The sequence below is a fragment of the Micromonospora sp. WMMD735 genome (assembly GCF_049178995.1).
GTDB lineage: Bacteria > Actinomycetota > Actinomycetes > Mycobacteriales > Micromonosporaceae > Micromonospora > Micromonospora wenchangensis.
The window spans coordinates 4,857,962-5,311,470 of record NZ_JBMHMJ010000002.1 but is presented as its reverse complement, the minus strand read 5'-3'; the positions used below and the strand labels follow the sequence as shown (position 1 = coordinate 5,311,470).

Below are 453,509 nucleotides of genomic sequence, written 5' to 3'. Positions count from 1 at the left end.
ACCCGGTCGCCGACAGCGACGCCGACGAGGCCGGGTGGCTGCCCGTCACCGCCCTGCCCAGCCGGCAGCTCGCCTTCGACCACGCCCGGATCGTCGACGACGGGTTGGAACGGGCCCGCTCCAAGCTGGAGTACACCCCGCTGGCCACCCGCTTCCTCGGCCCCGAGTTCACCATCGCCGAGCTGCGCGGCGTCTACGAGACGGTCTGGGGGCACCCGCTGCACGCCGGCAACTTCCACCGCAAGGTGCTCTCCGTCCCCGGCTTCGTCGAGAGCACCGGCGGCAACACCGAACGCGGCGGTGCCCGGGGCGGTCCCCGGGCCCGGCTCTACCGGTCAGGCGACGCCCGACTGCTGCACCCGGCGCTGCTGCGCCCCGCCCGGGAGGAGACCGTCAGGTGAGGACCGACGAGGCGATCCGGCTGGTCGCGGCGGCCCGCACCGACGCCGACCTGTTCGGCGTCGACAGCCCGGCCCGGCGCTACCGCGAACTGGTCGCGGCCCTGCACCCCGACCGGCTGGGCGCGCTCGACGCCCGGGTACGCGCCGCGGCCACCGACGCCTTCGTCCAGGTCACCACCCGCTGGCAGGCGACCGGCACACCCGACCCGGCGACGGTCGTGCTCGGCGAGTACCGGCTCGGGGCGCTCGCCCACGCCGGTGACCTCGCCGACCTCTACGACGTCGGCGCGGACCGGCTGCTCAAGCTTCCCCGCAACCCGGCCGACAACGACCTGATGGCCCGCGAGGCGTACGCGCTGCGGCAGATCGAGGACCGGGGCGACCCGCGCCACCTGCCGTACGTGCCCCGGCTCGTGGACAGCTTCCGGCACCGCGACGCCGCCAGCGGGGCGGAACGCCGGATCAGTGTGCTCGCCGCCGTACCCGGGCTGCACGACCTCGACGCGGTACGCCGGGCGTACCCCGACGGGTTGGACGCCCGGGACGCGGCCTGGATGTGGCGGCGGCTGCTGGTCGCCCTCGGCCTGGCCCACCGGGCCGGCGTGGTGCACGGCGCGGTGCTCCCCCGGCACGTGCTGATCGAGCCGGACGCGCACGGCGTGGTGCTCGTCGACTGGTGCTTCTCCGCCGTCGACGGCGGCACCGTCCCGGCGCTGGTCCCCGGCCACGAGGACTGGTACCCGCCGGAGGTCACCGCGCGGCGACCCGCCGGCCCCGGCACCGACCTGGCGATGGCCGCGACGTGCATGAGCTGGCTGATGGGCGACCGCGCCCCCCGTGAACTGCGCGCCTTCGCCGACGGCTGCCGCCGCCCGGCACTGGCCGCCCGACCCGACGACGCCTGGCGACTGCTCGGCGAACTCGACGAGGTGCTCGACCGGCTCTACGGGCCGCGCACCTTCCGACCGTTCACCCTCAACCCCTAGGGAGGCTGCCATGGGCAGCGGAATCTGGTCCACCGACGTGTACGACGCCGCCGACCGCTACCGGAAGAAGAAGGGCAAGAGCGCCTTCTCCTACAGCGACAGCGGAGCCCGGACCGTGCACCCGGCGCTCGACCCGCGCGGTGCGGTCCGGGAGAGCCGGGACTCGGCCGAGCACCCGCAGTCGACACCCATCGCGGTGCTGTTCGACGTGACCGGCTCGATGGGGCACGTGCCCCGCACCCTCCAGGCCAAGCTGCCGCAACTGCTCGGGCTGCTGCTGCGCCAGGGCTACGCCCGCGACCCGCAGGTGCTGTTCGGCGCGATCGGCGACGCCACCTGCGACCGGGTGCCGTTGCAGGTGGGGCAGTTCGAGTCGGACAACCGGATGGACGACGACCTCGGCCGGATCGTGCTGGAGGGCGGTGGCGGCGGTCAGATGACCGAGTCGTACGAGCTGGCGATGTACTTCATGGCCCGGCACACGGTCACCGACAGCTGGGAGAAGCGGGGCCGGCGCGGCTACCTGTTCATCATCGGCGACGAGCTGGCGTACCCCCGGGTGAACCGGCGGGAGGTGAGCCGGCTGATCGGCGACGACCTCGGCGAGGACGTGCCGCTGCGGCAGATCGTCGACGAGGTGACCCGCCGCTGGGACACCTACTACCTGCTCCCCGCCGGCAGCCACTACGCCGGCAACGCCACGGTGCTCGACTTCTGGCGGGACCTGCTCGGGCAGCGTGCCGTCGTCCTCGACGACCTGGACGCGGTCTGCGAGACCATCGCGCTCACCGTCGGCCTCGGCGAGCAGGCCATCGACCTGGACGAGGGCCTGCGCGACCTGGACCGGGCCGGCTCCACCGCCGGCCGGACCGTGTCCAAGGCGCTGGCCCCGCTGGGCGGCGGCCGGCGGGCCGAGGTCTCCACGCTGCCGGCCACGTCGCGCCGGGCCGGTGGGGTGACCCGGCTGTGACCGCCCTCCCCGACCCCGGACAGCCCGGCCGGCACGTGATCGTGGTCGACCTCGGTTACGGCGACGCCGGCAAGGGCACCGTCGTGGACTGGCTCTGCGCGACCCGCCACGTGCACACCGTGGTGCGGTTCAACGGGGGTGCGCAGGCCGCCCACAACGTGGTGCTGCCCGACGGCAGGCACCACACGTTCGCCCAGTTCGGGGCGGGGACGTTCCGCCCGGGGGTGCGTACCCACCTGGCCCGGCAGCAGGTGGTGGACCCGTTGGCGCTGGCCGCCGAGGCCGACCACCTGGCCTCGGTCGGGGTGCCCGACGCCCTCGACCGGCTCACCGTGGACGGGGAGGCGCTGCTGGCCACGCCGTACCACCGGGCCGCCAACCGGCTCCGGGAGATCGCCCGGGGGGCCGCCCGGCACGGCTCCTGCGGGTTGGGGGTGGGCGAGTCCGTCCGGTACGGGCTCGCCCACCCCGACGAGGCGCCCCGGGTGGCCGACTGCCGGGACCGGGAGCTGCTGCGTCGCCGGCTCACCGTGCTGCGGGAGCGGTTGACCGCCGAACTCGGCCCACTCGACGCCCCACCGGTGGCCGACTGCCTGCCGGCGTTCACCGCCTTCGCCGACCGGGTGGCGATCGTCGACCGGTCGTACCTGGCCGGGGTGTTGCGGGCGGGGACGGTGGTGTTCGAGGGGGCGCAGGGGGTGCTGCTGGACGAGTGGCACGGCTTCCACCCGTACACCACGTGGAGCACCACCACCTTCGCCAACGCCGAGGAGCTGCTCGCCGAGGTGGGGGCGGCCGGGTCGGCGTACCGGCTGGGGGTGGTGCGGACGGTGACCACCCGGCACGGGCCCGGCCCGCTGGTCACCGAGGACCGGACGCTGCCGTTGACCGACCCGCGCAACCCGACCAACCCGTGGCAGGGCCGGTTCCGGTTCGGTCACTTCGACGCCGTCGCCCACCGGTACGCCCTGGACGTGGCCGGCGGGGTGGACGGCCTCGCCCTCACCCACCTCGACCTGACCCGCCCCGACCCGGCCCGCCCGGCGCTGAAGCTGTGCCGCCGCTACGACGGGACCGACCGGTTGCGCCCCGGCCCGCCCGGTGACCTGGAGCGGCAGGCGGACCTCACCGCCCGCCTGCTGACCACCCGCCCGGTGTACGACGCCCCGCCGACCGACTGGCCGGTGGCGGTGTCCGAGGCGCTGGCCGCCCCGGTGGTGCTCACCTCGCACGGCCCCACCGCCGCCGACAAGCGGGAGCACGGCAGGTCGGCCGCCGGTCCGCTGCCGGTTCCCCGGCGGGTGGCCTGATCCGGCGGGTGGCCTGATCCGGCGACTGGGCCCCCGGCCGGGGGCCCAGCGTCGAGCATGAGGGCATGCAGTCGGTGCTCGACCTGCTCCACCACACCGTCACCTCGCCCTGGGTGTACCTGGTGATCTTCGTGGTGACCGCGGTCGACGCGTTCTTCCCGGCGGTGCCCGGCGAAACCGTCCTGATCACCGCCGGGGTGTTCGCGGCCAGCGGCCACCCGAACCTGGTGGCCGTGATCGCGGTGGCGGCCCTCGGCGCGCTCGCCGGCGACCACGTGTCGTACGGCATCGGCCGGGGCGGCGGCGCGGAGCGGCTGGCCCGGCTACCCGACGGCAGCCGCCGCCGCAGCGGCTCGGACCGGGCCCGTCGGGCGGTGGACCGACGGGGCGGCTCGATCCTCACCACCTCCCGCTTCGTGCCCGGCGGCCGGACCGCCGTCACCCTGACCATGGGTGCCGTCCGGTATCCGCTCCTGCGCTTCCTGGTGTTCGACGCCGTCGCCGCCACCGTCTGGAGCCTGTACTGCGGGCTGCTCGGTTACTTCGGTGGGCTGGCATTCGAACGCGATCCGCTCCGGGGGCTGCTCGTCGGCGTCGGGCTCTCGCTGGCCGTCACCGGGGTGTTGGAGCTGGTCCGCTGGATGCGCCTGCGGGCCCGTCGTCGCGCCGCCGCCCACCGCTGACCTCTCTGCGCCGGGTCCGGTGGGCCGGGGCCGGGAGCCGGCGGGCGGGGCGGTCAGTCCGCCGGGGGTCTCCAGGTGACGCCGTCGAGGAGCTGGGCCGCGCCGAGCCAGGCGACGTTCATCATCCGGGTGGCGGTCTTCTCCGGTTCGGCCTCGGGGTGGTCGGCGAGCCAGTCGGCCAGCGACTCGCTCGCGCCGACCAGGGCGTACGCGACGACCTCCAGTTCGGTCGCGGCGACCTCCCGGCCCCGGGCGCGCAGCGCGTGGTCGAGCATCCCGGCGACCACGTCGACCAGCCGGGCGCGCATCGCGGCCAGCTCGGCGGCGAACGGTTGGGAGCCCCGGGCCTGCCGGTAGAGCACGGCCCAGCCGTCGCGGTGCGCCCCGACGAAGCCGAAGAAGGCCCGCAGGCCGCGCCAGAGCCGCTGGTCGGGCGGGAGGTCGGGGGCGGCGGCCCCGGCGATCGCCAGCATCATCCGGGCGGTCTCCCGGTGCAGGCAGGCGATGAAGAGTTCCTCCTTGGTGCCGAGGTAGGCGTAGACCATCGGCTTGGAGATGCCCGCGTCCTCGGCGATCTCGTCCATGCTGGCGGCGTGGAAGCCGCGCCGGGAGAAGACCTTGACCGCCGCGTCGAGCATCTGCTGCTCGCGGACGGCCCGGGGGAGGCGCTTGAAGCTCGGCGTGCTGGACACCCTTGCGAGCATACCTACTCGTGCGTAAGGTTACGCGAGAGTAACCAGAACCGGTCCGTCCCGAGAGGTGCACCTACCATGACTGACTTCGACCCGGCCAACTTCGCCAACTTCGGCCCGAAGGAGTTCGCCCAGTTGGTCAAGTCCACCCCGGACGACAAGATCGCCGAGGTGATGTCCGGCGACCTGCGCGGCAAGGTACTCAGCGAGGTCTTCAGCCGGATGCCGCAGATCTTCCGCGCCGACCGCGCCGGCACCACCAACGCGGTCATCCACTGGAACATCACCGGCCGCCCCGACGGTGGCGCCGACACCTACGAGATCGTCATCGAGAACGGCACCTGCACCGTCTCCGAGACCCCCACCCGCGACCCGAAGCTCAGCCTCACCATGGGCCCGGTCGAGTTCCTGAGGATCGTCTCCGGCGGGGCCAACCCGGTGATGATGTTCATGACCGGCAAGCTCAAGGCCAAGGGTGACCTGGGCCTGGCCGCCAACATCGCCAACCTGTTCGACATCCCCAAGGCCTGACGATGGCCGAGTTCTCGCTCGACCTGAACGAGGAACAGCGGGATCTGCGGGACTGGGTGCACGGCTTCGCCGCCGAGGTCGTGCGCCCGGCCGCCGCCGAGTGGGACGCCCGGGAGGAGACCCCCTGGCCGATCATCCAGGAGGCGGCGAAGATCGGCCTGTACGGCTTCGAGTTCCTCGCCACCTGCTGGGCCGACCCCACCGGGCTGTCCCTGCCGATCGCCAGCGAGGAGCTCTTCTGGGGCGACGCCGGCATCGGGCTGAGCATCTTCGGCAGCTCGCTCGCCGTCGCCGCCATCTACGGCACCGGCACCCCCGACCAGATGGTCGAATGGGTGCCGCAGTGCTTCGGCACCGTCGACGCCCCCGCCGTCGCCGCGTTCTGCACCACCGAACCGGAGGCCGGCTCCGACGTCGGGGCCATGCGTACCCGCGCCGTCCACGACGAGGCCGCCGACGAGTGGGTGCTACGCGGGCAGAAGGCGTACGCCACCAACGGCGGGATCGCCGGGGTGCACGTGGTCACCGCCTCCGTCGCGCCCGAGCTGGGTTCGCGCGGGCAGGCCGCGTTCGTCGTACCGCCGGGGACGGCCGGGCTGCACGCGACCCGGAAGCTCAAGAAACTGGGACTGCGCGCCTCGCACACCGCCGACGTCTTCCTCGACGACGTCCGGGTGCCCGGACGCTGTCTGCTCGGCGGCAAGGACGCGCTGGACGAGCGGTTGGCCCGCGCCCGGTCCGGGCAACGGGCCAGCGGCCAGGCCGCGATGCGCACCTTCGAACTGTCCCGGCCGACGGTCGGCGCGCAGGCGCTCGGCGTCGCCCGCGCCGCCTACGAGTACGCCCTCGACTACGCCAGGGACCGGGTCCAGTTCGGCCGGCCGATCATCGCCAACCAGGCCGTCGCGTTCGCCCTGGCCGACATGAAGATGGAGATCGACGCCGCCCGGCTGCTGGTCTGGCGGGCGGCCTGGATGGGCCGCAACAACCGGCCGTTCACCGCCGGCGAGGGCTCGATGTCCAAGCTCAAGGCGGGCGAGGTGGCCGTCGCGGTGACCGACCGGGCCGTGCAGCTCCTCGGCGGGGCCGGCTTCCTGCGCGACCACCCGGTCGAACGCTGGTACCGGGACTCCAAGATCTACACCATCTTCGAGGGCACCTCCGAGATCCAACGGCTGGTCATCTCCCGCGCCATCTCCGGCGTCCAGATCCGCTGACCGTCGCCACCGGTCGACCGCCCGGTCACCGCCCGTCCACCACGGGCGACGCCGACTGGGCGGTCGGCCGGCGACGACGCATGATCGGAAAGGAATCCCTGGTGGGGGCCCCGGCCGGCCCCACGTCGTACCCCGAAGGAGGTCGCCGGATGGACCTGCCGTTCATCGTGGCCACACTGACCAGGCGGGGACTGCTCACCCCCGGGCACCCCGTCCGGGTCGCCTCGCAACTCGCCGCGCTGCGCCAGTGGGGCTGGGGCATGGCCGGCGAACTGCGGCAGGCAGCCGCCCGCGACCCGGGCCGGGTCGCCGTCGTCGACGAGCACGGCCACGAACTCACCTACCGGGAACTGCTCGACCGGGCCGAACGGCTCGCCCGGTCGATGCGCAGCGTGCTCGGCGTACAGGCCGGGGACCGGGTCGGGCTGCTGTGCCGCAACCACCACGGGCTCATCGAGGGCATCGTCGCCGCCACCCTGCTCGGCGCCGACGCGGTGCTGGTCAACACCGGACTGTCCGCCGCGCAGCTCGCCACCGTCGCCGAGGAGCAACGGCTGCGGGTGCTGGTGCACGACACCGAGTTCGCCGAGCGGCTCCTCGGCGTCCCCGCCGAGGTGCACCGGGTCGACGAACCCGGCCTCGACGCCCTGATCGCCGCCGCGCTCCCCGCCGACCGGCTCTCCCCGCCCGCCCACGACGGCCGGACCATCGTGCTGACCTCCGGCACCACCGGCACCCCCAAGGGCGCCCGCCGGCCCGTCCCGAACGGCTTCGGCCCGCTGGTGTCCATCATCGACCGCATCCCGCTGCACACCCACGACACCGTGCTGATCGCCGCCCCGATCTTCCACACCTGGGGGTACGCGGCACTCCAGGTCGCCTTCGCGCTGCGCGCCACCATCGTGCTGCACCGCCGGTTCGACCCCGCCGCCACGCTGGACGCGCTCGTGGCGCACCGCTGCCAGGCGCTGTTCGCCGTACCGGTGATGGTGCAGCGTCTGCTCGACGTGCCGCCGCCGGACCCGCGACCGCCGCTGACGGTGGTCGCGGTCAGCGGCTCGGCGCTGCCCGGCGGCCTCACCACCCGGTTCATGGACACCTACGGTGATGTCCTCTACAACCTGTACGGCTCCACGGAGGTCTCCTGGGCCGCCATCGCCGGCCCCGCCGAGCTGCGCCAGGCCCCCACCACCGCCGGTCGCCCCCCGCACGGCACCCGCCTGGAGATCGTCGACGACGACGGGAAGCCGGTGCCGGCCGGGCGGGTCGGCCGGATCCTCGTCGGCAACGAGATGCTGTTCGAGGGTTACACCTCGGGGGCCCGCCGGGAGACCCACGACGGGCTGCTCGACACCGGTGACCTCGGCCGGGTCAACGCCGACGGACTGCTCTTCGTCGACGGCCGCGCCGACGACATGATCGTCTCCGGCGGGGAGAACGTGTTCCCGTCCGAGCTGGAGGACCTGCTCGCCCGGCTGCCGCAGGTCCGCGAGGCGGCCGTGCTCGGCGTGCCGGACCCGCAGTACGGGCAGCGGCTGGCCGCGTTCCTCGCCCTGCACCCCGGCGAGACCCTGGACCCGGAGGCGGTACGCGAGTACGTCAGGCGCTACCTGGCCCGGTTCTCCGTACCCCGGGACGTGGTCTTCGTGAAGTACCTGCCCCGCAACGCCACCGGCAAGGTGCTCACCCGGGAACTCCGCCGCTACTACGGCTGATCCTCCCCCCGGTGGTCCCCCGAGTCGACGATCGGGGTGCGGCGGGGGACTCTCCCCGATGTCGTCGCTCCCCGTCACCGGCAGGCTCGACGCCATGAAGATCATGAATCGACGGGCCGTGCTCGTCGCCACGACCCTCGGTGCCCTGCTCGCCGTCGCCGCCCCCGTGCCCGCTTCCGCCGCCGCTCCCGCCTCCGCCGGTGACCGGCGCGGGGCTGCCGGCTGCCGGCCCGGCACCCTCGACCCGACCCCCGTCGCGCAGGCGATAGCCGGGTTACCCGACGCCGACGCCACCAGCGCCCAGGTCCGGATCACCACGCCCGACGGCTGCTGGACCGGCGCCACCGGCGTACGGGACCTGCGCGGCCCGACCGGCGTACCGCCGCAGGCCCGGTTCCGGGTCGGCAGCGTCACCAAGGCGTTCACCGCCGCCATGGTGCTGCAACTCGTGGCCGAGGGCCGGATCGACCTCGACGCGACGGTGCAACGGCTCCTGCCCGGGCTGCTCCCCGCCGACTACCCGCCGGTCAGCGTCCGGCAACTGCTCGACCACACGAGCGGCCTGCCCAGCCCCCGCGTGCCGGACGACATCGAGTGGCAGCTCGCCCACCGGTACGACAGGTGGACCCCACGGCAACTGGTCCGGCTCGGGCTGGAGAACCCCCGCGAGTTCGACCCCGGCACGAGGCAGCACTACACCAACATGGGGTACATCGTCGCCGGGATGATCATCGAGAAGGTCACCGGCCACCCGTACGCGACGGAACTGGACAGGCGCATCGCCCGGCCGCTCGGCCTGAAGGACACGTACGCGCCGGGTGACGACCCGCGCCTCCGGGGTCCGCACGCCCACGGCTACCAGGCCGTCGTCCGCGACGGTCGGACCGAACTGGTCGACGTCACCACCTGGAGCCAGACCTTCACCCCGGCCGCCGGCAACGTCGTCTCCAGCCTGACCGACCTGGACACCTTCCTCACCGCGCTGTTCGCCGGTCGGATCGTGCCACCGGCCCAGCTCGACACGATGTTCACCCTGCCGGGCGTGCCGGACGTCGGCGGCGGGCCGGCCCGCTACAGCGCGGGGCTCACCGCGTTCCCGCTGCCCGACGGCGAAACCCTGTGGATCAAGACCGGTTCCCGGTACGGCTACCTCGCCGGGGTCGCCTCCACCAGGGACGGCCGGTTCCGGATGGAGTACTCGATCACCGGCACCGACGCCAAGGGCGAGAATCTCAGCGCCACCGCCCAACGGGTCATCGCCGCCGCCCTGTCCCTGCTCTGACCCGCCCTGCGCCAGCTCTGAGCCGCCTGTCCCTGCTCTGACCCGCCCTGTCCCCGCCCTGTCCCTGCTCTGACCGTGCGGCCCGACGGGCGGCACCCGGCCGGGCCGGCAGGGGTCAGTCGGGGACGGTGATCCGGCCGTCGATCGCGGTGGCGGCGATGTCGGTGCGGTGGTGCGAGCCGGCCAGCTCGATGCCGCGTACCAGGGCGTAGGCGGCGTCCCGGGCGGCGGTCAGGTCCGGGCCGGTGGCCGTACCGCAGAGGACCCGGCCGCCGGCGGAGAGCAACGCGCCGTCGGCGGCCCGGCGGACGGTGCCGGCGTGGATGACGCCCGGGTGGTCGGCGCCGGTGATCACGTCACCGGTACGTGGGGTCGCCGGGTAACCCTCGGCGGCCACCACCACCGTGACGGCCGCACCGTCCCGCCACCGCAGCGGCGGGTGCGCGGCCAGCGTGCCCGTCGCCGCGGCGTGCAGCAGGCCGCCGAGCGGGGTCTCCAGCAGCGCCAGCACGACCTGGGTCTCCGGGTCGCCGAAGCGGGCGTTGAACTCGATCACCCGGGGGCCGGCGGCGGTGAGCGCCAGCCCGACGTAGAGCAGCCCGGCGAACGGGGTGCCCCGGCGGCGCATCTCGGCGAGCGTCGGGTGGACCACGTCGGCCAGCACCTCGTCGACCAGGCCCGGCGGTGCCCACGGCAGTGGCGCGTAGGCCCCCATGCCGCCGGTGTTCGGGCCGGTGTCGCCGTCGCCGGCCCGCTTGAAGTCCTGCGCCGGCAGCAGCGGCAGGGCCGCCTCACCGTCGGTCACCACGAACAGGGAGACCTCGGGGCCGGAAAGATACTCCTCGATCACCACCCGACCGCACTCCTGCGCGTGCCGCAGCGCGACGTCCCGGTCGTCGGTGACCACCACGCCCTTGCCGGCGGCCAGCCCGTCGTTCTTCACCACGTACGGCGTGCCGAACTCGTCGAGCGCCCGCCCGACGCTCTCCGCGTCCGTGCAGGTGTACGCGCGGGCGGTCGGCACCCCGGCCGCCGTCATGACCTCCTTGGCGAAGGTCTTGGAGCCCTCCAGCCGGGCCGCCGCGGCCGACGGGCCGAACACGGGGACGCCCTTGGCGCGTACCGCGTCGGCGACCCCCGCGACCAGCGGGGCCTCCGGCCCGATCACCACCAGGTCGGCACCGACCTCCACCGCCAACCCGGCCACCGCGGCGGGATCGGACGGATCGACCTGCCGCAGCTCCGCCACACCCGCGATCCCCGGGTTACCGGGTGCCGCGAACAGGGCCTCGACCGCCGGGTCCTCGACCAACCCGAGCGCGAGCGCATGCTCCCGCCCGCCACCACCCAGAAGAAGTACGCGCACGGCGACGAATCCTACCCACCACCCCCACCCTCCCCTCCCCCCTGCCCCACACCCGCCTCCCCCGCACCCCGCCTCTCCCGCCCCCGCCCCGGCTTTCCCCGGTGATCAAGAGGTTTGCGTCACGTTGAAGATCGACTTTGACGCGAACCTCTTGGTCAACTGACGCAAAGCTCTTGATCACCGAGGAGAGGGGGCGAGGAGAGGGGAAGCCTGGGGCAGGCCGGGCGCGACGCTCGACGAGCTAGGGGCGGGAGCGGGTGAGGGCCATGGCCTGGCGGACGGTGTGCGGGATGTAGTCCGGGCGCAGCGCGTCGGACCAGGTGAACCGGAGCACCCGCCAACCGGCGTTGACCAGGCGGTTCTGCCGGCGACGGTCGGCGAACAGGGCCTCCGGGGTGCCGTGCGGGCCCGCCCCGTCGGCCTCGGCGATCAACCGCGCCGCCCGCCATCCGAGGTCACCGATACCGAGCAGGTGACCGTCTCCGTCCCGGACCTCCTGTTGCAGCACGTCGGGTGGGACTCCGCCGTCGACGCAGCGCAGCCGCGACCACGTTTCCAGCGGTGACTGGGCGCGACCGTCCACCTCGGCGAGGTGCCTGCGGGCCGCCGGGGCACCCCGACGGCCCCGGACGAGCGTCGGCGCGGTGGTCAGGTCCTCCGGGGTGACGAGCCCCCGGTTCAGGGCCGAGTCGAGCACGGACACCGCCGGGTACCGGTCGAGCCGGAGAATCATGTCCGTCACCGTGCGCAACGGCGAGGTCGTGGGAACGCCGGCTACGTCGACGACGTCGCCCGGGGCCACGGTGAACTGGTGGACGACCAGCATGGGGTCGGTGTGCCGTTGCGGCCGGGGCCGGTCCACCGGCACCGACACGTGGACGGCGGGTCGGCGTGGCCCGGCGATGTCGTGCAGCGCGAGGGCGCTGTCGAGGACGGCGAAGGCTCCGGGGCCGAGGCTCGTCACCGCCGCCCGGATGCGGGCCCGCGGGGCGTCCTTGTCCGGTGGCGGCCCGGCGGGGGCGTAGCAACCACGGGACAGCCGCCTCCACCGCCCGGAGCGGCAGAGTTGCCGGACATGGTGCCGGGTCAACCCGGCCGCGAGGGCCTGCGACATGGTGACCATGCCGTCCTGCCCGAGGGCGATCCGACGGAGAATTTCGAGCGGCATCACCCCGCCACCCTCACGCCCCGCCCACCCCCACTTCCACCCCTGTGGATAACCCTGTGGACAACCCTCGGGTTTCCACAGGTGATCAAGAGGTTTGCGTCGTCGGAGGGCGAATCCGTGACGCAAACCTCTTGATCACCGGGGCACAGCGGGGGGCGCAGCGGGGCCGCGCACAGCGCGGGGAGGGGAGGCGGGGGTCAGGGGAGGAGGGGGTGGCGGACGACGTTCTCCTCGCGGCCGGGGCCCACGCCCACCACGCTGACCCGGGTGCCGGTGATCTCCTCGATGCGGGCGATGTAGCGGCGGGCGTTCTCCGGCAGCTCGTCCTCGGTGCGCGCCTTGCTGATGTCCTCCCACCAACCGTCGTGCTCTTCGTAGATCGGGGTGGCGTGGTGGAAGTCGGTCTGCGTCATCGGCATGTCGTCGAAGCGCTCGCCGTTGATCTCGTACCCGACGCAGAGCGGGACCTTGGGCAGGCCGGTGAGCACGTCCAGCTTCGTGACGACCAGGTCGGTGACACCGTTGAGGCGGCACGCGTACCGGGCCACGACGGCGTCGAACCAGCCGCACCGACGTTCCCGGCCGGTGGTCGTGCCGTACTCGTGGCCGACCTTGCGCAGGTGCTGGCCGTTGTCGTCGAACAGCTCGGTCGGGAACGGGCCCGACCCCACCCGCGTGGTGTACGCCTTGCTCACCGCGATCACCCTGGTGATCGCCGTGGGCGGGATGCCGGCACCCACGCACGCCCCACCGGCCGTCGGGTTCGACGAGGTCACGAAGGGGTAGGTGCCGTGGTCCATGTCGAGCATCGTGGCCTGGGCACCCTCCAGCAGCACCGTCTCGCCCCGGTCCAGGGCGTCCCAGAGCATCACCCGGGTCTCGGCGATGTACGGCCGCAGCCGCTCGGCGTAGCGCAGGTACTCCTCGACGGTCTCGTCGACGTCGATCGCCTTGCGGTTGTAGACCTTGAACAGCAGCTGGTTCTTCTCGCGCAGCGCGAGTTCCAGCTTCTTGCGCAGGATGCCCGGGTCGAGCAGGTCCTGGAGCCGGATGCCCATCCGGGCGACCTTGTCGCCGTACGCCGGGCCGATGCCGCGCCCGGTGGTGCCGATCCGGGCCGAGCCGAGGTAGCGCTCCACCACCCGGTCCAGCGCGCGGTGGTGCGGCATGATCAGGTGCGCGTCGCCGGAGATCCGCAGCCGGGACACGTCCACCCCCCGCTCGGCGAGCCCGTCGATCTCGGCGAGCAGCACCTTCGGGTCGACCACCACCCCGTTGCCGATGACGATCATCGCGCTCGGGGAGAGCGCGCCTGACGGCATCAGGTGCAGCGCGTACTTCTGCCCGTCCGGCGTGATCACCGTGTGGCCGGCGTTGTTGCCGCCGGAGTAGCGCACGACGTAGTCGACCCGCTCACCCAGCAGGTCGGTAACCTTGCCCTTGCCCTCGTCGCCCCACTGAGCGCCGATGAGCACGATCGCTGGCATCTTGTCCGCCTCCAGAAGGCTCGGGTGCCAGGTGGCGACCGGTTGGCGAGCCCGGGGTGTCAGGCTAACAAGTAGAAACGGCGTGGCCGGCAGGGGTTCACGTCGCGAGGCAGGAGGCCCGGAGTGTACGACGTGGTGCTGCTCACCCTCGGCTCCGAGCGGGACACTCCCGGTGGGGGCTGCGGCAGCGGCGACGCCTGCTGCGGCGGTGCTCCCGAGGCCACCGGGAAACCGGCCGCGCCGCCGGACAGGGAGCGCTGCGAGACGCCGCGCGTACCGGTGCTGGCCTGCGCGGACGCGCTGACCGCGCGGGGTGCCCGGGTGGAGACCGTCGTCGCCCGTTCCGACGCCGAGGTCGACGAGGTGCTGGCCCGGCTGGACGCCCCGGCCCGCCCCGACGGCCTCGCCTGGCCCGACCCGGACAGCAAGACCAGGCTGGTCGTCGCCGTCGCCAGCGACGCCCAGTTGCGCGCCGTCGTGCGTCGGCTCGTCCGCCGGTACGCCCCACCGCCCAGCCGCCGTCCCGCCGAGCTGGCCGGCGACCGTACGGTGCCCGACCTGCCGCCGATCGGCGTACTCCCGCTCGATCCGGCCCGGGGTGGCCCGCACTGGGACCTGGCCGCGCAGCTCGGCCTGCCCCGGGACCCGGCGGCGGTGGCGGCGGCCGTGCTCGACGGCGGGGTACGCCGGCTCGACCTGCTGCGCAACGACGGCGGTTCGGTGACCCTGGACGGGGCGCTGCTCGGTGCCGCCGACGAGGCGGGCCGGCCGCTGCACTGGCGGGGTCGGGTGGAGGTGGACGACGCGGTGCTCTCCGACGGCGCGGACCCGATCCTGGCCTGCGCGATCGGCAACGCCGGCGGTTACGCCACCCTCGACTCGCTGCCGCTGCTCACCGCCGGCGACCCGGCCGACGGTCGGGTGGAGGTCGCGGTGGCCGTTCCCGTGCCGACCCGCCCGACGTTGGGTAGGAAGAAGAAGATCCGGTACGAGGTCCGGCGGGCCCGGGGCCGGGCGGTGGCGGTGATCCCCCGGGACGAGCGGGTGCCCTTCCTCGACGACGGGGTCGAGGGTGAGCTGAGCCGCAAGCGGTCCTGGTGGACCGAGCCCGGGGCCTGGGCGGTCTTCACCGGCTGACCGTCCCCCGCGTCCGTCACCCGGCGTAACGGGAACGGGACGGCCTATCCTCGGCGGGAGGAGTGGGGAGGATCCGTGGTGGACGACAACGCCGACCGGGCCGCACAGCCCGGCCAGCAGCCCGGGCCGGAGCGGGACATCGAACCACTCTGGCCGCCCGACCCCCCGGTGCCGCACTGGGCCGCCGAGCCCACGCCGGTCTACCCGCCGACGGCGTACCCGTCGCTCGCGGCGGAGGTCGCGCCCCTGCCGACCGACGGCGGCTGGACCCCGCCCGGGGACGGTTGGGTGCCCGACCTGCCCGAGCCGACCCCGTCGACCCAAACTCCCCCTCGGTACGACGACTCCCCGAGGTACGACGATTCCCCCGGCTACGACCCCCCTCCCGGCTACGACCCTCCCGGGTACGCCGCCCCGGCGGATCGTGGCGGTGCGGGCCGGACGACCGCACCGGCCGGTGGGACGGGTCCGGGCCGGACCGGGCGGGTGGATCTCGACCTGCCCTTCACGTTGGACCCGTCGCTCGCCGGTCCCCCGGCACCGCCGGCCCCCGCCGCTACGCCGCCCGGACCTTCCACGGCTGCTGCGCCGGCCGGGCCCGGGCCGCTGACTCCGGCCGCCCCGCCCGCCGGGCCAGGACCGTCGATGTCGGCTGCTGCGACGCCCCCGCCGAACAGTCCGTCCCGTCCCGCCCCACCAACCCCTCCGCGCAACGGGAGCGTCGTGGCCCACGGAGATGACCCGACCGAGTTGAATCCTGGAAGGTTCGGGCCCCCGGCGGGGCCGAAATCCTCCAAGATCCAGGAGGCCGACCCGGCGGTCGTGGCGGCGGTGCCGGCACAGTTCACGGGGCGGGGCGAGTCACCCTGGGCGTTGCCGCCCCAGCGGCTCTCCACCGGGACCGACGAGCCCGACCGGATCACCGGTCCGGCCACCGCACCGGTACGCGGGGCCGACCACCCAGCGGCAGCGACACCTGGATCCGGCGGGCGGGAGCAGGTGCCAGGTGGGCCGACGCACCTGCCCGGCGGGGCGACCCACGCGTCAGCCGGGCCGACGCACCTGCGCGGTGGACAGCACGAGCCCGTGGGCCGCGTCGCCGTCGGGCCGCAGCCGTCCCCGGAGGATCCGACCGCAGCCGACGGCACGCCCCACCCGGCACCCGTCGGACCACCGCCGCCCCCTCCGGCCACCGCCGGCCCCGGCGTCCCCGAACAGTTCCGAGCCGGGGACACCGGTCCGGACCGACCGGAACCGACAGCACCGGGCCGGCCGGAGCCGACCGCAGCGGGACCGGACGGCCCTGGTTTCGATCCGCCCGTAACCAGGTCGGCAGTTCCCGGCCCGCTCCGACCGGAGTCGACGGACCCTGGCGGCCCCGGGCTGCCCACCCAGCCGGCATCCGGCCTGTCCCGACCCGAGCCGCCGGCAGTCGCCCTCCCACTGCCTGAACAGTCGGTACCCGGTCTGTCCCGGCCCGAGCCGCCGGCGCCTGACCTGTCGCTGCCCGAGCCGTGGGAACCCGGCCTGGCGCTGCCCGAACAGCCGGTCCACGGGTACCCGGCACCGGGACAGCAACCCGGACCCGGCCAGCCGGTGCCCGGACCGCCGCAGGCAACGGGGCAACAGACCGCACCGCAGCAGGCAGGAGGACAGCAGACCGGACCGCAGCAGGCGACGGGTCAGCCGGTTCCGGGGCCGCAAGCGGCAGCGGTACCACCCGCGCCGGGACAGCAGGTGACCGGCGGGTGGTACCGGCCGTCCTGGCCGGAGCCGTCGGCCCCCGGCGGGACGCCTCCGACGCCGACGCCCGCGCCGGTCTATCCCGATCCGCTCGCCCCGGCCGGCTACCCCGAGATGGGATGGTCACCGGAGAGCGGGATCGCGCCGACCGCCGAGGACTTCGCCCGCCGCCGGCAGATCCGGCCGGCCGAGCCGATCGCCACGATGGGCGTCCGGGCCATGGTCAACAGGATCGGCCTGGTGAAGCTCCCTCCGGGGCAGCACGAGCAGGAGGTGAAGCGGGACATCGAGATGGTGCGCCGCAACTTCGGCGGGCTGCGCCAGGTGACCGTGGTCAATCCCAAGGGCGGGGCCGGCAAGACGGTGGCCATCCTGCTGCTCGCGATGACCTTCGGGCAGAAGCGCGGGGGTTACGTGCTGGCCTGGGACAACAACGAGACCCAGGGCACCCTGGGGATGCGGGCGCAGCAGGACTTCCACTCCCGTACGGTGCGCGACATGCTGCGGGACCTCGGGCAGTTCCAGGGGCCGCACGGCCGGATCGGCGACCTGTCGCAGTACGTCCGCTCGCAGGGCGAGGGGATGTTCGACGTGCTCGCCTCGGACGAGTCGGCCACCGGGGGCGAGATGCTGACGGCGGCGGCGTTCGCCGAGATCCGCGAGGTGGTGAGCCGGTTCTACAAGTTGATCTTCGTGGACACCGGGAACAACGTCCGGGCGCAGAACTGGCAGGCCGCGATGGACGCCACCGACCAGTTGGTGGTCACCATGTCGGCCCGTAACGACTCGGCGGAGACGGCCGCCCGGATGCTCGACCACCTGGAGCAGAGCGGCCGGCACCGGCTCGTCCGGCAGGCGGTGACGGTGGTGTCGATGCCCCCGTCACGCAAGGAGATCGACCTGCCGGCCATCCAGGAGCACTTCGCCGCCCGGACGAGGGCGGTGCTGCTCGCGCCGTACGAGCGGCTGATCGACACCGGCGAGCCGATCCGGTACGGCGGACTCTCCTCGGCCACCCGGGACGCCTGGCTGAAGATCGCGGCGGCGGTGGCCGAGGGCCTCTGACCCCGGTCGGCCGGTCCGCCCCGACGGTCGTCGGGGCGGACCGGGGACGGGCCGGTCAGGCGCTGGCGAGGGCGTCCCCGGCGGCCGGGTCGCAGTCGCGGAGGAACTGGGCACACCTGGCGGCCTCGTCCGCCTCGCCGATCTCCCCGGCGGCCCGGGACAGGACGTAGAGGCAGCGCAGGAAACCCCGGTTCGGGGTGTGCGACCAGGGCACCGGGCCGTGCCCCTTCCAGCCGCTGCGCCGCAACTGGTCCAGGCCCCGGTGGTAGCCGGTGCGGGCGTACGCGTACGCCGCGACCACCTGGCCGCCGTCCAGGGCCCGGGTGGCCAGCGCCGCCCAGGCCGCGCTGTGCGTCGGGAAGCGGGCCGCGACCTCGGCGTACGCCTCGTCGGTGCCCTGCTCTGCGGCAGCGGCCAGCGCGGCGTCCGCCTCGTCGTGCGCGGGCAGGAGGGTGGCCGGAGGCTCAGGCAACAGGTTCTGCATCGCCCCATTCAACCCGCTTCGCCCTGCGCGGCGCGAGGGGGTCGGGTGGGTACGCTGGCTGAACGGTGGAGGTCTACGTCACGTCGGGGACCCCACCTGGTGAACCCTCGGCCCCGTCGGGTGAACCCTCGGCCGACCGTACCGGCCCTGCGGCCCATGCCACCCGAAGATATTTTCCACTACAACTATTGGTCCGGAGCCTCCCCAGGACCCGGTTACGCAGGAGCCCGGCGACCTCGGTCGCCGGGCTCCTGTCGTCGGTACCCCTGCCCCGGTGCGCGGTGGCGGGGTGGGGGCAGGATGGCGGGGTGCCCACCCCACCTCCGGCGGACGTCATCGCGCCGCACGACACCAGTCATGACGAGATCGAGACCCGTGCCGAGTTCGACAGGCACCTGGCCGCCGACAGCCTCGCCGGGCTGACCGTGCAGGGTCTCCGCCTCGACCTCGACCCGGTCCCCGACCTGACCGCCGCCGACGTGACCGGCACCCTCTTCGTCGGCTGCCGGTTCGCCGGCCGGGAGGTCGGCGCGGACCTGGTCCGGCGCGGCGCGAACGTGGTACCGCCCTTCTCCGGCCTGCCGTACCCGACCCAGCCGGCCCACCTCTACACCCCGACCGACCTGGCCGAGGGGTTCGCCACCGCCGGGTTCGCCGGAATGTACGACACCCGGGTCTACGACCACTTCCGCGCCCACGGTGGCGCGCTGCCGGACGTGAAGGAGGCGCTCGGCCAGCGGTTGCACGACCACGGCGTGGACAACGCCCTGGCCGACGCGACCCGGACCTGGCTCGCCACCCACGGGCCGCAGTCGGTGGTGGGGGTGATGGGCGGGCACGCGGTCCAGCGCGGCAGTGTGCCGTACCGGATGGCGGCGGTGCTGGGCTGGGAGTTGGCGCGGGCCGACCGGCTGGTGGTGACCGGCGGCGGCCCCGGGGTGATGGAGGCGGCCAACCTGGGCGCGTTCCTGTCGGCCTGGCCGGCGCAGGAGCTGAACACGGCGATCGACCTGCTGGCGGTGGCCCCCGACTTCACCGACCACGACCGGTACACGGCCGCCGCGCTGGCCGTGCGGGACCGCTACGCGGCGACCGTGCCGCAGCAGCGCGGCCCCGGGCTGGACTGGGCCCGTTCCGGCGGGCTGGCCATCCCCACCTGGCTGTACGGGCACGAGCCGGCGAACCTGTTCGCCGGGCGGATCGCCAAGTACTTCTCCAACGCCATCCGGGAGGACACCATCCTGCGGCTGGCCCGGGGCGGGATCGTCTTCGCGCCCGGCCGGGCCGGCACCGTGCAGGAGGTGTTCCAGGCGGCCACGAAGACGTACTACGGCACGGACGGGGCGAGCGGGGCGTACGTCTTCCTCGACCAGGCGTACTGGACCCGGGAGCTGCCGATCGAGTCGTTGCTGCGGCCGTTGTTCGCCGGGTCGCCCTTCGGTGACCTGTCCGGCAGCATCCACCTCACCGACGACGTACGGGAGGCCGTCCGGGTGCTCACCGCGACCGCCTGACGTCCGGCCCGGCCGGTCGGGACCCGGGACGGCGACGGCCGGCACCCCGGGTGGGGAGCCGGCCGTCGACGGGGTACGTCAGGGTCACTTCATCCGGGTGCCGGTGGAGCGCAGGTGCTCGCACGCCTCGACGACCCGGGCGGCGAGACCGGCCTCGGCCAGCTTGCCCCAGGCACGCGGGTCGTACTGCTTCTTGTTGCCGACCTCGCCGTCGATCTTGAGGACGCCGTCGTAGTTGCGGAGCATGTGGTCCGCGACGGGCCGGGTGAAGGCGTACTGGGTGTCGGTGTCGATGTTCATCTTCACCACGCCGTAGTCGAGCGCCTCCCGGATCTCCTCCAGCAGCGAGCCGGAGCCGCCGTGGAAGACCAGGCTGAGCGGCTTGTCCTTGCCGTACTTGGCGCCGACCGCCTCCTGGATCTGGTTGAGGATCTCCGGCCGGAGCTTGACGTTGCCCGGCTTGTAGACGCCGTGCACGTTGCCGAAGGTCAGCGCCGCCATGTAGCGGCCCTTCTCGCCCAGGCCCAGCGCCTCGACCATGGCCAGGCCGTCCTCGACGGTGGTGTAGAGCTTGTCGTTGATGGCGTTCTCGACGCCGTCCTCCTCGCCACCGACGACGCCGACCTCGATCTCCAGGACGATCTTGCCCTTGGCGGCCTCGTCGAGGAGCTGGGCGGCGATCTCCAGGTTCTCCGCCACCGGCACTGCCGAGCCGTCCCACATGTGCGACTGGAACAGCGGCTCCTGGCCGCCCTTCACCCGCTCCTGGGAGATGGCCATCAGCGGCCGGACGAACCCGTCCAGCTTGTCCTTCGGGCAGTGGTCGGTGTGCAGCGCGATGTTGACCGGGTACTTCTTGGCCACCTCGTGCGCGTACGCGGCGAACGCCACCGCGCCGGTCACCATGTCCTTGACCGACGGGCCGGACAGGTACTCCGCGCCACCGGTGGAGACCTGGATGATGCCGTCGCTCTCCGCGTCGGCGAAGCCCTTCAGCGCCGCGTTCAGGGTCTGCGACGAGGTCACGTTGATCGCGGGGTACGCGTACCGGCCGGCCTTGGCCCGGTCCAGCATCTCCGCGTAAGCCTCGGGGGAAGCGATGGGCATGTGAAACGCTCCTTACTTACCGCTCTCGGCCGCGCTGGCCGCTGTCTTCCGTCGGTGCGCCGGACCGCGCTGTCCACCGTCGGCAGTATCCCGTAGGAGGCGTCGGCGGACACAACCGCCCCGGTGACCGTCCACCGCCCGGCCTCACCGGGCCTCCCGGCCGTCCGGCACGGCGACGCTGATCAGCCAGGTCACCACGGCCATCACGATGGCTCCCCAGAAGGCCGGCCAGAAACCGTCCACCCGGAACGACAGGTCGACCGCGCGCGCGATCCGGTCGGTCAGCAGGAACAGCAGGGCGTTCACCACCAGCGCGAACAGCCCGAGGGTGAGCAGGTAGAACACGCAACCGACCACCTTGATCACCGGTTTGAGCACCGCGTTGACCACGCCGAAGATCAGCGCCACCAGCAGCAGGGTGAGCGCGGTGTTCGCGCCGTTGCGCCCGGAGACGTCGACCCCGGGCACGATCAGCGTGGTGACCCACAGCGCGATCGCCGTGATCACCAACCGGATCAGGAAACCCACCGGTCCATCCTGACACCGCCCGGCGTCGCCGGTGGGACGTTCCCGCGTTCCCGCGCCCACCGGGCGACCTCCGCCACCAGCCCGTACGGTGGGGTGGACAGGCCGCCGCAACCAGGGAGGGACGATGGGTCAGCCCGACGAGGACTTCACCCCGAGCGACCACCTCGACCCGCAGGAACGCGACTTGGAGGCCGAGCCGGCCGACGCGGTCGAGCAGGCCGCCGTGGTCGGCCCGGACGAGACCGACGCCGAGCCGCACCGGGGCCTGGAGGTCGCCGACTGGGACGCCATGGAGCAGGCCCGGGTGGTCACCGCCGACGAGGACGACTACCGCTGACGGTGCGGGACGGCCGACGACGCCCCGGCGCGGCGGGACGACGCGGAACGCGGCCACCGTGAGAGGCTGACCACGTTCCGTCACCCGCCGGAAGGCAGTCCTCATGTTTCGGCACCACCTGCGGCGCTGGTTCGCCTCATTCGTCGTCGTCGGCGCGTTCTTCGGCACCGCCGCCGGACCCGCCGTGGCCGCTGGCGCGTTCGTCCCCACCGCCGCCGTGCCGGTCGCAGCCGGGGCGGTGAAGATCGAATCGCGGGACCTGCTGGTCGCGCCCGGGCACAGCACCTCGGGCCAGGTGCGCATCGACATCTCTCACATCGCCGAGGGCGAGCCATTCCACCTCGACATGGACCTGTCCGAGCTGGACAAGGTCGGCCGCCTCACCACCTCGGGCGACGGCTGGAGTTGCGCCCAACCCGCCAGGCACCTGAGCTGCACCGCCAGAAGAGGCAAGGCGGCCATGTCGAACGAGTTCCCCACCCTGTTCTTCCAGATCGACGCCCGGTCCGACGCGTCGTTGGACACCCGGGTCGAGCTTCGCTTCGACGTGACGTCGTCCGCGGCCAGCGGCACCCGGACCACCACGGTGACCGTCGTCGAGGGAGTCGACCTCCAGACCACGCCGAAGGCGGAGCTGAGCGTCGAGCCCGGCGACCTGCTCGACGTCACCGGCACCGTGCGCAACGCCGGCCCCGGACCCGAACGCGGTGTCGTGCTCACCATGGACCCGGACTGGCTGTTGACGTACCGCGACAACTTCCGCAACTGCCGGTGGAGGGAGGGCACCCCGCTCGTCTGCCACTTCGACACGGAACTCGAACCGGGGGTCACCTACCGCCTCTCGGATCCGCTGCCGTTGCGGGTGAACAGGATCGCCCGCAGCGGCCTGGTGCTGACCAACCGGCTCCAGTGGTGGACCACCGACGACTGGGCGCTGGTCGAGAAGGATCCGACCGCACCGAAACCGCCCGACACTCCCGGCAACGGCATCGAGCTGCGCCTGGTCGCCCAACCGTCCGCGGCGCGGACCGATCCGGCCGTCCGGAACAGCTGGACCGACGTCCGGGTGACCATCACCGGCGACCGGACGGCGGACGCCGCCGCCGTGGGTGACGAGGCCCGGGTGCGGGTCGGTGACCGGGTGAAGATGACGATCGGCTTCCGCAATCTGGGGCCGACGGCCGTGGAGACGTGGCGGGAACAACCCCTGGTGCAGGTCGACATCCCGGACGGCCTGACGGTGGTCGACATCGTCTGGAACTGCTACCCGGTCACCGATGGGAAGTGGAACGGTGGCGACATAGGCGAGCCCGGTGCCCGGTCCTACGGGTGCGGTGGTCCCGGAGACCTCGCCAGCCCCGGGGAGACCTTCTCGTACGAATTGACGCTGCGCGTCGACCGGCTGACCCGACGGACCGCCGGGGCGGTGACCACCGCCCTCGACGGTGACACCGATCACCGCAACGACCGGGCGGAGATCGTGTTCCTGCCGGCCGCCGACGGCACCGGTGGTGGGGAACCGGACGGGGACGGTTCACTGCCGATCACCGGCAGCGCCGCCGCATCTCTCGCCGCACTGGGTGGAGGGCTGCTCGTTGCCGGCCTCGGCGGCTACCTGGTGGCCCGCCGGCACAGGACCCGCTTCGTCGCCTGATCCTCCTCCACCATCCGAGTCCCGTCGGCGGCCCGGGCGGCGGGTCGCTGCAACCGTCCACGGGCTCGACCCGGCCGTTGTGCCGGTTCAGCCGGCCCGTTCGGCCCATCTCTCGACCTGCGCGGCATCACGGGCAACACAGGAAGCACGAGATCCATAGGATTCGCAGGCTTCACTGTCACCCACGGGAGGAATCCATATGCTCAAGCACTCGACCCGGCGTCTACTCGCCGGGCTGAGCGTGGCCGGAGCATTCGTCGCCGCCTCAGCCACCCCGGCGTCGGCCGAACAGGCAAAGGTCGATCTTGGCATCTACTTCGATGACACGACCGTCGCACTCGGCTCCGAAGGCAAGACGAACTCGCCCACGCTGCACAGCTCCGTGCCGGTCGTCCTGCGTGGCCTGAGCGTGCGTTACGACTACACCGGGCTGAGCGGAAAGGTGACGGTCAAGCCGGAGAGCGGGGCGAGCGGTGACTGCACCTCGCCGCAGCAGGGCGTCCTGGTCTGCACCGACCCGTTCGAGGTCGAACTCGGCGAATGGGGCATCGGTGGCTACTTCAGCGTCGTCATCGCACCGACCGCCGACGCGCAGGACGGCGACAGCGGCGACCTGAAGGTGACGGTCAGCGCGGACGGTGCCGAGTCGGCGAGCCACACCGCCAAGGTCCGGGTCGGCGAGGGTGTCGACCTCGCCGGCGGCACCGAGGTGACGCGGTCCACCGCCCCCGGTGGGAGTTTCACCGCCCCGCTGACGGTGCAGAACGTCGGGCAGAGCACCGTCAAGGGTGCCGTGGCGGTCTTCGACCACGACCGGGCCATCCACCCCGGCAAGAAGTACCGCAACTGCACCTACGAGGGTGACCAGCTGCGCACGTGCAGCTTCACCGACCTCGTCGCGGCTCCCGGTGAGAGCTGGACCGCTGACGTGCCGTACCTGCTCGGCAAGGACGCCTACGCCCCGGGCCGCAGCTACGGCTACCACAACTGGATGACGGTGGCGGAGTTCGAGGACTTCACGACGTACCTGGCGCATCTGGGCATCTCGATCGGCAAGCCCGGCGACGGCGGTGAACTGAGCCTGGGCAAGGGCGGCAACCGCCGGGGTCTCCAGTCCGACACCGACCCGTACAACAACTGGTCCAGCGTGGTGGTCAAGGCCACCGGTAAGAACGGGACGGACCTGGCCGCCGTCGGCGACTCGGTGAAGGGCAAGGCCGGTGCGGTGGTCAAGGCCACCGTCGGTGTCCGTAACGACGGACCGGCGTCGCTGGACTTCAGCCGTAGCGGCACCCCCGTCACGAAGGTGGACGTCGTCGTGCCGACCGGCACCACCGCCGTCGAGGTGCCCGACACCTGCATGCCCTTCGACGATGGTGACGCGGACTGGTCGGACGCCGGCACGCCCGGCGCCAAGGCGTACCGCTGCCTCCCGGAGATCTACCTCGCCGTGAACGAGAAGCAGACCTTCTCGTTCGACCTGCGGATCGACAAGGTGGTCCCGGACGCCGCAGGCACCGTGACGATCAACGCCAAGTGCGAGTGCGACGGGTTCACCGAGGACACCAACGCGGCCAACGACGTCACGAAGCTGCTCGTCAACGCGACCGGCCCCGACGGGGGCACGGACGGCCCCGGCGGGGGTGACGGGGGTGCGGGCGCCGGTGGCCCGCTCCCGATCACCGGCAGCTCGACGGCCCTGGTCGGTGGGATCGGCGCACTGCTGCTCGTCGCCGGTGCCGCCGGCTACCTGGTGGCCCACCGCCGCCGGACCCGCTTCGTGGCCTGATCTCCACCGCACCTCCGACACCCCGCCGACCCACCCGGGTCGGCGGGGTGTCGCGTTGCACCGCCCGCGTACCCGACCGGGCCGGCCCACCGGGCGTTGCGCGTCGCCGCCCGCTCACCCGGACCGCTGAGGCCCGAGGAGCGGCGGCCCTGGGGGAGAAATGAGGACGACGCCGGATCGGCCCCGCTGGGATCATGGGCGCGTGCTGCTCACCCTGACCACCACCCACCAGCCGGCGACGGATTTCGGTTTCCTGCTGGTCAAGCACCCCGACCGGGTGCAGGAGTTCGACCTGCCGGCGGGCACCGCGCACGTCTTCTACCCGGAGGCGACAGAGCAGCGGTGCACGGCCGCCCTGCTGGTCGAGGTCGATCCGCAGCGCCTCGGGGTGGGGCGGCGGCGGGCGGCGTCCACCCCGGAGAGTTTCACCCTCGGGCAGTACGTCAACGACCGCGCCTACGCCGCGTCGAGCCTGCTCTCCTCGGCGCTGTCGACGGTGTTCCGCTCCGCGCTGCGCGGGGTGTCCCGGGACCGCCCGGAGCTGGCCGGCTCGGCGATCCCGCTGAGCATCCGGGTGCCGGTGCTGCGCTGCCGGGGCGGCGCGGAGTTGGCGGTACGGCTGTTCGCCCCGCTCGGCTGGGCGGTGACCGCAGCCCCGCTCCCGCTCGACGAGCAGCACCCCGAATGGGGTGACAGCTGGTACGTCGACCTCAACCTGACCGGCACGGTGCGGCTCGCCGACGCCCTCAACCACCTGTACGTCCTGCTGCCGGTGCTGGACGACGCCAAGCACTACTGGGTCGCCCCCGACGAGATCGACAAACTGCTGCGGGCCGGGGCGGGCTGGTTGGCCGACCACCCCGAGCGGGCGCTGATCACCCGCCGTTACCTGGCGCACCGGCGGGCGTTGGCCGGGCGGGCGATGGCCCGGCTGGCCGAGTTGCGGCTGGCCGACGTACCCGTGCCGGACGACAGTGTCGACGAGGCCACCGGCCCGGCGGTCGCCGACCCCAGGCGGGCGTCCCTGGCGGCACGGCGGCGCGAGGCGGTGCTCGCCGCGCTGGCGGCCAGCGGCGCGAGCCGGGTGCTGGACCTGGGGTGTGGCGGCGGTGCGCTGCTCACCGGGCTACTCGCCGACCGGCGTTACACCGAGGTGGTGGGGGTGGACGTCTCCGCCCAGGCGCTGACCGTGGCCGCCCGCCGGCTGCGGCTGGACCGGCTGCCCCAGCGGCAGCAGGACCGGGTCCGGCTGTGGCAGTCGGCGTTGACCTACCGGGACGACCGGTTGCGCGGCTACGACGCGGCGGTGCTGATGGAGGTCGTCGAGCACCTGGACCCGGCCCGGCTGCCCGCGCTGGAGGACGCCGTGCTGGGTCACGCCCGGCCGGGCACGCTCGTGGTGACCACCCCGAACGCGGAGTACAACGTGCGGTACGAGGGGCTGCCGGCGGGCCGGTTCCGGCACCCCGACCACCGGTTCGAGTGGACCCGTGCCGAGTTCGCGGCGTGGGTCGACCGGGTGGCCGCCGAGCACGGCTACACGGCCACGATCAGCGGGGTCGGTGACCACGACCCCGAACTGGGCCACCCCACCCAGCTCGCCGTCCTCACCGCCGTGGCCAGCCAGGAGACGACCCGATGACCATTCTCGACATTCCCGAACTCGCCCTGGTGGCGCTGGTCGGCGTCTCCGGCTCGGGCAAGTCCACCTTCGCGGCGCGGCACTTCGCGCCGAGTCAGGTGCTCGCCTCGGACGCGTTCCGGGCGATGGTCGCCGACGACGAGAACGACCAGTCCGCCTCCGCCGACGCGTTCGGGGCGCTGCACCACGTGGCGGGGGTCCGACTGCGCCGGGGCCGGCTCACCGTGGTCGACGCGACGAACCTCCAGCCGCACGCCCGCGCCGGTCTGGTCAGGGTGGCCCGGGACCACGACGTGCTTCCGGTGGCGATCATGCTGGACGTGCCGGAGGCGTTGGCCTGGGAACGGACCCAGGCCCGCGCCGACCGGACACACGGCCGGCAGGTGCTGGCCCGGATGCAGCGTGACCTGCGCCGGTCGTACGGGCAACTGGAGCGGGAGGGGTTCCGCAGGGTGCACGTGCTGCGCGGGGTCGAGGAGATCGACGCCGCGCAGGTCCGGCTGGAGAAGCTGCACAACGACCGGCGGGAGCTGACCGGGCCGTTCGACATCGTCGGTGACGTGCACGGCTGCCGGGCGGAGCTGGAGGCGCTGCTGACGCGGCTGGGCTTCGTGCTGCACCGCGACGACGCGGGTCGCCCGGTGGACGCGGTGCACCCGGCTGGTCGTACCGCCGTCTTCGTGGGTGACCTGGTGGACCGCGGCCCGGACTCGCCCGGCGTGCTGCGTCTGGTGATGGGCATGGTGGCGGCCGGGCACGCGATCTGCGTGCCGGGCAACCACGAGCACAAGCTGCTGCGCAAGTTGCGTGGCCAGGACGTCAGGCTCACCCACGGTCTGGCCGAGACGATGGCGCAGCTCGACGCCGAGGACCCGGCGTTCGTGGCCGGGGTGGCGACCTTCATCGACGGTCTGGTCAGCCACTTCGTGCTGGACGGCGGCCGGCTGGTGGTGGCGCACGCCGGCCTGAAGGAGGCCTACCACGGCCGCGCGTCGGGCCGGGTCCGTTCGTTCGCGCTCTGGGGCGAGACCACCGGCGAGACCGACGAGTACGGCCTGCCGGTGCGCTACCCGTGGGCGCGCGACTACCGGGGTGCGGCGACGGTCGTGTACGGGCACACCCCGACCCCGACCCCGGAATGGGTCAACAACACGATCTGCGTCGACACCGGTTGCGTCTTCGGCGGGAGGCTCACCGCGTTGCGCTACCCGGAGCGGGAGCTGGTCGCGGTCGACGCCCAGCGGGAGTGGTACGCCCCGGCGCGGCCGCTGTTCGCCCCGACCCGCCCGGACACGGTGCTCGACCTGGCCGACGTGACCGGGCGGCGGCACCTGGAGCACGCCTACGGCACGCTGACCGTGCCGGCGGAGAACGCCGCCGCCGCGCTGGAGGTGATGAGCCGGTTCGCGGTGGACCCGGGTCGGCTGGTCTGGTTGCCGCCGACGATGGCGCCCTGCTCGACGTCGACCGTGCCGGGGTTCCTGGAGCATCCGACGCAGGCGTTCGAGGATTACCGCTCGGCCGGCGTGCAGCGGGTGGTGTGCGAGGAGAAGCACATGGGTTCCCGGGCGGTGGTGCTGGTCGAGCGGGAACCCGACCGGTTCGGCGGTGGGGTGGTGCACACCCGTACCGGTCGGCCGTTCTTCGGCCCGCCGCTGGACGGGGAGCTGCTGGACCGGGTCCGGGCGGCGGTCGGCGCGGCCGGCCTGTGGGACGAGCTGGGCACCGACCGGCTACTGCTGGACTGTGAGCTGCTGCCCTGGTCGGCGAAGGCGGCCGGGCTGATCCGCGAGCAGTACGCCGGGGTCGGGGCGGCCGGGCGGGCGGCGCTGCCGGCGGCTCTCGCCGCGCTGGACTCGGCGGCGGCCCGGGGACTGCCGGTGGCCGCGCTGCGGGACCGGATGGCGGCCCGGCAGGCGGAGGTCGACGGCTACTCGGCGGCCTACCGCGCGTACGTGGCACCCACCGACGGGTTGCGCGGGGTGACCCTGGCGCCGTTCGCGGTGCTGGCCGGGGCGACGGTGACCTTCACCGACCGGGACCACGGGTGGCACCTGGCGTTGGCCGACCGGCTCTGCGCGGCCGACCCGGAGTTCTTCACGCCGACCCGACGGCAGGTGGTGGAGCTTGACGACGAGGCGGCGGTGGCGGCGGCCACCGGGTGGTGGTCGACGCTGACCGCGGCCGGTGGCGAGGGGATGGTGGTCAAGCCGTACGCGGGTCCGGCCGCCCGGTCGGCACGCGGTTCGCTGCTCCAGCCGGGGATCAAGTGCCGGGGCCGGGAGTACCTGCGGATCATCTACGGTCCGGGCTACACCGATCCGGCACAGCTCACCGCGCTGCGTCGCCGTTCGCTGGGGCGCAAGCGGGGCCTGGCGCTGCGCGAGCACGCGCTCGGCCTGGCCGCCCTGGACGCCTACGTCGCCGACGCCCCGCTGTGGCGTCGGCACGGGCTGGTCTTCGCGATCCTCGCCTGCGAGTCGGAGCCGGTCGACCCCCGGCTCTGACCGCCCCGCCCACGGCGGGACGGGCGGGGTGGGCCTTCGGGGTGGATCCGCCGGCCGTTCGGTCCATTCTGCCGCCACCCGTCGGCGTGGGACGCCCGGCCGGGGACGAACTCCTTAGGCTGCGGCGACCGCCGTAGCACTTCCTCAGGACAGGATCCGCTGATGCGCAAGCACGCGACGCGTCGTTGGCTGGCCGGACTTGCGGTGGTGGGCGCATGTGTCGCCGCCTCCGCCGCTCCCGCCCCGGCCGCCCCCGCGAGCCCCGGGGCCTCCCCCGACCAGGTGGCGACGGCCGGGTTCACCACGTCCGCCAACAACGTCACCCTGGCTCCGGGTGGGCCCGGTAGGACGGTGGTGCTCCGGGTGCCGGGCGAGAAACTCCAGGACAGCTACACCATCACCGTCGACTACGGCGCGGTCGACGCGTTCGCCGAGGTGAGCGGTCCCGCCGCCCCGGCCTGCACCCGTACCGGCACCGTGCTGACCTGCCTGGCCTACCAGGAGGACGCACCGGACCTGCTCTCGTTGTCGGTACGCCCGCGCGCGGGTGCCCCGGTGGGTCGACAGGGCCTGCTCCGGTTCACCGTCACCACCGGCAGGTCGGGTACGAGCAGCACCACGTCGACGGTCCTCGTCGGCGAGGCGGTCGACCTGGTGGCGGGTCCCGCGGTGACGCTGACCGGTGGCCCCGGTGCCCGGCTGCCGGTGGGGCTGTCGGTCGGCAACCAGGGGCAGGAGACCGCCCGGGGCGCGGTGCTGCTCGTGTCGGCGATGTACGGTCTCACCCCGTCGCAGCGCTACCGGAACTGCCGTTACGGCAGCAGGGGCGGCCTGACCAACTTCACGCCGAACCTGTTCGTGTGCACCTTCGACGACGAGATCGCGCCGGGCCGGGTGTTCCGGGTAGGCGGCGGTTTCGGTGTCGCCGTGCCCGGCGACGTCTCGGCACCGAACACCCAGACCGGCACCGCCACCTGGTTCACCCCGCAGGACTGGGCGGACCAGCAGCCCAGGTACACGCTCGACCAGCAGGGCACCGGTGACGTGCTGCGGCTGGAGCAGGTCGGTACCCGACTGCCCGTCGGCGCGTCCCGGGCAGCGCAGACCGACGTCGACCCGGCCGACAACGACACCGCCATCGAGTTGACCGTCACCGGCAACCAGCGGGCCGACCTGGCGGCCGACGAGGTGCGGATCACCGCCGGGGTGGGCGAGACCGTGCCGGTCACGATCGGTTACACCAACCGGGGACCGGCCTCGTCGTCCAACGGCGGCCGTGACTTCTACACGATCGTCAAGATGACCGTGCCGAAGGGCGTCACCGCCGTGAAGGCCCCCAGGAACTGCCTCGACGCCGACATCCAGGACGAGGAGGGCGGCCGGCCGGGTGCCCGCGCCTACCTCTGCTACCAGTACGACGTCATCCGCAAGGGCGGGAAGGTGGCCCTACCGTTCTCGTTCCGGATCGACCGGGCCGGTGCCCTGACCGGCCGGACCGAGCTGCTCTACGGCCCGACGACCACGACGGACCTCGACCCGCGCAACGACACCGCGAAGATCCTGGTCAACGCCGGCTCGGGTGGGCAGGGCGGGGACGACGGCACGCTGCCGATCACCGGTTCCCCGACCGTCCTGGTCGCCGGGGTCGGCGGGTTGCTGCTGCTGGCCGGGACGGGCAGCTACCTGGCGGCGCGGCGTCGCCGGGCGCGCTTCGTGGCCTGACCGGCCCCGCCCGGCCGGGCGCTTGTCATGGCCCGGCCGGGCGGGTCCGGTGGGGTGAGTCGCCGGTCGAAGGGGCGCGTGCCGCGACCGGCGGTTCGCGGGCTCGGTATGGTGTGTGGCCGTGGACACAGGTGAGAAGACGCGGGTGGTCGCCGAGACGGTCGCGCTGAACCCGCTCGACCCCAAGGATCTGCTCCAGACCTTCGGGCTGATCGGCGTGTGGGTGATCCTCTTCGCCGAGACCGGTCTGCTGGTGGGGTTCTTCTTCCCCGGTGACTCACTGCTCTTCCTGGCCGGGGTCGCCGCCTCACCGGTGGCCGACGCGATCTTCGGCGACGGCACCCGGCTCTCGCTGGTCGGGCTGCTCATCGGCGGGCCGATCTGCGCGATCGTCGGGGCCCAGCTCGGGCACTGGCTCGGTGCCCGCTACGGCCGGCGGATGTTCGACCGCCCCAACTCCCGCCTCTTCAAGAAGGAGTACGTGGAGAAGGCGGAGTACTACTTCCAGAAGTTCGGCCCGGCCAAGGCCGTCGTGCTGGCCCGGTTCATTCCGATCGTGCGGACGTTCCTCAACCCGGTGGCCGGGGTGCTCGGCATGCCGGCGAAGCAGTTCTTCCTCTGGAACGTCGTCGGCGCGATCCTCTGGGTGGACGGCATCCTGCTGATCGGCTACCTGCTCGCCGATCAGATCTACAACGCCATCGGCGACAAGATCGACAGGTACATCCTGCCGGTCGTGGCACTGATCGTCCTGCTCTCGGTGCTGCCGATCTTCTTCGAGTTCCTCCGCGACCGCAAGGCGCGTCGACGCGGTGAGGCCGTGGCCGTGATCACCGCCGCGACGGCGGTCGGGACGATCGAGGCCGTCCGGGACGCCGTCGAGCACCACCACCACGACCAGACCCGGCAGCCGCACCCCGGGCAGCCCGCCGGCCACGCGCAGCCGTACGGCCAGCAGCCCGGCCACGACCAGCGGTTCCCGCCGCAGACGTACGGGCAGCGCCCGCCGCAGGACGGCGGGCGGTACCCGGACCACGGGCAGGGCCACTGAACGGCGGACGACGAACGGCCGGCCCTCGGGGAGAGGACCGGCCGTTGCGTACGCGTACGCCACCGCGGGCACGGTGGTGGATCAGCGAACTGACCGGTGACGGACAGCCGTCACCACCCGATGACGCCACCCCTGGTCCGCCATCGGACGTCGCCCCTGGACGGGACGAACGGGTTCAGTCAGCGGGCCTTCTTGGTGGCCCGCTTGCGCGGCGGCGTGAGGAGGTCGGCGATCGTGGCGATCGCCGACGGCACCAGCCGGTAGTAGGCCCACACACCACGCTTCTCCCGCTCCAGCAAGCCGGCCTCGGTGAGGATGCGGAGGTGGTGGCTGACCGTCGGCTGCGAGAGGCCGAGCGGCGCGGTGAGGTCACACACGCACGCTTCGCCCTCGGGCGCCGACTGGATCAGGCTGAGCAGCCGCAGCCGGGCGGGGTCGGCGAGGGCCTTGAGGACCCCCGCCAGCCGCTCGGCGTCGGCACGTTCGATCGGCTCGCCGGCAAGCGGCGAGATCTGAGGCATGGTCATTTCAGCCAACGCAGTTCCCACGTATTCCATCCTTCCACCAGCAGCATCGATCCGCCTGCATATCAGCAGATCCGAATCGGCAAATTTTTACGCCACAAGGCCGAGGTCAGCCAACGTATAGGCCGCCCGATACGGCAGTCCGGCGGCACGTACGACGTCGCTGGCGCCACGGTCGACGATCACCGCCACGCCCACGACCTCCGCCCCGGCCTCGCGTAGAGCTTCGACGGCCGTCAACACGCTGCCGCCCGTCGTCGAGGTGTCCTCCACCGCCAGTACCCGCCGGCCGGCCACCTCAGGACCCTCGATCCGCCGTTGGAGACCGTGCGCCTTGCCGGCCTTGCGGACGACGAAGGCGTCCAGGGGTCGATCGGTCTCTGCGGCGGCGTGCAACATCGAGATGCCGATCGGATCGGCACCCAGGGTCAACCCACCGACCGCGTCGTAATTCCAGTCGGCGGTCAGCTCCCGCATCACCCGACCGACCAGGGGAGCGGCCCGGTGATGGAGAGTCACGCGACGCAGATCGACGTACCACTCCGCCTCCCGCCCCGAGGAGAGCACGACCCGGCCATGGACCACAGCCAGGTCAGTGATGAATTTACGCAGGTCGTCGTGGTCCCCCATGGCGATAGAGGGTACTGCTCAAGTCTGTGGGTCGTGTGTGCGGCCCACCCGGACCGACCACGCGGGTGCTCGATGACTGGCGATGGACGGCTACGCTGCGCGACCGCACCGGCAGAGTTGCGCTGCCAGGCCGGAGGTACCGGCACGTCGACCGGCACCGCCTGCCGCTCACCGCCCGGCCGGGTCGACCTGCCCGCGCCGGTCCCGGAAGGCACCGCGCAGCAGCCGGCGCGGCACGTGCCGCAGGCTCGCCACGGCCAGCTTGTACTTCCAGTCGGGAACGCTTACGGTTTTGCCTTTCCGCAGGTCACGTAGGGCTTCGGCGACCACGTCGTCGGCCTTGAGCCAGATCCACCGCGGCATGCCGGACATGTCGATGCCGGTGCGTTCGTGGTAGCCGGTGCGGGTGTAGCCCGGGCAGAGCGCCATCACGTGCACCCCCGCCGCGCGGGCCGACTGCCCGATCGATTCGCTGAAACTGGTGACCCATGCCTTGCTGGCCGGATAGGTGGAGCCCGGCATCACCGGACCGAAGCCGGCGACCGAAGAGACATTTATCACTGTCCCATTACCGCGCCTGGTCATGGGCCCGAGCGCGGCGTGGGTCAGTCGCAATACCGCGTGCACGTTCAACCGGAGCAGCCGCGTCTCGTCGGCGACGGTGGACCGCAGAAACGGCTGGTTCAGGCTCAATCCGGCATTGTTGACCAGCAGGTCCACCGGCTCGTCGGCGGCCAGTCGCCGTTCCACCCGGGCGCATCCGTCGTCGGTGGACAGATCGGCGGAGATCACCTCCACCCGGTTGCCGTACCGGCCGGTGAGCTCGGCGGCGGTGGCGTCGAGCCGGGCGGTGTCCCGGGCCACCAGGACCAGGTCCCAGCCCTCGGCGGCGAGTTGCCCGGCGAACGCCGCGCCGATCCCTGCGGTGGCACCCGTGATCAACGCGCACCGGCCGGGCACGGTTCGATCGACGGTCACGGCTGCTCCTCGACGGGACGGCGGACCACATCAGGCCCCGACGCGGCTGCTCCGGCACCGGGCTCGGGCCCGGACGCCACCGGCCCGGCACCGGGCTCGGTGGGGGTCGACCCGGGACCGGGTCGCGACGCGGCCGGTACCGCATCCTGGGCGGCGGCCCCGGACCCGGACCAGCTCGACACCGGCGGCAGCGCGGCCCCGGGAGACGGGTAGGGCGCGGCGGTGAACGAGGACGGCCCGTATCCGGGCCGCGCCGGCCGCCCGCCGGTGAACCAGGTGTTCGCCGGTCGCAGGGCCAGCAGCACGGCCACCACGAGGTAGCCGAGGGCCTGGGCCACCGAGACGCCCGCGTTCACCGGCACCCACCACGAGGGATAGGCGTCGTCGAGGGTGGTGAAGAGGGCGGCCACCCCCTGGTCACCGCTGCCCAGCCGCACCGGCCTGGCCCGCTGGCCGACCAGCACGGCCAGGGCGCACCCGCCGGCGAGCAGGCCCAGCCCGCAGACCACCCAGACGCCGACCCGGGCCGCCCGACGCCGGGCGAGCAGCCCACCGGCGAGGCCGACCAGCAGCAGCGCCACCAGCACCGTCAACACCGCCGCACCGACCGTGCCGAGCCGCAGCAGCCGGACCAGCCCGTCGACGTCGCCCGGGTCGGCGTCGGTACCGGCGGCGGCGCCCCGGAACCGGTCGATCGTGCCGCCCAGGGCGAGCAGGCTGGTGACGGCGTAGACCCCGGCGGCGAGCGCCATCAGCCCGAGCAGCGCCGCCGCCACGGTGACCACCGGCGGACGACGGTCCGGCACCTGATCCGGGTACGACACGACGATTCCCTCCGGTAGGCGTCGGTGTGCAACCTACTCGGAGGGAATCGTCGGTGTCGCTGTTACGCGCCCGTCAACTGCCGGCGGGGCGCTGCGGGTCGTCCGGGCCGCTGCCTCCGGTGGGCCGGTCGGGCTCCCCACCCGACGGCGGCGACCACGACGGGCCGTCGGACGACTGCGGCTGGTCCGGTACGCCGGGGGTGGCCGACGACGGGCCGGGCTGGCCCGGGGCCGGCGACGGGCCGGGGGCACCGGGCTGGCCTGGGGCACCGGGCTGGCCTGGGGCACCGGGCTGCGGGTAGTCCGGCGTAGCCGGGTAGCCGGGGGTGGGCGGGTAGCCGGGCGCGGCCGGGTAGGTGGCACCCGGGACCGGCGGCTCCCAGCCCGCCTTGGGCTTGCGGAAGAACTCGTTGGACTGCGGCAGGGCGAGCAGGATCAGCGCCGCCAGCAGGGCGAGCAGGCTGACCACCCCGAGCAGCGTGCTGACCGGGTTGTACCAGGACGGCAGCACGGCGTTCATGCTGCGTTCCAGCTCCTCGGCGCTCGGCGCGTCCCCGGAGGTGGAGCCGGTGGAACCGCTGAAACCGGCGGCACCGTTGACCAGCCCACCGCCGACGCAGCAGACCATGATGCCGCCGACCACCCAGGTGGCGATCCGGCTGCCGTTCCTGCCCCGGTTGTTGAAGATCGCCAGGACGACGAGGGCGAGCGCGATCAGCAGCAGGACGGCGGACGCGCCGACGGCGAAGACCACGACGGCGGTGCCGAGGCCCTCGACCTCGCTCGCGGTCCCCTCGAAGGCGTCCTCGAACGCCTGGCGCAGCTTCCCGCTGATCGCCAGGGTCAGGATCAGCCCGATCAGTTGGAGCGCCGCGAAGAACATCAGCAGGTAGCTGGAGAGCGTCACCAGACCCGGACGGGTCCGGGCGGGCGTGCTGTGGGAATCGACCATGATTCTCCTTCCTAGATCACCGCACCACGGTAACGTCCGCAGTCCCGTCGCACCGGGTACGACGGAGCCGTACCCGCTGGTGGAGCCGCCGAATCACGGCTGTCGGGCACGGACGGAGACCGGCCGGGGCCGTTGAGGTCACGACTGGCGGACCAGTCGGCGGTGTTCGGCGGTCACCACGGCGAGCAGGAGCAGGTCCACCGCGAGCCCGGTCACCGCGCCGAACTGGTTGACCGTGAAGTTGAAGATCTGCCCGAACAGCAGGTCGACCAGGAGCGCCAGCTTGAACAGCCGGAACGCGGCCCGCCGGTCGTTGCGGAGCAGGAACGCGGCGCGGATGCTCAGCACCCCGGCGACCACCGCCGAGGCGGACACCCCGAGCACCGCGCCCCACTCGCCGAGCTGGTCCAGCTCGCCGGTGACACCCTCGGTGGCGACCGCCACCACCGTCGCCACCGGCTCGACGACCAGGTAGGCCACCACCAGCAGGACCACCCAACGCTGGGCGGTCAGCCGGATCAGCGCGTCCCGCAGCCGGTCCACCCAGGGCTGCCAGAACCGCCGCGGCGGTGGTTCCCGGTGCGGCACCACGTCCAGCAGTGCGGACACCCCCGACTCGACCTCCGGGCCGGCACCCCGGACCAGCCGCAGGGTGGCCGTTCGCTGTCGGTCGGTGAGCCCCCGGCCGACCCCGCCGACGATCACGTCCAACGCGTTGGCCACCCGTTCGCCGGGGGTCGGGCGTAGCCGTTCGCGCAGCGCCTGGGTGATCACCACCAGCAGGGCGAAGACGGCGTAGATTATCCCGGCGGCCGGCCGGTAGAAGTAGTCGGTGCCGGCGGTGACGAACTTGCCGACCTCGTCGATGAACAGCCCGAAGCCGATCCCGGCGAGCACCGCCCCGGCCATCCGGGCGGGCCCGCCGAGGAAGACCAGCGCGACGCCCAGGCCGACGGTCATCAGCAGGCCACCCCAGAGCACGTGCGCGATGTGCAGGCCGCCGCCGCCGAGCTGCGGGTAGCCGGTCGCCCGCAGGAACGCCCGGGTGACCAGCACCGTCGCCACCCCGGACAGCACGAAAGCCTGCAGGTACGCCGCAGCGTCCACCGCACGCGGTGGCAGCCGGCGGCGCAACGACGGTGACATCGTTTCCGAGGCTAGTAGCCGCGCCACTCGCTGCGGGCGTAGTCGAGCACCCTGGGGCGCAACAGGGTGGAGGCGGGCACGTCGAGGCGGCCCCGGTCGGCGGGGAAGGCCGCCGCCGCCCGCAGCACCGCCGGGTCGAGGAAACGCAGCCGGGGCGCGTCGGCCGGCAGTTCCAGCGGCGGCGGGGTGCCGCCCGGGGCGGCGAGCACGAACCCCCAGTCACCGAACGACGGCACGTCGACGTGGTACGGCACGGTGGCGAAACCGGCCTCCCGGATCGACGCCTCGATCGACCAGTACGACCGGGGCGCGAAGTACGGCGACCCGGACTGCACCACCAGCCGGGCGCCCTCGGCGAGCACCGAACGGATCAACGCGTAGAACTCGACGGTGTAGAGCTTGGCGGTGGCCGTCTCGTCCGGGTCGGGCAGGTCGGCGACGACCACGTCGAAGCGTTCGCCGGCGGTACGCAACCAGCCGAACGCATCGGTGTTGAGCACCCGGACCCGGGGGTCGTCGAGGGAGCCGCCGTTGAGCGCGCGCAACTGCGGCTCGGAGCGGGCCAGCGCCACCACCGCCGGGTCGAGGTCGACCACGGTCACCCGGCGCACGTCCGGATAGCGCAGGATCTCGCGGACGGCGAGACCGTCGCCGGCACCGAGGACCAGCACCTCGCCGTGCGGGCCGCGCATCGCCGGGTGCACCAGCGCCTCGTGGTAGCGGTACTCGTCGATCGAGCTGAACTGGAGGTCGCCGTTGAGGAACAGCCGCAGGTCGGTGTCGGCATGGCCGATCTCGCGTACCGACCGGGTCAGCACGATCTCCTGGTAGCGGGAGCGTTCGGCGTGCACCACCGGGTCCCGGTAGAGCTGCTGGCGGCTGGTCACCTCGAAGTCGGCGGCGGTGACCCAGGCGTACCCCAGGCAGAGGGCGACCACGACGGAGCCGGCGCCCAGCACGAGCCGGGCCCGGCGGCTCAGCTCGGCGCGGAACACCGTGCAGACCAGGGCCAGGCCGGCCACCGCGTTCACCGCGCCGACCACCAACGCGCCCTTGAGCTGGCCGAAGACCGGGATCAGCAGGAACGGGAAGGCGAGCCCGCCGAGCAGCGCGCCGACGTAGTCGGCGGCGAACAGGTCGGCGACCGCACTGCCGGCGGCCTGCTCGCGGATGCGTTGCAGCATCACCATCAGCAGCGGGATCTCCGCGCCGATCAGCAGGCCCAGCACGAACGCGGTGCCGACCAGGGCCGGGCCGTACAGGTCGAGCCAGGCGAACGCGGCGTAGAGGCCGAGCACGGACAGGCCGCCGAGCAGGGCCAGGGTCAGTTCGATCACCGCGAACGCGGCGGCGGCCCTGGGCTGCAACGGCTTGGCGACCAGCGCTCCGATCCCCATCGCGAAGACCATCACGCCGAGCACGATCGACGCCTGTCCGACCGTGTCGCCGATCAGGTAGCTGCCGAGCGCGACCAGGGCCAGCTCGTACACCAGGCCGCAGGCGGCGCAGACGAAGACGGCGAGCAGCACCGACGCGCGGGCCAGCCGCCAGCGCGGCCGGACGGCCGGGGTGTCGTCGACCGTGGTCACCGCGCCCCCCGGATACGCCCGGCCGGCGTCGCCGCCCGCTGCCGGCCGCGCTGGACGAACCCGACGGTGATCAGCAGCGCGGCAACCAGCAGCAGGCCGGCGGTGGCGAGCAGCCAGCCCCAGCGGTCCCGCAGGAAGTCGTTCCCGGCGTCCGGTAGCGCGCCGGCCGGCGCGGCCGGGTCGGCGGTCGGAGTGGCGGCGGGCGGGGCGACACCGGCCTCGGCGACCAGCAGCGGCAGGGTCACCGCGGCCCGGCAGATCGCCCAGCCCGGATCGTCGATGAACGTGTCGGTGTCCAGCCCGAACCGGCTCAGCCCGTTGTCGACCGCCCACAGGTCGGCCCGGTCGAGGTCGTCGGAGCCGGAGACGGTGACGGTCGCCCAGTCGTTGCTCTCGCTGCTGGACGAGGTGTACATGATCCGGGCCCGGACCTCCACCCAACGCGGGCAGCGGGCGTCCCCGGTCACCGGCACCCCGTCGCCGAGGTTGGAGCCGACGCTGACCTCCGCGCCGGACGACCTCTCCAACCGCCATCCGTAACAGATGCCCTGGCTGTCGGCCGCCTGCACGAGCAGCGGCACGGTGTCGGCGCGCTCGTCGGCCGCCGGACCGGGCACGGTGGTGCCCCCGGAGTCCCGGTTGAGGATGCTGCTGCCCACGCAGACCACGGCCATCACGCCGATGAAGAGCCAGACGACCCAGGCGCCCGTGTTCTGTTTCGGCTTCGCCGGCTGCTTCGCCGTGGTCATCAGCTGATGGCGGCGGCGATGATCGCGCCGGTGGCGAGGTGCACCACCGCCGACACCCAGACCGCCGGGTGCGGCTGCGGGTCGACCAGCAGCGTGCCCAGCTTGCCCGGGGTCAACGCGTCGAGCAGCACGAACGCCAGGGCCATGATGACCAGCCCGACGATCCCGTACGCGGCGGAACCGACCAGGCCGAGCAGGAAGTCGTCCTCGCTGGCGGCGATCGCGGCGACCACGATGATGCCGACGCCGGCCAGGTTCGAGGTGAGCAGCAGCGCGGCGTTACGGTTGCGTTCGGTCCAGATCAGCTCGTGGAGCTTGCCCGGGGTGGCCACGTCGACCAGCACGTAGCCGACGGCCATCAGGACGACACCGACCACCCCGTAGGCGAGGGTGACCAGCAGGTCGGTGACCAGGTTCTGCACAGCGTGCTCCAGGGGTTCGTTCGGTCGGGGTCGGTACGCGTCACTTGCCGGAGCCGGGGCCGCCACCGCGTACCGTGCTGCCCCGACCCCAGCCCCAGTGGCTGCCCACCGTCGAGTGGTACCGGGGGTAGGCGGTGCGCATCCGCTCCAGCAGGATCAGCGAGCCGGCGGCGATCGGCAGGATCACCAGCGAGTCATCGTCATAGCGCAGGTAGACGCCGCTGCCGTCGACGTACTGGTCGGCCGGCTTCCAGGCGTCGGTGACATCCTTGGCCACCTGGCTCGGGGTCCGGTTCGAGGTGTATGCGATGGCGTCCCGCCCGATGTCCCGGCTCGCCGCCCGGGTGTAGCGGTCCTCGATGTAGCCCCGGGGCGAGAAGTTGCCGTAGAAGATCGCGAAGGCGGCGACCAGCGCGCCGACGACCGCGAAGGCCACTCCCACCACGAACCAGCGTCGGTACGTCACGGTGTCTCCTTCGTTCGCGACTGCGGGGCTCGCAGAACCGGCTCACTCCTCGCGCTCACGGTGTCTCCCTCGTTCGCGACTGCGGGGCTCGCAGAACCGGCTCACTCCTCGCGCTCACGGCGTCTCCCTCGTTCGCGACTGCGGGGCTCGCCGAGCGTGCGGGAGCGTCACCGCCGTCTCGGTCAGGACCAGTTCGTTGGTCTGGGGGTACGCGTGCCAGGTGCGCCAGACCACCGTCCCGTCCGGCGCGTCGGGGCGTACGGCCAGCGCGGTCACCGCGTCCGGGTCCCCGGGAAAGACCCCGACCAGGGCGTACGGGTCGTCGGCCAGGTCGGCGCGGAGCGCGGCGATCCGGGTGTGCAGCTCCCCCTCGGCAGGGCGCAACACGGTGGCGGTGAACCGGTAACCACCCGCCTCGTCGTGCAGGTCGCCGGGCAGGTGCGGGGGCCGACCGGGCAGGCAGGCGACCGTCTCGACCAGCCCGCCGGGCCGGTCGGGGGCGATCGCGTGGGCACCTGCCGCCGGGACGGCGAGGACGACCTGGTGGGAGGCACCGAGCAGGCGCAGCCGCAGCCGGACGTCACCGGGCAGGGTCAGGTCACGGACGTGCAGGGCGGGGCGTTCCGGGCCACCGAGTGCCAGGCTCAGGTCGGCCGCGCACGTGTCGACGTACGGGGTGTCCAGGCTGACCAGCACGATCAGGACCCCACCGGGCCGGACTGCGGGTACACCATCACGTCGGCGCGGTGCAGCCGCTCACCCCGGCCCACCTCCCAGCCGGCCTCCCCGTACGCCTCGAAGGAGAGCCGCTCGCCGCCCTGGCCCCGGTAGTCCTGGTAGCGGACGGTGCCGTACGGGTCGAGACCGGTGCTGCCGGTGGCCGAGTAGCGGGCCTGGCCGGACTCCTCCCAGGAGTAGCGGCGGCCGGCGAAGTCGAGGGTCGGTGCGCCCGGGGTGATCGTCGCGGCCGGCTCGGCCGTCCAGAGCACCAGCTCCAGGTCCGGGTCCTCCTCGACGGAGAGCCAGCGCTTGTCGCCCTCGACGGTGTCCAGCAGGTGCTCGGCCCAGCTCCAGCCGCCCTCGACCAGGTGCACCGAGCCCCGGACCGCGTAGGACACGCCACGGATCTCGACGATGTCGCCGGGCTTGAGCTTGCGGGGGTCACCGCGCAGCGCGTCGGAGTCGGTGTCGCGGAACGGGTCCTTCGCCGGTGTCGGGTAGGCCGGTTTGCGGCTCCGGCTGTAAGCCACCGCTGCCACCACGATCCCGGCGACCCCGATCAGACATCCCAACGCCGCCACGACGTACGCGACTGAACCGTTCACCCCGACCACCTCCCCAAGTGCATCGGCGGAGACGGTAACAACCCCGCGCACCCCGCGCACCTGGGGAAACTCAGCGAATTCTGAGTGAGAGGTCAGCTACTCAACGTGTCTGCCGGTAGCTGGGCCGGCCAGCCGGTCGGCCGCGTACCCACGCAGGGTGGTGGTCCCCATCGTGCAGCCGGCGAACGTGGTGAACTCGGCGTCGTCGTCGCCCAGCGCCGTCCAGGCCGCCCGCGCCGCCGCCGGGTCGACCCGCTCCAGCAGCGTCGCCGCGTACGCCCGCCCGGCCGGCGAACCGTGCCGCAGCAGCCAGTCGACCTGTTCGCGGGCCTGCCGGGGACGCTGCGCGAACGCCTCCTCGACCCGCCGGTACGCCTCGGTCACCGGCAGCAGCGTGCCGGCGAATCCCACCCCGCCGAAGGCGACGGTGTCCGCCCCGGCGAGTTCCCGCACGGCGGCGTCCAGCTCCGGATCGCCACTCTTCTTCCGCATCCCGAACATGCCTCTTTCCTTTCCCCGCCCCACCCCTGACCACCCACCCCACCCCCGCCCGACCCACTGCGCCCCGCGCTCAGCCCTCCGCCCGACCGCAGTGATCAAGAGGTTGGCGTCACCGGAGAGCGCTCCCGATGACGCCGACCTCTTGATCGTCGGGACGGGGGCCGGCGCGGAGGTGATCAAGGGGTTGGCGTCAGGGGGAGGCGTTCTCGTGACGCAAATCTCTTGATCACCGGGGCGGGAGGGCCGAGGCGGGAGGGCCGAGGCGGGAGGGCCGAGGCGGGAGGGCCGAGGCGGGAGGGCCGGGGCGGGAGGGCCGGGGCGGGAGGTGGTCGGCGGGGGGACGGGGAGGGGAGGGGCAGTGGTGGACGGGGCGGCCCCGCCGGGGTGGCGGGGCCGGCCCGGTGGTGCAGGGATCAGGCGGCGGTGACGGTGAGGCCGCTCTTGTCGTCGGACAGGTCGACCCGCACCGTGTCGCCGTCCCTGACCACGCCACCCAGCAGGGCCTTGGCGAGCTGGTCGCCGATGGCCGACTGGACCAGGCGGCGCAGCGGCCGGGCACCGTAGATCGGGTCGTACCCGTGCTCGGCGAGCCAGGTCGCTGCGGCTTCGCTGACGTCCAGCGCCAACCGGCGGTCGGCGAGCCGGCGGCGCAGCCGGTCGAGCTGGATGTCGACGATCGACCGCAGGTCGTCCCCGCGCAACGCGGCGAAGACCACGATGTCGTCGAGCCGGTTGAGGAACTCCGGCTTGAAATGCGAGCGGACCACCGCCAGCACCCCCTCGCGGCGCTGCTCGTCGGCGAGCGTCAGGTCGCTGATCACCGACGACCCCAGGTTGGAGGTGAGGATCAGGATCGCGTTGCGGAAGTCGACCGTACGACCCTGACCGTCGGTGAGCCGGCCGTCGTCGAGCACCTGGAGCAGGATGTCGAAGACGTCCGGGTGGGCCTTCTCCACCTCGTCCAGCAGGATCACCGAGTACGGCCGGCGGCGCACCGCCTCGGTGAGCTGCCCGCCCTCCTCGTAGCCGACGTAGCCGGGCGGGGCACCGACCAGGCGGGCGACGGAGTGCTTCTCGCCGTACTCGCTCATGTCGATGCGGACCATGGCCCGCTCGTCGTCGAAGAGGAACTCGGCGAGCGCCTTGGCCAGTTCGGTCTTGCCGACACCGGTGGGGCCGAGGAACAGGAAGCTGCCGGTGGGGCGGTCCGGGTCCGCGACGCCGGCCCGCGCCCGGCGTACCGCGTCGGAGACGGCCCCGACGGCCTCGGCCTGGCCGACGACCCGGCCGCCCAGCGACTCCTCCATCCGCAGCAGCTTGGCGGTCTCGCCCTCCAGCAGCCGGCCGGCCGGGATGCCCGTCCAGGAGGCGACGACGGCGGCGATGTCGTCCGCGCCGACCTCCTCCTTGAGCATCGCGCCGTCGGCCTGGAGCCGGGCCAGTTCCTCCTCGGCCGTCGCCAGGTCGGCCTTGAGCGCCGGGATCCGGCCGTAGCGCAGCTCGGCGGCGCGTTCCAGCTCGCCGTCGCGTTCGGCCCGCTCGGCCTCGCCGCCGAGGCGTTCCAGCTCCTCCTTGGCGGTGGAGAGCTTGGTGATGTGGCTCTTCTCGGTCTGCCAGCGCTCGGACAGCGCGGTGAGCTGCTCACGCTTGTCGGCCAGCTCCTTGCGCAGCCGATCCAGCCGCTCGGCCGAGGCGGCGTCGGGCTCCTTGGCCAGCGCCATCTCCTCGATTTCCAGCCGACGGACGGCCCGCTCGATCTCGTCCACCTCCACCGGCCGGGAGTCGATCTCCATCCGGAGCCGGGACGCGGACTCGTCGACCAGGTCGATCGCCTTGTCCGGCAGGAACCGGTCGGTGATGTAGCGGTCGGACAGCGCGGCGGCGGCGACCAGGGCGGCGTCGGTGATCCGGACGCCGTGGTGCACCTCGTAGCGCTCCTTGAGGCCACGCAGGATGCCGATGGTGTCCTCGATGGTCGGCTCGCCGACCAGCACCGGTTGGAACCGGCGCTCCAGGGCCGGGTCCTTCTCGATGTGCTCGCGGTACTCGTCGAGGGTGGTCGCGCCGACCATCCGCAGCTCACCCCGGGCCAGCATCGGCTTGAGCATGTTGCCGGCGTCCATCGAGCCCTCGCCCTTGCCCGCGCCGACCACCGTGTGCAGCTCGTCGAGGAAGGTGATGACCTGCCCGTTGGAGTTCTTGATCTCTTCCAGGACGGACTTGAGCCGCTCCTCGAACTGGCCGCGGTACTGCGCGCCGGCGACCATCGCGCCGAGGTCGAGCGAGACCAGCTTCTTGTCCCGCAGCGACTCGGGCACGTCGCCGGCCACGATCCGCTGGGCCAGGCCCTCGACGATCGCGGTCTTGCCGACGCCGGGCTCGCCGATCAGCACCGGGTTGTTCTTGGTACGCCGGGAGAGCACCTGGATCACCCGGCGGATCTCCGAATCCCGCCCGATCACCGGGTCGATCTTGCCGTCCCGGGCGCTGGCGGTGAGGTCGACGCCGTACTTGGCCAGCGCCTGGTAGGTCTGCTCCGGGTCGGCGGTGGTGACCCGCCGGTCCCCGCCCCGCACGGTCGGGAACGCGGCGACCAGGTTCTCCTCGGTGGCCCCGGCGGTCTTCAGCGCGTTGGACACCGCGCCACCGACCCGGGCCAGGCCGGCCAGCAGGTGCTCGGTGGAGGTGTACTCGTCGCCGAGCGGACGGGCGATCTGCTCGGCGGCGCCGATGGCGTTGACGAACTCGCGGGCCAGGGTGGGCTCGGCGATGCTGGAACCCCGGGCGGCGGGCAGCGCGTCGACCGAGCGCTGCGCGACCCGGCGCAGCTCGGCGGGGTCGGCACCCACGGCGCGCAGCAGGCCGGCGGCGGTGGAGCCGTCGGTGTCGAGCAGGGCCAGCAGCAGGTGCCAGGGTTCCACGGTGGCGTGACCACGCTGGTTGGCCAGCGCGACCGCACCGGTGATGGTTTCGCGGCTCTTTGTGGTGAGTCGTTCCGTGTTCATGGGCTCCCCCGGGATCGGCGTGTCCACTAGTAAGAGACACCATCAGAGTTGAGCCTATTCCGCTCAACTCTGCCAACGTGGCGTGGGTCACAATCTCCGGGGACGGGGGGCAACGACCGACAGGTGTACGAGGTACCGCCCGGTCATCCCCGCCGCCCCCGGCAGGCGCGGCGGGCGGCATGGACAACATCGGCCCGGTAGCGGTGTCGAACGGGGTCGGACCCCGCAGCATCGCCCCCGACGAGTGGATCTGTCATCGCGGTTCCTCCTGGGCGGTCGGTCGTTCCGGGCGGAGCGGTGCGGTGGGTGCGGGCGCGGTGACCGGGCGGGGCAGGCCGCGCGGTGAGAGGTGTGACCCGTCGGGGGGTGGGTGGACACGGGCGGTGGCGGGGGTGGCACGCTCGCGAGCAGGGCAGACATCCGTCGGGCCGAGGTGGAGGGCAGGGTATAGCCTCTCGTCCGTGCGAGTACGAGTCGAACAGACCGCCCTACCGGGAATCGGCGTCCGTCATGACCTGATGACGGAGTCCGGCCGCCGGCTCGGTGTGGTCTCCCACCGCAATGGCCGCCGCGACCTGGTCCTCTACGACCCGGACGATCCCGACTCCTGTCAGCACGACATCCCGCTGACCGACGACGAGGCCGAGGCGCTCGCCGACATCCTCGGCGCGTCGCTGATGCTGGGTCAGCTCTCCGGCCTGCGCGAGCAGGCGGCCGGGCTGCTCACCGAGCAGATCGCCATCCCGGCCGGGTCGAAGTACGTCAACAAGCGGCTCGGTGACACCAAGGCACGCACCCGCACCAGCGCCTCGATCGTGGCGGTACTCCGGCAGGGCGAGGTCAACGTCTCGCCCGATCCCACCTTCCGCTTCGCGGCCGGTGACGTGGTGGTCGTGGTCGGTACCCGGCAGGGTCTCGACGGGGTGACCGCCATCCTCGCCGACAGTGACCCGGACGGCTGAGGCGGATGCACGAAACCACAACCCTACTGGTCGAGGTCGGCGCTCTCCTCCTGCTGCTCGGGCTGCTCGGTCGGCTCAGCCGCCGGTTCGGCGTCTCCCCCATCCCGCTCTACCTGCTCGCCGGCCTCGCGTTCGGCCACGGCGGGCTGCTACCGCTGGCCGCCAGCGAGGAGTTCTTCGCCGTCGGCGCCGAGATCGGCGTCATCCTGTTGCTGGTCATGCTCGGCCTGGAATACAGCGCCAACGAACTGGTCGGCAACCTGCGCTCGGCGGCACCGGCCGGCCTGATCGACGCGGTCCTCAACGCCCTGCCCGGTTTCGGCTTCGCGCTGCTGCTCGGTTGGGGCTGGGTGGCGGCCGTGGTGCTCGGCGGCATCACCTGGATCTCGTCCTCCGGCGTGATCGCCAAGGTGCTCGGCGACCTCGGCCGGGTCGGTAACCGGGAAACCCCGGTCATCCTGTCCGTGCTGGTCATCGAGGACCTGGCGATGGCGCTCTACCTGCCGCTGGTGACCGCGCTGCTGGCCGGCGTGGGCCTGGTCAAGGGCGGCATGGCGCTGGGCATCGCGGTGCTCACCGTGGTGGTCGTGCTGGTCGTCGCCATCCGCTTCGGCCACCTGATCTCCGCCGCCCTGTCGGCGAAGGACCCGGAGGCGCTGCTGCTCGGGGTACTCGGCCTGACCCTGCTGGTCGCCGGGATCGCCGCCCGGCTCCAGGTCTCCGCCGCCGTCGGGGCGTTCCTGGTCGGCATCGCCCTGTCCGGACCGGTGGCACACCACGCCACCGAACTGCTCTCCCCGCTGCGGGACCTCTTCGCCGCCGTCTTCTTCGTCTTCTTCGGCCTGGTCACCGACCCCCGGGACATGCCGCCGGTGCTGCTGCCCGCGATCGTGCTGGCCGTGGTCACCATGGGGACGAAGCTGGCCACCGGCTACCTGGCGGCCCGGCGGGCCGGGATCGCCGAGCCCGGCCGGTGGCGGGCCGGCTTCGCCCTGATGCCCCGTGGTGAGTTCTCCATCGTCATCGCAGGTCTCGCGGTCGCCGCCGGCACCGTCGAACCCAAGCTGGCCGCGCTCGCCACGGCGTACGTGCTGATCACCGTGATCACCGGTCCGATGCTCGCCCGGCTGCCCGACATGCGCTGGTTCAAACAGCGGCTCCGTCGGCGGATCGCCGCCCAGCACCCCCGACCGGTGCCCGCCACCGATTGAGTTTCGGCTGGCCGGGCCGACCCCGCACGGGTCGGCCTGGCCAGGGCATCCGTTGCCGAATTGCTTCCCGGCAGGTCTTCCGCCGCCCGGGTGACGGCGGCTAGCGTTGCGCCCCAGCAGGCCAGGGACTCGCGGGCGGACGGAGGCATCCCGCGGGCGTGAGCGGGAAGGTTGCCGGGTGAGCGCGCACGGTCCGACGTTCCGCGGCTTCGCCAACCCCGTCGACCCGTCACCGGCGGAGTTGCGGGCCTGGGCGTACCAACCCGACTCGGTGCCGTTGACCTCGCTGCCCCGGGACTGGGACCTGCTGGTGGCGGGTGACCACCTGGTGGTCACCCTCTTCGAGTTGGCGCTGGACCCGGCCTGCCCGGCCCGCCGCTTCGCCCTGCACTGCCTCTACATCTACGCCGCCGACGGCATCCGGACGCAGTTCCGCGCCCACCCCCGGCGTCGGTTCCGCAAGCTGGTGGAGCAGGCCGAGCGCGACGGCGACGAGTTGGTACGCAACTGGGCGCACAACAGCCGGATGCTGCTGGCCCGGCAGGAACTCTTCACCTACCACGACTGGTGCGAGGGTGGCCTGGTCCGGGACAACCGCCGCCTCGGCTGACGTCGCGATCAGGCCGGAGCCTCCCCACCACGTCGGTCGGGCCGGACCAGCCCCACCACGCCCGGACGGCGAACGGGCCGGGACCCCCCGTGGGTCCCGGCCCGCACGTCGGCGGATCGTCAGCGTCGCGGTCCGCCCTGGTTGCCGCGTTTCGGCTCGACCTGCCCCCGGTTCGCCCTGCGGGCGTTCCGGTCGGCGAACCTGCCGTCCTTCACCGTGTCGGAGAACGTGCCCCGGGTGACCCGGTCGAACTTCTCCCGGACGTTCTCGGCCACCTGGTTGAGCCGCTCCTCCGCCTGCCGGGCCACCTTCTTCGCCGATTCCGCCACGGTTCCCCCCGCTGTCGGAGTCCGAATTGGTTCGCTTGCGCCTGATTCACAGGTTAACGGGACAGCCCTGCTCCCGGCGGGGGAATGCCTGAACCCCGCCGGGCCGGAGTTCCGCCTCGGGGAGATTCACTCCAGATACGCCGAATAGCGGCACCCCGTCGAAGGGATGCCGCTATTCGCGCCCAGAAGTGTTGATCATGCCGGTCGGATGCGGCGAGGGCACCGGACCACCCGCCCGGAAGTGTCGATCATGTCGGGCCGGTGCGGCGGGGACGCCAGACCACCAGGGCCGTCGAGGTGCGGCTGGTCGGCACCAAATCACCCCGGGAGAAGCCGCTGGCCAGCGTCTCCAGCTCGGCGATCCGCCGGTACGCGGCGTCCAGCTCCGCCTCCAGCCGGGCCACCCGCTGCTGGGCCTGCTCCACCAGACGTTCCAGCCCGATGATCCGCTTCACCCCGGCCAGGTTGACGCCCTCGTCCTGGCTGAGCCGCTGCACCTCGCGCAGCAGGACGACGTCCCGCACGCTGTACCGTCGTCCGCCACCGGCCGCCCGACCGGCCTGCACCAGGCCGAGCCGGTCGTACTGGCGCAGCGTCTGCGGGTGCATTCCCGCCATCCGTGCCGCAACCGAGATCATCAGCACCTTGGCCTCGTAGGCAGGGTCACCCGAACCGACGAACCCGTCCGACATCCCACTCACCTCCGCACCCGTCCACCGGTCAACCGATCCGACGCACCCGCGCGTCGAGATGTTCCCGGGCTGCCGGCGGCGTCGCCCCGGCGAACGACTCCAGCGCCGCCCGCGCCTCGTCCGACACCGTCGCCGGCACCACCACGTCCAGCGTGACCAGCAGGTCGCCGGCCCGCCCGTCCCGTCGTACGACACCCTTGCCCCGGGCCCGCAGCACCCGCCCGGACGGGGTGCCCGGCGGCACGCGCAGGGTCACCGCGCCGTCCAGCGTGGGCACCCGCAGGTCGGTGCCGAGCACCGCCTCGGCGAAGGTGATCGGCACGGCCAGCGTCAGGTCGTCACCGGTACGCCCGAACAGGTCGTCGGGGCGAACCTTGACCTGCACGAACAGGTCACCCGCCGGCCCGCCGCGCTGCCCCGGCTCGCCCCGCCCGGCCAGCCTGATCCGCTGGCCGTCGGCCACTCCGGCGGGGAACCGGACGTTGAGCGTGCGGGTCTTGGTGACCCCGCCGGTGCCCTGGCACTCGGGGCACTTCTCCTCGACGACCGTCCCGACGCCCTGGCAGTTGCGGCACGGCTCGGAGAAGCTGAACGACCCCTGGTCCCGGGTGGTCACCCCGGCACCGTGGCAGACCGGGCAGGCGATCGGCTGGGTGCCCGGCTTCGCGCCGTTGCCGTGGCAGGTGTCGCAGACCCCGGGGGCGCGCAACGTCAACGGCAGGGTGACGCCCCGGACGGCGTCGCCGAAGTCGAGCGCGACCTCGGCCTCCACGTCCCGGCCCCGGGCCGGTCCACGCGCCCGGGCAGGGCCACCGCCACCGCCACCGCCACCGCCACCGGAGAAGATCGAACTGAACAGGTCGGTGAAGCCGCCGCCACCGAACCGGTTGTCCCCGCCGCCACCGCCGCCGAACAGGTCGGAGACGTCGAACGGGACCCCGCCGGGCTGACCCGCGCCACGGGCGCCCCGCCGGAACGCGCCCGAACCGAACAGCGAGCGCATCTCGTCGTACTCGCGGCGTTTGGCGTCGTCGCCGAGCACCGCGTACGCCTCGGAGACGGCCTTGAACCGCTCCTCGGCCTTCGGGTCACCGGGGTTGTGGTCCGGGTGCGACTCCCGGGCCAGTTTCCGGTACGACTTCTTGATCTCGTCCGAGGAGGCGGACTTCTCCACGCCCAACGTGGCGTAGAAGTCCTTCTCGATCCAGTCCTTGGAACTCACCGGTCCACCCCCTTCCGTGAGATGTGGCCCGGTCGCCCCGCCCGCCTCGGTAGGCGGGCGGGGCGACCGGATGGCCGTGCACTATTCCGGGTCGGCGACCGCGACCATGGCCGGCCGCAGCAGCCGCTCGCCGAGCAGGTAACCCCGACGCATCACCTGCACGCAGGTGGGCTCGTCGACGTCCGGTGAGGTCTGGTGCGCGACCGCCTCGTGCCGGGTCGGGTCGAACGGGTCGCCCTGTTCGCCGAAGGGCGTCAGGCCGAACTTGCCCAGCGCCGTGGTGAGCTGCTCGGCCACGGTGCCGAACGGCCCGACCAGGTCGCCGTGCTCCCGGGCCCGGTCCAGGTCGTCCAGGATGGGCAGCAGCGCGGCGAGCACCGAGCCGGTCGCCTGTTCCTGGACCACGCCCCGGTCCCGGTCCACCCGCTTGCGGTAGTTGGCGTACTCCGCCGACACCCGTTGCAGGTCCCGGGTCCGCTCGTCCAGCTCGGCCCGGAGGGCTTCCAGCTCGGCACCGAGCGGGGAGCCCGTGGCGCTGCCGTCGACCGGCTGCGCGGGGGCGTCCACCACCGGCGGACCGGTCGGTGCCGGGTCGTCGAGGGCGGTGGCCTCGGCCTCGATCTCGTCGACCACCACCTCGGACTCCTCGACCAGCCCCTCGGCCGGGACGTCGGCCCCGGCGTCGGCGGCGGCAGGCGTCTCCTCGGTCTTGCCGAGCTTGCGGTTGTCCCGGATGACGACCCGCGGCCCGTCGTCGGTGGGCGCGGAGCCACCCGGCGTCGACCCGGAGGTGTCCGGGTCGGCGGCTCGTGGCTTCTCCGTCATGCGACTACCTCGTTCCCTGTGCGGTGGCGCGGAGCGTCACTTCTTGTCCTCGTCCACGATCTCCGCGTCGACCACGTCGTCCGGGCCGCCCGCCTTGGGGGCCCCGGCGGCACCGGTGGCACCCGCGCCGGCTCCGGCACCCGCGCCCGCGCCGGCCGCGCCCGGCTGCTCACCCTGCTCGGCCTGCTGCGAGTAGAGCAGCGAACCGGCCTGCTGGGAGACCTGGGCGAGCCGCTCGTGGGCCGCCTTGATCTTCTCGATGTCCTGGCCGCCGAGCGCGCCGCGCAGCTCACCGAGGGCCTCGTTGAGCTGCTCCCGGTTCTCCGTGGGCAGCTTGTCGCCGCTCTCGGCGAGGAACTTCTCGGTCTGCCACTGGAGCGCCTCGGCCACGTTGCGGGTCTCGGCCTCCTCCCGGCGACGCTTGTCGTCGTCGGCGTGCTCCTCGGCGTCCCGGCGCATCCGCTCGATGTCGTCCTTCGGCAGCGACGAGCCGCCGGTGATCGTCATCTTCTGTTCCTTGCCGGTGCCCAGGTCCTTGGCGTGCACGTTGACGATGCCGTTGGCGTCGATGTCGAAGGTGACCTCGATCTGCGGCACGCCGCGCGGCGCCGGCGGGAGGCCGGTCAGCTCGAAGGTGCCGAGCTTCTTGTTGTACGCCGCGATCTCGCGCTCGCCCTGGAACACCTGGATCAGCACCGACGGCTGGTTGTCGTCGGCCGTGGTGAAGACCTCGGAGCGCTTGGTCGGGATGGTGGTGTTGCGCTCGATGAGCTTGGTGAAGATGCCGCCCTTGGTCTCGATGCCCAGGCTCAGCGGGGTCACGTCGAGCAGCAGGACGTCCTTGACCTCGCCCTTGAGCACACCGGCCTGCAGGGCCGCGCCGACGGCGACGACCTCGTCCGGGTTGACGCCCTTGTTGGGGTCGCGGCCGGTGAGCTGCTTGACCAGGTCGGTCACGGCCGGCATCCGGGTGGAGCCGCCGACCAGGATCACGTGGTCGACGTCGGCGATCTTGATGCCGGCGTCCTTCACGGCCTGCTCGAACGGGCCCTTGCAGCGGTCCAGCAGGTCCTGCGTCATCCGCTGGAACTCGGCGCGGCTGAGCGTCACGTCCAGGTGCAGCGGGCCGGCCGACCCGGCGGTGATGTACGGCAGGTTGATGTTGGTGGTGGTCGCCGCCGACAGCTCGATCTTGGCCTTCTCGGCCGCCTCGCGGAGCCGCTGCAGCGCCATCTTGTCCTGACCCAGGTCGATGCCGTGCTCGCCCCGGAACGTCTTCACCAGGTGGTCGATGATCCGCTGGTCCCAGTCGTCGCCGCCGAGCTGGTTGTCACCGCTGGTCGACTTGACCTCGACGACGCCCTCGGCCAGCTCCAGCAGGGACACGTCGAAGGTGCCGCCACCGAGGTCGAAGACCAGGACGGTCTGCTCCTTGGAGCCCTTGTCCAGCCCGTACGCCAGGGCCGCCGCGGTCGGCTCGTTGACGATCCGCAGCACGTTGAAGCCGGCGATCTCGCCGGCCTCCTTGGTGGCCTGGCGCTGGCCGTCGTTGAAGTAGGCGGGCACGGTGATCACCGCGTCGGTGATCTGCTCGCCCAGGTAGGCCTCGGCGTCCCGCTTGAGCTTCATCAGCGTGCGCGCCGAGATCTCCTGCGGGGTGTACTTCTTGCCGTCGATGTCGACGGTCCAGTTGGTGCCGATCTCCCGCTTGACCGAGCGGATGGTCCGGTCCGGGTTGGTCACCGCCTGGCGCTTGGCGACCTCACCGACGAGCACCTCGCCGTTGCGGGCGAACGCGACGATCGACGGGGTCGTCCGCGAGCCCTCAGCGTTGGCGATGACGGTGGGCTCACCGCCCTCGAGAACGCTGACGCAGGAGTTCGTCGTGCCGAGGTCGATACCGACCGCACGTGCCATCTTCGCTTCCTCGCTTCGTAACGGATGGGCAGGTCAGAGGGCCTACCCGGCGGGCCGCCCGGAGCGACCGCACCACAAGTTGAGTGAACTTGACTCAATAGTGCCACGCGATCGCCAAAGCGCAAGTCGAGTTGAGCCGACCCGACGCAACCTGACCGTTACTACCCTCCGGTTGTCTCTGTTGCATCGGTCGGGCACGCTTTAGCGGTGACGACGCACGGCGATCCCGCCACCCGGTCCGGCGCGCCCACCGTCGCCGCCCGCACCGGGTCGTCGGAGACCGACGAGACGCCGCCCGGCCCCACCGGAGACGGCCTGCCCGCCGCCCTCACCGGCCTGCGGGCCGCGATCGGCGCGGCCCGGTTCCCGCTGGCGCTGCCCTCGGCCGAGCCGGCGCGGCACACCGGCCGGGCGCTGACCGACCAGCTCGACGACTACCTGCTGCCCCGGCTGGCCCGGCTCGACGCCCCGCTGCTCGTGGTCGTCGGCGGCTCCACCGGCGCGGGCAAGTCCACACTGGTCAACAGCCTGGTCCAGGCCCGGGTGAGCGCCGCCGGGGTGCTGCGCCCCACCACCCGATCCCCGGTGCTGGTCTGCAACCCCGCCGACGCCGCCTGGTTCCGCCAGGGCGAGCTGCTGCCCGGCCTGACCCGCACCAACGAGCCCAGCGAGGACCCGGGCACCCTGCACCTGGTCACCGCCCCCGCGCTCGCACCGGGGCTGGCCTTCCTCGACGCCCCCGACATCGACTCGGTGGTCGACGCCAACCGCGCCCTCGCCGGCCAGCTGCTCGCCGCCGCCGATCTCTGGCTCTTCGTCACCACTGCCGCCCGGTACGCCGACGCCGTCCCGTGGGAGCTGCTGCGCGCCGCCCGCTCCCGGGGGGCCTCGATCGCCATGGTGCTCGACCGGGTGCCCCCCGAGGCCGCCGACGAGATCGCTGCCCACCTGTCCGAGATGCTCGCCGCCCAGGAGCTGGGCGCGGCGCCGCTGTTCGTCCTGCCCGAGACCTGGGTCGACGGCCAGGGCCTGCTGCCCGACCGGGTGACCGCGCCGCTGGGTGGCTGGTTCGCCCGGCTCGCCGCCGACGCCGAGGCCCGCGCCGCCGTGGTCCGGCAGACCCTGGACGGCGCGCTCGCCTCCCTGCACCCCACGGTCGAGGCGCTCGCCGACGCCGCCGACGAGCAGGTGGCCGCCGCCGACGCGCTGGACGACCGGGTCCGGGCCGCCTACCAGGGCGCGCACCGCACCGTGGCCGAGGGGATGAAGGACGGCCGGCTGCTGCGTGGCGAGGTGCTCGCCCGCTGGCAGGAGTTCGTCGGCACCGGTGAGTTCTTCCGGACGCTGGAGGCCCGGATCGGCAGGCTGCGCGACCGGCTCGTCGCCGCGGTCACCGGCCGGCCCGCCACCCCCGCCACCGAGCTGCGCAACGCCATCGAGTCGCAACTGGTGACCCTGCTGCGCGGGGTCGCCGCCGAGGCGGCGGAGCACACGTACACCGCCTGGAAGGCGCACCCCGCCGGGGCCGCACTGCTCGAACCGTCACTGGCGCACGCCTCGGCCGACCTGCCCGAACGGGCCGAACGGCTGGTCCGGGACTGGCAACGTGCCGTGCTGGAGCTGGTCCGGGACGAGGGCGGCGACCGGCGGTTCGTGGCCCGTACGGCCGCGTACGCGGTCAACGCCACCGGGCTGGCCGTGATGATCGCCGTCTTCGCCTCCACCGCGTTCATCCCCACCGGTCTGGAGGTGGCGACCGGGGCGGGCACCACGGTCGCCGCGCAGGCCGTGCTCCAGGCGATCTTCGGCGACCAGGCGGTGCGTACCCTCGCCGCGAAGGCCCGGGGCGACCTGCTGGAGCGGGTCCGCGCGCTGCTCGACGAGGAGGCGGCCCGCTACCTGGCCCGCACCGACGCCGCCCGGCCCGGTCCGGAGGCCGCCGCCGGCCTGCGTCGGGCCGCCGCCCGGGTCGAGGTGGCCCGGCACCGCAGCGGCCTCGCCGACCAGGCCGGTCCGGCGCTACCGACCCCGACCCCGACCCCCGAGGACGGCATCCGGTGACCAACATCGTCGGCCGGATGCGCGAGGCGCTCCGGGGTGACCAGCGTGTCGACGCCGATGCCCTGGTGGCCCGGCTCGACGCGGTGCGCCGGTTCCTCGACGCGGTCGACGGCGAGGTGCCCGACACCCGGCTGGTCGGCGCGCACACCCTGGTCGAGCGGGCCGGCACCCGGCTGTCGCTGTCCCGGGACCACACCGTGGTGGCGCTGGCCGGGGCCACCGGCAGCGGCAAGTCCAGCCTGTTCAACGCCCTGGCCCAACTGGAACTCTCCCCGGTCGGGGTGCGCCGGCCGACCACCGGTGTCGCGCACGCCTGCGTGTGGGGGCCGCTGGACGGCGGCAACCGGCTGCTCGACTGGGTGGGCGTGCTGCCCCGGCACCGGTTCGTCCGGGAGAGCGCGCTGGACGGCGACGACGAGTCCGCCCTGCACGGGTTGATCCTGCTCGACCTGCCCGACTTCGACTCGGTGCAGCGGTCCCACCGACTGGAGGTGGACCGCCTGCTCGGCCTGGTCGACCTGGTGGTCTGGGTGGTCGACCCGCAGAAGTACGCCGACCGGGTGATCCACACGAGCTACCTGCGCGAGTTCCACAGGCACCGGGACGTGACGGTGGTGGTGCTCAACCAGGCCGACCGGCTGCCCCCGGCCGAGCTGCCCCGGGTGCTGGCCGACCTGCGCCGGCTGCTCGACGTCGACGGGCTCGACGGGGTGCCGCTGCTGGCCACCACGGCGGTCGAGCCGGACGGGATGACCGGGCTGCGGGAGGCGCTGGAACGGGCGGTTTCCGACCGGCAGGCCGCGCTGCGCCGGCTCTGGGGCGACGCCGACACGGTGACGGCCGCGCTGGGGGAACTGGTCGCCGTCGAGGCACCCGGGCACACCCCGGACGCGGAGACGATCCGCACCCTGGACCGGGCGCTGGCCGACGCGGCCGGGGTGCCCACGGTGACGGGGGCGGTCGAGGGGGCGTACCGGCAACGAGCCGGTGCCGCGACCGGCTGGCCGCTGGTCCGCGGGTGGCGGCGGCTGCGACCCGACCCGCTGCGCCGGCTGCACCTGGCCGGCCCGACGACCGATCCGCAGCAGCCGGCGCAGGCCCCGCTCGCGGCGACCTCGGTGCCCGAACCGACGGCCGCCCAGCAGTCCGCCCTCGGGCTGGCCATCCGCGCGGTCGGTGACCGCTCCGGCGGGGATCTGCCCGCCCCCTGGCCGGCCGCGGTGACCGCCGCCGCCCGGTCCCGCCTGGCCGACCTGCCGGACGCGCTGGACGCGGCGGTCGCCGGCACCGACCTGGGCATGGAGCGCCGGCCGCTGTGGTGGCGGCTGGTGGGCGGCGTCCAGTGGCTGGTCACCCTCGCCGCCGTGGTCGGGCTGGGTTGGCTGGTGCTCGGGTACGCGCTGCGCGCCCTCGGGTTGCCGGCGCTGGAGTACCCCCGGGTGGGCGAGACGCCGCTGCCCACCGTGCTGCTGCTCGGCGGGTTGCTCGCCGGCCTGCTGGTGGCGGCGGTGACCGGGCCGGTGATCCGGTGGGCGGCCCGGCGGGCCCGGCAGCGGGCCGAGGGGCGGCTCACCGAGGAGGTCGCCCGGGTCGGCGCGGAGTACGTCCTCACCCCCGTACGCGACCTCGTCGACCGGTACGCCCTCGCCCGCCGCGCCTGGCAGGACGCCGCCGGCTGACGGGCACCGGCGGGGAACGCCACCGGCCCGACGGCCATCGACGGACGCCGACCACCGGCCGGCGAACGCGGACGTCGGCACGGGTGTCCGGGGCGGCGCGGCGGCGTAGGGTCGTGCCATGGCCACGCCACAGACCCCCTACGACGCGGTGCTGTCCGCCGCCCGCGACGTGACCAGGCTGGACTGCGCGCTCGACGCCGAGATGCTCGGCACGGCGCTGCTGGGCAGCGTCTACGCGATCGCCGAGACCGACCGGGAAACGGCGGTCCGGGAGTTCGTCTCCGGTTTCCTCGCCGCCACCTCCCGCCGCCGCACGGCCGCCGCCACCACCATCCGGCAGGTCTTCGCCGCGCTGGTCCCGACCGCCGAGGGCGCGGCGAAGGTCCGCCCCGGCGCGCAGGCGCCGGCCTGGGCCGGCCAGCTCGGCCGGGTCCACCTCACCGGCACCTGGTCCTACGGCGACGTGTACGGCGACCAGACCTCCTACCTGGCCACCTTCGCCTACGACGACGAGTCGGGTGGCCCGGAGCACGCCCTGGTCGCGCTGATCGACCACAACATCGGCATCACCAAGGACGTCTTCGTCGGCGGTCCGGCCGAACGCATCCTCGCGCAGGTCCGGCAGATGTGCGCCGACGACGACCTGACCTGGTTCCGGGAGGAGGACCCGGCCCGGATGCACGGCGAGGTGGGCCGCCACCTGGAGATCACCGACGACCTCGGTGACCTGCCCGCCGAGGGTTCGCTCGCCACCGACCGGGCGCTGGTCGGGGCGCGGTTGGCGGTGTTGCCGCAGGCGGGCGCCGACTCCACCGGCTGGCCCACCGAGCCGCTCTCCAGCGACGAACGCACCGCGCTGGTCCGGGCCTTCCTGGCCGCCCCCGAGGCGGCCCGGTACGGGCTGAACACCCTCGACGGCGACGCCGAGCTGGCCTCGCTGCACTTCTGCCTCGGCCTGCTCTTCGACCACGCGGCGAGCTTCCCGGACGCCGATCCGCTGCGCTGGAGCCCGGCGGTGGCCGGGCTGTTCCTGCTCGACTGGGTGCACCGGCGGGCCGTGCTGGACATGGACGACGCGGCGATGCTGCCCCGGGTGCTGCGTGCCTGGGCGGCGTTCGCGGCCCGGCGACGCGGGCTGCCCGAGCGGGCCGTCGCCCAGACCGACGAGGCGATCGAGGAGCTGGTGCCGGAGTTCGCCAGGCTCTATTCGACAGGTGAGCGGCGCAGCCCGGCGACGGCGGCGGTGGCCCAGTTGATGGCCGACGGTGTCGACCCGGACGACCCGGTCGCGCTGGACGCCTGGATCGAGGCCAACCGGCAGCGCCTCGGCGACGACATCCCCTGACCGGCCGGACCGCCGGTCAGGGTTCGACCAGGGCCAGCCGGCCGGGGGCGACGTCGAGGCGGATGCGCTGCCCCCAGCGCAGCGTCAACCGGTCGGTCTCCAGGCCGTCGGCGAAGGCCACCAGGCCGTCCGACTCGGCGGTCAGCTCCAGCGTGTCGGTGCCGTCGAGGCGGCCGGCGACCAGGTCGGCCCCGGTGACCGGGGAGGGCCACGCCTCCCGGACGAACCAGCACAGCGCCGGCTCCTGCGGGGCGGGGAGCGCGACGGCGGCCGGTCGGCCCCGGGCGATCGAGGCGCACCAGCCGGTGGCCCCGGTGCCGGTGCCGACGACCACCCCGGAGGACGACTGCCGCTCCCGGCGGGGTCGGCCGTCGGAGGTGACGTCGAGCAGGTAGCGGGCCGACTGGTGGGAGGGGTGCCCGACGTACACCTCGTTGAGGCCGACCAGTTCCTGGCCGTCGTCGAGGGTGGCCCGGACCATGGCCCGGTGCCGCAGCGGCGCGGCCCCGGCCACCACCGCCGGCAGCAGCGCGGCCACCTGGTCGCCGGTGCACCGGACCAGCACCCCGGCGTTGCGGCCCGGCTCCGGGTCGACGCCGACGACGGGTTGCCCGCTGAGGTACTTCGCCACGTTGGCGACCAGGCCGTCCGGCCCGACGGCGACGACGACGTCCTCCGGCCCGAACAGGAACCGGGGCAGGTCGTCCCGGTTCACCGTGCCGCGTCGCCAGTCGGCAGGGACGGCGGCCGCGACGGCGGTCAGCGCCGACTGGAGTGCCTCGTGCCGGTCCACCACCTCGGCCAGGTCCCGCCCCCGGGCGCGCAGGTACCACTGGGCCGCCGCCCGGGTGCCGTGCCGGGCGAGCAGTTCGTCCAGCTCGCTGGGGCGGCGCACGACCACCACCCGGGGGGCCAGGGTGGCGCTCACCGGTCGACCGCCCCGGTCGGGCCGGTGAGCGTCCCGGTCGGGCCGGTGAGCGTCCCGGTCGGGCCGGTGAGCCGGCCGAGCAGGTCGGCGAGCAGGTCCGGGGTGACCGTGAGCTGGCCGATCGGGGGGAGCTGACCGGCGAGTTCCCGGACGGTGAGGGCCTGCAGCACCGCCGGCGGCAGTTCGGCGTACGTGGCCAGCTTCGCCGCCTCCGCCTCGGCCTCGGCGGCGCCGACGGCGCGTACCGTCTCGGCCTTGGCCAGGGCGAGCGTCCGTTCCTTGTCGGCGGCACCGGCGGCGAGCAGGCGCTCCTTCTCCGCCTCGGCGGTGGCGAGCACCCGGGCCCGCTCGGCGGCGGCGGTGTTGGCGACCTGTTCCCGTTCCGCCTTGCCGTGGGCGCCGGCCAGTTCGGCGGCGGCGTCGAGTTCGGCCCGGCGGCGGGCGTTCGCCCCGTGCTGCTCGACGAGCTGCTGCTCCCGGCGGGCCAGTTCGATCTTGTTCTGGAGTTCGTTCTCGGCGATGCCGCGTTCCTGCTCGACGGCCTGGGCCCGGCGGGCGTACGTGGCCCGGTCGGCCTCCACCTGCACGGCCTCCCGGGTGGGGGTCTGCAGGGCGCGTTCCAGTTCCGGTTCGGGCCGGACGGCGACGACCCGGGCGCTGACCACGGCGACGCCGATGTCGGCGAGCCGGGGTTCGGTGCCGAGCGCGGCGGAGACCGCCTCCCGCACGGGTGCCATGGTGGTCAGCGCCTCGGCCAGCGGCACCCGGGCGAGCAGGTCGAGGGCGGGTTGCTGGGCCAGCTCGGCCAGTAGCGTGGCCACCTGGTCGAGGGGGCGGGAGCGGGCCCGACCGGTGCGCGGGTCGACCGAGAAGTCGAGCCGGGCGGCGGCCAGGGCCGGGTCGGCCACCCGGTAGGTCACGGTGGCCTGGACGGTGATGTCGGCGAAGTCGCCGGTCCGGGCGTGGAAGAGCAGCGGCAGCTCCCGGTCGTCCACCGGCACCTCGCTCAGCACGGCGGTCAGCGGCCGGTACCAGAACGACTGGCCGGTCCCCTCCCGCCGGACCCGCCCGGCGACGTGCAGCCGTACCCAGTTGGTAGGTGTCCCGCGCAGGTGGCGCAGGAAGAGTCGTCGCGTCACGTCGGCCATGGCTTCACCCTCCCCTTTTTCGTCGCTACGACGATAACCACTCTGCTAAGTTATCGTCAAGGTGGTGATAAAACGATGACCGACTACCCGCCCTTCGCCGTGACGGTGGACCTGGTGGTGCTCACCGTGCGCGCCGACGCGTTGCACCTGCTGCTCGTCCGCCGGGGCATCCCGCCGGACCAGGGCCGGTGGGCGCTGCCGGGTGGCTTCGTCGGCATCGACGAGGACCTGCCCGACGCCGCCGCCCGGGAGTTGACCGAGGAAACCGGGCTACCGGAGCCGGTCGGCCACCTGGAGCAGCTCGGTACGTACGGCCGGCCCGGCCGGGACCCACGCGGGCGGGTGGTCACCGTGGCCTGGCTGGCGCTGCTCCCCGACCTGCCCGCCCCGGTCGCCGGCTCGGACGCCGCCTCGGCAGAGTGGGTGCCGGTCACCCGGCTCACCCCCGGCCAGCTCGCCTTCGACCACGACCTGATCGTCGCCGACGGCCTGGAACGGGCCCGCGCGAAGCTGGAGTACACCCCGCTGGCCGGCGCCTTCTGCCCGCCCGAGTTCACCGTGGCCCAACTACGGGCGGTCTACGAGACGGTCTGGGGCACCCGGCTGGACCCGCGCAACTTCCACCGCAAGGTCACCGGCACCCCCGGCTTCGTCAGCCCCGTCGGCCGCGCCACCGAGGGCGACCGGGGACGACCCGCCCAACTGTTCCGCCGGGGCCCGGCGACCCGGCTCCACCCGCCCATGCTCCGCCCCGAACCCTGACGACCCCGGCGTGCCGGCCGCCCGGCGGCGGCAGGCTCAGGACAGCGTCGCGAAGACCAGCCCGGCCACCAGTGCACCCACCAGCCCGCCGGTCACGACCTGCGCGACGGTGTGGTCACGCAGCCGCACCCGGGACCAGCCGACCAGGCCGAGCAGCGGAACGGCAGGCAGCAGCCGGGGGCCGAAGGTGAGCACCAGTACCACCAGCGTGCCGGCGGCCACCGCCGAGTGGATCGACATCTTCCACCAGTGACTGGCCGACACCGCCACCACCAGACCGACCACCCCGGTGGCGACCAGCGCCAGCACCGGGCGCGGCGCACCGAGCACCGCGAGCAGGGCCAGCCCGGCGGCGGCCGACACCAGGCCGAACAGCAGCGGCACCCGGCGTTGCTCACGCCGACCGATGTGGTGGTCGGTGAGCCGACCCCGACGCACCCCGTTGAGGACGTACGCGAACGGGATGCCGGCGGCGAAGACCGTGGCGAGCAGCCCCCAGGCCAACCCCCGTACGCCACCCGCGCCGTGCCAACCGATCACCACGGTCAGCCCGGTGACCAGCACGGCCGGCGCGGTTGCCTCGGTCACCCACCGGGCCACCCGGGTCGCCGCCCCCGCCGGCCCGACAGGGACCTGACCGGGGGCGGACGGGACGTCGCGGGCCGGGGAGGCTCCGGGGTCGCCCGCGGGCCGGTCACCGCCCTCGTCGCGCGTACTCAGCGTTCCGCCCCCGCATGTCGTGCCGACCGGTCCGTCGCCGGGGTGGCCGGGCGTCGGCGTCCGCACCGTGGGCGGTTCAGCCGGCGTCGTTCGTCACCGTACCGTCCGGATCGGTGCCGTCGTGGCTGGTCGGCGCGGGCATCGCGGGCGTCTGCGGCGTGGGGGCCGGGGTGGCCGACGGGCGGTCGACCGGGGTCGACGCACCCACGGCGGCGCTCCGACGCGCGGCACGCGACGGGCCTCGTCCCGCAGCCGGACGGGACGGGGGGCCCGGGTCGGGACGGCCGTCACGGTGGGCCGGGGGCGCGGGGTGGGGACCACGGTGACCGTGACGGTGGGGCCCGGTCCGACCGTGGGCCCCGGCGTCGGGTCGGGTTCCAGGGTCGACGTCGGGCCGGGGGTCGGCTCGGGCGTGGGTGCCGGCGTGGGGGTGTCGGAGGGGGCCGAGGTCGGCGACGGGTCCGGGGGCGGTTCGGAGAAGGTGGTCGTCGGCTCGGCGCTCGGTTCCGCGCTCGGGCTCGGTTCTGTACTCGGGCTCGGTTCCGCGCTCGGGCTCGGCGAGGTGGGGGTGGGGGTGGGGTGGGCCGGGGCGGCCGGCGCGTGCGTCCGGGGGACGGGACGGGGGGTCGCGGCGGGGGCGGCCGGGGGCGGCGCGGGACGGTGGGTGACGCCGGTGCCGCCGGTGCCCGGGACGGGGGCCGGCGTGGGTGGTGGGGGCGCGCCGACGGGACCGGTCGGCGGCAGGGCCGGTTGGCCGGTGGCGGGCACCGGGACGACGACCGGCCCGACCGACGGGGTGGGCAGGAACGGGGTGCCGCCGTCCGGCAGCGCGGTGCTGCCCACGGTGGCGGAGCCGGCGCTGATCGCGGCGAGGACCGGCATGGAGGCGGCCCCGGCGAGCAGGGCGACGGTGAACAGGTAGCCCCGGTGCGGGCCACCCAGGCCCGGGGCCCGGTGGACGCCGATCATCCGCCGGTAGCTGCCGCCGCCGGCCCGGTGTCGCCCGAGGAGGGGGATCGGAGGACCGTCACCTGGCTCGGACACCGCACACTCCCTCGTCGACCTGGATGTGTTAGTCGGTGGGCAGCACGGATTAGAACGGACATTATTCGCTAAACGCCCACCAATACCGGTCAGCTTGACCCAGTGACGCCCAGTTCACCAGGCACCACAGCGTGTCGACACACAAAAAGTCCGTCACCCGGCCGCCACGGTCACGGCAGCACGGCCGGCGACACGACAAAAAAGTCCACGGGTCACCAAGCGGACATGTCGTCACCGGCAGGAGGGCCATACTGTGGGGCCGCTCACCTCCTCTGCAATCATTCAGGCACGACGGCAACGCAGCCGCCCCTCCGCGTACCCCGTGGCAGGCGTGGCTGGTGGCCGACGCTCCCGAACCGGGTTCGACCCATGGATCCGGCTCAGGTCGTGCGGCAACCCCTACCGGGGCCAGGCACGACCGCCAGGAACCAGTCCGGCAACAGCCGGGCCGGCGCACGTTGTGCGCGGACGGGTGACCCCCCGGCTCGGGCACAGACACGACAGGGAGAGACGGATGGCAAAGGGCGACCCTGCGGTCTCCAGCCGCGGCCGGCGAGCCGCACCCCGGTCCCGGCGGGCCACGACCGGCGAGCCGGAACTCGTACAGCTGCTCACCCCGGCCGGCGACCGGATCGAGAGCGCGACCGGCCCGGACGGCACCGAGTACCGCGTCGACTTCACCGACGAGGAGTACCGCGGCCTCTACCGCGACCTCGTGCTGGTCCGCAAGCTCGACGCCGAGGCGACCGCGTTGCAGCGGCAGGGCGAGCTGGGCCTGTGGGCCTCGCTGCTCGGCCAGGAGGCGGCCCAGGTCGGCTCCGGGCGGGCGCTGCGCAGCCAGGACATGGCCTTCCCGACCTACCGGGAGCACGGTGTGCTCTACTGCCGGGGCATCGACCCGATCATGCCGCTCGGCCTGTTCCGCGGCGTCGATCAGGGCGGCTGGGACCCGAACGAGTTCAAGTTCAACATGTACACGATCGTCATCGGGGCGCAGACCCTGCACGCGACCGGGTACGCGATGGGCGTCCACATGGACGGCAAGACCGGCACCGAGGACGGCGAGGCGGTGATCGCCTACTTCGGCGACGGCGCCACCAGCCAGGGCGACGTCAACGAGGCGTTCGTCTGGGCCAGCGTCTTCAACGCCCCGCTGGTGTTCTTCTGCCAGAACAACCAGTACGCCATCTCCGAGCCGCTGGAGCGCCAGACCCGGGTTCCGCTCTACCGGCGGGCCGGCGGCTTCGGCTTCCCCGGCGTCCGCGTCGACGGCAACGACGTGCTCGCCTCGTACGCGGTGACCCGGCACGCGCTGGACAACGCCCGGCTCGGCCAGGGCCCCAGCCTGATCGAGGCGTACACCTACCGGATGGGTGCGCACACCACCTCCGACGACCCGACCCGCTACCGGATCGCCAGCGAGGTCGAGGCCTGGCAGGCCAAGGACCCGATCGCCCGGATGAAGGCGTTCCTCGAACGGCAGCAGCTCGCCGACGCCGACTTCTTCGCCGAGGTCGACGAGCAGGCCCGCGCCGAGGCCGTGCACCTGCGCGAACGGGTGCTCGACCTGCCCGACCCGCAGCCGGTCAGCATGTTCGACCACGTCTACCCGCACGGCTCGCCCGAGTTGGACGCCCAGCGGGCCCAGTTCAGCAGGTACCTGGAGTCGTTCGAGGGGAGCGCGCACTGATGGCCACCGAGACCCTCACCATGGGCAAGGCCCTCAACACCGGCCTGCGCCGCGCCCTGGAGAACGACCCGAAGGTCGTCATCATGGGCGAGGACGTCGGCAAGCTCGGCGGCGTCTTCCGGATCACCGACGGCCTGCAGAAGGACTTCGGCGACCAGCGGGTGATCGACACCCCGTTGGCCGAGTCCGGCATCATCGGCACCGCCGTCGGCCTGGCCATCCGGGGCTTCCGGCCGATCTGCGAGATCCAGTTCGACGGCTTCGTCTACCCGGCGTACGACCAGATCGTGTCGCAGGTGGCCAAGATGCACTACCGCTCGCAGGGCAAGGTCACCATCCCGATGGTGATCCGGATCCCCTACGGCGGCGGCATCGGCGCGGTCGAGCACCACTCCGAGTCGCCGGAGGCGTACTTCGCGCACACCGCCGGGCTGAAGGTGGTGACCTGCGCCAACCCGCAGGACGCGTACGTGATGATCCAGCAGGCCATCGCCTCGGACGACCCGATCGTCTTCCTGGAGCCCAAGCGCCGCTACTGGGAGAAGGGTCCCGTCGACCTGGACACCCCGCTGTCCGGGGCGTACCCGCTGCACGCCGCCCGGGTGGTGCGGCCGGGCACCGACGCGACAGTGCTGGCGTACGGCCCGATGGTGCGCACCGCGCTGGACGCGGCGACCGCCGCCGCCGAGGACGGCCGGGAGCTGGAGGTCGTCGACCTGCGTACGCTCTCCCCGCTGGACCTGACCGCCGCCTACGAGTCGGTGCGGCGCACCGGCCGGTGTGTGGTCGTCCACGAGGCACCGGGCAACCTGGGGCTGGGCTCGGAGATCGCGGCGCGGATCACCGAGGAGTGCTTCTACTCCCTGGAGTCCCCGGTGCTGCGGGTCACCGGCTTCGACACCCCCTACCCGGCCAGCCGGGTGGAGGAGGAGTACCTGCCCGACCTCGACCGGGTGCTCGACGCCGTCGACCGCACCTTCGGCTGGTGAGCGCGATGTCCCGGATCAAGGAGTTCAACCTGCCCGACCTGGGCGAGGGCCTGACCGAGGGCGAGATCCTCGCCTGGCTGGTCAAGGTGGGCGACGTCATCGAGCTGAACCAGCCGATCGTCGAGGTGGAGACGGCCAAGGCGGCCGTGGAGATCCCGGCGAAGTGGGCCGGGGAGGTGCGCTCGATCTTCCACCCGGAGGGGAGCACGGTCGAGGTCGGCACGCCGATCATCGCCATCGACACCGACCCGGGTGCCGGTCCGGTGCCGGAGTCGACGACCGCCGCCGCCACGTCCGACCTGCCCACCCCCTCGGCCGCCTCCCTGGCCGCGGTCCAGGTCGCCCCGGCCGAGGGCATGGTCGAGCCCGGCCTGATCGGCGGCGTAGCCCCGGGTGGCCGAACGGCCGTCCTGGTCGGCTACGGCCCCCGCAACGCCCCCGCCAAACGCCGCCCCCGCCGTTCCCCCACCCCCACCTCCACCCCCGCTCCTGTCGATCATGGAGTTGTGGTGGGGGACAAAAACGTCCCTGTCGTGGCAGAGCCGGCACCACCAGTCCATGATCGACGGAGCGTGGGTGGTGCGGTGCTGGCGAAGCCGCCGGTGCGCAAGCTCGCCAAGGATCTCGGGGTCGATCTGGGTGCGCTGGTGGGGTCGGGGCCGCTGGGGTCGATCACGCGGGAGGACGTCCAGCGGGCGGTGGCCGGGAGCACGGCGGTGGCCGAGCCGGCGGCGGCGACGCCACCTGCCACCTCGGCCGCGAGCTTCGGCGCGGACCGTGAGCAGCGCATCCCGGTCAAGGGGGTACGCCGGCTGACCGCCGAGAACATGTCCCGCTCGGCGTTCACCGCCCCGCACGTCACCGAGTTCCTGACCGTGGACGTGACCCGGACGATGAAGGCGCTGGACCGGCTGCGCGAACGGCGGGACTGGCGCGACGTGCGGGTCTCGCCGTTGCTGCTGGTCGCCAAGGCGGTGCTGCTGGCGGTCCGGCGGCACCCGATGGTCAACTCGACCTGGGCCGGCGACGAGATCGTCGTCAAGGAGTACGTCAACCTGGGCATCGCGGCGGCCACCGAGCGCGGCCTGATCGTGCCGAACATCAAGGACGCCGGCCGGCTCACGCTGCGTGAGCTGGCGGATGCGCTGACGGGTCTGGTGCAGACGGCCAAGGCGGGGAAGACCTCCCCGGCGGACATGTCCGGCGGCACCCTGACGATCACCAACGTCGGGGTGTTCGGGGTGGACACCGGAACCCCGATCCTGCCGCCGGGCGAGTCGGCGATCCTGGCCTTCGGCGCGGTCCGTGAGCTGCCGTGGGTCCACAAGGGCAAGGTCAAGCCGCGTCAGGTGACCACCCTGGGGCTCTCCTTCGACCACCGGATCATCGACGGCGAGTTGGGGTCGAAGTTCCTGCGGGACATCGGGGACTTCCTCGCCGACCCGGAGGCGGCGCTGCTCGCCTGGACCTGACCGGCGACGTTCCGGCCACGGCCGGTGTGCACAGGGTGAACGCCCGGCACACCGGCCGTTGCCATTGGGGGAAGAAACAGTGGCCCAGATCGCTCTTTGACCTACGATCCTTAGGCCCGTGTTGCAGCTCACCTAATAATCGATGGCGATCGCCGCCCGATGGGTGTTCAATGGAGTCATCAAGGGGCTGACAACCGAATAGCCGGAGGAGAGACCACCATGAGCATGATCGAGCGAATCCGCACCCGTCGTGACGCCAACCGTCGGGCCCGTGCCATCGAGCACGCGCTGCGCTCCGCCAACTCGCCGGCGGTCCGCGAGGAGATCCTCGCGATCGCCCAGCGTCACATGAGCTGACGCGGCACCGACTTTCCCCTCCCTCCTCCAGATCGATGACCCGCCCGGGCCCCGGGCGGGTCATCGGCGTTCCGGACCCGCTGAGACCGGGATTCCACCTCGCCACGACGCCCGGTACGGTGGTTCCGGTCGCCACCCGCCGACCCGGACACCGATCGCTACGGATGGAAGCCGATCGACACCGTCCGGCGACGCGGAGTGACGGCCGGTGCTGCATGGGGGCCGCGCGCGCGTACCGGATACCGTGCGGGGAGACCGCACGGCCGAACCGCCGGGCACCGGCGGCACGGCCGACCGGACGGACGGCATCGGCGGCCGACATGTGATGGAGGAGGCGCACCCATGACGTCCGAGGGCCAGCACCGTCCCGGCCAGGAGCCGGGCGAGGCGCCGCCGGGCTCCGGTGGACCGGCGCCGTACGGCGACCGACAGCCCCCGCAGGACCCGGGGTACGGCGTCCCCGCCACCCCGGACCTCGGCTGGGCCCCACCACCCCCCACCGGCCGGGGCAACCCGCCCGGTCCGTCCTGGTCGGCACCCGACCAGCCGGCGGCCTGGGGCGGCGCGCAGGTTCCGCAGCAGTCCGAGCCGACCGAGGCGTGGACCCCACCGCCCGGCGGGGCACCGCCCACCGAGGCGTGGACCCCACCGGCCGGCCCGCCACAGCCCGCCTGGGCGGGGCAGCCCGAGCAGCCCGCCTGGGCCGCCGCGCCCGCGCCGTCCGCCGGAAAGCCCGACTCCTCCCCACAGCCCGGTTGGGCGCCGTCGCACGAACCCGGCTGGGCGCAGGCCGAGCAGCCCGCACCGGCCTGGGCGCAGCCCGAGGCCGGTGCCCGGGGCGCCGCCCGGGTGCCGCAGCCGGACAACCCGGCCGGCGGTGGCTGGTCCCCGCCGGCCGACCCCGCCCCCACCTCTCCCGCCGGCTGGTCCGGTCAGGACGCCGCCGCGCGCGAAGCGACCCCGGGTACCAACGGCTGGGGCACCGCCCCCGCACCGCAGCAGGACGACCCGGCCCGCTCCGGCGGCTGGCCGGCCGACGACCGGGCCGGGGCCGGCCGTGCCGACGCCGACCGGGGCCATGCCAGTCAGGGCAACGGCTGGCCGGCCGACGACCGGGCCGGGGCCGACCCGGCGCGGGCTGGCTGGCCGGCGGGCCCGCAGGACGGGCCCGGCAACTCCGGCGGGTGGGCCACCCGTGGGCCGGCCCGCCCCGACGAGGCGCACCGCCCCGCCGGCCGGGCCTCGGTGCCCGTGCCGGCCCCGGCGGAGCCCACGAACCAGACGGCGGCCTGGCCGCAGCCGGAGGCCGGCGCGCAGGCGGCGGGCAACGCCGCAGGTGTCGACAGCCGGTCCACCGAGGACGATCCGTCCCGCTCGGGTGGCTGGGCCGCGAACCGGCCCGGCCCGGACGACGCCGGCCGCCCCGGTGACTGGCCGGACGGCACGCGGGACGACCGGCAGCCGCCGTGGGGTGCGCCGGACGAGCCCGCCACGGCCCGGTGGGAGGGTCAACGCGAACAGGCCACCCCCGACGGCTGGGCGGGCGGCGCTCCCGCCCGCGCCGACCAGTCGCGTCAGGACGACCCGGCGTCGGGTCAGGAGTGGCCGGCACCGGTCGCGCAGCGGGGTGCGGCCTCCGTACCGTCGCCGGAGCACCCGGAGTCCGGTGCCGCCTGGGCGGCACCGGAGCAGCCCGCACGCGCGTCCGCCTCGGTCGCCGCGCCGGACGGTCCGCCCGCCTGGGCCGGCAACGACCACCAGCAGCCGCCGTGGCCGGGGGCCGAGCGCCCCGTCGTGCCGGAGGGCGAGCCGTGGGCACCCGAGCAGGCATGGGGTCGCGCCGAGCCTGCGGGCCAGCCGGCGGAGGGCGGCTGGGAACCCCGCCGTGGCGATGACCAGCCGATCTACCAGCCGGGGCCCGCTCCCGGCATCTCCCCGGCCAACAAGGTGCCGCTCCCGCCTCAGGAGCAGCGCGTGCCGGGGGCCAGCCTGGCCGCCGCGCCGCCGGCCGACTACGTGCCGCCGGCCCCGTTCGGGGGTCCCGGCGGCCAGCAGCCGCACGGCCGCGACGCGGCCGGTTGGGGCGCGCCGGAGCAGCCGCAGTTGCCGGCCGGCCCGGCCCTGCCCGCGCAGCGGCTTTCGCCCGAGTCCGAGGATGCCGGCCGCGCGGCGGTGCCGACGGCCGACGCCGGGGAGCCCGGTGCGGTCGGCCGCGCCTCGGCCAGCGCCTCGGTGCCGACGGCCAGCCGGGTCGCACCCCCGAGCGACCAGGCGGCGCACCCGGCCGGCCCGGTCGTTCCACAACCCCGGGTGTACGGTCGGCCGGCCCGCCCGGAGCCGCCGGAGGAGGCGGAGGAGCACGACCCCCGCCGGCCCGAGCAGCACGACGCCCGGTTCACCGACCAGGACCGCACCCGGTTCGATGGCCCCGAGCAGCCCCGCTTCGATGAGCCGGAACGGCCGCGTTTCGACGACCAGGACCGGACCCGGTTCGACGGTCCCCGCTTCGACGACCAGGAGCGGCAGCACGGCTTCGGCGGTGAGGCGCCGTCGTCCGCGCCACCGGCCGCCCCGCCCGCGTTCGGTGGCGGCATCCCCGCCTTCGCCGACCCGGCGGGCAGCAACCGGCCCATGAACGGCACCCGTCCGCACGGCCCGGCGGACCGGCCGGCCGACCCGTTCGGGGCCGGCCCGACCAGCGGCGCACCGGCCGGTGCCGCACCCGTGCCGGGGTACGGCCACCCGGCGCACGACCCGGCCCACGGTGGGTACGCCTCCCCGTTCCCGCCCGCCGGGCAGCAGTTCGGGCCGGGTGGGCAGCCGTCCGGCCCCACGGGTTGGCCGGGTGAGCCGGAGCAGGAGCAGGGGCGTTTCGACGCGTTCAAGCCGGACGCCGAGCCGGAGCAGAAGGCCGAACAGCCCACGCCGAAGGTACGCAACGGGCGGGTGCTCGCCCTGGTGCTGATCGCGGCGGTGCTGATCCTGGCCGTCCCGTTGGGTCTGCTGATGCTGCTCGGCAAGATCGGCTCGGACGACGACAAGCCGGCCCCGTTCAATCCGGCCGTCGGTTCCTGCGTCAAGCAGTCCGGTAACGGCGCGAGCGCGGCGAACTGCGACGAGCAGGGTGCCTTCACGGTCGTCTCCAAGGTGGACGCCAAGGAGAAGTGCACCGACCCGACCCAGCCGCACGTGGTGTTGCAGGGCGGCGGGGTCGACCGGGTGCTCTGCCTCAAGCCGGCCGGCCAGTAACGGCGTACCGACGGCGGGGACCCGGGTGGACCGGGTCCCCGCCGTCGGTGTTTCGGGCCGTGCGGAGTGGGCAGTCTATGAGGACATTGACGTAGCCCGAGGAGGTCACCCCATGGCAGGCAACGAGAACGAGGTCAACCGCAGCGCGCGCAGCGGCCGCTTCGTCACGGAGGGCACCACCGAGCGGGACCCCCGGCACACGACCACCGAGCAGGTCGGCAACGGCGGGGAGCAGGAGGTCAACCGCAGCGCGAGCACCGGCCGCTTCGTCACGGAGACCACCGCCGAGCTGCACCCGTCGACGACCGAGACCCAGCACGTCTGACCGACCGGCCGACCACTGCCCTCCGCACCGGCGCGGGGGGCAGTGTCATGTCCGGGCAGCAGTGTCATGTCCGGGCACCGAGCTGCACGCACGGCGTACGCGCGCTGGCCAGGACGCTGCGGTTGTCGGCTGCGGTGATGTCGACGGTGACCGACACGCAGCCCCTCGTGGTCCGCAGCACGTTGCCGAACACGCTGTACACCTGACTTTTGATCATGAAGGGGTAGTCGAACCGGCTGGCCGCGCCGTCGGCGGGGCGGGTGGCCGCCAGTCGGATGGTCGCCCCGGTCGGCACCCGCTCGGTGGAGACGAACAGCGGCCAGGCCGCCCGGCAGCGCGGGGAGTACCGCAGGGTCAGGCTGCCGTAGCTGGGCTGCGTCGGGTCGGGGTCCGGCACCGGGACGGTCTCCGTGCTGACCGCGTCCACCTGGCAGCGTTCCTCCTGCGGGTCCGCCCCGTCGGGGACCGGCGTGCCGCCGGTGGCTGCGGGGTCGGTGGGTGCCGGGCCGGACGCGTCGACCGCCCGGTCCGAGGGCCGGTTCGTCCGGGGTTCCCGGTCGGCGATCATCGGTACGACCGAGCCGGCGACGAGCACGGTGAGCCCGGCCGCCGCGACCAGCGCCCACCGGGGCAGCGGTGCCCACCGGGGTCCCGGTGTGCGCCGGGCGGCCGCCCGCGGTGACGACGGCGGCAGCCCCGACACCGATTCCTCCGCCGGCCGGTCGGCTGCCGGCCCGGCGAGCGCTGGCCCGTCGGGGGCCGGTCCGGCGGGCCGGTCCAGTGCGGCCTCCCGGTGCCACCGGTCCCGCCAGGCCGCCTCGTCGCCGCCGCAGGCCCGGACGAAGGCCAGGGTCAGCTCCAGCGACGGCAGGCGGGTGCCGGACAGCACCCCCGCCAGCGCGGTGTGCGAGTAGTGGGCGGTCGCCGACATCCTGCGTAGTGACGGCTGCCCGGCGTCGCGCCGGAGCCGGGCGAGATCAGCGACGAACTGGTGGTGCCGGGCTTCGCCGGAGACCTGCTCGCCGACTCGTCCGCTTCGACCCGTCATGGACCCTCCCCTGCGTGTAAACCCTGGTGTCAACGCACGTCAAGCCAGTGCTTTACAGGCGGGTGCCACGACAGGATCGACCCCGGAGCAGCCACCCGCCGGATAGGTGCCGGTAAATATGATCTCACGGCGAGTGTCGGGCCTGACACGCCTCCGTTCGGCTCGAAATCGACGTTCGCCCCGGGGATACCGGACCGCACGGACCACCGTCCGACGGGTACGCCGCACCACTTCCGGTGCGGCGCCGACCTCTCGACAGGAGAACCGCGTGTACCAGCCGAACGACTCGAACCCCCCGGGTCGCACATCCTGCCGCGCACTGCCGAGACTCGCCGTACGGGTCCTCGCCGCCTGCGGCGTCACGGCGATGGTCCTGGTGGGCACGGCCGCACCGTCGTTCGCCGGGATCTCCGGCTACAGCGTCGCCGGTACGGGCGGCGCCGGCCTGATGGTGCGCACCAGCCCGTACGACGCGAACGCCGGCTCGGTGGCGCTCCTCGGCGACGGCACCGGGTTCGTCGCCGAGTGCGCCGTACGCGGGCGCAACATCTCCGGCAACTCGGTCTGGCACCGGATCAGTTCCCCGGCCAGCGGCTGGATCAGCGACTACTACACCAACACGCCGGGGTTCAACCAGTACCTGCCCAACGAGCCGGAGTGCACCACCACCCCGCCGCCCACCGGCACCCGCGAGGACCGCGCGATGGCCTGGGCCCGGTCGGTCATCGGCCAGGCGTACACCAACGGGGACCTGGGTGACTCCAACCACCAGTGGGACGGCTGGTGCGACAACTTCGTCGGGCACGCCTACGGTCGGGCGGCCAGCGGCTACGCCTCGGCGATCGTGCACTACAACGCACTGCTGTCGCGCGGCATGATCCGCACCACGGGCACCCCGCCGTCCGGCGCGCTGGTCTTCTACGCCGCCGCGTCGATCAACGGGTACTACGGCCACGTGATGCTCTCCGAGGGCAACGGCAACTACATCACCTCAGCGGCCACCGTCCGCCGTGTCTCGCAGAGCTGGCCCGGTGCGCCGTACCTCGGTTGGTCCTACGCCGACCCGGAGTGGACCGGGCGCTGACGCCCCACCCTGCCCGGCTCCCCTCCCGGTCGTCCGCTGAAAGGATCACGATGCGTCTCCCCCTTCCCACCCGCGCGGCCCGGCGCACCCTGCGCCTGGCCCTCGGCCTGACACTGGCCGCCGCCGTCGGCGTCGGTGTCATGCCCACCCCCGCCACCGCCGCACCCGCCACCACCGGTCCGGCCGCCCAGGCCGCGTCGGCCCCCCGCCCGGCCGCCCAGGCCGAGCCGGCCAGCGTCGGTGGCCCCGCCATCGGCGCGAAGGCGAACCGGGTGGGCGTCAACGCGGTCGGTATCGACCTGTGCGCCCAGGTGGCGTACGCCGCCGGGTTCCGGAACAACCCGCTGGTCACCGCCATTGCCGTGGCGATGGCCGAGTCCTCCTGCAACCCGTCGGCGGTCGGCAGCAACGGCCCCACCGCCGGCTGCCCCAACGGTTCGCTGGACCGGGGGCTGTGGCAGATCAACAACTGCTACCACCCCACCGTCAACGACACCTGCGCCTACAACTCCCAGTGCAACGCCAACGCCGCCTACAGCATCTCCAGCGGCGGCAGCAACTGGCAGCCCTGGTCGACGTACAACAACGGGGCTTACGCCGCCTACCTGTCCGCCGCGCAGGCGGCGGTGGCCCGCCTGGGTGGCACCGGCGACCCGCCGGCCGTGACGGGCACGATCCTGGCCAACCCGTCGCTGAACATCCGCACCGGGCCGGGTACCACCTACGGCATCGCCGGCTCCGTGGCCTACGGCACCACCGTGCGGATCGCCTGCTACACCTTCGGCGAGTACGTCAGCGGTGGCTACTGGCCGTCGTCCACCTGGGACCGGATCACCAACCCGGCGACGGGCGTGACCGGCTACGTGGCCGACACCTGGGTCAACACCACCTACGACGTGAAGACGATGGTCGGTCGCTGCTGACCGTCCCGGCCGGGGCCGCGCGGGCGGGGTTCGCACCCTCCCGCGCGGCTCCGTCGTGACGGCCGCCCCTCCGTCGTGACCGCCGTCCCCTCCTGGCCGCCGGCCCTTCAGGATGGCGGTGACGACCGACCGCCAGGCCGGACGCAACGGCGACCCGCACCCCGCCCTTCCGGGCGCGGCGGCGGCGACCCACACCGGGTAGGGAGAGCGGTATGCCTGACAGGCATAAATATGCCTGGCAGGAATATCGGTGTACGCCGGTATCACTCCCCCGGCCCCGTGGCGGCCGGCGATCGCGGCTCTCCCTCACGTTCCCGGGGACCGGGCGGTGTTACGGTCGGCGTGGAGCTTTCACATCGACGACGGAGGCCCGGATGGGTCAACGAGGATCGTTCCCCTCGGGACTGGCGCGGTCGTTCAACACCCGGATCATGGCGCTGCGGTCGTCGCCACGCTGGGGGCGGTTCCTTCGGCGGCACCTGGCCGTGGTCACCTACACCGGTCGCCGTTCCGGGCGGACGTTCAGCACGCCTGTCGCCTACCGACAGACCGGCGACGCGGTGGTCATCCAGGTCGCGATGCCCGACGCCAAGCAGTGGTGGCGGAACTTCCTGGGCGAGGGCGGTCCGATCTCGCTGAACCTCGACGGGGTCGACCGGGCCGGGCACGCGGTGGCCCGCCGGGACGACCGGGGCCGGGTCACCGTCACCGTCGACCTGACCCGCTGACAACGGCGGCCGTCGTCCGGGTCACGATGCCCGGTCCGTCCCGGGGCGACGTGCACTCATGACCGGTGGCCGGTCGATCAGACTCGATCAGGGACTCGGGCGACGAATGCCCGCCAAGCTTCGGGAGTGAAGGCGAGAGCGGGGCCGCCCGGGTCCTTGCTGTCCCGTACGCCGACGACAACGCGCAGATTGTCGGCCACCTCGACGCAGTTGCCGCCGTTGGTGCCGGACCTCGTGGACTTGCGCCATCGCGCGCCGGTCATGTCCATTTCTCCGCCATTTCCTTGATCAGACTCAGAGACGGTCTGCGGGGAAGCGCATCCCGCAAAACCGCCTCCCAGGTCTTCTGGAGGGTAGCAATCTCGGTTGTTCCGCTGACGGTCTGCGATCTCACCTGATAGTCGATGTGACCGACCGTGGTCTCATCAGGCATCGTGGCGAGGATGAAGCCGCCTTGCAAGCCAGGGTAGAGCCCGGCATCGTCCGCGACGATGTGAATTTGGACGTGCGGGAGTTCGGCGACAGAAGCAAGATGATCGACTTGCTCGCGCATCAGGGGCCGGTCGCCGTTGACCGTCCGGCGAAGCACAGCCACGTCAAGAACGACCACCACGTGCGGCGGGTCCTCCCTACTCAGGATCGACTGACGCTCCATCCTGGACCGGACCCGGTGAGAGACTTCCTCAGCCCCGAGCAGCCCGCTGGCCCGAAGCGTCGCCTGCGCGTACGTCTCCGTCTGAAGGATGCCGGGGACGAAGGCTGGCTCGTACCATCGCAGAGCCTTGGCCTGATCTTCGAAGTTGATCCACTCACGTAGCCATACCGGAGCCATGTCGAGCCCTGCGAGTCTTTCCAGAAGTCGCCCGAACATGCCGCCCGTCCTGAGCGCCTTGTCGACTGCCGCCACGTAGTGCTCTGTGGGTGGACGAGTGCCCGTCTCTACCGCGCTGACGTGTGTGCCCGAGTAGCGGATGAACCTGCCGAACTCACCTTGGTTCATTCCCCGCGACGTCCGAGCATGGCGCAACTCGTCGAGCAGGATCTCCGCCGCCGACATGCTCACATTCCCCAAGCCTCCCCCAATACCCGACGGACTTACGTCAATCGGCCTTCAGCAGCGGTATCGCATCCTGTCAGTGGCTCTCCATGTTGGCCGATTTGCTTCCGAGACTAGGGCTTCGCCGACGAGAGTTCCACCAACGAAACCGCTGTTGACGCCCGCTGCGACGAAACGGTTTCGGCGGAGGGGTCACTGGCCTCCTCCCATTGACATCGGACAGAGGGGACCACCGTGCCGACGGACGACAAGCCGAAGCCCGCTCCACAGCCCCAGCCAAGCCCACCGCCACCACCACCCGCGCCGCCGATCGTCCCCGGCCCGATCGGGCCGTTCATCCCGCCCTATCGAGGGCCGGGCCGGATGACGAACGTCGTCTTGGCGGGTCGCTGGACGGAGAGCCGGAACCGGGGGCCGGGGCGATGAAGGAACCGAGACTGAGGGGCGGCGACCTGCTCCACCTGACCCGCGAGGTCAGCCCGCAGTTCGTCAGGCCGATCACGGTACGGGTGATCCGCGAGTTGACCGACCGCCACACGTACGACGGCTGGACCTGGATCGAGGCGTACGAGCTGGGGCCGGACGGCCTGGCCCGACGACGGCGCGAGTTGTACGTCCGCCGCGCCGGGGTGCGTTGGCTCTCCTGCCCGCCTCCGGCAGCGGCCCGGCAGCCCGCACCACGGGCAGCGACCAGGTCGGCAGCTCGCGGCTCGGCGGTGTCGGCGTGACGCCGCTCGACGGACTCGCCCATCGGCCGCTACGCCCGATCTGGCTGTGCCGCCTCGACGCGAACCCGTGGCCGTGCGGGGAGGCGAAACTCGTCCTGCTCGCCACGTTCGCCGACGATCGGCCGGCTCTGCTGGCCCTGCTGTCCAGGCTGCAACGGGAGGCGGAAGATCACCTGACCCAGCTCGACAGCGGCCGGTCGAACAATCTCACCGACCGATTCCTGTCCTGGGCACGGCCACCCGACCACTGAGCCCTTCGTGCGACCCGTCGGCAGGCGGTGCGGCACGATGGGGGCATGAGCGCACGGGTACGGGCACCAGAGTTGCGTGGTCGGGGCTGGTTGAACACGGGTGGGCGGGAGCTGAAGCTCGCCGACCTACGGGGAAAGATCATTCTGCTCGACTTCTGGACCTTCTGCTGCATCAACTGCCTGCACGTGCTCGACGAGTTGCGCCCGCTGGAGGAGAAGTACGCCGACGTGCTGGTCGTCGTCGGGGTGCACTCGCCGAAGTTCGAGCACGAGAAGGACCCGGCCGCGCTGGCCGCCGCCGTCGAGCGGTACGGCGTGCACCACCCGGTGCTCGACGACCCCGAGCTGGACATGTGGCAGCAGTACGCGGCGAAGGCGTGGCCCACCCTGGCGGTGGTCGACCCGGAGGGGTACGTGGTCGCCACGATGGCCGGCGAGGGCCACGCCGAAGGGCTGGTCCGGCTGGTCGACGACCTGATCGCCACCCACGAGGCCAAGGGCACCCTGCACCGGGGCGACGGGCCGTACGTGCCGCCGACGCCACCGGAGACGACGCTGCGCTTCCCCGGCAAGGCCGTGCTGCTCGACGGCGGGAACCTGATGGTCTCCGACTCGGCCCGGCACAGCCTGGTCGAGCTGGCCCCGGACGGCGAGACGCTGATCAGGCGGATCGGTTCCGGTGAGCGGGGTCGGGTCGACGGGCCGGCCGCCTCGGCAGGCTTCGCCGAGCCGCAGGGGCTCTGCCTGCTGCCCGCGCACGTCGCCGAGGTCGCCGGCTACGACCTGCTGGTCGCCGACACGGTCAACCACCTGCTGCGCGGCGTACGCCTGGACACCGGCGAGGTGACCACGGTCGCCGGCACCGGCCGGCAGTGGCGGTCCACGGTCGACGACCACGCCCACGACGCGCTCTCCGTCGACCTCTCCTCCCCCTGGGACCTGGCCTGGTACGACGACAGGGTCATCGTGGCGATGGCCGGCATCCACCAGCTCTGGTGGTTCGACCCGGTCAAGCGGACCGCCGGCATGTGGGCGGGCACCACCGTCGAGGCGCTGCGCGACGGTCCACTGCCCGAGGCGTGGCTGGCCCAACCGTCCGGCCTGTCCGTCTCCGCCGACGGCGCACGGCTGTGGGTGGCCGACAGCGAAACCAGCGCCATCCGTTTCGTGCAGAACGGCGTGCTCGGCACCGCCGTCGGGCAGGGGCTGTTCGACTTCGGGCACGTGGACGGGCCGGCCGACCGGGCGTTGCTCCAGCATCCGCTGGGGGTGTGCGCGCTGCCCGACGGTTCGGTGCTGATCGCCGACACCTACAACGGCGCGGTCCGCCGCTTCGACCCGGCGACCGGCCTGGTCGCCACGGTGGCCGACGGGCTGGCCGAACCGAGCGACCTGGTGCTCACCGCCGACGGCGGGGTGCTGGTGGTGGAGTCGGCCGCGCACCGGTTGACCCGGCTCGCCCCGGGCGCGTTGACCGCCGCCGGGGCGGACACGGTGGACGGTCCCCGGCACCGGCTGGAACGCAAACCCACCGACGTCGCGGCCGGCGAGGTGACCCTGGAGGTGATCTTCACGCCGGCGCCGGGGCAGAAGCTGGACGAGACGTACGGGCCGTCGACCCGGCTGGTCGTCTCGGCCTCGCCGCCTGAGCTGCTGGTCGAGGGGGCGGGCACCGGCACCGAGCTGTCCCGTCGGCTGGTGGTCGACCCGGCCGTGTCGCAGGGGGTGCTCCAGGTGACCGCCCAGGCCGCCACCTGCGACGCCGACGTCGAGCATGCCGCCTGCCACCTGACCCGGCAGGACTGGGGCGTCCCGGTGCGGGTCGTCGACGACGGCGCGACCCGCGTCCCGCTGGTGTTGCGCGGCCTGGACACCTGAGCGCCGCCGGGGCAGAACCGCGCCCGGCGGGCGGGCACACCGGACCCGCCCCCGGGCCACGGGGCGGCAGGCGACGAGGACGGGGGCGGGGACGGTCAGGCGAACGGGGTCGGGGTGACCCCGGCGTCGATCAGCGCGGCCCGCACCAGGGCGGCCGAGGCGACCGCGCCGGGGCTGTCCCCGTGCAGGCAGATCGAGGCGACCGGGCACGGCACCACGGTCCCGTCGACCGCCACCACCGTCCGCTCGGTGGCCATCCGGACCGCCCGCAGCGCCACCTCCTCCGGGTCGGTGACCAGCGCGCCCGGCGCGGTACGCGGCACCAGCGCCCCGGTGGGCAGGTAACCCCGGTCGGCGAAACCCTCGGCGACCACCCGTAGTCCCGCGCCGACGGCGAGCTGGGCGAGGGTGGAGCCGGGCGCGCAGAGGATCGGCAGCTCGTGGTCGTACCCGGTGACGGCGGCGACCACGGCGGCGGCCTGCACCTCGTCGGTGGCCGCCGCGTGGTAGAGCGCACCGTGCGGCTTGAGGTAGCGGACCCGGGTGCGGTACGGCCGGCAGAACGCGTCGAGCGCCCCGAGCTGGTAGGTGACGTCGTCGCGCAGCTCGTCGAAGCCGTACGCGATGTGCCGGCGGCCGAAACCGGCCAGGTCCCGGTAGCCGACCTGCGCGCCGACGGCGACGCCGCGTTCGGCGGCGGCGGCGCAGACCCGGCGCATGGTCGACGGGTCGCCGCCGTGGAAGCCGCACGCCACATTGGCGGAGGTGACCAGGTCGAGCAGCGCCTCGTCGTCGCCGAGCCGCCAGATGCCGAATCCCTCGCCGAGGTCAGCGTTGAGGTCCATGGAACCTCACCGTAGTCCCCGGTCGGGCCTGCGCGAGCCCGGTCACGTCGTCCACCACCCCGATCACCGGGTAGCCGCCGGTGGTCGGATGGTCGGCCAGGAAGATCAACGGTTGGCCGTCGGCGGGCACCTGCACCGCCCCGAGCACCACGCCCTCGCTGGGCAGCTCCCCGGCCACCGCGCGGGGCAGCGCCGCGCCGACCAGTCGCGCGCCGACCCGGTCACTGACCGGGCTCACCGTGTACGCCGTGCCGAGCAGCAGTGCCATCGCCCCGGTGGTGAACCAGTCGGCACGTGGGCCGGGGTGCAGGGTCAGCCACAACTCGTCCGGCACCGGCCGGCCGGCGGTGAAGTCCACCGGCGCGGGTGGGCCGGCCGGTCGGCCGAGCGGGAGCAGGTCGCCGTCGCGGACCGGGGGCGGGCCGAGGCCGGCGAGGGTGTCGCTGGACCGGCTGCCGAGCACGGGCGGGACGGCGATCCCGCCGTCGACCGCCAGCCAGTTGCGCAGCCCGTGCCGGGGTGTGCCGATCCGCAGCACCGCCCCCGCCGGCACCGCCAGCGGACGGCCCACGTCACCGGGCCGCCGGTCGATCCGGACGTCGACGTCGGCCCCGGTCACCGCCACCGTGCCGGCCCGGGTCAGCCGCAGCTCGCACCCGCCGAGGGTCAGCTCCAGACCGGCGGCGTCCGCCGGGTTGCCGACCAGCCGGTTCGCCAGCGCCAGCGCCGCCGGATCGAGCGCCCCCGACCGGGGTACGCCGAGATGCGCCCACCCGGGCCGCCCCAGGTCCTGCACGGTGGTACGCGGTCCCGCCCGCCGTACCTCGATCACGCCTGCGGTGTCCTGCGGTGCGGTCATCCGGTCACCAGCCGGACCCGGGTGCCGGGGGTGAGGGTGGCGGGTGGGTCGGCGGACACGTCGAACAGGGTCAGCGCGGTCCGCCCCACCAGCAGCCAGCCGCCCGGCGACGCGCTCGGGTAGATCCCCGCGTACGGCCCGGCCAGGGCCACCGAGCCGGCCGGTACCCGGGGGCGTGGGGTGGGCAGTCGGGGCACCGCGTACTGCGGGGGCAGCCCGGTCAGGTAGGCGAAGCCGGGGGCGAAACCGCAGAACGCCACCCGGAACTCGGTGCCCGCCAGGCGGTGCACCACCTCGGGTACGGTCACCCGCCAGTGCGCGGCGACCCGGGGCAGGTCCTCCCCGTCGTACACGGTGGGCACCTCGACGGTGGTGGCCCCGGCGGCGACGACGGCCGGGCCGGGGGTCCAGCGAGCGATCCGGGCGGCCGTCGACTCCGGGTCGGGCACTCCGTCGAGCAGGACGGTGCCGGCGGCCGGGACGATCTCGGTGGCGCTCAGCTCACCTGCCTCCCGGCGTCGCCACAGTTCGGCCCGCCACTGCTCCACCTGGGCGGGGTCGTCGCAGTCGAGCAGGAGGGCGTGCCGGCCCACGGGTCGGATCCGCATTGCGCCATACTCTCCGATCGATGCACCGTCCAGGGTAGGTGGACCCGACCGGGGTCGTGACCTGTCGCACTACCTAGAAGTAACCTACGGTGCCGTAACCTGTTTGCGTGACCACCTCCGCACCGCTTCGACTCAAGCCTGTCGACATCGGTAAGCCCCGGATGCGCGGCTGGCTGCACACCTACGCGTTCTTCGTCGCGCTCGTCTGCGGCATCGTCCTCAGCGCCGTCGCGGCCACCCGGCCCGGCTGGACACCCCTGGTCAGCTGCCTGATCTACAGCGTGACAGTCTGCGGTCTGTTCGGCACCAGCGCCCTCTACCACCGCCGGGTGTGGTCGGAGCGCGGCTACCAGATCATGCGCCGGATGGACCACTCGATGATCTTCGTGTTCATCGCCGGGACGTACACCCCGCTCTGCGTCCTGCTGCTCGACAGGCGGATGGCCATTCTGATGCTCGGCCTGGTCTGGGGCGGGGCGCTGGCCGGTGTCGCCGTCAAGCTGATCTGGCCGCACGCCCCACGCTGGGTCTCCGCGCCGCTCTACCTGGCCCTCGGCTGGGTGTCGGTGGCGATCCTCCCGCAGATCCTGCGCCAGGGCGGGGTCACCGTGCTGGTGCTGCTCGCCGCCGGCGGCGCGGTCTACAGCATCGGTGCCGTCTTCTACGCGCTGCGCCGGCCGAACCCGTGGCCCACCGTCTTCGGCCACCACGAGTTCTTCCACGCCTGCACCCTGATCGCCGCCCTCTGTCACCACATCGCGATCTACTTCGCCCTCTTCGCCTGACCCCGGCCTGACCCCGGGAAAGAACCGCAGACAGTTCGAGGGCCCCGCGCCGTTGCGGGGCCCTCGAGATCGTGGGGTGCGGGACGGTCAGACCGGGTAACCCGAGCCGCGCGTCTCGCGGTACTCCTCGCGCACCACCTGGCCGCCCTGCACCGGCACGACCCGGTCGGCGACGACCTGGTCCTGCCGCACCGCAGTGGTGACGACGGCCCGGCGGCGGCTGTTCCAGAAGTAGAGGGTGGTCAGCAGCCCGACGAGGCCGGCGAGCATCAGCACCCAGCCGACCACGTCGAGGTTGAGCCATCCCAGGTTGGCGTCGATGGCGAACGCGAAGATCGCGCCCACCGCGATCAGGAAGATGCTGGCACCGATGCCCATGACGTCGCCTCCTTGGCTGTCAGCTGGCGTTACCCACCCGCCACGGCCATCGAGGGCATCGATGAGCGAGTGGCATCCATCGACTTACCCAGGCGGCCCCCGCCCCAATCAGGCAAGCTGGTGCCATGACGGACGGCGAGGCCGACACACGGACACTGGTGCTGCTCCGGCACGCCAAGGCCGAACAGCCCACGACCGGCCCTGACGTGGAGCGCAGGCTCACCGCACGCGGGCACGCCGACGCCGCCGCCGCCGGTGCGTGGCTGGCCCGGCAGGGTCTGCTCCCCGATGTGGTGATCTGTTCGGCGGCCCGGCGCACCAGGCAGACCTGGCACGACGTGGCGCTGGGCATGACCGGGTCCCCGCCGGAGGGTGGCCCGGCGGGGACGGCTCCGGTGGTGCGGTACGCCGCCGCCGCGTACGAGGCGCACCCGGACGACCTGCTCGACCTGGTGCGGACGGTCGAGCCGGAGGCCGGCACGGTGCTGCTCGTCGCGCACAATCCGGGCGTCTCGCTGCTCTCGGCGCTGCTCGACCCGGAACGGGCCGACCGGGACGGGCTGCGGACCAGCGACCTGGTGGTGCACCGGGCAGCGGTGCCGTGGGCGCAGTTGACCCCCGGCGGCGCCCCGATCGTCGACCGGCACACCGCCCGCGGCTGACCCTCCCGGGCCGCCACACGGCTCGCGGGCAGCGGGGCCGGGCGCGAGCAGCGGGCCGGTCGCCAGCAGCGGGCCGGGCGCGGGTAGCGGGCCGGGCGCGGGTAGCGGCGGCGGGCCCGGCCGGTCACGGACAGCGGACCCACACCGGTCACGGGCAGCGGCAGCGGACCAGTCGCGCGGTCAGGACGGGGGCGCGGTGGGCGGCGGCGGGTCGGGCGGCGGCGGCATCATCGCGGTCGGGTGGGAGAGCCGGTTCTCCTCGACGATGAGCGTGCGGGCGCGCTTGCGCCGGTCCTGCCAGAACCACAGCGTGGTCAGCAGTATGGCCAGCCCGGCCAGGATGAAAACCCAGCCGACTGCGCGCAGGTCGATCCACCAGACGTTGGCCCGGATCGCGAACGTCATGATCGCGCCGAGCGCGATGAGAAAGATGGCGCTACCAATACCCATGTGCGCTGCACTCCCCCGTGCGGTGGCCGTTGGGCGTGCCCTGACGACGTGGTCCGCGCGGCTTACCCGCCCAGCCTCCCGGCTATCGGGGTTGGGGCGGGCAATCTGGGGGACGGGGCCGATGTTGCGGTATCCAGGCGTTCGGATACCGCAACATCGGCCCCGTTGCGAACTATCGACCGGCCGGGATCAGAATGCCTCCTCCGGGAGGTCCATGATGTCCAGGTCGGCACCCTCGATGATCCGGCGGTCCGCGCCGATGCGGGGGAGCACCTCGCGGGCGAAGAACCGGGCGGCGGCCACCTTGCCGGTGTAGAACGCCCGGTCGGTGGCGGAGACCTCGCCGGCCAGCGCCTTGAGCGCCACGTCGGCCTGCTTCTGGAGCAGCCAGCCGACCACCAGGTCGCCGAGGGCGAGCAGGAAGCGGCGGCTGCTCAGGCCCACCTTGTAGAGGCTGCGGGCGTCGCCGCCCTGGGCCTCGCCGAGCCAACTGGTCAGCACGCCGAGGATGTTCTGGATCTCGGCGAGCGCCCGGCCGAGCGCCAGCCGCTCCTCCTTGAGCTGCCCGTTTCCGGCCTCGGTGGCGATGAACTCCTGGATCTCACCGGCGACGGCGGTGAGCGCCCGGCCGTTGTCCCGGACGATCTTCCGGAAGATCAGGTCGAGGCTCTGGATCGCGGTGGTGCCCTCGTAGAGGGTGTCGATCTTGGCGTCCCGGACGTACTGCTCCAGGGGGTAGTCCTGGAGGAAGCCCGAGCCGCCGTAGGTCTGCAGCGCCTCGTGGCCGAGCAGCTCGTACGCCCGCTCCGAGCCGACGCCCTTGACCAGCGGCAGGAGCAGGTCGTTGACCCGCTTGGCCAGCTTGGTCGCCTTCTCGTCGCCGGCCGCCTCGGCGATCGCGACCTTGTCCTGCCAGGTGGCGGTGTAGCAGACCAGCGCCCGCAGGCCCTCGGCGTACGACTTCTGCATCAGCAGCGAACGGCGGACGTCCGGGTGGTGGGTGATGGTGACCCGGGGCGCGGCCTTGTCGGCCTGCTGGATCAGGTCGGCGCCCTGCACCCGGTTCTTCGCGTACTCCAGGGCGTTGAGGTAGCCGGTGGACAGGGTGGCGATCGCCTTGGTGCCGACCATCATCCGGGCGTACTCAATGATCATGAACATCTGCCGGATGCCGTCGTGCTTGTCGCCCAGCAGCCAGCCCTTGGCCGGTACGCCGTGCTCGCCGAAGGTCACCTCGCAGGTGTTGGAGACCTTGATGCCCATCTTGTGCTCGACGTTGGTGGCGAAGACGCCGTTGCGCTCGCCCAGCTCACCGGTCTCGGCGTCGAAGTGGAACTTCGGCACGACGAACAGCGACAGCCCCTTGGTGCCCGGCCCGCCGACGCCCTCGACACCGACCGGACGGGCCAGCACGTAGTGCACGATGTTGTCGCTCAGGTCGTGCTCACCGGAGGTGATGAACCGCTTCACGCCCTCGATGTGCCAGGAGCCGTCGGGCTGCTGGACGGCGCGGGTGCGCCCGGCGCCGACGTCCGAGCCGGCGTCCGGCTCGGTCAGCACCATCGTGGAGCCCCACTGCTTGTCGATGAAGAGCTTGGCCCACTTCTGCTGCTCCTCGGTGCCCTCGACGTGCAGCACGTGCGCGAAGGACGGGCCGGAGGCGTACATCCAGACCGGGGCGTTGGCGCCGAGCACGAGTTCGGCGAGCGACCACCAGAGCGCACGCGGGGCGCTGCTGCCGCCCAGGGACTCGGGGAGGTCCAGCCGCCAGAACTCGGAGTCCATGAACGCCTGGTACGACTTCTTGAACGACTCCGGCAGCGGCGCGGTGTGCGTGGCGGGGTCGAAGACCGGCGGGTTGCGGTCGCTGTCGGTGTAGCTGGCCGCGAGGTCCTCGCGGGCCAGGCGGTCGACCTCCGAGAGGAAGCTGCGGGCGGTGTCGACGTCCAGGTCCGTGTACGGCGCCTGGCCGAACGTCCGGTCCGCCCCGAAGACCTCGAACAGGTTGAACTCAAGGTCCCGAAGGTTGCTCTTGTAGTGGGTCATGTTCGCGGCCCCGCTTCCGGACAGGTGTTACCGATCAGTAACCCCCACTGTATTACTCACGGGTAGGCAGCGACAACCCGGTCGCGGAAGTGACGGCGATTACACACCCGGCGGTTCAGCTCTCGGCCGCGCCGACCTCCCACGAGGGCACCGCCACCGTCACCCCGCTGCGCGGGCCGGTGTACTCCATCAGGACCAGGGCGATGTCGTCGTCGAGCCGGCCGTGCACCCACTCGACCAGCGCGGTCTCCAGGGAGGCCAGGCCGTCGCCGACCGTGCCGTGGCCGAGCAGCCGCCAGGCCCGGTCTGCGGTCGGGAAGAACTCGCCGTCGCGCCGCGCCTCGCCGAGGCCGTCGGTGAACAGCAGCAGCCGGTCCCCCGGCTCCAGCCGCTCGACCCGGGGTCGGACCACCGGCATGAACCCCAGCGGCGGGGCGGGGGCGGGCGGCTCCAGCGGGATCACCGCGCCCCGGCGCAGCAGCAGCGGCGCCGGATGGCCGCAGTTGACGATGGTCAGCGTCCCGCCGCGCTCCTCGACCACGGCGGCGGTGACGAAGTCCTCGTCCCCCACGTTGCGGGCCACCGCGCGGTCCAGGTCGGCCACCACCGCCCGCAGGTCGGGCCGCTCGTAGGCGACGTGCCGGTAGGAGCCGAGCACGATGCTGGCGAGCCGGACCGCGTCCAGCCCCTTGCCCCGCACGTCCCCGATGATCATGCGGACGCCGTACGGGGTGTCGATCGCCTCGTACAGGTCGCCGCCGATCTCGGCGGTGGCCGTGGGGGAGATGTACCGCGCCGCCACCGCCAGGGTGCCCACCTGCGGGCCGAGCGGACGCAGCACGGCCTGCTGGGCCACCGAGGCCAACTTGGACAACTCGCCGATCCGCTCCACCTGCCCCTGCCGGACCGCCGCCACGCTCGCCGCCACCACCGTGGCGACGGCGATCCCGACCAGGGACACCGCCGTGGGTAGTTCCATCGCCGGATCGGCCACCGCGAAACCCGCCCCGACCAGCAGCGCGAGGAAACCCACCCCGGCCACCGCACGCCACGAGGCGAAGCCGGCGGCCAGGATCGGCGCCACCGTCATCAGCGCGACGTAGTGCACCGCGCGGCCGTCGGCCGCCTCGATCGCCGAGACGAGCGCGAGCAGCCCGACGGCCGCGCCGACGCCGGCGCGGGACCCGGGACTCAGTGGGCCTCGGCCCAACTGGAAGGCATGTTTACGTACGTGGGACAGCATGCCTGATGGAAGCGGGCCGGAGAATGAACCTAGCCCCACGATTGAGGGTGTTCTACCCACCCGTCCCGCTGCTGCCACCGTTCGCCGTCAGCCCAGCACCTCGTACCTGACGGTCAGCGCACCCACGTCGACCGAGGCGATCGCGGCGAAGGCGGCCCGGGACAGGTCGATGCAACGCCCGTCGATGAACGGGCCACGGTCGTTGATCCGTACGGTGACGGACTTGCCGTTGGCCGGGTTGGTCACCCGGACCTTGGTGTTGAACGGCAGGGTCTTGTGGGCGGCGGTCAACGCGCTCGGGTCGAAGTTCTCCCCGTTGGCGGTCAACTGACCCTCGTCGTAGAAGGACGCGCCGCAGGAGCCGCTGTCGACCACGGTGCGCTTCGGCGTCGCCTTCTTCGTGGTGGCGGACGGCTTGGGCGCGGTCGTGCGCGGCTTGCTCCGGGAGGCGGCCTGGGTGCGGGTGGCCTTCGGGCTGGCGGTGACCGTGGGCGACGGGCTGGCGCTCGGGGAGGCGGTGGCGCTCGGGGACGGGCTCGGGGTCGGCGCGTCGGTGGTGGCGGTCGTGCCGGGGGCGAACGTGTCCACCACCACGGGGGCCGGCGCGTCGTCGGCGGTCAACTGCACCGCGCCGACGGTGCCGCCGACGGCGAGCGCGACACCGATCGCGGCGGTCGCGGCGATGCCGGCGGGCGAGGAGAAGATCCGGGTACGGGCGTGCCTGCCAACCACCGGCGCGGTCCTTTCGTAAGCCTGCATGACGGCTCGGACCGTAACGAAGGAAGCACTTCCGAAGTCAACGTGATCATGGTGGTATGCCCGGAATTACAGTGATACGTGTGACCGATCAGCCGAGGACCGCTGGGCCGCACGGGCCAGAATGCCACGGTTGGCATTCACCACCGAGGATGTGGACATGACCATCGCGCTGCGTGACCGCCTGGCCGAGCTGTTTACCTGGGTCGATCCGGGGCCCGGCAGCAGCCACCTGGTCAGCGACGTCTCCCGCTGGTGGCGGGACCCGCAGGTGCTGGCCGGGCTCGGTCCGGCCCTGGTCGAGCCGTTCCGCACCGACCGGCCCACCGTCGTCGTCGCCCCTGCGGTGACCGGGCTGATGCTCGGACCGCTCGCCGCGACCGCGTTGGGCGTCGGCTTCGTCCCGGCCCACAAGCCCGGCGACGGACGCCTCCCCGCCGGCCCGCTGACCTGGGCCCAGAGCCCACCCGACTTCCGGGGCCGGCAGGTCGACCTCGCGGTACGCGACGACCGGATCGGCGCGGACGACCGGGTACTCATGGTCGACGACTGGGTCGCCACCGGCGCCCAGGTGCGGGCCGTACGGGACCTGTGCGCCGCCCGGGGCGCGCACTGGGTGGGCGTCGCCGCCGTGGTCGTCGACCTGCCCGATCCGGTCGCCGCCGAACTGGGCGCACACGGGCTGCTCACCCCCGCCGACCTGCCCTGACCCACGCTCCGGTGTCAGCCCGGCCAGGTGAGCCGCACGAACTCCTCGACCGCCGTGCAGACCCGCCCGAGCACCTCGGCCGAGCGGGCCAGCGGGCCGGGCACCAGCAGCCCGTGGTCGGCGTCCGGCACCTCCAGCACGTGCGGGGTGAGCCGCCGCGCCACCGCGCCGTCCCACGCCCCGTCGGCCGTACCGCCGACCAGCAGGAACGGCGCGGACGCCCGGTCCAGCGCCGCCACCACCTCGGGCCGGTGCAGCAGCGGCGTCAACCAGATCGCGGCCAGCCCCCGGTCGGCGGCGAGTGGGGCGGCCAGGGTGCCGAGCGACTTGGCGACCAGCAGATCAGTCGGTGTCGCCAGCGTCGGGGCGACCTGCCCGGCGACCCAGTCCATCGCCACCGACGGGGGCGCACCGTCCATCCCGATCCCCTCCGGCGGCTGCCAGCCGATCTCGTGGACGTCGAAGCCCGCCCGACGCAGGCCCTCACCCGGGTAGGCGAACAGCGGGTAGTGGGTGTCGTAGCCCCGCCCGGGGACGAGCACCGCGCGTCGGTCCATGGTTCCTCCCGTCGTCGGACCCACCGTAGCGACGGCGGAGCCGACCGTGGGGGCGTCGAAACCGGCGACGGGCGAACGGCGCGGCGGTAGCCTCGGCCGCATGTGGCCACGGATCGGCGGACTCCGCACGCTCGCCCTCGGCACCCCCGGCGAGCTGCGCACCACGCTCAACACGCTGGTGCTGGCCGGGGTGAAGACGGCCACCGCCGGCCTGCTCACCGAGTACGCCGACGAGACCGAGGAGTTGGAGCACGTCGGCGAACGGCTGGCCCTGGTCGACGACCGGGACGCCCTCGTCGGGGTGGTCGAGGTGACCGGGATCGAGGTCGTTCCCTTCGCCGGCGTCTCCTGGGACTTCGCCCGCTCCGAGGGGGAGGGCGACCGGTCCATCGAGGACTGGCGGGCGGGCCACGCCGGCTACTGGGCGCGGGTCGGCACCCCGGTCACCGACGACACCGAGATCGTCTGCATCCGGTTCCGACTGGTCTCGGCCGGCGACGGCGGGACGCCCACCGGCGACCTCGGCACCTGAACCACCGCCGGGGCGGCACCCGGTCAGGCCGTCCGCAGCTCCGGCAGCAGCCGGGTGGCGACGTCGGCCAGCACCGCCTCGTCGCCCGCATACCAACTGCTGGCCCGGGGCCAGTGGGTGATCACGTCGGTGAAGCCGAGCGCCGCCGCCCGCGCCACCTGCTCGGCGAAGAAGTCGGCGCTGCGCAGTGAGAAGACCGGCGCCGAGTCCAGGGAGAGGTAGCGGGGCAGGCCCGCCGGGTCGCGGCCAACCTCGTCGAGGGTACGGTCCATCCGGGCGCAGAGCGTCGCCACCCCGTCCCACCAGGCCGTCAGCTCCTCCTCACCGGTGCCGGTGGTGACCCAGCCCTGACCGAACCGGACGGCCAGCCGCATCGACCGGGGCCCGTTGGCGGCCATCACGAACGGCACCCGGGGCTGCTGCACGCAGCCCGGGTTGTTGCGGGCGTCCACCGCACTGAACCAGTCGCCCCGCCAGGTGGTGCCGTCCTCCCGCAGGATCAGGTCCAGCAGCTCGGTGAACTCGCCGAACCGGTCCACCCGTGGCCGGGGCGGCAGCGTCTCCCCGCCCAGCACCGCCGAGTCGAACCCGATGCCACCCGCGCCGAGGCCCAGCAGCAGCCGCCCGCCGCAGACGTCGTCGAGGGTGGTGACCTGCCGGGCGAACGCCGCCGGATGCCGGAAGTTGGGCGAGGCGACCAGGGTGCCCAGCCGGACCCGTTCGGTGACCATGGCGGCGGCGGTGAGCGTCGACATCGAGTCGAACCAGGGACCGTCGACCAGGTCCCGCCAACCCAGGTGGTCGTACGTCCAGGCGTGGTCGAAGCCCCACTCGTCCACCTGCTGCCAGCGCCGACGCGCCTCCGGCCAGCGCTGGTCGGGAAGGATCACGATGCCAATCCGCATGATCGCCAGCGTACGTCCCGCCCCCGCCCCCGCCCTTCCCGCGCCGGGTGTCCGCGCCCACGCGGGTCAAGTCAGGTCGGGTCTGCTCCTCGGTCTCCGGCCACGGGGTGGCCTGCATCGCGATCGGCCGGTAGGCCAGCGCACGGTCGACCACCTCGGTGGCCGTCAGCTCCGGGGTGGTCGTGAAGATCAGATCGGCGACGTCCGGGCAGACGAGGTCGCGTGCGACTCTGTCCAGCCAGTCGTTCAGCTCGCCGTCGTCGGCATAGTCGAGCCGCATGATCCGCTCGACGAGGGTGACGGCCTCGTCCCGGGTCAGCCTCGCCGGCACGGCGACCTCCTCGGAGCAGGGTCGATGGCACCCCACATGATCCTCGACGGGGAAGTGTCGAGGTTCCCGCCGTGGCCGTCATCCAGGTCGGCCCGGGAGCGCGGGTCGGGTGGTCCTGGCGCGTCCTTTCGAGCTGATGTCGTCAACGAATCAGGCGCGGTGAGTGGGGCGTGACAGGTGGCCCGGCGGATGGCAGGCGACGAACGGCGTGCTGTGCTGACGTTGACACCGCTGCGGCCACCAGTGCGAATCGTTCACGTCATCTGGTCTAAAGGACACGCACGTGTGTGTCCGCTCCGCCGCAACACTGGCCCCGACGGCTTCAGGCCGCCGGGGTCACCGCCTGGGTAGCGTCAGCCCTGACAACTCGCCAGCAGGAGCCACTTCACGCAGGTGTTCAGTTCCGGTGCGGTGTGGGGTGCGATACAGCTCCGCCGGATCACGAGCCCTGGTGAAGGTCGGTCGGGCATGTCATCATTCAGTGAGCGAAACGTGACTCGATATGGGGTTCCCTCGTCAATGCCCGACCACCGGGCCTGAAGCGAGGGCGCTCGATATCGGCGCCACGTAGCGCTGACGAAAAAGGGCCAGAGGAGCGAAGGGAGACGTAGCCGCGACCTCAGGGTCGCACGCGGTACGCCGGGCACTTGCCCCTGCGTCCCGCATGCCCGCTCGTCAGTACAGCTACGTAAAGGATCAACGCCTTGAACTCGGAGACGATCCACGCCTTTGGCGTGCTTTTGCTCCTACTCGCCGGGATCATCTTCCTTTCGTTCGTCGCCTGGCTCACCTTCTGCTACGCGATCGCCCGCCTGCCCAACGGAGAGGTGCTCGTTCGGCAAGCCCCGAAGGTCATCGAGGCATTCGACATCAGGAGCTGGGGAGATGTGCTGCTGCCCTGGCGGATCATCACGCGCGGCCTTCACGGGATCGCCGTGTTGGCAGCCAGAGACCCCGGTGGTGTGAGCGGCGAACCGCAAAGCCAACAGGCGAAAGTGGCTACCGGCCCCACCGACCAAGGGCCGTCGCCACCACCGCTGACCAGCCCGTAAGCGCCTGCCATCGGCACGGTGCGCCCTGGTTGGCCACTGAACATCGAAGGCCCTGACTCGGATTCGCATCCGAGTCAGGGCCTTCGTGGTGGAGCGGGTGACGGGAATCGAACCCGCACTGTCAGCTTGGGAATCGACGATGGGCGGCAGGTCATGAGGCCGGCGGCCTGGTCGCGGTGGTCCTTGGTGGCCTGGGTTGACCCCGGCTGTCCTGCCCTAATGGCACGCTAATGGCACGCCACGAAGGGCTTGCTACAGCCGGAGCAAGGCGCTGAGGTCGGCGGCCATCTGGGTCATCTCCTCCCCCGCTTCCAACACGAAGACCGCTCTGGCCGACCATCCCGTGTCATCGGGGTCGAACCCCGGCGGACGGAGGGTTACGCCGAGCGAGACGTGACCGCGCCCGTCGTGACGCGCGTCGAAGAAAAGTTCCCGCTCCATTGACGTCCAGGTGCGGATGCCCTGCCACCCCTCCCACCCTGCGGCCAGGGAGTCGAGGAAGACCCGCAGAGCGACAATGTCCGGGCTGCTGCACAAGCCGTCGATCATCGCCACGGTCAAAGCCGTCATCCCGTCCTCGTGCAGCTCGGTGGCGACAGTGAACACGTAACCGTCGCCGTAAGGGTCCTCAGGTGGATGAACGACCCACCGCGCGCCACCAGGGCGGCGCAGCACGAACGGCTCTCTCATGGAGTGCAGTCTCCGGACACCCGATCGGCTCGTCTACGCGATTCGAGGGCAAGCCGGCGGAGCCGGTGCGGCAGTCGATCGCCGGAAGCCCGACGGAGACCAACCAAGCTGGCGATCGTCACGGCCTGGTCCCGAGCCGGTCGGGACGGGCCGGACGCGGCAGCCCGTCGGTTCTCGGCGGCTTCCCGCCCCGGGTGCCGGAGGCGGCCGGGGCGGCTTGCCGCCGGACGGGACCACCGCGTCGCACCGTGCGCAGCACGGTGCCTTGATTAAGGACAGAAGAAATCGGCAGCGATTGCGAGACGGATGTGCGAGGCGGCTCTGTCGTTCAACGGGAGAACGATGAGGATTTAGGAAAGCCCTCTCACGCGCCCGTCAGCACACCACCGCTCAGTACGGTTTCGGAAGCGTGTCCTCCGCAGTCGTCCGCCACCTCATCTACGTCGCTCCAGAGCCAGTGCCGCAAGCAGAGGGAGCCCGGTGCCTAACCGGCGGCGGTGACCGCCGGCGTGGCAACCGAGCTCCCCCCTCTCTACACAGATGTGATCAATGGTTGTCTTACTTTGGCCCCCAGATCACATCACCCAGGATCACGATAACCCGAGCCGTACTTGCATGGTCCTCACGTCCCCTCAAGGCCGCTATCAGACCGTACGCCTCGACTACCGGCCGCACCCCAGCCCAAACCTCGGCTGGTTTGCTGCCACGCTGCTGAAGAGAGCTTGATCCGCCAGAGTCACCCTCCTCCGAAGGGTCACCGCCCCCGAAATCTGAGCCACCCTCGCGTCTCCCTCTCTCCCTCTGCGGGCCTTGTTCGTCTTCCGCCATCAGCCTCTCGCGATCCTCGATTGGCGTTCCGCCGGCGGCCCGCCGCCAACTACACCGAGAACCCGAAGAAACCTCCAGCTTGGACGTTCGGGCCCGCTTGCTGCTCCGCGAGCGATCCCACGGAAATGTTCCCGGAAACCCGAGCCCGGGGCAAGTTTCGACCAAACCGTCCACTTGAATAGCACGGTAAATCTTATTTTAAGATGGAAAGTAATTATTCGATAATAATTATCGCGTTTAGAGAGTTTAGTGTAGAATAACCGTTTTACTTAAAATATCCGTTTTGGTAGGCGAGTGCGACCGCGTGCGCCCGATCCCTCGCCTTCAATTTCTTTAGAATTCTTCCCAAGTGAGTCTTGACCGTGTGTACTGATATCCACATCTCGCGAGCGATCTCGGTATTGGTCTTCCCTTGAGCGACAGCAATCAGAACTCCTATCTCCCGATCTGACAAAATGTGCCGGTCTGGACTCAGGAGCGATGGCCTGCCGGGGGGTGCGGCTATGCCGACGGCTAGCATTGGCCGATCGGCAGTAGATTCATTATTCATCAAACTGACAAGAAGGCGCGTTGCAAATTCAAGCTCGCTGTACCAGCCATGCCGAATGACTCCTCGTGCGCCACTCTGAACGGCAGCTCGGGCGTCGAGCGAAGACTTGACCCCCAAAGCGATCACCACGCATTCCTGGTCTACGCTCTTAATGCTGCGTACCAAATCCCCGAGCTGCACGTCTCCGCTGGCGTCTATCAGAATGGTCGCCCGAGGAAGCGACCGCACAGCTTCGAGCGCGTTGGCCTCGTTGTAGACGGCACGGACATTGCTTGTTACACCGAATCGCCGAGCAACCGAAATCAATGAACGACTTGCAACAGGCGTATCACTGTAGAGCACTAGAGAGCTGGGGGCGCGCAGGGCGGTACGCACTCGCCTCATAACCTCGACCGCGACGCGCCCTTCAAACTCGGTGTCCATCCGCCTCTGCATCTCAGACGCTTGGCGTTGCCGGATATCCCACGCGATTTCATTCTCTATGCTCTTACGCAATCGCTCGTTCTCTGCATCGACGGTGGCATGCCGCCTTTCAAGCACACTCATCCGCTGTTCTCGTGCGGCCAATCTCTGTATCAGGCCGTCCACTGTAGATCTTAAGCCTGCGTTTTCCTGAGCAAGGGAAGTGGCGCCTCCCCGCTCCGTCGGTCTAGCTACTCTGGAGGGCGAGCGGTGTTCCCGCTGGCGGCGGCCAGCAGAACGGCATGTCGCGGAGCAGTAGACGCGAGGCCTGCCAGTCGTCTCGGCGGGCGGCAGAGGTTTGGCGCAGGCGAGACACAGCCCAGCTCGGCCTGATGGATGGTTGGGCGACATGCAGCGCTCCTAGTTTCGTGCCGTTGGTCAAGCACGATACTCTAGTTTCGTGCGGCCTCGCCAGGTAGATCTTGACAGTCCTCACTAGCCCGAACAGGCCAAACGCGGCCGACTTTCGTGCCAAGGGTTTGTGTTCAAGCTGCCTGATCATGCATGGTGACGCCGTAAGTAAGCACGCCACACTGCCCCTCGGGCTGAGTGGCGAAGGCTCTACACAGATGTGACTAATGGTTGGCCCCAAGGTCACATCACCCGTTGGTCATGGTGCCCCCGCATCCTTGATGCGGGGGCACCATGCGTCTGCCAGGGTAGCTGAGCTGCGGTGAAGGCTGGCTACGGTCTTTGTCGGCCTGGAGCTCTATCAAGACCCAGACTTAATGATCCAATATCGCCATGGGGGCTCGAACATCGGGAAGCCATGCGAGGCAGAGCGCTGACCTCAGCTCACAAATAGCAGCGTAAGCCGCATTCGACCCATCCGGGGCATATGTGAAGGCGTCGTCGCCATCCGTCACGGCACTCGGCTAACGCCTGGTTCTGCCGGTTGGTCAAGTCAAATCTGTCGCCAGTTACTGAGCGTAGCTTTGGAGGTCACTGCTACTTAAATAATGCTTTTCTGGATGCGCTCCAGCGGGTCTTCGGATTTGTCTTTGCATGCAACATGGGTGCTGGAATTTTCGCGGAGCCGTCCCATCGGATCGCTTAATATTCGTTTAACTGCCTCAGTTCTGACTCGCTGGGGTGAAGGTGCGATCGCTGCCGAACCTTATGTCGATAGCATGTCATGTCGGCAAGGAGTGCCGGCCACTAGGTGCAACTTGAACCGTTGCGAGAGGGGGCCAGGCGCTACGACTCCGTTCGTGGAATCCTATAGATTCTGACAACTGTTTCGACTGCACCGTTCTTTTGGGTGATTCCCTGCCCCTCGATTAGGGTCGTTCCAGCATCGACGGCAAAGAGAACTGCTAGTTCCGAGTCGGCTGGCACTTTGCGGTATCGTAATTCCGATTCGGAACCCCAGTCCGACCTTTGTGTGCAGGCAGGCCCAGCCACGTATGTGCCACGTCCATGTTCAGTGGCAACCACGTTGGATTCCCGTAAGACCGCAAGGGCTTGGCGGATTGTGCCTCGGCTGGCCTGAAACTCGGCGGTGAGCGCACTCTCGGGCGGCAAGAGGCTGCCCGGCGAGATGAGGCCGCGCTCAATGCGTTCCCTGATCTGTTCGGCGATGGCGCGGTAGCGGGGTTGTCCGTAGTGCGGGGTGGGCACCTGCTCACCGTACCTGGCACTTGTTGTACCAAGTGCCAAGCAAGCGACGCGTTTCGACGTCTAGACAACTCGTCCACTTGTAGATACGTTTCCTGGTGTGCGGCCGGGGTGACGGCTCGTGTCAGGGATGGTCGTGCTGTCGGCCCTGGCCGCACCTATGCGCGGCGTCCCTGTGGGGCCGGTTGCGGTAGTCGCGTAGACAAGTTGGTTCGGCGATACCCGACCTGTCCGGCGTCGGACGGTGCGCCGTGCCTTCATGCGGGCCGGCGGTCGGCCACAACCAAGCTCGTGGTCGGCCGCCGGTTCCTCGTCTACCTGTGGAGGTGCGATGTCCGGCTTTCATCGTCGACGCGGTTGGTTGTCGTCCTGGTGGGTCCGCCGACGTACACCGATCCCGACCACCAGTAGTGACACGCTGTCGGCGTCGTCCGGCGGATCGGTGGTTCCTGGGTCGTGGTGGTCGGTCGGTGTCACGCGGGAGCTGCCCGTGCTGCGGTATGCGCCGTTGATGACGGTGGCGCAGGCGCACCGGGGCCAAGGCGGGCGGTGGACACGATGACCCGCCCGAGCAAGCCGGCCCCGGTGACGAGTCACCCGGACTGGTGCACGCCGGAGCGCTGCGGCTACCTGGTGCCGCCGGTGATGGCGCACATGGCCCGTCGTCATCGCGGCCACATGCTGCGGGTTGGTGAGAAGCGGGCGAGTGGGCTCGTCGTCACGTACCTGATCAGTGCGGAGGCTCCGGGTGCTCCGCTGGTGTGCGTGCACGCGTCGTGTCGGGCGGGGAACGCCTGGGCAGAGTTGTCGCTGTCGGAGGCGGCCGAGCTGCTGGAGCAGTTGCGCGGGTTGCTGGCGCAGGCTGGCGGGCAGGGGGCCGGCGATGAGTGACGGCTTTCCCATGAACCGGCGGTTGCCGGCGTCGCCTCGGCCGGTGGTGTGTCCGCCGTGGTGTCGGGGCTGCGGGCCGAACGATCCGATGCACCGGGGGTACCTGGCCACGATCGGGCGGGAGGGGACCGGGTGGGTGAGTCTGCAACTGCTCATCGACCGGTTCACCCGCCGCGACCCGGCGATCAAGCTCGACGCGACCCACTACGGCACCACGCAAACCGTGCTCCTGACGCTGTCCCACGTCGACCGGCTCATCGAGGAACTGACCCACGCCCGACACGCCATGCAGGCGCAGGCCAGGCGACACGGGCGGACGGGAGAGACGCGGTGAACACCAACGGCCGGCGGGGCGCTGCTGCGCGTGGTCCTAGTGGGCGTCGTGGGCAGCCCCCGCGAGCAGGGGCGGGGGTGGTGCCGGCGGTGCCGGAGCGGCCGGCTGGGGGGACCACCTGGCAGACGTTGGAACGTCTAGGGGGTACGGTGACCGGTGTGCATGGCCGGGACTGGCGCCCTCGCTACCTGCAACTCGCGGAAGAGTTGCGGGTAAAGATCATGAGCGGGGAGCTTGCCCCCGGCACGCTGATGCCCAGCGAAACCGAGCTGGCCGAGTCATCCGGGCTGTCCCGCACAAGCGTGCGCAACGCCATCCGCCAGTTGCGCGAATGGGGCCTGGTCCGCGCGGAGCAGGGGCGCGGGACCTACGTGCGGGCACCCCGCCAGCGGGTACGTCGCCGCAACACCGAGCGGTACCAGTGGGAGAAGGACCGGGTCCTGCTCGACGAGGACGAACGGTTGAAGACCGGCGCGACCGAGCACGACACCGGCCTGACCGTCGATGACCTCAAGTTCCACGCCGAGTACACCCCCGTGGACGCCGATGACGAGATGGCGGCGGCCCTCCAGGTCGAGCCGGGTACGCCGCTGCTGCGCCGGGTCTACTGGACGTCCTCGCGGCACGAGAACGCGCCGCTGACCGTGTCGTACTCCTACCTGCCCTACGACCTGGTCGCCGCGAACCCGGACCTGCTCGACGCCAGCAAGGAACCCTGGCCCGGCGGCACACAGCACCAGCTGTACACCCTCGGTATCGAGCTGGACCGCATCGACGACGAGATCCGGGCGCGTCCGCCGTCGCCGGATGAGGCTGAGCTGTTGGACATCGACCCGGGCGTCTCCGTGCTCACCGTGCGGAAAACGTCCGTCGACACCACCGGCCGGGTGGTCGAGGTGGCTGACGTGGTGATGCCGGGTGACCGGACCGAGCTTGTCTACTCCCACAAACTCCAGCGGTGGAAAACTTGACGCAACTCGTCTCGGTCATCACCCCGGTCCACGCGCCCAGCATCGAATACCTGGCTGGCGCGTGCGCATCGCTGGCCAAGCAGGAGATGCCGCCGGGGTGGGACTGGCAATGGCTCGTCCAGGAAGACGGACAGACCGGAGCCCTAGCCGACGTCCTGCCCGACGACCCACGGATCAGCCTCGGCACCGGCCGACCTGGTGGGCCTGGTGTTGCCCGAACCCTTGCACTGTCCCGGGTTGACGGTGACCTCATCAAAGTTCTGGACGCTGACGACCAGTTGACCCCCGGCGCGCTCGCGCGGGACATCGCCGCGTTCGACGCACACCCACAGATCGGCTGGACCACCTCGCGCGTGCTCGACCTGTTACCCGACGGATCGACCGCCGGATGGGACAAAGACCCGGCCGGCGGGGTCATCGACCGGGGAGCGGTCCTGGCCTTCTGGCAGGCCAACGACTACCGGGCATCCGTCCACCCAGCGACCCTGTGCCTACGCCGGGACCTCGTCTTCGCCCTCGGCGGCTGGATGGCCCTCCCCGCCTCCGAGGACACGGGCCTGCTGCTCGCCGCCAACGCCGTCAGCGCCGGCTACTTCACCCGGGAGTACGGCCTGCTCTACCGCAAATGGCCCGGCCAGGTCACCAGCCAAGCCGCACACCGCGAACCCGCCGAATACCAGGCACGCATGAAGATCATCGAGGCCAGAGCCAACGCCCTGACCTCGATGATCCCCAACTTCGGTGGCGGCGGCGCAAAGGCGTAGCTCTGTGTCCCGGTATCCCATACGTATACCTCTGCGTCTCTTTTACCCCGCCACCGGTACTCGCGGCCCGTGTGATGCCCTGGGCCGTGCGTTAAGACTGTCATTGGACTGTTCCGCGACCTGGAAAGTCCATCTATTCGCCAAAACGTTGCACTCCCGCACCGAAATTCAGGTCGACTAGCTCTGGCTGAACCACACAGCAGGGACCTCACCTGTTCGCTCCTGCGATCAATCCGTGACCACGAGATGCAACGCGAGATGTTGTCAAATTTCTGACAATTGCGTTGTCTGGTTGCCCTTAGGTTGCGACTCGCCCACTATCGATGCAAGGCTCAGCAAGCGGCCGGCTGCGATCTTGGCCTGGAATCCGAAGATGGATGCAGGCTGTCGAAGCGTGCCGCGAAGTTGTTGAGAAGGAGGTGATTCCGCTGCGAGAAGTCGTTACCACTGTCGTTATGGCACTGGGCACCGCAGCGCTCCAGCTTGTAATGAAGGGTCTCAGTCGGACCAATTATGCAGGGAAAAACCACGGCTTGAGTCGAGACGATGCCCTCTTCTGGTCCGATTGGGTGATTGCGGCAGCGCTTGCACTCTCTGGATCAATAGTCGTGTCAGCGAGTCAGGGCAAGCAGATTCCTCAGCTGCAACTCTTCCTATGTTTCGTTGCAATATTCTTCGGCTGCAGCGGCCTCCCCTTTTTCCTGAGAATATTCGCCTACGGGCCTAATGCTGAGATTAAGCCTTGGGGTTGGTGGGGGCTTGGGTGGGTCCTAGTGGCTAATGCCTTTGGAGTGCTCGTTCTCTTGAGCGCCGTTTGGGCAGGGGTGGCAGTTTATGACCGGCAATAGGAATGACTCCGACAATTTCGAAGGTCACTCTCAATCCGAAAAGGTGGCTGCGGCCGCAGGTGCGGCTGCAACTTTTGGCAGCGCAGTGGCTTCTATAGCTGTGGCGGCCGGAGTGGCTGCGGTCCCTGCGATTGGTGTCGCTCTTGCCGCCTCGGCCGTTATTACCAAGGTGGTGGCGGAGTACCTTCGCAAGAAGCGGGATGATAGCTAACCGGCTAGTGGTCATGTTTGTGATGCATGCCCGTGGCCTTGTGGAGGGCTTCAACATCACGCCCTTGCCGCGTCGATAACTTGCCCGAAGGTTCCTCGCGTGCGGATCTTTCGGCGGAAAGAGCAGTGGCCACCCCTGGGGGTGGCCACTTTGTATTCAAGGCTTCGCCCGTGAGGTACGCGCTGCTGGCTGTCCGGAGGCGGGGGTGCGGTGCCATCCAGGGTTGTTGACTTGTCTGCCAAGTAGGGTCTACCTTGGAGTCTCCACTTGGCAGACATGCCAACGACTTGGAGGTTGAGCGATGGCTCTGCGTGGCGGTACGAGGTTCGCCGTGCGTTGTGAGGACGTCTTCCCGGCGGGGTGCGCCCTGGTCCCTGAGTCGCTGGGTGAGGTCGAGGACTACGACGAGAAGACCGGGCGGCGTAGCCCGGCGAAGGACAAGCTGACCGGTCAGCGGGTGTGGCAGGTGCGGGTGATGGACCTGGACCCGGAGCTTGGCAAGCGGTCCCGGGAGACGACGGTCAAGATCTCCGCTGACTACCAGCCGGTGCCGCCGACGGGTGCGCCGTTCGAGGCGGTGGAGTTCGAGGGCATGACGGTCACGCCGTACGTGACGAACAACAACCGGATGGCGTACTCGCTGCGGGCGACCGGGATGCGTGCCCCGGCGGGTGTGGCGAAGAAGGCGGCGGCGTAGCCGCTGAAGGTTGGGGGCGGGGCTGTCTGGTCTTGGCGGACGGCAGCCCCGCCCCCTTGGTGTCTCTTTCCCCTGCTCTGTCGAGAGAGGTAGTGACGTGTCCAAGCGTAGGCGTTCGGCTGCCCCGGCTTCGCCTCGGTGCGAGGTGTGTCAGTCCCGGTTCGACCCGGCCACCGGTTCCGACGGTCGGTGTGCCGGGTGTGTCGGGCAGCTCGTTCTTCCGTTTCCTCCGGTCCGGGATGCATCGGGCCGGTTCGTGTCCCTGCGGGGTGGGCGATGATGCGCCGGCCTCGTGGCGGGGTCGTGATGGTGACCGCCGGGGACCTGATGGTGGTCCGACCGAAGCGGTTCGTCCTGCCGATGTGGCTGGTCGTGCTCGGCCTGGTGCTGCGCTGGGCCGCCCGGTTCTGCTGGTGGTGCCTGCGTCACCCGGTCACCGTGGGCCTGGCCCTGGCCGCCGTCGTCCTCTACGCCGACCACGGCTGGCCGGGCCTGGTCGTGCCGCTGGTGCTGGCGGCGGCGGTGTCGGCGGTGTGGCGGTGGCGCGATGAGGCGTCCTGGTGGCGGTGGTGCGCCGGGCCGCTGCTCGGCCGGTTCCGTCACGCCGTCATCTACCGGCGGGCCTGGCCCGAGGCCATGACCCTGTGCGGCCTGGCCGCAACGTACGACCACCGGCCGGTCCTGCCGCAGTTGCTGCGGGTGCGCTCGGATCAGGCCCTGGACGTGCTGACCGTGCGCATGGTCCGGGGACAGACCCCGGCCGACTTCCAACAGGTCACCGCGAACCTTGCGTACGCCTTCGGCCGGCGGCACGCCCGGGTCTACTCCGAGCGGCCCGACACCCCGCCGACCCGTACCGGCTACTGGGCGCTGCCGCTCGGCTGGGTGGACCGGCTGCGGTTCCGGGACCGGCCGACGCTGGTGTACCTGGTGCTCGTCCGCACCGATGCGCTGCGGCCGGTGGTGCCGCCGTTCGACACCCCGGCCGTCCCCGACTTCACGGCGCTGCCGTTGGCGCGGCGGGAGGACCTGGGGACATGGTCGCTGCACCTGCTCGCCACCCATGTGCTGATCGGTGGGGCCACCCGCTCCGGGAAGGGCTCGGTGCTGTGGTCGCTGGTCCGCTCGCTGGCCGGGGGCATCACGTCGGGCCTGGTGCGGCTGTGGGTGATCGACCCCAAGGGCGGGATGGAATTCGCCATGGGCCGGCCGCTGTTCGCCCGGTTCGCCTGCAAGTCGTTCGAGGCCATGGCGGATCTCCTCGACGAGGCCGTGACCGTGATGCGGGAGCGTCAGACCCGACTCGCCGGCACCGTGCGGGTGCACACGCCGACCGAGGCTGACCCCTTGGTCGTGGTCGTCATCGACGAGATGGCCGCACTGACCGCGTACCTGCAAGACGTCGACCTGCGTAAGCGCATCGCGTCCTCGCTGGGGTCGCTGCTGTCGCAGGGTGCCGGGGTCGGGGTGCTGGTGGTGGCCGCGTTGCAGGACCCGCGTAAGGAGGTGTTGCCGTTCCGGGACCTGTTCCCGACCCGCATCGCCCTCGGCCTCACCGAAGCCGCTCAGGTTGATCTCGTGCTTGGTGACGGTGCCCGCAACCGGGGCGCTCTCGCGGATCAGATGCCCCGATGGGCCAAAGGCGTCGGGTACGTGATCCTCGACGGCACCCCGGAACCGATGCGGGTCCGGTTCTCCTACGTCAGCGACGACGACATCCGCGACCTGGCCCAGCGGTACCCGGCCCCGGCCGACGCGGCAGACATCCTCGCCCAGGTCGGCCGCGAGTCCACCTCGGAACCGGCCCGGCCGGCGCTGCCCCGGCCCCGACGCGGGCCACTGCTCCCCGACGCGCTGCGCACCATCCTCGACGCCGACCAGGGCGAACCACTATGACCGGCACCGACGGCCGACGCTTCTACCGGCTGCGTACCCCCGAACCGGTCACCGCCGTGTCCGTCCGCGTCGACCCCGACCGACCCGACCCGTACCCCGTCCATCTCGCGGTCGGTTCCGGCCGGCGGCGGATGTCCCTGACCCCCGACGAGGCGTGGGCGCTGTGGCGCTGCCTGTCCGAAGCAGTCGCCACCCTCGGCACCCCTCCCGACTACATCCGCACTGACATCCGACCGGCCCGGAGGTAACCGCCATGACCACCCTTACCCGCGTCATCAACCGGCTCCGGCGTCCGCTGCGCATCCGGCTCGTCGGCCCCGCCGACCAGACCGCCGCCGCCCTGCACGGCCTCGCGCACATGGTCAACCGCCGCCCCGACATGGCCGACCGACGCATCCGCATCGACCTCACCATCCGCGACAAGCCGATGCAGGAGTGGCGATGACCGCACGCACCGAAACCGCCGTACGCCTGGTGATCCTGCTCGCCATCGGCACCATGGCCGGCGCTGCCGCCTTCACCCACGTCCACGACCTGTCCGTCGCCCACGGCCAGCCCGACTGGATCGGCTGGGCCAACGCCGTAGCCGTCGAACTGATGGCGATCTACCTCGGCCTGGAACTCCGCGCCCGACGTCGTGCCGGTCGGCCCGTCGGCCTGGTCGGCTCGCTCCTGGTCGCGTTCGCGCTGCTGTCCCTCGCCGCCCAGGTCGCCGAAGCCGAACCGTCGGTGTGGGGCTGGACCGTGGCAGCCGTGCCGTCCCTGGCGTTCCTCGCCCTGGTCAAGGTCGTCCTGTCCAACGCCCCCGCCTTGCCGCCGGCTCCCGCACCAGACCAACCCCCGGGCGACTGGTACGAGGTGCCCGAACAGGCCACCACCGAACCCGAGCGCTCGGCCGACCCGGTCCCGCCGGCTGTCCCTGCTCCGGCTGCCATCTCTGCCCCGGCGGCCGCGCTGCCTCCGCGTGTCGTCCTCTCAAACCGGCCGCACGTCGTCGGGATCATCCGATGACCGCCCCCACCCTGCCCGGCCTCGAACCCGCCGCCCCGACCCCGGTTGCTGTTCCTCGGCCGGGGTCGCGGGCGGCCCGCATGGCGCTACCCCGCTCGGTCGACGTGCTCAAGGAGATCGCCGCCGAGTACGGCGTCTGCGTGCGCCCCCTGGCCATGCGCCGCACGGATCTCGACACTGGCCTGACCGAGGTCATCGACCTGCCCTGCGGCGCCACCCGGGAAGACAAGTGCGCCCCCTGCGCCAAGAAGAACCGCCGACTGCGGCAGGCCCAGATCCGCGAGGGCTGGCACCGCGACGACGAACCGCTACCGCCACCGGAACCGGCGACCGAGGAACAGAAGGCGCTGATCCTGTTCCGCGCACACCTGGAGTTCTCCCGCGACGAGGCCATCCGCGCCGCCGAGTGGGGGCAGGTCGAAGAACTCGACGAAGGAATCCGCGAGGTCGAAGAGGCCATCACGGCGGAGGGCCTACGCGGACGGGTCGGGCCACCCCACGCGGGCGTCGACGAGGACGCCGACGACGACACCGGCCGCCGGCGCAAGCGCTCCACCAAACGGCGGCAGGACGCACCAGAGCTGCCCCGCCGCAAGGTCGAGCGGCGCACGGTCGGCAGGACGTACACCGCTGCGGACGGCACCACCTACCGGCCGTCGATGTGGCTGACCCTCACCCTCGACTCCTACGGCCCCGTCCGCCCCGACGGCACCCCGGTCAACCCCGACCGGTACGACTACCGCCGCGCCGCCTGGGACGCCGTCCACTTCCCCCGACTCCTCGATCGGTTCTGGCAAAACCTGCGACGGTGTGAGGGCTGGAACGTCCAGTACGCCGGCTGCGTCGAGCCGCAACGCCGACTCGCCCCACACGCCCACTTCGCCATCCGGGGCACCATCCCCCGCGACACCCTGCGCACCGTCGCCGCCGCGACCTATCACCAGGTGTGGTGGCCGGCCGTCGACGTCCAGCAGTACACCGCCGACCGGCCTCCCGTGTGGGACGAGGACGCGGCGGCGTGGGTCGACCCGGACACCCACCAGCCGCTGACCACCTGGACGGAAGCACTCGACGCCATCGACGACAACCCGCATGCGGAACCGGTACACGTCGTCCGCTTCGGTACCCAGGTCGACGCGCGGGGCGTCATGCCCGGCACCACCGACGCCGAACGGACCATCCGGTACGTCACGAAGTACATCACCAAACACACCGGCGACGTGCACAAGGCAACCACCGACCGGCAACGCAAACACCTCGACCGGCTCTGGCGGGAACTGCGCGTCACGCCCTGCACCGACCGGTGCGCGAACTGGCTGCTCTACGGCGTCCAGCCCAAGAAGGCACACGCCAAGCTCAAGCCGGGCCGCTGCAAGGGCAAGGTCCATCAACGGGACACCCTCGGCATCGGCGGCCGGCGAATCCTCATCTCGCGCGACTGGTCCGGCAAGACCCTCAGCGACCACAAGCACGACGTCCGGGCATGGGTGCGGGCATTGCTCGGTACCACCACCGACAGCGGCGCGGCCGACAACACCCGGCAGCTCGTCGACGACCAGGGCGACACCGTCGAACGGGTCCGGCACGCCTGGGAACTCGCCCGCCCCGACGACCCGGACGTGGGACCGCTGTCCCACCGGCTCATGCGGTCGATCAGCGAACGCGCCCGCTGGCGATCCGAACTACTCGCCGCAAAGGACCGGGCCGCCCAGGGGTCGACAGACCTTTCGGCAACTCAGCACAACGCACGGCACGACGGGGAGGAAGGCGACAGTGGACGAGGTTTTGACCATCGAGCAGGCCGCGGCCCGGATCAACATGAGTGAGCGGTACGTCCGCCGGCTGGTCGCCGAACGGCGCATCCCGTTCCACAAGCTCGGCCGTAGCGTCCGGATCAAGGCCGTCGACCTGGCCGCGCACGTCGAGTCCGGGCGGGTGGAGCCGCTGACCGCCTCGGATGTGTGGCGCGACCTTCAGCGGGTGGCGTGATGGCGAACAAGGAAGGTCACCGCCGGTTCGGCAGCGTCCGCAAGCTGCCATCGGGGCGCTATCAGGCCCGGTACCCCGGCCCGGACGGGCAGATGCGCAACGCGCCGGAGACGTTCGCCCGGAAGTCCGACGCGGACCGGTACCTCACGCTGGTCGAGGCGCAGATTGCCCGGCACGAGTGGACCGACCCGACCCGGGCCAAGATCAAGCTGGCCGACTACGCGCGGCGCTGGATCGACCAGCGGCCGAACCTGCGCCCCCGGACCGTGCACCTGTACGGGTGGCTGCTCGACAAGCACATCGTGCCGTACCTCGGCGGGGTGGATCTGGGCCGGCTGGACACCCCGATGGTCCGCGACTGGCGGGCCAGTCTGCTCGGCAACGGCGTCTCGGTGAGCATGGCGGCCAAGGCGTACCGGCTGCTGCGGGCGGTGCTGATGACGGCGGTGAAGGAAGACATGATCCTGCCCCGGAACCCGTGCCGCATCCCAGGTGCCGACCAGGAAAAGCCGGCGGAAAGGCCGGTGCTCACCCTCGCCCAGGTCTTCAAGCTGGCCGACATCGTGCCGCCCCGGTACCGCGCCCTGGTCCTCGTCACCACCTTCGGTTGCCTGCGCTGGGGTGAGGTCGCCGCGCTGCAACGGCAGGACGTCGACGCGGTGGCCGGCACCATCCGGGTACGGCAGGCGTACACCGAACAGCGCGGGGTCGGCCTGGTGCTCGGGCCACCGAAGTCCCGGGCGGGCCGGCGCACGATCACCCTGCCCCCGGCGGTCGTTGCGGTCGTCCGTGACCACCTGGCCGCTGAGGTCGACGACAACCCGGAAGCGCTCGTGTTCACCACCGAGAGTGGGCGCCCGATCTGGCGGGGCAACCTGAACAAGCTCATCGACTGGAAGGCGAACGTCTCCCGGATCGGGCAGCCCAACCTGCACTTCCACGACCTACGACACACCGGGAACACCCTCGCCGCCCAGACCGGGGCCAGCACCAGGGACCTGATGGCCCGGATGGGCCACGACTCGCCGCAGGCGGCGCTGATCTACCAGCACGCCACGGCGGAAGCCGACCGGGCCATCGCCCAGGCGCTGCACGAGGCGGTGCGGGCCGATCGGAAAAAGACCACGAAGGCGACCGGCGGCAAGGGCAAGAGCGGGAAGAAGGCCGGCGGGAAGAAGGGCAGGAAGCGGCCGACTGACCGGGACGAGGCTGGCGGCGAGCAGGGCTAATGGCACGCCAATGGCACGGCGCATGATCGTTGACCTTGGAACATCGAAGGCCCTGACTGGGATTCGCATCCTGGTCAGGGCCTTCGTGGTGGAGCGGGTGACGGGAATCGAACCCGCACTGTCAGCTTGGGAAGCTGATGTTCTGCCATTGAACTACACCCGCAAGCGGCACCACTGTACCTGAGGTGACCACGCCCGCGCACCCGGGCACCCCCGCGCGTCGTCGACAGCCAATCGTGACGATCAGTGCACGCAGGGTACAAAAGAAACGGTCAGATGTTTCACACAAGCAGCTTGGGGACGTTCTCAAACGTGTCGATCAGTTGTAACGTCACCCCCACGTTCACGACCTCGGTGCGACATACCCCCTGTCGCGCCGCCAGAAAGAGGTGGGCCCATGGGACTGCGTCCCAACCTGCTGACCCGGCGTGCCGCCGGTGTCGCGTCGACGACCTTCGCGCTGCTGCTGAGCACCGCTGCGGTGGGCGTCGTACCTGCGGCTTCCGCGTACTCCGCAGCCCCCGACAACACGTCCTGTGCGGAGCCGGCCGACGCCCACGCGGACGTCCACTCCGACGCCCGCGTCCGTGGCGGCAGCAAGGCCGCCCACAAGCGGCACGACCCGAACGAGCTGACCACCAAGCAGGTCCAGGATCGGGAGGCGGAGTTCGCCGCCGCCCTGCGCAACGCGAAGCTGCGGTCGAAGTCCAGCCACCGCAGCGGCTCGACCGAGGGCACGACGGTGGCGCTGGCCGCGATCAGCGTCCCGGTCGTCGTGCACGTCATCCAGCGGGACAGCACCCGGGCCGGGGGCAACATCCCCGACTCGATGATCAACTCGCAGATCAGCGTGCTCAACCAGGCGTACAGCGGTGCGACCGGTGGGGCCGCCACGGGTTTCACCTTCCAGCTTCAGAAGATCAACCGGGTCACCAACGCCTCGTGGTACCCGATCGTGCAGGGCTCCTCCGCCGAGCGGGCGATGAAGACCTCGCTGCGCACCGGCGGCAAGAACACCCTCAACATGTACCTGGGTGAGCTGAGCGACGACCTGCTCGGCTGGGCGACGTTCCCCAAGCGCACCCTGGACGTGATGGACGGCGTCGTGGTGCTCGGCGAGTCGCTGCCGAACGGCACCGCCACCAACTACAACCTGGGCGACACCGGCACCCACGAGGTCGGCCACTGGCTGAACCTCTACCACACCTTCCAGGGTGGCTGCTCGGGCTCGGGCGACGGCGTCTCGGACACCCCGGCCGAGCGTGAGCCGGCCTACCAGTGCCCGACCGGTCGGGACACCTGCACCGCGACCGGCAAGGACCCGATCACCAACTTCATGGACTACACCTACGACTCGTGCATGTACCAGTTCACCGCTGGGCAGGCGAGCCGCATGGTGAACGCCTGGAGCGCATACCGCGCGTCGGCCTGACCCGGCTGGCACGACACAGCGTCAGGTGCCGGCTCCGTCCCTTCGGGACGGGGCCGGCACCGTCGTTTCCGGGGTCAGGCGGCGGTGCGGCGGGTGTCGAACCCGTGCCGGCCACGCCGGGACGGTCGCTGGTCGGGCAGGCCGGCGACACCGTGCCGACCGGGGACCGGGTCGAGCCAGACCTGCACGGCGGGACGCCCCGCGTCGCCGCCGAACGGGCCGCCGTGCTCGCGCCGGGTGAGCATGGCGACGTCGACGCTGAACTCGAAGAGCCGCCAGTCGACCTGCGGCGCGGCCCGACCGATCTCGGCCACCAGTGCCACCCGGGCCGGGTCGGTCACCGGCTCGGCACGACCGGCGACGTACGCCTCGTCGTCGCTCTCCTCCGGTGGGAACGAGTGGAGCGCGTAGCGGCCGTCGCGTTCGAGGTCACGCCGCTTGGGCGAGTCGACGACGAAGCAGAACAACCCGCCGTCGGTGACCAGCGGGCAGACCGGGTGCACCCGGGGACCGCCGTCGGCGCGGACGGTGGCCAGGTAGCCGAAACCCGACCCGTACTGCTGGAGAAGAAGGCGGATCCCGTCGGCGAGGCGGGGCTCGTCGGCGGCGAATGCGGACCAGGATGCCATGCGGTCATCCTATCGAACATACGTTCGAGAATCAGCCCGACACGCAGGTCGAACGGCCCGACGTACGCCTCGGCGCAGCGACGACGCCGGCCGGTGGGGCGGCCCGGTAGGCAGGTCCGGCCGGCCCGCTGGATAAGGTGTCCCGATGCTGCTCTCCGACCGGGACCTCGTCTCCGAGATCAAGGCGGGCGCGCTGGCGCTGGAGCCGTTCGAACCGAGTCTGGTGCAGCCCTCCAGCATCGACGTGCGCCTCGACAAGCTGTTCCGGGTGTTCAACAACCACCTCTACACCCACATCGACCCGGCGGTGCAGCAGGACGACCTGACGTCGATGGTGGAGGTGCCGGCGGGCGAGCCGTTCGTGCTGCACCCGGGCGAGTTCGTGCTCGCCTCCACGCTTGAGGTCATCTCGCTCGGCGACCAGCTCGCCGGCCGGCTGGAGGGCAAGTCGAGCCTCGGCCGGCTGGGGCTGCTCACCCACTCGACCGCCGGTTTCATCGACCCGGGTTTCTCCGGCCACGTCACGCTGGAGCTGTCGAACGTGGCCAATCTGCCGATCACCCTCTGGCCGGGCATGAAGATCGGCCAGCTCTGCATCTTCCGGCTCTCCTCGCCGGCCGAGCACCCGTACGGCTCCGCGGTGTACGGATCGCGCTACCAGGGCCAGCGGGGACCGACCCCCAGCCGTTCCTGGCAGAACTGGCGTACCTGGCCCATCGGCTGACGCGGCGTGCCGCGTCCGGGCCCCGGGACCGGGGCCCGGACGCGGTGGCTCAGCCGGGTCGGCCGTAGCTGTTGACAGGCCCGTCGTCGACCCGCTTCATCGTGATCGGTTTGCCGGCCTGGGAGGCGTGCACGACCCAGCCGCCCCCGACGTACATCCCGACGTGGTGCAGGTCGGAGTAGTAGAAGACCAGGTCGCCGGGGCGCAGGTCGGCCCGGCTCACCCGGTCGGTGACCTGGCGCTGCTGCCGGGCGTTGTGCGGCAACGACACCCCGGCCTTCGCCCAGGCGGCCATGGTCAGCCCGGAACAGTCGTAGTTGTTCGGGCCGGCCGCGCCCCACACGTACAGCTTGCCGATCTGGGCGCAGGCGGACTTGACCGCCGTACCGGCCGGGCCACCGGGGTAGCCGGCGGGGCACGGGGCCGGGCGCAGCTTGCCGCCGCCGCCGTTGCCGTAGACCGTCAGCCGCAGCTTCTGCAACCTGTCGATCTCCGTGTTGATCTGCTTCTTGCGGGCCGCGAGCTGCGCTTCGGTACGGGTGAGCTGGGCGACCATCTCGTCCAACGGCGCCTTGGTGGCGGCGAGTTCGTCGCGGAGCTGGGCGACCTCCCGCACCTCGCGCTGCTGGCGGCTGGCGAACCGGTCCAGCAGCCCCAACTGTTCGACCACCTGGCTCGGGCTGCGGCTGCCCAGCAGGGCGTTGACGGTGGACACGTTCTCGCCCTTGTACGCCTGCACGGCGAGGCCGCTGACCTGGTTCATCGCCTGGTCGACGCGGCGTTGCAGGGGGGCGATCCGCTTGCCGAGCGCGTCGGCCTGCCGGCGCTTGGCGGCGAGGTCGATGCGGGTGGCGTTGTGCTGTTCGATGAGCGGTTCGAGCTTGTTCCAGTCCTGGTCGATCTGTCGCTCGATCTCGGCGACCGAGGGGTCGGCGTGCGCCGCCGTGGGGCCACCTGTCAACACGACTGCGGCAGCGGCCAGGGTGGCGAGGGTGGTGGTGAAGCGGGACCAGCGTGGGCGCGGCACCGTCGTGTTCCGGGCGACCTGGGTCGTCCGGTGCGACGGTGGCCGCGGGGCATGGTGTGCCACCGGGCTCCGGGCTCCTTCTTCCTCGACCGCCTACCGGGTTAGCTGACGGGTTCGGGCGGGAAGGGAGCGCCCTACCGCGGTGGTCGCGGATTCACCCCGGCGTACCTGGGTCCCCGGCTCGCCCGGAGGCGACTCGGCGGTGCCGGCCGACGCCGCCCCGGGTGGGGCGGACCTGGTGCCGACCGACGATTGACCAGAGTAGAGACGCTCGTTATCGATCCGCAACCCGCCGTGCCGGCACACTCCGTGACCGGAAAGCACGCAACCCCCGGCCCGTCGGGCCGGGGGTTGACGTATGCGCTGGTCAGGGACGGCGGAAGCCGGCCACCGGCATGTAGTTGATGCTGGTCACCTGGACCGGCTTACCGGTCCGGGGTGCGTGCACCATCATGTCGTTACCCAGGTAGAGCCCGACGTGGTGCAGGTCGCTGAAGAAGAACACCAGGTCGCCGGGGCGGGCCTCGGAGCGCGGGATGGCCTTGCCCTCGTTCCACTGCGCACCGGTGAAGTGGGTCAGCGAGATGCCTGCCGCCTTGTACGCGAACTGGGTGAGCCCGGAGCAGTCGAACGAGTTCGGCCCGGTGGCACCCCAGACGTACGGGTCACCGACCTGCGCGCAGGCGGTCGCGATCGCGGTCCGGGCGGCGGAGCTGACCACACCGTTGATCGTGGGGCAGCCGTTCACCTTCACCGTGGTCTTCGGCATCGCCGCCTGCAGCCGCTTGATCTCGGCGTTGATCTGCGTCTTCTTGGCCGCGAGTTCCTTCTCCTGCTTCACCTCGGCGGCGATCAGGGTGTCGAGCTTCTGCTTCTCGGCGTCGTACTTGCGGCGGACCACGAGCACGGCCTCGACCTCCCGGCGCTGCTCGGCGGCGAGCCGGTCCAGGATGGTCAGCTGCGCGGCGAGGGTGCCCGGCCTGGTGGTGGTGAGCAGCGCGCTCAGCTCCTGCGAGGGGCCGGACTTGTAGTAGCGGGAGGCGAGGTCACCGACCCGACCCAGGGCGAGTTCGCTCTGCAGGGCCAGCGGCTCGATCTTCTTCTGGAGGTCGGCCGACTTCTTGCGGTTGACCTTGAGCTGGGCCCGGACCTTGTTGTAGTCCTCGATGGTCGGTTCGAGCTGTTCCCACTGCTTGTCGAGGGCCGCCTCGATCTCCTCGGGCGACGGCGCGGCGTGGGCCGGCACGGCGAGCATCCCGGCACCGACGGCGACGGCCGCGACCAGGGTGAGCAGGCGGCGGGCGACCCGCCGGAGGGCTGCCGGCCGGGCGGGCGGCTGGCCCTGGGCGTGACGGTGAGGGGGCATGGTTGCCACCGGCGTCGACTCCTTTGCAACCGACCGCCGGGCGCCTCGCTAAGGGGAAGAAGGAGGCAGACGTCCCACAGCGGCCGGTGCAACATTAGGGGCAGTGACGGTGGGGAATCAAGGCGGGTGGGCACTCCATCACATCAGTGCAATCGCTTGCACACAAAGGGTGTCCATTCAATTTCCAACGATGGCAGTCAATACATCGTCGAGCGTGACCACGCCCAGCGGGCGGCGACCGTCGCTGACGAGCACCATGTGCCGCCGCTCGCGCCGCATCGCCAGCAGCAGATCGGCCAACGTACGGTCCGGCGGAACCACCGCCAGCGGCCGGTAGACCTCGGCCGGCACCGGCGCGCGACGGGCCACCCCGGCGTACCCGAGAACGTCCTTGACGTGCACGAACCCCAGCACCCGGCGGGTGGAACGCTGCACCACCGGGAACCGGGACCGGCCCGTGCTGGTGGCCAGCACCTCCAGCGAGGCCGGTGAGACGTCCTCGGCCACCGTGGTCACCGTGGACCAGGGCTGCAACGCGTCGGCCGCCGTCCGGTCGTGCAACGCCAGCGCCCCGGTGATCCGGGCGTGCTCCTCGGCGTCGAGCAGCCCCTCGGTGCGGGCCTGGGCGACCAGCCCGGACAGCTCCTCGGCGGTGAAGACCGTCTTGACCGCGTCGGTCGCCTCCACCGCCCACAGCCGCAGCACCTGCCGCGCCGCCCACTTCATCGCCAGCAGCAACGGCTTGGTGGCCAGGCAGAACGCCAGCATCGCCGGCCCCAGCCAGAGCGCCGACGGCTCCGGCCCGGCCAGGGTGATGTTCTTGGGCACCATCTCGCCCACCACGGTGTGCAGGAACACCACCACGGCCAGGGCGATCAGGAAGGAGACCGGGTGCACCGCGCCCGCCGGCAGCAGCACCGCGTGGAACACCGGCTCCAGCAGGTGGGCCAGGGCCGGCTCGGCGATCGCCCCCAACCCGAGCGAACAGACGGTGATGCCGAGCTGCGCCCCGGCGATCATCAGCGGGATCTGGTTCATCGCCGACAACGCCCACCGGGCCCGCTGCGAGGTGGCGGCCAACGGCTCCACCACCGTACGACGCGACGCGATCAGCGCGAACTCGCTGCCCACGAAGAACGCGTTGCCGAGCAGCAGCACCACCGCGACCAGCAGCTCAGTCATCGGCGTGCGACTCCTCGGGACGGACCACCCGCACCTGTTCGATCCGGTGCCGCTCCACCTCGACGACGGTGAACGCGTAGCCGTCCGCACCGGTCGTCTCGCCCGGCAACGGGATGTGCCCCAACCGGGCCATCAGGAAGCCCGCCAACGTCTCGTACGGGCCCTCGGGGAGCCGGAAGCCGGTCTGCTCGAACAACTCGTCCCCGCGCAGCACCCCGTCGACCAGGACGGTCCGTTCCCCGCCCGGCACGGTCAGCCCGGTGGCGTGGGCGTCGTCCACGGTGGCCGGGTCGAACTCGTCGGCGATCTCCCCGACCAGCTCCTCGACCAGGTCCTCGACGGTCACCACCCCGTCGGTGCCGCCGTACTCGTCGACGACGATGGCCAGGTCGGACCCGGCGGCCTTCAGCGCCGCCAGCACGCCGTCGAGGTCCAGGCTCTCCGGGACGTACACCGGCTCGCGGGCGACCGAGGCGACGGTGGTGCGGGCCCGCGCGGCCAGCGGCACCCCGAGCGCGTCCGGCACGGCCGCGACCCCGGTGACCAGGTCGAGGGTCTCCTCGAAGACGGGGAACCGGGTGCGGCCGGTCCGCCGGGACAGGTCCAGCAGCTCGGCGACGGTGGCGGTGGCCCGCAACGCGATCACGTCCACCCGGGGGGTCATCGCCTCGGCGGCCCGCTTGTCGCCGAAGCGGATGGTGCGGCGCAGCAGCATCGCGGTGTCCGGCGGCAGCGCGCCCGCCCGGGCCGAGATGGCCGCGAGCAGCCCGAGTTCCTCCGGGGAGCGGGCGCTTGCCAGTTCCTCCTGCGGTTCCACCCCGAGCTGGCGGACCAGCCGGTTCGCCGAGTCGTTCAGCCCCCTGATCAGCCAGCCGAAGGCCCGGGAGAAGGCCCGCATCGGCCCGGCGGTGGCCAGCGCCGCCGGCATCGGCCGGGCCAGCGCCAGGTTCTTCGGCACCAGCTCACCGAAGAGCATCGACAGCAGGGTGGCCAGCGCCAGGGCGAGCAGCGGGCCGAACCGGTCGGCACCCCCCAGCGGGGCCAGCAGCGGGGCGAACAGCCGGGACAGGGCGGGCTCGGCCAGGTAGCCGGTGAGCAGCGCGGTGAGGGTGATGCCGAGCTGCGCCCCAGAGAGCTGGAAGGACAGTTCGCGCAGCGCCCGGCGTACCGTGGCGGCGGTGGCGTCGCCGGCCTCGGCCCGCCTGTCGATCTCCGACCGGTCGACGGTGACCAGGGCGAACTCGGCCGCGACGAAGAACGCGTTGCCGGCGGTCAGCAGCACGAAGCCGGCCAGGGGCAGCAGCGTGCCGAGCAGCAGTGAGTCGATGGGCGTGATTGTTTCAGATCCGCCCCCGGCGGTCACCGGGGCGTGGCACACGGTCACCGGTGTCGCCGCCGGGCCGCCCACGGGCGGGGTTCGCCCTCCGGGGTTAGCGTGGACGGCATGGCACCGCTCACCCTCGCTGACGAACTGGTCCTGCTCGCCTACGACGACGCCGGCGTGAACCGGCTCGGCCGGCCGCACCTCGACTACGGGCTGTCCGGCGCGGTGCTGCTCGAACTGGCGCTCGCCGGTCGGGTCGAGGTGACCGACGACCGGCTGGTGGTGACCGACCCGACGCCGGTCGGCCACCCGGTGCTCGACGACGCCCTCGCCCGGGTCGCCGCCGACGGCAAGCGCCGCCGGCCCAAGGACTGGATCAGCCGGCTGGCCAAGGGGCTGCCCGACCGGGTGCTGTCGGGCCTGGTCGACGCGGGGGTGCTGCGCCGGGATTCCGACCGGGTGCTGCTGGTCTTCCCGCGTACCCGCTATCCGTCGCCGACCGGCGCGGAGCCGGCGGTGGAGACGGCGGCCCGGCAGCGGATGGTCGACGCGCTGCTCGCCGACGGCGCGGTGGAGGCCCGGACGGCCGCGTTGCTCGGCCTGACCCGCGCGGTGGGGCTGGACCGCAAGCTCTTCCGGGAGTTGCCGAAGGAGCGGCTCAAGGCCCGCACCACGGAGATCGCCGACGGGGACTGGGCGTCCGCGGCGACGAAGAAGGCGATCGAGGAGACCCAGGCCGCGATCATGACGGCGACCACGGTCGCCACCACGGCCGCCATCATCACCACGACGTCGTCCTGACCGTCACGTCGTCCTGACCGTCGCCACGGCGGCGGCACCGGTGGGTGCCGCCGCCGTCGTGCGTCCGCCCCGACCGCGACGGTACGGCCTCAGCCGGCGGCCGGCGCGGTCTCCTGCTGGCCGGGCGCGGTGTCCGGCCGAACCGAACGCAGCAGCACGCTGGCCACGTCGACCACCTCGACCTGCTCGCCGGCACCCTTGCCGTTGACCCCGTCGTTGAGCATCGTCGAGCAGAACGGGCAGCCGACGGCGACCGTCCGCGCCCCGGTGGACATGGCCTCCTCGACCCGGTCCACGTTGATCCGCTTGCCGATCTTCTCCTCCATCCACATCCGGGCGCCGCCGGCGCCGCAGCAGAAGGAGCGCTCGCTGTTGCGGGGCATCTCGATCAGGTCGGTGTCGGCCCTGCCGCCGCCGTTGATGGCGCTGCCGAGCACCTCGCGCGGGGCGGCGAAGACCCGGTTGTGCCGGCCCAGGTAGCAGGGGTCGTGGTAGGTGACGCCGCCGTCGACCGGCTGCACCGGGGTGAGTCGCCCGGTGCTGACCAGGTGGGCCAGGAGTTGGGTGTGGTGCACCACCTCGAACTCGCCGCCGAGCTGGCCGTACTCGTTGCCGAGGGTGTTGAAGCAGTGCGGGCAGGTCGCGACGATCTTTCGCTTGGCCTGTTCCCGGCCCTCGAACGCCTCGTTGAGGGTCTCGACGTTCTGCTGGGCGAGCATCTGGAAGACGAACTCGTTGCCGATCCGGCGGGCCGGGTCACCGGAGCAGGTCTCGCCCTCGCCCAGGATGGCGAAGGAGACGCCCGCCTCGTTGAGCAGGGTGGCCACCGCGCGGGTGGTCTTCTTGGCCCGGTCCTCGAACGCGCCGGCACAACCCACCCAGAAGAGGTACTCGAAGTCGTCGACCTCGCCGACCCGGGGCACCTCGAAGCCCAGCCCCTTGGTCCAGTCCTCGCGGGTGTTCTGCGGGGCACCCCACGGGTTGCCCTTGTTCTCCAGGTTGCGCAGCATGACGCCGGCCTCGGACGGGAAGCTCGACTCGATCAGCACCTGGTAGCGCCGCATGTCGACGATGTGGTCGACGTGCTCGATGTCGACCGGGCACTGCTCGACGCAGGCCCCGCAGGTGGTGCAGGACCACAGCACGTCCGGGTCGATGACGCCCCCGGCCTCGGCGTCGCCGATCAGCGGCTTGTCGGCCTCGGCGAGGGTGAGCACGTCGAGGTGGGCGAGCTGCGCCGCGGTGGCCTTCTCCTCGCCGGTGAGGTCCTTGCCGCCGCCGGCCAGCAGGTAGGGCGCCTTGGCGTACGCGTGGTCGCGGAGGCTGAGCACGAGCAGCTTGGGCGACAGCGGCTTGCCGGTGTTCCAGGCCGGGCACTGCGACTGACAGCGTCCGCACTCGGTGCAGGTGCTGAAGTCGAGCAGGCCCTTCCAGGTGAACTGCTCGACCTGGGCGACGCCGAACTGGTCCTTCTCGGGGTCGGCCTCCTCGAAGTCGAGCGGCTTGCCGTTGCTCGTCATCGGGCGCAGCGGTCCGAGCCCGGAGCCGGCGGGCCGGGCCGGCTCCCGCTTGAAGAAGATGTTGAAGAACGCCAGGAAGCGGTGCCAGGCGACGCCCATCGTCACGTTCAACGCGATGACGATCAGCCAGGTCATCGAGATTACGATCTTGATGAGGGCGGCGACGCTCACGCCGGCCGGCCAGGCGGGCAGCAGCGCGCCGAGGGCGTGGCTGACCGGGGTGGCCCAGAGCGGGTACTCGAAGTGGTCGGTGGCGACCTTGAAGCCACGGATCACGAACCCCATGACCAGCACGGCGAGGACGACCGCCTCGACGAAGTAGCCCTGCCACATGGTGGAGCCGGTGAACCGGGAGCGCCCGCCCGGCCGGGTCGGCCGGTTGCGGACCCGGATCGCGATCAGCACCAGGATGCCGAGCGTGCCGAGCACCGCGATCACCTCGGTGACCAGGCCGTAGACGGCGAGGCCGCCGATCAGCGGCAGGCCACCGGTCGGCGAGACGACCTCGAAGTACGCCTCCAGCACCAGCAGCGACAGCACGATGAAGCCGACCATCACGAACCAGTGCGCGGCCCCCACCACGCCCCAGCGGAGCATCCGGGTGTGGCCGGCCGTCTCGACCAGCATCGTCTTCGCCCGGGTGCCCTTGTCGGTGAACCGCTCCGGCGCGGGTTGCCCCAGCCGGATGACTGCCACCATCTTCAGCACCGCGCGCACCGCGAGCCACACCGCCACGGCGGTGATGGCGGCGGCGAGGACCGTGGTGACGATCTGGACGCTGCCCATCGAGTTGGCCTCCCGGTCTGCTGCCTGTCGAGCGGCTCGGCGACCGGGGGCCGGCTCAGGGGGTGGCCGGCGTGCCGCCGCCGCACCCCCGACCGGACCGGTCGATGACCTCGCTCCGCTCGGTCATGCAGTGCAGCCTACGCGAAAGTTACCCAACGGTAACGTGAGTCTTCTCGCACCAGGCCACGCCGCCCTGCGGACACCATAGGGCTCCCGACGCCGAAGCGCCGGGTCGGGGCCGTCCGGGGTGACCTGGGACGTGTCGCGGGAAGCGCCGGAGCGCCGCGCTCAACGCCAGCGGGAGAGCAGGACCAGCGAACCCACCATCGCGCCGAAGCCGACCGCGAGGTTCCAGTAGCCCCAGGAGGCGACCGGGTACTCCTGCTCGGAGAGGTAGTAGACCACCAGCCAGCCGATGCCGCCGACGATCAGCGCGACGGCGATCGCCGGCAGCCACACCGGGCTAGGCTTGCGCGTCGCCGCCGTCGTCGTCGGACGAACGTCCGTCGGCGGGGTGTACACCTTCTTCTTACGGACCTGAGACTTGGGCACGACGCTCTCCAGAGGGGTGACGACCTCGTCCGGCCTGACAACCGGGCGCGGGGGCGACGGTCCATGGCCAATAATGTTCGACAGCTAGCGTAGTCCGGAAGGCCGCTCCAGGCCATGAATGGGGTCGATCCGGTGCACGCGGTGACCGGATCGGGCGGGTCGACGCGACGCCGGTGACCGTCCCGGGTCGTGACGGGCGTCACCACACGACGGGAGAGGAACGCTCGGTGGAGTACACATCCGGTGCGGCGTCCTGGCAGAAGGCCATGCGCCGGGCGGTCGCCGCCTTCCTGCCACGACGCCCCCGGCAGCGCCGGCCGGGCTGGTCGATCGGCGTGCCGCTGATCGCCGCCGCGGCCGGGTTGCTCTTCACCACCACGGCGACCACCGCCGGCGGCACCGCCCTGCGCGAGGACCGCCGACCCCAGCTCACCCAGCTCATCGAGGACCGCCGCGAACAGGTGGCCGAAAGCGAACTGCGGGCCGCCCGGCTGCGCGCCGACGTGGAGGGCGAGACCGCGGCCCTGGCCGACACCGACGAACCGATCAAGGAGCAGCGCGACCGCGCCCGGGCGCTCCAGCAGGCGGCCGGCTTCACCGCGCTCGCCGGGCCCGGGGTGACCGTCGAACTGAACGACGCCCCCCGGCGCAGCGACGGCACCCTGCCCAAAGGCGCCACCAACGACGACCTGGTCGTCCACCAGGGCGACGTGCAGGCGGTGGTCAACGCGCTGTGGGCCGGAGGTGCGGAGGCCATGTCCATCATGAACGTCCGCGTGCTCTCCACCAGCGCGGTACGCTGCGTCGGTAACACCCTGCTGCTGCACGGCCGGGTGTACTCGCCACCATTCAAGATCGTAGCAATCGGCGATCCCGCTGCCCTCCAGCAGGCCCTCGCCGGCTCTCAGGGAGTCGGGTTGTTCAAGCAGGCGGTCGACCACTACCAGCTCGGTTACTCCGAGAACGTCGGCTCCGTCACCGTGCCCGCGTTCGAGGACTCGACGGCGCTGCGATCGGCGACGGTGCCGCGATGACCCGGCAGGGCGGGGACCAGCGCCACGGCGACCAGCACGACGGGCCGACCGCCTTCCTCCCCCCGGTCGACCGGTCCACGCCGCCCGCCACCGCCCGCCCGGCACCCGGCCACCCGCAGCCCGCCGGCCCCTGGCCCGCACCGGTGCTGCCCACCCGCCAGCCGCCGCCCGCCTGGCCGGGCCGGCCCGTCGGACCCACGCCCGCCGACCGGCAGCAGCCGCCCGGTCGCCCCGCCCCGCCCGCGCCCCCCGGTCAGCAGCCGGGCCGTACGGTCGACCCGGCGGCGACGGCGCTGCTCCCGGTGCTGCCGGCCCGGCCGACCGCTCCGGCGATGGACTCCACCGCCCTGATGGGTGCGGTGCCACCCGCGCCCGAGCCGAGCGGGTCCGACGACCCCGTCCCGCCCCCGCCCCCGCCCCGCCGGGGTGAACGGGTGGTGCAGCTACGCCCGGAGCAGACCGGGGAGGGCTACAAGAGCGTCTACTCGGAGCTGACCCGACCCACCTTCGCCTCCCGGCTGCGCACCGGCGTCCGGGTCAGCGGCGAGGTGCTGATCACCTTCGGCCTGGTGGTGCTCCTCTTCGCCGGGTACGAGATCTGGGGCAAGTCCGTCCTGGTCGACGCCCACCAGAGCAAGCTCAACGAGCAACTCGCCCAGGCGTGGGGCCCGACCGGCGATCCGACGGTCAGCCCGACCGGCCCGGCCAAGGCGGTCGCCCCGGCCGAGGGCAAGCCGATCGCCGGGCTCTACATCCCCAGCCTCGACAAGAACTGGGTCGTCGTCGAGGGCGTCAGCCAGGAGGACATCCGGTACGCCCCGGGCCACTACCCGAAGAGCGCGCTCCCCGGCGAGGTGGGCAACTTCTCCGTCGCCGGGCACCGCAACCGGGCCACCTTCTGGCGGCTGGACGAGCTGAAGTCCGGCGACGCGATCCTCCTGGAGGGCAAGCAGGACTGGTACGTCTACAAGGTGTACCAGTCCCGGATCGTCCGCCCCGACCAGGTCGAGGTGGTGGCCCCGGTGCCCGGCGAGCCGAACGCGAAAGCCACCCGCAAGCTGCTCACCCTCACCACCTGCAACCCGAAGTTCGACAACTACCAGCGGCTGATCATCCACGCCGAACTCGACCGTACGCAGCCCAAGTCGCAGGGCCCGCCGCCGGAGCTGGAGGGCTGACGATGTACTCCTGGATCTGGCGAAAGCTGCCCTTCGGGGTGCCCGGCAAGCTGGCCGGCTCGGTGCTGCTCGCCACCGCGACGGTGGCGCTGCTCTGGTTCGTGGTGTTCCCCTGGGCCGAGCCGCTGCTGCCCTTCGACGACGTGCAGGTCACCCAGGACTCCGGCAACCCGGGTGGTGACTCCGCGGTCGACCCGGACGCGCCGGCCGGTGACGGGCACGACCTGCCGTACGACACCGACCGGAACAACACCCCGCCCGCCCCCACTCCAAGCCGGTGAGCCCCATGCGCATCCTCGTGATCGACAACTACGACTCCTTCGTGTTCAACCTCGTGCAGTACCTCGGCCAACTCGGGGTGGAGTGCGAGGTCCGGCGCAACGACGAGATCGACGTCGCCGAGGTCGGCCGGGTCGGCGCGGCCGGCATCCTGCTCTCACCGGGGCCGGGCAGCCCGGACCGCGCCGGCATCTGCCTCGACGTCATCCACCGGTACGCCGGCGAGCTGCCGATCTTCGGCGTCTGCCTGGGGCACCAGGCGATCGGGGAGGCGTTCGGCGGCACCGTCACCCGGGCCCCAGAGCTGCTGCACGGCAAGACCTCCGAGGTGCGGCACCACTCGGTCGGGGTACTCGCCGGCCTGCCCGACCCGTTCACCGCCACCCGTTACCACTCGCTGGCGGTGCTGCCCGAGACACTGCCCGACGAGCTGGAGGTCACCGGCTGGACGGCCTCTGGCGTGGTGATGGCGATGCGGCACCGGACGCTGCCGATCGAGGGGGTGCAGTTCCACCCGGAGTCGGTGCTCACCGAGGGCGGCCACCTGATGCTGGCCAACTGGGTCGCCGCCTGCGGCCACCCGGAGGCCCTGGAGCGTGCGCCGGAGCTGGCCGCCGAGGTCGACGCCCGCCGCCGGGCCGCCTTCGCCACCCTCTGACGGAGGCGGGCCCGGCACGACGGGCGGTACGGCTCAGTCGTCGTCGCTGCGGAACGGTGGGGTGGGCAGCGGGAACCCGCCCCCCGTGCCGTCGCCGGGCGGCGTGGTGGTCGGCACCGGCGTGGTCGGTGCCGGCGGCGTCGGCGACTCGGTGGCCTCCGGCACGCTCACCACGATGGTGACCGTGCTCCCCTTCGTCTTCTTGGTGCCGGCCTTCGGGTTCTGGCTCTGCACCTTGCCGGCCTCGTCCGCCGGCACCTCCGAGCCGAGTTCGGGGTTGGCCCTGAAGCCGGCGTTCTCGATGGCCCGGATGGCTTCCGCCTGGCTGAGGTCCTTGACGTTCGGCACCTCCCGGACGTTGCCCCGGGAGACGGTCAGGGTCACCTTGGTGCCCTCCGGCACCTTCTCCCCCTCGGGCGGGGACACGTCGAGGACGATGTCCTCGTTCTCCTCGCTGTCCTTGTCCACGACGGTGACGACGAACTTCGCGTCCTTCAGGCGAGCCTGCGCGCTGTCGACCTTGCTGCCCTTGAGGCCGTTGGGGATGCTGACCTCGGGCTTGCCGCCGCAGAGGCTCACCGTCACCTGGCCGTTCTCCTCCAGCGCGGTGCCGGCCGGCGGGTCCTGCCTGACCACCGTGCCCACCTTGCAGGTGCTGTCGAAGACCTGGTCGCCGGTCGCCGGCACCAGGCCGGAATTGCGGATCTCGGCGAACGCGACGTCCTGCGTCTTGCCGGCCAGGTTGGGCACCGGGCTCTTCTTCGGCTCCTGGCCGTTCATCAGCAGCGCCGCGACCAGGGCGATCACCGCCAGCACGCCGACCGCCGCGAACGCCGCGATCACCCACGCCGAACTCTTGCGCCGCTGCGGGTCGCCGACCCGGGCCGGGATCTGCCGGGTCTGCTGGCCGACCACCTGGGTCGGGTAGCCGCTCGCCGCCGCGGCCATCGGGGTCGTCTCGTCCTGGCTCAGGACGGGGGTGGCCATCACCGGCCGGCCGGCGGCGGCGCGGAGCAGGTCGGCCCGCATCTCGCCGGCGCTCTGGTAGCGGTTGAGCGGGTTCTTCGACAGCGCCTTGAGCACGATCGCGTCGATCGCCGGGGTGACGTCCGGGTTGATGTCGCTCGGCGTCGGCGGGGCTTCCCGCACGTGCTGGTACGCCACGCTGACCGGGCTGTCGCCGACGAACGGCGGGTGGCCGCAGACCAGCTCGAACAGCACGCAGCCGGCGGCGTACACGTCGGAGCGGGCGTCGACGGCCTCGCCGCGCGCCTGCTCGGGGGAGAGGTACTGGGCCGTGCCGATCACCGCGCTGGTCTGCGTCATCGTGGTGGCACCGCTCGCCAGCGCGCGGGCGATGCCGAAGTCCATCACCTTGACCTGGCCGGTCTGGGTCAGCATGACGTTGCCGGGCTTGATATCCCGGTGGATGATCCCGTGCCGGTGGCTGAACTCCAGGGCCGCGCACATGTCGGCGCAGATCTCCAGCGCCCGGCGCGGCTGGAGCCGCCCCTCGACGCCGAGGACCTCCTTGAGGGTCCGCCCGTTCACGAACTCCATCACGATGAACGGCAGGGTCTCCCCGGTCGGGGCGGTCTCCTCGCCGGTGTCGTAGACGGCGACGATCGCCGGGTGGTTCAGCGAGGCCGCGTTCTGCGCCTCCCGGCGGAAGCGCATCTGGAAGGTGGCGTCCCGGGCCAGGTCGGTCCGGAGCATCTTGATCGCGACGTCCCGACCGAGCCGGAGGTCCCGACCGCGGTGCACCTCGGCCATGCCGCCGTAACCGAGCAGCTCGCCGACCTGGTACCTGCCACCGAGCAGGCGGGCCTGGGCTGTCATCGCGTTCGTCGTCCTTCGCTCGTCGTCGTCTCGCCGGCACCCGGTCCGAGCCGTACCACCCGACGGTACGACGTTCCGGCCGGATCGTCGCGTCCGAGGGCACTCAGCGCGCCGGACGTCGTACCCGGCGCACCGGGGTCGGTGGCCAGGTTGCCCTGCCGGCTCGCGTACGCGAGCACACCCGAGCAGACCAGCACCAGCACCGCCAGCAGGATCGCCAGGGTCACCATGCCGGACCGGGAACGGGCAGGTGGGGCGGGCGGCGGGAGGGGCTGTCGGGCGTACACGGGCCGGTCGGCACGCAGCTGGGCGGGCGGGACGGAGGCCGCCCCCCGGGGCTGCTGCGGATAGGGCCGGGTCATCGGGGTGGCCTGGACCGGCGGACGCTGCGGGGTCACCGGCGGCGGCTGCGGGTGCCGGGCCGCGACCGGCGGCCTGGCCTGTCCCCCCATCGGCGGTCGGGCCTGCCCGCCCATCGGGGGCCGCGCCTGCCCGCTGACCGCCGGCCGGTGCGGGTGGACCGGCGCGCCGGGCTGCTGCCGGGGTACGGCGGGCACCTGGGCGCGGGCCATCGGGCCGGCCGGGGACGCCGGGGCCCCGGAGACCGGGCCACCGGAGACCGGGCCGGGGTGGCCGCCACCGGCGCGGGCCTGCTGGGAGAGGGCCTGCTTGGCCTGCCGGGCGACGGAGGCCAGGGCGGCGGCGCTGGGCCAGCGGTGGCCCGGCTCCTTGGCCATCGCCCGCTCCACGATCGCCTTGACCTGCGGCGGGATGTCCCCGGGCAGTGGCCGGGGAGTGTCCCGCACGTGCTTCATCGCGATTTCGAGCGGGTTGTCACCCTCGAAGGGTCGCCGGCCGGCCAGGCACTGGTAGGCCACCACACCGAGGGCGTAGACGTCGGAGGCGGGCGTGGCGACCGCGCCGGTGGCCTGCTCGGGGGAGATGTACGAGGCGGTGCCGAGCACCGACCCGGCGGCGGTGAGCTGGCCGACCAGCTCGGACCGGGCGATGCCGAAGTCGGTCAGCACCAGTGTGCCGTTGGGCCGGACGAGCAGGTTGCCCGGCTTGACGTCGCGGTGCACGATGCCCTTCTCGTGGGCGGCGTGCAGGGCGTCGGCGGCCTGGGCGAGCAGGGCCATCGTCCGAGCCGGGGTGAGCCGGCCGACCCGGTTGAGGGTCGCCGACAGGGCGTCGCCCTCGACGTACTCCATCACCAGGAAGGCGATCTCCTGGTCGCTGCCGAAGTCGTAGACGTCGACCACGCCGGGGTGGTTGATGGTGGCCATGGTGCGCGCCTCGCCGCGGAACCGTTCGGCGAAGCCGGGCTCGTCGAGCAGCGCCGGGAGCAGGCTCTTGACCGCGACCGTACGGCCCAGCACCTGGTCGGTGCCGCGCCACACGTCGCCCATGCCGCCGCTGGCGATCCGCTCGTCGAGACGGTAGCGGTTGCCGAGCTGCACCCCGGGGCTGAGCATGTCAGCGGCCCCCCGCATCGGCGATGGCCGCCTGCATGATCTTGCCACCGATCCGGGCCGCCTCGGCGCTGCCGCCGCTGCCGGCCTGCTCCAGCTCCACGCAGACCGCCGACACGGCGTTGCCGTTCTTGTCCAGGGCGAAGCCGATGAACCAGCCGTGGTCGGGGCGGTCCGGCGCGGACTGGGCGGTGCCGGTCTTGCCGCCGACGGTGTAGCCGTCGATGGCCGCGGAGCTGCCGGTGCCGTTCTTGACCACGCTGACCATCATGTCCCGCAGGTCGTCGGCGACCTGACCGCTGACCGGCTGGCGCAGCTCGCGGGGCTGGGCGTTGTAGTAGCTGGTGGTGCGGTCCGGCCCGAGGAGCTGCTTGACCAGGTACGGGCGCATCTGCCGGCCCTTGTTGGCGACCGAACCGGCGATCAGCGCCCCCTGCAACGGGGTCATCCGGACGTTGTTCTGGCCGATCGAGGACTGCGCCAGCGCAGCCGGGTCGGTGCCGCCGTCGGGGTTCTGCATGTCGCCGGTCCGGCTGGCCGCCACCGGCAGGCCGCCCTCGCCGAGCTGCCCGACGGTGAGGTCGTCCTGCTCGAAGCCGAACTGCCGGGCCTTCTCCTTGACCGTGTCCGCGCCGAGCCGGACGCCGAGCTGGGCGAAGCCGGTGTTGCACGACTCGGTGACCGCGTCGATCAGGGTGACCTGCGCCTCCGGGCAGATCGACGGGGCGGCGTTGCGGATCTCGGTGCCCGAGGTCGGCGGGGTCCAGCTCGGCCCGGCCGGGATCTCGGTGTCCTTGCCGACCCCGTTCTCCAGCGCGGCGGCGGCGATCACGATCTTGAAGGTGGAGCCGGGCGGCAGGGTCTCCGACAGCGCCCGGTTCTTCAGCGGGCCCTCCGGGTCCTGCTCGTACTTGTTGTAGGCCGCCGAGGCCACGTTGGTGTCGTGGTCGACCAGCGGGTTCGGGTCGAAGCTGGGCATCGAGACCAGCGCCTGCACCGCACCGGTACGCGGGTCGATGGCGATCGCCGCGCCCTTCTTCACCCCGTTGCGGTTGTTGCGCAACTGCTCGTAGGCGGTGTCCTGGGCGCGCTTGGAGATGCTCAGCAGCACGTTGCCGCCGCCACTCTCGTCGCCGGTGAACATGTCCTTGATCCGGTTGCCGAGCAGGGCGTCGCTGGTGCCGGCGAGGAAGTCGTTCTCCAGCCGCTCGATGCCGGTGTCGGCCAGGTTGACCGGTTTGTAGCCGAGCACGTGCGCGTACTTCGTCCCCGCCGGGTAGCTGCGCTGGAACCGCAGCTTGCCGCCGGTCTCCTTGCTGGTGGCCACGGCGGTGCCGCCGGCCTCGATGTTGCCCCGCCGACGCTCGTACTCGGCCACCTGGACCCGGCCGTTGTAGTCGCTGTTGCGGTATTCGTCCGCCTTGTAGGCCTGGATCCAGTTGAGGTTGGCGAAGAGCAGCCCGAACAGGACCATGACGACGACGCCGACGCGGCGCAGGGGCGCGTTCACGGGCGGATCACCTCCGTGGGAGCACCGTGCAGCTGTTCCGGCGGCCCGCCACCGGGTCGGCCAGCCGGGCCGCCGCCCTGGGCCACCGGCCGCCGGGCGGCGTCGGAGATGCGCAGCAGCACCGCGATGAGCAGCCAGTTCGCCATCAACGACGAACCACCGGCGGACAGGAACGGGGTGGTCTGACCGGTCAGCGGGATGAGCTTGCTGATCCCGCCGACGATCACGAAGACCTGCAGGCCCAGGGTGAAGGCGAGACCACCGGCGACCAGCTTGCCGAACGAGTCCCGCACCGCCAGCCCGGCCCGCAGCCCGCGCTCGACGATGAGCAGGTAGACCACCAGCAGGGCGGTCAACCCGAACAGGCCGATCTCCTCACCGATGCCGGCGAAGATGAAGTCGTTCTGCACCTCGGGGATCTCCAGCGGCTCCCCGGCGCCCGGCCCGGAGCCGAACAGGCCGCCGCTGCCCAGGCCGAGCAGGCCCTGCACCAGTTGGTAGCCCCGGTCGTACGGTTCGGCGAAGGGGTCGAGCCAGATCTCGGCGCGGGTGTAGAAGTTGGCGAACGGGCCACCCACCGTGCCGCCCAGCACGTAGGCGAGGTAGGCGCCGCCGAAGAACAGGACCAGACCGATCAGCAGCCAACTGACCCGTTCGGTGGCGATGTAGAGGGTCACCACGAACATGCCGAAGTAGAGCAGCGAGGTGCCGAGGTCCTTCTCGAAGACCAGGACCAGCAGGCTGATCATCCACACCCCGAGCACCGGCCCGAGATCCCGGCCGCGCGGGAAGTCGATGCCGAGGATGCGGCGGCTGGCCAGCGACAGCACCTCACGCTTGCGGACCAGGTAGTAGGCGAAGAAGACCAGCAGCGCCAGCTTGGCGAACTCACCGGGCTGGATGCTGAACCCACCCACCCTGATCCACAGCTTCGCGCCGTTGATCTCGGAGAACCGGCCGGGCAGCACCGCCGGGATCATCACCAGCACGATGCCGGCCAGCCCCAGCGTGTACGCGTACCGGGAGACCGCCCGGTGGTCGCGCATCAGCACCAGCAGGCCGGCGGCGAGAATCACCGCGGCCAGCGTCCAGGCGAGCTGCCGCCCGCCGGTGCCGGCGAAGATGGCCAGCGTCTCCCGGTCGGCCGGGGCGGCCTTGCCGAGGTCGAGCCGGCGCAGGAAGCCCACCCCGATGCCGTTGAGCAGGGCGACCGCCGGCAGCAGGGCCGGATCGGCGAACGGCGCCAGCCACCGGATCACCAGGTGCATGCCGAAGAAGACCAGCCCGAGCGCGGCGGCCGGCATCCAGAAGTCGCGGGTGACGGTGTCGAGCAGGTTCGCCTCGACGATCGCCCCGTACGCGGCCACCAGCACCATCGCCAGCACCAGCAGGGACAGTTCGGCGTTACGCCGGGACCGCGCCAGACGTACGCCGGGCCGCTCGCCCGTCGTGACGGGCGAGACTACCGGCTGGGCCGCTGCGGTCAAGGAGGTGTCCCTCGGTTCTCAGCCGACGGTCACTCGGGCGACCGGCAGCCCGCCGGGTCTCCGGCCGGCGGAACCGCGTCGGAGGCCGAGGCGTCGGGTGTGGTGGGCGGCGTGGGGGTGCCGGTGGCGCCCGGGAGCCTGGTGGCGCTCGGGAGCCCGGTCACGCCGGGGCTGGGTGAGCCCGGGACTGCCGGTGCCGACGAGTTCGCCGGCACGGGTGAGCCGGTGACCAGCGGTGGCACCGGCGGGCAGACCGGCTTCAGGTTCGGATTGGTCGGGTCGTCGCTGGTCAGCTCGGCCAGCCTGCGCAGCGCGTCCGGTCGACTCTTGGCCTGGATGCCCTGCTTGACCTGCTCCTGGGCGGCCAGGGTGAGGTCGTCGAGCTTGGCCTGGCTGGTCGAGTGCACGCTGGACAGGTCGAGGCCGGCCACCTGGCCGGGAACCCCACGGAACACCGCGAGCTGACCGCTGTCCGTCGCCCCGACGTAGTACTGCCGCTGGGTGTAGCTCCAGCCGGCGAAGAGGCCGCCACCGAGGATGACCAGCAGGGCCGTCAGCATCGCCGCGGTACGCAGCGGCCGGCGCGGGCGCTCCGGGTCGTCGTCCCGGCTGGCCGCCGGTTCCTCCGGGGCGGGCGGGCGCGGCGCGGACAGCGCCGACGCGCGGGCGGCCGGGGTCGAGTCGTCGGCGGCGGTGGCCATCCCCCGGTCCCGGGCCGCGGCCCCGCCGACGATCGGGCTCGCCTCGACGATGTCCTGGTCGGTGGCGTCCGCGATGATCACGGTGATGTTGTCCGGGCCGCCGCCGCGCAGGGCGAGCTGCACCAGCCGCTCGACGCACTGCTGCGGGTCGGTGTACTCGCGGAGGCTGTCGCCGATGGTCTCCGCGCTGACCACGCCGGAGAGGCCGTCGCTGCAGATCAGGTAGCGGTCCCCGGGCAGCACCTGCCGGACGCTGTACTCCGGGTCGATGTCCCGGCCGTCGAGGGCGCGGGTGAGCAGCGAGCGCTGGGGGTGGCTGCTCGCCTCCTCCGCGCTGATCCGTCCCTCGTCGACGAGCATCTGGACGTAGGTGTCGTCCTTGGTGATCTGGGAGAACTCGCCGTTGCGCAGGAGGTAGGCCCGCGAGTCACCGATGTGGACCATGCCGAGCTTGCTGCCCGAGAAGAGGGTCGCGGTGAGCGTGGTGCCCATCCCCTCCAGCTGCGGGTTGGCGTCCACCGTGTCGCGGAGCTGCTGGTTGGCGGTGCCCACGGCCGATCGCAGCGCGTCGACGAGCGCGTCCCCCGGGACGTCCTCGTCGAGCGGCGCCATGGCACCGATGACGATGTTGCTGGCGACGTCACCGGCGGCCATGCCGCCCATGCCGTCGGCGACGGCGAGGAGCCGCGGCCCGGCGTAGACGGAGTCCTGGTTTCCGTCTCGGATCAGACCGCGGTCGCTGTGGGCCGCATAGCGCAGGGTCAGAGTCATGGCCGTAATTCGAGAGAGGTGCGGCCGATACGGATCGGCACGCCGAGGGGGACGGGGGTTGGTCCGGTGACCTTAGCGCGATCGAGGTACGTGCCGTTAGTCGAACCGAGATCCTCGACGAACCACTGCCCGTCCCGGGGCACCAGCCGGGCGTGCCGGGCGGAGGCGTAGTCATCGGTGATGACGAGGGTGGAGTCCTCGGCCCGGCCGATGGTGATCTGCGCTTCGCCGAGGGTGATCCGGGTGCCGGCGAGCTGGCCGGCGGTGACCACCAGTTGGTGGGCCGCCCGACCCCGCTTCACCTTCGCCGGCTTCGCCGTCTGCTGCTGGGTGGAGGCCCCGACCGCGCGCGGCGCGGCCACCAGCCGCCCCGACCTGGCGCCCGCGAAGAGATCCCGACGGATGACACCGACCACCGTGAACACGAAGATCCACAGCAGGATGAGGAACCCGAACCGGGCGACGGTGATGACGAGTTCCGGCAAGGCGGGTCAGCCGTCCACGCGGAAGGTCAGCGTCGTGGTGCCGAGCTGGATCATGTCGCCCGGGTTCAGGGCGACGGCCGAGACGCGCTGGCCGTTGACCATGGTCCCGTTGGTCGACCCGAGGTCGGTCAGCACGACCTGGCCGCCGTCGAAGTCCAGCCGGGCGTGCCGCCGGGAGATCCCGACGTCGGGCAGGCGCAGGTTGGCCTGGTCGCCCCGACCGATCACGGTCGAGCCCATCTGCAACGGATAGGTACGGCCGTCACCCGAGACGAGCCGGACGTTGCGCGCGCCGCCGCCGTGGCCGGGCGGCGGGCCGTAGCCGCCCCCCTGGTCGTACGACGGGTAGGCCGGCGGGCCGGGGTCGTAGCCGCCCGGGGAGGAGACCGGAGCGACCTCGCCACCGGTGTAGACCTCGGCGGTGACCCGGAACATGCCGGTGTCCAGCCCCTCGCCCCGCTCGACCTCGACGATCACGTCGCCGTAGACCGTCCACGCCTGCTCGCCGATGAACTCGGCCTGTGACTGGGCCAGCTCCTGGGCCAGCGCGGCGGCGTACGGCGCCAACCGGCTGTGGTCGTACGGGGAGAGATCGATCACGTAGCGGTTCGGCACCAGGGTGCGGCCACCAGCGAGGATGGCCTTGTGCGCCTCGGCCTCCCGCTGCATGGCGTTGAGGATCTCCACGGGGTGGACCACCCCTTTGAAGACCTTGGCGAAGGCCCCTTCTACCAGGCCTTCCAGACGCTTCTCGAAGCGTTGCAGCACGCTCACCGGCTCCTCCTCGGGTCCCGAGGACATGATGGTATCTGGACGGCGCGCATGCAGCTCGCGCGCCGCTCGGCCACCGCGCGGCGGCCCGTTCGGAGCGGCCGTCCGGACCGTGCTACTCTTTCGTCCGCCACGAAGGGTGACCGCTCGTAGGAACGGTAACCGGTCGGGGCGAGACCGCAGGACCGGGTAGGATGTTCCGGGCCCGCCGGAGACGGCGGGTTCGACACGAACTACCGAGGTTCAAGGGTCGTGCCACGGGGATGTGGCGGAATGGCAGACGCGCACGGTTCAGGTCCGTGTGTCCGAAAGGACGTGGGGGTTCAACTCCCCCCATCCCCACCACCAGACGAGGGCTCCGCAGACGCGGGGCCCTCACTTCGTATCGGGGCGTACCGGACGTCAGGCTATGCTCCGATGGTTTTTTCCAGCCTCCTACCTTGACCAGGAGTGTCGTGTGAGTGTCGCGTTGGTGACCGGGTCGGGCGGTCTGATCGGTTCCGAGGCGGTCCGGCACTTCGCCGGGCTCGGCCTGGACGTGGTCGGCATCGACAACGACATGCGGCAGGAGTTCTTCGGCGCCGAGGCCTCGACCGCGTGGAACGTCCGGCGGCTGACCGACGAGCTGGGGTCGGCGTACGCGCACCACAGCATCGACATCCGCGACCGGGACAGCCTCGGCAAGCTCTTCGCCAGGTACGGCCGGGACATCGCCGTGGTGATCCACACCGCCGCCCAGCCCTCGCACGACTGGGCGGTACGGGACCCGTTCACCGACTTCGACGTCAACGCCGGTGGCACCCTCAACGTCCTGCAGAACGTGCGGGAGCACTGCATCGAGGCGCCGGTGATCCACTGCTCGACGAACAAGGTCTACGGCGACCGCCCCAACAGCCTGCCGCTGGTGGAGCAGGAGACCCGGTGGGAGATCGAGCCGGGCCACCCGTACGAGCAGGGCATCCGCGAGGACATGTCGATCGACGCCTGCCTGCACTCGGTCTTCGGGGCCTCCAAGGTCGCCGCCGACGTGATGGTGCAGGAGTACGGCCGCTACTTCGACATGCGGACGGCCTGCTTCCGGGGCGGCACGCTGACCGGCCCGGCGCACTCGGCGACCGAGCTGCACGGTTTCCTCGGGTACGTGATGCGGGCCAACATGGAGCGCCGCACCTACAAGATCTTCGGATACCGGGGCAAGCAGGTGCGCGACGCCATCCACAGCTCGGACGTGGTGACGGCGTTCGAGGCGTTCTTCCGGGAACCGCGCTCGGCGGCGGTCTACAACCTGGGCGGCGGCCGGCACTCCAACACCTCCAACCGGGAGGCGTTCGCCCTGGCCGAGGAGATCACCGGTCAGGAGATGATCACCGAGTACGTCGACGCGAACCGGATCGGCGACCACAAGTGGTGGATCGGCTCGAACGAGGCGTTCCAGGCCGACTACCCGGGCTGGAAGCAGGTCTACGACGTACCCATGATCATGCGGGAGATCTACCAGGCCAACGTCGACAAGTGGGTGCCGGGGGCATGACCGCACAGGGCAAGCGCAACGTCCTCGGCGTCCTGGTCGACGCCACCGACTACGCCTCGGCGACCGAGCAGGTGGTCGCGGCGGCCCGGGAACGCCGGCCGCTGGCGCTGACCGCGCTGGCCGTGCACGGGGTGATGACCGGGGTGCTCGACCCGGCGCACAACGCCCGGCTCAACTCCTTCGACGTGGTCACCCCGGATGGCCAGCCGGTGCGCTGGGCGCTCAACCTGCTGCACCACGCCGGGCTGACCGACCGGGTCTACGGCCCGACGCTGACCCTGCACGTGCTGCGCCGCTTCGCCGACGAGGGCCTTCCGGTCTACCTGTACGGCTCGACCGAGGAGACGCTGGCGAAGCTCCTCCCGGCGCTGGAGCGGATGTTCCCGGCCCTGAAGATCGCCGGGGTGGAGCCGTCGAAGTTCCGCGCGGTGCAGCCCGGCGAGGACGTCGAGATCGCCGACCGGATCCGGGCCAGTGGCGCCCGGCTCGTGCTGGTCGGCCTGGGCTGCCCCCGCCAGGAGGTCTTCACGTACGCGATGCGGCCCCTGCTGGACATGCCGCTGATGGCCGTCGGCGCGGCCTTCGACTACCACGCCGGCCTGCTCCGGCAGCCGCCGCCGTGGATGCAGCGGGCCGGCCTGGAGTGGTTCTGGCGGCTCGGCCTGGAGCCGAAGCGGCTCTGGCGGCGGTACGTCATCCTCAACCCGGCCTACCTGACCCGCCTCGCCGGCCAGAAGACCGGACTGTGGAAGGCCCGTCCGCCGGCCCCGGCCACCGAACGGCCGGCCACCTTCGCGGTCTGATCCGTCCACGACGGACGACCGGCCGGTACGACGACCCGGTCGGTTCCGTGCCGCTGGGCCGACCGGCCGGGACACGGCCACCCCTACGGGATGCTCCGGGGTGGGAACAGGGGCTCGTCCCGGATTCGCCGCCCGCCGTTGTGGGCAAGGCTGTGTCCATGGATGGGCATCTCATCGTGCTGCTGTCGATCGCCGCCGTCTGGCTCGCCGCCGGCGTCGTGGCGGACGGACTACCCCGGCTGGACCGGGCCAGCGCCCTGCGACGGCGTACCGGATGGTTGCTCGCCCTCTCCCTGGCCGGGCTCGCGCTGACCGCGACGGTGCTGGTCGCCGGCACGATCAGCGGCGGGGACACCCCGGTCGACCGGGCCGCCGGGCAGCTTCCGCTGGTGGCGGTGCCGGCACTCGCGGTGGCCGCCTGCACGGTGCGCCGGGTCCGCCGGCTGCGGGCCGGGGCGGGCGCGTTCAACTCCGCGCCGGAGACCCCCGCGCCGTACGGCCTGCGGGCCGCCGCCGGTCATCCGCTGATCGGCCTGCCCGTGCAGGTGACCGCGCTGGCCACCCTGCCGGGCCTGTTGCGGGCCGGTGGGCTCGATCTCAGCGCCGGCAACGGGGTGGCCGGGGTGGCGCTCACCGTCGGCGGGTTGGCCGTCCTCGCCATCGGGGTGCGCCACGGGCTGCGGCACAACCGGCTCGCCGAGCGGACCCTGCCGGGCACCCGCCCCGCGCTGGCCGGGCTGCCCGCCTCATCGGCCGCGGCCGGCTCCCTGCACGTATAGCAGCTCCAGGATCGCCCGGGTCGCCTCGAACCACCGGTCCAGCCAGCCGGGCGGTGGGACGCTGCCCTTGGGCGGCAGCTCCAGCAGCAGGCCCCGCAACAGCGGGTGGTCGATCAGCGGTTCGGAGGGCTCCACGGGCCAACCGGCCTGCCGGAGCGACGGCTCGGCGAACGGGCCCGGGTGGGCCGAGGGCAGCGACAGGGGTCCGCCGTGCTCGGACACGGGGTAACCGTCGCGGCCCAACTCGGTGTCACCGGCACCCACCTCGGTGAGCATCGTGTCGCGCCGGGCGCTGCGGTACTTCCCGCCGAACCGTTCGGTCTTGCCGGGGCCGTGGGTGAGGTTGTCTGAGCCGATCGTCGTCATCTGCGTATCGCCTGCCTCGCTCGGTTGCCGCCACCTGCGGCGGATCGTCGACCAGCGCCGTACCGAGGGTTCAACGACCCGGGGCGGAAGTGGCGACGGGCCGGCCGGGGAGTGTCCCCGACCGGCCCGCGGTCAACGCCACGCTGCGTTGGTCAGTGTTGGCCGAACGCGCCGTTCCGAGCGTCGGCGACGAAGGCGTTCCATTCCCCGGGGGCGAATACGAGGGCGGGACCTGTCTTGTCCTTCGAGTCCCGTACCCCGACCGCCCCGATCACGTAAGCCACCTCGACACAGTTGTCACAGTTCGGCCCGCTTTTTGAGCTCTTGAACCAGGTCGCCTGCGTCAGGTCCTCGGGGAACCTCTTGGTCGCCATTTCCACAACGGCTCCTCTGCCAGTTCTGCGATGTGTGCTATGGACTCCTCCGGCTCCCGGGCTGCTGCTCGAATGTGATCGAAGATGAAGCTGTACTTCTGTAGCTCGTCGCTCTTCTCCAGGAAGAGCCCACCCGTGGCGTTCTCCGCGTACACGACATCCGGATCAACCGATTCGGGAAAGCTGAGAATGGTGAAGGTCCCGTCCATGCCGGCGTGCGCCCCCACCTCGAAGGGCAGGACCTGCAACGTCACGTTCGGCAGTTCGGCCACCTCCACCAGCCGCCTGAGCTGGTTACGCATCACCGCGTCCCCGCCCACCGGCCGACTCAACACCGCCTCATCGAGCACCACCCACAGATCGACCGGATCGTCCTGGGTCAACAACGACTGACGGCCCAGTCGGACACGCACCCGTTGTTGCACCTGGTCGGCGGTGAAGTCCGGGCGGGCCGCCTGGATCATCGCGCTGGCGTACTCCTCGGTCTCCAGCAGACCGGGTACGACCTGCTGCTCGTACGCGCGGATGGAGCCGGCCGCCGCCTCCAGGCCGACGTACGCCCCGACGAGCACGGTGCTGTAGGGGTGCCACCACCCCTTCTGCCGCGCCTCGCGGGCGATCTGCACCAACTCCTCGCTCTCCGCTCCCACCACCCCGTAGATCCGGAGCATGTCCCGCACGTCACGGGGCGTGGCGGAGGTGTGGCCGGTCTCGATCCGCGAGATCTTGGAGGCGGAGCACTCCAACTGCTCGGCGACGACCTCTATGGTGATGCCGGCACCGTCGCGCAGGCGGCGTAGCTCGGCCCCGAGCCGACGACGCCGGATGGTGGGGCTCCGCCGTTCGCTCATCGCATCGCCCCAGGTGTCGATGACGGGGAAAGCTCGTGCCTCGCGCTCACCCGGTTACCTCCGGTCGGTCGCGCCTGCGTCCACACCCGCCGGGGGCGCGACCGACGGACGGCGGGCGATCGTTCGCGGCAAGGGGTGGAACCGGTCGTCGACCGGCCGCGGCGGGCGGAACCGCGTCCAGTGTGCCGCTCCGGAGTCAGCGTGATCAAGCGCCCGGTTCACGTGTCGCCCTCACGTATCGGCAAAAGTCGACGTGCAACTTGCATCCCGCATCACACTGATGCACTCTGTCCGTATGGTTCGAGTCACTCACCGTTTCCGGTCGATTTCCGGGTGTGATCACCGCCCCGGGCTCGCCCGGCCGGAGGGCTGCCCCGGGCCGCAGGAATCCACGAGGCCCGCCCCGGGTTGATGACCCCGCCGCTGCACGCCCGAAGGCTGCGGCGGCGGGAGCGGTAACACCCGTGAGCAGCCGGGTGATGGTCGGGTGGCGCGATCCACCACCAGCGGGTACGCCCCCGGCCACCACCACATCGAGCACCGGCCCGCGAGGCACAACCCCGTCGCCGGACCCGCATCCGTCCCTGTTCCGCACCGACCGGCCCCGCGACGCCGGCCATATCCTCCCAGGAGCCCATGTGCTTCCCCGCTCCGGTGACGTTCTGCACGTGACCCGCGCCGCCAGTGTGCAGTTCCTCCGACCGATCACCTTCCGGGTGATCCGGGTGCTCGACTGGCCGACGTACGACGGCTGGCTCTGGCTCGACGGCTACCAGCTCAACGCCGCAGGCGACGCGGTCAGCCGCCGCTCGATCTTCGTCCAGCGGGCCGGGCTCACCCAGTTGCGGGCCGCGGCCGTACCGCGTCAGCACACCGCACGGTCGCGCCGGCCGGTCAACCGCGCGCCGATCGCGGTGGGCTGACTCGCCGATTACCCGGCCGGAGGGCGTGCCGCCGCCATAGAATCGGTACGCCCACCCCGGCGAAGTCTCCACCCCGCGCGTATCCGGCCCCTGAACCTGGGATGGCCATGGTCTATCTGCCCGCCGCGCGGCGGCACCACAGGTCCCGCCTCCGACCCGCCTTCGGGATGCTCGCACTGATCGGCGTGGTCCTCACCCTCGTGGTGGTGACCCGCTACCCGGCCGAGTCGGCCACCCGGCTCGCCGAGCCGGTGCCGGCCCCCGAGATCACCGTGGCCGGGCCCACCGACGCCCCCGGCACCGACGACGCCGACGGCACACCGCCCGATCCGGCCGTACCTGCCGACCGGCGTGCCAGCGCCCCGCTCGGGGCCGACACCGACGCCGGGGTCGAAGACCCGCCCGGGGACGCCGTACAGACCGGGGACGACCCGACGGCCGAGGGCGACCCGGCGACCGGTCCCGGGGGAGGTGCCGCGGCCGATCCGGGGACGGCGCAGTCCGGGGTCGGCGGTGGCGGTGCGTCCGCGCTCGCCCAGCCCCGGCACCCGTCGGACGACCGGCGGACCGTCGCCCGGTCGCTGTTCTACTCCGGCCTGCTCGGGCTGGCCATCTCCCTGGCCGGCCTGGGCCTGGTGGGGGCCCGACGCCGGATGTGGTGAGCCGGGCCGGTCACCCGGTGGGGGTGCCGGTCGGGGTGGCGGTGCCGGACGGCGACACCGACGGCTCGGCGGCCACCACCAGGGTCACCTCGTCCCCCGGCGACACCGTCTGACCCGCGCCCGGATCGGTGGACAGGACGGTGCCTGGCGGTCGGTCCGACTCCCGCGTCTGCACCCGGGAGGACAACCCGAGCCGCCCCAGCAGGGCCTCCGCCGTCTCCTGGGAGAGGCCGACCAGCGGCGGCACCGGGATTCCGGCCGGCTCGGTAGTCGGCGCGGTGGTCGGTGGGGTCGTCGGCGGCCCGGTGGTCGGCGGGGTGCTGGGTGGTGCGGTGGTCGGGGCGGCACCCGTCGTCGGCACGGCCGTCGGCGGTGGGGTCGGTGTCCCGTCCGACGAGGTGTCCACCGCCCGCAGGGCCAGCCAGATCCCCGCTCCGACGAGCCCGAGCAGCACGAGCCCGAGCACGCCCAGCAGGATCGGCGTCCACCAGCGCCGGCCGCGCTGCTCCTCGGCGTACCACTCGGTCGGCTCGCCGGGGTCGTCCGCCCGTGCCGCCGGCACCCCGGCCCGGCCGGACCAGACCGGCGCGTCCGTCGCACCGGGCGGCGGCGACCCGCCGGCCGGTGGCAGCGGGCGGGTCGCGTCCACCGGCTCCTGCCGGGCGGTCGCGTCGACCGGGGACGTCCCGCCCGCCGGGGGCCGGTCCGCCGGCAACGGCGCGGTCCGGTCCGCAGCCGGCAGCCGGCCGGTGGCGTCGTCGGGGGGACGGGGCAGTGGGCGGGTCGCGTCGTCGGCGGGTGGGTCCTGGCGGTCGTCGCTCATCGCACGTCCTCTCGCCACCTGGCGGACGGCGGGCGCTCGACCCACCGGGCGAGACCCCGGGCCGGCGCGGCGGTCGTGGCACTCGCCCCACCACGGTAACGGCCGACGCCGGTCATCACCGGTACCGGCGCGGCGACCCGCCCGTCAGGGCGTCGGCGTCGGTGTCGGCTCGGCGGTCGGCGTCGGTCGGTCACCGCAGGAGATGGCGACCTGGTCGTTCCAGTGTGCGGTCGCGTCGGCCGCAGGCACCTGGGCGGTGACCTCGCCACGGTTGCCGGTGGGATACCGGGGGAACAGGCCCACCTCGCCCAGTTCGTCGGCGGCGTCGTCGCAGTCCTCGCCGACCAGGTCCGGCACCTCGACCTCAGGTGCCGGCCCGCTGACCTCCACCCGCACGGTGGTGCCCGGCTTCACCGACGTGTCCTGGGCGGGCACGGTACGGGTCACCGTCCGGCCCGACCCGGTGCCGAACACCAGCCGCCAGCCGAGCTTGCGGTCGTGCAGGGTGTCCCGCGCCTTCTCGAAGTCGAGCCCCACCAGCCGGGGCACGGTCAGCCCGCCACCGGGGGCGGCGGGTGGCGGCGGGGTGGTGGTCCGCACGGCGGTCGGTCCGGCGGTGGTCGGCTCGTCGACCGGGGTGGACGGTCCGCTGGCCGCCGCTGCCGGGGTGGTGCCGGTCTCCGGGTCGCCGGGGTCGGCCAGCACCCACCCGACGGTGCCCCCGACGGCGGCCAGCAGGACCGTCGCCAGGGCGCCGCCGAGCAGCAGCCTGCCCCGGTCCGGCCGGTCCCGGTCCGCAGTGTCCTGTCCGGTGTACTCGTCGTCGTCCATGCCGCTCCCCCGCCTCGTCCCCGAAACGGTACCGGCCGCTGCCCAGCGGTCACCGGCCGTGCTCCGGCGCTCGTCCGACTCGCCGCCTCGACCAGGGAACGCTACAGTCCCGGCATGGCGGGACGGGGCTGGGGAGGATCGGTGCTCACCGCGCTGGGCGTCGCCGCCGGTGTGGGCGCCGCGCAGCTGGGCTTCGGCTACGGCCTGGGCATCATCAACTGGGCGCCGGCCGACGCCGGCGCCACCGAGCCGTCCTGGTTCGCCAGCCTCGCCTGGGCGACCTGGATCGCCGCCGTCTCCACCGTCGCCGGGGCGGTCTGCGCCCAACGGCTGCACGAACGCAGCGGGGACGTCGCCGCAGGTGGCACCCTGCACCGGGTCACCCTCGCGGTCGCGGGCGCGGTCGGCGCGCTGATCACCGTCCTGCTGGTCGCGGTGCCGTCCCGGGCCGCCTCCGTACCGGAGACCTTTTCGCCGCAGACCGTCGCGGCCGGCTACGCCGGGGTGGGTGTACTGGTGGGGTTGGTGGTCGCGGTCTGGGCGCTGCACTCGCGGGCCGCCGCGACGAACGTGATCGCCACCGTCGGCTGGCTGTGGTTGCTGGCCGTCGTCTCCGTCGTCGACGGGGTACTCGCCGGTCGGGGACTGACCAGCGCCCAGCTCGGCATCTGGCAGATCGCCCAGGACAGCCCCCGGTTCTGGTGGCGGGACCACCTCTACTGGCCCGGAGCACTGCTCGCCCTGGGCTCGGCCCTGCTGATCGGCGCGTCGGCCGCCCGACGGGCCGCCCGGACGCCCGAGCTGCGGCTCGGTGCGGTGGTCTCCGGGGCCGCCGGGCCGCTGCTCGTCGCGGTCGCCTACTTCCTCGCCGTGCCCCGGCTGGCCACGATCTCCCCGGCCCAGGTCTCGGCCCACCTCGTCGCGCCGTACGCGGTCATCGTCGGCGCGGCCGGTTCGGTGCTGGTGGCCTCGCTCGCCCAGCGGACCGAGCGACGGGCCGCCGCACGGACCACGCCCCCGGTGCCGCACCCCCGCACCGGGGAACCGGACGAACTGCCGGCCGGCACCGACCCGGCCGTACCCTCCGAACCGGACGTCCCCGGTCGGGGGACCGACCACCCGGCGACCGACGACCCGGGCCCCGGCGACACCTCGGAGGTCACTGCCGGGCCACCCGCCGCCCCGGCGGACGACCCGGCCGGGGATTCCCCGACGCCGGTGACGGAACCAGGTGGCGATGCCGGGCCCCCGGCAGTGGGCCAGGCCCGGCCGGTCCGCCGGGGTCGAAGCACCCCGCCGGCTCCGTCACCCGGTGCAGCCCCGGCCGGTGACGCCCGCGCCGGTGCAGCGCCGGCCGGCCCGGTCACCGACCAGCACCCCGGTTCGCCGGACGGCGGGCAACAGGGCGTCGACCAGGGGGGCGGGGCCCCGCCGACGGGACCGGGCCCGGTGCCCAGGCCCCGCACCGGACGCCGTACCCCCTGACCCGGGTACGGCCTCCCCGGCCGGACGTGGCGACAGCCCCGCCCACCGGTGGCTCAGTCCACCGGCCAGGTGTGCACCGGTTCGTTGCTGCGCTGGAGTTCGGCGTACCGGTTGGCCATGTGGCGCAGCGCCGCGTCCCGGTCGAGGTTGCGGTGGCGTTGCGCGGCCCACACCGTCTCGGTCTGCCAGACCGCCCCGTTGCGGCCGGTACGGCAGCGCTGCTCGATGATGCCGAGCAGCCGGTCCCGTTCGGCGGGGGCGACACCGAACCGGTCCAGCCCGGTGGCCGCCTTCGGCAGCAGCGTGTCGAGGACGAGCTTGGTGACCGGCACCTCGCCGAGGCGGGGCCAGTGCAGCACGGCGTCCATGCCCCGGCGGGCGGCGGCGTGGAAGTTCTCCTCGGCGGAGCTGAAGGTGAGCTGGCTCCAGATCGGCCGGTCGGACTCGGCCAGCCCGCGCGCCAGCCCGAAGTAGAAGGCGGCGTTGGCCAGCATGTCGACCACGGTCGGGCCGGCCGGCAGCACCCGGTTCTCCACCCGCAGGTGCGGACGGCCGTTCATGATGTCGTACACCGGGCGGTTCCAGCGGTAGACGGTGCCGTTGTGCAGCCGCAGCTCGGACAGTTGCGGGACGCCACCGGCGTGCAGCACCTCGACCGGGTCCTCGTCGGCGCAGATCGGCAGCAGCGGCGGGAAGTACCTGACGTTCTCCTCGAACAGGTCGAAGATCGAGGTGATCCAGCGTTCACCGAACCACACCCGGGGGCGTACCCCCTGGGCCTTCAGCTCGTCGGGGCGGGTGTCGGTGGCCTGCTGGAACAGGGCGATGCGGGTTTCGGCCCAGAGTTGCCGGCCGTAGAGGAACGGCGAGTTCGCGCCGACGGCGACCTGGACGCCGGCGATGGCCTGGGAGGCGTTCCAGTAGTCGGCGAAGCTGTCCGGCGCGACCTGGAGGTGGAACTGGAGGCTGGTGCAGGCGGCCTCGGGGACGATCGAGTCGGTGTGCGTCCGCAGCCGCTCGACCCCCCTGATGTCCAGTTCGATGTCCTCGCCCCGGGCGCCGACGATCTGGTCGTTGAGCACCCGGTACCGCTCGTTGGTGGACAGGTTGTCGGCCACCAGGTGCCGTTCGGTCAGGGTGGGCAGGATGCCGACCATGACGATCCGGGCGTTGGAACGGGCCGCCCGTTCGTCGGCCCGGGTGAGGCTGCTACGCAGGTCGGTCTCGTAGTTGGCGAAGCCGGCCCCCTCGATGAGCCGGGGTGCCGCGTTCAGTTCCAGGTTGAACTGTCCCAGTTCGGTCTGGAAGAGCGGGTCGGCGATGGCGGCGAGGATCTCGTCGTTGCGCATCGCCGGTTCGGCGTCCGGGTCCATCAGGTTGAGTTCGATCTCCAGTCCGGTCATCGGCCGGTCGGCGTCGAAGCCGAAGTCGTCGAGCATCAACGCGAAGACGTCCAGGCAGCGCCGCACCTTCTGCCGGTAGCGGACCCGGTCCTCCCGGGAGAACGCGCCCTGCTCGACGTCCCTACCCATGTTTCCTCCAGGCGTGAGACGCGCGGGACGGTGACCGTCCCGGCGCGCAGTGTGAACCACCATAAGAGCGCCCACGCGCCGAGGCCAGTGCCCACCGGGTATGCGCTGTCCCGCTTCTCTACCCAGCGGCCGTCCACCAGCACCGGATGTCGCCGTCGCCGGGCAGTGACAATCCGCACGCGCAAACGCCGGGGCCCCCGCTCGTGGTGAGCGGGGGCCCCGGCGTGCCGGGCTCAGGCCTGCCGGATGGCCTCGCCCTCGATCTCGATCTTGATCTTCTTGCCGACCAGTACGCCACCGGTCTCCAGGGCGACGTTCCAGGTCAGGCCGAAGTCCTCGCGGTCGATCTCGGTGCTGGCGGTGAAGCCGAACACGTCGGTGCCGAACGGGGTGCGGCCGACACCCTCGAACTCGACCTCCAGCTCGACCTGGCGGGTGACGCCCTTGATGGTGAGGTCACCGAGCAGGACGAACTCGTTGCCGTCGTGGGACTTCACGGCGGTGCTGCGGTACTCCAGCGTCGGGAACTGCTCGACGTCGAGGAACTCGGGGCTGCGCAGGTGGCCGTCCCGGTCGGCCTGGGCGGTGTTGATGCTGGCCGCCTGGATGGTGGCGGTGACCGAGGACTGCAGCGGGTTCTCGGCGACGGTGATGGTGGCGGTGGCGTCGGCGAACTCGCCGCGTACCTTGCTGACCATCATGTGCCGGGCGACGAAGCCCACCCGCTTGTGCGCGGCGTCCAGCAGGTAGGTGCCGGCGGCGGGGATGGTGAGGCCGTCCCAGTCGCGGGTAACCGACTCGGTGCTGGTCATGTAACTGCCCTCCGGGGAAGATTGTTTAGTAGCCCAACGACTGCCTGAGCAACTATAACCGCAGCAATATTCCCCGTGTCAAGCACTGTTAGGATGGCCAGGTGGACGAGACTGTGTTCGACGACCCCCGGATCACCGCCGTCGGCCTCCTGGTCGAGGCGCACGCCGGGCTGACCGCCCGGTTCACCGCGCAGTACGAGGAGCACGGCGTCTCCGCGGTCGAGTTCGAGGTGCTGATGCGCCTGGCCCGCTCCCCCGGCAACCAACTGCGGATGACCGACCTCGCCGCCCAGACCTCCCTGTCCACCAGCGGCGTCACCCGGGTGGTGGACCGGATGGAGCGCGACGGGCTGCTCCGGCGCCGCGCCTGTCCGTCCGACCGGCGCAGCTCGTACGCGGTGGTCACCCCGGCCGGCATGCAGCGGCTGGACGAGACCCTGCCCGGCCATCTCCAGATCATCGAGCAGTGGTTCACCGGCCAACTCGAACCCGACACCCTCGCCGCCATGCTGGACGGCCTGCGCCGGGTACGCGACGCCGTCCACCCGGGGGCGACCGCCGGCAGCACCGACCAGGCCCCGACCGACGAGCCGCCGTCGGCCTGCTGACCATCCGCCAACAAGACACCGGGCCGACCGGCAGAAAAAGCGGCAGAACTCGTCGGACCCACCGGTCGCAGAGCCGCCGATCGCCGCAAAACGGACGGCCCGGCTGGCTAGCCTTCATCGCGCGGGGGAGCACCGGGGGGTGCTGGCGCGAGCGATCGAGCGAGGGGTTTGACCAGGGGGCCCGTTCGCTCGCGCCACCCCCGCGCCTAGCCCAGCAGGCGTTCCTCGTCCGGTAACAGCCGGATGCCGCCGCGTCGGCACGCCTGCGCCAGCCGCTCCCGCACCTCGGCGGAACCGGTGCTCACGGCCAGCCCGACCAGGGCTTCGACCATGTCCCGCCGGTCCTGACCGGCCGCACCGGCAGCCTCCGCCACCGCGAACCACTCCGCCGCCAGCTCCCGGTCCCCCCGGTGCCGGGCCATCGTGCCCTCGATCAGCGCGCAGACCGACTCCTCCGCCCGGACCGGCCCGCCCCCGCCCGGACGCCCCCCGGCCACGCCCGCCTCCGACCGGGACCCGGGCGGCGACGGACGACCGTCGCAGCGCAGCTCGGCCAGGATCTCGGCGGCCTCGTCCAGCCGGCCCGACCGGGCCAACGCCAGGCCCACCGTGCCGAGCACCCGCCGCCGGTGCGCCGGATCACCCACCCCGGCCAGCGCCGCGACCACCCGCCGGCCCTGGTCCACCGCGTCACCGTGACGGCCCTCCAGCCGGGCCACCTCGGCCAGGTCGGCACGGGCCAGCAGGCGCAGCCGGGGCTCCCCGCACTGGGCGGCGAGCCGGTCCACCGCGGCCAGCCGACGCCGGGCCGCCGACAGATCGGCGAGGCGGATCTCGTGCCAGGCCAGGTGGTGCTGGGCGACCGCCATGTCCCTGGTCCGACCGTGCCGGGTGGCCAGGGTCAGCACCGCCTGCGCCTGCTCGGCCGCCTCGTCGTAGCCACCGGTCGCGACCAGCAGGGTGCCGAGGACGGTCCGCGCCGCCAACTCCCCGGCCACGTCGGCCCGCCCGGCGAGCACCGCGAGCGCGGCACGGGCGGCGGGCAGCTCCTGCGCCGCCGCGCCGTGCTCGGCGGCCAGCCGGGCCACCCCGAGCAGCGCCCAGGCCCGCAGCACCGGATCGGCGTCGGCGGTACGGGGATCGGCGAGCAGCCGGCACAGCCACTGCCGGCCGCTGACGTCCCGCCCCCGCATCCGCCACCAGCGGGTCAGCTCGGCGGCCAGCCGCAGCGCGGTGACCGGATCGTCGCCGGCGGCGTGCGCCAGCGCCGCGCCGATGTCACCGGTCGCCTCGTCGAGCTGACGGACCGCCGCCGGCTGTCGCGCCCCGACCAGGTCCGGCGCGGTACGGGTCACCAACCGGGTGATCACCACGGCGTGCCGGCGGCGGATGGCGGTCAGCTCGCCCCGGCCGGTGGCCTGTTCGACGGCGTACTCACGGACCGCGTCGAGCAGACGGAACCGCAGTGGCCCGGCACCCCGGACACTGAGCAGGCCCAACTCGACCAGCCGGTCGAGCAGCGGCACCGGGTCGACCACCCCCGACGGGTCCGGGTCGGCCTCGTCGGCGAGCAGTTCCTCGGCCAGCTCCACCGACCACCGGTTGGCGAACACCGAGAGCCGGCGTAGCGCCGCCTGCTCCCACCCGTCGAGCAGCCGGTAGCTGGTGGCGACCGCCTCGCGCAGGGTCACCGCGACCGTGGACCGGGCCGGGTCGTCGGTACGCCCCGGCGGCGCGGCCTCCCACCCCCGCCCGCCGAGATCCGGGCCGGCCAGGTCGAGCACCCGGTCGCCGTACCTGTCGAGCAGTTCGGGCAGGTCGAGGATGCGGCCCCGGGCCGCCATCAGCTCGATCGCCAGCGGCAGGCCGTCGAGCCGGCGGACCAGCGCGGTGAGGGCGGGCAGCTCGTCCGGGCCGGGTGGTTCCGGGCGGACCCGGGTCAGCCGGGCGGTGAACAGGGCCGCCGCCGGCCACCGGGCCAGCTCGTCCGGGTCGACCACCCCGGCGGGAGGCACCTCCAGCGGGGCCACCGGGCGGACGAGTTCGCCGGGGACGCCGACCGGATGCCGACCGGTCGCCACCACCCGCAGGGTGGGCACCGCCGCGACGAGCAGGTGTACCACCTCGGCCACCGGGTCCGGGGCCCGTTCGACCGCGTCGACCAGCAGCAGCGCCGGGCGACCCCGCAGCCGGGCGGCCAACTCGGCGAGCCGGGCCGCGCCGAGCACCGCGCAGGCCGCGGCGAGCACGTCGCCGGCGTCGGAGCCGGTACCGACCAGCACCCCGGCCACCCCGCCCGGGTGGGCGTCGGCCACCGCGTGCGCCACGGCCAGGGCGAGCGCGGTCTTGCCCACCCCGGCCAGGCCGACCAGGCTCAGCACCGGCGGCCAGCCGTCGCCGGTCAGCAGAGCAGTCAGCTCGTCGAGTTCCCGTTCCCGGCCGATCAGCTCGACCGGCGGGGGCAGCGCCATCGGCGTACCCGGGAGGTCGGGGTCGCGGGGGACGGTGCCGGCGGGTGTGCGGTGCGGCAGCCCGGCGACGCCCGGGGTCGGGACGGCCGCCGCCCGGCCCCGGGCGCTGGCGAGGAAGCCGGCGCGCGCCGCGCCGGTCAGGCCGAGCGCCCCGGCGATCAGCTCGGCGGTGGTGCGGTGCGGCCGGTGGGCCCGGCCGCGTTCCAGGTCGCGGACCGTCCGCACGCCGACCCCGGCCCGCTGTGCCAGGTCGGTCTGGGTGAGACCGGCGGCCAGGCGGTGGGCCCGCACCAGCTCCCCGATCGGGGTACGACCACCCGCGGGCGAGTGATCATGATCCGGGGTCATGGGCAGGAAGGGTACGGACGGGATACGACGCCGGGCAGCCCTTCGTCGGTCTACTGACGAAGGGCTGCGGATACCCGACAGAGCCCCGTTTCCGCCCGGCGGCGGCCCCGGTCCGGAGGTACGGTCAGAGGCCCAGGTCGCGGGCGATGATCATGCGCTGTACCTCGGAGGTGCCCTCGCCGATCTCCAGGATCTTGGAGTCCCGCCAGAACCGGGCCACCGGATACTCGTTCATGAAGCCGTAGCCCCCGTGGATCTGGGTGGCCTCCCGGGCGTTGTCCACCGCGACGGTGCTGGCGTGCAGCTTGGCGATCGCCGCCTGCCGCTTGAACGGCTCACCGGCGAGCATCCGCGCGGCGGCGTCGTGGTAGGCCAGCCGGGCGGTGTGCGCCTTCAGCTCCATGTCGGCGATCTTGAACTGGATGGCCTGGTAGTTGCCGATCGGCTGCCCGAACGCCTGGCGCTCCTTCGCGTACTTCAGCGACTCGTCGACGCAGCCCTGGGCGAGGCCGACGGCCAGCGCGGCGATGGCGATCCGCCCCTCGTCGAGGATCCGCAGGAACTGGGCGAAGCCCCGGCCCCGCGCGCCGAGCAGGTTCCCGGCCGGTACCCGGCAGTCGTCGAAGGTCAGCTCGTGGGTGTCCGAGGCGTTCCACCCCACCTTCGAGTACCCCGGCGCGACGGTGAAGCCGGGTGTCCCCGACGGCACGATGATGGTGGACAGCTCCTTCGAGCCGTCCGGATTGGTGCCGGTGACCGCGGTGACCGTGACCAGCGCGGTGATGTCGGTGCCCGAGTTGGTGATGAACGCCTTCGAGCCGTTGATCACCCACTCGTCGCCGTCCAGGACGGCCCGGGTCTGGGTGCCGCCCGCGTCCGAGCCGGTGCCCGGCTCGGTCAGCCCGAACCCCGCGAGGGCCTCCCCGCTGAGCAGCTTCGGCAGCCAGCGGGCCTTCTGCTCGGCGGTGCCGAACCGGAAGATCGGCATCGCGCCCAGGGAGACCGCCGCCTCCAGGGTGATCGCCACGCTGGAGTCGACCCGGGCCAGTTCCTCCAGGGCCAGGCAGAGCGCGAAGTAGTCGCCGCCCATGCCGCCGTGCTCCTCGGGGAAGGGCAGGCCGAACAGCCCCATCTTGCCCATCTGCCGGACGATCTCGTACGGGAAGGTGTGCCGCTCGTAGTGCTCGGCGATCACCGGGGCGACCGCCTCGCGGGCGAAGTCCCGCACGCTCTCCCGCAGCGCCTCGTGCTCCTCGCTGAGCCGGAAGTCCATCGGTTCCTCCTGTACGGGTGCCGCCCCGGACGCTCGTGACGCCGGGACGACGGATCGGTTGGACGACCGGTCGGACCCGGTCGACGGCGGTGGCTCGCTGGCGGTGGCTCGGTGCCGGCCGGTCGGGCCGGTGGTGGGTCCCCGGCCGGTCAGACCGGGGTGACCCCGTGCCGGCGACGGGAGAAGTGCCGGTCCTTGCTGCGGGCCGCGGCGAACCGGCGGACCAGTTCGGCGCGCAGCTCGTGCGGTTCGACGATCGCGTCGATGACCAGCTCGCTGGCGAGCCGCACCACGTCGATGTCCCGCTCGTACTCGGCCCGCCTGGCGGCGACGAAGGCGGCCCGTTCGGCCTCGTCGGCGATCGCCGCGATCTTGTTGGCGTAGACGGCGTTGACCGCCGCCTCGGCCCCCATCACCGCGATCTTCGCGGTGGGCAGGGCGATCGTCGCGTCCGGCGCGAAGCCGGGGCCGGCCATCGCGTACAGGCCCGCGCCGTACGCCTTGCGGACCACCACACAGATCTTGGGTACGGTCGCCTCGGAGATCGCGGTGATCATCTTGGCCCCGTGCCGGATGATGCCCTGCTTCTCCACCGCACTGCCGACCATGAACCCGGGCACGTCGCTCAGGAACAGCAGCGGCACGTTGAACGCGTCGCAGAGCTGCACGAACCGGGTCGCCTTGTCGGCGGAGTCGACGAAGAGCACGCCGCCCTTGAACATCGAGTTATTGCCGACCACGCCGACGACCTCGCCGTCCAGCCGGCCGAACCCGATGGTCAGCTCCTTCGCCCAGAGCGCCTGGATCTCGAAGAACGAACCCTCGTCGAGCAGGCCCTTGACGTACCGGCGCATGTCGAACGCCTGCCGCTCGCTGGCCGGCACCAACGCGGCGAGATCGGCCTTCTCCGGCGCGGCGACGGCCGGCGCGGCCGGCGGTTGCTGCTGCCAGTTGGAGGGCAGGTACGACAGGTAGGTCTTCACCACGTCGAGCGCGTCGGCCTCGGTCCTGCACAGGAAGTGCCCCACGCCGGACTCGGCGCAGTGCACCCGGGCCCCGCCCATCGCCTCCAGGGTGGTCTTCTCCCCGGTGACCATCTCGACCATCCGGTCGGAGCCGAGGTACATGCTGGCGTTGCCCTCGACCATGGCCACCACGTCGCAGAACGCCGGGATGTACGCCCCTCCGGCGGCGCTCGGCCCGAACAGCGCGCAGACCTGCGGGATCGCCCCGGAGGCGCGGACCTGGTTCCAGAAGATCTTGCCGGCGCCCCGGGGGCCGGGGAAGAGGTCGACCTGGTCGGTGATCCGGGCACCGGCCGAGTCGACCAGGTAGACCATCGGCACGCCTGTCGAGTAGGCCCGCTCGATGATCCGGATGATCTTCTCGACGGTACGCGCGCCCCAACTGCCGGCCTTGACCGTGGAGTCGTTGGCCATCAGGCAGACCGGCCGACCGTCGATGGTGGCGGTGCCGGTGACCACGCCGTCGGCGGGCAGCCCCTCGGCCAGGGCGTTGGCGTAGAGCCCGTCCTCGACGAAGGAGCCCTCGTCGACCAGGAGCGCGACCCGTTCGCGGGCGAAGAGCTTGCCCTTGCCGGCGTTGGCCGCGTGGTACTTGTCGGCGCCGCCGGAGCGGGCCCGCTTGCGTAGCTGCTCCAGTGCCTCACCGTCGAGCGTCACGCCGACCCCCTCGCCCCGCGCCTCGTGGGCGCGCCCGCCCGCCATGCCGCCGGGGGCGTCGTGGTGGACGCGCCGACCAGCCTGAACGATCGTTAGGCTAGCGCATCCGGGCCCCACCCGACCACCCGACCGACTTCCGCCCCGGATATTGATACTCAACTATCGATATGGCTACGCTCCAGACACCCCCTCCGGATTGGAGTGAGTCATGAACTCACGCGTCAAGCGCCTCGCCGTCGCCGCCCTGGCGACGGCGACCGCGACCCTCGGCCTCACGGTCGCCAACCCCGCGCCCGCCTCCGCCGCGATGACCATCTGCTACAACACCAGCCAGGCGCCCAGCTACGCGGGTATCGCCAACCAGGCCGCGTCGATCTGGAACAACGCCACCACCAACCTGACGCTCACCGCGAACTGCGGCACCAACCTGCGGATCTACCAGATCACCGGCGGCGGCTCGTACGCCCAGCGCACCAGCCTCGGCAACGGCCGGGTCTACATCGACACCCAGCAGGCCGCCCAGTACAGCCCGCTGCGGATCATGACCCACGAGATCGGGCACATCCTCGGCCTGCCCGACAACTACAACGGCAACTGCGCGATCCTGATGTCGGGCGGCAGCGCCGGCACGAGCTGCACCAACCCGTACCCGAGCACCACCGAGGCGAACCGGGTGAGCAGCCTGTTCGCCGGCACGCTCAGCGCCAACGACCGCCGCAGCAGCACCGGCAGCCAGGTCTTCAAGGACAGCTGGCCGGGTCTGCTCAGCGTCGGCTGACCCACGACGTGACCCGACGGAGGGGCCGGCACCGCGCCGGCCCCTCCCCGCGTCTCCCGGGGGTCGCACGTTGCCGCCACGACGGCGCTGTAGCGGCATCGACCACCTGCCGACACCGCTACGGGGACGCAACGGAGTCGATCAACCGGGTCGCCCCTCAGCGGGCGGTCAGCCGGGTACGCGGGCCGGCCCGCAGCACTCCCGACGGCAGCCGCTTGCCGAGCAGCTCCTCGGCCAACTCGGCGACCCCGATCAGGGCGTCCAGGTCGATGCCGGTGTCGATGCCCATGTCGTGCAGCATGTGCACCGCCTCCTCGGTGGCCAGGTTCCCGCTCGCCCCCGGCGCGTACGGGCAGCCGCCCAGACCGCCGACGCTGGCGTCGAACTCGGTGACCCCCAGCTCCAGGGCGGTCAGCAGGTTCGCCAGCGCGGTACCCCGGGTGTTGTGGAAGTGCAGCAGCACCGGCACGTCGGGCTCCCGGTCGCGGACGGCGGTGACCAGCTCCCGGACCCGCCGGGGCGTACCCATGCCGGTGGTGTCGCCGAACGCGACCCGGTCGGCGCCGTCGCGGACCACCCGCTCGACGATCCCGGCGACCCGCCCCGGGTCGACGTCCCCCTCGTACGGGCAGCCGAAGCTGGTCGCCACGATCACCTCGGCCCGCGCGCCCGCGCCGTGCAGCAGGTCGATCAGCTCGGCGATGTCGTCGAGCGACTCGTCGGTGGAGCGGTTGACGTTGCGCCGGTTGTGCGTGTCGCTCGCCGAGACCACCACCTCGATCTCGGTGAATCCGGCGGCCAGGGCCCGCTGGGCACCCTTCGTGTTGGGCACCAGCGCCGAGTAGCGGACCCCCTCGGCCCTCCCGGCCTGCCGCCACACCTCGTCGGCGTCGGCCATCTGCGGGATCGCCCTGGGATGCACGAACGACACCGCCTCGATCCGACGCACGCCGGTGCCCGAGAGGGCGTCGAGCAACCGCACCTTGGCCCCGGTGGGGATCGGCTCCTCGTTCTGGAGCCCGTCACGGGGCCCGACCTCGCGGATCGACACCGCCGCTGGCATCTGACTCATGGTCACCTCGCTGTGACATCGGGTCGCCGGAGAGTGGTCCCGGGCCGCCGCCCCTCGTGGGGACGACGACCGGCGACGCCGGACGACCGGTGGTCCCCCCAGGGAACCACCTGACCGACCGCCGCCGCCACGCCGCGCCGGGGTCAGCGCATCCGGCCGACGATGCCGGTGTCGTAGTCGCCGGAGACGAACTCCTCGTTGGTCAGCAGCTCGGCGAAGAAGGGCAGGTTGTTCTTCGGGCCGGCCAGCGCGAAGTCGGCCACCGCCGTGCGGGCCCGCCCGATCGCCTCGGCCCGGTCCGCCCCGGTGACGACGAGCTTGGCCAGCAGGCTGTCGTAGAACGGGGTCACGGTGTTGCCGGCGACGTACCCGGAGTCGACGCGTACCCCCTCGCCGGTCGGCTCCACCCAGGTGCTGATGACGCCGGGTCCGGGCAGGAACCGCTTCGGGTCCTCCGCGTTGATCCGCAGCTCAATCGCGTGCCCGCGCGGGGTCAGCGCGTCCGGGTCGAAGGTCGGTGGCAGGCCGGCCGCCACCCGCAGCTGCTCCTCGACCAGGTCGACGCCGTAGACCAGCTCGGTCACCGGGTGCTCCACCTGGAGCCGGGTGTTCATCTCCAGGAAGAAGAACTCCTGCGTGGCCGGGTCCAGCAGGCATTCGACGGTGCCCGCGTTGCGGTAGCCGACCGCCTCGCCGGCCCGCACGGCGGCGGCCAGGAACCGCGCCCGCAGCTCCGGCGAGACCGCCGGGGAGGGGGACTCCTCGACCAGCTTCTGGTTGCGCCGCTGCACCGAGCACTCCCGCTCGCCGAGCGCCACCACCCGGCCGTCGGCCAGGCCGAGGATCTGCACCTCGACGTGGCGTACCCGGGGGAAGTAGCGCTCGATGAGCACCGAGCCGTCGCCGAACATCCGCTCGGCGAACGCGCGGACCTTGTCGTACTCGGTGCGCAGCGCGGCCTCGTCGGCGGCCACGGCCATGCCCATCCCGCCGCCACCGGCGGCGGCCTTGACCATCACCGGGTAGCCGATCTCCGTGGCGGCGGCGACCGCCGCGTCGAGGTCGGTGGCCGGTTCGGTGGTACCGGGCGCGACCGGCACCCCGGCCGCCGCCATCAGGTTCCGTGCGTTGATCTTGTCGCCCATCGCGGTGATCGCGTCCGCGCCGGGCCCCACCCAGACCAGCCCGCGGTCCTGCACGGTACGGGCGAAGTCGGCGTTCTCCGACAGGAAGCCGTAGCCGGGGTGGATCGCCTGCGCGCCGGTGGACCCGGCGGCGGCCAGGATCGCCTCCACGTTGCGGTAGCTCTGGGCCGGGTTCGCCGGTCCCACGCACACCGCCTCGTCGGCCTCGACCACGAACGGCAGGTCGACGTCGGCCTCCGAGTGCACCGCGACCGCGCGGATGCCGAGCCGCTTCGCGGTACGGATGATCCGGCGGGCGATCTCGCCCCGGTTGGCGACCAACAGCGACTCGATCATGTTTCCTCCAGCGTCCAGGGTGGGGACGGATGCTCAACGTCCGGGGTGGGGACGGATGCCAGGAAACCACGGTCGGGCCGGCGGCCACGAGTCGGGCGGAAGGGTCAGGAGTCGGTCTCGGCGAGCAGGGCGGCCGACGCGGCGGCCCGTAGCAGCGCCGCCCGACGCCGCCTGTCGACCTCGCCGCCGAGGAACGGGGTCGAGTTCATCAGGCCGAACGCGGCGTGCGCCAGCACCCGCGCCTCTCCGGCGGGCAGCCCCGGGTGCAGCGCGGTCAGCACGGTCACCCACTCCTCGACGTACAGCCGCTGGAGCTTGCGGATACGGCGGCGCGGCTCGTCCGGGAGGCGGTCCAGCTCGTGCAGGTGCAGGGCGATCACGGCCGGGTTCGCCAGCGCGAAGTCGACGTGGAAGTCGATCAGGGACTCCAGCGCGCCACGCGGGTCGCCCGGACGGCTCGCCGCCCGGTCCCGGCCACCGTCGAGCAGCCCCTCGCTGACCGGGATCAGCGCGGCGGCCAGCATCGCCTCCTTGCCGGCGAAGTGGTGGTAGAGGGCGGGACCGGTCACCCCGGCGGCCGCACCGATGTCGTCCATGGAGACCCCGTGGTAGCCACGGGCGGCGAAGAGCCCGACAGCGATCTCCAGGATCTCGTCGCGCCTCGACCGGCGCCGGCCCGCGCTGCCTGCGCTGCCCCTTGCCTGCTGCCCCACAGTCACCTGGCAAGCGTAGACCTCGACCCGGACACCGGGGCCCCTCGGTTACCCGCGGGTTCACCAGGCGGACAGCGACCGCCGGACGCGCCCCGGGTCGCGCCCCCGGACCGGGTGCCGGCGGCGGCCGTCGGGTGCCGCCGGTGATCGCCGGACGGCGTGCCCCGCCGGCCCTAGCCTGGAAGGGGAGGGAGGGTGGGATGACGGCACGACGGCCGGACCGGTCGCTGCTGCTCGCCGGTGGCCTGCTGGTCGGCGCGGGCATCTTCGACGTGCTGTCCGGGATCGGCGACGTCGACAGCGGCGACGTCTACGTCTCGCTGCACGCCGACGGGCTCGTCTTCTACGACCTCACCAACTGGGCCTGGCTGCACGTGGCGAGCGGGGTGCTGCTGGTGGCGACCGGCCTGGTCGTCGCGCTCGCCCGCCGCCGCTGGGTGACCGCCGCCATGGTGGTCGGCGCGGCGGTCGTCGTCGTGCACCTGCTGTTCGCGCCGTACCACCCGATCGAGGCGTTGATCGTGATGGGACTGACCCTCGCCGCCGTCCGGCTGGTCGTCCGACACCGACGCGGCAACCGGGACGACGCTCAGGTCAGGAAGGTTGGCAGACCTTCCCGGTGAAGGACGGGTCCGGTTGGCGGACGTCGTTCCAGGCGGGGTTGACCCGGATCGCCAGTGGTGGCGCCTGCCAGCCCGCGCCGAGCTGCTGGAGCAGCGGATACTCCCGCCGCATCCGGCTCTCGGGCACCCCGGCGAGGAAGTGGATCAGACGGTCCTGGACCAGTGAGCGGCCCAGCAGCCCGCCGTGCACCCCGGGCATCTGGAACACGGGGATGCCTGTGTAGTCGCCCGGCGGCGCCTCGGTGGCCGTGGTCGTCGGCAGGAAGGCCACCATCCGCACGCCCGGCACCTGGCACATCAACTGGTTGCGGTAAAAGGGCGCATTGTCCAGCAGGGAGCGGATGAACGGCTCGTCCGGCCCGGCGTCGGTGACCCCGAACAGTCCGATCGCCCCGAGCAGGGCCCGTAGCTGCCAGCCGGTGGCCACCCCCCAGCCGTGGGACGCCCCGGCCGGCGGGTAGTACGCCCGCCCCGCGTTGATCAACGGGCTGAACATGACCAGGGTGTCCACCGCCGGGTGCGGGCGCTGCGCGAGGTAGGTGCGGGCGAGCATCGCCCCCTCGCTCTCCCCGATCAGGGCGACCGGCCGGCCGGTACGCCCGTGCAGGCGGTCCACCTGCGTCTGGAGCAGGGCGGTCCCGCTCTCCAGCGACCGGTTGGTGTCCGACGACCGGTACGGCAGCGGTCGACCGTCCCCGCCCAGCCCCCGGTAGGAGAACCGTTCCACGTTCGCGTCGACGGGCGGGGTGCCGTCGTAGGCGGACCCGTGACCGGCGAGGACGATCACCGCGTGCCGTACGTCGGTGGGCAGCCGTTGCCCGAGCACCACCTGCTCGATACTCACCCCGGCCGGGACGACCTGCACCAGCAGGGGGATCGTCAGCGGCACGGCGAGGGCCAGCGCGACGGCGATCGGGGTGACCGGCACCCGCGCCCAGCGCACCCGGGAGGTCAGCACGGCGACGTGCACGGTGCGTTCCCAGAGCAGCCCGTTGGCCGCTCCGGCGAGCAGCGCGACGGGCACCGTCCACCAGCCGGGGACGCTCCAGCACAGCGCGCTGGCCACGGTGAGCACCACGAAGTTCAGCAGCGACCAACCGACCAGGGAGATCGACGGCAATCCGCGCCACCATGGCCCGACCACGGCGGCGCGTTGCAGGAACGGCGCGAGCAGGAACATCGGCAGCAGCGAGGCGAGCAGCACCCAGGAGAGCGCGACCACCGAGGCGGCCACCGAGATCAACGCCCAGGGGGCGACCAGCACGACGACCACCGCGGACAGGCCGAGGTTGCGTCCGAGCAGCCAGCGCAGGCCGGGCCGGGCCGCCTCGGCGGGCCAGGCGAGTACGACCAGCCCGGTGGTGAGCAGTGCCCGGAACCCGATCACCAGCAGCAGTCCGACCAGGAAGTCGGGCCACGAGTCGTGGTAGACGTACAGCCAGCGCAGGTCGTGGTAGGTGTCGTACGGCCAGACGGCGGTCACCTGGGAGGACAGCCCCTCGGCGGCGACGAACCCGAGGCGTACCAGTAGCAACGCCTCGATCGCCGGGGGCAGGGCGGCCAGGGCGCACAGCGCCATCAGCCGGGCTCGCGGTCGGTGCACGCCCTGTCTCCTCACCGGGTATCCGGGGCTCCACCAGCAGATTCCCCCGCCCGGTGCCCCCGGTCGGGGGGAACCGCCGATTTACCGCCGGACGGGCGGGGGACGCAAGTGGGCGGATGTCGCGGTATCCCGGATCGGGGACACCGCAACATCCGCCCAAGTGCGATCGAGGGCCGGCCGGGGTCGGCCCGGCGGAGGGCCGGTCAGCCGGCCAGGCCGCCGGGCTGGTCGCCCCGGACCACGGGGGCCCGGACCAGGTTGCCCCACTCGGTCCACGAACCGTCGTAGTTGCGTACCTGCGGGAAGCCCAGCAGGTGGTGCAGCACGAACCAGGTGTGGCTGGACCGTTCACCGATCCGGCAGTAGGCCACCACGTCGTCGGCGGGGCTCAGCCCGAGCTGGTCGGTGTAGATGGCCCGCAGTTCGTCGGCCGACTTGAAGGTGCCGTCGTCGTTCGCGGCGGACTTCCACGGCTTGCTCACCGCGCCCGGGATGTGCCCGCCGCGCAGCGCGCCCTCCTGCGGATAGTCGGGCATGTGCAGCATCTCGCCGGTGTACTCGCCAGGCGAGCGGACGTCGACGAGCGGCCGGCCCGCCGCCACGTGCGCCATCACCTGCTCCCGGTACGCCCGGACCGGCGCGTCGTTACGCTGCGGCACCGGATAGTCGGCGCGCGGCCGGACCGTCTTCTCCCGGGTCAACTCACGCCCCTCGGCGATCCACTTCTGCCGGCCGCCGTCGAGCAGCCGCACGTCGGAGTGGCCGAACAGGGTGAACACCCACAGCGCGTACGCGGCCCACCAGTTGAAGTTGTCGCCGTAGAAGACCACCGTGTCGTCGCGGCCGATGCCCTTGGCCGCGCACAGCTCGGCGAAGCTCTCCGCGTCCAGGTAGTCCCGGGTCACCTGGTCGTTCAGCTCGGTGTGCCAGTCGACCTTGACGGCCCCGGGGATATGACCGGTGTCATAGAGCAGCACGTCCTCGTCGGATTCGACCACGACGAGACCCTCGTCGCCGAGGTGTTCGGCCAACCATTCGGTGGTGACCAGCCGCTGCGGGTCGGCGTACGACTGGAGGCGGGGATGCGGATCACTCGGCACAGACATGAGCCCCAAGTTACGCCGGAATCCGGGGCGTCGACCGCCCAACGGCACCGGACCACCGCCGGCCGGGCCGGCGGTGGTCCGGCTGTCGGTGGTCCGGCCAGCGGCGGTCGGCCCGGTCAGCGGCGGGCCGAGCGGTCAGGCGCGGCGGTGTACCAGGCGGCCGGCGACCACGGTGGCGAGACACTGGCCGTCGTCGGCGAAGACGGCCAGGTCGGCGCGGCTACCGACGGTGAGGGCCAGGGGTCGAGCCACGTCGAGGACCGCCACGTCGTTACGGGCCGCCGCCGCCCGCAGCGCCGGGTCGGTCAGGTGCCCGGCGAGCACCGCACCGACGCCCATCCGCAGCAAGGCGTGCACCCGTTCCCGTGGGCTGGCCGCCGGGGGCAGCGGCCCGTCGTGCACCAGCGCCGGCCCGAGGGTGCCGGGCCACCGCCGCACCCGCACCGTCGGGTACGCCTGCTTCAGCTCCCCGACCGGCCCGACCGCCTCGATCCGGTCCCCGTCGACCAGCACCGCCCAGCCCGACAGCGACCCACCGTCGCCCGCGGCGGGCGGGTCGGGCAGCGACTCACCCTCGGCCGGAGCCGGCTGACCCGGCGGCGGCCCGTCGTTCCGGGTGAGGCGCAGCAGGGGGGCGGTGTGCAGGGTGCGCACGTCAGTCGGTGACCGGGCCGAGAATCGGACGCTTCGCGGTGACCGTGTCGCCGGAGGACCGGCCGGTGAGTCGACGGGTGATCCACGGGGCCAGGTGCCGGCCGACCCAGCTCAGGTCGGCGGCGCGGGCGGCGAGCCACGGGGTGGCGGCCGGGCGCTCCGGCACCATCAGCCACTCCTCGTCGCAGCCCACCCCGAGCGTGGTCAGCACCTGGGCGGCGACCCGCCGGTGCCCGGCGGCGGACAGGTGCAGCCGGTCGGGGCTCCAGAGCATCGGGTTGAGCCGGAACGTGTCGTCGGCGAACAGGTCGATCAGGATCGCGCCGTGCCGCTCGGCGATCTCGCCGATGATCCGGTTGATCAGCGCGATCCGGGGGGAGACGAGGCGCTGGCCGGGCAGCCGGGCCAGCACGTCGGCGAACCGGAAGAGGATCACGTCGGAACCGTTGGCGCGCAGTCGGGCCACCACGGCGTCGAACCGGGTCGCCAACGCGTCCGGGTCGAAGGTACGGCGCAGCACGTCGTTGCCGCCGGCCGCGAAGCTGACCAGGTCGGGCTTCATGGCGAGCGCGGCGGGCACCTGCTCGGCGACGACACTCGGGAAGAGCCGGCCCCGGATGGCCAGGTTCGCATAGCCGAAGTCCGGCCCGGCCTCGGCGGCCAGCCGCGTCGCCACCAGGTCCGCCCAGCCCCGGTAGGTGCCGTCGGGGTACGCGTCGTCCATGCCCTCGGTGAAACTGTCCCCGACCGCCACGAAGCTCCGCCAGCGCACGCCGCCCCCTCATGCCCTCGTCGACTGCGGCGACCAGTGTGTCACCGGCCGACCGTCGCCTGCCGCCGCCCACCGCCCCAACGTGGCGCAGGTCATCGACCAGCACCCCGCGCCCTTGCCCGCCTCGCCTGCGGTCGGGGTTGATCGACTCTTTTGGGTCGACACAGCGGTATCCCGCACCTTCGGACACCGCTATGTCGGCCCCATACCGCCGCCCACTCCACCCGGCCCGGACCGGCTCAGCCCGACGGGGGCGGGGTGGCCGGTCCCCGGCGGTAGGGGGCCCAGGCGACGAACCGCTCGAACAGGTCACGCGGCGTCGGCCCGTCCTGCGGGTCAAGCCGGAACAGGTCGTGACTCGCCTCGTGATAGAGCCCGGACAGATAGACGGCCAGGTCGACGGGGTGTGCGTCGTACTCGATGCGGAGCAGCAGCCGGGCCTCGGCGCACGGCCACGGGCCGCCGCAGGCCCGACACACCCACAGCGGTCGCAGCGGCAGGTGCGGTCGGCCGCCCGGCGGGCGGGAACGGGGCCGGTCGGCATACGGGCCGAGGCGCGGCACCGGAAACGGACGGGAGTTCACCGGTCTCGACCTCCTGATGGTGGCGGGGATGGAGCCGCCCGGCACGGGGCGGCTCCGCAGCGGGCCGGACGGAAGGCGACCCGCTGGTGACATTCTGGTGATGACACCACTACTCTCGGAAGGCATCGACGCCGGCCGGGGCGAGGTCGGGTCGACGGCGAGGGCCGCCCGGTCGGACCGGGGAGGCGGCCGGGACAACCGTGGAGGACGTGTGGAAAGTGAACCGACCGCCGACCTGATCCGGGCACAACTGCGCAGACTGCGGCTGCACGCGGAGCTGAGCCAGGAGGAGTTCGGCAAGCTGGTCCACTTCTCCGGCTCGCAGATCTCGGCCATCGAGCTGGGCCAGCGGCCGTTCGACAGGCTCTTCCTCAGGCGGGCGGACGAGGTCCTGGCGACCGGCGGGCTGCTCACCTCACTGCTCAGGCTGGCCGAGCGCTACTCGCAGCCGAACTGGTTCCGGCCCTGGCTGGAAGCCGAACGCCAGGCACAGCAGCTCTGGTGTTACCACCCGACGCTCGTTCCGGGTCTGTTGCAGACGGAGAACTACGCCCGTGCGGTGATCCGGGCCGACGACATGCTCAGCGACGACGAGGTGGAGCGGCGGCTCGCCGTCCGGTTGGACCGGCAGGGCGTGCTCAGTCGTCCGCAGCCGCCGAAGCTGATCGCGGTGGTGGAGGAGGCGGTGCTCCGGCGCGCGGACGAGAGCTTCCGGGGCCTGATGACGCAGCAGATCGCCCACCTGCTGGAGTGCGTCGACCAGCCGAACGTCAGCATCCACGTGATACCCGCCGAGGTCAGCACCCATGTGGGCCTCGCCGGCCCGTTCACGCTGGCGCTCGGCAACGACAGCGGTTGGGTAGGCCATCTGGAGAACCAGCTCAGTGGCACCACGATCGACAAGGACGGGGAGCTGACTATCCTGATTGCACGGTGGGAGAGCGTCCGCAGCGAGGCCCTGCCCCACAACCAGTCGGCACTGCTGATGAAGGAAGTGATGACGTCATGGAGCTGACCGGTGCCACCTGGCGCAAGTCCACCCGCAGCGGCAACGGTGAGTGCGTCGAGGTCGCCGACGGTCTGCCGGGCCTCGTCGGGGTGCGCGACAGCAAGGACCCGACCGGGCCCGTCCTCACCTTCGACCGCCGGGCCTGGCGGTCGTTCGTCGCCGCCACCGGCAGCGGCACCCACTGACCCGGCCCACCGAGGGCAGCGGCCCCCGGCGCGGCCGGCGGCTACTGGCCCAGGATCGCCTCGATCAGGCGCATCGTGCCGTCGCGCTCCCAGATCGACTGGTAGTTGGCGACGGTCGAGCCGGGTGGAAAGTGCGCCGGCATGTCCGGCCAGGTGCAGCCGGTGCGTCTGCGGTGGTAGATCGCTTCCACGATCAGCCGGCGGTCGTACCGCCGGCCCCCATGCGCGTCGCTGCCCGGCAGGATCGCCGCGATCTGCCGCCACTGCTCGTCGGTGATGCCGCCCGGAGTCGACGGTCCGTGCTGCTCGGGCCGGCGGGATGGTGGTCGCGGCACCTCGACGGCTCTCGGCACCTCGACGGCTTCCGGCGTCTCGACCGGTTGCGGCGGTTGCGCACTGGCCTGCCGGCTCTCCCTGGCCGACAGCCGGGCCCGCGCCGCCGCCGCGATCTGTTCCCGAACCGGCAACGGCTGGGCCGGCGGATATCCGGTGAAGCCGGGTTCGAGGGCGGCGGTGAGGAGCCCGCAGGCCTGGCGTAGCTGCTCCCACTGCGGGGCGAGGGCCAGCAGGTGGGCGGTTGCCGGATCGTCGGGCTGTCCCTGCGGTCCGCCGAACGCCTGGAGGCGACCCAGGATCACCGGTTGACGGTGGGCGTACCAGGCCAGGACGCGGGCGATGGCATCGTGCACCGACGACCGGTACTCCTCCTGGTACGGCCCGGCCAGGCTGAACGCGTACGCCTGCGTGTTGTAGTCGGCGATGTCGGTGGCGAGGTCCGGGCAGTCCGCCAGCACCTGCGGGAACTGGTCGGGGTCCAGGTAGTCCAGCCACCGGGGCGCCGGCTGGTCGCCACCGTCAGGTGCCGGGTCCCCGGGCTGACCGGGCAGGTCCGGTTGCGCGACGGTGGCGGTCAGGTACCACTGCCGCAGGTGCTCGTCGCAGGCTGCGGCGAAGTACGGCAGGTACGCCCCGGCGACCTCGCCGGCGAGAGCCTCGGCGGCCACCGACCAGAGGGCGAACGTGAACCCGGTGTCCACCTCGAACACCTGCGTCAACCGGGCGACCAGCGCGTACATGTCGTCGATCTGGGCGAACTCCGCGACGAGCGTCGGATCGACCTCCCCGAACGCCAACGCCAGGGGGTGGTCGACCCACGGCGGCCGGACGGTGTCCACCAGCGCGACGACGAGGTGGTCCCGGTCCAGTTGCCCACTGGCGTGCTGCTGGAGCAGCGTGACCGTGGCCAGGCTACGGCGCAACTGGTCGACGCCGGTGTGGGCGGCCTGCTCGTCGGCCCAGGCGTGGAACATCGCCAGGCAGGTGGGGTTCTGCTGGGTGTCGGCCCAGGTGAGGCGCTGGAAGTACGCCGGCTCGTGCTCGGCGATCCAGGCGAAGGTCGTGGCGAACGTGTGTTGCCATGGCGCCGGCTGGACGTCCTGATGCGGATGCACGCCTGTCTCCCGGTCGGTGGGCGGGTCCGCACCAGCGTGCACCGGATCTGCCGGCCCGCTCCCCGGTCGCCGGCCGGTCCTGCGGGCAGTCCGGGTTGCCCCTGCGGGCAGCGCGGCCCGGCCGGTGCGGGCACTGCGACGTCGAGACGCGGTGCCCGCCGCCGGCAGACCAGCCCCCGCTCGTCGACCTTCGGCGTGGCCAGGGCCCAGGTGATCGGCAGACCCGAAGGGGTGCAGACCCGATGTGGACGCGGGCTCGGCTAGGGCAGCCGGTAGACGGAGACGTGGGAGCGGGATTCGGCGGTGAACTCGCCGCCGGCCCAGTCCGCGTGCCGGCTCTCCAGGGTGAACCCGGCGAGCTGCGCCATCAGGTCCAGCTCGGCGGGCCAGACGTAGCGGTGCGGGGTACGGAACAGTTCCGCCTGCCGGCCGTCGTCGAACCGGAAATGGTGGGACACCACCTGCTGGTTCAGCACGTCGTAGGTGTCCAGGCCGACGTAGCCGGGTTCGGAGTGCCACACCACCGCCTGCTGGCCGGGCGGCAGTTTACGCAGCTCGGGCACCCACAGTTCGACGACGAACCGACCACCTGGGGCGAGGTGCCGGGCGGCGTTGCGGAAGCAGGCCACCTGCTCGGCCTGGGTGAGCAGGTTGGCGATCGTGTTGTAGATCAGGTAGACGAGGGAGAACTCACCCGGGGCGACGGCGTTCGCCATGTCACCGGCGACCACCGGGATGGTGTCCGCGTCCACCTTGGTGCGGAGCTGCGCGATCATCGGGGCGGACAGTTCGATGCCGGTGACCGGCACCCCCCGGGCGGCCAGCGGGACGGCGACCCGACCGGTCCCGATGGCGAACTCCAGCGCCGGCCCGTCACCGGCGAGCGCGGCCAGCCGGTCCACCGTCGGCTCCAGCACCTCGGCCGCGAACATGCCCTCGCCCGGCGTGTCGTAGTGCCGGGCGGCCTCGTCGTCCCAGATCTCGTCCTGCCGCATGCCCCGATGCTCACCGCCCCGGAAACCCATGTCGATCGAATTACCCCCTCGCCCCCGCCCCCTGCCCCCCGCCCCCTCCCGCCCCGGTGATCAAGAGGTTTGCGTCACCCGCTCCCGGAATCCTGACGCAAACCTCTTGATCACCGCGAAACGTCGGGGCGGCGGCGGGAGCGAGGGGATGAGGTGAAAGGGATCGCTGGGGTGGGGGGTGCGGCCTTACGCTGCGTCGATGTTGCTTCGTACGTCGACCACCCTGCTGCGGACCCTGCGCGAGGACCCGGCGGACGCGGAGGTGCCGAGCCACCGGCTCCTGCTGCGCGCCGGTTACATCCGCCGCGTCGCCCCGGGTGGGTACGCCTGGCTGCCGCTGGGCAAACTGGTGCTGGACCGGGTCACCGAGATCGTCCGGTCGGAACTGGCCGCGATCGGCGACCAGGAGGTGCACTTCCCGGCGCTGCTGCCGGCGGAGCCGTACCGCACCAGCGGCCGGTGGGCGGAGTACGGCGACGACATCTTCACCCTCGCCGACCGGCGCGGCGCCGAGCACCTGCTCGCCCCGACCCACGAGGAGTTGGCGACGCTGCTGGTCAAGGATCTGGTTTCGTCCTACCGGGACCTCCCGTTGACGATCTTCCAGATCCAGACGAAGTTCCGCGACGAGGCCCGCCCCCGGGCCGGCCTGCTGCGCGGGCGGGAGTTCCTGATGAAGGACGCCTACTCGTTCGACCTGGACGACGACGGCCTGCGCGCGTCGTACGCCCGGCACCGGGCGGCGTACCGGCGGGTCTTCGACCGGTTGGGGCTGGCGTACACGGTGGTGCGGGCGGTCTCCGGAGCGATGGGCGGCTCGGCCTCGGAGGAGTTCCTGGCCGGCACCCCGGTCGGTGAGGACACCTACGTCGGCTGCACGGTCTGCGACTACGCGGCGAACACCGAGGCGGTGACGACCCCCGTCCCGGCCGGTGGCGACCCGGACGCGCACCGCCCCACCGAGGTGCACGACACCCCGCAGACGCCGACCATCGCCGCGCTGGTGGCCGTCGCCAACGACCGGAAGCTCGCCGGGCGGCACGACTGGACCGCCGCCGACACCCTGAAGAACGTGGTGCTGACCGTACGCCGGCCCGGCGCGGAGACCCCCGAGGTGCTGGTGATCGGGCTGCCCGGCGACCGGGAGGTGGACCTCCGGCGGGTCGCGGCGGCCCTGCACCCGGCCGATGTGGCGGTCTTCGACGACTGGGCCGCCCACCCCGGGCTGGTCCGGGGCTATCTCGGGCCGCAGGTGCTGGCCGGGCTCGGCCTGCGCTACCTGGTCGATCCCCGGGTGGTCACCGGCACCGCCTGGCTGACCGGGGCCAACGAGCCGGGGCGGCACGCCACCGACGTGGTGTGCGGGCGGGACTTCGTCCCCGACGGCACCATCGAGGCCGCCGAGGTCCGCCCCGGTGACCCCTGCCCGGCCTGCGCCGCCACCGGAACTCCCGACGGCCCCGCCGCCGGGAGGGACGGCACCGGCGGTGAGCTGACGATCCGGCGCGGGATCGAGATCGGGCACATCTTCCAGCTCGGCCGCCGGTTCACCGACGCGTTCGCCCTCGACGTGCTGGGCGCGGCGGGCAAACCGGTCCGGCCCACCATGGGTTGCTACGGCATCGGGGTGTCCCGGGCGGTCGCGGCGATCGCCGAACAGCACCACGACGAGCGGGGGCTGGTCTGGCCGGTGGCGGTCGCGCCGTGCGACGTACACCTGGTGGTGGCGGGCAAGGGGGCGCAGCTCGATGCGGCGCTCGACCTCGGCGGCCGGCTGTCGGCGGCCGGCCTGCGGGTGCTCGTCGATGACCGGGCCACCGTCTCGGCCGGGGTGAAGTTCACCGATGCCGAGCTGATCGGCATCCCGTGCGTCGTCGTGGTCGGCCGCCGACTCGTCGACGGGTACGTCGAGGTGCGCGACCGGGTGACCGGCGGACGCGACGAGGTGCCGTGGGACGGCCTGGCCGACCAACTACTGGGTCGGGTTCGCGGCAACGGGGTGTAGCGGACGCGCCACGGGGTACCGAAGTCGGATCGACTACGGGTGTTGTACGGAGGCTCTCATGTACCGGGTCAGTGACGTGATGACCAAGCAGGTGGTCTATCTGTCGGCGGAGACCACTCTGGACGAGGCGGCCAGGGTGATGAAAGAGGCCGACATCGGGGACGTGGTGGTCACCGACGGCTCCACGCTGGCGGGTCTGCTGACCGACCGGGACATCGTGGTCCGGGCGGTGGCCGAGTGCAGCGACCCGACCAGCACCTCGATCGGCTCGATCATCACCCGGGAGGTGGTGATGATCGAGCAGCACGCCACGGCCGGCGAGGCGGTGGCGTTGATGCGCGAGCGCAACATCCGGCGCATCCTGGTCTGCGACAACGAACGCAAGCTCGTCGGCATCGTCTCCCTGGGTGACCTGGCTATGCAGCTCGACCCCAGCTCGGCGCTGGCCGACATCAGCGAGGGTGCCCCGAACAACTGAGCCGGGCACGACGGCCGGCGGTGCGGGCGGGAACGACGGTCGGTGCGGACAGGTGACGTGGTCGGGGGCGGGTGGACCCACCCCCGGCCGGTGCCGACCGTCGGGCCGGGACGCCAGGGGCGGCGGTAGCCTGGCGGGATGCCCGAGATGCCGACGAAGCTGGCCGAGATCGTCGAGGAGTTCGCCGACGCGCCCCGCGACGTGGTGCTGGAGATGCTGCTGGAGTACGCCGACGTGGTCCCACCGCTGCCGGCCGGGATGGACCGCGACGACCTGGAGCAGGTCCCCGAGTGCCAGACGGCGTTCTTCCTGCGCGCCGAGGTCGCCCCGGACGGCACGGTGACCACCGTGTTCGACTGCCCACCCGAGGCACCCACCACCCGGGCCTTCGCCGGCATCCTCGCCGAGGGGTTGGCCGGGGCGAGCGCCGCGCAGGTGCTCGACGTGCCGGACGACCTCTACCAGCGGATGGGCCTGGCCCAGGCGATCAGCCCGCTGCGGGTGCGCGGCGGCACCGCGATCCTGGCCCGACTCAAGCGACAGGTGCGGGAACAAGCGGGCTGAGCTGGGGGTTGTCTCCGATCATGGAGATCGAGATCTACGCCGACGTGGTCTGCCCCTGGTGCTACATCGGCAAGCGCCGCCTCGAACAGGCCCTCGCGTCGTACGACGGTGAGGTGACCGTCAGGTACCGGCCGTTCCAGCTCGACCCGTCGCCGGTGAGCACGCCCGGGCCGCTGCTCGACGCGCTGGCCGCGAAGTTCGGTGGCCGGGAGCGGGCCGAGTCGATGGCCGGCCAGGTGACCCAGGTGGCCGCCGGGGTGGGGCTGACGTTGAACTTCGACCGGGCGGTGAGCGCCAACACCTTCGAGGCGCACCGGCTGGTCCGGTTCGCCGACGAGCACGGTCGGGCGGGTGAGCTGGTCGAGGCCCTCTACCGGGCGCACTTCACCGACGGGGTCGACGTCGGGTCACCTGAGGCGTTGGTGGCGCTGGCCGCCTCCGTCGGGCTGGACGAGACCGGGGCGCGCGAGTACCTGGCGTCGAACGCCGGCCGCCGCGAACTGGCCGCCGACCTGAGCACCGCCCACCAGCTCGGGGTGACCAGCGTGCCGACCTTCGTCCTCGCCGGCAAGTACGGCGTCACCGGGGCGCAGGAACCCGAGACACTCCTCGCCGCCCTGACCGAGGTCGCCCAGCGGGAGTCGGCCGCCTGACGCCCGGCGTTCCGGGGCGGCATCGACCGGTGCGATGTTTCACGTGCAACAACATCGATGAACGCAAATGACTAGGCGGGCCGGGCCAGGCCCTCCACCACCCGCGCCCCGGGCAACGCGCCGAGCGCCGGCCCCGGCAGGGCGATCTTGCTGTGTCGTACGCCGGACCCGATGATCACGTGCGGGGTGGCGATCACCCGGGCGTCGACCAGGATCGGCCAGGACTCGGGCAGCCCGATCGGGGTGATCCCGCCGTACTCCATCCCGGTCGACTCGACCGCCTCGGCCATCGGAGCGAAGCTCGCCTTGCGCACGTCCAGCGTCCGGCGGACCACCCCGTTGACGTCGGCGCGGGTGGTGGCGAGCACCACGCAGGCGGCGTACCGGATCTCACCCTCCCGCTTACCGGCGATCACCACGCAGTTCGCCGACACGTCCAGCCCCACCTCGTACGCCGCGCAGAACGCCGCCGTGTCGGCCAGGGTGGCGTCGATCGGGGCGACCAGGACGGCGTCGACGTCCACGGGGGCCTGCGCCGGCCAGGACGCCAGCGCGGCGGCCACCGGTGCCGCCAGCAGGTCGGGGCGGGTGCGGGCGGGCTCGGTCTGCAACGTTCCCATCACGGCAGCGATCCTCGCACCCCGGGCCACGGGCCGCCCGTCGGGCCACGCCTGCTGGTCACCGGGCACACCGCCACGGGTCCGGCGGGTCAGTTACCGCCGAGGAAGGAGTTCTCCCGCAGGAACGCCCGGTCGTCGGCCGACGCCGACTGCGCACCCCGCAGCACCTGGGGTCGGCGGGCCTCCAGATCCTCCATGCCGTGCCGCACGGCGAGACGGATCACCCCGTAGAGAAAGACCAGGCCGAAGACGTAGAGCAGCACCGTGACGACGAAGACCACCATGGGGCCACGGTAGGCAGGGCCGTAACCCGTAGCAGGCTCATCTTCGGTCGGTTCCCCCGTACGTGTCGGCCAGGTGATCCGCGCCCTACCCGCCCGGCCGCCCGGCGCGGCCTCACCTCAGCAGGTCGACGACGGTCAGCACGAGGAAGAAGGCCACCACCGCCTCGCTGATGATCCACGAGTGCCGGTCCGCCCAGTCACGCATCCGGGGCAGCACCCGGTCCGCCCGGTCGCCGAGCAGCAGCAACGCCAGCAGCGGCAGCGCGAGCAACAACAGGGTCAGCAGCACGAACGGCACCAGGTGCCACCACGGCAGCCCGTGCCGGGCGGCGGTCGCCCCCACCGTCACCATCGTCAGGTCGTCGGAGGGCATCACCACGAACAGCAGCAGGCCCAGGCGGAACGCGTACCCGAAGCCGGCGTGCTGGAGGCGACCCATCCACCGGGGTTCGCCGGCCGAGTGCCGCCGGAGGAACACCACCACCGCCAGCACCACCAGCAGCGCCAGCACCACCCAGTCGATGACCGTCTCGACCGGCTTGCGGCCACCACCCCCGCCGCCGCCGGCCGCACCCCTGACCAGCCGGAAGACCAGCCAGGCGAGGGTCGTCCCGGCGGACACCACGAGCGCCGCGCCGGCCAGGAAACCCGCCGACGCCCGCCGGGGCCGGTCGCCGGAGGCGAGGAAGACCGCCGCCACCAGCTGCGTACCGGCCACCATCACCACGGCCATCGGCAGGATCGTCAGGAGGTTCATCGCCCACCATCCTCGCCGTCGGCACGGCCGACCCGGCGGGATTCGCCCGGATCAGGCGGCCCGCTCCCGGGCCGGCACCACCCGACCGGCGAGCAGCGCGCCGAGCAGCGCACACGCCACCGCCACGGCGAGCGTCCCCGCGTACCCGGCCGGGCCGGGCGTCGTCCCGGCGGCGAGCACGGTGCCGGTCAACGCCAGCACGGTGGCGGTGAACAACGAGTCGGCCAGTTGCAGCGAGGAACTGTTGCGGCCCTGCTCGTCCGGGGCCGACAGGGCCAGCGTCAACACCGACAGCGCCGGGAACGTCAACCCCATCCCCAGCCCGGCCACCGCCCAGCCGGCCACCCCGACCGCCACCGGCACCGCCGGCCAGACGGCGAGGGTGACGGTGGCCGTGCCCGCCGCCACGCAGGCCAGCCCGAGCCGGGGCAGGGTCGCCGAGGACCGTGGCGGCGGCAGCCGGCCCTGCGTCCAGGAACCCACCGACCAGGACAGCGCGCCGACGGTCAGCACCAGCCCGGCGGCGGTCGGCGAGAAGCCGCGTTCCCGGGACAGCATCAACGGGATGACCACCTCCGCGCCCGCGAACGCCGCCGCCGCCAACCCGCGCAGGCCCACCACCGTGGGCAGGCCCCGGGCCGCCCGCAGGAACCCCGCCGGCAGCAGCCGGGGCGCGCAGACCCCCAGACCGGCCAGGGCCACCGCCACCAGGGTCACCGCGAGCACGCCGCGCTGCTGCCCCCCGTGGTGCAGCAGCGCGGCGCTCACCCCCGCCCCGGCCGCCCACCCGATCCGGGCCGCCGCGCCCTTCGGCGGCCCGGCCGGCGGCGGGCGGTGCAGCGTCCGCAGACCCGACTCCACCAGCAGCACCGCCGGCAGCGCCACCACCGGCACGGCGAGGAAGACCCACCGCCAGCCCAGGTACTCCACGATCAGCCCGGCCAGCGCCGGCCCGACCAGCGACGGTACGACCCACGCCGCCGCGAACGCGGCGAACACCCGACGCCGCAGCTCCTGCGGGTACGCCTGCCCGACCACCACGTACAACGCGACGGAGAGCAGGCCGGAGCCGAAGCCCTGCACCGCCCGACCGACCACCAGGGTGCCCATCGCGTCGGCGCTGCCGGCGACGAACAAGCCGGCGACGAACAGTCCGACCCCGACCCACATCGGCCCCCGGGGGCCCCGCGCGTCGCACCAGATCCCGGACAGCACCATGGCCAGCACGCCGGCGGCGAACGAGCCACCGAAGGCGAGCGCGTACAGCCCGAGCCCGTCCAGCGCGCGGGCCACCGTGGGCATCGCGGTGCCCACCGCCAGCGCCTCGAAGGCGAGCAGCGACACCAGGGCGACGCTGCCCACCGTCATCGCCCGCAGGCGCGGGTCGTAGAGGCGGGTGGCCGGCGTCAGGGTGGCGGTCACCGGGTGACGCCGGGCGGTACGTCAGACATGCGCCCAGCCTGCGACCTGCACCCCGGTTCAGGTCAAGGGTGAGCCCGGTCTCGTCAGGCCGACTCCAGTGCCTCGCCGAGCCCCTTGGCCAGCCCCGACAGGTGCTGGTCGGCGAGCAGGTGACCGGCGGTGATCACCAGGGCGAGCGGCCACTCGATGACCTGGAGGGCGGCGAGCACCCCCAGCCCGGCGTAATAGGCGATCTTGTCCGGTGGCGGCACCGCCACCTCACCCAGCATCGGCACCTCCACCCGTCGGGTGTACGCCCGGACCATCTCGTGACCGCCGCTGAGATGACGCGTGATCGTGCTCATTCCGGCCTCCCTGCCACTCGTCGGGTCGGCAGGGGGATTCCACAGGCACCGCCGTCCATGCCCCGCCACCGGCGGAAACTTCGCCCGGCCGGGGGGCATAACGGACGCCCGACCGGGAAGCCAGGCCGCCTGACGAACGCGGGAGGCGAGATGGGGTACGGCGGCAGTGGGCGGGACCGATCCGCCCGTACCCCCCGATGACCACGCTGGGCCGGGTCGCCGGCCGGGTCCTGCCGTCGGTGCCGGTGCCGCCGCTGCTCGGCGGGGCGTCCCGTACCGTCGGTTCGGCCGCCGGCCGGCTGGCCCGGGTGGCCGGGCTGACCCGCCGTCGGGTCTGGTCCCGCGACGGCCGGCACCACATCGAGGTGCACGGCGTCTGCCAGGACGGCGGTGACCGGCTGGCCTGCCAGGTCGAGGCGGCGTTGGAGCGGCTGCCCGGGGTGGCCTGGGCACGGGTGAACGCCCCCTCCGGCCGGGTCGTGGTGGCCGTCGAGGACCCGAAGCCGAAACTCGCCACCCTGATCGACACGGTGGCCCGGGTCGAGCGGGTCTGCCCGCACGAGCCGGACCCGGAGATCCCGCCCCCGCACCCGCCGGAGGACGGGCCGCGTACCCCCCGGACCCTCGGCGCGCTCGCCTCCGACGCGCTGGGCCTGACCATCTCCGCCGCCACCCGTATCCTGCCGTTCACCCCGGTACCGGGCGAGGTGGCCGGTCTGCTCACCGCCGTCGACCTGCACCCGAAGCTGCACGACCTGGCCGGTCGGGGGTGGCGTGCCGACCCGCGCACCGAGGTGCTGTTCCCGCTCGCCGAGGCGGTCGTGCAGGGGCTGACCGGCGGCTGGGCCGGCATCGTCCTCGACGGCGCGCAGCGGATCGTGCAGTGGGGTGAGGCGCGCGCCCAGCTCACCGCATGGACCCGGGCCGAGCCGAGGCTGACCGGTGACCCGCGACGCGCCGTCGCCCGGTCACCCGGCCCCGGCCGTCCCTGTCCCCGACCCGACGGCCCCGTCGAGCGGTACGTCTCGACGATGCTCGCCACCGGGGCCACCGCCGGGGCCGCCGCGTGGCCCGTCGCCGGCCCGAAACGGGCCGCCGCGCTCGGGCTCGCCGCGTTGCCCAAGGCCCCCGGCAGTGGCCGCGAGGGGTACGCCGCGCAGCTCGGCCGGGTGCTGGCCCGGCGCGGCGTGATCGCGATGGACCGCAGTGTGCTGCGGGAACTCGACCGGATCGACACGGTGGTGCTGGACGCGGCCGTGCTCGGCTCGCCCCGGGGCGTCCTGGCCGACCTGGCCCCGCTGGCCGGCGCGGACACCGGGGAGGTGGCCGGTCGGGCGTTCGCCCTCTTCGACCCCGACCACCCGGACGACGTCCGGGAGGCCGAGGGTTGGCGACTCGGGCCGCTGGCCGGGCTCGACGCCGTCGACCCGGGGGACACCCCGCAGAGCCGGCGGCTGCGCGCCACGGACGGCCCCCTGCTCGGTCTCGTCCACGACGGCACCCTCACCGCCGTCGTCCGGGTCACCCCCGAGCCGGCGCCCGGCGTCGACGCGCTGCCCGCCGCCGCCCGGCATGCCGGCCTGCGCCTGGTCGTCGCCGGCCCGGACCCGCAGCGGTACGGCTTCGCCGACGCGGTGCTGCCCGGTGGGGACCGGCTCGCCAGTTCCGTACGGGCCCTGCAACGCGACGGGGCGGTGGTGATGCTGGTCTCCGGCGACCGGTCGGCGCTGGCGGCGTCCGACTGCGGCCTCGGCGTGGCCGCCCCCGACGACCTGCCCCCGTGGGGTGCCCACCTGCTCGTCGGCACCGACCTGCGGATTGCGGCGCTGCTGATCGAGGCGGTCGGGGTGGCCCGGCGGATGACCGGGCAGAGCATCCGCCTCGCCATGGCCGGCACCGGGCTCGGCGCGTTGGGCGCGTTCACCGCCGCGCCGACGCAGCTTCCCGGCCGTAGCCTCGCCGCCGTCAACGGCGCGGCGGCGCTGGCCTTCGCCAACGGGGTGTGGCGGGCCCGCCGGCTACCCGACCCGGCCGTGGCCCCGACGCCGGCCACCACCGCCTGGCACCTGATGCCGGTCCCGACCGTGCTGCGCCACCTCGACACCGGCCCGGAAGGGCTCACCGACGCCGAGGCGCAGCGCCGACACCGCACCGACCCGGACCCGTCGGCCGGGCCGGTCGGCCTGTTCCGGGCGTTCGTCGACGAGCTGGCCAACCCGCTCACGCCGGTGCTGGCCGCCGGTGCCGTCCTGTCCGCGGCGTTCGGCTCGCTGGTCGACGCGGCCCTGGTCGGCGGTGTGGTCGGCGGGTCGGCGCTGGTCGGGGCGGTGCACCAGCGCAACACCGACCGGGCGCTGGCCCAGCTGCTGTCCCGCTCGGCGGTCACCGCCAAGGTGCTGCGCGACGGTGCCGAACGGGTGACCGCCGCCGAGGACCTGGTCTGCGGTGACGTGGTGATCCTCGGCCCCGGGGACGCGGTGCCCGCCGACTGCCGGGTGCTCACCGCCGACGGTCTGGAGGCCGACGAGTCGTCGCTGACCGGCGAGTCGCTGCCGGTGCCCAAGGGGGCCGCCCCGGTGGTCGCCGCCGCCCTCGCCGACCGCACCTCGATGCTGTACGAGGGCACCACCGTCGCCACCGGCCACGGCACCGCCGTGGTGGTCGCCACGGGTGCCGCCACCGAGTCGGGGCGCAGCCTCGCGCTGGCCCGGCAGGCCCCACCGGAGAGCGGGGTGGAGGCCCGGCTCGGCCGGCTCACCCGCTCGGCGGTCCCGCTGGCCGTCGCGTCGGCGGTCGCGGTGGCCGGGGCGGGGCTGCTGCGGGGCGTACCGCTGGGACAGACGGCGGCGACCGCCGCGAACCTGGCCGTGGCGTCGGTGCCGGAGGGGTTGCCGTTCCTGGTCAGCGCGGCCCAGTTGGCCGCTGCGCGACGGTTGGCCGAGCACGGCGCGCTGGTCCGCAACCCGCGCACCATCGAGGCGCTGGGCCGGGTCGACGTGCTCTGCTTCGACAAGACGGGCACCCTCACCGAGGGCCGGCTGCTGCTCGCCGGGGTCGGCGACGGCGACCGGTTCGCCCCCGTCGACCGGCTCGACGACGAGCTGCGCCGGGTCCTCGCCGCCGGGCTGCGCGCCACCCCGTACGCGGACGATCCGCAGGAGCTGCCCCAGCACACCGACCGGGCGGTCCGGTACGGCGCACAGCAGGCGGCGACGACCGAGCAGACCGGTGCGCACGGGTGGACGGCGGTGGGTGGGCTGCCGTTCGAGCCGTCCCGGGGTTACCACGCGACGGTCGGGCGTGCCGCCGACGGTCTGCTGCTGAGTGTGAAGGGTGCCCCGGAGACGGTGCTGCCCCGGTGCGGCGCGTGGCGGCTGCCGGGCGGCCGGGACGAGCCGCTGGACGACGAGCGCCGGGAGCGGCTGCACGGTGTGCTCGCCGACCGGGCCGGGGCGGGGCACCGCATCCTCGCCGTCGCGGAGTGCCGGGTCGGTGCCGAGACGGTCACCGACGACGAGGTACGCGGGCTGGTCTTCGTCGGCTTCCTCGCCCTCGCCGACGGGATACGTGACAGCGCCGCCCCGGCGGTCCGCCGGATCAGGCAGGCCGGCGTGCACACCATCATGATCACCGGGGACCATCCGGCCACCGCCGAGGCGATCGCGTCGGCGATCAGCCCGGATGCCGACGGTCAACGGGTGGTCACCGCCACCGACCTGGACCAGTGGGACGACACGGAGCTGGGTGAACGGCTCAGCCGTACCGACGTGGTGGCCCGGTGCACCCCGGCGCACAAGGTCCGGATCATCCAGGCGTTGCAGAGGTGCGGGCGGACCGTGGCGATGACCGGGGACGGCGCCAACGACGCCCCGGCGATCCGGCTGGCCGACGTCGGCATCGCCCTCGGCCAGCGGGGCACCCCGGCCGCCCGCGCCGCCGCCGACCTGGTGGTCACCGACGACCGGCTGGAGACCATCATCGCCACCCTGGTCGAGGGGCGGGCGATGTGGTCGTCGGTACGCCACGCGCTGAGCATCCTGGTCGGCGGCAACCTCGGCGAGATCGCGTTCAGTGTGCTCAGCGCCGCCGTCACCGGCCGGTCGGCGCTCAACGGCCGGCAGTTGCTCCTGGTCAACCTGCTCACCGACCTGGCGCCGGCGCTGGCCATCGCCGTCCGGCCGCCCGACGCCGACCACGCCGACGGCCTGCTCCGCGAGGGGCCCGACGCCTCCCTCGGCGGCACCATGACCCGGGAGATCGGGCTGCGCGCCGCCGCCACCACCCTCGGGGCGACCGCCGGCTGGACGGTGGCCCGGTGGACCGGCCGGGAACGACGCGCCGGCACGGTGGCCCTGGTCTCGCTGGTCGGCACCCAACTGGGGCAGACCGTCCTGGCCGGCGGCACCAGCCCGACGGTGCTCGCGTCGACGGCGGCGTCGGTCGGGGTGCTCGCCGCCGTGGTGCAGACGCCCGGGGTGAGCCAGTTCTTCGGCTGCACCCCGCTCGGCCCGGTGGGGTGGACCATCGCCGCCGGGTCGGCGCTCGGCGCGACCTTCGCCAACGGCGCGCTGACCCGGCTGGTGGAACACCTGCCGGCCCGGGGACGGCCCGACGCGTCGCCGTCACCGGCCTGACCGACGGTCCGGTTGGCGGCCCGCTGGGCGGGTACCGACGGACCATGGGACCGGCTGAGGCGACCTTCGTGGGCACTGCGACGACGATTCTGCGGCTCGGCGGGTTCACCCTGCTCACCGATCCCAACTTCCTGCACCGGGGGCAGCGGGCGTACCTCGGGCACGGATTGTGGTCCCGGCGGCGCACCGACCCGGCACTGACCATCGGCGAACTGCCCGACCTGGACGCCGTGCTCCTGTCCCACCTGCACGGCGACCACTTCGACCGGGTGGCCCGCCGGGGGCTCGACCGGGAACTGCCGATCGTCACCACACCGGCGGCGCAACGCCGGCTGCGCCGGTGGGGGTTCCGGGCCGCGCAGGGGCTACCGACCTGGCAGTCGCGGGAACTGCACCGCGACGGCGGTACCCTGCGGCTGACCGCGTTGCCCGGCCAGCACGGCCCGGGTGTGCTGGACCGGCTCCTCCCCGACGTGATGGGCACGATGGTCGACCTGCAACGGCCGGGGCAGCCCGCCTTCCGGCTCTACGTCACCGGGGACACCCTGTTCCGCCCGCAGCTCGCCGAGATCCCCGAACGCTTCCCCGACGTCGACGCCATGCTGATCCACCTCGGCGGCACCCGGATCGCCGGCGTGCTGCTCACCATGGACGCCCGGCAGGGGGCCGACCTGGCCGAGCTGATCCGTCCCGGGCTCACCGTCCCGATCCACTACGACGACTACCCGGTGTTCCGGTCCCCGCTGCGGCACTTCGTCGACGAGGCACGACGTCGGGGGTTCGTCTCGGCCGTACGCACCGTGGCTCGGGGCCAGACCGTTTCGCTGACCCCGCCGGCCTGACCGCTGCGGTGCCCGCCCGTCCGCCGGGGCGTCGAGGAGCACCCGCCGGCTCAGCCGGGCGGGGCCCAGGTGGCGGCGGCACGACCCAGCCGGTCGTTGACCGCCCGGCCGACCCCCTCCTCGGGGGCCGGTTCGGCGAGGATCTCGGTCACCCCGGCCGCGTCCAGCCGGTGCAGCGCGTCGAAGAGGCGGGCGGCGGCCTCGGTCACGTCACCCGCGGGCGACAACACCTCCACCGCCGCGTAGTCCGCCGCCGGGGCCGCGCGGAAGGCCAGGTAGCCCCGTCGGACGCCGTCGTCCGCCGCCGGCACCGCACCCCGCACCACCCGCAACGGGGTACGCGGCGCATAGTGCGCGGCCAACGTGCCGGGGGCGACCGGCTGCCCGGAGCTGCCCGGCCGGATCGTCACCGGGCCGACCGCCGCGACGAGGTCCTCCACGGCGAGCGCCCCGAGGCGCAGCACCACCGGCTGCGGGCCACGCGCGTCCACGATGGTCGACTCGATCCCGCACCGGGTCGGACCGCCGTCGAGCACCACGTCGACCGCCGCGCCGAGCCCGCGAACGACATGCTCGGCCCGGGTGGGGCTGAGCTGCCCGAACCGGTTGGCGCTCGGGGCGGCCACCGGCACCCCGGCGGCCCTGATCAACGCCCGGGCGGACGCCTCGTCGGGCACCCGCACGGCCATGCTGTCCAGGCCGGAGGTGACGATCGGCGGGATCGCGGCCGGCCGGTCCACGATCAGGGTGAGCGGCCCCGGCCAGAACCGCTCGGCCAGCACCGCGACGGTCGGGGGCAACACGCCGACGAGGGCCGGCAGGTCGGCGGTGTCGGCCAGGTGGGTGATCAGCGGATCGAAGCTGGGCCGCGCCTTCGCCTCGAAGATCCGCGCCGCGGCCCGGGCGTCCAACGCGTTCGCGCCGAGCCCGTAGACCGTCTCGGTGGGGAAGGCCACCAGCCCGCCGGCCCGCAGCACGTCGGCGGCCTCGGCGATACCGTCGTGTTCGGCGGGCAGGACGCGGGAAGAGCCAGTGGTCACCCCCCGACGCTAGCCTGCCGTCGACGCCCGGACCGGCGCGGGTGGCGGGCCGGTCTCCGCCCAGCAGACGCCACCCCGGACCTCGATGCCCGGAACTCCGTCGACGATCCGGGTGACGTCCGCGACGGAGGCGAGCGCCCTGGTGAGGTCAGCCCGCAGCTCCGCGCTGGCGGACGGCAGGTCGTCCTCCTCCTGCGTCCAGTCGATGTCGGCGGCGCACAGCTCGGCGACCGCGTGGCCGGTCAGCGCGGCCGGGTCGGTCACGGTGACGTCGATCCGGCAGTAGAGCCTGAGACGGCGGCTGCCCGGGTCACCATCGGTCGGCATGCGGCTCAGCGGCTCCGACCGGAGCGACGCATCACCCGGACGCCCCCGCCGATGGCCAGCGCCGTGGGCACCAGGCAGCAGAGCATCAGGACGGCCAGGTGCCACGGTCTGAGTGCTCCCATGCCGAGAGGTTAGGGGATGTACGCCGACCGCACCGTCCCGCGGTCGGTCAGCCTGCGGGAGAATCGCCGGCATGCTCCGCTCGCCGCGCGCCCTCCTGCTGGACTTCGGCGGTGTCCTGGCCGATGCGCCACCGCAGCCGCCCGCCCCACCGGAGCTCGTCCGACGGCTCTGCCAGCTCGTCGACGGCGCCGTGTCCGAAGGGCAGATCGCCGCCGACCTGACCGAGGGCGCGCGACGGTACTCGGCCTGGCGCGACGACGCGGGCCGGACCGCCGACCCGGTGGAGCTGCCGCACTCCCGGGTGTGGGCCGAGTTCGTCACCGGATCGTGGCCCCGCCCGGCCCGCGACGCCGTCGACCGCGAGGCGACCCCCCTGTCGTACGCCTGGACGTGGCGGGCGGACTGGGCGGTGCGCCCGGGTATCCCCGAGGCGTTGGGGGCGGCCACGGGGGCGGGCCTTCCGCTGGCCGTGGTGAGCAACACCCTCTGCGGTGCCGCGCACCGGGATTTCCTGGCCGCCGTCGGGCTGGCCGGGTCGTTCGCCGCCCAGTTCTACAGCGACGAGGCCGGCCCCCGGAAGCCCAACCCGCGCCTGGCGCTGCTGGCGGCGGAGGCCGTCGGCGTGCCGATCGGTGACTGCTGGTTCGTCGGGGACACCCTCGGTCGGGACGTCGAGTGCGCCCGCCGGGCCGGGGCGGGGGCGGCGATCCTGATGCGTTCACCCCGCACCGACCGGGAGTCGCCGCACCCCGCCGTCGTACCGGACGCCCGGGTCGAGGACGGCCACGGCCTGCTGGCCCTGCTGCGTCAGGTCTGAGCAGGTTCCGGTTCCTCCTCCCGTCTCTCGGTCGGGTTCGTTGCCTAGCTCCGCCCCAGCGTGTCGTCCACCGACGACGCCCCCGCCACGTGGTGGACCGCGACGACGGCGGCGCGCGGTAGCGCCGAGTAGACGTGCGGGAAGGAACCGCCGTCGGAGGTGTCCTCCCAGCGCACCGCGTCGAGCAGCCCGGCGTCGAGGGCGACGATCACGAGCGCCGGCTCCTGCGCGAAGAACCGCAGGGCGGTCGCACCCACCTGTTCGCGCGAGGAGCAGTGGATGAAGCCGCTGCTGTGGTCGAACGGCGAGCCGTCGAAGCGCCCGGCGGCTTCGAACTCGGCCCACTCGGCGGGCAGGAGGATCTTGTAAATCAGCACGACCCAGGGTGGCAGACGGGCGGCTGATCCGCAGCTTCCGCAGCCCGCCAACCCGACCGGGAGTTGACATCCCATCACAGCACATGCAAATAATAGTTGGCATGAGCCAAGGTGAGCTATGGGTGACCTGAGCGGCGACCGGCTGGTCGAGGTTCTCGCCACGCTGGCCAGCCCACACCGACTCCGCGTGCTCGCCGCGTTGACCGGCGGACGCGCCTACGTCTCACAACTCGCCCGCGATCTGGGCATCAGCCGCGCGCTGCTCCAGGTGCACCTGAAGAAGCTGGAACGCGCCGAACTGGTCACCGCTCACCTGGAGTTGTCCGGGGACGGCAAGGCGCTCAAGTACTACGAGGTCGCACCGTTCTCGCTACAGCTCACGCCCGACGTGGTGGCCGCTGCCGCCGCGACCCTGAGCAACGCCGGAGACGGCGACGCCCCACCGAAGGGAACCAGTTAGATGGACGCCGCATCGGTCTTCCTGATCGTCGTCGCCGCCGTGCTCATCTCGGTCGTCTGGTATGCGGGCGTCCGCAAGCGGACCGAGGTGTCCGGCGAACTGCAACGGCAGTACGCCGAGCAGGCCGCCGAGACACAGCGACTGCTCACCGAGATGAGCGCACAGTTGGCCGACCTGCACCGGCGCACCGCCGACATGCAACGAATCCTCAAAGACGCCGAATGACCACTCTCGGGCTCGCACCGCCGGTCACGCTGCTCAACGTCCCCAACACCATCACCGCCGTACGGACGGTCGGCTCCTTCGGGCTCGCGGTGGCGGCGCTGACCCACCGCGACGCCCACCTGCTCGTCGCCGCCTACCTGATCTACTGGGTCGGCGACGTCCTCGATGGTGTCGCCGCCCGCGCCCTGGGACAGGAGACCCGCACCGGCGCGGTCTTCGACATCGTCGCCGACCGGGCCTGCACGTCGGCCTGCGCTGCGGCACTCGTCGCGCTGCGGCCCGAAACCGCCCTGCCGATCGCGGTCTTCCTCGTCCAGTTCATGGTCATCGACCAGCTGTTGAGCCTGATGTTCCTGCGCTGGCCGCTGCTGAGCCCGAACCACTTCGCCCGCGTCGACCGCCGCATCTACCGGTGGAACTGGTCTCCACCGGCGAAGGCGCTGAACACCGCAGCGGTCGTGCTCCTGGCGATCTTCGCGCCGACCGTCGCCGCCGTCACCTTCGCCCTCGGAGTCGCCGTGGTGAAGCTCGTCTCGCTGGTATCCACCGCCAGGCTGCCGGTCGACCCGCCGCCCGCCCAGCCATGATCGCTGTGCTGGCGGCTGCTGCCGTCGGGCTCCTGTCGGCGTTCCTGCCGTTCACCCCCGCCGAGCCGTACCTGGTGGCGGCGGTAGCGACCACCGGCACGCCGCCCGTGGCGCTCGGCGTCGCCGCCGCAGCCGGTCAGACGGCCGGCAAGTTCCTGATCTTCCTCAGCACACGCGGCGCGCTCCACTCACCGTGGCTGCGACGCCGGCTCAGCAGACGTACGCCGACCGCGCCCCGACCGGTGAGCCGCTGGGGGACGCTGCTCGCCCGCCCGAAGGCGGCCGGCGCACGACTCGTCGAGGTGACGGAACGCCCCCGCCAGGCCATCGGTGTCCTTCTGGTCAGCGCGATCACCGGATTCCCACCACTGCTGGCCACCAGCGTCTACCTGGGCCGCACGCCCCTGCGTCCGGCCGCATTCGGGGTGACATGCCTGCTGGGCCGCTCGGTCCGCTTCGTCGCGATCGCATTGGCACCCAGGCTGGCCGGCTACTGATCGCAGCCCCGAACCCTGACATCTTCTTGCGTAGATCACGGCTTCTGTCGGGCTGCGCCGATGATCACCGCTCACCTGCACGCTCTGTTGTCATCATCAGGCGTCGGCAACGTGAGACACCCACCGCCTGATCCGGGCTGAACGAGGGGCTGTCCCGGCGCTGCGGGTCGCATCCACCAGCTGCCATCCGAAGCTGTCCGTAGAACTCCTCGACGCGGTGCTCGACGCTGCGGCCACAGGCAAGGTGATCCCGGGCAACCCGGGTGGCAGGGTGAAGCTGGTCCAGCCTGAGCCGATGCTCTGATGGCGCATTGCTCTGATGGCCATCAGAGCAATGCGCCATAGCCATGGGAAGGGCTCGCGGAGGCTGGTGAAACCTCCGGCACCGCCGTGGTTCTCCGCCTGGTAGCTGCCCCACCTGCCTGGGCTGGCCCGGCGCTCACGCCGGAGGGCCTCCGCGTGGACACCGCAGCCTCATACGCAGTCGTGCCCGAACAGGAAACGGCCTGAGCAGATTGGCTGTACCCGGGACCGAGATCAACCGGTGTTCGTGCTGGTGGAGCCCAGGGGACTCGAACCCCTAACCCCTGCCTTGCAAAGATCAAGCCTGCTGTCTGCCAGCGTCGGTGACTGCTGCTGACCTGCTCAGCCTGTCGCCCGCCGCCGGCCTCCGGCTGCGCCCGTCGGTCGGCTTGGCTGTACGGATGGCTGTACAGCCACTCATCCTTGCCGGGCACTAGATCGATGGAGGCCACCTGACAACCGTTGGCCTCCGCAGCACCTACCCGGCCCGCTGGGGCCAGACATCATTGCTAGTCGCACACGTGTTCGATACGATCATGAGCAGGGCTCATCGATGAGTTGGACCGGCGTGTCGAGTGGAACGGATGTGAACTCCTGTGGCATCTTATGCAGATGGGAAGCTACGGCGAGGCTGTCAAGAGTCTCCAGCCGATCATCAAGCCGGTCTTTGACTCGCTTGAGGCGGGGCTGAAGGCAGCCGCAGAACAACACACTCGCGCCAAGTTCCTCCGGCTCGACGACCCGTGGTACTACCTCCACACGGTCCGCCGCGTCGCGTGCGAGGAGCTCCGGTCCGGGGGGTTGCAGGCGACGCTCGATGGACACCGGTTCGTCCTCCCCCTGTCCGGCCTGTTGGTTGCCTTCGGCGGCTACATGGTCCGGGTGCTCCATGCCGAGGGTGGCGAGATCGACAAGGAGGGCAAGAGGAAGGGGTTTCCACCGCGGGTTCCGATTCCCGGGCGATCGAAGGCGAAGCAGGCGTTCTGGCGCCAAGAGCCGTTCGAGGGAATGAGCACCGAGAACCTACTTCTTCTGTGGCAGGATGATCACGGTCAGCTACTGGATCCGATGCTACTGGCCTCGCCGGCAAGCGGTGATCATCGAAGGCATAGCCTTAAGCTGAGTTGGGATGGCAAGCTGTCTCGCAAGATGGCGACCATGCGCGCGGCGGACCTCAATGAGCTTGAGCCCGACCACGTTTATCCACAGATTGGATTCGAGGAAGCGGGATGATTTACGGCGAGCGCGTCAAGCAGGTGCGGGAGATGCAGCACCTCACCCAGTCTGCGCTCGCCGGAATGATTCCCCAACTCAGCCAGTACCAGGTATCTAGAATCGAATCAGGTGCGGCGATTCCAGATGCCGAGACCATTGCCCTGATCGCGGCAACGCTTGGAGTGACGGTTGACTTCTTCGAGAGGCAACCGTCACCTCATTTAGAAGCGCAATCGCCGCAGCTTCGGGCGAGAAGTAGTAGGTTGACTCAGGGCGTGAAATCATCTGCCCTGCAATGGGCTCGTCTAATCGATGAAGAGTACGAGCGCATGAAGCTTCGAGCAAGCCCGCTACCTGTCAGGCTTCCAGCTATGCCAGGCGCATCACCAACGAAGGCAGCGCAAGAGCTTCGGCCACTCCTAGGGTTCTCACTGGACCAGCCGCTTCCCTACCTACTCCTAGCGGTTGAGCGCTTGGGTGTCACAGTCCTCGGACTTCCTTACTCCGCCGCTGCGCTTGACGCATTCTGCGCATGGCGTGATGGCACGCCTGTTGTGGGCCTTCTCAGCGGCGTGCCTGGGGATCGCTTGCGCTGGAGCGTCGCCCACGAGCTTGGGCACCTTGTATTGCACAGGGGTCAACACGCAGGTAAACAGATTGAGGCTGAGGCAGACGAGTTCGCAGCGGAACTCCTGACGCCAAGGTTCGCAATCGAGCGGGCCATGCCTTCGCGGATAACACTGAGCACTCTGACGATGCTCAAGACGCAATGGGGCGTGTCGGTGAAAAGCCTGATTCGACGTGCTAAGGAATCAGGCTTCATTGACCAGGAGAGAGCAACTAGTCTTTACAAGCAGGTGAGCGCGCGAGGGTGGAACCGGTCCGAGCCTGGTTATGTCCCCCGCGAGAAGCCACGCGCCTTCCGTAAGCTACTAGAAATTAGCTATGGCAGCGGTCCGAATGTAGAGGCAATGGCGCGGGATGCAGGCTGGTCGCAGGAACTAGCCTTTGCAGTTCTTGAGCAGTATGCGACCGTCGATGAATTGCCACTTGAGCCGGCATCAGATGCGGAGTCGCAGGATAACGTGGTTGCTTTCCGTAGGCCGCTCAAAAATCGGCGCCCGGTCAGCCCCAAGGGTTCCAACCAGCTCGCTTAACCGCCCGCCCCGCCTGCGTCGGCTACTGTTCGCCGATCGGGTATAGGGATAGAGCCAAGCAACAGATTGCATGTCTCACTTTAGGCACTATTCCCCGGATGCTTCCGACCGATCTCCTTAGCGCTCTCGCCTTGCTCCGGAAGAATTTGATTAGCCGTCAGGTCCGGATCCGGGCTAATGCCTAGCGCCTGCATTGCCGTCATTGCCCGCAGGCGATCCTTAAGGCGCGCGTCGTCGACACGTTCGATGAACACGCTAGCCTGCTCAAGTTTATGGTCTTGCTCGATTTTGACATCAAGTCTTTCCGCCTGTTCAGCCAGATGCCGCCGGGCGCGGTTTGAATGAATAGCCAACGCGCCTCCACCAACCGTAATCAGCAAGCCGGTAAGGCTTGTAACCAACGGCAAGTAATCAACATTCGGGTTCCCGGCGTTGATCAGCGCCAGAATTGCACTGGCAAGGATAATCGCAGCACCGCACGACATGAATATAACACTCAGGCGGAAAGTCGTCTCTGCCTGCTGCAACGCCTGCCGAAAGAAGCCGAAGTATAGCTTTTGCCGTTCGCTCGCGAGGCGGCGAGTGCTATTAAGTTGATAACTACCGGACCCGACATTAACAGTGCCGTAGAATACGTTTTGCTGCACCCCCCGTCCAACGGCGTACACCTCGGGCGGGGTCTCAGACTCGCCAGAATTGTCGACGGCCATCGCTCTCCTCTGGGCTCTGGTTAGAGTCATCGATGCCTACTATCCTGCCACGACATAGTCCAAGGGCACTGCCGTCCATCCGACACATTCCGACCAGCCCACCACTCGTGCTGATGCCATCCCGTCTGCCGCCGACCCACACACCGTGGAGCGGGCCAGGGCCAGGGTGACAAGGTGGAGCGCCCTACCGGACGTACGACCTTGTCGCCCTGGCCCTGGTCTGCTCGGCTTGCCTGGGTCGGTGGCTGACGGGATGGCATCCCACCTCAACCACCCACAACCGGAACCGTTCGGCAATTCCATCCTGGAGTCGTCTGGCCCCCGCCGGAGGCACAGCTCTAACCCCGCCCTCCCCCTCACCCCACCACCCTCACACCCACCTCCACCCCTTCCCCACCCTGGGCCTGAGCGACCGTGCGGAACCGTTCGGCAACTTCGTCCGCCGCGGTTTGCCTGCCGGATCTCGTGCCGCTTCGGGATCGTCGGCATCGGGTGGAAGCGTGTCCGCCTGGCCCTGGTCGTCCTTCGGGACTCGTCACCGGGTCACTTCACTGACCCAGGTGTGACGCGCGGGGCGGGGCGTGGGGTTCGGGCCGGTTGATTTTCCGCCCCGGCGCCGTAGGCGGCCGGGGCGGCGGCTCCGCAGGAGCCGTTTGCCGCGCCCCGGCCCGCGCCGCGCGGAGCGCGCTTGATCTAGTACAGGCCAATTCGGCAACAGATCACAGGCAGCTCCGAGCCGACCAAGGCCAACACGACACCAATCACCGACGTGCATCTCCACCCGCAGCGACGGCTACCCGTGACTCGTGCCAGCGTCCGTCGTCCGCGGGGAGTCGCCCGTCATCGCAACCCTGCTGCCTGCTTCCCTACCCCTCGACTCATGACGGCCCAGAACCTTGCCTCGTTGCACGTCTGCGCCTTCCTTCCTCGCACCCTTCACGCCAAACAGCTCGGGCGGCCTCCCGTGGGAAGCCGCCCCTGCTGGTCGTTGCTCGCCTACCTCAGTGGCAGGTTGGCGACCGTTGTCCACTCGTACATTTGCTGGTCTCGGTGCATCTCGATCAGGTCGACGTGCTTGATCGCCACGCGAGCGGGCTCAACGTTCGTGCGCTCCACGGCCTCGACGTACGGCGCTGCGGAACCCTCGGCAGTGATGTAGGCGACGCTCACGTGAGGCCGGAACCGGTCCGGGTCTTCGCCGATCCGGTCATCGCCGAGGACCCGGCCGATTGCCTGCCGGGTAAGGTGGCGCAGCTCGTGAACTGGCTCGGCGGGTTCGGCTGGTATCACGATCGCCTCATCCGCTACGACGATCGGGCCGAACTCCACCTCGAATGCCGGAACGTCGGCCAGCAGCGAGCGGGCCTCGTCAGCGATCTTCTCGGCGAGATCCTGGGCGATCTCGTCGGCGAAGCCGATGCCCTGCATGGTGAGGTGCAACCACCGGTTCGGGATCAGGGTGAGGCTCGGCATCTCCGCCAGGCTTGTTCGGTACGCCTTCGCGGCTCGGTAGAGCTGGTGCTGATCTTCAAAGGTGATGTGGAAGGCGTAGAAGCGTCTGCCGACGTGCCACCCTGGACGCCACCACCAGTGGTTGCGAACGTGATCGGCGTGCTGGCCTGGGGCGAGGTCAACGAGCGACATCTAGCCTCCTCAGACTTCCGACGGGGTGTCAGGTTGGGCCGGCTCCGGCTCTACCGGGTACTCGTCGATGACGACAATCCGATCCGCCGGCCAGACTGACTCGGAGACCTCCAAGACGCTCCCATCGTCGGCCCTCGCAACGTGGATGACCTGCATGACGGGTGCACCTGTGGGCAACTCCAGTGCGGCAGCCTCTTCCGCCGTGGGAAGGCGGGAGAACCAGTGATCACGGGCCGTTGCGTAGCGCTTGCCGCTGAGTTCCTCGATGCAGAGGAAGAGAGCCTTGGGCACGACCTGGGGAGTCTCCAGGTAGGTTCCGCCGGCGATGTCGGTCGGGATGTAACTCGCGCCGATCTCTTCCGGCCTGCCGGTCTCCTGGTCGTAGAGATGCCGCCGACGTACCACCACCTCGGACCCTGCCGGCACTCCCATCGCGGCAGCGATCTCGCCGCGCACCGGAGCCTTCCCCGCGAACACGATGTCGTGTCGCAGGTGAGCTGTTAACAGTCGCTGGTCGCTGCGCGCCCGGCCATAGCGATGCCGCGAGCGGCGTTGCAACCGCCGGCTCTCTCGGACGAAGGTCCCCACGCCATGACGGGACTCGATCAGTCCCTCGGCGCGAAGAACCCCCATTGCGTTACGCAGGGTGATCGGACTCACTCGGAAGCGCTCGGCCAACGCGGTCTCGGCCGGCAGGCGCTCTCCCGCCTTCAGGTCGCCGTCGCGGATGCTTCGCCGCAGCTCTGCTGCGATCTGGAGGTACTTGGGTGCCCTTGCGCCCAACTCGTCGGTCATCGCCGCCCTCACTCCGGTAGTCCTCTCTAGGACAACCTCTCTACTTCACTGTACGTGCGCTAGCCGGTCAACGCATGGCCGCTTGTTGCGCCACCAGCCAAACCCAGTCCTATAGAGGACTTGTGGACGCCCAACGAGGCAGCTACAGTCCTCTACAGGTCTACAGGAGTAGGCGAGGCACCAATCGGTATGGAGGTGGAGAGCGTGGCTCTCAAGGGTGGTGCGCGGATCGGGCTGTCGTTCGAGGCGGTGTTCCCGCACGGGTGCGTGTTCGTGCCGGACTCGATCGCTGAGGCGCAGGACTTCGACGAGAAGACGCGGGTACGGACCCCGGCGAAGGACAAGGTGACGGGTCTGCGGGTGTGGCAATGCCGGGTGATGGACATGGACCCGGAGCTTGGGGCGCGGTCGCGTGAGGTGGCGGTGAAGATCCTGTCGCCGGTGCAGCCGGTGCCGCCGGTGGGTCCGTTCCAGCCCGTGGAGTTCGAGGGCCTGACGGTGACGCCGTACGTGGGAAGCAACGGCCGGTTGGCGTACTCCTACCGGGCGACGGCGCTGGTGGCCCCGAAGACCCTCGCGGAGTCGCGCGGGAAGGCTGCCTGATGTTCGGCAGGAAGAAGCCTCAGCCGGACCCGGTACGCCGGGATCAGGTGTTGCGTCTGGTCAACCTCGGGATGCGGGAGACCGACGCCGCCGACATGGACATCGACGGCCCGGAGTTCCGCCAGGCGAAAGACGCCTTCGAATCCGCGCTCGGTGAGTCGACGTCGGCGGAGCAGCACGCGGCGTTCGACGCGCTCAAGCGGCACGGCTACTGACGTTCGATGTGTGGCGCGGGGCGGCCCTGGCCCTAGGAAAGCTTGGCCGCCCCGCTGCCCTCACCAATCCTCTCGGCCTGGAAGGGCAGGTTCATCATGCCAATCGTCCTGGACTGGACGCGCGGTGCGGGTGCCGGCGAGCCGGCTCCGTGTGTGATCTGCGGGAAGCCGGCGATCTGTCGGAGTCCCGCTGGCAAGCCAGTGCACAAGGTCTGCGCCGAGGTGTGGACCGAGCGACGCTCGGCCGGTAAGGCGGTGGCCTGATGCGGGCCCCGCTGGTCAACTTCCGTAGGTTCCAGGTCGCTGCTCCGTGGCCGCTGGTCTGGACCGTCACCGGCCTGTTCCTGCTGGTGCGTCTCGTTGTCGGCGTGGTGCGGCTGGGTGTAGCTGCGGTGCGGAACTGGCGATCGGTGCTCGTCGTCGCCGTGGTCCTGTTCGCCGTAGATGTCTACCGGTCGTATGGCTGGTGGCCTCACCTCCTGGCCGCCGTCGTCGTCGCGGGTGGCTCGGGTGTGTGGTGGTGGCGTGGCCGGGAGTCGTTTCATCGGCTGGTCGTGTTGCGGCTGATCGGGCTGTGGCGTCGCTCGTGGGTGTATCGGCGGCAGTGGCACGAGGTGATGTCGCTGTGTGGGCTGGTGAAGAAGTACGACGGTGGGAAGAAGCTGCCAGTCCTGCTGTCGGTGCGGTGCACCCACGCCACCGATGAACTGGTGGTGCGGATGCCTCGGGGTCAGAACCCGGAGGTCTACCACAAGGCGGCGCGGGACCTGGCGCACTCGTTCGGTTCCCGGCACTGCCGCGTCCGCTCCGGCCGGCCGGTGGCTCCGCCTCGCTCCGGTCATCTCGCGTGGCTGCTGCGCCTGGTCGACGGCATCCGGTTCCGGGATCGGCCGCGGCGTCTGCGGTTGGTGTTCATCCGCCGGGACCCGTTGCGGCAGATCGTGAAGCCGTGGCCGGTGCCGTCGCGCCCGGACTTCACCGCCCTGCCGGTCGGGATGCGAGAGGACCTGGCCGTGTACGCGCTGCGGCTGCTGGCCACCCACGTCCTGATCGGCGGCGCGACCCGCATGGGCAAGGGCTCGGTCATCTGGTCGCTGCTGCGGGCGCTGGCCTCCGGCATCCGCTCCGGGTTGGTGCGGGTGTGGGCGATCGACCCGAAGGGCGGCATGGAACTGGCCATCGGTGCGGCGTTGTTCTCCCGCTACGTCGATGACGACTGGACCCGGATGGCGGACATGCTCGATGACGCCGTCGCCAGGATGCGGGCCCGTCAGCAGGTGCTGCGCGGCAAGGTCCGCGTCCACACCCCCACCACCGACGAACCGTTGATCGTCGTGGTCATCGACGAGATTGCGGCGTTGCTGGCGTTCCTGCCCGACAGTGACCTGCGGAACCGGATCACTCAGGCGTTGGGGCTGCTCCTGACGCAGGGCGCCGGGCTCGGGGTGCTGGTCGTCGCCGCGACCCAGGACCCGCGTAAGGAAGTCGTGTCGGTGCGGGACTTCTTCCCCACCCGTATCGCGCTCGGCCTGACCGAACGCAGTCACGTCGATCTGCTGCTTGGTGAGGGTGCGCGGGATCGGGGTGCCCTGGCCGATCAGATCCCCCTGTCCGCTCCGGGCGTGGCGTATGTCCTGCTCGACGGCCAGCCCGAACCGGCCCGGGTGCGGTTCTCCTTCATCCCCGACGACGTGATCCGGGAGATGGCCGCGACGTTTCCCGCCCCACCCGAGACCCAGTCCCACCCGGAACCGACTCCGGCCCCGGCCCGTCCGGTCCCGGCTGCCCGCAACGGCAACGGCACCGGCGTGGGTGGGCGCACCTACCGGCCGAAGCAGGATGCGCCGCTGTTGCCGCCGTCGCTGCTCAACGCCCTGGACCTCAACGGCACCCGCAATGGAGGTGACTCCCGATGACCGCTCACGAGCTGCCCGAGGACGTCCCGGTGCGGATGCCGTACGCCGACCCTCCGCTCGACGCGCCCGCCGCCGATCGCCGGTTCTACCGGCTGCGTGCTCCGCACGTGGATAAGGCGTCCGTGCCGGTGACGGTCCGGGTCGCTCCCGACGCTGACCTGTACGTCGCCGTTGGTGCCGGGCGTCGCCGGATGTATCTGACGCCGGCTGAGGCGTGGGCGCTGTGGCGGTGCCTGTCCGAAGCGGTCGCCTCCACCGGTGAGCCGCCGGAGTGGATCCGCGTGCACATCCGCCCCACCACCCGCTGACCTTTCCGTTCCGCCCGAAACGAGGAGTCCCCTGATGGCTACCCGTCGGCTCACCATGCGTCCGATCCGCCGGATCTGTCTCGACCTGCACCACACCGACCCCGACCAGTCCTGCCCCTACTGCGCCCCCGACCCCGTCCTGGACGCGGTGATCGGAACCGCGCTGCGCCGTCACGCGGAGATCGCCGCCGAGGACGCCGAAACCTGGGGATGGGCCGCATGACCCGCCCCATGGCCGGCCCGTTCGGCCGCGACCTCTCCGTGATGATCGCCGGCCCCGCCGGGGTGCTGCACCTGGTCACCAATCCCGAGGACTGCTCCCTGTGCGGGCAGCGCGGTGAGGTCAACGTCTGGAACCCCGCCGCCATCCGCGACGAACTCACCTTCGAGTTGACCCCGCCCCGGCACCGGATCTGGGTGACCCCGTGCCCCGTCTGCCGGTTCCACGACTTCATCACCTGGGAGGCCCCGCAGTGAACCACCAACTCTGGTCCTGGCTCCTCATGGCCGTCGGCGTCACCGGCCTCTACCTCGCCGGGAAACGCTCCTGGGTCGGCTGGGCGATCGGACTCGCCGGACAGTTCCTGTGGCTGGCCTACTCCCTCGTGACCGAGCAGTGGGGCTTCCTGGCCTCCTGCTTCGTCTACGGCGCGGTCTACATCCGCAACCTGCGCGCCTGGCTCCACCCCACTCCGCCCACCAACGTCCAGGGCGACCCGGTTCCCGCCCCGGCTCGCGATCCCGTTCGGTCGTCCGTTGGCCGGGGATCGTCGGTGGTGCGGTCGCACTCCGGGCCGGTGCGCTGCCTGTCCGCCTCCTGCCTCCGTCCGGCTACACACTGGCACGACGGTGCCCCCTGGTGCCTGCCCTGCGCCGACCGGGCCATCACGGATGAAGGCCGCTGTGGCGTCGACCCGGCCCCGGGCACCGATGCTGACTTCGCCGCGTACTACCTGACCCGGGACCTGAACCCGGCCCTGCGCAGCGTCGGGCAGGTGTCGTGATGCGCCCCGCCACGATCGCTGACCGGTTGGAGTCGGCGTTGCTCGTGCTGATCCTCCTGGCCGTCGGTGGGTTCGCCGGGGCCGCGTCGTTCACCCACGTCCACGACTGGACCATGGCCCACGCCCCCGCCGGTACCGGGGACTGGTTCGGCTGGGCCAACGCCGTCATCTCCGAACTCACCCCCGCCGCCGCACTGCTCGTCATCCGCCGCCGACGCCGCCGCGACCCGGACGCCTCCGTGCTCTACCCCCTGGCCATCCTGATCGCCTCCGTCGTGCTGTCCCTCGCCGCGCAAATCGCCGTGGCCAACGACAGCTTCTCGTCCCGGCTGCTGTCCTCCGTGCCCGCGCTGGCGTTCCTCGCCCTGTCCAAACTCGTCCTCACCGGCCACACCACCCCCACCCCGGCCCCGGTGCCTGCGCCGGCCAAGCCTGCTGACCCCATCGACCTGGACGACACCGACACCGCCCCGGCCCCCGTCAACCCGACCCCGGCCCCCGTCGTGCCGCCCACCCCGGCTCCGGAACCGGTCCACGTACCCGCTCCCGTTCCTTCGGTCCCGTCCGTCTACGTGCCCTCGCCCGTGATCCCGGCCCGCACCAACGGCCACGTCTACGCCGCCGGGGTGATCCAGTGACGCGCACCCACCTTGCCCGCACCCGACCCCCCGCCTCCGGCGCGCTCGTTCGCCGGGTCGTCGGCACCCCCGCCGAAGTCGCCGCAACCATCGCCCTCGTCCGCGACTCCGGCCGCCTGCTGTCCATGACCCGACCCCAGCAGCTCCCCGATGGGCGCCGGGTGACCGTCACCATCCGGTTCCTCGACCCCCGCCCCATCCGGGTTCGCCGGTCCCGCCGTGGCCTGGCCATCGCCGTCCCGGCCGTGGGCCTCGTCGCCGTGGCCGGCTATCTGACCGTCCAGCTCGTCCGCGCGGCCCTCACCATGCTGCCGCTGATCGCCGGCGGCGTCCTGGTCCTGGCCGTCATCGCCGTCCTGCTGCGCCGCAGCTCGGGCCGCTGCTGCCCCGGCCTGCACTGCCCCGGCTGCCACCACTAACCCGCCCGGCTGGCCCACCCCTGACCGACCCCGGCCACGGGTGGGCCAGCCAACCCCCCTGCCGCTACCACCGGAGGTGACCCGTTGACCGCCCCGACCCTGCCCGGCCTCACCCCCGACACCCCGCCGCCGACCCCGGGTTCGCGTGCTGCCCGTCTCGCGCTGCCCATGTCCCGGCAGGTGCTCAAGGAGATGGCCGCCGAGTACGGCGTGTGCCTGCACCCGGTCACCCTGCGCCGCACCGACCTGCACACCGGACAGACCGAAGTCGTGGACCTGCCCTGCGGGTCGACCCGCGACGACAAGTGCCCGCCCTGCGCGAAACGCGCCCAGCGGCTGCGGCGCACGCAGATCCGGGAAGGCTGGCACCGCACCGACGAACCCGCCCCCGCACCCCAACCGGCCACCGACGCGCAGCGAGAGTTGATCCTGCTGCGCGGTCATCTGGAGTTCGCCCGCGACGAAGCCCACCGCGCCGCCCAACACGACCAGATCCCCGGCATCGACCAAGCGATCGCCGAGGTAGAAGAAGCCATCGCCGCTGAGGGCCTACGCGGGCGGGTCGCCCCCTCCCACGACCCCGATGAGGATGATGCGGGGCCGCGTCGGAAGCGGTCGACCCGCCGCCGCCAGGACGCACCCGACCTGCCGCGTAAGAAGGTCGAACCCCGCACCCTCGGCAAGGTGTACGTCGCCCCCGACGGCACCGAACACCGGCCGTCGATGTGGCTCACCCTCACCCTCGACTCCTACGGCCGGGTCCTGCCCGACGGCACGCCCGTCGACCCGGACACCTACGACTACCAGCGCGCGGCGTGGGACGCGGTGCACTTCGCCCGGCTCCTCGACCGGTTCTGGCAGAACCTCCGCCGCTGCGTCGGCTGGAACGTCCAATACGCCGGCTGCGTCGAACCCCAACGCCGCCTCGCCCCACATGCACACTTCGCCATCCGCGGCACCATCCCTCGCGCGGTGCTCAAGCAAGTTGCCGCCGCGACGTATCACCAGGTGTGGTGGCCACCCGCCGATGAACTGGTGTATCCGCTGGATCGGCCGCCGGTGTGGGACAACGACGCGAACGCCTGGGTCGACCCCGACACCCGCGCGCCGCTCCCGTCGTGGGCTGACGCTCTGGACCTGGTCGACGCCGACCCCGACGCATCGCCGGCTCACGTCGCCCGGTTCGGCGTCCAGGTCCGCGCCGAAGGCGTTACCCCTGGCACCGTCCACGCACAGCGCACCATCGGCTACATCACGAAGTACATCACTAAGTCCGCCGCCGACTGCCACACCGCGAACACCGACCGGCAGCGCGACCACCTCGACCGGCTCTGGCAGCAACTCCGGATCACCCCCTGCAACGAGCGGTGCGCCAACTGGCTGCTCTACGGCGTCCAACCGAAGAAGGCCCACAGCCGCCTCCAGGCCGGACGGTGCAAGGGCAAGGTCCACCAACGGGCCACCCTCGGCATCGGTGGACGCCGCATCCTCGTTTCTCGCGACTGGTCCGGCAAAACCCTCGCCGACCACCGCGCTGACGCACGCGCCTGGGTGCGAAACCTCCTCGGCGTCACCGTCGGTGCCGACGACGCCCCGACCACCGGCCCCGACGACCCACCCGCGTTCGCCTGGGAACTCGCCCGGCCCGATGACCCGGACATCCCACCCCTACAACACCGGCTCCTCAAAGCGCTGTCCCAACGCGCCCAATGGAAAGCCGCCCTACGCGCTGCCCAGGATCGAGCGAGCTCCGCTTCTCCCGAGACAGGTCAACTACTTCGCCGAGGACTACTACCAGCAGTACCCAGCCCCGACAGCGGTCGTGCTGCCGACCCGAAGGAGATGGAGTGATGACCATCGCCAACCACTCTCGTACGGTCGCGCCCAAGAGCGTCCGCCCCGCCGAAGCCGCTGCGCTCCTCGGCGTCTGCCGGGACACCGTCTACGTCCTGATGCGGTCCGGGCGACTCCGGTCGATCAAGGCGGGTCGCGCTCGGCTGATCCCGCTGGCGGCAATCGATGAGTTCCTGTCGGCTGATGAGGAGTTTGCAGCGTGACCAGCCGGCGGCGTCGTGCTCATGGTGAGGGTTCGGTGTACGAGCAGCGCCCCGGCGTCTGGGCGGCGGTGATCGATCTAGGCTGGGTCGACGGGAAGCGGAAGCGAAAGTACGTCTACGCCAAGAGTGAGGCTGAGGCGGTCCGGAAGCGGGACGAACTGCGGCGTCAGCTACAGCTGGGCGTCGACCTCGCCACGCCGCCCCGAACTCTGGAAGCCTGGTTGACGGAATGGCTGCGCGATGTGAAGGCGCATGACGGTACTCGTCCTTCAACGCTGACGCGCTACCGCCTGGCGGTCACCAAGCACCTGGTGCCGGGACTGGGCCGGGTGAAGCTCGATCGGTTGACGCCTCGGGACGTGCAGCGATTCCTGACCGGTCTGCGGGGCAAGCTGGCGCCGGCCAGCATCGTCAAGGTGCACGCGGTTCTTCGTGTCGCCCTGGCCGACGCCGAACGGATGGACCTGGTCCCACGCAACGTCGCCAAAGCGGCCAAGCCTCCGGCTCTCGGCCGGGTCGAACGGCGTGCCCTGACGCCGGAGGAAGCCAAGACGCTGCTGTCGGTTCTCAAGGGCGACCGGTTGGAATCGCTGTTCGTGCTCGCCCTGGCGACCGGTCTGCGGCGGGCTGAGCTGTTGGGCCTGCGCTGGTCGGATGTCGACCTGCCGGGGAAGGCGTTGTTCGTGCGTCAGACCCTCCAGCGGACCGACCGTGGTCTTGAGTTCGTGCCGCCGAAGACGCATCGGTCGAGTCGTCCGCTGCCGCTGTCGGCGCTGGCGGTTCGGGCGTTGGAGTCGCAACGAGTGCGTCAGGCCAGGGAGCGGCTTGCCGCCGGTGAGGTGTGGTCGGATCACGACCTGGCCTTCGCGAGCACGATCGGTACGCCGATGGAACCGCGAAACGTGAACCGTCGCTTCGAGCAGCTCCGTTCGGCGGCAGGTCTGGAGTGGCTGCACCTGCATGATCTTCGGCACGCGTTCGCGACGTTCCTCCTCGACCAGGGCGAGGAGCTGCGGACCGTCATGGAACTGCTCGGGCACTCCACGATCCGAATGACGGCCGACACCTACGGGCACGTCCTGCCGGCGCGGGCTCGTCAGGCTGCCTCGGCCATCGATCGCGTGCTCGGCGAGGAAGGGACGGCGTGAACCGCTTGGCTGTACGAATGGCTGTACTCGGGGTCGAGATCAACCAAGGAAAGTGCTGGTGGAGCCCAGGGGACTCGAACCCCTAACCCCTGCCTTGCAAAGGCAGTGCTCTGCCAGTTGAGCTAGGGCCCCCGAGGGCGGACGAGCCGCCGGGTGCTGGCTGGTCAGCGCAGGTCGGGCGAGGTGGTGGCCTCGTGCCACAGGGCGCGCTCGTCGTTGGATTCCTTGACCTTCTTGGCCACCACAGCAGCGACGCCGATGATGCCGACCAGGAACAGAAGCTTCTTGAACATGGGGCGACCCCTCGCGCTCGACTCGACTGCCCGTCGGAACGGTGTGCGGTGGGGCTAGCTGGAATCGAACCAGCGACCTCAGAGTTATCAGCTCTGCGCTCTAACCGACTGAGCTATAGCCCCGCGTGGCGACGAGCAAGATTAACCCATCGCGTCGTCCGCTCCCAAATCGGGGTGGCCGACGCTCCCGCGCCTTCCCGACCGTACCGGTCGGCTCACGACCGGGCGAGCCCTTTCCCCCGGTCCAGGGGGTCAGAGATCCACTCCTGCGACGGGAAACAGCGGCATCGGGCGACCCGGACACCGCTGAATCGACCCACGAGCGGCCACGACCCGGCCGAGCGACCCAGGAGGGGGCGCAAACGGGCCGGGGAAAGCACGACGCCGGGGCGGCCGCTGTTCGCGGCGCCCCGGCGTCGGGTCGGATCAGTCGCGCTCGGCGAGCGTCAACTCGATCCCGCCGACCAGGTCGGCGCAGACGTTGTAGATGAACGCCCCCAGCGTGGCGAGCGCGGTGAACAGCACCACGTTCACCAGACCGACGAGGGCGGACGTCAGGATGACGCCCTTCGCGGTGATCTGGAAGCCGCTGTTGGTGCCCTGCCCGCCGCTGGCGCTGACCAGGTCGGTCAGGCTGTCGTTGACGCTCTGGAACACGCCCATCGCGTCCAGCGCGAGATAGAGCACCGAGGTCGCCACGACCACCACGATGAACAGCACCACGGAGACGGCGAAGGCGAACTTCATCACGGACCACGGGTCGATCCGCTTGAGGTTCAGCCGGGCCCGGCGCGGCCCCCGGGAGGCGGCCGAACTGACCGAGGTACGCGCGGCGCGTACCGCGTCACCCACCCGCGCGGCGCCGACGGCGGACGCGCCACCGATGCCCGGGGGCAGACCGCCACCGTTGGCGGGGCGGGCGGCGTTGTCCGGGGTCGGCCGGAAACCGCCGACCTTCGGCTGGGTGCCTGTGGTGGACGGGGAGGTGGCGGCCCCCACCGTGATCGGCTGTGTCGTGTTGCTCGACCGGGCCGCCGCAGCCACCGGCTGGGTGGCTGAGGAGGGCGCGTCGGTGCCCGTCGGCTGGGGCTTCTCGGTCGTTCCCGAGTCCTCACCGGGCTTGTCCGGCGGCGGTGCCATGCCGGGTGCCCGGGTGAACTTCGGGGCAGGCGCGTCGGCGGGGACGGTGGCCCGACCCACGGCGGCGCGGCCGGCGGGGGTTGTACCGCTCTTGGCGGCCTCCTCGTCGACCGGGGTGGCCGAGGTCCCCTTGTTCCCCGACTTCGCCTGTGTCTCCGTCATTCAACTAGTCCTGTTCGTCAGGCTCGTCGGCATTGCGAGCAATCGCCACGATAGTCACGCCGTCCGGGAGGTCCATCAGCTTGACCCCCATTGTGTTCCGGTCACGGGTACGGCGTACAGGCTTCACCGGAGTCCGGATGACGCCGCCGTTGCTGGTGATCGCGAACAGCTCGTCGTCCGGGTCGATCACCACCGCGCCGACCAGACCACCGCGGCGCTCGGTGATCTTCGCAGTCAACACGCCCTTACCTCCCCGGCCCTGAACCGGGTATTCCTCGATGGGGGTACGTTTCGCGTATCCCCCGTTCGTGGCCACCAGGACGTCCAGGCCCTCCCGGACGACCTCCATGGCCAGCAGGACGTCGTCGTCGGTGAAGCGCATGCCGATCACACCCGAGGTGGCCCGGCCCATCGGGCGCAGCGCCTCGTCGGAGGCGTTGAACCGGATCGCCTGGGCCTTCTTGGAGACGAGCAGCAGATCCTCCTCCGGTGCCGCGAGCACGGCACCGACCAGCTCGTCCTCATCGCGCAGGTTGATCGCGATGACGCCGCCGGACCGGTTGGAGTCGAACTCCTCGAGTCGGGTCTTCTTCACCAGGCCGTTTCTCGTGGCGAGTACCAGGTAGGGGGCCACCTGGTAGTTCGGGATTTCGATGATCTGCGCGATCTGCTCGTCCGGCTGGAAGGCGAGCAGGTTGGCCACGTGCTGGCCCTTGGCCACCCTACTGGCCTCGGGCAACTCGTACGCCTTGGCCCGGTACACGCGGCCCTTGTTGGTGAAGAACAGAATCCAGTCGTGCGTGGAGCATACGAAGAAGTGGCTGACGATGTCGTCCTGCCGCAGCGTTGCGCCGCTCACTCCCTTGCCGCCGCGCCGCTGCGAGCGGTAGAGGTCGACCTTGGTGCGCTTGGCGTACCCGGTGCGGGTGATGGTGACCACCACGTCCTCGCGGGCGATGAGGTCCTCCATCGAGACCTCGCCGTCGAACGGGACGATCTTCGTGCGCCGCTCGTCGCCCCACTTCGCGACGATCTCGCTCAGCTCCTCGGAGACGATCTTCCGCTGCCGCTCCGGCTTGGCGAGGATGTCCTTGAGGTCGGCGATCTCCAGTTCGAGCTTGGCCAGGTCGTCCAGGATGCGCTGCCGTTCCAGGGCGGCCAGCCGGCGCAGCTGCATGTCCAGGATCGCGGTCGCCTGGATCTCGTCGATCTCCAGCAGCCGGATCAGGCCCTGCCGGGCGTCGTCGACGGTGGGCGACCGCCGGATCAGGGCGATCACCTCGTCCAGCGCGTCAAGCGCCTTGGACAGACCGCGCAGGATGTGCGCCCGCTCCTCGGCCTTGCGCAGCCGGAACGCGGTCCGCCGCCGGATCACCTCGATCTGGTGCTCGACGTAGTACCTGATGAACTGGGCCAGGTTGAGCGTGCGCGGCACCCCGTCGACCAGGGCCAGCATGTTGGCGCCGAAGGTCTCCTGGAGCTGGGTGTGCTTGTAGAGGTTGTTCAGCACCACCTTGGCGACCGCGTCGCGCTTGAGCACGAGCACGATCCGCATGCCGGTACGCCCGGAGGACTCGTCCCGGATGTCGGCGATGCCGCCGAGCTTGCCCTCCTTGATCAGCTCGGCGATCCGCTCGGCCAGGTTGTCCGGGTTGACCTGGTAGGGCAGCTCGCTCACCACCAGTGCCGGCCGGCCCCGCTTGTCCTCCTCGACCTCCACCACGGCGCGCATCCGGATCGAGCCACGCCCGGTCCGGTACGCGTCCTGGATGGCGGACTGACCGACGATCAGCCCGTGGGTCGGGAAGTCCGGACCCTTGACGATCTCCAGCAGCGCTTCGAGGGTGGTCGCCTCGTCTGCCTCCGGGTTCTCCAGGCACCACTGCACCGCCGCGCCGATCTCGCGCAGGTTGTGCGGCGGGATCTTGGTGGCCATCCCGACCGCGATGCCCTCGGACCCGTTGACCAGCAGGTTGGGGATGCGCGACGGCAGGATGGTGGGCTCCTTGGCCCGGCCGTCGTAGTTGTCCTGGAGATCGACGGTGTCCTCGTCGATGTCCCGCAGCATCTCCATCGCCAGCGGGTCCAGCTTGCACTCGGTGTAGCGCATCGCGGCAGCCGGATCGTTACCCGGCGAGCCGAAGTTGCCGTTGCCGTCGACGAGCGGATAGCGCAGCGCCCAGGGCTGGGCCATCCGGACCAGCGCGTCGTAGATGGCCGAGTCGCCGTGCGGGTGGAACTGCCCCATCACGTCGCCGACGACCCGGGAGCACTTCACGTAGCCCCGGTCCGGCCGGTAACCCGAGTCGTACATGGCGTAGAGGATCTTGCGGTGGACCGGCTTGAGCCCGTCCCGCACGTCCGGCAGGGCCCGCCCGACGATCACGCTCATCGCGTAGTCGAGGTACGAACGCTGCATCTCGACCTCGAGCCCGACCGGCTCGATCCGGTCGTGCTGGACGACCGCCGCGAGGGGTGTCTCGGTGGTCTCCGGCTCGTTCGGGGTGGACTCGGGAGTATCGGTCACTGTTAACCCTTATCAGACTCAGAGTCGTGTTCGTGCTGTGGATAACGCTGTGGAAACCGGCCAGGCTGTGGATAACCCGGTGGACGACGGTCGGCCGGTGGAGCACCGGCCGACCGTGCCGTCAGATGTCGAGGAACCGCACATCCTTGGCGTTGCGCTGGATGAACGAGCGGCGTGCCTCGACGTCCTCACCCATCAGCACGCTGAACAGTTCGTCGGCGGTCGCGGCGTCGTCGAGGGTGACCTGACGCAGCGTCCGGGTGGCCGGGTTCATCGTGGTCTCCCACAGCTCGGGATAGTTCATCTCGCCGAGACCCTTGAACCGCTGGATGTCGTCCGGCTTGGCGTTGGGCTTCTTCTGCTGGCGCAGCGCGATCAGCCCGTCCCGCTCCCGGTCGGAGTACGCGTACTGGGCGTCGTCGCCCTTCTTGTTCCACTTGATCTTGTAGAGCGGCGGGGCGGCCAGGTAGACGTGCCCCAGCTCGACCAGCGGCCGCATGAAGCGGAACAGCAGGGTGAGCAGGAGCGTCTGGATGTGCTGGCCGTCGACGTCGGCGTCGGCCATCAGCACCACCTTGTGGTACCGCAGCTTCTCCATGTCGAAATCGTCGTGGATGCCGGTGCCCAGGGCGGTGATCAGCGCCTGGACCTCGTTGTTCTTGAGCACCCGGTCGATCCGGGCCTTCTCCACGTTGAGGATCTTGCCGCGGATCGGCAGGATCGCCTGGGTACGCGGGTCGCGCCCCTGCTTGGCCGAGCCGCCGGCCGAGTCGCCCTCGACGATGAAGACCTCGGACTCGCGCGGGTCGGTGGACTGGCAGTCGGCCAGCTTGCCGGGCATCGAGCCGGACTCCAACAGCGACTTGCGGCGGGCCAGCTTGCGCGCCTGCTGGGCGGCGATCCGGGCCCGCGCCGCCTGGGACGCCTTCTGGATGATCGTCTTGGCCTCGGCCGGGTTGCGGTCGAACCAGTCGACCAGCCGGTCGTTGCAGACCCGCTGCACGAAGCTCTTGACCGGGGTGTTGCCCAGCTTGGTCTTGGTCTGGCCCTCGAACTGCGGGTTGGCCAGCTTGACCGAGATGATCGCGGCCAGCCCCTCGCGGATGTCCTCGCCGGAGAGCTTCTCGTCGCCCTTGAGCAGCTTGCGGTCGGTGCCGTAGCGGTTGACCACGCTGGTCAGCGCCGCCCGGAAACCCTCCTCGTGGGTGCCGCCCTCGTGCGTGTTGATCGTGTTGGCGAAGGTGTAGACCGACTCGCCGTACGACTCGTTCCACTGCATGGCGATCTCGACCGACATGCCCTCTTCCTCGGCGGCGAACTCGACGACCGTCTTGTGCATCGGGTTCTTCGAGGCGTTGAGGTGCCTGACGAAGTCGGCGATGCCGCCCTCGTAGAAGAAGGTGACCTCGCGGGGCTTGCCCTCCTCGCCCTCGGCGACCCGCTCGTCGAGTAGGTGGATGGACAGGGCCCGGTTGAGGAAGGCCATCTCCTGCAGGCGGCGGTAGATGGTCTGGAAGTCGAAGTCGACCGTCTCGAAGACGTCCGGGTCGGGCCAGAAGGAGACCGCCGAGCCGGTGCGGTCGGTGGTCTCACCCTTGTCCAGCGGCTCCGGCTTGGAGTTGTGGTACTGCTGCCGCCACACGTGGCCGGACTTGTGGATCTCGACGGCCATCCGGGTGGACAGGGCGTTCACCACGGAGACGCCGACGCCGTGCAGACCACCGGAGACCGCGTACGCCTTGCCGTCGAACTTGCCGCCCGCGTGCAGCACGGTCAGCGCGACCTCGACACCCGGCTTCTTGAGCTTCGGGTGCAGGTCGACCGGAAAGCCACGGCCGTTGTCGGTGACCCGGACCCCGCCGTCGGCGAGCAGCACCACGTCGATGGTGTCGCAGTAGCCGGCGAGCGCCTCGTCCACCGCGTTGTCCACGACCTCCCACACCAGGTGGTGCAGGCCACGCTCGCCGGTCGACCCGATGTACATGCCGGGTCGCTTGCGGACCGCCTCCAGACCCTCGAGGACGGTGATCGACTCTGCGCCGTAATCCTGCTTGTCCTGCGCTGCCACCCTCGGCCACTTTCTCGCACCGTCCGCGCCGAGGGCGCGGGGGCGCGGGTTCGGCGGACAGGACGCGACGTCGGCGTGCACGGGTGACGGCCCCACAGGGCCGTCGCAGATCGTGCGCGCCGGTCGCCGCGGTTGCCCGCGGATCGCGATCGGCCAGACCCGACCCGGGACGTTGATCAAGGGCCGGTGAGGGCCCCCGTCCGTCGCACCGCGTCAGGTCGTCGTCTCAGCGTCAATCTTACTGTGCGCACACGACATAACCGCCACTCGGCACCCCTTGAAGGCGGCTCAGACCCTCGTAGCGGGCCGAATCTCGCTGTCCGCGACTCCCCCTACACGCCCCGGCCCGGTTTCCGTGCCCGCCGCCACCGGATAGTCCGGCTCGCCGGGTGGCGCGGGGTCGCGTCGGGCGGTGGTCATACCGTAGCTTTGCGGCGCGCGACCAAGTCGCTCGTCTTGATCTTTTCCACCCGTAACCGGGACGATGGACCCGATCGATCCGACACGTGCTCTCGAGAGGTGACACCAGATGGGGCTGGACAATGTCGCGGTGCACTGGCCGCGGACCGGCCGCTTCTACGACCCGGTCGCGCCGGCCGAGTTCGTCGACTTCGGCGAGATCGTCGACATTCCCCGGATCTCCGCGCCGACCGCCGCGCTCGCCGAGCACATCGCCAAGACCGGCACGGTCCGGGCGACCGCGTACACCGAGCTGGTCGACCTGATCCTCGGCCTGGAAAATGTGCTCTACGCCACTGACGCCGCCGCCGAGGACGAGGATCCGGTGATCGACCCGGACGGCTGCGCCTGGATCGCCGACGGGGTGGAGAAGTTCGTCGCCCAGCACCGGCCGCACGGCGAGGCGGTGACCTTCGAGTCGGTCAGCGAGGTGCTCCGCGCGCTGCTCGGTGACGGCCGCCTGGCCGAGCAGCAGTTGCGCTGGCTGGGCAGTCGGCTCGACCGGCTGCGCGACGAGAACGGCGACCCGCCGCAGTGGGACTTCACCTGCGCCGAGCTGGGGGTGCTGGCCGCCTTCTACCGGCGCTGCGCCGACCGGGGCTTCGCGATCTACGCCGACGCCGAGCCCGGTCGTCGTCCGGGTCCGCAGCACTGAGCGGGTCCCGGCTCTAGGGGCTGTCCGGCGTCGGTGCGGAGGTCACCGCGCCGTTGGCGGCGGCGATCACCCGGGTCAGCGCCGCGTGCAGGTCGCGTAGCTCGGCCAGTGGCAGTCCGAGCCGGGCGACGACCGCCGGGGGGATCTGCTCGGCCTGTGCCCGCAGCGCCCGGCCGGTCCCGGTGAGCGACACGGCGAGGCTGCGTTCGTCGGCCGGGTCCCGTTCCCGGCGCAGGTAGCCGGCCGCCTCCAGCCGCTTGAGCAGGGGCGACAGGGTGCCGGGGTCGAGTTGCAGCAGTCGGCTCAGCTCCCGGACCGACAGCGGCGCGTGCTGCCAGAGCGCCAGCATGACCAGGTACTGCGGGTGGGTCAGCCCCATCGGTTCCAGCAGCGGCCGGTAGACCGCGACGACGCCCCGGGCGGCGACGGAGAGCGCGAAGCAGACCTGCTCCTCCAGCGCCAGCGGATCCCCGTCGGGTTGTCCGTCCACGTGTTCCTCCTCGTCGCCGTTGCGATGCTACCAATGCTTGGTGTACCAATTGTTTGCACACCAAGCTTCAAGGAAGGGTCGTTGCCGATGAGCGAGGACAAGCCGGCGGCCAAGGCCCCGGGCGAGGGTGGCCGGCTCCTGGCCTGGGCGTTCAAGAACCTGGCCGGTCCGCCGGAGGTGGCCGGCGCGGTGCAGGGCGGCTCCCGGCAGGCCCGCGACGCCTGGAAAGAGGACCTGGAACGACGCAAGCAGTGGAGCCGCGAGCAGCGGGAACGCAAACGCGCCGAACGGGAGGCCCGCCGCGCCGAACGGTGAACCTCAGCCGTACGTGTCGCGCGGCCCCCGACCGCGCACCCGGCGCGGCCCCCGCGACCAGGACGGCGCCGCCGGCCCGTGGATGTGCAGCTTGCGGACCACGTTGTGGCCGACCTCCCCGGCGATCCGCTTCAACAGCGATCCGGCGAGCAGCCGCAACTGGGTGGCCCACGCGGTCGAGCGGGCCTCCACGGTCAGCTCGCCGTCCTCCAGCTTGACCGGACGGCTGTGCTGGGCGATCTCCGGCCCGACGACCTTCTCCCAGGCGCCGAAGACGGTCGCCTCGGCCGCCGGCTGCTGCCAGCCCCGCGCCTTCATCAGCCGTTCCAGCACCGCGCCCAACGGCTGCGGGTCACGCGGGTCCGGCCCCGGCCCGGAGTAGCCCCGCAGCCGCCGGCCACCGCCGTCGGCCGCGCCGGTCACCCCCGGTCGCCGGGTGCGGGCCGCCGCCTCCCGCCGGGCCCGCGCCGCGTCCAGCACCGCCCGCGCCAGCTCCGGTCCGCTCGCCCCGGCGTCGGCACCCGACGCTCCGCCGGAACCCGAACCACCACCGGCCCGCCCACCGGCGGCCTCGGCGCGGCCCGGGGAGGCGGCCTCCGCACCAACGGCCCCGGCGTCCGCGCCGGTCCCGGCCGGTCGGGACCGCGCACCCTCTGCGCCCCCGCCAGCTCCCCCGGGGGTACGCGCACCGCGTGCCCCGCCCGGGGTGGTGCGCCCCGGGCGGCCCGTCGACCCGGTGGGCTGCTCCGGTTCAGTCGACACGGCGGACCGTCCCCTCGCCGACGGCGTACCGGGCGCCACGCAGGGCCACCGGGACGTCGTCGTCCACCGCACAGGTGACCAGGAGCTGACCGGCCCCGCCGACCAGTTCGGCCAGTCGCTCCCGGCGGCCCGCGTCCAGCTCGGCGAAGACGTCGTCGAGCACCAGCACCGGTTCGATTCCGTCGGCGCGCAGCAGGTCGTACCCGGCCAGCCGCAGCGCCAGCGCGTACGACCAGGACTCGCCGTGGCTGGCGTACCCCTTGGCGGGCAGCGGGCCGAGGGTGAGCACGAGGTCGTCACGGTGCGGCCCGACCAGCGTGGTGCCCCGCTCGATCTCGGCCGACCGGGATTCGACCAGCGCGGCGGTCAACGCCCCAGCCAGTACCTCCCGGTCGGTGCCCACCCCGGTCAGCTCCACCGATGGCCGGTACGCGATGCCCGCCGCCCCGGCCCCCGCCGCCACCGCGTCGTACGCCTTCGCCACGTGCGGGGTGAGCGCGGCGACCAGTTCCAGCCGGCCGGCGAGCAGCTCGGCCCCGTGCCGCGCCAGGTGGGCGTCCCAGACCGCCAGGGTCGACAGGTCACCGCCACGCGACCCGCCCGTCTTGCGGGCCAGGTACGCCGTACGCAGCAGGGCGTTGCGCTGCTTGACCACCCGGTCGTAGTCGGCGCGCACCCCGGCGTACCGGGGCTGCCGGAGCACCAGCAGGTCGTCGAGGTAGCGGCGGCGTTCCGCCGGGTCGCCCCGGACGAGTTCCAGGTCCTCCGGGGCGAACAGCACCAGCCGCAACGCGCCGATCACGTCCCGGGCCCGCCGGGCCGGGGAGCGCCCGAGCCGGGCCCGGTTGGCCTTACCGGGGACGATCTCCAGCTCGATCAGCAGCTCCCGGCCGTCGTGCACCACCGCACAGCGGATCACGGCGGCGGTCGCGCCCAGCCGGACCAGGGGGGCGTCGGTGGCGACCCGGTGCGAGTCCAGGGTCGCCACGTAACCCAACGCCTCGACCAGGTTGGTCTTGCCGACGCCGTTCGCACCGGTCAGGACGTTCGGACCCGGCTCCAGATCGACGCCGACCCGCTCGTACGAGCGGAAGTCGACCAGTTCGAGCCGGCGGACGTACACAGCCTGTGGATGCCGCTCAGCGCTTGTGCACGGCGTGCCCGCCGAACTGCTGGCGCAGCGCGGCGACCGCCTTCATCGCGGGCGAGTCGTCCTGCCGGGAGGAGAACCTGGCGAACAGGGCGGCGGTGATGACGTTGAGCGGGACGGCCAGCCGGATCGCCTCGTCGACCGTCCAGCGCCCCTCACCGGTGTCGTCGGTGTACCCGGTCAGCGTGGCCAGGTCCGGGTCCTCGTCCAACGCGCGGTCGAGCAGGTCGAGCAGCCAGGACTGGACGACCGTGCCCTCCCGCCAGGACTTGATGATCCCCGGCACGTTCGTGACCATCTCGGCGGCGGAGAGCAGCTCGAAGCCCTCGGCGTAGGCGTGCATCAGGCCGTACTCGATGCCGTTGTGCACCATCTTGGCGTAGTGGCCGGCACCGACCGGGCCGGCGTGCACGAAGCCGTGATCGCCGGCCGGCTTCAACGCCTCGAAGATCGGCATCAGGTGGTCGACGTGCTCCTGCGCGCCGCCGACCATCAGGGCGTAGCCGTTCACGTTGCCCCAGACACCGCCGGAGACACCGACGTCGACGTACCCGATGCCCCGCTCGGCCAGCCGGGCGGCCCGGGGCGCGTCGTCGCTGAACCGCGAGTTGCCGCCGTCGATGATGATGTCGCCCTCGCCCAGCACCTCGGCGAGCGCGTCGATCGTCGCGTCGGTCACGGCGGCCGGGACCATCACCCACACCGCCCGGGGCGACTGCAGCTTGTCGGCCAGTTCGGCGAGGCTCGCGACGTCACTGCGGTCGGCGTTGCGGTCGTAGCCGACGACCTCCTGGCCGGCGGCGCGCAACCGCTCGCGCATGTTGCCGCCCATCCGGCCGAGTCCTACCAGGCCGAGCTGCATCTGCTCCTACCTCCGTGCGTCCGGGTGCTGCCGGTGCCGATCAGCGGGACACGCGGATCGGCATGATGAGGTACCGGTACCCAGGGATGACCTCGCCATCCTCACCTGCGGGGGAAATCACCGCCGGCTTGAAGGCGTCCACGAAGCGCAGCAGGGCGTACTGGGCCCCCAGGTTGGCCAGGCCGTCGATCAGGTACTGCGGGTTGAACCCGATGGTCAGCGGCTCGCCGGTGAAGGTGGCCTCCATGGCCTCGCTGGCGCGGGCCTCCTCGGTGCCGCCGGCCTCGACGACCAGGCCGTCGGAGCTGAAACTGAGCAGTACCGGGGTGGTCCGCTCGGCGACCAGGGCGACCCGCTTGACCACCTCGATCAGGGTGCTCACCGGCACCCGGGCCTCGGCGTTGCTGGTGGCCGGGAAGAGCGAGCGGACCGGCGGGTAGTTGGCTCCGTCGAGCAGCCGGCTGGTGGTGCGGCGGGTGCCGCCGGAGAAGCCGATCATGCCTTCGCCGGCACCGCCCTGGGACAGCGCCATGGTCACCTGGCCGCCGAGCGGACCGAGCGCCTTGGCGGTGTCGTTCAGGGTGCGCGCGGGGACGAGGGCGTTGATGCTGATCTCGGGGTCGTCAGGGTTCCACTCCATCTCGCGCAGGGCGAGCCGGTAGCGGTCGGTGGCGAGCATCGCCAGGGTGCCACCGGAGAGTTCCAGCCGGACGCCGGTCATCATCGGCAGCGTCTCGTCGCGCCCGGCGGCGATGGCCACCTGGCCGACGGCGGCGGCGAAGGCGGCAGCCTCGACGGTGCCGGCGCTCTCCGGCATCTCCGGCAGGGCCGGGTAGTCCTCCACCGGCATGGTGGGCAGGGTGAACCGGGCGCTGCCACAGACGAGCTCCAGGTGGGCGCCGACCGCGGCGATGTCCACCGGTTTGGCCGGCAGCGCCTTGGTGATCTCGGCGAGCAGCCGGCCGGAGACCAGGGCGGCCCCGTCGGCGTCGCCCTGCACCTCGACGCTCACCTGGCTGGAGACCTCGTAGTCGAAGCCGGAGACCTGGAGGTTGCCGTCGGTGACCCGCAGCATCACCCCGGCGAGCACCGGTACGGACGGCCGGCTGGGCAGGCTCTTCGCGGTCCACGCCACCGCTTCGGCGAGCGCGTCGCGCTCCACTCGGAACTTCATCAATGCCTCCGCGTCGACGTCAGCGACAACTCTCTCATGCCGACCGCTGCCCACCGTCCCGCCCGACCGTGCGGGTACCCATCGCACCTTAGGGCGCGTGGGCATCGGCTGTGCGCCCGACCCCGTGCTTCCGGTGCCGGGGTGACTGCCGACGGCAGCGCTGCGGCCCGATCCACAGGAAGTCCAACGGTGATGATTGGTTTTTGATTCTTCAGAAGAGATAACTCATCGTCTTCATCGCACCTGTGCAAACTGTGGGTAACTCGCGTCCTCGCAGCTCAGACACGTTATCCACCGGTGGGTTCGCTGTGGAGAACCGGGGGGTAAACCCGGTCGGTGGTCCACAGGCACCCGGTGTCCCCAGAGTTGTCCACCGTTGTCCACCGGTTGTCCACCGGTAATCCACCGGGTTTACCCCCAACGCTGTGGACAACCGGTCGGGCCCGGACCGCCGTCGTCCCCAGAACCTTCAACAGGTTGCCCACAGGCCCACCGTCGTCGGTGGACAACGACGGGGTTGTCCCCAGCCGTCCACAGCACTGTCCCCAGGGTTTGTCCACAGTCTGTGGGTAACCGGCTCCGGACGGAGCGTGGTTATCCACCGGTTGTGGAACAGGGGGTGTGGACAACCGGGTGGTCCTGTGGACAAAGAAGACGACGTCATGCGCCGATCGTGGCCCCTCGACCCGGTCGAGGGTCAACCCTGCCGGGGCGTACCGGCACGCAAACGCCCGGCCGAGGGGCTCGGCCGGGCGTCGGTGGTGCGGCGGGAGTGGCGTACGTCTCAGGTGTTCTGCTTGATCCGGTTGGTCAGCTCGGCGATCTGGTTGTACAGCGAGCGCCGCTCCGCCATCTGCTGGCGGATCTTCCGGTCGGCGTGCATCACCGTGGTGTGGTCTCGTCCGCCGAACGCCTGCCCGATCCGGGGCAGCGACAGGTCGGTCAGCTCCCGGCACAGGTACATGGCCACCTGGCGGGCGTTCACCAGCACCCGGGAGCGCGAGTGCCCGCGCAGGTCCTCCAGGCTCACCCCGAAGTACTCGGAGGTGGAGACCATGATCTGGTCGGCGGTGATCTCCGGGCCGGCGCCGTCGGGGATGAAGTCCCGCAGCACCTCCTCGGCCAGCGACAGCTCGACGTTGGAGCGGGTCAGGCTCGCGAACGCGGTGACCCGGATCAGCGCCCCCTCCAGTTCCCGGATCGAGTTCGACACCCGGGAGGCGATGAACTCCAGCACGTCCGGTGGGGCGTACAGCCGCTCCTGGGCGGCCTTCTTCTGCAGGATCGCGATCCGGGTCTCCAGGTCGGGCGGCTGGATGTCGGCCAGCAGCCCCCACTCGAAGCGGGTCCGCAGCCGGTCCTCCAGCGTCGCCAGCTGCTTCGGCGAGCGGTCGGACGTGATCACGATCTGCTTGTTCGCGTTGTGCAGCGTGTTGAAGGTGTGGAAGAACTCCTCCTGGGTCCGCTCGCGGTTCTCCAGGAACTGGATGTCGTCGATCAGCAGGATGTCGACGTCACGGTAGCGGCGCTGGAACGCGCTGGTCTTGTCGTCCCGCAGCGAGTTGATGAAGTCGTTGGTGAACTCCTCGGTCGAGACGTACCGGACCGACCGGGCGTTGCCGAGCGTCTGGGCGTAGTGCCCGATCGCGTGCAGCAGGTGGGTCTTGCCCAGCCCTGAGCTGCCGTAGATGAACAGCGGGTTGTACGCCTTGGCCGGTGACTCGGCCACCGCGACGCTCGCCGCGTGGGCGAACCGGTTGGACGAGCCGATGACGAACGTCTCGAACATGTACTTCGGGTTGAGCCGGTTGCCACCGGACTCCGTACCGCCGGGGCGTCGGTCGCCGGCACCGGGGCGGTGGTCGACGCCGGCCCGACCGGGCCCGCTGTCGGTGGCGCCGTCGCGGGCCAGGCCGCGCGGACCCTGCGGGTCACGTGGCGTGCGCCCCTGGTCCCGGTACGCGGGCTCGTAGCCGCGCGGGTCGGTGTCCGGCCCGGTGGGTCGGTGGCGTTCCTCGGCACCGTGCCGCTCGGGGGCGGGGTGGTGCGGTGGTGGCGGCTCGGTGAAGGCGACGCCGAAGAGGGTGTCCTGGCCGCCGTCCCGGCTCGCCGGGACCCGGGGCGGGCGGTGCCCGTCGCGCTCCGGCGGCCCGGCCGGCGGCGGCTCCGCCCCGGACTGCTCCGGCGGCCGGGCCTCCCGCTGGTACGGCGGTGCCGCCTCCTGCTGGTACGGCGGGTCGGGTTCGTCGAATGCCTGCGGCCGGTAACCGGGATGGTCGTCGACGGACGGTCCGGTCACCACCGGGGTGGCCTCGGGCCCGCTGCGGTAGACGGTGCCGGCCGGTCGCCCGGCGGCGTCCTCGGCGATCCGGACGGTGACCGCGACCTGGATCGGTCGGCCCAGCCGACGGGTGAGCGCCTCGGTGATGGCCGGGCGTAGCCGGGACTCGATGACGTCCCGGGTGAAGGCGTCCGGCACCGACAGCAACGCGGTGTCCTCGACGATCGCCCGCAGCCGGGTCAGTCGGAGGTAGGCGCGCTGCTGGGCGGAGATGATCTCGTCGGCGAGTTCGTCCGTCGCCGCGGTCCACACCGCGGCAAGGTCGATCGTTCCGGCCACCGTCGTGCCACCCCCTCGCCTCTGCTCCCGGCCGCCGCTGTGGTCCAGCGGATCGTGCCGGGCCCGCCACCGCGTTCGAGCGGGTGGTACCTCTCACCCACCGGACGGCTGACCGGCCGGCATCCACAAGTTATCCACAGCCTGTGTGTACCGACCGATTGTGGCCGCCCGCCGGACGCGGGTCGGACCTGCCCCCCTTGTCGGGGAGGGCGTTGAAGCGGGTTCACCGTGCCGAACGATTCACTGCCGGGTCCGGTCTTGCGCTCCGAACGACAACCCGGACCTGAAGCTGACCGCAAACGCGCACGGTAACAGCGACGGCTGTCCGCCATCAACCGACGCCCCCGTCAGGATCGGGACGCGACGCCGGATCGGCGGTGCCGCGACCCCCTGGAGCCGCAGCCCAGGGTGGTTTGACGGTCATTGCCCCCCTGCGTAGGCTGGAGCGGCTGCTCTGTCGCCCTCTGCTAGGGTGATGGGTGCTTGCTGTCCGTGGTCGCCGCCTCGCCCCGTCGAGGTTCCGTGCCGCCGGGCAGCGCCGATCGGAGGCCACCGCCGAGGTGGTCTGGTCCACCAAACGACCCCGGGCGAACCCGCACCGGGGACGTACGAAAACGGAGAGCCTGACGTGAGCAAGCGCACCTACCAGCCGAACAACCGCCGGCGCGCGAAGACCCACGGCTTCCGGCTGCGCATGCGCACCCGGGCCGGCCGCGCCATCCTGTCGACCCGCCGCGCCAAGGGCCGCGCCCGCCTGTCGGCCTGAGGCCGACCGGTCCGGGGACGTGGACAGTCGTGCTGACGGCCGCACAGCGACTGCGGCGTAGCACCGACTTCGCCGCAGCGGTCCGGGGTGGTCGACGCGTCGGTCGTGGTGCCGTCGTCGTCCACCTGACGGTGCCGGCGACCTCCACACCCGCGGCCACACCCCTCGGGACAACCCCGCCGGAGCCGGCGCGGACCACCGATCCGGAGTTGATCTCCGAGTCGAGCCGCGCCGGCTTCGTCGTGTCCAAGGCCGTCGGTCCCGCCGTGGTCCGCAACAAGGTCCGCCGCCGGCTGCGGCACCTGGTCCGCGAGCGGTTGGCCGAGCTGCCGGCCGGCAGCACCCTGGTGGTACGCGCCCTGCCCACCGCGGCCGGGACGCCGTACCCCCGGCTGGCGGGCGACCTGGACGCGGCCATCGCCGCCGCCCGGCAGCCCCGGGGCCGGAGGTCGCGGTGAGCAGCAGCCCGATCGTGCCGCCGCGCCGGAGCATGGGTGCCCGGATGCTCAGTGGCCCTATCATCGCGTACCGTCGTTGGATAAGTCCGGCGTTGCCGGCCCGCTGCCGGTTCTACCCGTCGTGCAGTGCCTACGCCCTGGAGGCGGTGACCCGTCACGGTGCGTTGCGGGGAGCCGGCCTGACGGTCCGGCGGCTGTCGCGCTGCCACCCTTTCCACCCTGGTGGACACGACCCGGTGCCGGAGCCGGGCCGCCGCCGACGCGCCGACGTGACTGGAGTCTGAGAATTGAGTCTCGACTGGATCTACTACGCGATCTCGTGGATCCTGCTGACCTGGCACTCGGCGTGGGACGCCATCGGGGTGCCGGTCGACGCGGTCCTCGGCACCAACTGGTCGTGGATTCTCGCCATCGTCTTCCTGGTGGTCACCGTCCGGGTGATCCTCTTCCCGGTCTTCGTCAAGCAGATCAAGTCCCAGCGGGCGATGCAGGCGCTCCAGCCGAAGGTCAAGGAGCTCCAGGAGAAGCACAAGGGTGACCGGGAGACGCTCCAGAAGGAGATGATGGAGCTCTATCGGAAGGAAAAGGCCAACCCGCTGATGGGCTGCCTTCCGATGTTCCTCCAGATCCCGGTCTTCCTGGGGCTCTTCCACGTGCTGCGCCGGCTCGACCCGGCCAAGGAGGCCAAGAGCCTCTACGGCTGGACCGCCGAGCAGTTCGACAGCGCCTCCAGCGCGAAGATCTTCACCGCCCCGATCGCCGGCAAGTTCGGCTCCACCGCCGACGAACTGGCCCGGCTGGGCGCGAACGGCACCACCGTGAAGGTGATCGCCGGCATCCTGGTCCTGGTCATGATGGGCACCACCTACCTGACCAGCCGCCAGATGATCCTCAAGACCGGCTGGGCCGAGGACCCGCAGCAGCGGATGATCCAGCGGCTGATGCTCTACGGCATCCCGCTCTCCCTGCTGGTCTCCGGCTCGATCTTCCCGATCGGTGTGATCATCTACTGGGTCACCAACAACCTGTTCACCCTCGGCCAGCAGCAGTGGGTGCTCCGCAAGTTCCCGCCGCTGGTGACCAACAAGGGGGTCGCCGGCGGCAAGGCGACGACCCCAGGTGGCCGCAACCCGGTGCAGCCGGCCAAGTCCGGTGGTTTCCTCAACCGGAACAAGCCCGTCGCGCAGGTGCCGGCGAAGCCGGCCGCGCCGAAGGTCGCCGGGCCGAAGCCCGGTGCCAAGCCGGTCAACCCGAAGAAGGGCCCGGCCAAGCGCCAGGGTTGAGCCGCCGGGCTGCCGTCGGCACGACCGGCGGCAGCCTCCGGTACCGCGCAGCCGCCGTGACGGCCGGCGCCGGACCGGACCCGCCGCGCCCGACGCGGCGGCCGGGACCGCCCCCACCAGACGTGCCCGTGTCGAGCCGGCCCCCATCCGCCGGCCGCCCCGGGAGACCAACGGACCCGACGGTCCGGCCGAGCTAGTACGGAGATGACACCGTGACCGACACCAGCATCCCCAGCGCGGACGCCTCGCTCGACGAGGAGACCGTTCCGACCGCCGCGACCGGTGAGGGTGAGCCTGCCGACGGCGGCAAGGAGAAGAAGTCCGCCGGTGAGGGTGAGTTGTTCGCCCAGAGCGAGATCGCCGCCGACTACATCGAGGGCCTGCTCGACATCCTCGACTACGACGGCGACATCGACGAGCTGGTCTCCGGCGGCCGTCCGGTCGTCGAGGTGGTCGGTGGCCGGTTGCAGAACCTCGTCGGTCAGCGGGGTGCCACCCTGGAGGCGCTCCAGGAGCTGGCCCGGCTGGCCGTGTTCCGGCAGACCGGTTCCCCGAGCCGGCTCCTGCTCGACGTGGGCGGCTACCGCGCCACCCGGCGCAAGGAACTCGCCGCCGTCGCCAAGAACGCGGTGGAGAAGGTCAAGGAGCACGGCGAGCCGGTCCGGCTGGAGCCGATGTCGGCCTTCGAGCGCAAGTGCGTACATGACGTGGTCAACGCGATGAGCGGTGTGGAGAGCGAGTCCGAGGGTGTCGAGCCGACCCGGCGCATCGTCGTCCGGCCGGCGGACTGAACTGGTGCCCACCGACGACGTCACGACCGATACCGCTGCCGGCCCGGGTGCACCACCACCCGGGCCGTCGCCCGATCGGCCCGTACCCTCGGCGCAGGACGCCGCGCTCCCGACCGAGCTGGCCGCCGCCGCGCGGACGCTGTTCGGGGACCGGCTCGACCTGGCCGTCCGGTACGCCGAACTGCTCGCCACCGACGGCGTGGTACGCGGCCTGATCGGCCCCCGCGAGGCACCTCGGATCTGGGACCGGCACCTGCTCAACTGCGCGGCTGTCGCCGAGCTGATCCCCGAGAACGCCAGCGTGATCGACGTCGGCTCCGGTGCCGGCCTGCCCGGGGTGGTGCTGGCGATCGCCCGTCCGGACCTGAACGTCGTACTGGTCGAGCCGCTGGCCCGGCGCACCTCGTTCCTCGTCGAGGCGGTGGAGCGGCTCGGACTGGCCAGGACCGTCCGGGTGTTCCGTGGGCGGGCCGACGAGGCGGCCACCGGAGCGAACGGTGTCGGCCCGTTCACCGCCGACGTCGTCACCGCCCGCGCGGTGGCACCGCTGGACCGGCTCGCCACCTGGTGCCTTCCCCTGGTCGTCCGCGGTGGACGACTGATCGCCCTCAAGGGGGCCTCCGCGGCGGACGAGATCGTCGAGCATGCCGGGGCGGTCGCCGCGCTGGGCGGAGGCGAACCGACGGTACGACTCTGCGGCACCGAACTCCTCGACCCGCCCACCACCGTGGTGAAGGTCGTCCGGGAGCGGGTGGTCCGTACCCCAGGCGTGAAGATGGCGCCGAAGCGGTCGCGTGGAGGCCGTAAGCGCGTCCGCTGACCCTGACCTGTCGGTGCGGAGTGCCGCGCGGCGTGGTGGGCTGGCCGACGGGCGGGGACCACCCAACCGTCCGGATAACGAAGATGGACCCGCCGCGCCCGTCCCCCGTAGGCTGACCGCGCGTCGATAGTGTGGGGCGGGCGGATGTTCGGGTGCACCGGATACCGATCGCCCCCGCCGGGCCGTACGCCCTGCGGTGCGAGCGCGTGTACGGCAAGCGAGACGGGGTGCGGACCGACCATCCGGAGCGGGTAGGGATGACAGGTGCATGACGACGGCAGGTACGACGACCCACGGGTGAACCGGCCCGAGGGGCCGGGCTCAGGCGTGGACCCTGTTTCACGTGAAACCGACCATCTGCAGGGCTGGACGACGGGCGGGCAGCCCATGATCCGGCCGCCGGAGCGCGATCCCGGGGTGCGCCGGGAGCCGCCCGCGGTGGGTGCCGCCCGTCCGGTTCCCGAGTCGTACGTGCCACCGCCTCCCGTGCCGCCCGGCCCCGACGGTCGACCGGTCAACGCCCCTGACGACCGGACGACCACCCCGGTACGACGGAACGCGGGGGCATCCTCGCGCTTCGAGGCACCGGTGCAGGGCAACACGCCACCGGTGCCCGTACAACCCCATCCCGGCGCGGTGCCCGATGCCGTGACCATGGTCGGCGCTCCCGCTCCCGGGGCCGTCGATGCGGCGGACGCCGCGTACGTTTCACGTGAAACCCCGACGCGCGAAGAGGATGATCCACCGTTGGCTATGGAGGCGATGCGCGCCGTGCAGATCCTTAATCCGAGTGGCGAGGTGACCATGCCCCGTCCCGAGCGGACCCGGGTGATGTGCGTTGCCAATCAGAAGGGCGGCGTGGGTAAGACCACGACCACGGTGAACCTGGCGGTGGCCCTGGCCCTGCACGGGAACCGTGTGTTGGTGGTCGACCTCGACCCGCAGGGCAACGCTTCCACCGGGTTGAACGTCCCGCACCACACGGGCGTGCCGGACGTCTACGACTGCCTGATCGACAGCGTGCCGCTGGCCGAGGTCGCCCAGGAGGTCGAGGGCATCCCCAACCTGTGGTGCGTGCCGGCGACCATCGACCTGGCCGGTGCCGAAATCGAACTGGTCTCGGTGGTCGCCCGGGAGTCCCGGCTGAACCGGGCGATCGAGGCGTACCCGGGGCACTTCGACTACGTCTTCATAGACTGCCCGCCCTCTCTCGGCCTGCTGACGGTCAACGCTCTGGTGGCCGCCCAGGAGGTGCTGATCCCGATCCAGTGCGAGTACTACGCGCTGGAGGGGCTGAACCAGTTGATAAACAACATCAATCTGGTACGCCAGCACCTGAACCCGAAGCTGGCCGTCTCCACGATCCTGCTCACCATGTACGACCGCCGTACCCGGCTGGCCGACGCCGTGGAACAGGACGTCCGCAACCACTTCGGTGACAAGGTTCTCCAAGCGGTCATCCCCCGTAACGTCCGCGTGTCGGAGGCCCCGAGCTACGGGCAGTCCGTGATGACCTACGATCCCGGATCGCGGGGGGCTACGAGTTACTTCGAGGCCGCCCAGGAGATCGCCGAGCGCGGTGCCAAGGAGCCGGTGAACCGGAATGCGTAGTGCGGACGAGTCGCTGGGAGGCGTCGTATGAAGAACCGTCCCCGGGGCGGTCTGGGTAGAGGGCTCGGTGCGCTGATCCCGACCGGGCCGGTGCAGGAGAGCAGTACGGCCACGGCGACCATGCCCGTGGAGGTCGACCCGGCGCGTCCGGTGATCGAAACGTCCGCCGATCCCGTGAGCCCGGCCCCGTCGATGCCCACCCCGACGGTCAGCGCGCCACCGCAGCCTGAGGAAACCCAACTCAGCCCGGTACCCGGTGCGCGCTTCGCGGAGATCTCCGTCGACGCGATCGTGCCGAACCCCAAGCAACCCCGGCACGTCTTCGACGAGGAGGCGTTGGAGGAGCTGAAAACCTCCATCCAGGAGGTCGGCTTCCTCCAGCCGATCGTCGTCCGTCAGCTCGACGGCGAGAAGTACGAACTCGTCATGGGTGAACGGCGCTGGCGTGCCGCCCAGGCGGTCGGCCGGGAGAGCATCCCGGCGATCGTCCGGGAAACCAAGGACGACGCGATGCTCCGGGACGCGCTCCTGGAGAACATCCACCGGGCCAACCTCAACCCGCTGGAAGAGGCCGCCGCGTACCAGCAACTGCTGGAGGAGTTCGGCGCCACCCACGAGGAACTGGCCCGCCGGATCGGGCGCAGCCGTCCGCAGATCTCGAACACGATCCGACTGCTGAACCTGCCCCCACAGGTCCAGCGGCGGGTGGCTGCCGGTGTGCTGTCGGCCGGTCACGCCCGGGCGCTGCTCAGCCTCGACGAGTCGGAGGCCCAGGAGCAGCTCGCCCTGCGCATCGTCGCCGAAGGACTCTCCGTACGGGCCACCGAGGAGATCGTCGCCCTGGCGCTCAGCGACGGCCCCACGAAGACGCCGGCTGCCAAGCGTCGGGCCAAGCCGCACGCGCCCGCGCTGACCGACCTGGCCGACCGGCTCTCCGACCGGTTCGACACCCGGGTGAAGGTGGACATCGGTCGGAGCAAGGGAAAGATCACCATCGAGTTCGCCACGGTGGACGATCTGGAGCGGATCGTCGGCATCATCGGCGTCGGCGAGGAAGAACAGGCGGAACCCGAGGACTGACGACCGTCCGGGTCACCGGGTCCGGTTTCGCCGGTACGGCCCGGCCGCCCGCCTCTGCCGCGCAGTCGTCGTTCCCGGCCGCGTATCCGCTCGGGTACGCGGCCGGTTGCTGCCCAATGGAGTCGTCCGGCCGGGCGGCTGGACCGTCGGTGGCCGACCTGCCCGGGAGGGCATGGGACCGGGTGTGCGGCAGCTGGCTCCTCCAGGCTCCACGCATTCGTCGGGTAGGCCCCGGACAGCCTTCGTCACCGTTGTCGGGCTCGCTGCCGTGGAGGGCGTGGCCGTTTGGCAGCGACTTTCACGAGCCACTTCCGCAGGCCCGGTTTCACGTGAAACCGGGGCGTGGCGGTGGTGCCCGGAGCGTTGAGACCGCAGGGATTCGTGGCGTGGTGGCCGCAGGGTAATGGTGCCCCGGTGAAGGTCGGAGCGGAGACGGTCAGGCTCGTCGGGCACGAGCGGTCGGGGGCAGCGCCTAGCGGGTCGCGAGACCACCCGCCTCGATGCCTGCGGTATCGGGGCGAGTAGTGCCGGGCGATGAGACACCGCGTGCGACGAAGGCGGGCAGGGGCCGTGGATGACCGGCCAGGCAACCAGATCCCCGCTCGCCCGTCGCATGACCGGACGAGCCTTGCGGAGGCAGTGCCGTCTCCGACCGACGCCGGTCGTGACGACTGCCCGGGTCCGGGGAGCGGCGGGCGGCATGCCCCGTCGCTCCCCGGGCTCCCAGCGACTGACGGCGCGCAGGCCGCCCGGTGGGTTCGGCCCGGTGGGACTCGGCCCGGCCGACCGACGCGACACCCGCCACGGACCTGCTCGTGGGCCGGCCCGATCCGGGGTTGCCAGCGGAAAGGCCGCGATGGTCGCCTCACCCCTCGGGGGTAATCTGCTGGCCGCTCAGATCGCCTGGAGCGCGACGACTACCCCGACCCACAAGTGGGTCCGTCCGATAGGCGCAGAGGCCGACACGATTGATCTGAGGGCCGCCAGCGGTTGGCCGTGTCCGATGGGGCGTCGGGAAAGAAGACAGACGTGTCCGACGGCGCAACGTTTCACGTGGAACAGGGGGCACCGGGGGTGCACGATCGCCCGCCGCCCGCCGCCCGCCGCCCGCCGCCCGCCGCCCGCCGCCCGCCGCCCGCCGCCCGCCGCCCGCCGCCCGCCGGGACCCGCCACCGCTCACCACCCGAGAACCGATGTCGACCCGGTGCCCCGATGTCGACGTCGACCCTCTGGCCACATTCCCCGCACCTACCCGCCGGTGCTCCGACCGTCTCCCGGCATCCGCACGGTCGCTTCCCACGGACCTGCTGCCAGGGTCGGACGGAATCTCGTGGCGGCGGCACCTCCGCACGGGTGGTGCTCGACCCGCCAGCAGGCGAGTGGTGCCGAGAGGCGGCACGCAGCACCGAGGCACGACGCCAGCCCAGGCGAGCCCCGACACTCCGCCCCGGTGCTGTTTCACGTGAAACCCGTCGACCGGCTCACCACGAACAGCGGCACGACATCGAAGCGAGAGGGGGAGGGCGGCCTGTGTGGATGGCGATCGGTCCCCACCACTAGCCATACGGGGCCGCCCGGTCTCCTGGAGGCGGACAAGGAGCCCCCCGTGAGTCGACGATCCCAGGCATCCGTTGGGGAAAACGGCGGCCGTCCAGCAGCCCGGCGAACCCCTCGATCGTTGAAGAAGACGGACCCCTGGTTCCTGTGAACAGTGCTGTGGATGAAGCACCGGAGTTATCCACAGAAGTTTTCCACAGGCTGCGCCCGTTTCACGTGAAACAGCGCGTCAGAACGCTCGCCAGCCTGTGGATGACGGGGTGTGCTGGTGATCTCATCAGCCTGTGGACAACCGCCATGACACCCCTCCGCACGCCCCCGTCGGTCGCCTCCCGTTGGCCGAAATCCCCTCATGATCAGCGGCGTTCGGGGTAGGGACAGCAGTCCTCGTCTCGGTTAGGGTCAGCGTCGTGCACGACACCCCTCCCCCCTCGGTTCCGGACTTCACCCAGTGGCCGTCGTTCCCCTTCGAAGGTGACCTCCGGGTCAAGCAGCTCGACGAGCCGGTAGCGGTCGAGCCTCCCCGCAAGGGCGAAGGGCTCCGGGAATGCATCGCCTGCAACGCGCCGGACGACGCGTACATCTGGGTGGGTGAACGCTGGCGGGTGCGGGCGATGGACCGTCCCACCGGCCTGCCGATGGTGCTCATCCTGGAGTCGCGGTCCCACCTCGACCTGGGCGACCTACCCAACCTGCTCGCCGCCGAACTCGGGGTGATGACGGTTCGGCTGGAGCGCGCCATCCGCTCGCTGGACGGTGTCGCCCGGGTACACGTGAACCGATGGGGCGACGGGTCCGCCCACCTGCACATGTGGTTCCTGGCCCGGCCGTACGGTCGGCTACAACTGCGCGGCACGTTCCTGTCGCTCTGGGACTCGATCCTGCCCCCCATCTCGGAATCCCAGTGGCGGGAAAACCTCGCGCACGTCGCGGCCTGGCTGGCCGAGTTCGGTGGACGCCCGCTCGCCGAGCCGCCGCGCATCCAGTGGCAGACGCCCTCCAGCATCGCCGCGCAGTCGTCGGCCGAGGCTGCGGCCGCAGCCGCCGAGGAAGCCGTCTCGGTGATCGAGTCGGCGGAGGAGACCCCGCTCCCGGTCACGGAGAACGCGCCCACCCCGGACCTGTCCACCGGGTCGGGAGGAGCCTCGGTCGACACCGTGGCGGAACACGCGGCGTCGGGGGGAGGAACGGTGGAAGAGCCGGGCAACGGCACCCCGGGCGACGACCCCGAGCCGGAGACCGGCCGGGACGCCGACGGTCAGCCCGCCGAGGCTGCCCACCCGGACGGCGGGTCCGAGGGCACCGGTACCGGTTCGGCGTCGAGCGGTCCCGACGATCCGGCGACGGAGATCACCGGGACCGACGAGCCGGCCGGAACCGGGAAGGGCAGCGGCGGAACCGGGGAGGACAGCAGCGGAACCGTCACCCGGGACACCGTCCGACACTGACGGACCGCCGGCCGCAAGCCGGCCAAGGGTCAGGAGCGGCGGGCGGCGGCCCGACCGACGAGCGTGCCGAGGACCTGGCCGAGGTCGAGCCCGGCCGCCTGGACCGCCAACGGCAGCAGCGACGTCTCCGTCATACCGGGTGAGACGTTGACCTCCAGCACGTGCGGCTGGCCGTCCCCGTCGACGATCAGGTCGACGCGGGACAGGTCACGCAGCCCGAGCGCGGTGTGCGCGGCCAACGCCACCTCGGCCACCGCACCGGCGACGGCCGGGTCGAGCCGGGCCGGCGCGTGCCAGGTGGTACGGCCGGCGGTGTAGCGGGCCGCGTAGTCGTACACGCCGTTGCGGGGGACGATCTCCACCGGCGGCAGCGCCCGCGGTCCGTCGCCCAGGTCGAGCACGGACACCGCGACGTCCATCCCCGCCACGTACCGTTCGACCAGCGCCGTCGAGTCGTACGCGAAGCAGCCGACCATCGCGGCCGGGAGGGCGGCGGCGTCCTTGACCACGGCGGCACCGAGGCCCGAACCGCCCTGCGTCGGCTTGACCATCAGCGGCAGCCCGAGCCGGTCCACGATCCGGTCGAGCACCGCCACCGCACCCAGCTCCGAGAAACGGTCGTGCGGCAGGGCCACCCAGTCGGGGGTGGGAATGCCGTTCTCCCGCAGCACCGCCTTGGCCGACGGCTTGTCCCAGGCCAGTCGGGCGGCCCGCGCGTCACAGCCGACGTAGGGCGCGTCGCAGAGGTCGAGCACACCCCGCAGCGAACCGTCCTCGCCGGTCGCGCCGTGCAGGGCGATCACCACGGCGTCGGGCGGGTCGGCGGCCAGCGCGGGCAGCAACGCCACGTCGGCGTCCCGCAATTCCGCCTCCACCCCGGCGCTGCGCAACGCGTCGAGGACCCGCCGGCCGGACCGCAGGGAGACGTCCCGCTCGTAGGACAGGCCGCCGGCGAGCACGAGCACGTGCAGGTCGGCGGCGGTGGAACCGGTCACGAGGGAGCGCTCGACGGGGGTGGCAGCCATCCCGGAATCATGCCAAGTCGGGGCCGGGGACGTCCGGACCACCCCGCCGGCTCCCGGTCGGCGTGACCGCGCCGAAGACCTGCCGCAGGGCCAGCTCCTGCTCCATCACCCGGGCCAGCCGGCGCACCCCCTCGCGGATCCGCTCCGGGGTGGGGAAGGAGAAGTTGAGCCGCATGTTGCCGGTGCCGGTGCCGTCGGCGTAGAAACCGGTCCCCGGCACGTAGGCGACCCGGGCGGCGATGGAACGTGGCACCATCGCCTTGGCGTCCAGCCCGTCGGGCAGGGTGGCCCAGACGAACAGCCCGCCGGTGGGCCTGGTCCAGGTGGTGCCCTCGGGCATCTGGTCGTGCAGCGCGCCGAGCAGCGCGTCCCGCCGCTCGCGGTAGACCTCCCGGTAGACCTTAAGCTGTTCGCGCCAGGGCATCGTCGACAGGTACGTCGAGACGGCGGCCTGCGCGAAGGCGCTGGGGCAGAGGATCTGCGCCTCGCTGGCGATGACCAGCTTGTCGCGGACGGCGTGCGGGGCGAGGATCCAACCCACCCGCAGCCCGGGAGCGAAGGTCTTGGAGAAGGTGCTCAGGTAGAAAACCCCGTCGCGGCGACGGGCCCGCAGCGGCGCGGGCGCGTCGCCCTCGAAACCCAGCTGGCCGTACGGGTCGTCCTCGACCACCAGCAGGCCAGCCCGCTCGCAGATGTCGAGCACCCGTTCCCGCCGCTCGTCGCTCAGCGTCACGCCGGCCGGGTTCTGGTAGGTGGGGATGGTGTAGAGGAACTTGACCCGACGGCCGGCGCGGGCCTGGTCGGCGATGGCCACCTCCAGGGCCTCCGGGATCAGCCCGTCGTCGTCCATCGGCACGTGCACGACCTGGGCCTGGGCGGCCTGGAACACCCCGAGTGCGCCGACGTACGTCGGACCCTCGGCGAGCACCACGTCACCCGGGTCGAGGAAGAGCCGGGCCACCAGGTCGAGCGCCTGCTGCCCGCCGACGGTGACCACCACGTCGTCGGGGGAGGCGCCGCAGGAGGCGTCGATGCCGGAGAGCGCCATCACCTCGCAGATCCGCTCGCGCAGTTCCGGGCTGCCCTGGCCGATGCCGTACTGGAGGGTGGTGGAGCCGAACTCGGAGCCGAGCCTGCCGAGCATCTCGCCGACCGCGTCGAGCGGCAGCGCGGCGATGTAGGGTGCGCCACCGGCGAGCGAGACGACCTCCGGCCGGCTGGCGACCGCGAAGAGGGCCCGGATCTCCGAGGCGGTCATGCCCCGGACCCGCCGGGCGTACCGGTCGGTGTAGTCGTCGAGCGTCGTGCCGGTCATGACATCACCTCGATCGGGTGTCGGTCGGGCTCCCGCCCGCTGGGGTACCCGCGGTGCCGGCGACCATGGCGGCGCGGGACGCCGGTCGGCCGATCGTAGTCCCCGTTCGGCAGATTGCCGGTCACGATCCGGGTCGGGTCCACATCCCGGACGTCCCCTCCCCGTCCCGGGTGGCCATTCGCGCGTCCCCTCCCGTACGGTCGCCAGTCGGCGTACGATCGCTCGTCGGGGACGCAGCGGGCGATGCTGCCGCCGCGGGCTGGTCTCGCCTCCGAGCCTAAGTGTGGGGATGCTCTGATGTCGCGACGTCTGGTCAGTCTGACCCTGGACACCCTGGAAGACCTGCCCCGGCCGTGCCGGCAGTGCGTCTACTGGGAGCTGGACCCGGTCTCCGCCGAGCGGGCCTGCGCGAACGGTGACCCGGGGCTGGAGAAGGAGGCGTGGGTCTCCCAGACGCTCCTGGAGTGGGGTTCCTGCGGCAAGCTGGCGTACGTCGACGGGATGCCTGCCGGCTTCGTGATGTACGCGCCGCCGGCCTACGTACCCCGGTCGATGGCGTTTCCGACCTCGCCGGTCTCGGCGGACGCCGCGCTGCTGATGACCGCCAACGTGGTGCCGGCCTTCGCCGGCGGCGGGTTGGGCCGGATGCTGGTGCAGGGTGTCGCCCGGGACCTGACCAAGCGGGGCATCAAGGCGATCGAGGCGTTCGGCGACGCGAAGTTCGGTGACGAGCCGGACGACACCCGGGCCTGTGTCGCCCCGACCGACTTCTTCCTCTCGGTGGGCTTCAAGACGGTCCGTCCGCACCCCCGCTACCCGCGCCTGCGGCTGGAGTTGCGCACCGCGCTGAGCTGGAAGTCCGACGTCGAGTACGCGCTGGAGAAGCTGCTCGGTTCGATGAGCCCGGAGAGCCTGCTGCGGCCGGTGCGCCCCGCCCCGGCCACCCGCTCCAGCGCCGGCTGAGCGGGCCGCCGACCGGGGCGCCGGTTCAGTCCCGGCCCGCGCCGGCCGCCACCACCGCGCGGAGCGCGCTCACGTCGATCGAGCCGGTCGGCACGTCCCGTTCGACCGGGAAGAACATCCGCTGTACGGCCGCCACGAGCGCCTCGACGATCCGGTCCCGGAACCGGGGGTCGACCAGCCGGGCCCGGTCCTGCGGCGAGGTCAGGTAGCCCACCTCGACCCGTACGGCGGGCATCCTGGTCAGCCGCAGCAGATCCCACGCCTTGGCGTGGGTACGGCAGTCGCGCAGCCCGGTCCGCGCCACGATCTCCCGCTGCACCAGCCCGGCGAGGCGTTCCCCGGTGGCCGAGGTGACGCCGTTGTCGGTGCCGTAGTGGTAGGTGGCGACCCCGTCGGCGGCCGGATTGACGTGGCCGTCGGTGTGCAGCGAGATGAACACGTCGGCGCCGAGGGAGTTGGCCAGCTCCGCCCGGTCGATGTCCGGCAGGCAGGTACGCGGCGCGGGGCCCCGGGTCAGCTGCACCCGGACGCCGGCCGCGGCGAGCCGCCCCTCCAGCCGGCTGGCCAGGTCGTGCACCAGGTCCGCCTCGGTCCAGCGCAGCGTCCCGTCGGGCACCACCACGCCCGGGTCGGTGCCGCCGTGGCCGGGGTCGATGACCACGGTGCGCCCGACCAGGGTCGGCCCGGACTGTCGGATCGCGTCGGACTCGCGCAGCCACTGGGGGCGTCCGCCGACCACCTTGCGGCCGAGCCGGCGCAGCGCGCCCATCGTGTACGGCCCGCAGGAGCCGTCCGGTTTCAGCCCCACCTCCCGCTGGAACTGCGCCACCGCCCGCGAGGTGCGGACGCCGTAGACGGCGTCCGCGCCGCCGACGTCGTACCCCATCTCCAGCAGGCGTTCCTGCAGCGACCGGACGTCCTCGCCGATCAGCGGGTCGGGCACCGCGTGGTAGAGGGTGCGCGCGCCGAGCCGCCAGCGGGCGGCGTCCAGGGCCCGCCAGGTCTCGGCACCGACCCGCCCGTCCGCACTGAGCCCACGGGACTGCTGGAAGGCCCGCACGGCCCGTTCGGTGGCGGCGTCGAACTCGTCGCCGGGCGCGGCGAGGAGGTCCAGGCCGGTCAGGACGGCACGGATCTCGGTCACTGCCGGTCCGCGGTCACCGGGTCGGATCGGACGCACGCAGGACCCCCTCAGAGGTTGGCTGCCGGGCACCTTCGATGACGGCCACGCTTGCGCGTCCGGTAGGACCAGCGCTTACGGAGCGTACCGTGGCCGGTTGCCGTCGGCCGGGGGTTCGTGCAGGTCAGGGACCGGAACAGCCGGAACCCCGCACCCGGTGGGGGTGCGGGGTTCCCGGTGGTGGAGCGCGGTTACAGCGCCGACTCGATCAGCCGGACCAGTTCGCCCTTCGGCTTGGCACCGGCGATCGACTGCACCGGCTCGCCGTTCTTGAAGATGGTGAGGGTCGGTACGGACATCACCCGGTAGGCGCGGGCGGTCTCCGGGTTCTCGTCGATGTTGAGCTTGACGATGGTGACCTGGCCGGCCATCTCGCCGGCGATCTCCTCCAGCAGCGGCGAGACCTTGCGGCACGGCCCGCACCACTCGGCCCAGAAGTCCACCAGGACCGGCTTGTCGGACTTGAGCACGTCAGCGGTGAAACTGGCGTCGGTGACGACCTTGGTCGCTCCCACTATGACCCTCCTTCTCAGTTGTGGTGTTGCAGTCGTTCAGCTCAGGGTGGCGATGAACCGCTCGGCGTCGAGGGCGGCGGCGCAGCCGGTGCCGGCGGCGGTGATCGCCTGCCGGTAGGTGTGGTCGACCACGTCACCGGCGGCGAAGACGCCCGGCACGCTGGTACGGGTGCTCGGCGACTGCACCTTCACGTAACCCTCGTCGTCCAGCTCGACCTGGCCGCGGAAGAGTTCGCTGCGCGGGTCGTGGCCGATCGCCACGAACACGCCCGTCACGTCGAGCACCTTGACGTCGCCGGTGTGCACGTTGCGGACCCGGACGCCGGTCACCTTGCCGTCGGCGCCGAGCACCTCCTCGACGGTGCTGTTCCACTCCACCCGGATCTTGTCGTTGCTCAGCGCGCGGTCGGCCATGATCTTGCTGGCCCGGAACGAGTCGCGCCGGTGGATGATGGTGACCGACTCGGCGAACCGGGTGAGGAAGCTGGCCTCCTCCATCGCGGAGTCGCCGCCGCCGACCACCACGATGTGCTGGTTGCGGAAGAAGAACCCGTCACAGGTGGCGCAGGACGACACGCCGTGGCCCAGGTACTCCTGCTCGCCCGGCACGCCCAGCGGACGCCAGGCCGAGCCGGTGGAGAGGATGACGGCCCTGGCCCGGTAGGCGGTCTGCCCGACCCACACGGTGCTCACCGCGTCGGAACCGGTGTCGCCGGTGTCCTTCAGCTCGACCCGGGTGACGTCGTCGGTCAGGAACTCCGCACCGAACCGCTCGGCCTGCTTGCGCATGTTGTCCATCAGCTCGGGGCCGAGGATGCCGTCGGCGAAACCGGGGAAGTTCTCCACCTCGGTCGTGGTCATCAACGCACCGCCGGACTGCACACCCTCGATCACGAGTGGCTTGAGGTTGGCGCGTGCGGCGTAGACCGCCGCCGTGTACCCGGCCGGCCCGGAGCCGATGATGATCAGGTTGCGGACCTCGTCCACTGCCGTCTCCCGATGTGTGTGTACGACATCGGCGGCGTACCGACGTCGATCCGAGCGCCGACGGTTCAACGACGTCGGCGGCTGACTTGCAGAACGTCATCGTACGAACCGGGGATTCCCGGACCGGTCGTCCGGTGGGTCACGTCACGCGATGCGGGACGAGCGGTGACCGGGCCCTCACCCTACCCGCGACTGGTAGCGGGTGTCCGCGCCGGACCCCGGCACACCGCACTCCGCGCCGCTCGCCCACGCCCAGCGTCCACCGCTGGGATCGGTGAAGCGGACCACCACCGCCGGCAGGCCGTTGAACGTGGCGTAGTCGACCACCTCGATGGCGATCGGCCCCCGGTTGTGCTCGGCTGCGATGTCGGCGAGGCAGGCGTCGAGCGCCGCCCGCCCGGTCAGCCGGTCCAGCCCTGCGGGGGCGGCGAGCCGCTTGCTCTCCGGCGCGCCGGGGCTGATCTGGGTGGTGACCCCCGGGCCGTCACCGGGCGGGAGACCCGGCGGGGTGGCGGTCTGGACCAACGGGGCCTCCGTGGTGCCCCGCAGCGTCGACGGGGACCAGTCGACGCCGCTGCGCCGGGTCTCACCGCTGAACCGGAACCCACGATCCGCGCGCTCCTGCGCCGGGCCGGCCATCGAGGTGGCCCCGTCCCGGTCGGTGGTGCCGTCGACCAGGTGGGCGACGCCGAAACCCACCGCGGCCAGCGACGCCGCAGCGAGGGTGACCGGCCCGGCCAGCCGCGCCCAGCGTCGCCGCCGGCCGGGGCCCGACGGATCGGCACGTCCCTCGTCGGGACGACCGCCGGGAGTACGCCGACCGCCCGGCTGCGTCGGCACCGGGCCGGCTGCCCGGACCGGCCGGACGTCGCCCGGTGCGGCCCGGCGGGTCGTCGCGTCGTCGTCGGCGGGCGGGTCGGCGGCCGGACCGGCACCGGCGAGCACGGCGGTGAGTCGCTCCACCACGGCCAGCGGCATCTCCGGTGCGGCGGCACCCCAGCCGGCCAATGCGTCGTGCACCCGGGCCACGGCAGGCGTCAGGGCGGCGTACGCCTCGGCCCAGGCCGGGTCCTCGGCCATCAGGCGGGCGACGACGGTCTGCTCCGGGGTGCCGTCCAGTGCCCCGCCCACGTAGTCGGCGAGCAGGTCGTGGTCGACCTCCCTGAACTCCCGGCCCGTCACTGCTCCTCCTGGATGGCGTCCCGCCGGGCCTGCCCCGACCCCGATCGGACGTCGCTGGCCGGCTGCCGGTTCCCGGGTGTGACGTCGGGAACGTCCCGACCCGTCCGGCGGGACCCGTCCGGCGTGGCCGACCCGACCGGGGGGTGGTCTCCTCCGGTGCGCAGGTGCCCCAGCACGCCGGCCAGCCGGGCCCGGCCCCGGGCGCACCGGCTCTTCACCGTGCCCTCGGCCACGCCGAGGATCCGGGCGACCTCGGCGACCGGGTAGCCCTGCACGTCCACCAGGATCAGCGCGGCCCGCTGCTCGACCGGCAACCCGGCCAGCGCCTGGCGTACCACCAGGGCGGTGTCGTGGTCGGTGGCCGGGGCGGCCGGTTCGACGCCGCCGGTCCCCCGGGCGTCGTCGGTGTGGTTGCCGTCGGGCAGCGGGACGGTGGGGTGCGCCTGCCGGCGGCGGAGCCGGTCCAGGCAGGCGTTGACCACGATCCGGTGCAGCCAGGTGGTGACGGCGGAGTCGCCCCGGAACCGGCCGGCGGCGCGGTGGGCGGACAGCAGCGCGTCCTGGAGGGCGTCGGCCGCCTCCTCCCGGTCGCCCGTGGTTCGCAGAGCCACCGCCCAGAGCCGGTCGCGGTGCCTGTGGAAGAGTTCGGTGAAGGCGTCCCGGTCACCGGCGACGTGGGCGCGGAGCAGATCCAGGTCGGTGGTCTCGGGGTGCGACACCACGACCGACGCCGGCCCACCGGTCGTCGGGTCGGGTGACTGCCCGCCGCGACCGACCATCACCACGTCCGGCGGAGGCGGTGACGGGGTCGCGGCCGGCGGATCACGATCCCTGGACCGAGATCTCCTGGACGCCCAGCTTGAAGCCCCGCTCGGTGGAGGGCAGCTCGGTGATCCAGAAGAGCAGGTACTGGTACTTCTGCTCGGGGTCGAAACCGTCGAAGGCCATCTTGGTGCCGTCGTGCTGCTCGAACGGCTGGCCGATCCGGGTCTTGAAGCCCTTGACCAGGTCCTTGTCGCCCTGCGAGGTGGACGGGAAGTCGCCGTTGCCGGTGAACAGCGCGGCGGAGACGCCGGAGTCCGACAGGGTGGCGGTGAGCGACTTGACCGTGTGCGGGGCACCGAGGTCGATCCAGACCCCCATGCCCTTCTTGTAGTTGCTGAAGTTGGCCGAGTAGTAGGTGTCGGTCTCCCAACCCTTGTCCTCGTCGCCGTCCATCATCTTCTCGGCGTCGTCCAGCTCGTTGCGCTGCCGGCTGTCCGGGTCGATGATCCGGATGTCCTGGATGGCGAGCTTGCGCACCACGGGGGCCGGGGTGGCGTCGCCGGCCGGCGCGCTGTTGGAGGGGCGGGCCACCGGCTCGGTCTCGGGGCTGTCGTCGCCGCCCAGGGTGGTGATGCCGATGAGCAGACCGACGAGGGCGACCGCCAGCAGCCCGGCGATGCCGATCGCGACCTTCCGGCCGCCCGCGGCGGCCAGCGGTGAACGGTCCTCGACGCCGTCGGCGGTGAACCGGATGGTGCCGGTCTGGTCGAGGAAGTGGTCCTCGGCGGGAATGTCGAGGCGACCCAGCTCGGCGGAGAGCACGTCCGACGACGGCGGGGCGATCTCGGCGTCGAGCAGGTCCATCGTCAGGTCGTCGAGGTACGCCGGGACGCCGGCCCGGACCTGCCGGGGTGCGGCGATGGCGCCGCTGGCGTCGCGGACGGCGTCCGGGATGGCGGCCCGGCCGTGGCCGGCGGTCGCGCCGCGCAGCGGGGCCTCGGCGTGCGGCCAGTGACCGGTGAGGGCGAAGTAGAGGACACCCCCCACCGCGCGGATGTCGGCTTCCTGGCTGTCGTCGCCGTCGGTGCGGGCGTCGGCCAGGACCACCCGGCCGTCGTCGCTGATCATCACGGTGCCGGGGTGCACGTTGCCGTGGACCATCCCGGTGGCGTGCACGGCGGCGAGGGCGCTGGCGACCGCGTTGCCGACGGCGGTGGCCCGGGCCGGGTCCATCGGCCCTTCGGCGACCAGCTCACGCAGGGAACGGCCGTCGACCCACTCCCGGACGACGTACGCCCGGACGTCCTCGTCGATCGCGTCGTAGACGCCGACCAGGTTGGGGTGGATGACCCGGCTGGCCGCCACGGCGGCCTGGAGCATCTCGGTGGCCGAGTCGCCGCCGGGGTAGCGGAGCACCACCGCCACGGGTCGGCGCAGGATGACGTCGACCCCCCGCCAGACCAGGCGCCCGGCACTGTCGTTGTTGATGTGCTCGACCAGCTCGTACCGCTCGGCGAGGATCTCACCGGCCGTGGGAGCACCGAAGGTCATGACCGGAGGAGCAGTTTCCTCCGCCTCCTGACCCTCGCCGACCTGGGTCACCCGTCCTCCCTCGGTGATCGTGTCGATCGATGGACCCGCGCTGCTGGGCATGTGGCTTCCCGCTCCGCCGTCGCTGGAACCGACCGGCGGCGTCGACTCGGGCGTCGGCCACCTGCCGTGTCCGTCGACAGCGACCTTACCCGGACCGCCCGTCATACCGACATGTCATCTTCCCGCCGCGCGCGACGGCCTGTCGCATATGGGGCGGAAAGTCCGTTTAACGCCACTCTCTCCCACGTTGCTGACACATGTACTGGCCAATCTAGACGCCCGTCGCAAACCACCGGCGTCCGGGCCGACCCGCCGGGAACGATCAGGCGTCGGCAGGTCTGGTTCCCGCCGAACGGTCGTACATGCTCAGCCTTACGGTTGGTTATCCACAGCCCTTTACGGTGACTGAGCGGGCAATCACCAAGTTATCCACAGGCGTGTCCCCAGGCTGGTGATCCTCGTTCACCCTGCGTGTCCCCTGCCCGGTCGAGGGCTGGCCGGCGGCTCAGCGGCCGAGCCGCCGGCGCACCATCGCGACCACCTCGGTGATCTCGCCGATCCGCAGCACCATCGCCAGGCCCAGGTACGTCCCGCCGATCACCGCACCGCCGAGCACCAGCCGCACCGCCGCCGCCAGCCGGCTCAGGTTCTCCGGGTCGCCGGGCAGCAGGTTGACCACCAGCAGCCCGACCAGCGCCGCGCCGAGCGCCGCCACCAGCACCTTGCCCATGGTCCGCATGATCCGGCCCAGCCCGATCCGGCCCACCCGGGGCCGCAGCAGCATCGCCGAGAGCACCGCCGCCGCCACGTACGAGATGGCGTTGCCGAGCATCATGCCGGCCGCCGCGAAGGTGGCCGAGAAGGTGACGAAGACCCCGATCTGCACGGCCACCCGCAGGATCACCACCGGGATGTTGACCAGCGCCGGGGTACGGGTGTCCGGCAGCGCGTAGAAGGCGAAGGTGAACAGCTGGCTGATCGCGAACGGCACCAGACCCAGCGCGGCGACCAGCAGCACGAGCGAGGTGGCCAGCGCGTTGTCACCGTTGAACGCGCCGTACTGGAAGACCACCACGGAGACCGGGCCGGCCAGCACCGCGTAGCAGACCGCGATCGGGGCGAGCACCGCCGTCACCATCCGGGTGCCCCGGGACAGGTCGGCGGTGACGTCGGTGAACCGGCCCTCGGCGGCGGCGGCGCTCATCCGGGGCATCAGCGCCGTGATGATCGAGACGGCGATGATGCCGTGCGCCATCATCAGCAGCAGGAAGACGTTGTTGTAGATCAGCAGGCCGGCGTTGCTCTCGTCGCCACCGGCGGCCCGGGTGAGCAGGTTGACCACCACGAACAGGCCGAGCTGGTTGACCGCGACGTAGCAGAACATCCAGCCACCGAGCCGGGCCAGCTCACGCAGGCCCAGCTCGCGGAAGTCGAACCGCGGCCGCCACCGGAAACCCACCTTGCGCAGCGCCGGCAGCAGCCCGGCCGCCTGCACCGCCACGCCGAGCAGGGTGCCCCCGCCGACCAGCAGGACGCGGTCCCAGCCGATGTCCTCCGGGCCCAGCGCCTGCGCGCCGTACACCACGATGTAGAGGCCGAACGTGCCGATGACGACCAGGTTGTTCAGGATCGGCGCCCACATCGGCGCGGCGAAGTGCCCCCGGGTGTTCAGCACCGCCGCGATCAACGCGCTGATGCCGGTGAAGAACAGCATCGGCAGCATCAGGTACGACAGGTTGGTGACCAGGCTCGTGTACGCCGCGTTCTTGCCGCCGGCGTAGAGCGTGGTCAGGGTCGAGGCCAGCAGCAGGGCCAGCACCACGGTGACCGCGAGGGCCAGCACCGCGAGGGTCAGCAGCCGCTGGGCGTACGCCTCGCCCCGGTCCGGGTCGGTCTTGCTGCGGCGTACCAGCACCGGGATCAGCACGCTGGTCAGCACGCCGCCGAGCAGGAACTCGTACACCTGGTTGGGCAGGAACTGGGCGGTGGTGAACGCGTCGCCGACGGCGCTGCCCAGCGCGGCGCCGATCATCAGGTTCCGGATGAAGCCGGTGCCCCGGCTGACCAGGCTGCCGACCGCCATCACCGCACTGTTCGCCGCCGCGCTGGTCTCGGCGACCACCTCCTGCGGCGGCGCGGTCGCCTCCACCCCCGGCTGGTTCAACGGATCGGCGGAGATGAAGGTCGCACCGTCGTCGTACGGCCGGGGACCGTCACCCCCCTGCGCGGCGTTCGCGCTGCGGTAGAGCCCGCCGCTCATCTCCAGCCTCCCCGGGGTACGTCGGAGCCGGCACCGGTCCGCACGTCCATGACCATAGTCAACCCGTACCCGACATCCGCGCCCGGCGGATCGGTTCCCGTCCCCGCCCGATAGGCTGGCGATCCCATGTCCGAAGCCTCCACACCCCACGCCGCCGCACGCCGTGAACTCACCACCGTGCAGCGCAACGCCGTCGCCGAACTGCTCCGCGTCTCCCCGGTCGCCGACGAACTGGGCCGCCGGTTCGCCCGCGCCGGGCACGAACTGCACCTGGTGGGTGGGTCCGTCCGCGACGCCCTGCTCGGTCGGCTCGGCGACGACCTGGACTTCTGCACCGACGCCCACCCCGAGCAGACGCTACGGATCGTCCGGGGCTGGGCCGAGTCGATCTGGGAGACCGGTCGGGAGTTCGGCACCATCGGCTGCCAGCGCGACGGCCTCCGGCTGGAGGTCACCACCTTCCGCGCCGAGGCGTACGACCAGGTCAGCCGCAACCCCGTCGTCGAGTACGGCACGAACCTCACCGACGACCTGAAGCGGCGGGACTTCACCGTCAACGCGATGGCGGTCAGCCTCCCCGACCACCGGTTCACCGACCCGTACGGCGGGCTGGACGACCTGGCCGCGAAGATCATCCGTACCCCCGGCACGCCCGCCGAGTCGTTCGGCGACGACCCGCTGCGGATGCTGCGGGCCGCCCGGTTCGCCGCCCAGCTCTGCTTCGCCGTCCACCCCGACGTGCGGGCGGCGATGGTGGCGATGGCCGCCGACCTGGACCGGATCACCGCCGAGCGGGTCCGCGACGAGTTCACCAAGCTGCTGTGCGGCACCGACCCGATCACCGGGCTGCGGCTGCTCGTCGACACCGGGCTGGCCGACCGGTTCCTGCCCGAGCTGACCGGCCTCAAGCTCACCATCGACGAGCACGCCCAGCACAAGGACGTCTACGAGCACACCCTGACCGTGGTGAGCAACGCGGTGTCGTACGAGACGGACGGCTGCGACTTCGTGCTGCGGATGGCCGCGCTCATGCACGACGTCGGCAAGCCGGCCACCAAGGCGGTCGGTCCCGACGGTCGGGTCAGCTTCCACCACCACGAGGTGGTCGGTGCCCGGCTGACCAAGAACCGGATGAAGGCCCTGCGCTACCCGAAGGACGTCACCTCCCAGGTCACCAAGCTGGTCGGCCTGCACCTGCGGTTCTACGGGTACGGCCGGGGCGAGTGGACCGACTCGGCCGTGCGCCGGTACGTCACCGACGCCGGTGACCTGGTGGACCGGCTGCACAAGCTGACCCGCTCCGACTGCACCACCCGCAACCGGCGCAAGGCGGCCCAGCTCGCCGCCGACTACGACGCGCTGGAGGAGCGGATCACCCGGATCGCCGCCGAGGAGGACCTGGCCCGGGTCCGGCCCGACCTGGACGGCAACGCGATCATGGAACTGCTCGGGGTGCCGCCGGGGCCGGTGGTCGGCCAGGCCTGGCAGCACCTCAAGGAACTGCGGCTGGAACGTGGCCCGCTCGACCGCGACGAGGCCGAGGCGGAACTGCGGCGCTGGGCCGCCGAGCAGGGCCTGAGCTGACCTGAACGACGCGAGGGGCCGCCCGGCGCACGCCGGACGGCCCCTCGTCGCGTACGGGTCAGCGGGTCTCGACCGCGCTGCCCTCGACCGGCGGCTTGCCGTTGGCCGGGGACCCGGCCGACGCCGCGCCGAGCTTGGCGAGCAGACCGGCGAGGTCGATGCCGGTGAGGTCGGAGCCGAGCTGGAGGCCCTGGGCCACGTTGCCGGCCACCGACTTGGTCAGCGACGACGCCCCGTCGGTCGAGATCACCGTCATCTTGTCGATCGCGCCGATCGGGGCGCTGGCCGCCTCGACCACCTGCGGCAGCACCTTGACCAGCAGGTCGAGCACGGCCGCCTCGCCGTACGCGGCGAACGCCTCGGCCTTGCGGGCCATCGCGTCGGCCTCGGCCTGACCCCGGGCCAGGATGGCCGTGGCCTCGGCCTGGCCCTCCCGCTCGACCGCCTCGGCGATCGCGGACCGCCGCCGCTGCTCGGCCTCACCCTCCTTGGCACCCTCGATCGCGTTCGCCTCGGCCAGCGCCGCCCGGCGGGCCCGCTCACCCTCACCGGTGAGCCGGGCCTGCTCGGCGGCGGCCTGGGCGGCGGCGATGGTGGCCTGCCGCTGCGCGTCGGCGTTCAGCACCGCCGCGTTGCGGGACGCCTCCGCCTCCTGCTCCACCTTGTACCGCGCCGCGTCGGCCGGCTTGCGGACCTCGGTGTCGAGCTGCCGCTGCTTGAGTTCGGCGTTGCGCTCGGCGACCTTCTGCTGCTCGGAGAGGATCGCCTGGTCCCGCTCGGCCTGGGCGAGCGGTCCGGCCGCCGCCGACTTGGCCTTCGCGGCGTCGATCTCGGCCTGGATCGCGGCCTGCTTCAGCGACAGGTTCCGGTTCGCCTCGGCGATCGCCTCCTCGGCCAGCAGCCGCTCCTGCTCGGCCTGCTGCCGGGCGCGCGCCTCGGCGATGGCCGCGTCCTTGAGCACCCGGGCCGCCTCCGGCCGCCCCAGATCCTGCAGGTACGACCCCTCGGCCAGGATGTCCTGGAGCTGGAAGGTGTCCAGCACCAGACCCTGGTTGGTCATCGAGTGCTCGGCCTCCTCGGCGACCGCGTTGGCGAACGCTGCCCGGTCCCGGATGACCTCCTCGACGGTGAGTCGGCCGACGATCGAGCGCAGTGCGCCGGCCAGCACCTCCCGGGTGAAGTTGTCGATCTCGTCCTGCTGGTGCAGGAAGCGCTGGGCGGCGGCGCGGATCGCGTCCTCGGTGCCGCCGACCTTGACGATCGCGACACCGTGCAGGTCGGCCCGGATGCCCTGCTTGCTGACCGCGCCCCGGATGCCGACGTCGATGCGGCGGCTGGACAGGTCGAGCGACTGGAGCTTCTGCACCACGGGCAGGACGAAGACCGACGCGCCGAGGACGACCTTCTGGCCGGAGTTGTCGGTGGACCGGCCGCCGTCGGCGGTCTGCGTGGTCCGACCCTTGCGGCCCGTGACGATGAACGCCTCGTTCGGCCCGGCCACCTTGATCCGGGAGAGCACGAACAACACGAGGACGAGGGCGAGGACGACCGCGCCGCCGATGGCGATGAGGAGAGGCATGGTGGTTCCGTCTCTGCGAGAAGAGGGGTCAGTAGGTCTCGACGTGCACGCTGGTCTCGCTCAGCGTCTGCACCACGAAGATCTGCGCGCCGAGCGGGATGGGCCGGTCGGCGCGGGCGTTGAGTTTCACGGGTTGGCCGGCGACGCGTACCCGGACCTCGCCGTAGCCGCCGGCCGGGATCGGGGTGACCACCAGGCCGAGCGCGCCGACCAGGTCGTCCCGGGTGGGGGTGGCGTCGGTGCGCATGTCGCGCGCCGCCCGGCTCAGCCGCCCCGCCAGCCACGCGGTGGGCACCGCGGCGAGCGCGCCGCCACCGACCGCCGCCGCGATCATCCCCGGGGTACGCCCACCGAGCAGTTCGTTGACGATGGCCGCGCCGAAGCCGAACGCGCCGAGGAAGCCGGCGACCGCCTCGACGGAGACCGGACCGTCGACGTCGGGATGACCGAAATGCAGGATCTCGCCGCCGAGCAGGGCGAGCGCCAGCACGCCGACGCCCGCCCCACCGATGATCAGAAAGATGAGCGTCCCCGTGGCCACGACCTGCACGGTAGCGACCCGACGCAACGTTCCGCGTGATCATTCGGGGGCGACGGACGCCGTCCGTTCGGCCAACTCCCTCGGCGGCGGCAACCGTTGCGGCTCGTGTCCGGCGGGGTCGGCGAGGACGACGTCCCGGTGACCACCCGGCCGGGTGCGGCGGGACGATTCTGCCCGTCCTTCGGACGGCAGTTGACGCAGCACCCTCGGGTCGCGCAATTTCCGTCGGGTGGGAGTTGGCTTTTCCGCACAAACAGGAAGCCCTTGTGTTTGCGGCACCCCCTACATAACATATCGACAACGCCGAATTGCTGATCCCGAGGTTAAGATCCGGATAACATGAGCCTTGACGCGTACCTCTCCTCTCCAGGGGGCGCCAGCAGGGGCGTTCTTCCCGAACGAGGTGGGTGTATGAAAGAAATCCGAATCAGCCGACGGGACGGTTTCGTCGCGCTGGGCGCGGGCCTGGGTGCCGCGCTGCTCGGCGCGGGTCCCGCAGGCCGTGCGAGCGCCGGAGCAGCCGGGGGCGGCACGTCGACCAGCCCGCCCCCGAAGGATGCCGTCGGCTACAGCGTCACGATTATGAACAATTCTGCGCTCGACGGAATGAACGCCATCCTGTTCCAGGAAACCCCCGTCCTTCCGAGCGACGCCGTCACGCTCGCCTGGATGTCGAAGATGTGCCACCCGTCGACTGTCGTCGAATACCAGTGGAGCATCGACTACAACTTCGTCTGGGGTCAGGTCGGAACGCTCGTTCCCGGCACACAGTTCGTGGCAGGTCAGATCCTGCCGGCCGACCTGACGCAGAACAACCTCGTCACCCTCTCCTACGTTGACGGTGGTTTCGAATTCGGCCCGACCAGCTCCTCCGGAAAGAACGGCAGCCTCATCATCAAGGAGGACGACACCGTTCCGGGGCCGGGGAACCAGGAGCAGGGCAGTGTGGGCATCGGCATGTCGGGGGCCGGCACGTTCGTTGTACCGACCCTGCCGAACGCCGGCGTCGAGTTCGACCCCAAGCCCACCTACTGGGTGGCCTTCGGTAGCTTCTCCAGCAGCGAGGTGATGGACGTCTCCGAACTCACCACGCCGGCGCAGGTGTCGTATCCCAGCGGCATGACCAGCGCGAAGGCCATTTTCGACGGCAAGGGCTGGACCATCTCGTACGGCAACTAGCGCCGGCCCCGCCGCCCGGCCCGGCCTGCCACCCCCGGTGTCGGTCGGGCCGGGAAGAATGGTCGGCATGCGCTGGACCGTGCTCGACTCGCCGATCGGGGAATTCTCCGTCGCCACCGACGGGACGGCGGTCTGCGGCACGCACTTCGGCCGGGTCGCGTCGGCCGACGACGTGCCCGGCGACGGGCTGGCCGGCCGGGCGGTCGCGGAACTGCGGGCGTACTTCGCCGGTGAGCTGACCGGGTTCACCGTGCCGGTGACGGTGCCGCGCGGGTCCGAGTTCGAGCGCGCCGTGTGGCGGGAGATGACCCGCATCCCGTACGGGGAGACGCTCACCTACGGCGAGGTGGCCCGGCTGGTCGGCGACCCCGGCGCGGCACGGGCGGTCGGGGTGGCCTGCAACCGCAACCCGGTCCCGGTGATCGTGCCCTGCCACCGGATCGTCGGCGCGGGCGGCAAACTGGTCGGCTTCGGCGGCGGCCTGCCCCGCAAGGTGACCCTGCTGGAGTTGGAGGCGGGGGTGGCGCTGCGCCGCGCCTGGTCGTGACGATCAGATCGCCGATCAGCGCGGCAGAACCGGGTGGGCGTGGACGGCGGTGTTTTTCGGTTCTTCTGAGCGGCCGGCGGCAGCGGGACGAGGTGCGGGGCCGGGTGCGCGTGCCGGGCGTGGGGCGCTTGGGCGATCGCCGCCGGACAACCGTGGTCCCTGGCTCGGATGGTGGTCGGCCAGCCGGGCACGAGCCCGTCGTTGGTTGATGAATTCCCAGCTCACAGCTATCTGGCGAGTTTTTCGGCTGGCCTGCCCGAATAGCAGGAACCCGCCTCCGTCGCCTCCCGAACAATCACCATGTTGTTCCCGGAAGCAATTATCTGGGCTGCGTGACGACTCAGTCCGGCATTGAGATTCGGTGAGTGGGGGGAGCAAGATCGGAGGTGCGGGCGGAGTTCGACGACGGTGTTCCGTCGGATCCGACTCCCTGCGCCGAATCTTCCAACGAACCAACGCGCGACGTGACACCGTCGTGCCGGCAAGGAGTTCCGACATGTCTTCTCGACAGCAGCTGGATGGCGGCCGTCCGCGGCGGCGTGGGACCGACGGGGGTGCCCTGGTGGCCGTTCTGCTGGCCATGCTGATGATCTATTCGGCGCTGGTGATGCGCGACGGCGGGTCCTGGCGGGTGGCGGTCGCCATGCCGGCGATCCTGGGGATCGTCGCGGTCCAGATGGCCCGCTGGACGTCGCAGACCTGGGGCCGCAGCCACCAGCGGACGCTGCGCCGGCTGTTCGACATCCTGGGTGCGGAGACCGGCCCCGGAGGCCGGGATGTCGCAGAACCGGCGGGTCGATCCGACGGACAGACTCCCGAAGGCCGGTGACGGTCGTCCTACGCACGCAGGAAGGTCAGAACGAGAGTGCACAGCCCGGCGGCACCGCCGACCGAACACGGAACAACCAGAAGGACGGGCCGGCCGCTGAATCCGGTGGTGGGCTTCGGCCCGGCCGCCCGACTCGCTCAAGAGCTGCGTGGCGCGTACCTGGCCGCTGGTGAGCCGCCCATGAAACGCGTGGCGCGCATGGGCGACGTGAGCACGAGTACGTTGTCGGAGAACCTCAGTGGTCGGAGGATCCCCACGTCGCATGTGTTGGACGCCTTCCTCGTCGGTATCGGCGTCACCGACGAGGTCGCGCGCGACTGGCGACGACTTCGCGAGAAGGCAGTTGAGGCCGCCGAGCGGTTCGAGCCGGACGGCCGCATCGCCTCGTCGTCAGGTCTGCTCGCCGCGCTGCGTCGGCTCAGGGCGGAGCAGCGGCTGACCGACGAGGAACTCGAACGGCGACTCGACGCGGTGAGTGGGCAGCGACTGAAGGGCGCGTTGTCGGGTTCGGTGCCGGGAAGAGCGCAGGTTGACGCCATCCTGGCCGGCGAGGTCGCCCTCGATCCGGATGCACTGGGTTACCTCGTCCTCTGCCTCGGTGCACACGAGAGCCAGGTCCGCGCCTGGTGTGCGCTGGCCGATCGCCTCGGCGAACAGCGGACGGAACAGCGGGACCCGTTGCCTGATCCGCTCGTCGCGTCGGCCTCGACGGCAGACGCAGTAATCGCCTCGGGTGCGGCGGCCGAGGGGACTCCTGGACCCTCGATCGTGCGACCACCCCGGCGGCGGTGGCACATGCTGGCGGCGGTGGCACTGACCGCCGTTTCCCTGGTTCTCCTGGGCATGGCGACGGCCGACCGCAGGCGCGACCGTGTCGCGCCGGACAACGAGCGGTCCGGTGGTCCGGTGGTGGAGGAGGCGCCGGACGGTCGGTACGAGGTCTTCGTGTTGGGCCAGCGGATAGTGGTCACTCCGCAGCCGGCGTTCGCCCGGGAGGATGCTGTGCTCACCCGGCTGGTCGTCTCCCGGACGACCACCTCGTCCCAGGTGGACGACTACGAGAAACGGGAGTTCCGGAGGACCGTCATTGACGGGCAGGACTGCGAGTCCAGCACGCTGATCGACGCGAACGACCGGCGGAAGCCTGAGCCGACGCAGTGCACTGCCTCCGCGCTGACCCGGTTGCGGGTCCCGAACCCGTCGACGGACCCCCGGGAACTCAGCCGGCAGCTCCTGGTCGATCAGGGAGCCGAGCCGGGATCAACGGCCGAGTCGCTGGCCGTGCTCCGGGGGATAGCCAACCTCAACAAGGAGCACTGTCTCGGTTCCGCACAGCGAGCGGCGGTCCTGCGGGTGCTGGCCGGTCTACCTGGCCTGGTGTTCCGTGACTGGTCGATAGACGCCACAGGTCGGCAGGGACTGGCGTTCAGCATCGACGGCGAAGCCGCGGAGAATCCTGTGGGCACCCGGGACACGCTCGTCATCGACCCTGATCACGGTGCACTCCTGTTCCACGAGCAGACCGTACGTCCCGAGACGCCGGTGCCGGTGGTCGAATCCGGAACCACGTTCGTGGACTGCGAGCTGAGGAAGAGGCACGACTGAGCAACCGCCCGGGGAGGGTGGGTCTTCGGCGAAACCCACCCCGGGCGGCGGTACCGTCGAGCCGAGGTGTCGGAAACGCGGCCCCGAAAAGGCGAATCGGGGATGCGCCATGTGAAGAATGACGCCGCCGGTGACGGTTTCCGGCGCGGATGGTTCCGGTGATCGCTGCCCACGGGTCGATCCCACATGGTCATGCCCTTGATCGCCGGCACCGGGTCTGATCCATCCGCTCCGAGGCGGCAGACAGTTTAGCGGATATCGATGATCGTAGCCGTCCTACGGTCGATCGCGATTCCCTTCCGGCCTGGCGATCATTCGGGGCGCGACTCTACCCTGAGCCAACGGGCGTCACGGAGCGTTGTCACTCGATCTCGGAGCGTTCATTAGGTGCTCCCGACCTGCCCTGCTGTCGCTCGACCGAGGGAGGGAAGCCACCATGGTCCGTGTCGTTCGCCGCCTGCTGGCCGGCGTGATGATCAATTTCCTGATCATATTCGGCAGCTTCTCCGCCGCCACCCCTGCGGCTGCGGCGTCGCCAGGTGTGCTCGCCGCCCCCAGTTGCCCGGACGGGTGGTTCTGCTTCTACGACGACGTGCGATTCGGCACCCCCTACGGCAAGCTGTCCGACTGCGGCTGGCAGAACCTGGCCACCTGGGGCTGGCAGGACCGTACGGAAGCGGTCTACTACAACCTGAAAAGCGGTTCGGTGACGTTCTACGAGAGCAACGGCACTCCGCTCTTCACGGTGAGCGCCTCGAAGAGATCCATCAGCGATGTCTATCCGAAGCAGAACAGGGCGGACAAGGTCTACCGGGTCTGTTGAACGAGGGACAGCCCGTCGGATCGATCCTGGAACCGGCGCGACCCTGCCGGGCGCACCTCTGCCGGCAGCTGTCGCCGCACCTGAAGACGGCGGACCGAACGCGTGAGGGCCGGGTCCGAACGGACCCGGCCCTCGACGGTGCGGTGTCGGCGCGTCAGCGCTCGACGTCGCCGGTGATGAAGCCCTCGACGGCGGCGTGCGCGTCGTGGTCGGCGTACTGCACCGGCGGGGACTTCATGAAGTACGAGGAGGCCGACAGGATCGGACCACCGATCTTGCGGTCCAGCGCGATCTTCGCGGCCCGGACGGCGTCGATGATGACACCTGCCGAGTTCGGCGAGTCCCACACCTCGAGCTTCAGCTCGGCGTTGAGCGGGGTGTCACCGAAGGAACGACCCTCCAGGCGGATGTACGCCCACTTGCGGTCGTCCAGCCACGGCACGTGGTCCGACGGGCCGATGTGCACGTCGCTCTTGACCATCTCGTGCGGGATCTGGGACGTGACCGACTGGGTCTTCGAGATCTTCTTCGAGACCAGCCGGTTGCGCTCCAGCATGTTCATGAAGTCCATGTTGCCGCCGAAGTTGAGCTGGTAGGTGCGCAGCAGCTCGACCCCACGGTCCTCGAACAGCTTCGCCAGCGCGCGGTGCACGATGGTGGCACCGACCTGGCTCTTGATGTCGTCACCGACGATCGGCAGGCCGGCGTCGGTGAACTTCTGCGCCCACTGCGGGTCGGAGGCGATGAAGACCGGCAGCGCGTTGACGAAGGCGCAGCCGGCGTCGATCGCGGCCTGGGCGTAGAACTTCGCCGCCTGCTCGGACCCGACCGGCAGGTAGCAGACGACCACGTCGACCTGGGCGTCGCGCAGCGCCTTGGTCACGTCGACCGCCTCGGCGTCCGACTCCTCGATGATCTCGCGGTAGTACTGGCCCAGGCCGTCGAAGGTCGGGCCGCGCTGGACGCTGACGCCGGTGGGCGGCACGTCGCAGAGCTTGATGGTGTTGTTCTCGCTGGCGACGATCGCCTCCGCGAGGTCCATGCCGACCTTCTTGGCGTCCACGTCGAACGCCGCGACAAAGTCCACGTCCGATACGTGGTAGTCGCCGAAGGTGACGTGCATGAGACCCGGGACGCGGTCGTTCGGGTCGGCGTTGCGGTAGTACTCCACGCCCTGCACGAGGGACGAGGCGCAGTTACCCACACCGACGATGGCGACGCGGACGGAGCCCATAGCGTCTGCCTCCTTCTTCTTCATCACGGCCGCTCTTTCCTGGACTCTCCAGGCGGAGGCGGGCTGTTGTTGTCTCGTGGACCGTCGGCCACCCCGGGTCGCGGGGCGGTCGGGGCACGGCCGGAGCGCTCGTTGGCGATGAGCTCCTCCAGCCAGCGGACCTCACGCTCGCAGGCGTCGAGGCCGTGGCGTTGCAGTTCCAGGGTGTACGCGTCGAGCCGTTCGGCCGCCCGGCCCAGCACGTCCCGAAGTCCTTCGCGACGTTCCTCGATCGTGCGCCGGCGGCCCTCCAGGATGCGCAGCCGGGTCGCCTGGTCGGTGCGGGCGAAGAACGCGAAGTGCACGCCGAAACCCGTGTCGTCGTACGTCTCCGGTCCGGCCTGCGCGATCAGTTGGGCGAACCGTTCCTTGCCCTCGGCGGTGATCTTGTAGACCACCCGACCGCGCCGGCTGGTCAGCGCGGGCACCTCCTCGGCGGAGGCCGGTGCGTCGGTGGCCTCGGTGATCCAACCCGCCGCCTGCAACCGGCGCAGGGTCGGGTAGAGCGAGCCGTAGCTGATCGCCGCCCGGATGGCGCCGAGCTTGGCGGCGAGCTCCTTGCGGAGTTCGTAGCCGTGCATCGGGGACTCCTGGAGGAGGCCGAGGATGGCGAGTTCCAGCACGGGCCACCCTTCCCCTGCCGTCGGGGCGGAAGGTCAACCGCCTCGATGTATCGGACCGATACATCGCACGTTAGTACCTCGATCGGCGTTCGGGCAAACCCCCGTTACGCGCCGGCCTCTTCACGGATCGTGACGGTGGTCGCCCCACCCGACCGGAGCGCGTACCCTTTGCCGCATGCGTACGTCTCGCCAGGTGGTCGACTACTCGCTCCAGAAGCGGGCAGTGCTGCGTGACCTCCACGCCGGGCGGGTCGGCACGTACGACGTCTGCGACGCGTCGCCGTACCTCAAGAACGCGGCCCGCTTCCACGGCGAACCGACCGACCAACGGTGTCCGATCTGCCGGAGCGAGAACCTGACCCACGTCCACTACATTTACGGGGACGAACTCAGGCAGTCGGCCGGCCAGGCGCGTTCCCTGGCCGAATTGCCCGTGCTGGCGATGACGCTGCGTGAGTTCCAGGTCTTCGTGGTGGAGGTGTGCCTCGGCTGTGACTGGAACCATCTCGTCGAGCAGTTCCTGCTCGGCCGGGACGGGCTGGCCGAGGGCGGCCCGGAGCAGGGGGCGGCGGACGCCGCCACCGCTGCCACGCAGGGGCGAAGGCGAGAGGCGCAACGGTGAACCTGGCTGATCCGGTCGATTCGGGTGGCGTACGACACAGTCACCGTGACCGGCGGCCCTTCGGCCCGAATGGCCCGAATGATGTGGAATTTGCAGCGCGTCCCCGGCTCCGCGCCGGCCTCCCGACGCGTGTGTCAACTCACGGCAACCCGGTGGTGACGCCCCCGCGTCCCACCGCGACCGGCAGGGTGTGAGGAATGAACTCGTACGGCGATCCCAGTTCCCCGCGTGCGCGGGCCCAGGTTCCGGGTTCGAACGGCGGCCCCGGACCGGGGGCGGACGACGGGTACCCCCGGCGGGGCGGTGACGCCCGGGGCGCGGCCCCGGCGGGCCGGGCCTCGGTCGGCGGTGCCGCGCCCACCGGGCGGGCCTCGGCGGCGGTCCCCCCGCCGCGCGCGACAGGTGGTGCCGCCGGATCGGCCTCCGTCGGCCGGGCCGTCCCGGGCCGGGCCTCGGTGCCGGTCTCGCCGGCCGGGCCGGGTCGGGCGTCCGTGCCGGTCTCCCCGGCTTCGCCGGGGTGGGGTGGCCCGGGCCGGGCGTCGGTGCCGGTCTCCCCGGCGGGCGGGCCTTCCGGCCGGGCCTCGGTGGGGACGGCCTCCGCGGGGCGGGCCAGCGTCGGCGCGGCCTCGGTCGGCTCCGCCGGGCGGGCCTCCGTGGCGCGGGCCGGCGTCCCGCAGGCCGGCGGCGGGCCGGGTGGCCCGAACGGGCCGAACGGGCCGGGTCGTGGCTACGGCGGTGCGGGCGGCGGGCGCGGGCGTGGTCCTGGTGACCCGGACGCGATGGCGCGGGCGAAGCGGCGCAAGCGGATCAACCTGCTGATCGCCAGCTTCGCGGTCTTCATCATGCTCGCCGGGCTCGGGGTGGTCGGGTTCACCTACTACTCCACCACCGTGGTGCTGCCGAACCAGATCAAGCTGCCGCTCGCCACCACCATCTACGCGAGCGACAACAAGACGGTCATCGCCAAGGTGGGCGAGCAGAACCGCACCTTCGTCTCGATCAACCAGATCCCGCAGCACATGCGGGACGCGGTGGCGGCGGCGGAGGACAAGAACTTCTACGAGCACGCCGGTGTCGACTACAAGGGCATCGCCCGTGCCGCCTGGAACAACCTCTCCAACGGCGACAAGCAGGGCGCCTCGACGATCACCCAGCAGTACGCCCGTAACGCCTACGAGAACCTCCAGGACGACTCGTACGCGCGGAAGGTGAAGGAGGCGATCGTCGCCTCCAAGCTCAACGATCAGTTCACCAAGGAACAGATCATGGAGCACTACCTCAACACCATCTACTTCGGTCGCAACGCGTACGGCATCGAGGCGGCGGCGTGGGCGTACTTCGGCAAGCCGGTGTCGAAGGTCGACGTGGCCGAGGCCGCCGTGCTGGCCGCGTTGATCAAGCAGCCGGAGCCGAGTAGCACGCACAAGGGCTTCGACCCGTCGATCAACCCGACCGACGCCAAGAGCCGCTGGGACTACGTCATCAAGAACATGATCGAGATGCGCTGGGTCGACGCCCCCGGCCGGCCGGCGCATCCGACGGAGTACCCGACGAAGACGTTGCAGACCCCCAAGGAGTCCCGGTCGGGCGTCAAGTTCGGGGTCAACACCCCGATCGGTAACGTCATCAACTACGTGTCGGCGGAGATGCGGGAGAAGAAGCTCTGCACCGACAACGACGCGGAAGTGACCGAGCGTAAGCCGCGCTGTTCGGCGATGCTCCGCGAGGGTGGTTACCGGATCAGGACCACCATCGACAACAAGGTGCAGAAGGCCGTCACCGGTGCCGCCCAGCGCAGCACCAAGGGCTCGGAGCTGGACGGGGCCCGCAAGAACCTGATGGCCGCCGTGGTCTCCATCGACCCGCGCAACGGTCGGGTGCTCGGCTACTACGGCGGGGACGACGGCACCGGCACCGACTACGCCGGCACCAACACCGACACCAACGGCAACGTCACCGGTGGGCACTCGCCCGGCTCCAGCTTCAAGATCTACACGCTGGCGGCGGCGCTGGAGGCCGGCAAGTCCGTCGAGTCGCGCTGGAAGGGCCGGGCGTTCACCCCGGAGGGCGACAAGTTCCGGGTCAGCAACGCCGGCAACGACAACCCCAAGTGCGGGGACTCCTGCACGTTGCGGGAGTCCACGCTGCAGTCGTTGAACGTGCCGTTCTACCACGTCAGCCTGGACATCGGGCCCGACAAGATCGTCGACATGGCGGCCAAGGCCGGCGTCAGCATGATGTGGCAGACGAACGTGAGCCCGCCCAAGGGGCACGACCTGACCAAGGAGAAGGCTTCCGACCTGGCGCCTGACCCCTTCTACCACGTGGTCGCCTACGGCCAGTACCCGATCACCGTGCTCGACCACGCCAACGGCCTCGCCACCTTCGCCAACAAGGGCATCTACAACAAGGCCCACTTCCTGATCTCCGCCGAGAAGCAGAACAAGGAGACCGGCAAGTGGGAGAAGCTGGGCGGCGAGCAGCTCAAGCCGCAGAAGCGGATCAACCCGGACGTGGTCGCCGACGTGACCGACGTGTTGGAGGCATACCCGGGCCGGATCAACCACACCCTGGCCGACGGCCGGAAGGCGACCGCCAAGACGGGCACCTGGGAGCTCAAGGAGGGCACGAACCAGAACGGTGACGCCTGGACCGTCGGGTACACCCCGCAGCTCGCCACCGCCGTCTGGGTGGGCAACAAGGGCAAGCGGGAAGCGATCAAGCTGAACAACGGCGCCAACATGACCGGTTCCTCCATGCCCGGCGAGATCTGGGAACGGGTCATGAACGGCGCGCTCAAGGGCGAGGAGAAGCTGGACTTCCCGCCGGCGGCGAAGGTCGGCGACCCGGAGTCCGGCAACGGCACCCCGCCGCCGCCCCCGCCGCCGCCGCCGAACCCGAACGGCCAGAACTGCGCCCCGACCGACCTGCAGTGCCTCCTCGGCGGCGGGAACCAGGGCGGCAACAACCAGGGCGGTAACCAGGGTGGCAACAATCAGGGTGGGAACCAAGGTGGAAACCAGGGCGGCAATCAGGGAGGGAATCCGGGAGGGAACCAGGGCGGCGATCCGCTGACCCCGCCCAACCAGAACCTCCCCGGCCAGAACGGCGGGAACGGCGGCGGACTGCTGCCGACCCCACGCGCCCGGGACTGAGCCGAAACCCGTACCGACGAGCGTCAATGCCGCTGCTGGCGATCCGCAGACCTGCGGTCGCCGGCAGCGGCATGTCGCGGGTGGGGTGCTCCGCGTCGGGCGAACGGAGTCCGCACCGCAACATGCTGCTCGTCCGGGAGCCATTCATAGGGCAGGATGCATTCTCATGAGCACCCAGCCGACGGCCGGCATCGACGACGCCGGGAGCAGCGACCACCCGTCCCGATCGGACGGCTTCGTCCGAGGCGTCTCCGAGGCGATCGGCGGACCGCTCGGCGACCACGCCGTCGCCGTCGACCGGCCCGCCGGCCGGGAGAGCCGGTTCTGGACGGCCGCCCGGATCGTGCTGGCCCTGGCCTGCCTGACCCTGGCGCTGCACTGGGTGCAGAAGGCACCCTGCCAGAACGGCGCCTGGCAGAACAACATCCAGTACACCCGGATGTGCTACACCGACGTGCTGGCCCTCTACTACGCCGAGGGCCTGCACGAGGGCAAGGTTCCCTACCGGGACCACCCGGTGGAGTACCCGGTGCTCACCGGCTACATGATGGGCGCGCTCGGCCTTCCGGTGCATTCGCTCGGCGTCGACGACCCGACGATCAACCAGGGGCGCTGGTTCTACAACGCCAACGCGTTGACCCTCGGCGCGCTCGCCGTCGCCACCGTCGGGGTGATCCTCGCCCTGCGCCGCCGACGACCGTGGGACGGAGCCCTGTTCGCCCTGGCCCCGGCGCTGTTCCTCACCGCCACCGTCAACTGGGACTTCCTCGCTATCGGGCTGGCCGCCTTCGGGCTGGCCGCCTGGGCGAAACGACAACCCGTCCTGGCCGGCATCCTGCTCGGCCTCGGCGGCGCGGCGAAGATGTGGCCGCTGTTCCTGCTCGGCCCGATCCTGATCCTCGGTCTGCGCGCCGGTCGGCTACGGGCCGCGCTCACCGCCGTCGCCACCGGCCTGGTCGCGCTGGTCGCGGTGAACCTGCCGGCGGCGATCCGCTACCCCGACAACTGGGGACGGTTCTTCGAGCTGAACACCACCCGTCCCATCGACTGGGGCACGCTCTGGTACATCGGGCGGTACCTCGACGGCAAGGTGAACACCGGCGCCCCCGGCGACCAGGGCCCGTTCCAGTGGCTGAACGCCAACATCCCGACCCTCAACAACCTGTCGTACGCCCTGTTCGGGCTGGCCTGCATCGGGGTGGCCGTACTGGCGCTGCGGGCACCCCGACGGCCCCGGCTGGCCCAGCTCGCGTTCCTGGTGGTGGCCGCCTTCCTGATCTTCAGCAAGGTCTGGTCGCAGCAGTTCGTGCTGTGGTTGCTGCCGCTGGCGGTGCTCGCCCGTCCCCGCTGGGGGGCCTTCCTCGCCTGGCAGTTCGCCGAGGTCTGCTACTTCGTCGCCTTCTACGGCGAACTGCTCGGCTCGGCCACCAGCCGCCCGGTCTTCCCCGAGGGGGTCTTCGTGCTGGCCTCGTCGCTGCGGCTCGGCACGGTGGTGGTGCTCTGCGTCCTGATCGTCAAGGACATCCTGCACCCGGAGCGCGACGCGGTCCGCCAGACCTACCTCGACGACCCGGACGGCGGCGTCCTCGACGGCGCCCCCGACGCCCCCTGGCTGTCCAAACTCCGCCGCCGCGACGTGCCCATAGTGTCCACCAGCAATCTTCAACAGGTCTCTCCCGCCGAGGGGCCCTGACGGGGTAGGGGCGTGTCTGCCGATCCTGTAGTGGTGGGCGTTGAGGATGTCCTGGTGGTGCGCTCGTGGTGACCTGACCGATCAGGCCTGGGCGGTGATCGCGCCGGATATGGGCCCGGATCCTCGCCGCAGCACAGGTCCACGACGAGATGCAGTGGCGATCAGCATCGACTCGTCGATCGCTCACGCCCGGCCAGGCCGGTGACAACCCCCAACTGCTGGCACTGCTCGACACGATTCGTCAACGGTCACGGACCTGGCCGACCACGCAAACGGCTCCGACCGACCTGCCGGCCATCAACGGCTGCGGCAGAGTACCCGCCTTCGCGGAGCGCCGGGTATAGGCGTGCCTCGCGGGTCTGGGCCCGCGAGGCACGTAGTTCGGCCAGCGTCGGCTTTCCTGTCGCGACGAGGGATTGCTCAGGGAGCGTCTTTCTGCCTCCAGCAACCTTGTCGAGAACGAGGTCAGTAACAGTTCGAGATGGAGTAAACGGGGTCCCAGTCGGCAGTGTCATAGGAAGGACTTCTCGCAAGGACTGATGACGGGATTCCCTGGCTGTCAAGAAGATACGGGGAAGGAGCCCCGGGGCTCTGGTTGTTGACCCAGTAGCCCGTGCCTGTCCAGTTGTACAAGTCGTAGATGTGGCAGGAGTACAGAAGAAAGATCTTCCAGGCGGCCCCGTTCCAGACTGCGGCACAGAAGGTCCCGGAGGGGCACGAGTAGGTTCCGCCGGCCGGCACGGTCGTCGTCTTCACCGATGGCGAGATCGTCGGGGTCGCCGAAATGTGAGCGCCACGAGGCGCTGGCGGTCCGGTTAGGGTGATGTCCTTCCCGTGGGCCTGAGAAGTGGCCGCCATCCTTGTCTCGACACCGACCGGCACGCCTGTGGTAGCTGTGGCGGGGGTGGCGGTAACGGCGACGATGAGCGCCGCGATGATGGCGGGCGTAAGGATAGATCTCTTCATCTCAACCCCTTAACTGGTTTGGCTGGAAAATGCCCTGACATTTTTCGGCAATGCGGCATGAGCATGAACGCTGAATTCACCCCCGTGTGTTGGTGGCATGCAAACCAGCATGGACCTTGCCGGCGAAATCCTTGAAGGGCGTGGTCAGGATAGGGCCATGGTGAGCAGTTTGAGCGCGTTGGAGGTTTCACTGAGGGCTCGATGCAGCGCCTCGGTTGCGCGCTGATCCAAGTGGATTCCCGCATACTCAGAAGCTGTCTGGCCGTCGACATGGATCCGTCTTTCCACTTCAGTGACGGCGACGCCTGCTGTAATCCCGAGATCTTTGCCCAGGCGCCCTCTCAAGGACCGCAAAACAGCGAGAGATTCGGCGGTGCGGGAGGCTTCGTGCAGGGCCTCCGCGAGTCGGCAGTGCAGGGCTTCATGGTAAGGATGAACTGTCACCCAGTATTGCAGCTCGTGTATGAGATTCACCCGGTTACCATGGGTGAACTCCAACTCGACCAGGTGCTCGATGGCGCGCAGCCGGTGTTCCTGCCAGCGGATCGCGTCGGCCTGTAGTGCTGAAGAACTGACGTCCTGCAGGGCATCACCTCGCCACAGGCTCAGGCCACGCCGAAGCAGGGTGACGGCGAGGTCGTTGCGAGTGTTCTGCCGGGCTGATTCGGCCTCCGCGCAAAGGCGGCGGAAGTGCAGGCCATCGACATGGTCTTCTGGGACCTCCAAATGTAGTTGCTGCCCTGGCGAACGATCTTGGGAGTCGAGTTGTCAGTGGGCAGAAAGGCTCGGAGGCGCCCCAGGCGGTTCTGGAGTTGTCGACGGGCGGTGATCGGCGGTTGGTCGTCCCAGACGATGTCGATGAGCTTTTCGGTAGAAACTGGGCAATTTGCATTGACGACGAGTGCGGCAAGCAGCCTGCGACCGCGATCACCAGACAAATAAACCCGGGAGCGATTCGACGTCACTGTCAGTGGACCCAGGAAACTGAAATACAAGACTACCCCCGTGGTAGTTGCGAAGCGAATCCCTGCCGAACCATACCCTGGTCGGCATCACTGAGCATCTATTTGATGCCATGTAGTCGAGATGTTCTTCACCTTGTCGATATCTCTGCCGATCAGTCAGCGCTGTCCAACTTGTCATCGACGCAGGTCGGTGCGCCTCCTGAGGGTGGGTGATCTCCAGTGGGGATCGATGCGGGCCAAGTGATGATCAGGCAGTGGTGCGCTGGGATGTGCGCCTACGAATCTGCCGAGGAAAATGCGGCGTCGGTTGGTCGACGGCCGCCCCCGACGTGTGTGGACGCAGGTCCCCCCGACAACAGGTGCTCACGGAGAGCGCCATGGATCGGGGCGAGCTGCGGAGACACGGCTCTCCACACCCGCCGGCACCACAGCGAGGCACGGGCATGTCATCGCCGCCTCACCCGTGCTCAGGCATTTGACATGGGTTCATCCCGGACGGTGACGGCCGGTGATCGCGGCGATGACGTGGCGGTGACGTCGCTTGTCATCATGCGCTCACTCCGCTGTTCAGGACGACAGGCAGGAAGACCATGATCCGAAGACGTGTCCCACTCGCAGTAGTTGCCGCCATCGTCATGTCGGTAACCCCCGGGGCCCCGGCGGTCGCGGCGGCCACCCCCGAACCGTCCCCGTCGCCCCGGGCGGCGCAGACGGTCGAATCCTCCACCGTTCCACCCGCCCGCCGTGACCAGGTTCTCCCCAAGAACTGGTCGAGGTCGTCCGACCTGGCATGGACGACCATCGGCGACGCGGACGGGTTTCACCTGCTCACCGCCACAGCACGTAGCGGCTACACCTGGCGTGGCGTGGCCGATCTCGTGGAGCCCGGCGTCGAGGCCGATCAGTGGATCGGCAATGCCTGTCTGACCGCGTCCGGCCGTCGACTGGTGGTGGTGTACGGGCCACGGACCTTCACCAATCGGGCGGATCTTTTCGACCGGGGCGGCTTCACCGCTGTCGTCGATCTGTCGTCCGGCGTCGTCACCAAGCTGCCGATCCGGTCGTCGTTGGCGTACTTCAATCCGGGATGCGGAGTCGGGGAGTCCGCAGTGCTCACCCAGCTCGGTGGCGAACGCGAAGAGAAGCTGACCGACAAGCCGCGGACCCGGCTGACGACGGTCGACGCCGCCAGTGGCAGGCTCTCCGCGTCGAGGGTTGTCGACACCGAGCTCACCTCTGCGATACCCACTCGCAGGGGGATCGTGGCCGCCGGTGGCTCCCGACTGGTGCGGGTGGAGCAAGGGGGGCGACTGACCTCATTGGCCCGCACGGGCGGCACCCCGTTCCGGCTCACCACCGACCAGGGGGGCGACGTCCTGTTCCAGGACCGCTCCGGTGATCAGACCCGCGTCCGCCGAATCGAACTGACGCCGGGAGCGACAGCACGGACGCTGGCGACGGGCGGCTTCGGCGAGCTTTCGATCGGTGCGGGCGCGGCCGGCCGGAGCTTCATCACCGGCCGGGCCACCGAGGTGCAGGCATTGCCGGCCGGCGTGCGTCGGCTTGAGGTGCCCCCGTCAGCCGAGGTGTCCTCGCAGGGGCAACTCGCGGTGACCCGGGTGCGACGCATGGACCAGACGCCCGCCGAGGCGGTGTCGACCGGGCCGGTCATCATGGGGCGGGTGTCGATCCAGGCGCAGGTTCCCGATACCGGTCAGGTACTTGCGTTCCAGGTCGATGCGAGATCCGTTCCGGCAAGCGTCCCCTCCCGGGCGGGAAGGACCGGATCGGAACCGCGGGCCTCGGGGACGGCTGCGACGCCGACCGGCTCGACCACCAACCCCTCGGAGGCGGAGCGGTGGTGTTCGGTACCCCGCAATGATCCGCGTAACCAGGTATTGCAGCCCAAGCCGCGTCAGGTTGAATGGGCGATCGACCAGGCAATCACCAATTCGCTGTACGTACAGCGGCCGGCCAACTGGAAGAACCTGGGGATGCCCGCGTACACCCCGCAGGGCCTCTTCCCCCCGCACGCCCTGCTCGGCGGTGGGCGGGTTCCGGCCCAGGTGATGCTCGGCATCGCCGCTCAGGAGTCGAACATGTGGCAGGCATCGCGAAACGCCCTGCCCGGGGTCACCGGTAATCCGTTGATCGGCAACTACTACGGGCTGGAAATCTACAATGCCCAGACCGCCGACGACTGGGACGTGCACTGGGACAAGGCGGACTGTGGCTATGGCGTCACCCAGCTCACCGACGGCATGCGCCTGGCCGGCCACGCCAAACCCGGCGAGGTGCTGCTGCCGTACGACTCCCAGCGGGCGGTGGCGCTCGACTTCGCCGCGAATGTAGCGGCGGGCCTGCGGGTGCTTCAGGACAAGTGGAACCAGACCCGGAGCGCCTCGTTGATCATCAACGACGGGAACCCGGCCGGCTTGGAGAACTGGTTCTACGCCCTCTGGGCGTACAACTCGGGGCTGCATCCCAACCTCGGCACCGGCGAACCATGGGGCCTCGGCTGGGGCAACAACCCGGCGAACCCGCGGTACCGGCCGGACCGCCGACCGTTCCTTGAGGACAGCTATGCCGACGCGGCCAAGCCACAGTTCTGGCCCTATCAGGAGAAGGTGCTGGGCTTCGCCGGGCATCCGCCGAACCTGCTGGAGGGGCCGGACACCTTCGTGGCCGGCTTCCGGGCTGCCTGGTGGGGCACCGTCGAGGACCGGGAGAAGGTCAAGCCGCCGGTCAACCTGTTCTGTGACGCGTCCAACGACTGTCATCCTGGGGAGTTGCACACCCCGGACGATCCGGACGTGGTGGGTGAGCCGGCGGGGCCGTGTGCACATCAGAACGCGGCAGGCAAGTACGACCTGGTGTGCTGGTTCCACAAATCAGTCAGCTGGAAGGGGAGCAGCCAGCTCGGTAATGAGGTGCTGCGCTTCGATCCGGGCTACGCGTACCAGGACGACGCGTCGACCTATCTGCCGAAGTGTGATCTGACCGGACTGCCGGCGGGCAGCCTGGTGATCGACGATGTGCCCGGGGGTACCCCACCCGTCCGTACGGGCTGTACGAACAGCTGGACCAATTCCGGCACCTTTGGACTGAGCTTCGCCACCGACTCGGTGGGCAATCTGCCCTCCAAGGTCGACTTCCATCAGATCGGTGGGGGCTTCGGTGGACACTTCTGGTTCGCCCATACCTGGGCTCCAGGTGATCTGGGCGGCAAGATGAAGGTTGCCGGCACCTGGACCCTCAACCAGGCAGTCACCGGTTGGGCGCGGGTGATGGTGCATATTCCGGATCACGGCGCGCACACCCGGCAAGCCGCCTACGAGATCGACCTCGGGCAGGGATTCGGGGCCGGTAAGAAGCGGGTCGTCCTGCAACGGGTGCAGAGCAATCAATGGGTGTCGCTCGGGGTTTTCAAGTTCACCGGAACTCCGAAGGTGCGGCTGACCAACGACGCGTATGACGGCACCGGGGACGAAGACGTGGCGTGGGATGCCATCGCGATCCAGAAGTTGACGGCCAAGCCCCGCCACCAGGTCGTTTCTCTGGGTGATTCGTACTCCTCTGGTGAGGGGGTCTCGAGCTCGAACGGGTCCGACTATTACCGGGAGACCGACTACAAGCAGATCGTCAACGACGAGGTTCGCTATCAGGACGTCTGCCATCGATCCCGGTCTGCCTGGTCCCGCTTGGCGAAATTCTCCGACAGTACGTCGAGCATCGGCAGTCGTTCGGACAGTTGGGATCCGAACCTGGATTATCAGTTCCTCGCCTGTTCCGGTGCTCAGACGGAGCAGTTGCTTCCCGGCTACACCGTCCCAGCCGGGCAGCCGTTGCCGACGAATGCGTGGGGTGAGGCGGCCGAGTACCATTCGGGTGAGATGTCGCAGCTCGACCGAGGCTTCCTGGACGAGAACACCACGTTGGTGACACTGTCGATCGGCGGCAATGACGCCCGCTTCGCCAACGTGCTCCAATTCTGCTTCCTGAACAGCTTCAACTGCGACACCGACACCTATCCCGGTGACACCAAGCCGCTTGCTGCGCAGGTCAAGGAAGACATCGAGGGGCCGGTGAAGCAGTCCATCAAAACAGTACTGCGGGAGATCCACAAGAAGGCACCAGGTGCGCAGATCATGCTGATGGGCTATCCGAAGCTGTTCGAGGACACCGGGCCACTCTGCTTGCCTGAGATCAGCGACGGGGAGCGGAAGTGGTTGAACAACACGGGAATGCTGCTGGCGTCGGTGATGGGTCAGGCCACTACTGAAGCCAGCTCCGAGGGCATCCCCACCTATTTCGGTGATCCCACCTTCGCGTTCTCCGGCCATGGTGTTTGTGCCCCGACGGAGGAAATCCACAGGGTGGTTTACGCCCTGACTCCGGGCGAAGACGGGGAATTGCCGGACGAGTATCCGGAAAGCTGGAACAAGTACGGCATTTCGCAGCAATCATTCCACCCCAACCTGGGTGGCTCCAACCGCTATGCTTCGGTGATGAATCACGTCGTCGTCGATTTCATGGGCCTGTGATCAAAGCTCTCCGGGCGGTGTCGGCGGGGAGGCTGCTCCTCCTCGCCGGCACCGCACTGCTCTGTCTCACCAGCTGTGGTTTCGACTCCGAGGCGCGGGCGATCGACACGGCGACCGACTCGGTGCGGTCCCGCGCCGAACTGGCCCGGCGTACCGCCGTCGCAGTCCTCGCCGACCCGCACACCGCCGAGCGTGACCCGGCAGGCCAGCTGGCCGCTCTGACCGGGTCGGTGGGCAGCGCAGAACGGTTCGGCACGGTCTTTGCCAGCCGGTCCTCCCCGGATGAGCGGCTGGAAGTGGACGTCTTCTACGACGGAACCGCCAACGGCGGTGGATTCGTCGCCGCCGAGGTTCACGTCCGGCTCTGTGTGCGGCTGACCGGCGTCGCCGAGAAGGACCCGCAGGTGACGATGACCGACACCGGCTGCCCCGGGATCCCCGACGGGTCGGACCGCCGGATCGTGAAGCTGGCTGACTAGAAGGCAGGCGGGCCGACGGGAGCAGGTGCTCAGAGACGGAACACCACGGCGTTGCCGACCTGCTGACGGGTGATGCCCAACTGCTCGACCGGCGAGTCCACCGTCACCTCCCACGGCGTGCCGACGATCTGGTCCCGTAGCACCACGACGTTGCGGACGCCGAGGGTGCGCAGGTAGTCGACGCTGGTCTGGTCGGGGAAGGCCGCCGACACCCGGCGCACGTCGTCGAGTTGCTTCGGGGTGAAGCCGCTGCCCCCGTTGACCACCTGTTGGAAGCGGGTGGTCGACCAGAGCATCACCGGCTGGTCCTGGTTCTGGCCGCTGGGCAGCACCAGCAGCGGACCCTCCACCGTGCGCATCGCCACCGGCTGCTCCGGCACGACCGGGTGCGGGGTGTCGTTCAGCCCCTCCACCAGCACCAGCAGCAGTGGTAGCAGGGCGACCGCCCGCAGCCACGGCGACGGCCGGGAGGGCACCCGGTCGGCGCTGATCTCGCGTACCCGCCGGGCGAAGGCGCTCACCGCGCCGGCCGCGAGCAGCCCGAGCAGGAGCGTCGTCCAGAGCATCATCCGTCCCGGCGTACGCAGCCCGTTGAACCCGGGCAGGTGCTCGAACAGCGGGGCGTAGGTGAAGGTGCCGTCGAAGAACCGGGTCCCCATCGCGAGCACCATGGTGACGATCACCCCGGCCAGCATCAGCAGCCGGTGCCGCAGCCGCCACACCGAGAAGAAGAGCCCACCGGCCGCCAGCGCGTACAGCACGAAACCCGGCAGGAGCGTCATCTCCGGGTGCCAGGGCAACGCCGCCCGCGCCCCCTCGTGCAGCCCGCCCCAGATCCACGACTCGGCGGGCGCGGTGAAGAAACCACTGGCCGGTGGCGAGTAGACGCCGATGTCGCCGAGCGTGCGTTCGGCGTTCGGGTGCAGCTCGGCGACCTTGAAGTACGGCACCGCCAGCAGCGCGCCGACGGCGGCGAAGAGCAGCCCGCCGACCAGGTCGGCGACGAACAGCCGGCGACCGAAGGGCCGCCGCACGCGTCGCCGCCGCCAGAACCACACCGCCGCCGAGACCAGCAGGGTCAGTGCGAGGACGTACGCGAAGACCAGGCCGATGCCGAAGCCGAGGCTGAGCTGCCAGGCGGCCACCACCCACCCGGCGTACGCCCAGCCGACCCGGCGGGCTTCGGGGCGGTAGCCGTGCCGCAGTGACCAGCCGTGGCCCCGGGCCAGCATGGCCAACGCCAGCGGGATACCGCCGTTGGAGACGATGTGCAGGTGCCCCGCCTGGGCGAGCAGCCACGGCGCGTACGTGTAGCTGACCCCGGCGACCGCCGAGCCGATCCGGCCCGCGCCCAACTGCCGGGCCAGCACGTACGCCCCGAAGGTGGCCATCGCGTGGGCCAGCACGAACATGATGTTGTAGCGGAGCACGGCGGCGTCCGGGCCGGTGCCGAGCAGGCCGGCCGGGGCGTACCCGAGCAGCATGTCGGAGAAGGCGAAGCTCCACGGTTCCGGGAAGAACGTGTTGGACTGGAACAACTGCCCCGGATTCGTCAGCAGGGCGTGCCCGGACCAGGCCATCTGCCACGCCTGGAGGCTCGGGTCCCAGTAGTCCTGCGGGAGCGTGTAGAGCGGGTAGCGCAGGGTCGGCCAGGTCATCCCCACGGCGAGGGCCAGCGAGGCGAGGACGGCGAGCGTCCACTCGTGCACCAGGAACCGGCCGGTGGCGCGGACGGCCCGTCCGGTGCGGCCGGGCTCCGGCTCCGGCGCGGGCGCGAACGAGGTCCACGGATCGGCCTCGGCGGCCGGCTTCTTCTCTGCGTCCCCGGCGGGCCCGTCGCCCCGGCCCTTGTCGGCCCCGTCCTGCCCGGTCCTGCTTCTGCGGAACGTGTCCTTCCAGGTCCGGCGCGTGCCGGTCCGGCCGGGTGTGCCGGCCTGGCCGTGCGCTGCCGCAGCCGCCCCGGCCTTTTCCGCCGTCGTGCCGGTCGGCTGGACCTCCGTCGCGGCCGGCCCGGGCGCGGCCCCGCCCTTACCGCCCCCGGCCCGGCCCTCGTCGGCCACCGGACCGCCCTCGCCGGTCTTCGGGTCGGCCCCGTCGCTCTTCGGGTCGGCTCCGCCGGGCTCCGCGTCCGATCCGGCGGGCTCCGGGTCGGGACCGTCGGGCGTCGCGCTCGATCCGGCCGGTCCCGCGCCGGCTCCACCGGGCTTCGGGTCGGTTCCGGTGGTCAGGGGCGGGTCGGTCCTGCCCGGCTCTGGGCTGTCGTGCGCGTCGGGTGCCGGCCGGTCCTGCGGCGACCCCGTCCCGCCCCCGGGGGTCGGGTCCGTACTGCCGGTCTGCCGTGGGGGTGGGCTGCCGCCCGTCGCGTTGGTGGTCATCGGCGTTCAGGCCCCCGTGCCGAGCTGTTCGCGGAGGAAGGCGATGTCCGCGCCCTGACCGGTCGCCCCGCCGGGGGTCTCCACGATGACCGGGGCGTCGGCCGCCCGGATCACCGCCACCAGCAGCTCCGGGTCGATGGTGCCGCCGTCGAGGTTGTCGTGCCGGTCCTGCCCGGAGTTGAACCCGCCCTTGGAGTTGTTCGCGTGCACCAGGTCGATCCGGCCGGTGATCGCCTTGACCCGGTCGACCAGGTCGAGCAGTTCCTCGCCACCGGCGTACGCGTGGCAGGTGTCGAGGCAGAAGCCCACCTCGTAGTCGCCGAGGGCGTCCCAGAGCCGGGCCAGCGCGTCGAGCCGCCGGGCACATGCGTTGTCGCCACCGGCGGTGTTCTCGATCAGGACCGGGACGGGGAACCCGCCGGAGTCGGCCGCGTACGCGAAGGTCTTGCGCCAGTTGTCGAAGCCGACCGCGAGGTCGTCACCGGCGTTGACGTGGCCGCCGTGCACGATCAGCCCCCGGGCGTCGAGCTGCGCCGCCGCGGTGGCGTGGCCCAGCAGGAGCTTGCGGCTGGGGATGCGGATCCGGTTGTTGAGGGTGGCCACGTTGATGACGTACGGGGCGTGGACGTAGACGTCGACCTCGGCGGCGCGTAGCCGGTCGGCGTCCTCCCGGGGTTTCGGGGCCTTCCAGCCCTGCGGGTCGGAGAGGAAGAACTGCACCGCCTCGGCGGCGCGGGTGGCCGCCTCCGCCAACGGGTCGGCCTGGTCGACGTGGGCTCCGATACGCATGCAGGCGAGCCTACGTCCCACCCCCGACGTGCGAGAGGTGACGGTCGTGGGCAAGTCGCGCCTGTCAGCCCGCGTGCGGCGTCACCGGTCGGGGTCGGCGATCGTTGAGGGGAGTGGAACAGCCGGACGAATAGTTTCAATTCGGCTATCACGTGACGATTGCCGTTGTATCGTCAGATAACAACAGGATGAAGCTCCGCGGGGTGTCCTCGATCCAACCTCATCGGTGTGGTCGTTCCTCCCCAGGTCCCACCCAAGGAATGCGGACGGGACGCCCCGCGGCCCCGTGGACAGGGGTCCGCCGTCGGCCTTCGGGTGTCGCGGCGGGCCCCTGTCGCCGTCGTCGTCCCCACCGCCGACCTGCCGGGTCGACCTGCCCGGGGGTGATCGTCGGGACCGGGTATCCTGGTCCGGTTGTCCGCGTCCGGCCGGGTTCCCCCGGCGCGGGGCGGGCACGACGCACGACCTCCTGCCACGGAAGGACCGTGGCCGCCTAGCCCACAGGAGGTGAGCACGTCTTGCGTCACTACGAAGTCATGGTGATCCTCGATCCCAGTCTCGAGGAGCGCACCGTCGCCCCGTCGCTCGACACGTACCTGAACGTGATCCGGACCGCGGGTGGCTCGGTGGAGAAGACCGACGTGTGGGGCCGCCGGCGCCTCGCGTACGAGATCAACAAGAAGGCCGAGGGCATCTACGCCGTCGTCGACCTTCAGGCGACGCCGGAGGCGGTGGCCGAACTCGACCGCCAGCTGCGGCTGAACGAGTCCGTGCTGCGCACCAAGGTCATCCGACCGGAAATGCGCTAAGCATCCAACCCGGTTCGCCCGGATCAACCTCATCGTGATGTCGGAGGGCTCTGAGAGCCTGTACGGCAGAACGCTGAGTGCGCGAGGAGTTGGTCATGGCAGGAGACACCACCATCACGGTCATCGGCAATCTGACCGATGACCCCGAGCTGCGGTTCACCCCGTCCGGTGCGGCGGTCGCCAAGTTCCGGGTCGCTTCGACGCCCCGGTTCATGGACAGGACCACCAACGAATGGAAGGACGGCGAGCCGCTCTTCCTGGCCTGCACCGTGTGGCGGCAGGCGGCGGAGCACGTCGCCGAGTCGCTCCAGCGGGGCGCCCGCGTGATCGTCTCGGGTCGGCTGCGTCAGCGGTCGTACGAGACCCGCGAGGGCGAGAAGCGCACCGTCATCGAGCTCGAGGTCGACGAGATCGGCCCGTCGCTGCGCTACGCCACGGCGAAGGTGCAGAAGATGTCGCGCTCCGGTGGCGGCGGTGGTGGCTTCGGCTCCGGTGGCGGTGGCAACCAGGGCGGCGGCGGAGGCAACTTCGACGACCCCTGGGCCTCTGCTGCTCCGGCCCCCTCCTCCCGCGGTGGTTCGGGCGGCAACTTCGACGAGGAGCCTCCGTTCTAATGGCGCCGAGCGCCCGCGATCGCAAACCAGGAGCACGTGCAATGGCCAAGGCTGCGGCACTTCGCAAGCCGAAGAAGAAGGTGAACCCGCTCGACAAGGACGGGATCACCTATATCGATTACAAGGACACCGCGCTGCTGCGCAAGTTCATCTCCGACCGCGGCAAGATCCGCGCTCGGCGGGTGACCGGGGTCACCTCCCAGCAGCAGCGGCAGATCGCCCGTGCGGTAAAGAACGCCCGTGAGATGGCGCTCCTGCCGTACACCGCCACGGCCCGCTGAGAGGAGGCACCGACATGAAGATCATCCTGACTCAGGAAGTTTCCGGTCTCGGTGCCCCCGGCGACATCGTCGAGGTCAAGAACGGCTACGGCCGTAACTACCTGCTGCCGCAGGGCTTCGCGATCAGCTGGACCAAGGGTGCGGAGAAGCAGGTCACGGTCATCAAGCGGGCCCGCTCGGCCCGGGAGATCCGCGACCTCGGCCACGCCAACGAGGTCAAGGGCCAGCTCGAAGGTCTGAAGGTCAGCCTGAAGGTCCGCGCCGGTGACGGCGGTCGGCTCTTCGGCTCGGTCACCCCGGCCGAGGTCGTCGACGCCGTCAAGGCGGCCGGTGGCCCGGTCCTCGACCGTCGTCGGCTGGAGATGCCCGGTCACATCAAGTCGACCGGCTCCTACCCGGTGAAGATCAAGCTGCACCCCGAGGTGTCCGCCACGTTCGACCTCAACGTCGTCCAGGGCTGACCTCACCGCACACGGCATCACCCGTAGTGGCCCGCACCGGCATCCGGTGCGGGCCACTACGCCTTTCCACGACGAGTCGCACACGGCCGGGCCGGCCGTGTCACGCCCGGTCAGCCGATCGGCTGTCCGGTGACCGCGCTGATCATCACGGTGGACAGGCCGCCACCGACCACCGCTGCCGCCAACGCCACCGTCGCCGGCCGCCAGGTCGTCCCGACCCGGCGCAGCAGCACCGCCACCACCAGGCTGCTCAGCAACGACAGACCGAACCGGGGACCACCCGCGACCAGCGAACCCAGCGCGTGGGCCCGGGGCGGCTCACACCCGCCCCCGCTGATGTCCGTGACACAACCGGCCGGCGGCTGACCGTCCAGGGTCAACAACCACAGGAACACCAGCACCGCCGGCACCAGGTAACAGGCGGCCGTGTAGACCAACGGACGCAGCGGACCACCCGGGTCCGGGTCGAGCAGGTCGTCCTCCAGACGACGGTTCCACGAGCCGGCACCCACCGAGCCGATCCGCTCCCGCAGCGAGGACGCCGACGCCGCCCGCCCGGACCCCGCCGCCCGCCCGGACACCGGCTCGGCCCGACGACGCGGAGCCGCCCGGGGACGCGGCGCGGTGTAACCCACCACCGGCGACCGGGGTGCCGACGTCGGCGGGTCCATCCAACGGGGGTCGTCTCCCGCCAGGCGGGTACCCGACCAGAAGCCCTCCGGTTGCTCGCCCCACGGCCAGCCCTCCCCGGTGACCGGCTGTGACGACCGGGGCGGCACCGACCGCTCCCACCCACCCCCGCCGCCAGCATCCCGCCGGTCGGGCCCACCCTGGTCCCACGGGTCGACGCCCGCGCGGTCCGGACGGTCTACCCGGCCCGGGTCCCGGCCGTCCCACCCATCACGGTCCGTGCTCACCGGACCCCAGCGGCCGACGTCCGTCCGGTCCCACTGGGCGGTGTCGGTGAACCGGTCCCACTGGCCGGTGCTGTCGCTCTGCCCCCACCGCGACGACCCGCCGAGACGGTCCCACCGGTCGTCGGTGGCGGGACTCTGCCAATCGTGCACACCGGAGGCGTCCCACGGGTCCACCGCGGGACGGTAGTCCGGTTCCGGCTCGGCCGACCGGCTCCACGGGTCGGCCGCCGGACGGCTCGCCGGGTCGGTCAGGGGCCGGGCCCACGACTCGTCGGTGTTGCGTCGCCGACGCCGGGGCGGCTGCTCGGGAACGGACTCCACGGGCAGGTCGGAATCGTCACCACCGGACCAGATCACCTCCGGACGACGCGACGACGCCCGGCGCGGACGGACCGTCGGCGCCGCCCCGGAGACCGGCTCACCCTCGTCGGCGTCCGCCCGTCGGCTCCCGACGTACCCCTGCTCCTGCTGGGGACGGTCGAAGGTCCACTCCCGGGTGTGGTCGTCGGAGCCGGGGCCCGCGCCTGTCACCCGCGACTCCCGGCGCTCACTCTCCCGCCGCCGCCGGGCCGCCCGCCGGCCCACCCCGGCGGCCCGACGGGTGTCGTCCTCGTCCTCGTCCGGGGCGGCGTGCCGGCCCCGGCCGTCGGCGTGCGCGATGCCCGACTCGACCGCCCAGCGCGGCAGGTAGGCGTCGACAGGCTCCTGCTGGCCACGCTCGACCGCCCGACGCCGACTCGGCGTACGGTAGCGGTCCGTCGAGGAGTATGAATCCGACGGAACCGGGTCGCCGAGGTCGTCCCACGGGGCGATCGGCTGACGCGCGCGCGGGCTGCCCTCCCCGCGCTCCCAGTCCCGGTAACTCACGGCCGGAGCGTGACCCTTCTCAACCGAAAGTGCAATCCGCTGTCCAGGTGTAGCCGTTTCGCAGAGATAGTACGGGAAGACCGACCCAAGAGCCTTACCGGAAAATATTCGTCCACAGGGTGTGGATAGTGAACCAGCAGCTCACAGCGTTGCAGCCCAGAATTCCCCCACAGTTTTCCACAGGCTGTGCACACGCTGCGCACATGGTTGTCCACGCGCGTCCACAGGTTGTCCCGAGGCTCGTCCACCGCGCCGGTTGAGGGTCTGACCTCGCGGTCCGTATCGTGGGGCACCGACCGGTCGCGCGATGGCCCCCCGATCGACCTGACCGGACGGTGTCACCGCCGGCGTACCGCCGGGGCAACCGCGACGCTGTGGAGGGGGAACCGTGTCGATCACCGACGACATGCGGGCGGAGCCCCGGGCCGCGGGGCAGTCGTCCGCCCCGCCGCCCCGCGACGGCCAGTTCGACAAGACCCCACCACAGGACGTCGCCGCCGAGCAGTGCGTCCTCGGCGGCATGCTGCTCTCCAAGGACGCCATCGCCGACGTCGTCGAGATCCTCAAGTCCACCGACTTCTACCGGCCCGTCCACGCCACCATCTTCGACGCGATCCTCGACATCTACGGTCGCGGTGAGCCCGCCGACGGCATCACCGTCGCGGCGGCCCTGGCCGACTCCGGAGACCTCGCCCGGGTCGGCGGCGCCCCCTACCTGCACACCTGCATGGCGGCCGTACCGACCGCAGCGAACGCCTCCTACTACGCCCGGATCGTCGGCGAACGCGCCGTGCTGCGCCGCCTGGTCGAGGCGGGCACCCGGATCGTGCAGCTCGGCTACGGCACCGCCGCCGGTGGCAGCCGGGACGTCGACGACGTCGTCGACCTGGCCCAGCAGGCGGTCTACGAGATCACCGAACGGCGGGTCAGCGAGGACTTCGCGGTGCTCGCCGACATGCTCCAGCCCACCCTCGACGAGATCGAGGCGGTCGGCGCGCAGGGCGGCGTGATGACCGGCGTGCCGACCGGCTTCACCGACCTGGACCGGCTGCTCAACGGCCTGCACCCGGGGCAGCTCATCATCGTGGCCGGCCGCCCCGGTCTGGGAAAGGCGCTGGCGCTCGACACGCTGCTGCCCACCCCGGACGGCTGGACCACCATGGGCGAGGTCGAGGTCGGTGACCGGCTGCTCGCCGCCGACGGCACGCCGACCACCGTCACCGCCGCCTTCGCCGTGATGCACGGGCGGCCCTGCTACGAGGTCGAGTTCTCCGACGGCAGCGTGATCGTCGCCGACGCCGGGCACCTGTGGCGGACCACCACCCGGACGCGGGCCCTCGCCCCGGCGGGCGGCACACCGGCCGACGCGGCCCAGGACCCTGCCGAGGTCGGGGACGGCGTACTCACCACGGCACAGATCGCGGCGACGCTGCGTACCGGACCGGAGGGACGCCCCCGCCACGCCGTCGCCACCTGCGCCCCCCTGCAACTGCCCGAGCGGGCGGTGCCCATCCCCCCGTACGGCCTGGGCGGCTGGCTCGGCGACGGCCGGGCCGACCCGGGGCACCTGGCCGCATCCTTCCTGACGACGCTGCGGGAGATCGGTGTCCTCGCGGACAAGCACATCCCCCGCGACTACCTGCGCGGCTCCGAGGCGCAACGTCGGGCGCTGCTCGCCGGGCTGATGGACACCGCCGGCACCCTCACCCCGACCGGCGAGCACCGGTACACCTCGGTCTCGCGGCGGCTCGCCGGCGACGTACGGGAACTCGTGGTGGGTCTCGGCTACCGCTGCACGCTGACCGAGCAGCCGGCACCCGGCCGGACCGGGACGACGTACACGGTCGCCTTCGCCACCCCGGACGCCGTCTTCCGCCGGGAGCCCAGGGCATCCGCCGAGGCCGTCCGCCTGCGCACCGACCCGGGTGTGCGGTACGTGGTGGACGTCCGGCCGGTGGCCAGTGTGCCGGTGCGGTGCGTGACCGTCGACAACCCGGACCACCTCTACCTGGCCGGCCGGTCGATGATCCCCACCCACAACAGCACGGCCAGCATGGACTTCGCCCGTAACGCGGCGATCCGGGCCAACCAGGCCGCCGCCATCTTCTCGCTGGAAATGAGCAAGGTCGAGATCGTCATGCGGCTCCTCTCGGCCGAGGCGCGGGTCCCGCTGCACGTGCTGCGCAGCGGTCAGCTCTCCGACGACGACTGGACCAAGCTGGCCCGCTGCATGGGTGAGATCAGCGAGGCGCCGCTGTTCGTGGACGACACCCCGAGCATGAACCTGATGGAGATCCGGGCGAAGGCGCGGCGGCTCAAGCAGAAGCACGACCTCAAGATGATCGTCGTCGACTACCTCCAGCTGATGACCTCACCGAAGCGCACCGAGAGCCGTCAGCAGGAGGTCGCGGACCTGTCCCGTGGCCTGAAGCTGCTGGCCAAGGAGGTCGAGTGCCCGGTGATCGCGGTCAGCCAGCTCAACCGTGGCCCGGAGCAACGTACCGACAAGCGGCCTCAGTTGTCCGACCTGCGCGAATCGGGCTGTCTGACTGCGGAGACCCGACTGATCCGGGCCGACACCAATGCGGAAGTCACCATGGGCGAGCTGCTGAAGGCCGGGACGAGGGAAATCCCGGTCTGGGCGCTCGACGAGAATCTGCGGTACTCGCCCCGGACCATGACGCACGTCTTCCCCAGCGGTCGGCGCGAGGTGTTCCGGCTGACCCTCGCGTCGGGAAAGCAGATCGACGCGACGGCGAACCATCCTTTCCTCACCTTCGCCGGGTGGGTGCCGCTCGGTGAGTTGGCTGTCGGAGCGCGGCTGGCTACGCCGAGACACCTGCCCCCGCCGCTGGCGATCCGGCCGTGGGTGGAGGCGGAGGTGGTACTGCTCGCGCACCTGCTTGGTGACGGTTCGTTCGTCAGACGCCAGCCGATCCGGTACGCCAGCAGGGACGAGGAAAACCTGGTGGCAGTGGCCGAGGCCGCGAAGCACTTCGGAATCAGCGCCGTACGGGACGAGTACGAGGCCGCCCGGGTCACGACGCTCCGGCTGCCCGCACCGTACCGACTGGCCCGTGGACGGCGTAATCCGATTGCAGAATGGCTCGACGGGCTGGGGCTCTTCGGCCTGCGTTCGCACGAGAAGTTCATTCCGCAGACGATCTTCAGTATGCCCAAGGAGCAGGTAACGCTTTTCCTGCACCACCTGTGGTCGACCGACGGCTCGGTCCATGTCAACAAGTCGGGTAGGGGCGGACGTGTCTACTTCTCCTCCACCAGTCGCCGAATGCTTGAAGACATCTCCCGGCTCCTCCTGCGGTACGGCATCACCGCACGCCTCAAAGTCGTTCCGGTGGCTGACCACCGTCCCCAGTACACCCTCGACATCTCGGGCCGGGACGACCAACTGCGGTTCCTGCGGGAGATCGGGGTGCACGGGGAGCGCGCGGCTGCATGCGAAGCGCTGCTTACCGTGTTGGAGACGGCCGTGAGCAACACCAACGTCGACACGGTGCCGACCGAGGTGTGGAACCAGGTTCGGGATGTCCTGGTGGAGCGGGGCATCAGCCATCGCGAGTTCGCCCGGGCAATAGGTACACAATTCTGCGGCAGCGCGCTGTGGAAGCGCGCACCGAGCCGATCCCGACTGGCGAAGATCGCCTCGGTGCTCGACGCCGCCGACCTCGAACTGCACGCCACCAACGACATCTTCTGGGACGAGATCACCTCGATCGAGTCGCTCGGCGAGCAGGACGTTTTCGACGCGACGGTACTCGGCACACACAATTTCGTCGCCAACGGGATCGCCACCCACAACTCGATCGAGCAGGACGCGGACGTCGTCATCCTGTTGCACCGCGACGACTACTACGACAAGGAATCGCCGCGCGCCGGGGAGGCGGATTTCATTGTTGCCAAGCACAGAAATGGGCCCACCGACTCGATCACGGTGGCGGCCCAACTGCACCTGTCCCGCTTCGTCGATATGGCGATCGTCTGACCCGACGCCGGGTCGGCGACTCAGCCGAGTAGTGGGAACCAGCCGGCGGCCTCGCCCAACGCCACCCGGTCCCGGTCGGTCAGCGGCTCCCGACCGGTGGCCTTGCCCAGGTACGTCAGGTCGTCCCAGTCGGCGGGCCGCACCGCGTCGTCGCTGAGCAGGCCGTCCATGGTGGCGACCGCGACCTCGACGGCCAGCACTCCGGGCGGCGGTGCGGCCGGCAGGTCGGGCACCAGGTCGAGGTGGTGCACGACGGCCTCGGTGGTCAGCGTGGCCAGGAAGTCGGGCACCCGTAGCACGTGCCCCTGGGTGGTGACGCAGCCCTGCGGGTCGGCGGCACCCGCCGCGTGTACGGCGGCCGGGGCGGTGTCCGCCCAGATCCGGACCACGCCGGTGGGCCGGTCGAAGGCGGCGGCCGAACGGCGGATCCACCACGCGTGCCGGGCCGCCGCGTCGGGATCGGCACCCGCCGGGAACGACCGCCAGTAGCTGACGTCGTCGGTGTCGGCCGGCCCCTCGGCGGGGCTGGCCAGCGTGACCAGCGCCCGTTGGGCGTCGCCGAGCAGGTGGAAGAGCAGGTCGGCGACGACCCAGCCCCGACACCGGGTGGGGCGTTGCAGGGCGTCGTCGTCGAGGTCGGCGACCACCCGGGTGATGCCGTCGTAGGCCTGCGCCAACGCGGTGTGCTGCCGGACGAACGTCATGCCGTGCAGCGTCGCACGGTCGGCATGCTCCGGCATCCGGACCCGGGAGACGCTGTTCCTGGCGCTCAGCCTGGTCACCCGACGGCGGCCGTAACCCTGTGCGGTCGACGGCGGTGACGGGACCGGGCCGGGCGCGGGAGGACCCGGCCCGGCCGTCGACGGAACCGGTCAGCCGAACATCTCGTCGAGGAAACCCTTGTGCTTCTTGCGCTTGTAGTGGCCGTGGTAGCCGTGGTGCTGCGGGTGGCCGTAGCCACCGTGGCCGCCGTACGCGGGCTGCGGCGGGTAACCCGGCGGCGGCGGGGGCGGCGGCACGGCACCGTAGCCCGGCTGGTGGCTCGGGGCGGGCGGCGGTGGAGGTGGCGGCGGATATCCGCCCGGTGCCTGGACGTGCTGCTGACCGGGAGCGGCCCCCGGCTGACCGGGCGTGGCCCCACTGCGCTGCCGGTTCCAGTTCGCCTCGGCCTCGAACAGCTTTTCGAGTTCGCCGCGGTCCAGGAAGATCCCCCGGCACTCGCCGCACTGGTCGATGACGACTCCGCTGCGCTCGTACTGGCGCATATCTCCGTGACACTTGGGACAGGTGAGCTGCATCGTTCGACGGTACCCGGTCGGCGCAGCATTCAGGCGGTGGCGATCAGCGCCGAGATCACCTCGTCGTCGTCGACCTCGTGGAAGTCGTCGTAGTAGGCGCTGACCGCGGTGAAGCCGGCCGGGTGCTGCGGACAGACCACCTCGTCGGCCTCGGCGGCGAGCATCTCGTACGCCTGCTGCGCGCCGACCGGCACCGCGACCACCACCCGCCGGGCGCCGAGCTGCCGGGCGACCTGCACGGCGGCGCGGGCGGTGGCACCGGTGGCCAGCCCGTCGTCGACGATCAGGGCGGTACGTCCGGTCAGGTCGAGCGGGGGTCGACCGTGCCGGTAACGGGCCTCCCGGCGGTCGAGTTCGGCCTGTTCACGGTGTTGCACCTCGGCGCGGTCGGCCGGGTCGAGCGGGGCGGCGACCTGGTCGTTGAGGACCCGGACCCCGCCGGGGCCGAGCGCGCCGAAGGCCACCTCGGGTGCCCCGGGGAGGCCGAGCTTGCGGACCACCAGCACGTCGAGCGGTACGCCGAGCCGGTCGGCGACGATCCGGGCCACCGGCACCCCGCCGCGTACCAGACCGAGCACGACGACGTCGGGCCGATTGGTCAGTGCGGTGAGCCGTTCGGCGAGGCGACGGCCGGCGTCGACGCGGTCGCGGTAGCTGCTCATGTCCTCAGGTCTACGCCCTGTGGGCAGGATGCGTCGGGAACTCGGCGGAACCGGTGCCGGGCGGGTGGTGAGGGCGGCGGCCCAGGCCAGCAGGGCGATCGGGTAGAGCAGGTAGCCGAAGCGGGTGGTCGGCATCAGCAGGATCGCGGCGAGCAGGCCGTACCCGCAGAGCAGCGTGGTGGCGGCGGCGGTGCGGGGCGGGCGGCGGACGAGCCGGACGGCGATCGCGGCGCCGACGGCGACGAGCAGTGCGGCGGCGACGACCCGGCCGCCGGGCAGGGCGGTGGCGATCAGGTGGCCGGGGAACGGGGACTGGGCGGGGCTGGTGACCTGGCCGTGGCCGAGCGGGAAGCGCAGCACGTTCTCCACCAGCGCGTCCCGGTCGACCAGCAGGGCGGGGAGCAGGGCGAGGGCGGGCAGCCCGAGCGCGCCGGCCGCCACCCGCAGCCCGGCCCGTCGGGTCACCCCCCAGAAGATCAGGACCAGCGCGACCGGCCAGGCGAACAGTTTCAACGCGCCGGCCAGCCCCACCGCCAGCCCGGCCCCGCCGGGCCGGCCGGTGGCGGCGAACGCCAGCGCCAACAGGCAGAGCGCGAGTACGGGCAGGTCGTCGCCGCCGGTGGCGAGGGTGAGCGCGCAGATCGGCAGGACGGTCGCCGCCTGCACGCCGCGCAGCACCGCCGGTGGCCCGGCCCGCCCGCCGGTGCTCGGGTCGGGACGGCGTAGCGCGGCCACGGCCCAGGCCAGGGCTGCGGCGGTGACCAGCGCGAACCAGACGCGGGAGTCGGTCCACCAGGTGTCGGCGGCGGCCCGGGGCAGCCCGAACAGCGCCATCCCCGGCTGGTAGGGGGTGTAGCCGAGCAGCCGTTCGTCGGCGGGCAGCGCGGCGATGGCGTCCGGCCCGAGGTAGGGGGTGCCGTGCTCGGCGAGCCGGATGCCGGCCTGCTCGACCACCACCACCTCCTCCTGGGCCCGGTCGGTGCGCCCGGCGGCCCGCTGCCCGGCCTGTACGACCAGGGGGAGCAGGGCGGTGCCGGCCCAGGCGAGGCCGGTGACCACGGCGCGGGCGGTGGTGCCGGCCAGCCCGGGTCGGTGGCGGCGGAGGAGGAACTGGGTGGCGACCAGGATCGTCGCGGCGAGGTAGCCGACGGCGGCGACGCCACCCCAGGCCCGGTGCGGGGGCAGGGTGGAGGTGGCGGCGGTGACGGCGGCGAAGGTCGCGGAGAGCAGGTAGAGGCCGAGGTCGAGGGCGAGTCCGCCGGCTGCGGTGTCGACGGCCCGCAGGCGGCGGGCGGCACGGTCGGCGGCGGTCACGCCGGCAAGTGTGGCAGACCCGTCGAACGGTTCCGGGCGGGCTGGCGGCGGCCGGGGGTGCTGAGTCGGATGACCGCGCCGGTGTCGTGCAGCGGGGTGGCGAGACTGCCGGGGCGGCCACCGGAGCCTCGTTGCAGTGCGGCGAGGAGCGTGCCGGCCGGCAGCGGGCGGGCGAACAGGTGTCCCTGGCCGGCGGCGCAGCCGAGCGACCACAGGGCCCGGCGTTGCGGTTCGCTCTCCACGCCCTCGGCGACGACAGCCAGGTCGAGGCTGCGGCCGAGGTCGAGGGTGGAGCGGATGACGGCTGCCGCCTCGGCGGAGCTCTCCATCGCGGTGACGAAGCTGCGGTCGATCTTCAGCTCGTGTACGGGGATGCGGGAGAGCAGGGAGAGCGACGAGTAGCCGGTGCCGAAGTCGTCGAGGGCGAGCCGGATGCCGGAGTCGCGCAGCCGGTTGAGTACCCGGTCGACCACGTCGAGCTGGCTGAGGGTGAGTGTCTCGGTCAGCTCCAGGACGAGTCGGTCCGGGGGGAAGTCGTGGGCCTGGAGCCGGGCCAGCACCGCGCCGGGGAATCGGGCGTCGAGCAGGCTGCGGGGTGAGACGTTGACCGAGACGGGCAGGTCGAAGCCGGCGGTCCGCCAGCCGACGGCGGCGACGAGGGCCTGGTCGAGGATGGCCTCGGCGAACGCGGGGAGCATGCCGGAGCGTTCCACCGCCTCGATGAAGCGCAGCGGGTCGATGACCCCGTGCCGGGGGTGGTGCCAGCGGGCCAGTGCCTCGGCTCCGGTCACCTCGCCGGTGCCGAGGTCGACGATGGGCTGGAAGTTGACGGTGAACTCGTGGTCGGCCACCGCGCGGGGCAGTTCACCGCCGAGGGTGAGCCGGCGCAGGTCGGCGGTGTCCCGGGTGGGGGCGTACGTGGCGATCCGTTGGCCGGCCCGCTTGGCCTGGTACATGGCGACGTCGGCGCGGCGCAGCAGTTCGGGCATGCCGCCGGTGGCGGGGGCCGCCGCGATGCCGCCGCTGGCCTCCACGCTGATCCGCATGCCGTCCACGTCGATCGGTTCGTGCAGGGCGCCGAGCAGGGTCTCGGCCCGGTGGGCGGCGATGGCGGGGGCGGGCAGGTTGCGCATCAGTACGGCGAACTCGTCGCCGCCGAGGCGGGCGACCAGGTCCTCGTCGCGGGCGGCGGCGCGCAGCCGGTCGGCGACCCGCATCAGTACCTGGTCACCGGCGGCGTGGCCGAGGGTGTCGTTGACCTCCTTGAAGTGATTGAGGTCGATCAGGACGAGGGCGGTCACCCCCTCGGCGTGCCGGGTGCCGAGCTGTTCGGTGCCCCGGTCGAGCAGTTGCCGGCGGTTGGCCAGGCCGGTGAGCGCGTCGTGGCTGGCGGCGTGGGCGTGTTCGGCGGCGACCCGGGCGAGTTCGGCGTACGCCTGGGCGTTGCGGACGGCCGTGCACAACGCGGAGGCGAAGGTGCGCAGGGTGTACTGCTCGCGTTCGTTGAGCCGGACCGGCCCGCGGAACCGCAGCCGCAGCATCCCGACGTCGACGGTGCGGTCGTGGCCTTCGAGGCGGGCGGGCAGGACGGTGCCCTCGATCTCACTCGGGGTGCCGGAGGGGCCGTCGTAGGTGATGGTGCCGCTCGCGCCCCGGACGGTGCGGCCGGCGTCGCGCAGCTCGATCTCGACCTCGTCGGCGGAGAAGAGTTCGGTGGCCTGGGTGACGGCGGTGGTGAGGACCTTGTCCAGGTCGACCACGTTGAGCGCGTCGGTGGTGCGGGCCAGTCGTTGCCAGGCCTGTTGCTCGGTGCGGGACTTGACCTGGTTGGAGTAGAGCAGGTGCAGGCTGAGCACCAGGGGTGGCACGGCGAGCAGGAGCCGGGGGTCGGCCTGGAGGATGGCCAGGGTGACGGCGATCAGGACGAACCGCGCCAGCGCGCTGGTCAGGCGTAGGCCGAGGTCGTCGGAGAAGAGCCGGGGCAGCGGGGTGCCGGTGGCCATCGCGATGACCGGCAGGGTGAGCAGTTCGTCGAGGACCACGGCGACGACGTAGGCGAGCCCGATCATGCCGATGGCGTTCGGCAGGTCGGTGTCCTGCGGCGACCAGCCGAGGGTGTGCAGCGCGACGCCGCCGGCGGCCGCCAGCAGCATGCTCTTGGCGATGCCGAAGGTGGTCTTCAGCGGTCCGCGCTTCATGGACAGCAGGGCGACCGCGACGCCCGTCCCGGTGGTCAGGACGACCAGGGGCGCCGGTGCGACGGCCAGCCCGAGGACGATCGCCGTCTCGCTCCAGGAGACCGCGTGGACGGTGGCCCGGATGCGGATCTGCCAGTTGATCCGGACGCTGAGCGCGGCCATGAAGGCCAGCGCGACGGACCGGGTGAGGTCGCCGCCGGTGAGGTCGAGGTGGACCAGTTGGTAGAGGGCGACGACCGCCGCTGCGGTGGCCACCACGCAGACGAGGCCGACGTGCAGCGTCAGCTGCCGCTCGGCCTCCGTCTTGCCTTCGTCCGGTCGCGCCACCGTGTCCTCGACAACCACTCCGTGTCGCTGAGCAGAGGCCAAGGCTACGTGGGGTCACACCGCCACCACAATCGTTCAGAGCCACTCGTGTGCGGACATCGCGTTCGCCCTCCCCTGATCGTTGTCGCCGACCCTGCGGTCGGGATCTGACAGGGGACAGCCTAAGGGCGGTTAGGCCGTTTTTGGAGGTATAAATGTAACTATGAGCGATAGGTGAGAATTGAGTGCACCTTGGTGACTTTCCGTTTCCGCGGGGAAACGGAGTGCTGAGCGCTCCCGACGGTTCTCGTTAACGCTAGATAATGGTGCAGGCGGCGGCTTCGCGACATCGGGTGAGAGGGGCCGTTTGCCGTACGTCGAGGTGACCGGCTGTGTGAGTGCGACAGATCACCCGATTGTGGAACGCAGCGTAGTCGTCTCGGCGCGGTGGTGCCAACGGGGGCGAAGCGGCCCGGTGGCGATTCGCGACCGCGACGCGACGGAGGGTTTCTCGGGTGTGACGATCTCGCGCGTGATGGTGTTTCCCGCTCTACCGCCGACACGAGAACCTATTAGTGGCGGCCGATGAAATCGACGATGAACCACCGATCACGAATCGTCCCCGCGCGCTCGGCACTCCTGTTCCCGGGTCGCCGTCACGCCCGGACGTACCCCCGGATCGGAGCACCCCGCTAGGCTCGCTGACGTGACCGATCCCGCGCAGCTCAGCCACGTCGACGCCGCGGGTGCGGCCCGCATGGTCGACGTCTCCGCCAAGCCGGTGTCCGGCCGGGTCGCCGTGGCCGCCGGGCGGCTGCGCACCACCGTCGAGGTGGTGGAGCTGCTGCGCCGCGACGGGCTGCCCAAGGGCGACGCGCTGGCCGTCGGCCGGCTCGCCGGCATCATGGGCGCCAAGCGCACCCCCGACCTGATCCCGCTGTGCCACCCGATCGCCCTGCACGGCGTCACCGTCGACCTCGAACTCACCGACGACACCGTCGAGATCACCGCCACCGCCCGCACCGCCGACCGGACGGGGGTGGAGATGGAGGCGCTGACCGCCGTCGCCGTCGCCGGGCTGGCCCTGATCGACATGGTCAAGGCGGTCGATCCGGCCGCCGCCGTGGACGGCGTCCGGGTGTTGAGCAAGTCCGGCGGCAAGACCGGCGAGTGGGTCCGCCCGCAGGACCGGCCGTGATCCGGGCCCGGGTCGTCGTGGCGTCCAACCGGGCCGCCGCCGGGGTGTACGCCGACACCAGCGGGCCGCTGCTCGTCGCCGGTCTGCGCGAGCTGGGCTGCCAGGTCGACGAGCCGGTGGTGGTGCCCGACGGCGAACCGGTAGGCGAGGCGCTGCGTGCCGCCCACGCCGACGGGATCGACGTGGTGCTGACCAGCGGCGGCACCGGCATCAACCCGACCGACCGGACCCCGGAGGTGACCCGGGCGCTGCTCGACCACGAGATCCCCGGCATCGCCGAGGCGATCCGCGCGTACAGCCGGGACCGGGTGCCGACCTCGGCGTTGTCCCGGGGGGTCGCCGGGGTGCTGGGCCGGATGCTCGTGGTCAACCTGCCCGGCTCGCGGGGCGGCGCGAAGGACGGGCTGGCCGTGCTCGGGCCGATCCTCGGCCACGCGGTCGACCAGTTGCGCGGCGGCGACCACTGACCGCACGCCCGGCACGGCGGCGATAGGCTCGCGGGGGTGTACGCGGAGCGCCGCGTCCCGTCCGAACGGAGGCCCCCGGTGAGCACGGAAACCGCCGCCGCCGCGGCCCAGGTCGCCGCGCCGCCGCCGGCCGGCTGGGAGGAGGCCCGCTCCCGGGTGTACGCGGTCGGCCTCGCCGCCGCCCTGCCCCCGGTGCAGCGGGCACTGGCCGACGCCGACGGGTACACCCTGGCCGCGCCGTTGACGACCCGGACCGACCTGCCGGCCTTCCCCACCTCCAGCGTCGACGGCTGGGCGGTACGCGGGGCCGGCCCGTGGGACGTCGTGGGACGGGTGCTCGCCGGGCAGACCCCGGCCGGGCTGACCGCCGACGGCACCACCGTGGAGATCGCCACCGGCGCGATGGTTCCCACCGGGACGACCGCCATCCTGCGGATCGAGGACTCGCGGCGTACCCCGGACGGCCGGGTGACCGGCACGCCACGCCCGAACCCGGAGTGGCGGGAGCCGGGCGAGGAGGCGGTGGCCGGCGAGGAGCTGCTGCCGGCGGGCACCCCGGTCGACCCGGCGCTGATCGGGCTGGCCGCCTCCTGCGGGCACGACCAGCTCACGGTGCGCCGCCAACCGCGCGCCGCGCTGCTGGTCTTCGGCGACGAACTGCTCACCGCCGGTCCGCCCGGGTCGGGCCGGGTCCGCGACGCGCTCGGCCCCGCCGTACCGTCCTGGCTGCGCCGCTACGGCTGCCAGGTGCGGCCGTCCGACGTGGTCGGCCCGGTGGCGGACACCCTCCCCGCCCACGTGGCCGCCCTGCGCGGGGCGCTCGCCGGGGCCGACCTGGTCTGCACCACCGGCGGCACCATGCACGGCCCGGTCGACCACCTGCACCCCGCGTTGGAGGCGCTGGGGGCCGACCACGTGGTGAACACGGTCGCCGTGCGGCCCGGTTTCCCGATGCTGCTGGCCCGGCTGGTCGACGCCGACGGGCGGGTGCGTTTCGTGGCCGGGCTGCCGGGCAACCCGCAGTCCGCGATCGTCGCCCTGGTGTCGCTGGTCGCGCCGCTGCTCGCCGGGCTCCAGGGCCGGGCGCTGCCGGCGTTGCCCCAGGCCACCCTCGCCGGGCCGGTGCCCGGTCGGGGCGACTACACCCACCTGGCGCTGGTCCGGCTGGACCGGGCCGCCGGCACCGCCCACCCGGTCCGCCACGTCGGGTCGGCGATGCTGCGCGGGCTCGCCGGCGCGGACGGGTTCGCGGTGATCCGGCCGGGCACCTCCGGCGAGGTCGGGGCCCGGGTGCCGGTCGTACCGCTGCCGTTGCTGCCCGGGGAGCGTACGTGGTGACGACCGGCCCGGCGACGGCCCTGCTCGCGGTCACCGACCAGCCGCTGGACCTGGCCGCGCACGAGGCGGCGGTGGCCGACCGGCGGGCCGGCGCGGTGGTCTCCTTCCAGGGCGTGGTCCGCGACCACGACCACGGTCGACCGGTGACGCTGCTGGAGTACGAGGGCCACCCGAGCGCCGTCGAGACGCTGCGCGCGGTGGCCGCCGAGATCGCCGCCGATCCCGACGTGTACGCGGTGGCCGTGTCGCACCGGATCGGCCGGCTCGACATCGGAGACGTGGCGCTGGTGGCGGCGGTCAGCACGGCACACCGGGCGGCGGCCTTCGTGGCCTGCGCGCGGCTGGTCGACGAGGTGAAGGCGCGACTGCCGATCTGGAAGCGGCAGGTCTTCGCCGACGGCACCGAGGAGTGGGTCAACTGCCCCTGAGCCCGCCGTCGGGAGTCGCCGGGCCGGCCGGGGTCGGCTGTCCGCGGTGGAGCGGGACGGGCGGGGTCAGCGGCGGCCGGCGGTGGCGCGGGACGGGCGGTCGGCGTAGAAGGCGGGCTCGGCACCGGGCCGCCAGGGCAGCGCGGCGACCAGCACGATCAGCGCCAGCGCGAGCGAGTTCTCCATGAGCGCGCCGAACAGGCCGTTCTGGTAGTGCGACACCTCGGGGAGCTTGTGCTCGTACGGCCAGATCGGTGAGATCAGGAAGAGCAGGTACAACCCGAGCGCCGCCACGCCGTGCCGCAGCCCGGTCAGCGTCGGGTACCAGATCGGCGGGCGCAGCCCGTTCACCCCGGGCGGCCCGCCGAACGCCTGCTGGCCGGTGCGCAGCGACAACCCCCGGCTCGCCTCACGGCGGCGCACGGCGGCGTCGGCGAGTACGACGATCGCCGGGATGACCCAGACCAGGTGGTGCGACCAGGAGATCGGGCTGATCACGTTGGCGGTCAGTCCGACCAGGGTGAACGCGGTCAACTCGTCGCCGTCGGCGCGGGCGTTGGCGGCCCGGGACAGCCCGACGGCCAGGATCAGCACCGAGAACGCCAGCCAGAGCAGGCCGGGCGTCTCGATCGAGTCGTAGAGCCGGGCCAGCAGACCGGCCAGCGACTGGTTGGGCGTCATGTCGGCCGCCCCGACCCGTTCGGTCTGCCACAGCACGCCGCCGAAGTAGGCCCGCGACTCGGTGCCGACCAGGGCGAAGCTGCCCAGGGTGACGCCGATGGTGGTGCCGACGGCGGTGGCGGCGACCCGCCACTGCCTGGTGATCAGCAGGTAGGCGATGAACAGCGCCGGGGTGAGCTTGACGGCGGTGGCCAGGCCGATGCCGACTCCGGCCCAGGACCCGCTGTAGAGCAGCCGCAGGAACGGGCCGTCGGTGTCGCGCCCGTGGCTGCCGCGCCGGGAACGCCAGCGCAGGCCCACCAGGTCCGCCATGATCAACGCGAACAGGAGCAGATTGACCTGGCCGTACCCCAGGGTCTCCCGGACCGGTTCGATGGCGGTGGCCATCGGCGTGGCGATGGCCACGGTGAACCAGAGCGGCCAACCGAGCCGGTCGACGATCGGACGCAGCAGCGCGGCGAGGACCACCGCCAGGGCGGCGATGCTGCCGGCCGCGTTGATCCACCCGGCCACCTCGATCGGCAGCCCCGCCATCGGCAGCATGGCCAGCGCGGCGAAGGGAGGGTAGGTGAAACCCAGCGTGGTGGTGGGCGCGATGAACTCGTACAACTCGTGCCCGCTCGCCCACCACACCACCGCGCCGTGGTAGATCTTCATGTCGAAGAAGTTGTACGGCCGCCCGAAAGCACCGATGGCGAGCCATGCGGCATAGGCGACGGCGGCCACGATGCCGGTCCGTACGACTGTCCTACGATCGATCCCACGCGTTGCGCGACGCACCGGGGCGAGGCGGTCCGCACGTCTACCGACGGTTGTCGGCATGGCGTGGCCACCCCCGTACCAAGGTCGTCCTACCCGTCCAGGTCCGGTAGGGAGCCTAGAACGGCGCCTCACGTTGCTGCCTCCCGCGTTATCCGACCGTGTCCGATCCCACACCAGTTTTTGACATTTCCACCGCGTTAACGGGTGTCGGGCGGTTCAGGTAATTCGTGGCCTTGCGGGGGGTGATGGCCGAATCGATGCAGGTCAGCCGGGAAGCCGACGGGCGGCGGCGGCCGACCGGACGGCGATCCGGGCCTCCCGCCGGGCGGTGCGCACCGCGCGCCCCACCGAGCGTCGGGAGTGGCCGATGCGGTGACCGGCCCGCCAGCGCAGACCCGGCCTGCCCTCGGTGTCGGCGGCGGCGAGCAGCAGACCACCGAAGAGCCCGAGGTTCTTCAGGAAGTGCACCTGGTTGTTGTTCCGGGTCGCCTGATCGTCGTTGCTCCAGAACGGGTGACCGGCGGCGGTGGTGGGCACCAGCGTACCGGCCAGGACCAGCGCGGCCGGCCGGGTGAACTTCCCGGTGGCCAGCATCAGACCGGCGGTGAACTGCACGGCGGCGTTGGCCCGGATCAGGGTCTCGGTGTCGGTGGGGAGCTGCGGCGCGACCTGCTGGATCAGCGGTGTGACCCGGTCGGTGACCGGCTTGGCCGCCGGGACGAGCCGGTGGGGGTGCTGAAAGTTGCGGGCGCCACTGACCACGAAGATGCCGCTCAACATGACACGGGCGAGGGAGCGCACGGGTTTCATGGCTCAGTCATACCCCGTTTGACGCCCTGCTATCCGGGCAATGGCCGATCCGCGGCGGTCCGCGTGTCGACGGTCCGCATCGGCGCGTCAACCCCCGCGCGGGCCGGCGGCCGTGCGTACCGGCAGGCGGAGGCGGTGCGCCACGCCGAATGGAGCGACCGTCGCTGATGGACGGGCTCCGACCGGTAACGTCGCGCGGGTGACGACCCTTCGGCTGCGTCCCGAGGGCCCGGCCGACGCCGGCCCGGTCCGTCGGGTGCTGGCCGCCGCCTTCGCCCGCCCCGACCGCACCACCCCCGGTGAGGTCGCGCTCGTCGACGAGCTGCGCGGCAGCGCGGCGTGGCTGCCGGAACTGGCGATGGTCGCCGAGTACGGCGGCGAGGTGGTCGGGTACGCGCTGCTCACCCGGGTGCAGGTCGAGGCCGACCGGGTCCGCGTCCCGGCGCTGGTGCTCGGGCCGGTGGCGGTGGCCCCGCACCGGCAACGGGTCGGGCACGGCACGGCGGTGGTGCAGGCCGCGTTGGAAGCCGCCACCGAGCTGGGCGAACGGCTGGTGGTGGTGCTGGGCGACCCGGCGTACTACAGGCGGTTCGGCTTCACCCGGGCCGACCGGATGGGGCTGGTCAGCCCCTGGTCGGGGCTGGGGGAGCCGTGGCAGGCGCTCGTGCTGCCGCCGGAGGTCAGCGACGCGCCGCCGCCACCGCGCGGCGAGGTGGTCTTCCCGCCCCCCTGGTCCCGGGTCTGACCCCGGGGGCCTCGCGGTCCCTGTGTCCGGTGCCGGCCGGCGGTTCCGGTCGCAGCGCGGCCGGCGCGGATCAGGCCGGCTGGGTACGCAGGTAGCGGCCGAAGTGCGGGACGGTGAAGGCGACCGTGCCGCGTTCCCCGGAGTAGATCAGCCCCTTCTTGATCAGCGCGTCCCGGGCCGGGGAGAGGCTCGCCGGCTTGCGGCCCAGGGCACGGGCGATCTCGGCGGTCGGCACCGCGGCGTCCATGTCGTCCCGACCACCGCCGTCGACCTCGCCCGCCACCTGGGACAGGGTCGCCATCGCCCGCATGTACTCGCGTTCGGCGGGGGTGGCCCGCTCGAACCGGGAACCGAAGAAACCGACCGCCAGCTCCGCCTCCGCCTCCGGCGCGGCGACCCGCACGTCCGCGGCGGTGATCGGGGAGCGGGGCGCGTGGTCCCAGGTCGCCTTCCCGTACGCCTGCACGAAGTACGGGTAGCCGCCTGACGACTCGTAGAGCAGGTCGAGGGCCTTCTGCTCGTACTCCACCTGCTCCCGCCCGGCCGGCGCGCACAGTGCCTGGTCGGCGGCGATCCGGTCCAGCCGGTCGATCCGCAGGTAGCGGAACAGCCGCTCGGAGTACGACTTGGCGGCGCTGAGCACCGCCGGCAGGTGCGGCAGGCCCGCGCCCACCACGATCAGCGGCGCACCGAGCTGCGACAGCTCGTGGCAGGCCGCGCAGAGCGCCGAGATGTCCTCCGCGCCGAGATCCTGCATCTCGTCGATGAAGACGGCGATGCCGGTGCCCACGTCCCCGGCGACCGCCGCCGCGTCGGTGAGCAGCTCCACCAGGTCGATCTCGATGTCGCCGGAGTCGGCCCGGCCGCTGCTGGCCGGCACGTCGATGCCCGGCTGCCACCTGTCGCGCAACCGGGGGGCCGCGCCGGCCCGCCCGGTGGTCGGCACGCTGCGCTGCGCGAACGCCTTGAGTACGCCGAGGAAGGCGTCGATCCGGTCCGGCGCGCGGTGCCGGGGGGCCAGTTCCCGGACCGCCATGTGCAGGGCGGCGGCGATCGGCCGGCGCAGCGACTGGTCCGGCCGGGCCTCGATCTTGCCGGTGCCCCAGAGCTGGTTGATCGCCTGCGAACGCAGGGTGTTGAGCAGCACCGTCTTGCCGACCCCCCGCAGGCCGGTGAGCATCAGGCTGCGTTCGGGGCGTCCCCTGGCGATCCGTTCCAGCACCACGTCGAAGACGTCCAGCTCCCGCCCCCGCCCGGCGAGTTCGGGCGGGCGCTGACCGGCGCCCGGGGCGTACGGGTTGCGGACCGGATCCACGCATCGCACAGTATCGGGCGCTCTAGCCTGCGGACTAGAGATGCGTAGACGGGGCTACCGGCGTGTCGCCGACCCACCCTCGACCGGAATATGGGGCTGTCTAGCATCCACGCTAGACAGCCCCATACTTTCCTGTTCAGCTTCGTTTGCGCAGGCAGAGCACGTAGTCGAAGAGGTCGACCGAGTTGTCGTGCACGTAGTTGGCGTTCGACTCCGGCGCCAACGACCGGCACCGCTCCCCGTTCGTGGACGCGGGAATGCGCAGCAGCACCTCGTAGGTGTTCGGGCCGCACGGCACCTTGCGCAGCTCGGCGTCGCTGGCCGTACCGTCGTTGACCACGCAGTCGCCCCGGACGATCTGCGCCGCCCTGGTCGGCGTGGGGGTCGGCTCGGCCGTCGTCGGTTCCCCGGTCGGCTCCGGCGCGTCCGTCGGGCTGGCCTGCGTCGGCCCGTTCTCGGTGGGAGTGGCGGAGCTGCCCGTCGGGGTCGCCGGCTCGTCGCCGTCCTTTGCGGCCAGGAAGAACCAGCCGCCCACCCCGAGGCACGCGCAGAGCAGCAGAACCACCACCAGCCCGAGGATCAGCGCGATCCGGCCGCCCCGCCCCTTCGCCGGCGGCGGGGGCGGATACCCCGGCCCGGGCTGCCCCGGGAAGCCCGGCGGCTGCTGTCCCGGGAAGCCCGGCGCAGCCTGACCGGGATAGCCGGACGTGGGCGCGGCGGGTCCCGGGAATCCGGAGGACGGTGCCGGGGTCGACTGCCCCGGGTAGCCGGACGTCGGCGCGGTCGCTCCGGGGAACCCGGGCGACGGTGGTGGCGCGGCCTGACCGGAGTGGCCCGTCGGTGGTGGCGAGGCCGGTGCGGAGAACGCGCCCGCTGCCGGCGCGGCCGTCGGCCCGGCGGGCGGGAACGGCCCCGGTGGCGGGTAACCGGCCTCCGAGGACGCCGCCGGCTGACCGGTCGGCGGCAGGTAGGTGTCCGGCGGCGGGTAGCCGGCCCCCGAGGTCGGCGGTGGCGGGTAGCCGGCTCCCGAGGTGGGGGGCGGTGGGTAGCTCGCCCCTGACGTGGGCGGTGGCGGGTAGCTCGCCCCCGAGGTCGGCGGTGGCGGGTAACCCGCTCCCGAGGTGGGTGGGGGCTGGGGAGCCTCCGATGCCGGCATCTGCGTGGTCGGGGAGTACCCGCCGGTCGACGCGGGCATCTGCGTGGTCGGGGAGTAGCCGCCGGCCGGTGCTGGCGGGGCCGGCTGGGCGGCTCCCGACACCGGCGGCAGCCGGGTGGTCGGCGGTTCCGGCGACGTGGCGATCGGGGTGGTTGCCGCATCACCGGTCACGGGGGCCGTCGGCGGCTCGCTGCGCAGCGCCGTGGTCGGTGCGTCGTCCGTACCGGCCCAGATCGGCGCGGTCGGTGGCTCCGGGGGTGACGCGGCCAGGGGGGAGGTCGGGGGTTCCTCCACCGCCGGTACGGGGGCCGTGGCCGGCTCGTCCGCCTCCCGCGACACGGGCACGGTCGGTGGCTCCGGGTCCTGCGCCCGGATCGGCTCGGTTGCCGCCTCGCCCGGGGCGGTGTCGGGTGCGGCCGTCGACCCCGCCGACCCGGCGACCTGCCCGGTCGACACGGCGGTGGGCTCGTCGTCCTGGCCCGTCGGGACCTGTCCGGCGGACAGCATCGCCGTCGGCTGGTCGTCCGGTCCACCCGTGATCAGCGCGGTCGGCTGGTCGTCAGGGCTGCCTGTGATGAGCGCGGTCGGTTGGTCGTCGGGGTCGGCCGCAACGGGAGCGGTCGGCGGTTCGTCGGCCGGGTGCGGGGGCGGCGACGAGATCGGCGCGGTCGGCGTGTCGTCGGCGGTCGGTGGGACCGGGGCGGTCGGCGCGGTGGGTGCCTCGTCCTGGTCACGGGCGAAGGGAGCGGTCGGCGCGTCGTCCGGCTCCGACGGGATCGACGCCGTCGGCGTGTCCGCGTCAGCCGCGCCTCCCCCGGACGCGGCCCCGGCCAGAGGTGCGGTCGGCGGCTCCGGCTCAGACCGGCCGAGGGGCGCGGTCGGCGGCTCCGGCTCGGCCTGTGCGAGGGGCGCGGTCGGCGGTTCGGGGTCGGCCTGTGCGAGGGGCGCGGTCGGCGGTTCGGGGTCGGCCTGTGCGAGGGGCGCGGTCGGCGGTTCGGGGTCGGACCGGTCGATGGGTTCCGTCGCTGGTTCCGGGGAGATCGGCGCGGTGGGCGGCTCGGAGCCGAAGGGCTCGGTGGGTGGCTCGGACTCGGAAGCCGTGGGCCGGTGTTCCTTGTCGGGACGGCCGGAGTCGGGTGGGCCGAAGGTTGACAATCTCTCTCCAGGGGTGGGCTCAGCGCTGCTTCAGGCAGAGGACGAAGTCGAGGGTGTCCAGCTCGCTGTCGAAGAAGTACCAGTTGGTGTAGCCCTCCACCACGCCGCACTTCGCCTCGGCGTCCCTTTCACCACTGGTCGCTCCGTCGAAACGGCGGAGCACCTCGTAGGTCTTCGGAGCGCACGCGGTGATCAGCAGTTTGGGCTTGCCACCGGCCGGGCCCTCGTTGCGGACGCACTGGCCCGCCTTGACGAACCGGGGGTCGGCCGACGAGGCGGGAGCGGGCGTGGTGGCTGTCGGACCGGAGGTCGCCCCGTCCGGCTCGACCGGTGTCGTCGGCAGGACGGCCCCGGTCGTGGACGGTGATCCGTCGTCGTCACCCAGCAGGTACCACAGGACGCCACCGCCGACGACCAGCACCGCGAGTACGACCAGCACCGCGACCAGCGGACCACGACCGCGCCCCGGCGTCGGAGCATCCGGGTACGCCGCCGGCCCGCTGACCGCGTACGGATCTGCCGAACCGTACGCCTCCGACTGCCGGTACGACGGGTCGTACGACGGGTGGCCGGACGGCTGCGACGGCACGGTCGGGGGCTGCTCCGGTGCGGGACGGCTCCAACGGTCGTCCGGGCGTTGCCCACCCCACGGTTCCGGGGAGCCCCCCGGTGGTCCGTAGTTCGCCATGCCCGTCCTCCCGCGTGCCGAGATGCCGGTTATCCGGAAGACGCCACCGACGTGGTCACCGTAGCGTGGTCCTGCGATGACCTCATCTCCCTCGGCCGCGACACCCGCCCGACCAGCCCTGATCTGGACGGCACTGATTCTCGTCTACGTGCTGTGGGGTTCCACGTACCTCGGCATCCGGGTCGTGGTGGAGTCGATGCCGCCGCTCGGGTCGGCCGCCACCCGGTTCGGCGGTGCCGCGCTGGTGCTGGCGGTCGTGCTGCGGCTGCGACGGGGCAGGGGCGCGCTACGGGTCGACCGCCGGCAGCTCGGTTCCGCCGCACTGGTCGGGGTGCTGCTCCTGGCTGGCGGCAACGGCCTGGTGGTGCTCGCCGAATCCGGTCCGTCCGGGGTGGCGGTGCCGTCGGGGATCGCCGCGCTGCTGGTGGCGACCGTTCCGCTGCTGGTGGTGCTGCTCCGTACGGTCACCGGGGACCGACCACCGGGGTGGACGTTCGCCGGGGTGACGCTGGGCTTCCTCGGGCTGGTGCTGCTGGTGCTCCCCCGGGGCGGGTCCGGTGCGGTGCCGCTGGTCGGGGCGTTGACCGTGGTCGCGGGGGCGGTCTGCTGGTCGGTGGGGTCGTTCCTGTCCAACCGGCTGCGGATGCCCGCCGATCCGTTCGTCGCCACCGTCTACGAGATGGTCGCCGGGGCGGTGGCCCTGTTCGTGCTGTCGCTGGCCCGGGGTGAGCTGCGCGGGTTCTCCCCGGGGCAGGTCACCACCCGGTCCTGGCTGGCGCTGACGTATCTGCTGGTGGCCGGGTCGTTGGTGGCCTTCACCGCGTACGTCTGGTTGCTGGCGAACGCCCCCATCTCGCTGGCCGCCACCTACGCGTACGTCAATCCGGTGGTGGCGGTGGCGCTCGGCGCGCTGCTGGTCGCCGAGCCGGTGACCGGCCAGGTGCTGCTCGGCGGCGCGGTGATCGTCGCAGGTGTGGCGCTGGTGGTGACCACCGAGCGGCCCCGCCGGCCGGTGGTCGACGGGGCGGTCCTGGAGCCGTCCCGCCGGTAACGTCGACGGCCGTGCCCCTCGGCCCGCCGACCCCGAGCGCGCGCCCCGGCAGGCTGATCCCGAGCGCGCGCTCCGGCAGGCTGATCCCGAGCGCGCGCTCCGGCCTGCCGCCGGCCGTACGGAGCCCGGCGGCCTGCTGCCCGGAGCCACGATGACCGGGGCGTCGACCGGCCTGGTGACCATGGCGGCGGCGCTCGGTGCGCTGGCCGGCCTCGCCGCACCCCGCATCGCCTGCGCCTTCCCACCGTCCGCGCCCCCGCGACCGCCGCAGGCCGGGCGGGCCGCTCCCCCGGCGGCCAGGGGACCCGGGCGCGGCACGCCTCCGGTCGTGCTGGGGGCGGTGGTCTGCGGCGGGTTGGCCGCCGCGCGTGGTCCGGAGCCGGCACTGCCGGCGTTCCTGCTGGTGGCGGCGGTGGGGGTGGTGCTGGCGGTGGTGGATCTGACCAGCCTCCGCCTGCCCGACCCGCTGGTCGGGGTGGCCGCGCTCGGCGGCGGCACCGCGCTGACCGTGGCCGCCGTCGCCGCCGGCACTCCCGGCCGTCTGGCGCTCGCGCTGGCCGGTGCCGCGCTCTCCTTCCTCCTGTACGTCGTGCTGGCGCTGCTGCCCCGGTCCCGGCTCGGCTTCGGTGACGTGAAACTGGCGGCGGTGCTCGGCCTGCCGTTGGGCTGGCTGGGCTGGCCCACCCTCTGGCTCGGTCTGCTGCTGCCGCACCTGCTCAACGGGGTGCTGGTGCTGGCGCTGCTGGTCGCCGGCCGGGTACGCCGGGACACCGCCCTGCCGTTCGGCCCGGCCCTGCTCACCGGCGTCTGGCTCGCCGTCCTTCTCGCCTGACCGGCCCGCCGGCCCGGCGGGGTCGGCTAGGCGGGGCGGCCCGGCGGACCGCAACGTCACGCAGCAAGCGGTATCAGCGCGGGCGGATACCGCTACCTCGACCCCGTAGGTCGGTCGACGGGCCGTCGGTCTACGGGCAGTCAGATCAGGCGGAGCTGACGGTCCTTGGGGCGGCGTGGCTCGGCCTCGCCGAACCGTTCGAACAGACCAGGGTCGACCACGTCGAGGAACGGAGACGGTCGGCAGTCGCGTTCCGTTCCGTGCCGGACCCGGCGGGCCGCGTGGCTGACGTAGAGGCGGTCCTGCGCGCGGGTCAGCCCGACGAAGAAGAGCCGCCGCTCCTCGGCGATCGCGTCGTCGTCGGGTGTCGAGCCGGGCCAGCGCAGCGGCAGCAGACCGTCCTCGACGCCGACCAGGAAGACCACCGGGAACTCCAGCCCCTTCGCGGCGTGCAGGGTGAGCAGGGTGACCGCCTCGGCGCGCGGGTCCAACGCGTCCACCTCGGCCCCGGTGGCGAGTTGGGAGAGGAAGAGTTCCAGGTCGTCGCCGCAGCGTCGGGCCAGCGGGGCTAGCAGGTCGACGGCGGTCCGGACGTCCTCGGGGCGTACGGTGCCGGCGGCGTCCAGGGTGGGGGCGGCGAACCGTTCGGCGAGCACCTGGCCGGCGGCCCGGACCCGGGCGGGCAGCCCACCGGTGGAGCCGTCGGCGTGCCGCAGCTCCCGGGCGATCGCCAGGACACCGGGCCGGTCCCGGAGCCGGTCGTGCGACCGCTTCTGCACCGGGATGTTGGCCCTGGCCAGGGCGTCCACGATCGGGGCGGCCTGCGCGTCGGTGCGGTAGAGCACCGCGATGTCGGAGAAGGACAGACTGGTGGACCGGCCGTCGATGCGTCCGGAGTCCAACGACCTGTGGGACAGGCCGCCGACCAGGTCGTCGACGGTGCGTACCACGAAGTCGGCCTCGTCGGCGACGGACGCCGCCGGGTAGCGGCCGACCAGCGGGGCCTCCGGGTCGAGCCGGGCCGGGTCGAGCCGGCGGCCCCGGACCAGCGACGACGGCGCGATGGCCTGGACGGCGGCGGCCAGGATCGGCGCGGACGAGCGGTAGTTGCGGTTGAGCCGGACCAGCCGGGCGTCGGTGAAGTCCTCGGAGAAGCGCAGGAAGTAGCCGACGTCGGCGCCCCGGAACGAGTAGATCGCCTGGTCCGGGTCACCGATCGCGCAGAGGTTGCCGTCGGCGGGGCTGAGCAGCCGCAGCAGGTCGTACTGCACGGCGTCGACGTCCTGGTACTCGTCGACGAAGATCCACCGCCAGCGTTCCCGGTAGTCCCGGACCAGCTTCCTGTCGCCCTTGAGCAGCGCGACCGGCAGGGTCAGCAACTCGTCCAGGTCGACCAGGTCCTGCTTGCGCAGCAGCGCGGTGTAGCGGGCCGGGTCGTCGCCGGCCTCCGTCCGGGCGGCGGCACGCTCGGCGTCGTCGGCGATCCGGAACCCCTCCGGCAGGCCGGCCGCGGCGGCGTTCTCCCGCAGGATGGCAAGCCCGAGCGAGTGGAAGGTGCCGACGGTGACGTCCTCGGCGACCGGGCCGAGCAGGCCGTCGAGCCGGTGCCGCAGCTCCTCGGCGGCCCGCCGGGTGAAGGTGATCGCCAGGCACTGTTCGGGGAAGACGTTCAGCTCGGCGCAGAGGTAGGCGATCCGGTGGGTCAGCGTGCGGGTCTTGCCGGTGCCCGGCCCGGCCACGATCAGCAGCGGGCCGCCGGGCGCGGAGGCGGCCACCCGCTGCATCGCGTCCAGCCGGTCGAGCAGGCCGGTGCCGACCTCCTCCATCCCGGCGAGCATCGGCTCGAACGGCTCGTGCGGCGAGGGGGTCGAGGCGATCGGTGGCGGCGGCGGGGTCGGCGCGGGCTTCGGCTTCGGCTCGGCCTTCACCGCCGCCGGCCGCTTGGCCTTCGGTTTCGCCGCCGGCTCCGTCGGCCTGCGCTGCGCCGGCACCGGTACGTCGAACAGCGTCTCCTGCCCGGAACCGGCGGCCCCGCCCAGCTCGGCGGGGTCGAAGAGGGTGATCACGCCGTACTCGCCGTCGAAGCCGGGGACCCGGCGCACGTCGCCCCGGCGCAACCGGCCGATGCCCTCGCCGAGCAGTTCCCCGCCCACCCGGCTGATCTCGTCGACCGGGGTACGGGTGAGGATCTCCAACTCCGGGCCGAGCGCGGCTACCAGCTCGTTGAGCTTCCCCTCGACCTTCTTGGACCGGGGCCCCACCTTGTTGATCTCACCGAGGATCTCGGCCAGCGGCACCAGGTGGGTCACGTCGCGGGCGTGCTCCGGGCGGTGCCCGTCCGGCCGGTCGGCCAGCTCCTCGACCCGGCTGAGCACTCCCACGGTCAACGGCTTGCCGCACTCCGGGCAGCGCCCGCCGGCCGCCCGGGTCCGCTCCGGCGCCCAGTTGACGCCGCAGAGCCGGTGCCCGTCGGCGTGGTACTTGCCCTCCTCGGGGAAGAACTCGATCGTCCCGGCCAGCCCGTCACCGGTCCGCAGCGCGTCCCGGATGGCGAAGTAGTCACGGGCCGACGAGAAGACGGTGGCCTCCCGGGCCAGGGCCGGCGGGGAGTGCGCGTCGGAGTTGGAGACCAACCGGTAGCGGTCCAGGCTGCCGACCCGCCAGTTCATCGCCGGGTCGGAGGAGAGCCCGGTCTCCACCGCGAAGACGTGCTCGGCCAGGTCGGCGTAGCAGTCGGCGATCGCGTCGAAGCCGGACTTCGAGCCGAGTGCGGAGAACCACGGCGTCCAGATGTGCGCCGGCACCAGGTAACCGTCCGGACTCGCATCAAGGGTGATCTCCAGCAGGTCCCGGGAGTCCAGGCCGAGGATCGGCCGGCCGTCCGAGCCGAGGTTGCCGATCCGGCCCAGCGCGGTGTTGAACCGGGCCACCGCGTCGAGGTCGGGCAGGTAGATCAGGTGGTGCACCTTGCGGGTCCGGTCGTCCCGCTTGTAGATGGTGGAGATCTCCACGCTCAGCATGAACCGGACCGGGTCGGCCTTTGCCGCGTCGGCCAGCCGGGGTGGTAGTCGCCTGGCGATGTCCGCCTCGGCCTCCGGGCCGAGCCGGTACAGGCCGGGCTCGGCCGGTTGCAGGGTCTCCCGCAGGTGGTCGTACCAGGCGGGATGGGTGAAGTCCCCGGTGCCGAGCACCCCGATGCCCTTGCGTCGGGCCCACCAACCGAGGTTGGGCAGGGTGAGGTCGCGGCTGCACGCGCGGGAGTACTTCGAGTGGATGTGCAGGTCCGCGACGAACGGCGGGACGCCACCAGGGGGAGCGGCGCTGAACGGAGGCACGCCGCATCCTGTCACGGCTGGTCCACTACCCGCCTGCCGCCACGCGTACGCGTGAGGAGTGCAATCCGGTGCTGGACTCCGCCGCCCGGACGCGGTATGGGCCGGGCCGTGGAGTCATCCGGCAGGTCACGGGGCGCGTAGCTCGACCAGGGTCACCTGCGGCGGTGCGCCGACGCGGACCGGTGGACCCCAGAAACCGGCCCCGTTGGTGACGTAGACCTTGGTGCCGTCGACCTCACCGAGGCCGGAGACCACCGGCTGCTGGAGCTTGACGGCCAGGTTGAACGGCGCGAGCTGCCCACCGTGGGTGTGCCCGGACAGTTGCAGGTCGACGCCGAACTTCGCCGCCTCGCGGGCGGCGACCGGCTGGTGGGCGAGCAGGACCACCGGGCGGCTGGCGTCCCGGCCGCCGAGCGCGGCGGTGAAGTCGGCGGGGCCGGCGACGCCGGTGCCGTCGGCGGTGACGTCGTTGATCCCGGCCAGGTCGAGCACCCCGCCCCGGGCCCGGATCTCCTGCCGCTCGTTCTGCAGGACCCGCAGGCCGAGCCGGTCGACCTCGGCCACCCACTCCTCGACCCCGGAGTAGTACTCGTGGTTGCCGGTGACGAAGAAGCTGCCGTAGCGGGAACGCAGGTCATGCAGCGGTTCGGCGGCCTCGCCCAACTCGGCGACCGACCCGTCGACGAGGTCACCGACGACCGCGACCAGGTCGGCGTCCAGTCGGTTGATCATCGCGACGATCCGCTCGGTGTGCGCCCGACCGCGCAACGGGCCGAGGTGGATGTCGGACACGGTGGCGATGCGCAGGCCGTCCATGCTGCGGGGGAGCTTCGCCAGCGGGATGCGCACCCGGTCGAGCTGCGGTGGACCCACCGCGGTGCGGACCCCGTACCCGGTGATGCCGGCGGCGGTGAGACCGGCGAAGATCGCGGCCCCCCGGGCGAGCAGCAACCGGCGGGACTCGTCGTGGTCGGGGCGGTCCACCGCCTCGGCGGCCGGCGGGTCGGCGCTGCCGGCCGCACCGACCAGCGCCGGCTCCGGGGCGGCGGTGGTCGCCTCGGCGGCGGCGCTGCGGCGGCGCAGCACCAACCGGGCCACCGCCATCGGCACCTCCAGCACCAGCAGGACGATCAGCAGGTAGAACATCACCGCGAGCCAGAGGTAACCGGGCCAGGCCAGCCAGAACGCCCCGGCGACCTGGGTGCCGGCCATCGTCGCGGGGACGAGCACCGCCAGCACCAGCGCGACGACAGTGCCGACCCGCCGCCACCGGCCCGGCCCGGTGGTGTCCTTGACCAGCCGCTTCCACAGGTAGAAGTGGATCAGGCCGGTGATCAGGCCGATCGTGCCCACGAACCCCAGAATCGCCAACACGGCAGCCCTTTCTCAGCCGCCCGCGAAGGGAGGCAGCACGTCGATCGTGGCCCCGGCCGGCAACGGTGCCTGACGATCATGGCAGGCCACGCCGTCGACCAGGAAACTCGCCACCTGGAGCACCGCGGCCAGCCGGGGGCCGTGCCGGTGCGCGAGTTCACCGAGCAGTTCGTCGAGCGGCCGGCCGGCGGATGCGGTCTCCTCGCTGCGGCCGGCTGCGGCCCGCGCCCCGGCGAAGTACCGGACGGTGAGGTCCACCTCAGCCTCCGATCGCCGACATGGGCCGGACGGGTTGCAGGAACGTCGGGTCGTCGATGCCGTGCCCGGCCCGTTTGACCGCCGTGGCGGCCTGCCAGCGGCGGGCGATGTCGGCGTCGTCCGCACCGGCCCGCAGCGCGCCACGCAGGTCGGACTCCTCCGTGGCGAACAGGCAGTTGCGGAGCTGACCGTCGGCGGTGAGCCGGGTCCGGTCGCAGTCGCCGCAGAACGGCCGGGTCACCGTGCCGATCACCCCGACCCGGGCCGGCCCGCCGCTCACCAGCCAGGTTTCGGCCGGGGAGGCACCCCGGTGCGCCGGGTCGGGGGTGAGGTCGAACCCGGCGGCCAGCGACGTCAGGATCTCGTCGGCGGTGACCATCGTGGCCCGGTCCCAGCCGTGCTGGGCGTCCAACGGCATCTGCTCGATGAACCGCAGCTCGTAGCCGTGGTCGAGGGCGAACCGCAGCAACGCCGGTGCCTCGTCGTCGTTGACCCCGCGCATCAGCACCGCGTTGACCTTCACCGGGGTGAGCCCGGCGGCGGCGGCCCCGGCCAGCCCGGCGAGCACGTCGGCCAGCCGGTCCCGCCGGGTCAACGCGGCGAACCGGGCGGCATCCAGGGTGTCCAACGACACGTTCACCCGGTCCAGCCCGGCGTCGCGCAGTGCCGGGGCGAGCCGGTCCAGGCCGAGACCGTTGGTGGTCAACGAGATCCGGGGGCGGGGGGTGAGCGCGGCCACGGCGGCGACGATGCCGACCAGCCCCGGCCGGATCAGCGGCTCTCCCCCGGTGAACCGCACCTCGGTCACCCCGAGCCGCTGCACCGCGACCCGGACCAGCCGCACGATCTCCTCGTCGGTGAGCAGTTGCGGCCCGGCCAGCCAGGGCAGCCCCTCGGCGGGCATGCAGTAGGTGCAGCGCAGGTTGCACTTGTCGGTCAGCGACACGCGCAGGTCCCGGGCGATCCGGCCGTACCGGTCGACGAGGACGCCGGCGGTCGTCGGGGCGGCGGTCACCCGTCGACCGTAGCGCGGCCGACGCCCCGCAGCGCCGCTCGGGCGGCACCGACGACCGCATCGCGGTACGCCCCGCCGAACAGCGCGGTGTGCACCAGCAGCAGGTGCAGTTGGTGCAGTGGCACCCGTTCCCGCCACCCGTCGGCCAGCGGCCACGCCTCCCGGTAGCCGGCCATGATCCGGTCGCAATGCGGCGGACCACCGAAGAGCGCCAACTGGGCCAGGTCCGTCTCCCGGTGCCCGCCGTGCGCCGCCGGGTCGACCAGCCACACCCGCTCGTCCGTGCCCCAGAGCAGGTTGCCCGGCCACAGGTCGCCGTGCAGCCGGGCCGGCGGCTCGTCGCCGCCGAACTCGCCGATCCGCGTCACCACCTGCTCGACCAGCGCGGCGTCCGGGCCGTCGAGGGCACCGCCGTCGACCGACATCCGCAGGTACGGCAGGAGCCGTCGCCTGGCGAACCACTCCGGCCAGGGCCCGTCGTCGGGGGTGTTGTCCTGCGCGAGAGTGCCGATGAACCCGGGCCAGGCCGCCCCGAACCGGTCCGCGCCGGCCCGGTGCGTGCCGGCCAGCTCCCGGCCGAACCGCTCGGCCGCCTCGGGCGTCGGCTCGCCGGGGTCGACCCAGTCGAGCGCCAACAGCTCCGGCAGCGCCACCACCACCTCCGGTACGGCCACCGCGCCGGCCTCCCGCAGCCAGCGCAGCCCGGCGGCCTCGGTGTCGAAGAAGCCCGCCGGGACGGGGCGCCCGGCCCGCTCCGGCCAGGTCTTGGTGAAGACCGAGTGGCCGTCGTCCAGGGTCAACCGGGAGGCCACGCAGCTGTCCCCGCCCGCCACCGGGGTCTCCCGGATGCGCTGGTGGGTCAGGAAGGTGGGCAGGTGCTCCGGGTGCGCCCGCAGGTACGCCAGGTCCATGAGCGCAAGGTAGCCGCTCGGACCGACCCCGGTGGGCCGCGTCGCCTGCCGGATGGCGGTGACCTGCATCAACACTCTCCGTATCTGTGGATAACTCGCGTGTCGTCCACAGGGCCTGTCGGCGCTGTGGCCGCCCGCCGCACGCTGCCGGACATGAACGCGACCGACCGCCCCCGGCTCACCGTCCGCTCGCCCGCAGACCTGATCACCGCCGTGCCGTACCTGATCGGCTTCCACCCCGTCGACAGCATCGTGGTGGTGGCGATGCGGGGCCGGCGGATCGTCTTCGCCGCCCGCGCCGACCTGCCCGGACCGGGCACCGACCCGGCCCTGCCGGCCCGACATCTCGGCGACGTGATCGGCCGGCAGGACGCCGAATCCACCACCGTCGTCGGGTTCGGCCCGCCCGAACGGGTCACCCCGGCGGTGGACGCCGTCCGATCGGCGCTGGCCGACCTCGACCTGCCCGTGCTCGACGCGCTGCGGGTGACCGGTCGCCGCTACTGGTCCTACCTCTGCGAAGCGCCGGACTGCTGCCCGCCCGACGGCACCCCGTACGACCCGGATGCCAGCCAGGTCGCCGCCGCCGCGGTCTACGCCGGTCAGGTGGCGCTGCCCGACCGGGCGGCACTCGCCGCCCGGATCGCCCCCGCCGGGGGCATCGACCGGGCCGCCCTGCGCCGGGCCGGTGACCGGGCCGAACGCCGCCTGCTGGGACTGCTGGAGGCGGCCCCCGACACCGACGAGTCCGGCGAGCGGACCATCCGCAGGGCCGGCACCACCGCGGTACGCCAGGCGCAACGCCGGCACCGGCGCGGCGACCGGCTCACCGACGACGAGGTGGCCTGGCTGACCCTGCTCCTGACCCACCTGCCGGTACGCGACCACGCGTGGGAACGCACCGACGGCCGGGAGGAAGACATCGCCCTGTGGAGCGAGGTACTGCGCCGCGCCGAGGAGGAGTTGGTCCCCGCCCCCGCCTGCCTGCTCGCCTTCGCCGCCTGGCGGGCCGGCCAGGGTGCGCTCGCCGCCGTGGCCCTGGAGCGGGCGCTGGCCATTCGCCCCGACTACACCCTCGCCCGGCTCCTCGACGATCTGCTGAGGCGCGGTGTTCCGCCGTCCGACCTGGACGGATGGCCGGCCGTGACCGAGCCGGAAGTGCTACGCCGCCGTCGTCGCCGGCCCCGCCGCCCCCGCTGACCGGGCGGCTGCGCCGCCCCCGCTGATCCGCCGGTCCGGCGGGCCTCGCTGGCCCGGCCGGCAGCAGGGTCACTGTCAGTGGGGATGGTCGGGGCTATGTGGTCCCTGAGAGGGATATGCCTCGCAGTCATATTCATGCCTGACAGGAATACGGCTGTCAGCGGCATGGTGTTGGGACGGACACGGTCGACACCTGGCCGGATTGACAGCCGCCCATGCTATCCACCGACCGGGTCGGGTAGTTCAGACCTGGGATGCCGGGTCGTTTCCTGACGCGAAATGCCTGCCCCGGACCTCGGGGCAGGCATTCGCCGGCAGGTCGGTCAGGCGCGATCGGGCAACCCGGCGACGAATGTGCGCCATGAGGTCGGGGCGAACGTCAGGGCCGGCCCGTGCGGGTCCTTGGAGTCCCGCACGGCGACCGCACCGGGAAGGTTGTCGGCAACCTCGACACAGTTCCCGCCGCTGGTGCCACTTCGGGTGGACTTCCGCCACCGCGCATCAGTCAGTCTCACGGGTTGTCCCCTCTCGCAGGCTTTCGGTCAGATGCCGGTCTCTGGGCTGGTGGCTCAGATTCCCCATCCAGGAGCGTCTTTGGCGACGCGTAGGCAGTGTTCCGGCGCCGCGAGGGAAACGGGAGACCGCCGAACGTCTACGCGTTCCTGGTAGCTGGCGTGCGGTGGCTGCCCCGGGCTCGGAGCAGGCACCTCGCCGAGTAGGTCGGTCAGGCGCGATCGGCCAACCCGGCGACGAACGCGCGCCATGAGGTCGGGGCGAACGTCAGGGCCGGCCCGTCCGGGTCCTTGGAATCCCGTACGGCGACCGCGCCAGGAAGGTTGTCGGCAACCTCGACGCAGTTCCCACCGCTCGCACCGCTGCGGGTGGACTTCCGCCACGTGGCGTTACTGAGGTCCATGTTGGCTCCCAACTTCCTTCAACAGATCGATGGACTGCCGACGCGGAAGGGCCTCGTTCCGGACGTTCTCCCACCGCGCTTGGAGCGTAGCCAACTCATCATCCTTGTCGACCACAACGCCGCCAAGCTGGTTCTCCAGGTGCCCGACCCACACCCCACCGGCGGAGCGCGCCAGAGCGAACGGCCCGGACAGTCCGACATGCAGCCCGGTGACTGCCGGGATGACGTGCACATGAACATGCGGCAGTTCTGCCCTGGCGATGAGTTGCGTGATCTGCTGCCCCATGACGACACCGAAGCCCTCTCCGGCGAGGCGTATCGCCCTCTCGTCGAGCACCGCCACCAATTGCGGAGGATGCCCGCCGGTCAGAATTCTCTGTCGGTCGATTCGTGCCGACACCCGCTGCTCCACCTCGTCGTCGGTGAGGCTGTCGACAGTTCGAAGCACCGCGCGGGCGTAGGCCTCGGTTTGTAGTAGGCCGGGAATCAGGTTCGGCTCGAAGTACCTGAGTTGGGTCGCGTTGCGTTCGGCGTCGAGCCAGGGCAGGAACCACGACGGCGTGCCGAGCTTGCTCACCAGCCGCTCGAAGAGCCCGCCGGTGCTGAGCGCCCGGTCAGCTCCCTTGATGAAATCCAGGGTCAGCGCCCGGGTGCCACCCTCGACGGCACTGACGTGCGACGCGCTGAAGCCGGCACCCCGCCCGAACGCCTCCTGCGTCATACCGGCGGCACCCCGGGCACGGCGGATCTCGGCAACGACGAAATCGGCGAGCGGATCTGGTACGTCAGCCATACACGGCGCCCCAATCTGAAGATCGACTATTCATGCCGCCACCTCGTCGGCGGTTCCTCATCCGGCTCAGCCCGAACGTTCGTCGTACCTTCCGAGCCTAGTGACCTCCACACCAGAGTGTCACCGGGGCGGCGCTGTCGGTAGCGGTCGAGAGCTGGCGGCGGCGTCTGCCGGAGGGACCGGCCGTGGAAGGGCGGCCGGCCCCTCCTCCACACCGCGCGGATGTATCGACGCGGATACGCCGATGCGGCCGCACCGACACAGAGGAGACGCCGTGCCCAGGGAGAAGCCGAACCCCGCCCCGAGCCCGAAGCCCGCACCCCGCCCCGAACCCGTACCCGATCCCGGGCCGCCCGCGCGCCCGATCGTCCCCGGCCCGATCGGGCCGTTCGTGCCGCCGTACCGGGGGCCGGGGCGGATGACAGGCGTCGTGCCGGCACCCCGCTGGGCGTATGGCCGGAACCAGGGGCCCCGGTGACCGGGCCGGAGGTCAGGTCGGGAGACGTGCTGCACCTGTCGCGTACCGCCAGTGTGCAGTTCATCCGGCCGATCATGGTCCGGGTCATCCGGGTGCTGGCCGACTGGCACACGTACCACGGTTGGGTCTGGATCGACGCGTACGAGCTGAATGCCGCAGGCGACGCGGTCCGGCGGCGGACCCTGTTCCTGATGCCGGCGGGCGCGCGCCGGCTCGCGCAGCCGGACCGGCCGGCAGGGGTGCCGCTCCCGCAGGGTGGCCGGGGGCGGCGGCTCAGGCCGGTGGGGACGCGGTGACCGGGGCGTTGCCCGGCCGGCACACGCCGCTGCGGCCGATCTGGCTGTGCCGGGTCGATGCGAACCCGTGGCCGTGCGGGGAGGCGAAACTCGCCCTCCTCGCGCGGTACGGCGACGACCTGCCCGGACTGCTCGCCCTGCTCACCGGGTGGTCGGTGGAGGCGACCGAACACCTGACGCAGCTCGACAACGGTCGCCGGATCGACGTGACCGACCGCTTCCTCACCTGGGTCCGCCCGCCCTCCCGCTGATCCCTCCCCCGCTACCGGGGCCGGGAACGGTTGCCGGTGGATTGTGGAGAGTTGTTGCGGCCCCAGCGACAAGAAGTCTCCACGATCACGCCCCACGCCTGACGACTCCGCGCCGACCGCAGGCGGGTCAGGGGGTGACGCGGTGGGTGCCGGTGTAGACGTTCATGGTCCGTCCCCGGAGGAAGCCGACCAGGGTCAGCCCCGCCTCGTCGGCCAGGTCGGCGGCGAGGGTGCTCGGCGCGGAGACCGCCGCCAGCAGCGGCAGCCCGGCCATCCACGCCTTCTGGGTCAGCTCGAAGCTCGCCCGGCCGGACACCATCAGCAGGTGTCCGGACAGCGGCAGCCGTCGCTGCCGGACCGCCCAGCCGACCACCTTGTCCACCGCGTTGTGCCGGCCGACGTCCTCGCGCAGCACCACCAGTTCGCCATCGGGGGTGAACAGGCCCGCCGCGTGCAGGCCGCCGGTGCGGTCGAAGGCGCGCTGCGCGGCGCGCAGCCGGTCGGGCAGCTCCGCCAGCAGCTTCGCCGGCACGGTGAGCGGGTCGTCGGTGACGGTGAACCGGGACCGGGTCCGAATCGCGTCGATGCTGGCCTTCCCGCACACCCCGCAGGAGCTGGTGGTGTAGAAGTTGCGCGCCGGGTCCGTCGCCGGTGCCGGCACACCGGGGGAGAGCACCACGTCGACCACGTTGTACGTGTTGGGTGTCTCCACCCCGGAGCAGAGCTGGGCGGTGTGCACGTCGGCGTCGCCGCGGATCAGCCCCTCGGTCAGCAGGAAGCCGATGGCCAGGTCGAGGTCGTCCCCGGGGGTACGCATGGTCACCGCCAGCGGGCGGCGTCGACCCGGCCCGCCGGGGCCGACCCGGATCTCCAGCGGTTCCTCCACGGCGAGCGTGTCCGGCCGGCGCAGCGCCACCTGGGCGTCGTCCGCCGCGTCGAGGTCGATCCGGAGCACGCTCCGCCGGTCAGTGGCCCGTCCCATCCCGCCATCCTGCCCCGCCCGCCCGGCCCCCCGCACGCTGACCACCCTGGCTGCGGCCCCACCGCGCCCACCCGGCAACCCCGTGCCGCTGGGGACGCCGACGGGGCCGGGGACGCCGCGCCACCCGGATCACGGCGGCCGGCCGGAGGGGAGCAGGGCGGCTACCGTGGCCGGGTGACGGCGTACGCGGCGGTGGTGCTGGCCGGTGGGGCGGCCCGCCGGATGGGTGGGCGGGACAAGCCGGCGGTGCCGGTGCACGGCCGGCCGATGCGGGACCGGGTGCTCGCCGCCGTCGCCGACGCCGTACCCCGGGTGGTGGTCGGGCCGGGTGGGGCGCTGCCGGCCGACGTCCTGGTGACCCGGGAGGAACCGGCCGGTGGGGGGCCGGTGGCCGCCACGTCCGCCGGGCTGGCCCTGCTCGGTCCCGGCCCGGCGATCGTCGCCCTGCTCGCCGCCGACCTGCCGCTGCTCACCCGCCCGGCCGTCGGCGCGCTGCTCGACACGCTCGCCGCCGAATCCGGTCCGGCGGCGGCGGACGGCGTCTGCCTGGTCGACGACCGGGGGCGACGCCAGCCGCTGTGCGGGGTGTGGCGGGTGCCGGCGCTACGCGCCGCGCTGGACCGGGTCGCCGCCCGCCGCTCCGGGCCCGCCGCCGGGGCCGACGGGTCCGCCAGCGCCGGGAACCCCGCGAGCGCCGAGGACGCCGGCAGAGCCGGGCAGGCGGCCGCGCTCGCCGGGGCGTCCATGCGGGAACTGCTGGGGGAGTTGACCGTACGCGAGTTGGCCTGGTCCGCTGCCGGTCCGCCACCGTGGTTCGACTGCGACACTGACTCCGACGTACGCCGGGCGGAGGAGTGGACGCGATGACCGTGCTGGACGACTGGGTGACGGCTGCCTGCGCCGAGCTGGGTCTCGACCCGGCCGAGGTGTCGGTGCCGATGGTGCTGGACCTGGCCAGGGACGTCGCGCACCAGGTGCTGCGGCCGGGTGCGCCGGTCACCGCGTACCTGCTGGGGGTGGCGGTCGGACGCGGTGCGGACCCGGCAGCGGCGGCGGCCCGGCTCACCGGGCTGGCCGCCCAGTGGCCGGTGGAGCTGGGCGGCGGGCGCCCCGCCTCCTGACCGACCTGGCACGGACCGGCGCACGATCCGGTACGCCGCGCCCCGGGGCGGGACGGGCGGCGGGAACGGCGACCGGTGGGGTTGTCCGATGCCGGTCGCGGTGGATTCGTTCTCCGGCCCGCCTGGGTAGGGTGACCTTGACGGACGGAGGCGATCATGACGGCGGACCACCCCTCGAAGCCGACCGGTGACCAGCCCGGCACCGCGCCGGCGCACCACGACCACCACGAGTCGGTCCTGCTGGACGAGCCGAGCACGGCGGACCTGCGGGCCAAGGTCACCGAGGCGTGGCGGGAGTTCGCCCGGGCGCTCGCCGAACGGCTGCGCGAGCTGCCCGCCGGGGCGCAGCTCGAAGTGACCCTGGACCCGACCGCCTCCGGCACCGGCGACGCCGTCTACTCGATCAGTATGGCCGTGGGTGAGCAGGGACGGCTGTCCGCGCGGGCGGTCGGCAACGCCACCCTGCCGCAGGGCTTCCGGCTGGACCGTGCCGCGGTGGCCGACATGATCGCGCTCGGCTGGTCGCCGCCCGGCGTGGTGGCGGGCTCCGGCGAGCACTTCGGCCTGGACGGGTCGACCGGGGACGCCAGCAGGCTGGCCGGGTTGCTCTCCCGCACCCTGCGCGACGTGTACGGCGCACCGCACCCGGCCTTCCTGGTCTATCTCAGCCAGGACGCCGAGGGGGAGCCGTTGCCGATCGAGGCGCTCGGCACCGCGCGCAGCGAGTTCGGCCCCGACCGGGACGTCGAGGCCGACCTGGACGAGGCGCTGGCCGCCGCCGCGAACGCCCAGAGCGAAGATCAGGAGGTGCTGGACCTGCCCGAGCGGGTCCGGACGGTGGTGTCGACGATGCTCAAGTCGACCTCCGAGCACCTTCAGATCGACTCCGACGGGGACATCAACATCCGGGCCGGGTCGGCGATGGTCTTCGTCCGGGTGCGGGACAATCCACCGCTGGTGGACGTCTTCTCGCCGGTGCTGACCGAGGTCGAGCCGACGGAACGGCTGTACGTGAAGCTCTCCGAGCTGACCAACCGGATGCCGATCGGCCGGTTGTACTGCGCCGACGACACGGTGTGGGCGTCCATCCCGGTCTTCGGGCGCAACTTCCAGGCCACCCACCTGATGCTGGCCGTGCAGGTGATGACCGGGCTCGCCGACGAACTCGACGACCGGTTGCACGGCGAGTTCGGCGGCAAGCGGTTCTTCGGTGAGGGCGACAAGGCGAGCCGGGGCGACACCGGGCACCGCACCGGCATGTACCTCTGATCCACCGCCGCGCGCCGGGCCGCAGGCGCGCGCCGGCCCGCCCGCCCCCCGGCCGGTGTCAGGGGGTGGACGGGCCGACGCCTGGCGACTCGACCAGCCGGGACAGCACGATGGTGCTCCGCGTGGAGGTGACGAACGATTCCGCCCGCAGGCGTTCGAGCGCCTCCTCCAGGTGGGAGATGTCGGCGGCCCGCAGGTGTACGAGCGCGTCGGCCTCACCGGAGACGGTGTACGCGCCGACCACCTCGGGGTGCCGGCGGGCCGCCACCCCGAGCTGGGTGGGTGTGGTCCGGCCGGCGCAGAACAGCTCGACGAACGCCTCGGTGGTCCAGCCGACGGCGGCCGGGTCGACCACGGCGGTGAAGCCCCGGATCACCCCGGTGGCCCGCAGCCGGTCCACCCGTCGCTTGACCGCCGGAGCGGAGAGTGACACCCGGGCGCCGATGTCCGCGTACGAGGTTCGGGCGTCCGCCACGAGCAACGCAATGATTCGCTGGTCGACCGCGTCTATCTGCAACGTTCCGCCTCGGGGAAGCAACGGTTCTGGCTGTTACCAAAGTTCTACGCTACCTACCCTTGGTCACCGTGAACCAGCAGCGTGTGCCGCGAAAGCGGACATATCTCATGTGTGCCCCGGAGCACTTCGCGGTCGAGTACGCCATCAACCCGTGGATGGACCTCACCGTCGGCGTCGACGTGGCACTGGCCGTCGAACAGTGGGACCGGCTGCGGGACACGCTGGTGGACCTCGGTCACGACGTGCACGTGCTCACCCCGCAGGCGGGGCTGCCGGACATGGTCTTCGCGGCCAACGGCGCCTTCGTGGTGGACGGGACGGTCTACGGCGCGCAGTTCAAGCACGAGCAGCGGGCCGCCGAGGCCGTCGCGCACCGGGAGTTCTACCAGAAGCACGGCTGGCACTTCATCGCGCCGAGCGAGACCAACGAGGGTGAGGGCGACTTCGCCTACCTGCCCGAGGCGCACGGCGGGCTGATCCTCGCCGGGCACGGGTTCCGCACCGAGCTGCCGGCGCACGCCGAGGCACAGGAGGCGCTGGGGCGTCCGGTGGTGTCGCTGCGCCTGGTCGACCCGCGCTTCTACCACCTGGACGTGGCGCTCGCCTCGATCGACGACGGCAACGTCGCGTACTTCCCGGGGGCGTTCTCGGCAGCCAGCCAGCGGGTGCTCGCCCAGCTCTTCCCCGACGCGGTGCTCGCCGACGACGAGGACGCGCTCGCCTTCGGCCTGAACCTGGTCAGCGACGGGGCGAACGTGGTGCTCAACAGCGACGCGACCCGGCTCGCCGGCAAGCTCAAGGCCGCCGGCTACACCCCGGTCCCGGTGGAGCTGGCCGAGCTGAAGAAGGGCGGCGGCAGCGTCAAGTGCTGCATCGCCGAGCTGCGCCCCTGACCGGCGTCGGCACCACGAGTGGCCGGCCCGACCGGGGCCGGCCGGCTCAGCCCAGGGTGGCGATCTCGTTGATCAGGACGTTGGAGAGCAGCCGCCCGTCGAACTGCACCTTGCGCAGGTACCACTTCTGCTGCGGGGTACGCGGCTGGTTGAACTGCCACGGGCCGCGCGGGCTGTCGATCTGACCGATCTTGCCCAGCGCCAGGTTGACCTGCTGCGCGGTCGGCTCGGCACCGGCCAGCCGGATCGCCTTGTCGAGCACCTGCGCGGCGTCGTACGAGGCCATCGCGTAGGTGGTGGGCGAGACGTTGTAGGTCTTCCGGTAGGCCGAGGCGAAGATCCGGTTGGCGTTGTTGTTCAGGTCGGCCGAGTAGTTCAGTGCGGTCTGGATGGTGCCGGCCTTGAGGCTCTCGTCCGCGTTGACCAGGGTCGAGCGCAGGTCGGTGAGGATGTTGCCCTCGGTCAGGAAGCCGGGCGCGTAGATGTCACCGAACCAGCGGCTGCGCCGCAGTTGCCTGATGAACTGCTCACCTGCGGTGCCGGAGTAGAAGCAGAAGATCCCGTCCGGCTGGCGGCTGAGCGCCTCGTCGATCTGCGCGCGGAACTCGTTGTCGCCGGGGGCGGGGTTGGCGGTGGTGAGGATGGGGTCACCGATGATCCGGGGGTCGTCGGTGCCGAAGCCGTCCCGGAAGCCGTTGATCACGTCCTGGCTGGCGGTGCCCTCGGGGGCGACGATGGCGAGCCGGCTTCCGGTGGGAAGTGTTCGCCGCAGGTACGACCCGAGCGCCCGGCCGGGCTCGTCCAGCACGTACGACGTCCGCCAGATGTAGACGACGCTCTGCAGGCTGGGCGGGGAGGCGTTGGACCCGATCAGCGGCACCCGGGCCTTCTCCACCGCGTCCCTGATGCCGGACATCACTGTCGAGTCGACCACGCCGGTCATGGCGAGCACGTTCTGGGCGAGCAGGTTGTCGACGGCGGCCTGGCCGCTCTTGGCGTTGTCGCCCTCGTCGACGGCCACCACCGTCGTCGGGTGGCCGCCGAGCTGCTGCCCGTTCATCGCCAGGAAGAGCTGGAAGCCGTTCTCGATGTCGATGCCGATCGACTTCCCGTCGCCGTTCTCCGGCCGGATCAGCCCGATCTTGATCGGCTTGCCCGGGGCCGGCGTCTCGGTGTCGTCCGTGCCGCAGGCGGCGACGAGTCCGGTCGTGCCGAGCGCGGCCAGCAGTTGAAGGGCCCGCCTGCGGTTCATCTGCGACACCGAAATCCTTCCGGGAGCATTGCCGGGCGTCACCGCCCCTCCGGCGTTCTACCTGGTGGGCGACCCTGCGTCAATGGATCTTGATCTTCAAGCAGCGACTGCAACGCAGCCCTTACCTGGGGCCAGGCCGCCGAGAGCGGGTCGATCAACCCGAAGTGCTCGCATTCCGGCAGCTCAATGAGGGTGACCGGGGCACCGACGGCCCGTGCGGTGGCAGCATATGACCTGCTCAGGGCGGCCGGCACCTGGCGGTCCCCGCCGCCGTGCAGGATCACCGTCCGTGTCCGTCGCGGCACCGAAAGGCAGGGGTCGGCCACCGCGTACCGCTGCGGGTGTTCGACCGGGCCGCCGCCGAGCAGCGCGGCCACCGCCCCCGAATCCAACCCCAGCCGGTACGCCTCGGCGAGGTCGGCGACCGGGGCCAGCGCCAGCACCCCGGCCACGTCCTGCGGGGCGTGCGCCGCCACGTGCAGCGCGAGCTGCCCACCCGCCGAGTGCCCCAGCAGCAGCGGCGGCCCCGGCGCGACCAGCCCCGGCAGGGCATGCGCCACCAACCCGGGCAGCGCCGCCACCCCGGCCCGGACGTCGGTGAGCGTGTTCGGCCAGCCACCGCCCGGCTGGCCGGTGCGCCGGTACTCCAGCTGGGCCACCGGCCAACCCGCCTCAGCCAGGGCGGCGGCGAGCGGGCCGGTGTGGGTGCGGTCGTACTCGGCCCGCCAGAAGCCCCCGTGCACCACCGCCACCAGCGGCCGGACCGGACCACCACCGGCCGGGCGGCGCAGGTCGACGAGCTGCTCCGGCTGGTCGCCGTAGGCGACGGTCAGGTCCGGCGGCGGGGCGGGGCGGCTGAGCACCGCCCGGGGGTCGTGGGACATGCCGGCGACGGTAGCGCGGCTGGTGGAGGTCCGGGTGGGTGCGACGGGAGCGGGTGGGTAAAGATGGGGCCATGACCGAAGCGCACCCCACTGGACAAGCTGACGAGCCGGGCCGCCCCGACGGGCAGTCGGGCACCGTGGTCGTGGTCGGCCCGGACGGCCGCCCGGTCGGCACGATGCAGACCGACGAGGCCGGCGAGGACCCGACCCGCCTGGTCGAGCAGCCGGCCAAGGTGATGCGGATCGGCAGCATGATCAAGCAGCTGCTGGAGGAGGTCAAGGCCGCCCCGCTCGACGACGCCAGCCGGCACCGGTTGCGGGAGATCCACCAGCGGTCGATCGTCGAGCTGAAGGAGGGCCTCGCCCCCGAGCTGCGCGAGGAGCTGGAACGGCTCTCGCTGCCGTTCGCCGAGGACCAGGCGCCCAGCGAGGGTGAGCTGCGGATCGCCCACGCCCAGCTCGTCGGCTGGCTGGAAGGGCTCTTCCACGGCATCCAGGCCACCCTGGTGGCCCAGCAGATGGCCGCCCGGATGCAGCTCGAGCAGATGCGCTCCGGTGGCCGTCCCGCCCTGCCCAGCGGTCCCGGCGGGGGGATGATCCCCGGCATGCCCGGCATGGGCCAGCCCGGTGGCGAGGGCCACAACACCGGCCAGTACCTCTGAACTCAGCCCACCCCGAAGACCTTCTCCAGGTACGCCGCCACACCGTCGGCGGTGTTCGCCCCGGTCACCTCGTCGGCGATCTCCAGCACGGCGGGGTGTGCGTTGGCCACCGCCACCGCCCGCCCCGCCCAGGTGAGCATCGGTACGTCGTTGGGCATGTCACCGAAGGCGAGCACGTCGGCCTGCGCCACCCCGATCCGGGCCGCGTACCAGGCCAGCCCGGCGGCCTTGGTCACCCCGGCGGCGGAGATCTCCACCAGCCCGCTGTACGACGAGTGGGTCGCCTCGGCCAGCCCCTCCAGGGCCCCCGCCACCACCTGCACGAAGGCGTCCGGGTCCTGGGTGCCGGCGCGGGCCAGCAGCTTCACCGCCGGCACCGAGGCCAGCTCCTCCGGCGACTCGACCGCCCGGATGGCCTCGTGGTCGGCGTCCCAGCGCAGCGGGTAGTGCGCCTCGTGCCGCATCTCCCGGCTGTCCACGATCTCCACCGCGAAGCTGACCTCCGGCACCTCCGCCCGCAGCCGGCGGGCCACCTCGGCGAGCAGTTCCGGGGCCAGCGGGTCGGCCCGCAGCACCTGGTCGGTGTCCGGGTCGTAGACCACCGCGCCGTTGGCGCAGATCGCCGGCAGCGGGGCTGCGAGCTGGTCGTACACCAGTTGGAGCCAGCGGATCGGGCGGCCGGTGACCAGCACGACGGGGGTGCCCGCCGCGGAGATCCGCTCCAGCACCGCCGCCGTACGGGCGCTGAGCCGACGCTCGTCGCCGAGCAGGGTGCCGTCGATGTCGCTGGCGACCAGCCGTGGTGTCTCTGCCATCACCGGGAGAGTAGCCGGTCGAGGTAGACCGCCACCCCGTCGTCGTCGTTGCGCAGGGTCACCTCGTCGGCGGCGGCCCGCACCAGCGGATGCGCGTTGGACACGGCCACCCGGGACCAGCCGGCCCAGGCGAACATCGGCAGATCGTTGGGCATGTCCCCGAAGACCAGCACGTCCGCCGGGTCGACGCCGAGCCGCTCGGCGACCACGGTCAGCCCGCTGGCCTTGTCCACCCCGGCCGGGGTGATCTCGACGAAGCCGAGACCGGCCTGGGTGAGGGTGGCGACCTGCGGCGGGACGATCCGGCGGGCGGCGGCCAGCAACTCGTCCACGTCGTGGTCGGCGGTCCGGACGAACGCCTTGATCACGTCGAGGGCGAGACATTCCGCCCGACTGCGCGCCTCGAACCGATCGGGGTAGGGCCAGGATGGGTGGTAGTCGCCCCAGAGCGGCGCGTCGTGCTCGTCGGAGCCCTCGACCATGACGGTCAGCGGGCCGACGGCGGCCTCCAGGTCGGTCAGCACGCCGGCCAGCACCTCGGCGGAGAGGCGTTCGTCGCGCAGCACCACCGGGCCGGCCGGGTCACTCTGGTCGACCACGCAGCCACCACCGGCCATCACCAGGAAGTCGGCGGCCCGGATGTCGTTGCGGGTGAGTTCCTTCAACCGGGGGCCACGGCCGGTGGCGCCGACCACCGGGATACCGGCGGCCCGCACCCGGTCGAGCACCCCGTGGGTGTACGCCGAGACGGTGTCGTCGCTGCGCACGAGCGTGCCGTCGAGGTCGGTGGCGATGAGTTTGGGCAGTCCCGGGCGGGTCATCGTTCCTCCTTGCCCGCCGCCGTCCGTACCGGTCGTCCGACCCGGTGTGACGGCGGGCAGCAACCGTACCTCGCCGTCCGGGTCGCAACCATGGCTTCCGGGCGAATCAGCAGGCAACGCCCGGTGACCGCCGCGCGGCCCTCGGCCGGGACGCGGTCACTGACCGGCTTCGGGCCCGGCGGGGTTCAGGGGTGCGGTTCGCGGCGGGCGAACGGGACCGTCGGGGTGACGGTCAGGCCGGCGGGCGCGGCCGGCCGCTCGTCGTCCCCGTCCGGGCCGACCCCGTCCCGGTCCACCGCGTCCGGGTCGGCCCGCGGCCCGGCGGCGTCGGCCGGCGGACCGTCCGGCTGCGCGACGGCGGTGAGCAGCGCCGCCCCGACCAGCGCGACCGCGACGAAGGCCATCACCAGCCCCCGGCCGTAGTCGACCCGGAACCCGTCCTCCGGGGAGTAGAACAGCGCCCGCTGGCCCGAGTCGTCCAACGAGAAGGCGGTGACGGTGAGCAGGACCGCCAGGGCGCCCGCCACCGCCAGCCCGGCCACCCGGGCGTCGTGCCCGACCGCCGGCCGCCCGCGCAGGGTCAGCGCCACCGCGACACTGAGCAGCAGGATCCCCACCAGGTACGCGATCCCGAAGCCGCCCACCTCGGCCACGCCACCGGGCACCCGGATGGTGCCGCTGTCCTCCGGACCACCGTTCGGCACGGTCATCACCAGCCACTCCCCGGCCATCGACGCCGTGGCGGCGACCGCGCCGAGCAGGGCCAGCACCGGGGGCAGCCGCCGGTCCCGGCGCAGCGCGGCGGGCCAGTGCCCGAACCGTCCGCCGGCTGGTCGTGCGGGGTCACCCCACTCCAGCACGGGGGTGTCGTCCGAACGGTCGTCCTGTCTCGGGATGGGGAGATCCTGGGACATCGGCCACCTTCCGCGTCGCGGGCCTGACCCGCATCATCCCACGCCGGTACGCCCCGGCCCGGCAGCGTCGACGCCCCGAAACGCCGGACGTCGGCCGGTGCGGGCCCGCCGGGTCGGTCGCCGCGGGCGGGGCTTTCGACTAGCGTTCGGGTATGCCTATCCGTACCGCATCCGCACGTTGGCAGGGCAACCTCACCGAGGGCGCCGGGACCGTCCGCACCGGCAAGGGTGGCCTGGAGGGGAACTACTCCTTCAAGTCGCGCTTCGAGGAGGGCGAGGGGACCAATCCGGAGGAGCTGATCGGGGCCGCCCACGCGGGCTGCTTCTCGATGGCGCTCTCCAAGCAGCTCGCCGACGCCGGGGTGTCCGGCACCTCGGTGGAGACCACCGCGAAGGTGCACTTCGACAAGACCGACGCGGGCATGACCGTCACCCGGATCGACCTGGAGACCGTCGGCCAGGCCCCGGGCCTGGACGAGGCCCAGTTCACCAAGCTGGCCGAGGCCGCCAAGGAGGGCTGCCCGATCTCCCGGCTGCTCTCCCCCGGCGCGCAGATCAGCCTCACCGCCCGCCTCGCCTGATCCGTCCCGTCCGTCGTCGGGCCCGCGCGGGCCCGACGACGGACGGGGTACGGGCGGTGCTCCGGCGGGACCGGTGGGCGGCCGTCCGGTCGGGCACAATGGGTGAGGTGCCCGTGGAGATGAGCCGTGAACGCTTCGAGGAGCTGGTCGGCGAGGCCCTCGACGAGGTGCCCGAGGAGTTGCTCCGGCTGATGAGCAACGTGGTCATCCTGGTCGAGGACGACCCGCCACCCGGGGAGGACCTGCTCGGCCTCTACGAGGGGCACGCGCTGACCGAACGCGGCTGGAACTACTCGGGCGTGCTGCCCGACCGGATCTTCATCTACCGCCGGCCGATCCTGCGGATCTGCGCCACCGAGGACGACGTGGTCGACGAGGTGGCGGTGACCGTGGTGCACGAGATCGCCCACCACTTCGGCATCGACGACGAGCGGTTGCACGCGCTGGGCTGGGGCTGAGCCCGCCACCCCACTCGTGCGGCCGGTCGTCTGCGTGCACCTGACCGGTTCCGTGCGCGTAGTCGGCCCGGCCCGCCGCTCGGCCGATGCGGCGGGTTGCGGGGGCTGCCTACCGTGTGGTGAGCACACCCCCAATCAGGAGGAAGACCCAATGCGCAGCGCGCTGTTCTCCGCGGAGAACCTGGAGAAGGAGTCCGCCCAGCCCGGCATGCGGCTGCAGAACTCCAAGATGTTGAAGATCGAACTCAACGGCGAGGCGATGGCCCGGGTCGGGTCGATGGTCGCCTACCAGGGGCAGGTGCAGTTCCAGGCGTTGGGCTCGGGCGGCATCGGCAAGTTCATCAAGCAGCGGCTCACCGGCGAGGGCGTGCCGCTGATGAAGCTCAGCGGCCACGGCGACGTCTTCCTGGCCGAGCTGGCCAAGGACGTGCACATCATCGACCTGGAGCCGGGCGACGCGCTGTCGATCAACGGGTCCAGCGTGCTGGCCTTCGACTCCACCCTGTCGTACGACATCAAGATGGTCGGCGGCGCGGGGATGGCCTCGTCGGGCCTGTTCAACTGCGTGTTCAGCGGCTACGGCCGGATCGCCATCACCACCAAGGGCACCCCGGTCGTGCTCAACGTCGACGCGCCCACCTACGTCGACCCGCAGGCGGCGGTGTGCTGGTCGGCCAACCTCCAGACCGGCTACCACCGGGCCGAGCAGCTCGGCCTGGGCACCCTGCTCGGCCGCAGCACCGGTGAGGCGTTCACCATGAGCTTCGCCGGCCAGGGCTTCGTCGTGGTCCAGCCGTCCGAGGAGCCGCCGGTCCAGGGCAGCGGCGGCCAGCAGCAGCAACAGGGCCTGCTCGGCGGCCTGCTCAGCTGACTGACGACGTGGGGCGGTCCCGGCCGGGACCGCCCCACGGTCGTCTGCGCGGCCGGACCGGTGCGGTCCGCACCCGGTGCCGCGCCGCCGCCGGAACCCCGGTCGCGCGGGCTCAGCTCAGCTCGCCGGCGCGCAGCCGGGCCAGCCAGGCCGCCGCGTCGGTGTAGTCGGTGTCCGAGAGCCCGGCCGGCGCGGGGACCGGCCGGTCACCCGCCGCGTCGGCCCACCGGTGCCGGGGGTACGACCCGAGGAAACGCACCTCGGCACAGACCCGCCGCAGCCCCTGCAACGCCTCGCCGAGCCGGGCGTCGGCCACGTGACCGGTGCAGTCGAGGAAGAAGACGTACCGGCCCAGCGCCTCCCCGGTGGGGCGGGACTCGATCCGGGTCAGGTTGACCCCCCGTACGGCCAGCTCCATCAGCACCGACAGCAGCGCGCCCACCCGGTCGTGGGCGATGGAGACGGCGAGCGACGTGACGTCGTCGCCGGTGGGCGGCGGGGGCGGGCCGGGGCGGGACAGCAGGGCGAACCGGGTCACCGCGTCCGGGTGGTCGGCGATCTTGTCGGCGAGCAGGGTCAGCCGGTGCCGGGCCGCCCCGATCGGGGCGCAGATCGCCGCGTCGTACTCGCCGTTGGCCGCGCCGGCCGCCGCCGCGCCGTTGGACAGCACGTCGATCACCGTGGCGTCGGGCAGGTGCGCGCGCAGCCAGTTGCGGCACTGGGTGGACGCCTGCGGGTGGGCGGCCACGCTGCGCACCCCGGCCAGGTCGGTGCCGGGGCGGGCGCCGAGCACGAACTCCACCGGCAGGATCACCTCGCGGGTGATCACCAGCGGGTCCCCCTCGGCCAGCTCGTCCAGGGTCACCCCGACCGCACCGCCGATCGAGTTCTCCATCGGCACCAGCGCCGCGTCCGCCTCACCGGCCCGTACGCTCTCCAGTGCCTCACCGACGCTGCGGGCGGGCGTACGACTGCCGCGCTCGGCGGCCGGGACGGTGCGCAACGCCTGCTCGGCGAAGGTGCCCTCGGGGCCCAGGTAGACGTAGCGGGTCGGCGGTGTTCCGGGCATGCCGCCCAGCCTACGCACCCGGCGGCAGCCCGGTCCCGGTGTCGCAGGCCAACGTCCGGATGGCGGGCGGCGCGACGGCCTTCACCTCGATCGAGCAGACGTCCGTACCGGCGGTGACCAGCCGCAACGCGCCCGGCTCCCCCCGGCTGACCGCCTGGAGTTCCTCGTGCCCGCTGACCGACAGCACGGTGTACTGCCAGCCGTCGGCGCACAGCGGCCCGTCGACGGCCCGCACCGACACGTCGCGGGGCAGCACGTTCCCGCGGAGCAACCCGATCACCCGGTCGGCCGGGGGACGGCCGCCGCAGGACTCCGCGACCGCAGCGACGGTGGGGGTCGGCGGCGTCGACGTCGGCGGCAGGGTGGGGGTCACCGGCAGGGTTGGGGGCGTCGTCGTCGGTGGCAGGGTCACGGCCGGCGTGGGCGGGGCGACCGGGGCCGGCAGTTCAGGCTCGGGCGGGGCGGCGCAGCCGGTGAACGGCGACACGGCGAGCAGGGCCACGGCGAGCCGGGCGGCGACCGGCCGCCGGTACGGGGGACGGTGGGCGGGGTCAGGCGGCACGGGCCGGTCCTCGGGGGATTCGGGCGCGGGGGCGTCGCGACGGGGGCCGACCGTCAGGACCGTGGGAGGGGGCCGGTCGTGTGGCCGGTGGGGTGAGCCCATCGTAGGAAAAACCGTCCGCCCGGTGAAGGCCGGCGCGACGCCCGACGCCGCCGCCTGATGCGGGGCGGCTCGGCGCGGGCGGTGCCGGTCAGATCGGGGAGAAGAAGGTGAGTGAACCGGTGACCGAGCCGCCGGTGAGCATCGGGGTGGAGACGGCGTCGACGGTGGCGTAGGTGCTGGCGTCGCCGGCGGGCTGCACCCGCAGCAGGCCCCGGGCGAGTCGACCGGAGTGCAGGGCGAGCAGCGGGGGGATCTTGTCGGTCTCCTGCTCGGGCAGCTCGTGCCGGGCGGCGGTGAAGTCGAGCAGCCGCAGCCCCCCTTCGAGCAGCGGCAGGCCGACCACGTCCTCGGGGGCACCGAGGCAGAGCAGTTCGCAGCCGGCGGCGGAGATGGCCACCACGAGGGTGTCGGCGTCGATCAGCAGGCAGGGCTCCTCGGCGTGCGACACGCTCGCCGACCACTTCCCGACGTTGTCGCACCCCGGCCCTGTCGGCGTCCGCGCCGCCGGCACGAACACGTCCGGGAGCGAGAGTTCGACGTGGGCCACCGCGCCTCCTAGGTACACCGACGGTCTGTCCACGCTAGCCGGTCTTCGTGACGGTCGCCGACCGCGCGGGAGCCACCGGCCGCCGGTGGAGGGATCAAGTGCCCTGGTGGGCGGCCGGCGACGGCGCGGACCGGCATGTCGGGGGGACCGGTACCGCGGGGCGTCGCCGGTGACGTTACCGGCGACCCGCCGGCTTGTCAGCGGCCGTTCGGCCCTCGTCGTACCACCGGTAGTCGCCGGTGGGACGGTAAGTGCCGTTGTGCCAGGTCTGCGGGGCCTGGGCGACCCGGGACAGCTTCTCGGCAGTGGCCGGGCTGATCCGGTTGCCTCCGGCGACGAGGAGCCGGTCGAGCTCCCGGTGGGTCGCCATCATGCAGTCCTTCGGCAGGCCGTACACGCTGATGACGCCGGAGCCGACGAAGGTCAGCACCGGCGTCACCGGGATCGGCAGGCCGACCGCCTGGCTGAGTGCCTTGCTGGCCCGCTTGGCGTCCCGCCGGGCCTCGGCCACGTACGGCGGGCGCTTGCCGTTGATCTGCACCACGTCCCCGGCGACCAGCACCCGGGCCCGGCCGTGGTCGGCGATGCTCACCGCGAACAGCCCGCTGGGGCCGATGGCGAGGAACCCGGCGCGTTCGTCCTGGCCGTGGTCGCGCAGGACGTCGGAGACGTCGGTGCGCGGCCATTCGATGACGTGCCAGGCGGGGCCGAGGTGGTCGAGCTGACCGAGCGCCCGCGCACCGGCGGCCTCCAGCCGGCGGGCGCCCCGCTCGGCCCGGCGTCGACGTGCCCACTCCAGTGGGGTCGGACGTACCGGGTCGAGAGCCGCGGACCCGTCGGGACGGGGGTGCGGCACCGCCACGGGCGGCAGTGCCCGGGTGGGTACGGCTCGACGAGCGGGAAAGACAGTCATCGCGACCTCCGGCAAAAGGTCCCTCGAAAGTTATGTTCTCACTACCCTACGTCGCCACTGTGGGGGTACGGCAAGTTGGAACGCCGGAATGAGTGCGGATGAATGCCATATTCATCCGCAGTTCTTCCGCTGAACATCGTTCATCACTGCCCTACGCTGCGGGGGTGACCCACTACGTGGACAGCGAGGTCGGTCGACTCGGCACGGTGCTGTTGCACCGACCGGGCCGGGAACTTGCCCGCCTCACCCCCCGCAACAACGACTCGTTGCTCTTCGACGCTATCCCATGGGTCGGCCGGGCCCAGGAGGAGCACGACGCCTTCGCCGCCGAGCTGCGCGGACGGGGCGTGGAGGTGCTCTACCTCGCCACCCTGCTCGCCGAGACCCTCGCCGTCGCCGAGGCCCGCGCCGAACTCACCGAGCAGGTGCTCGCGTCACCCCGGCTCGGCGACACCCTGCGCCGCCGGGTCGCCGACCACCTCACCTACCTCGATCCCGTCGCGCTCGCCGACGTGCTCATCGCCGGCCTCGCCCACGAGGAGGTGCGGATCAGCGCCGAACGCCCCGGCGGTCTGGTCTGGACGATGATGGACCGCCACGAGTTCGTCATCGACCCGCTGCCCAACCTGCTCTTCACCCGGGACTCGTCACTGTGGATCGGCGACCGGGTCGGGGTCACCAGCCTCGCCATGCCGGCCCGCCGCCGGGAGACCACGCTGACCGACGCGATCTACCGGCACCACCCCCGCTTCGTCGGCACCAGGACCGTCTACCACCCCGGCCTGGAACACCTCGAAGGCGGCGACGTGCTGCTGCTCGCCCCCGGGGTGCTCGCCGTCGGGGTGGGCGAGCGGACCACCCCGGCCGGTGCCGAACGACTGGCCCGGCAGGTCTTCGCCGCCGGCCTGGCGCACACCATGCTGGTGGTGCCGATCGCCCAGGAACGGGCCACCATGCACCTCGACACCGTCTGCACCATGGTCGACGTCGACGCGGTGCTGATGTACCCCAACGTGGCCAGCACGCTGTCCGCGTACACGGTGATCGCCGGGCCGGACGGCGAGCCCCGGGTGGACGGCCCCGCGCCGTTCCTGCGCGCGGCGGCCGACGCGATGGACCTCGAACAGCTCCGGGTGATCGACACCGGCCTGGACCCGGTGACCGCCGAACGCGAACAGTGGGACGACGGCAACAACACCCTCGCCCTGGCCCCCCGGCTCTGCGTCGGCTACGAACGCAACGTGGAGACCAACGCCCAACTGGAGCGCGCCGGCATCGAGGTCATCCCGATCGCCGGTTCGGAGCTGGGCTCCGGCCGGGGCGGCCCCCGCTGCATGTCCTGCCCGCTGGTCCGCGAGCCGCTGCACCCGACGGCCGGCTGAACCGCCCCACCCGGGGCGGCCCGGCGGCCGGGGCCGCCCCGGGTGGGGCGGCGGCCCGGACCGACGACCCCGGCGCACCGGCCCGGCCGGCGGACGAGACGGCCGGCGGGCTAGCGGAGGGTGAGCTGGCGGCCGAGCAGACCCTGACGGGCCCGGCGGCCGGCGGCGTCCAACGGCTCCTTCTCGGCCAGCGCGTCGGCGTACCGCTTGGCGAACGCGGCCACCGGCTCCTCCCACTCGGCGGCCGGGACGTCCTCCGGCAGGTCCCACACGGGTGCCAGCCGGCCGTGCGCCCGGAACATGCCGGCGAACCTCGTGCCGTCGCCGAGGGTGAGCGCACCGGCGGCGGAGAGCCGGGAGAGCGCGTCCAGCGCGGCGTCCTCGTCGTCGCCGAGCACCCAGCGCACGTGCGCCTTCTCCGGCACCTGGCACCAGTAGGCGGCCCGCGCGGCGGCCAGCTTCACGGTCGGGTAGATCGCCGCGTTCGCCCGCTCCAGGGACGCCTGCACGGTCGGGTCGTCGGCCGCGCCCGGGTCGAGCCAGAACTCGAAGCCGTCGTGCATCGTGATCTCCAGCGGACCGTCCACCAGGATGTCCTGCAGGCGCGGGCCGGGGCCCGGCAGCGGCGGCACCGTCACCGCCCCGCCCGGCTCGGTCCGCAGCGCGCAGAGCAGCGCGTCGGCCAGGTCCCGGGAGACGTCGCCGGACTGCTGGTGCCGTTGCAGGCCGATGAACACCCGACCGTCCGGCTTGGTCATCGCCGGGGCGGCCATCGGCAGCACGGTCGCCAGGGTGACCGGGCGGTCGCCGTGCTCCTCCACCAGGTCCGGGGTGAGCCGCAGCGGTGCCGAGGCGGCCGGTACGAGTTCGCGCAGGGCGATCCACTCCGGCTCGTCCACCAGCCCCTCGAACGGACGGGGGACGAAGACGTCCCGGATCTTCTCCCGGCGGGGAGCGGACTCGGCGCGCTGGTTCTTTCGACGCTTGCTCACGGCGAGACAGCCTAGAGCCCGGCGGGCGGCGGTGGGGGAAGGACCCGCCCCGGTCAGCCGGCGGCGACCAGGTCCGGCCGGCAGTCGGCGGGGTCGAACTCGGCCCAGACGCTCTGCCCCAGACCGTCCCGGTCGACCCCCCAGCGGCTGGCCAGCCCGGCGACGATGTGCAGGCCCCGGCCGTCGACGGCGTCCGTGCCGGCGGCCCGCATCCGGGGGCCGGCCCCGGCGCCGCCGTCGGTCACCCGGACGGACAGGCCCGGCCCGGTCCGGGTCGGACGCAGCCGCCAGGCGACCCGGACCACCCCGCCGGGCAGCGGGTCGGCGTGCCGGACCGCGTTGCCGACCAGCTCGGCCAGGACGGCCACCAGGTCGGCGAGGAGTGCCGGGGGCACCAGGTCGGCGAGTTCGTCGGCGAGCCGGTGCCGGGCCAGCCGCGCGCCGGTGGCGTGGTGGGGGACCACCACACACCACGAACGCTCGGTTCGTCCCGTCGACACTCCGGCTCCTTCTCGGCCCGTGCCCGCGGTGGGTCGTCCGGCCCACCGGGCGGCTCACCCGCGGGGGAGCCGCACCTCTGCGACGGTACCGCCACCGTCGCGTGGACGTAGGGATACCCATCCATTCTGCTGTTCAACGATCCGGCGGACGAGATAGAGGCCGAGTCCGGCACCCGGATAGGCCCGCCGGTCGCCGGACTCGCCCTGCCAGAACCGGTCGAAGGCGCGTTCGACGTGCTCCGGCCGGATGCCCACCCCCCGGTCGGTCACCCGGAACGACACGGTCTGCCCGTCGGCCGAGGCGAACACCTCGATCGGGGAGTCCGCCGGCGCCCACTTGCCCGCGTTGGTGCACAGCTCGGTCAGCACGGTGGTCAGGCTGCGCCGGTCCCCGAGCGCCTTGGGCAGGTCGGCGGGCACGTGCAGGAACAGGCGTCGACGCAGGTCGCCGGGGAGGTCCAGGACCGCCGCGCGCAGCGCCTCACCGAGGTCGAACGGGACGGCCGGCTCGCCGTCGGAGCGTACGTCGGTGGCCGAGGTGAGCAGCCGGTCGACCAGCCGGGCCAGTTCGTTGGCCCGTTGACCGATCACCCGGGCCGCCTGCCGCCGGTCGTGGTCGGTGAGCGACTCCCAGTGGTCGGTGAGGGTGTCGGCGTACCCCTTGATGACGGTGACCGGGGTGCGCAGCTCGTGGCTGGTGACCGCGACGAAGAGGTCCCGGTCGGACTCCCGGCGTCGCTGGTCGGTGATGTCGCGGAAGGTGATCACCCGTAGCGTGCCCGGCCCGACCAGCTCGCCGGTGGTGATCCGCAGCCACCGCCCGTCCGGGAGCTGGTGGTCGAGCAGCTGGCCGGCCGGCGGGAGCGGGAACGGCAGCGGCCGGTTCATCGCGTCACCGGCGCTGCGCCCGGTGACCTGGGTGGCGGCCGGGTTCCACAGCCGGACCCGACCGTCCCGGTCGACCACGGCCAGGCCGTCGGCCAGCGCCGCGACGACCGGGCCGTCGCCGTGCACCGGCAGGCCGCTCTGGTCGCCGTACATGTGGGCGATGCAGGAGGCGAGGTAGCCGAGGGTCGCGTGCTGGACGCGGTCCTCGGTCTCGTCGTCGTCGGCGTAGAGGGCGTGCAGGGTGCCGACGGTGAGCCCGTTGAGTTCGGCGCGGGCGACGATCATGCGGCGCAGGCCGTTGCCGACCAGTTCCGCGGCGAGCGGACCGTCGAGGCGGTCCAGCCGGGCCTGCCGGACCCGGGGCCCGGTGAGCAGGCAGACGGTGGCCGGGTCGGAGGCGGGCAGCGGGCGGCCGATGGTCCACTCGGCGCAGCCGCTGGCGGCGATCACCCGGCCGCCGGTCGGGGCGAACTCGACGAAGGCCACACAGGCCGCGCCGAGCGTGGGGCGGGCCGCCCGGAGCAGCGAGGTGAGCACCGGCAGGCCGGCCTCACCTGAGTTGATCATCTCGATCACCGCGCCGTGGTCGGCGATGAGGGTGGCGAGATCGGGGCGCTCCGGCATGCCCCGAGTCTGCCCCGTACCGGGCGGTTCGGGCACCCCCCGCAGGTCACCCGGCTCCGGCAGCCGGTGCCGGCCCGAACCACCGGCGTCGGCCGGGGACCGGTGTGAGCCGGGCGTCACCGGCCCAGCCGGGCCAGGGTGCGCGCGGGCCGGTCGGTGATCACCCCGTCCACCCCCGCGTCGAGGACCAGCTCCAGGTCGGTGGGTTCGTTGACCGTCCAGACGTACACCGGGTGGCCGGCGGCGCGCAGCGTCGGCACCAGCTCCGGGCGGGCCCGGACCAGGCCGATGCCCGGCCCGGCGATCCGTGCCCCGAACGGCAGCCGACCGAGCCGCAGCCAGCGCGGCAGCACCTCCAGCAGCAGCACGGTCGGCAGCGCCGGGGCCAGTTCACGCACCCGGCGTACCGCCAGTGGGGAGAACGACATCACGGTGACCTGCACCAGGTCGTCCGGGCGCGGCTCGGCCAGTCCGTGCCGGCGCAGCATGGTCACCAGCCGGCGCTCGACGTCGCCCCGGTAGCGGGACGGGTGTTTGGTCTCCACCAGCAGCTTGACCGGGCGTCCGGCGTCGCGGACGGCGGTCAGTAGCCGGTCCAGGGTGAGCAGCCGGGTACGGGTGTCGTCAGGTGCGGTGTCGCCCTCGGCCGGTGCGCAGCCGGGATGCCAGGAGCCGAAGTCCAGGGTCTCCAGCTCGGCCAGGGTGCGGGCGCTGACCAGGCCGTGACCGTTGCTGGTCCGGTTCAACCGCCGGTCGTGTACGCAGACCAGGTGCCCGTCGCGGGTCAGCCGGACGTCGCACTCCAGCCCGTCGGCGCCTTCGTCGAGGGCCCGCAGGTAGGCCGCCAGGGTGTGCTCGGGCAGGTCGGCCGACGCGCCCCGGTGCGCGAAGACCAGTGGATCAGCCATGCTGCGCCGCTCAGATGACCTGGCCGGGCTGCCCGTCCCCGGTGACGACCGGCCTGCCGACGGCCGCCCACTGCCGCATCCCGCCGTCGGCGTTGCGGACCTGCTCCCAGCCGTTGCCGAGCAGGTATCCGACGACCTGGGCGGAGCGCCCGCCGGAGCGGCAGATCACCGCGACGTCGCGGTCGGTGGGCACCTCGGCGAGCCGGGCCGGCAGTTCCATCATCGGTACGTGGTGCGCGCCGGGCGCGTGGCCCGCCGCCCACTCGTCGTCCTCGCGGACGTCGAGCAGGTAGGTGTCGTCGTCGATCGCGGTCACGGGGACACTGGGAACCTGGGATCCGAACACGGTCGAAAGCCTAGATCCTCGGTGCCGGCGAGGGCACGTCGGCGCTCGGCGTGGCGGCCTGTCGGCGGGTGTACGGCCTGACGGTCAGAGCCGGTTGACCCAGCGCGGGTTGGCCCGGGACCAGTCGGGCAGCCGGTCGGTGCGGACGGCCTCGAAGAGCCCGCCGCCGCCGTTGTCGAGCACCACGTACGAGACGCCGTCGATGGTCTGTGGGTAGGACGGGAGCTGCACCCCGCGCAGCGCGTCGGCGGGCAGCGACCGCAGGGCGAACAGCAGCTCGTCCATGGGTACGCCGTTGGTGTCGACGGTGAGCGCGTTGCCGACCGCCCGCAGCACCCGGTCGAGTTGCACCGGGTCGGTGCGCAGGTGGGTCTCGCCGGCGCGGTCCATCATCGCCCGCAGCATCTGCTGCTGGTGGCGCTGCCGGTCGTAGTCGCCGTTGGGCAGGTCGTAGCGTTGCCGGGCGTAGTCCAGCGCCCGTGCGCCGTCCATCTGCTGGCAGCCGACCGGGAAGACGACGCCGGTGTGGATCGAGCGGACCTCGGTGTCGACGCACATCCGGATGCCGCCGAGCAGGTCGATGACGCGTCGGAAGCCGGCGAAGTCGACGAGGGCCGCCCCGTCGAAGCGGATGCCGGTGAGCCGGGTCAGGGTGGCCGAGAGCAGGCGGGTGCCGCCCTCGCCGCCGCCGCCGTGTTCGTACGCTGCGTTGATCTTGTCCTGGCCCCCGGCGTAGCCGACGCCGTCGGGGGGGATGCTGACCAGCAGGTCCCGGGGGACGGAAATCAGGTACGCCTGCCGCAGGCCGGGCGGCACGTGCACGATCAGGATGGTGTCCGACCGCTGGTCCGGCCCGGGTGCGCCGGGGCGTCGGTCGGAGCCGACGATCAGGTAGTTGAGCCCGGTGTCCAGTTCGGTGCGGGCCTGCCGGGCGTCGGGGGAGAGCAGTTGCTCCTTGCTGACGGTGCGCTCGTAGCGGTGGGCGAGCAGCCGCACCCCGACCACGGCGAGCCCGGCGAGCAGCACCAGGGCGAGGCCGACGCCGAGCAGGGCCCGTGGCCAGCGTGCCCCGCGCCGGCCGGGAGGCGGTGTGCCCCGCCCCCGGTCGGATCGCGCTGACCTGGCCGTGACGTCCTCCCGTGGCCGCAACGTGAATATCTCTCACGTCAGGCTACGGGGGATCGCCCGGCCCCCGGGCCGGTTCGCCGCGACTACCGGCCGGTCACTTGCGGGTGGACAGCACGCTCGGGTTGGCGTACACGAACTCGCCCAGCCGGTCTTCCTTGATCGCCTGGAACATGTCCAGCGTCTGCTGGCTGAGCGCCTCGCGGTTGTTGGCGTTGCCGTTGAACGTGCCGCCGTTGGTCCGCAGCATGGTCAACTCGTTGGCGGTGACCCCGCGCATGGTGAACACCAGGTCGGCCACCGGCACGCCACCGGTGTCCAGGATGAACGCCTTGCCGGCCGCCTTGATCAGCTGGTTGACCTTGACCGGGTTGGTCATCATGCCCTTGTCGGTGGCCTTACGGGCCATCGCCTTGATCAGCTGCTGCTGGTTCTGCTGCCGGTCGTAGTCGCTGTTCGGCAGGCCGTAGCGCTGCCGCGAGTAGTCGAGCGCCTGGAGACCGTTCATCTCCCGGCAGCCCTTCTTGTAGACCACCGGGGTCATCGGACGGCCGGTCTTCTTGGCGTCCGCGTTCCACATCTGCTTGCCGTCGACCATCATCATGTGGTGCGACTTCACCTCGTGGCTGACGCAGATGCGCACCGTGCCGAGGGTGTCGATGACGTTCTTGAAGCCGCCGAAGTTGATGATGGCGGCCCCGTCGAAGCTGACCCCGGTCATGTTCTTGATGGTCTGGGCCATCAGCTGGGCGCCGCCCTCCCAGCCGCCGCCGTTGCGCGCGCCGGCCTGGAACGCCGCGTTGATCTTGTCGGTGCCGCCCTTGAACCCGCTCTTCTTGAACGGCGGGATCTGCGCCTCGGTGTCCCGGGGGATCGAGATCAGGTACGCCTGGTCGTGGCTGGCCGGGATGTGCAGCACGATGATGCTGTCCGAGCGGACGTCGTCGGCGGCCCAGCGCTCCCGGGCGTCCACGCCGAGCAGCAGCATGTCGATCGGGCCGTCGAGGTTGGCACCACCCTCGGCCTCGGTCTTGCCCGCCCCACCGAGCAGGTTGCGCTGGGCGATGTTGCCGGTCGCCTGACTGATCAGCGCCTTGCTGCCGACGATCGCCACACCGCTGGTCAGCATCAGCACCGCACCGAAGACCACGGTCAGCCGCGCCCAGAGCGGGTCCTTGCGCCGGGCGCGCTTGCGGGCCGTGGCGGAGGGCCGGCCACCGCGACCGCCCGGTGACGGGACGGCGGCCGACGCCCGGTAGGGATCGGCGCTCGGCGGCGATGGGCGGGGGCTGGTCTGAACCGGCATGCGTGCTCCAGCTCGCGTGATCGGGGGGCGGGACCACTTTACGTACCGCTTCCCGGCAAGGCGAGGTCGTCACACGCACAAATCCCAGACAACCTGACCTTTAGCCCCATGATTCATCCGTTCGGGCGAATCGATGCGACCGGACGGCCGTTGGCGTCCGATGATCAAGCGTTCCGGAAATGACCTCTGATGACGTTCGTCGACATCTGCCTGACACACGGGGGCGGACCGTCACGGCCCGCCCCCGCCGGGCGACGCCTCAGTTGCCGTTGCCGGCGGTCGCCTTCTTGTCGGCCGCCACCCAGTCCGCCATCGTGTCGGCGGACATCGCCTTGTACATCGCCAGCGCCCTCTCCCGGTCGGAGACCACCACCGACTCCCCGTTGATGGTGTCGCTGCCGCTGTTCGGGCTGGTGAGGAAGGTCAGGTTCTCCCCGCGCAGGTTGCGGAACTGGATTGCCATGTCGCCGAGGGAGAAGTCGTTGTCGACGGTCACCGCGTCGGTCACCGACTGGAGGAACGCGTTCAGCTTCTTGGGGTTGGTCAAAGTGCCCGTGCTCGCCGCCTTGTCCATCAGCGCCCGCAGGAACTCCTGCTGGTGGCGCATCCGGGCGAAGTCGCCCTGGGGGAACTGCTTGCGCTGGCGGATCCAGTCCAGCGCCGTCGCGCCGTCCATGTGCATGGTGCCCTTGGTGAACTTCCGGTACGGCTTGTGGATCGAGGTGATGCTCCGCTCCACCTTCAGGTCGACCCCGCCGAGCGCGTCGGTGACCTCCTTGAAGCCGCCGAAGTCGATCGCCATCACGTTGTCGATCCGGACGTCGGTGAAGCACTCCACGGTGCGTACCGCCAGCGGCAGGCCACCGAAGGCGAACGCGGCGTTGATCTTGGCGCGCTGACCGGAGTCGCAGGCCGCGCCCGCGTTCTCGGGGATCGGCACGTACAGGTCACGCGGGACGGAGACCAGGTAGGCCGACTTGTGGTCGGCCGGGATGTGCATGACGATCAGCGTGTCCGCCCGCCACTCGCCCGGCTTGTCGACCGCCGCGTCCGGGTCCCGTGAGTCCGTGCCGACCAGCAGGATGTTGAGCGCCCCGTCGACCGCCTTCGCCGGCCGGCCACCGGTGATCTCCGAGAACGGGTCGGTGCGGGCCAGGTCCGCGTTGAGGTTGCGGGTGTAGAACCAGGCCCCGATCCCGCCGAGCAGCGCCACCACCAGCACCGTCACGCCGGCCACCAGGGCGATCCGCCCCCAGCGCGGGCGCGGTCCGCGCCGGCCGTAGTTTCCCGGCCCGCCCGGCCCCGAGGGTGTGCCGGGGCCGCCCGGCCCGCCCGACCGGGGCTGACTCTCCTGGTGCGACGGGTACCACTGCGCGTCGGACGCCCGGGCGCGCCCGGTGGCGCCCCGGTCGGTGCCGGGCACCGAGGCCCGGCCCGCGCCGCGGTGCAGGTAAGGGAGCGAGGCGCCGGCTGACGAGGTCGCTGACATGCGTTTCAGCGTACGTAGGCGGGTCGAGCGTTCGCTGAATGTGAAGCCCGCCGACCGTCCCGCGTGGCGCGGTGGGGTTACCCTAGCCGGTCGCGGAAATGGTCGATGGTGCGTCGCAGGCCCTCCTCGGGCGAGACCTCCGGCTGGTATCCCAGCAGGTCCCGGGCGAGGGTCAGGTCGGGACGGCGCATCTCCGGGTCGTCCGCGCTACGGGTGACGTAGGTCACCTGTGACGTGCTGCCGGAGAGTGACACGATCGTCTCGGCGAGTTGCCGCATCGACATCTCGTGTTCGGTGCCGCAGTTGATCGGGCCGGTCTGCGTCGAGTCGAGCAGCAGCAGGATGCCGCGCACCAGATCGTCGACGTAACAGATCGACCGGGTCTGGTCACCGGTGCCGTGCACGGTGATCGGCTCCCCGCGCAGCGCCTGGGAGATGAAGGTGGGGATCGCCCGGCCGTCGTCCGGGCGCATCCGCGGGCCGTACGTGTTGAAGATCCGGACGATCGCCGCGTCCAGCCCCCGGCTGCGGTGGTAACCCATGGTGGCCGCCTCGGAGAAGCGCTTCGCCTCGTCGTAGACGCTGCGCACCCCGATCGGGTTGACGTTGCCCCAGTACGTCTCCCGCTGCGGGTGTTCCTTCGGGTCCCCGTACGCCTCGGAGGTGGAGGCCATCAGGAACCGGGCGTCGTCGGCGACCGCGCGGTCGAGCAGGTGCAGGGTGCCCACCGAACCGACCCGGAGGATCTCCACCGGCAACTTCTCGAAGTCGGTCGGGCTGGCCGGGGACGCCATGTGCATGATCGCGTCGAACCGCTGCGCCAGGGCCGGGTGGTGGGTGGGCAGGCCGTCGGAGATGTCCGCCTCGACCAGGGTGAACCGGGGGTGCTCGGCCAGGTGCGCGACGTTGTCCTTGGAGCCGGTGACGAAGTTGTCCAGCGCGACCACCGTGCACCCGCGCTCGACCAGGGCGTCCGCCAGGTGTGACGGCACGAACCCGGCACCGCCGGTGACCAGGACGCGGTGACCGCTTCCGAACCGCTGGGCAACCTTCATGGCGGCCAGCCTACTTCTCCCCGCCGCCCGGGGTCCGGTCGACCCGAGGCCCCGGCGTGGCCCGTACCCTGCCCGTCCCCGCCCGGTGGACGACTCCCCGGGGTGACCGACGGGTGGGCCCCCGACGCGAGCGGTCGCGTTCGGGGGCCCGTGGTGCCGGTCGTTCAGTGCGCGCCCGCGCCGGTGAGGGCACGTACCTCCAACTCGGCGTACTTGTCCTCGTCGTGCTCCTTGGAGATCACCGTGCCGAGCCAGCCGCAGAGGAACCCGAACGGGATGGACAGCAGGCCCGGGTTGGACAGCGGGAACCACTGCCAGTCGTGGTCCGGGAACATCGAGGTGGGTGCGCCGGAGACGACGGGCGAGAAGAACACCAGGAACACGGCCGAGACCAGGCCGCCGTAGATCGCCCAGACCGCGCCCGAGGTGTTGAACCGCTTCCAGAACAGGCTGTAGAGGATCGCCGGCAGGTTGCCCGACGCAGCCACCGCGAACGCCAACGCCACCAGGAAGGCCACGTTCAGGCTCTGCGCGTAGATCGACAGGGCGATCGAGACCGCGCCGATGACCAGCGCCGAGATCCGGGCCACCCGGACCTCCTGGCGTTCGGAGGTCTGCCCCCTCTTGATCACGTTGGCGTAGAAGTCGTGGGCCAGGCTGGACGACGAGGCCAGGGTCAGGCCGGCGACCACCGCCAGGATGGTGGCGAACGCGACCGCCGCGATGATCGCCAACAGGGTCGCCCCGCCCAGGTCGCCGCCGAGGAAGGTCTTGCCCAGCTCCTCGGCGAGCTGCGGCGCGGCGGTGTTGCCGGCCTTGTCCTGCGCGATGATCTCCTTGCCGCCGACCAGCGCCGCCGCACCGAAGCCCAGGGCCAGCGTCAGCAGGTAGAAGGTGCCGATGATGCCGATCGCCCAGAGCACGCTCTTACGGGCCGCCTTGGCGGTGGGCACCGTGTAGAAGCGGATCAGGATGTGCGGCAGGCCGGCGGTGCCGAGCACCAGGGCGATGCCCAGCGACAGCAGGTCCATCTTGTTGTAGAAGGTCTGGGTCGAGTTGCCGGCCACCTCGACGCCGTACCGGAGTCCGGGTTCGAGGAACGCGCTGCCCTTGCCCGACGTGGCGGCGGCGTCACCGAGCAGCGCCGACAGGTTGAAGTTGTACTTCGCCAGCACCAGCACGGTCATCACCAGCGCGCCGGACATCAGCAGGAACGCCTTGACGATCTGGACGTACGTGGTGCCCTTCATGCCACCCACGGTCACGTAGATGATCATCAGGGCGCCGACCATGATGATGGTGGCCACCTTGGCGGTGTCGGCGTCCATGCCGAGGAACGTCGTGCCCGGCTTGATCCCCAGCAGCAGCGCGACCAGGGCGCCCGCGCCGACCATCTGGGCCAGCAGGTAGAAGATCGACACGGTGATGGTGGAGACCGCCGCCGCGGTACGCACCGGCCGCTGACGCATCCGGAACGCCAGCACGTCGGCCATCGTGTAGCGGCCCGAGTTGCGCAGCAGCTCCGCCACCAGCAGCAGTGCCACCAGCCAGGCGACCAGGAAGCCGATGGAGTAGAGGAAGCCGTCGTAGCCGTACAGGGCGATGATGCCGGCGATGCCGAGGAACGACGCGGCCGACATGTAGTCGCCGCCGATCGCCATGCCGTTCTGGAAACCGGAGAAGGACCGGCCGCCGGCGTAGAAGTCGGTGGCCGTCTTGGTCTGCCGGCTGGCCCAGATCGTGATCGCCAGCGTCACTGCCACGAACACCAGGAACAGGGTGATGGTCAGGTTGCGGGCGGTGCCGCCGCCCGCCTCAACCGCGAGGACCGTGTTCACGGTTCACCTCCCCGATCTCGGCACGGATGCGGTCGGCGGTCGGGTCGAGCTTGCGGTCGGCGTACCGGGAGTAGAGCCAGGCGATGAGGAACGTCGAGACGAACTGGAGCAGCCCGAAGATCAACGCCACGTTGATGTTGCTGCCGAACAGCTTCGTGCCCATGAAGTCCCGCGCGTAGGCGGAGAGGATCACGTAGAGCGCGTACCACAGGAAGAACGCGACGGTCATCGGGAAGACGAAGCTGCGCAGCGCGCGGCGCAACCCGACGAACTCGTCCGACCGTTGTACGGCCAGATAACGCTCCGCCGCCGAGTCGGCCGGGGCGGGCGTGGGTGTGTCCGTGGACATCTGTGGATCACCACCTTCACAGGCATCGGGAGTTTCGCGCACCGTAGAGAGCGGCCCGCCGGCAAGAAAAGGTGCAGATCGATCCCGGCAGTCCCCTGCGCCGAACGGTCCCCCACCTGCGCCCAGTGACCCACGTCACCCCGCTCACCGGACGGACCGCACGGCACGGACGGACCGGGCTGACCGGGCGATGATCCACCCGCCTGGGCCGAAATAGCGGTATCCGCCGTCCAGGAGACCGCTATTTCGGTGACATTGCGACCCGACCACCCCCGACGGGTCAGGGAAGCTGGTGGTAGCGGCCCCGGTGGTGCAGGAGGGGCGGGGTGTCGGTGAGAATCTCGACCGTCTCGATGGTCGCCTCGACGAGGAGGGCCCAGCCGTACTCCCGGGCGGTGTCCAGGCGGCAGCCGGCCCAGCTTCCGGCGTCGGCGGGCACCGGCCCGTAGGGCGTGTCGGTCCACGCGTCGGTGGCGAACAGCCCACCCGGCGAGGGGAAGAGCCCGGCGAACCGGTCGGCGAGCTGCCGGTGGGACGGCCCGAGCGGGGCCACCGCGAACCGACCGGCGTCCCCGATCGCCGGCCACAGGTCGGCCTCGGGGTCGATCAGGCCGAGCAGCCGGTCCGGCTCCCCCTCGGCGACCAGGGTGGACGACACGGTCAGCCCGGCCGGGCCGGGAGCGGTCCAGAGCGTGACCGGCGCGGCGAGCCGCCCCCGCAGCCGACGTGCTGGCGAGCGTTGCCCGGTCGGCACCGCGAACGGGTCGGTGTGGTGGATCTCGGCACCCGGTTCTGGATTCACGTGAAACATTGTGGCCCCCGCCCCGTCCCGCGTTGCCCGGTCGGGGCGAGAGCCGGCCGAGCTTCCATGATCGTCTACGCCGGGGCGACCACGACACGCCGGTTCGGTGCCGCTCCCGCGTAGATGATCTCCGGAACTCCCCGCCGGGCGGGCGCGGGCCCAGCCGAGGAAGCGTTCGTGCAGGTCGGCGGGCCGGACGTGGCCGGTGAGCTGGCCGAGTTGGTCGCCGGCCTCCACCATCAGCGTGCCCAGGGCCTGCGGCGCGCCCTGGCCCTGCCAGCCGGCACGGCTCACGTGCGGCTCCACGTGCTGCCGCTCGATGCCGGCGCGCACGTCTCGCTGGGCGGCGGGTTCGTGCTGGCGGAACTGCCTGGGAGCGAGCAGGTCCTGTGTCTGGACAACACCGCCCGGGGGCAGATCGCGGACCATCCGGAATGGATTCGACTGATGCTGCGCAAGTGGGAGAGTCTGTTGGGTGAGGCGCTGGCCGAGCGGGCCTCGCTCGATCTGGTCAACAAGCTGAAGGTGACCCCATGATCTCTGACGAGCCATGCTGGCGGACCTCGTCGCGTTCCGACGACTCCGGTAACTGTGTCGAGGTGGCGGACAATCTGCCCGGGGTGGTGCTGGTCCGGGACAGCAAGGACCGCTGTGGCCCGACGCTCCACTTCACCCCCGACACCTGGCGTTCCTTCGTCACCTCGACGGGAACCGCCGCCCGGCTGGAGGGACGACGGGCGTGCCGCTGAGCGCCGATGACCGGCTGGCGATCCACGAACTCGTCGCGCTGCACGGCCACCTGATGGACGACGGGGCGTTCGACCGGTTGTCCGAGCTGTTCACCGACGACTTCGCCTACGACGTCACCGCCTACGGGTTCGGCGTACTGCGGGGGTACGCGGCGTTCGCCGAGGCGGCGCGGACCCTGGGCGACGGCAACCCGCTCGGCCACCACGTGACCAACGTCGTGGTCAGCGAGGACGCCGACGGCACCGTCCGGGTCCGCTCGAAGGGGCTCGGCGTGCCGGTCGACGGCCCGGTGGGCACCGTCGTCTACGAGGACGTGATCCGTCGGGTCGAGGTACAGCCCCCGGCGGGTACGGCCGGCGCGCGGCGGCCGGCGACGGGCTGGCGGATCAGCTACCGGAGGGTCGTCCCGCGTCGTCGTCCGCTGCATCCCGAGGGGCGGGGTCAGCACCCCGAGGGGTGAGGTCCGCCTCCCGGCGTGTGCCGTCCGGCCCGGCGGACAGGGTGGCGCGGGCGGCGGCCAGCACCTCCGGGTCGGCGCAGCCGGCCGCGTAACCGGCGATCCGACGACGGATGTCCCGGGTGAGCAGCCAGACACCGACCCGGTCGGCGACCGGGCGCAGGAACGCCGGCCGGCAGCGGAAGCTGTACCGCCAGGTGGCGACCGTGTGGCCCGGCTCGGGTGCGGGGGCGAACCGCCAGCCACCGGCGAACATCTCGAAGAACCACGGGCCGCGCACCATCTTCATCCCGACGTTCGTCGGCGGGGCGAAGGAGACGTACTCGCTGATCATCACCAGGCCGTGCCGGGAGCGGGTGAAGGTACGCACCCCCTTGCCGGGCCGGGTGGCCCCGTCGACAAAGTGCTGCTCGCGGACGAACGGGTCCCACCGGTAGCGCACCGGCGCGACGGTCTGCGACACCGCGAACGCCACCTCCGGCGGGACCGCGACGGTGGTCACCGCCTCGACGACGGGCATCAGCGGCGGGGGGTGACGGTCGACAGCAGCTCCGGCATCCGGCGGTCCAGCACGTCCCCGGCCAGGTACGCCCCGAGCAGCGCCGCCCCCACCCCGTACGCCGCGCCGACCGGCAGGGCCAGCCAGAGCCAGACGTCGCCGAGCAGCCCGGCGGCCACCACCATCGGTACGGCGGCAGCCGCCGAGCCGACCATGGACAGCAGGGTGAGCATGCTCTTGGCGATCCCCGAACCGGTGTTCATCGCGAACGGGTTGCTCGTCTCCGGCAGCGAGTACGCCCCGAGCACCGAGATGAACCCGTTGATCGCCAACCCCACCCCGTACGAGGCGAGCAGCGCGCCCGCCGCCACCCCGAACCACTCCGGTCGGCCGAGCACCCCGCTGATGATCAGGGAGACGACGCCGAGCATCGGCACCACGTACACGGAGAAGGCGGTCATCCGGGCGCGCAGCTCCAGCCGACCCGGCACCCCGGCCACGACGTTGGCCGCGTAGGCGCTGCCGTCGAAGCCGAACTGGTTGGCCAGGGTCACCGAGGCGAGCACGCCGACGAAGAGCATCGAGATGCTGAGCAGCACCGGCGACGGGTCCCCGGTGGCCTCGAAGCCCTCCTCGCCGACGGCGAACCCGGCGCCACCGAGGTTGACCATCACCGGGACGAAGATCCCGACCACCGCGATGGTGATCAGGTTGGCCCGTCGTCGGGCGTCCCGCCACCAGTAGCGGCACTCGCGGGCGACCAGCGCGCCGAACCGGTCGCGCCGGGCCCAGCCGACCGCCCGGGGGAAGAGCTGGGCGACCGCGCCGCCGGTCGGTGCCTGGCGGGCCTTGGCCGGGGCGGCGCTGGCCGCGCCGACCATCGCGGACTCCAGCGACCGGGACCACCACAGCAGCAGCGCCCCGATGGTCAACGCGGTGATCAGCAGCTTGACCGGCACGGCCCAGGCCCGGCCCTCGGCCACGTCCAGGCCGATCGTCCAGGGTGCGCCGAACGGGGTCCAGCCGACGATCCGGGCCACCCCGACGAGCCGGTCCCAGTCGGCGGTGCGTACGGCGGCCAGCACCACGAGCTGCAACGGGCCGAGCAGCGCGGCGACCACGGCGAGCAGCACGGCGGCCAGGTCGCGCACCCGGCGCGACCGCAGCATGGTGGCGAACGCGCTGGTCACCGCGCGGCTGGCGGCGACGCAGAGCAGCACCCCGGCGACCACGCCGAGGGCGGCGACGACCCCGGCGACCGCGCCGCCGAGCAGCGCGGCGCTGACCACCAGCCCGGTGACCGCGACCAGCACCGCGAACACCGGGACGCTGACCAGGGCCGCCGCGAACAGCCCGGTGACCAGGGTGCGGCGGGAGAGCGGCAGCAGGGCGAACCGGGCCGGGTCGAGGGTCTCGTCGACGCCGAAGAAGACCAGTGGCAGCAGCAGCCAGCCGAGCACCAGCACCCCGCCGCCGAAGGCCGCGGCCATCACCGCGTAGCGGGGTTCGTCGGCGAAGCCGGGGGCGGCGAACATGAGGAAACCGCCGGCCGCGAACCAGAGCCCGACCAGCACCCCGACCACGAACAGGGCGACCCGCCAGCCCTGGCCCCGGAAGTTGTTGCCCATCACCCGCAGCTTGAGCCGGACGAAGTGGCGCGGGGAGACCGCGCGGACCGGCGCGGCGGGCGCGGGCGCGGTCACCGGGACAGCCACGCCAGCTCCTCACCGGTCGCCGTCCGGCCGCCGACGACCTCGACGAAGACGTCCTCCAGGGACCGGTCGCCGCGGACCTCGGCGAGGGTGCCGACCCGCTTGATGGTGCCCTCGGCGAGGATCGCCACGTGCGAGCAGAGCCGCTCGACGACCTCCATCACGTGGCTGGAGAAGACCACCGTCCCGCCGCCGACCACGTACCGGTGCAGGATGTCGCGGATCAGCGCCGCCGACACCGGGTCGACCGCCTCGAACGGCTCGTCGAGCACCAGCAGCCGGGGGCCGTGCAGCAGCGCACAGGCCAGGCCGATCTTCTTCTTCATGCCGGCGGAGTAGTCGACGACCAGGGTCCGGCCGGCGTCGGTGAGGGCCAGCACGTCGAGCAGTTCCGCCGCCCGCTGGTCGACCACCGCCGGGTCCATGCCGCGCAGCAGACCGTGGTACGCCAGCAGCTCCGCGCCGCTGAGCCGGTCGAACAGCCGTACGCCGTCGGGCATGACGCCGAGCAGCCGTTTCGCCTCGACCGGGTCGCCCCAGACGTCGTGCCCGAGCACCCACGCGTTGCCGTGGTCGGGCCGCAGTAGCCCGACGGCCATCGACAGGGTGGTGGTCTTGCCGGCGCCGTTGGGGCCGAGCAGGCCGTAGAACGAGCCGGCGGGGACGGCCAGGTCCACCCCGGCGACCGCCACCTTGCCGTCGAACTGCTTGGCCAAGCCACGGAGTGCCAGCGCAGGGTGTTCACCAGTCATGCCCCGACCGTATCCGGGCCGGGCGAGGGGCTGCTCCCGCCAGGGGACGATCCCGGCTCATCCCGCAGGCGGACGATCGGGCGGGGGTGGTGCCGGGAGGACGTGGGCCGGGACGCCGACTGATCGGGACGAACCGTCAGGAACGGAGCGACTCGGGGGCGTGCAGGCGGAGCATGGTGGCTCCGACGTCGACCGGGGTGCGGCGGCGGGTCGCCATCGACACCGCGATCATCACGGTGAAGGCGAGCGGCACCGTCCAGGCGGCGGGCTGGGTGGTGAGGGTCGCCGGCCAGCCGGTCAGCGGCGGCCCGAGCACGGTGACCAGCACCGCGCCGATCGCCGCGCCGCCACCGACCAGCACCCCGGCCGCCGCGCCGAGATCGGTTAGGCCGCGCCACCAGATGCCGAGCACCAGCAGCGGGCAGAAGCTGGACGCGGCGACCGCGAAGGCCAGCCCGACCACCTGGGAGACGTCCAGCCCGGAGACGTTCAGCGCGAGCACCGCCGGCACCCCGCCGGCGATCACCGTGGCCAGCCGGAAGCCGCGTACCGAGCCGTGCCCCAGCACGTCGGTGGAGATCACCCCGGCGACGCTGGTGAGCAGCCCGGACGAGGTGGACAGGAAGGCGGCGAACGCCCCGGCGGCGACCAGGGCGGAGAGCAGCCGCCCGGTGACGCCGGCACCGAGCGCCGCCTCGGGAAGCAGCACCACCACCGCGTCGGTCTGCCCACTGACCAGCAGTTGCGGGGTGTAGATCCGGCCGAGCACGCCGTAGAGCGTGGGCAGCAGGTAGAAGACGCCGACCATGGCCAGCACCACCAGGGTGGTCCGCCTGGCCGCCGCGCCGTCGGGGTTGGTGTAGAAGCGCACCAGCACGTGCGGCAGTCCCATGGTGCCGAGGAAGGTCGCCAGGATCAGCGAGTAGGTGGCGAACAGACCTCGGTCGTCGTCCCCGGCGGCGCTGGGCAGCAACCAGTCGGTGGCCCCGGTGGCGACCCCGGACACCTCGGGCACCGGATCACCGGCGGCGAAGCTCAACTCGTCGCCGGGGCGTACCTCACGGATGGTGCCGTCGGGGAAGGTGAGGGCCGCGCGGTGCTCGACCACCACGGTGGTGGCGGTGCGGAACGCCGGCCCGTCGGGCGGGGTCACCGCCGGGCGGGCGTCGGCCTGCCACTGCAGGGCCAGGAAGATCGCGGGTACGGCGAGCGCGGTCAACTTCAGCCAGTACTGAAAGGCCTGCACGAAGGTGATCGCCCGCATCCCGCCCAACGCCACGTTCGCGGTGACCACCGCGGCGACCAGCAGCGCCCCTACCGGGTACGGCGAGCCGGCCACCGTGGCCAGGGTCAGCCCGGCGCCCTGCAACTGCGGCACCAGGTAGAGCCAGCCGATGAAGATGACGAAGACGGTGGCCAGGGTGCGCAGCCGGCGGGAACCGAGCCGCAGCTCGCAGAAGTCGGGCAGGGTGAACGCCCCGGAGCGGCGCAGCGGCGCGGCGACGAACAGCAGCAGCGCCAGGTAGCCGGCGGCGAAACCGACCGGGTACCAGAGCACGTCGACGCCGTACTTGAGGACCAGCCCGGCGATGCCGAGGAAGCTCGCCGCCGACAGGTACTCCCCGCCGATGGCGGCGGCGTTCCAGGTCGGACTGACCGTCCGGGAGGCCACCAGGAAGTCGGAGGTGGTCCGGGCCAGGCGCAGTCCGTAGAAGCCGATGCCGACGGTGATCAGGGTGACCGCGACGATCGCCGGTACGACGTACCCGTTGCCCATCTCAGCGTTCCGGTCGCTGGACGAGGTCGACGAAGTCCTGTTCGTTGCGTTCGGCGAGCCGCACGTATGCCCAGCCGACGGCGATGAGGAAGGGGAACGAGACCACCCCGAGCAGCAGCCAGGGCAGGTTGACGCCGAGCACGGTGACCCGGCCGACCGGGGGCGCGATGGCGAACAGCCAGGGCAGCCCGCCCAACCCGATGAGCACCAGCAGGCTCAGCCGTAGGGCGAGGGTGAGCTGTGCCCGGACCAGGCCCCGGACCAGCGCTTCACCGACCCGGGTCTGCTGGGTCAGCTCGGTGCGGGTGTGGGCGGCCCGGGTGTCCCGGCGGGAGACGCCGGCCAGCACGATCCGTACCCGTCCGGTCGACCGGACGGCCGGCGGCCCCGGGTCCACCGGTGGCGGTTCGGGGTCGTGGTCGGCGGTCACCCGGGCAGTCTCGTCCGCCCCACCCGAATGTCAAGTGTCGTCCACCGGGGCTGTGGACAACCTGTGGACAAGGCGACCGGCCTGTGGATGACGGTGGGCGACCCGACGACCACCATGGCGTTACGTCTGATTCGTCCTCACCGGAACGTCACCCGGAGATCATCTGTAACGGCCTTGCCGGCATTGACCCAGGCCCCTACGCTGGGGCAGCCAATCCCTTCCTCTTCGAACACGGGGTCTCTATGCGCAAAATTCGCACTCTCCTCGGCGTCGGTCTCGCCGGAGCATGTGCACTCGCCGTGGTGCCGGGTACGGCCTCCGCGGCTCCCGTCTCCGCGCCGCTGCAGAAGGCGGCTGCCCTCGACGACGTGACCGGCGCCTACTACCCGGTCTCCCCGGCCCGGCTGCTGGACACCCGCAACGGCACCGGCGCACCGGTCGGCAAGATCGGCGCCGGCAAGAAGGTCGACCTCCAGGTCGCCGGCCGTGGTGGCGTACCGGCCAGCGGCGTCGGCGCGGTCGTGCTGAACGTGACCGTCACCGGTCCCAGCGCCGCCAGCTTCCTCACCGCCTACCCGACCGGTGAGTCCCGCCCCACCGCCTCCTCGGTGAACTTCGCCAAGGGCTGGCTGGGCTCCAACAACGTCACCGTGAAGCTCGGCTCCGGTGGCAAGGTCTCGGTCTACAACAACAGCGGCTCGACCGACGTGATCGTCGACGTGGTCGGCTTCTACGCGGGCGACAACAGCCTCACCAACCGGGCCGGCGGCCAGTACGAGTGGTACCTGCCGACGCGGTACTGGGACAGCCGGGAGGACCCGGAGGGTAAGCCCCCGGCCGGTCAGGTGCTGGAATACTCGCTCGACTTCGGTGACTACAACCCGCACGTCAAGTCGTTCGTCCTGAACGTCACCGCGGTGTCGCCGGCCAAGTCCGGCTTCCTCACCGCGTGGTCCGGCAACGGCACCCGGCCGGCCGCCTCGACGGTGAACTACCTCGCCGGCAAGAACGTGCCGAACCTGACCTTCGTGCAGACCACCCCCTGCACCGGCACCGAGCAGAACGAGTGGTGCATCCCGGGTGCGCCGAAGTTCAGCATCTACACCTCGCAGGCGGCGCACGTCCTGGTCGACCTGGTCGGTGTGGTCGACGACGGCGACTCCCCGTACGGCATGCGGTTCGCCCCGCTGAGCCCGACCCGGATCGTGGACAGCCGCTCCAACCTGGGCATCTCCGGTGCCATCCCGGCGGGCGGCACCCGCAAGGTGACCGCCCCGGCCGAGCTGGTCACGCCCGACACCGACGTGCTGGCGATGAACGTCACCGCCGTCACCCCGACCAACAACACGGTCATCACCACCTGGCCGGCCGACTTCGACGGCGTCGGCAAGCCCGACACCAGCAACCTGAACCCGTACGCGGGCCAGGTCGTCTCCAACGGCGTGCTGGGTGTCATCGGCCCGAACTACGCGTTCAACGTCAACAACCTGTCCGGCAGCACGCACCTGGTCGCCGACGTGGTGGGCACGTTCTACTACCCGGAGGCGTCCACGGCCAAGTCGGCCGCGTCGCTGAAGGGCGGCAAGGCCAAGCCGAGCGCGGTTCCGGGCTCGAACCGGAGCTGACCGGCAGCAGCCACGACGGCTGACCGTCAGCCGTCACCGCAGAGCGCCCCGACCGCACGGTCGGGGCGCTCTCGCGTTTCCGCGAATGGGACGGTGGTTCCGTCGGAGGCCCGGCTCACGTGCCGGTCGTCGATCCGGTAAGGGCGCAATGCCCTTTCTTGGCATTCCGTCGATACGGCCTTGCCGCTCGTGATCACCGCCCATAGTGTGTGGTCCACAATCACTCTTCCTTCTTCACGGGGTAATGCATGCGCATTTTTCGCGCTCTACTCGGCATGAGCGTTGCCGGGACCTGTGCGCTGGCCGTACTGCCGGGGGTGGCGCTGGCCACGCCCACCGCGCCGTACACGGTCCTCACCGTCGACGTCGGCGACCAGACCGGCGGCTATCCGATCTACCGGTCCGACGTCTTCGACCGCGACAACTCCACCATCTCCGTGGTCGCGCAGAGCAACGACCGGCTGGCGGTCGACACCAACCGGGCCGGCTCCTACGTGCGGCTCAGCATCCAGCCGCCGGCCGGCGAGCAGTGGACCGCCGGTCAGACCTACCAGGCGACCTGGCAGGGCGACGGCGGCACCGCCGCCATGGACCTGGCCTCCGACGGGCGCGGCTGCGGCCACGTCAGCGGGTGGATCAAGGTCCGGCAGGCCGACCGGGACAGCGACACCGGCCTGGTGAACGCGTTCGCCGCCGCCTACGAGTACAGCTGCCGGGACAGCACCTACTACACCGGTACGGTCAGCGGTGAGCTGCGCTGGAACTCGTCAGTGGACTACGCGGTCGCGCACGGCGAGCCCAACCCGGTCAGCTTCAACTACCAGGAGATCGCGGTGCCCAGCGCGGCCCGGACGGTGACCTTCCGGTCCGTCGGCAGCGCCCCGGTCACCTTCGGGGCGGCCAGCCTCGGTGGCCCGACGCCCGAGGCGTTCGCGCTGCTCGACTCGAACTGCACCGGCCGGACGCTGACCCCGGGGCAGACCTGCACGGTCTCGGTCGCGGCCAAGCCGACCAGGGAGGGGGTGCAGCAGGCGAGCCTGCTGCTCGCCGACGACAGCGCTTCCGGCACCCGCCGCGTGCAGTTGGCCGTGGAGGGCTTCCGGGGCGTCACCGGCAGCTACTACCCGTTGGCGCCGAAGCGGCTGATGGACACCCGGTCCGGGTTGGGCGCGCCCAAGGCCAAGATCGGTCCGGGTAAGAAGGTCGACCTCCAGGTCACCGGGCGGGGTGGGGTGCCGAGCAGCGGTGTCGGCTCCGTCGTGCTGAACGTGACGGTCGTCGGCCCGACGGCGGGGAGCTTCCTGACCCTCTACCCCGCCGGCCAGAGCCGTCCGACCGCGTCCTCGATCAACTTTGCGAAGTCGTGGCTCGGCTCGAACAGCGTCACCGTCAAGGTGGGCTCGGGCGGCAAGGTGTCGGTCTACAACCACGCCGGGTCGACGGACGTCGTGGTCGACGTGGCGGGCGTCTGGGCGGGGAACAACTCGCTCTCCAGCCGGGGGCCGGGCGGCCAGTACCAGTGGATCAAGCCGTTCCGGCTCTACGACACCCGGGACGACGGCGCTCCCCTGCCCGCCGACTACTACATGGAGAGTTGGCTCAGCTTCGGCAGCGTCAACGCCAACGTCAGGGCGCTGGTCGTCAACATCACCGCCGTCTCGCCCCGCAAGGCCGGCTACCTGACGGCCTGGAACGGGCAGGGGGACGTGCCCACCGCGTCCACGGTCAACTACCCGGCGGGCAAGGTGGTGCCGAACCTCGCCATCGTGGAGACCGTCGAGTGCACCGAGTGCGGCGGCAAGCGGGCACCGCAGTTCGCGATCTACACCTCGCAGACCACCCACCTCGTGGTGGACGTGGTGGGCGTGATCGACGACGGCACGGTTCCGGACGGCCTGCGGTTCACGCCGATGTCGCCGACCCGGATCGCGGACAGCCGGATCGGCCAGGGCCTGCCGAGCGTGCTCGGGCCGACCGCGGTCGGCAAGGTCACCGCACCGGCGAGCATGCTGACCCCCAGCACGCAGGTGCTCGCGATGAACGTCACCGCGGTCACCCCGACCAGCAACACCGTGCTCACGGTGTGGCCGGCCGACTCGGCGATGACCCGGCCCACGGCGAGCAACCTCAACCCGGCCGCCGGGCAGACCGTCTCCAACGCGGTGCTGGGCATCCTCGGTCCCACGCAGGGCTTCAACGTCTACAACCACTCGGGTAACACCCATGTGGTCGCCGACGTCGTCGGCACGCTCTGGGTCTACCCGGGTACGGCTACTCCGCCCACGGGCCGGGCCACGACCCCCGGTAGCAGGCTCACGGTGACCGACTCCGGCGTGGGCACCCCCTCCCCGCGCTGACCGTCACCAACGGCGAAGGGCGTCCCGGCCGAGGCCGGGGCGCCCTTCGCCGTTCCCCGCCAGGGGCCGATGGTGCGGCATCCGAGGCACTCCGTCACCGCAACGTCGCCGATACTGCGCCGATCAGCCGCCGGCGCGACGATCATGGCCGCGCCCGGGTCAGCGGTTCCAGTCCTGTTTGGCGGCGCGGACCAGCTTGTCCTTCAGCTCCCGGGTGTGCCGGCGACTCACCGGCAGCTCGGCGGCGTCGATCAGCACCACGTACCCCGAGTTGACCAGGCGCAGCTCCGCGATCAGCCGCAACTGCACCAGGTACGACCGGTGGATGCGCACGAAACCCGCGTCCGCCCAACGCTCGGCGAGCGTGGCCAGCGACACCCGGACCAGGTGCGACCCGTCGGCGGTGTGCAGCCGCGCGTAGTCACCCTGCGCCTCCACCCAGCGCACCGCCGAGCGGGGCAGCATCCGGGTCGTCCCGGCCAGCTCCACCGGGATCGTCGGGTCCTCCTCGGCACGGGCCAGCGCCGCCGGGTGCGACGGCACCACCCGGGAGCCCATCACCCGGCGCAGCGACTCGGCCAGCCGTTCGGCGCGTACCGGCTTGCGGACGTAGTCGGTGGCGCCCAGGTCGAACGCGTCGACCGCACCGTCGTCGTACGCGGTGACGAAGACGATCGCGGGCGGCCTGGCGAACCGGCGCAGCACCCGGGCCAGTTCCATCCCGTCCAGGCCGGGCATCCGGATGTCCAGGAAGACCACGTCCACGTCGGTGTCCCGCAGCACCCGCAGCGCCTCGGTGGCGTCGCCGGCCGTGTGCAGCCGGGCCACCCGGGGATCGGCCCGCAGGTGGTACGCCAACTCGTCGAGCGCCGGCGGTTCGTCGTCGACCGCCAGCACCCGCAGGAACCCGGAGGCGTTCACCGCGCCGCCCCGCTCGCTCACGCGCCGGCCCGTACGCCCGGGTGGAACTTCGGAATCCGCAGGCTCACCTTCGTACCCGAGCCGGGGCCCGTCTCGACGACCAGGCCGAACCCGTCGCCGAAGACCGAGCGGAGCCGCTCGTCGACGTTGGAGAGGCCGACGTGCTGGCCCGGGTCGTCGGTCGGGTCGCTGCCGGCCCGGGTCAGCTCGGCGATCCCCGCGGTCAGCGTGGCCGGGTCCATCCCCACTCCGTCGTCCTCCACCGTGATGTGACACTCGGCACCCGCGTCCCGGGCCTCGATGCTCACCATGCCGGTACCGGGCTTGCGCGACAACCCGTGCCGTACCGCGTTCTCGACCAACGGTTGCAGGCACAGGAACGGCAGGGTCACCGGCAGCACCTCCGGGGCGATCTGCAACCGCACCTGCAACCGGTCACCGAACCGGGCCCGTTCGATGGTCAGGTAACGATCGATGGACCGCAACTCCTCGGCGAGGGTGGTGAACTCCCCGTGCGCCCGGAACGAGTACCTGGTGAACTCGGCGAACTCCAGGATCAGCTCCCGGGCCCGTTCCGGGTCGGTGCGCACGAACGACCCGATCGCGGTCAACGCGTTGTAGATGAAGTGCGGGCTGATCTGCGCCCGCAACGCCCGGACCTCGGCGCGGGCCAGCCGCTCCCGGGACGAGTCCAACTCGGCCAGCGAGAGCTGGTTGCCGGCCCAGTGCGCGGTCTCCAGGGTGGCCTGCACCAGGCCCGGCGCGGGCGGCCCGTCGGCCACCGCGACGAGCGCCCCGACCACCCGGCCGTCGGCCGACAGGGGTGCCACCACCGCCCCCCGGACCAGGCAGTCCACCCGGTCGCAGTGCAGCTCCGACTCGCCCAGCACGGTCGACCGGCCGGTCTCGGCCACCCGCCGGGCCGCCGCGAGCAGTTGCCCGCCGTGGTGCCCGCCGCGCCCGTCGAGGGCGAGCAGCGTGTCGGCGTCCGTCAACGCCAGCCCGGCCGCCCCCACCAGGGCCCGCAGATGGCGTACGGCCTTCGCCGCGCCCGCCGGGTGCAGCCCGGTACGCAACGGCTCGGCGGCCAGCCCGGCGGTGTGCAGCACCTCGTAGGTGGCCCGCTGGGTGGCGGTGGCGATGCCCCGTCGACCGCGTAGCCGCAGCGCCGCCGCGAGCGCTGCGGCGAGCGCGGTCACCAGCGAGACGACGCCGACCACGGCGGAGAGGTTGCCACCCACCCCGCGATCCTGGCCTGTCCGGCCCGCCACGCCAAGGGGTTCAGTACGCGCCCTTGCGGGCCAGCACCACACCGACCGTGCGCCACAGGATGCTCAGGTCGTACGCCAACGACCAGTTGTCGACGTAGTAGAGGTCGAGCCGGACCGCCTCGTCCCAGGACAGGTCGGAGCGGCCGGACACCTGCCACAGCCCGGTCATCCCGGGACGGACCAGCAGCCGCCGCCGTACGTCGCCGAGGAAGTCGCCGTCGTCGGCGGGCAGCGGACGCGGCCCCACCAGCGACATCTCCCCCCACAGCACGTTGATCAACTGGGGCAGCTCGTCGAGCGAGGAGGCCCGCAGGAAGCGGCCCACCGGGAAGACCCGGGGGTCCTGCTTCATCTTGAACAGCATGCCGTCGGTCTCGTTCTGGTCGACCAGACCGGCCAGCCGCTCCTCGGCGTTGACGTACATGGTGCGGAACTTCCACACCCGGAAGGTCCGCCCCTCGTGGCCCACCCGAGGCTGGCGGAAGAAGACCGGCCCGGGGTCGGAGAGCCGGATGGCCAGCCCGATGGCGAGGAAGACCGGGACGAGCAGCAGCAGGCCCAGCCCGGCGGCGATCCGGTCCATCAGGTTCTTGGCCAGCAGCGCCGGCCCGGACAGGGTCGGCTCCTCCACGTGCAGCAGCGGCAGGCCCTCGATCGGGCGGATGTGCACCCGGGGGCCGGCGATGTCGGTGAGCTGCGGGGCGACCACCAGGTCGACGCCGGAGCCCTCCAGTTGCCAGGCCAGCCGGCGCAGCTCACCCGGTTCGGCGCTGGCCGAGCCGCAGACCGCGATGGTGTCCCCGCCGACCTCCCGCACCAGGGCCAGCACGTCCCGCCCGGCGTACACCGGGACGGGGGTCTGGATGCCCCGGGCGGCGGCGTACCCGTCGGTGATGTGGATGGCCACCGGCACCAGGCCGGCGCTCGGGTTGCGGGTGACCGCCGTGTAGACCTCCAGGCACTCCGGCAGGGTGCCCACCAGCACCATCCGGTGCCCGGCGTGCCCGGCCCGACCCCGGATGCGGTGCAGCACGAACCGGGCGGTGATCCGGAAGAGGAGCACCAGCACCAACGCCCCGGCCAGGGCGAAACCCACCGTGTAACGCGAGAGGTCGGTCTTGGTGGCGAAGGCGACGAACGACACGGTCGCGGTGACCGCGACCCCACCCCGGATGACCCGCTTGTATTCCTCCGGGCCGAGGCCGAGGTAACGCCTGTCGTAGGCCCGGTTGCCCCACAGGGCCACCAGCCAGCCGAGCGGCACCAGCAGGAAGACCACCGTGTAGAACCAGGTCGGGTCCGCCTGCGCGTTGTAGAAGCCGGCCCGTGCCTGGCCGAACGCCTCCTGGGCGATCCAGTCGGCCAGCACCACGGCGGCGAAGTCGAGCAGCAGGAGCGCCGCCGTGTACGGGCGGTGCCAGCGGGACACCCGGCGTCGGGCGCGGGCCCATGCCGACCGGGGCACCCCGTTGTGTGACGGCGGTGTCGGCGGCTGGATCTCGAAGCTGTCGACGTGCCGCACGAGTTTGCTCCGGCCTGTGTTGGTTACCGGGCGCTGGAGGCTTGTCGTCACCTCAACCCATGTCCTCCCGCATGACGCGCGCCGCTCACTCGCCGTGAGGGGCCCGGGTCGCCCACCGTCCCAGTCTCCCACGCTGGCAGCGGGTCAAACGCCGAGCCGGGGGGCTTTGCGTCTGGCGTTGCCGATGGGGAACCGGCCGACTTCACGTCAGTTTTCGAAGCCGGGGACCGAGCCACTATACCGATGGACGGCCACCGGGGTAGAGCGCGGACGGGGACGTTCCACGCGCCGGGGACGATACCTCTCCGTAACAATGGCGCGATGTGACTCACCGTACGAGGCGGGACAACCGACGGTCAGCGAGCGGTTTGCCCCCGGTCTGGCAGGTGGGGCAGTACTGGAGGCTGGAGTCGGCGAACGAGACTTCCCGCACCGTGTCGCCACAGACCGGGCAGGGCAGTCCGGTGCGGGCGTGCACCTTCAGCCCGGAGCGTTTCTCGCCCTTCAGTTCCGCCGCCCGGTGCCCGGCCGAGCGGCGTACCGCGTCGCCCAGCACCGTCCGGGTGGCGGCGTGCAGGGTGGCGAGCTGGTCGTCGGTGAGCCGGTCGGTGATCGCGAACGGGGACAGCTTCGCCGCGTGCAAGATCTCGTCGGAGTACGCGTTGCCGACCCCGGCGAGCACCGCCTGATCGGTCAGCACCCCCTTGACCTGCCCCCGTCGGCTGCGCAACCGCTCGGTGAAGGTGGCCAGGTCGGCGTCGAGCGCGTCCGGCCCGAGCTTGGCGACCCCGGGGACCTGCGCCGGGTCGGTCACCAGGTAGGCGGCGAGCTTCTTCTGGGTGCCCGCCTCGGTGAGGTCGAACCCGGAGCCGTCGTCGAGGCGTACCCGCAGGGCGATCGGCCCCTTGCCGGGGCGCAGCGGGGTGGTGGACGGGAACGCCTCCCGGTAGTGCAGCCAGCCGGCGCGGGCCAGGTGCACCACCAGGTGCAGGTCACCGTCGAAGATCACGTCGAGGAACTTGCCGTGCCGCCGGGCGTCGGCCACCGCCCGGCCCGACACCGCCGTGGGCGCCGGGTCGTACGTCTTCAGGGCGCTGATCGCGGCGACCTCGACCCGGTCGACGCGACGCCCCACGGCACGCTCACGTAGGTAGCCCGCGAGCGCCTCCACCTCCGGTAGTTCGGGCACCCCCTCACGGTAGCCTTCGTTCCCGTGAGAATCGTGGTGGCGCACAACCGGTACCGGGAAGCCCAGCCGTCGGGTGAGAACACGATGGTCGACTCGGAGATCGGGCAGCTCACCGCGGCCGGGGTCGAGGTGCTGCCGTTCATCCGCAGCTCGGATGAGATCCCGTCGATGCCGAAGTCGGCCAAGGCGCTGCTGCCGATCTCACCGATCTACGCCCCGCGCGCCCAGCAGGACCTGTCCCGGCTGCTCACCGAGCACCGGCCGGACGTGCTGCACCTGCACAACCCGTACCCGCTGCTGTCGCCCTGGGTGGTGCGGACCGCGCACAAGCACGGGGTGCCGGTGGTGCAGACGGTGCACAACTACCGGCAGGTCTGCTCGTCGGGGATCTACTTCCGCGACGGCGTCATCTGCCAGGACTGCAAGGGCCGGGCGCTGGCGGTGCCGTCGATCGTGCACCGCTGCTACCGGGATTCACGGACCCAGAGCGCGCTGATGGCGGCCACCCTGGCCGTGCACCGGGGCACCTGGCGTTCGGTGGACCGGTTCATCGCGCTCACCTCGGCCATCGCCGACCACCTGACCGACTACGGCATCCCGGCCGAGCGGATCGTGGTCAAGCCCAACGCGGTGCCCGACCCGGGTGCACCTACCCCGCTCGGTGACGGTTTCCTCTTCCTGGCCCGGCTGACCCCGGAGAAGGGTGTCGAACTGCTGTTGGACGCCTGGCGGCGGCACCCGGTGGGCAGCCTGGGCATGCTGCGGGTGGCCGGTGACGGCGAGCTGCGCCCGCTTGTCGAGGCCGCCGCTGCCGAACGCGCCGACGTCGTCTATCTGGGCCAGCTCGACCGGGCCGGGGTACGCGCCGCCGTGGAGGCGAGCGCCGTGGTGATCGCCGCCTCGATGTGGCACGACGTGCTGCCCACCGTGATCATCGAGGCGTTGGCCAGCGGGCGGCCGGTCCTCGGCACCGCGCTCGGCGGCATCCCGTACCTGGTGGGTGCGGACGCCCCGCACGAGCCCGCCGGCACCGGTCCGGCCGCCGTCGCCTCGGCCGTCGCCGGCCATGCCCCGCCGCCGGCCGGTCCGCCGGCGATCCCGGCCGGCCTGCTCGGCGGCACCGCCGGCTGGGTGGTCCCGCCGGACCCGGCCGCGCTGGCCGCCGCGCTCCCGGTCGCGCGGGCCGGTGCCGCGCTGCTCTCCGGCCCGGCCCGGCTGCGGTACGAGCAGACCTTCCACCCCGAGGTCGTCCTCAAGCGGCACCTCGCCATCTACGCCTCCCTCACCCGCCCCCACTGACTGCGCCGCCGCCAGCGGCAGACCACGCGCGATCTCGATGGCCTCTACCGAACCGTCCCCTGCCAAAATCTCCGCGCCCGAAGGTCGGGGAGGGCGCTCGGGCGTGTCGCGGCTGGTCGGCATATCTACTTGAAGCAGTATGACTGGCTGGCATATTTATGCCTGACAGCCATACCAACTATCGCCAAGTGCAACCGCGGTGCCGGGCAGGCCCGCTCCTCGTTGTTGCGAGAAGAGTGTGATGGGAACAAGGGGGCATGCGGTGAGCATCAGGTCAGGCCGGGAGTTCTCCAGGTATGAATCCCTGGTGGCCGGAGGGTTGATCCGTCTCAAGGCCACCACCACCAACGACCTCGACCGACTGCCCCGTTACGATGTCCCGGCCGGGCTGTCGCCCCTCGATCTGCTGCTCGCCGACAGGCTGGCGTCAGAATCGGGGGGCCTGCCGGTCGCGGCTCCCGGCACCGACTAGGCCACCTCGCTTGCCGGGGTGGCGGTGTCCCGGACCGAGTTGAGGATCGTGACCAGGCGGTCCAGATCGGTGGACGGGAAGATCGATTCCGGGTCGGGCGCCAGATCACTGAACGGACTCTCGTAGAGCCGCTCAGGCTTCATGACGCCGTTCTGCGTCAGGTGCGCGATGATCAGGCCGATGAAGCTGATCTGGTTGGCGGTGAGGGTACGGCCGGTCAGAAACTCGCTGAACGCCTCGTTGGCGGCTTCCCGGTCGAGCCCGACCAGTGAGCGGATGAAGAGCCCGAGTCCTTCGGAGGAACGGCGGACCCGGTCGATGTCCTCGGTGCCGCCACCGCTGGCCACGAGCATCCGCTCCAACTCGTCGAGGTCGGTGGCGGAGAGCTGCTTGTTGCGGCGCAGCTTCTGCAACGCGAGATGGCCCTCGTGGGCGCGCAGGTAGACCTGGGCCTTGGCGCGGAACCGCTCGAAGTTCGTGCCGATCCTGATGTCGTTGAGCGAGACGAGCGAGATCTCCCCCAGCTCGTCGCTGAAGTCGGTGTAGACGATGGCCCGCTTGGCCCGGGTGATCAACCTGACCAGCCCGCGCAGGCGTCGACGCATTAGCTCCAGCATGGGCAGGGTCACGTCCTGCCACCATTCGTCGCTGGCCACCTCGTCGAGGAGGTGCTGCTGCTCGCGGACCGCCGGGATGCTGGTCTGCTCCAGCAGCGTCGAGGCGATCTCCTGCACCTGCCCACGCAGCCGCACGTAGTCCGGCAGTACCTGGAACTGGCCGAGTTGGAGGCGCAGCACCATCAGGTCGAACCGCTTGGCAGCTTCGTCGGTGTCCTGAACGGTGGTGGGCAGACCGGCGAGGTTGTCACCGATCTCGCCCACCGCTTCGGGGGTGAGCCTGTGCCAGTGCGCGAAGTCGACGTAGTGCTCCACTAGGCGGCGCTTGGGGCGTACGACGAAGTTGTCGAGGTGGATGTTCGCCACCCGGGCGTGCAGGTCGCGGGCCAGCTCCCAGCGGAGGCCGGTTTCGCTCTGCGTCCCGTCGGTGTCCGGCTCCGGGTAGACGTCAGTGGGGAGACGCTGGTCGAGGCGGTGGATCAGGTCGAGCTGGGCCTTGAACAGCCGGGTGGTCAGCGGCTCAGCCCGCTTTCCCTGCGCCGGCTCGGGATTCTGGTTGAAGTACTCGAAGTTCCGGCAGAAGTCGAAGACCAGAAAGTCCTTCTTGTCCTGCCCGGGGGCGTAGAGGTCCTTGCAGAGCCGGGTGCCTCGGCCGATCATCTGGAGGAACTTCGACTTCGACCGGACGGGCTTGCAGAAGACCAGGTTGACGACCTCGGGCACGTCGATGCCGGTGTCGAGCATGTCCACCGAGATCGCGATGTGCGGGTCCTTCTCCGGCTGGGAGAAGTCGTCGATGAGGCTCTGCGCGTACTCGGCCTTGTGCGTGATGACCCGGGCGCGGTGGCCGGCGTGCATCGGATACGCGTGGTCGAACCGCTTCTGAATGAAGTCGGCGTGGTCCTGGTTCCTGGCGAAGATGATCGTCTTCCCGATCCGGTCACCGCCGGCCACCTTGTGGCCGTGGGTCATCAGCGTCGCCAGGACGTTGTCCACGGTCTTCTCGTTGAACACCCACTTGTTGACCGCGTCCGTGTCGACGTTGTCCGGCGGCTCGTCGTCACCCCAGTCGAGCGAGTCCCAGCGGTCCTTGTCCTCCTCGCTGAGGTCGTCGTAGCGGATGCCGCGCCACTGGAAATCGGTCTCCACGGAGAACGCGCGCGGCGGGACGAGGTAGCCCTCCTGCACCGCCTCGTCGAGGTCGTAGTGGTCGGTGGGGACGCCGTCCTCAAGGTGGAACAGGCTGTAGGTGTTGCGGTCGATCTCGTTACGCGGGGTTGCGGTGAGCCCGACTAGGAGACTGTCGAACCAGGTGAAGATCGCCCGGTACTTCTGGTAGACCGACCGGTGCGCCTCGTCGATGACGACCAGGTCGAAGTGGCCCGGCCCGAAGCGCCGTCCACCGCTCGCGGTGTCGTTGATCAGGCCCATCATGGTCGGGTACGTCGAGACGTACACCCGGCCATCGGTGTCGCGCTCGGTGACCAGGTTGACCGTGGCCGCGCTGGGCAGGTGCGCCTTGAACGCGTTGACCGCCTGGTTGACCAGGGCGGTGCGGTCGGCCAGGAAGAGCACCCGCTTGACCCAGTTGGCCCGCATCAGCACGTCGACCAGGGCGATCACGGTACGGGTCTTGCCCGCGCCGGTGGCCATCACCACGAGCGCCTGACGCTGCCGATCCCGCTCGAACGCCTCGCCGATCTTCCGGATCGCCCGGTGCTGGTAGTGCCGCTCGACGATCTCGGGCTTGATTGTCACGCCCGCGAGCGGCTCGCGGATGGCGCGGCGCTGGATCAGGAGCGCAAGCTCGTCCCTGGTGTAGAAGCCCTGCACCGGGCGCGGCGGGTAGGCGGTGTCGTCCCACAGCCAGGTGCCGTAACCGTTGGTGTAGAAGATGACCGGCCGCTGGCCGTACTGCTGCTCCAGGCAGTCGGCGTAGAGCTTGGCCTGCTGCTTGCCGTCGGTGGCGTCCCGCCGGGCGCGCTTGGCCTCGACCACCGCGAGCGGCTTGCCGTCGGCACCCCACAGCACGTAGTCGACAAAGCCGGTGCCCGAGCCGTTGGGCATGCCGGTCACCGGAAACTCACGGTCGTCCGGCCCGTCGAGCCGCCAGCCGGCCTCGGCCAGCATGAGATCGATGTAGAGGTCGCGGGTCTGCGCCTCGTCGTAGTCGTGGTCGTCGGGGCGGGCCTCGTTGGCGACCTTCGCGGCGGCGATCTGGGCGCGCAGCTTGGCCAGCTCGGCGTCGAGGGTGGCCGACCGCTTCCGCTCGGCGGCCAGCGCCACGTCCTGGGCGGCGAGCTTCTCGGCGAGCGCCTTCAGCTCGGCCCGGGTCTGCTGCCGCACCTCGGCGGGGACCGGTCGGGGAATCCGATCCGGGTCGAAGGCCAACGCGTTTGCCGGCAACTGCGCCTGGTCGCGGGTGTAGTGCCGGGCGATCCAGTACGTGACGTGGAACAGCTCGCGCAGGACCGGCACCGAGTCTTTGTCGGTCACCGGCGTCTTCTCGTGCACGGCCCGGTTGCCCTGCTTGCGGATGACGTTCATCTTGACCTGGAGGGCGGTGCCCACCATGTTGCGCAACGTCGGCTCGTGGATCTTGCCGGAGAGGTCGTTCCTGTACGGCCGCTTGAGTGTCGCGTCGGCGTCGAAGAGCCAGCCGAGCGCGAGCTCCAGGGTGCGCCGGGCATAGAAACACGAGACCCGCGGGTCGGCGACGGCCAGTCGCTCGGCCCGCAGGGCCTCGTCAAGCAGCTCGGGCCACTCGGCCCGCAGGAACGCGAAGTTGCTCATCGGTTCGTCTACCCCCACAGTGGACAGCCCTAGAGCGTCTCACATCAGAGCAACCTCCGGAAAGCCCGATCCTGCAACGACGCGAACAGCGCATCCAACTCAGCCAGGCTTGCTCGCTGGGCTGCCCGCAACTCCTCGATAGCCTCGATCTGGCGAGCGAACTCCTGCTGCAGTGCAAGAGGGGGAACTTCAACTTCCGCTACCATCAAGCTTGCCTTGGAGATATTGGGCATAGAGCCTGCGGAACCACTGGCCAGTAATTGGATCTGACGCCGCTTGGACGGATATACAAGCAACTGCTGAAGGAACACCTTGTTGATCGCGGCATCGGGATTCAACTCAAGCCTAAATATGAGATCTGGAAGAAGAAGGTTGGATGGCGTCTCTCTGACCAGAGCGCAGGCTCCCACCAGATCCCTTGTATTTTTCCTCGAAAAGAGAAGGTCACCCACCTTGACCGCATGCTCTAATTTCGGTGCAACCCCCACTGGGAGGGCCTTGTTCTCCTTTGCAAGAAATTCGCAGGAGGTTATAGCGCTAAGCTTAAGAACGCCCCATTCACTTTGACTGGCTGGACGACTGAGGCATTGAGGGCTATGGCCGCTATGAATCCGGGAAAGAAGCGAACCCATCGGAGCCCTGGGCCAACTGTGCTCGTTTCGCACCGGATCGCCGAAAGTGTCGAGGAAGATGGATCGAGCAAGTTCGTCGAGTTGAGCTAGGGCTTCGCGGCGCTTGGACCGCAGCTCGTCCGCGCGATCCAGGATCTCCGCAATTCTCCGCTGCTCCTCAACCGAGGGCAGCGAAACTCTCATTTCCTTGAGCTTTTCAACTGGAAAGTTGTCGGCCGTGGTGGCTCGGACCCAACTCAGAATGAGGCTAGAGTTCGCCTTGATTAGCCGCGCGAGATAGTCTGGATGGATCTCCCTACCACAGAGCACGGCCTTCATGTCCTGGTTAATAGCGACAGGGACGCGGCTCACGCCGACAGGAAGGGTGTGCTTCAGCACGCCAGAACGGACGACGACGAGCACTGATCCAGCCGGAACGAGGCGAGCAGCGCTTCCAGCCAGGCCGGCATCAGTTATGTTGACCTGCGCCCTTTCGATGCCCCAGGATTTCATATCCTTCGGGGTCACCCAGGGAATGTCACCACCGAAGTAGTCGGGGTTGTTCCGAGTGGGGGTTCCACCACCGACGAACTTGACCAAGTCAGCCAGGCGAGCAGTCCTTCCCTGGTTCATCCGAGCATCGCCTTCAGATCGGACATGCCCTGCTGGATTTCGGATTCCAGCCTCTCTAGGTCAGACAAGATGTCGAGAGGCAACCGGTGCTCAATCTCCTCGTGCACAACCTCCTTGTAACGGTTGAGGCTGAGGTCGTAGCCCTGCTCGACGATGTCGGCCTTGGGCACACAGAAGCTCTGGTCGGTCCGTGCCCGCTGCAACTCGTCGCCGTCCCGGCGGGACCACCGCGCCAGCGCGTCCGGCAGGTTGTTCTTCGTGTGCTCGCCCTCAGCCAGTGCCACGTCCGGCACCGGCCCAAGCTTCTCGATAGGCAGCAGCGAAGTCCGCTTGTCGTCCAGGCTCCACCCGTCGGCGGTCACCTCGTAGAACCAGACGTTGTCAGTCCCGCCGCTGTTGGTCTTGGTGAAGAGCAGGATCGCGGTGGAGACTCCCGAGTAGGGCTTGAAGGTACCGCTCGGCAGCTTGACCACACCGTCGAGCTTCTGGTCCTCGACCAGCATCCGACGCAGTTCCTTGTGCGCCTTGCTCGGCCCGAAGAGCACTCCGTCCGGCACGATCACCGCCGCCCGCCCGCCGGGCTTGAGGAGCCGGAGAAAGAGGGCGAGGAAGAGCAGCTCGGTCTTCTTGGTCTTGACGATCCGCTGGAGGTCTTTGGACGTGCTCTCGTAGTCGAGGCTGCCGGCGAACGGCGGGTTGGCCAGGATCAGCGAGTACTTCTCAAGATCCTCGTCACTGACGTTCTCGGCCAACGAGTCGCGGTAGCGGATGTCGGGGCTCTCCACCCCGTGCAGCAGCATGTTCATGCTGCCGATCCGCAGCATCGTGCCATCGAAGTCAAAGCCGTGGAACATGCTCTCGTGGAAGTGCTCCCGCTGCTTCGTATCGAGCAGCGCGTCCGGATGGGCACGCCGGACGTACTCGCCTGCCTCGACCAAGAAGCCAGCAGTGCCACAGGCCGGATCGCAAATCTTATCCTGCGGGGTCGGGGCCGTCATCTCGACCATGAGCTGGATGATGTGCCGGGACGTACGGAACTGTCCGTTGTGTCCTGCCGTGGCGATCTTGCTGAGCATGTACTCGTAGAGATCGCCTTTGGTGTCCCGGTCCTCCATCGGAATGTTGTCGAGCATGTCGACCACCCGGCCGAGCAGCACCGGATTGGAGATGGTGAACCGGGCGTCCCTCATGTGATCCGAGTACGTGGACCCATCGCTGCCGAGCTCCCGGAGGTACGGGAAGACCTTGTGGGTAACGGTCTTGAGCATCGTCTCCGTGTCCAGGATCTTGAACCGGGACCATCGGAGTTCCTGCTGGTCCGGCCCGAACCGCAGGGTGACCTGGGCGTCCGGGAAGCGCTCTGCCTTCTTCAGCTCTCGCATCTCCATCTCGTCCAGCCGCTTGATGAAGAGCAGGTAGGTGATCTGCTCGATCACCTCCAGCGGGTTGGAGATGCCGCCTGACCAGAAGGCATCCCAGACGCGATCGATCTTGCTCTTCAGTTCACCGGTTATCACGTGCCTCGTCCCCATGGTGTCGCTTCAGGCTTAGTCCCACAGGTTAGCCCTCTCTCACGGCCAGGCAGGGCGGGCTTGCCGACCATGCTGAGAGGTAGGGCTTGGTGCCTGAGCGTTGTCATCAACCGCCTTGAGTTCCGCTTCGGTAGCAGGGGCAACGCCTGCGGGCCGGGGATCCTGCCCGCCGTCGTCGAAGGCCCGGATCTCGTCCGCTGCCTGCTCTTCCGCCGTGCGAAAAGCGGCGGCGGTGTGGATGACGTCGCGGGCGGCGGCCGACACCCGGCAGTCCGCGACCCGGCAGACCCGGCAGCGGCCGTCCGGGTCGGTGCGGTGGGCGCGGAGGATCGCGCGGGCGGTGAGGACCAACCGGTTGCGGATCTGCGCCAACGACAGGTGCGGCGCGGTCATGGTCAGGTCACCCCGAGGGCGGCGGCGAGCGTGACGATCGTGGCCGGGGCGTGCGGGGTGCGGGCCACCTGGGCGAGCACCTCGCGGGCGGCGGGCCGGTGGCGTACCTCGGCGGGTGCCATCCGGTCGGCGTCGGCGAGCACCCGGCCGGCGTTGGCCGGGTCGTCGGCCTGGAGGTAGGCGCGGGCCGCGTCGATCAGGTTCGCCGCCCGGTGTTCCAGCGGCAGCCACCGCCAGGCGTCCCGCCGGGTCGCCTGCTCGTGCCAGGCCACCGCCTCGCCGGCCTGGCCCAGGTCAAGGGCGGCGGCGGTACGGGCAAGGTCCACCGCCGTCGGCCCGAACGCCGTCCGGTGGTGGTCGTGGCCCTCGCCGACCTGCGCGGCCATCCCGGCGGCCTCGTCGAGCAGGTCGGCGACGGCGCGGTCGTCGCCCCGGCGGGCCGCCCCCAGCGCGGCCTGCACCAGCAACGCTCCGCACAACGACAACTCACCGGGGCCACCATCGCCGGGTCCGAGCAGGGCGATCCGGTACGCGGCGGCGAGCGACGCCGACACCGCCGCGCGGGCCCGCCCCGAGGCGCGGAACACCTGGCCGAGTTGCACCGTGGCGGCGGCGACCAGCAGGGGATCGCCGGCCCCGGTGGCCATCGCCCGGTCGGCGGCCAGCCAACCCAGGTCGACCTCGCCGAGCTTCACCAGCAGCGCGGCGGTGAGCCGGTACACGTCCACCAGCAGCGGCCGGTTCGACTCGTGATCGTCGGCGGAGATCCGCTGCACGCCGGTCAGCAGACCCGGCAACACGTCGACCACCTGCGGGTACCTGGCGTGCTGGAACTGCACCCAGGCGTGCCCGACGTCCCGCACCACCCGGCCGGCCGGCACCGCCGGGCGGGTCGCCGGTCGCCCGAGCGCCATCTCGTACGTCGACAGGGCCGCCCGGATCCGCTCCACCCCTTCGACCCGGGCGGCCGTCGTGGCGGGGCGGGCGTCCCGGCCGAGCAGCACGGCGGTGTCGATCCGCAGCACGGCGGCGATGTCCCGCAACGTCGACACCTTGTCCAGCGACCGGACGCCCCGCTCGATCTTGTCCACCCAGGATTTCGACCGACCGAGCCGATCGGCGAACACCTGCTGCGACAGTTTCCGCCGCCCCCGCCAGTACGCCACCCGCCGGCCGACCGGCAGCAGCTCACTGCTGTCCACGACGCCACCGCCGGTCCGGCACCGCCCGGGTGGTCTCCTCGGCCGGTATCCGCTCCGCCTCGGCCTGGGCGAGGATCCGTTGCCGGGCCGCCTCACGTTCCGCCGCCTGGATCTGCTCGCCCCGGTCGTCGTGGTCGGACCCGCGCCGCGCCGTCACGACCAGCACCCCGCCCGGTACTCCCCAGCCAGGGTCAGCAGCGGCCGTTCCGGCAGGTCGGGCACCCGGGCCACCCCTATCGCCCGGTACGCCGCGACGCGTTCGGCGTGGCTCGTCGCCGGCCGGAGACGGTCGAGCGGGTTCACCCGCCGCCGCCCGAACGGCCAGAGTTTCGCCAGCAGACCGGAGCGATCCGGGTTCTTCGCATGCCGAGCCATGGGGCCTCCCGAGAGTCCACAGACAGGAGCGTCGGCCGTGGGGGTTCGTGGCCTAACGCCTACTTACCGCTACTCAGCAGACCTGATCATCAACCCCCTGTCAAGTATGACAGTGGCTATGCCTACTGGCTCTGATGCTTCTTCAACAGCGCTAATAGGTGACCTGGCCCTGTCTTCCGAGTTCGTAAGGGGGTCAGCTCAGCATGCTTCGATAGTGAGTTGGCGGCGGAGGCTGTACGGGAGCGCGGAGCTGCAAGAGCGCTTGGGCGTGTCCCGTGTCCGCATCGTCCAGCTCACCACCCGGCCCGACTTCCCCGAGCCCTTCGATCGGCTGGCGGGCGGGGCGGTATGGCTCGTGGAGGACGTGGAAGCCTGGATCACGGAGCACCAGCCATGGAAGGCTCGGGGCGCGGATGAGCCGCCCCCGCCGGAGAACTGAACGACCAGAACCTGTGGGTCGCAGTGGCGGTATCCCTGCGCGGCCGATACCCCAACTTCGCCCCAACCGAGTCGATCACGGTAAGCGCGGCGGTCAGTGGAGCAGTCCCCCACAACTACGCGACCTCCGCGATGGGGTGGCCGTCCGGGACAGCAAGGACAAGTCCGGCCCCTCGCTGGCCTTCGACGCCCAGGGCTGGCGCACCTTCGTCGACTCCCTCAAGCACAACTGACGTTGCCCGTCGTACCGACTGCGGAAGTGGCACGCACCGGCCCCGTCTCGGGAGCCCGGGGCACGCTGCGGTGCGGACGAACCGCCGCCCGAGAGTTGAGCGGCCAAACCCGTGGGCCGAAGTAGCGGTATTCCTGGACGGTTGACACCCCAACTTCGCCCCAACCGAGTCGATCAAGGTAGGCGCGGCGGTCGAATACGCCCAAGAAGCATCTGGGCCTGACCCGGGTTGACGGATATCCCGTTTTCGTGCCGCTACGAGACGTCGAAGAGCCGGAGGCCGTCGTACTCGGCGAAGTCGGCATAGTCCTTGTCGTTGAAGGTCGCCAGCGGCAGCCGATCGACCAGACAGCACGCCGCGATCCAGGAGTCATTCGTCGGCCGGGGCCGCCCGCGATGTTGCGCCCGAGCCTGAAGATGGCCCCAGGTCGTCGCCACCGCCTCGTCGAAGGGGAGCAGCACCACGCCGGATCGCCACTGCGCGAGGTCGGCCAGCTTGCGTGGCCCCCAACTCCTCAGCGCAGTCCACTTGGTCAGTTCCCCGAGCGTGACGAAGGTGATGCACAGGGTCTTACCGACCAGTCGGGTGCGGAGCCTGTCGTGTAGCCGGCCGCGCAGAATGGCCGACGCGACGTCGGTGTCCAGGACTACCAGGCTCACGCGGCGGTGGCCCGGCGGGAGGCATACAGATCAGCGAGAAAGTCGTCCAGCTCGTCGTCGGACTCGAACAGGCCCGGCCGTGCGAGGTCGTCGACGGAGGCGATTGGCCGGACACCCTGGCGACGGGCCGTCTCCTCGGCCGGTACGTGCTCAGCGGTCGGCCACTCAGGCATCTGCTCGGCGCTGCTCGACATCCCGGCTCACCTCCTGCGTCTTGGATCGTCGCCTATTCTCGCACCTCTGACGTCCAGGCGTCCGCATGTCAGGGCCAACTGTCAGTCGTCTTCCGTCACACCCTTCGCGCGGCTGTGACCTGGACTGTTGTCGTGGTTTGGCCAGCTCGCTGGGGCGTCGGTGCCAGCGACGGCGACGGGCCGCGCATGCCCACCTGGGCGCGTGCGCGGCCCGCCTCGCCCGTGGCCGAACGTCGATGCTGGACCCTCCTTGCCAGCAGGCCCTACCGGTAGACGATGTTTGACGACGTGTACTTGCAGTACGTCCCGTCGGGCCCGCTGCCGGTCTTGACGGGTTCGGCACCGGAGCTGTTGCCCGTGTAGCGGTCGCAGATGGAGATCTTCCGGCTGCTGTCGCCGTAGATGGTGATGCCCGAGAACGTCGCGGTGTCGCCGTAGTTGGTGTTGATGCCGGCGAGCACCTTGCCGGGGGCGGTCACCGTGACGTTCTGGATGACGACGGTCCGCTTGTACTGGGTCGAGCAGTTGCCGCACGACCGGTACAGCTTGCCGAAGTTGCTGACGTCGAAGTTCTTGATGGTCAGCTTGCCGCCGCCGTTGTGCTGGAACACCTTGTCCGAGGCGGACCGCGCACCGCCGCCGTCGACGGTGTAATTCGCCGACGAGCCGCCCTTGAACGTGGCTGCGTCCTCGCCGACGTCCTCCCACCACACGTTGATCAGCATGCAGCTGCCCTTACAGTGGATGCCGTCGGCGGCCGGCGAACCGATGATCACGTTTTTGATCGTCGCGCCGTCGGCCAGCTCGAAGATCGGCTTCTGGCTCTCGCTCTGACCGCCGTCACCCATCGCGCCGCCGGCCTTGTAGCGGACCAGGCCGAAGTCCCGGGTGCCGCTGATCGACTGGGTGTTGGTGACGGTGGTGGTGCTCTTGGCGGTGGGCCAGGTGGCGGCCTGGGCACCGGTCTGGGTGACGACCAGGCCGGCGGCGACCAGCCCGACGGTGGCGAACGGCAGCAGGGCGACCTGCCACCGCCGGCGGCGCGGCGTCGCGCCGTTGTCACGTGTGCTCACGTGTCCTCCGAGACGGGTAATGGGACGGGGTGGTGGCGGACAGCCGGTCCGCACGCGCAGGGGCGCCTGCCGAAGTGCCGCAACAAGCTTGGAAAGCGCTTACCTGTGGCCGCCACACTACGACACCTTTCGATGTGCCGAAAGGGTTTCGCTCGGCTGTGGCCGACGCGCATTCCTACGGGTGTTCCGCGCGTTCCTGTCGGAGTTGTTCGAGGACACGGGTGTCGGCTTCGAGGTCGGGGTGGTCGACCTGCCGGTCGAGGTCGACGACGTGTTCGAGTTCCCGAATCGCCTGGTCGAGGTCACCGCCCGCCCGGAGGGCCATCGCGATGTTGTATCGGGTGACGGCTTCGCCGGCTCGGTCGCCGACTTCCCGCTGGATGGGGAGGGCTTGGTGGTAGTGCTCCAGGGCCCGTTGCCGATCCCCCAGGCTGTCGTGCACGAGGCCGATGTTGTTGAGGGTGACGGCTTCGCCGGCTCGGTCGCCGACTTCCCGCTGGATGGGGAGGGCTTGGTGGTAGTGCTCCAGGGCCCGTTGCCGATCCCCCAGGCTGTTGTACACGCGACCGATGTTGTTGAGGGTGGCGGCTTCGCCGGCTCGGTCGCCGACTTCCCGCTGGATGGGGAGGGCTTGGTGGTAGTGCTCCAGGGCCCGTTGCCGATCCCCCAGGCTGTCGTGCACGAGGCCGATGTTGTTGAGGGTGGCGGCTTCGCCGGCTCGGTCGCCGACTTCCCGCTGGATGGGGAGGGCTTGGTGGTAGTGCTCCAGGGCCCGTTGCCGATCCCCCAGGCTGTTGTACACGCGACCGATGTTGTTGAGGGTGACGGCTTCGCCGGCTCGGTCGCCGACCTCCCGCCGGATGGGGAGGGCTTGGTGGTAGTGCTCCAGGGCCCGCTGCCGATCCCCCAGGCTGTCATACACGCGACCGATGTTGTTGAGGGTGACGGCTTCGCCGGCTCGGTCGCCAACTTCCCGCCGGATGGGGAGGGCTTGGTGGTAGTGGTCCAAGGCCCGTTGCCGATCCCCCAGGCTGTCATACACGCTGCCGATGTTGTTGAGGGTGGTGGCTTCGCCGGCTCGGTCGCCGACTTCCCGCTGGATGGGGAGGGCTTGGTGGTAGTGGTCCAAGGCCCGCTGCCGATCTCCCAGGTTGTCGTACACGCGACCGATGCTGGTGAGGGTGGCTGCTTCGTTCCCCCGGTGGCCGGCCTGTTGGTACATGGTCAGGGCCTGCTGGTAGTCCTCCAGCGCTGGCCGGGGTCGGCCCGTCGACGACCGCGCCCACCCACGGTCGTACAAGGAGCCGGCGTCCGGGCCGAGGGTCAGGGTGGCGGTGGCCATGGCCTCGACGGCGGCGAACCGGGAGGTACGCAACCACACCCGACACACCCGGTCACCGACCTCCCGGGCGATCTCCGGCTGTCGGCCGGCGACCGCGAGCCGATGGACCTCCACGCGTCGGGCGATGGTGGTCGCCGCAGCGGGGTTGACGGGGCGTTCTCGATCCTCCATCGCCGGTCCACCTCGCTCTTCCTGCTGCTCCCGTTGTCGAGGATAGGACGGTGACACCACAGGCGTACGGGCGGTGGCGTCGGTCGTCGTTGTTCTTTCCCCGATGACCGGGGGCGCGGTCGATGAGTCGGAAAGCTGTCACCTGAGCCCGGTTCTCCGAGAGGTCCCGGGACGCGAATGAAACGTACAGTAGCCGCCAAGGTCCGTACCGTTGATCGTCCGGCTGGTCCGGCGGGGGGGCGGTCATGGGCCGGTGTGACCAGGTGTGTCGGGGAGGGTGCGGGCGATGGCGAACGCCACAGTGGAGGTTTCCGGGGCGCAGGCCGCGAGCTGGGCGGCGGAACTGCGGGCCGCGCTGGTCGGTGCCGTGGGCCCCGACGGCAGCGTGTCGCCGGTGCAGGTGCAGCGTTCGGCCGAGATGGTGATCGCGGTGATCGGGCTGGTGTTCTCCGGGGTCGGTGCGGCCAAGACGATCACCGAGTGGTGGGGTGCCCGCCGCCGGGACGGCGCTGCGGTCACCGTGCTGCTGCCCGACGGCACCCGGATCGAGCTGGCCGAGGGCAGCCAGGCCCGGTTGGAGATCGCCATGCGGCAGGACGACACCGGGCCGCACTGACCTGACCACCACGACGGGGATGGGCAGATGAGCACCTTCGACCTGGAGGTCTTCGCGCAGACCTCGAACCACTACGAGCTGCGGCTGTCCGCCGACGGCCAGCCACCCCGGACCCGCAACCTGGACCGGGCCGCGGTCGACGAGCTGATCACCCTGGTACGCCGCGACTACAGCACCGACGCCACCGCCTACAAGGTGTACGGCGCGACCCGGCTGGCCGAGTTGGGCACCCGGCTGGCGGAGTTCCTCGACGGCGACGAGCGGTGGCTCGCCCCGATGCTGGCCCACCCCGCCGGGGCGGCACTGCGGATCAGCGCCGAACAGCGGCTGCGGCACCTGCCGTGGGAGTTGCTGGCCCGGGAAGGAGCGTTCCTGACCGTGGCCGGGCGGGCACCGCTGTTGCCGGTCCGGGTGGTCGGCGAACACGCGGCGTTGCCCGGTCCGGTCGAGCCCGGCAACCGGCCGTTGCGGGTGCTGTTCATGGCGGCCTCGCCCGAAGGTGTCGAGCCGGTGCTCAACTTCGAGGCCGAGGAGGCGGCGATCCTGGCCGCGACCCGGCGCACCGGCACCGATCTGGTGGTGGAGGAGAGCGGCACCCTGGAGGGGCTACGTTTCCTCAGCCGTGACTACGGGCCGGGTCACTTCGACGTGCTGCACCTGAGCGGGCACGCCACAACCGCCGGTGGGCAGCCGGTCTTCCTGCTGGAGGACGAGTACGGTGCGCCCACCAGGGCGACGGCCGACCAGCTCGCCGAGGCGATGCAGGGCCACTGGCCGAGGCTGGTGTTCGTCTCCGGCTGCCTCACCGCCGACGCCCCGGAAGGCGGCGTGTTCCCGTCGATGAGTGAGAGCCTGGTGCAGGCCGGTGCCCCTGCCGTGCTGGGCTGGGCGCTGCCGGTCGGGGACGTTTCCGCCACCGACTTCGCCGCCGCGCTCTACCAGGCTTTGGCCGACGGCGGGTCGTTGGACCGGGCCATCATCACGGCCCGCCGCCACCTGTTCCACGACAGGAAGAGCAGCTACTGGCATCTGCTCCGCGTCTACGCCGACCGGTCCCCGCTGGCACCCCTGGTCACCCCGCTGCACACCAGGGGTCGCAAGCGGTTGCAGGTACGCGCCGCCGACCAGCAGTTCCTGGACCCGCAGACCCAACTGTCCCGGGTCGCCTCCCGCGCCGAGTTCGTCGGCCGGCGGCGGGTCATCCAGCGCTGCCTACGCGTCCTGCGGCAACCCGCCGACACCCCCGGCGCGGCCCAGGGCCTGCTGCTGGCCGGCATGGGCGGGCTCGGCAAGAGCAGCCTCGCCTCCCGGCTCCTGGAACGCATGCCCACCCACCAGCGCGCCGTCTGGTACGGCCGGGTCGACGCCATCAAGTTCCGCGAATTGATCGACAAGGTCCGCTTCGACGACCCTGACCAGAGGACCGAGGCCGCCAAACTCCTCGACAACGAGCAGCTCCCGCTTCCGATTCGGCTGCGGTACCTGCTCGACGTCGACGGGCCGCTCGGCGGGACACCCTGCCTGTTCGTGTTCGACGACTTCGAGACCGGCAACCTCGACACCCGCGACGACGGCAGCCGGGTCCTCGCCCCGGCGATGGCCGAGATCCTGCCCGCCCTGCTCACCGCCATCCGCGACACCGGCAGCCCGAGCCGCGTCGTCATCACCAGCCGCTACCGCTTCCCTACCCCGGCCGGCACCACCCTCGCCGTCGAGGCCCTGGAAACCCTCACCCCCGTCGAGCAGACCAAAAAGATCGCAAACCTGACCAACCTGCGCCCCGAATCCACCATCAACCCCACCATCCGGACCCGGGCGATCGAGGCCGCCGCCGGCAACCCCCGCCTGCTCGACTGGCTCAACCGGATCGTCGGCGACGCCACCCTCGACGTCGACGGCCTGCTCGCCGCCATCGAGGGCGAAACCGACCGGTTCCGCCGCGAGACGGTCCTCGCCGACAACCTGCTCGACTCCCAGCCCCTCGAACTGCGCCGCATGCTCGCCCGGGTCAACGTCGTCGAACTACCGATCCCCGCCGACACCGTCCACGCCCTGCACCAGCACCCCGAAGCCGCCCGGCACCTCCAGCGGGCCGTCGAACTCGGCCTGCTCGAAGAGGGCACCGACCCCGAAACCCGCGAACCCCGCTACTACGTCTCCAACGTCCTGCACCCCCTCGTCCGCCCCCTGCTCACCGACGACGAACACACCGAGGCGTGCGCCGCCGCCGCCCGCTCTCTCTACCAACTCTGGGTCCTCGCCCCCACGGCCGCCGATGGTCACTGACCCGAGGACCCTCGCCCGCTGGGTCGAGGTGTACCGGCTCGCCGTCGCCGGCCGACAGCCGGAGATCGCCCGGGACGTCGGTGACGGGGTGTGTCGGGTGTGGCTGGCCACCTCGCGGTTCGCCGAGGTAGAGGCGATGGCCACCGCGACCCTGACCCTCGGTCCGGACGCCGACGCCCTCTACCAGCGTGGCTGGGCGAGGTCGTCGACCGGTCGACCCTGGCCGGCTCTGGCGGACTACCAGCAGGCCCTGACCATGTACCAACAGACCGGCCACCGGGGCAACGAGGCCGCCACCCTCACCAGCATCGGCCGGGTGTACTACGGGCTAGGGGATCGGCCGCAGGCTCTCGACCACTTCCACCGGGCCCTCACCATCCAGCGGGAGGTCGGTAACCGGGCTGGCGAAGCCACCACCCTCAACAACCTCGGCAGCGCGTACGCCGGGCTGGGGGATCGGCGACGGGCTCTCGACTACTTCCACCGGGTCCTGCCCATCCGACGGGAGGTCAACGACCGGGCTGGCGAAGCCACCACCCTCAACAACATCGGTACCGTGTACGACAGCCTGGGAGATCGGCGACGGGCTCTCGACTACTACCACCGGGCCCTGCCCATCCGACGGGAGGTCGACGACCGGGCCGGCGAAGCCACCACCCTCAACAACATCGGCCACGTGTACGACAGCCTGGGAGACCGACAGCGGGCCCTCGATCACTACGATCGGGCCCTGCCCATTCAACAGGAGGTCGGCGATCGGGCCGGCGAAGCCACCACCCTTTGTAACATCGGCCGCGTACACAACGGATTGGGGGATTGGCAGCGGGCTCTCGACCACTTCCACCGGGCTCTGCCCATCCGGCAGGAGGTCGGCGACCGGGCCGGCGAAGCCACCACCCTCTCCGACATCGGCCACGTGTACGACAGCCTGGGAGACCGACAGCGGGCCCTCGATCACTACGATCGGGCCCTGCCCATTCAACAGGAGGTCGGCGACCGGGCCGGCGAAGCCACCACCCTCAACAACATCGGCAGCGTGTACAACGGTCTGGGAGATCGGCAGCAGGCTCTCGACCACTTCCACCGGGCCCTGCCCATCCGGCAGGAGGTCGGCGACCGGGCCGGCGAAGCCGTGACCCGGTTCAACATCGCGATGGTCCACCGGGCGGTCGGTGACCTCGACCAGGCGATCCGCGAACTCGAACACGTCGTCGACCTCGACCGACAGGTCGACCACCCCGACCTGGAAGCCGACACCGCCGTCCTCGAACAACTCCGCCGAGAACGCGCGCAAGGGTAGGGTTCCGCACCGCCTGCGGATGCTTGACGCAGTGCCGGCCCCTACAGCGAGGCGCGGGCCGAGAAGGCGATGCTGGCCAGCAGGAACCCGCCGTTGACCACCGTGAACGCCACGATCACCCAGAACACCAGCGCCGGGACGAGCATCAGCACCAACCCCGCCACGAAGATCACCGCGCCGTAGTCGCGGACCAGCTTGACCAGGCGTACCGGCAGGGAGGTGGAGGTGACCATGCTGGCGGCGTTCGGGCCGGACTGCATCACCGAGGTCACCAGGTTGACCATCCAGGTGCCGGCGAAGGTCGCCACCAGCCAGGTCGGCGTGGAGGGGCGCTGCGCCACGGCGGTGGCGGATAGGGCGGCGACCAGGGCGATCTGGGCGGCCACGTCACAGAGCACGTCGACCCGGGCACCCGCCGCGCTGCCCTGACCGGTCACCCGGGCGAGCTGCCCGTCGGCGCAGTCCAGGGCGTACGCCACCTGCCAGCCGACCAGCGCGACCAGCCCGACCAGCCAGGCCGGTACGGTGCCGGCGGCGACCCGGTCGGCGAGCGCCACCACGGTCACCGAGGCGGCCAGGCCGAGCACCAGGTTGGTGATGGTCAGCGCGGTCGGGCGCAGCCCGAGGCGCTGGGCGACCAGGGCGAAGACGGCACCCAGCCACTGGCTGACCGACTCACTGAACAGGCCGCCGCCCCGGTTGACCCGGTGGAAGTCGGCAACGGTGGGACGGGGTTCAGCCACTGTGGTCGCGGAGTGCACCGGCGTAGTCTGCCAGCCGCTCGCGCGTCTCGGTAACCGACATGGCCAGGTGCTCCAGGATGGTGTACCGGTCGGGACGGGTGGCCGGGGCGAACTGCACCGCCTCGACGAACTGGTCGTCGGTGAGGCCCACGTCGGCCGGGTGCCGGGGCAGCCGGTGCCGGCCCAGGCAGGCCGCCATCTCGGCGAAGCGCCGCTCGTCACCGCGCAGGAACGTGCAGAACAGCGCGCCGAGCCCGGCCAACTCGCCGTGCGACGAGGTACCGGGGAAGAGGGCGTCGACGGCGTGCATGATCTCGTGGCAGCCGCCGCTTGCCGGTCGGCTGCTGCCGCAGACGGCCATCGCCAGGCCGCTGGAGATCAGCGCCTCGGCCAGCACCGTCACGAACGCGTCGTCGGTCATGTCGCCGGTGTGCGCGAGCACCGCCTCCGCGCCCATCCGGGCCAGCGACGCGGCGAGCCCGTCGACCGGTTCGCCGCGTACCTGGCGGGCCAGTTCCCAGTCGGCCAGGGCGCTGATGTTGCTGACCACGTCGCCGATGCCGGCCCGGTTGTGCTGGTCGGGGCCGGCTGCCACGAAGTCCAGGTCGACGATCACCGCGATCGGGATGTGCACCCCGTAGGAGCCCTTGATGCCGCCGGTGATCAGGCTGGCGACCGGGGAGGCGATGCCGTCGTTGGCGAGGCTGGTCGCCATCGTCACCATCGGCAGGCCGCGCCGGGTGGCGGCGTACTTCGCCACGTCGATGGTCTTGCCGCCGCCGATGCCGACCACCGCGTCGTACGAGCGTTCGCGGAGCTTGCCGCCCAGCTCGTCGGCGGCGTCGAGGGTGCCGCCGGCCACGGTGAACACGTCCGCCGAACGCAGCGACGGCCGCAGCAGGTCGGCGATCTGCCCGCCCTGACCGGGGCCGACCACCACCGCCACGTCGCCGCCGGCGGAGATCCGCCCGTCGGCGAGGATCGTGGCCAGGTCGGCGACCGCGCCGCGCCGCACGTCGATGTGCAGCGGCGTCAGGATGGTACGGGCTAGTAGCGGCACGCGATCTCCCGCGCCCGGGTCAGGTCGTCGTGGTTGTCGACCTCGACCCAGGAGACGTCCCCGATCGGCGCGGCCCGCACCTCGCCACCCCGGTCGGCGAACTCCTGGTAGCCGTCCTCGTAGTAGAGGTTCGGGTCCCGTCGCCAGGTCGCCTCCAGCGCGTCGGCGAGCGCCCCGGCCACCTGCGGTTCGATCAGCGTCGCGCCGATGTACTCGCCGTACGCCTCGCCCGGGTCCATCAGCTTGGTGATCCGGGTGAGCTGGCCGGCGGCGTCGAAGGTGGTCTTCATCTCCTCGTCGGCCAGCGCCTTGAGGGTGTCGACCGCCAGCAGGATGCCCGGCCCGCGCTCGGCCAGCAGGGTCTTCTCCACGCTCACCGGGTGCACGGTGTCGCCGTTGACCAGCAGCACGCCCCGGGTGAAGTGCTCCCGGGCCAGCCACAGCGAGTACGCGTTGTTCCACTCCTCGGCCTTGTCGTTGTGCACCAGGGTGAGGGTGACGCCGTACTTCTCCTGAAGGGCCGCCTGCCGCTGCACGACCGCGTCGGCGGCGTAGCCGACCACGATCACGATCTCGGTGAGCCCCACCTCGGCCAGGTTGCGCAGCGCGATGTCCAGGATGGTGGTCTCACCGTCCACCGGCACCAACGCCTTGGGCAGGGTGTCGGTGTACGGGCGCAGTCGGCGTCCCGCACCGGCCGCGAGCACCATCCCGATCATGCGGGGCCTCCCTCGTACGACTCCAGGTCACCGTGGAGGATAGCCCCGCGCAACCGGCCGGCCGCCGTCAACCGGGAGTTCACCCGGGCCGGGCGGGGGTTCAGCCGGGCAGGGCGGCCAGGTCGGCGAGCACGCACAGCCGCTCGTCGGCGGTCAGCGTGGCGTACGGGCCGGCCGCCCGACGGTCGGTTTCCAGCTCGATGGCCCGCCGTTCCGGGCCGTCCGGCAGCTTGCCGACGCTGCCGGCGGTGTGCCCGGCGGCGGTCCACGCCTGCGCGTACGCGTCGGCCCGGTGGTACCGCAGCGCGCCGATCCGGTTGAGCAGCAGCACGCCCGGCGGGGTGCCGTCCGGCTCGTACGGCGGAGCCACCGCCGCGAATGCGGGCCCCGGCCCGGCGTCCGGCTCCCCGGCCAGCAGCACCGCGTACGCCACCACCCGCCCGTACGCCTCGACGAGCCGGCGCACCCGGTCGTCGTGTCCGGCCCACAGTTCCTCGGTCACCTCGGCGTGCACCTGGTACAGCTCGGTGAGGAAGTCGACGCCGCGTTCGGTGGCGGTGATCCCGCCGTCGGGCCGGCGGGCGATCGTGCCGTGGGCGACCTGCTTGTCCAGCGCCCGTTGGCAGGTGGCCGGGTCGCGGTAGCGGTTGACGGCGGCGAAGCCGGCCCGGTCGACGGTGCCGCCCGGCGCGGCGAGCCGGGTGCGGAACTCCACCAGGAAGCCGGTGGCGGCGGGCCCGCCGTACCGTTGGCTCAGTTCGGCGCCGCCGCCGTCGCGGCCGGCGAGCATCCCGGCCACGAACGCCCGCTCGACCGCCGGGGCGACCAGCCCGGCGAAGCGGTGCGGTGCCAACTCGACGCCATCGTCCGTGATCAACGCGCCGGCGCTGCGGAGGGGCTCGGTGGGCACGCTTCGACAGTAGCGAGCGTCGACCGGCCGCGCCGATGTCCGGTCCCGTCCCGACCTGCACCGGAGTCGACCGGTTCGCCCCCTCCCGCCCGGCCGCCGGGCCGGGCCGGATGCCGCCGGGCTGCCCGCATGTTGAACTTGGCGTGTATGCCGGCCGGAGCGGCCCGGCCAGGCCCTAGGCTCGTGCGCATGACCGCCGAGCAGCTGATCTCGTTCGCCCGTGGCGCGCCCTCGCTGGACATCGTGGATGTCGAGGGGCTCAAGGCCGCCGCCGTCCGTGCCTTCGACGCCGACCCCGCCGGGGTCACCGCCTACGGCACCTCCGTGGGTTACCCCCCCTTGCGGAAGTGGATCGCCGAGAAGCACGGCGTCGAGGCGGATCAGGTGCTGGTCACCAACGGCTCGCTGCAGGCCGACGCGTTCCTCTTCGACCACCTGGTCCGGCGCGGGGACGCCGTGGTGGTGGAGCGTCCGACGTACGACCGGACCCTGCTCAACCTCCAGCGGATGGGCGGCGAGATCCACGGCGTGGGCATCGAGCCGGACGGCCTGGACACCGCCGAGCTGCGCAAGCTGCTGGAGTCCGGGGTACGCCCCCGGCTGGCCCACGTGATCCCGAACTACCAGAACCCGGCCGGGGTGACCCTCTCCCTGGACAAGCGCCGTGAGCTGCTCGACCTCGCCGCCGAGTACGGCTTCACCATCTTCGAGGACGACCCGTACGCCGACATCCGGTTCCGGGGCGAGCCGCTGCCGTCGATGCTGTCGATGGACACCCGGGGTGTGGTGGTGCACGCGTCGAGCTTCACCAAGACCGTCTGTCCCGGGGTGCGGGTCGGTTACCTGGTCGGGCCGGCGAGCCTGATCGCCGACATCGCCAAGAAGGCGACCAGCCTGTACATCTCGCCGGGCATGGTGGCGCAGTCGATCGTGCACCAGTTCTGCGTCTCGGGTGACATCCAGCGGTCGATCGCCACGGTGTCGTCGGCGCTGGGTGAGCGGGCCGGGGTGCTGGCCGAGTCGCTGCGCCGGCACCTGCCCGAGACGACCTTCGTCGAGCCGGACGGCGGCTACTTCCTCTGGGTGGAGTTCCCCGACGACGTGGACGTGGACCGGTTGGCGCCGGCCGCCGCCGAGCGGGGTGTCGCCGTGGTCAAGGGCAGCGACTTCATGGTCGACGGCGGGCGGCACGCGTTGCGGCTGGCGTTCTCCGCGGTGACCGCGGACCGGATCGACGAGGGTGTGCGCCGGCTCGCGGACGCGGTGGCGGCGATCCGCGGCTGAAATATCTGTCGGGTTTCTGACAAAAGTACGACGTCGGCCGGTCGAGGGCTCCCCTCGACCGGCCGGGCGACCCACAATGCTGCGAGCGTCACTCACGTTCGGCCGGTGACCCGGTCGTACCCGCCGGACGGGTGGGTGACGCGGCAGCATTACCCCGCCCCCAGCGGTGCCGGGTGGGTCGGGTCGGCCCCTCACCCCCCGAACGCGGTCCGACCCGCCCGGCGCCCACACCCCGATCGGCCGAGCGCCACCGCGCCCGGGGCGGCGTAGCCTGCAAGCCGCAGCAGGACACCCGGGAGGGGGAACGCCATGACGGACCGGGCGGCACGGGAGCGGTCGGCGACACTCCACGGCGGTCGGGTGCTGAACCCCCGCGCCTGGGCGTCCCCGGTGCGCGCGATGTCCCGCATCCTCAACGCCGACGGCTCCCCCCGCACCCCCGCGCCCGCCGGCCCGGGACGCAGCGGGGTGGTCGACTGCGGCCTCTACGTCGACGGCGAACGCCGCCCCGGCCAGTGGCAGTACGCCGAGGCGCTGGCCGCCGCCCGCGAGGAACGCGACGGGTTCGTCTGGCTGGGGCTGCACGAACCGGAACTGGCCGAGATGACCGCCATCGCCGAGACGTACGGCCTGCACGAACTGGCCGTCGAGGACGCGGTGAAGGCCCAGCAGCGGCCCAAGCTGGAGCGCTTCGGCGAGGTCAGCTTCCTGGTGCTGCGCACCGCCCGGTACTGCGAGCACACCGAGCTGACCGAGACCTCCGAGGTGGTGGAGACCGGCCAGGTGATGCTGTTCATCGGGCCGAACTTCCTGATCAGCGTCCGGCACGGGGACGCCTGCCGACTGTCGCCCGTCCGGGCCGACCTGGAGGCCAAGCGGGACCTGCTGCGGCACGGCCCGTGGGCGGTGGCGTACGCGATCACCGACCGGGTGGTGGACCTCTACCTGGAGGTGGCCGACCAGCTGGAGGACGACCTCGACGTGCTGGAGGCCGACGTCTTCGACAGGCAGAGCAGCGGGCGGATCCAGCGGATCTACCAGATGAAGCGGGAACTGGTCGAGTTCAAGCGGGCGGTGATCCCGCTGCAACGGCCGCTGCTGACGCTGACCGCCCAGGTCAACCGCGAGGTGCCGCAGGAGGTACGACGGTACTTCCGCGACGTGCAGGACCACCTCAGCCGCACCGTCGAGCAGGTCAACTCCTACGACGACCTGCTCAACTCGATCCTCCAGGCCCGGCTGGCGCAGGTCACCGTCGACCAGAACAACGACATGCGCAAGATCGCCGCGTGGGCGGCCATCGCGGCGGTCTGGACCGCGTTCGCCGGGGTCTACGGCATGAACTTCGAGAACATGCCCGAGCTGAAATGGACGTACGGCTATCCGGGGGTGCTCGCGTTGATGCTCGCCATCTCGCTGGCGCTCTACCGGTGGTTCCGCCGCAACGGCTGGCTCTGACCGCCCACCGGTCAGTGGGTCGGGGCGGTGGCCGGGGTGGCCGCCGCCATCAGCTCGGAGACGGTGACGAACTCGAAGCCCTGCCGGCGCAGTCCGGTGATCATCGCGGCCAACCCCCGGATCGCGACCAACCGGTCCGCCGGCCCGGTGTCGTGGGCGAGCAGGATGGTGCCCGGCTCGCAGGAGTCGACGATGTAGTCGACCAGGCCGTCCGGATCATGGGTGAACCGGGATTCGAGCATCTGCCGGTTCCACAGGACCACCTGGTAGCCGAGGTCGTTGGCGGCGAGCAGGGTGCTGCCGGCGAGGTGCCCGTACGGCGGGCGGAGCAGGGTGGGCTCCCGGCCCCAGAGCCGGGTCAGCTCGTTGTGCGCCCGGCTGATCGCGGTGCACGCCTGCTCGTAGGTCATCTTCGCGAGGTCCTGGTGGGCCCAGGTGTGGTTGCCGACCTCGTGACCGTCGAGCCGGTGCGCCACCAGCCGGCCGTACTCGCGGGCGCGGCGGCCGACCATGAAGAAGGTGGCCGGGGTGTCGGTCTGCGCGAGGATCGACAGCACCCGGGGGGTCCAGTTCGGCGCGGGCCCGTCGTCGAAGGTGAGCGCGATCAGCCGGCGGGTGGTGTCGACGCTCCACACCACGTCGACCCGGGACGACCGGGGCGGGGTGCGCCTGTCGGCGTGCACGGTGGCGGCGTACCCGCCGTAGACGGGCAGCTTGCTGTCGGCGGTCGCCTCGGCATACCCCAGCTCGCCGGTCAGCGCCACGCCCGCGCCGGCCAGGGCGGCGGCGGTGCCGGAGAGCACCCGTCGTCGGGACAGCGCCCGGTCACGCCCGGCCGGGGGCTCTCCCGGACGCTCGGCGGACTGGTCCCAGCGCCCCGTCGAGGGGACGCCGTTCGGCTCCGGAGCCGGACGCTCCGGGTCGGTGGTCGACGACATACGAGCACTGTAGGAGCCGCAAGCCCGTCGGGTGGACCCGTAACGGTCGGGGGTAACCCTGAAAATTCCTTACGTTCTCGTGGGGGTCGCCGCCCTGGGCAGGCCGGATGACGGTGCCGGGCCGTACCGTGCGGGGGGCTGCCGGTGCCGGCGGCGCGTCGTCGTTGCGGACGGCCCGGGACCCGGCGGGCCCCGGAAGCCGGCTGCGGCGCGGGACGACCCGTCAGGTCGTGCCGCGCCGCCGACGTGGTGCGGGGGATCAGCGCCGGGTGCTGGACTGCGCCGCGCTCCGACCGGCGTCGAGCGCCTTGCCGAGGTCGTCGGCCGGCCGGCCGGAGACGTCGGTGGCACCCTCGGCGACCGAGGGGACCTTGTCGTTCGGGTGGATCACCGGCTTGCCGGCCGGGGTGCCGGCCGCCACGGCGGAGCTGCCGACGCCGGTGGCCGGGGTGGCCGAACCGGAGGGCGTGGTGCCGCCCGCCGACGGGGTCTCCACCACCAGGATGTCGACGTCGTCGCGGGGGGCGTCGACGCCGGCGGCGGCCGATGCGGTGGAGGCGCCGGCGGCGGCCGATGCGGTGGGGGTGGCCGAATCAGTGGAGGCACCGGAGGTCGACGACGGGACGGGGGCGGTGCCGATGCTGCGGGTCGGGTCGTACTCGGCCCACTCCTGCTGCTCGCGGCGGCGACGCAGGGCCATCGCGCCGGCCACCCCGGCGACCGTGCCGGCGACCAGCAGGCCCGCCATCATGCCGCGCGAGGTCTGCTTCTTCTTCCGGGCCTTCGGGCTCTTCGCCTTGATCTTCTTGCTCACCTTGGCCTGCTTGGCGGCGGCGGCCTTCTTGCCGGCCAGCGCCTTGCCGGCGGCCTCGGCCTGGGCGTTGCGCACCGCCAGGGCCACCGGGGCGAGCGCGGCGGCCGTCGTCGCCAGGCCGCTGGAAGCCCGGTCCCGCACCGCGACCGCGGTCGGCGCGACGGCGCTGCGGGCCGACTGGACCCGCGGGCCGACCGTGGCGCCGGCGCCCTTCGCCGCGTGCGTGGCCGCCTGCCTCAGGTGACCGATGCCCTGGTGCAGCTCCACCTTTGCCAGCTGCCCCTGGGTCTTGCGCCGCCCGATTCCAAACACGGTCCCACCTCCTGGGAGTTGTTCCTTCGTCATCCTCTACCACCGGATGCCTCCGCACTGCCAGATGGGGCACATGGGAGGATCCGCATGGAACTGACCAACGAGTGAGGAGTACCCGTGGCCGAGGCTGTCTACGCCACCTTGCACACCAACGCTGGCCCGATCCGGCTGGAACTCTTCGGCAATCACGCTCCGAAGACGGTTCGTAACTTCGTCGACCTGGCCGAGGGCAACAAGGAATACACCGATCCCCGCACCGGCCAGCCGGGCAACGGGCCGTACTACGACGGCACCATCTCGCACCGGGTGATCAGCGGCTTCATGATCCAGATGGGCGACCCGACCGGCACCGGCCGGGGTGGCCCGGGTTACACGTTCGCCGACGAGTTCCACCCGGAGCTGCGCTTCGACCGGCCGTACCTGCTGGCGATGGCGAACGCCGGGCCGGGCACCAACGGCTCGCAGTTCTTCATCACCGTCGGGCCGACCCCGCACCTGAACAACCGGCACACCATCTTCGGCCAGGTGGCCGACGAGCAGTCGGCGAAGGTGGTCGACTCGATCGCCAACACCCCCACCGGCCCGAGCGACCGGCCGTTGCAGGACGTGGTGATCGAGCGGGTCGAGATCGAGCGCACCGGGGCCTGACCGCGGCTGCGAGGTACCTTTGCACGCATGACTGAACGCTCCGGGCCGGCCGGCGACGCCACCGGTGGGTCGGTGCCGACCACCCCGGTCTGCTACCGCCACTCCGACCGGGAGACGTACCTCAGGTGCTCCCGCTGCGACCGGCCGATCTGTCCGGACTGCATGCGGGACGCTCCCGTCGGCCACCAGTGCCCGGAGTGCGTGAACGAGGGACGCCGCAGCGTACGGCCGGCGCGTACCGCCTTCGGTGGCGGTGCCGCCGGCCGTCGCGGCCTGGTCACCCGCACCCTGATCGCGCTGAACGTGCTGATGATGATCGTCTCGGTGCTCAGTGACCGGGGCGGCGACTCGCTGATCGGCGGCTCCGGTTTCGGCGGCCTGCTCGGCGGCGGCACCCCGCTGACCCAGTGGGGTTCGGTGCTCAGCTACGCCTCGTACGTGCCGTTCGGCGAGGCGCACGGCGTCGCCTCCGGCGAGTGGTACCGGCTGGTCACCGCGATGTTCCTGCACTACGGCGTGCTGCACCTGCTGCTCAACATGTGGGCGCTCTGGGTGCTGGGGCGGGAGCTGGAGGCCCTCCTCGGGCCGCTGCGGTTCCTCGGCCTCTACCTGATGGCCGGCCTCGGCGGCAATGTCGCGGCATACCTGTTCAGCAGCCCCAACACCGCCTCGGCGGGTGCCTCGACGGCGATCTTTGGGCTGTTCGCGGCGGTCTTCGTGCTGATGCGCCGGCTCGGCCGGGACACCTCGGCGATCCTGCCGATCCTGGTGATCAACCTGATCTTCACGTTCACCGTGCCGGGCATCTCCATCCCGGGTCACGTCGGCGGGCTGATCGTCGGGGCGCTGATGGCACTCGTGCTGGCGTACGCCCCCCGGATGCGACGCTCGGTGTTCCAGGCCGCCGGTGCGGGGCTCCTCCTGCTCGCGCTGCTCGGCCTGGTGATCGTCCGTACGGTGATGCTGCTCGGCTGACCCGGGCGCTGCCGCTGACGGGGCGGTGTCGGGGTTGGCCGGACACCGCTACGTCGGCCCCGCCGAGTCGATCACGTCGGCACCGTGGGATCAGGGGCGGCCGGTGCTCAGGGGCGGGCGGCCCGGACCTCCTCGGCCACCTCGGCCGGGGGTGCGCCCAGGTCGGCCCGGCCCAGCAGGTGCAGGGTCTCGCCCGCGTCGATCTCCAACGTCTCGCCGGTCAGCCCGAACCGGGTCCGCCGGTCCACGGTGACCGCCTCCACCACCTCCCACGGCAGGTGCCGCCGCCCGGCGTACCCCCGGACGACGGTGATCCCGTCGGCGTCGACCGCGAGCCGGACCGGGGCGAGCAGGTCGCGTACCGCCCAGGCGGCCGTCCCTGCGGCGGCGGCGACGGCCAGCGCCAGCCGGACCGGGTCGCCGTCGGCGAGCAGCAGCCCGAGGGCGACCAGCCCGACCGCGCCGGCCAGCTTCACCGCCGGGACCGCCGGGGGGACCCGCCACTGACGGGCCGGAGACGTTGGTGGATGCACCGTCCCAGCATGCCAGCCGCACCGGGCCGGCCCCGGCGACGCGGGGGGCGGACCGGCCGCCGGGGACGTAGTATCGACACAGCCGAAGTTACCGGGGAGTAGTCATGAGTGACGCAGTCATCGTCGGTGCGGTGCGTACCCCGGTCGGGCGACGCAAGGGTGGCCTGGCCGAGGTGCACCCGGTCGACCTGTCGGCGCACGTGCTGCGCGCCCTCGCCGACCGCACCGGCATCGATCCCGGTCAGGTCGACGACGTGGTCTGGGGCTGTGTGTCCCAGGTCGGCGAGCAGTCGTGGAACGTCGCCCGCAATGCCGTGCTCGCCGCCGGCTGGCCCGAGTCGGTACCCGGCACCACCCTCGACCGGCAGTGCGGCTCCAGCCAGCAGGCCCTGCACTTCGCCGCCGCGACGGTCGTCTCCGGGCAGGCCGACCTGGTGGTGGCCGGGGGCGTCGAGTCGATGACCCGGGTGCCGATGGGGTCCAGCGTCGGCGACGGCATGCCGTTCAGCGACCGCATCCGGGCCCGCTACCGGGGCGTCGAGGGCTTCGCCGACGACCAGCCGCTCCCGTTCAACCAGGGCGTCGGCGCCGAGCTGATCGCCGCCCGCTGGCGCTTCTCCCGCAGCCAGCTCGACGAGTTCGCGCTGGCCAGCCACGAGAAGGCCGCCGCCGCCCAGGACGCCGGGGCGTTCGACCCGGAGCTTGCCCCGGTGCCGCTCAGCGACGGCCGCTCGTTCACCACCGACGAGGGCATCCGCCGGGACACCTCCCTCGCCGCGCTCGGCGAGCTGAAGACCCCGTTCCGCGCCGACGGGGTGGTGACCGCCGGGTCCGCGTCGCAGATCTCCGACGGGGCCGCCGCACTCGCCGTCACCACCAGCGAGTGGGCCAGCCGGCACGGCCTGCGCCCGCTGGCCCGGGTACACACCGCCGTGGTCGCCGCCGACGACCCGGTCGCCATGCTCACCGCCCCCATCCCGGCCACCGCGAAGGCGCTGCGCCGCGCCGGCCTGGGCATCGAGGAGATCGGCGTGTACGAGGTGAACGAGGCGTTCGCCCCGGTGCCACTGGCCTGGCTCGCCGAGACCGAGGCCGACCCGGAGCGGTTGAACCCGCGCGGCGGGGCGATCGCGCTGGGGCACCCGCTCGGCGCGTCCGGTGCCCGGATCATGACGACGATGCTCCAGCACATGCGGGACAACGACCTCCGGTACGGCCTGCAGACCATGTGCGAGGGCGGCGGCATGGCCAACGCCACCATCCTCGAACTCCTCTGACGCTCCCCCGCCCGTGCGATCCTCGCCCGTGCGGTCCCCGCAACGGGGCCGATGATGCGGTGTCCGGGCGGCCTTGATGCCGCCACATCGGCCCCATTGCGATCCCGCCCGGTCGAAAATGGCGGGTGCCGGGGTGGGCGGGTGGCCTACTCTGCGCGGCGTGACGATCGTCTCCGTGGCCCCCGGCTGGGCCGACCCGCAGTGGCGGGCCACCGCGCTGGACTGGGTGACCGGGCAGCTCGACCGGCACGGCCGGCGGGTCACCGGCCCGGTCGAGGCCCGGCAACGCCCCTGGTCGCTGGTCTGGCAGGTGCCCACCGACGCCGGGCCGTACTGGTTCAAGGCGAACAACCCCGGCACGGCGTACGAGGCGGTGCTGCTGGCCGAGCTGCCCCGGCACGTCCCCGGCCGGGTGCTCGACCCGGTGGCCGTGGACCCCGCGCGGGGCTGGTCGCTGCTGCCCCATGGCGGCCCGTCCCTGCGTGACCTGGCCGAACCGGACCCGACCCGGTGGGCCGACGTGCTGGCCGCCTACGCCGACCTCCAGCGGACGGTGGCTCCCCGGGCCGACGACCTCGTCGCGCTCGGCGTGCCCGACCATCGGCCGGCCGCCCTGCCGGCCCTGCTCGCCGACCTCCTCGACGACCGCGCCGCCCTGCTCCTCGCCCCCGGACACGGCGACCCCGACACCCGCCCGGCCACCGGCGGCACCGATGTCCGCCCGGCGCCCGGAGACAATGGCGACGGCGACGCCCGCCCGGCCGCCGGGGTCGACGGCGACGGTGCCGGGAGCGACGACGGTGGGCTGGACGCGGCGACCTACGAGCGGCTGCGGGCGTACCAGCCGCGCTTCGCCGACGACTGTGAGCGGCTCGCCGACACCGGCATCCCGGCCAGCGTGCAGCACGACGACCTGCACGACGGGAACGTGTTCGCCGCCGACGGCTACCGCTTCTTCGACTGGGGCGACGCGTCCGTGGCGCACCCGTTCGGGACCCTGTTGGTGACCCTGCGCTCGGTCGCGCACACCTACTCGCTGCCCGAGGGGGACCCGGTGCTGTTGCGGCTGCGCGACGCCTACCTGGAGGCGTGGACCGACCGGCACGACCGGGCGGCCCTGCGGGAGGCCGCCGGGCTGGCCGTCCGGGTCACCACGGTGAGCCGGGCGCTGTCCTGGCGACGGGCGCTGGCCACCACCGACCCCACCCGCGCCGGGTACGCCGACGCGGTGCCGGGCTGGCTCGGCGAGCTGTTCGCGCCGATGCCCGTCTGACGTCCCGCCCCCGGGCAGCGGCCGGTACGCAAAGACGCACCGGTGGTGCGACCCGGGCGAGTGGAAGTTCCAAAAGTCGACAGTGACCCACATCACCCCTGGTCACGGCTCGTTGGCCAGGTATGGACGTCTTCTCGCGCACCTTCCTCCCGGCCGCCGCCGAGACCGGGCTGGCGGTCCAGACGGTGAGTCGGCACATGCCGGTCTTCCGCCAGTGCGTCGGGTCGGGGGACGCCACCATCCTGGTCGCCCGGTGCGCCCGCCCCGACCGCCCGGTCGACGGCGACTACCTCCTGCTGCTCACCCACCGCCGGCTGGTGGTGACCCGGCAGACCCGGGTGCTGCACCGGCTGCGCCTGCACCTCAACACCGAGCTGCGGGAGCTGAGCAACGTCACCTGGAGCCCCGACCCGCGCGCACAGGCCGTCGAGCTGGCCGCCACCGCGATCGACGGGGTACGCGAGCGGTTCGTCATCCGTACCCAGCACCCGAAGCAGGTGTGGCAGCTCGACACGCTGCTGCACCACGCGTTCCGGACCCGGCTGCGCCGGCCCGAGGAACGGGTCGTCGCCACCATCGGTGACGCCCCGCCCGTCGCGCCGGCCCCGCTGCTGCGCCCGCTGCCGGCGCGCTGACCGGGTTCTTACCTGACCCGAACACGGCCGTCCGCACCGCCCGACGCCGGGTCGGTCATCATGGGCCGGTGACCGTCGATGCCACCGCACCACGTGGGCTCGTCCTCGTCGTGGAGGACGAACCGGCCATCGCCGACCTGGTCCGGCTCTACCTGGGCCGGGACGGCTTCGGCGTACACCTGGAACGGGACGGCACGGCCGGGCTGGCCGCCGCCCGCCGGCTGCGCCCGGTGGCCTGCGTCCTCGACATCACCCTGCCCGGCCTGGCCGGCACCGAGATCTGCCGGCGGCTGCGCGAGTCCGGCGACTGGACCCCGGTCATCTTCCTCACCGCCCGCGACGACGAGGTCGACCGGATCGTCGGCCTGGAGCTGGGCGCGGACGACTACGTGACCAAACCGTTCAGCCCCCGCGAGCTGGTGGCCCGGGTCCGGGCGGTGCTGCGGCGGACCGTCGGTGCCCCCGACGGCGTGGACCGGCCCCGCACCGTCGGCCCGGTCACCATCGACCCGGCCCGGCGTACGGTGCTCGCGGCCGGTGCCCCCGTCCAGCTCACCTCCACCGAGTTCGACCTGCTCGCCCACCTGATGGCCCGCCCCGGCCGGGTCTTCACCCGGGAGGAACTGCTGGCCGGGGTCTGGGGGTACGCGGCGCACGCCGGCACCCGTACGGTCGACGTGCACGTCGCCCAGGTCCGGGCGAAGCTCGGCGCGGCCAGCGTGATCCGCACCCACCGGGGCGTCGGGTACGCCGCCGATGGCTGAACCCGCCGCGCCGCCGGCCGCCCCCCGGGGTGACACCGCCCCCCGCCGTCGCCGCTCCCTGCACACGCTGACCGCCCGTGCGGTGCTGGTCACCTGCGCCGTGGCGCTGGTGTCGGTGCTGGTCACCGCCCTGGTCGCGGTCCCCCTGGCGGTACGCGGGGTGGAACGCCGCGACCAGGAGGCGCTGGCCGCGCAGGCCCGGCTCGCCGCCGACGTGCTGAAGGTCCGGCCCAGCCGCCAGCGCGACGCGGCCGGCGACCGGCTGATCCGCCAGCTCAAGGACCAGCAGATCGAGGTGTACGTCGTCCAAGGCGGGCTGGCCGACCGCCCCGGCCTGCCCCGGCAGGTGGTGAACCGGATCTCCGCCGGCCGGGACGTCTCCGGCCGCCGGTTCGTCAACGGCCAACGGACCCTCGTCGAGGGGCGGGCGCTGCCCGGCGGGGAGGGGGTGGTGCTGACCCGGGCCACCCCGCAGGGACCGTGGCGGCAGGTGCTGCGCGCCCTGTGGCTGCCGCTGCTGGCGGGGCTCACCGCCGGGGCGGCGGCCGGACTGCTGCTCGCCCGTCGACTGGCCCGGCCGATCCGGCACGCCGCCACCGCCGCCGCCCGGCTGCGCGCCGGTGACCGGGCCGTCCGGGTGCCCGTCGAACCCCCCGACGAGGTCGCCGACCTGGCGTACGCGTTGAACGGGCTGGCCGCCGCGCTGGCCACCAGCGAGGGCCGGCAGCGGGAGTTCCTGCTCTCCGTCTCGCACGAGCTGCGTACCCCGTTGACCGCGATCCGGGGGTGGGCGGAGGCGCTCGCCGACGGGGTGATCGGCGCGGACGAGGCGACCGCGACGGGCCGGACGATGCTCGCCGAGGCGCAGCACCTGGACCGGCTGGTCGCCGACCTGTTGGCGCTGGCCCGGCTGGAGGCGGTGGACTTCCCGCTGGAACCGGTGCCGGTGGACCTCACCCGGCTGGCCGCCGACGCCGAACGCACCTGGTCGGAGCGGTGTGCGGCGGTCGGGGTGCCGTTCCGGTTGGAGACGCCGGGCACGGCGGTGCCCGCGTACACCGATCCGGGGCGGATCCGGCAGGTGGTGGACGGGCTGCTGGAGAACGCGCTGCGGGTCGTACCGCCGGGGGCGCCGGTGGTGCTCGCGGTCCGGACGGCCGGTGCCGGCCCGGCCGCCGGCGGGCTGGTCGAGGTCCGCGACGGCGGACCGGGCTTCACCGACGACGACCTGGCGGTGGCCTTCGAGCGGGGGGCACTGCACCAGCGTTACCGGGGGGTCCGCAAGGTGGGCAGCGGGTTGGGGCTGGCGTTGGCCGCCGGGCTGGTCCGCCGGCTCGGTGGGGAGATCGTCGCCGGGCACGCCGCCGAGGGGGGTGCGGCGTTCACCGTCCGGCTGCCCGCCCGTCCTTACCTGACCCGAACATCGGCCTGATCCCGCGCCCATCCCGTTCGGCGAGGCTGGTGGCATCACGGACGAGAGGACAGTCATGGCACATCGGGGAATCGCCGTCGCCGCCACCTCGCTGCTCGCGGCGCTCACGTTCGGCGTCGCCGGCTGCGGGACGGCTCAGGTCGCGCAGGACGGCACGAAGGCCGCCGCCGTCGACGTGGCCGCCGCACTGGGCGTCGAGGGACAGGCGCTGGCCGCGCTGGGCCTCGATCCGGTCGAGTTGGATCTGCTCGCCGCTCCCGCCGCGTCGACCACCCCGTCCCCGCAGGCCGGGGACAAGGGCAAGCGTGGCGAGCGGGCGAAGGAGTTGCGGCAGCGCCGGCAGGCCCGGGTGAAGCTGGGCCGCAACGGCCTGCACGGCGAGGCGGTGGTGCAGACCAAGGACGGCACGAGGACCGTCGTCGTGCAGCGTGGCGAGGTGACCGCGATCGACGGGGACTCGGTGACGGTGAAGTCCACCGACGGCTTCACCCTGACCTGGAAGCTGGGCGACCAGCTGCGGGTGGTCGAGCGGCGGACCACCGTCAAGGCCAGCGACGTGAAGGTGGGCACCAGGGTCAACGTGGCCGGGGCCAAGGACGGGGACGCCAGCGTCGCCCGGCTGATCGTGGTGCCGATCAAGCAGAAGTGACCCGTGGGGGACCGGTCGGGGCCGGCGTGGACCACCACGCCGGCCCCGACGTGTGTTCCCCGTGGCTCAGCGGGTCGGGGGCAGCGCGTAGCCGACGTGGTCGCGGTACTCGATCGTCCAGCCCGCCGGGACGAGCCGGGCACACCCCGTACGGGGGCCGGTGCAGACGATCGCGTCGACCGAGGTGGGGTCGGCCGGCGGCCGGTCGGGCAGCACCGACTGCAACGCCACCAGCTCGGGTGACCGGCCGTCGTCGTCGCGCAGCAGCAACCACCAGGGGTACTCCCAGTTGTCGTTCTGCTGCACCAGGCCGATCCGTCGGGCGTCGCTGGCCCGTACCGCCGAGGCGGCCCAGCGGAACTCGTCGGCCCACTGCGGCCGGCGCAGGAACCGGGTGTCCCACTCGCCGGTGGTGAAGACCGAACCCGCGCCGACCAGCCGGCGCGGGAAGCCGTAGGACAGGGCCAGCACGCCGGCCAGCGCGGAGGTGGCCAGCACAGTCACCACCAGCCCGGCGGCCACCGACCGGCGGCCCGCCCCGGCCCGCCGCCGCAGCACCGCGTCGACCCAGAGCCCCGCCAGGGGTACGGCCAGCACCAGCGCGTACAGCAGCAGCCGGTTCCCCCACGGCTGCCACTTGATCATCGCGGTGTGCAGGACGACCGCGCCCACCACCACCCCCGCGTACGCCCGCAGCGTCCCCGCCCGGCCGGGGCTGATCCGGCGCGGCCGGGCCAGCGCGACGACCGCCCCGAGCAGCGCCAGCGCCCCGGCCAGCGGGAAGGCCACCCGGTCCTCGTCGGGATACCAGGCGGGCACCGGGAAGACCTCCCGGCCGAACGTGATGGCCCGGTCCTGCGGGTCGACGCCGACCGCCCGGGAGCCGTCCATGATGGCCGAGGCGGTGCCGGCGCGCAGCGGGGCCAGCGGGGTGTCGAACGCGGTGTGCCCGATCCGCAGCGCGTTGACCAGCACGGCGGCCGGATCGTGCCGTTCCATCGGGATGGACTCCCGCAGCCGGGGCGGCCCCAGCGGGTGACCGAACTCGGCCGTCTCCCGGGCCAGGAACGGCCCCACCACCGTCGCCGCGACCAGCAGCACCAGCACCGACCCGCCCACCGTCCGGGCGACCTGCCGGGCCCCGGTCGGCCCCGGCCGGTCCGTCGGCCCGGTCGTCGGGTCCGAGCTGAACCCGCCCGACGCCCGGCCGGCCCGGTCGGGCGCGACCCCGGTGGGGTCTTCCGGAGCGGCCCCGGCGGGGCGGCGGGCCAGCCGGAGCTGGGCCAGGCCCCAGAGCAGCAGCAGCGGCCCGACGGCGATCAGCCCGCTGGTCTTGGTCAGCGCGGTCAGGCCGGTGGCCGCGCCGAGCGCCAGCGCGTCGGCCAGGCCGGCCCGGCGGCGCAGCCCGTCCAGCACCAGGGTGGCGGCGCAGGCGGCCCAGGCGGCGGCCACCAGGTCGGTCTGGGTGCTGGTCGCCTGCAGGGCCACCATCGGCGTGGTGGCGACCAGGAACGCGGTGACGAGCTGGGCCCGCCGGCCCCCGCCGAGCTGGGCGGTGATCCGGGTGGCCGCGAGCAGGCAACCGATCCCGGCGGCCCACTGCACCAGGTTGTGCAGGGCGTCCCCGCCGGTGAACAGGCGCAGGTGCAGCAGCAGGTATTCGGCCCCGGGCGGGATGGTCACCTGCCGGTGGATGGCGGTGGGCCAGAACTCCAGGCTGCCCTGGGCCACCCAGTGCTCCACCTTTGGCAGGTGGTAGGTCTGCGAGTCGAAGTTGTTCGGCTCGGCCAGCAGCGCCACCACCAGCTCGATCAGCACCACCGCGAGTACCGTGCCGGCGAGCAGCCGTTCGCCCCGGGTCGCCGTACGCCGCAGGTGGGTCAGCCGGTCCGCCCAGCCGGCCAGCAGCGCCGCGACGCCGGCCCGGACGGTGGCCGGCAGCTCCGGTCCCTGTGCCGCCCCGCTGCCGGCGGCAGGGTCCCCGGTCGGGCTGTCTGCTGTCGGGCCGCCTGTCGTCGGGCCGCTCCCGGTCGGGCTTTGCGCTGTCGGGCCGCCCACGGTCGCGCCGACCAGCACCGCCCGGCGGGTCTCGGCGGCGGTACGGGGCCGGACGGCGTCCCGGCCGCGTCGCCGGCCGGCGGCCACCGCGACCCCGGCGACGAAGAGCAGCCAGGCCAGGGCGAAGGCGGGCAGGGTGAGCGCGTCGAGGGCGCCCAGCACCTCCACGGTCAGCACGGCGAAGACGCCGGTCAGCAGGGCGGCCCGGACCACGCCGAGGCGGTGCGGGGCGACCACCCCGGCGGCCCGGGGGCGCAGGAGGGCGGTGAGTAGCACGAGCGCCGCGACGGGGGCCGCCACGAGCATCCAGCCGGCTGCCGACATGGGCGGAAGTAAACACCATTCCGCGTGGTGACCGGGTGCCGGCCGGTCCGGTGGCGGGCATTCGCCGCTGCGGTGGCGACCCTCGCGCGGCTGACCTGCCAGGCTAGGCTATGCCCGACTCACTGTCGCCACCGTGGAGATTCCCGTGAAGCTCTCGATCCTCATGCCGGTCTACAACGAGGAAGAACGCATCGCGGATGCCCTGAAGCAGGCATTGGCGGTCGATTATCCGTGCGAGATCGAGCTGGTCGTGGTGGACGACGGCAGCCGGGACGGCACCGGGGAGATCCTCGGCCGGGCGGACGACTCCCGGCTGCGGGTGATCACCCACCCGCGTAACGCGGGCAAGGGCGCGGCCATCAGGACGGCCGTGGACAGCGCCGAGGGTGAGTACATGGTCATCCTCGACGCCGACCTGGAGTACGACCCGCAGGACATCCCCCGGCTGCTCGCCCCGGTGCTCGACGGGCGGGCCACGGTGGTCTACGGCAACCGCACCTTCGGCAGCCACAGCGCCTACAGCTTCTGGTACGTGATGGGCAACAAGGGCGTCACGATGGCGGCGAACGTGCTGTTCAACTCCTACATCGGTGACCTGGAGACGTGTTTCAAGCTGATGCCGGTCGAGCTGTACCGGTCGTTGGGCATCAGGTCCCGGGGTTTCGGGATGGAGGCGGAGGTGACCGGCAAGTTGCTGCGTCGCCGCATCCGCCCGTACGAGGTGCCGATCAGCTACCGGGCGCGCGGGCGCGAGGAGGGCAAGAAGATCACCTGGAAGGACGGGGTCGAGGCGATCTGGATCCTCGGCCGGGAACGCACCCGCCGCCGTCCCGCCCGCACGCCCCGCTGACCCGTCCCTCCCGGTCAGCCCACGGTCATCCCGCCGGGGTCAGGAAGCCGTCGACCGCCCGGCGCAGCCCGGCCGGGTCGAGGCCGTGCCACCGGTCGTGGTCCTCGGCGGTGCCGTAGCGCCGCAGCTCCGCCCGACCGACCCCGAGGCTGAGCAGCCGGTGCGGCCGGTCGGCCAGCGCCTCGGCCACCACCCGCGTCGAGGTGCCGGCCAGGTAGGGCTCCACCACGATCACCTCGGTTGCGGCCAGCGCCCGCAGCCCGGTCACGTCGAACGGCCGGGGCCGGTGCGTGTAGGCCACCGTCACCGGCAGGCCGGCCACCGCCGCGAGCGCGGCGTCGAGCACCGGACCGACCGCCACCAGCAGCGCCGCGCCCGGCCCGGCGTCGCGGACCACCTGCAACCCACCCGCCTTCGGGTACGCCCGCGCGTTGCTCTGTAGGGACAGCCGCAGGTAGGTCGAGTGCTGCCCGCAGACCGCGTCGCGCAGCAGGTCGGGGACCTCGTCGGGGTGGCCGGGCACGTGCACGGTCCAGCCGTCGAGGGTGTCGATCAGGGCGACGTCGGCCGGGGCGAGGTGCGTCCGTCCGGCCTCCGCCCGGTCGTACGACGCGCCGATGCTGACCAGCACCGCACCGACGCCCTGGTGGTCGAGGTCCAGCTTGGTCTGCTCGTACGCCCGCTCGACGAGGAACGGGGCGTAGCTGTGCACGATCGGGCGCTGCCCGGCGAGGGCGAGCCCACCGGCCACCCCGACCATCAACTGTTCCCTGATGCCCACGTTGACCACCCGGTCCGGATACCGTCGGCCCGCCTCGGCGAAGGCGTCGGCGGAGATGTCGGCCAGCACGATCGTGGTCCGGGGGTCGTCGAGGAACCGGGTGGCGCTGGCGACGAAGGTGTCCCGCATGGTCACGACCGGCTCCCCGGGATCGGTCCGTCGACCGCGACGACGACGTGGGGGCGGTGGCCGTCGTGGCCGGTGAGGGCGGCGTGCAGGGCGTCGTGGTCGTGCCCGTCGACGGTGGCGGCGGTCCAGCCGTTGACGGTGAACCGGCTGGCCACCCCGCCCGGCCAGCCGTGACTGGCCGACGCGTTGTCGAGCACGATCGCGGTGAGCCCGGCCAGGCCGGTGGCCCCGGCGTACGCGATCGCCTCGTGGTTGGAGCCCTCGTCGAGTTCGGCGTCGCCGAGCAGGACGTACACCCGGGGGGTGGTGCGGCCCTGGGCGCGCAGGCCGAGCGCGGTGCCCACGCCCAGCCCGAGGCCGTGGCCGAGGGAGCCGGAGCCGATCTCGACGCCGGGGACCAGGGTGCGGTCGGGGTGGCCGCCGAGGCGGCTGTCGGGCCCGCCCGCGTCGTCGAGCCAGTCGACGGGGATGAACCCCTTGGCGGCGAGTACGGCGTAGTAGCCCGCCACGGCGTGCCCCTTGGAGAGCAGGAAGCGGTCCCGGTCCGGGGCGTCGACGGTGGCCGGGGTGATCCGTAGCACCCGGTCGTAGAGCACCCAGTGCACGTCGACGGTGGAGTACACGTTGGCGTCGTAGTGGCGGCCGGCGCGGAGGCGTTCCAGCGGCGCGACGACGGGGGCGGGCAGGGCGTGGCCCCGGGGGTGGGTTGCGGTCGCTGTGGTCATGTGGCTAGCGTGCTACTTGAAGTTAACTTCAACTCAAGGGCAGTGATGTACGAGTCACTCACCATCGGTCAGCTCTCCGCGCGCAGCGGGGTGGCCCAGTCGGCGCTGCGCTATTACGAACGCCTCGGGCTGATCCACGCCGAGCGCACCGGTGGCAACCAACGTCGCTACGCCCGCACCGAGCTGCGCCGGGTGGCGTTCATCCGGATCTCCCAGCAGGTCGGCATCTCGCTGGACGAGATCCGTGCCGCGCTGGACTCGCTGCCCTCGTCCCGGGCCCCCAGCCCCGACGACTGGGCCGCCCTCTCCCGCACCTGGCGGGAGCGACTGGACGAACGGATCAAGCTGCTCGGCAAGCTCCGCGACGACCTCGACGGCTGCATCGGCTGCGGCTGCCTGTCGTTGCAGCGCTGCACCCTCTACAACCCGGGCGACACGTTGGCCGGCGAGGGCCCCGGCGCCCGCCTGGTGCTGCCCCGCCGCGACGGCCCGCGCCCGCCGGCCTGAGCGTCCCCCGGGCCTGCGCCCGGTGTGGCCCGGCCGGTCGTCACCCGGTGGTGAGCAGCACCTTGCCCACGTGGTCGCTCGACTCGACCAGCCGGTGCGCCCGCGCGGCGTCGCGCATCGGCAGCCGCCGGTCCACGATCGGCCGGACCACGCCCGCCTCCACCAGCGGCCACACCTGCTCCCGCACGCCCCGGACGATGTCCGCCTTGTCGGCCAGCGGACGGGACCGCAGCGCGGTCGCCGCCACCGACGCCCGCTTCGCCAGCAGCGCGCCCAGATCCAGCTCCGCCTTCCGGCCGCCCTGCATGCCGATCACCACCAGCCGGCCGCCGTCGGCCAGCGCCGCCACGTTCCGACCCAGGTAGGACGCGCCCATGATGTCGAGGATCACGTCCGCACCCCGACCGTCGGTGACCCGCCGGACCTCCGCCACGAAATCCTGCTCGCGGTAGTCGACCGTGTGCGCGGCCCCCAACTCCCGCAACCTGGCGTGCTTGGCCGACCGGGCGGTCGCCACCACCGTCGCGCCCAGCGCCGCGCCGAACTGCACCGCGAACGTGCCGATCCCGCTGCCGCCGCCGTGCACCAGCAGCGTCTCACCCCTGCCCAGGTGGGCCACCCGGATCAGGTTCGACCAGACCGTACAGGCCACCTCGGGCAGCGCGGCGGCGTCGACCGGGTCGACACCGGCCGGCACCGGCAGCAACTGCCCGGCCGGCACGGCGACCCGCTCGGCGTACCCGCCGCCGGCCAGCAGCGCACACACCGGCTGACCCACCGCCCACCCGGTCACCCCCGCGCCGAGCGCGCCGATCACCCCCGAACACTCCAACCCGGGGTACGCGGGCGCACCCGGCGGCGGCGGATACTGCCCCTGCCGCTGGAGCAGGTCGGCCCGGTTGACCGCGCTGGCGGTCACCTCGACGACCACCTCACCCGCGCCGGGCTCCGGGTCGGGCACCTCCGCCCAGACGAGCGCGTCGGGTCCACCGGGTTCCGGGATCGTGATCGCGTGCATGGCCCAGTCTTACCCGATCCGGGCCGGGAACCACCCCGGTCTGTCGACAAGCGCCATGTGGGCAGGTCCGGCCGGCAATATCCACCGGCCGTCGTCCCGGGCGGTCCACCGCTCGCCCACGACGGCCGGAATTTCGGCCACAGTGGACCATCCGGGTGAGGTCACGCTGGTCATGCCAGGGATCAAGGGCCCCTCTCCGGTACGCCGAACCCCGCCCGACGGCGATGGGCCGGCTCGTCCGGACGCGGTTCGTGGCAGACTAGGCACAGGCCGCGCACCCCCGGGTGGCGGTTCGGGAGGGTTCGCCTAGTGGCCGATGGCGCTGGTCTTGAAAACCGGTAAGGCAGCGATGTCTTCGTGGGTTCGAATCCCACACCCTCCGCCCGAGAGCTGCAGAAGCGAACCCCTGACCAGCACGAACGCCGATCAGGGGAGGTTCGCCGTTCGTGAATCGATCTCACCCCGTTCCGCTGGTTGCCTTCACGTCTCGCTTGTCGTGTCGTATTCGTGTCGGCGTCACTCGGCTTGCTCGGTGCTCAACGGCCCTTGGCCCCGCTTCCGGGCTGCTTCCTGTCCGTCGTTGCCTGAGGCGTAGAACCTTCAGCGGCACGTGCAGGTGATCTAGAAGGCTACCCACCCTCGGCGCAGTATCATGGCGACCGGCAGCCGTCCCTTCGAGCGTTCGGCAGATCGGACGCCTTCTGCATGATCGACAGATTGGCTAATTCCTGTAGATGGCGTGCCCGGCCTGAGTCGTCGAATGGTCGGCGCGAGAGTATAAGGCGGCGCGCCGTTTTTGCGGTCGCGCCGCTGCTTATGCAGATCGGGGTGCAAAGCGCGACGCGTCTCCGCTCGCCCGGTTAAGCCGCAAATGCCCGCGCCTGCTGCGTGAGGGAATCGGCCTGAATTCGAGCGTACTTTGTGACGTGGAGTTCAAAGGATCGCTCGACGCCTTCGATGCGGCACCGACTATGGCCTGGTGAAATAAGCCAATAGATCTGGGAATTGATGCGGCTGCTCGCTCACTATCGCGCGGAAGATTGGCTGCTTGGCCATCTCCTCAGCGACAACTGCCCAATCTGAGTGGGTGTCATCAGGGAATCGTGCGCCAACACGAATGGCATAGTCGACCGCGCCGGCCATGAGATCTGCCACGGTCAACGCTCTCGCAAGATCATCTCCTTGTAGGTCGACCGGCTTGCGTTCGAATATGTACGGCCGGAACTCTGGTCGCTGAAAGATCAAACTCAGAGCCACATCGTAGCGCTCGCTCGCATGATTCAATGCCTCGTATCTGCTAAAGAGGTTCGAAATGGTTATTTGCTCCCGAAGCCTCTTGGTTTGTAGGGAGGCAAAGTATAACGTGACGATTACCGCAGCCAGACTGAAAATTTGGATCACGTCGTCGACCATTGCCGCTCCCCATTGCAGTGCGCCGTATGGCATACATGCTAGTGGGCGGCCGCCAAAATCTGGTTTGACCATGGTGAATTGGCAGGTTGAGTGGGCGGCGTAGTGGCCGTGCTCTGGAGGTGTCGACCGGCTGGCTACCGATGACAAGGACGTCTGGGTCCCCGGCGATCTGGTATGCCGATCGAAGGACGTGGTCCAGTTGCTCACGTCTCACGTGGCGGGTCCCTAGCCGCTCCGGCTGAAGGAATCGAGGACCTTCGCGCGTTGTGGCCGGGATGGCACCCCAGTGAAGGGCGAGTTCTGTCGCAGCTCGACGGCTTCCGGGTCGTCCGACGTCAGGATCGTGAGCACGACCCCGATCCCCTCGTCGATCTTGGCTTGCGAGCGTTTCAGCCAGACCTCGGCCATGGTGCCATCGTGCTGATGGAGGAGTTGGTCGAGGTCCGCCCTCGCCTTGCCCAGCACCTCGTCCGGGTCGGTGGCCAGGCTGCCCGCCACCGCTTGGTGGAGGCCACATTGACTTGAGCTGGTCGCGGGTCAGTTTTGGCCGGGGTGCAGCAGAGCTTCGACATTTCGGCGCTCGACTCGTCGGTGCCTGCCGACCATTACGAATGGCAGGTCACCCCGCTCGCACAGGCTTGACCACGCGCTGACGCGACGATCTCAGCAGCTCAGCTACCTGACCGGTAGTCAAAATATCTCCGCCCGTCATCACCACAGTTGGAGCGTGTGTTAAAGCGCAAAAGAACGCAATCTGTGTGATGCGTTTCCGCTGTTCGCGCCCTATAGAGGAATCCACACCCCAGGAGCCGTAGAGATTTCCCCTGCCCGGCGCAGATGCCAGTGAGGGGCGTTTACTTGGTCGGTGACCGAGAACTTTCTACGCCCCGTACTGGAAGTGAGGGGCGCACCCCGATGCGCGGCCGGGGCTATGACCGTACTTCCGTACGGATGGTCGGCTTCCTACCAGGGGATTCGGAGATCAGTTCTGGCCGGGGCTCGCGGTGGGTAGTCCTGCTTCCTTGGCGCATTCGAGGAGCCGTCGGTCGTAGGTGACGAAGGCGGTGAGTGCCGTGCCGGATTCGTTGGTCAGCACGTGGGCGGTGGCCAGGTGGATGGCGTCGAGGCTGCGGAGCGTCGGCTCGGTAAACGCGGCTGCGGTCGCCCGGATCGTACTGTCGATCTCCAGCCGGAACAGCCGTCCGACGGCGGCCGGCACTCCGATCAACGCCTGCGGAGCTGACCGGCGCAGCGCTCTGGGCACTTCCACCTCGACGAGGGCGGAGGAGACCAGCGGTACGTCGTCGTGCTTGTTGAGCCAGGAGACGAGGTCTGTGCTGCACTCCTCGTGCCGAACCAGCTTGACGACGGCGGCGGAATCCAGATAGATCACCAGCGCTCCTCGTCCCGCATCGCTGCGAGCGAGGCGGCCACGTCCACGTTCTCGTCACCGAGCTTCGGTGGAAGCGGCACCGAGCCACCACCGGTGGGGGCGACGGCTCGCCCTGCGGCTACGAACTTGGCCAACACTGATCTGTCGTCACCTACTGGAACAAGTCGGGCGATCGGGTGGCCGCGATCGGTGATCTCCACGGTCTCGCCGCCACTCACCCGCGCCAACACCTGGCTCGTGTTCTGGTTCAGCTCCCGGACACCGATGCGCTCCATGCATCCGAGTGTAGAACTAAATGTTCTACCGTTCCAGCTGCTGGCGTCATCTGGACTACCCGCGCCGACCAGGCGGGATCAACCCGGGCTACGTCTTCGTGCGGCTCTCGGTGACGTAGGTGCCGCGCTGGGGCATGGTCATGACCAGCCCGCGTTCCCGTAGCAGGGCGACGCCGCGCGGACCGTGCCGCGCGAGAACTGGTCGACCATCGCCTCAACCTAGTCGCCCTCGCTCACGTACACCCCGGCACCGGCCCGGCCGATCGTGAGCCCTCGTTCCCGGGTGAGTTCCAAGGCGCGCTGGATGGTGGACACGCTGACGGAGTACAGGTCGGCCAACTCTCGTAGGGACGGCAGCTTGGAGCCCTGCGGGTACTCCCCGGCGCGGATGCGGGCGGTCAGGTCGTCGGCGATCTGGCGTGAGGACATGGGGATGGGCATGGCGGATCTCCGGATGGTCCGGTACCTGGTTGGCCTGGCCAGTAGATCACGACACGCCGGGCACCTTGGTCTCTCCTTGCCCAGTGGCCACATAGTGACCTAGGTTGCCGGAGCGGGTATTCCTTCCTGGTTGGCGCCTGGCCGTGATGCCCCTGCCGGGTTGGGGTGGATCCCGTGCCGCCACCTCAGCCCGGCATCCCGTCTTCGCAGCACCACCAGGCTGGAGGCAATTCCGTGAACGAACGCCCGCACGACAACCCACGGTCGGCTGCCTGTGCGGTTCCAGGTGGCCCCCTACCTCCGACGGGGACCCCATACCCCGGTCGCTCATGCTGCGTACGTTGATCATGCGCGTCCTGCGCCGGCTGGCTGGTCGTCCGGGTGCCTCCCCGCCGTTGGATCGCACCGGACCGGCGACCGCGTATCCGAATCAGACCGGCGCGTGGGCTCGGGTCCGGAGTGCGCCGCCGCAGCCCTACCCACGCGCCGCCCCTGATGACTGCCCCTGCCGGCAGGCGGCTGTCCGCCGGGGCGCGGTGGATGCGCGCAGCGGAGTGCCGCTCCTGGTCCAGTCCGCGTGGGACTGCCTGGACCACCCCCGCCACAGCCGGTGCGGCAGATGCACCGAGGGCGGCTTCTGCCCGCTGGTCGAGGCCGCCCGTGCCCGGATCAGGGCGTGGCGCAGGCTACGTCACGTCCGGGGCCATCGATGAACGCGCCGCTGCCGGAGGCCGGCGACCTGGTGTACGTCACCCGCGCCGCCAGCGTGCAGTTCGTCAAGCCGATCTGGTGCCGGGTCATCCGGGTGCTCGACTGGACCACCTACGACGGGTGGTGCTGGCTCGACGTCTACCAACTGGATGCCAAAGGCGACGCGGTCGCTCGTCGGTCGATCTTCGTACAGCCTGCGAAGCTGGAGAGCAGGCAACCGGTCGGCCGGCCTGAACAGCGGCGACCCCCGGGTGTGCGCCGCCGCCCCGACGCCGGTGGCAGCCGCCCTGCGTCGGCTGGCGAGCAGCCCGGACAGCCGGCTCAGGGGACGGGGCTGAGGTGGGCGGCGAGGATGCGCCAGCCGTACCCGTCGTCGTAGGCCCAGGTGCGGGTGTAGCGCAGCCGCGCCGCGAACGGCTCGCCCGCGAAGGTGCCGCTGACCCGCCCCCGGAAGAACGTCACCCCGGTCGTGCCGGCCACGATCAGCTCCAGTTCCTCCTCCACCAGCTCGTCGAGCACCGAGGTGCCGCTGCGGTGGGCGGCCAGGTCGTCCTCCTTGCTGAACGTGCGACCGTCCGGCCCGACGGCGATCAGGCGGTCGTCGAGCAGGGCGTCGAGCGCGGCCACGTCGCCGGCCCGTTGGGCGGCCTGGAGACGGCGCTCCGCCTCCAACAGTTCCGCCTCACGTTCGGTGTCCTGCATGCGCCCTCCCGGTCGTCCGCCGCGTCCCCTCATTCTGGCGGCCCGACGGTGCGCGGTGCTTCCGGTTCGTCGTGCCGGCCCGGCGGGGTAAGAAGGGGCAGAGGAAAACGCGTACACCGGAAGGACCTTCCCGATGACCCTGGAACGACCGATCGCCCCGGACCCGTACGAGCTGCTGCCGACCGTCTCGTCGTTCGACCTGACCAGTGACGACGTGCACAACGGCGAGCCGATGGACGCCCGGTACGCGCACGGCAGCACCGGTGGCGAGAACGTCTCCCCGCACCTGGCCTGGTCGGGCTTCCCGGCCGGGACGGAGAGTTTCGTGGTGACCTGCTTCGACCCGGACGCCCCGACCGGCAGCGGCTTCTGGCACTGGGTGCTGGTCGACGTGCCCGCCTCCACGACCAGCCTGCCGACCGGCGTACGGGAGGCGGACCTGGGCGGTGCGTTCAGCGTCCGCAACGACTACGGCGACACCGGCTACGGTGGCGCGGCCCCGCCGCCGGGCGACCGCCCGCACCGGTACGTCTTCGCCGTGCACGCGGTCGACGTCGACACGCTCGGCGTCGGGCCGGACGCCAGCCCCGCGTACGTCGGCTTCAACCTGGCGTTCCACACCCTGGCGCGGGCGGTCATCAGGCCGACGTACCAGATCAAGGAGTGACCGGTGGCCCCGCCGGTCCCGCGCGGGCGGGGCCGGCGGGCCTGCGGTGCCCTCAGCCGGGCACCCGGGCGACGGCGAAGACGGACTGGCCGAACGGCGGCCGGACGAGCTGCTCGGCGGCCTTGGTGGCGGGCAGGACGAGGGTGTCGTACACCTTGACCATCGGGCCCTCCTTCGGCATCAGCCGGAAGACCTTGGTGGCCATGAAGTAGCCGATCAGGCCGAGGGCGTTGGCGTAGTGCATCGTCTCGACCCGCAGTCCGGCCGCGGTCATCGCGTCGCCGAGGGTCTTCTTGGTGTAGCGGCGCACGTGGCCGGTGGCGATGTCGGCGGGGCCCATCGCGAACTGGAACGCCGGCACGATGATGATCACCGCGCCACCGGGCCGGACCAGGTCGCGCATGCTGCGCAGCGCGCCCACGTGGTCCTCGATGTGCTCCAGCACGTTGTACGACACGGCCGCGCTGTAGTCGCCGCCCCCCGGGTGCGGCAGCAGCATCTCGCGGACCTCGATGGTCGGCTCGTCGACCAGCCGCTCCTTGAGCAGGATGAGCCGGTCCGGGTCGGCCTCGGTGGCGGTGAACCGGGGCACGTGCCGTGCCCACTCCAGGGCGTAGTCGCCCAGGCCACTGCCGATCTCGATGGGGTCGTCACCGAGGTGGGGCACCGCCAGTTCGACGAACCACCGGCGGTGGTTGACCGCGGTGGCCAGGCCCTCCAGAACCTCTGCCTGGACGCGCTGGTCCCCAAGGATTTCTGCCATGCGTCGATTCCTCACGATATGACTGACCCGCGCCTGGACCGACAGAGTGAATCATCCGCGTCAGGGGCGGAGGAAACGGGGCACTGTGAAGGCCGAAATGTGGTCGGGGGAGGGCACGTGATCGGCGGTCGGCGAACCCGGCACATAGTACGGCAGTACCCGAAACATGTCACGTGACCGCCATAGGCCAACTACGCTCTGAATTGCTATGACTACTGGCGAATCGGAGCGCGGGACCGGTCGATCCGACGTCGGGGACGCCGGAGCGACACCGGTCCGGCGGGTCGTCCGACGGCACTGGCGACGGGTGCTCCCGGCGGCCCGTGCGCCCCGTGCCGGGCCGTCGGCCGCGGCCCGTCCGTCGGCCGCCGGGTGGCGGTGGGACGCGTTGGCCGTGGTCAGCTACCTGATGCTCGCGTTCTGGGTGACCGCCCGGTTCTGGCGCGACCCGGCGGCCGGGGTACGCGACAACCGGTCGGACCAGGCGCAGTTCGAGTGGATGATGGCGCACGGCGCGCGGGTGGTCACGGAATGGAGCTATCCGTTCGCCTCGGACCGGATGAACGTGCCCGACGGCGTCAACCTGATGGCGAATACCTCGGTATTATCCGTCTCAATACCGATGACCCCGGTCACTGTCCTCTTCGGGCCGCACTGGTCATTTCTTGTCTTTCTCACCCTGGGAATGGCGGCCACCGGCACCGCCTGGTACTTCTTCCTGTCCCGGGTGGTCACCCGCTCCCGGGGGCCGGCCTGGCTCGGCGCGGCCTTCTGCGCGTACGCCCCGGCGATGGTGTCGCACGCCAACGCCCACCCGAACATCGCCTCCCAGTTCGTCGTCCCACTGATCATCTGGCGCACCCTGCGGCTGGCCGGGCCGGGCCGGTGGCTGCGCAATGGACTCCTGCTCGGCCTGCTGATCGTCTGGCAGGCCTTCCTCAACCTGGAGATCCTGCTGATGACCGCGATCGCCCTGGCTGTGGTGGTCGGTGCCCTCGCCATCGGCCGACCGCCGCTACGCGCGGCGACCCGACCGTTCCTCGCCGGGCTCGGCGTGGCCGCGCTGCTGTCCGCCGTGCTGCTCGCCTACCCGCTTTACGTGCAGCTCTTCGGGCCGGGTTCCTACCACGGGCTGTCCCGGCTGATCCGGGGCTACCGCACCGACCTCGGCGCGTTCGTCGGGTGGTCGCGGGAGTCGCTGGCCGGGGACGCCCGGTCCGCCGACCCGCTGGCCCGCAATCCCACCGAGGAGAACGCCTTCTTCGGCTGGCCGCTGGCCGTGCTCACGGTCGCCCTGGTCTGGTGGCTTCGGCGCAACGCCCTGGTGGTCGGCCTGGCCGCGCTCGGGCTGATCTTCGCCGTCCTGTCGCTGGGCCGGGAGGTGCAGCTCAACGGGCGGGACACCGGCGTCCCTGCCCCCTGGGCACTGCTGGAGGACCTGCCGCTGCTGCACTCCGTGGTGCCCACCCGCTGGTCGCTGGCGATCACCCCGATCGTCGGGGTGCTGCTGGCCCTCGGCACCCAGCGGGCCCGCGACCTCGCCCGCCGGCATCCGGCCGCCCGCCGGCAGGTCCGCTTCGCCACGGTGACCGTCCTGCTGATGGCCCTGGTGCCGTTGCTGCCGACCCCGCTGCCGGCGACCCGGCTCGACCCGGTGCCGCAGTTCGTCACCGGCGGCGGCTGGCGACCGTACGTGGCGGGAGGGCGCAGCGTGGTCACCCTGCCGCTGCCCGACAACACCTACGCCGATCCGCTGCGCTGGTCGGCCCGGACCGGGTTGGAGATGCCGCTGGCCCGGGGCTACTTCCTGGCCCCCGACACCCGGCCGTGGTCGCCCGAACCGGACGCCGCCCTGTTCACCGCCCCCTACCGGCGGACCAGCAACTTCTTCGGCGGGATCGCGCGGACCGGCAACCTCCCGCCGATCACGGACGTCGACCGGCGGGCCGCCGTGACCGACCTGCGCTACTGGCGGGCCGGTGTGGTGATCCTCGGCCCGCACCGGCACGCCGACGCGTTGCGTCGGGCGATGACCGCGCTGACCGGCATCACCCCTGTGCAGACCGGCGGGGTGTGGCGGTGGGACGTCCGGTCGCTCACCGGGTGAGCCCGCCGGGGTGCCGGGTCAGGCCGTGCGGACGCAGCAGCCCTGGCAGACCTTCGGGCTGGGCAGGGTGAACGCCAGGCAGCAGGTGCGCCGCTGCACGGTCGGCTCGCCGCCCCGGCCGGGCACCAGCTCGACCAGGTCGGCCAGGCCGAGGGTGCCGAGCAGGGTGTCGATGGTGGTCACCGACGGGCCGGGCAGGACGTCCGCCGCGCGCAGGATGCCGTGCGCGATCCCCGAGGCCACCGAGCCGAGCAGGGTACGTGCACCGACCCGCACCTCCGCCTGGATCGCGGTGATCATCGGGACGAGGTGGGCGTCGAGCAGCGAGGCCCGCAGGAGGCCGAGCAGCTCGGCCTCGTCGGCGGCGACCCGGACGCCGGGCTGGCCGGTGAGGGCGAGCGGGTCACCGGGCAGCACCGCGACGGTCGTCGCGCGGTGCAGGCCCATGGTCAGCAGTTGCCGGTGGTCCTCGAAGTGGATCAGCACGTCGGCCGGGTCGAGCAGCGGCACCCGGCGGGCCGAGGCCCAGCCGAGCACCACCGGCAGCGCCGTCCAGTAGCTGTAGGACTTCCAGGCCAGCGCGGCGCAGGCGTGCGGGGTGCCGCCCCAGCGGCGGGCGGCGGCGCGCAGGAACTCCGGCATCCGGGTGCCGTCGACGAGGGTGGTGGCCGGGCTCCAGCCGATGTCGTCGGCGACCACCAGGCCGGGCGCGAGGCCGGGCAGCACGTCGGTGCCGAACATGGCGCGCAGGGTGGCGGTGACCGGGGCGAGTCGGCCGGCGAGATCCTGGCCGGGAAGCACCGCCGTCATCCGGACCCCCTCCCGTCCCGCTCGGCCCGCCACGGGTGGTGGCGGTTAATAAGGCTAGCCTAACCATGCCTGGGCGCTGAGGGAAGCCTCTGCGGAGGTGGATCGGGAGGCCGGGATCACCATGTCCGTCCCGTCGGTACGGATCGGCCCGCTTCGGCTACTACCCGGCCGAACGCGGGGAAAACGCGGGCGATGTCAAGGCATATGTCGGCAACGTGCCAGTTCGGTACAGGGCGATGGGAAAAACGTGAAGACTTGTCATCCCGGCTGCGCTGCGTGAGGAAGCTGATGACGACCTCTCCCCTGGAGCGGGCCGCCGATTCGTTCGCGGCGGAACTCGCCCGGCACCGGATGGGGCGAGGGCTGACCAAGAAACAGCTCGCCACCATGATGGGCTTCGACCCGTCGTACGTGAGCCACGTCGAGGGGCGACGACACCGCCCCACCGAGGACTTCGCCCGCCGCGCCGAGGCCGTCCTCGACGCCGGGGGCGTCATCTGGCAGCGGTTCCGCGAGTACGACCAGCTCCGCCACACCCGCGCCACCCCCGGCCACCGCGAACCCGCACCCCCCGGCCGCTGGCTCCCCCCGGGCACCGGGCTCGTCGTCGAACGGGAGACCGCCACCCTCACCCTGGTCGACGGCACCTACCGGTGCGTGATCCGCCGCCGGCTGCACAACGCCGGCACCGAACCGGTCACCCGCTATCTCGTCCGGGTCGCCGTCGACAGGTGGCCCGACGACCCCGGCCGCTCCAACCGGCACCACCGCGAACACCCGCTCACCTTCGCCGAGCTGCGCTTCCGCGCCGTCCACCACGACGACGGCGCCCGCGAACCGATGCACTGGCGGGTCCGCCACGACCGGGACGCGTACAAGGAGATCTGGCTGCTGTTCGAGAACGCCGACGGACGGTTCCCGCTGCACCCCGGCGAACGCGCCGAGGTCGAGTACGCCTACCGGGTCGGCCGGGTCAAGTGGGGCCCCTGGTTCCAGCGGGCCGTCCGCCTGCCCACCCGGCACCTCGCCGTACGACTCGACCTCCCGGCGGCCCTCGACCCCCGGGTGTGGGGGGTGGAGACCTCGCTGTCCGCCGACGAGGGACCGCTGCGCACCCCGGTCCGCCGGCACGACCGGGGGGACCGGGTGGTCTTCGACTGGTCCACCGACGACCCGCCGCTCAACACCCGCTTCCGCCTCCAGTGGCGGTTCCGGCGGGAAGCCGTCGAGACGCCCCCCGTGCCGACCCGCCCGGCCGACCGGATGCGCGCCCTCGGCGTGCTGCCCCCCGAGGCCACCCCGCCCGGCCGACCCGCCCGCCCCCTGCACCTGCCCCGGGAGGCCGCCGACGCCCGTGAGGTGGCCGACCGGCTCACCGACCTGCTGGTCCGGGCCGGGGAGGTGCACCCGCTCAGCACCGGCACGGGCCTCGCCGCCCCGCAGATCGGCCTGGACGTCGCGGTCGCCGTGGTCCGCCCCGCCGACCGGGCCGCCCCGCCGGTCGTCCTGGTCAACCCCCGGGTGGTCGGGGAGAGCCCGGAAACCGTCGAACAGTACGAAGGCTGCCTCGCCGCCGCCGACCACCGTGGCCTGGTGGCCCGGCCGCTGCGCATCGAGGTCGAACACGCCCGCGCGGACGGCAGCCGGATGATCACCTCGTTCGCGTACGGGATGGCCCGGTTGGTCGCCCACGAGATCGACCACCTCGACGGCCGGGCCTGGACCGACCGGATGGCCCCCGGCGTGCCGCTGGTCCCCGTCGAGGAGTACCGCGAGAGCAACGCCTGAAGCCCCGCCGATCCGGGTGGACACGGAGGGGACCGGGGCGCGTGCCCCAGGGGGCGGGGGCACGCGCCCCGGTTCGGGGGGAGTAAAGCTCTACAGGTTGCCGAACGTGTCGTACCGGATGTGCTGCGGCGGTACGTCGTCCTCGGCGAGCGCCCGCAACGTCGCCCGGACCATCGCGGCCGAACCGGAGACGTAACAGTCGTGCGACGTCCACGGGCCGTACCGGGCCACCACGTCGGGGACGTCCCCGCGCTCACCGGCGAAATCCGGGTCGTCGCTGCACGACGGGGTCACCGACAGCCACGGGTGGACGGCGACCAGCTCCTCCAGACCGGCCAGGCCGTACAACTCGTCGGCGTGCCGGGCACCGTAGAAGACGTGCACCCAGCGGGCCCGGTTCCAGCCCGCCAGCTCCTCCACCATCGCCTTCACCGGGGCCAGGCCGACCCCGCCGGCCACACAGAGGATGTCCCGCCCGGAATCCCGGTCCACCGTCATCGAGCCCATCGGGGCGGCCACCCGCAGCAGGTCACCCGGCTTGGTCCGGCGCACCAGCGCCCCGGAGACCCAGCCCGCGCCGGCCGGCGTACGGACGTGGAACTCCAGCACGTTGTCGTCGTTCGGGGCGTTCGCCACCGAGTACGTCCGCCACACCCGGGGCAGGTGCCGGGGCACCTCGACGCTGACGTACTGGCCGGCCTTCCAGACCAGCGGATGCTGCAGGGCCCGGACCGTCAGCACGGCGGTGTCGGTGCCGTACCGCTCGTGGGTGAGCACCTCCGCGTGCCAGTACGGCGGATTCTCGTCCGACTCCGCCCCGGCCAGCATCGTCGCCGTGATCGCCGCGTACGCGTCCCGCCACGCCTGGTCGTACTCCAGGTTCCAGCCGTCACCGGCCGTGGTACGCAGCGCGTCGAGCAGCGCCACCCCCATCGTCGCGTAGTGCGCGGCGTCGACGTGGTACTTGCGGTGGTCCCGACCCAGCGAGCGCAGGTACTCGTCGAAGCTCTCCGGGTCGTCCATCACCTGGGTGGCGGTGACGATCGCGTCCAGGATCCGGTCGCCCTGGCCGGTCATCTCCGCCGGGAACAGCCGGCGCAGCTCCGGATCGAGCAGGAACAGCCGGGCGTAGAAGCGACCGCTCAGCCGGTCCCGGTCCTCCTCGACCAGGGTCCAACTCTCCTTCAGCAGCCGAGCGAAGTTGTCCACGGGGGGCGGTCCTCCTCCTGACGGCGGATCGGGCACCGATAGAATGTCCACGGAGCGTGTGCACCGGTCGCACAGAATGTGCGATCGGCTCATCTGGGCCCACCGGCCGGTGCGATCGGGCCACCCCGTCGGGCAGAGTGGTGCGGTGACCGTTGAGCAGTACACCCGCCCGGAGTTCAGGCGGGTCCTCGGCACCGAGACCCTGCTGGTCCTCGGCCTGTCACTCGGGCAGTCGGCCGTCTACGCCGTGGTGTCGCTGACCGCGAAACTGACCGCCGACGGGCCGCTGTCGAAGCAGACCGCCTCGCTCAACACCTCGCAGTCCGCCCGGCCCTGGCTCGACCTGACGTACCAGCTGCTGGGCATCGCCTTCGCCCTGCTGCCGGTGCTGCTCGCCGTACACCTGCTGGCGCGCGACCCCGGCGACCCGGCGCGCACCCTCGGGGTGGACCTGCGACGGCCCGGGTCCGACCTGACCCGGGGTGCCGGCCTGGCCGCACTGATCGGCCTGCCCGGCCTGGCCCTGTTCTGGGCGGCGGCGCAGCTCGGCATCAACGCCACCCTGGTCCCCGCCGGCCTGCCGCCGCTGTGGTGGGCGGTGCCGGTGCTGGTCCTCGCCGCCGTGCAGAACGCCGTGCTGGAGGAGGTGATCGTGGTCGGCTACCTGGTCACCCGGCTGCGCCAGCTCCAGTGGCGGATCGGCGCGGTCATCGCGACCAGCGCGCTGCTGCGCGGCTCATACCACCTCTACCAGGGCTTCGGAGCGTTCGTCGGCAACGCCGTGATGGGCGTCGTGTTCAGCCTGTTCTACCTGCGCACCCGGCGGGTGATGCCGCTGATCGTGGCGCACACCCTGCTCGACGTGGTCGCCTTCGTCGGCTACTCGCTGCTGCCGAAGGACTGGTTCGACTGGCTCTGACCGTCGCTGTCCCCGCTGCGTCGCCGGTGGCCGCTGCGTCGCCGGTCGCCGTCGCTCGGCGGGCGGCCTAGCCGCCGGTACGGGCGGGCCGGTAGCTGGCCACCGCGCGGGCGGCCAACAGGTCGGTCGCCGCCGCGTCACCCGCCGCCGTCGCCAGCACCGCAGCCCCCGGCAGCAGCCGGGCCGCCAACCGGAGCGCGGCCCAGCCACCGGCCTGCGCGGCCAGCGGAGCTGCCAGCCGCCACGCGGCCTCCGCCGCACGCGGCCACGGCCCGTCGCCCGGGCCGTCCGCCGCCCGCGCCGCGTCCAGCGCGGCACGGGCACCGTCCGCGTCCGGGTGCACCCGGGTCAGTACCAGCAACTCCACCGCCCGCTCCGGGTCGGCCGGGTCCCGGCCGTACGCCGCCGCCACGTGCAGCACCAGCGCCGACTGCGTCCAGAGCACCACCGCCAGCTCAGCCAGGGGCGCGAACAGCCCGGCCACCGCCGCCGTCGCCCCACCCACCCCGGCCCACCTCACGAACCGCCGGGTGGCCAGCCGGGCCAACCCGTCCGGACCGGCATCCGGGTACGCCTCGCGCAGCCCGCGCGCCCACTCCCGGGCCTGCGGCCCGATCCCCTCGACCGCCGCCAGGGCCAGCAACTCCGGCGCGAACCCCGGATGGGCCAGCAGCCGGGTCCGGATCGTCGCCAGCTCCAGGCGTCCCGTCGCCACACCACCCGGGTCCGCCGCCGCCGTCACGGCGGGGGCGCTGGTGGCGGCGGGCGAGGTGCCGACGGGATCAGGGCCGGCAGGCGGACGCTGCGTGGTGGTCGGGGTGTGCTCCGTGGCGGGAACCGTGGTCGGTTCGGGAGTGGTTTCCGTGGCCGGGGTGGTGGTCGGCTCGGGGGTGGGTGCCGCTGGCGTCTTGTCCGGGGGCGCCTTCTTCGGTGGGGTCGCCCGCGTGCGGGGGGCAGCCCGGCGGGGGGCCGGGGTGGTCGACGCCGTCGTCGCCTTTCGCGCGGTCCGCTTCCGGGGAGGGGTGCCCGGTTCCGGTGCCGTGCCCTGCGTCGCCGGTTCTGTGCCCGGTGCCGTCGTTGCCGTGCCCTGCGCCGTCGGCGCGGCCGCTGTCGTCGGTGTGTCCGTTTCCATGGGAGCGGCCGTGACTGCCTGCGACGGTCCGGCCGTTTCCGGCGGTGGGTCTGATTCCGGTGGAAGGGTTGTCGTTGCTGCCGGTGGGGGTGTTTCCGGTGGTGCGGTCGCGGTCGGGATGGTGGCCTCGGCGGATGCCGGTCGTCCGGGGGGTGAGTCGGTGGTGCCGGCGACCGCGCCCGTCGCCCGTTTGCGGGGGGTACGCCGCGCCGCCGGCGTCCGCGCGGTGGTGGGCTGTGCTGGTGCTGGTGCTGGTGCTGGTGCTGGTGCGGTGGCGGGCGTCGCCGTGCCGGCGTCGGGTGCGGGTGCGTCGTCCGTGCCGGACGGCGTCGGTGCCGTCGGCGGGTCGTCCGGCGCGCCCGACGGCGCGGCTGCCGGCCGACCCGCGGCCGGACGGCGCGGTCGGGTGACAGCCGCCGGTGGTGGTACGGGTGACTCGGCGGCAGGGGGTTGGAACAGCACGGCCGGTGCCGCCTTCGTCGGGCGGGTCCGCTTCGGTCGGGGCGTCGCGTCATCGTCGGAGGGCTGCGGCTGCCGGGGCGGCACGGGCGGCGGCGTAAAGGTCGCCTCCGGCGAGCGGCGACGCGCCCGGTCGCTGGCGGGGCGGCGGGGCGGGTCGCTCGGCGGCTGCTCCTGCATGGAACAGGAGCGTAGCCGCGAACGTGACCTCGCACACGCGGGAATACGCCGCGTGGGGCGATGCGGCGGCACCCCCGGCGCGGCCCCCACCAGGGATTGCCGCCCGTCGGGATAGTCGCTTTGCCCAGGGTGGGGGCGGACCTGTATCCTCGTCCGCGGTGGTCCGCAGGGTCACCGAGGAGACTTCGCCTAGTCTGGTCTATGGCGCCGCACTGCTAATGCGGTTGGGGTCTTAAAGCCCCTCCCGGGTTCGAATCCCGGAGTCTCCGCGCAAAACCGGTTGTGTAGACTGGTCGAGCACCGGGCGCCCGTAGCTCAATGGATAGAGCATCTGACTACGGATCAGAAGGTTAGGGGTTCGAGTCCCTTCGGGCGCACACGTTCTACCAGGCAATATTCATGATTGCCGCTGCTTTCGGGTCGGTGTGGGTCGCATGTGGGTCACGTCTGTGACCCACATGTCGGGCCTGGTGGGGCTGTGTTGACCTGGGCTTACGGGGTTGATGCGCAGCGGATTCGCGGAGGGATGATGCGGATCCGCCTCTTTGTCTGGGCACCATGTCCACTCGGTTGATGATCATGGTGTGCCTGCTGTCTAGCCTGTCCGGGTGTCTTGGGGGATGGGTGGCTAGGGCCAACGAGGCGGGCCTGGTTTATCGGCGGTGCGGCTGTCGGTGCGAGCAGACCGGTCGCCAGTTGGGTGTGCGGTGCGAGCGTCTCGCTGAGTTCGACCACGGCCTGAGTTCCCCCCGCTTTGATGGAGCGGTGGTTACCTGCTGCCGGCTGGTGCAGGGGTGGCGATAGGTGGTTCGGCTGGTGCGGTCTGGCGGCTATGCCAGGCGGCCTCGTACTCGTTCGGGCTGAGGTAGCCCAGTTCGCGTTGGATGCGGCGGGTGTTGTACCAGCCGTCGATGTAGGTGAAGATCGCGTTCTCGGCCTCGTCGCGGGTCCGCCATGAGGTGCGGTAGACGAGTTCGATCTTCAGGGTTGACCAGAAGTTCTCCATCAGCGCGTTGTCGTACGAGTCGCCGACGGAGCCCATCGACGGCAGGATCCCGTTGTCCTGCAAGCGTTCCGCGAAGCGGAACGACGTATAGTTCGACCCCCTGTCCGAGTGGTGGATCAACTGGCCGTCGCGGACGTCGCGGGACCAGATGCCGTATTCGACGGCGGCGAGGATCAGGTCGGTGTCGCAGCGGTCGGAGGTCTTCCACCCGACGATCCGGCGGGAGAACACGTCGCGGACCGCGGCGAGCCAGAACACGCCCTCGCCGCAGGGGATGCGGGTGGCGTCGGCGACCCAGAGCCGGTTCGGCCCGTCGGCGGTGAACTGCCGCCCGACCAGGTCCGGCGCCGGCGTGTGCCGAGGATCCTGCTTCGTGGAGCCGGCGCGCCAGCCTCGACGCAGGAACGCCCCCTGCCAACCCTGGCCGGTCATCAGCCGCTCGACGCGTTTGCGGCCCACGTAGATGCCGTCGCGGCGCAACTGCCGGTGGACCCGGTCCGCGCCGTAGGTGCGCCCGGAGGTCTCCCAGATCTCGTGGATGTTGGAGATCAGCCCCAGGTCGACCACGTCCCGGTCGCAGGGCTGCTCGGCCTGCTTGACCCACGCGTAGTAGGTCGAGGCGCCGATGTTCAGGACCCGTAGCAGGAGCGCGACCGCGAACTGGTCACGGTGTTCGTGGATGAACCTCATGACCGTCGCCGGGTCGGGTCGAGCTCCGCCGCGAAATACGCGCTCGCGGCCTTCAGGATCTCGTTCGCCCGCCGCAGCTCGGTGACTTCCCTACGCAGCCGGCGGTTCTCTTCCGCCATCTCGCTGGTCGGCCGGTCGTGACGCTCGTCGGCGTCAGCCTCGGCCTGACGGATCCAGTTCCGTAGTGCCTCGTGATGAACGCCGAGCTGCTCGGCCAGGCGCCGGATCACGGGCTTCGGGTCCGACTCGCGGTACAAGCGCACAGCGCGCTGACGCAGTTCGTCGGGGTACTTCTTCGGTGCTGCCACGGACAACTTCCTCCCCCACGGCCATCAGACCATGGTCAAGAAGCTCCATGAAAGCGGGGGTGGCTCATGTTGACGATCGGCGTGTCCGGGTGCGTCGCGGTGGTTTCGCCAGCAGGGCGGAGGCCGAGCGGGCCTGTTGGGCGTTGCGGCAGGTGCCGGGGCACGAGGCGGCCGGGATGTGGACGCTGAGGCGTTGGCTGGAGTTCTGGTTGTCGGAGAACGAGGGGCGGCTGCGTCTCTCGACCATTGTCAACTACCGCGGCCTGGTGAACGACTACCTCATCCCGCAGCTGGGTCACGTCCGGATGCGGAGGTTGCGTACCCGGGATGCGCAGCGGGCGATGGACCGGATCTCGCACCGCCACGTCCGGGGTGGACGGCTGATTTCTTCGGGCACGCTGAACGGTATTCGTGCGGTGCTGCGCAGCGCGCTGTCGGCGGCGCGGCGGCAGGGGGTGATCGACCGGAATCCCGGTCGGGGGCTGCGGCTGCCGAACGGGGCGCGCCCGCGGGCGGTGGTGTGGGACGCGGAGCGGGAGAAGGCGTGGAACGACACGGGGGTGCGGCCTCGGGTGGCGGTGTGGGGGCTGCATCAGGTCGGTCGGTTCCTGGAGTCGGTGCAGGGCGATCCGTTGTTCGCGTTGTGGTGGCTGGTGGCGTTGCGGGGGCCGCGCCGGGGTGAGATCGCCGGGTTGCGGTGGGAGGACATCAACCTGGCCGATGGTGAGTTGACCATCCGGGAGCAGGTGGTCGTGGTGCGTGGGGTGGAGCGGTTGGGTCCGCCGAAGTCGGCGGCCGGGGTGCGGACCTTGGCGTTGGACGAGTTCAGTGTGCGGTTGCTGACGGATCTGTGGCATCGGCAACGCCGACGGTTCGGTCGGGTGGACCCGAAGCAGCGGGTGTTCCTGCACGAGGATGGGCGGCCGGTGCGTCCGGACTGGCTGACCCGCCGTTTCGCGAAGCTGGTCAAGGATGTGGATCTGCCGCCGGTGCGGCTGCACGACCTGCGGCACGGCGCCGCGGGGATCGCCTCGGCCGCCGGGGTGGACCTGAAGCAGATCCAGGAGGACATGGGCCACCACACCCCGCTGACGACAATCGAGACCTACATCTGCGTGTTCCAGCAGATGGCCAAGAAGGCGGTACGGGCGTCGGCCGAGCTCCTCCTACAGCATGTGCGGGTCAGGGCGTCTCTGGCGGGGGCCTACCAAGCCTGATCTTCGAGGCGGGGCGCTTCGGATAGCGGCCTGCCCGGGAGCAGGGGAAGCGTTCCTGTCCCAGGGCAGGCCGTCCGGTGAGCGAGGGGTGGTCAGCGAGTTCCGTGTGTTCGGGGGCCGTCGGGCTCCGGCTGCATGGTGGCGTTGTCTTCGGCTCTTGGTGGCATCTGCTGGCTTCGCTCGGAGATCGGCTCCGTCGTCGCGGTTGTTGGCGGGCGTCGCTTCCCGTGATCGCGACGCCTGGCGGGCGGACGCATCTCGGCGCCCGGGTTGCCGGCTTTGAGGACGAGGCGGGCGGTGGCTTCGGCGGCTTTGTGTTGGGTGGCGGGCAGGCTGGTGGTGTAGGTGTCGGCGGTGATCCGGATCGTGGCGTGGCCGAGCTGGTGTTGGATGGTCTTGAGGTCGGCTCCGGCGGTATGGGCGAGGGTGGCGGCGCCGTGGCGAAGGTCGTGCAGCCGGATCGGGGGTAGCCCGGCCCGGTCGACCAGGAGGCGCAGACGTTGGGTGAGGTAGCCGGGGTGCACGGGTAGCCCGTCGGGGCTGGTGAACACGTAGCCGCTGTCGTGGCAGACCTTCCCGCCGCCGGTTCGGCGGGTGCGGTGGTGGCGTTGCCGTTCGGCGTGCCGGCGCAGTATCCGTGCGGTGTGCCGGTCGAGGGCGATGGTGCGGCGGCTGGTCGCGGACTTGGGTGGGCCTTCGTAGACGTCGTAGCCGGCGGTGGTGCGTTGCCGCACGATCGATAGTTGGCGGGCGTGGAGGTCGATCTCGGTCCAGCGCAGGCCGGCGGCTTCGCCGCGGCGCAGGCCGCGTAGGGCGATCAGCCACCACAGGGCGAACAGGTTGTCGTCGCGGACGTAGTCGAGGAACGCGGCGAGCTGGACCGGTGTCCAGACCGCGACCGACGGCCGCTCACCGGTGGCTTCCCATTCAGCGACCCTGTTCTCGGTCCACAACCGCGCCAGAGGACGCTCCTGGACGGGTAGCTCCACCCGCCGGGCGGGGTTGTCCACGATGAGGCCCTCCCGGATGGCGGCGTTGAGCGCGGCCCGCAACGTGGTGTGGACGTGCTGCAGCGTGCACGGCGTCTGCGGCTGGCCAGACCGATTGCGGGTGGCGGCGATCTGCGTGAACGCCGCGTTGAGCTGCCGGGAGGTCAGCTCACCGAGGATCAGGTGCCCGACGTGGGGGACGAGGAAACGCTCGACGTCGCGTGTGTAGTGCATCCTGGTCGTGGGCCGGATCCGGGTCCTGGTCGACAGCCAGTACCGCAACCACCGGGTGACCGTCCACGACCGTCCGGTCTGCTGCTCGCGAGACAGGATGAGGAGTTCGTCGCGGGCCTTCCGCGCGGCGGCCTCCGACGCGTACCCGCCCCGGCGTACCCGCTCGGCCTGTCCGAGCAGATTCCTGGTGGAGCAGTGGAAGTACCAACTTCCATGATCGAGCTCCGGCAGCCTCGGGCAGCTCTTGCCCAACGTCCGCCTGGTGGCCGGGTCCAGGCAGCCGCACCGCTTCACGACAGCACCGTGGCTCTTCATCGCTTTCTCCCTTTCTCGGTGGTGGTCACACCCTCACCCAGGGAGATTGGGTGCAAATCGGTTTCCGTACTGGTTCACGATTTCCATCGACTACGAGCCGGTCGACGCGCGAAAGAGCCTTCAATTCAGTTCGTGAGTCGGGATTCGACCTTGGGTCCCAAGACCGGCCAGGGGACGCACCGGCAAGCTGCGCACGAGGACCGTTCAGCGAGCCCATGGACGCGATCTGCCACCAGGCACGTGGCTGCGCGGGTCTGGCATTGGCTGCGGGGGTGGACCTGAAAATGATTCAGCTCAGTATGGGCGACGCCAGCCCGGTCACCACCGCCGAGACCTCCATCCACGTGTTCAGGAAGATGGCCAGGGAGGCGGTGCGAGCCAGCGCCGCGTTGTTGCTGTCGCACGCGAAGATCCGCACGTCGTTGGAGGGTGCTCTCAGGCGCGGCTCTGGCGAGCATCGTTGCCACGGTCGATCCCGGCTGCCGGGTAGCACAGTCTCGTCTGAGAAAGCCGTGGCGTCGCGGTGAGCGCCGTCGACGGGCTTTGCTGGAGATCGATATCCTGCGGCACGATCCGCGTCTGGACGGCCCCGGCCGGTCAGACCCGGCGGGCGAGGTGTTGATGCGGGCCGCTTCGCCTACTACCGGGTGCTGGTCGGCGGAGCCCGGGTGCGGCTGGAGTCCGCTGTCGGCCTGCTGCGCAACCTTGCGGTCACCGGTGCTGGTGGGCTGGAGGTGGCTCAAGAGCAGCGGGCCGTGGCGGTCACCGCCGCCGAGCAGTTCGGCGACCTGGAGCTGACCGCGCGGGTGATCGGTGCCTACGACGTACCGGCGCTCTGGCCCCGCGCCGACAACCCCGAGCAGGCCGCCGGCATCGTCGCCGCTGCGGAACGCGCCCTGGCGGTCCTCACTCCGGACGGCCCCGGTCCGGCCCGGGCCCGGCTGCTGGCCACCATCGCGCTCGAGTCGCGCGGCACCCGGGACCCCCGGCCGCGCGAGTGCGCCCGGCAGCATCCGGATCCGCTCCGCTTTGTGACGCTCGCCGACTTCGTCGCCGAGGCCGGGCAGGGCGGCAAACCCGTGCCGACGGCACCAACCCGGGGGCGGTGCCGAATCGCGTCCGCTTGCTCTCTGTCAAGCTGCCACGTTGATGCGTCTGTGGCACCGGCGAGGAGTGCTCGGTAGACGATGTCGAGGGCCCCGAGTTACCCGTTCGGACGGAAGGGCGGCACCTTGAACCAGATGTAGCAGATGTTCGTGGTCTGGTCGGTGTAACCGTTCTGCGTGTGCGAGTCGTGCTCGAAACTGCCTACCGGGGCGAAGCCCCAGGCCCGTCGCGCGTTGCTGTACATGCCGTTCAACAGGGCGGTGCCCGGTACCGGGCTGCCGAAGCACCGGAAGACCCGGCCCATGCTCTCGTACCGCGAGGTGGGCGGGTTCGGGTCCTGGGAGTAGTAGTAGCTGATGTCCCGGGTGCCGCCGCCGCAGTTGTTCCGGCAGACGAAGCCGTAGACGTCAACGAGGCCGGCCACCTGGGCGTTCGGCGGGTAGGCTCCACCGATCGCCGGCTGCTGCTCGAAACCGGCCTGCGGGTTCGGGTCGAGCGACAGCATCCGGGCGTCCTGGCCGCTGACCTTGAACCGCTGCAGGTGCACGGCGGCGGTGTCCTGATAGTTGATCTTCACCTGGGTGCCGGGGACGGCCGCGGCCGTACCGGCGGCCGGGTCCTGGCTCTTCACCACGTCCACGTCCCAGGTCACCTCCTCCGGGTTGGGCGCACAGCCGAAGCCGAGCGACGTCAACCGCTCGCACGCCGCGGCCGACGCCAGCCCGTTCACGTCCGGCACGGTGACCCGGTCCTTGCCGAGATAGGTCACCGTGACCTGCGTCCGGTTGGCGACCTGGCTGGACGCCTCGGGACTCTGCCCGATCACCTTGCCCATCTCCGCCGGCGTCGCGGCGATCCCGCCCTCGACCGGTGCACAGGTCAGCCCGGCGTTCTGGATCGCCTGACACGCCTGGTCGACGAAGCTGCCGAGGACGGGCGGCACCACCGTCGGGCCGCAGACGAAGACGGTCACCTGGGTCCTGGGGTGCACCCGGGAACCGGGCTCCGGCACCGAGGCCAGCGCCCGACCGGTTTCACATCCGGGGTCGTTGCGGGTGGTCGGCACGCACCGCAGGTCCGCCGCGGTCAGATCGGCGCAGGCCGTGGCCTGATCCTTGCCGGCCACCTGCGGCACCTCGACCAACTGTGGCGTCCGCGCCGGCCGGGGACGGGGACTGGCCGACCGGGTCGGTCGAGGGCTCGTGATTGGGCTGGGCAGCGCGGCCGACGTGGTCGGACGGACAGTCGGCGCGGTGGTCCGCGGGGGAGTGGTGCGCGGCGCGGTCGGCGCCGGGTCGTCGGCCACGCCGTCGCCCCGACCCTTGTCCACCTCGTGCAGCTCGTCCCGGTCGAAGACCAGCATCCGCCGGGCGTACGGGTCGTTGACCCAGACCCGCCCGTCGCGGTACGTCACCTCGAACCGACCGGTGCCGGGGACCTGCACAGCACGCCGCTGCCGCAGCGTGCCCAACTCCAGGACGATCACCTGGCGCTGCCGGTGGTCCGGTACGTAGATCCGGTCCCCGGTCACCACGGGCCGGCCGTAGTCCCGGATGCCCCGCCGCCCGGAGAGCCTGGCCTCGTACTGCGTGCCGGTCCTGAAGTCGATCACCGAAATGGTGTCTTCGGGTTGGTGCAGGGTCACCAGCACCGGGAGCGGCGCACCCGGCTCGGCGACCCGGACCGCACCGGCGTCGACGCGCTTGTCCAAGTCTACCGTGCGATCGCCCCGCGAGCCGTCACCGATGATCCGGGCCGAGCCGCCGGTGCCCCGGACAGCCTGGTAGACGACAGGCCGGTCACCGGCGAGCGTGAGCCGGACGGCACCCTCCGGCGCCGATACGACCGACTCGTCCCGCACCCCGTCGCCGTCGATCCGATAGAGCCTGCCGGCGATCTGGGAGAGCGCCCAGGCCGTCCCATGGCTGTCGACGACGGCGTCGTCGACCCTGGCGGGAAGCCTCACCGGTCGGGAGCTGTTGCCGTCGAGCAGGGCCAGCGTGCCGTCGACCGGGTTCAGCAGATAGGCCTGCTCGCCACCGGTGACGAGCTGGCGGGTGCCCTCCCGGCCGTCCGCCGCCGTCCGCGTGCCCGGGGCGGGTGACGGCGGGCTGGACGGCTGGTCGCCGGTGCCCGTGGCGGGCCGGCCGGAGGTGCCGGCCGACGGCGTCGCGCCGGCCGACGGCGGCTGGCCGCCATGGGGCGCCTGGTCGACCCGGGTCGGCCGCATGTCGTCGGTCAGCATCCGCCAGGTCTCACCGGTCTCGTTGTTGACCATGTAGACCCGCTCCGGGCCGACCTGGACCACCTCCAGCCGCTGCCGGCCGGTGGCCAGGGCGCGGGCGGACCGGGCGTCGGCCTCGCCGCTCTCGGCGTTGACCCGCACGACGGTCTGGCCCTTCTGGACGTAGGTGCTGGCGTCGCCGGGCACCGCCTCCGAGGACCGGTAGCCGATCCCGAACGTGGTCACCAGCACCGTCGCCAGCACGCCGACCACGAGTCCGACCTGGGTGAGCCGCTCACGGTGCCGCCTGAGCATGACTACCTCCGTTGCGCACTGTTACGGTAGAGTCACCGTGCCCGGCTCCTCCGCTGGACGAGCGTAGGACATCCGGGGGGCCATTGGCAGCGCCGAGGATTGGGAAGGACTACCCGGCATCTTGACCGATCTGACCGTCACCTTCGACAACACCGTGCACATCGGCCGGCCGACCGAGATCGTCACGTTCGGGCGAGCCGCCGACTGCACGGTCTGTCTCGACCCGGAGGACATCTCGGTGTCCCGGCGGGCTGGCGCGTTCGAGTTCGTCCACGATGGTTGGCGGTTGACCAACCGTTCCACCAGCCGACCGTTGTCGGTGATCGACGAGCGCGGTCTACGGAAGGTTCTCGGGCCAGGGCAGCGGTTGCCGGTCGAAGAGCCGATCTGGGTGCTCGTCGAGGGCACCCGCAGCCACCGGATCCGGGTGGACGTGCCGATCAGTCATCCGCAGCCGGAGCAGACGCTCTCCCCCGGCCTGCCGACCGTCGTCGGGGAGAAGGTACTGGTCACCGCCGCCGAGCGGCGGACCATGGCGGCCCTGTTCGTCGAGTACCTGCGGGATCCGCCGGAGGCCGTGCCCAAACCAAGGAGCTACCAGGCCGCCGCCGCCCGGCTCGGTGAGAAGAGGTCGACCGTCCTGAGGCGGATCGAGTACCTCCGTGCCCGGCTCACCGCCGCCGGCGCACCGAGCCTTACCGGCCACAACGCCCTGGAGAACCTCGCCGAGTATGCGCTGTCCCGTCGGCTGGTGACCAAGGACGACCTGCGGCAGTAGCGCCGTCGAGAGGGACGACAGCCACGATCCCGCAACGGTGAGGGCTTCCGGTTCCGAGGCGTACCGGGCCTGACCTAGGGTCTGATCCGTAAATCCACATCGGACCGTCGGGACCGAACCGGGTTCGACGGACAGGCGGCGGTGCAGATGGCGAACGACGGCGGGACCGGACCCCGGGCGGCCTCCTGGCGGGGTGCGACTCCGCTGCCCCGGGCCGCCGCCCGAGGCTACCTGCGTCACCTCGAACTGCTCCGGTCCCTGCCCAACGAGGGTGGGATCGCCCCGGTGCAGGACGGCGGCGTCGACCCGGACGGTCACCCGTGGCTGCGTTTTCCCGACCACCCGACGACGGTGGCCGACTTGTTGAGCAGTGGAGCACTGCCCGCCCCGACCGCAGGTGTCGCCGTCGGGGCCGCCGCCCGAGCGCTGACCACCCTGCACGGCGTCGGGCTGGTCGCCGGCGTGGTCAGCCCCGCCCGGCTACTCTCCGATCCCGCCGGCGTCGTCCGGCTGGCACCGCCACCACCGGTGCACCTGGTGGAGCCGGATCCCGCCTACAGCGCACCCGAGGTCCTGCTCGGCGAGGACCCGACCGAGGCGAGCGACCGGTACGCCCTAGCGGCTACCGCGTACGCGCTGCTGGCCGGGGAGCCGCCGTTCGGCACCGGCCAGCCGGCGGTGCTGCGGGCGCTCACCACGGCCCCGCCCCGGCTGCACCGGCCAGACGTGCCGCCGGAGGTGACCGACGTGCTGGTGCGAGGGCTCGACCGGGATCCGGCGTGCCGGCCGACGGTCGAGCAGATCGGTGACCTGGTGGCCGGTAACGGCCGGCCGACCCGGCCGGGGGGCGTGGACACGAGGGAGTCGTCAACGGCCGGCGCGCAGCCGCCGGTGGGGACGCCGGTGGCCGATCCCCGGGAACTGGCCACCCTGCACCCGGACCCCACCGGCACCCCGCTGGGCAGCAACTACCTCTACGACGAGGAGATCGGCAGCGGCGCCTCCGGTGTGGTCTGGCGCGGCCGACGGATCAGCGACGGGCAGCCGGTCGCGATCAAGATCCTGCGCCGCGAGTTGGTCGGCCACCAGGACGCGTTGGTCCGGTTCCTGCGCCAGCGCACCGTGCTGCCCGCGCTGACGCACCCGCACCTGGTGCGGGTGCACGACCTGGTCGCCGAGGGCGACGTGGTCGCGATCGTGATGGACCTGGTGCTCGGCGAGCACCTCCGGCAAGCGGCGGCGTACGCCGGGCTGACCCGGTCGGAGACCCTGGCCGTGCTGGCCCAGGTCGCCGGGGCGCTCGCCGCGGTGCACGCGGTCGGGGTGGTGCACCGCGACGTGAAGCCGGAGAACGTGGTGCTCCGCCACGACGGCGACCGGTTGCACGCCTACCTCACCGATCTCGGGCTGGCGAAGCTGCTGGACGGCCCGCAGCTCACCAGCGAGAGCGTCGTCGTCGGTACGCCGAGCTACCTCGCGCCGGAGATCCATACCGGGCACCCCGCGCTGCCGGCCAGTGACGTCTACGCCCTCGGGGTGACCCTCTACGAGCTGCTGGCCGGCCAGCGGCCGATCCGGGGCTCGGGTGCCGCGGCGTTGCAGCTCGCCCACCTGGAACAGGAGCCGGCCCGGCCGGCCGGGCTGCCCGACCCGCTCTGGGACCTGCTACGGGCCTGCCTCGCCAAGGATCCGGCGGCCCGACCGGCCGCCGCCACGGTGGCGGATCGGCTCACCTGCCTCGCTGCGGGGGACGCCGCGGCCGGCCGGCCCGGCGGCGGCGCGACGCTTCCGCCTGCGGTCGCCCCCGTCCCGGCCGCAGGCGACCGCTCACCTGCGGACGGCGGCCCGAGCGGTGACGGCCGGTCCGGCGCGGGCGGCGGGGTGGCCGGGTTGTCGGGGTACGGCACTGAAGCACGGGACGCCGCCGGGACCGGTGAGGCGACCCGCAGCACAGTGCGCCCACTGGCGGACTCGCCGCCACCGCCGCCGCCCGCCCGGCGTCGCCGCTGGATACCGCTGACCATCGCGGCGGTCGTCTGCGCACTGGTCGCCGGTGGCGTCGGGCTGGCGCTCGGCGACCGCGGCAGTCCGACATCGACGCCGACTCCGACGGCCACCGAGCAGGCGCAGCCGGTGCTTTACCGGCTGCCGGTGACAGCCACGAGCGCCCGTGTCGGCACGGTGCGGCTGACCTTCCCCGACGGCACCGCGCTGCCGGGCTTCCAGTACTACCTCGTCTACCGCGACGGCACGCCGATCGAGGACTTCACCCCGGACACCTCGCCGCCGTACCTGGTCGCCACCGCCGACCACCGCACCCGGCACTGCTACGAGATCGCCGCCCTGCTGGACACGGCAGAGCCCCCACTTCCCCTGAAGACCACGCCCGCCTGCCAGGCCGCGAACGGAAGGCCCGACCAGTGAACCCGCGCACCGATCCGACGACCAACCCGTCCCGCCCCAGCTCCGACCCGGCTGACTACTTCGCGGCCACCTTCCGGGCGTTGCAGCAGAACATGGAGTACGCCCTGCAGGGCAAGTCGGCCGTGGTCCGGCTCGCACTGACCTGTCTCTTCGCCGGCGGTCACCTGCTCGTCGAGGACGTCCCCGGGGTGGGCAAGACCACCCTGGCCAAGGGCATCGCCAACTCACTGGAGGCGAGCTGGCACCGCATCCAGTTCACCCCGGACCTGCTGCCCAGCGACATCACCGGCACCTCGGTCTACGACCAGAGCGACGGCCGGTTCACCTTCCGGCCCGGCCCGGTCTTCGCCCACCTCGTCCTCGCCGACGAGATCAACCGGGCCTCGCCGAAGACCCAGTCGGCCCTGCTGGAGGTGATGGAGGAACACCAGGTGACCGAGAACGGCACCACCCACCCGGTGCCCCGGCCGTTCCTGGTGATCGCCACCCAGAACCCGATCGACCTGGAAGGCACGTACCGCCTGCCGGAGGCGCAGCTCGACCGGTTCCTGCTGCGCATCGCTGTCGGCTATCCGGACCTGGACGCCGAGACCGCGATCCTCACCGGCCGGGCCACCCGGGCGCTGCCGGAGCTGGCCCGGGTGTCCACCCTGGAGCAGGTGTCCTGGATGATCCAGTACGCCGGCACGATCCACGTCGCACCCACGATTGCCCGGTACATCGCCGAGTTGGTGCACGCCACCCGGTCCCGCGAGGACTTGCGGCTCGGTGCCAGCCCGCGTGGCAGCCTGGCGTTGATGCGGGCCGCCCAGGCGTGGGCGGGCTGCGAGGGGCGCGGGTACGTGACCCCGGACGACGTGAAGGCGCTCGCCGAGCCGGTGTTGGCCCACCGGCTGCTGCTCGACCCCGACGCCGAGCTGCGCGGCGTACGCCCGCAGCAGGTGCTCGCCGAAGTGCTGCGCGCGGTCCCAGTGCCGGCCGCCGCCGGAGTGTCGTGAGGGTGCTCACCGGGTCGGGCTGGGCGGTGCTCCTGGGTGCCGTCGCGCTGACCGTCGCCGGCCTGGCGCTCGGCTACCCCACCCTGACTGGGGTGGGGGTGGCCGGGGCGGTCGCGCTCGCCTGCGCGCTGGCGGCGATCCTGATCCGACCCCGGATCAGCGTCACCCGGACCATCACCCCGCACCGGGTGACCGTCGGCGAGCCGGCGCTGATCCGCCTCGACGTGCACAACCTGAACCGCTTCCTGGCCCCCCGCTTCGACGCCGTCGAGCAGTTCGACGCGGCGCCGCTGCGAGTCCGGGTCGCCCCGCTCGCCGGCCGGCAACGCCGCGCGCTGCACCTGCCGGTCCCCACCGCCCGCCGCGGGCTGGTCCGGCTCGGCCCGGTGGTGGTCGAACGGTACGACCTGCTCGGCCTGGCCCGGCGGGCCCAGCCGATCTCCGGGCAGGCGTGGCTGTGGATCCGCCCCCGGGTGCATCCGGTGCCGGCGGTCCCGCGCGGGGTCGTCCTCGACTTCGAGGGTCGGCTCACCGACCAGTCGGCGCGGGGCTCCACGGCGTTCGCGGCGCTGCGCGAGTACCAGCCTGGCGACGACCCCCGGCACATCCACTGGCGGTCCTCCGCGCGACGCGGCACGCTCCTGGTCCGTGAGCATGTGGACACCACCGAGCCCACCACCACCGTCCTGCTCGACACCCGGGGCAACGTCCTGACGCCGGCGGGTTTCGAGGTCGCCGTGGAGGTCGCCGCCTCGGTCGCCGCCGCCTCGACCCGGGGTGGGCACGAGGTCAGCCTGGTCGCCGTCGGCGAGGATCGCCAGGCGGTGCGGGAGGCGGGCGGGTACGACGTCCTCGACCGGCTCGCCGCCCTCAAACGCAGCCGCCCCGACGGCAACGACGTGCTGGTCCGGCTGGCCGAGCGGGCCCGGCCGGGCGGCACCCTGGTCGTGGTATCCGGCGCGGAGCAGGGCTTGGTGGCCCGCCTGGCGCCACTGCGGCGCCGGTTCAGTCAGGTCGTCGTGGTGCAGCTCGACGCCGACCGGGCGGACCCGGGTGACGCCGGACCGGACCGGGCCGGGACGGCCGGCGGCGACGGGCCCACCCCGGTGCCCACGGTCACCCGCCGGGCGGGTCTGGCCGTCGTGCGCGCCACCCATGTCGATGGCGCCATCAGGGCCTGGTCCCGGGTGGTCGGTGGAGGAACGGCATGCTGAACCGCCCCGATGAAGCACGCCACGCACGCGACGACGCCGGCCCGGCGGCACGCGGCAGCCGGCCGGACCGGTGGCAGCTCGCCCGGGCGCTGGTGGGGGTCGGGTTGGCGGCCACCGCCGTCCCGGCCTTCGCACCGGCCTTCGGCGTCGGCCCCGGCGGCGCGCTCACCGACTGGCGGTACGGGCCCGTCCTGCTCAGCGCGATAGGACTGGTCACCGCCTCCACCCTGCTCCTCGCTGCGGGTACCCGACTCGCGCCGGTGAACCGGTTGGCCGTGACGCTCGGCGTGCTGGTGGGTTTCGTGCTGCTGGTCGTCGCCCCCGGATCGGCGATCGTGCGGGCCACCCGGCAACTGCTCAGCGCGGCGCTGCCGCTGGAGCCGACCGGTCCGGAGTTCGCCGTCGTCACGCTGGTCGTCGGGGCGGCCACCCTGGGCGCCGTGGAACCGGCGCTACGCCGGCGAGCCGCCCTGCTGCCCCTGGTCGCCCCGTTGCTCGCGGTGACCGCCGGCTTGTCCGTCTCCGCGCCGGCCGGCCCGCCACCGGGCTGGCTCGCCCCGGCCGTCGCGGTCGGTGCCGCCGGGCTGCTCGTCCTCGGTCGGCTCGGCGCGGGAGGGCTCGCCGGGTCGCACCCCGGCCCACCGCCGGCGGGGGGTGCCGGCGGGGAGCAGCCGGCCGCCCCGGCGAGCCGTGCGCCGTACCAGCGGCTGGTTGGTGTGCTGACCGCCGTCGGCCTGACCGGGCTGGTCGTCGTCGCCGGTGGCGTCGGTGCGGAACTGCTCGCCCCGGCGGGTCGAACCGCACCGGCCGAGGCCCGGCAGTTCGTCACCGAGCCGGTCGAGCCCCGGACGTCGACCAGCCCGTTGGCCCTGTTTCCCGCCCTGCTCAGCGGCAAGCGTCCGTTCTCGGTCACCGTCACGTCGAGCCAGCCGCCGCAGCGGCTGCGGTACGTGACCCTGGAGAGTTTCGACGGCACCCTCTGGAGCACCGGGGCCCGGTACCGGCACGCCGGGACGCGGTTCCCGCCGGGGCCCGCCGCCGGCCCGGCGGAACACCGCACCGAGCTGATCCGCGTCAACCGGCCCGAGGTGGTCGGCTGGCTGCTGTCCAGCGGTCGCCCCACCGGGGTCTCGGTCGCCGGCCTTGCCGTCGACGAGGCCAGCGGCGACGTGGTGGTGCCCGCCGGCCAGCCGGTGCCGGCGCAGTACCGGATCGACAGCGTCGTCGGCGTCGTCGACGAGGAGCGCAGGCGGGTCTCCGTCCCGGCCGCCGGACCGGCCGCGTCGGCCTTCGCCGCCCCGGAGGATCTGCGCACCTGGGCCCGCCAGGTGGCCGGGGGAGAGCGCAGCTACGCGGCGCTGGTTCGGCTGGCGGGGCACTTCGCGGACTACCGGCTGGAGACCGCCGAGCCCCCCGGTGGGCACGGTCTCTACCAGATCCGCGAGCTGCGTCGCACCAGGGTCGGCACCGCCGAGCAGTACGCCAGCGCCTTCGCCGTGCTGGCCCGGATCCTGGGCTACGACGTACGGGTGGTGGTCGGGTTCCGCCCCCGGCCCACCGGCGAGGCGGGCCGTTACCGGGCGGAGGGCCGCGACGTCCACGCCTGGGCGGAGGTCCGCTTCGACGGGGTGGGCTGGCTGGACTTCGATCCCACCCCGACCCGCACGGTCGAGACCGAGGGCGCCGACGAACCCACCCCAGAGCAGCCCGAGCGTCGCCCGTCCGCCGAGCCCACCCCCGGTGCCGGCGCTGCGCGGACCGCTGATCCCCCCGCCGCCGGGGCCACCGACGCGCGCCCCGGCGGGGGTGACACGCCCTGGCCGGTCGAGGTCTCCGTCCTGGTCGGTGTGGTGCTGCTGGTCGGCGCGGCGGTACCCGTCGCCAAGAGCATCCGTCGGCGCCGTCGACGCGGCGCCGTCGACCCGGGCCGGCGGGCGCTGGGTGCCTGGCGGGAGACGGTGGAACGGCTGCTCGACGGTGGTGTCGCGGTCACCCGGTCGCAGACCGTCGGTGAGGTGGTCGGTACGGTCCAGGGCCGGTTCGACGAGTCGGTGGCCCACGCCGTACGGCGGCTCGGCGGGCTGCACGAGGAGGCGGCCTTCGCGCCCGGCGGGATCAACCCGTCCGCCGCCGACCTGGCCTGGACCCAGGCGGACCTGATCCGGGCCGCGGTGCTGCGGCAGCTACCGCCGCTGGCCCGGCTGCGCGCGCTGCTGAACCCGCGCAGCCTCGGCTCGACCCCGCGCTGAACAGCCCGCCGGCCACCCGTGGGCAACGGGTGGCCGGCGGCGGCGCGAACTGCGAAGCGCGGAACTCAGGGGCCGGGTTCGGCGTGCAGCGCGAGGGCGTGCAGCGCGGCGGTGACCTCGGCGGCGGTGGCCGGCTCGGCGACCACCGCCGGGCCACCCTCGTCCAGCTCCGGGCCGTCGTACTCGCGGACCAGCCACAGCCGGTCCGGACCGGCGTCGAGGACGGCGAGCAGGCCGTCCACCCTGGACCGTCCGTCGGTGCCGTCGGCCCGCAGCAGGACGCTGCACCGCCGCCAGCCGCCCGCCGGCTCGGGCACCAGATCGGCGAGGGCCCCGAACCGCCCCCGGAACCGCCGGGTCCCGGGACGGCCGTCCCCCGGCGCGGGCTCGACCAGCGCGACGAGGGTGTCCGCGAGGCGGTCGGCCGACCCCGCGTCGAGCACGAACGTGTGCACCGGCTCGCCGAGCCGGTGCCGGACCAGGCCGGTGCCGCCGGCCAGCACCGCATGGACCGTGCGCGGCCCGGGGCCGGCGGTCGTCGCGGTCTGCTCGACGAGCACGCACACCCGGTGGGTGGCAACCGCCTCGACCAGCGCGCCGAGGTCGACCGACGGCCACAGGGAACCGGCGTCGTCCGGTTCAAGTAGTCCCCGGGTCACCAGGCCGGCGAGCGGGTCGGTGCCCGGGGTCGGCTCCGGGGCGTCCGGCGGGACAGGGACGCCCCACAGCCCCGGGGCGTCCAGCGCGTCCGCGAGCGCGTGGAGTTCGTGCGTGGTCAGGTGCAGCGTGGTCGTGGTCGACATCCGCGTCATCCGCCGAGGATCTTCTTGAAGAAGCCTCCGACGTCCTCGGCCACGTCGGCCACCTCGCCTGCGGCGTCGCTGGCCCGGTCGCCCACCCACCGGCCAGGGCCGGAGCAGGCGGCGCCGCCGATCACTCCGCCGGCCACGATCGCCCCGCCCTTGACCAGCGGGTGCGGTATCGGCGTGGCGATGCCGATCCGGGCACCCGCGGTCGCGCACGCCTCGATGGTGGCCGTCTCCGCGGCGGCACCGGTGGCCGCCTCCGGCACGCTCGCGCCCTCCTTCAGGCGGCGGCTACCGGACCCCGCCACTCCGGTTACCCGGCCGCCGACCTTGGCGATCTTCGCCGTCCGGTCGATCGCCTGGCGGACCTGCGGGTGGGCGCGCGGGCCGGAGCCGTTGATCGGCCACTTCGGCCCGTCCTTCACCCAGTGGCGGTAGCCGTAATGGCTGCGCAGCATGGTCGCGGCCGTGCTGCCGAAGAAGGCGGCCTGACCGCCCAGCCACGGGTACGGGCCGAGCGGTCCGTACCCGCCCGGCGGCACTACCTTTCCCTTCAGCGAGGCGAGCATCGGGGTGAACGGGTCGAGCAGGTCGACCCGGCTCGCGTCTGCGCCGGTCTGCCCGAAGGCCGTGGCGGCGGTGAGCAGGGTGTCGGCGGCCCGGTCGAGCAGGCCGGCCAGTCCCTTCAGCGCGGCCACCACAGCCTGCGCCTCGGGCGGCAGTGAACCGGTGTCGAGGTGCAGGTCGCCCGCCACCTCGCCGAGCGCTCGGGCCTGTCCGCGCAGGCGCTGGTCGAGGTCGAACAACTCGCCGAAGACGAAGACCCGTACGCCGCTGAAACCTGACATCTCGTCACCCCACTCCGCTGGCCATCGCGGCGGCGAGCTGCTTTCTCGCCGCCCTGAGATCGGCTCGGGCCATGTCGGCCTGCCGCTCGTACCGGCCGGCGATCCGGCCGAGATCACCGGCCGCGTCGGCCAGCCTCGACCGCGCGGTCCCCACCACCTCCCGGGCTGACTCGGCCTGGCTCCGGGCCCGGTCGACCTTCGCCGACCTCGACCGAAGGCCACCGACGTCGACGGAGACGGTGGACAGCGTGCCGAGCGGGCCCCGGAGCCGGGCCAGTGCGGCCCGGCAGGCCCGGGCGTACCCGTCGGCCTCGTCGACCCGCTCTTTGAGGGCGCGTACCCGCGCCGCGAGGGCATCCACATTGCTCACGTCGCCAGTCTCGGGGCGCACCTGGCCCCGGCGGTATCGGAAGGGCTTCCGATACCGCCGGGGTGGGCCCGGCGCCTAGCGTCGAATGCGTCGATCCGGACGGATCGACCGCTCGCCCTGCGACCGCAGGAGGGCACCGACCAGCACCGACAGGAGACTGCGATGTACCAGCTCGATCCCGGGCAGGCCCACGAGTTGGGGCGTAAGTTCGGACAGCAGGCGGACGTGGAGACCACCGCGCTGATCCGCGACATGAACGCCAGCGTGCACCGGATGCAGGCGATGATCAGTACGCTCAGCGCCGGCGTGAAGAGCATGGACTGGAAGGGACGCCGGGCCACCTCGTTCGACAATCTCTGGGAGGGTGAGTTCAAGCCGAGCATGCAGCGGATGCAGCACTCGATGGACGAGTTCACGCCGGTGCTGGAGCGGATGCGGCTCGCGTTGAAGGACGCCGAGCGCGCCATGCACGCGCACGCCCGCGACACTGAAGCGATCGACTTCGCCCACTGAGATGGAGTACGAGGTCACGGTCGTCGACCGGCAGGGTCGTCTGAGCCCGATGCTCATCCAGGCCGGGCCAGCGGCCACCGTTGGCGCGCTGCGTGACGCCCTCGGCGAGGAGCCGGGCGGGGCGGCGCTGTTCCTGGGCACCGAGCGGTTGTCCGACGAACGGCGGCTGGCCGACACCGGGCTGGTCACCGGCGGGCGACTGACCCTCGATCAGCCGGCCGGCGGCCGGCCAGCGGTGGTGCGGGGCAGCGACGGGCCGGCTCTGTCGACGGTCCGCGAGGTCGCGGTGGTGGGTGGGCCAGCCGCCGGGGCGAGCGCCCTGGTGGTTGCCGATGGTTCGCCCCGCACGCTTGTCCTCGGCCGGGCCGTCGGCTGTGATCTGGTTCTGGATGACCCGGAGGTCAGCCGGCGGCACGCCGCGATCCGATGGGACGGGGTAGGTGCGGCCACCGTTGCCGACGATGGCTCCCGAAACGGCACCGGCTCGCGCGGCCGGCGGATCACCGAGGAGACCCGGCTTGACGACGGCGACCTGGCGCAGTTGGGCGAGTCCCTGGTGGTGGTGCGGCGGCATCCGGTGGCCGACACGCAGCTGGAAACCGATCCGGCACTGGGAGTGCGGCGGTTCAACCGACCGCCCCGGATAGTGCAGCCGCAGCGGCAGGTCGAGGTGTCCGTGCCGGCCGCGCCGGAGCAACCGAAGGGAATCCGCTTCCCGCTTGCCACGGTGCTTCTGCCGTTGCTGCTGGCCGGGGTGATCTTTCTGCTGCTGCCCAACTCCGGATACTACCTGATATTTCTCGCCTTCGCGCCGCTCATGGCGGTCGCCCACGTCGTCACCGAGCGGCGGGGCGGACGCCGGGAATACCGGGAGAAGCTCCGGGACTACCGGGCCGGTCTCGCGCAGGCCCGGGAACGGCTGGCCGCCCTGACCGTCAGCGAGGAGCACGCGAGTAGGGAGCTTTTTCCCGACCCGGCGGCGGTGCTCCGGATCGCTACCGGCCCGACCGGCCGTCTCTTCGAACGTCGTCCCGCCGACCCCGACTTCTGTCTGCTCCGGATCGGGTTGACCGAGCGGCCGGCCGCCGTACGACTGATCGGACCGGGCGCCGCCGCCGAGACCGTGCCGACCGCCCACGACGTACCCGTGACGGTGCCGCTTGGTACGGCCGGGGTCCTCGGGCTGGCCGGCCCGCGTCAGTCGACCATGCCGATCCTCCGGGCCCTACTCACCCAGGTGGCGACCCTGCACGCCCCGCACGACCTCGGCCTCGTCCTGCTCACCGGGAACGACGAGGCAACCGAGTGGGAGTGGCTGAGCTGGCTGCCACACACCGTGCCGCACCGGGCCGACCTGGCCTGCCGGCGGATGGTGGCCACCGACCGGCAGCAGGCCGAGCACCGGATCGCCGAGTTGCGGCGGATCATGGACGAACGGCTGGCCGATCGGCAGGCCGGTCTCCGTGACCAGGCACCGCCAGGGCGACGGCTGCTGGTGATCGTCGACGGGGCCCGCCGGCTGCGCACCCTGCCCGGCCTGGCCGATCTGCTCACCAGCGGCCCGGCCGCCGGTCTGTACGCGCTCTGCCTGGACACTGCGGAGTCGAGCCTGCCGGACGAGTGCCGCGCGACGGTGGTGGTGACCGGAGCGGCCGGTACCCGGGTCAGGGTGCTGAACGAAGGTCTGGAACCCCAGCCGGATGTGCTTGCCGACGGGCTCTCCCGCAGCCGGGCAGCCCGGGCCAGCCGGGCGCTCGCTCCGGTCCGGGTGCTCGGTGCCCGGTTCGGCGACGACGGCGACCTCCCCGATCAGATCCGCTTTCTCGATCTGGTCGGCCTCGGCTCCGACCCGACGGTGCAGGACGTCGTCGAGCGCTGGGCGGCGCAGCCCTCCGGTCGTACCACGACGGTGCTGATCGGTGCGGACGCCACCGGACCGGTCACCGTCGACCTGCGGCGGGACGGACCGCACGCGCTGATCGCGGGCACCAGCGGCGCCGGAAAGTCGGAGCTGCTGCAGACCCTGGTCGCCTCGCTCGCCCTCGGGAACGCCCCGGACGCGCTCAACCTGGTGCTGGTGGACTACAAGGGCGGCAGTGCCTTCGCGGACTGTCGGGACCTGCCGCACTGTGTCGGGCTGATCACCGACCTGGACGGGCACCTGGCGGATCGGGCACTGGCCTCGCTCACAGCCGAGCTGCGCCGCCGAGAGAACATCCTGGCCGAGGCCGGTGCCAAGGACATCGAGGACTACTGGGCCGGCACCGGCGGCCGGCTGCCCCGGCTGGTGATCGTGGTCGACGAGTTCGCCACCCTGGTCGAGGAGGTGCCGGAGTTCGTCACCGGCGTGGTCGGCATCGGCATGCGGGGGCGCAGCCTGGGGGTGCACGTGGTGCTGGCCACCCAGCGCCCCGGTGGGGTGGTCAACGCGGAGATGCGGGCCAACGTCAACCTCCGGCTCTGCCTGCGGGTTACCCGCGCGGAGGAGAGCGCGGACGTGGTCGACGTACCCGATGCCGCCCGGATCTCCCGGCTGCATCCCGGTCGGGCCTACCTGCGTACCGGCCACGCCGACCTGACCATGGTGCAGGCTGCCCGGATCGGTTGGCCCCGGGCAGCAGGAGGGTCGGACCCCTGTGCCGACCAGCGGGTCACCGCCACCCCACGCCGGGTGGCAGACCTCGGCCGGCCGAAGGCGGGCGACCGGCCCGAGCCCGACTCGGCAGCCGAGACCGGCGGCCATGCCGGTGAGACCGATCTGACGGTGTTGGTCGCGGCGATCCGGGCGGCGGCGCGACTGATCGAGGTGGCCGCACCGAGCGGCCCGTGGCTCCCACCTCTGCCGGACCGGATCACCCTCGCCGAGTTGGCGCCGACCGTGCCTCACCCGGCCGTCCACCACGCACCGGGCGGCGACCCGGCGTCCCGCGAATCGCCGGTGGCGGTGCCGCTCGGCCTGGGCGACCACCCGAGCGCCCAGACCCAGTCCCCCTTCCTTCTCGACCTGGACCGGACCGGCCCGGTGGTGATCGCCGGCATGGCCCGCAGCGGACGGTCGACCGCGCTGCGCGCCCTGGCCGTCGGGCTGGCCACCCGGAGCGGACCGGCCGACGTCCATCTCTACGTGCTCGACCATGGTGGTCGGGCCCTCGCCCCGCTGGCGGCACTGCCACACTGCGGTGCCCGGGTGGAGGGTGAGGAGCACGAGCGGACCGGTCGCCTGCTCGATCTGCTCGACGCCGAGGTCGCCCGGCGCACCCGGTTACTCGCCGCCGGCGGGTACGCCGCCTTGCGGGAGCAGCGGGCCGCCGCACCGGCGGCGGAACGCCTGCCCTACCTGGTGCTCCTGGTCGACGGGTACGAGGCGTTCCTGGCCCAACACGGCGAGACCGACGGCGGACGGCTGGTCGAATCCCTCGACGGCCTGCTCCGACGCGGCTCGGCGGTCGGCGTCCTACCAGTGCTGACCACCGACCGCTCCGGCTTCGGGCACCGGCTCGGTAGCGCGGTCGCCACACGGCTGGTGCTGCGCCAGGCCGATCCCGAGGATGTCGCCGTCTTCGGCGCCGACCCTCGCAGGATGCCACGGACCATGCCGGATGGCCGGGCAGTGGTCGTACCGTCTGGGACGGAGGTGCAGATCGCGCTCCTGACCCCCGACCCGGATGGTGCGGCCCAGGCAGCGGTGGTCGAGCGGCTCGCCGCAGCGGCGTGGGGCCGCTGCCAGGGTCTGGACCCGGCCACCATGCCGCGCCGGATCGACCCGCTTCCGGCGTCGGTGACCCTGGCGGAGCTGGCCGAGCTGCGTGCCGGTGCGGCACCGGTCGGGGTCGCCACCTGCACCGTCGGTGTCGGCGGGGATCATCTTCGGCCCATCGACCTGGATCTCGCCGAGACCGGGGCGACCTTCCTCGTCGCCGGGCCACCGATGTCCGGGCGCAGCACGGCGCTTCTCGCGCTGGTCACCTCGCTCGGTGGCCGGCGATCCGGTGGCCTGCCGGTGTTGGTCTGCTGTCCCCGCCGGTCACCGTTGCTGACCGGCATCGCCGAACTGCCGGGCGTGGTCCGGGTGCTGCGTGGCGCGGAGATCGACACCGACTTGGCGGACGCGGTCGCGGAACTGGCCGGGCCGGTCGCCGTGGTCGTCGACGACGCGGAGCTGCTCGGCGAGGGGCAGGCCGCCGACGTCCTCGAACAGCTCGCCCGTTCGGCCCGCGACCATGGCAACCTGGTGCTCGCCGCCGGAACCACCGAGGAGCTGGCGGTGCACCGCTACCGCGGCTGGCTCTCGGCGTTGCGGCGTGGTCGGCATGGACTGCTGCTCAACCCGTCGTCGTACGTCGACGGGGAGGTCTTCGACCTGAAGCTGCCCCGCTCGACCCGGGGCGGCTGGCCGGCCGGCCGGGCCCTGCTGGTCTCCCGTGGGACCACCCTCCCGGTGCAGGTCCCGGTGAGCGGGTCGGATGTGCAGGTGGTCGGCGAGTCCTCCAGGACAGGTTCGCGTCCCTGGCCGCCGCACGAGCATTCATGACCGACTTCGTGACCTGGTACAACAACTGCCTGCGGCACTCCGGGATCGGCCTGCACGCTCCCGCCGAGGTCCACCCCGGCCGCCACCAGGCTGGAAACAACATCGGACGGGCCCACGACGGCCGTCTCCCACACCACGGGCGCGGACGAAGCAGCCGCCGCAGTCGCCAGCCAACCCGGATCGGGACCTACCCGTCGCGACTACTCCAGTAAAGCTCAGGGGGGATGACGGCTTGCTGAGCAGCGAAGTCCGTGGCCAGACCGGAGCCGCAGCAGTTCGCGTGATCCAGCAGATCGAACTCGTCGATCAGAGCCTGCGAGATGCCTTCGACCTCGAAGAACCGACCGCCCGGCCCGGTACCGCCGCGGACCCCGAAGCCGATCTCCCGCACCTGCTCCGCCAGCGTCGCCCGCCCTAGCGCGCCGAGCAGGCGGTGCCCATCCGGTACGTCGAGCCAATCGCGCGTCGGCCGGCGAATCGTCCCAGCGGGATCGAGTACCGCAACCAGATAGCAGTGGACATGCAGCATCGGCGGCGGGGTAGCCGCCGCCGGTACGGTCGCGTGCAGCACCATGGCGGCGGCGAAGTCTTGCCGGGCAGCAGGGTCGAGGGGAAGTCGCTGGATCCTCGGGAAGTTGAAGACCATGTCGGCCGCCGCACTCAGCACGCCCTGCTCCAGTTTCGCTTGACCGTCCTGGTCGCTCATGGCCCAGATCCAGGAGACGGACATGGGCACCCAGAAGGTCAGATCGATGCAGCTAACCGGGGGTCCCGGAGCCGGCAACGTCGCCGATCGTACGAGTCGACCGCTTAGCGCCCACGCCAGGTTGTCGAGGCCGAGAGCAGAACCGTTGGCGATACTGAGGGTCTGGAGCACTGTTGGCGTACCGACCCAAAGGGTGTTCCCCCGCCTTGTCGCGGCGGTGCGCGCTTTGGCGAAATTTCTGGGCTTAGATTCAGGGAGTCAAGGCAACACACTGGGCTGGAGTTCGATAGCCGAGACACTTGCGGGGCCGGTCGTTCAGCCGGGCGGCCAGGGCATCGAGATCGGCTTGGCTGTGCAGGCCCAGATCGGTGCCCTTCGGTAGGTATTGCCGGATCAGCTTGTTGGTGTTCTCGTTGGTGCCCCGCTGCCATGGGCTGCGCGGTGCGGCGAAGAAGACGTCGACTCCGGTGGCTTCGGTGAGCAGCCGGTGGCCGGCGAGTTCCATGCCGCGGTCCCAGGTCAGAGTGCTGAGCTGGCGGGGATCCATCAGCGAGAATGCCTGTTGCAGGGCCGGGATGACAGTTGCGGTGTGGCGACTGGGTAGCGCGACCATGGTCAGGTAGCGCGACTTGCGGTCGACCAGTGTCGCGACCTGGCTGTTCTTGGCTCCGACGATGAGATCTCCTTCGAGGTGGCCAAGCTCGGTCCGTGCGTCAGCCGCGGCAGGCCGGGCCTCGATCGGCCGTGCACCAACGATCTGGGAACGCCACTGGCCCTTGACCGTGTTCTTCTTGTTCTTGCGGATGGGACGGCCCGTGCGCAGCTTCGCGCACAGCTCACGCGGGATCACCTTCCCACCGTGTCGTGTAGATCGCGCGGTAGATGCTCTCGTGGCTGATGCGCATGAGCGGGTTGTGGGGGTGCACCAGCCGCAGGTGTCCCACGATCTGCTCCGGGGACCACTCGGTCTCCAGCAGCTCGATCACCAGCTGACGCAGCACCAGGTTGTCCTGCAAGGCGGACGGTTTTGGGCGACGCGCCTGCTCGTGAGCGCGTTGCTCAGCGGCGAGCGCACGGTACGTCAGCCGGCCGCCGTTGCGGGCGACCTCACGGCTCACGGTGGAGGGCGCACGGCCGATGGACACGGCGATCGAACGCATGGAGGCGCCAGCCTCGAGACCCCGAGAGATCGACTCTCGGTCTCCAGGGGTCAACCCATCCGCCCGGCGCACCCGCTCGACCGGCGCGATGCCGCCGTGGTGCTTCAGAACCGTGAAGACCGATCCTGGTGGCTTCCCGAGTGCTCGAGAGATCACGCTGATGGACTCACCGGCGCGCCAGCGCCGCCACAAGTCTTCTTTCATCGCGTCCGACATTCCCGGCCGACCCATCCGAGCCACGATCCACCCATCCACCAGCAGCGTTGCGTCGATCGTTTGAATCTAAGACGGCTTTCTTCGCGAAGGAGACCCGGTGAACGTGTACCCGTTCATCGAGGCGGAGAAGGCGCAGCCCGACGGGAACGTGAAGCGTTCCTGTGAGCTGTTGGAGGTCTCCCGGTCCGCCTACTACCAGCACCGCACCGGCCCGTCGCGGCGTGAGCGCGACGACGCCGACCTGACCGCACACATCGCGGATGTTCACGCCGTGTCAGCGGGCACCTACGGTGCTCCTCGAGTGCGCGCCGAACTCGCCGCCCAGGGGCGGCGGCACTCCGGCAAGCGGATCGCTCGGCTGATGCGCACGGCCGGATTGTGCGGTCAGGCGCCGAAGCGGTGGCGCACCACCACCGTGCCCGACCCGGCAGCGGCGTTGCCGGCGGATCTGATCCGCCGGGACTTCGACGTCACCGCGACCGGGATAGACACCCGCTGGTGCGGAGACATCACCTACATTCGCACCTGGGAGGGCTGGCTGTACCTGGCCACCGTCATCGACCTGGCCTCGCGCCGAGTCATCGGCTGGGCCACCGCCGATCATCTCCGCACCGACCTGCCCGAGCAGGCCCTGTCCCACGCGATCGCGAGCCGGCGTCCGGCCGGGCCGGTGATCTTCCACAGCGACAGGGGCTGTCAGTACACCAGCGCCCAATACGCCCGCCTCGCCGACCGACACCGGGTGCGGCTGTCCGTCGGCGGCCGGGGGCAGTGCTGGGACAACGCCGTCGCCGAGTCGTTCTTCGCCACCATCAAAACAGAGCTACTCGACCGGCGGGCCTGGCCCACCCGCGCCGCCGCCCACGCGGCGATCTTCGACTGGATCGAGGGCTGGTACAACACCCGCCGCCGGCACTCCACCCTCGGATACCTCAGCCCCGCCGCCTACGAAGCCACCGGGCGTATCGCACCGCCAGTCCGACAAGTAGCGTGACAACGAGCTAAAGACCATGTCCGTCAAACCGGGTCAACCCCACTTCGTGCAGAACCTCCGACGCGGACACTACGAACTCGCCACGGACGTCCCGCCGGCTCTGCGGGTCGCCGCTGTGTTCACCGAACTGGCCCGAGCGATCTGACCAGCACCGCTGACGCGGCTCGGCGTGCCCACCCATCCGCCAACGCAACAGGGCCAGCGAACGTGACTACAACCCCTGCTCGGCGCCGCTCACCAGCAATTCGGCGGCCCGACCGTGCTGGTGTGGCACAACCTGAACAACCACATCAGCGCCGCCATCCGGCAGATGATCGACGCCGGGACTGGCTGACCGCCACTCGACTACCGACTTGCGCCCGGACCTGAACCCGACCGGGGCGGCGTGGTGCCACCTCGAACGCAGCATCGGCAACCTCGCCGTCACCGGCGTCGACCACCTCCAGATGATTCTCAAGAACCGCCTCAGGAGCATCCCGACCTACTCGACGGCTTCCTTGCTTACACCGGACTGACTCGAACCCGATACAACCTAACCAGTCAAGATCTGTATCGGCGACTACACCGGCGCAACCGATGAGTTCGACCGAAGTCGGGATTCGCGACTAACTCCAAGATACGCCATCCGAATTACCTATTCAAGGCCGCATGACGAGGCACTAGCAGCCGATTTGGGTTGCTCCGCTAGTAGCTTGCCATCGATTTTCGGATGAACTAAATCCAATTTCGAAGCCCGAGTTGCTCACGCTGGCGCTGGTGATAGTCGTTGATTTCCAAGTGTGAGCATACTGAGCAAAGATTTGAAGGCAGCCAGTCGGCTTTTTGAAGGCAAACGTTAAAGTTCCATTGCCCGAGTTGTATCGTGCGCAATTCGGGAAGTCGGCACCGCCGCAATAGTTTGCCTGCGTCTTGTCTTGCCATTCAATAACTGCGCCGTCCACCCCATTATCCCATAGGCCAGGGAATAGCGGAGACCCCCCATTCGGCGGAAGTGGGGTGGAACTACTTAGGCCTCGCCATCCTCCCCAGTAGATCGCCCCACTAGGTGTGCTCGTTTGCACGACGTCTTGGGAAAATCGAATTGACAAGACATCCCTTCCGCCGACGTTGCCCGAACTCCAAGTCCCATCACCCAAGGTCTGGTAGTCGTTCCATTCGAAATCGGCGTAGGCGACATACTTTTGATTAACCGAGTCGAAGTAAAGATAGGGGTTGGGAATGGTGACCGCAGTGTTGACTGACAGGGGCGCTGGCCCGGCGGTTCCGACACGCTTGTAACCAGTTCTCCGTGCAATTTCCTGGTCGGATGCCCCCTCAAGGCGCAGTCGGGAAATTAGCTGCAACTTCTGGGCCTCTGTTGACTCCCTCTTTCCCGCCGCTACCGCACTTCCCCCTAGCGTCAGCACTAAAAGTGGCGCAATGGTCGCAGCTAAACCTAGCCCGACACCCCTGCGCAGCCGTCGATTCGATAGCCTACTGCTCATTTACTCTCCTCGGTTGGGCCAGAGGGAAGGTTGTCAGTTCTCCCCACAAACGTGTGCAGGAAAGCTACACGGAAGGAAGCTCGATCCATAGGGTCGATGGAGGACTCTGAGAGAGTGACCAGTTGCTCTCAGTGCATTTCTGCGAGATTTATCCTATTTATACCCGCATGCCGATCACCCTTAGTTATCAACATGCTACTTAATGTGTTTACTCTCACGTTGCTTGACGATATTGATACGGCTTTCCGGACGTACGCCACGCCGTGGTGACGCTGACCGTGAATCCGCAGGCCAGGCGGGTGATGGTGTCGCCGTTGGGAGGTTGGCCAGGGCGAGCAGGGCATGCAGGCCAGCGCCGAGGCGCCACCACCCGCTCCAGCGGTGGGCGCGGGTGGCGCGTGAGGTTGACGAGGTGGTTCAGGGAGCGGCTGGACAGCGCGGTCGTGGACGGGTAAAACAGCACAGCAAGGCTCCCGCTCGAGGCATCGGATCTTGGTCGACCGATGTCTTACCGGGGCGTCGTCCCATGACGACACTGGCTCCGCGCACCTCCCATGAACAGGCACATCACAATGTAAAGGCTTCGGTGTAGCCTGTAATGGCTTGTAGCTACTGATGTGAGGAGGCCTTTGTGATGGCGAGAGGGTTGTCGGCGATTGCCGTCCTCGCTTCCATGTCGCTACCTTCCTGTGATGCTGTTCGGGTTAATCCCGATGCGCGTGAGATTGAGGTTCGTGTCGCAGTAAGCCTTTGCCCGGATTCTGATAGATCGACCTGCCTGTCGGTGGGGGTGCCCGACGTTAAGGTGTCGTTAAGCGATTCTCGACGGATGGTTGTGTGGGGACGAACCGGGGCAGACGGCATGGCCTATCTCCGGGCGGAAGGGGTGGGGCCAATTAGCGTGAAGGCTCATGCCGGAGATCTAAATAGTGAAATCGAGGAGAGCCTCGATCTCACTGCGGCGAGCAAAGTCGTCACGATCGAGCTAGTTGATCCAGTTCCGAAGATTGTCGCCAATCCGCGGCCAAGATAGCAACAGGGCCTGATCAAGTTCCGTAGGTGTCCGGATCGTTGGTGATGCCCAGGAAAGGCAGTGCTCGTTGGGGTTCGTCGCGGATCGCGCGGGTGGTCTTGGCGATGTTGTCGGCGCCGAGGGTTTTCAGCACGCCGATGGCGAGGTTGCGCAGGGTTGCCATGGCCCGGGGTGCGGTGCCGGTGTGGACGGTGCAGGCGTCCTCGGCGAACGTGACGTCCCTGATGTGGTGTGAGGAGTTCTCCACTGCCCAGTGCCCGCGGATCGCGGCGGCCAGGTCCGCCGGGGTGGCCTGGTGGGCGTCGAGGCTGGTGACGGCGTAGACACTTTCACGGGTCTCGCGCTTACCGGACTGTTTGCGTCGGCGGTTCACGCGGATGGCCATGCGGGCGGGGGGAAAGGCGATCCCGCCGAGTTCGTCGGCGACGGCGCAGGTCTTCCAGACGTCCGACTACTCGAGCAGGGCCGAGAAGGTGTTCTACGTCAACGTGGCGTTGGTGCTGGCACCCAAGTGGGAGCGGGATCGGCTGCTCTACCGACTCCCCGAGTCGGCGAGGCCTCGGGAAATGCATGGTCTTTGGCGGCGCCGGATCGGTTTCTCCGGTTTCTCCGGTGGTGATCAGTGGCGGGTCTCGGATGAGGCGAGCGCGGCTGAGGTGTCGGCTCTGATCCGGAGGCGGCTGGACGAGACCCTGCGGGTGGTGCTGCCGGCGCTCGATCGGGACGTCCTGCTGGGGGAGCCTCCTGATTTCCTCTCGTACGCCGCATGGATGGCACGTGGGTGGGTGCTGGCGGAGCGGGGGCCTTCGGAAGAACTGGAGAGGTTGCTCTTCTCGGAGCCCACGACCGGTGAGTTCAGTTCAGTGGCGAGGAAGGCCATCTGGGAGTGGGCGACAACTCGCGGCAGCCGGGATCGGGAGGGGGCCCGGTGACCGACCCGTCCGTCCCGGGCGTATGGAGGGTGTCGGCGTTCGGGCGGATCGGCGTACTTCTGCTCGTGCCGATGTTGGGCATGGTCATTCATTCCATTCGCGGCGGCCTCGTCCCGGCGCTGTTGACGATGCTTGCAGGGGTGCTCATCTGGTTCCGACATGCCTTTCTCCTGGTGGCCCAGGTCTTCCCGATATGAGACCGGACGGTACCGGCTCGACATCGAGGTCGGGCGTGCCGGGTTCGGCAGTCTGTTCGACTCCGGGCCGGAGGAGTTCACCGTGCCCAGCGACGAACTCGACTTCACGCAGACCGACCAGCTGATGCCCCATCCCGCCTATGCCGTGCAGGGCCGGGTCAGCGTGGTCAACCCAGGCCCGGCCACCGCGGACGAGGTAGATCGACTGCTGGAACGGGCACGTGCCCGTGCCGCTGATCGCGAGCGTCGCAGGAACCGGTGATCGAAGTAGGTGCTGCGAGGCCCGCAGTTCTACATCTGGTCCCGGCGCAGTTGCAGCGCGGGGTGGCGGGGTGGTGCGAATCCGAGGGTTCGGTAGAGGCGTTCGCCGCCCGGGGTGGCGTTGAGGTCGACCACGCTGACCGTGGTGTCGTCGGCGAACCAGCGGAGGAGCGCGTTCAGGCACTCCCGGGCGTGGCCACGTCCACGCGCGTGGGGGACGGTGCTGATGTTGAAGACGTGGCCGCGCAGCCCTCCCGGATTGCCGGGTCCCGGCGCGTGCCGGTCGCAGAGGCCGGAGGCGTTGCTGACGATGCCGTGTTCGGGGTCTTCGATCACGAAGGCGGCGAACGTCCGCGGGTCGCTCAGCGAGCTGGTGAACCAGTCCAGGGCGGCGGTCCGCCACGGTGCCGTGGCGTCGCCGACGGGTGCCCCCATCGCCTCCAGCATGGTGACGCGGAGTTGTACCAGCGCAGCAGCGTCGTCGGGGACGGCCCTACGTGGTCGTGCCATTGTTCGTCCTGCTCCCTGTGGCTACCGGCCGATGTCGAGGACGACCTTGCCGCGCACCCGTCCCTCGGTCAGCGCCCGGATCGTGGTGCCGGCGTCCTGCCAACTGTCGCGCCTGGCGATGTGCGGTGTCAGCGTATTGTCCGTGACCCGCGCGGCCAACCACGCCAGGTCCTCGGACAGCCCGGCGTGGGCGCCCAGGAAGAAGGAGGTGATGGAGCGGTCGTTGCGCCCGTCGTGGCCGGAGAAGGCGAGGGCGGGGAAACACTCGCCCGTACCGCCGACGGTGCCGACCGACACCAGGGTGCCGTGTTCGGCGAGCTTGTCGTACGCCTGCACCAGGGTCTCGCCACCCACCACGTCGATGACGCCGGTGACGGCCCGGTCGAGCTGCCCGGGGGACCGGATCACCTCGTGGGCACCCAGTTCCCGTAGTTCGCCGCCGTGGGCGTCGGGGTCGCTGGTCGACGCCGTGACGTGCGCACCGCCGAGCCGGGCCAGTTGCACGGCGTACCGGCCCACCGCCCCGGTGGCACCCGTCACGAGCACCCGGCGTCCGATGATCGGGCCGAGTCGGTGCAGGGCGCGCAGTGCGGTCGTGCCGGCGACCGGCACCGTGCTGAGGGCCCCCAGGTCGGCGTTCGCCGGTGCCACGCCGATCCAGTCGGTGCGCACTGCGCGTAGCTCCGCCCAGCCGCCGGCGAAGCCCAGCGTCACCACCGGCGTGCCGACGGCCGGACCGGAACCGTCCGCGGCGGCCTGCACCACCACTCCGGCGGCGTCGTAGCCCGGCACGGCTCCGTCCGGGGCGTCGTCCAGGTACAGGTCGCCCGGATTGATGGAGCTGGCGACGACGCGGATCAGGGATTCGTTGGCGGCGGGCTGCGGGTCGGGTGCCGGGCCGAGCCGGAGACTGCCGGGCACGGTGTGGTCAACGAGCAGAGCTTGCATGGCGTCGCCTCCCAGGTTGGACTTGCTCCCGAAGCAGAATGCCACTGAGTGGCATTAGCCTGCAAGTGGCGTACGCCGCTCGGTAGTATCACCGCATGGCCACCGCGTCGTCGCATCCTCACCCGCTGCGGCCCTCGCTGCGGGAACGCAAGAAGCAGCGCACCCGTGAGGCGCTGACGGACACCGCCCTGGAGCTGTTCACCCGGCGCGGCTTCGACGGGGTGACGCTCGACGAGCTGTGCGACCGCGTCGAGGTCTCCAAGCGCACCTTCTTCCGCACCTTCGCCAGCAAGGAGGAGGTGGCGATGGCGCCCTACGAGGACCTCTGGAGAACGTTCCTCGATGACCTGGCGCTGCGGCCGGCCCCTCCCGGCCGGCCGGTCCTGCCGGTGCTGCAGGACAGCGTGTTGGCCGCCATCCAGATCATGGACTCGGGTGACTGGACCCGCCGGCTCCTGCTCTGCACGCGACTGGCCGGCAGGACCCCCGCCATCGAAGCCCACTGCCTGTACTTCTGCGACGTCACCGTCCGCGCCGCGCTCGACATCCTGCACCGCAGGTTCGGTCTCGCGCCTGACGACCTCCGCCCCCGGCTGGCGCTGGACGTCCTCGTCGCCGCCTTCCACCGCGGACTCGAAACCTGGACCACCCGGCCCCACGCGGCCACCGCCGACCACCTGGCCGCCGACACCCGCGCCGCGTTCGCGGCGGTTCCCGGCGTCCTCACCCTCGTCGCTGCCACCCCGACGGAACGGAGCTGACCACGACGTTGCGCTGTCGACCGCTGTGGTCGGAGCGTTCAGGACGCCGGCGCGGGTCCCGTGAGGTTCTTCGCCGTCAACCGCAGCGTCCGGGAGGACGGGTGGCTCCCGGCCGTCCGTTCGGGTCACGCGCCGACCCCCGGTGCCGGGTTGGGGTGCCACCGCTACCGAGGCTGTCCAGCAGGCTGGATTGAGGGCTTTCGTCGGGTTCCGCAGACTCAGGGAGTTCGATGTCGTAGGACCCACGAGGAGCTGTTCAACGTGCCTACCGTCCTCTTCCCGAAGGATCGACCCACCCGGCGGCGTCTCCGTGCACTCGCCATCACAGCGGTCGCCGTGACCACGGTCGGCGGTCTCGCGTTCACCGGCTCCGCCTCGGCCGGTCCGCCCGACACCCGCCGCGACAGCATCCAGCAAGGTCTGGACACGCTCGTCGGCACCGACCGGCACCCGGGCGCGCTGGCCGCGGTCCGCGACCGGCAGGGCCGGACCCGGCACTACACGGCCGGCACCGGTGACCTGCGGACCGGCGAGAGAGTGCCGGTGAACGGCAGGGTCCGCATCGGCAGCGCCAGCAAGATGTTCGCCTCCGTCGTGATCCTGCAACTGGTGGGCGAGGGCAGGGTGAAGCTCGACGAGCCGGTCGAGACCTACCTGCCCGGCCTGGTGCGGGCCGAGGGCGTGGACGCCACCAAGATCACGGTACGTCAGCTGCTCCGGCACGACAGCGGCCTGCCCGACTACACCGATACCATGTTCTCGACCATGGGCGACCTGCTCACCTACCAGCACATCTACCTTGAGCCCCGCGAACTGCTCGACCTGGCCAACGCGCGGACGGATGGCAGGCCCGCCGGCGGCGGCTGGTCCTACAGCAACACGAACTACCTCCTGGCCGGCCTGATCGCCCAGCGGGTCACCGGCCGCCCGTTCAACGAACTGGTCACCTCCCGCGTGATCGAGCGGATCGGCCTGCGCGACACCTACGCGCCCGGGGTCGGCGACAAGCAGATCCACGGCCGGCACCCGCACGGCTACCAGCGTGACCCGGCGACCGACAAGCTGGTCGACTTCACGACGATGGACCCGAGTTGGGGTTGGGCCGCCGGTCAGTTGATCTCCACACCGGATGACCTCAACACGTTCGTGCGGGCCCTGCTGAACGGCAAGCTGCTGCGGCCGGCCCAGTTGGCCGAGATGCGTACGACCATCCCGGCGTACCCGGCGGGCCGGAGCTACGGACTCGGCCTGTTCCGCATCCCGCTCAGTTGCGGTGCGGTGGCGTGGGGCCACGGTGGTGACATTCCGGGCTACTCGACCGCCAACGCGGCCACCGACGACGGCCGCGCCGTGACCGTCGTGGTCACCTCCCTCAACGGGTCGGTGAAGGACGGGTCCGTCGGCGCGGACCGGGACGCGCTCGTCGACGCCGCACTGTGCGGGAGGTGACGGCAGCCGCGAGAGCAGTTCACCCGCACAGCGCCTGGGTACGGTGTGTCCACACCGTACCCAGGTTGCGTCGGCGGGTAAGGGCCTGCCCCGATGGGCAGGCAATGCCGGTGGTGGGCCCCGACCTGCCCGCGTCCGAAGGCGATTCGGCGCACATTCCGACGCACGACCCGGCCATCGGCCTGGCCGCCGGCATGCCCCCGATCAAAACGAGTAGTGCTGGCTGTACCAGCGTCGGGTAGTGCGGGGGATCGTGCGACGTGGATAGGCAAACAACACTGAGTGAGTCAGCGCGAGTCAAATAAATGGGGAGTTCCCGTGTTCAGAATGCTGAATCGTCCGACGCGTGAGCCGCGTTCCACCGGCGCCTGGCGCCGGGGTGTGATCGCCGCAGCGATGGTCTCGGTGGCAGCGGCCGGCGTTGCGGTCGCGGGCGTGGCGTCGGCGGACGTGTCGAAGGCAGGCACCGGCAACGGCCGGGACAGGACGCTGCAGGCGGCCCTGGACGCCGCGGTCGAGGACGGAACGCTTCCCGGTGCCCTGATGTCGGTCCGGGACCGGCACGGACGGGTCACCAACTACACCGCCGGGGTGGGTGACATCCGGACCAGGGCGAAGGTTCCGACCGACGGATACGTGCGGATCGCCAGCAACACGAAGATGTTCACCGCTGTGGTCATCCTCCAGTTGGTGGGGGAGGGCGCCATCGCGTTGACCGATCCGGTGGAGAAGTTCCTGCCGGGTGTGCTGCGGGGGACCGGTGACGGCGCGGCGATCGACGGCCGCCGGATCACGATCGGGCAGCTGCTGCAGCACACCAGCGGGCTGGGCACCTACACCTTCCTCGACAAGGGGATCCTGCCGATCCGGAACCGGTTCTTCGAACCCCGGGAGTTGCTCGACTCGGCCCTGACCCAGCCTCCGACGTACACCCCGGGTGAGGACCCGGTGTGGGAGTACAGCAACGCCGGATACGTGGCGCTGGGTCTCGTGGCGCAGCAGGTGACCGGCCGGCCGCTCGCCGAGGTGATCACGGACCGCATCCTGAAGCCGGCCGGACTGCGGGAAACCTACTACCCCGGCCCGGGGCAGCGGGGCATCCGTTCACCCCACCTGCAGGGCTACCTTTTCGCCCAGGACGGCAAGCTGCTGGATATCACCCGCTTCGACCCGTCGATCGCCGGTGCCGCGGGGCAGATGATCGCGACCTCGACCGACATGAACAAGTTCCTGGTCGCCTTGCAGGAGGGCCGGTTGCTCAAGCCGCGCGAGCTGGCGAACATGCGCCGGACGGTGTCGGCCCCCGGCCTTCCCGAGGGGTGGAGCTACGGGCTGGGCACGATCAAGTTCGAGCTGAGCTGCGGGGTGACCGCGTACGGCCACGGCGGCGACGCCGACGGTTTCCAGAGCCGCGTGGGGATCACGACCGACGGCCGGGCGGTCACCCTCGTCGGAACGAACGAGGACGCCAAGGTGGATGAGTTGCTGGCCCTGTTCGACAAGGCGCTGTGCGCCGGCAGGTGAGATCGACCTGCCCATCCCGGGCCGGTGCGGTGGAATCCACCGCACCGGCCCGTTTCCCTGTGCCGGTACGGCCCCACGCGTCGGTGAGCGGGCCGAGCGCGATCGGCTGCCCTGGCTGGTGCGGCCATCGGCCTCCCGGGCAGGGCGGTGGAACGCAGAACGGCGCGGCTACGGACGAGGATCTCGCCGTAGCCGCGCGGGACGACCCGGGTCTGAAGGCCCGGTCAGGGCATACCTGTTTCGAGGGTGGATCAGCTGCGGTACGCGCGATGCAGGAAGTACAGCCCGGCACCCACACCGCCGAGCAGCAGTACGGTGCTGCCGACGTGACCCCACCAGTGGTCCAGCAGACCCTCGGCCAGCGTGCCGGAGCGCAGCAGTTCCTCCATCACGACGGCCACCGCGAGGACGGCTGTCGCAGCGGCGATCCACCCCCGGCGGCCCGTGTTCCTGTCGCTCGTCATAGCTGGAATCGCCTCCCTGTCTTCCGCCTCGGCGGTATCGTGCCGCAGTGATCCGCCCGCCGCATCGGCCCGGGGGACACTCCGGCACCTGTGCCGTACGGCATTGTCCGCTGACCGCGTTGCGGCGACCGGTGCGCCGGCCTGGGCGGACGGGTTCACTGCTCGCGGTGGCGGTAGTGGCCGGCCACCAGGGAGCCGGCGCAGACGAGGGCGACGACGCCGAAGAGGACGCCGACGACGGTGCCGGCGGTGGTGGTGTCGACGGACGATGCGATCGCGTTGGCGGTGATGCTCACGAAGAGCAGCAGCCACAGGACCGGCCGCAGGTGGCGACCGTCGCTCGACGAGATGTGTTCAGCCATCGTCACACGCTAGGAGGATCGCCGGTCGGAGACGATCCCGCCAGCGCGACGACAGGCAGTACAGCCTGCTGTACTGCCAGGCCGGTGGCCGGTGCCCTAAGGTCACGGGCGACGGGGGCTCGCGGGAGGTGGGCATGCGGCGGTACGCGGGGGAGCGGATACGCGCCGCCGTCGACGCCCTGGAAGACCTGGTCGGTGGCCTCACCACTGCCGTACTGGCGATCGGGGCGCTGCTGTGGCTGCTCATCGTGCTGGTGTCGAGCATCGTCGGCGTCGGCATCCTGCTGATCCCCGGCGCGCTGCGGGTCGTGCGATCGGTCGCCGACCGCGAACGGCTGCGGCTGTCCCGCTGGGGCCCGGAGATCCTCAGCCCGCCCCCGGCATCCGACCGTGCCCTGGCCGGGCTGCGTGACCCGGCCGTACGTCGTGAACTCGTCTGGTTGCCGGTGCACTCCTCCCTCGGCCTGACGATGGGCCTGCTCGGGCTGACCCTGCCGTTGACCGCCCTGCAGAGCCTGACCTTCCCGTTCTGGCACCGCCTGGTAGCCCCCGAGGACGGCGGGCCCGGCCTGGTGTCGTGGCGGATCGACGGCCTGGCGGACGCGATCGGCGTGTCACTGCTCGGCGCGGCCCTGATGGCGGTGCTCTTCGGCGCGGGCCGGTGGCTGGCCCGTCTCCAGGCGTGGCCGGGCCTGCTGCTGCTGTCGCCGCCTGCCGGCACGGACCTCGGCCTCCGGGTGGCCCAGTTGACGGCCACCCGGGCCGCCGCCCTGGACGCACACGCCGCCGAGCTGCGCCGGATCGAGCGTTCGCTGCACGACGGTACCCAGAACCGCCTGGTTGCGGTCACCGTGCTGCTCGGTGCTGCCGGCCGGGCCCTGGCGCGTGACCCGGCGGCCGGCCGGGAACTGGTCGAGCGTGCGCAACTGGCGGCCGAACAGGCGCTCGGCGAACTGCGTACCGTGGTGCGCAGCATCCTGCCGCCGGTGCTCGACGACCGGGGACTGGCCGGTGCCCTCGACGGTCTGGTCGCCGGGTGTGCCCTGCCCTGCCGTCTGGACGTCCACCTGCCCGGCCGCTGCGCCGTGTCGGTGGAGGCGACCGCTTATTTCGTGGTCGCCGAGGCGCTGACGAACGCGGTCAAGCACAGTGGGGCCACCGGCGTCGCCGTCAGCGTCACCATGGACGTGGTGAACCGCCGGCTCCGGCTCACGGTCAGCGACGACGGCTGCGGCGGCGCCGCCGAGCACGACGGAACCGGCCTGGCCGGCATCCGTCGCCGGGTCGAGGCCCACGACGGAAAGTTCCTGCTGATCAGCCCACCCGGTGGGCCGACGACGATGGACGTGGAGTTGCCGTGCGAATCGTGATCGCCGAGGACGACGCCCTGCTACGCGAGGGCCTGGTCCTGCTGCTGCGCGCGGAAGGGCTCGACGTGGTGGCGACCGCCGACAATCCGTCCGGTTTCCTCGCCGCCGTCGACGAGCACCGACCGGACGTCGCCATCGTCGATGTGCGGATGCCGCCCACCCATACCGATGAGGGCGTCGTCGCCGCCGGTGAGGCCCGCCGCAGACAGCCCGGGTTGGCGGTCCTGGTGCTGTCGGCCTATGTCGAACAGGCCTTCGCCACCGAGTTGCTCGCCGGCGGCAGCGAACGGCTCGGTTACCTGCTCAAGGAGCGGGTCGGTCGGGTGGAGGAGTTCCTCACCGCCCTGCACCGGGTCGCCGGGGGCGGCACCGCGGTCGACCCGGAGGTGGTGGGGCAACTGCTCGCCCGCAGCCGGCCGGACACCGCCCTGGATCGGCTCACCCCGCGTGAGCGTGAGGTGCTGTCACTGATGGCCGAAGGGCTCGGCAACACGGCCATCTCGGAGCGGTTGTACGTCACCGAGGGCGCGGTGCACAAGAACATCCGCAGCATCTTCGCCAAGCTGGACCTCACCCCGACCGACCGGGTGGACCGGCGGGTCAGTGCGGTGCTGCGCTACCTCGAGGACACCCAGCGCCAGTCGTGAGCGTCCACGGCGTGCGCCGCCGTCCGGCGGTGCGGCCGGGACTCAGCAGGCTGTGCCGTCACACGGACGTCGACGGGCGGGCCCGCGATGCGGGCCCGCCCGTCGAGCGTGTGCGGCCGATCCGTGGCTGGTTACTCCTTGATGCCGATGCCGGCGACCGGCGGGACGCGGAGCAGCCGGGCAACCGGCAGGATCGTGGTGAACAGCGCCAGCAGCGTCGTGCCGCCGATGATGGACACCCATCCCAGCGGTGGTACGTAGGGCACCAGCTGGCCGGTGAGCGTGTGCACGATCGACACCAGGGTGACGGCGGCGATGGCTCCGCCGATGAGCAGCGAGACGCCGAGTAGGCCGGTCTGTTCCGCGTGGACCATCCGCTTGACCTGCTTGCCGGTGACCCCGACCAGCCGCAGCAGGGCCAGTTCACGGCCCCGGGCGAGGGCGGCCATGACCATGGTGTTCGCCGCGGCGAGAGCGGCGTAGCCGACCATGATGCCGATCAGGAGCTTGTTGAGCCATGCGCTCAGCGCGAGGTCGTCGGCGAGCTGACCGCTGACGTCGGCTGTGGTCGTCACCGAGCTGCCGGGGTACTGGTCGATGACCTCGCCCAGCGCGGCGGAGACATCCCTGCCGGGCTCGGTGCGTACCAGGATCCGCTCGTAGCCGGCGACGGCGGTGTGCCCGGCGACGACGTCCTTGACGACGGTGACGTCGCCGAACGCGAAGCCCCGGTCGTAGATCGCCACGACGCGCAGGTCGGCGGGTGTGCCGTCGCCGAGCCGCACCGTGACCTGGTCGCCCACCCGCCAGCCCCGCGACCCGGCCTGCAGGGTCGACGCTGCCATGGCCGACCCGTGCAGGTCCGTCAGGCTCCCGCTGCGGACCTTGAGGTCCATGGTGAGGTCGACGCCCTCCGGGTCGATCGCCTGCGCGTCCGCGCCCTCGGCGGCTCCGTCCGGGATGATCGAGGTGTTCCGTACGCCGGTGGCCGCGAGCACGCCGGGGATGTCGCGGATCTGCGCCAGCATGGTGTCGGGCAGCCCGGTGGCGGAAACCACGGTCTGCTGGGCCAGCATCCCACCACGGTTCTCGGCGACGATCTGCTTGTCCAGGTTGTCCTGGAGGAACCAGATCGAGCCACCGAAGCCGACGGACAGCACCAGTGCGGTCAGCACCGTGACCATGCCCTGGGCGTTGGCCCGCAGATTCGCCGCGGCGAGGTAGCCGCTGTCGCCCCACACCCGCCGCAGCACCGGGGCGAGCAGACGGGCCGCCGCCCGGTTGACCCACGGCCCGAGCAGAGCGACCGCGAGGACGAGCAGGCACAGCAGGCCCATCGCGGGCCCGAGGGCGGCGGTCCCCTTCGCCGCGCCGGTGAGGGCGATCAGGATGAAGCCGCCGGCCAGGGCGGCGAAGCCGAAGATCAGGCGAAGGACACCGTTACGGCCGGATTCCACGGCGATCTCACCGAGCGCCTCCGTCGGGCGGATCCGCACCGTCCGACGCGCCGCGAGCAACGCGGCACCGGTCGCCACCGTGACCGTCGCCACCGCCACGGCGATCGCCGCCCAGCCGCCGCCGCGAACCGGGAAGGTGTCCGGGATGAACGCCCGGTCCACCAGCTCCTGGTGCAGCCAGCGGCTGGCGAGCCAACCAACTGGCACACCGATGACGACCGACAACAGGCTGAGCAGTCCCACCTCGGCGAGGACCAGGCGGGCGACCTGGCCGGGGGTGGCGGCGACGGCGCGCAGCAGGGCGAGGTCACGGCGGCGGTGCCGGACCGCGAGACCGATGGTGCCCGCCACCACGAACATGACCAGCAGCGCCACGTAGCCGCCGAACACGCTGCCCAGCTGGACCAGCATGAGGGAGGCCGCCTGGTCCGCGGACTGTTCCAGCAGGCCCCGCTCGTCGCCGGCATAGGCCTTGACGCCGGCCTCGGCGGCCAGCCGGCGCACGTCGGCCACCACGGCCGGGGCGGCACCGGGTTCGGCCAGGACGGCCACCGCGTCGACCTGTCCCAGCCGGGGGTGGATGACCGCCGCGTGCGCGTCGGTGAAGAACACCGCGGGTGGTGCGTGCGGGTCGGGCCGGGGACCCGCGTGGCGGACGAAACCGCTGACCCGGTACGTCCGTGCGCTGCCGTTCACCAGGACCGGCACCTCGTCGCCGGGAGCGACCGAGGCGGCCAGCCGTTCGTCCAGCGCGACCTCGGTGTCGCGGGTGGGTCGGGCTCCCTTGGTCAACTGGTACGGGGTGATGGCGGTGCTGCTCCAGCCGTGGCCGGTGGCGGCGCCGTTCGGCAGGATCGCCGGCACCGTCCGGTCGGCGACGACGGTGGCCACCCCCGGCAGTTGCCGGATCCGGTCGACCATCGAGGCCGGGACGGTTCCGCCCTCGGGCAGCACGACGGTGTTCGTTTCCTTCTCGCCCAGCATGGTGGAGGTGAGGGTGATGTCGCGGTTGGCGACGACGACGTCGGCGGCCGCGTAACGCTGGGGGGCGGCGGTGAAGCGCAGGCCGGACTCCACGAGGACGCCCAGCGACATCAGAATCAGCACTCCGGCGGTCATCGCCACGAAGGTGGCGACCGCGCTGCCCTTGCGGTGACGCAGCATCTGTCCGGCCAGTTTCAGCACGGGTCAGCCCTCCCGCGTCAGCTGCGGGCGACGACCGAGCGTCGCGAGGTGCTCGGCGATCCGCGCCGCGCCCGGCTGCGGCATGTCCTGCACGATGCGCCCGTCGGCCAGCACCATCACCCGGTCGGCGTAGGACGCCGCCACCGGGTCGTGCGTCACCATGATGACCGTCTGTCCCGCCTCGTCCACCACCGAGCGCAGCAGGGCCAGCACCTCGCCGGCGGTCTGGGTGTCCAGCGCGCCGGTCGGCTCGTCACAGAAGATGACCTCCGGTCGGGTGGCCAGTGCCCGGGCGATCGCGACGCGTTGCTGCTGCCCGCCGGACAGTTCCGAAGGGCGGTGGGACAACCGCTCGGTGAGCCCGACCCGCTCGACGATCTGCTGAATCCAGAGGGGGTCCGCCCGCTTTCCGGACAACCGCATCGGCAGCGTGATGTTCTCCTGCACCGTCAATGCCCCGACGAGGTTGAACGCCTGAAATACGAACCCGATCTCCGACCGCCGCAGCTTGGTCAGCTTCGTCTCCGACAGCTTCGACAGTTCCGTGTCGCCGACCCACACCAGGCCGCTGGTCGGACGGTCCAGCCCCGCCGCGGTCTGCAACAACGTGCTCTTGCCCGAGCCGGACGGGCCCATCACCGCGGTGAACGTCCCCCGCTGGAAGGTCGCGTCGACACCGGCGAGCGCGGTTACCGCGTGCCGATCCCCGCCATAGACCTTGCGCAATTGCTGGACCCGCACCGCCGCCACTGGCGTCGCCCTGTCCACCGTCGGCACGAAATCGAGTCGTGCATTATTGACCGCCATCGCCGGACTCCCATTTTTCGTTGATTTCTTCCGCGCCAAGAAACCATATTTTTGCCGGTCGCCGGCAGCAATCCAGGTGGCGGGCCGATCGAGGTAGCGCTGGCTGTACCGTCAGGCCTGCGCCACCGGCTGGTGGGGGCGGCGCGCCCTGCCGCACCCGGCGACGTCGTGACCCCCTGCGGTAGCTTCGTCTCGAAGGGCCGACCGCCGGCCTTCGATCCGTTCCTTCACCAGCAGCGGGATGGCGTGGAGTGCGGCGTGGCCGCCAGGCCCGGACACGGTCGTGCGATCCGTGCCGCCAGCTCGCTGATCATCAGTCGCGCAGGTACGGGCGGAACGGTCCGGTGGACGTCACGGGCCGCGCTGAAGGTCAGACGGGGTCGCTCGCCGGGGCGGCGAGGATGACGTCGATGCCGCGCACGAACAGGTCCTCGTCGACCCACCGGCTCTCGTCGAGATGCCCGGAGGCGGCGAGCGTGGGATATCGGGCCGGGTTGCTCGTGATGTGCCGTCGGGCCCCGGCCCGCGCCCCCGGGTCGTCGATCTGCCGCCAGGTGGCATCGGTCAGCGCCGCACCGATCACGAAGTTGGCGAGCATCCGGGTGACCACTGCCAGCCGGACGCCGGTCAGCCCGCCGCGGACGAGGGTCGACTGCAGAAACTCGGTGCAGGACAGCACGTTGGGGCCCAGCATCGGCCGCCCGATGAGGCTCGCGGCCCAGGGGTGGCGGAGCAGCACCGTACGCCATGTGGAGGTCAGCATCCGGATGTCGTCCCGCCAATCGCCGCGGGCGGTCGGGAGCGGCACCTCGCCGAAGATCTGATCGAGGGCCAGGTCGAGGACGTCGTCCTTCGTCTTGACGTGCCAGTAGAGCGCGGTCGGCGTGACCACGAGGCGCTCGGCGAGGCGTCGCATCGTCAGGCCGCCGATGCCGTGCTCGTCGAGCAGGGCCACCGCCGCCTCGACGATGCGCTCCCGGGTCAGGGGAGCCGCCCGGCGCGTACGGTCCGGGTCCTCCCTGAGCCAGACCGCCCCGGCGCCGCCGTCCCGTCGGTCGGCCGGCCGCGCCGGCGTTTCGTCTGGTCCAGTCGTCGCCACGTCCACCACCCTAGTATGGTTCGCCGGCAAGTTAACGATGGTAAGTTGACTTTCCAATGTTCAGGAGGCGTGTGGTGGCAGCAGGTCGACACTGGTGGGTCCTCGCCACGGCGGGGCTGGCCCAACTGATGGTGGTGCTGGATTCGACGGTGGTGACCATTGCGTTGCCCTCGGTCCAGCAGGAACTCGGCATGAGCGACGCGTCCCGCAGTTGGGTGGTGTCGGCCTACGCCCTGGCGTTCGGGGGCCTGCTGCTGCTCGGCGGTCGGCTCAGTGACACTCTGGGCCCGAAACGCGCGTTCGGGTACGGCCTGCTCGGCTTCGCGCTGGCGTCCGCGCTCGCCGGCCTGACCCCGACCGCGGAGCTGCTGTTCGCCGGTCGGGTCGCGCAGGGCGTGTTCGCCGCCCTGCTCGCGCCCGCCGCCCTGGCGATCATCACGGGAACGTTCACCACGCCTCGGGAACGGGGTATCGCCTTCGGCGTCTACGGCGCGCTCACCGGGGCGGGGGCGGTGCTGGGACTCCTGCTGGGTGGGGCGCTCACCCAGTACCTGACCTGGCGCTGGTGCCTGCTGATCAATGTGCCCATCACCGTTCTCGCCCTGATCGGCGTCCGGACCGTGATCGACGGTCGGCCCGCCCGCCGGGTGCGACTCGATCTCCTGGGGGTGGGCACCAGCGTGGCCGGCATGACCTCCCTGGTGTTCGCGTTCGCCCGGGTCGCCGACAGCGGCTGGGGTGACCCGGTCGTGATCACGCTGCTGGCCGTCGGGGTGCTGATGCTGCTGCTGTTCACGGTCGCCCAACGGACCGTGGCGCAGCCCCTGCTGCCGCTCGGGGTGCTCCTCGACCGCACCCGGGGAGGGGGCCTGCTCGCGATCGGCCTGCCGCAGTTGGCGCTGTTCGGGTTCTTCCTCGTCCTGACGTACTGGTTCCAGCAGATCCTCGGCTACGCGCCGATCCGCGCCGCTCTGGCGTTCCTCCCCCTGGCGCTGGCGATCGCCATCGGTTCGACGCTGATCGCCGGCCTGCTCGCGCCCCGGCTCGCGGCGCGGAGCCTGATCGTTCCCGCGCTCCTCGTGATGGCTGCGGGGATGGCGTTGCTGATCGGGCTCGAGCCGGGCGTCCCGGGGCTCTATCTCACCCGCTTCCTGCCCGCCGAGATCCTCATCGGGTTGGGCCTCGGCTGCGCGATCACCCCTGCGGTCTCCGCCGCGACCAGCGGGGTGAGCGGCGACGACACCGGCGCGGCGTCGGCCGCCGTGAACGCCGTGACGCAGCTCGGAGGGTCGATCGGCACCGCGCTGCTCAACACCGTCGCCGCCACCGCCACCGCCGCCGCGCTCCGGGCGGCCCCGGGCGGGGCGGCCACCGACGCCGTCGTCGCGGGGTTCGACGCCGCCCTGGTGACCGCCGTGGCGCTGCTCGTGCTCGCGGCCATGGCCGTCGCCCTGGTGATGCCCCGCCGCCCCGCGCCACGGGTGGCCCCGGCCGGGCGGGAGACGCCCGTCGTTCCGCTGGTCGGGAACGACGCCACCGACCGGCTGGCCTGACCGGGATGAACGTCTGCGGCGAGCGGGGGAGCGGCGTCTCGGCCCTGCCGTCGGCGCGGCGGCCCGGCCTCGACGGGCACCGGCGGCCGGCGGCGGTCCGGGTGGCCGGGCCGTACCGGGCCCGGCGATCGGCGGGAGGGCCGTCAGGGCTTGGCAGCCGCGATCCCGTCGAGGATGTACGTCACGCCGCGCCGGAAGTTGGCGTCCCAGTCGTCCTGGACCATGTAGCCGCGCGCGTTGAGCACCGGGTACCTGTCGCGTTGCCGGTGCAGGTGCTGGTTGGCGGTCGTGTAGGTGTCGCTGCCGTCGCGGCTCTGCCACGCGGTCTGGGTCAGCGCGGCGCCGATGACGTAGTTGGCGAGGGCGTACGCGGCCGAGGTCATGTGCGGCGGGGTGAAGCCGGCGTCGGCCAGTACGGCGTGCAGGAACTCGGTACGGGCCAGCACGTTGGGGCCGAGCATCGGACGACCCAGCAACGCCGCCGACCAGGGGTGCCGCAACATGGCGGCCCGCCAGCCGTCCAGCAGCGCGGTGATCGTCCCCCGCCAGTCGGACGGGTCCTTCCGGGGCAGCTCGACCTCGGCGAAGAGCTGGTCGAGGACCAGATCGAGGACGTCGTTCTTGGTGTCGACGTGCCAGTACAGCGTGGTGGAGCCGGTGCCCAACCGCTCCGCCAGCCGCCGCATGGTGAGCCGCTCGACACCCTCCTCGTCGAGCAGTTCCAGCGCCGTCTTCACGATGCGCTCCCGGGACAGCGGCGGGGACTCCCTGGTGATCCGGCGGGTCCTGAACCAGACGTCCCCCGCCTGCCCTTCCGCGGCGCGGGTGCGTGTCCGGGCTGGTGGTGATTCCGCCGGACCGGGGCCCGGGCGGGACCGTCGCTCCGGGGCGGTGTCGTCTGGCATGGCGGCAGTTTAGTATCTACTCCGATGGAACAACGAGCGTTCACCGGACCAATGTTCCATTGACGATCGCCGACGGATGCGAGTGGGGGCGGCAGTGAGCTACATCGACGTGAGCCACTTGACATACGTCCTGCCGGACAGTCGGCTGCTCCTCAACGACGTGTCGTTCCGGGTCGGCGACGGGGCCAGGGCGGCCCTCGTCGGCCCGAACGGGGCGGGTAAGACGACACTGGTACGACTGATCGCCGGTGACCTCGTGCCGGCGGACGGCCGGGTGACCCAGGTCGGCGGGCTCGGCGTCATGCGGCAGTTCATCGGTGACATCCGGGACGACCAGACGGTGCACGACCTGCTGTTGTCGGTTGCACCGGAGCCCGTCCGGGCAGCCACCGCGCAGCTGCGTCAGGCGGAGGCCGCCATGGCGGCACACGATGACGAGGCGTCCCAGATGCGCTACGCCGAGGCGATGGCCGACTTCACCGACGTCGGCGGCTACGACATGGAGGTCGTCTGGGACGCCGTGGCCATGCTCGCCCTCGGCTCGACCTACGACGCGGTACGGGACCGCCCGGTCACCACCCTCTCCGGAGGGGAACAGAAACGTCTCGTCCTGGAGGCGCTGCTGCGCGGCCCCGATCGCGTGCTGCTGCTCGACGAGCCCGACAACTACCTGGACGTGGCGGGTAAGACCTGGCTCGGTGAGCAGTTGCGGGCCACCTCCAAGACGGTGCTGCTGGTCTCGCACGACCGGCAGCTCATCGCCGACGTCGCCGACCGGATCATCACGGTGGAGGCGCGTTCGGTCTGGGTGCACGGCGGTGGGTTCGCCACCTACGCACAGGCACGCCAGGAGCGACGGGACCGGATCGCGGAACGGCGGAAGCGCTGGGAGGAGGAGCACGCGCGGCTGCGGCACCTCGTGCACACGTTGCGGCAGAGCGCGACCAACAGCGACGCCATGGCGTCGCCCTACCGCGCGGCGCAGACCCGACTCCGCCGGTTCGAGGAGGCCGGGCCACCGGAGCGGCCGGTGAAGGAGCAGAAGGTCCGCATCCGGCTGCGGGGTGGTCGCACGGGCAAGCGCGCCGTGGTGTGTGAAGGGTTGGAACTCGTCGGCCTGATGCGCCCCTTCGACACCGAGATCTGGTACGGCGAACGGGTCGCCGTACTCGGGTCGAACGGGTCGGGCAAGTCCACCTTCCTGCGGTTGCTGGCCGAACTGGGCACCGACGAGACGCCGACGGTGCGGCACACCGGTGCGGTGACGTTGGGTTCCCGGGTCATGCCGGGCCACTTCGTACAGACCCACACCCGGCCGGAGCTGCACGGTCGTACCGCCGTGGAGATCGTCATGGCCGCGAGCCCGCAGACGCTCAACGACGCGATGTCGGCGTTGTCCCGCTACGAACTGGCACCCTCGGGCAACCAACTGTTCGAGACCCTGTCCGGCGGGCAGCAGGCCCGGTTGCAGATCCTGCTGCTCGAACTGTCGGGCGCGAACCTCCTGCTGCTCGACGAACCCACCGACAATCTCGACCTCGCCAGCGCCGAGGCACTCCAGGAGGGGTTGGCCGGCTTCTCCGGTACGGTCCTCGCGGTGACCCATGATCGGTGGTTCGCCGCCGACTTCGACCGGTTCCTGGTCTTCGGTGCCGACGGCCGCATCTACGAGAGCACGGAACCCGTCTGGCACGAGGGCAGGGTCGAACGGGTCCGCTAGCTCACCGCGAGAACCACGTGACGTCGTTCGCCGCCCGGCGACGCGCCGAAGTCTCCCGCTCGTACGGCAACGCGCCGTCCGGCATGTTGACGATCTCGACGTGCAGGCCGACCGGGGTACGGAGATAGACCCACCGGTCGCCGGCGATGGGCCCGGAGGTGATGGTCTCCGGCGCGCCGAGCGCCGTGCAGCCACCTGCCCCGACCAGGTACGCCACGGCGGCGTCCACGTCGTCCACGGCGATGGCCAGGTGCCGGCCGCCGACGTCGCTGTTGCGCGGGGGCCCGGTGTGCGCGTCGGCCACCTCGAACTGCCACAGTTCGAGATTGTCGGTGGGGCCGAGGCGGAGGGCGGCACGGTCGACCCGCCCGGCGGCGGGCAGGCCGAGTGACGACGCCGAGCCGTCGCCGTCGAGCTCCCGCCAGCCGGTGCGGTGCAGCAGTTCGGCACCGACCACCCCGACGTAGAACTCCAGCGCCCGGTCCAGGTCGGCGACGGTGTGACCGATGTGGTCCACCCCGCGCAACCCGGGAACGGGCGTGGCGGAGTTCCCCGTCACCCGCCCCGTGGTCCACCGGGGACAGGGGCCGAACCGCCGGGCCGAACCCGTCCGGGTGTAGGGCAGGTCGGCAGGGGTGTGTCGCAGTTCCAGTTGCATGCCGCAGCTCGACCGGACGCGGGCCCAGGTGGTGCCGGCGTCCGGCTCGTCCGCCGGCACGGTCCAGCTCCGACCGACCCGCCGGAAGCCCTGGCCGGTCAGGTGTGCCACGGCCGCCTCGACGTCGTCGACCCACAGCCCGAGGTGCTGGTGTCCGACGTCGACCGGGCGGGGCGGCTCGGTAACCTGCCCGGGGGCCCGGTACTCGAACAGCTCCACGTTCGTCACCGGCCCGAGCCGTACGACGGCGATGGTGGCGACGGCCCGGGGGTGGACGTCGAGCCGGCGCGTCATCCAGTCGTCCGCGTGTGCCAGCGGAGGCAGCCGGTACACCAGGTCGCCGCCGAGCACCTCAACGAGGACGCGTACCGCCTCGTCGAGGTCGGGGACCGTGACCGCGACGTGGTCGAGCCGCCGCGCCGTCGGGATGCCTGCTCCGGTCGCGCGCATGGGTCCTCCTCGGTCGACGTCCGGAGACCCAGCCTGTGCACCGTGGGTATGACGTGGCTCGATCCGGGCTTGAGGCCGACCGCCACCGGCCGGGGGCGAGCCGCACGTGCCAGGACTTCGAGCAGGGTTCGAGGAGGCATCTTCAGGCTGAGGTCCAAAGTGATGCCGCTGGGGCAGGGGCGGTCCAACTGCCGAGGGGATGGAGCAGCAGAAGATGTGCACACAGATCCAGCGTGTGGAGAACGGGCTATGACGATCGGTGTCCCCATCCCGCAGCAGCAGACCTCTGGGCTGAGCCGGACCGGCGATCCGTGGCGGAGCACCTGGCGCCTGACGGCCAGCAAGCCGGTGAGCTACGACGTGATACTCGGTACCGGCGTACTCGACGTGGGCAACCCCACCCTGGCCAGGGCCGGTGCGCCCGGCTCCACGTCCACCGGCTCCCGCCGGCTCGTCGTGATGGAGCGCCGGGTGCAGGAGCTCTACGGCGAGGCGGTGTCCAGGTATTTCGAGGCACACGGGGTCGAGTCCCAGACGTGCCTGCTCGACGGCGGTGAGAAGACGAAGTCCCTCGACGCGGCGCTCATGATCACCGCGGCGATGGACCGTTTCGGCATCAGCCGCCGCTCCGAACCGGTGATCGCCATCGGCGGAGGGGTGCTGACCGACATCGTCGGTTTCGCCGCGAGCCTGTACCGGCGGTCGACCCCGTACGTCCGCGTGCCGACCACGCTGATCGGCATGGTCGACGCGGCGATCGGTGCGAAGACCGGCGTCAACCACGACGGTCACAAGAACCGGCTCGGCACCTACCATCCCGCCGTCGTCACCCTGATCGACTGGATGTTCCTGCGTACGCTCGACCGCCGGCACGTCGTCAACGGGCTCGCCGAGGTGCTCAAGCTGGCGATGGTCAGCGACTCGATGCTCTTCGAACTGCTGGCCCGGCACGGTTGCCGGCTGATCGAGCAGCGGCTCCAACCAGCCTTCGGCGTCGAGTACGGCGATGTCGGGGTGGCGGTGCTGTGCCGCGCGGTCCACGGGATGCTGGCCGAGCTGCAACCGAACCTGTGGGAGAGCCGGCTGCGTCGGCGGGTCGACTACGGCCACTCGTTCTCCCCGAGCCTGGAGATGCGGGCGCTGCCGGAGCTCCTGCACGGCGAGGCGGTCGCGATCGACATGGCGCTGTGCACGGTCCTGGCCCGCCGCCGGGGTCTCATCGGCGAATCGGACGAGCGGCGCATCTTCGCCGTCCTGGCCGATCTCGAACTGCCGGTCTGGCATCGGGTGTGCAGATCCGAGTTGATCCTGGCGGCTCTCGCGGAGATGGTCCGGCATCGCGACGGCCGTCAGCGGCTCCCACTGCTGACCGGTATCGGTCAGGTCTGCTTCGTCAACGACGTCACCGAACGGGAGTTGCTGGCAGCGCTGACAGAGCTGCGGCAGCGGGCCACCGTGTCCTCGGAGTGCACGGCATGACCGACTCGCCGCTCGACCGGTCGTTCCTCGTCGCCGACATCGGCGGCACCACGCTTCGTGTCGGGTGGTACCGGGAGCGCGACCGGACGTTGGCCCACGTGCACCGGATTCCGGTCGAGGGCCTCGCCCGGCATCCGGGCGAGCCGGCCCCCGTGCTCCGGCAACGGGTGCTGACCCAGCTTGCGGAGGTGCTCGGGCAGCGCCTGAGCACCCCGTCGGGGGTGGGTGTCTCCTCGGTCGGGTTGGCGTTCGCCGGTCCGTTGAACGCTGACGGGATGGTGCTGGCGGCACCGACGATCTGGGGCGGGGGTGCGGAACGGGTGCCACTCGGCGCCTGGCTGGCGCACCGGCTCGGCGTGCCGGTGCGCGTCCGCAACGACCTGACGGCAGCTGCCTGGCGGTATGCGGGATCCGACCTGTCCCCCGGGGACTTCTGCCTGCTGACGGTGAGTTCGGGCATCGGCAACAAGGTCTTCCGGGACGGGGCCGTGCTGGTCGATCCCAGCGGCACGGGTGGCGAGCTGGGGCACTGGCCGGTGGACCTGTCGCCCGACGGGGCGCGGTGCGACTGCGGCGGGCGCGGTCATCTCGGTGCGGTGTCGTCGGGGCGCGGCATCCTGTCCGCCGTCCGGTCGGCCGGGCAGCGTGACCCTCGGGCGTTCGCGGCCTCGACACTCGGCGCCTCCTGTCCCGGCGGGCCGGGGACCGTGACCAACGAGGATGTCGTACGGGCCGTCCTCGGCCGGGACGCGTTCGCCGTCGCCGTGCTGCGTCGGTCGCTGCGCCACCTCGCCCAGGCGATCGTGGCCGTCCACACCGCGATCGGCATCCGCCGGTACGTGATCATCGGTGGGTTCGCGCAGGCCGTGGGGGATGCGTTCGCGGACCATCTCGTCGAGGAGCTGGTCGGGATGGGGTGTTTCGGACTGACCGAGGAGGAGGTGCGGGCGATGGTGACGATGGGCGTGCCCGACGACGACCACGCGCTGATCGGGATGGGACGGCTGCTGTCGCGTCGTCCGGCCGGCGTGACCACTGCGGCCGGTACGTGATGCGGGTCCTGATCGTCGGCAGTGGCCTGATCGGCCGGCGGATCGCCGCGACTGTCGCCGCCGGGGGCGATGAGCCGGTGCTCGCCTCGCGCAACGGGAACCCCGGTGCGGGGCTGCCGTCGGGGCGGTGGGTGTCGCTGGACATCACCGACCGGTCGCAGTGCGCCGAGGTCGTGGACCGGGTGCGTCCCGAGGCTGTGGTGCTCGTGCACGGCCCGTCGGACGTGACCTGGTGCGAGGAGAACCCCGCCCGGGCGATGCACGACCACACCACGGCCGCCCTCAACCTGGCCGGGTCGGCCGGCACCGCCAAGGTGCTGCTGATCTCCACCGACAACGTCTTCGACGGCGGTGCGGCGTGGAACGACGAATCCGCGACGACCCGTCCGACGAACGCGTACGGGCGGGCCAAGCTCGCGGCGGAACTGGCCCTGCGGGACCGGCTCCCGGACGCCACCGTGCTGCGGGTGAGTCTCGTCTACGGTTGGGAGCCGCCGGGAGCGTCGACCTGGCTGAACTTCTTCGCCGCATGTGCCCACCGGCTCCGGCGTGGCCTGCCGGTCGAGGCGCCGGGGGACCTGTGGACGACGCCGGTGCTCGTCGACGACGTGGCGGCGGTGACGACCGGCCTCCTCCGCGACCCGGCCGGACGGCTGCTCCACCTCGGTGGCCCGGACCGTGTCTCGCGGGCCGACTGGGCGAGGGTGATCGCGGAGGAGGTGGGGGTCGATCCCGGGCTGGTCAGGTCGGTAGCGCGTGCGCAGAGCCGGTACGCCTGTCGCCCGACGAACTCCTGCCTGAGAAGCGTGGTCCTCGACAGCCTCGCGTGCACCCGCGACATTCCGGTGCGGGGTGTGCGACAGGCGGCCCGCCTCCTCGTCACCTCGGTGGAGCCTGCCTCCTGATACGGTGAAGGGCCCGTTCCGCCCTGCCCGTCCGGCCGGGTAACCGTGACCTGAGGTGGGCTCGTTGCGCCGACTCGACACCCGCAGCGTGTACCGCAACGCCTGGATGGACGTGCGCGAGGACCAGGTCGAGTTCCCGGACGGCTCGGTGGGTGTGTACGGCGTCGTCGACAAGCCGGACTGCGCCCTCATCATCCCCGTCGAGGGGGAGGGGTTCCACCTCGTCGAGCAGTACCGCTACCCGGTGGGGGCCCGGCAGTGGGAGTTCCCGCAGGGTTCCTGGGCCTCGGCGACGATGCCGATCGGCGTGGAACGCGGCCGGGACGGGGTGGAGGACGACCCCCTGGCCCTGGCCCATGCCGAGCTCCGGGAGGAGACCGGTTTCCGTGCGGGCCGCTGGACGCTGCTCGGGCGGGTGAACGTCGCGCACGGGTACTCGTCGCAGGGGTGTCGGGTCTTCGTCGCCGACGCCCTGGCCGCCGGTGCGCCCGCCAGGGAGCAGACCGAGCAGGGAATGAGTCAGCGGTGGGTGAGCCGCGACCAGCTCGACGACATGATCCGAGACGGACAGTTCGTGGATTCGCTCTCGTTGTCGGCGCTGGCGCTCTTCGACCGGGCGTACTGCCTGCGCCTGTCGTAGCGGACCACGTCCGTCGTCACTGCCGCGATTCCCGCGCGACGGTGCCCGCCTTCGCGCATGCGACCCGTACCCGGCCCGCACCAGCACGATCATCATAAACCACTGTGACGTGTGTCAATGCCTCTTTGTGGTCCACGAGAGAGTCTGCCGCGTCAAGTATTTGGTGTGGGTCGATTCGTAAAAGTTTCACCATCGCCTTGACGGGAGAGTTTTCACGCGGTGTGATGATTCGTGTCGTTTGGGTCACCGGTCAGTGATCAGAACAATGGTCGAGGACTCGACCCTGGGCCTCGGACCACAGTTGGTGCCTGCTCTGACACCGCCGGTCCGCCCGATCCGCGGGCCGCCCTCCCATGGGCGGCCCTGCGGATGCCTCCTGGAAGGGGATGCCGGTCGTGGGCTTCGTGTCGTCGGCGGGATGCCGGCGCGGACGGTTGACGGTAGGCGGGAAGGCTGCCGGTGAAGCGGTCGTACCGAGGTCTACCTTCGGCGACGTACCGCGCTCTGCATCACTCATTGACGGATGCCGGAGGATTGATGTCTACGGGGGATACGCTCTTGCTCAAGGTCATGATCGCAGAGGGTATGCGGCTCGTTCGCGACGCTCTTGCCACCACCCTGACGCTTGAGGACGACATCGACGTCGTGGCGCAGGTTTCCCGGGGGGACGACGTGTTTCCCGTCGCCGCGCGGCTACGCCCCCACGTGTTGGTGCTGGACGGCGACCTGCCGGGGCGGCCGGTGGTCGACGTAATTGCGGATCTTGAGGCGGGGTTGCCCGACTGTCAGACGCTGCTGCTGGCCTCGCAGGGTCGCCCGGATCTCGTGACCCGGGCCATGGCGATGCGGGTCAGGGGACTGCTGCTCAAACAGGCACCCGCGACGATGCTGAGCGAGTCGATCCGCAAGATCGCCGCAGGTGAGCGGGTGATCGACCCCGAACTCGCCCTCCAGGTCATCGTCAACCGCGACAACCCGCTCACCCGTCGCGAGGTCGACGTGCTCCGGCTCGCGGCCGGGGGCGCCGAACCGACGGAGATCGCCAAGCAGCTCAGGCTGCGGGTGGGTACCGTGCGCAACTACCTGTCCAGCATCGTCGTCAAGCTCGGTGCGCGCAACCGCATCGACGCCTTGCGGATCGCCAGTGAGGAGGGCTGGATGAATCCCCAGTGGACGGAAGCGCGGCCCTCCGGTTGGCGGTCGGCCCCCACCACCGGTAGCCCGGCCGCAACGGACGACCAGAGCCGGCGGCCGGCCCGCTGACGGGCGGCGAGGCACGCGCCGCCTGAGCCCGCCGTCGTCACCTGTCCCGCGCGGGGCGCAGCCGTACAGCGCGAACCGACGAACCAGTCCACCGGCGATTGAGTGCCGGTCGGTACACCTCGATGAACGCGACAACGCGGACGACGAGGGGATGACCGACATGGCGCGAGTCCTGGTAGCCACCACCCCCGGTGACGGGCACGTCAACGGCATGATCCAGGCCGTCCGGGCGCTGGCCCGGGCGGGACACGACGTCCACTGGTACACCGGGCGGGCGTTCGCGGACAAGGTCGAGCGCGCCGGTGCGACGTTCGAGCCGATGCGCCGGGCGTACGACTGGGGTGGCCAGTCCCGCGAGGAGGCGTTCCCGTCACACGCGGGCCTGACCGGCGTGGTCAGCATGGCCGCGGCCTTCCGGGACATCTTCATCGGCACCGCCCACGAGCAGATGCTGGACATCCTCCAACTGATCGACAGGTTCCCGGCGGAAGTCGTGGTGACCGGCGAGACCATGTACGGTGCCGGCTTCGCCGCCGAGCTCCGGAACCTGCCCACCGCCTGGGTCGCCACGTCGGTCTACGTCTTCGGCAGCCGGGACACCGCGCCGCTCGGGCTGGGCCTGCCCCCATCGGCCACGCCGCTGGGCCGACTGCGCAACCGTGCGCTGCGCGCGGTGTCGGGACACCTGCTGCCACCACTACGGGAGATCCGCCACCGGGCGGACCTCGCCCGTCGGCGGGCCGGCCTCACCCCGCTGGACCGCGGCCCCTTCGAGAACATCGTCCGGCACCCGGACCTCTATCTCATGGGCACCGTGCCCTCCTTCGAGTACCCCCGCTCGGACATGCTGCCGCAGACCCACTTCGTGGGACCCTTCACCAGTTCCGCACCCGCCCGGTTCGACGCCCCCGACTGGTGGCCGGAGATGGTCGAGGGGCGCCCCGTCATCCACGTCACCCAGGGCACGGTGGCGCACGACGCGGAGCGCCTGCTTCGGCCCACGATCGAGGGGCTGGCCGAGGAGGACGCGCTGGTGGTCGTCACCACCGGCACCCAGCAGAACGCCGCAGAGCTGGGCAGCCTGCCGGCGAACGTACGGACGGCGCCGTTCATACCGCACAGCGCGCTGCTGCCGCACGTGACGGTCATGGTGACCAACGGCGGCTACGGCGGGGTCAACACCGCCCTGTCGCACGGCGTCCCCCTGGTGGTCGTTCCTGCCAGCGAGGAGAAGCACGAGGTGGCCGCGCGGGTCGAGTGGTCGGGTGTGGGGCTGGCCGTGCGCCGTCGCCGGGCCGGTGCCGACCAGATCGCCGCCGCCGTGCGACGCGTCCTGCGCGAGCCGTCGTACGGCCTGCGCGCACGGCAGTTGCGTGACGAGTACCGCCGGCACGACGCCCCCAGCCGGGCCGTCGAACTCATCACCGGGTTGATCGAGGACCACGCCGCACGTCGCGTCGGTGGTTGACCCGGCGCAACCGTCCCCGGTACCCACGCTCGTCAGGAGAGGAACCAGCAGCATGAAGAAGTCAGCGAGTCGCCTGTCGGACGGCCGTGAACTGATCTACTACGACGCCGGTGACGACGCGGTGCGCGATGTGATCGACTCCCGGCTGCTCGACCCGGTGCCCCGGGGTTCGCAGGCCCGCCACGACCCGCTGCTCGACGACTGGGTCGTGGTGGCTGCGCACCGCCAGCTGAGGACGTACCACCCGCCCACCGAGGACTGCCCCCTGTGCCCCTCCCGCCCGGGGCACGCCAGCGAGATCCCCGCCGGGAACTACGGCGTGGTCGTGTTCGAGAACCGCTTTCCCGCCCTGGCCGGTGACCCGGTCGACGGGGAGGGCTCGGCCGGCCGGTGCGAGGTCGTCTGCTTCAGCCCCGAGCACGACACGTCCTTCTCGGAACTCTCCCCCGCACAGGCCCGCCTCGTGCTCGACGCGTGGATCGACCGCACCGCGGACCTGTACCAGCAGGACGGCATCGAACAGGTCTTCCTCTTCGAGGACCGGGGCGAGGAGATCGGGATGACGCTCGTGCACCCGCACGGGCAGATCTACGCCTATCCCTTCGTGACGCCGCGGGTGGCACGGATGCTGGAGTCCGCCCGTGCACACCGCAGCCGGACGGGTCTCAACATCTTCGACGACCTCGTGGCGGGGGAACTGGCCGCCGGAGAGCGGATCGTTCTCGAAAACGGTCACTGGGTGGCCTTCGTGCCCCGGACCGCACGGTGGCCGTACGAAGTGCACCTCTACCCCCGTTCGCGGGTGCCGGACCTGCTGGGCCTCGACGACGCTGCGCGGGCCGCGTTCCCGGCCATCTATCAGGAGGTGCTCGCCCGTTTCGACCGTCTGTTCGGCGTCGGTGCGGGGCCCACCCCCTACCTCTCGGCCTGGTTGCAGGCACCGCGACGCGCTCCGGACCGGGACGAGTTCGCTCTGCACCTGGAGCTGTTCACGGTGCGGCGGACGGCGTCCAAGCTGAAGCACCTCGCCGGATCGGAACACGTCATGGGGGTGTTCATCAACGAGGTGTCGCCCGAGGAGGCCGCCGAGACGCTCCGGAAGCTCGGCTGAGGCGTCCCGGCCCCGCGCATGCGTCGGCGCCGGGGCGTTCGCCTCCGGCTTCCAGCTGTGAAAATGTCACGACCTCCATGTGTCCCCTTTCCCCCCGCTCCCGTGAGTATGGCACTGGCGCACGATTTGCATCGATGGAAACATTGCCGGTGCAGCCAATCACGAATCGGCGATCGCCGATTGTTTGATTGGTGTGCCCGCGATAGGTCCCGAGCGTCGGTCGAAGGGGGAGTATGAGGTGGAAGCGAAGCTACTCGGGCCATTTGTGGCACGCCGGAACGGCACGTCGATCCTGCCGAACGCGGACAAGCCGCGTCAGGTGCTCGCCGTACTCGCCCTTAATGCCAACACCGTGGTGCCGGTCCAGCTTCTGATCGAGGAATTGTGGGGAGAGCGACCACCGCGCAGCACCGCGACGACCCTGCAGACGTACGTCATGCAGTTGCGCAGGAGGATCGGGCTCACGGCGAACCAGGAGGGGTCACCCGCGCCCAAGGACGTCCTGGTCACCCGACATGGCGGCTACCTGTTGGCCGTGCCACCGGACCAGGTGGACGTGGCGTTGTTCGAGCGGTTGGTCAGCTCCGCCCGGGCCGCCGCCGCGAGCGCGGACGCCGGCACCGCCTCCCGGCGGTACGCCGAGGCGCTCGCGCTGTGGCGGGGGAACGCCCTGGTCGACGTCTCCGTGGGGCGGGTGCTCGCGCCCGACGTCGTCCGCCTCAACGAGGCGCGGATCGGCGCCATCGAGGGAAAGGTGTCCGCCGACCTACGGCTGGGACGGCACACGGAACTGTTGAGCGATCTCGCCGAACTGACCGCGCGGCACCCGATGCACGAGAACCTCAACGCCCAGTTCATGATCGCGCTGCACCGTTCCGGGCGTACCTACGACGCGTTGCGCACCTACCAGCGCCTGCGCGAGACGATGGTGGAGGAGCTGGGGCTCGAACCGTCCAGCCGGATGCGGTGCCTGCACCAGGCGGTGTTGTCGGCCGCACCGGAGCTGGAGCTGTCCGGCGGGGCCGCCGGGCTGGACTTCGAGTACGCGAACCAACGATGACCGCCGTCGGCCGGCTGCGACCGGAACCCGGTCGCAGCCGGCCGGCCGATCAGAAGGCGGGCATCGCCGAGGGCGCCCGGAGGCTACCCAGAAAGGGATACCAGAGATGGGTGGGGTCGTTCTCCACCGCGTGCAGGATCTCCCGCATGGCGCTGAGCGCCTTCGGCTCCTCGTCGTCGTAGACGTCGCCCTGCAACATCTTCAGTACGTCCAGGCGGTACCTGTCGTCCTGCACGAACGCGGTGAAGAGAATGTTGAGCCGGTAGTACATCGAGATGAACTCGTACCAGTTGCGTACGCCCCGCCGGAGCTTCCGCTCGTAGGACGCGAAGCGTGCCCGCCTGAAGTCCCCGGCCCCCGCCGCCGCGATGATGTCCTGACAGGCGATGCGCGCACTGTTGAGGGCCACGCTGACACCGCTGGAGAAGATGGGGTCCACGAACCGGGCCGCGTCACCCACCATGACGTAGTTGTCGCCGGCGATCTGCTTCATCGCGTAGCTGTAGTCGCCCTCCGTCTTCAGCGGGCGCACCTGGTCGGCCCGCTTCAGCACGTCGAACAGATCCGGACGGCTGGCCAACGTCTCCCAGAAGAACCGTTCCCGGTCACCGTCGAACTCCCGGAACCGACGCTTCTGCGACACCACACCCACCGAGGTGACCGTGGCGGTGATGGGAATCTGCCACACCCAGGTGTCGACGACCGGCAGGAAGTGGATGTAGATGTAGTCGAGGCGGTCGGGCGCGGCGGCGAACGCCGCCCGGTCGAAGTGCTCGAACCAGCCGTGCACCGCGTACTGGTTGAACACCGGGTCCGGCTGCTTGACGCCCAACTGCGTCCCGAGCTGGGTACGCCGGCCGCTGGCGTCGACCACCATCCGAACCGGTACCCCCACCTGCCGGCCACCCACCCTGACCGTGAGGGTGGGCGACGCGCCGGAGAAGTCGACCTCGCCGACCCCCACTCCCTGGAAGACCCGGGCCCCGGCGGCCTCGGCGTTCTTGAGCAGGATCTGGTCGAAGAGCCCCCGGTCGACGTGGAACGTGTACGGGCGGTCGACGCCCGGCTGGTCGCGCTCGTCGAACCTGATCTCGGCGGACCGGAATCCGTTGTTCAGGTTGCGGAAGCCCAGGGTGTTGATGTCCCGGTCCTCGGCCGACGTCCACGCCGCGCCGTACTTGCGGGGGAAGCCCGCCGCCTCGATCTGGTCCATACAGCCGATCTCCCGCAGGACCGGCGTGGTCGCCGGGACCAGGGACTCGCCGACGTGCTCCCGGGGAAAGTTCTCCCGCTCGAAGAGGCCGACGGACAGCCCCGCCTTCGCCAGGTAGGCCGCCGCCGCGGAACCCGCGGGACCACCACCGATGATGCCGACGTCGAACTCTGCGTCCACTGCGTCTCACTCCCTTCGTGGTGCAATGCTCAGGCCGGTTGCAGGGACAGGTCGTAGACCAGGTCGGCAATGGCGCGCAGATTGCGGAAGTGCTGACCGGTGATGAGTGCCGGCGGAACTGCCACACCGAAACCGTCCCGGATGTACGCCAGCAGGCGTACCAGGTTGAGACTGTTCAGCACACCCCATTCCAGCAACGGCGTGTCCGACGACAACTGCGATTCTCTGGCGTCCCCGAGAAGGTTCTCGGTGATGTACTGATGGAGGTCCTGCTCCAACCGCACACGATCGATCGAGCCCACTGACTCTCTCCTGTCTTTCGGGTCACGTCCGTTTCACCGCACGGTACGAACCCGTGGTGGAGCTTGACTCAGACCCGGCTATGGCCTCGCCGACGTCATCAGTCGCTCCAGCCTCGTGCGCAGCACCCCGGCGAATGCGTCGGTGCGGACGAAGAAGTGGTCCCCGGCCAGCATCGTCAGCTCGAACGACGAGGTGGTCTCCCGCTCCCACCCGGCCAGCCCGGCCCGGTGGGTGAGGGTGTCCTCGCTACCCCCGAACACCAGCAGCGGCACGGCCAACGGCGGTGCGTCGCCCCGGCGGTACCCGTCGGCCATGCGCAGGTCCGCCCGCAGCGCCGGCAGGTACGCCCGAAGCAGGGCCGGCTGATCCCGCAACTGGTCCGGGATTCCGCCGAGCCGCTGGACCGCCGCCAGGAACGCCTCGTCGGGCAGGTGGTGCGGCACCACCACCGGGGACGGCGTCGTCGGTGCGTTGCGCCCGCAGAGCAGCAGCGCCTCGGGTGGGGCACCCAGGGCGGCGAGTCGCCGCGCGGTCTCGAACGCCAGCAGGGCGCCGAAGCTGTGCCCGAGCAACGCCACCCCGCGACGGTCGTCGGCGCGTATCCGCGTGAGCAGTTGGTCGACCAGGGGGCCCATCTGGTCGACGGGCCGCTCGACGAGGCGGCTGCCGTGTCCCGGCAACTCCATCGGGACGACCTCGACGCCCGCCGGCACCGAGCGACGCCAGCGTACGTACCCGGCCGCCCCGCCACCGGCGTGCGGCAGGCAGTACAACGTCAGCCACGGGGGCTGTTCGTTTCCGGTCATCTGCGTGCGTGAATGCATGTCGAATCCTTCCGACATCCCAGGACGGTCAGTCCTTGAGCGATTTCCGAGCCGTCCGGGGGACGGTCGGTTCATCCGTATCGCACGCCCGTGCACATGCTACGCGGCATTCAGCTCACGGTCCCCGAAGGAGTTCTGATGCAGGATTCGGTGAGCGGACCCCTCCGGGCTCTGCGCGTTTACCGTCCCGACGACATCGCCGTCGTGGGCGTGGGATGCCGGTTCCCCGGTGGGATACGCAGTGCCGATGGCCTCTGGCAGGCGTTGACCGACGGCGCGGACGTGATCCGGGAAGTGCCGCCCGACCGTTGGGACGACTCGTTCCACGCCGACGACCCGACGGATCCGGGCACGATCTACACCAGATTCGGCGGCTTCCTGGAGGACATCGACCGCTTCGACGCCGACTTCTTCCACGTCTCGCCCCGGGAGGCGGCCGAGATCGACCCGCAGCAGCGCATCCTGCTGGAGGTCGCCTTCGAGGCGATGCAGGACGCCGGCCGGCCGCTGCCCGCGTGGGCGGGAACCCGCACCGGCGTCTTCGTCGGCATGCTGGGCGGCGACTACCTGCTCCTGCACACCAAGACCGCCGGGCACCGGGCCATCAACCCCTACTTCGCCAGTGGCAAGGAGTTCAGCTTCGCCGCCGGGCGGATCGCCTACACCTTCGGGCTCCAGGGCGCGTGCATGACCGTCAACACGGCCTGCTCGTCCTCCCTGGCCGCCGTGCACCTCGCCTGCCAGAGCCTGCGGGACGGATCGATCGACACCGCCCTCGCCGGTGGGGTGAACACCCTCCTCACCCCCGAACTGTCGATCTTCATGAGCCGGGTGCAGGCGATGTCCGCCTCCGGCCGCTGCCGGCCGTTCGACGCGGCGGCGGACGGCATCGTCCGGGGGGAGGGCTGCGCGGTCGTCGTGCTCAAACGGTACGCCGACGCGCTCCGCGACCGGGACCAGATCTACGGGATCCTGCTCGGCAGCGCCCTCAACCACAACGGCCACAGCGCCGGGCTGACCGTACCCAGCGTGCCCGCGCAACAGGAACTCCTGCGGCAGGCACTGACCGCTGCCGGTGTCGACGGCACCCGGGCCGCGTACGTGGAGGCCCACGGCACCGGTACGCCCCTGGGCGACCCACTGGAGGTGTCGGCGCTCGCGGAGGTCATGGGCCGGGGCCGCCCCGACGACCGGCCGCTGGTCATCGGCTCGCTGAAGGCGAACTTCGGTCACATGGACGCCACCGCCGGGGTGGCGGGCCTACTCAAGACCCTGCTGGTGCTGCGGCACGGCGTCGTCCCCCGGCAACTGCACTACCGCACGCCCTCGCCGCACATCGACTGGGAGCACTCCGGCATCACCGTCGCCGCCGAGAACCTGCCCGTCACTGCCGACGGGCAACCGTTGATCGGCGGGACCAGCGCCTTCGGGCTGTCGGGGACCAACGTCCACGTCGTCGTGGGCGCGGCACCACCGGCACCGGCCCTGCCCGACGCCACGTCCGCCCCGTACACCCTGCTGCTCTCCGCCACGACCCGGCGGGGGCTGCGGGAGACCGCCGACGACTTCGCGGACCTCCTCACCGACCGCCCGGTCGAGCCGGTCGTGGCGACCGCCGCCGTCCGGCGCACCCATCACCGGCACCGCCTGGCGGTGGTCGGCACCACCGGCGAAGGACTGGTCGCCGGCCTCAGGGCGGCGGCCCGTCGCCAACGACACCCCGCGGTACGCCTCGGCGACCCCGTCGCCGACGCACCGCCGGTCGTGTTCGCCTACTCCGGACACGGGGCGCAGTGGCCCGGTATGGGAATGGACCTCTACGAGACGGAGCCGGTCTTCCGCACCGCGTTCGACGAGTGCGACACCGCCCTGTCCGGCCATGCGCGTTGGTCGGTCCGGGACGCGGTCCGCGACCCGGACCCGGCCATCCTGCGCTCCACGGAGATCGGGCAACCCGCCCTCTTCGCCTTGCAGGTGTCGCTGAGCCGCCTCTGGATGTCGTGGGGGGTCAGGCCGGACGCGGTCGTCGGTCACAGCATGGGCGAGATCGCCGCGGCCCACGTCGCCGGGGCGCTCACGCTGCCCGACGCGGCGCGTCTCGTCATCGTCCGGAGCCGGACCCTCCAGGAGGCGAGTGGCTCGGGACGGATGGCGTCGGTCGACCTGCCCGCCGACGAACTGCGTCCGCTGCTCGCGGAGCGCTAC

The 453,509-nt window shown here is 71.8% G+C and carries 424 protein-coding genes, 7 tRNA genes, 9 pseudogenes and 1 riboswitch (2 of these 441 running past the window's edge); of the genes and pseudogenes, 211 read left to right on the top strand and 229 right to left on the bottom strand.

What is annotated here, in order from left to right; all coding sequences use genetic code 11:
* From ACN268_RS23060 to ACN268_RS23040, 5 genes are all read left to right on the top strand, one after another.
* On the top strand, positions 1 to 401 hold the 3' portion of the coding sequence (locus tag ACN268_RS23060; RefSeq protein WP_421484968.1) for an NUDIX hydrolase. The gene continues 352 nt to the left of window position 1, outside the view; only the last 401 of its 753 coding nucleotides appear in the window; the start codon falls outside the window, past its left edge; the stop codon is at positions 399 to 401.
* On the top strand, positions 398 to 1,387 hold the full coding sequence (locus ACN268_RS23055) for a serine/threonine protein kinase (protein ID WP_421484967.1): 990 nt from the start codon (positions 398 to 400) through the stop codon (positions 1,385 to 1,387). Before ACN268_RS23060 ends, ACN268_RS23055 begins: the two co-directional genes overlap by 4 nt.
* Positions 1,388 to 1,397: 10 nt before the next feature.
* Positions 1,398 to 2,357: a hypothetical protein gene (locus tag ACN268_RS23050; RefSeq protein ID WP_421484966.1), complete on the top strand. Its 960-nt coding sequence runs from the start codon at positions 1,398 to 1,400 to the stop codon at positions 2,355 to 2,357.
* Positions 2,354 to 3,667, top strand: a complete 1,314-nt coding sequence (locus tag ACN268_RS23045; RefSeq protein WP_421484965.1) for an adenylosuccinate synthetase — start codon at positions 2,354 to 2,356, stop codon at positions 3,665 to 3,667. Before ACN268_RS23050 ends, ACN268_RS23045 begins: the two co-directional genes overlap by 4 nt.
* A 65-nt stretch (positions 3,668 to 3,732) precedes the next feature.
* Positions 3,733 to 4,350, top strand: a complete 618-nt coding sequence (locus ACN268_RS23040; RefSeq protein ID WP_421484964.1) for a DedA family protein — start codon at positions 3,733 to 3,735, stop codon at positions 4,348 to 4,350.
* Positions 4,351 to 4,403: 53 nt separating this feature from the next.
* Here ACN268_RS23040 and ACN268_RS23035 read toward each other — a convergent pair whose 3' ends face one another.
* Entirely contained in the window at positions 4,404 to 5,042 is a 639-nt protein-coding gene (locus ACN268_RS23035; RefSeq protein ID WP_421484963.1) for a TetR/AcrR family transcriptional regulator, read from the bottom strand.
* 78 nt (positions 5,043 to 5,120) lie between these two features.
* On the opposite strand from ACN268_RS23035, the gene ACN268_RS23030 reads away from it, so the two are divergent.
* From ACN268_RS23030 to ACN268_RS23015, 4 genes are all read left to right on the top strand, one after another.
* Positions 5,121 to 5,573, top strand: a complete 453-nt coding sequence (locus tag ACN268_RS23030; protein WP_421484962.1) for an SCP2 sterol-binding domain-containing protein — start codon at positions 5,121 to 5,123, stop codon at positions 5,571 to 5,573.
* 2 nt (positions 5,574 to 5,575) lie between these two features.
* Positions 5,576 to 6,790 carry an acyl-CoA dehydrogenase family protein gene (locus ACN268_RS23025; RefSeq protein ID WP_421484961.1) on the top strand — a complete coding sequence of 405 codons (1,215 nt, stop codon included), beginning with the start codon at positions 5,576 to 5,578 and terminating at the stop codon, positions 6,788 to 6,790.
* 149 nt (positions 6,791 to 6,939) lie between these two features.
* Positions 6,940 to 8,505, top strand: a complete 1,566-nt coding sequence (locus ACN268_RS23020; RefSeq protein WP_421484960.1) for an AMP-binding protein — start codon at positions 6,940 to 6,942, stop codon at positions 8,503 to 8,505.
* 58 nt (positions 8,506 to 8,563) lie between these two features.
* A complete protein-coding gene (locus tag ACN268_RS23015; RefSeq protein ID WP_421484959.1) occupies positions 8,564 to 9,787 on the top strand; it encodes a serine hydrolase domain-containing protein in 1,224 nt (407 codons plus the stop codon).
* Between the two features lie 115 nt (positions 9,788 to 9,902).
* Here ACN268_RS23015 and purD read toward each other — a convergent pair whose 3' ends face one another.
* The 3 genes from purD to ACN268_RS23000 all read right to left on the bottom strand — a co-directional run bounded on the left by purD (position 9,903) and on the right by ACN268_RS23000 (position 13,808).
* The gene (purD, locus tag ACN268_RS23010) at positions 9,903 to 11,153 is read right to left on the bottom strand and encodes a phosphoribosylamine--glycine ligase (protein WP_421484958.1); all 1,251 of its coding nucleotides are present in this window, start codon (positions 11,151 to 11,153) and stop codon (positions 9,903 to 9,905) included.
* Between the two features lie 241 nt (positions 11,154 to 11,394).
* The gene (locus ACN268_RS23005; protein ID WP_421484957.1) at positions 11,395 to 12,321 is read right to left on the bottom strand and encodes a type IV toxin-antitoxin system AbiEi family antitoxin domain-containing protein; all 927 of its coding nucleotides are present in this window, start codon (positions 12,319 to 12,321) and stop codon (positions 11,395 to 11,397) included.
* A gap of 197 nt (positions 12,322 to 12,518) precedes the next feature.
* Positions 12,519 to 13,808, bottom strand: a complete 1,290-nt coding sequence (locus tag ACN268_RS23000; RefSeq protein WP_421484956.1) for an adenylosuccinate synthase — start codon at positions 13,806 to 13,808, stop codon at positions 12,519 to 12,521.
* A 123-nt stretch (positions 13,809 to 13,931) separates the two neighbouring features.
* Between ACN268_RS23000 and ACN268_RS22995 the strand changes: the two genes are divergently transcribed.
* Both ACN268_RS22995 and ACN268_RS22990 read left to right on the top strand, forming a co-directional pair.
* Positions 13,932 to 14,945 (top strand): hypothetical protein, encoded by a 1,014-nt coding sequence (locus tag ACN268_RS22995; RefSeq protein ID WP_421484955.1) that lies wholly within the window; start codon positions 13,932 to 13,934, stop codon positions 14,943 to 14,945.
* A 1,425-nt stretch (positions 14,946 to 16,370) separates the two neighbouring features.
* Positions 16,371 to 17,753: pseudogene (locus ACN268_RS22990) on the top strand (MinD/ParA family ATP-binding protein); the annotation flags it as partial.
* 55 nt (positions 17,754 to 17,808) lie between these two features.
* Here ACN268_RS22990 and ACN268_RS22985 read toward each other — a convergent pair.
* A complete protein-coding gene (locus ACN268_RS22985) occupies positions 17,809 to 18,237 on the bottom strand; it encodes a DUF3151 domain-containing protein (protein WP_421484954.1) in 429 nt (142 codons plus the stop codon).
* Between the two features lie 308 nt (positions 18,238 to 18,545).
* On the opposite strand from ACN268_RS22985, the gene ACN268_RS22980 reads away from it, so the two are divergent.
* Positions 18,546 to 19,751, top strand: a complete 1,206-nt coding sequence (locus ACN268_RS22980) for an LOG family protein (RefSeq protein WP_421484953.1) — start codon at positions 18,546 to 18,548, stop codon at positions 19,749 to 19,751.
* An 84-nt stretch (positions 19,752 to 19,835) separates the two neighbouring features.
* Here the strand turns inward: ACN268_RS22980 and fbaA are convergent, their stop codons facing one another.
* Positions 19,836 to 20,858, bottom strand: a complete 1,023-nt coding sequence (fbaA, locus tag ACN268_RS22975) for a class II fructose-bisphosphate aldolase (RefSeq protein ID WP_363649866.1) — start codon at positions 20,856 to 20,858, stop codon at positions 19,836 to 19,838.
* Positions 20,859 to 21,002: 144 nt separating this feature from the next.
* A complete protein-coding gene (locus ACN268_RS22970) occupies positions 21,003 to 21,386 on the bottom strand; it encodes a phage holin family protein (protein WP_421484952.1) in 384 nt (127 codons plus the stop codon).
* Between the two features lie 124 nt (positions 21,387 to 21,510).
* On the opposite strand from ACN268_RS22970, the gene ACN268_RS22965 reads away from it, so the two are divergent.
* The 7 genes and pseudogenes from ACN268_RS22965 to ACN268_RS22935 all read left to right on the top strand — a co-directional run.
* Positions 21,511 to 21,723, top strand: coding sequence for a hypothetical protein (locus ACN268_RS22965; RefSeq protein WP_421484951.1), 213 nt, complete (start codon positions 21,511 to 21,513; stop codon positions 21,721 to 21,723).
* Positions 21,724 to 21,826: 103 nt separating this feature from the next.
* Positions 21,827 to 23,377, top strand: coding sequence for an LPXTG cell wall anchor domain-containing protein (locus ACN268_RS22960; RefSeq protein WP_421484950.1), 1,551 nt, complete (start codon positions 21,827 to 21,829; stop codon positions 23,375 to 23,377).
* A gap of 199 nt (positions 23,378 to 23,576) precedes the next feature.
* Complete coding sequence (locus ACN268_RS22955; RefSeq protein WP_421484949.1) at positions 23,577 to 25,166, top strand: LPXTG cell wall anchor domain-containing protein; 1,590 nt, start codon at positions 23,577 to 23,579, stop codon at positions 25,164 to 25,166.
* A 202-nt stretch (positions 25,167 to 25,368) separates the two neighbouring features.
* Positions 25,369 to 26,808: a 3' terminal RNA ribose 2'-O-methyltransferase Hen1 gene (locus tag ACN268_RS22950; RefSeq protein WP_421484948.1), complete on the top strand. Its 1,440-nt coding sequence runs from the start codon at positions 25,369 to 25,371 to the stop codon at positions 26,806 to 26,808.
* Positions 26,805 to 29,315 carry a polynucleotide kinase-phosphatase gene (locus tag ACN268_RS22945; RefSeq protein ID WP_421484947.1) on the top strand — a complete coding sequence of 837 codons (2,511 nt, stop codon included), beginning with the start codon at positions 26,805 to 26,807 and terminating at the stop codon, positions 29,313 to 29,315. The genes ACN268_RS22950 and ACN268_RS22945 overlap by 4 nt, the downstream gene beginning before the upstream one ends.
* Positions 29,316 to 29,477: 162 nt before the next feature.
* The gene (locus tag ACN268_RS22940) at positions 29,478 to 31,037 is read left to right on the top strand and encodes a cell wall anchor protein (RefSeq protein WP_421484946.1); all 1,560 of its coding nucleotides are present in this window, start codon (positions 29,478 to 29,480) and stop codon (positions 31,035 to 31,037) included.
* Between the two features lie 115 nt (positions 31,038 to 31,152).
* Positions 31,153 to 31,926 (top strand): annotated as a pseudogene (locus ACN268_RS22935) (DedA family protein); the annotation flags it as partial.
* 341 nt (positions 31,927 to 32,267) lie between these two features.
* Here the strand turns inward: ACN268_RS22935 and ACN268_RS22930 are convergent.
* The 14 genes from ACN268_RS22930 to clpB form a co-directional block, all read right to left on the bottom strand.
* Positions 32,268 to 32,645, bottom strand: coding sequence for an ArsR/SmtB family transcription factor (locus ACN268_RS22930; RefSeq protein WP_007454255.1), 378 nt, complete (start codon positions 32,643 to 32,645; stop codon positions 32,268 to 32,270).
* 57 nt (positions 32,646 to 32,702) lie between these two features.
* Positions 32,703 to 33,242: an orotate phosphoribosyltransferase gene (pyrE, locus tag ACN268_RS22925; protein ID WP_088641922.1), complete on the bottom strand. Its 540-nt coding sequence runs from the start codon at positions 33,240 to 33,242 to the stop codon at positions 32,703 to 32,705.
* 168 nt (positions 33,243 to 33,410) lie between these two features.
* The gene (locus tag ACN268_RS22920; RefSeq protein ID WP_421484945.1) at positions 33,411 to 34,220 is read right to left on the bottom strand and encodes an SDR family NAD(P)-dependent oxidoreductase; all 810 of its coding nucleotides are present in this window, start codon (positions 34,218 to 34,220) and stop codon (positions 33,411 to 33,413) included.
* Positions 34,217 to 35,044, bottom strand: coding sequence for a hypothetical protein (locus ACN268_RS22915; RefSeq protein WP_421484944.1), 828 nt, complete (start codon positions 35,042 to 35,044; stop codon positions 34,217 to 34,219). Before ACN268_RS22915 ends, ACN268_RS22920 begins: the two co-directional genes overlap by 4 nt.
* 73 nt (positions 35,045 to 35,117) lie before the next feature.
* Positions 35,118 to 35,996, bottom strand: a complete 879-nt coding sequence (locus ACN268_RS22910; protein ID WP_421484943.1) for a hypothetical protein — start codon at positions 35,994 to 35,996, stop codon at positions 35,118 to 35,120.
* Between the two features lie 138 nt (positions 35,997 to 36,134).
* On the bottom strand, positions 36,135 to 37,118 hold the full coding sequence (locus tag ACN268_RS22905; protein ID WP_421486967.1) for a hypothetical protein: 984 nt from the start codon (positions 37,116 to 37,118) through the stop codon (positions 36,135 to 36,137).
* A 35-nt stretch (positions 37,119 to 37,153) separates the two neighbouring features.
* Positions 37,154 to 38,731, bottom strand: coding sequence for a polyamine aminopropyltransferase (locus ACN268_RS22900; protein WP_421484942.1), 1,578 nt, complete (start codon positions 38,729 to 38,731; stop codon positions 37,154 to 37,156).
* Positions 38,728 to 39,480, bottom strand: a complete 753-nt coding sequence (locus ACN268_RS22895; RefSeq protein ID WP_421484941.1) for a hypothetical protein — start codon at positions 39,478 to 39,480, stop codon at positions 38,728 to 38,730. Before ACN268_RS22895 ends, ACN268_RS22900 begins: the two co-directional genes overlap by 4 nt.
* Positions 39,480 to 39,902 (bottom strand): DUF350 domain-containing protein, encoded by a 423-nt coding sequence (locus ACN268_RS22890; RefSeq protein ID WP_088641917.1) that lies wholly within the window; start codon positions 39,900 to 39,902, stop codon positions 39,480 to 39,482. Before ACN268_RS22890 ends, ACN268_RS22895 begins: the two co-directional genes overlap by 1 nt.
* Before the next feature lie 40 nt (positions 39,903 to 39,942).
* Complete coding sequence (locus tag ACN268_RS22885; protein ID WP_204928478.1) at positions 39,943 to 40,368, bottom strand: DUF4247 domain-containing protein; 426 nt, start codon at positions 40,366 to 40,368, stop codon at positions 39,943 to 39,945.
* Between the two features lie 114 nt (positions 40,369 to 40,482).
* Positions 40,483 to 41,064 carry a DUF2617 family protein gene (locus ACN268_RS22880; protein WP_421484940.1) on the bottom strand — a complete coding sequence of 194 codons (582 nt, stop codon included), beginning with the start codon at positions 41,062 to 41,064 and terminating at the stop codon, positions 40,483 to 40,485.
* Positions 41,065 to 41,066: 2 nt separating this feature from the next.
* Positions 41,067 to 41,693 (bottom strand): DUF4178 domain-containing protein, encoded by a 627-nt coding sequence (locus ACN268_RS22875; protein ID WP_421484939.1) that lies wholly within the window; start codon positions 41,691 to 41,693, stop codon positions 41,067 to 41,069.
* Positions 41,694 to 41,789: 96 nt separating this feature from the next.
* The gene (locus ACN268_RS22870) at positions 41,790 to 42,194 is read right to left on the bottom strand and encodes a hypothetical protein (RefSeq protein ID WP_421484938.1); all 405 of its coding nucleotides are present in this window, start codon (positions 42,192 to 42,194) and stop codon (positions 41,790 to 41,792) included.
* A 413-nt stretch (positions 42,195 to 42,607) separates the two neighbouring features.
* The gene (gene clpB / locus ACN268_RS22865; protein WP_421484937.1) at positions 42,608 to 45,199 is read right to left on the bottom strand and encodes an ATP-dependent chaperone ClpB; all 2,592 of its coding nucleotides are present in this window, start codon (positions 45,197 to 45,199) and stop codon (positions 42,608 to 42,610) included.
* A gap of 461 nt (positions 45,200 to 45,660) precedes the next feature.
* On the opposite strand from clpB, the gene ACN268_RS22860 reads away from it, so the two are divergent.
* The 3 genes from ACN268_RS22860 (at position 45,661) to ACN268_RS22850 (ending at position 47,982) form a co-directional block, all read left to right on the top strand.
* Positions 45,661 to 46,161 (top strand): cation:proton antiporter regulatory subunit, encoded by a 501-nt coding sequence (locus tag ACN268_RS22860; RefSeq protein WP_088641912.1) that lies wholly within the window; start codon positions 45,661 to 45,663, stop codon positions 46,159 to 46,161.
* Positions 46,162 to 46,166: 5 nt separating this feature from the next.
* Positions 46,167 to 47,372, top strand: coding sequence for a cation:proton antiporter (locus tag ACN268_RS22855; RefSeq protein ID WP_421484936.1), 1,206 nt, complete (start codon positions 46,167 to 46,169; stop codon positions 47,370 to 47,372).
* A 178-nt stretch (positions 47,373 to 47,550) separates the two neighbouring features.
* A complete protein-coding gene (locus ACN268_RS22850) occupies positions 47,551 to 47,982 on the top strand; it encodes a hypothetical protein (protein WP_421484935.1) in 432 nt (143 codons plus the stop codon).
* Positions 47,983 to 48,101: 119 nt separating this feature from the next.
* Here ACN268_RS22850 and ACN268_RS22845 read toward each other — a convergent pair whose 3' ends face one another.
* The 5 genes from ACN268_RS22845 to dnaK form a co-directional block, all read right to left on the bottom strand.
* Positions 48,102 to 48,311, bottom strand: a complete 210-nt coding sequence (locus ACN268_RS22845) for a hypothetical protein (protein WP_421484934.1) — start codon at positions 48,309 to 48,311, stop codon at positions 48,102 to 48,104.
* A 248-nt stretch (positions 48,312 to 48,559) separates the two neighbouring features.
* A complete protein-coding gene (locus ACN268_RS22840; protein ID WP_088641908.1) occupies positions 48,560 to 49,003 on the bottom strand; it encodes a heat shock protein transcriptional repressor HspR in 444 nt (147 codons plus the stop codon).
* Between the two features lie 28 nt (positions 49,004 to 49,031).
* A complete protein-coding gene (gene dnaJ / locus ACN268_RS22835; protein WP_421484933.1) occupies positions 49,032 to 50,225 on the bottom strand; it encodes a molecular chaperone DnaJ in 1,194 nt (397 codons plus the stop codon).
* An 81-nt stretch (positions 50,226 to 50,306) separates the two neighbouring features.
* Positions 50,307 to 51,050: a nucleotide exchange factor GrpE gene (gene grpE / locus ACN268_RS22830; protein ID WP_204928489.1), complete on the bottom strand. Its 744-nt coding sequence runs from the start codon at positions 51,048 to 51,050 to the stop codon at positions 50,307 to 50,309.
* 36 nt (positions 51,051 to 51,086) lie between these two features.
* Positions 51,087 to 52,967, bottom strand: coding sequence for a molecular chaperone DnaK (gene dnaK, locus ACN268_RS22825; protein WP_421484932.1), 1,881 nt, complete (start codon positions 52,965 to 52,967; stop codon positions 51,087 to 51,089).
* A gap of 207 nt (positions 52,968 to 53,174) precedes the next feature.
* Here dnaK and ACN268_RS22820 point away from each other — a divergent pair, with 207 nt between their 5' ends.
* The 3 genes from ACN268_RS22820 to ACN268_RS22810 all read left to right on the top strand — a co-directional run bounded on the left by ACN268_RS22820 (position 53,175) and on the right by ACN268_RS22810 (position 58,052).
* Positions 53,175 to 55,028 carry an ABC transporter gene (locus tag ACN268_RS22820; RefSeq protein ID WP_421484931.1) on the top strand — a complete coding sequence of 618 codons (1,854 nt, stop codon included), beginning with the start codon at positions 53,175 to 53,177 and terminating at the stop codon, positions 55,026 to 55,028.
* A 17-nt stretch (positions 55,029 to 55,045) separates the two neighbouring features.
* On the top strand, positions 55,046 to 56,707 hold the full coding sequence (locus tag ACN268_RS22815) for a GTPase (protein ID WP_421486966.1): 1,662 nt from the start codon (positions 55,046 to 55,048) through the stop codon (positions 56,705 to 56,707).
* 118 nt (positions 56,708 to 56,825) lie between these two features.
* Positions 56,826 to 58,052, top strand: coding sequence for a hypothetical protein (locus ACN268_RS22810; protein WP_421484930.1), 1,227 nt, complete (start codon positions 56,826 to 56,828; stop codon positions 58,050 to 58,052).
* Between the two features lie 16 nt (positions 58,053 to 58,068).
* Here the strand turns inward: ACN268_RS22810 and ACN268_RS22805 are convergent, their stop codons facing one another.
* Together ACN268_RS22805 and ACN268_RS22800 are read right to left on the bottom strand one after the other, a co-directional pair.
* Entirely contained in the window at positions 58,069 to 58,980 is a 912-nt protein-coding gene (locus ACN268_RS22805) for a hypothetical protein (protein WP_421484929.1), read from the bottom strand.
* Positions 58,977 to 60,128, bottom strand: coding sequence for an SPFH domain-containing protein (locus ACN268_RS22800; RefSeq protein WP_421484928.1), 1,152 nt, complete (start codon positions 60,126 to 60,128; stop codon positions 58,977 to 58,979). The genes ACN268_RS22805 and ACN268_RS22800 overlap by 4 nt, the downstream gene beginning before the upstream one ends.
* Positions 60,129 to 60,203: 75 nt before the next feature.
* Here ACN268_RS22800 and ACN268_RS22795 point away from each other — a divergent pair, with 75 nt between their 5' ends.
* The gene (locus tag ACN268_RS22795; RefSeq protein ID WP_421484927.1) at positions 60,204 to 60,890 is read left to right on the top strand and encodes an NUDIX hydrolase; all 687 of its coding nucleotides are present in this window, start codon (positions 60,204 to 60,206) and stop codon (positions 60,888 to 60,890) included.
* Between the two features lie 36 nt (positions 60,891 to 60,926).
* Here the strand turns inward: ACN268_RS22795 and ACN268_RS22790 are convergent, their stop codons facing one another.
* Together ACN268_RS22790 and ACN268_RS22785 are read right to left on the bottom strand one after the other, a co-directional pair.
* Entirely contained in the window at positions 60,927 to 61,478 is a 552-nt protein-coding gene (locus tag ACN268_RS22790) for a phosphatase PAP2 family protein (RefSeq protein WP_421484926.1), read from the bottom strand.
* Between the two features lie 208 nt (positions 61,479 to 61,686).
* A complete protein-coding gene (locus tag ACN268_RS22785) occupies positions 61,687 to 61,818 on the bottom strand; it encodes a hypothetical protein (protein WP_421484925.1) in 132 nt (43 codons plus the stop codon).
* Positions 61,819 to 62,034: 216 nt separating this feature from the next.
* Between ACN268_RS22785 and ACN268_RS22780 the strand changes: the two genes are divergently transcribed.
* From ACN268_RS22780 to ACN268_RS22750, 7 genes are all read left to right on the top strand, one after another.
* Positions 62,035 to 62,532, top strand: coding sequence for a hypothetical protein (locus tag ACN268_RS22780; protein WP_421484924.1), 498 nt, complete (start codon positions 62,035 to 62,037; stop codon positions 62,530 to 62,532).
* A 636-nt stretch (positions 62,533 to 63,168) separates the two neighbouring features.
* Complete coding sequence (gene pdhA / locus ACN268_RS22775) at positions 63,169 to 64,344, top strand: pyruvate dehydrogenase (acetyl-transferring) E1 component subunit alpha (protein WP_421484923.1); 1,176 nt, start codon at positions 63,169 to 63,171, stop codon at positions 64,342 to 64,344.
* The gene (locus ACN268_RS22770; RefSeq protein ID WP_421484922.1) at positions 64,344 to 65,333 is read left to right on the top strand and encodes an alpha-ketoacid dehydrogenase subunit beta; all 990 of its coding nucleotides are present in this window, start codon (positions 64,344 to 64,346) and stop codon (positions 65,331 to 65,333) included. The genes pdhA and ACN268_RS22770 overlap by 1 nt, the downstream gene beginning before the upstream one ends.
* Before the next feature lie 5 nt (positions 65,334 to 65,338).
* The gene (locus tag ACN268_RS22765; RefSeq protein WP_421486965.1) at positions 65,339 to 66,805 is read left to right on the top strand and encodes a 2-oxo acid dehydrogenase subunit E2; all 1,467 of its coding nucleotides are present in this window, start codon (positions 65,339 to 65,341) and stop codon (positions 66,803 to 66,805) included.
* A gap of 219 nt (positions 66,806 to 67,024) precedes the next feature.
* Entirely contained in the window at positions 67,025 to 67,162 is a 138-nt protein-coding gene (locus ACN268_RS22760) for a hypothetical protein (protein WP_168222356.1), read from the top strand.
* Between the two features lie 342 nt (positions 67,163 to 67,504).
* Positions 67,505 to 70,411: an LppU/SCO3897 family protein gene (locus tag ACN268_RS22755; protein WP_421484921.1), complete on the top strand. Its 2,907-nt coding sequence runs from the start codon at positions 67,505 to 67,507 to the stop codon at positions 70,409 to 70,411.
* A 112-nt stretch (positions 70,412 to 70,523) separates the two neighbouring features.
* Positions 70,524 to 70,736, top strand: a complete 213-nt coding sequence (locus ACN268_RS22750; protein WP_088641895.1) for a hypothetical protein — start codon at positions 70,524 to 70,526, stop codon at positions 70,734 to 70,736.
* A gap of 64 nt (positions 70,737 to 70,800) precedes the next feature.
* On the opposite strand, the gene ACN268_RS22745 is transcribed toward ACN268_RS22750, so the two are convergent.
* Positions 70,801 to 71,784, bottom strand: coding sequence for a DUF2690 domain-containing protein (locus ACN268_RS22745; protein WP_421484920.1), 984 nt, complete (start codon positions 71,782 to 71,784; stop codon positions 70,801 to 70,803).
* Between the two features lie 268 nt (positions 71,785 to 72,052).
* On the opposite strand from ACN268_RS22745, the gene ACN268_RS22740 reads away from it, so the two are divergent.
* The 3 genes from ACN268_RS22740 to ACN268_RS22730 all read left to right on the top strand — a co-directional run bounded on the left by ACN268_RS22740 (position 72,053) and on the right by ACN268_RS22730 (position 74,519).
* Positions 72,053 to 72,868, top strand: coding sequence for a hypothetical protein (locus ACN268_RS22740; protein WP_421484919.1), 816 nt, complete (start codon positions 72,053 to 72,055; stop codon positions 72,866 to 72,868).
* A gap of 50 nt (positions 72,869 to 72,918) precedes the next feature.
* Complete coding sequence (locus tag ACN268_RS22735) at positions 72,919 to 73,791, top strand: hypothetical protein (protein ID WP_421484918.1); 873 nt, start codon at positions 72,919 to 72,921, stop codon at positions 73,789 to 73,791.
* A 374-nt stretch (positions 73,792 to 74,165) separates the two neighbouring features.
* Positions 74,166 to 74,519, top strand: a complete 354-nt coding sequence (locus tag ACN268_RS22730; protein WP_421484917.1) for a hypothetical protein — start codon at positions 74,166 to 74,168, stop codon at positions 74,517 to 74,519.
* Positions 74,520 to 74,596: 77 nt separating this feature from the next.
* On the opposite strand, the gene ACN268_RS22725 is transcribed toward ACN268_RS22730, so the two are convergent.
* Both ACN268_RS22725 and ACN268_RS22720 read right to left on the bottom strand, forming a co-directional pair.
* Positions 74,597 to 74,788, bottom strand: coding sequence for a DUF397 domain-containing protein (locus tag ACN268_RS22725; RefSeq protein ID WP_194822813.1), 192 nt, complete (start codon positions 74,786 to 74,788; stop codon positions 74,597 to 74,599).
* The gene (locus ACN268_RS22720; RefSeq protein ID WP_421484916.1) at positions 74,779 to 75,576 is read right to left on the bottom strand and encodes a helix-turn-helix domain-containing protein; all 798 of its coding nucleotides are present in this window, start codon (positions 75,574 to 75,576) and stop codon (positions 74,779 to 74,781) included. The genes ACN268_RS22725 and ACN268_RS22720 overlap by 10 nt, the downstream gene beginning before the upstream one ends.
* Positions 75,577 to 75,998: 422 nt before the next feature.
* On the opposite strand from ACN268_RS22720, the gene ACN268_RS22715 reads away from it, so the two are divergent.
* The 3 genes from ACN268_RS22715 to ACN268_RS22705 are packed head-to-tail and all read left to right on the top strand — an operon-like array spanning position 75,999 to position 78,433.
* Positions 75,999 to 76,304: a hypothetical protein gene (locus tag ACN268_RS22715; protein ID WP_421484915.1), complete on the top strand. Its 306-nt coding sequence runs from the start codon at positions 75,999 to 76,001 to the stop codon at positions 76,302 to 76,304.
* Positions 76,301 to 76,555, top strand: a complete 255-nt coding sequence (locus tag ACN268_RS22710) for a flavin reductase (protein ID WP_363789964.1) — start codon at positions 76,301 to 76,303, stop codon at positions 76,553 to 76,555. The genes ACN268_RS22715 and ACN268_RS22710 overlap by 4 nt, the downstream gene beginning before the upstream one ends.
* Before the next feature lie 45 nt (positions 76,556 to 76,600).
* A complete protein-coding gene (locus ACN268_RS22705) occupies positions 76,601 to 78,433 on the top strand; it encodes an NHL domain-containing thioredoxin family protein (RefSeq protein ID WP_421484914.1) in 1,833 nt (610 codons plus the stop codon).
* A gap of 95 nt (positions 78,434 to 78,528) precedes the next feature.
* Here the strand turns inward: ACN268_RS22705 and ACN268_RS22700 are convergent, their stop codons facing one another.
* Genes ACN268_RS22700 through ACN268_RS22690 form a run of 3 tightly spaced genes read right to left on the bottom strand, consistent with a single transcriptional unit; the run spans position 78,529 to position 80,745 of the window.
* On the bottom strand, positions 78,529 to 79,278 hold the full coding sequence (locus ACN268_RS22700) for a LamB/YcsF family protein (RefSeq protein ID WP_421484913.1): 750 nt from the start codon (positions 79,276 to 79,278) through the stop codon (positions 78,529 to 78,531).
* Complete coding sequence (locus ACN268_RS22695; RefSeq protein ID WP_363789969.1) at positions 79,262 to 80,137, bottom strand: biotin-dependent carboxyltransferase family protein; 876 nt, start codon at positions 80,135 to 80,137, stop codon at positions 79,262 to 79,264. The genes ACN268_RS22700 and ACN268_RS22695 overlap by 17 nt, the downstream gene beginning before the upstream one ends.
* Positions 80,134 to 80,745 (bottom strand): 5-oxoprolinase subunit B family protein, encoded by a 612-nt coding sequence (locus tag ACN268_RS22690; RefSeq protein WP_421484912.1) that lies wholly within the window; start codon positions 80,743 to 80,745, stop codon positions 80,134 to 80,136. The genes ACN268_RS22695 and ACN268_RS22690 overlap by 4 nt, the downstream gene beginning before the upstream one ends.
* 107 nt (positions 80,746 to 80,852) lie before the next feature.
* On the opposite strand from ACN268_RS22690, the gene trhA reads away from it, so the two are divergent.
* The gene (gene trhA / locus ACN268_RS22685) at positions 80,853 to 81,530 is read left to right on the top strand and encodes a PAQR family membrane homeostasis protein TrhA (protein WP_357924972.1); all 678 of its coding nucleotides are present in this window, start codon (positions 80,853 to 80,855) and stop codon (positions 81,528 to 81,530) included.
* 87 nt (positions 81,531 to 81,617) lie between these two features.
* On the opposite strand, the gene ACN268_RS22680 is transcribed toward trhA, so the two are convergent.
* Complete coding sequence (locus ACN268_RS22680; RefSeq protein ID WP_421484911.1) at positions 81,618 to 81,908, bottom strand: DUF6458 family protein; 291 nt, start codon at positions 81,906 to 81,908, stop codon at positions 81,618 to 81,620.
* A gap of 125 nt (positions 81,909 to 82,033) precedes the next feature.
* Here ACN268_RS22680 and ACN268_RS22675 point away from each other — a divergent pair, with 125 nt between their 5' ends.
* Entirely contained in the window at positions 82,034 to 82,570 is a 537-nt protein-coding gene (locus ACN268_RS22675) for a SixA phosphatase family protein (RefSeq protein ID WP_421484910.1), read from the top strand.
* 180 nt (positions 82,571 to 82,750) lie between these two features.
* Here the strand turns inward: ACN268_RS22675 and ACN268_RS22670 are convergent, their stop codons facing one another.
* The 4 genes from ACN268_RS22670 to ACN268_RS22655 all read right to left on the bottom strand — a co-directional run bounded on the left by ACN268_RS22670 (position 82,751) and on the right by ACN268_RS22655 (position 87,041).
* Complete coding sequence (locus ACN268_RS22670) at positions 82,751 to 83,020, bottom strand: DUF6458 family protein (protein WP_204958446.1); 270 nt, start codon at positions 83,018 to 83,020, stop codon at positions 82,751 to 82,753.
* A 189-nt stretch (positions 83,021 to 83,209) separates the two neighbouring features.
* A complete protein-coding gene (locus ACN268_RS22665) occupies positions 83,210 to 85,066 on the bottom strand; it encodes an acyl-CoA dehydrogenase (RefSeq protein WP_421484909.1) in 1,857 nt (618 codons plus the stop codon).
* Between the two features lie 115 nt (positions 85,067 to 85,181).
* Complete coding sequence (locus ACN268_RS22660) at positions 85,182 to 86,309, bottom strand: PP2C family protein-serine/threonine phosphatase (protein WP_421484908.1); 1,128 nt, start codon at positions 86,307 to 86,309, stop codon at positions 85,182 to 85,184.
* A gap of 87 nt (positions 86,310 to 86,396) precedes the next feature.
* Complete coding sequence (locus tag ACN268_RS22655) at positions 86,397 to 87,041, bottom strand: septal ring lytic transglycosylase RlpA family protein (protein ID WP_421484907.1); 645 nt, start codon at positions 87,039 to 87,041, stop codon at positions 86,397 to 86,399.
* A 184-nt stretch (positions 87,042 to 87,225) separates the two neighbouring features.
* Here ACN268_RS22655 and ACN268_RS22650 point away from each other — a divergent pair, with 184 nt between their 5' ends.
* Complete coding sequence (locus tag ACN268_RS22650) at positions 87,226 to 87,774, top strand: phosphoribosyltransferase family protein (RefSeq protein WP_421486964.1); 549 nt, start codon at positions 87,226 to 87,228, stop codon at positions 87,772 to 87,774.
* Positions 87,775 to 87,788: 14 nt separating this feature from the next.
* Here ACN268_RS22650 and ACN268_RS22645 read toward each other — a convergent pair whose 3' ends face one another.
* Positions 87,789 to 88,331: an alpha/beta hydrolase gene (locus tag ACN268_RS22645; RefSeq protein WP_421484906.1), complete on the bottom strand. Its 543-nt coding sequence runs from the start codon at positions 88,329 to 88,331 to the stop codon at positions 87,789 to 87,791.
* A 100-nt stretch (positions 88,332 to 88,431) separates the two neighbouring features.
* Between ACN268_RS22645 and ACN268_RS22640 the strand changes: the two genes are divergently transcribed.
* Complete coding sequence (locus tag ACN268_RS22640; RefSeq protein WP_421484905.1) at positions 88,432 to 88,863, top strand: ASCH domain-containing protein; 432 nt, start codon at positions 88,432 to 88,434, stop codon at positions 88,861 to 88,863.
* Positions 88,864 to 88,886: 23 nt separating this feature from the next.
* Here the strand turns inward: ACN268_RS22640 and ACN268_RS22635 are convergent, their stop codons facing one another.
* Complete coding sequence (locus tag ACN268_RS22635) at positions 88,887 to 89,768, bottom strand: LLM class flavin-dependent oxidoreductase (protein ID WP_421484904.1); 882 nt, start codon at positions 89,766 to 89,768, stop codon at positions 88,887 to 88,889.
* A gap of 1,035 nt (positions 89,769 to 90,803) precedes the next feature.
* On the opposite strand from ACN268_RS22635, the gene ACN268_RS22630 reads away from it, so the two are divergent.
* Positions 90,804 to 91,151, top strand: a complete 348-nt coding sequence (locus tag ACN268_RS22630; protein ID WP_421410870.1) for a hypothetical protein — start codon at positions 90,804 to 90,806, stop codon at positions 91,149 to 91,151.
* Positions 91,152 to 91,403: 252 nt separating this feature from the next.
* Here the strand turns inward: ACN268_RS22630 and ACN268_RS22625 are convergent, their stop codons facing one another.
* From ACN268_RS22625 to ACN268_RS22615, 3 genes are all read right to left on the bottom strand, one after another.
* Positions 91,404 to 91,841 carry a DUF6228 family protein gene (locus ACN268_RS22625; RefSeq protein WP_421484903.1) on the bottom strand — a complete coding sequence of 146 codons (438 nt, stop codon included), beginning with the start codon at positions 91,839 to 91,841 and terminating at the stop codon, positions 91,404 to 91,406.
* Positions 91,842 to 92,934: 1,093 nt separating this feature from the next.
* Complete coding sequence (locus ACN268_RS22620; RefSeq protein WP_421484902.1) at positions 92,935 to 93,765, bottom strand: response regulator transcription factor; 831 nt, start codon at positions 93,763 to 93,765, stop codon at positions 92,935 to 92,937.
* 1,113 nt (positions 93,766 to 94,878) lie between these two features.
* Positions 94,879 to 95,301 carry a GntR family transcriptional regulator gene (locus ACN268_RS22615; RefSeq protein WP_421484901.1) on the bottom strand — a complete coding sequence of 141 codons (423 nt, stop codon included), beginning with the start codon at positions 95,299 to 95,301 and terminating at the stop codon, positions 94,879 to 94,881.
* A 546-nt stretch (positions 95,302 to 95,847) separates the two neighbouring features.
* Between ACN268_RS22615 and ACN268_RS22610 the strand changes: the two genes are divergently transcribed.
* The 12 genes from ACN268_RS22610 (at position 95,848) to ACN268_RS22555 (ending at position 106,139) form a co-directional block, all read left to right on the top strand.
* Positions 95,848 to 96,189 carry a hypothetical protein gene (locus ACN268_RS22610; RefSeq protein ID WP_421484900.1) on the top strand — a complete coding sequence of 114 codons (342 nt, stop codon included), beginning with the start codon at positions 95,848 to 95,850 and terminating at the stop codon, positions 96,187 to 96,189.
* Positions 96,190 to 96,325: 136 nt separating this feature from the next.
* Positions 96,326 to 96,523 (top strand): precorrin-4 C11-methyltransferase, encoded by a 198-nt coding sequence (locus ACN268_RS22605; protein WP_421484899.1) that lies wholly within the window; start codon positions 96,326 to 96,328, stop codon positions 96,521 to 96,523.
* 89 nt (positions 96,524 to 96,612) lie between these two features.
* Positions 96,613 to 97,494: a GntR family transcriptional regulator gene (locus ACN268_RS22600; RefSeq protein WP_421484898.1), complete on the top strand. Its 882-nt coding sequence runs from the start codon at positions 96,613 to 96,615 to the stop codon at positions 97,492 to 97,494.
* Positions 97,482 to 98,258, top strand: a complete 777-nt coding sequence (locus tag ACN268_RS22595; protein WP_421484897.1) for a glycosyltransferase family 2 protein — start codon at positions 97,482 to 97,484, stop codon at positions 98,256 to 98,258. Before ACN268_RS22600 ends, ACN268_RS22595 begins: the two co-directional genes overlap by 13 nt.
* Before the next feature lie 1,360 nt (positions 98,259 to 99,618).
* Positions 99,619 to 100,014 (top strand): transcriptional regulator, encoded by a 396-nt coding sequence (locus ACN268_RS22590; RefSeq protein WP_104113758.1) that lies wholly within the window; start codon positions 99,619 to 99,621, stop codon positions 100,012 to 100,014.
* A 279-nt stretch (positions 100,015 to 100,293) separates the two neighbouring features.
* Positions 100,294 to 101,910, top strand: a complete 1,617-nt coding sequence (locus ACN268_RS22585; protein WP_421484896.1) for an FtsK/SpoIIIE domain-containing protein — start codon at positions 100,294 to 100,296, stop codon at positions 101,908 to 101,910.
* Complete coding sequence (locus ACN268_RS22580) at positions 101,907 to 102,158, top strand: hypothetical protein (RefSeq protein ID WP_421484895.1); 252 nt, start codon at positions 101,907 to 101,909, stop codon at positions 102,156 to 102,158. The genes ACN268_RS22585 and ACN268_RS22580 overlap by 4 nt, the downstream gene beginning before the upstream one ends.
* Positions 102,159 to 102,163: 5 nt before the next feature.
* Positions 102,164 to 102,355 (top strand): hypothetical protein, encoded by a 192-nt coding sequence (locus tag ACN268_RS22575; protein WP_421484894.1) that lies wholly within the window; start codon positions 102,164 to 102,166, stop codon positions 102,353 to 102,355.
* Positions 102,352 to 102,921 carry a DUF2637 domain-containing protein gene (locus ACN268_RS22570; RefSeq protein WP_421484893.1) on the top strand — a complete coding sequence of 190 codons (570 nt, stop codon included), beginning with the start codon at positions 102,352 to 102,354 and terminating at the stop codon, positions 102,919 to 102,921. Before ACN268_RS22575 ends, ACN268_RS22570 begins: the two co-directional genes overlap by 4 nt.
* Positions 102,918 to 104,747 carry a replication initiator gene (locus ACN268_RS22565; RefSeq protein WP_421484892.1) on the top strand — a complete coding sequence of 610 codons (1,830 nt, stop codon included), beginning with the start codon at positions 102,918 to 102,920 and terminating at the stop codon, positions 104,745 to 104,747. Before ACN268_RS22570 ends, ACN268_RS22565 begins: the two co-directional genes overlap by 4 nt.
* Positions 104,740 to 104,910, top strand: coding sequence for a helix-turn-helix domain-containing protein (locus ACN268_RS22560; protein ID WP_255598827.1), 171 nt, complete (start codon positions 104,740 to 104,742; stop codon positions 104,908 to 104,910). The genes ACN268_RS22565 and ACN268_RS22560 overlap by 8 nt, the downstream gene beginning before the upstream one ends.
* Positions 104,910 to 106,139, top strand: coding sequence for a tyrosine-type recombinase/integrase (locus tag ACN268_RS22555; RefSeq protein ID WP_421484891.1), 1,230 nt, complete (start codon positions 104,910 to 104,912; stop codon positions 106,137 to 106,139). Before ACN268_RS22560 ends, ACN268_RS22555 begins: the two co-directional genes overlap by 1 nt.
* Before the next feature lie 89 nt (positions 106,140 to 106,228).
* Here ACN268_RS22555 and ACN268_RS22550 read toward each other — a convergent pair.
* Positions 106,229 to 106,302 (bottom strand) — tRNA-Gly (locus ACN268_RS22550).
* Between the two features lie 234 nt (positions 106,303 to 106,536).
* On the opposite strand from ACN268_RS22550, the gene ACN268_RS22545 reads away from it, so the two are divergent.
* The gene (locus ACN268_RS22545; protein ID WP_421484890.1) at positions 106,537 to 107,571 is read left to right on the top strand and encodes a M43 family zinc metalloprotease; all 1,035 of its coding nucleotides are present in this window, start codon (positions 106,537 to 106,539) and stop codon (positions 107,569 to 107,571) included.
* A 74-nt stretch (positions 107,572 to 107,645) separates the two neighbouring features.
* Here the strand turns inward: ACN268_RS22545 and ACN268_RS22540 are convergent, their stop codons facing one another.
* Positions 107,646 to 108,200, bottom strand: a complete 555-nt coding sequence (locus ACN268_RS22540) for a pyridoxamine 5'-phosphate oxidase family protein (protein WP_357924931.1) — start codon at positions 108,198 to 108,200, stop codon at positions 107,646 to 107,648.
* A gap of 145 nt (positions 108,201 to 108,345) precedes the next feature.
* Here ACN268_RS22540 and dcd point away from each other — a divergent pair, with 145 nt between their 5' ends.
* Positions 108,346 to 108,924: a dCTP deaminase gene (gene dcd, locus ACN268_RS22535; RefSeq protein ID WP_421484889.1), complete on the top strand. Its 579-nt coding sequence runs from the start codon at positions 108,346 to 108,348 to the stop codon at positions 108,922 to 108,924.
* A gap of 49 nt (positions 108,925 to 108,973) precedes the next feature.
* On the opposite strand, the gene ACN268_RS22530 is transcribed toward dcd, so the two are convergent.
* The 4 genes from ACN268_RS22530 to ACN268_RS22515 all read right to left on the bottom strand — a co-directional run bounded on the left by ACN268_RS22530 (position 108,974) and on the right by ACN268_RS22515 (position 113,799).
* Positions 108,974 to 110,014, bottom strand: a complete 1,041-nt coding sequence (locus ACN268_RS22530; protein ID WP_421484888.1) for an NlpC/P60 family protein — start codon at positions 110,012 to 110,014, stop codon at positions 108,974 to 108,976.
* 12 nt (positions 110,015 to 110,026) lie between these two features.
* A riboswitch (cyclic di-AMP (ydaO/yuaA leader) is annotated at positions 110,027 to 110,163 on the bottom strand.
* Positions 110,164 to 110,318: 155 nt separating this feature from the next.
* Positions 110,319 to 111,317 (bottom strand): NlpC/P60 family protein, encoded by a 999-nt coding sequence (locus ACN268_RS22525; protein WP_421484887.1) that lies wholly within the window; start codon positions 111,315 to 111,317, stop codon positions 110,319 to 110,321.
* 177 nt (positions 111,318 to 111,494) lie between these two features.
* On the bottom strand, positions 111,495 to 112,499 hold the full coding sequence (locus ACN268_RS22520; RefSeq protein WP_420116703.1) for a hemolysin family protein: 1,005 nt from the start codon (positions 112,497 to 112,499) through the stop codon (positions 111,495 to 111,497).
* Positions 112,492 to 113,799: a hemolysin family protein gene (locus ACN268_RS22515; RefSeq protein ID WP_421486963.1), complete on the bottom strand. Its 1,308-nt coding sequence runs from the start codon at positions 113,797 to 113,799 to the stop codon at positions 112,492 to 112,494. The genes ACN268_RS22520 and ACN268_RS22515 overlap by 8 nt, the downstream gene beginning before the upstream one ends.
* A gap of 144 nt (positions 113,800 to 113,943) precedes the next feature.
* On the opposite strand from ACN268_RS22515, the gene ACN268_RS22510 reads away from it, so the two are divergent.
* Entirely contained in the window at positions 113,944 to 114,624 is a 681-nt protein-coding gene (locus tag ACN268_RS22510) for a GOLPH3/VPS74 family protein (RefSeq protein WP_421484886.1), read from the top strand.
* Positions 114,625 to 114,713: 89 nt separating this feature from the next.
* Here ACN268_RS22510 and ACN268_RS22505 read toward each other — a convergent pair whose 3' ends face one another.
* Both ACN268_RS22505 and ACN268_RS22500 read right to left on the bottom strand, forming a co-directional pair.
* Positions 114,714 to 116,930 (bottom strand): (Fe-S)-binding protein, encoded by a 2,217-nt coding sequence (locus ACN268_RS22505; RefSeq protein WP_421484885.1) that lies wholly within the window; start codon positions 116,928 to 116,930, stop codon positions 114,714 to 114,716.
* A gap of 288 nt (positions 116,931 to 117,218) precedes the next feature.
* On the bottom strand, positions 117,219 to 117,482 hold the full coding sequence (locus ACN268_RS22500; RefSeq protein ID WP_363649779.1) for a cell division protein CrgA: 264 nt from the start codon (positions 117,480 to 117,482) through the stop codon (positions 117,219 to 117,221).
* Positions 117,483 to 117,709: 227 nt separating this feature from the next.
* Between ACN268_RS22500 and ACN268_RS22495 the strand changes: the two genes are divergently transcribed.
* Genes ACN268_RS22495 through ACN268_RS22480 form a run of 4 tightly spaced genes read left to right on the top strand, consistent with a single transcriptional unit; the run spans position 117,710 to position 120,631 of the window.
* Positions 117,710 to 118,516: a DUF881 domain-containing protein gene (locus ACN268_RS22495; protein ID WP_421484884.1), complete on the top strand. Its 807-nt coding sequence runs from the start codon at positions 117,710 to 117,712 to the stop codon at positions 118,514 to 118,516.
* Positions 118,513 to 119,694, top strand: a complete 1,182-nt coding sequence (locus ACN268_RS22490; RefSeq protein WP_421484883.1) for a class E sortase — start codon at positions 118,513 to 118,515, stop codon at positions 119,692 to 119,694. Before ACN268_RS22495 ends, ACN268_RS22490 begins: the two co-directional genes overlap by 4 nt.
* A 2-nt stretch (positions 119,695 to 119,696) precedes the next feature.
* On the top strand, positions 119,697 to 119,975 hold the full coding sequence (locus ACN268_RS22485) for a hypothetical protein (protein WP_421484882.1): 279 nt from the start codon (positions 119,697 to 119,699) through the stop codon (positions 119,973 to 119,975).
* A gap of 5 nt (positions 119,976 to 119,980) precedes the next feature.
* Positions 119,981 to 120,631 carry an aminodeoxychorismate/anthranilate synthase component II gene (locus ACN268_RS22480; protein WP_421484881.1) on the top strand — a complete coding sequence of 217 codons (651 nt, stop codon included), beginning with the start codon at positions 119,981 to 119,983 and terminating at the stop codon, positions 120,629 to 120,631.
* A 33-nt stretch (positions 120,632 to 120,664) separates the two neighbouring features.
* On the opposite strand, the gene pknB is transcribed toward ACN268_RS22480, so the two are convergent.
* From pknB to ACN268_RS22445, 7 genes are read right to left on the bottom strand one after another with little or no spacing between them, the layout of a single operon-like run.
* On the bottom strand, positions 120,665 to 122,470 hold the full coding sequence (gene pknB, locus ACN268_RS22475; protein ID WP_421484880.1) for a Stk1 family PASTA domain-containing Ser/Thr kinase: 1,806 nt from the start codon (positions 122,468 to 122,470) through the stop codon (positions 120,665 to 120,667).
* Positions 122,467 to 123,945 carry a protein kinase domain-containing protein gene (locus ACN268_RS22470; RefSeq protein ID WP_421486962.1) on the bottom strand — a complete coding sequence of 493 codons (1,479 nt, stop codon included), beginning with the start codon at positions 123,943 to 123,945 and terminating at the stop codon, positions 122,467 to 122,469. Before ACN268_RS22470 ends, pknB begins: the two co-directional genes overlap by 4 nt.
* A 1-nt stretch (position 123,946) precedes the next feature.
* On the bottom strand, positions 123,947 to 125,452 hold the full coding sequence (locus ACN268_RS22465) for a peptidoglycan D,D-transpeptidase FtsI family protein (RefSeq protein WP_421484879.1): 1,506 nt from the start codon (positions 125,450 to 125,452) through the stop codon (positions 123,947 to 123,949).
* Complete coding sequence (locus tag ACN268_RS22460; protein WP_421484878.1) at positions 125,449 to 126,939, bottom strand: FtsW/RodA/SpoVE family cell cycle protein; 1,491 nt, start codon at positions 126,937 to 126,939, stop codon at positions 125,449 to 125,451. The genes ACN268_RS22465 and ACN268_RS22460 overlap by 4 nt, the downstream gene beginning before the upstream one ends.
* Before the next feature lie 29 nt (positions 126,940 to 126,968).
* Positions 126,969 to 128,411 carry a PP2C family protein-serine/threonine phosphatase gene (locus tag ACN268_RS22455; RefSeq protein WP_421484877.1) on the bottom strand — a complete coding sequence of 481 codons (1,443 nt, stop codon included), beginning with the start codon at positions 128,409 to 128,411 and terminating at the stop codon, positions 126,969 to 126,971.
* A complete protein-coding gene (locus tag ACN268_RS22450) occupies positions 128,408 to 128,896 on the bottom strand; it encodes an FHA domain-containing protein FhaB/FipA (RefSeq protein WP_328341589.1) in 489 nt (162 codons plus the stop codon). The genes ACN268_RS22455 and ACN268_RS22450 overlap by 4 nt, the downstream gene beginning before the upstream one ends.
* A gap of 6 nt (positions 128,897 to 128,902) precedes the next feature.
* On the bottom strand, positions 128,903 to 129,697 hold the full coding sequence (locus ACN268_RS22445) for an FhaA domain-containing protein (protein WP_088645731.1): 795 nt from the start codon (positions 129,695 to 129,697) through the stop codon (positions 128,903 to 128,905).
* A 229-nt stretch (positions 129,698 to 129,926) separates the two neighbouring features.
* Here ACN268_RS22445 and ACN268_RS22440 point away from each other — a divergent pair.
* The 4 genes from ACN268_RS22440 (at position 129,927) to ACN268_RS22425 (ending at position 132,780) form a co-directional block, all read left to right on the top strand.
* Positions 129,927 to 130,012, top strand: a tRNA-Leu gene (locus ACN268_RS22440).
* 64 nt (positions 130,013 to 130,076) lie between these two features.
* Entirely contained in the window at positions 130,077 to 131,198 is a 1,122-nt protein-coding gene (locus ACN268_RS22435; protein ID WP_421484876.1) for an NAD-dependent epimerase/dehydratase family protein, read from the top strand.
* Entirely contained in the window at positions 131,195 to 132,001 is an 807-nt protein-coding gene (locus ACN268_RS22430) for a WecB/TagA/CpsF family glycosyltransferase (protein WP_421484875.1), read from the top strand. Before ACN268_RS22435 ends, ACN268_RS22430 begins: the two co-directional genes overlap by 4 nt.
* Before the next feature lie 158 nt (positions 132,002 to 132,159).
* The gene (locus tag ACN268_RS22425) at positions 132,160 to 132,780 is read left to right on the top strand and encodes a hypothetical protein (protein ID WP_421484874.1); all 621 of its coding nucleotides are present in this window, start codon (positions 132,160 to 132,162) and stop codon (positions 132,778 to 132,780) included.
* On the opposite strand, the gene ACN268_RS22420 is transcribed toward ACN268_RS22425, so the two are convergent.
* From ACN268_RS22420 to ACN268_RS22410, 3 genes are all read right to left on the bottom strand, one after another.
* A complete protein-coding gene (locus tag ACN268_RS22420) occupies positions 132,748 to 133,146 on the bottom strand; it encodes a hypothetical protein (protein WP_421484873.1) in 399 nt (132 codons plus the stop codon). The two genes, ACN268_RS22425 and ACN268_RS22420, sit on opposite strands and share 33 nt — an antisense overlap.
* Before the next feature lie 152 nt (positions 133,147 to 133,298).
* Positions 133,299 to 133,520, bottom strand: coding sequence for a DUF397 domain-containing protein (locus ACN268_RS22415; RefSeq protein WP_091253343.1), 222 nt, complete (start codon positions 133,518 to 133,520; stop codon positions 133,299 to 133,301).
* Positions 133,490 to 134,371: a helix-turn-helix domain-containing protein gene (locus tag ACN268_RS22410; RefSeq protein ID WP_421484872.1), complete on the bottom strand. Its 882-nt coding sequence runs from the start codon at positions 134,369 to 134,371 to the stop codon at positions 133,490 to 133,492. The genes ACN268_RS22415 and ACN268_RS22410 overlap by 31 nt, the downstream gene beginning before the upstream one ends.
* A gap of 638 nt (positions 134,372 to 135,009) precedes the next feature.
* On the opposite strand from ACN268_RS22410, the gene ACN268_RS22405 reads away from it, so the two are divergent.
* Both ACN268_RS22405 and ACN268_RS22400 read left to right on the top strand, forming a co-directional pair.
* Entirely contained in the window at positions 135,010 to 135,294 is a 285-nt protein-coding gene (locus ACN268_RS22405; protein ID WP_088645737.1) for a hypothetical protein, read from the top strand.
* Positions 135,295 to 135,461: 167 nt separating this feature from the next.
* On the top strand, positions 135,462 to 135,956 hold the full coding sequence (locus tag ACN268_RS22400; protein WP_421484871.1) for a hypothetical protein: 495 nt from the start codon (positions 135,462 to 135,464) through the stop codon (positions 135,954 to 135,956).
* Positions 135,957 to 135,966: 10 nt separating this feature from the next.
* Here the strand turns inward: ACN268_RS22400 and ACN268_RS22395 are convergent, their stop codons facing one another.
* Both ACN268_RS22395 and ACN268_RS22390 read right to left on the bottom strand, forming a co-directional pair.
* Positions 135,967 to 136,779, bottom strand: coding sequence for a PASTA domain-containing protein (locus tag ACN268_RS22395; protein ID WP_421484870.1), 813 nt, complete (start codon positions 136,777 to 136,779; stop codon positions 135,967 to 135,969).
* Positions 136,780 to 136,923: 144 nt separating this feature from the next.
* The gene (locus tag ACN268_RS22390) at positions 136,924 to 137,610 is read right to left on the bottom strand and encodes a PASTA domain-containing protein (protein WP_421484869.1); all 687 of its coding nucleotides are present in this window, start codon (positions 137,608 to 137,610) and stop codon (positions 136,924 to 136,926) included.
* 114 nt (positions 137,611 to 137,724) lie between these two features.
* Between ACN268_RS22390 and ACN268_RS22385 the strand changes: the two genes are divergently transcribed.
* On the top strand, positions 137,725 to 139,095 hold the full coding sequence (locus tag ACN268_RS22385; protein ID WP_421484868.1) for a hypothetical protein: 1,371 nt from the start codon (positions 137,725 to 137,727) through the stop codon (positions 139,093 to 139,095).
* Between the two features lie 53 nt (positions 139,096 to 139,148).
* Here the strand turns inward: ACN268_RS22385 and ACN268_RS22380 are convergent, their stop codons facing one another.
* Together ACN268_RS22380 and ACN268_RS22375 are read right to left on the bottom strand one after the other, a co-directional pair.
* A complete protein-coding gene (locus tag ACN268_RS22380; protein ID WP_421484867.1) occupies positions 139,149 to 140,627 on the bottom strand; it encodes a glutamate--cysteine ligase in 1,479 nt (492 codons plus the stop codon).
* 233 nt (positions 140,628 to 140,860) lie between these two features.
* Positions 140,861 to 141,439 (bottom strand): YceI family protein, encoded by a 579-nt coding sequence (locus ACN268_RS22375; RefSeq protein WP_204925562.1) that lies wholly within the window; start codon positions 141,437 to 141,439, stop codon positions 140,861 to 140,863.
* Between the two features lie 101 nt (positions 141,440 to 141,540).
* Here ACN268_RS22375 and ACN268_RS22370 point away from each other — a divergent pair, with 101 nt between their 5' ends.
* Positions 141,541 to 142,047 (top strand): MarR family winged helix-turn-helix transcriptional regulator, encoded by a 507-nt coding sequence (locus tag ACN268_RS22370; RefSeq protein WP_204925561.1) that lies wholly within the window; start codon positions 141,541 to 141,543, stop codon positions 142,045 to 142,047.
* Between the two features lie 206 nt (positions 142,048 to 142,253).
* Here the strand turns inward: ACN268_RS22370 and ACN268_RS22365 are convergent, their stop codons facing one another.
* The 3 genes from ACN268_RS22365 to ACN268_RS22355 all read right to left on the bottom strand — a co-directional run bounded on the left by ACN268_RS22365 (position 142,254) and on the right by ACN268_RS22355 (position 147,821).
* Complete coding sequence (locus ACN268_RS22365) at positions 142,254 to 144,866, bottom strand: ATP-binding protein (RefSeq protein ID WP_421484866.1); 2,613 nt, start codon at positions 144,864 to 144,866, stop codon at positions 142,254 to 142,256.
* A gap of 124 nt (positions 144,867 to 144,990) precedes the next feature.
* Positions 144,991 to 146,139, bottom strand: a complete 1,149-nt coding sequence (locus tag ACN268_RS22360) for an acyl-CoA dehydrogenase family protein (protein ID WP_421484865.1) — start codon at positions 146,137 to 146,139, stop codon at positions 144,991 to 144,993.
* A gap of 149 nt (positions 146,140 to 146,288) precedes the next feature.
* On the bottom strand, positions 146,289 to 147,821 hold the full coding sequence (locus tag ACN268_RS22355) for an acyl-CoA carboxylase subunit beta (RefSeq protein ID WP_421484864.1): 1,533 nt from the start codon (positions 147,819 to 147,821) through the stop codon (positions 146,289 to 146,291).
* 208 nt (positions 147,822 to 148,029) lie between these two features.
* On the opposite strand from ACN268_RS22355, the gene ACN268_RS22350 reads away from it, so the two are divergent.
* Complete coding sequence (locus tag ACN268_RS22350; protein WP_421484863.1) at positions 148,030 to 148,599, top strand: snapalysin family zinc-dependent metalloprotease; 570 nt, start codon at positions 148,030 to 148,032, stop codon at positions 148,597 to 148,599.
* A 157-nt stretch (positions 148,600 to 148,756) separates the two neighbouring features.
* Here ACN268_RS22350 and ACN268_RS22345 read toward each other — a convergent pair whose 3' ends face one another.
* The 3 genes from ACN268_RS22345 to ACN268_RS22335 form a co-directional block, all read right to left on the bottom strand.
* Positions 148,757 to 149,671, bottom strand: coding sequence for a hydroxymethylglutaryl-CoA lyase (locus ACN268_RS22345; RefSeq protein ID WP_421484862.1), 915 nt, complete (start codon positions 149,669 to 149,671; stop codon positions 148,757 to 148,759).
* A 143-nt stretch (positions 149,672 to 149,814) separates the two neighbouring features.
* Positions 149,815 to 151,152, bottom strand: coding sequence for an acetyl-CoA carboxylase biotin carboxylase subunit (locus ACN268_RS22340; RefSeq protein WP_421484861.1), 1,338 nt, complete (start codon positions 151,150 to 151,152; stop codon positions 149,815 to 149,817).
* 104 nt (positions 151,153 to 151,256) lie between these two features.
* A complete protein-coding gene (locus tag ACN268_RS22335) occupies positions 151,257 to 151,871 on the bottom strand; it encodes a TetR/AcrR family transcriptional regulator (protein WP_421484860.1) in 615 nt (204 codons plus the stop codon).
* Positions 151,872 to 152,065: 194 nt separating this feature from the next.
* On the opposite strand from ACN268_RS22335, the gene ACN268_RS22330 reads away from it, so the two are divergent.
* Complete coding sequence (locus ACN268_RS22330; RefSeq protein WP_421484859.1) at positions 152,066 to 152,488, top strand: DUF7144 family membrane protein; 423 nt, start codon at positions 152,066 to 152,068, stop codon at positions 152,486 to 152,488.
* Here ACN268_RS22330 and ACN268_RS22325 read toward each other — a convergent pair.
* The 5 genes from ACN268_RS22325 to ACN268_RS22305 all read right to left on the bottom strand — a co-directional run bounded on the left by ACN268_RS22325 (position 152,460) and on the right by ACN268_RS22305 (position 157,207).
* Entirely contained in the window at positions 152,460 to 154,091 is a 1,632-nt protein-coding gene (locus ACN268_RS22325; protein ID WP_421484858.1) for a hypothetical protein, read from the bottom strand. The two genes, ACN268_RS22330 and ACN268_RS22325, sit on opposite strands and share 29 nt — an antisense overlap.
* 203 nt (positions 154,092 to 154,294) lie before the next feature.
* Positions 154,295 to 155,197 (bottom strand): sulfurtransferase, encoded by a 903-nt coding sequence (locus ACN268_RS22320; protein ID WP_204925548.1) that lies wholly within the window; start codon positions 155,195 to 155,197, stop codon positions 154,295 to 154,297.
* A 135-nt stretch (positions 155,198 to 155,332) separates the two neighbouring features.
* Positions 155,333 to 155,851 carry an imidazolonepropionase-like domain-containing protein gene (locus tag ACN268_RS22315; RefSeq protein WP_421484857.1) on the bottom strand — a complete coding sequence of 173 codons (519 nt, stop codon included), beginning with the start codon at positions 155,849 to 155,851 and terminating at the stop codon, positions 155,333 to 155,335.
* A 1-nt stretch (position 155,852) separates the two neighbouring features.
* Positions 155,853 to 156,623, bottom strand: coding sequence for an SGNH/GDSL hydrolase family protein (locus ACN268_RS22310; protein WP_421484856.1), 771 nt, complete (start codon positions 156,621 to 156,623; stop codon positions 155,853 to 155,855).
* A gap of 239 nt (positions 156,624 to 156,862) precedes the next feature.
* Positions 156,863 to 157,207: a hypothetical protein gene (locus ACN268_RS22305; protein WP_421484855.1), complete on the bottom strand. Its 345-nt coding sequence runs from the start codon at positions 157,205 to 157,207 to the stop codon at positions 156,863 to 156,865.
* Positions 157,208 to 157,418: 211 nt separating this feature from the next.
* On the opposite strand from ACN268_RS22305, the gene ACN268_RS22300 reads away from it, so the two are divergent.
* Together ACN268_RS22300 and ACN268_RS22295 are read left to right on the top strand one after the other, a co-directional pair.
* Complete coding sequence (locus ACN268_RS22300) at positions 157,419 to 158,222, top strand: helix-turn-helix domain-containing protein (RefSeq protein ID WP_421484854.1); 804 nt, start codon at positions 157,419 to 157,421, stop codon at positions 158,220 to 158,222.
* A complete protein-coding gene (locus ACN268_RS22295) occupies positions 158,213 to 158,401 on the top strand; it encodes a DUF397 domain-containing protein (protein WP_421484853.1) in 189 nt (62 codons plus the stop codon). The genes ACN268_RS22300 and ACN268_RS22295 overlap by 10 nt, the downstream gene beginning before the upstream one ends.
* A 41-nt stretch (positions 158,402 to 158,442) precedes the next feature.
* On the opposite strand, the gene ACN268_RS22290 is transcribed toward ACN268_RS22295, so the two are convergent.
* Together ACN268_RS22290 and ACN268_RS22285 are read right to left on the bottom strand one after the other, a co-directional pair.
* Positions 158,443 to 159,852 (bottom strand): transposase, encoded by a 1,410-nt coding sequence (locus ACN268_RS22290; protein ID WP_421484852.1) that lies wholly within the window; start codon positions 159,850 to 159,852, stop codon positions 158,443 to 158,445.
* Between the two features lie 260 nt (positions 159,853 to 160,112).
* A complete protein-coding gene (locus ACN268_RS22285; RefSeq protein WP_421484851.1) occupies positions 160,113 to 160,847 on the bottom strand; it encodes a class I SAM-dependent DNA methyltransferase in 735 nt (244 codons plus the stop codon).
* Between the two features lie 229 nt (positions 160,848 to 161,076).
* Between ACN268_RS22285 and ACN268_RS22280 the strand changes: the two genes are divergently transcribed.
* The 4 genes from ACN268_RS22280 (at position 161,077) to ACN268_RS22265 (ending at position 164,577) form a co-directional block, all read left to right on the top strand.
* A complete protein-coding gene (locus tag ACN268_RS22280; RefSeq protein ID WP_421484850.1) occupies positions 161,077 to 162,882 on the top strand; it encodes a proline--tRNA ligase in 1,806 nt (601 codons plus the stop codon).
* Between the two features lie 58 nt (positions 162,883 to 162,940).
* Positions 162,941 to 163,360: a CBS domain-containing protein gene (locus tag ACN268_RS22275; RefSeq protein ID WP_204925541.1), complete on the top strand. Its 420-nt coding sequence runs from the start codon at positions 162,941 to 162,943 to the stop codon at positions 163,358 to 163,360.
* 138 nt (positions 163,361 to 163,498) lie between these two features.
* Complete coding sequence (locus tag ACN268_RS22270) at positions 163,499 to 163,924, top strand: SufE family protein (RefSeq protein ID WP_421484849.1); 426 nt, start codon at positions 163,499 to 163,501, stop codon at positions 163,922 to 163,924.
* A gap of 20 nt (positions 163,925 to 163,944) precedes the next feature.
* Positions 163,945 to 164,577 (top strand): DsbA family oxidoreductase, encoded by a 633-nt coding sequence (locus ACN268_RS22265; protein WP_421484848.1) that lies wholly within the window; start codon positions 163,945 to 163,947, stop codon positions 164,575 to 164,577.
* A gap of 71 nt (positions 164,578 to 164,648) precedes the next feature.
* On the opposite strand, the gene ACN268_RS22260 is transcribed toward ACN268_RS22265, so the two are convergent.
* The 5 genes and pseudogenes from ACN268_RS22260 to ACN268_RS22240 form a co-directional block, all read right to left on the bottom strand.
* Entirely contained in the window at positions 164,649 to 165,197 is a 549-nt protein-coding gene (locus ACN268_RS22260; protein ID WP_204925539.1) for a YbaK/EbsC family protein, read from the bottom strand.
* Positions 165,198 to 165,286: 89 nt separating this feature from the next.
* Complete coding sequence (locus tag ACN268_RS22255; protein WP_088647200.1) at positions 165,287 to 165,481, bottom strand: hypothetical protein; 195 nt, start codon at positions 165,479 to 165,481, stop codon at positions 165,287 to 165,289.
* A gap of 112 nt (positions 165,482 to 165,593) precedes the next feature.
* The gene (locus ACN268_RS22250) at positions 165,594 to 166,238 is read right to left on the bottom strand and encodes a GAP family protein (protein WP_421484847.1); all 645 of its coding nucleotides are present in this window, start codon (positions 166,236 to 166,238) and stop codon (positions 165,594 to 165,596) included.
* 51 nt (positions 166,239 to 166,289) lie between these two features.
* Complete coding sequence (locus tag ACN268_RS22245) at positions 166,290 to 167,660, bottom strand: MFS transporter (RefSeq protein ID WP_421484846.1); 1,371 nt, start codon at positions 167,658 to 167,660, stop codon at positions 166,290 to 166,292.
* Between the two features lie 83 nt (positions 167,661 to 167,743).
* Positions 167,744 to 168,063: pseudogene (locus ACN268_RS22240) on the bottom strand (hypothetical protein).
* Positions 168,064 to 168,201: 138 nt separating this feature from the next.
* Here ACN268_RS22240 and ACN268_RS22235 point away from each other — a divergent pair.
* Both ACN268_RS22235 and ACN268_RS22230 read left to right on the top strand, forming a co-directional pair.
* Positions 168,202 to 172,638, top strand: a complete 4,437-nt coding sequence (locus ACN268_RS22235; protein ID WP_421484845.1) for an HAD-IC family P-type ATPase — start codon at positions 168,202 to 168,204, stop codon at positions 172,636 to 172,638.
* A gap of 44 nt (positions 172,639 to 172,682) precedes the next feature.
* Positions 172,683 to 173,480 (top strand): MBL fold metallo-hydrolase, encoded by a 798-nt coding sequence (locus ACN268_RS22230; RefSeq protein ID WP_421484844.1) that lies wholly within the window; start codon positions 172,683 to 172,685, stop codon positions 173,478 to 173,480.
* Between the two features lie 50 nt (positions 173,481 to 173,530).
* Here ACN268_RS22230 and ACN268_RS22225 read toward each other — a convergent pair whose 3' ends face one another.
* Together ACN268_RS22225 and ACN268_RS22220 are read right to left on the bottom strand one after the other, a co-directional pair.
* Complete coding sequence (locus tag ACN268_RS22225; RefSeq protein ID WP_421486961.1) at positions 173,531 to 174,496, bottom strand: L-threonylcarbamoyladenylate synthase; 966 nt, start codon at positions 174,494 to 174,496, stop codon at positions 173,531 to 173,533.
* A 33-nt stretch (positions 174,497 to 174,529) separates the two neighbouring features.
* Positions 174,530 to 174,847 carry a hypothetical protein gene (locus tag ACN268_RS22220; protein WP_421484843.1) on the bottom strand — a complete coding sequence of 106 codons (318 nt, stop codon included), beginning with the start codon at positions 174,845 to 174,847 and terminating at the stop codon, positions 174,530 to 174,532.
* A gap of 193 nt (positions 174,848 to 175,040) precedes the next feature.
* Here ACN268_RS22220 and ACN268_RS22215 point away from each other — a divergent pair, with 193 nt between their 5' ends.
* Positions 175,041 to 175,787, top strand: a complete 747-nt coding sequence (locus ACN268_RS22215; RefSeq protein WP_421484842.1) for an HAD family hydrolase — start codon at positions 175,041 to 175,043, stop codon at positions 175,785 to 175,787.
* A gap of 44 nt (positions 175,788 to 175,831) precedes the next feature.
* On the opposite strand, the gene ACN268_RS22210 is transcribed toward ACN268_RS22215, so the two are convergent.
* Positions 175,832 to 176,164: a DUF952 domain-containing protein gene (locus ACN268_RS22210; RefSeq protein ID WP_421484841.1), complete on the bottom strand. Its 333-nt coding sequence runs from the start codon at positions 176,162 to 176,164 to the stop codon at positions 175,832 to 175,834.
* 118 nt (positions 176,165 to 176,282) lie between these two features.
* Here ACN268_RS22210 and ACN268_RS22205 point away from each other — a divergent pair, with 118 nt between their 5' ends.
* The 6 genes from ACN268_RS22205 to ACN268_RS22180 all read left to right on the top strand — a co-directional run bounded on the left by ACN268_RS22205 (position 176,283) and on the right by ACN268_RS22180 (position 180,608).
* Positions 176,283 to 176,624, top strand: a complete 342-nt coding sequence (locus ACN268_RS22205) for an ArsR/SmtB family transcription factor (RefSeq protein WP_421484840.1) — start codon at positions 176,283 to 176,285, stop codon at positions 176,622 to 176,624.
* Positions 176,625 to 176,849 (top strand): hypothetical protein, encoded by a 225-nt coding sequence (locus ACN268_RS22200; protein ID WP_421484839.1) that lies wholly within the window; start codon positions 176,625 to 176,627, stop codon positions 176,847 to 176,849. It abuts the gene before it with no gap.
* On the top strand, positions 176,846 to 177,436 hold the full coding sequence (locus ACN268_RS22195; RefSeq protein WP_421484838.1) for a CDP-alcohol phosphatidyltransferase family protein: 591 nt from the start codon (positions 176,846 to 176,848) through the stop codon (positions 177,434 to 177,436). Before ACN268_RS22200 ends, ACN268_RS22195 begins: the two co-directional genes overlap by 4 nt.
* Positions 177,433 to 177,933, top strand: a complete 501-nt coding sequence (locus tag ACN268_RS22190) for a hypothetical protein (RefSeq protein WP_421484837.1) — start codon at positions 177,433 to 177,435, stop codon at positions 177,931 to 177,933. Before ACN268_RS22195 ends, ACN268_RS22190 begins: the two co-directional genes overlap by 4 nt.
* A 915-nt stretch (positions 177,934 to 178,848) precedes the next feature.
* Positions 178,849 to 179,469, top strand: a complete 621-nt coding sequence (locus ACN268_RS22185) for a hypothetical protein (RefSeq protein ID WP_421484836.1) — start codon at positions 178,849 to 178,851, stop codon at positions 179,467 to 179,469.
* A complete protein-coding gene (locus ACN268_RS22180; protein ID WP_421484835.1) occupies positions 179,466 to 180,608 on the top strand; it encodes a helix-turn-helix domain-containing protein in 1,143 nt (380 codons plus the stop codon). Before ACN268_RS22185 ends, ACN268_RS22180 begins: the two co-directional genes overlap by 4 nt.
* An 80-nt stretch (positions 180,609 to 180,688) precedes the next feature.
* Here the strand turns inward: ACN268_RS22180 and ACN268_RS22175 are convergent, their stop codons facing one another.
* The 3 genes from ACN268_RS22175 to ACN268_RS22165 form a co-directional block, all read right to left on the bottom strand.
* A complete protein-coding gene (locus ACN268_RS22175; RefSeq protein ID WP_421484834.1) occupies positions 180,689 to 181,318 on the bottom strand; it encodes a TRADD-N-associated membrane domain-containing protein in 630 nt (209 codons plus the stop codon).
* A gap of 996 nt (positions 181,319 to 182,314) precedes the next feature.
* Positions 182,315 to 182,962, bottom strand: a complete 648-nt coding sequence (locus ACN268_RS22170; RefSeq protein ID WP_421484833.1) for a 2'-5' RNA ligase family protein — start codon at positions 182,960 to 182,962, stop codon at positions 182,315 to 182,317.
* 9 nt (positions 182,963 to 182,971) lie between these two features.
* Positions 182,972 to 183,757, bottom strand: a complete 786-nt coding sequence (locus ACN268_RS22165; RefSeq protein WP_421484832.1) for a GntR family transcriptional regulator — start codon at positions 183,755 to 183,757, stop codon at positions 182,972 to 182,974.
* 204 nt (positions 183,758 to 183,961) lie between these two features.
* Here ACN268_RS22165 and ACN268_RS22160 point away from each other — a divergent pair, with 204 nt between their 5' ends.
* From ACN268_RS22160 to ACN268_RS22105, 12 genes are all read left to right on the top strand, one after another.
* Positions 183,962 to 184,360 (top strand): transcriptional regulator, encoded by a 399-nt coding sequence (locus ACN268_RS22160; protein ID WP_421484831.1) that lies wholly within the window; start codon positions 183,962 to 183,964, stop codon positions 184,358 to 184,360.
* Positions 184,360 to 184,575: a hypothetical protein gene (locus ACN268_RS22155; protein WP_074475721.1), complete on the top strand. Its 216-nt coding sequence runs from the start codon at positions 184,360 to 184,362 to the stop codon at positions 184,573 to 184,575. The genes ACN268_RS22160 and ACN268_RS22155 overlap by 1 nt, the downstream gene beginning before the upstream one ends.
* A 263-nt stretch (positions 184,576 to 184,838) precedes the next feature.
* Positions 184,839 to 186,491, top strand: a complete 1,653-nt coding sequence (locus ACN268_RS22150; RefSeq protein ID WP_421484830.1) for an FtsK/SpoIIIE domain-containing protein — start codon at positions 184,839 to 184,841, stop codon at positions 186,489 to 186,491.
* A complete protein-coding gene (locus ACN268_RS22145) occupies positions 186,488 to 186,799 on the top strand; it encodes a spread protein (protein ID WP_421484829.1) in 312 nt (103 codons plus the stop codon). The genes ACN268_RS22150 and ACN268_RS22145 overlap by 4 nt, the downstream gene beginning before the upstream one ends.
* Before the next feature lie 34 nt (positions 186,800 to 186,833).
* On the top strand, positions 186,834 to 187,022 hold the full coding sequence (locus tag ACN268_RS22140) for a hypothetical protein (RefSeq protein WP_074475723.1): 189 nt from the start codon (positions 186,834 to 186,836) through the stop codon (positions 187,020 to 187,022).
* Positions 187,019 to 187,276 carry a hypothetical protein gene (locus ACN268_RS22135; RefSeq protein ID WP_421484828.1) on the top strand — a complete coding sequence of 86 codons (258 nt, stop codon included), beginning with the start codon at positions 187,019 to 187,021 and terminating at the stop codon, positions 187,274 to 187,276. The genes ACN268_RS22140 and ACN268_RS22135 overlap by 4 nt, the downstream gene beginning before the upstream one ends.
* Positions 187,273 to 187,803: a hypothetical protein gene (locus ACN268_RS22130; protein ID WP_421484827.1), complete on the top strand. Its 531-nt coding sequence runs from the start codon at positions 187,273 to 187,275 to the stop codon at positions 187,801 to 187,803. Before ACN268_RS22135 ends, ACN268_RS22130 begins: the two co-directional genes overlap by 4 nt.
* Positions 187,803 to 188,441: a hypothetical protein gene (locus tag ACN268_RS22125; protein ID WP_421484826.1), complete on the top strand. Its 639-nt coding sequence runs from the start codon at positions 187,803 to 187,805 to the stop codon at positions 188,439 to 188,441. Before ACN268_RS22130 ends, ACN268_RS22125 begins: the two co-directional genes overlap by 1 nt.
* Entirely contained in the window at positions 188,438 to 188,860 is a 423-nt protein-coding gene (locus ACN268_RS22120) for a hypothetical protein (RefSeq protein WP_421484825.1), read from the top strand. Before ACN268_RS22125 ends, ACN268_RS22120 begins: the two co-directional genes overlap by 4 nt.
* Before the next feature lie 84 nt (positions 188,861 to 188,944).
* On the top strand, positions 188,945 to 190,711 hold the full coding sequence (locus ACN268_RS22115; protein WP_421484824.1) for a replication initiator: 1,767 nt from the start codon (positions 188,945 to 188,947) through the stop codon (positions 190,709 to 190,711).
* Complete coding sequence (locus ACN268_RS22110; protein WP_074478321.1) at positions 190,711 to 190,917, top strand: helix-turn-helix domain-containing protein; 207 nt, start codon at positions 190,711 to 190,713, stop codon at positions 190,915 to 190,917. Before ACN268_RS22115 ends, ACN268_RS22110 begins: the two co-directional genes overlap by 1 nt.
* A gap of 35 nt (positions 190,918 to 190,952) precedes the next feature.
* A complete protein-coding gene (locus ACN268_RS22105; protein WP_421484823.1) occupies positions 190,953 to 192,065 on the top strand; it encodes a tyrosine-type recombinase/integrase in 1,113 nt (370 codons plus the stop codon).
* A 56-nt stretch (positions 192,066 to 192,121) separates the two neighbouring features.
* Here the strand turns inward: ACN268_RS22105 and ACN268_RS22100 are convergent.
* From ACN268_RS22100 to gyrB, 6 genes are all read right to left on the bottom strand, one after another.
* A tRNA-Ala gene (locus tag ACN268_RS22100) sits at positions 192,122 to 192,197 on the bottom strand.
* Positions 192,198 to 192,229: 32 nt separating this feature from the next.
* Positions 192,230 to 192,358 carry a DLW-39 family protein gene (locus ACN268_RS22095; RefSeq protein ID WP_211291697.1) on the bottom strand — a complete coding sequence of 43 codons (129 nt, stop codon included), beginning with the start codon at positions 192,356 to 192,358 and terminating at the stop codon, positions 192,230 to 192,232.
* A 49-nt stretch (positions 192,359 to 192,407) separates the two neighbouring features.
* A tRNA-Ile gene (locus tag ACN268_RS22090) sits at positions 192,408 to 192,481 on the bottom strand.
* A gap of 303 nt (positions 192,482 to 192,784) precedes the next feature.
* Positions 192,785 to 193,660 (bottom strand): DUF3566 domain-containing protein, encoded by an 876-nt coding sequence (locus ACN268_RS22085; protein ID WP_421484822.1) that lies wholly within the window; start codon positions 193,658 to 193,660, stop codon positions 192,785 to 192,787.
* Positions 193,661 to 193,664: 4 nt separating this feature from the next.
* Positions 193,665 to 196,187, bottom strand: a complete 2,523-nt coding sequence (gene gyrA / locus ACN268_RS22080) for a DNA gyrase subunit A (protein WP_421484821.1) — start codon at positions 196,185 to 196,187, stop codon at positions 193,665 to 193,667.
* A gap of 121 nt (positions 196,188 to 196,308) precedes the next feature.
* On the bottom strand, positions 196,309 to 198,255 hold the full coding sequence (gyrB, locus tag ACN268_RS22075) for a DNA topoisomerase (ATP-hydrolyzing) subunit B (protein ID WP_421484820.1): 1,947 nt from the start codon (positions 198,253 to 198,255) through the stop codon (positions 196,309 to 196,311).
* A 529-nt stretch (positions 198,256 to 198,784) separates the two neighbouring features.
* Here gyrB and ACN268_RS22070 point away from each other — a divergent pair.
* Entirely contained in the window at positions 198,785 to 199,369 is a 585-nt protein-coding gene (locus ACN268_RS22070) for a hypothetical protein (RefSeq protein ID WP_421484819.1), read from the top strand.
* A gap of 13 nt (positions 199,370 to 199,382) precedes the next feature.
* On the opposite strand, the gene ACN268_RS22065 is transcribed toward ACN268_RS22070, so the two are convergent.
* On the bottom strand, positions 199,383 to 199,859 hold the full coding sequence (locus ACN268_RS22065) for a MarR family winged helix-turn-helix transcriptional regulator (protein ID WP_421484818.1): 477 nt from the start codon (positions 199,857 to 199,859) through the stop codon (positions 199,383 to 199,385).
* A gap of 87 nt (positions 199,860 to 199,946) precedes the next feature.
* Here ACN268_RS22065 and ACN268_RS22060 point away from each other — a divergent pair, with 87 nt between their 5' ends.
* Positions 199,947 to 200,174, top strand: a complete 228-nt coding sequence (locus tag ACN268_RS22060; RefSeq protein ID WP_145917177.1) for a hypothetical protein — start codon at positions 199,947 to 199,949, stop codon at positions 200,172 to 200,174.
* A 3-nt stretch (positions 200,175 to 200,177) separates the two neighbouring features.
* Here the strand turns inward: ACN268_RS22060 and ACN268_RS22055 are convergent, their stop codons facing one another.
* The 5 genes from ACN268_RS22055 to dnaA all read right to left on the bottom strand — a co-directional run bounded on the left by ACN268_RS22055 (position 200,178) and on the right by dnaA (position 206,715).
* Complete coding sequence (locus ACN268_RS22055) at positions 200,178 to 200,936, bottom strand: DUF721 domain-containing protein (protein WP_421484817.1); 759 nt, start codon at positions 200,934 to 200,936, stop codon at positions 200,178 to 200,180.
* Complete coding sequence (gene recF, locus ACN268_RS22050) at positions 200,926 to 202,059, bottom strand: DNA replication/repair protein RecF (RefSeq protein WP_421484816.1); 1,134 nt, start codon at positions 202,057 to 202,059, stop codon at positions 200,926 to 200,928. The genes ACN268_RS22055 and recF overlap by 11 nt, the downstream gene beginning before the upstream one ends.
* Positions 202,060 to 202,075: 16 nt before the next feature.
* A complete protein-coding gene (gnd, locus tag ACN268_RS22045; RefSeq protein ID WP_204925525.1) occupies positions 202,076 to 202,948 on the bottom strand; it encodes a phosphogluconate dehydrogenase (NAD(+)-dependent, decarboxylating) in 873 nt (290 codons plus the stop codon).
* 40 nt (positions 202,949 to 202,988) lie between these two features.
* Positions 202,989 to 204,122, bottom strand: a complete 1,134-nt coding sequence (gene dnaN / locus ACN268_RS22040) for a DNA polymerase III subunit beta (RefSeq protein ID WP_421484815.1) — start codon at positions 204,120 to 204,122, stop codon at positions 202,989 to 202,991.
* 784 nt (positions 204,123 to 204,906) lie between these two features.
* Entirely contained in the window at positions 204,907 to 206,715 is a 1,809-nt protein-coding gene (gene dnaA / locus ACN268_RS22035; RefSeq protein WP_421486960.1) for a chromosomal replication initiator protein DnaA, read from the bottom strand.
* 655 nt (positions 206,716 to 207,370) lie between these two features.
* Between dnaA and rpmH the strand changes: the two genes are divergently transcribed.
* The 9 genes from rpmH to ACN268_RS21990 all read left to right on the top strand — a co-directional run bounded on the left by rpmH (position 207,371) and on the right by ACN268_RS21990 (position 216,556).
* A complete protein-coding gene (gene rpmH / locus ACN268_RS22030) occupies positions 207,371 to 207,508 on the top strand; it encodes a 50S ribosomal protein L34 (protein WP_007073824.1) in 138 nt (45 codons plus the stop codon).
* A 29-nt stretch (positions 207,509 to 207,537) separates the two neighbouring features.
* Positions 207,538 to 207,966 (top strand): ribonuclease P protein component, encoded by a 429-nt coding sequence (gene rnpA / locus ACN268_RS22025; protein WP_421484814.1) that lies wholly within the window; start codon positions 207,538 to 207,540, stop codon positions 207,964 to 207,966.
* A gap of 44 nt (positions 207,967 to 208,010) precedes the next feature.
* Positions 208,011 to 208,250: a membrane protein insertion efficiency factor YidD gene (gene yidD, locus ACN268_RS22020; protein WP_204925644.1), complete on the top strand. Its 240-nt coding sequence runs from the start codon at positions 208,011 to 208,013 to the stop codon at positions 208,248 to 208,250.
* Between the two features lie 3 nt (positions 208,251 to 208,253).
* Positions 208,254 to 209,249: a membrane protein insertase YidC gene (gene yidC / locus ACN268_RS22015; RefSeq protein WP_204925522.1), complete on the top strand. Its 996-nt coding sequence runs from the start codon at positions 208,254 to 208,256 to the stop codon at positions 209,247 to 209,249.
* A gap of 212 nt (positions 209,250 to 209,461) precedes the next feature.
* Positions 209,462 to 210,040, top strand: a complete 579-nt coding sequence (locus tag ACN268_RS22010) for a protein jag (RefSeq protein ID WP_208565172.1) — start codon at positions 209,462 to 209,464, stop codon at positions 210,038 to 210,040.
* A 118-nt stretch (positions 210,041 to 210,158) separates the two neighbouring features.
* Positions 210,159 to 210,860 carry a 16S rRNA (guanine(527)-N(7))-methyltransferase RsmG gene (gene rsmG, locus ACN268_RS22005; RefSeq protein WP_421486959.1) on the top strand — a complete coding sequence of 234 codons (702 nt, stop codon included), beginning with the start codon at positions 210,159 to 210,161 and terminating at the stop codon, positions 210,858 to 210,860.
* Between the two features lie 264 nt (positions 210,861 to 211,124).
* Positions 211,125 to 212,471 (top strand): ParA family protein, encoded by a 1,347-nt coding sequence (locus tag ACN268_RS22000; RefSeq protein WP_421484813.1) that lies wholly within the window; start codon positions 211,125 to 211,127, stop codon positions 212,469 to 212,471.
* A gap of 27 nt (positions 212,472 to 212,498) precedes the next feature.
* The gene (locus ACN268_RS21995; protein ID WP_421484812.1) at positions 212,499 to 213,551 is read left to right on the top strand and encodes a ParB/RepB/Spo0J family partition protein; all 1,053 of its coding nucleotides are present in this window, start codon (positions 212,499 to 212,501) and stop codon (positions 213,549 to 213,551) included.
* Positions 213,552 to 215,518: 1,967 nt separating this feature from the next.
* The gene (locus ACN268_RS21990) at positions 215,519 to 216,556 is read left to right on the top strand and encodes a hypothetical protein (RefSeq protein WP_421484811.1); all 1,038 of its coding nucleotides are present in this window, start codon (positions 215,519 to 215,521) and stop codon (positions 216,554 to 216,556) included.
* Positions 216,557 to 216,585: 29 nt separating this feature from the next.
* On the opposite strand, the gene ACN268_RS21985 is transcribed toward ACN268_RS21990, so the two are convergent.
* Together ACN268_RS21985 and ACN268_RS21980 are read right to left on the bottom strand one after the other, a co-directional pair.
* Positions 216,586 to 217,581: a D-alanine--D-alanine ligase family protein gene (locus ACN268_RS21985; protein ID WP_421484810.1), complete on the bottom strand. Its 996-nt coding sequence runs from the start codon at positions 217,579 to 217,581 to the stop codon at positions 216,586 to 216,588.
* Positions 217,582 to 217,588: 7 nt separating this feature from the next.
* Positions 217,589 to 218,896 (bottom strand): PLP-dependent aminotransferase family protein, encoded by a 1,308-nt coding sequence (locus ACN268_RS21980; RefSeq protein WP_421484809.1) that lies wholly within the window; start codon positions 218,894 to 218,896, stop codon positions 217,589 to 217,591.
* 297 nt (positions 218,897 to 219,193) lie between these two features.
* Between ACN268_RS21980 and ACN268_RS21975 the strand changes: the two genes are divergently transcribed.
* Entirely contained in the window at positions 219,194 to 219,859 is a 666-nt protein-coding gene (locus ACN268_RS21975; protein ID WP_088643653.1) for a GNAT family N-acetyltransferase, read from the top strand.
* Between the two features lie 25 nt (positions 219,860 to 219,884).
* On the opposite strand, the gene ACN268_RS21970 is transcribed toward ACN268_RS21975, so the two are convergent.
* The 7 genes from ACN268_RS21970 to murJ form a co-directional block, all read right to left on the bottom strand.
* Positions 219,885 to 221,039 carry an N-acetylmuramoyl-L-alanine amidase gene (locus ACN268_RS21970; RefSeq protein ID WP_421484808.1) on the bottom strand — a complete coding sequence of 385 codons (1,155 nt, stop codon included), beginning with the start codon at positions 221,037 to 221,039 and terminating at the stop codon, positions 219,885 to 219,887.
* A 191-nt stretch (positions 221,040 to 221,230) separates the two neighbouring features.
* Positions 221,231 to 221,554: a thioredoxin gene (gene trxA / locus ACN268_RS21965; protein WP_088643651.1), complete on the bottom strand. Its 324-nt coding sequence runs from the start codon at positions 221,552 to 221,554 to the stop codon at positions 221,231 to 221,233.
* Positions 221,555 to 221,590: 36 nt separating this feature from the next.
* A complete protein-coding gene (trxB, locus tag ACN268_RS21960; RefSeq protein ID WP_421484807.1) occupies positions 221,591 to 222,541 on the bottom strand; it encodes a thioredoxin-disulfide reductase in 951 nt (316 codons plus the stop codon).
* Positions 222,542 to 222,718: 177 nt separating this feature from the next.
* Positions 222,719 to 223,723, bottom strand: coding sequence for a hypothetical protein (locus ACN268_RS21955; protein ID WP_421484806.1), 1,005 nt, complete (start codon positions 223,721 to 223,723; stop codon positions 222,719 to 222,721).
* Positions 223,720 to 224,502: an RNA polymerase sigma factor SigM gene (gene sigM, locus ACN268_RS21950; RefSeq protein ID WP_421484805.1), complete on the bottom strand. Its 783-nt coding sequence runs from the start codon at positions 224,500 to 224,502 to the stop codon at positions 223,720 to 223,722. Before sigM ends, ACN268_RS21955 begins: the two co-directional genes overlap by 4 nt.
* 43 nt (positions 224,503 to 224,545) lie before the next feature.
* Positions 224,546 to 226,141 (bottom strand): protein kinase family protein, encoded by a 1,596-nt coding sequence (locus ACN268_RS21945; RefSeq protein ID WP_357924799.1) that lies wholly within the window; start codon positions 226,139 to 226,141, stop codon positions 224,546 to 224,548.
* A gap of 445 nt (positions 226,142 to 226,586) precedes the next feature.
* On the bottom strand, positions 226,587 to 228,164 hold the full coding sequence (murJ, locus tag ACN268_RS21940; protein ID WP_421486958.1) for a murein biosynthesis integral membrane protein MurJ: 1,578 nt from the start codon (positions 228,162 to 228,164) through the stop codon (positions 226,587 to 226,589).
* 303 nt (positions 228,165 to 228,467) lie between these two features.
* Between murJ and ACN268_RS21935 the strand changes: the two genes are divergently transcribed.
* Positions 228,468 to 229,925 (top strand): CCA tRNA nucleotidyltransferase, encoded by a 1,458-nt coding sequence (locus ACN268_RS21935; RefSeq protein WP_421484804.1) that lies wholly within the window; start codon positions 228,468 to 228,470, stop codon positions 229,923 to 229,925.
* Between the two features lie 58 nt (positions 229,926 to 229,983).
* Here the strand turns inward: ACN268_RS21935 and ACN268_RS21930 are convergent, their stop codons facing one another.
* Entirely contained in the window at positions 229,984 to 231,504 is a 1,521-nt protein-coding gene (locus tag ACN268_RS21930) for a flotillin family protein (protein WP_421484803.1), read from the bottom strand.
* A gap of 28 nt (positions 231,505 to 231,532) precedes the next feature.
* Positions 231,533 to 232,054 carry a hypothetical protein gene (locus ACN268_RS21925; RefSeq protein ID WP_421484802.1) on the bottom strand — a complete coding sequence of 174 codons (522 nt, stop codon included), beginning with the start codon at positions 232,052 to 232,054 and terminating at the stop codon, positions 231,533 to 231,535.
* A gap of 402 nt (positions 232,055 to 232,456) precedes the next feature.
* On the opposite strand from ACN268_RS21925, the gene ACN268_RS21920 reads away from it, so the two are divergent.
* The 5 genes from ACN268_RS21920 (at position 232,457) to ACN268_RS21900 (ending at position 237,028) form a co-directional block, all read left to right on the top strand.
* Positions 232,457 to 233,224: a hypothetical protein gene (locus ACN268_RS21920; RefSeq protein ID WP_421484801.1), complete on the top strand. Its 768-nt coding sequence runs from the start codon at positions 232,457 to 232,459 to the stop codon at positions 233,222 to 233,224.
* 67 nt (positions 233,225 to 233,291) lie between these two features.
* Positions 233,292 to 233,771, top strand: a complete 480-nt coding sequence (locus ACN268_RS21915) for a methylated-DNA--[protein]-cysteine S-methyltransferase (protein WP_421484800.1) — start codon at positions 233,292 to 233,294, stop codon at positions 233,769 to 233,771.
* Positions 233,772 to 234,333: 562 nt separating this feature from the next.
* A complete protein-coding gene (locus ACN268_RS21910) occupies positions 234,334 to 234,600 on the top strand; it encodes a hypothetical protein (protein WP_421484799.1) in 267 nt (88 codons plus the stop codon).
* A gap of 198 nt (positions 234,601 to 234,798) precedes the next feature.
* Positions 234,799 to 236,205, top strand: coding sequence for a hypothetical protein (locus ACN268_RS21905; RefSeq protein WP_421484798.1), 1,407 nt, complete (start codon positions 234,799 to 234,801; stop codon positions 236,203 to 236,205).
* Between the two features lie 436 nt (positions 236,206 to 236,641).
* Positions 236,642 to 237,028 carry a peptidase inhibitor family I36 protein gene (locus ACN268_RS21900; protein ID WP_421484797.1) on the top strand — a complete coding sequence of 129 codons (387 nt, stop codon included), beginning with the start codon at positions 236,642 to 236,644 and terminating at the stop codon, positions 237,026 to 237,028.
* Between the two features lie 154 nt (positions 237,029 to 237,182).
* On the opposite strand, the gene ACN268_RS21895 is transcribed toward ACN268_RS21900, so the two are convergent.
* Entirely contained in the window at positions 237,183 to 238,262 is a 1,080-nt protein-coding gene (locus ACN268_RS21895) for an inositol-3-phosphate synthase (RefSeq protein ID WP_204925500.1), read from the bottom strand.
* Between the two features lie 23 nt (positions 238,263 to 238,285).
* Entirely contained in the window at positions 238,286 to 238,924 is a 639-nt protein-coding gene (locus tag ACN268_RS21890) for a PadR family transcriptional regulator (RefSeq protein WP_421484796.1), read from the bottom strand.
* Positions 238,925 to 239,099: 175 nt separating this feature from the next.
* Between ACN268_RS21890 and ACN268_RS21885 the strand changes: the two genes are divergently transcribed.
* The 4 genes and pseudogenes from ACN268_RS21885 to ACN268_RS21870 form a co-directional block, all read left to right on the top strand.
* A complete protein-coding gene (locus tag ACN268_RS21885; RefSeq protein WP_421484795.1) occupies positions 239,100 to 239,546 on the top strand; it encodes a DUF5318 domain-containing protein in 447 nt (148 codons plus the stop codon).
* A gap of 197 nt (positions 239,547 to 239,743) precedes the next feature.
* Positions 239,744 to 242,701 (top strand): transglycosylase domain-containing protein, encoded by a 2,958-nt coding sequence (locus ACN268_RS21880; RefSeq protein ID WP_421484794.1) that lies wholly within the window; start codon positions 239,744 to 239,746, stop codon positions 242,699 to 242,701.
* A gap of 166 nt (positions 242,702 to 242,867) precedes the next feature.
* The gene (locus tag ACN268_RS21875; RefSeq protein WP_421484793.1) at positions 242,868 to 244,394 is read left to right on the top strand and encodes a glycosyltransferase family 87 protein; all 1,527 of its coding nucleotides are present in this window, start codon (positions 242,868 to 242,870) and stop codon (positions 244,392 to 244,394) included.
* A 179-nt stretch (positions 244,395 to 244,573) separates the two neighbouring features.
* Positions 244,574 to 244,670 (top strand): annotated as a pseudogene (locus tag ACN268_RS21870) (IS5/IS1182 family transposase); the annotation flags it as partial.
* 189 nt (positions 244,671 to 244,859) lie between these two features.
* On the opposite strand, the gene ACN268_RS21865 reads toward ACN268_RS21870, so the two are convergent.
* The 3 genes and pseudogenes from ACN268_RS21865 to ACN268_RS21855 form a co-directional block, all read right to left on the bottom strand.
* Positions 244,860 to 245,360: a hypothetical protein gene (locus ACN268_RS21865; RefSeq protein ID WP_421487068.1), complete on the bottom strand. Its 501-nt coding sequence runs from the start codon at positions 245,358 to 245,360 to the stop codon at positions 244,860 to 244,862.
* Positions 245,361 to 245,504: 144 nt separating this feature from the next.
* Entirely contained in the window at positions 245,505 to 246,086 is a 582-nt protein-coding gene (locus ACN268_RS21860; protein ID WP_421484792.1) for an AfsR/SARP family transcriptional regulator, read from the bottom strand.
* A gap of 32 nt (positions 246,087 to 246,118) precedes the next feature.
* Positions 246,119 to 246,325 (bottom strand): annotated as a pseudogene (locus ACN268_RS21855) (AfsR/SARP family transcriptional regulator); the annotation flags it as partial.
* 635 nt (positions 246,326 to 246,960) lie between these two features.
* Between ACN268_RS21855 and ACN268_RS21850 the strand changes: the two are divergent.
* Both ACN268_RS21850 and ACN268_RS21845 read left to right on the top strand, forming a co-directional pair.
* Positions 246,961 to 250,869 (top strand): hypothetical protein, encoded by a 3,909-nt coding sequence (locus ACN268_RS21850; protein WP_421484791.1) that lies wholly within the window; start codon positions 246,961 to 246,963, stop codon positions 250,867 to 250,869.
* Entirely contained in the window at positions 250,866 to 251,348 is a 483-nt protein-coding gene (locus ACN268_RS21845) for a hypothetical protein (RefSeq protein WP_421484790.1), read from the top strand. Before ACN268_RS21850 ends, ACN268_RS21845 begins: the two co-directional genes overlap by 4 nt.
* Before the next feature lie 29 nt (positions 251,349 to 251,377).
* On the opposite strand, the gene ACN268_RS21840 is transcribed toward ACN268_RS21845, so the two are convergent.
* Positions 251,378 to 253,723, bottom strand: coding sequence for a hypothetical protein (locus tag ACN268_RS21840; RefSeq protein WP_421484789.1), 2,346 nt, complete (start codon positions 253,721 to 253,723; stop codon positions 251,378 to 251,380).
* Between the two features lie 6 nt (positions 253,724 to 253,729).
* Positions 253,730 to 254,512 carry a deoxyribonuclease IV gene (locus ACN268_RS21835; protein WP_204925495.1) on the bottom strand — a complete coding sequence of 261 codons (783 nt, stop codon included), beginning with the start codon at positions 254,510 to 254,512 and terminating at the stop codon, positions 253,730 to 253,732.
* Between the two features lie 518 nt (positions 254,513 to 255,030).
* On the opposite strand from ACN268_RS21835, the gene rpsF reads away from it, so the two are divergent.
* From rpsF to rplI, 4 genes are all read left to right on the top strand, one after another.
* Complete coding sequence (gene rpsF, locus ACN268_RS21830; protein WP_088643630.1) at positions 255,031 to 255,321, top strand: 30S ribosomal protein S6; 291 nt, start codon at positions 255,031 to 255,033, stop codon at positions 255,319 to 255,321.
* A gap of 77 nt (positions 255,322 to 255,398) precedes the next feature.
* Complete coding sequence (locus tag ACN268_RS21825) at positions 255,399 to 255,935, top strand: single-stranded DNA-binding protein (RefSeq protein ID WP_204958344.1); 537 nt, start codon at positions 255,399 to 255,401, stop codon at positions 255,933 to 255,935.
* Between the two features lie 41 nt (positions 255,936 to 255,976).
* The gene (rpsR, locus tag ACN268_RS21820; RefSeq protein ID WP_007073789.1) at positions 255,977 to 256,216 is read left to right on the top strand and encodes a 30S ribosomal protein S18; all 240 of its coding nucleotides are present in this window, start codon (positions 255,977 to 255,979) and stop codon (positions 256,214 to 256,216) included.
* A gap of 14 nt (positions 256,217 to 256,230) precedes the next feature.
* Positions 256,231 to 256,677, top strand: coding sequence for a 50S ribosomal protein L9 (gene rplI / locus ACN268_RS21815; RefSeq protein ID WP_421484788.1), 447 nt, complete (start codon positions 256,231 to 256,233; stop codon positions 256,675 to 256,677).
* Positions 256,678 to 256,787: 110 nt separating this feature from the next.
* Here the strand turns inward: rplI and ACN268_RS21810 are convergent, their stop codons facing one another.
* Positions 256,788 to 258,461, bottom strand: a complete 1,674-nt coding sequence (locus ACN268_RS21810) for a hypothetical protein (RefSeq protein WP_421484787.1) — start codon at positions 258,459 to 258,461, stop codon at positions 256,788 to 256,790.
* A 406-nt stretch (positions 258,462 to 258,867) separates the two neighbouring features.
* Between ACN268_RS21810 and ACN268_RS21805 the strand changes: the two genes are divergently transcribed.
* Positions 258,868 to 262,464 carry a replicative DNA helicase gene (locus tag ACN268_RS21805; RefSeq protein WP_421486957.1) on the top strand — a complete coding sequence of 1,199 codons (3,597 nt, stop codon included), beginning with the start codon at positions 258,868 to 258,870 and terminating at the stop codon, positions 262,462 to 262,464.
* A 20-nt stretch (positions 262,465 to 262,484) separates the two neighbouring features.
* Here the strand turns inward: ACN268_RS21805 and ACN268_RS21800 are convergent, their stop codons facing one another.
* The 5 genes and pseudogenes from ACN268_RS21800 to ACN268_RS21780 all read right to left on the bottom strand — a co-directional run bounded on the left by ACN268_RS21800 (position 262,485) and on the right by ACN268_RS21780 (position 268,263).
* Complete coding sequence (locus ACN268_RS21800) at positions 262,485 to 263,246, bottom strand: maleylpyruvate isomerase N-terminal domain-containing protein (protein WP_421484786.1); 762 nt, start codon at positions 263,244 to 263,246, stop codon at positions 262,485 to 262,487.
* A gap of 90 nt (positions 263,247 to 263,336) precedes the next feature.
* Positions 263,337 to 263,762 (bottom strand): zf-TFIIB domain-containing protein, encoded by a 426-nt coding sequence (locus ACN268_RS21795; RefSeq protein ID WP_421484785.1) that lies wholly within the window; start codon positions 263,760 to 263,762, stop codon positions 263,337 to 263,339.
* 29 nt (positions 263,763 to 263,791) lie between these two features.
* Positions 263,792 to 264,424, bottom strand: a complete 633-nt coding sequence (locus tag ACN268_RS21790) for a phosphoribosyltransferase (protein ID WP_421486956.1) — start codon at positions 264,422 to 264,424, stop codon at positions 263,792 to 263,794.
* A 9-nt stretch (positions 264,425 to 264,433) separates the two neighbouring features.
* Positions 264,434 to 265,738: pseudogene (locus tag ACN268_RS21785) on the bottom strand (glycosyltransferase 87 family protein); the annotation flags it as partial.
* Complete coding sequence (locus ACN268_RS21780) at positions 265,735 to 268,263, bottom strand: putative bifunctional diguanylate cyclase/phosphodiesterase (RefSeq protein ID WP_421484784.1); 2,529 nt, start codon at positions 268,261 to 268,263, stop codon at positions 265,735 to 265,737. The pseudogene ACN268_RS21785 and the gene ACN268_RS21780, both read right to left, overlap by 4 nt.
* Before the next feature lie 685 nt (positions 268,264 to 268,948).
* Here ACN268_RS21780 and moaC point away from each other — a divergent pair.
* From moaC to ACN268_RS21760, 4 genes are all read left to right on the top strand, one after another.
* Complete coding sequence (gene moaC / locus ACN268_RS21775) at positions 268,949 to 269,440, top strand: cyclic pyranopterin monophosphate synthase MoaC (RefSeq protein ID WP_421484783.1); 492 nt, start codon at positions 268,949 to 268,951, stop codon at positions 269,438 to 269,440.
* The gene (locus tag ACN268_RS21770; protein WP_204925487.1) at positions 269,437 to 269,907 is read left to right on the top strand and encodes a MogA/MoaB family molybdenum cofactor biosynthesis protein; all 471 of its coding nucleotides are present in this window, start codon (positions 269,437 to 269,439) and stop codon (positions 269,905 to 269,907) included. Before moaC ends, ACN268_RS21770 begins: the two co-directional genes overlap by 4 nt.
* A 78-nt stretch (positions 269,908 to 269,985) precedes the next feature.
* Entirely contained in the window at positions 269,986 to 271,245 is a 1,260-nt protein-coding gene (locus tag ACN268_RS21765; protein ID WP_421484782.1) for a molybdopterin molybdotransferase MoeA, read from the top strand.
* Positions 271,242 to 271,673, top strand: coding sequence for a molybdenum cofactor biosynthesis protein MoaE (locus ACN268_RS21760; RefSeq protein WP_421486955.1), 432 nt, complete (start codon positions 271,242 to 271,244; stop codon positions 271,671 to 271,673). The genes ACN268_RS21765 and ACN268_RS21760 overlap by 4 nt, the downstream gene beginning before the upstream one ends.
* Positions 271,674 to 271,739: 66 nt before the next feature.
* Here ACN268_RS21760 and ACN268_RS21755 read toward each other — a convergent pair whose 3' ends face one another.
* Positions 271,740 to 273,176 carry a glycosyltransferase 87 family protein gene (locus ACN268_RS21755; RefSeq protein ID WP_421484781.1) on the bottom strand — a complete coding sequence of 479 codons (1,437 nt, stop codon included), beginning with the start codon at positions 273,174 to 273,176 and terminating at the stop codon, positions 271,740 to 271,742.
* A 204-nt stretch (positions 273,177 to 273,380) separates the two neighbouring features.
* Positions 273,381 to 273,926: a DoxX family protein gene (locus ACN268_RS21750; protein WP_088643621.1), complete on the bottom strand. Its 546-nt coding sequence runs from the start codon at positions 273,924 to 273,926 to the stop codon at positions 273,381 to 273,383.
* 199 nt (positions 273,927 to 274,125) lie between these two features.
* On the opposite strand from ACN268_RS21750, the gene ACN268_RS21745 reads away from it, so the two are divergent.
* On the top strand, positions 274,126 to 274,671 hold the full coding sequence (locus tag ACN268_RS21745) for a GNAT family N-acetyltransferase (protein WP_421484780.1): 546 nt from the start codon (positions 274,126 to 274,128) through the stop codon (positions 274,669 to 274,671).
* 70 nt (positions 274,672 to 274,741) lie between these two features.
* On the opposite strand, the gene ACN268_RS21740 is transcribed toward ACN268_RS21745, so the two are convergent.
* The 3 genes from ACN268_RS21740 to ACN268_RS21730 all read right to left on the bottom strand — a co-directional run bounded on the left by ACN268_RS21740 (position 274,742) and on the right by ACN268_RS21730 (position 278,985).
* Positions 274,742 to 275,986 (bottom strand): AAA family ATPase, encoded by a 1,245-nt coding sequence (locus ACN268_RS21740; RefSeq protein ID WP_421484779.1) that lies wholly within the window; start codon positions 275,984 to 275,986, stop codon positions 274,742 to 274,744.
* Positions 275,987 to 276,122: 136 nt separating this feature from the next.
* A complete protein-coding gene (locus ACN268_RS21735; RefSeq protein WP_421486954.1) occupies positions 276,123 to 276,569 on the bottom strand; it encodes an LppU/SCO3897 family protein in 447 nt (148 codons plus the stop codon).
* Between the two features lie 1,747 nt (positions 276,570 to 278,316).
* The gene (locus ACN268_RS21730) at positions 278,317 to 278,985 is read right to left on the bottom strand and encodes an LppU/SCO3897 family protein (protein WP_421484778.1); all 669 of its coding nucleotides are present in this window, start codon (positions 278,983 to 278,985) and stop codon (positions 278,317 to 278,319) included.
* A gap of 76 nt (positions 278,986 to 279,061) precedes the next feature.
* Here ACN268_RS21730 and ACN268_RS21725 point away from each other — a divergent pair, with 76 nt between their 5' ends.
* Together ACN268_RS21725 and ACN268_RS21720 are read left to right on the top strand one after the other, a co-directional pair.
* A complete protein-coding gene (locus tag ACN268_RS21725) occupies positions 279,062 to 280,036 on the top strand; it encodes an EamA family transporter (protein WP_421484777.1) in 975 nt (324 codons plus the stop codon).
* Positions 280,037 to 280,187: 151 nt separating this feature from the next.
* Positions 280,188 to 280,868: a prepilin peptidase gene (locus ACN268_RS21720; RefSeq protein ID WP_421484776.1), complete on the top strand. Its 681-nt coding sequence runs from the start codon at positions 280,188 to 280,190 to the stop codon at positions 280,866 to 280,868.
* Between the two features lie 140 nt (positions 280,869 to 281,008).
* Here ACN268_RS21720 and ACN268_RS21715 read toward each other — a convergent pair whose 3' ends face one another.
* The 5 genes from ACN268_RS21715 to ACN268_RS21695 form a co-directional block, all read right to left on the bottom strand.
* Positions 281,009 to 284,203 (bottom strand): UvrD-helicase domain-containing protein, encoded by a 3,195-nt coding sequence (locus ACN268_RS21715; RefSeq protein ID WP_421484775.1) that lies wholly within the window; start codon positions 284,201 to 284,203, stop codon positions 281,009 to 281,011.
* A gap of 126 nt (positions 284,204 to 284,329) precedes the next feature.
* Positions 284,330 to 285,577: a metallophosphoesterase gene (locus tag ACN268_RS21710; RefSeq protein ID WP_421484774.1), complete on the bottom strand. Its 1,248-nt coding sequence runs from the start codon at positions 285,575 to 285,577 to the stop codon at positions 284,330 to 284,332.
* A gap of 12 nt (positions 285,578 to 285,589) precedes the next feature.
* Complete coding sequence (locus tag ACN268_RS21705) at positions 285,590 to 285,835, bottom strand: MoaD/ThiS family protein (protein WP_421484773.1); 246 nt, start codon at positions 285,833 to 285,835, stop codon at positions 285,590 to 285,592.
* A 1-nt stretch (position 285,836) separates the two neighbouring features.
* Positions 285,837 to 286,850, bottom strand: coding sequence for a GTP 3',8-cyclase MoaA (gene moaA, locus ACN268_RS21700; protein WP_421484772.1), 1,014 nt, complete (start codon positions 286,848 to 286,850; stop codon positions 285,837 to 285,839).
* Complete coding sequence (locus tag ACN268_RS21695) at positions 286,847 to 287,761, bottom strand: fructosamine kinase family protein (RefSeq protein ID WP_421486953.1); 915 nt, start codon at positions 287,759 to 287,761, stop codon at positions 286,847 to 286,849. Before ACN268_RS21695 ends, moaA begins: the two co-directional genes overlap by 4 nt.
* Before the next feature lie 153 nt (positions 287,762 to 287,914).
* Here ACN268_RS21695 and ACN268_RS21690 point away from each other — a divergent pair, with 153 nt between their 5' ends.
* Positions 287,915 to 288,961, top strand: a complete 1,047-nt coding sequence (locus ACN268_RS21690; protein ID WP_421484771.1) for a DUF4192 domain-containing protein — start codon at positions 287,915 to 287,917, stop codon at positions 288,959 to 288,961.
* 323 nt (positions 288,962 to 289,284) lie between these two features.
* Here the strand turns inward: ACN268_RS21690 and ACN268_RS21685 are convergent, their stop codons facing one another.
* The 3 genes from ACN268_RS21685 to ACN268_RS21675 form a co-directional block, all read right to left on the bottom strand.
* On the bottom strand, positions 289,285 to 289,476 hold the full coding sequence (locus ACN268_RS21685) for a DUF397 domain-containing protein (RefSeq protein WP_421484770.1): 192 nt from the start codon (positions 289,474 to 289,476) through the stop codon (positions 289,285 to 289,287).
* A gap of 209 nt (positions 289,477 to 289,685) precedes the next feature.
* Positions 289,686 to 289,877: a DUF397 domain-containing protein gene (locus ACN268_RS21680; protein WP_421484769.1), complete on the bottom strand. Its 192-nt coding sequence runs from the start codon at positions 289,875 to 289,877 to the stop codon at positions 289,686 to 289,688.
* Positions 289,864 to 290,670 (bottom strand): helix-turn-helix domain-containing protein, encoded by an 807-nt coding sequence (locus ACN268_RS21675; protein WP_421484768.1) that lies wholly within the window; start codon positions 290,668 to 290,670, stop codon positions 289,864 to 289,866. The genes ACN268_RS21680 and ACN268_RS21675 overlap by 14 nt, the downstream gene beginning before the upstream one ends.
* Positions 290,671 to 291,144: 474 nt before the next feature.
* On the opposite strand from ACN268_RS21675, the gene ACN268_RS21670 reads away from it, so the two are divergent.
* Complete coding sequence (locus ACN268_RS21670) at positions 291,145 to 291,444, top strand: hypothetical protein (protein WP_421484767.1); 300 nt, start codon at positions 291,145 to 291,147, stop codon at positions 291,442 to 291,444.
* Positions 291,441 to 291,695: a flavin reductase gene (locus ACN268_RS21665; RefSeq protein ID WP_421484766.1), complete on the top strand. Its 255-nt coding sequence runs from the start codon at positions 291,441 to 291,443 to the stop codon at positions 291,693 to 291,695. Before ACN268_RS21670 ends, ACN268_RS21665 begins: the two co-directional genes overlap by 4 nt.
* 127 nt (positions 291,696 to 291,822) lie before the next feature.
* On the opposite strand, the gene fdhD is transcribed toward ACN268_RS21665, so the two are convergent.
* On the bottom strand, positions 291,823 to 292,677 hold the full coding sequence (gene fdhD / locus ACN268_RS21660; RefSeq protein ID WP_421484765.1) for a formate dehydrogenase accessory sulfurtransferase FdhD: 855 nt from the start codon (positions 292,675 to 292,677) through the stop codon (positions 291,823 to 291,825).
* Between the two features lie 174 nt (positions 292,678 to 292,851).
* On the opposite strand from fdhD, the gene mobA reads away from it, so the two are divergent.
* The 3 genes from mobA to ACN268_RS21645 all read left to right on the top strand — a co-directional run bounded on the left by mobA (position 292,852) and on the right by ACN268_RS21645 (position 295,067).
* Positions 292,852 to 293,544, top strand: coding sequence for a molybdenum cofactor guanylyltransferase (gene mobA, locus ACN268_RS21655; protein WP_421484764.1), 693 nt, complete (start codon positions 292,852 to 292,854; stop codon positions 293,542 to 293,544).
* Positions 293,541 to 293,798: a DUF6457 domain-containing protein gene (locus tag ACN268_RS21650; RefSeq protein WP_421484763.1), complete on the top strand. Its 258-nt coding sequence runs from the start codon at positions 293,541 to 293,543 to the stop codon at positions 293,796 to 293,798. The genes mobA and ACN268_RS21650 overlap by 4 nt, the downstream gene beginning before the upstream one ends.
* A gap of 156 nt (positions 293,799 to 293,954) precedes the next feature.
* Complete coding sequence (locus ACN268_RS21645) at positions 293,955 to 295,067, top strand: T3SS (YopN, CesT) and YbjN peptide-binding chaperone 1 (RefSeq protein WP_421484762.1); 1,113 nt, start codon at positions 293,955 to 293,957, stop codon at positions 295,065 to 295,067.
* 58 nt (positions 295,068 to 295,125) lie between these two features.
* On the opposite strand, the gene ACN268_RS21640 is transcribed toward ACN268_RS21645, so the two are convergent.
* Positions 295,126 to 295,584, bottom strand: a complete 459-nt coding sequence (locus tag ACN268_RS21640) for an Lrp/AsnC family transcriptional regulator (RefSeq protein WP_204925468.1) — start codon at positions 295,582 to 295,584, stop codon at positions 295,126 to 295,128.
* A 59-nt stretch (positions 295,585 to 295,643) separates the two neighbouring features.
* Between ACN268_RS21640 and ddaH the strand changes: the two genes are divergently transcribed.
* Positions 295,644 to 296,477 carry a dimethylargininase gene (ddaH, locus tag ACN268_RS21635; protein WP_421484761.1) on the top strand — a complete coding sequence of 278 codons (834 nt, stop codon included), beginning with the start codon at positions 295,644 to 295,646 and terminating at the stop codon, positions 296,475 to 296,477.
* 46 nt (positions 296,478 to 296,523) lie between these two features.
* On the opposite strand, the gene ACN268_RS21630 is transcribed toward ddaH, so the two are convergent.
* A complete protein-coding gene (locus ACN268_RS21630) occupies positions 296,524 to 297,738 on the bottom strand; it encodes an ABC transporter substrate-binding protein (protein WP_421484760.1) in 1,215 nt (404 codons plus the stop codon).
* Positions 297,739 to 297,767: 29 nt separating this feature from the next.
* Positions 297,768 to 298,613, bottom strand: coding sequence for an alpha/beta hydrolase family protein (locus tag ACN268_RS21625; protein WP_421484759.1), 846 nt, complete (start codon positions 298,611 to 298,613; stop codon positions 297,768 to 297,770).
* A 71-nt stretch (positions 298,614 to 298,684) separates the two neighbouring features.
* Between ACN268_RS21625 and ACN268_RS21620 the strand changes: the two genes are divergently transcribed.
* Positions 298,685 to 299,275, top strand: coding sequence for a bacterial proteasome activator family protein (locus tag ACN268_RS21620; protein ID WP_421484758.1), 591 nt, complete (start codon positions 298,685 to 298,687; stop codon positions 299,273 to 299,275).
* A gap of 2 nt (positions 299,276 to 299,277) precedes the next feature.
* Here the strand turns inward: ACN268_RS21620 and ACN268_RS21615 are convergent, their stop codons facing one another.
* The 3 genes from ACN268_RS21615 to ACN268_RS21605 all read right to left on the bottom strand — a co-directional run bounded on the left by ACN268_RS21615 (position 299,278) and on the right by ACN268_RS21605 (position 301,825).
* A complete protein-coding gene (locus ACN268_RS21615) occupies positions 299,278 to 300,090 on the bottom strand; it encodes an HAD family hydrolase (protein WP_421484757.1) in 813 nt (270 codons plus the stop codon).
* Complete coding sequence (locus ACN268_RS21610; protein ID WP_421484756.1) at positions 300,090 to 300,911, bottom strand: HAD family hydrolase; 822 nt, start codon at positions 300,909 to 300,911, stop codon at positions 300,090 to 300,092. Before ACN268_RS21610 ends, ACN268_RS21615 begins: the two co-directional genes overlap by 1 nt.
* 185 nt (positions 300,912 to 301,096) lie before the next feature.
* Positions 301,097 to 301,825: a hypothetical protein gene (locus ACN268_RS21605; protein ID WP_421484755.1), complete on the bottom strand. Its 729-nt coding sequence runs from the start codon at positions 301,823 to 301,825 to the stop codon at positions 301,097 to 301,099.
* Between the two features lie 152 nt (positions 301,826 to 301,977).
* Here ACN268_RS21605 and ACN268_RS21600 point away from each other — a divergent pair, with 152 nt between their 5' ends.
* The 3 genes from ACN268_RS21600 to ACN268_RS21590 all read left to right on the top strand — a co-directional run bounded on the left by ACN268_RS21600 (position 301,978) and on the right by ACN268_RS21590 (position 303,735).
* Positions 301,978 to 302,406: an OsmC family protein gene (locus ACN268_RS21600; RefSeq protein WP_088643598.1), complete on the top strand. Its 429-nt coding sequence runs from the start codon at positions 301,978 to 301,980 to the stop codon at positions 302,404 to 302,406.
* A 113-nt stretch (positions 302,407 to 302,519) separates the two neighbouring features.
* Positions 302,520 to 302,864, top strand: coding sequence for a metallopeptidase family protein (locus ACN268_RS21595; RefSeq protein ID WP_204925639.1), 345 nt, complete (start codon positions 302,520 to 302,522; stop codon positions 302,862 to 302,864).
* Positions 302,865 to 303,015: 151 nt separating this feature from the next.
* Complete coding sequence (locus tag ACN268_RS21590) at positions 303,016 to 303,735, top strand: AIM24 family protein (RefSeq protein ID WP_088643597.1); 720 nt, start codon at positions 303,016 to 303,018, stop codon at positions 303,733 to 303,735.
* Positions 303,736 to 303,847: 112 nt separating this feature from the next.
* On the opposite strand, the gene pheA is transcribed toward ACN268_RS21590, so the two are convergent.
* The 4 genes from pheA to ACN268_RS21570 form a co-directional block, all read right to left on the bottom strand.
* Positions 303,848 to 304,804: a prephenate dehydratase gene (pheA, locus tag ACN268_RS21585; RefSeq protein WP_421484754.1), complete on the bottom strand. Its 957-nt coding sequence runs from the start codon at positions 304,802 to 304,804 to the stop codon at positions 303,848 to 303,850.
* Between the two features lie 10 nt (positions 304,805 to 304,814).
* The gene (locus tag ACN268_RS21580; protein WP_421486952.1) at positions 304,815 to 305,306 is read right to left on the bottom strand and encodes a hypothetical protein; all 492 of its coding nucleotides are present in this window, start codon (positions 305,304 to 305,306) and stop codon (positions 304,815 to 304,817) included.
* A 250-nt stretch (positions 305,307 to 305,556) separates the two neighbouring features.
* Entirely contained in the window at positions 305,557 to 306,015 is a 459-nt protein-coding gene (locus ACN268_RS21575) for a hypothetical protein (RefSeq protein ID WP_204925460.1), read from the bottom strand.
* A 175-nt stretch (positions 306,016 to 306,190) separates the two neighbouring features.
* A complete protein-coding gene (locus ACN268_RS21570) occupies positions 306,191 to 306,928 on the bottom strand; it encodes a hypothetical protein (protein ID WP_421484753.1) in 738 nt (245 codons plus the stop codon).
* A gap of 164 nt (positions 306,929 to 307,092) precedes the next feature.
* Here ACN268_RS21570 and ACN268_RS21565 point away from each other — a divergent pair, with 164 nt between their 5' ends.
* Positions 307,093 to 308,310, top strand: a complete 1,218-nt coding sequence (locus ACN268_RS21565) for an arginine deiminase (RefSeq protein ID WP_421484752.1) — start codon at positions 307,093 to 307,095, stop codon at positions 308,308 to 308,310.
* Between the two features lie 110 nt (positions 308,311 to 308,420).
* On the opposite strand, the gene ACN268_RS21560 is transcribed toward ACN268_RS21565, so the two are convergent.
* From ACN268_RS21560 to ACN268_RS21505, 12 genes are all read right to left on the bottom strand, one after another.
* Positions 308,421 to 309,302, bottom strand: coding sequence for a DUF5926 family protein (locus tag ACN268_RS21560; RefSeq protein WP_421484751.1), 882 nt, complete (start codon positions 309,300 to 309,302; stop codon positions 308,421 to 308,423).
* 53 nt (positions 309,303 to 309,355) lie between these two features.
* Positions 309,356 to 309,802 carry an ATP-binding protein gene (locus tag ACN268_RS21555; protein ID WP_421484750.1) on the bottom strand — a complete coding sequence of 149 codons (447 nt, stop codon included), beginning with the start codon at positions 309,800 to 309,802 and terminating at the stop codon, positions 309,356 to 309,358.
* A gap of 54 nt (positions 309,803 to 309,856) precedes the next feature.
* Positions 309,857 to 311,314: an ATP-binding protein gene (locus ACN268_RS21550; protein WP_421484749.1), complete on the bottom strand. Its 1,458-nt coding sequence runs from the start codon at positions 311,312 to 311,314 to the stop codon at positions 309,857 to 309,859.
* A 116-nt stretch (positions 311,315 to 311,430) separates the two neighbouring features.
* Positions 311,431 to 312,222, bottom strand: coding sequence for a glycerophosphodiester phosphodiesterase (locus tag ACN268_RS21545; protein WP_421484748.1), 792 nt, complete (start codon positions 312,220 to 312,222; stop codon positions 311,431 to 311,433).
* A 10-nt stretch (positions 312,223 to 312,232) separates the two neighbouring features.
* On the bottom strand, positions 312,233 to 312,568 hold the full coding sequence (locus ACN268_RS21540; RefSeq protein WP_088643589.1) for a rhodanese-like domain-containing protein: 336 nt from the start codon (positions 312,566 to 312,568) through the stop codon (positions 312,233 to 312,235).
* 84 nt (positions 312,569 to 312,652) lie between these two features.
* Complete coding sequence (locus ACN268_RS21535; RefSeq protein ID WP_421486951.1) at positions 312,653 to 313,594, bottom strand: LCP family protein; 942 nt, start codon at positions 313,592 to 313,594, stop codon at positions 312,653 to 312,655.
* A gap of 196 nt (positions 313,595 to 313,790) precedes the next feature.
* On the bottom strand, positions 313,791 to 314,999 hold the full coding sequence (locus ACN268_RS21530) for an LCP family protein (protein ID WP_421484747.1): 1,209 nt from the start codon (positions 314,997 to 314,999) through the stop codon (positions 313,791 to 313,793).
* A gap of 259 nt (positions 315,000 to 315,258) precedes the next feature.
* The gene (locus ACN268_RS21525) at positions 315,259 to 316,488 is read right to left on the bottom strand and encodes an LCP family protein (RefSeq protein ID WP_421484746.1); all 1,230 of its coding nucleotides are present in this window, start codon (positions 316,486 to 316,488) and stop codon (positions 315,259 to 315,261) included.
* Positions 316,489 to 316,565: 77 nt separating this feature from the next.
* Positions 316,566 to 317,543: a GDP-mannose 4,6-dehydratase gene (locus tag ACN268_RS21520; protein ID WP_421484745.1), complete on the bottom strand. Its 978-nt coding sequence runs from the start codon at positions 317,541 to 317,543 to the stop codon at positions 316,566 to 316,568.
* Positions 317,544 to 317,707: 164 nt separating this feature from the next.
* Positions 317,708 to 319,381, bottom strand: coding sequence for a cation acetate symporter (locus tag ACN268_RS21515; RefSeq protein WP_421484744.1), 1,674 nt, complete (start codon positions 319,379 to 319,381; stop codon positions 317,708 to 317,710).
* Entirely contained in the window at positions 319,359 to 319,730 is a 372-nt protein-coding gene (locus tag ACN268_RS21510; protein WP_088643583.1) for a DUF485 domain-containing protein, read from the bottom strand. The genes ACN268_RS21515 and ACN268_RS21510 overlap by 23 nt, the downstream gene beginning before the upstream one ends.
* Positions 319,731 to 320,010: 280 nt before the next feature.
* Positions 320,011 to 320,772 (bottom strand): flavin reductase family protein, encoded by a 762-nt coding sequence (locus ACN268_RS21505; protein ID WP_421484743.1) that lies wholly within the window; start codon positions 320,770 to 320,772, stop codon positions 320,011 to 320,013.
* Between ACN268_RS21505 and ACN268_RS21500 the strand changes: the two genes are divergently transcribed.
* The 3 genes from ACN268_RS21500 to ACN268_RS21490 are packed head-to-tail and all read left to right on the top strand — an operon-like array spanning position 320,710 to position 321,742.
* On the top strand, positions 320,710 to 321,069 hold the full coding sequence (locus tag ACN268_RS21500) for a Scr1 family TA system antitoxin-like transcriptional regulator (RefSeq protein WP_421484742.1): 360 nt from the start codon (positions 320,710 to 320,712) through the stop codon (positions 321,067 to 321,069). The two genes, ACN268_RS21505 and ACN268_RS21500, sit on opposite strands and share 63 nt — an antisense overlap.
* Positions 321,066 to 321,281, top strand: coding sequence for a DUF397 domain-containing protein (locus ACN268_RS21495; protein WP_421484741.1), 216 nt, complete (start codon positions 321,066 to 321,068; stop codon positions 321,279 to 321,281). Before ACN268_RS21500 ends, ACN268_RS21495 begins: the two co-directional genes overlap by 4 nt.
* A complete protein-coding gene (locus ACN268_RS21490) occupies positions 321,272 to 321,742 on the top strand; it encodes a nuclear transport factor 2 family protein (protein WP_421484740.1) in 471 nt (156 codons plus the stop codon). The genes ACN268_RS21495 and ACN268_RS21490 overlap by 10 nt, the downstream gene beginning before the upstream one ends.
* On the opposite strand, the gene ACN268_RS21485 is transcribed toward ACN268_RS21490, so the two are convergent.
* The 5 genes from ACN268_RS21485 to ACN268_RS21465 form a co-directional block, all read right to left on the bottom strand.
* The gene (locus ACN268_RS21485; RefSeq protein ID WP_421484739.1) at positions 321,669 to 322,259 is read right to left on the bottom strand and encodes an SRPBCC family protein; all 591 of its coding nucleotides are present in this window, start codon (positions 322,257 to 322,259) and stop codon (positions 321,669 to 321,671) included. The genes ACN268_RS21490 and ACN268_RS21485 overlap by 74 nt on opposite strands.
* Positions 322,259 to 323,953, bottom strand: coding sequence for an ABC transporter permease (locus ACN268_RS21480; RefSeq protein WP_421484738.1), 1,695 nt, complete (start codon positions 323,951 to 323,953; stop codon positions 322,259 to 322,261). The genes ACN268_RS21485 and ACN268_RS21480 overlap by 1 nt, the downstream gene beginning before the upstream one ends.
* Positions 323,938 to 324,702 (bottom strand): ABC transporter ATP-binding protein, encoded by a 765-nt coding sequence (locus ACN268_RS21475; RefSeq protein WP_088643579.1) that lies wholly within the window; start codon positions 324,700 to 324,702, stop codon positions 323,938 to 323,940. Before ACN268_RS21475 ends, ACN268_RS21480 begins: the two co-directional genes overlap by 16 nt.
* Positions 324,703 to 324,838: 136 nt before the next feature.
* Positions 324,839 to 326,479, bottom strand: a complete 1,641-nt coding sequence (locus ACN268_RS21470) for a cation acetate symporter (RefSeq protein ID WP_421484737.1) — start codon at positions 326,477 to 326,479, stop codon at positions 324,839 to 324,841.
* 1 nt (position 326,480) lies between these two features.
* Complete coding sequence (locus ACN268_RS21465) at positions 326,481 to 326,876, bottom strand: hypothetical protein (protein ID WP_363650335.1); 396 nt, start codon at positions 326,874 to 326,876, stop codon at positions 326,481 to 326,483.
* 275 nt (positions 326,877 to 327,151) lie between these two features.
* Between ACN268_RS21465 and ACN268_RS21460 the strand changes: the two genes are divergently transcribed.
* Both ACN268_RS21460 and ACN268_RS21455 read left to right on the top strand, forming a co-directional pair.
* Positions 327,152 to 328,534, top strand: a complete 1,383-nt coding sequence (locus ACN268_RS21460) for a hypothetical protein (protein ID WP_421484736.1) — start codon at positions 327,152 to 327,154, stop codon at positions 328,532 to 328,534.
* Positions 328,535 to 328,809: 275 nt separating this feature from the next.
* Positions 328,810 to 330,891 (top strand): hypothetical protein, encoded by a 2,082-nt coding sequence (locus tag ACN268_RS21455; protein WP_421484735.1) that lies wholly within the window; start codon positions 328,810 to 328,812, stop codon positions 330,889 to 330,891.
* 159 nt (positions 330,892 to 331,050) lie between these two features.
* On the opposite strand, the gene ACN268_RS21450 is transcribed toward ACN268_RS21455, so the two are convergent.
* From ACN268_RS21450 to ACN268_RS21435, 4 genes are all read right to left on the bottom strand, one after another.
* Positions 331,051 to 331,812: a LytR/AlgR family response regulator transcription factor gene (locus ACN268_RS21450; protein WP_088643667.1), complete on the bottom strand. Its 762-nt coding sequence runs from the start codon at positions 331,810 to 331,812 to the stop codon at positions 331,051 to 331,053.
* 17 nt (positions 331,813 to 331,829) lie between these two features.
* Complete coding sequence (locus ACN268_RS21445; protein ID WP_421484734.1) at positions 331,830 to 333,053, bottom strand: sensor histidine kinase; 1,224 nt, start codon at positions 333,051 to 333,053, stop codon at positions 331,830 to 331,832.
* A 40-nt stretch (positions 333,054 to 333,093) separates the two neighbouring features.
* Positions 333,094 to 334,605, bottom strand: coding sequence for a sugar transferase (locus ACN268_RS21440; protein ID WP_204958286.1), 1,512 nt, complete (start codon positions 334,603 to 334,605; stop codon positions 333,094 to 333,096).
* A gap of 328 nt (positions 334,606 to 334,933) precedes the next feature.
* Complete coding sequence (locus ACN268_RS21435) at positions 334,934 to 335,794, bottom strand: Fpg/Nei family DNA glycosylase (protein ID WP_088643573.1); 861 nt, start codon at positions 335,792 to 335,794, stop codon at positions 334,934 to 334,936.
* 24 nt (positions 335,795 to 335,818) lie between these two features.
* Here ACN268_RS21435 and ACN268_RS21430 point away from each other — a divergent pair, with 24 nt between their 5' ends.
* Positions 335,819 to 337,093 carry a glycosyltransferase gene (locus ACN268_RS21430; protein WP_421484733.1) on the top strand — a complete coding sequence of 425 codons (1,275 nt, stop codon included), beginning with the start codon at positions 335,819 to 335,821 and terminating at the stop codon, positions 337,091 to 337,093.
* Between the two features lie 262 nt (positions 337,094 to 337,355).
* Positions 337,356 to 337,565: a hypothetical protein gene (locus ACN268_RS21425; RefSeq protein ID WP_421484732.1), complete on the top strand. Its 210-nt coding sequence runs from the start codon at positions 337,356 to 337,358 to the stop codon at positions 337,563 to 337,565.
* On the opposite strand, the gene ACN268_RS21420 is transcribed toward ACN268_RS21425, so the two are convergent.
* Genes ACN268_RS21420 through ACN268_RS21390 form a run of 7 tightly spaced genes read right to left on the bottom strand, consistent with a single transcriptional unit; the run spans position 337,562 to position 345,721 of the window.
* Positions 337,562 to 340,975: a DEAD/DEAH box helicase family protein gene (locus tag ACN268_RS21420; protein ID WP_421484731.1), complete on the bottom strand. Its 3,414-nt coding sequence runs from the start codon at positions 340,973 to 340,975 to the stop codon at positions 337,562 to 337,564. The two genes, ACN268_RS21425 and ACN268_RS21420, sit on opposite strands and share 4 nt — an antisense overlap.
* 44 nt (positions 340,976 to 341,019) lie before the next feature.
* Entirely contained in the window at positions 341,020 to 342,219 is a 1,200-nt protein-coding gene (locus tag ACN268_RS21415; RefSeq protein ID WP_421484730.1) for a restriction endonuclease subunit S, read from the bottom strand.
* Positions 342,216 to 343,736, bottom strand: coding sequence for a type I restriction-modification system subunit M (locus tag ACN268_RS21410; RefSeq protein ID WP_421484729.1), 1,521 nt, complete (start codon positions 343,734 to 343,736; stop codon positions 342,216 to 342,218). The genes ACN268_RS21415 and ACN268_RS21410 overlap by 4 nt, the downstream gene beginning before the upstream one ends.
* A gap of 54 nt (positions 343,737 to 343,790) precedes the next feature.
* Complete coding sequence (locus ACN268_RS21405) at positions 343,791 to 344,144, bottom strand: hypothetical protein (protein WP_421484728.1); 354 nt, start codon at positions 344,142 to 344,144, stop codon at positions 343,791 to 343,793.
* 2 nt (positions 344,145 to 344,146) lie between these two features.
* A complete protein-coding gene (locus ACN268_RS21400) occupies positions 344,147 to 345,346 on the bottom strand; it encodes a helix-turn-helix domain-containing protein (RefSeq protein ID WP_421484727.1) in 1,200 nt (399 codons plus the stop codon).
* Positions 345,333 to 345,503 (bottom strand): hypothetical protein, encoded by a 171-nt coding sequence (locus ACN268_RS21395; RefSeq protein WP_357924650.1) that lies wholly within the window; start codon positions 345,501 to 345,503, stop codon positions 345,333 to 345,335. The genes ACN268_RS21400 and ACN268_RS21395 overlap by 14 nt, the downstream gene beginning before the upstream one ends.
* Complete coding sequence (locus ACN268_RS21390) at positions 345,500 to 345,721, bottom strand: hypothetical protein (RefSeq protein ID WP_421484726.1); 222 nt, start codon at positions 345,719 to 345,721, stop codon at positions 345,500 to 345,502. The genes ACN268_RS21395 and ACN268_RS21390 overlap by 4 nt, the downstream gene beginning before the upstream one ends.
* A 268-nt stretch (positions 345,722 to 345,989) precedes the next feature.
* Between ACN268_RS21390 and ACN268_RS21385 the strand changes: the two genes are divergently transcribed.
* Positions 345,990 to 346,160, top strand: coding sequence for a DNA-binding protein (locus ACN268_RS21385; RefSeq protein WP_421484725.1), 171 nt, complete (start codon positions 345,990 to 345,992; stop codon positions 346,158 to 346,160).
* Between the two features lie 136 nt (positions 346,161 to 346,296).
* Positions 346,297 to 346,392 (top strand): DUF397 domain-containing protein, encoded by a 96-nt coding sequence (locus ACN268_RS21380; protein ID WP_421484724.1) that lies wholly within the window; start codon positions 346,297 to 346,299, stop codon positions 346,390 to 346,392.
* Positions 346,393 to 346,646: 254 nt separating this feature from the next.
* Here ACN268_RS21380 and ACN268_RS21375 read toward each other — a convergent pair whose 3' ends face one another.
* From ACN268_RS21375 to ACN268_RS21360, 4 genes are all read right to left on the bottom strand, one after another.
* A complete protein-coding gene (locus ACN268_RS21375) occupies positions 346,647 to 347,051 on the bottom strand; it encodes a type II toxin-antitoxin system VapC family toxin (protein ID WP_091248847.1) in 405 nt (134 codons plus the stop codon).
* Positions 347,048 to 347,245, bottom strand: a complete 198-nt coding sequence (locus ACN268_RS21370; protein WP_377683226.1) for a hypothetical protein — start codon at positions 347,243 to 347,245, stop codon at positions 347,048 to 347,050. The genes ACN268_RS21375 and ACN268_RS21370 overlap by 4 nt, the downstream gene beginning before the upstream one ends.
* A gap of 263 nt (positions 347,246 to 347,508) precedes the next feature.
* Complete coding sequence (locus ACN268_RS21365) at positions 347,509 to 348,318, bottom strand: pectate lyase (RefSeq protein ID WP_421484723.1); 810 nt, start codon at positions 348,316 to 348,318, stop codon at positions 347,509 to 347,511.
* Positions 348,319 to 348,493: 175 nt separating this feature from the next.
* On the bottom strand, positions 348,494 to 349,831 hold the full coding sequence (locus tag ACN268_RS21360) for a tetratricopeptide repeat protein (protein WP_421484722.1): 1,338 nt from the start codon (positions 349,829 to 349,831) through the stop codon (positions 348,494 to 348,496).
* Positions 349,832 to 350,117: 286 nt separating this feature from the next.
* Here ACN268_RS21360 and ACN268_RS21355 point away from each other — a divergent pair, with 286 nt between their 5' ends.
* Genes ACN268_RS21355 through ACN268_RS21345 form a run of 3 tightly spaced genes read left to right on the top strand, consistent with a single transcriptional unit; the run spans position 350,118 to position 354,033 of the window.
* Positions 350,118 to 350,447 (top strand): hypothetical protein, encoded by a 330-nt coding sequence (locus ACN268_RS21355; protein ID WP_357924633.1) that lies wholly within the window; start codon positions 350,118 to 350,120, stop codon positions 350,445 to 350,447.
* A gap of 27 nt (positions 350,448 to 350,474) precedes the next feature.
* Complete coding sequence (locus ACN268_RS21350; protein WP_421484721.1) at positions 350,475 to 352,733, top strand: CHAT domain-containing protein; 2,259 nt, start codon at positions 350,475 to 350,477, stop codon at positions 352,731 to 352,733.
* Positions 352,723 to 354,033, top strand: coding sequence for a tetratricopeptide repeat protein (locus ACN268_RS21345; RefSeq protein ID WP_421484720.1), 1,311 nt, complete (start codon positions 352,723 to 352,725; stop codon positions 354,031 to 354,033). Before ACN268_RS21350 ends, ACN268_RS21345 begins: the two co-directional genes overlap by 11 nt.
* 41 nt (positions 354,034 to 354,074) lie before the next feature.
* Here ACN268_RS21345 and ACN268_RS21340 read toward each other — a convergent pair whose 3' ends face one another.
* From ACN268_RS21340 to ACN268_RS21325, 4 genes are all read right to left on the bottom strand, one after another.
* A complete protein-coding gene (locus ACN268_RS21340; RefSeq protein WP_421484719.1) occupies positions 354,075 to 354,794 on the bottom strand; it encodes a CDP-alcohol phosphatidyltransferase family protein in 720 nt (239 codons plus the stop codon).
* On the bottom strand, positions 354,769 to 355,836 hold the full coding sequence (locus ACN268_RS21335; RefSeq protein ID WP_357924621.1) for an iron-containing alcohol dehydrogenase family protein: 1,068 nt from the start codon (positions 355,834 to 355,836) through the stop codon (positions 354,769 to 354,771). Before ACN268_RS21335 ends, ACN268_RS21340 begins: the two co-directional genes overlap by 26 nt.
* Complete coding sequence (locus ACN268_RS21330; RefSeq protein ID WP_421484718.1) at positions 355,824 to 356,555, bottom strand: sugar phosphate nucleotidyltransferase; 732 nt, start codon at positions 356,553 to 356,555, stop codon at positions 355,824 to 355,826. Before ACN268_RS21330 ends, ACN268_RS21335 begins: the two co-directional genes overlap by 13 nt.
* A gap of 100 nt (positions 356,556 to 356,655) precedes the next feature.
* Positions 356,656 to 357,465: a hypothetical protein gene (locus ACN268_RS21325; RefSeq protein ID WP_363649543.1), complete on the bottom strand. Its 810-nt coding sequence runs from the start codon at positions 357,463 to 357,465 to the stop codon at positions 356,656 to 356,658.
* A gap of 189 nt (positions 357,466 to 357,654) precedes the next feature.
* Between ACN268_RS21325 and ACN268_RS21320 the strand changes: the two genes are divergently transcribed.
* Both ACN268_RS21320 and corA read left to right on the top strand, forming a co-directional pair.
* Positions 357,655 to 358,749: a PLP-dependent aminotransferase family protein gene (locus ACN268_RS21320; RefSeq protein ID WP_421484717.1), complete on the top strand. Its 1,095-nt coding sequence runs from the start codon at positions 357,655 to 357,657 to the stop codon at positions 358,747 to 358,749.
* A gap of 309 nt (positions 358,750 to 359,058) precedes the next feature.
* Positions 359,059 to 360,207 (top strand): magnesium/cobalt transporter CorA, encoded by a 1,149-nt coding sequence (gene corA, locus ACN268_RS21315; RefSeq protein ID WP_421484716.1) that lies wholly within the window; start codon positions 359,059 to 359,061, stop codon positions 360,205 to 360,207.
* Between the two features lie 11 nt (positions 360,208 to 360,218).
* Here corA and ACN268_RS21310 read toward each other — a convergent pair whose 3' ends face one another.
* The gene (locus ACN268_RS21310; protein ID WP_421484715.1) at positions 360,219 to 361,145 is read right to left on the bottom strand and encodes a polysaccharide deacetylase family protein; all 927 of its coding nucleotides are present in this window, start codon (positions 361,143 to 361,145) and stop codon (positions 360,219 to 360,221) included.
* 259 nt (positions 361,146 to 361,404) lie between these two features.
* A complete protein-coding gene (locus tag ACN268_RS21305; protein WP_421484714.1) occupies positions 361,405 to 362,304 on the bottom strand; it encodes a hypothetical protein in 900 nt (299 codons plus the stop codon).
* An 84-nt stretch (positions 362,305 to 362,388) separates the two neighbouring features.
* On the opposite strand from ACN268_RS21305, the gene ACN268_RS21300 reads away from it, so the two are divergent.
* Both ACN268_RS21300 and ACN268_RS21295 read left to right on the top strand, forming a co-directional pair.
* A complete protein-coding gene (locus tag ACN268_RS21300; protein ID WP_363649536.1) occupies positions 362,389 to 362,919 on the top strand; it encodes a peptidylprolyl isomerase in 531 nt (176 codons plus the stop codon).
* A 27-nt stretch (positions 362,920 to 362,946) separates the two neighbouring features.
* On the top strand, positions 362,947 to 363,894 hold the full coding sequence (locus ACN268_RS21295; protein WP_421484713.1) for a rhomboid family intramembrane serine protease: 948 nt from the start codon (positions 362,947 to 362,949) through the stop codon (positions 363,892 to 363,894).
* A gap of 107 nt (positions 363,895 to 364,001) precedes the next feature.
* On the opposite strand, the gene ACN268_RS21290 is transcribed toward ACN268_RS21295, so the two are convergent.
* Entirely contained in the window at positions 364,002 to 364,427 is a 426-nt protein-coding gene (locus ACN268_RS21290; protein ID WP_421484712.1) for a PH domain-containing protein, read from the bottom strand.
* A 104-nt stretch (positions 364,428 to 364,531) separates the two neighbouring features.
* Here ACN268_RS21290 and ACN268_RS21285 point away from each other — a divergent pair, with 104 nt between their 5' ends.
* From ACN268_RS21285 to ACN268_RS21260, 6 genes are all read left to right on the top strand, one after another.
* Positions 364,532 to 365,704, top strand: coding sequence for a thiolase family protein (locus tag ACN268_RS21285; RefSeq protein ID WP_421484711.1), 1,173 nt, complete (start codon positions 364,532 to 364,534; stop codon positions 365,702 to 365,704).
* 160 nt (positions 365,705 to 365,864) lie between these two features.
* Positions 365,865 to 366,977, top strand: coding sequence for an aminoglycoside phosphotransferase family protein (locus ACN268_RS21280; RefSeq protein WP_421484710.1), 1,113 nt, complete (start codon positions 365,865 to 365,867; stop codon positions 366,975 to 366,977).
* Positions 366,978 to 367,099: 122 nt separating this feature from the next.
* On the top strand, positions 367,100 to 367,612 hold the full coding sequence (locus ACN268_RS21275) for a hypothetical protein (RefSeq protein ID WP_204925418.1): 513 nt from the start codon (positions 367,100 to 367,102) through the stop codon (positions 367,610 to 367,612).
* 68 nt (positions 367,613 to 367,680) lie between these two features.
* A complete protein-coding gene (locus tag ACN268_RS21270) occupies positions 367,681 to 368,376 on the top strand; it encodes a response regulator transcription factor (protein WP_421484709.1) in 696 nt (231 codons plus the stop codon).
* Positions 368,369 to 369,808 carry a sensor histidine kinase gene (locus ACN268_RS21265; protein ID WP_421484708.1) on the top strand — a complete coding sequence of 480 codons (1,440 nt, stop codon included), beginning with the start codon at positions 368,369 to 368,371 and terminating at the stop codon, positions 369,806 to 369,808. Before ACN268_RS21270 ends, ACN268_RS21265 begins: the two co-directional genes overlap by 8 nt.
* 55 nt (positions 369,809 to 369,863) lie before the next feature.
* Positions 369,864 to 370,457, top strand: a complete 594-nt coding sequence (locus ACN268_RS21260; RefSeq protein ID WP_421484707.1) for a hypothetical protein — start codon at positions 369,864 to 369,866, stop codon at positions 370,455 to 370,457.
* 66 nt (positions 370,458 to 370,523) lie between these two features.
* Here ACN268_RS21260 and ACN268_RS21255 read toward each other — a convergent pair whose 3' ends face one another.
* Positions 370,524 to 372,839 (bottom strand): hypothetical protein, encoded by a 2,316-nt coding sequence (locus ACN268_RS21255; protein ID WP_421484706.1) that lies wholly within the window; start codon positions 372,837 to 372,839, stop codon positions 370,524 to 370,526.
* Positions 372,840 to 372,984: 145 nt separating this feature from the next.
* Here ACN268_RS21255 and ACN268_RS21250 point away from each other — a divergent pair, with 145 nt between their 5' ends.
* Positions 372,985 to 373,689, top strand: a complete 705-nt coding sequence (locus tag ACN268_RS21250; protein ID WP_204925630.1) for a glycosyltransferase family 2 protein — start codon at positions 372,985 to 372,987, stop codon at positions 373,687 to 373,689.
* 25 nt (positions 373,690 to 373,714) lie between these two features.
* On the opposite strand, the gene ACN268_RS21245 is transcribed toward ACN268_RS21250, so the two are convergent.
* Positions 373,715 to 374,599: a transketolase family protein gene (locus tag ACN268_RS21245; protein ID WP_421486950.1), complete on the bottom strand. Its 885-nt coding sequence runs from the start codon at positions 374,597 to 374,599 to the stop codon at positions 373,715 to 373,717.
* A 2-nt stretch (positions 374,600 to 374,601) separates the two neighbouring features.
* A complete protein-coding gene (locus ACN268_RS21240; protein WP_421484705.1) occupies positions 374,602 to 375,324 on the bottom strand; it encodes a transketolase in 723 nt (240 codons plus the stop codon).
* Between the two features lie 45 nt (positions 375,325 to 375,369).
* Between ACN268_RS21240 and soxR the strand changes: the two genes are divergently transcribed.
* Positions 375,370 to 375,831, top strand: coding sequence for a redox-sensitive transcriptional activator SoxR (gene soxR, locus ACN268_RS21235; protein ID WP_421484704.1), 462 nt, complete (start codon positions 375,370 to 375,372; stop codon positions 375,829 to 375,831).
* Between the two features lie 40 nt (positions 375,832 to 375,871).
* Here soxR and ACN268_RS21230 read toward each other — a convergent pair whose 3' ends face one another.
* Positions 375,872 to 376,849 (bottom strand): NAD(P)H-quinone oxidoreductase, encoded by a 978-nt coding sequence (locus ACN268_RS21230; RefSeq protein ID WP_421484703.1) that lies wholly within the window; start codon positions 376,847 to 376,849, stop codon positions 375,872 to 375,874.
* A 295-nt stretch (positions 376,850 to 377,144) separates the two neighbouring features.
* Here ACN268_RS21230 and ACN268_RS21225 point away from each other — a divergent pair.
* Positions 377,145 to 377,231: transfer RNA gene (locus tag ACN268_RS21225), tRNA-Ser, on the top strand.
* A gap of 587 nt (positions 377,232 to 377,818) precedes the next feature.
* Here ACN268_RS21225 and ACN268_RS21220 read toward each other — a convergent pair.
* From ACN268_RS21220 to ACN268_RS21200, 5 genes are all read right to left on the bottom strand, one after another.
* Positions 377,819 to 378,262 (bottom strand): hypothetical protein, encoded by a 444-nt coding sequence (locus ACN268_RS21220; protein WP_421484702.1) that lies wholly within the window; start codon positions 378,260 to 378,262, stop codon positions 377,819 to 377,821.
* A 225-nt stretch (positions 378,263 to 378,487) separates the two neighbouring features.
* On the bottom strand, positions 378,488 to 378,760 hold the full coding sequence (locus ACN268_RS21215) for a hypothetical protein (protein WP_421484701.1): 273 nt from the start codon (positions 378,758 to 378,760) through the stop codon (positions 378,488 to 378,490).
* 484 nt (positions 378,761 to 379,244) lie between these two features.
* Positions 379,245 to 379,655, bottom strand: coding sequence for a type II toxin-antitoxin system VapC family toxin (locus tag ACN268_RS21210; RefSeq protein ID WP_421484700.1), 411 nt, complete (start codon positions 379,653 to 379,655; stop codon positions 379,245 to 379,247).
* Positions 379,652 to 379,930: a type II toxin-antitoxin system Phd/YefM family antitoxin gene (locus ACN268_RS21205; protein ID WP_421484699.1), complete on the bottom strand. Its 279-nt coding sequence runs from the start codon at positions 379,928 to 379,930 to the stop codon at positions 379,652 to 379,654. Before ACN268_RS21205 ends, ACN268_RS21210 begins: the two co-directional genes overlap by 4 nt.
* A 219-nt stretch (positions 379,931 to 380,149) precedes the next feature.
* The gene (locus tag ACN268_RS21200) at positions 380,150 to 380,371 is read right to left on the bottom strand and encodes a GntR family transcriptional regulator (protein ID WP_421484698.1); all 222 of its coding nucleotides are present in this window, start codon (positions 380,369 to 380,371) and stop codon (positions 380,150 to 380,152) included.
* 709 nt (positions 380,372 to 381,080) lie between these two features.
* On the opposite strand from ACN268_RS21200, the pseudogene ACN268_RS21195 reads away from it, so the two are divergent.
* Positions 381,081 to 381,350, top strand: a pseudogene (locus ACN268_RS21195) (hypothetical protein); the annotation flags it as partial.
* 53 nt (positions 381,351 to 381,403) lie between these two features.
* Here the strand turns inward: ACN268_RS21195 and ACN268_RS21190 are convergent.
* A complete protein-coding gene (locus ACN268_RS21190; RefSeq protein WP_204925405.1) occupies positions 381,404 to 381,784 on the bottom strand; it encodes a nuclear transport factor 2 family protein in 381 nt (126 codons plus the stop codon).
* A gap of 133 nt (positions 381,785 to 381,917) precedes the next feature.
* Here ACN268_RS21190 and ACN268_RS21185 point away from each other — a divergent pair, with 133 nt between their 5' ends.
* The gene (locus tag ACN268_RS21185) at positions 381,918 to 382,451 is read left to right on the top strand and encodes a YbhB/YbcL family Raf kinase inhibitor-like protein (protein ID WP_421484697.1); all 534 of its coding nucleotides are present in this window, start codon (positions 381,918 to 381,920) and stop codon (positions 382,449 to 382,451) included.
* Positions 382,452 to 382,503: 52 nt separating this feature from the next.
* Here ACN268_RS21185 and ACN268_RS21180 read toward each other — a convergent pair whose 3' ends face one another.
* Positions 382,504 to 383,214 carry a class I SAM-dependent methyltransferase gene (locus ACN268_RS21180; RefSeq protein ID WP_088642340.1) on the bottom strand — a complete coding sequence of 237 codons (711 nt, stop codon included), beginning with the start codon at positions 383,212 to 383,214 and terminating at the stop codon, positions 382,504 to 382,506.
* A 409-nt stretch (positions 383,215 to 383,623) separates the two neighbouring features.
* On the opposite strand from ACN268_RS21180, the gene ACN268_RS21175 reads away from it, so the two are divergent.
* Complete coding sequence (locus ACN268_RS21175; RefSeq protein ID WP_363792663.1) at positions 383,624 to 385,321, top strand: hypothetical protein; 1,698 nt, start codon at positions 383,624 to 383,626, stop codon at positions 385,319 to 385,321.
* An 18-nt stretch (positions 385,322 to 385,339) separates the two neighbouring features.
* Here the strand turns inward: ACN268_RS21175 and ACN268_RS21170 are convergent, their stop codons facing one another.
* The gene (locus ACN268_RS21170; protein ID WP_421484696.1) at positions 385,340 to 386,131 is read right to left on the bottom strand and encodes a hypothetical protein; all 792 of its coding nucleotides are present in this window, start codon (positions 386,129 to 386,131) and stop codon (positions 385,340 to 385,342) included.
* A 288-nt stretch (positions 386,132 to 386,419) separates the two neighbouring features.
* Here ACN268_RS21170 and ACN268_RS21165 point away from each other — a divergent pair, with 288 nt between their 5' ends.
* Positions 386,420 to 387,919: a peptide deformylase gene (locus ACN268_RS21165; RefSeq protein ID WP_421484695.1), complete on the top strand. Its 1,500-nt coding sequence runs from the start codon at positions 386,420 to 386,422 to the stop codon at positions 387,917 to 387,919.
* Positions 387,920 to 388,009: 90 nt separating this feature from the next.
* Here the strand turns inward: ACN268_RS21165 and ACN268_RS21160 are convergent, their stop codons facing one another.
* A complete protein-coding gene (locus ACN268_RS21160; RefSeq protein ID WP_421484694.1) occupies positions 388,010 to 389,128 on the bottom strand; it encodes a globin domain-containing protein in 1,119 nt (372 codons plus the stop codon).
* Positions 389,129 to 389,273: 145 nt separating this feature from the next.
* On the opposite strand from ACN268_RS21160, the gene ACN268_RS21155 reads away from it, so the two are divergent.
* Positions 389,274 to 390,047 carry a CPBP family intramembrane glutamic endopeptidase gene (locus ACN268_RS21155; RefSeq protein WP_421484693.1) on the top strand — a complete coding sequence of 258 codons (774 nt, stop codon included), beginning with the start codon at positions 389,274 to 389,276 and terminating at the stop codon, positions 390,045 to 390,047.
* A gap of 67 nt (positions 390,048 to 390,114) precedes the next feature.
* Here ACN268_RS21155 and ACN268_RS21150 read toward each other — a convergent pair whose 3' ends face one another.
* Positions 390,115 to 390,762, bottom strand: coding sequence for a hypothetical protein (locus ACN268_RS21150; protein ID WP_421484692.1), 648 nt, complete (start codon positions 390,760 to 390,762; stop codon positions 390,115 to 390,117).
* Between the two features lie 653 nt (positions 390,763 to 391,415).
* Here ACN268_RS21150 and ACN268_RS21145 point away from each other — a divergent pair.
* The 3 genes from ACN268_RS21145 (at position 391,416) to ACN268_RS21135 (ending at position 392,195) form a co-directional block, all read left to right on the top strand.
* Positions 391,416 to 391,589, top strand: coding sequence for a hypothetical protein (locus ACN268_RS21145; protein WP_421484691.1), 174 nt, complete (start codon positions 391,416 to 391,418; stop codon positions 391,587 to 391,589).
* Between the two features lie 407 nt (positions 391,590 to 391,996).
* A tRNA-Ser gene (locus tag ACN268_RS21140) sits at positions 391,997 to 392,087 on the top strand.
* A 35-nt stretch (positions 392,088 to 392,122) separates the two neighbouring features.
* Positions 392,123 to 392,195, top strand: a tRNA-Arg gene (locus ACN268_RS21135).
* A gap of 392 nt (positions 392,196 to 392,587) precedes the next feature.
* Here the strand turns inward: ACN268_RS21135 and ACN268_RS21130 are convergent.
* Both ACN268_RS21130 and ACN268_RS21125 read right to left on the bottom strand, forming a co-directional pair.
* Positions 392,588 to 393,514 (bottom strand): IS3 family transposase, encoded by a 927-nt coding sequence (locus ACN268_RS21130; RefSeq protein WP_421482457.1) that lies wholly within the window; start codon positions 393,512 to 393,514, stop codon positions 392,588 to 392,590.
* Complete coding sequence (locus tag ACN268_RS21125; RefSeq protein ID WP_067308719.1) at positions 393,511 to 393,822, bottom strand: transposase; 312 nt, start codon at positions 393,820 to 393,822, stop codon at positions 393,511 to 393,513. Before ACN268_RS21125 ends, ACN268_RS21130 begins: the two co-directional genes overlap by 4 nt.
* A gap of 89 nt (positions 393,823 to 393,911) precedes the next feature.
* Between ACN268_RS21125 and ACN268_RS21120 the strand changes: the two genes are divergently transcribed.
* Positions 393,912 to 395,039, top strand: coding sequence for a tyrosine-type recombinase/integrase (locus tag ACN268_RS21120; protein ID WP_421484690.1), 1,128 nt, complete (start codon positions 393,912 to 393,914; stop codon positions 395,037 to 395,039).
* Positions 395,040 to 395,131: 92 nt separating this feature from the next.
* Here the strand turns inward: ACN268_RS21120 and ACN268_RS21115 are convergent, their stop codons facing one another.
* Together ACN268_RS21115 and ACN268_RS21110 are read right to left on the bottom strand one after the other, a co-directional pair.
* Positions 395,132 to 396,577: a tyrosine-type recombinase/integrase gene (locus tag ACN268_RS21115; RefSeq protein WP_421484689.1), complete on the bottom strand. Its 1,446-nt coding sequence runs from the start codon at positions 396,575 to 396,577 to the stop codon at positions 395,132 to 395,134.
* 289 nt (positions 396,578 to 396,866) lie between these two features.
* Positions 396,867 to 396,995, bottom strand: a complete 129-nt coding sequence (locus tag ACN268_RS21110) for a hypothetical protein (RefSeq protein WP_421484688.1) — start codon at positions 396,993 to 396,995, stop codon at positions 396,867 to 396,869.
* 229 nt (positions 396,996 to 397,224) lie between these two features.
* Between ACN268_RS21110 and ACN268_RS21105 the strand changes: the two genes are divergently transcribed.
* Entirely contained in the window at positions 397,225 to 397,761 is a 537-nt protein-coding gene (locus tag ACN268_RS21105) for a hypothetical protein (protein WP_421484687.1), read from the top strand.
* A gap of 20 nt (positions 397,762 to 397,781) precedes the next feature.
* Here the strand turns inward: ACN268_RS21105 and ACN268_RS21100 are convergent, their stop codons facing one another.
* On the bottom strand, positions 397,782 to 400,223 hold the full coding sequence (locus ACN268_RS21100) for a PASTA domain-containing protein (RefSeq protein WP_421484686.1): 2,442 nt from the start codon (positions 400,221 to 400,223) through the stop codon (positions 397,782 to 397,784).
* A 121-nt stretch (positions 400,224 to 400,344) separates the two neighbouring features.
* On the opposite strand from ACN268_RS21100, the gene ACN268_RS21095 reads away from it, so the two are divergent.
* The 5 genes from ACN268_RS21095 to ACN268_RS21075 all read left to right on the top strand — a co-directional run bounded on the left by ACN268_RS21095 (position 400,345) and on the right by ACN268_RS21075 (position 407,886).
* Entirely contained in the window at positions 400,345 to 401,001 is a 657-nt protein-coding gene (locus tag ACN268_RS21095; protein WP_421484685.1) for a hypothetical protein, read from the top strand.
* A 147-nt stretch (positions 401,002 to 401,148) separates the two neighbouring features.
* On the top strand, positions 401,149 to 403,425 hold the full coding sequence (locus ACN268_RS21090; RefSeq protein WP_421486949.1) for a protein kinase domain-containing protein: 2,277 nt from the start codon (positions 401,149 to 401,151) through the stop codon (positions 403,423 to 403,425).
* Positions 403,422 to 404,423 carry an AAA family ATPase gene (locus ACN268_RS21085; RefSeq protein WP_421484684.1) on the top strand — a complete coding sequence of 334 codons (1,002 nt, stop codon included), beginning with the start codon at positions 403,422 to 403,424 and terminating at the stop codon, positions 404,421 to 404,423. Before ACN268_RS21090 ends, ACN268_RS21085 begins: the two co-directional genes overlap by 4 nt.
* The gene (locus tag ACN268_RS21080; RefSeq protein ID WP_421484683.1) at positions 404,420 to 405,637 is read left to right on the top strand and encodes a DUF58 domain-containing protein; all 1,218 of its coding nucleotides are present in this window, start codon (positions 404,420 to 404,422) and stop codon (positions 405,635 to 405,637) included. The genes ACN268_RS21085 and ACN268_RS21080 overlap by 4 nt, the downstream gene beginning before the upstream one ends.
* Complete coding sequence (locus ACN268_RS21075; protein WP_421484682.1) at positions 405,631 to 407,886, top strand: transglutaminase-like domain-containing protein; 2,256 nt, start codon at positions 405,631 to 405,633, stop codon at positions 407,884 to 407,886. The genes ACN268_RS21080 and ACN268_RS21075 overlap by 7 nt, the downstream gene beginning before the upstream one ends.
* Before the next feature lie 65 nt (positions 407,887 to 407,951).
* Here the strand turns inward: ACN268_RS21075 and ACN268_RS21070 are convergent, their stop codons facing one another.
* Genes ACN268_RS21070 through ACN268_RS21060 form a run of 3 tightly spaced genes read right to left on the bottom strand, consistent with a single transcriptional unit; the run spans position 407,952 to position 409,910 of the window.
* A complete protein-coding gene (locus ACN268_RS21070; protein ID WP_421484681.1) occupies positions 407,952 to 408,698 on the bottom strand; it encodes a hypothetical protein in 747 nt (248 codons plus the stop codon).
* A complete protein-coding gene (locus ACN268_RS21065) occupies positions 408,695 to 409,540 on the bottom strand; it encodes a hypothetical protein (protein WP_421484680.1) in 846 nt (281 codons plus the stop codon). The genes ACN268_RS21070 and ACN268_RS21065 overlap by 4 nt, the downstream gene beginning before the upstream one ends.
* A 4-nt stretch (positions 409,541 to 409,544) precedes the next feature.
* Positions 409,545 to 409,910 carry a hypothetical protein gene (locus ACN268_RS21060; protein ID WP_421484679.1) on the bottom strand — a complete coding sequence of 122 codons (366 nt, stop codon included), beginning with the start codon at positions 409,908 to 409,910 and terminating at the stop codon, positions 409,545 to 409,547.
* A 162-nt stretch (positions 409,911 to 410,072) separates the two neighbouring features.
* Between ACN268_RS21060 and ACN268_RS21055 the strand changes: the two genes are divergently transcribed.
* Positions 410,073 to 410,423, top strand: a complete 351-nt coding sequence (locus tag ACN268_RS21055) for a WXG100 family type VII secretion target (protein ID WP_091250833.1) — start codon at positions 410,073 to 410,075, stop codon at positions 410,421 to 410,423.
* Between the two features lies 1 nt (position 410,424).
* The gene (locus ACN268_RS21050) at positions 410,425 to 414,954 is read left to right on the top strand and encodes an FtsK/SpoIIIE domain-containing protein (protein ID WP_421484678.1); all 4,530 of its coding nucleotides are present in this window, start codon (positions 410,425 to 410,427) and stop codon (positions 414,952 to 414,954) included.
* A gap of 187 nt (positions 414,955 to 415,141) precedes the next feature.
* Here the strand turns inward: ACN268_RS21050 and ACN268_RS21045 are convergent.
* The 3 genes and pseudogenes from ACN268_RS21045 to ACN268_RS21035 form a co-directional block, all read right to left on the bottom strand.
* Positions 415,142 to 415,840: pseudogene (locus ACN268_RS21045) on the bottom strand (relaxase domain-containing protein); the annotation flags it as partial.
* 70 nt (positions 415,841 to 415,910) lie between these two features.
* Positions 415,911 to 416,510 carry an IS30 family transposase gene (locus ACN268_RS21040; RefSeq protein WP_421484677.1) on the bottom strand — a complete coding sequence of 200 codons (600 nt, stop codon included), beginning with the start codon at positions 416,508 to 416,510 and terminating at the stop codon, positions 415,911 to 415,913.
* 178 nt (positions 416,511 to 416,688) lie between these two features.
* Positions 416,689 to 417,024: pseudogene (locus ACN268_RS21035) on the bottom strand (helix-turn-helix domain-containing protein); the annotation flags it as partial.
* 109 nt (positions 417,025 to 417,133) lie between these two features.
* Here ACN268_RS21035 and ACN268_RS21030 point away from each other — a divergent pair.
* Both ACN268_RS21030 and ACN268_RS21025 read left to right on the top strand, forming a co-directional pair.
* Positions 417,134 to 418,030: an IS3 family transposase gene (locus tag ACN268_RS21030; protein WP_421484676.1), complete on the top strand. Its 897-nt coding sequence runs from the start codon at positions 417,134 to 417,136 to the stop codon at positions 418,028 to 418,030.
* A 353-nt stretch (positions 418,031 to 418,383) separates the two neighbouring features.
* Positions 418,384 to 418,545 (top strand): hypothetical protein, encoded by a 162-nt coding sequence (locus tag ACN268_RS21025; RefSeq protein ID WP_421484675.1) that lies wholly within the window; start codon positions 418,384 to 418,386, stop codon positions 418,543 to 418,545.
* 2,015 nt (positions 418,546 to 420,560) lie between these two features.
* Here ACN268_RS21025 and ACN268_RS21020 read toward each other — a convergent pair.
* Positions 420,561 to 420,932, bottom strand: a complete 372-nt coding sequence (locus ACN268_RS21020; RefSeq protein ID WP_421484674.1) for a transposase — start codon at positions 420,930 to 420,932, stop codon at positions 420,561 to 420,563.
* Here ACN268_RS21020 and ACN268_RS21015 point away from each other — a divergent pair.
* The 3 genes from ACN268_RS21015 to ACN268_RS21005 are packed head-to-tail and all read left to right on the top strand — an operon-like array spanning position 420,925 to position 421,938.
* Positions 420,925 to 421,479, top strand: coding sequence for a DUF4304 domain-containing protein (locus ACN268_RS21015; protein ID WP_421484673.1), 555 nt, complete (start codon positions 420,925 to 420,927; stop codon positions 421,477 to 421,479). The genes ACN268_RS21020 and ACN268_RS21015 overlap by 8 nt on opposite strands.
* Positions 421,476 to 421,676, top strand: a complete 201-nt coding sequence (locus ACN268_RS21010; protein WP_421484672.1) for a hypothetical protein — start codon at positions 421,476 to 421,478, stop codon at positions 421,674 to 421,676. The genes ACN268_RS21015 and ACN268_RS21010 overlap by 4 nt, the downstream gene beginning before the upstream one ends.
* The gene (locus tag ACN268_RS21005; protein ID WP_421484671.1) at positions 421,639 to 421,938 is read left to right on the top strand and encodes a DUF6194 family protein; all 300 of its coding nucleotides are present in this window, start codon (positions 421,639 to 421,641) and stop codon (positions 421,936 to 421,938) included. Before ACN268_RS21010 ends, ACN268_RS21005 begins: the two co-directional genes overlap by 38 nt.
* Before the next feature lie 29 nt (positions 421,939 to 421,967).
* Here the strand turns inward: ACN268_RS21005 and ACN268_RS21000 are convergent, their stop codons facing one another.
* Positions 421,968 to 422,447 carry a GNAT family N-acetyltransferase gene (locus ACN268_RS21000; RefSeq protein ID WP_421484670.1) on the bottom strand — a complete coding sequence of 160 codons (480 nt, stop codon included), beginning with the start codon at positions 422,445 to 422,447 and terminating at the stop codon, positions 421,968 to 421,970.
* Between the two features lie 21 nt (positions 422,448 to 422,468).
* The gene (locus tag ACN268_RS20995; RefSeq protein WP_421484669.1) at positions 422,469 to 423,395 is read right to left on the bottom strand and encodes a zinc-binding dehydrogenase; all 927 of its coding nucleotides are present in this window, start codon (positions 423,393 to 423,395) and stop codon (positions 422,469 to 422,471) included.
* 95 nt (positions 423,396 to 423,490) lie between these two features.
* Between ACN268_RS20995 and ACN268_RS20990 the strand changes: the two genes are divergently transcribed.
* The 3 genes from ACN268_RS20990 (at position 423,491) to ACN268_RS20980 (ending at position 427,129) form a co-directional block, all read left to right on the top strand.
* Positions 423,491 to 424,156: a TetR/AcrR family transcriptional regulator gene (locus tag ACN268_RS20990; RefSeq protein ID WP_421484668.1), complete on the top strand. Its 666-nt coding sequence runs from the start codon at positions 423,491 to 423,493 to the stop codon at positions 424,154 to 424,156.
* A gap of 336 nt (positions 424,157 to 424,492) precedes the next feature.
* Entirely contained in the window at positions 424,493 to 425,605 is a 1,113-nt protein-coding gene (locus tag ACN268_RS20985; RefSeq protein ID WP_421484667.1) for a serine hydrolase domain-containing protein, read from the top strand.
* A 282-nt stretch (positions 425,606 to 425,887) separates the two neighbouring features.
* Positions 425,888 to 427,129, top strand: coding sequence for a serine hydrolase domain-containing protein (locus tag ACN268_RS20980; protein ID WP_421484666.1), 1,242 nt, complete (start codon positions 425,888 to 425,890; stop codon positions 427,127 to 427,129).
* A 251-nt stretch (positions 427,130 to 427,380) separates the two neighbouring features.
* On the opposite strand, the gene ACN268_RS20975 is transcribed toward ACN268_RS20980, so the two are convergent.
* Both ACN268_RS20975 and ACN268_RS20970 read right to left on the bottom strand, forming a co-directional pair.
* Positions 427,381 to 427,593, bottom strand: coding sequence for a hypothetical protein (locus tag ACN268_RS20975; RefSeq protein WP_421484665.1), 213 nt, complete (start codon positions 427,591 to 427,593; stop codon positions 427,381 to 427,383).
* A 155-nt stretch (positions 427,594 to 427,748) separates the two neighbouring features.
* Positions 427,749 to 427,955: a hypothetical protein gene (locus ACN268_RS20970; protein ID WP_421484664.1), complete on the bottom strand. Its 207-nt coding sequence runs from the start codon at positions 427,953 to 427,955 to the stop codon at positions 427,749 to 427,751.
* 134 nt (positions 427,956 to 428,089) lie between these two features.
* Between ACN268_RS20970 and ACN268_RS20965 the strand changes: the two genes are divergently transcribed.
* Both ACN268_RS20965 and ACN268_RS20960 read left to right on the top strand, forming a co-directional pair.
* Positions 428,090 to 429,325, top strand: a complete 1,236-nt coding sequence (locus ACN268_RS20965) for a sensor histidine kinase (protein WP_421484663.1) — start codon at positions 428,090 to 428,092, stop codon at positions 429,323 to 429,325.
* Positions 429,313 to 429,972 carry a response regulator gene (locus ACN268_RS20960; RefSeq protein WP_421484662.1) on the top strand — a complete coding sequence of 220 codons (660 nt, stop codon included), beginning with the start codon at positions 429,313 to 429,315 and terminating at the stop codon, positions 429,970 to 429,972. The genes ACN268_RS20965 and ACN268_RS20960 overlap by 13 nt, the downstream gene beginning before the upstream one ends.
* Positions 429,973 to 430,103: 131 nt before the next feature.
* Here the strand turns inward: ACN268_RS20960 and ACN268_RS20955 are convergent, their stop codons facing one another.
* The 3 genes from ACN268_RS20955 to ACN268_RS20945 all read right to left on the bottom strand — a co-directional run bounded on the left by ACN268_RS20955 (position 430,104) and on the right by ACN268_RS20945 (position 434,520).
* The gene (locus ACN268_RS20955; protein ID WP_421484661.1) at positions 430,104 to 432,614 is read right to left on the bottom strand and encodes an ABC transporter permease; all 2,511 of its coding nucleotides are present in this window, start codon (positions 432,612 to 432,614) and stop codon (positions 430,104 to 430,106) included.
* Positions 432,615 to 432,617: 3 nt separating this feature from the next.
* Positions 432,618 to 433,421 carry an ABC transporter ATP-binding protein gene (locus ACN268_RS20950; protein ID WP_421486948.1) on the bottom strand — a complete coding sequence of 268 codons (804 nt, stop codon included), beginning with the start codon at positions 433,419 to 433,421 and terminating at the stop codon, positions 432,618 to 432,620.
* Between the two features lie 370 nt (positions 433,422 to 433,791).
* Positions 433,792 to 434,520: a TetR/AcrR family transcriptional regulator gene (locus ACN268_RS20945; protein WP_421484660.1), complete on the bottom strand. Its 729-nt coding sequence runs from the start codon at positions 434,518 to 434,520 to the stop codon at positions 433,792 to 433,794.
* A gap of 74 nt (positions 434,521 to 434,594) precedes the next feature.
* On the opposite strand from ACN268_RS20945, the gene ACN268_RS20940 reads away from it, so the two are divergent.
* The gene (locus ACN268_RS20940; RefSeq protein WP_421484659.1) at positions 434,595 to 436,073 is read left to right on the top strand and encodes an MFS transporter; all 1,479 of its coding nucleotides are present in this window, start codon (positions 434,595 to 434,597) and stop codon (positions 436,071 to 436,073) included.
* A gap of 143 nt (positions 436,074 to 436,216) precedes the next feature.
* Here ACN268_RS20940 and ACN268_RS20935 read toward each other — a convergent pair whose 3' ends face one another.
* Complete coding sequence (locus tag ACN268_RS20935; protein ID WP_421484658.1) at positions 436,217 to 436,810, bottom strand: TetR/AcrR family transcriptional regulator; 594 nt, start codon at positions 436,808 to 436,810, stop codon at positions 436,217 to 436,219.
* A 262-nt stretch (positions 436,811 to 437,072) separates the two neighbouring features.
* Between ACN268_RS20935 and ACN268_RS20930 the strand changes: the two genes are divergently transcribed.
* On the top strand, positions 437,073 to 438,698 hold the full coding sequence (locus ACN268_RS20930; RefSeq protein ID WP_421484657.1) for an ABC-F family ATP-binding cassette domain-containing protein: 1,626 nt from the start codon (positions 437,073 to 437,075) through the stop codon (positions 438,696 to 438,698).
* Between the two features lies 1 nt (position 438,699).
* Here the strand turns inward: ACN268_RS20930 and ACN268_RS20925 are convergent, their stop codons facing one another.
* Positions 438,700 to 439,806 carry a VOC family protein gene (locus ACN268_RS20925; RefSeq protein ID WP_421484656.1) on the bottom strand — a complete coding sequence of 369 codons (1,107 nt, stop codon included), beginning with the start codon at positions 439,804 to 439,806 and terminating at the stop codon, positions 438,700 to 438,702.
* Positions 439,807 to 440,055: 249 nt separating this feature from the next.
* On the opposite strand from ACN268_RS20925, the gene ACN268_RS20920 reads away from it, so the two are divergent.
* From ACN268_RS20920 to ACN268_RS20885, 8 genes are all read left to right on the top strand, one after another.
* Entirely contained in the window at positions 440,056 to 441,285 is a 1,230-nt protein-coding gene (locus ACN268_RS20920) for a sedoheptulose 7-phosphate cyclase (RefSeq protein WP_421484655.1), read from the top strand.
* Positions 441,282 to 442,337 (top strand): ROK family protein, encoded by a 1,056-nt coding sequence (locus ACN268_RS20915; RefSeq protein ID WP_421484654.1) that lies wholly within the window; start codon positions 441,282 to 441,284, stop codon positions 442,335 to 442,337. Before ACN268_RS20920 ends, ACN268_RS20915 begins: the two co-directional genes overlap by 4 nt.
* On the top strand, positions 442,337 to 443,242 hold the full coding sequence (locus ACN268_RS20910) for an SDR family oxidoreductase (RefSeq protein ID WP_421484653.1): 906 nt from the start codon (positions 442,337 to 442,339) through the stop codon (positions 443,240 to 443,242). The genes ACN268_RS20915 and ACN268_RS20910 overlap by 1 nt, the downstream gene beginning before the upstream one ends.
* Positions 443,243 to 443,297: 55 nt before the next feature.
* On the top strand, positions 443,298 to 443,882 hold the full coding sequence (locus tag ACN268_RS20905) for an NUDIX domain-containing protein (protein WP_421484652.1): 585 nt from the start codon (positions 443,298 to 443,300) through the stop codon (positions 443,880 to 443,882).
* A 558-nt stretch (positions 443,883 to 444,440) separates the two neighbouring features.
* Entirely contained in the window at positions 444,441 to 445,145 is a 705-nt protein-coding gene (locus tag ACN268_RS20900) for a response regulator transcription factor (RefSeq protein WP_421484651.1), read from the top strand.
* A gap of 160 nt (positions 445,146 to 445,305) precedes the next feature.
* Positions 445,306 to 446,613 (top strand): glycosyltransferase, encoded by a 1,308-nt coding sequence (locus ACN268_RS20895; protein ID WP_421484650.1) that lies wholly within the window; start codon positions 445,306 to 445,308, stop codon positions 446,611 to 446,613.
* Positions 446,614 to 446,665: 52 nt separating this feature from the next.
* A complete protein-coding gene (gene galT, locus ACN268_RS20890) occupies positions 446,666 to 447,724 on the top strand; it encodes a galactose-1-phosphate uridylyltransferase (RefSeq protein ID WP_421484649.1) in 1,059 nt (352 codons plus the stop codon).
* A 238-nt stretch (positions 447,725 to 447,962) separates the two neighbouring features.
* Positions 447,963 to 448,784: an AfsR/SARP family transcriptional regulator gene (locus ACN268_RS20885; RefSeq protein WP_421484648.1), complete on the top strand. Its 822-nt coding sequence runs from the start codon at positions 447,963 to 447,965 to the stop codon at positions 448,782 to 448,784.
* A gap of 49 nt (positions 448,785 to 448,833) precedes the next feature.
* Here the strand turns inward: ACN268_RS20885 and ACN268_RS20880 are convergent, their stop codons facing one another.
* The 3 genes from ACN268_RS20880 to ACN268_RS20870 all read right to left on the bottom strand — a co-directional run bounded on the left by ACN268_RS20880 (position 448,834) and on the right by ACN268_RS20870 (position 451,304).
* Positions 448,834 to 450,177, bottom strand: coding sequence for an NAD(P)/FAD-dependent oxidoreductase (locus ACN268_RS20880; protein WP_421484647.1), 1,344 nt, complete (start codon positions 450,175 to 450,177; stop codon positions 448,834 to 448,836).
* Positions 450,178 to 450,206: 29 nt separating this feature from the next.
* Entirely contained in the window at positions 450,207 to 450,479 is a 273-nt protein-coding gene (locus ACN268_RS20875; protein ID WP_421484646.1) for an acyl carrier protein, read from the bottom strand.
* A gap of 78 nt (positions 450,480 to 450,557) precedes the next feature.
* Entirely contained in the window at positions 450,558 to 451,304 is a 747-nt protein-coding gene (locus ACN268_RS20870) for a thioesterase II family protein (protein ID WP_421484645.1), read from the bottom strand.
* A gap of 138 nt (positions 451,305 to 451,442) precedes the next feature.
* Here ACN268_RS20870 and ACN268_RS20865 point away from each other — a divergent pair, with 138 nt between their 5' ends.
* Positions 451,443 to 453,509: the 5' end (the start) of a beta-ketoacyl synthase N-terminal-like domain-containing protein gene (locus ACN268_RS20865; protein WP_421484644.1), read on the top strand. It continues 3,654 nt past the right edge of the window; the window shows 2,067 of its 5,721 coding nt (coding positions 1-2,067); its start codon is at positions 451,443 to 451,445; its stop codon lies beyond the right edge, outside the window.

Excerpts from the sequence above, each read along its gene's own strand:
- ACN268_RS22690 (WP_421484912.1), bottom strand. The coding sequence starts at position 80,745 with ATGCGGATCCGACCCGTGGGCCGGCACGCCCTCCTGCTCGACTGCGAC.
- ACN268_RS22650 (WP_421486964.1), top strand. The coding sequence starts at position 87,226 with ATGACCATCGCGCTGCGTGACCGCCTGGCCGAGCTGTTTACCTGGGTC.
- ACN268_RS22730 (WP_421484917.1), top strand. The coding sequence starts at position 74,166 with ATGGGTCAACGAGGATCGTTCCCCTCGGGACTGGCGCGGTCGTTCAAC.
- ACN268_RS21995 (WP_421484812.1), top strand. The coding sequence starts at position 212,499 with ATGAAGAACCGTCCCCGGGGCGGTCTGGGTAGAGGGCTCGGTGCGCTG.
- fdhD (WP_421484765.1), bottom strand. The coding sequence starts at position 292,677 with ATGGGACGGGCCACTGACCGGCGGAGCGTGCTCCGGATCGACCTCGAC.
- ACN268_RS21725 (WP_421484777.1), top strand. The coding sequence starts at position 279,062 with ATGACCTCATCTCCCTCGGCCGCGACACCCGCCCGACCAGCCCTGATC.
- ACN268_RS22895 (WP_421484941.1), bottom strand. The coding sequence starts at position 39,480 with ATGACCACGGCGAAGCAGCCGGCGAAGCCGAAACAGAACACGGGCGCC.
- ACN268_RS22265 (WP_421484848.1), top strand. The coding sequence starts at position 163,945 with ATGGAGATCGAGATCTACGCCGACGTGGTCTGCCCCTGGTGCTACATC.
- ACN268_RS22175 (WP_421484834.1), bottom strand. The coding sequence starts at position 181,318 with ATGGCCGTCGACAATTCTGGCGAGTCTGAGACCCCGCCCGAGGTGTAC.
- ACN268_RS20975 (WP_421484665.1), bottom strand. The coding sequence starts at position 427,593 with ATGACGAGCGACAGGAACACGGGCCGCCGGGGGTGGATCGCCGCTGCG.
- ACN268_RS21000 (WP_421484670.1), bottom strand. The coding sequence starts at position 422,447 with ATGGCACGACCACGTAGGGCCGTCCCCGACGACGCTGCTGCGCTGGTA.
- ACN268_RS20995 (WP_421484669.1), bottom strand. The coding sequence starts at position 423,395 with ATGCAAGCTCTGCTCGTTGACCACACCGTGCCCGGCAGTCTCCGGCTC.
- ACN268_RS22635 (WP_421484904.1), bottom strand. The coding sequence starts at position 89,768 with ATGCGGATTGGCATCGTGATCCTTCCCGACCAGCGCTGGCCGGAGGCG.
- ACN268_RS22410 (WP_421484872.1), bottom strand. The coding sequence starts at position 134,371 with ATGAGCGAACGGCGGAGCCCCACCATCCGGCGTCGTCGGCTCGGGGCC.
- ACN268_RS21285 (WP_421484711.1), top strand. The coding sequence starts at position 364,532 with ATGAGTGACGCAGTCATCGTCGGTGCGGTGCGTACCCCGGTCGGGCGA.
- ACN268_RS21360 (WP_421484722.1), bottom strand. The coding sequence starts at position 349,831 with ATGGAGGATCGAGAACGCCCCGTCAACCCCGCTGCGGCGACCACCATC.
- grpE (WP_204928489.1), bottom strand. The coding sequence starts at position 51,050 with ATGACGGAGAAGCCACGAGCCGCCGACCCGGACACCTCCGGGTCGACG.
- ACN268_RS22680 (WP_421484911.1), bottom strand. The coding sequence starts at position 81,908 with ATGGGCATCGGTGCCAGCATCTTCCTGATCGCGGTGGGCGCGATCTTC.
- ACN268_RS22295 (WP_421484853.1), top strand. The coding sequence starts at position 158,213 with ATGGAGCTGACCGGTGCCACCTGGCGCAAGTCCACCCGCAGCGGCAAC.
- ACN268_RS21590 (WP_088643597.1), top strand. The coding sequence starts at position 303,016 with ATGCGCAGCGCGCTGTTCTCCGCGGAGAACCTGGAGAAGGAGTCCGCC.
- ACN268_RS21750 (WP_088643621.1), bottom strand. The coding sequence starts at position 273,926 with ATGAAACCCGTGCGCTCCCTCGCCCGTGTCATGTTGAGCGGCATCTTC.
- ACN268_RS21475 (WP_088643579.1), bottom strand. The coding sequence starts at position 324,702 with ATGACTGGTGAACACCCTGCGCTGGCACTCCGTGGCTTGGCCAAGCAG.
- ACN268_RS22275 (WP_204925541.1), top strand. The coding sequence starts at position 162,941 with ATGTACCGGGTCAGTGACGTGATGACCAAGCAGGTGGTCTATCTGTCG.
- ACN268_RS22555 (WP_421484891.1), top strand. The coding sequence starts at position 104,910 with ATGGCGAACAAGGAAGGTCACCGCCGGTTCGGCAGCGTCCGCAAGCTG.
- ACN268_RS22060 (WP_145917177.1), top strand. The coding sequence starts at position 199,947 with ATGAGCGAGGACAAGCCGGCGGCCAAGGCCCCGGGCGAGGGTGGCCGG.
- ACN268_RS21645 (WP_421484762.1), top strand. The coding sequence starts at position 293,955 with ATGACGGCGGACCACCCCTCGAAGCCGACCGGTGACCAGCCCGGCACC.
- corA (WP_421484716.1), top strand. The coding sequence starts at position 359,059 with ATGACGGACCGGGCGGCACGGGAGCGGTCGGCGACACTCCACGGCGGT.
- pdhA (WP_421484923.1), top strand. The coding sequence starts at position 63,169 with ATGGCAAAGGGCGACCCTGCGGTCTCCAGCCGCGGCCGGCGAGCCGCA.
- ACN268_RS21905 (WP_421484798.1), top strand. The coding sequence starts at position 234,799 with ATGGGCGACGTGAGCACGAGTACGTTGTCGGAGAACCTCAGTGGTCGG.
- ACN268_RS21505 (WP_421484743.1), bottom strand. The coding sequence starts at position 320,772 with ATGGTGGAGGCCGGCGACCAACTCGGCCAGCTCACCGGCCACGTCCGG.
- ACN268_RS21550 (WP_421484749.1), bottom strand. The coding sequence starts at position 311,314 with ATGCCGGAGCGCCCCGATCTCGCCACCCTCATCGCCGACCACGGCGCG.
- ACN268_RS22770 (WP_421484922.1), top strand. The coding sequence starts at position 64,344 with ATGGCCACCGAGACCCTCACCATGGGCAAGGCCCTCAACACCGGCCTG.
- ACN268_RS22800 (WP_421484928.1), bottom strand. The coding sequence starts at position 60,128 with ATGGCCGACGTGACGCGACGACTCTTCCTGCGCCACCTGCGCGGGACA.
- ACN268_RS21790 (WP_421486956.1), bottom strand. The coding sequence starts at position 264,424 with ATGAGCAGCTACCGCGACCGCGTCGACGCCGGCCGTCGCCTCGCCGAA.
- ACN268_RS21455 (WP_421484735.1), top strand. The coding sequence starts at position 328,810 with ATGAGCGTTGCCGGGACCTGTGCGCTGGCCGTACTGCCGGGGGTGGCG.
- ACN268_RS21405 (WP_421484728.1), bottom strand. The coding sequence starts at position 344,144 with ATGACCGCGCCGCACCTGTCGTTGGCGCAGATCCGCAACCGGTTGGTC.
- ACN268_RS22110 (WP_074478321.1), top strand. The coding sequence starts at position 190,711 with ATGACCATCGCCAACCACTCTCGTACGGTCGCGCCCAAGAGCGTCCGC.
- ACN268_RS22375 (WP_204925562.1), bottom strand. The coding sequence starts at position 141,439 with ATGACCAGCACCGAGTCGGTTACCCGCGACTGGGACGGCCTCACCATC.
- ACN268_RS22855 (WP_421484936.1), top strand. The coding sequence starts at position 46,167 with ATGCACGAAACCACAACCCTACTGGTCGAGGTCGGCGCTCTCCTCCTG.
- ACN268_RS22195 (WP_421484838.1), top strand. The coding sequence starts at position 176,846 with ATGACCACTCTCGGGCTCGCACCGCCGGTCACGCTGCTCAACGTCCCC.
- ACN268_RS21675 (WP_421484768.1), bottom strand. The coding sequence starts at position 290,670 with ATGGCTGACGTACCAGATCCGCTCGCCGATTTCGTCGTTGCCGAGATC.
- ACN268_RS21330 (WP_421484718.1), bottom strand. The coding sequence starts at position 356,555 with ATGATCGGGATGGTGCTCGCGGCCGGTGCGGGACGCCGACTGCGCCCG.
- ACN268_RS21275 (WP_204925418.1), top strand. The coding sequence starts at position 367,100 with ATGGACGTCTTCTCGCGCACCTTCCTCCCGGCCGCCGCCGAGACCGGG.
- ACN268_RS22700 (WP_421484913.1), bottom strand. The coding sequence starts at position 79,278 with ATGGACCTCAACGCTGACCTCGGCGAGGGATTCGGCATCTGGCGGCTC.
- ACN268_RS22155 (WP_074475721.1), top strand. The coding sequence starts at position 184,360 with ATGTTCGGCAGGAAGAAGCCTCAGCCGGACCCGGTACGCCGGGATCAG.
- ACN268_RS21190 (WP_204925405.1), bottom strand. The coding sequence starts at position 381,784 with ATGCAGGACACCGAACGTGAGGCGGAACTGTTGGAGGCGGAGCGCCGT.
- ACN268_RS21355 (WP_357924633.1), top strand. The coding sequence starts at position 350,118 with ATGGCGAACGCCACAGTGGAGGTTTCCGGGGCGCAGGCCGCGAGCTGG.
- dnaK (WP_421484932.1), bottom strand. The coding sequence starts at position 52,967 with ATGGCACGTGCGGTCGGTATCGACCTCGGCACGACGAACTCCTGCGTC.
- ACN268_RS22345 (WP_421484862.1), bottom strand. The coding sequence starts at position 149,671 with ATGAGTCAGATGCCAGCGGCGGTGTCGATCCGCGAGGTCGGGCCCCGT.
- ACN268_RS22480 (WP_421484881.1), top strand. The coding sequence starts at position 119,981 with ATGCGCATCCTCGTGATCGACAACTACGACTCCTTCGTGTTCAACCTC.
- ACN268_RS21420 (WP_421484731.1), bottom strand. The coding sequence starts at position 340,975 with ATGAGCAACTTCGCGTTCCTGCGGGCCGAGTGGCCCGAGCTGCTTGAC.
- ACN268_RS22395 (WP_421484870.1), bottom strand. The coding sequence starts at position 136,779 with ATGAGCGACGACCGCCAGGACCCACCCGCCGACGACGCGACCCGCCCA.
- ACN268_RS21945 (WP_357924799.1), bottom strand. The coding sequence starts at position 226,141 with ATGCCCAGCAGCGCGGGTCCATCGATCGACACGATCACCGAGGGAGGA.
- ACN268_RS21055 (WP_091250833.1), top strand. The coding sequence starts at position 410,073 with ATGTACCAGCTCGATCCCGGGCAGGCCCACGAGTTGGGGCGTAAGTTC.
- ACN268_RS22220 (WP_421484843.1), bottom strand. The coding sequence starts at position 174,847 with ATGCCGACCGATGGTGACCCGGGCAGCCGCCGTCTCAGGCTCTACTGC.
- ACN268_RS21240 (WP_421484705.1), bottom strand. The coding sequence starts at position 375,324 with ATGACCACAGCGACCGCAACCCACCCCCGGGGCCACGCCCTGCCCGCC.
- ACN268_RS21840 (WP_421484789.1), bottom strand. The coding sequence starts at position 253,723 with ATGACCACCAACGCGACGGGCGGCAGCCCACCCCCACGGCAGACCGGC.
- ACN268_RS22360 (WP_421484865.1), bottom strand. The coding sequence starts at position 146,139 with ATGGACTTCCGGCTCAGCGAGGAGCACGAGGCGCTGCGGGAGAGCGTG.
- ACN268_RS21370 (WP_377683226.1), bottom strand. The coding sequence starts at position 347,245 with ATGTCGAGCAGCGCCGAGCAGATGCCTGAGTGGCCGACCGCTGAGCAC.
- ACN268_RS21230 (WP_421484703.1), bottom strand. The coding sequence starts at position 376,849 with ATGCACGCGATCACGATCCCGGAACCCGGTGGACCCGACGCGCTCGTC.
- ACN268_RS22185 (WP_421484836.1), top strand. The coding sequence starts at position 178,849 with ATGGGAAGCTACGGCGAGGCTGTCAAGAGTCTCCAGCCGATCATCAAG.
- ACN268_RS21070 (WP_421484681.1), bottom strand. The coding sequence starts at position 408,698 with ATGACGCGGATGTCGACCACGACCACGCTGCACCTGACCACGCACGAA.
- ACN268_RS22255 (WP_088647200.1), bottom strand. The coding sequence starts at position 165,481 with ATGGTGGTCTTCGTCGTCACGGTGCTGCTCTACGTCTTCGGCCTGGTC.
- ACN268_RS22330 (WP_421484859.1), top strand. The coding sequence starts at position 152,066 with ATGACGGCACGACGGCCGGACCGGTCGCTGCTGCTCGCCGGTGGCCTG.
- ACN268_RS21850 (WP_421484791.1), top strand. The coding sequence starts at position 246,961 with ATGTCGGTAACCCCCGGGGCCCCGGCGGTCGCGGCGGCCACCCCCGAA.
- ACN268_RS22470 (WP_421486962.1), bottom strand. The coding sequence starts at position 123,945 with ATGCTCAGCCCCGGGGTGCAGCTCGGCAACCGCTACCGTCTCGACGAG.
- ACN268_RS22445 (WP_088645731.1), bottom strand. The coding sequence starts at position 129,697 with ATGTCCTCGGGACCCGAGGAGGAGCCGGTGAGCGTGCTGCAACGCTTC.
- ACN268_RS21295 (WP_421484713.1), top strand. The coding sequence starts at position 362,947 with ATGACTGAACGCTCCGGGCCGGCCGGCGACGCCACCGGTGGGTCGGTG.
- ACN268_RS21320 (WP_421484717.1), top strand. The coding sequence starts at position 357,655 with ATGACCGCCGAGCAGCTGATCTCGTTCGCCCGTGGCGCGCCCTCGCTG.
- ACN268_RS22585 (WP_421484896.1), top strand. The coding sequence starts at position 100,294 with ATGCGCCGGCCTCGTGGCGGGGTCGTGATGGTGACCGCCGGGGACCTG.
- ACN268_RS22565 (WP_421484892.1), top strand. The coding sequence starts at position 102,918 with ATGACCGCCCCCACCCTGCCCGGCCTCGAACCCGCCGCCCCGACCCCG.
- ACN268_RS20950 (WP_421486948.1), bottom strand. The coding sequence starts at position 433,421 with ATGGCGGTCAATAATGCACGACTCGATTTCGTGCCGACGGTGGACAGG.
- ACN268_RS21835 (WP_204925495.1), bottom strand. The coding sequence starts at position 254,512 with ATGCGTATCGGAGCCCACGTCGACCAGGCCGACCCGTTGGCGGAGGCG.
- ACN268_RS22190 (WP_421484837.1), top strand. The coding sequence starts at position 177,433 with ATGATCGCTGTGCTGGCGGCTGCTGCCGTCGGGCTCCTGTCGGCGTTC.
- ACN268_RS22695 (WP_363789969.1), bottom strand. The coding sequence starts at position 80,137 with ATGACCGCACCGCAGGACACCGCAGGCGTGATCGAGGTACGGCGGGCG.
- ACN268_RS21165 (WP_421484695.1), top strand. The coding sequence starts at position 386,420 with ATGACGACCTCTCCCCTGGAGCGGGCCGCCGATTCGTTCGCGGCGGAA.
- ACN268_RS21310 (WP_421484715.1), bottom strand. The coding sequence starts at position 361,145 with ATGTCGTCGACCACCGACCCGGAGCGTCCGGCTCCGGAGCCGAACGGC.
- ACN268_RS21460 (WP_421484736.1), top strand. The coding sequence starts at position 327,152 with ATGCGCAAAATTCGCACTCTCCTCGGCGTCGGTCTCGCCGGAGCATGT.
- ACN268_RS21050 (WP_421484678.1), top strand. The coding sequence starts at position 410,425 with ATGGAGTACGAGGTCACGGTCGTCGACCGGCAGGGTCGTCTGAGCCCG.
- ACN268_RS22735 (WP_421484918.1), top strand. The coding sequence starts at position 72,919 with ATGCGTCTCCCCCTTCCCACCCGCGCGGCCCGGCGCACCCTGCGCCTG.
- ACN268_RS21220 (WP_421484702.1), bottom strand. The coding sequence starts at position 378,262 with ATGGTCGACGACGTGATCCAAATTTTCAGTCTGGCTGCGGTAATCGTC.
- ACN268_RS21090 (WP_421486949.1), top strand. The coding sequence starts at position 401,149 with ATGGCGAACGACGGCGGGACCGGACCCCGGGCGGCCTCCTGGCGGGGT.
- ACN268_RS21690 (WP_421484771.1), top strand. The coding sequence starts at position 287,915 with ATGAACGCGACCGACCGCCCCCGGCTCACCGTCCGCTCGCCCGCAGAC.
- ACN268_RS22985 (WP_421484954.1), bottom strand. The coding sequence starts at position 18,237 with ATGCAGAACCTGTTGCCTGAGCCTCCGGCCACCCTCCTGCCCGCGCAC.
- ACN268_RS22140 (WP_074475723.1), top strand. The coding sequence starts at position 186,834 with ATGGCTACCCGTCGGCTCACCATGCGTCCGATCCGCCGGATCTGTCTC.
- sigM (WP_421484805.1), bottom strand. The coding sequence starts at position 224,502 with ATGGTCGGTCGCGGCGGGCAGTCACCCGACCCGACGACCGGTGGGCCG.
- ACN268_RS22765 (WP_421486965.1), top strand. The coding sequence starts at position 65,339 with ATGTCCCGGATCAAGGAGTTCAACCTGCCCGACCTGGGCGAGGGCCTG.
- clpB (WP_421484937.1), bottom strand. The coding sequence starts at position 45,199 with ATGAACACGGAACGACTCACCACAAAGAGCCGCGAAACCATCACCGGT.
- ACN268_RS22320 (WP_204925548.1), bottom strand. The coding sequence starts at position 155,197 with ATGTCTGTGCCGAGTGATCCGCATCCCCGCCTCCAGTCGTACGCCGAC.
- ACN268_RS20990 (WP_421484668.1), top strand. The coding sequence starts at position 423,491 with ATGGCCACCGCGTCGTCGCATCCTCACCCGCTGCGGCCCTCGCTGCGG.
- ACN268_RS22670 (WP_204958446.1), bottom strand. The coding sequence starts at position 83,020 with ATGGGTATTGGTAGCGCCATCTTTCTCATCGCGCTCGGCGCGATCATG.
- ACN268_RS22490 (WP_421484883.1), top strand. The coding sequence starts at position 118,513 with ATGACCCGGCAGGGCGGGGACCAGCGCCACGGCGACCAGCACGACGGG.
- ACN268_RS21415 (WP_421484730.1), bottom strand. The coding sequence starts at position 342,219 with ATGAACCAGGGAAGGACTGCTCGCCTGGCTGACTTGGTCAAGTTCGTC.
- ACN268_RS22720 (WP_421484916.1), bottom strand. The coding sequence starts at position 75,576 with ATGTCGGCGGCGGAGATCCTGCTCGACGAGTTGCGCCATGCTCGGACG.
- ACN268_RS21100 (WP_421484686.1), bottom strand. The coding sequence starts at position 400,223 with ATGCTCAGGCGGCACCGTGAGCGGCTCACCCAGGTCGGACTCGTGGTC.
- ACN268_RS22570 (WP_421484893.1), top strand. The coding sequence starts at position 102,352 with ATGACCGCACGCACCGAAACCGCCGTACGCCTGGTGATCCTGCTCGCC.
- ACN268_RS22165 (WP_421484832.1), bottom strand. The coding sequence starts at position 183,757 with ATGACCGACGAGTTGGGCGCAAGGGCACCCAAGTACCTCCAGATCGCA.
- ACN268_RS20925 (WP_421484656.1), bottom strand. The coding sequence starts at position 439,806 with ATGCGCGCGACCGGAGCAGGCATCCCGACGGCGCGGCGGCTCGACCAC.
- ACN268_RS21130 (WP_421482457.1), bottom strand. The coding sequence starts at position 393,514 with ATGAGGTTCATCCACGAACACCGTGACCAGTTCGCGGTCGCGCTCCTG.
- ACN268_RS22580 (WP_421484895.1), top strand. The coding sequence starts at position 101,907 with ATGACCGGCACCGACGGCCGACGCTTCTACCGGCTGCGTACCCCCGAA.
- ACN268_RS21115 (WP_421484689.1), bottom strand. The coding sequence starts at position 396,577 with ATGAAGAGCCACGGTGCTGTCGTGAAGCGGTGCGGCTGCCTGGACCCG.
- ACN268_RS21470 (WP_421484737.1), bottom strand. The coding sequence starts at position 326,479 with ATGGGCAACGGGTACGTCGTACCGGCGATCGTCGCGGTCACCCTGATC.
- fbaA (WP_363649866.1), bottom strand. The coding sequence starts at position 20,858 with ATGCCCATCGCTTCCCCCGAGGCTTACGCGGAGATGCTGGACCGGGCC.
- ACN268_RS23000 (WP_421484956.1), bottom strand. The coding sequence starts at position 13,808 with ATGCCAGCGATCGTGCTCATCGGCGCTCAGTGGGGCGACGAGGGCAAG.
- ACN268_RS22270 (WP_421484849.1), top strand. The coding sequence starts at position 163,499 with ATGCCCGAGATGCCGACGAAGCTGGCCGAGATCGTCGAGGAGTTCGCC.
- ACN268_RS22200 (WP_421484839.1), top strand. The coding sequence starts at position 176,625 with ATGGACGCCGCATCGGTCTTCCTGATCGTCGTCGCCGCCGTGCTCATC.
- rpsR (WP_007073789.1), top strand. The coding sequence starts at position 255,977 with ATGGCCAAGGCTGCGGCACTTCGCAAGCCGAAGAAGAAGGTGAACCCG.
- ACN268_RS22420 (WP_421484873.1), bottom strand. The coding sequence starts at position 133,146 with ATGACGACGATCGGCTCAGACAACCTCACCCACGGCCCCGGCAAGACC.
- ACN268_RS20915 (WP_421484654.1), top strand. The coding sequence starts at position 441,282 with ATGACCGACTCGCCGCTCGACCGGTCGTTCCTCGTCGCCGACATCGGC.
- ACN268_RS22285 (WP_421484851.1), bottom strand. The coding sequence starts at position 160,847 with ATGCGGCAGGACGAGATCTGGGACGACGAGGCCGCCCGGCACTACGAC.
- ACN268_RS22965 (WP_421484951.1), top strand. The coding sequence starts at position 21,511 with ATGGGTCAGCCCGACGAGGACTTCACCCCGAGCGACCACCTCGACCCG.
- ACN268_RS20895 (WP_421484650.1), top strand. The coding sequence starts at position 445,306 with ATGGCGCGAGTCCTGGTAGCCACCACCCCCGGTGACGGGCACGTCAAC.
- ACN268_RS22575 (WP_421484894.1), top strand. The coding sequence starts at position 102,164 with ATGACCACCCTTACCCGCGTCATCAACCGGCTCCGGCGTCCGCTGCGC.
- ACN268_RS22180 (WP_421484835.1), top strand. The coding sequence starts at position 179,466 with ATGATTTACGGCGAGCGCGTCAAGCAGGTGCGGGAGATGCAGCACCTC.
- ACN268_RS21175 (WP_363792663.1), top strand. The coding sequence starts at position 383,624 with ATGCTCGCGTTCTGGGTGACCGCCCGGTTCTGGCGCGACCCGGCGGCC.
- ACN268_RS22810 (WP_421484930.1), top strand. The coding sequence starts at position 56,826 with ATGGCCACGCCACAGACCCCCTACGACGCGGTGCTGTCCGCCGCCCGC.
- ACN268_RS21180 (WP_088642340.1), bottom strand. The coding sequence starts at position 383,214 with ATGGCAGAAATCCTTGGGGACCAGCGCGTCCAGGCAGAGGTTCTGGAG.
- galT (WP_421484649.1), top strand. The coding sequence starts at position 446,666 with ATGAAGAAGTCAGCGAGTCGCCTGTCGGACGGCCGTGAACTGATCTAC.
- ACN268_RS22840 (WP_088641908.1), bottom strand. The coding sequence starts at position 49,003 with ATGTCGGACGGGTTCGTCGGTTCGGGTGACCCTGCCTACGAGGCCAAG.
- ACN268_RS21260 (WP_421484707.1), top strand. The coding sequence starts at position 369,864 with ATGGCACATCGGGGAATCGCCGTCGCCGCCACCTCGCTGCTCGCGGCG.
- ACN268_RS23050 (WP_421484966.1), top strand. The coding sequence starts at position 1,398 with ATGGGCAGCGGAATCTGGTCCACCGACGTGTACGACGCCGCCGACCGC.
- ACN268_RS22620 (WP_421484902.1), bottom strand. The coding sequence starts at position 93,765 with ATGAGTGTGCTTGAAAGGCGGCATGCCACCGTCGATGCAGAGAACGAG.
- ACN268_RS22215 (WP_421484842.1), top strand. The coding sequence starts at position 175,041 with ATGCTCCGCTCGCCGCGCGCCCTCCTGCTGGACTTCGGCGGTGTCCTG.
- ACN268_RS22715 (WP_421484915.1), top strand. The coding sequence starts at position 75,999 with ATGAAGGAACCGAGACTGAGGGGCGGCGACCTGCTCCACCTGACCCGC.
- gnd (WP_204925525.1), bottom strand. The coding sequence starts at position 202,948 with ATGCAGCTCGGCCTGGTAGGACTCGGCCGGATGGGCGGCAACATGCGC.
- ACN268_RS22340 (WP_421484861.1), bottom strand. The coding sequence starts at position 151,152 with ATGATCGAGTCGCTGTTGGTCGCCAACCGGGGCGAGATCGCCCGCCGG.
- ACN268_RS22960 (WP_421484950.1), top strand. The coding sequence starts at position 21,827 with ATGTTTCGGCACCACCTGCGGCGCTGGTTCGCCTCATTCGTCGTCGTC.
- ACN268_RS21920 (WP_421484801.1), top strand. The coding sequence starts at position 232,457 with ATGAAAGAAATCCGAATCAGCCGACGGGACGGTTTCGTCGCGCTGGGC.
- ACN268_RS22485 (WP_421484882.1), top strand. The coding sequence starts at position 119,697 with ATGTACTCCTGGATCTGGCGAAAGCTGCCCTTCGGGGTGCCCGGCAAG.
- ACN268_RS22230 (WP_421484844.1), top strand. The coding sequence starts at position 172,683 with ATGGGACCGGCTGAGGCGACCTTCGTGGGCACTGCGACGACGATTCTG.
- ACN268_RS22280 (WP_421484850.1), top strand. The coding sequence starts at position 161,077 with ATGTTGCTTCGTACGTCGACCACCCTGCTGCGGACCCTGCGCGAGGAC.
- ACN268_RS21005 (WP_421484671.1), top strand. The coding sequence starts at position 421,639 with ATGCCTTTCTCCTGGTGGCCCAGGTCTTCCCGATATGAGACCGGACGG.
- ACN268_RS21915 (WP_421484800.1), top strand. The coding sequence starts at position 233,292 with ATGCGCTGGACCGTGCTCGACTCGCCGATCGGGGAATTCTCCGTCGCC.
- ACN268_RS20870 (WP_421484645.1), bottom strand. The coding sequence starts at position 451,304 with ATGCATTCACGCACGCAGATGACCGGAAACGAACAGCCCCCGTGGCTG.
- ACN268_RS21875 (WP_421484793.1), top strand. The coding sequence starts at position 242,868 with ATGAGCACCCAGCCGACGGCCGGCATCGACGACGCCGGGAGCAGCGAC.
- ACN268_RS23005 (WP_421484957.1), bottom strand. The coding sequence starts at position 12,321 with ATGCCGCTCGAAATTCTCCGTCGGATCGCCCTCGGGCAGGACGGCATG.
- yidD (WP_204925644.1), top strand. The coding sequence starts at position 208,011 with ATGCTCAGTGGCCCTATCATCGCGTACCGTCGTTGGATAAGTCCGGCG.
- ACN268_RS21510 (WP_088643583.1), bottom strand. The coding sequence starts at position 319,730 with ATGTCCACGGACACACCCACGCCCGCCCCGGCCGACTCGGCGGCGGAG.
- ACN268_RS22760 (WP_168222356.1), top strand. The coding sequence starts at position 67,025 with ATGAGCATGATCGAGCGAATCCGCACCCGTCGTGACGCCAACCGTCGG.
- pheA (WP_421484754.1), bottom strand. The coding sequence starts at position 304,804 with ATGCCCGGAACACCGCCGACCCGCTACGTCTACCTGGGCCCCGAGGGC.
- ACN268_RS22525 (WP_421484887.1), bottom strand. The coding sequence starts at position 111,317 with ATGCCCCCTCACCGTCACGCCCAGGGCCAGCCGCCCGCCCGGCCGGCA.
- ACN268_RS21255 (WP_421484706.1), bottom strand. The coding sequence starts at position 372,839 with ATGTCGGCAGCCGGCTGGATGCTCGTGGCGGCCCCCGTCGCGGCGCTC.
- ACN268_RS22930 (WP_007454255.1), bottom strand. The coding sequence starts at position 32,645 with ATGGAATACGTGGGAACTGCGTTGGCTGAAATGACCATGCCTCAGATC.
- ACN268_RS22815 (WP_421486966.1), top strand. The coding sequence starts at position 55,046 with ATGCGCGAGGCGCTCCGGGGTGACCAGCGTGTCGACGCCGATGCCCTG.
- ACN268_RS22205 (WP_421484840.1), top strand. The coding sequence starts at position 176,283 with ATGGGTGACCTGAGCGGCGACCGGCTGGTCGAGGTTCTCGCCACGCTG.
- ACN268_RS22955 (WP_421484949.1), top strand. The coding sequence starts at position 23,577 with ATGCTCAAGCACTCGACCCGGCGTCTACTCGCCGGGCTGAGCGTGGCC.
- ACN268_RS21625 (WP_421484759.1), bottom strand. The coding sequence starts at position 298,613 with ATGTCCCACGACCCCCGGGCGGTGCTCAGCCGCCCCGCCCCGCCGCCG.
- ACN268_RS21980 (WP_421484809.1), bottom strand. The coding sequence starts at position 218,896 with ATGACCGGCACGACGCTCGACGACTACACCGACCGGTACGCCCGGCGG.
- ACN268_RS22070 (WP_421484819.1), top strand. The coding sequence starts at position 198,785 with ATGGGGCTGGACAATGTCGCGGTGCACTGGCCGCGGACCGGCCGCTTC.
- ACN268_RS22545 (WP_421484890.1), top strand. The coding sequence starts at position 106,537 with ATGGGACTGCGTCCCAACCTGCTGACCCGGCGTGCCGCCGGTGTCGCG.
- ACN268_RS21350 (WP_421484721.1), top strand. The coding sequence starts at position 350,475 with ATGAGCACCTTCGACCTGGAGGTCTTCGCGCAGACCTCGAACCACTAC.
- ACN268_RS21985 (WP_421484810.1), bottom strand. The coding sequence starts at position 217,581 with ATGGCTGCCACCCCCGTCGAGCGCTCCCTCGTGACCGGTTCCACCGCC.
- ACN268_RS21570 (WP_421484753.1), bottom strand. The coding sequence starts at position 306,928 with ATGACTGTCTTTCCCGCTCGTCGAGCCGTACCCACCCGGGCACTGCCG.
- ACN268_RS22380 (WP_421484867.1), bottom strand. The coding sequence starts at position 140,627 with ATGGGTAGGGACGTCGAGCAGGGCGCGTTCTCCCGGGAGGACCGGGTC.
- ACN268_RS20970 (WP_421484664.1), bottom strand. The coding sequence starts at position 427,955 with ATGGCTGAACACATCTCGTCGAGCGACGGTCGCCACCTGCGGCCGGTC.
- ACN268_RS21615 (WP_421484757.1), bottom strand. The coding sequence starts at position 300,090 with ATGGCAGAGACACCACGGCTGGTCGCCAGCGACATCGACGGCACCCTG.
- ACN268_RS22435 (WP_421484876.1), top strand. The coding sequence starts at position 130,077 with ATGCTCCGATGGTTTTTTCCAGCCTCCTACCTTGACCAGGAGTGTCGT.
- dcd (WP_421484889.1), top strand. The coding sequence starts at position 108,346 with ATGCTGCTCTCCGACCGGGACCTCGTCTCCGAGATCAAGGCGGGCGCG.
- ACN268_RS21730 (WP_421484778.1), bottom strand. The coding sequence starts at position 278,985 with ATGGCGAACTACGGACCACCGGGGGGCTCCCCGGAACCGTGGGGTGGG.
- ACN268_RS22390 (WP_421484869.1), bottom strand. The coding sequence starts at position 137,610 with ATGGACGACGACGAGTACACCGGACAGGACACTGCGGACCGGGACCGG.
- ACN268_RS22505 (WP_421484885.1), bottom strand. The coding sequence starts at position 116,930 with ATGGGCAGCGTCCAGATCGTCACCACGGTCCTCGCCGCCGCCATCACC.
- dnaN (WP_421484815.1), bottom strand. The coding sequence starts at position 204,122 with ATGAAGTTCCGAGTGGAGCGCGACGCGCTCGCCGAAGCGGTGGCGTGG.
- ACN268_RS23015 (WP_421484959.1), top strand. The coding sequence starts at position 8,564 with ATGTCGTCGCTCCCCGTCACCGGCAGGCTCGACGCCATGAAGATCATG.
- ACN268_RS22095 (WP_211291697.1), bottom strand. The coding sequence starts at position 192,358 with ATGTTCAAGAAGCTTCTGTTCCTGGTCGGCATCATCGGCGTCGCTGCT.
- ACN268_RS21610 (WP_421484756.1), bottom strand. The coding sequence starts at position 300,911 with ATGACCCGCCCGGGACTGCCCAAACTCATCGCCACCGACCTCGACGGC.
- ACN268_RS22250 (WP_421484847.1), bottom strand. The coding sequence starts at position 166,238 with ATGAACCTCCTGACGATCCTGCCGATGGCCGTGGTGATGGTGGCCGGT.
- ACN268_RS21865 (WP_421487068.1), bottom strand. The coding sequence starts at position 245,360 with ATGAAGAGATCTATCCTTACGCCCGCCATCATCGCGGCGCTCATCGTC.
- ACN268_RS21265 (WP_421484708.1), top strand. The coding sequence starts at position 368,369 with ATGGCTGAACCCGCCGCGCCGCCGGCCGCCCCCCGGGGTGACACCGCC.
- ACN268_RS22520 (WP_420116703.1), bottom strand. The coding sequence starts at position 112,499 with ATGACTGAGCTGCTGGTCGCGGTGGTGCTGCTGCTCGGCAACGCGTTC.
- ACN268_RS22455 (WP_421484877.1), bottom strand. The coding sequence starts at position 128,411 with ATGACTCTGACCCTGCGCTATGCGGCCCACAGCGACCGCGGTCTGATC.
- ACN268_RS21720 (WP_421484776.1), top strand. The coding sequence starts at position 280,188 with ATGACCGGGGCGTCGACCGGCCTGGTGACCATGGCGGCGGCGCTCGGT.
- ACN268_RS21885 (WP_421484795.1), top strand. The coding sequence starts at position 239,100 with ATGCGTACGTCTCGCCAGGTGGTCGACTACTCGCTCCAGAAGCGGGCA.
- ACN268_RS22725 (WP_194822813.1), bottom strand. The coding sequence starts at position 74,788 with ATGGACATGACCGGCGCGCGATGGCGCAAGTCCACGAGGTCCGGCACC.
- ACN268_RS23020 (WP_421484960.1), top strand. The coding sequence starts at position 6,940 with ATGGACCTGCCGTTCATCGTGGCCACACTGACCAGGCGGGGACTGCTC.
- ACN268_RS22945 (WP_421484947.1), top strand. The coding sequence starts at position 26,805 with ATGACCATTCTCGACATTCCCGAACTCGCCCTGGTGGCGCTGGTCGGC.
- pyrE (WP_088641922.1), bottom strand. The coding sequence starts at position 33,242 with ATGGGGGACCACGACGACCTGCGTAAATTCATCACTGACCTGGCTGTG.
- ACN268_RS22660 (WP_421484908.1), bottom strand. The coding sequence starts at position 86,309 with ATGCTGTCCCACGTACGTAAACATGCCTTCCAGTTGGGCCGAGGCCCA.
- ACN268_RS22675 (WP_421484910.1), top strand. The coding sequence starts at position 82,034 with ATGACGGACGGCGAGGCCGACACACGGACACTGGTGCTGCTCCGGCAC.
- ACN268_RS21930 (WP_421484803.1), bottom strand. The coding sequence starts at position 231,504 with ATGCCTCTCCTCATCGCCATCGGCGGCGCGGTCGTCCTCGCCCTCGTC.
- rplI (WP_421484788.1), top strand. The coding sequence starts at position 256,231 with ATGAAGATCATCCTGACTCAGGAAGTTTCCGGTCTCGGTGCCCCCGGC.
- ACN268_RS21650 (WP_421484763.1), top strand. The coding sequence starts at position 293,541 with ATGACCGTGCTGGACGACTGGGTGACGGCTGCCTGCGCCGAGCTGGGT.
- ACN268_RS22870 (WP_421484938.1), bottom strand. The coding sequence starts at position 42,194 with ATGTTCGGGATGCGGAAGAAGAGTGGCGATCCGGAGCTGGACGCCGCC.
- ACN268_RS22590 (WP_104113758.1), top strand. The coding sequence starts at position 99,619 with ATGGCTCTGCGTGGCGGTACGAGGTTCGCCGTGCGTTGTGAGGACGTC.
- ACN268_RS21485 (WP_421484739.1), bottom strand. The coding sequence starts at position 322,259 with ATGCCCGTCGTCGAGGCGGTGACCACCGTCGCGGTCCCGCCGGAGGTG.
- ACN268_RS21900 (WP_421484797.1), top strand. The coding sequence starts at position 236,642 with ATGGTCCGTGTCGTTCGCCGCCTGCTGGCCGGCGTGATGATCAATTTC.
- ACN268_RS22755 (WP_421484921.1), top strand. The coding sequence starts at position 67,505 with ATGACGTCCGAGGGCCAGCACCGTCCCGGCCAGGAGCCGGGCGAGGCG.
- ACN268_RS22640 (WP_421484905.1), top strand. The coding sequence starts at position 88,432 with ATGTGGCCACGGATCGGCGGACTCCGCACGCTCGCCCTCGGCACCCCC.
- ACN268_RS22085 (WP_421484822.1), bottom strand. The coding sequence starts at position 193,660 with ATGACGGAGACACAGGCGAAGTCGGGGAACAAGGGGACCTCGGCCACC.
- pknB (WP_421484880.1), bottom strand. The coding sequence starts at position 122,470 with ATGACAGCCCAGGCCCGCCTGCTCGGTGGCAGGTACCAGGTCGGCGAG.
- ACN268_RS21600 (WP_088643598.1), top strand. The coding sequence starts at position 301,978 with ATGCCTATCCGTACCGCATCCGCACGTTGGCAGGGCAACCTCACCGAG.
- ACN268_RS22665 (WP_421484909.1), bottom strand. The coding sequence starts at position 85,066 with ATGACCCACTACAAGAGCAACCTTCGGGACCTTGAGTTCAACCTGTTC.
- ACN268_RS22150 (WP_421484830.1), top strand. The coding sequence starts at position 184,839 with ATGCGGGCCCCGCTGGTCAACTTCCGTAGGTTCCAGGTCGCTGCTCCG.
- ACN268_RS22430 (WP_421484875.1), top strand. The coding sequence starts at position 131,195 with ATGACCGCACAGGGCAAGCGCAACGTCCTCGGCGTCCTGGTCGACGCC.
- ACN268_RS22260 (WP_204925539.1), bottom strand. The coding sequence starts at position 165,197 with ATGGGAACGTTGCAGACCGAGCCCGCCCGCACCCGCCCCGACCTGCTG.
- ACN268_RS22940 (WP_421484946.1), top strand. The coding sequence starts at position 29,478 with ATGCGCAAGCACGCGACGCGTCGTTGGCTGGCCGGACTTGCGGTGGTG.
- ACN268_RS21065 (WP_421484680.1), bottom strand. The coding sequence starts at position 409,540 with ATGTCAGGTTTCAGCGGCGTACGGGTCTTCGTCTTCGGCGAGTTGTTC.
- ACN268_RS21185 (WP_421484697.1), top strand. The coding sequence starts at position 381,918 with ATGACCCTGGAACGACCGATCGCCCCGGACCCGTACGAGCTGCTGCCG.
- ACN268_RS21975 (WP_088643653.1), top strand. The coding sequence starts at position 219,194 with ATGTCGCGACGTCTGGTCAGTCTGACCCTGGACACCCTGGAAGACCTG.
- ACN268_RS21520 (WP_421484745.1), bottom strand. The coding sequence starts at position 317,543 with ATGAAGGTTGCCCAGCGGTTCGGAAGCGGTCACCGCGTCCTGGTCACC.
- ACN268_RS21305 (WP_421484714.1), bottom strand. The coding sequence starts at position 362,304 with ATGACGAAGGAACAACTCCCAGGAGGTGGGACCGTGTTTGGAATCGGG.
- ACN268_RS21495 (WP_421484741.1), top strand. The coding sequence starts at position 321,066 with ATGATCTCTGACGAGCCATGCTGGCGGACCTCGTCGCGTTCCGACGAC.
- ACN268_RS22145 (WP_421484829.1), top strand. The coding sequence starts at position 186,488 with ATGACCGCTCACGAGCTGCCCGAGGACGTCCCGGTGCGGATGCCGTAC.
- ACN268_RS22350 (WP_421484863.1), top strand. The coding sequence starts at position 148,030 with ATGAACTCACGCGTCAAGCGCCTCGCCGTCGCCGCCCTGGCGACGGCG.
- ACN268_RS22625 (WP_421484903.1), bottom strand. The coding sequence starts at position 91,841 with ATGAGAGAGCCGTTCGTGCTGCGCCGCCCTGGTGGCGCGCGGTGGGTC.
- ACN268_RS21075 (WP_421484682.1), top strand. The coding sequence starts at position 405,631 with ATGCTGAACCGCCCCGATGAAGCACGCCACGCACGCGACGACGCCGGC.
- ACN268_RS23025 (WP_421484961.1), top strand. The coding sequence starts at position 5,576 with ATGGCCGAGTTCTCGCTCGACCTGAACGAGGAACAGCGGGATCTGCGG.
- ACN268_RS22750 (WP_088641895.1), top strand. The coding sequence starts at position 70,524 with ATGGCAGGCAACGAGAACGAGGTCAACCGCAGCGCGCGCAGCGGCCGC.
- ACN268_RS21795 (WP_421484785.1), bottom strand. The coding sequence starts at position 263,762 with ATGCAGCTCACCTGTCCCAAGTGTCACGGAGATATGCGCCAGTACGAG.
- ACN268_RS22365 (WP_421484866.1), bottom strand. The coding sequence starts at position 144,866 with ATGACCCCGGATCATGATCACTCGCCCGCGGGTGGTCGTACCCCGATC.
- ACN268_RS20910 (WP_421484653.1), top strand. The coding sequence starts at position 442,337 with ATGCGGGTCCTGATCGTCGGCAGTGGCCTGATCGGCCGGCGGATCGCC.
- ACN268_RS22745 (WP_421484920.1), bottom strand. The coding sequence starts at position 71,784 with ATGACGGGTCGAAGCGGACGAGTCGGCGAGCAGGTCTCCGGCGAAGCC.
- ACN268_RS23040 (WP_421484964.1), top strand. The coding sequence starts at position 3,733 with ATGCAGTCGGTGCTCGACCTGCTCCACCACACCGTCACCTCGCCCTGG.
- ACN268_RS22135 (WP_421484828.1), top strand. The coding sequence starts at position 187,019 with ATGACCCGCCCCATGGCCGGCCCGTTCGGCCGCGACCTCTCCGTGATG.
- ACN268_RS21390 (WP_421484726.1), bottom strand. The coding sequence starts at position 345,721 with ATGGCTCGGCATGCGAAGAACCCGGATCGCTCCGGTCTGCTGGCGAAA.
- ACN268_RS21200 (WP_421484698.1), bottom strand. The coding sequence starts at position 380,371 with ATGCCCATCCCCATGTCCTCACGCCAGATCGCCGACGACCTGACCGCC.
- ACN268_RS21015 (WP_421484673.1), top strand. The coding sequence starts at position 420,925 with ATGGCCATGCGGGCGGGGGGAAAGGCGATCCCGCCGAGTTCGTCGGCG.
- ACN268_RS22385 (WP_421484868.1), top strand. The coding sequence starts at position 137,725 with ATGGCGGGACGGGGCTGGGGAGGATCGGTGCTCACCGCGCTGGGCGTC.
- ACN268_RS20920 (WP_421484655.1), top strand. The coding sequence starts at position 440,056 with ATGACGATCGGTGTCCCCATCCCGCAGCAGCAGACCTCTGGGCTGAGC.
- ACN268_RS21755 (WP_421484781.1), bottom strand. The coding sequence starts at position 273,176 with ATGCCGACAACCGTCGGTAGACGTGCGGACCGCCTCGCCCCGGTGCGT.
- ACN268_RS21620 (WP_421484758.1), top strand. The coding sequence starts at position 298,685 with ATGACCGAAGCGCACCCCACTGGACAAGCTGACGAGCCGGGCCGCCCC.
- ACN268_RS22510 (WP_421484886.1), top strand. The coding sequence starts at position 113,944 with ATGGCACCGCTCACCCTCGCTGACGAACTGGTCCTGCTCGCCTACGAC.
- ACN268_RS21530 (WP_421484747.1), bottom strand. The coding sequence starts at position 314,999 with ATGCCGGTTCAGACCAGCCCCCGCCCATCGCCGCCGAGCGCCGATCCC.
- ACN268_RS20965 (WP_421484663.1), top strand. The coding sequence starts at position 428,090 with ATGCGGCGGTACGCGGGGGAGCGGATACGCGCCGCCGTCGACGCCCTG.
- ACN268_RS22170 (WP_421484833.1), bottom strand. The coding sequence starts at position 182,962 with ATGTCGCTCGTTGACCTCGCCCCAGGCCAGCACGCCGATCACGTTCGC.
- ACN268_RS21880 (WP_421484794.1), top strand. The coding sequence starts at position 239,744 with ATGAACTCGTACGGCGATCCCAGTTCCCCGCGTGCGCGGGCCCAGGTT.
- ACN268_RS21525 (WP_421484746.1), bottom strand. The coding sequence starts at position 316,488 with ATGTCAGCGACCTCGTCAGCCGGCGCCTCGCTCCCTTACCTGCACCGC.
- ACN268_RS21605 (WP_421484755.1), bottom strand. The coding sequence starts at position 301,825 with ATGTCCCAGGATCTCCCCATCCCGAGACAGGACGACCGTTCGGACGAC.
- soxR (WP_421484704.1), top strand. The coding sequence starts at position 375,370 with ATGTACGAGTCACTCACCATCGGTCAGCTCTCCGCGCGCAGCGGGGTG.
- ACN268_RS22400 (WP_421484871.1), top strand. The coding sequence starts at position 135,462 with ATGCTCGCACTGATCGGCGTGGTCCTCACCCTCGTGGTGGTGACCCGC.
- ACN268_RS21245 (WP_421486950.1), bottom strand. The coding sequence starts at position 374,599 with ATGCGGGACACCTTCGTCGCCAGCGCCACCCGGTTCCTCGACGACCCC.
- ACN268_RS22795 (WP_421484927.1), top strand. The coding sequence starts at position 60,204 with ATGACCGACTACCCGCCCTTCGCCGTGACGGTGGACCTGGTGGTGCTC.
- ACN268_RS21545 (WP_421484748.1), bottom strand. The coding sequence starts at position 312,222 with ATGGCTGATCCACTGGTCTTCGCGCACCGGGGCGCGTCGGCCGACCTG.
- ACN268_RS22910 (WP_421484943.1), bottom strand. The coding sequence starts at position 35,996 with ATGGTCGATTCCCACAGCACGCCCGCCCGGACCCGTCCGGGTCTGGTG.
- ACN268_RS21935 (WP_421484804.1), top strand. The coding sequence starts at position 228,468 with ATGTCCGAAGCCTCCACACCCCACGCCGCCGCACGCCGTGAACTCACC.
- ACN268_RS21695 (WP_421486953.1), bottom strand. The coding sequence starts at position 287,761 with ATGGACCTGGCGTACCTGCGGGCGCACCCGGAGCACCTGCCCACCTTC.
- ACN268_RS22425 (WP_421484874.1), top strand. The coding sequence starts at position 132,160 with ATGGATGGGCATCTCATCGTGCTGCTGTCGATCGCCGCCGTCTGGCTC.
- ACN268_RS21205 (WP_421484699.1), bottom strand. The coding sequence starts at position 379,930 with ATGGAGCGCATCGGTGTCCGGGAGCTGAACCAGAACACGAGCCAGGTG.
- ACN268_RS22560 (WP_255598827.1), top strand. The coding sequence starts at position 104,740 with ATGAGTGAGCGGTACGTCCGCCGGCTGGTCGCCGAACGGCGCATCCCG.
- ACN268_RS22415 (WP_091253343.1), bottom strand. The coding sequence starts at position 133,520 with ATGGCGACCAAGAGGTTCCCCGAGGACCTGACGCAGGCGACCTGGTTC.
- ACN268_RS23030 (WP_421484962.1), top strand. The coding sequence starts at position 5,121 with ATGACTGACTTCGACCCGGCCAACTTCGCCAACTTCGGCCCGAAGGAG.
- ACN268_RS21895 (WP_204925500.1), bottom strand. The coding sequence starts at position 238,262 with ATGGGCTCCGTCCGCGTCGCCATCGTCGGTGTGGGTAACTGCGCCTCG.
- ACN268_RS22235 (WP_421484845.1), top strand. The coding sequence starts at position 168,202 with ATGACCACGCTGGGCCGGGTCGCCGGCCGGGTCCTGCCGTCGGTGCCG.
- ACN268_RS22645 (WP_421484906.1), bottom strand. The coding sequence starts at position 88,331 with ATGGACCGACGCGCGGTGCTCGTCCCCGGGCGGGGCTACGACACCCAC.
- ACN268_RS21020 (WP_421484674.1), bottom strand. The coding sequence starts at position 420,932 with ATGGCCATCCGCGTGAACCGCCGACGCAAACAGTCCGGTAAGCGCGAG.
- ACN268_RS21345 (WP_421484720.1), top strand. The coding sequence starts at position 352,723 with ATGGTCACTGACCCGAGGACCCTCGCCCGCTGGGTCGAGGTGTACCGG.
- murJ (WP_421486958.1), bottom strand. The coding sequence starts at position 228,164 with ATGGCGGTCGGCAGCCTGGTCAGCCGGGGCACCGGCTTCATCCGGAAC.
- ACN268_RS21680 (WP_421484769.1), bottom strand. The coding sequence starts at position 289,877 with ATGGACCTCAGTAACGCCACGTGGCGGAAGTCCACCCGCAGCGGTGCG.
- ACN268_RS21805 (WP_421486957.1), top strand. The coding sequence starts at position 258,868 with ATGCGGGCGGAGCCCCGGGCCGCGGGGCAGTCGTCCGCCCCGCCGCCC.
- ACN268_RS22125 (WP_421484826.1), top strand. The coding sequence starts at position 187,803 with ATGCGCCCCGCCACGATCGCTGACCGGTTGGAGTCGGCGTTGCTCGTG.
- ACN268_RS22540 (WP_357924931.1), bottom strand. The coding sequence starts at position 108,200 with ATGGCATCCTGGTCCGCATTCGCCGCCGACGAGCCCCGCCTCGCCGAC.
- ACN268_RS22705 (WP_421484914.1), top strand. The coding sequence starts at position 76,601 with ATGAGCGCACGGGTACGGGCACCAGAGTTGCGTGGTCGGGGCTGGTTG.
- ACN268_RS21170 (WP_421484696.1), bottom strand. The coding sequence starts at position 386,131 with ATGACGGCGGTGCTTCCCGGCCAGGATCTCGCCGGCCGACTCGCCCCG.